Source organism: Paenibacillus sp. J31P316, from assembly GCF_056269105.1.
Map to the genome: position 1 here is coordinate 173,015 of NZ_JBWDNI010000003.1, position 461,373 is coordinate 634,387.

Annotated in this window: 377 protein-coding genes and 1 pseudogene (2 of these 378 only partly in view); 276 read left to right on the top strand and 102 right to left on the bottom strand. The window is 56.1% G+C overall.

Features of this window, described 5'->3' with window-relative positions:
* The 5 genes from AC0YNU_RS11980 to AC0YNU_RS12000 all read left to right on the top strand — a co-directional run.
* A protein-coding gene (locus AC0YNU_RS11980) for a (Fe-S)-binding protein (protein ID WP_475756579.1) crosses the window boundary here: on the top strand, nt 1–462 show its final stretch. It extends 1,077 nt beyond the left edge of the window; 462 of the gene's 1,539 nt are visible here — the last part of the coding sequence; the start codon falls outside the window, past its left edge; it ends in the stop codon at nt 460–462.
* Nucleotides 463–765: 303 nt separating this feature from the next.
* Nucleotides 766–1,773, top strand: a complete 1,008-nt coding sequence (locus AC0YNU_RS11985) for a sulfonate ABC transporter substrate-binding protein (protein ID WP_475756581.1) — start codon at nt 766–768, stop codon at nt 1,771–1,773.
* 81 nt (nt 1,774–1,854) lie between these two features.
* Nucleotides 1,855–3,000: an FMNH2-dependent alkanesulfonate monooxygenase gene (gene ssuD, locus AC0YNU_RS11990; protein WP_475756584.1), complete on the top strand. Its 1,146-nt coding sequence runs from the start codon at nt 1,855–1,857 to the stop codon at nt 2,998–3,000.
* A gap of 11 nt (nt 3,001–3,011) precedes the next feature.
* Nucleotides 3,012–3,809, top strand: coding sequence for an ABC transporter permease subunit (locus tag AC0YNU_RS11995; RefSeq protein WP_475756586.1), 798 nt, complete (start codon nt 3,012–3,014; stop codon nt 3,807–3,809).
* Nucleotides 3,779–4,597: an ATP-binding cassette domain-containing protein gene (locus AC0YNU_RS12000; RefSeq protein WP_475756589.1), complete on the top strand. Its 819-nt coding sequence runs from the start codon at nt 3,779–3,781 to the stop codon at nt 4,595–4,597. Before AC0YNU_RS11995 ends, AC0YNU_RS12000 begins: the two co-directional genes overlap by 31 nt.
* Before the next feature lie 379 nt (nt 4,598–4,976).
* On the opposite strand, the gene AC0YNU_RS12005 is transcribed toward AC0YNU_RS12000, so the two are convergent.
* Nucleotides 4,977–5,447 (bottom strand): GNAT family N-acetyltransferase, encoded by a 471-nt coding sequence (locus AC0YNU_RS12005; RefSeq protein ID WP_475756591.1) that lies wholly within the window; start codon nt 5,445–5,447, stop codon nt 4,977–4,979.
* A 160-nt stretch (nt 5,448–5,607) separates the two neighbouring features.
* Here AC0YNU_RS12005 and AC0YNU_RS12010 point away from each other — a divergent pair, with 160 nt between their 5' ends.
* A complete protein-coding gene (locus AC0YNU_RS12010) occupies nt 5,608–6,258 on the top strand; it encodes a hypothetical protein (protein ID WP_475756593.1) in 651 nt (216 codons plus the stop codon).
* Between the two features lie 128 nt (nt 6,259–6,386).
* Here the strand turns inward: AC0YNU_RS12010 and AC0YNU_RS12015 are convergent, their stop codons facing one another.
* Nucleotides 6,387–7,802, bottom strand: coding sequence for an ABC transporter substrate-binding protein (locus AC0YNU_RS12015; RefSeq protein ID WP_475756595.1), 1,416 nt, complete (start codon nt 7,800–7,802; stop codon nt 6,387–6,389).
* Between the two features lie 389 nt (nt 7,803–8,191).
* Between AC0YNU_RS12015 and AC0YNU_RS12020 the strand changes: the two genes are divergently transcribed.
* From AC0YNU_RS12020 to AC0YNU_RS12135, 24 genes are all read left to right on the top strand, one after another.
* On the top strand, nt 8,192–8,875 hold the full coding sequence (locus AC0YNU_RS12020; RefSeq protein ID WP_475756597.1) for a GntR family transcriptional regulator: 684 nt from the start codon (nt 8,192–8,194) through the stop codon (nt 8,873–8,875).
* Nucleotides 8,876–9,237: 362 nt separating this feature from the next.
* A complete protein-coding gene (locus AC0YNU_RS12025; protein WP_475756599.1) occupies nt 9,238–10,935 on the top strand; it encodes an ABC transporter substrate-binding protein in 1,698 nt (565 codons plus the stop codon).
* 33 nt (nt 10,936–10,968) lie between these two features.
* Nucleotides 10,969–12,948 carry an ABC transporter permease subunit gene (locus AC0YNU_RS12030; RefSeq protein ID WP_475756601.1) on the top strand — a complete coding sequence of 660 codons (1,980 nt, stop codon included), beginning with the start codon at nt 10,969–10,971 and terminating at the stop codon, nt 12,946–12,948.
* Between the two features lie 4 nt (nt 12,949–12,952).
* Entirely contained in the window at nt 12,953–13,801 is an 849-nt protein-coding gene (locus AC0YNU_RS12035; RefSeq protein ID WP_475756603.1) for a carbohydrate ABC transporter permease, read from the top strand.
* A 28-nt stretch (nt 13,802–13,829) separates the two neighbouring features.
* On the top strand, nt 13,830–14,903 hold the full coding sequence (locus tag AC0YNU_RS12040; protein ID WP_475756605.1) for an enolase C-terminal domain-like protein: 1,074 nt from the start codon (nt 13,830–13,832) through the stop codon (nt 14,901–14,903).
* 154 nt (nt 14,904–15,057) lie between these two features.
* Complete coding sequence (locus AC0YNU_RS12045; RefSeq protein WP_475756608.1) at nt 15,058–17,160, top strand: right-handed parallel beta-helix repeat-containing protein; 2,103 nt, start codon at nt 15,058–15,060, stop codon at nt 17,158–17,160.
* Between the two features lie 11 nt (nt 17,161–17,171).
* Nucleotides 17,172–17,453 (top strand): hypothetical protein, encoded by a 282-nt coding sequence (locus AC0YNU_RS12050; protein ID WP_475756610.1) that lies wholly within the window; start codon nt 17,172–17,174, stop codon nt 17,451–17,453.
* Complete coding sequence (locus tag AC0YNU_RS12055) at nt 17,446–18,216, top strand: phytanoyl-CoA dioxygenase family protein (protein WP_475756612.1); 771 nt, start codon at nt 17,446–17,448, stop codon at nt 18,214–18,216. Before AC0YNU_RS12050 ends, AC0YNU_RS12055 begins: the two co-directional genes overlap by 8 nt.
* 215 nt (nt 18,217–18,431) lie before the next feature.
* Nucleotides 18,432–19,154: a hypothetical protein gene (locus AC0YNU_RS12060; protein WP_475756614.1), complete on the top strand. Its 723-nt coding sequence runs from the start codon at nt 18,432–18,434 to the stop codon at nt 19,152–19,154.
* 39 nt (nt 19,155–19,193) lie between these two features.
* On the top strand, nt 19,194–19,649 hold the full coding sequence (locus AC0YNU_RS12065) for a GntR family transcriptional regulator (RefSeq protein WP_475756616.1): 456 nt from the start codon (nt 19,194–19,196) through the stop codon (nt 19,647–19,649).
* A complete protein-coding gene (locus AC0YNU_RS12070) occupies nt 19,646–20,545 on the top strand; it encodes an ABC transporter ATP-binding protein (protein ID WP_475756618.1) in 900 nt (299 codons plus the stop codon). The genes AC0YNU_RS12065 and AC0YNU_RS12070 overlap by 4 nt, the downstream gene beginning before the upstream one ends.
* Before the next feature lie 2 nt (nt 20,546–20,547).
* Entirely contained in the window at nt 20,548–21,450 is a 903-nt protein-coding gene (locus AC0YNU_RS12075) for an ABC transporter ATP-binding protein (protein WP_475756620.1), read from the top strand.
* Nucleotides 21,443–22,777 carry an ABC transporter permease gene (locus AC0YNU_RS12080; protein ID WP_475756622.1) on the top strand — a complete coding sequence of 445 codons (1,335 nt, stop codon included), beginning with the start codon at nt 21,443–21,445 and terminating at the stop codon, nt 22,775–22,777. The genes AC0YNU_RS12075 and AC0YNU_RS12080 overlap by 8 nt, the downstream gene beginning before the upstream one ends.
* Before the next feature lie 190 nt (nt 22,778–22,967).
* On the top strand, nt 22,968–25,298 hold the full coding sequence (locus tag AC0YNU_RS12085; RefSeq protein WP_475756624.1) for a helix-turn-helix domain-containing protein: 2,331 nt from the start codon (nt 22,968–22,970) through the stop codon (nt 25,296–25,298).
* A gap of 201 nt (nt 25,299–25,499) precedes the next feature.
* Nucleotides 25,500–26,429, top strand: a complete 930-nt coding sequence (locus AC0YNU_RS12090) for an ABC transporter permease (protein WP_475756626.1) — start codon at nt 25,500–25,502, stop codon at nt 26,427–26,429.
* An 8-nt stretch (nt 26,430–26,437) separates the two neighbouring features.
* On the top strand, nt 26,438–27,331 hold the full coding sequence (locus AC0YNU_RS12095; RefSeq protein ID WP_475756629.1) for a carbohydrate ABC transporter permease: 894 nt from the start codon (nt 26,438–26,440) through the stop codon (nt 27,329–27,331).
* Between the two features lie 102 nt (nt 27,332–27,433).
* Entirely contained in the window at nt 27,434–28,963 is a 1,530-nt protein-coding gene (locus AC0YNU_RS12100; protein ID WP_475756632.1) for an ABC transporter substrate-binding protein, read from the top strand.
* 172 nt (nt 28,964–29,135) lie between these two features.
* Nucleotides 29,136–31,742, top strand: coding sequence for a right-handed parallel beta-helix repeat-containing protein (locus AC0YNU_RS12105; RefSeq protein ID WP_475756634.1), 2,607 nt, complete (start codon nt 29,136–29,138; stop codon nt 31,740–31,742).
* 98 nt (nt 31,743–31,840) lie between these two features.
* The gene (locus AC0YNU_RS12110; protein WP_475756636.1) at nt 31,841–32,557 is read left to right on the top strand and encodes a ThuA domain-containing protein; all 717 of its coding nucleotides are present in this window, start codon (nt 31,841–31,843) and stop codon (nt 32,555–32,557) included.
* Between the two features lie 34 nt (nt 32,558–32,591).
* Nucleotides 32,592–33,614 (top strand): Gfo/Idh/MocA family protein, encoded by a 1,023-nt coding sequence (locus AC0YNU_RS12115; protein ID WP_475756638.1) that lies wholly within the window; start codon nt 32,592–32,594, stop codon nt 33,612–33,614.
* A 10-nt stretch (nt 33,615–33,624) separates the two neighbouring features.
* On the top strand, nt 33,625–35,943 hold the full coding sequence (locus AC0YNU_RS12120) for a glycoside hydrolase family 95 protein (RefSeq protein WP_475756640.1): 2,319 nt from the start codon (nt 33,625–33,627) through the stop codon (nt 35,941–35,943).
* 118 nt (nt 35,944–36,061) lie between these two features.
* A complete protein-coding gene (locus AC0YNU_RS12125) occupies nt 36,062–36,640 on the top strand; it encodes a YjgB family protein (RefSeq protein ID WP_475756642.1) in 579 nt (192 codons plus the stop codon).
* Between the two features lie 209 nt (nt 36,641–36,849).
* Nucleotides 36,850–37,071: a hypothetical protein gene (locus tag AC0YNU_RS12130; protein ID WP_475756644.1), complete on the top strand. Its 222-nt coding sequence runs from the start codon at nt 36,850–36,852 to the stop codon at nt 37,069–37,071.
* Between the two features lie 208 nt (nt 37,072–37,279).
* Complete coding sequence (locus AC0YNU_RS12135; RefSeq protein ID WP_475756646.1) at nt 37,280–38,107, top strand: helix-turn-helix transcriptional regulator; 828 nt, start codon at nt 37,280–37,282, stop codon at nt 38,105–38,107.
* 67 nt (nt 38,108–38,174) lie between these two features.
* On the opposite strand, the gene AC0YNU_RS12140 is transcribed toward AC0YNU_RS12135, so the two are convergent.
* A complete protein-coding gene (locus AC0YNU_RS12140) occupies nt 38,175–38,879 on the bottom strand; it encodes a phytanoyl-CoA dioxygenase family protein (RefSeq protein ID WP_475756648.1) in 705 nt (234 codons plus the stop codon).
* Nucleotides 38,880–39,085: 206 nt separating this feature from the next.
* Here AC0YNU_RS12140 and AC0YNU_RS12145 point away from each other — a divergent pair, with 206 nt between their 5' ends.
* From AC0YNU_RS12145 to AC0YNU_RS12155, 3 genes are all read left to right on the top strand, one after another.
* On the top strand, nt 39,086–39,550 hold the full coding sequence (locus tag AC0YNU_RS12145; RefSeq protein ID WP_475756650.1) for a MarR family winged helix-turn-helix transcriptional regulator: 465 nt from the start codon (nt 39,086–39,088) through the stop codon (nt 39,548–39,550).
* 247 nt (nt 39,551–39,797) lie between these two features.
* On the top strand, nt 39,798–41,063 hold the full coding sequence (locus AC0YNU_RS12150) for an MFS transporter (protein WP_475756652.1): 1,266 nt from the start codon (nt 39,798–39,800) through the stop codon (nt 41,061–41,063).
* 186 nt (nt 41,064–41,249) lie between these two features.
* The gene (locus AC0YNU_RS12155; RefSeq protein ID WP_475756655.1) at nt 41,250–41,702 is read left to right on the top strand and encodes a carboxymuconolactone decarboxylase family protein; all 453 of its coding nucleotides are present in this window, start codon (nt 41,250–41,252) and stop codon (nt 41,700–41,702) included.
* A gap of 188 nt (nt 41,703–41,890) precedes the next feature.
* Here the strand turns inward: AC0YNU_RS12155 and AC0YNU_RS12160 are convergent, their stop codons facing one another.
* Complete coding sequence (locus AC0YNU_RS12160) at nt 41,891–42,583, bottom strand: NAD(P)H-dependent oxidoreductase (RefSeq protein WP_475756657.1); 693 nt, start codon at nt 42,581–42,583, stop codon at nt 41,891–41,893.
* A gap of 331 nt (nt 42,584–42,914) precedes the next feature.
* On the opposite strand from AC0YNU_RS12160, the gene AC0YNU_RS12165 reads away from it, so the two are divergent.
* The 4 genes from AC0YNU_RS12165 (at nt 42,915) to AC0YNU_RS12180 (ending at nt 46,115) form a co-directional block, all read left to right on the top strand.
* Nucleotides 42,915–43,394 (top strand): carboxymuconolactone decarboxylase family protein, encoded by a 480-nt coding sequence (locus AC0YNU_RS12165; protein ID WP_475756659.1) that lies wholly within the window; start codon nt 42,915–42,917, stop codon nt 43,392–43,394.
* A gap of 254 nt (nt 43,395–43,648) precedes the next feature.
* Complete coding sequence (locus AC0YNU_RS12170; protein ID WP_475756661.1) at nt 43,649–44,284, top strand: succinate dehydrogenase cytochrome b558 subunit; 636 nt, start codon at nt 43,649–43,651, stop codon at nt 44,282–44,284.
* A gap of 17 nt (nt 44,285–44,301) precedes the next feature.
* Nucleotides 44,302–45,189 (top strand): ABC transporter permease subunit, encoded by an 888-nt coding sequence (locus AC0YNU_RS12175; protein WP_475756664.1) that lies wholly within the window; start codon nt 44,302–44,304, stop codon nt 45,187–45,189.
* Nucleotides 45,186–46,115: an ABC transporter permease gene (locus AC0YNU_RS12180; protein WP_475756666.1), complete on the top strand. Its 930-nt coding sequence runs from the start codon at nt 45,186–45,188 to the stop codon at nt 46,113–46,115. Before AC0YNU_RS12175 ends, AC0YNU_RS12180 begins: the two co-directional genes overlap by 4 nt.
* Before the next feature lie 86 nt (nt 46,116–46,201).
* Here AC0YNU_RS12180 and AC0YNU_RS12185 read toward each other — a convergent pair whose 3' ends face one another.
* Nucleotides 46,202–46,780 (bottom strand): TetR/AcrR family transcriptional regulator, encoded by a 579-nt coding sequence (locus AC0YNU_RS12185; protein ID WP_475756668.1) that lies wholly within the window; start codon nt 46,778–46,780, stop codon nt 46,202–46,204.
* A gap of 278 nt (nt 46,781–47,058) precedes the next feature.
* Here AC0YNU_RS12185 and AC0YNU_RS12190 point away from each other — a divergent pair, with 278 nt between their 5' ends.
* The 24 genes from AC0YNU_RS12190 to AC0YNU_RS12305 all read left to right on the top strand — a co-directional run bounded on the left by AC0YNU_RS12190 (nt 47,059) and on the right by AC0YNU_RS12305 (nt 77,276).
* Entirely contained in the window at nt 47,059–47,820 is a 762-nt protein-coding gene (locus tag AC0YNU_RS12190; RefSeq protein WP_475756670.1) for an SDR family NAD(P)-dependent oxidoreductase, read from the top strand.
* Nucleotides 47,821–48,187: 367 nt separating this feature from the next.
* On the top strand, nt 48,188–49,057 hold the full coding sequence (locus AC0YNU_RS12195; protein ID WP_475756672.1) for a helix-turn-helix domain-containing protein: 870 nt from the start codon (nt 48,188–48,190) through the stop codon (nt 49,055–49,057).
* A gap of 214 nt (nt 49,058–49,271) precedes the next feature.
* A complete protein-coding gene (locus tag AC0YNU_RS12200) occupies nt 49,272–51,284 on the top strand; it encodes an ABC transporter substrate-binding protein (protein ID WP_475756675.1) in 2,013 nt (670 codons plus the stop codon).
* Between the two features lie 135 nt (nt 51,285–51,419).
* A complete protein-coding gene (locus AC0YNU_RS12205) occupies nt 51,420–52,418 on the top strand; it encodes an ABC transporter permease (RefSeq protein ID WP_475756677.1) in 999 nt (332 codons plus the stop codon).
* Nucleotides 52,415–53,572, top strand: coding sequence for an ABC transporter permease (locus AC0YNU_RS12210; protein ID WP_475756679.1), 1,158 nt, complete (start codon nt 52,415–52,417; stop codon nt 53,570–53,572). The genes AC0YNU_RS12205 and AC0YNU_RS12210 overlap by 4 nt, the downstream gene beginning before the upstream one ends.
* 80 nt (nt 53,573–53,652) lie before the next feature.
* Nucleotides 53,653–54,666 (top strand): ABC transporter ATP-binding protein, encoded by a 1,014-nt coding sequence (locus AC0YNU_RS12215; protein WP_475756682.1) that lies wholly within the window; start codon nt 53,653–53,655, stop codon nt 54,664–54,666.
* 21 nt (nt 54,667–54,687) lie between these two features.
* Nucleotides 54,688–55,707, top strand: coding sequence for an ABC transporter ATP-binding protein (locus AC0YNU_RS12220; protein WP_475756684.1), 1,020 nt, complete (start codon nt 54,688–54,690; stop codon nt 55,705–55,707).
* Nucleotides 55,704–56,111 (top strand): hypothetical protein, encoded by a 408-nt coding sequence (locus AC0YNU_RS12225; protein WP_475756686.1) that lies wholly within the window; start codon nt 55,704–55,706, stop codon nt 56,109–56,111. Before AC0YNU_RS12220 ends, AC0YNU_RS12225 begins: the two co-directional genes overlap by 4 nt.
* Nucleotides 56,083–56,544 (top strand): hypothetical protein, encoded by a 462-nt coding sequence (locus AC0YNU_RS12230; protein WP_475756688.1) that lies wholly within the window; start codon nt 56,083–56,085, stop codon nt 56,542–56,544. Before AC0YNU_RS12225 ends, AC0YNU_RS12230 begins: the two co-directional genes overlap by 29 nt.
* 39 nt (nt 56,545–56,583) lie before the next feature.
* Nucleotides 56,584–57,345, top strand: coding sequence for a DeoR/GlpR family DNA-binding transcription regulator (locus AC0YNU_RS12235; RefSeq protein ID WP_475756691.1), 762 nt, complete (start codon nt 56,584–56,586; stop codon nt 57,343–57,345).
* A 14-nt stretch (nt 57,346–57,359) separates the two neighbouring features.
* Nucleotides 57,360–58,499, top strand: a complete 1,140-nt coding sequence (locus AC0YNU_RS12240; RefSeq protein ID WP_475756693.1) for an acyltransferase family protein — start codon at nt 57,360–57,362, stop codon at nt 58,497–58,499.
* Nucleotides 58,500–58,531: 32 nt separating this feature from the next.
* Nucleotides 58,532–59,446, top strand: coding sequence for a phosphotransferase family protein (locus AC0YNU_RS12245; protein WP_475756695.1), 915 nt, complete (start codon nt 58,532–58,534; stop codon nt 59,444–59,446).
* A 30-nt stretch (nt 59,447–59,476) separates the two neighbouring features.
* Nucleotides 59,477–62,374, top strand: a complete 2,898-nt coding sequence (locus AC0YNU_RS12250) for a family 78 glycoside hydrolase catalytic domain (RefSeq protein WP_475756697.1) — start codon at nt 59,477–59,479, stop codon at nt 62,372–62,374.
* A 210-nt stretch (nt 62,375–62,584) separates the two neighbouring features.
* The gene (locus AC0YNU_RS12255; RefSeq protein ID WP_475756699.1) at nt 62,585–65,233 is read left to right on the top strand and encodes a GH32 C-terminal domain-containing protein; all 2,649 of its coding nucleotides are present in this window, start codon (nt 62,585–62,587) and stop codon (nt 65,231–65,233) included.
* 351 nt (nt 65,234–65,584) lie between these two features.
* Entirely contained in the window at nt 65,585–67,339 is a 1,755-nt protein-coding gene (locus AC0YNU_RS12260) for a cache domain-containing sensor histidine kinase (RefSeq protein WP_475756701.1), read from the top strand.
* Nucleotides 67,340–67,342: 3 nt separating this feature from the next.
* On the top strand, nt 67,343–68,137 hold the full coding sequence (locus tag AC0YNU_RS12265) for a response regulator transcription factor (RefSeq protein ID WP_475756703.1): 795 nt from the start codon (nt 67,343–67,345) through the stop codon (nt 68,135–68,137).
* Between the two features lie 123 nt (nt 68,138–68,260).
* Entirely contained in the window at nt 68,261–69,691 is a 1,431-nt protein-coding gene (locus tag AC0YNU_RS12270; protein WP_475756705.1) for an ABC transporter substrate-binding protein, read from the top strand.
* Between the two features lie 148 nt (nt 69,692–69,839).
* Nucleotides 69,840–70,706, top strand: a complete 867-nt coding sequence (locus tag AC0YNU_RS12275; protein WP_475756707.1) for a carbohydrate ABC transporter permease — start codon at nt 69,840–69,842, stop codon at nt 70,704–70,706.
* Nucleotides 70,703–71,533 (top strand): carbohydrate ABC transporter permease, encoded by an 831-nt coding sequence (locus AC0YNU_RS12280; protein ID WP_475756709.1) that lies wholly within the window; start codon nt 70,703–70,705, stop codon nt 71,531–71,533. The genes AC0YNU_RS12275 and AC0YNU_RS12280 overlap by 4 nt, the downstream gene beginning before the upstream one ends.
* A 410-nt stretch (nt 71,534–71,943) precedes the next feature.
* The gene (locus AC0YNU_RS12285) at nt 71,944–72,984 is read left to right on the top strand and encodes a zinc-binding dehydrogenase (RefSeq protein ID WP_475756711.1); all 1,041 of its coding nucleotides are present in this window, start codon (nt 71,944–71,946) and stop codon (nt 72,982–72,984) included.
* Nucleotides 72,985–73,009: 25 nt separating this feature from the next.
* The gene (locus AC0YNU_RS12290) at nt 73,010–73,693 is read left to right on the top strand and encodes an orotidine 5'-phosphate decarboxylase / HUMPS family protein (protein WP_475756713.1); all 684 of its coding nucleotides are present in this window, start codon (nt 73,010–73,012) and stop codon (nt 73,691–73,693) included.
* A complete protein-coding gene (locus tag AC0YNU_RS12295) occupies nt 73,680–74,600 on the top strand; it encodes a sugar phosphate isomerase/epimerase family protein (protein WP_475756714.1) in 921 nt (306 codons plus the stop codon). Before AC0YNU_RS12290 ends, AC0YNU_RS12295 begins: the two co-directional genes overlap by 14 nt.
* A 5-nt stretch (nt 74,601–74,605) precedes the next feature.
* A complete protein-coding gene (locus AC0YNU_RS12300) occupies nt 74,606–74,815 on the top strand; it encodes an SDR family NAD(P)-dependent oxidoreductase (RefSeq protein WP_475756717.1) in 210 nt (69 codons plus the stop codon).
* Between the two features lie 364 nt (nt 74,816–75,179).
* Entirely contained in the window at nt 75,180–77,276 is a 2,097-nt protein-coding gene (locus AC0YNU_RS12305) for a glycoside hydrolase family 36 protein (protein WP_475756719.1), read from the top strand.
* A gap of 234 nt (nt 77,277–77,510) precedes the next feature.
* On the opposite strand, the gene AC0YNU_RS12310 is transcribed toward AC0YNU_RS12305, so the two are convergent.
* From AC0YNU_RS12310 to AC0YNU_RS12340, 7 genes are read right to left on the bottom strand one after another with little or no spacing between them, the layout of a single operon-like run.
* Nucleotides 77,511–78,563, bottom strand: coding sequence for a Gfo/Idh/MocA family oxidoreductase (locus AC0YNU_RS12310; RefSeq protein ID WP_475756721.1), 1,053 nt, complete (start codon nt 78,561–78,563; stop codon nt 77,511–77,513).
* A gap of 2 nt (nt 78,564–78,565) precedes the next feature.
* Nucleotides 78,566–79,396, bottom strand: coding sequence for a PIG-L deacetylase family protein (locus AC0YNU_RS12315; RefSeq protein WP_475756723.1), 831 nt, complete (start codon nt 79,394–79,396; stop codon nt 78,566–78,568).
* Between the two features lie 5 nt (nt 79,397–79,401).
* A complete protein-coding gene (locus tag AC0YNU_RS12320) occupies nt 79,402–80,250 on the bottom strand; it encodes a PIG-L deacetylase family protein (RefSeq protein ID WP_475756725.1) in 849 nt (282 codons plus the stop codon).
* Nucleotides 80,251–80,265: 15 nt separating this feature from the next.
* Nucleotides 80,266–81,339, bottom strand: a complete 1,074-nt coding sequence (locus AC0YNU_RS12325; RefSeq protein ID WP_475756727.1) for a sugar phosphate isomerase/epimerase family protein — start codon at nt 81,337–81,339, stop codon at nt 80,266–80,268.
* A 23-nt stretch (nt 81,340–81,362) separates the two neighbouring features.
* On the bottom strand, nt 81,363–82,937 hold the full coding sequence (locus tag AC0YNU_RS12330) for an extracellular solute-binding protein (RefSeq protein ID WP_475756729.1): 1,575 nt from the start codon (nt 82,935–82,937) through the stop codon (nt 81,363–81,365).
* A 16-nt stretch (nt 82,938–82,953) separates the two neighbouring features.
* Nucleotides 82,954–83,829, bottom strand: coding sequence for a carbohydrate ABC transporter permease (locus tag AC0YNU_RS12335; RefSeq protein ID WP_475756731.1), 876 nt, complete (start codon nt 83,827–83,829; stop codon nt 82,954–82,956).
* Between the two features lie 38 nt (nt 83,830–83,867).
* Nucleotides 83,868–84,869 (bottom strand): ABC transporter permease, encoded by a 1,002-nt coding sequence (locus tag AC0YNU_RS12340; RefSeq protein WP_475756734.1) that lies wholly within the window; start codon nt 84,867–84,869, stop codon nt 83,868–83,870.
* Between the two features lie 245 nt (nt 84,870–85,114).
* On the opposite strand from AC0YNU_RS12340, the gene AC0YNU_RS12345 reads away from it, so the two are divergent.
* The 13 genes from AC0YNU_RS12345 (at nt 85,115) to AC0YNU_RS12405 (ending at nt 107,394) form a co-directional block, all read left to right on the top strand.
* A complete protein-coding gene (locus AC0YNU_RS12345; RefSeq protein ID WP_475756736.1) occupies nt 85,115–87,463 on the top strand; it encodes a helix-turn-helix domain-containing protein in 2,349 nt (782 codons plus the stop codon).
* A gap of 44 nt (nt 87,464–87,507) precedes the next feature.
* Nucleotides 87,508–88,212, top strand: coding sequence for a copper homeostasis protein CutC (locus tag AC0YNU_RS12350; RefSeq protein ID WP_475756739.1), 705 nt, complete (start codon nt 87,508–87,510; stop codon nt 88,210–88,212).
* Between the two features lie 474 nt (nt 88,213–88,686).
* The gene (locus tag AC0YNU_RS12355) at nt 88,687–90,453 is read left to right on the top strand and encodes a glycoside hydrolase family 35 protein (RefSeq protein WP_475756741.1); all 1,767 of its coding nucleotides are present in this window, start codon (nt 88,687–88,689) and stop codon (nt 90,451–90,453) included.
* A gap of 57 nt (nt 90,454–90,510) precedes the next feature.
* The gene (locus tag AC0YNU_RS12360) at nt 90,511–91,890 is read left to right on the top strand and encodes an alpha-L-fucosidase (protein WP_475756743.1); all 1,380 of its coding nucleotides are present in this window, start codon (nt 90,511–90,513) and stop codon (nt 91,888–91,890) included.
* Nucleotides 91,891–92,004: 114 nt separating this feature from the next.
* Nucleotides 92,005–94,221 carry a helix-turn-helix domain-containing protein gene (locus AC0YNU_RS12365; RefSeq protein ID WP_475756745.1) on the top strand — a complete coding sequence of 739 codons (2,217 nt, stop codon included), beginning with the start codon at nt 92,005–92,007 and terminating at the stop codon, nt 94,219–94,221.
* A gap of 347 nt (nt 94,222–94,568) precedes the next feature.
* Complete coding sequence (locus AC0YNU_RS12370; protein WP_475756747.1) at nt 94,569–95,474, top strand: ABC transporter permease; 906 nt, start codon at nt 94,569–94,571, stop codon at nt 95,472–95,474.
* Nucleotides 95,475–95,488: 14 nt separating this feature from the next.
* Complete coding sequence (locus AC0YNU_RS12375) at nt 95,489–96,388, top strand: carbohydrate ABC transporter permease (protein WP_475756749.1); 900 nt, start codon at nt 95,489–95,491, stop codon at nt 96,386–96,388.
* A 141-nt stretch (nt 96,389–96,529) separates the two neighbouring features.
* The gene (locus AC0YNU_RS12380; protein WP_475756752.1) at nt 96,530–98,194 is read left to right on the top strand and encodes a type 2 periplasmic-binding domain-containing protein; all 1,665 of its coding nucleotides are present in this window, start codon (nt 96,530–96,532) and stop codon (nt 98,192–98,194) included.
* 156 nt (nt 98,195–98,350) lie between these two features.
* A complete protein-coding gene (locus AC0YNU_RS12385; protein ID WP_475756754.1) occupies nt 98,351–100,660 on the top strand; it encodes a glycoside hydrolase family 3 N-terminal domain-containing protein in 2,310 nt (769 codons plus the stop codon).
* A gap of 3 nt (nt 100,661–100,663) precedes the next feature.
* Nucleotides 100,664–103,903, top strand: a complete 3,240-nt coding sequence (locus AC0YNU_RS12390) for an alpha-mannosidase (RefSeq protein WP_475756756.1) — start codon at nt 100,664–100,666, stop codon at nt 103,901–103,903.
* A 34-nt stretch (nt 103,904–103,937) separates the two neighbouring features.
* Complete coding sequence (locus tag AC0YNU_RS12395) at nt 103,938–104,810, top strand: sugar phosphate isomerase/epimerase family protein (RefSeq protein WP_475756758.1); 873 nt, start codon at nt 103,938–103,940, stop codon at nt 104,808–104,810.
* 33 nt (nt 104,811–104,843) lie between these two features.
* The gene (locus AC0YNU_RS12400) at nt 104,844–106,130 is read left to right on the top strand and encodes an alpha-L-fucosidase (protein ID WP_475756761.1); all 1,287 of its coding nucleotides are present in this window, start codon (nt 104,844–104,846) and stop codon (nt 106,128–106,130) included.
* Nucleotides 106,131–106,299: 169 nt separating this feature from the next.
* Nucleotides 106,300–107,394 carry a serine hydrolase domain-containing protein gene (locus AC0YNU_RS12405; RefSeq protein WP_475756763.1) on the top strand — a complete coding sequence of 365 codons (1,095 nt, stop codon included), beginning with the start codon at nt 106,300–106,302 and terminating at the stop codon, nt 107,392–107,394.
* Nucleotides 107,395–107,599: 205 nt separating this feature from the next.
* On the opposite strand, the gene AC0YNU_RS12410 is transcribed toward AC0YNU_RS12405, so the two are convergent.
* From AC0YNU_RS12410 to AC0YNU_RS12440, 7 genes are all read right to left on the bottom strand, one after another.
* Complete coding sequence (locus AC0YNU_RS12410) at nt 107,600–108,634, bottom strand: Gfo/Idh/MocA family protein (RefSeq protein ID WP_475756765.1); 1,035 nt, start codon at nt 108,632–108,634, stop codon at nt 107,600–107,602.
* A 22-nt stretch (nt 108,635–108,656) separates the two neighbouring features.
* Entirely contained in the window at nt 108,657–109,607 is a 951-nt protein-coding gene (locus AC0YNU_RS12415) for an aldo/keto reductase (RefSeq protein WP_475756768.1), read from the bottom strand.
* Between the two features lie 31 nt (nt 109,608–109,638).
* Entirely contained in the window at nt 109,639–111,576 is a 1,938-nt protein-coding gene (locus tag AC0YNU_RS12420; protein WP_475756770.1) for a DUF8034 domain-containing protein, read from the bottom strand.
* Between the two features lie 79 nt (nt 111,577–111,655).
* The gene (locus AC0YNU_RS12425; RefSeq protein ID WP_475756772.1) at nt 111,656–113,248 is read right to left on the bottom strand and encodes a type 2 periplasmic-binding domain-containing protein; all 1,593 of its coding nucleotides are present in this window, start codon (nt 113,246–113,248) and stop codon (nt 111,656–111,658) included.
* Nucleotides 113,249–113,435: 187 nt separating this feature from the next.
* Entirely contained in the window at nt 113,436–114,305 is an 870-nt protein-coding gene (locus AC0YNU_RS12430; protein ID WP_475756775.1) for a carbohydrate ABC transporter permease, read from the bottom strand.
* 12 nt (nt 114,306–114,317) lie between these two features.
* Nucleotides 114,318–115,316: an ABC transporter permease gene (locus AC0YNU_RS12435; protein WP_475756777.1), complete on the bottom strand. Its 999-nt coding sequence runs from the start codon at nt 115,314–115,316 to the stop codon at nt 114,318–114,320.
* A gap of 265 nt (nt 115,317–115,581) precedes the next feature.
* The gene (locus tag AC0YNU_RS12440) at nt 115,582–117,876 is read right to left on the bottom strand and encodes a helix-turn-helix domain-containing protein (protein WP_475756779.1); all 2,295 of its coding nucleotides are present in this window, start codon (nt 117,874–117,876) and stop codon (nt 115,582–115,584) included.
* Nucleotides 117,877–118,175: 299 nt separating this feature from the next.
* Here AC0YNU_RS12440 and AC0YNU_RS12445 point away from each other — a divergent pair, with 299 nt between their 5' ends.
* Nucleotides 118,176–121,280, top strand: a complete 3,105-nt coding sequence (locus AC0YNU_RS12445; RefSeq protein ID WP_475756781.1) for a carbohydrate-binding protein — start codon at nt 118,176–118,178, stop codon at nt 121,278–121,280.
* 141 nt (nt 121,281–121,421) lie between these two features.
* On the opposite strand, the gene AC0YNU_RS12450 is transcribed toward AC0YNU_RS12445, so the two are convergent.
* The 3 genes from AC0YNU_RS12450 to AC0YNU_RS12460 form a co-directional block, all read right to left on the bottom strand.
* Complete coding sequence (locus AC0YNU_RS12450) at nt 121,422–122,120, bottom strand: GDSL-type esterase/lipase family protein (RefSeq protein WP_475756784.1); 699 nt, start codon at nt 122,118–122,120, stop codon at nt 121,422–121,424.
* A 175-nt stretch (nt 122,121–122,295) separates the two neighbouring features.
* Entirely contained in the window at nt 122,296–123,501 is a 1,206-nt protein-coding gene (locus AC0YNU_RS12455) for an MFS transporter (protein ID WP_475756786.1), read from the bottom strand.
* Between the two features lie 70 nt (nt 123,502–123,571).
* Complete coding sequence (locus tag AC0YNU_RS12460) at nt 123,572–123,853, bottom strand: ArsR/SmtB family transcription factor (RefSeq protein WP_475756788.1); 282 nt, start codon at nt 123,851–123,853, stop codon at nt 123,572–123,574.
* Between the two features lie 187 nt (nt 123,854–124,040).
* Here AC0YNU_RS12460 and AC0YNU_RS12465 point away from each other — a divergent pair, with 187 nt between their 5' ends.
* Complete coding sequence (locus tag AC0YNU_RS12465; RefSeq protein WP_475756790.1) at nt 124,041–126,044, top strand: hypothetical protein; 2,004 nt, start codon at nt 124,041–124,043, stop codon at nt 126,042–126,044.
* A 342-nt stretch (nt 126,045–126,386) separates the two neighbouring features.
* Nucleotides 126,387–127,997: a PucR family transcriptional regulator gene (locus tag AC0YNU_RS12470; RefSeq protein ID WP_475756792.1), complete on the top strand. Its 1,611-nt coding sequence runs from the start codon at nt 126,387–126,389 to the stop codon at nt 127,995–127,997.
* Between the two features lie 192 nt (nt 127,998–128,189).
* Here AC0YNU_RS12470 and AC0YNU_RS12475 read toward each other — a convergent pair whose 3' ends face one another.
* Nucleotides 128,190–128,570 carry a nuclear transport factor 2 family protein gene (locus AC0YNU_RS12475; protein WP_475756794.1) on the bottom strand — a complete coding sequence of 127 codons (381 nt, stop codon included), beginning with the start codon at nt 128,568–128,570 and terminating at the stop codon, nt 128,190–128,192.
* 473 nt (nt 128,571–129,043) lie between these two features.
* Here AC0YNU_RS12475 and AC0YNU_RS12480 point away from each other — a divergent pair, with 473 nt between their 5' ends.
* The 14 genes from AC0YNU_RS12480 (at nt 129,044) to AC0YNU_RS12545 (ending at nt 144,935) form a co-directional block, all read left to right on the top strand.
* The gene (locus AC0YNU_RS12480) at nt 129,044–130,174 is read left to right on the top strand and encodes an ABC transporter substrate-binding protein (RefSeq protein ID WP_475756796.1); all 1,131 of its coding nucleotides are present in this window, start codon (nt 129,044–129,046) and stop codon (nt 130,172–130,174) included.
* A gap of 258 nt (nt 130,175–130,432) precedes the next feature.
* A complete protein-coding gene (locus tag AC0YNU_RS12485) occupies nt 130,433–131,335 on the top strand; it encodes an ABC transporter permease (protein ID WP_475756798.1) in 903 nt (300 codons plus the stop codon).
* Between the two features lie 72 nt (nt 131,336–131,407).
* Nucleotides 131,408–132,484: an aromatic ring-hydroxylating dioxygenase subunit alpha gene (locus AC0YNU_RS12490; RefSeq protein ID WP_475756800.1), complete on the top strand. Its 1,077-nt coding sequence runs from the start codon at nt 131,408–131,410 to the stop codon at nt 132,482–132,484.
* 26 nt (nt 132,485–132,510) lie between these two features.
* Nucleotides 132,511–134,103, top strand: coding sequence for a gamma-glutamyltransferase (gene ggt / locus AC0YNU_RS12495; protein WP_475756802.1), 1,593 nt, complete (start codon nt 132,511–132,513; stop codon nt 134,101–134,103).
* Between the two features lie 73 nt (nt 134,104–134,176).
* Complete coding sequence (locus AC0YNU_RS12500; protein WP_475756804.1) at nt 134,177–135,850, top strand: CocE/NonD family hydrolase; 1,674 nt, start codon at nt 134,177–134,179, stop codon at nt 135,848–135,850.
* A 67-nt stretch (nt 135,851–135,917) separates the two neighbouring features.
* Complete coding sequence (locus tag AC0YNU_RS12505; protein WP_475756807.1) at nt 135,918–137,285, top strand: amidohydrolase family protein; 1,368 nt, start codon at nt 135,918–135,920, stop codon at nt 137,283–137,285.
* 26 nt (nt 137,286–137,311) lie between these two features.
* A complete protein-coding gene (gene wrbA, locus AC0YNU_RS12510; protein WP_475756809.1) occupies nt 137,312–138,016 on the top strand; it encodes an NAD(P)H:quinone oxidoreductase in 705 nt (234 codons plus the stop codon).
* A 21-nt stretch (nt 138,017–138,037) separates the two neighbouring features.
* Nucleotides 138,038–138,856 (top strand): ABC transporter ATP-binding protein, encoded by an 819-nt coding sequence (locus AC0YNU_RS12515; protein WP_475756811.1) that lies wholly within the window; start codon nt 138,038–138,040, stop codon nt 138,854–138,856.
* Between the two features lie 208 nt (nt 138,857–139,064).
* Nucleotides 139,065–139,907, top strand: coding sequence for a cysteine hydrolase family protein (locus AC0YNU_RS12520; RefSeq protein ID WP_475756813.1), 843 nt, complete (start codon nt 139,065–139,067; stop codon nt 139,905–139,907).
* A complete protein-coding gene (locus AC0YNU_RS12525) occupies nt 139,904–140,338 on the top strand; it encodes a cupin domain-containing protein (RefSeq protein ID WP_475756815.1) in 435 nt (144 codons plus the stop codon). The genes AC0YNU_RS12520 and AC0YNU_RS12525 overlap by 4 nt, the downstream gene beginning before the upstream one ends.
* A gap of 36 nt (nt 140,339–140,374) precedes the next feature.
* Nucleotides 140,375–141,763, top strand: coding sequence for an amidase (locus AC0YNU_RS12530; RefSeq protein WP_475756818.1), 1,389 nt, complete (start codon nt 140,375–140,377; stop codon nt 141,761–141,763).
* 19 nt (nt 141,764–141,782) lie between these two features.
* Nucleotides 141,783–142,604 carry a creatininase family protein gene (locus tag AC0YNU_RS12535; protein WP_475756821.1) on the top strand — a complete coding sequence of 274 codons (822 nt, stop codon included), beginning with the start codon at nt 141,783–141,785 and terminating at the stop codon, nt 142,602–142,604.
* Between the two features lie 46 nt (nt 142,605–142,650).
* A complete protein-coding gene (locus AC0YNU_RS12540) occupies nt 142,651–143,514 on the top strand; it encodes a fumarylacetoacetate hydrolase family protein (protein ID WP_475756823.1) in 864 nt (287 codons plus the stop codon).
* A gap of 104 nt (nt 143,515–143,618) precedes the next feature.
* Nucleotides 143,619–144,935: an FAD-binding oxidoreductase gene (locus AC0YNU_RS12545; protein ID WP_475756825.1), complete on the top strand. Its 1,317-nt coding sequence runs from the start codon at nt 143,619–143,621 to the stop codon at nt 144,933–144,935.
* 577 nt (nt 144,936–145,512) lie between these two features.
* Here the strand turns inward: AC0YNU_RS12545 and AC0YNU_RS12550 are convergent.
* Nucleotides 145,513–146,310 (bottom strand): helix-turn-helix transcriptional regulator, encoded by a 798-nt coding sequence (locus AC0YNU_RS12550; protein ID WP_475756827.1) that lies wholly within the window; start codon nt 146,308–146,310, stop codon nt 145,513–145,515.
* Nucleotides 146,311–146,527: 217 nt separating this feature from the next.
* On the opposite strand from AC0YNU_RS12550, the gene AC0YNU_RS12555 reads away from it, so the two are divergent.
* From AC0YNU_RS12555 to AC0YNU_RS12570, 4 genes are all read left to right on the top strand, one after another.
* The gene (locus tag AC0YNU_RS12555; RefSeq protein ID WP_475756829.1) at nt 146,528–148,507 is read left to right on the top strand and encodes an FAD-dependent oxidoreductase; all 1,980 of its coding nucleotides are present in this window, start codon (nt 146,528–146,530) and stop codon (nt 148,505–148,507) included.
* A 421-nt stretch (nt 148,508–148,928) separates the two neighbouring features.
* Nucleotides 148,929–150,983, top strand: coding sequence for a peptidoglycan D,D-transpeptidase FtsI family protein (locus AC0YNU_RS12560; protein ID WP_475756831.1), 2,055 nt, complete (start codon nt 148,929–148,931; stop codon nt 150,981–150,983).
* A 149-nt stretch (nt 150,984–151,132) separates the two neighbouring features.
* Nucleotides 151,133–151,933, top strand: coding sequence for a class I SAM-dependent methyltransferase (locus AC0YNU_RS12565; RefSeq protein WP_475756833.1), 801 nt, complete (start codon nt 151,133–151,135; stop codon nt 151,931–151,933).
* An 83-nt stretch (nt 151,934–152,016) separates the two neighbouring features.
* Nucleotides 152,017–152,619: a transglutaminase-like domain-containing protein gene (locus AC0YNU_RS12570; RefSeq protein WP_475756835.1), complete on the top strand. Its 603-nt coding sequence runs from the start codon at nt 152,017–152,019 to the stop codon at nt 152,617–152,619.
* Nucleotides 152,620–152,758: 139 nt separating this feature from the next.
* Here the strand turns inward: AC0YNU_RS12570 and AC0YNU_RS12575 are convergent, their stop codons facing one another.
* On the bottom strand, nt 152,759–154,321 hold the full coding sequence (locus AC0YNU_RS12575; RefSeq protein WP_475756837.1) for a copper amine oxidase N-terminal domain-containing protein: 1,563 nt from the start codon (nt 154,319–154,321) through the stop codon (nt 152,759–152,761).
* Between the two features lie 18 nt (nt 154,322–154,339).
* Nucleotides 154,340–155,734 (bottom strand): MBOAT family O-acyltransferase, encoded by a 1,395-nt coding sequence (locus AC0YNU_RS12580; RefSeq protein WP_475756839.1) that lies wholly within the window; start codon nt 155,732–155,734, stop codon nt 154,340–154,342.
* A 252-nt stretch (nt 155,735–155,986) separates the two neighbouring features.
* On the opposite strand from AC0YNU_RS12580, the gene AC0YNU_RS12585 reads away from it, so the two are divergent.
* Nucleotides 155,987–156,205: a hypothetical protein gene (locus tag AC0YNU_RS12585; RefSeq protein ID WP_475756841.1), complete on the top strand. Its 219-nt coding sequence runs from the start codon at nt 155,987–155,989 to the stop codon at nt 156,203–156,205.
* A gap of 124 nt (nt 156,206–156,329) precedes the next feature.
* Here AC0YNU_RS12585 and AC0YNU_RS12590 read toward each other — a convergent pair whose 3' ends face one another.
* On the bottom strand, nt 156,330–157,955 hold the full coding sequence (locus tag AC0YNU_RS12590; protein ID WP_475756843.1) for a helix-turn-helix domain-containing protein: 1,626 nt from the start codon (nt 157,953–157,955) through the stop codon (nt 156,330–156,332).
* A complete protein-coding gene (locus AC0YNU_RS12595) occupies nt 157,952–159,799 on the bottom strand; it encodes a cache domain-containing sensor histidine kinase (RefSeq protein ID WP_475756845.1) in 1,848 nt (615 codons plus the stop codon). Before AC0YNU_RS12595 ends, AC0YNU_RS12590 begins: the two co-directional genes overlap by 4 nt.
* A 178-nt stretch (nt 159,800–159,977) precedes the next feature.
* Here AC0YNU_RS12595 and AC0YNU_RS12600 point away from each other — a divergent pair, with 178 nt between their 5' ends.
* The 7 genes from AC0YNU_RS12600 (at nt 159,978) to AC0YNU_RS12630 (ending at nt 167,227) form a co-directional block, all read left to right on the top strand.
* A complete protein-coding gene (locus AC0YNU_RS12600; RefSeq protein WP_475756847.1) occupies nt 159,978–160,874 on the top strand; it encodes a carbohydrate ABC transporter permease in 897 nt (298 codons plus the stop codon).
* 1 nt (nt 160,875) lies between these two features.
* Nucleotides 160,876–161,709, top strand: a complete 834-nt coding sequence (locus tag AC0YNU_RS12605) for a carbohydrate ABC transporter permease (RefSeq protein WP_475756849.1) — start codon at nt 160,876–160,878, stop codon at nt 161,707–161,709.
* Nucleotides 161,710–161,853: 144 nt separating this feature from the next.
* Nucleotides 161,854–163,182 carry an ABC transporter substrate-binding protein gene (locus AC0YNU_RS12610; RefSeq protein ID WP_475756852.1) on the top strand — a complete coding sequence of 443 codons (1,329 nt, stop codon included), beginning with the start codon at nt 161,854–161,856 and terminating at the stop codon, nt 163,180–163,182.
* A gap of 565 nt (nt 163,183–163,747) precedes the next feature.
* On the top strand, nt 163,748–164,890 hold the full coding sequence (locus tag AC0YNU_RS12615) for an ABC transporter ATP-binding protein (protein WP_475756854.1): 1,143 nt from the start codon (nt 163,748–163,750) through the stop codon (nt 164,888–164,890).
* Nucleotides 164,891–164,893: 3 nt separating this feature from the next.
* Nucleotides 164,894–165,553 carry an ABC transporter permease gene (locus AC0YNU_RS12620; RefSeq protein WP_475756856.1) on the top strand — a complete coding sequence of 220 codons (660 nt, stop codon included), beginning with the start codon at nt 164,894–164,896 and terminating at the stop codon, nt 165,551–165,553.
* A gap of 14 nt (nt 165,554–165,567) precedes the next feature.
* Nucleotides 165,568–166,467 (top strand): glycine betaine ABC transporter substrate-binding protein, encoded by a 900-nt coding sequence (locus tag AC0YNU_RS12625; protein WP_475756859.1) that lies wholly within the window; start codon nt 165,568–165,570, stop codon nt 166,465–166,467.
* Between the two features lie 58 nt (nt 166,468–166,525).
* A complete protein-coding gene (locus tag AC0YNU_RS12630; RefSeq protein WP_475756862.1) occupies nt 166,526–167,227 on the top strand; it encodes an ABC transporter permease in 702 nt (233 codons plus the stop codon).
* Between the two features lie 186 nt (nt 167,228–167,413).
* Here AC0YNU_RS12630 and AC0YNU_RS12635 read toward each other — a convergent pair whose 3' ends face one another.
* The 5 genes from AC0YNU_RS12635 to AC0YNU_RS12655 all read right to left on the bottom strand — a co-directional run bounded on the left by AC0YNU_RS12635 (nt 167,414) and on the right by AC0YNU_RS12655 (nt 171,612).
* Entirely contained in the window at nt 167,414–168,061 is a 648-nt protein-coding gene (locus AC0YNU_RS12635) for a PadR family transcriptional regulator (RefSeq protein WP_475756864.1), read from the bottom strand.
* A 6-nt stretch (nt 168,062–168,067) separates the two neighbouring features.
* A complete protein-coding gene (locus tag AC0YNU_RS12640; protein ID WP_475756866.1) occupies nt 168,068–169,663 on the bottom strand; it encodes an MDR family MFS transporter in 1,596 nt (531 codons plus the stop codon).
* Between the two features lie 251 nt (nt 169,664–169,914).
* Nucleotides 169,915–170,145, bottom strand: coding sequence for a hypothetical protein (locus AC0YNU_RS12645; RefSeq protein WP_475756869.1), 231 nt, complete (start codon nt 170,143–170,145; stop codon nt 169,915–169,917).
* 39 nt (nt 170,146–170,184) lie between these two features.
* Nucleotides 170,185–171,171 carry a lipoate--protein ligase gene (locus tag AC0YNU_RS12650; RefSeq protein WP_475756871.1) on the bottom strand — a complete coding sequence of 329 codons (987 nt, stop codon included), beginning with the start codon at nt 171,169–171,171 and terminating at the stop codon, nt 170,185–170,187.
* A gap of 138 nt (nt 171,172–171,309) precedes the next feature.
* Nucleotides 171,310–171,612: a Dabb family protein gene (locus AC0YNU_RS12655; protein ID WP_475756874.1), complete on the bottom strand. Its 303-nt coding sequence runs from the start codon at nt 171,610–171,612 to the stop codon at nt 171,310–171,312.
* A 393-nt stretch (nt 171,613–172,005) separates the two neighbouring features.
* Between AC0YNU_RS12655 and AC0YNU_RS12660 the strand changes: the two genes are divergently transcribed.
* Nucleotides 172,006–172,935: a manganese-dependent inorganic pyrophosphatase gene (locus AC0YNU_RS12660; RefSeq protein ID WP_475756876.1), complete on the top strand. Its 930-nt coding sequence runs from the start codon at nt 172,006–172,008 to the stop codon at nt 172,933–172,935.
* Between the two features lie 136 nt (nt 172,936–173,071).
* Here the strand turns inward: AC0YNU_RS12660 and spoVB are convergent, their stop codons facing one another.
* From spoVB to AC0YNU_RS12680, 4 genes are all read right to left on the bottom strand, one after another.
* Nucleotides 173,072–174,622 carry a stage V sporulation protein B gene (gene spoVB, locus AC0YNU_RS12665; protein WP_475756878.1) on the bottom strand — a complete coding sequence of 517 codons (1,551 nt, stop codon included), beginning with the start codon at nt 174,620–174,622 and terminating at the stop codon, nt 173,072–173,074.
* Nucleotides 174,623–175,883: 1,261 nt separating this feature from the next.
* Nucleotides 175,884–178,634 carry an alpha-mannosidase gene (locus AC0YNU_RS12670; protein ID WP_475756880.1) on the bottom strand — a complete coding sequence of 917 codons (2,751 nt, stop codon included), beginning with the start codon at nt 178,632–178,634 and terminating at the stop codon, nt 175,884–175,886.
* 218 nt (nt 178,635–178,852) lie between these two features.
* Nucleotides 178,853–180,076, bottom strand: a complete 1,224-nt coding sequence (locus AC0YNU_RS12675; RefSeq protein WP_475756882.1) for a GntR family transcriptional regulator — start codon at nt 180,074–180,076, stop codon at nt 178,853–178,855.
* A 123-nt stretch (nt 180,077–180,199) separates the two neighbouring features.
* Nucleotides 180,200–181,348, bottom strand: a complete 1,149-nt coding sequence (locus AC0YNU_RS12680) for a copper amine oxidase N-terminal domain-containing protein (RefSeq protein ID WP_475757964.1) — start codon at nt 181,346–181,348, stop codon at nt 180,200–180,202.
* Between the two features lie 348 nt (nt 181,349–181,696).
* On the opposite strand from AC0YNU_RS12680, the gene AC0YNU_RS12685 reads away from it, so the two are divergent.
* The 10 genes from AC0YNU_RS12685 to AC0YNU_RS12730 all read left to right on the top strand — a co-directional run bounded on the left by AC0YNU_RS12685 (nt 181,697) and on the right by AC0YNU_RS12730 (nt 201,598).
* Nucleotides 181,697–183,520 carry a cache domain-containing sensor histidine kinase gene (locus tag AC0YNU_RS12685; protein ID WP_475756884.1) on the top strand — a complete coding sequence of 608 codons (1,824 nt, stop codon included), beginning with the start codon at nt 181,697–181,699 and terminating at the stop codon, nt 183,518–183,520.
* Between the two features lie 319 nt (nt 183,521–183,839).
* The gene (locus tag AC0YNU_RS12690) at nt 183,840–185,132 is read left to right on the top strand and encodes a response regulator (RefSeq protein ID WP_475756886.1); all 1,293 of its coding nucleotides are present in this window, start codon (nt 183,840–183,842) and stop codon (nt 185,130–185,132) included.
* Nucleotides 185,133–185,305: 173 nt separating this feature from the next.
* Nucleotides 185,306–186,178 (top strand): carbohydrate ABC transporter permease, encoded by an 873-nt coding sequence (locus AC0YNU_RS12695; RefSeq protein WP_475756888.1) that lies wholly within the window; start codon nt 185,306–185,308, stop codon nt 186,176–186,178.
* Between the two features lies 1 nt (nt 186,179).
* Complete coding sequence (locus AC0YNU_RS12700) at nt 186,180–187,052, top strand: carbohydrate ABC transporter permease (RefSeq protein ID WP_475756890.1); 873 nt, start codon at nt 186,180–186,182, stop codon at nt 187,050–187,052.
* A gap of 149 nt (nt 187,053–187,201) precedes the next feature.
* Nucleotides 187,202–188,686 carry an ABC transporter substrate-binding protein gene (locus AC0YNU_RS12705; RefSeq protein WP_475756893.1) on the top strand — a complete coding sequence of 495 codons (1,485 nt, stop codon included), beginning with the start codon at nt 187,202–187,204 and terminating at the stop codon, nt 188,684–188,686.
* A gap of 3 nt (nt 188,687–188,689) precedes the next feature.
* Complete coding sequence (locus AC0YNU_RS12710) at nt 188,690–191,434, top strand: discoidin domain-containing protein (protein WP_475756895.1); 2,745 nt, start codon at nt 188,690–188,692, stop codon at nt 191,432–191,434.
* 243 nt (nt 191,435–191,677) lie between these two features.
* On the top strand, nt 191,678–192,856 hold the full coding sequence (locus AC0YNU_RS12715) for a HupE/UreJ family protein (protein ID WP_475756897.1): 1,179 nt from the start codon (nt 191,678–191,680) through the stop codon (nt 192,854–192,856).
* 35 nt (nt 192,857–192,891) lie between these two features.
* Entirely contained in the window at nt 192,892–199,752 is a 6,861-nt protein-coding gene (locus AC0YNU_RS12720) for an S-layer homology domain-containing protein (RefSeq protein WP_475756899.1), read from the top strand.
* A 178-nt stretch (nt 199,753–199,930) separates the two neighbouring features.
* A complete protein-coding gene (locus AC0YNU_RS12725) occupies nt 199,931–200,350 on the top strand; it encodes a hypothetical protein (RefSeq protein ID WP_475756901.1) in 420 nt (139 codons plus the stop codon).
* Nucleotides 200,351–200,476: 126 nt separating this feature from the next.
* Nucleotides 200,477–201,598: a GntR family transcriptional regulator gene (locus AC0YNU_RS12730; RefSeq protein ID WP_475756903.1), complete on the top strand. Its 1,122-nt coding sequence runs from the start codon at nt 200,477–200,479 to the stop codon at nt 201,596–201,598.
* Nucleotides 201,599–201,666: 68 nt separating this feature from the next.
* Here the strand turns inward: AC0YNU_RS12730 and AC0YNU_RS12735 are convergent, their stop codons facing one another.
* Nucleotides 201,667–202,113, bottom strand: a complete 447-nt coding sequence (locus tag AC0YNU_RS12735; protein WP_475756905.1) for an SMI1/KNR4 family protein — start codon at nt 202,111–202,113, stop codon at nt 201,667–201,669.
* A 194-nt stretch (nt 202,114–202,307) separates the two neighbouring features.
* Between AC0YNU_RS12735 and AC0YNU_RS12740 the strand changes: the two genes are divergently transcribed.
* The 12 genes from AC0YNU_RS12740 to AC0YNU_RS12795 all read left to right on the top strand — a co-directional run bounded on the left by AC0YNU_RS12740 (nt 202,308) and on the right by AC0YNU_RS12795 (nt 216,465).
* Nucleotides 202,308–203,210 (top strand): sugar phosphate isomerase/epimerase family protein, encoded by a 903-nt coding sequence (locus tag AC0YNU_RS12740; RefSeq protein ID WP_475756907.1) that lies wholly within the window; start codon nt 202,308–202,310, stop codon nt 203,208–203,210.
* 15 nt (nt 203,211–203,225) lie between these two features.
* A complete protein-coding gene (locus AC0YNU_RS12745) occupies nt 203,226–204,281 on the top strand; it encodes a galactitol-1-phosphate 5-dehydrogenase (RefSeq protein ID WP_475756909.1) in 1,056 nt (351 codons plus the stop codon).
* 766 nt (nt 204,282–205,047) lie between these two features.
* Nucleotides 205,048–206,085, top strand: a complete 1,038-nt coding sequence (locus AC0YNU_RS12750; RefSeq protein ID WP_475756912.1) for an alcohol dehydrogenase catalytic domain-containing protein — start codon at nt 205,048–205,050, stop codon at nt 206,083–206,085.
* Nucleotides 206,086–206,104: 19 nt separating this feature from the next.
* The gene (gene rpe, locus AC0YNU_RS12755; protein ID WP_475756915.1) at nt 206,105–206,779 is read left to right on the top strand and encodes a ribulose-phosphate 3-epimerase; all 675 of its coding nucleotides are present in this window, start codon (nt 206,105–206,107) and stop codon (nt 206,777–206,779) included.
* A 59-nt stretch (nt 206,780–206,838) separates the two neighbouring features.
* Nucleotides 206,839–208,062, top strand: a complete 1,224-nt coding sequence (gene rhaI, locus AC0YNU_RS12760; protein ID WP_475756917.1) for an L-rhamnose isomerase — start codon at nt 206,839–206,841, stop codon at nt 208,060–208,062.
* 162 nt (nt 208,063–208,224) lie between these two features.
* On the top strand, nt 208,225–208,806 hold the full coding sequence (locus AC0YNU_RS12765; RefSeq protein ID WP_475756919.1) for a sigma-70 family RNA polymerase sigma factor: 582 nt from the start codon (nt 208,225–208,227) through the stop codon (nt 208,804–208,806).
* A 193-nt stretch (nt 208,807–208,999) separates the two neighbouring features.
* The gene (locus tag AC0YNU_RS12770) at nt 209,000–210,856 is read left to right on the top strand and encodes a cache domain-containing sensor histidine kinase (RefSeq protein WP_475756921.1); all 1,857 of its coding nucleotides are present in this window, start codon (nt 209,000–209,002) and stop codon (nt 210,854–210,856) included.
* Nucleotides 210,849–212,249 (top strand): ABC transporter substrate-binding protein, encoded by a 1,401-nt coding sequence (locus AC0YNU_RS12775; RefSeq protein ID WP_475756923.1) that lies wholly within the window; start codon nt 210,849–210,851, stop codon nt 212,247–212,249. The genes AC0YNU_RS12770 and AC0YNU_RS12775 overlap by 8 nt, the downstream gene beginning before the upstream one ends.
* Before the next feature lie 228 nt (nt 212,250–212,477).
* On the top strand, nt 212,478–213,827 hold the full coding sequence (locus AC0YNU_RS12780; RefSeq protein WP_475756925.1) for an ABC transporter substrate-binding protein: 1,350 nt from the start codon (nt 212,478–212,480) through the stop codon (nt 213,825–213,827).
* Nucleotides 213,828–213,925: 98 nt separating this feature from the next.
* The gene (locus AC0YNU_RS12785; RefSeq protein ID WP_475756927.1) at nt 213,926–214,810 is read left to right on the top strand and encodes a carbohydrate ABC transporter permease; all 885 of its coding nucleotides are present in this window, start codon (nt 213,926–213,928) and stop codon (nt 214,808–214,810) included.
* A gap of 3 nt (nt 214,811–214,813) precedes the next feature.
* Nucleotides 214,814–215,644 (top strand): carbohydrate ABC transporter permease, encoded by an 831-nt coding sequence (locus AC0YNU_RS12790; RefSeq protein ID WP_475756930.1) that lies wholly within the window; start codon nt 214,814–214,816, stop codon nt 215,642–215,644.
* Between the two features lie 59 nt (nt 215,645–215,703).
* Nucleotides 215,704–216,465, top strand: a complete 762-nt coding sequence (locus AC0YNU_RS12795) for a response regulator transcription factor (protein ID WP_475756932.1) — start codon at nt 215,704–215,706, stop codon at nt 216,463–216,465.
* A 1,018-nt stretch (nt 216,466–217,483) separates the two neighbouring features.
* On the opposite strand, the gene AC0YNU_RS12800 is transcribed toward AC0YNU_RS12795, so the two are convergent.
* Nucleotides 217,484–218,362 (bottom strand): helix-turn-helix domain-containing protein, encoded by an 879-nt coding sequence (locus AC0YNU_RS12800; protein WP_475756934.1) that lies wholly within the window; start codon nt 218,360–218,362, stop codon nt 217,484–217,486.
* Between the two features lie 135 nt (nt 218,363–218,497).
* Between AC0YNU_RS12800 and AC0YNU_RS12805 the strand changes: the two genes are divergently transcribed.
* The 7 genes from AC0YNU_RS12805 (at nt 218,498) to AC0YNU_RS12835 (ending at nt 227,430) form a co-directional block, all read left to right on the top strand.
* Complete coding sequence (locus AC0YNU_RS12805) at nt 218,498–219,271, top strand: phytanoyl-CoA dioxygenase family protein (RefSeq protein WP_475756936.1); 774 nt, start codon at nt 218,498–218,500, stop codon at nt 219,269–219,271.
* A 170-nt stretch (nt 219,272–219,441) separates the two neighbouring features.
* Nucleotides 219,442–220,224 carry a hypothetical protein gene (locus AC0YNU_RS12810; RefSeq protein ID WP_475756938.1) on the top strand — a complete coding sequence of 261 codons (783 nt, stop codon included), beginning with the start codon at nt 219,442–219,444 and terminating at the stop codon, nt 220,222–220,224.
* Nucleotides 220,221–221,729 (top strand): efflux RND transporter periplasmic adaptor subunit, encoded by a 1,509-nt coding sequence (locus AC0YNU_RS12815; RefSeq protein WP_475756940.1) that lies wholly within the window; start codon nt 220,221–220,223, stop codon nt 221,727–221,729. The genes AC0YNU_RS12810 and AC0YNU_RS12815 overlap by 4 nt, the downstream gene beginning before the upstream one ends.
* Entirely contained in the window at nt 221,729–222,460 is a 732-nt protein-coding gene (locus AC0YNU_RS12820) for an ABC transporter ATP-binding protein (RefSeq protein WP_475756942.1), read from the top strand. The genes AC0YNU_RS12815 and AC0YNU_RS12820 overlap by 1 nt, the downstream gene beginning before the upstream one ends.
* Nucleotides 222,426–223,598: an ABC transporter permease gene (locus AC0YNU_RS12825; protein ID WP_475756944.1), complete on the top strand. Its 1,173-nt coding sequence runs from the start codon at nt 222,426–222,428 to the stop codon at nt 223,596–223,598. The genes AC0YNU_RS12820 and AC0YNU_RS12825 overlap by 35 nt, the downstream gene beginning before the upstream one ends.
* 214 nt (nt 223,599–223,812) lie before the next feature.
* Nucleotides 223,813–226,938, top strand: a complete 3,126-nt coding sequence (lacZ, locus tag AC0YNU_RS12830; RefSeq protein WP_475756946.1) for a beta-galactosidase, LacZ type — start codon at nt 223,813–223,815, stop codon at nt 226,936–226,938.
* A gap of 330 nt (nt 226,939–227,268) precedes the next feature.
* Nucleotides 227,269–227,430: a hypothetical protein gene (locus tag AC0YNU_RS12835; RefSeq protein ID WP_475756948.1), complete on the top strand. Its 162-nt coding sequence runs from the start codon at nt 227,269–227,271 to the stop codon at nt 227,428–227,430.
* Between the two features lie 508 nt (nt 227,431–227,938).
* Here the strand turns inward: AC0YNU_RS12835 and AC0YNU_RS12840 are convergent.
* The 5 genes from AC0YNU_RS12840 to AC0YNU_RS12860 all read right to left on the bottom strand — a co-directional run bounded on the left by AC0YNU_RS12840 (nt 227,939) and on the right by AC0YNU_RS12860 (nt 235,196).
* Nucleotides 227,939–228,985 (bottom strand): efflux RND transporter periplasmic adaptor subunit, encoded by a 1,047-nt coding sequence (locus AC0YNU_RS12840; RefSeq protein WP_475756950.1) that lies wholly within the window; start codon nt 228,983–228,985, stop codon nt 227,939–227,941.
* A gap of 200 nt (nt 228,986–229,185) precedes the next feature.
* Nucleotides 229,186–230,727 (bottom strand): ABC transporter substrate-binding protein, encoded by a 1,542-nt coding sequence (locus tag AC0YNU_RS12845; protein WP_475756952.1) that lies wholly within the window; start codon nt 230,725–230,727, stop codon nt 229,186–229,188.
* Nucleotides 230,728–230,815: 88 nt separating this feature from the next.
* Nucleotides 230,816–231,703: a carbohydrate ABC transporter permease gene (locus AC0YNU_RS12850; RefSeq protein ID WP_475756954.1), complete on the bottom strand. Its 888-nt coding sequence runs from the start codon at nt 231,701–231,703 to the stop codon at nt 230,816–230,818.
* Nucleotides 231,704–231,726: 23 nt separating this feature from the next.
* Nucleotides 231,727–232,653: an ABC transporter permease gene (locus tag AC0YNU_RS12855; protein WP_475756957.1), complete on the bottom strand. Its 927-nt coding sequence runs from the start codon at nt 232,651–232,653 to the stop codon at nt 231,727–231,729.
* Between the two features lie 182 nt (nt 232,654–232,835).
* On the bottom strand, nt 232,836–235,196 hold the full coding sequence (locus AC0YNU_RS12860; protein ID WP_475756959.1) for a helix-turn-helix domain-containing protein: 2,361 nt from the start codon (nt 235,194–235,196) through the stop codon (nt 232,836–232,838).
* A 255-nt stretch (nt 235,197–235,451) separates the two neighbouring features.
* Here AC0YNU_RS12860 and AC0YNU_RS12865 point away from each other — a divergent pair, with 255 nt between their 5' ends.
* The 6 genes from AC0YNU_RS12865 to AC0YNU_RS12890 all read left to right on the top strand — a co-directional run bounded on the left by AC0YNU_RS12865 (nt 235,452) and on the right by AC0YNU_RS12890 (nt 240,897).
* Entirely contained in the window at nt 235,452–236,672 is a 1,221-nt protein-coding gene (locus AC0YNU_RS12865; protein WP_475756961.1) for an MFS transporter, read from the top strand.
* Between the two features lie 376 nt (nt 236,673–237,048).
* Nucleotides 237,049–237,294 (top strand): hypothetical protein, encoded by a 246-nt coding sequence (locus AC0YNU_RS12870; protein ID WP_475756964.1) that lies wholly within the window; start codon nt 237,049–237,051, stop codon nt 237,292–237,294.
* A 173-nt stretch (nt 237,295–237,467) separates the two neighbouring features.
* Nucleotides 237,468–238,163, top strand: a complete 696-nt coding sequence (locus AC0YNU_RS12875; RefSeq protein WP_475756966.1) for a response regulator transcription factor — start codon at nt 237,468–237,470, stop codon at nt 238,161–238,163.
* Nucleotides 238,164–238,243: 80 nt separating this feature from the next.
* Nucleotides 238,244–239,167 (top strand): ATP-binding cassette domain-containing protein, encoded by a 924-nt coding sequence (locus AC0YNU_RS12880; RefSeq protein WP_475756967.1) that lies wholly within the window; start codon nt 238,244–238,246, stop codon nt 239,165–239,167.
* Nucleotides 239,160–239,930, top strand: coding sequence for an ABC transporter permease (locus AC0YNU_RS12885; RefSeq protein WP_475756969.1), 771 nt, complete (start codon nt 239,160–239,162; stop codon nt 239,928–239,930). Before AC0YNU_RS12880 ends, AC0YNU_RS12885 begins: the two co-directional genes overlap by 8 nt.
* A 40-nt stretch (nt 239,931–239,970) precedes the next feature.
* A complete protein-coding gene (locus AC0YNU_RS12890) occupies nt 239,971–240,897 on the top strand; it encodes a sensor histidine kinase (RefSeq protein ID WP_475756971.1) in 927 nt (308 codons plus the stop codon).
* 186 nt (nt 240,898–241,083) lie between these two features.
* Here AC0YNU_RS12890 and AC0YNU_RS12895 read toward each other — a convergent pair whose 3' ends face one another.
* The 3 genes from AC0YNU_RS12895 to AC0YNU_RS12905 all read right to left on the bottom strand — a co-directional run bounded on the left by AC0YNU_RS12895 (nt 241,084) and on the right by AC0YNU_RS12905 (nt 243,419).
* A complete protein-coding gene (locus AC0YNU_RS12895) occupies nt 241,084–241,536 on the bottom strand; it encodes a hypothetical protein (RefSeq protein ID WP_475756973.1) in 453 nt (150 codons plus the stop codon).
* Nucleotides 241,537–241,905: 369 nt separating this feature from the next.
* The gene (locus tag AC0YNU_RS12900) at nt 241,906–242,820 is read right to left on the bottom strand and encodes a helix-turn-helix transcriptional regulator (RefSeq protein ID WP_475756975.1); all 915 of its coding nucleotides are present in this window, start codon (nt 242,818–242,820) and stop codon (nt 241,906–241,908) included.
* 116 nt (nt 242,821–242,936) lie between these two features.
* Nucleotides 242,937–243,419 (bottom strand): tetratricopeptide repeat protein, encoded by a 483-nt coding sequence (locus AC0YNU_RS12905; protein WP_475756977.1) that lies wholly within the window; start codon nt 243,417–243,419, stop codon nt 242,937–242,939.
* A 232-nt stretch (nt 243,420–243,651) separates the two neighbouring features.
* Here AC0YNU_RS12905 and AC0YNU_RS12910 point away from each other — a divergent pair, with 232 nt between their 5' ends.
* From AC0YNU_RS12910 to AC0YNU_RS12920, 3 genes are all read left to right on the top strand, one after another.
* The gene (locus AC0YNU_RS12910; protein WP_475756979.1) at nt 243,652–244,428 is read left to right on the top strand and encodes a VOC family protein; all 777 of its coding nucleotides are present in this window, start codon (nt 243,652–243,654) and stop codon (nt 244,426–244,428) included.
* Nucleotides 244,429–244,448: 20 nt separating this feature from the next.
* Nucleotides 244,449–245,936, top strand: coding sequence for a GyrI-like domain-containing protein (locus AC0YNU_RS12915; protein WP_475756981.1), 1,488 nt, complete (start codon nt 244,449–244,451; stop codon nt 245,934–245,936).
* Nucleotides 245,937–246,246: 310 nt separating this feature from the next.
* On the top strand, nt 246,247–246,432 hold the full coding sequence (locus AC0YNU_RS12920) for a hypothetical protein (protein WP_161695926.1): 186 nt from the start codon (nt 246,247–246,249) through the stop codon (nt 246,430–246,432).
* 72 nt (nt 246,433–246,504) lie between these two features.
* On the opposite strand, the gene AC0YNU_RS12925 is transcribed toward AC0YNU_RS12920, so the two are convergent.
* Complete coding sequence (locus AC0YNU_RS12925) at nt 246,505–246,984, bottom strand: hypothetical protein (RefSeq protein WP_475756983.1); 480 nt, start codon at nt 246,982–246,984, stop codon at nt 246,505–246,507.
* A gap of 244 nt (nt 246,985–247,228) precedes the next feature.
* On the opposite strand from AC0YNU_RS12925, the gene AC0YNU_RS12930 reads away from it, so the two are divergent.
* The 6 genes from AC0YNU_RS12930 to AC0YNU_RS12955 all read left to right on the top strand — a co-directional run bounded on the left by AC0YNU_RS12930 (nt 247,229) and on the right by AC0YNU_RS12955 (nt 253,565).
* Nucleotides 247,229–247,717: a GIY-YIG nuclease family protein gene (locus tag AC0YNU_RS12930; protein ID WP_475756985.1), complete on the top strand. Its 489-nt coding sequence runs from the start codon at nt 247,229–247,231 to the stop codon at nt 247,715–247,717.
* Nucleotides 247,718–247,950: 233 nt separating this feature from the next.
* Nucleotides 247,951–248,751, top strand: coding sequence for an SDR family oxidoreductase (locus AC0YNU_RS12935; RefSeq protein WP_475756986.1), 801 nt, complete (start codon nt 247,951–247,953; stop codon nt 248,749–248,751).
* A 96-nt stretch (nt 248,752–248,847) separates the two neighbouring features.
* On the top strand, nt 248,848–249,819 hold the full coding sequence (locus AC0YNU_RS12940) for a TauD/TfdA dioxygenase family protein (protein ID WP_475756988.1): 972 nt from the start codon (nt 248,848–248,850) through the stop codon (nt 249,817–249,819).
* A gap of 217 nt (nt 249,820–250,036) precedes the next feature.
* Nucleotides 250,037–250,612 (top strand): RNA polymerase sigma factor, encoded by a 576-nt coding sequence (locus AC0YNU_RS12945; RefSeq protein ID WP_475756990.1) that lies wholly within the window; start codon nt 250,037–250,039, stop codon nt 250,610–250,612.
* The gene (locus tag AC0YNU_RS12950; RefSeq protein ID WP_475756992.1) at nt 250,609–252,156 is read left to right on the top strand and encodes an ABC transporter substrate-binding protein; all 1,548 of its coding nucleotides are present in this window, start codon (nt 250,609–250,611) and stop codon (nt 252,154–252,156) included. The genes AC0YNU_RS12945 and AC0YNU_RS12950 overlap by 4 nt, the downstream gene beginning before the upstream one ends.
* The gene (locus AC0YNU_RS12955) at nt 252,153–253,565 is read left to right on the top strand and encodes an ABC transporter substrate-binding protein (protein ID WP_475756994.1); all 1,413 of its coding nucleotides are present in this window, start codon (nt 252,153–252,155) and stop codon (nt 253,563–253,565) included. Before AC0YNU_RS12950 ends, AC0YNU_RS12955 begins: the two co-directional genes overlap by 4 nt.
* A 189-nt stretch (nt 253,566–253,754) precedes the next feature.
* On the opposite strand, the gene AC0YNU_RS12960 is transcribed toward AC0YNU_RS12955, so the two are convergent.
* Nucleotides 253,755–253,838: a putative holin-like toxin gene (locus AC0YNU_RS12960; RefSeq protein ID WP_275589161.1), complete on the bottom strand. Its 84-nt coding sequence runs from the start codon at nt 253,836–253,838 to the stop codon at nt 253,755–253,757.
* Between the two features lie 486 nt (nt 253,839–254,324).
* Here AC0YNU_RS12960 and AC0YNU_RS12965 point away from each other — a divergent pair, with 486 nt between their 5' ends.
* The 8 genes from AC0YNU_RS12965 to AC0YNU_RS13000 all read left to right on the top strand — a co-directional run bounded on the left by AC0YNU_RS12965 (nt 254,325) and on the right by AC0YNU_RS13000 (nt 266,071).
* Entirely contained in the window at nt 254,325–256,085 is a 1,761-nt protein-coding gene (locus AC0YNU_RS12965; RefSeq protein WP_475756996.1) for a sensor histidine kinase, read from the top strand.
* Nucleotides 256,086–256,365: 280 nt separating this feature from the next.
* Complete coding sequence (locus tag AC0YNU_RS12970; protein WP_475756998.1) at nt 256,366–257,964, top strand: response regulator; 1,599 nt, start codon at nt 256,366–256,368, stop codon at nt 257,962–257,964.
* A gap of 172 nt (nt 257,965–258,136) precedes the next feature.
* Complete coding sequence (locus tag AC0YNU_RS12975) at nt 258,137–259,549, top strand: ABC transporter substrate-binding protein (protein ID WP_475757000.1); 1,413 nt, start codon at nt 258,137–258,139, stop codon at nt 259,547–259,549.
* A gap of 99 nt (nt 259,550–259,648) precedes the next feature.
* A complete protein-coding gene (locus AC0YNU_RS12980) occupies nt 259,649–260,530 on the top strand; it encodes a carbohydrate ABC transporter permease (protein ID WP_475757002.1) in 882 nt (293 codons plus the stop codon).
* 16 nt (nt 260,531–260,546) lie between these two features.
* The gene (locus AC0YNU_RS12985) at nt 260,547–261,386 is read left to right on the top strand and encodes a carbohydrate ABC transporter permease (RefSeq protein WP_475757004.1); all 840 of its coding nucleotides are present in this window, start codon (nt 260,547–260,549) and stop codon (nt 261,384–261,386) included.
* Nucleotides 261,387–261,409: 23 nt separating this feature from the next.
* Nucleotides 261,410–262,384 carry a LamG domain-containing protein gene (locus AC0YNU_RS12990; RefSeq protein WP_475757006.1) on the top strand — a complete coding sequence of 325 codons (975 nt, stop codon included), beginning with the start codon at nt 261,410–261,412 and terminating at the stop codon, nt 262,382–262,384.
* A 67-nt stretch (nt 262,385–262,451) separates the two neighbouring features.
* Nucleotides 262,452–264,131 carry a GDSL-type esterase/lipase family protein gene (locus AC0YNU_RS12995; RefSeq protein ID WP_475757008.1) on the top strand — a complete coding sequence of 560 codons (1,680 nt, stop codon included), beginning with the start codon at nt 262,452–262,454 and terminating at the stop codon, nt 264,129–264,131.
* A 143-nt stretch (nt 264,132–264,274) separates the two neighbouring features.
* The gene (locus AC0YNU_RS13000; RefSeq protein WP_475757010.1) at nt 264,275–266,071 is read left to right on the top strand and encodes a glycoside hydrolase family 36 protein; all 1,797 of its coding nucleotides are present in this window, start codon (nt 264,275–264,277) and stop codon (nt 266,069–266,071) included.
* Between the two features lie 90 nt (nt 266,072–266,161).
* Here AC0YNU_RS13000 and AC0YNU_RS13005 read toward each other — a convergent pair whose 3' ends face one another.
* Both AC0YNU_RS13005 and AC0YNU_RS13010 read right to left on the bottom strand, forming a co-directional pair.
* The gene (locus tag AC0YNU_RS13005) at nt 266,162–266,254 is read right to left on the bottom strand and encodes an AraC family transcriptional regulator (protein ID WP_475757013.1); all 93 of its coding nucleotides are present in this window, start codon (nt 266,252–266,254) and stop codon (nt 266,162–266,164) included.
* Between the two features lie 260 nt (nt 266,255–266,514).
* Nucleotides 266,515–266,994 (bottom strand): DUF2975 domain-containing protein, encoded by a 480-nt coding sequence (locus AC0YNU_RS13010; RefSeq protein WP_475757015.1) that lies wholly within the window; start codon nt 266,992–266,994, stop codon nt 266,515–266,517.
* A gap of 306 nt (nt 266,995–267,300) precedes the next feature.
* Here AC0YNU_RS13010 and AC0YNU_RS13015 point away from each other — a divergent pair, with 306 nt between their 5' ends.
* The 4 genes from AC0YNU_RS13015 to AC0YNU_RS13030 all read left to right on the top strand — a co-directional run bounded on the left by AC0YNU_RS13015 (nt 267,301) and on the right by AC0YNU_RS13030 (nt 271,651).
* Nucleotides 267,301–267,951: a GntR family transcriptional regulator gene (locus AC0YNU_RS13015; protein WP_475757017.1), complete on the top strand. Its 651-nt coding sequence runs from the start codon at nt 267,301–267,303 to the stop codon at nt 267,949–267,951.
* A 113-nt stretch (nt 267,952–268,064) separates the two neighbouring features.
* Complete coding sequence (locus tag AC0YNU_RS13020) at nt 268,065–269,348, top strand: cytosine permease (protein ID WP_475757019.1); 1,284 nt, start codon at nt 268,065–268,067, stop codon at nt 269,346–269,348.
* A gap of 111 nt (nt 269,349–269,459) precedes the next feature.
* Complete coding sequence (locus tag AC0YNU_RS13025) at nt 269,460–270,941, top strand: amidase (RefSeq protein ID WP_475757022.1); 1,482 nt, start codon at nt 269,460–269,462, stop codon at nt 270,939–270,941.
* On the top strand, nt 270,938–271,651 hold the full coding sequence (locus AC0YNU_RS13030; protein WP_475757025.1) for a 5-oxoprolinase subunit PxpA: 714 nt from the start codon (nt 270,938–270,940) through the stop codon (nt 271,649–271,651). The genes AC0YNU_RS13025 and AC0YNU_RS13030 overlap by 4 nt, the downstream gene beginning before the upstream one ends.
* Here the strand turns inward: AC0YNU_RS13030 and AC0YNU_RS13035 are convergent.
* Nucleotides 271,632–272,219: an NAD(P)H-dependent oxidoreductase gene (locus AC0YNU_RS13035; RefSeq protein ID WP_475757027.1), complete on the bottom strand. Its 588-nt coding sequence runs from the start codon at nt 272,217–272,219 to the stop codon at nt 271,632–271,634. The genes AC0YNU_RS13030 and AC0YNU_RS13035 overlap by 20 nt on opposite strands.
* Before the next feature lie 143 nt (nt 272,220–272,362).
* On the opposite strand from AC0YNU_RS13035, the gene AC0YNU_RS13040 reads away from it, so the two are divergent.
* Together AC0YNU_RS13040 and AC0YNU_RS13045 are read left to right on the top strand one after the other, a co-directional pair.
* Nucleotides 272,363–272,800 (top strand): MarR family winged helix-turn-helix transcriptional regulator, encoded by a 438-nt coding sequence (locus AC0YNU_RS13040; RefSeq protein WP_475757029.1) that lies wholly within the window; start codon nt 272,363–272,365, stop codon nt 272,798–272,800.
* A gap of 78 nt (nt 272,801–272,878) precedes the next feature.
* Entirely contained in the window at nt 272,879–273,280 is a 402-nt protein-coding gene (locus AC0YNU_RS13045) for a VOC family protein (protein WP_475757032.1), read from the top strand.
* Between the two features lie 266 nt (nt 273,281–273,546).
* Here AC0YNU_RS13045 and AC0YNU_RS13050 read toward each other — a convergent pair whose 3' ends face one another.
* Nucleotides 273,547–274,827 carry a glycoside hydrolase family 125 protein gene (locus AC0YNU_RS13050; RefSeq protein ID WP_475757034.1) on the bottom strand — a complete coding sequence of 427 codons (1,281 nt, stop codon included), beginning with the start codon at nt 274,825–274,827 and terminating at the stop codon, nt 273,547–273,549.
* A gap of 357 nt (nt 274,828–275,184) precedes the next feature.
* On the opposite strand from AC0YNU_RS13050, the gene AC0YNU_RS13055 reads away from it, so the two are divergent.
* The 4 genes from AC0YNU_RS13055 (at nt 275,185) to AC0YNU_RS13070 (ending at nt 279,979) form a co-directional block, all read left to right on the top strand.
* Nucleotides 275,185–276,144 carry an ABC transporter permease gene (locus AC0YNU_RS13055; protein ID WP_475757036.1) on the top strand — a complete coding sequence of 320 codons (960 nt, stop codon included), beginning with the start codon at nt 275,185–275,187 and terminating at the stop codon, nt 276,142–276,144.
* Between the two features lie 16 nt (nt 276,145–276,160).
* Entirely contained in the window at nt 276,161–277,072 is a 912-nt protein-coding gene (locus AC0YNU_RS13060; protein WP_475757038.1) for a carbohydrate ABC transporter permease, read from the top strand.
* A gap of 156 nt (nt 277,073–277,228) precedes the next feature.
* Nucleotides 277,229–278,839 carry a type 2 periplasmic-binding domain-containing protein gene (locus tag AC0YNU_RS13065; RefSeq protein WP_475757040.1) on the top strand — a complete coding sequence of 537 codons (1,611 nt, stop codon included), beginning with the start codon at nt 277,229–277,231 and terminating at the stop codon, nt 278,837–278,839.
* Nucleotides 278,840–278,959: 120 nt separating this feature from the next.
* Entirely contained in the window at nt 278,960–279,979 is a 1,020-nt protein-coding gene (locus AC0YNU_RS13070) for a glycoside hydrolase family 130 protein (RefSeq protein WP_475757042.1), read from the top strand.
* A gap of 127 nt (nt 279,980–280,106) precedes the next feature.
* Here AC0YNU_RS13070 and AC0YNU_RS13075 read toward each other — a convergent pair whose 3' ends face one another.
* Nucleotides 280,107–282,440, bottom strand: a complete 2,334-nt coding sequence (locus AC0YNU_RS13075) for a helix-turn-helix domain-containing protein (RefSeq protein WP_475757044.1) — start codon at nt 282,438–282,440, stop codon at nt 280,107–280,109.
* 329 nt (nt 282,441–282,769) lie between these two features.
* Between AC0YNU_RS13075 and AC0YNU_RS13080 the strand changes: the two genes are divergently transcribed.
* The 6 genes from AC0YNU_RS13080 to AC0YNU_RS13105 all read left to right on the top strand — a co-directional run bounded on the left by AC0YNU_RS13080 (nt 282,770) and on the right by AC0YNU_RS13105 (nt 291,704).
* On the top strand, nt 282,770–283,858 hold the full coding sequence (locus AC0YNU_RS13080) for an amidohydrolase/deacetylase family metallohydrolase (RefSeq protein ID WP_475757046.1): 1,089 nt from the start codon (nt 282,770–282,772) through the stop codon (nt 283,856–283,858).
* Nucleotides 283,836–284,942 (top strand): DgaE family pyridoxal phosphate-dependent ammonia lyase, encoded by a 1,107-nt coding sequence (locus AC0YNU_RS13085; RefSeq protein ID WP_475757050.1) that lies wholly within the window; start codon nt 283,836–283,838, stop codon nt 284,940–284,942. Before AC0YNU_RS13080 ends, AC0YNU_RS13085 begins: the two co-directional genes overlap by 23 nt.
* Entirely contained in the window at nt 284,942–285,697 is a 756-nt protein-coding gene (dagF, locus tag AC0YNU_RS13090; RefSeq protein WP_475757052.1) for a 2-dehydro-3-deoxy-phosphogluconate aldolase, read from the top strand. The genes AC0YNU_RS13085 and dagF overlap by 1 nt, the downstream gene beginning before the upstream one ends.
* Nucleotides 285,690–286,709 carry a sugar kinase gene (locus tag AC0YNU_RS13095; protein WP_475757054.1) on the top strand — a complete coding sequence of 340 codons (1,020 nt, stop codon included), beginning with the start codon at nt 285,690–285,692 and terminating at the stop codon, nt 286,707–286,709. Before dagF ends, AC0YNU_RS13095 begins: the two co-directional genes overlap by 8 nt.
* A 28-nt stretch (nt 286,710–286,737) precedes the next feature.
* On the top strand, nt 286,738–287,460 hold the full coding sequence (locus AC0YNU_RS13100; protein WP_475757056.1) for a GntR family transcriptional regulator: 723 nt from the start codon (nt 286,738–286,740) through the stop codon (nt 287,458–287,460).
* Between the two features lie 257 nt (nt 287,461–287,717).
* Nucleotides 287,718–291,704 carry an S-layer homology domain-containing protein gene (locus AC0YNU_RS13105; RefSeq protein WP_475757057.1) on the top strand — a complete coding sequence of 1,329 codons (3,987 nt, stop codon included), beginning with the start codon at nt 287,718–287,720 and terminating at the stop codon, nt 291,702–291,704.
* Nucleotides 291,705–291,850: 146 nt separating this feature from the next.
* Here AC0YNU_RS13105 and AC0YNU_RS13110 read toward each other — a convergent pair whose 3' ends face one another.
* Complete coding sequence (locus AC0YNU_RS13110; RefSeq protein WP_475757967.1) at nt 291,851–292,624, bottom strand: helix-turn-helix domain-containing protein; 774 nt, start codon at nt 292,622–292,624, stop codon at nt 291,851–291,853.
* Nucleotides 292,625–293,572: 948 nt separating this feature from the next.
* Between AC0YNU_RS13110 and AC0YNU_RS13115 the strand changes: the two genes are divergently transcribed.
* Nucleotides 293,573–294,001 carry an organic hydroperoxide resistance protein gene (locus tag AC0YNU_RS13115; RefSeq protein WP_475757059.1) on the top strand — a complete coding sequence of 143 codons (429 nt, stop codon included), beginning with the start codon at nt 293,573–293,575 and terminating at the stop codon, nt 293,999–294,001.
* Between the two features lie 22 nt (nt 294,002–294,023).
* Here the strand turns inward: AC0YNU_RS13115 and AC0YNU_RS13120 are convergent, their stop codons facing one another.
* The 4 genes from AC0YNU_RS13120 to AC0YNU_RS13135 form a co-directional block, all read right to left on the bottom strand.
* Nucleotides 294,024–294,584 carry an AAA family ATPase gene (locus tag AC0YNU_RS13120; RefSeq protein WP_475757061.1) on the bottom strand — a complete coding sequence of 187 codons (561 nt, stop codon included), beginning with the start codon at nt 294,582–294,584 and terminating at the stop codon, nt 294,024–294,026.
* Nucleotides 294,585–294,683: 99 nt separating this feature from the next.
* Entirely contained in the window at nt 294,684–294,983 is a 300-nt protein-coding gene (locus AC0YNU_RS13125; protein WP_475757969.1) for a GNAT family N-acetyltransferase, read from the bottom strand.
* A 395-nt stretch (nt 294,984–295,378) separates the two neighbouring features.
* Nucleotides 295,379–297,151, bottom strand: coding sequence for a cache domain-containing sensor histidine kinase (locus tag AC0YNU_RS13130; RefSeq protein WP_475757063.1), 1,773 nt, complete (start codon nt 297,149–297,151; stop codon nt 295,379–295,381).
* A 17-nt stretch (nt 297,152–297,168) separates the two neighbouring features.
* Nucleotides 297,169–298,836 carry a response regulator transcription factor gene (locus tag AC0YNU_RS13135; RefSeq protein ID WP_475757065.1) on the bottom strand — a complete coding sequence of 556 codons (1,668 nt, stop codon included), beginning with the start codon at nt 298,834–298,836 and terminating at the stop codon, nt 297,169–297,171.
* A 214-nt stretch (nt 298,837–299,050) separates the two neighbouring features.
* On the opposite strand from AC0YNU_RS13135, the gene AC0YNU_RS13140 reads away from it, so the two are divergent.
* The 4 genes from AC0YNU_RS13140 to AC0YNU_RS13155 all read left to right on the top strand — a co-directional run bounded on the left by AC0YNU_RS13140 (nt 299,051) and on the right by AC0YNU_RS13155 (nt 305,004).
* Nucleotides 299,051–300,025, top strand: a complete 975-nt coding sequence (locus AC0YNU_RS13140; RefSeq protein WP_475757067.1) for an ABC transporter permease — start codon at nt 299,051–299,053, stop codon at nt 300,023–300,025.
* A gap of 24 nt (nt 300,026–300,049) precedes the next feature.
* Complete coding sequence (locus tag AC0YNU_RS13145; RefSeq protein ID WP_475757069.1) at nt 300,050–300,943, top strand: carbohydrate ABC transporter permease; 894 nt, start codon at nt 300,050–300,052, stop codon at nt 300,941–300,943.
* Nucleotides 300,944–301,129: 186 nt separating this feature from the next.
* Nucleotides 301,130–302,797 (top strand): extracellular solute-binding protein, encoded by a 1,668-nt coding sequence (locus AC0YNU_RS13150; RefSeq protein ID WP_475757071.1) that lies wholly within the window; start codon nt 301,130–301,132, stop codon nt 302,795–302,797.
* Between the two features lie 74 nt (nt 302,798–302,871).
* Complete coding sequence (locus tag AC0YNU_RS13155; RefSeq protein WP_475757073.1) at nt 302,872–305,004, top strand: alpha-galactosidase; 2,133 nt, start codon at nt 302,872–302,874, stop codon at nt 305,002–305,004.
* 140 nt (nt 305,005–305,144) lie between these two features.
* Here AC0YNU_RS13155 and AC0YNU_RS13160 read toward each other — a convergent pair whose 3' ends face one another.
* The 3 genes from AC0YNU_RS13160 to AC0YNU_RS13170 are packed head-to-tail and all read right to left on the bottom strand — an operon-like array spanning nt 305,145 to nt 308,986.
* Complete coding sequence (locus tag AC0YNU_RS13160) at nt 305,145–306,254, bottom strand: GerAB/ArcD/ProY family transporter (RefSeq protein ID WP_475757075.1); 1,110 nt, start codon at nt 306,252–306,254, stop codon at nt 305,145–305,147.
* Between the two features lie 36 nt (nt 306,255–306,290).
* Nucleotides 306,291–307,454: a Ger(x)C family spore germination protein gene (locus tag AC0YNU_RS13165; RefSeq protein ID WP_475757077.1), complete on the bottom strand. Its 1,164-nt coding sequence runs from the start codon at nt 307,452–307,454 to the stop codon at nt 306,291–306,293.
* Nucleotides 307,451–308,986 carry a spore germination protein gene (locus AC0YNU_RS13170; RefSeq protein ID WP_475757079.1) on the bottom strand — a complete coding sequence of 512 codons (1,536 nt, stop codon included), beginning with the start codon at nt 308,984–308,986 and terminating at the stop codon, nt 307,451–307,453. The genes AC0YNU_RS13165 and AC0YNU_RS13170 overlap by 4 nt, the downstream gene beginning before the upstream one ends.
* 505 nt (nt 308,987–309,491) lie before the next feature.
* On the opposite strand from AC0YNU_RS13170, the gene AC0YNU_RS13175 reads away from it, so the two are divergent.
* Nucleotides 309,492–310,766, top strand: a complete 1,275-nt coding sequence (locus AC0YNU_RS13175) for a beta-propeller fold lactonase family protein (protein ID WP_475757081.1) — start codon at nt 309,492–309,494, stop codon at nt 310,764–310,766.
* Nucleotides 310,767–311,078: 312 nt separating this feature from the next.
* On the opposite strand, the gene AC0YNU_RS13180 is transcribed toward AC0YNU_RS13175, so the two are convergent.
* Nucleotides 311,079–311,555 carry a hypothetical protein gene (locus AC0YNU_RS13180; protein ID WP_475757083.1) on the bottom strand — a complete coding sequence of 159 codons (477 nt, stop codon included), beginning with the start codon at nt 311,553–311,555 and terminating at the stop codon, nt 311,079–311,081.
* Between the two features lie 2,202 nt (nt 311,556–313,757).
* Here AC0YNU_RS13180 and AC0YNU_RS13185 point away from each other — a divergent pair.
* The 7 genes from AC0YNU_RS13185 to AC0YNU_RS13215 all read left to right on the top strand — a co-directional run bounded on the left by AC0YNU_RS13185 (nt 313,758) and on the right by AC0YNU_RS13215 (nt 319,257).
* On the top strand, nt 313,758–314,012 hold the full coding sequence (locus tag AC0YNU_RS13185) for a hypothetical protein (protein ID WP_475757085.1): 255 nt from the start codon (nt 313,758–313,760) through the stop codon (nt 314,010–314,012).
* A gap of 154 nt (nt 314,013–314,166) precedes the next feature.
* Nucleotides 314,167–315,276, top strand: a complete 1,110-nt coding sequence (locus AC0YNU_RS13190; protein ID WP_475757087.1) for an FAD-dependent monooxygenase — start codon at nt 314,167–314,169, stop codon at nt 315,274–315,276.
* A gap of 93 nt (nt 315,277–315,369) precedes the next feature.
* Complete coding sequence (gene map, locus AC0YNU_RS13195; RefSeq protein ID WP_475757089.1) at nt 315,370–316,116, top strand: type I methionyl aminopeptidase; 747 nt, start codon at nt 315,370–315,372, stop codon at nt 316,114–316,116.
* Between the two features lie 304 nt (nt 316,117–316,420).
* Nucleotides 316,421–316,816: a GntR family transcriptional regulator gene (locus AC0YNU_RS13200; protein ID WP_475757091.1), complete on the top strand. Its 396-nt coding sequence runs from the start codon at nt 316,421–316,423 to the stop codon at nt 316,814–316,816.
* Between the two features lie 2 nt (nt 316,817–316,818).
* Complete coding sequence (locus tag AC0YNU_RS13205; protein WP_475757093.1) at nt 316,819–317,913, top strand: DUF5808 domain-containing protein; 1,095 nt, start codon at nt 316,819–316,821, stop codon at nt 317,911–317,913.
* 114 nt (nt 317,914–318,027) lie between these two features.
* Nucleotides 318,028–318,489, top strand: coding sequence for a small multi-drug export protein (locus AC0YNU_RS13210; protein WP_475757095.1), 462 nt, complete (start codon nt 318,028–318,030; stop codon nt 318,487–318,489).
* Nucleotides 318,490–318,696: 207 nt separating this feature from the next.
* Complete coding sequence (locus AC0YNU_RS13215; protein WP_475757097.1) at nt 318,697–319,257, top strand: DinB family protein; 561 nt, start codon at nt 318,697–318,699, stop codon at nt 319,255–319,257.
* A 112-nt stretch (nt 319,258–319,369) separates the two neighbouring features.
* Here AC0YNU_RS13215 and AC0YNU_RS13220 read toward each other — a convergent pair whose 3' ends face one another.
* The 7 genes from AC0YNU_RS13220 to AC0YNU_RS13250 all read right to left on the bottom strand — a co-directional run bounded on the left by AC0YNU_RS13220 (nt 319,370) and on the right by AC0YNU_RS13250 (nt 324,399).
* Nucleotides 319,370–319,966: a nitroreductase family protein gene (locus AC0YNU_RS13220; protein WP_475757099.1), complete on the bottom strand. Its 597-nt coding sequence runs from the start codon at nt 319,964–319,966 to the stop codon at nt 319,370–319,372.
* Between the two features lie 105 nt (nt 319,967–320,071).
* On the bottom strand, nt 320,072–320,371 hold the full coding sequence (locus tag AC0YNU_RS13225) for a VOC family protein (RefSeq protein WP_475757101.1): 300 nt from the start codon (nt 320,369–320,371) through the stop codon (nt 320,072–320,074).
* Nucleotides 320,372–320,411: 40 nt separating this feature from the next.
* Nucleotides 320,412–320,711, bottom strand: coding sequence for a winged helix-turn-helix transcriptional regulator (locus AC0YNU_RS13230; RefSeq protein ID WP_475757104.1), 300 nt, complete (start codon nt 320,709–320,711; stop codon nt 320,412–320,414).
* An 81-nt stretch (nt 320,712–320,792) separates the two neighbouring features.
* Nucleotides 320,793–321,239 carry a MarR family winged helix-turn-helix transcriptional regulator gene (locus AC0YNU_RS13235; protein WP_475757106.1) on the bottom strand — a complete coding sequence of 149 codons (447 nt, stop codon included), beginning with the start codon at nt 321,237–321,239 and terminating at the stop codon, nt 320,793–320,795.
* Between the two features lie 166 nt (nt 321,240–321,405).
* Complete coding sequence (locus tag AC0YNU_RS13240; RefSeq protein ID WP_475757108.1) at nt 321,406–322,044, bottom strand: HD domain-containing protein; 639 nt, start codon at nt 322,042–322,044, stop codon at nt 321,406–321,408.
* A 234-nt stretch (nt 322,045–322,278) separates the two neighbouring features.
* Complete coding sequence (locus AC0YNU_RS13245) at nt 322,279–323,574, bottom strand: ABC transporter substrate-binding protein (RefSeq protein ID WP_475757110.1); 1,296 nt, start codon at nt 323,572–323,574, stop codon at nt 322,279–322,281.
* Between the two features lie 249 nt (nt 323,575–323,823).
* Entirely contained in the window at nt 323,824–324,399 is a 576-nt protein-coding gene (locus AC0YNU_RS13250) for a metal-dependent hydrolase (RefSeq protein WP_475757113.1), read from the bottom strand.
* A 305-nt stretch (nt 324,400–324,704) separates the two neighbouring features.
* Between AC0YNU_RS13250 and AC0YNU_RS13255 the strand changes: the two genes are divergently transcribed.
* The 7 genes and pseudogenes from AC0YNU_RS13255 (at nt 324,705) to AC0YNU_RS13285 (ending at nt 330,068) form a co-directional block, all read left to right on the top strand.
* Complete coding sequence (locus AC0YNU_RS13255; protein ID WP_475757115.1) at nt 324,705–325,214, top strand: hypothetical protein; 510 nt, start codon at nt 324,705–324,707, stop codon at nt 325,212–325,214.
* A 131-nt stretch (nt 325,215–325,345) separates the two neighbouring features.
* Nucleotides 325,346–326,311: pseudogene (locus AC0YNU_RS13260) on the top strand (sigma-70 family RNA polymerase sigma factor); the annotation flags it as partial.
* A gap of 66 nt (nt 326,312–326,377) precedes the next feature.
* A complete protein-coding gene (locus AC0YNU_RS13265; protein ID WP_475757117.1) occupies nt 326,378–326,803 on the top strand; it encodes an SRPBCC family protein in 426 nt (141 codons plus the stop codon).
* Between the two features lie 250 nt (nt 326,804–327,053).
* Entirely contained in the window at nt 327,054–327,458 is a 405-nt protein-coding gene (locus AC0YNU_RS13270; protein WP_475757119.1) for a hypothetical protein, read from the top strand.
* Between the two features lie 149 nt (nt 327,459–327,607).
* Nucleotides 327,608–328,114 carry a YhfM domain-containing protein gene (locus AC0YNU_RS13275; RefSeq protein WP_475757121.1) on the top strand — a complete coding sequence of 169 codons (507 nt, stop codon included), beginning with the start codon at nt 327,608–327,610 and terminating at the stop codon, nt 328,112–328,114.
* Between the two features lie 75 nt (nt 328,115–328,189).
* Nucleotides 328,190–329,041: a phytanoyl-CoA dioxygenase family protein gene (locus AC0YNU_RS13280; RefSeq protein WP_475757123.1), complete on the top strand. Its 852-nt coding sequence runs from the start codon at nt 328,190–328,192 to the stop codon at nt 329,039–329,041.
* 109 nt (nt 329,042–329,150) lie between these two features.
* Nucleotides 329,151–330,068 carry an oxidoreductase gene (locus AC0YNU_RS13285; RefSeq protein ID WP_475757126.1) on the top strand — a complete coding sequence of 306 codons (918 nt, stop codon included), beginning with the start codon at nt 329,151–329,153 and terminating at the stop codon, nt 330,066–330,068.
* Between the two features lie 27 nt (nt 330,069–330,095).
* Here AC0YNU_RS13285 and AC0YNU_RS13290 read toward each other — a convergent pair whose 3' ends face one another.
* The 3 genes from AC0YNU_RS13290 to AC0YNU_RS13300 all read right to left on the bottom strand — a co-directional run bounded on the left by AC0YNU_RS13290 (nt 330,096) and on the right by AC0YNU_RS13300 (nt 332,938).
* Entirely contained in the window at nt 330,096–330,434 is a 339-nt protein-coding gene (locus AC0YNU_RS13290; RefSeq protein WP_475757128.1) for a VOC family protein, read from the bottom strand.
* 30 nt (nt 330,435–330,464) lie between these two features.
* Entirely contained in the window at nt 330,465–331,049 is a 585-nt protein-coding gene (locus AC0YNU_RS13295; RefSeq protein ID WP_475757130.1) for an AraC family transcriptional regulator, read from the bottom strand.
* Between the two features lie 299 nt (nt 331,050–331,348).
* On the bottom strand, nt 331,349–332,938 hold the full coding sequence (locus tag AC0YNU_RS13300) for a phytoene desaturase family protein (RefSeq protein WP_475757132.1): 1,590 nt from the start codon (nt 332,936–332,938) through the stop codon (nt 331,349–331,351).
* Between the two features lie 180 nt (nt 332,939–333,118).
* On the opposite strand from AC0YNU_RS13300, the gene AC0YNU_RS13305 reads away from it, so the two are divergent.
* The 4 genes from AC0YNU_RS13305 to AC0YNU_RS13320 all read left to right on the top strand — a co-directional run bounded on the left by AC0YNU_RS13305 (nt 333,119) and on the right by AC0YNU_RS13320 (nt 335,508).
* The gene (locus AC0YNU_RS13305) at nt 333,119–333,601 is read left to right on the top strand and encodes a peptide ABC transporter substrate-binding protein (RefSeq protein WP_475757134.1); all 483 of its coding nucleotides are present in this window, start codon (nt 333,119–333,121) and stop codon (nt 333,599–333,601) included.
* Nucleotides 333,602–333,779: 178 nt separating this feature from the next.
* Entirely contained in the window at nt 333,780–334,232 is a 453-nt protein-coding gene (locus AC0YNU_RS13310) for a VOC family protein (protein WP_475757136.1), read from the top strand.
* Between the two features lie 127 nt (nt 334,233–334,359).
* Nucleotides 334,360–335,043 (top strand): Type 1 glutamine amidotransferase-like domain-containing protein, encoded by a 684-nt coding sequence (locus tag AC0YNU_RS13315; RefSeq protein ID WP_475757138.1) that lies wholly within the window; start codon nt 334,360–334,362, stop codon nt 335,041–335,043.
* A 132-nt stretch (nt 335,044–335,175) separates the two neighbouring features.
* Entirely contained in the window at nt 335,176–335,508 is a 333-nt protein-coding gene (locus AC0YNU_RS13320) for a winged helix-turn-helix transcriptional regulator (RefSeq protein ID WP_475757141.1), read from the top strand.
* A 129-nt stretch (nt 335,509–335,637) separates the two neighbouring features.
* On the opposite strand, the gene AC0YNU_RS13325 is transcribed toward AC0YNU_RS13320, so the two are convergent.
* Nucleotides 335,638–335,973: a DUF1801 domain-containing protein gene (locus AC0YNU_RS13325; RefSeq protein ID WP_475757143.1), complete on the bottom strand. Its 336-nt coding sequence runs from the start codon at nt 335,971–335,973 to the stop codon at nt 335,638–335,640.
* A 197-nt stretch (nt 335,974–336,170) separates the two neighbouring features.
* Between AC0YNU_RS13325 and AC0YNU_RS13330 the strand changes: the two genes are divergently transcribed.
* Entirely contained in the window at nt 336,171–336,632 is a 462-nt protein-coding gene (locus AC0YNU_RS13330; RefSeq protein WP_475757145.1) for a hypothetical protein, read from the top strand.
* A 63-nt stretch (nt 336,633–336,695) separates the two neighbouring features.
* Here the strand turns inward: AC0YNU_RS13330 and AC0YNU_RS13335 are convergent, their stop codons facing one another.
* Nucleotides 336,696–337,289 carry a TetR/AcrR family transcriptional regulator gene (locus AC0YNU_RS13335; protein ID WP_475757147.1) on the bottom strand — a complete coding sequence of 198 codons (594 nt, stop codon included), beginning with the start codon at nt 337,287–337,289 and terminating at the stop codon, nt 336,696–336,698.
* A 160-nt stretch (nt 337,290–337,449) separates the two neighbouring features.
* Here AC0YNU_RS13335 and AC0YNU_RS13340 point away from each other — a divergent pair, with 160 nt between their 5' ends.
* The 3 genes from AC0YNU_RS13340 to AC0YNU_RS13350 all read left to right on the top strand — a co-directional run bounded on the left by AC0YNU_RS13340 (nt 337,450) and on the right by AC0YNU_RS13350 (nt 339,196).
* On the top strand, nt 337,450–338,352 hold the full coding sequence (locus AC0YNU_RS13340; protein WP_475757149.1) for a ketopantoate reductase family protein: 903 nt from the start codon (nt 337,450–337,452) through the stop codon (nt 338,350–338,352).
* A 54-nt stretch (nt 338,353–338,406) separates the two neighbouring features.
* Complete coding sequence (locus AC0YNU_RS13345; protein WP_475757151.1) at nt 338,407–338,862, top strand: DinB family protein; 456 nt, start codon at nt 338,407–338,409, stop codon at nt 338,860–338,862.
* A 97-nt stretch (nt 338,863–338,959) separates the two neighbouring features.
* Nucleotides 338,960–339,196, top strand: coding sequence for a hypothetical protein (locus AC0YNU_RS13350; protein WP_475757153.1), 237 nt, complete (start codon nt 338,960–338,962; stop codon nt 339,194–339,196).
* Nucleotides 339,197–339,297: 101 nt separating this feature from the next.
* Here the strand turns inward: AC0YNU_RS13350 and AC0YNU_RS13355 are convergent, their stop codons facing one another.
* The 3 genes from AC0YNU_RS13355 to AC0YNU_RS13365 form a co-directional block, all read right to left on the bottom strand.
* Nucleotides 339,298–340,311, bottom strand: coding sequence for a FecCD family ABC transporter permease (locus AC0YNU_RS13355; RefSeq protein WP_475757155.1), 1,014 nt, complete (start codon nt 340,309–340,311; stop codon nt 339,298–339,300).
* Nucleotides 340,308–341,312, bottom strand: coding sequence for a FecCD family ABC transporter permease (locus tag AC0YNU_RS13360; protein ID WP_475757157.1), 1,005 nt, complete (start codon nt 341,310–341,312; stop codon nt 340,308–340,310). Before AC0YNU_RS13360 ends, AC0YNU_RS13355 begins: the two co-directional genes overlap by 4 nt.
* A 97-nt stretch (nt 341,313–341,409) precedes the next feature.
* Nucleotides 341,410–342,414: an iron-hydroxamate ABC transporter substrate-binding protein gene (locus tag AC0YNU_RS13365; protein WP_475757159.1), complete on the bottom strand. Its 1,005-nt coding sequence runs from the start codon at nt 342,412–342,414 to the stop codon at nt 341,410–341,412.
* Between the two features lie 251 nt (nt 342,415–342,665).
* Between AC0YNU_RS13365 and AC0YNU_RS13370 the strand changes: the two genes are divergently transcribed.
* Nucleotides 342,666–343,808, top strand: a complete 1,143-nt coding sequence (locus AC0YNU_RS13370) for a serine hydrolase domain-containing protein (protein ID WP_475757161.1) — start codon at nt 342,666–342,668, stop codon at nt 343,806–343,808.
* Between the two features lie 140 nt (nt 343,809–343,948).
* On the opposite strand, the gene AC0YNU_RS13375 is transcribed toward AC0YNU_RS13370, so the two are convergent.
* Complete coding sequence (locus AC0YNU_RS13375; RefSeq protein ID WP_475757163.1) at nt 343,949–344,734, bottom strand: S-layer homology domain-containing protein; 786 nt, start codon at nt 344,732–344,734, stop codon at nt 343,949–343,951.
* A 197-nt stretch (nt 344,735–344,931) separates the two neighbouring features.
* Between AC0YNU_RS13375 and AC0YNU_RS13380 the strand changes: the two genes are divergently transcribed.
* The 9 genes from AC0YNU_RS13380 (at nt 344,932) to AC0YNU_RS13420 (ending at nt 352,078) form a co-directional block, all read left to right on the top strand.
* Nucleotides 344,932–345,291: a hypothetical protein gene (locus AC0YNU_RS13380; protein WP_475757165.1), complete on the top strand. Its 360-nt coding sequence runs from the start codon at nt 344,932–344,934 to the stop codon at nt 345,289–345,291.
* A gap of 28 nt (nt 345,292–345,319) precedes the next feature.
* Nucleotides 345,320–347,458 carry a protein translocase subunit SecF gene (gene secF, locus AC0YNU_RS13385; protein ID WP_475757167.1) on the top strand — a complete coding sequence of 713 codons (2,139 nt, stop codon included), beginning with the start codon at nt 345,320–345,322 and terminating at the stop codon, nt 347,456–347,458.
* Between the two features lie 495 nt (nt 347,459–347,953).
* Complete coding sequence (locus tag AC0YNU_RS13390; RefSeq protein ID WP_475757169.1) at nt 347,954–348,166, top strand: hypothetical protein; 213 nt, start codon at nt 347,954–347,956, stop codon at nt 348,164–348,166.
* Nucleotides 348,167–348,193: 27 nt separating this feature from the next.
* Nucleotides 348,194–349,312 carry an AI-2E family transporter gene (locus AC0YNU_RS13395; protein ID WP_475757170.1) on the top strand — a complete coding sequence of 373 codons (1,119 nt, stop codon included), beginning with the start codon at nt 348,194–348,196 and terminating at the stop codon, nt 349,310–349,312.
* 439 nt (nt 349,313–349,751) lie between these two features.
* Nucleotides 349,752–349,922, top strand: coding sequence for a hypothetical protein (locus AC0YNU_RS13400; protein WP_475757172.1), 171 nt, complete (start codon nt 349,752–349,754; stop codon nt 349,920–349,922).
* Nucleotide 349,923: 1 nt separating this feature from the next.
* On the top strand, nt 349,924–350,124 hold the full coding sequence (locus AC0YNU_RS13405) for a hypothetical protein (protein ID WP_475757174.1): 201 nt from the start codon (nt 349,924–349,926) through the stop codon (nt 350,122–350,124).
* Between the two features lie 117 nt (nt 350,125–350,241).
* The gene (locus AC0YNU_RS13410) at nt 350,242–350,973 is read left to right on the top strand and encodes an NAD(P)-dependent oxidoreductase (protein WP_475757176.1); all 732 of its coding nucleotides are present in this window, start codon (nt 350,242–350,244) and stop codon (nt 350,971–350,973) included.
* Nucleotides 350,974–350,990: 17 nt separating this feature from the next.
* Nucleotides 350,991–351,437 (top strand): DUF2269 family protein, encoded by a 447-nt coding sequence (locus AC0YNU_RS13415; protein ID WP_475757178.1) that lies wholly within the window; start codon nt 350,991–350,993, stop codon nt 351,435–351,437.
* A gap of 137 nt (nt 351,438–351,574) precedes the next feature.
* The gene (locus AC0YNU_RS13420; protein ID WP_475757180.1) at nt 351,575–352,078 is read left to right on the top strand and encodes a DinB family protein; all 504 of its coding nucleotides are present in this window, start codon (nt 351,575–351,577) and stop codon (nt 352,076–352,078) included.
* A 262-nt stretch (nt 352,079–352,340) separates the two neighbouring features.
* Here the strand turns inward: AC0YNU_RS13420 and AC0YNU_RS13425 are convergent, their stop codons facing one another.
* Nucleotides 352,341–353,105, bottom strand: a complete 765-nt coding sequence (locus tag AC0YNU_RS13425) for a glycerophosphodiester phosphodiesterase (protein WP_475757182.1) — start codon at nt 353,103–353,105, stop codon at nt 352,341–352,343.
* 290 nt (nt 353,106–353,395) lie between these two features.
* Between AC0YNU_RS13425 and AC0YNU_RS13430 the strand changes: the two genes are divergently transcribed.
* From AC0YNU_RS13430 to AC0YNU_RS13450, 5 genes are all read left to right on the top strand, one after another.
* Nucleotides 353,396–354,427, top strand: coding sequence for a LacI family DNA-binding transcriptional regulator (locus AC0YNU_RS13430; protein WP_475757185.1), 1,032 nt, complete (start codon nt 353,396–353,398; stop codon nt 354,425–354,427).
* An 84-nt stretch (nt 354,428–354,511) separates the two neighbouring features.
* Nucleotides 354,512–355,981 carry an extracellular solute-binding protein gene (locus tag AC0YNU_RS13435; protein WP_475757187.1) on the top strand — a complete coding sequence of 490 codons (1,470 nt, stop codon included), beginning with the start codon at nt 354,512–354,514 and terminating at the stop codon, nt 355,979–355,981.
* A gap of 112 nt (nt 355,982–356,093) precedes the next feature.
* Nucleotides 356,094–356,969, top strand: a complete 876-nt coding sequence (locus AC0YNU_RS13440; RefSeq protein ID WP_475757189.1) for an ABC transporter permease subunit — start codon at nt 356,094–356,096, stop codon at nt 356,967–356,969.
* 5 nt (nt 356,970–356,974) lie between these two features.
* A complete protein-coding gene (locus AC0YNU_RS13445) occupies nt 356,975–357,844 on the top strand; it encodes a carbohydrate ABC transporter permease (RefSeq protein WP_475757192.1) in 870 nt (289 codons plus the stop codon).
* A gap of 11 nt (nt 357,845–357,855) precedes the next feature.
* Nucleotides 357,856–359,325, top strand: coding sequence for a CehA/McbA family metallohydrolase (locus tag AC0YNU_RS13450; RefSeq protein WP_475757194.1), 1,470 nt, complete (start codon nt 357,856–357,858; stop codon nt 359,323–359,325).
* 300 nt (nt 359,326–359,625) lie between these two features.
* Here the strand turns inward: AC0YNU_RS13450 and AC0YNU_RS13455 are convergent, their stop codons facing one another.
* Both AC0YNU_RS13455 and AC0YNU_RS13460 read right to left on the bottom strand, forming a co-directional pair.
* Nucleotides 359,626–361,047 (bottom strand): ABC transporter substrate-binding protein, encoded by a 1,422-nt coding sequence (locus AC0YNU_RS13455; protein ID WP_475757196.1) that lies wholly within the window; start codon nt 361,045–361,047, stop codon nt 359,626–359,628.
* Between the two features lie 136 nt (nt 361,048–361,183).
* Nucleotides 361,184–362,713, bottom strand: a complete 1,530-nt coding sequence (locus AC0YNU_RS13460) for a vWA domain-containing protein (RefSeq protein WP_475757198.1) — start codon at nt 362,711–362,713, stop codon at nt 361,184–361,186.
* A gap of 106 nt (nt 362,714–362,819) precedes the next feature.
* On the opposite strand from AC0YNU_RS13460, the gene AC0YNU_RS13465 reads away from it, so the two are divergent.
* Nucleotides 362,820–363,203 carry a hypothetical protein gene (locus AC0YNU_RS13465; protein ID WP_475757200.1) on the top strand — a complete coding sequence of 128 codons (384 nt, stop codon included), beginning with the start codon at nt 362,820–362,822 and terminating at the stop codon, nt 363,201–363,203.
* A 23-nt stretch (nt 363,204–363,226) separates the two neighbouring features.
* Here the strand turns inward: AC0YNU_RS13465 and AC0YNU_RS13470 are convergent, their stop codons facing one another.
* On the bottom strand, nt 363,227–364,384 hold the full coding sequence (locus AC0YNU_RS13470) for an MFS transporter (protein WP_475757971.1): 1,158 nt from the start codon (nt 364,382–364,384) through the stop codon (nt 363,227–363,229).
* Between the two features lie 272 nt (nt 364,385–364,656).
* Between AC0YNU_RS13470 and AC0YNU_RS13475 the strand changes: the two genes are divergently transcribed.
* Complete coding sequence (locus AC0YNU_RS13475) at nt 364,657–365,235, top strand: TetR/AcrR family transcriptional regulator (protein ID WP_475757202.1); 579 nt, start codon at nt 364,657–364,659, stop codon at nt 365,233–365,235.
* Nucleotides 365,236–365,421: 186 nt separating this feature from the next.
* Nucleotides 365,422–365,940, top strand: a complete 519-nt coding sequence (locus AC0YNU_RS13480; protein ID WP_475757204.1) for a GNAT family N-acetyltransferase — start codon at nt 365,422–365,424, stop codon at nt 365,938–365,940.
* Nucleotides 365,941–366,058: 118 nt separating this feature from the next.
* Here AC0YNU_RS13480 and AC0YNU_RS13485 read toward each other — a convergent pair whose 3' ends face one another.
* The gene (locus AC0YNU_RS13485; RefSeq protein ID WP_475757207.1) at nt 366,059–367,039 is read right to left on the bottom strand and encodes an aldo/keto reductase; all 981 of its coding nucleotides are present in this window, start codon (nt 367,037–367,039) and stop codon (nt 366,059–366,061) included.
* A gap of 156 nt (nt 367,040–367,195) precedes the next feature.
* Between AC0YNU_RS13485 and AC0YNU_RS13490 the strand changes: the two genes are divergently transcribed.
* Nucleotides 367,196–367,471, top strand: coding sequence for a hypothetical protein (locus AC0YNU_RS13490; protein WP_475757209.1), 276 nt, complete (start codon nt 367,196–367,198; stop codon nt 367,469–367,471).
* A gap of 356 nt (nt 367,472–367,827) precedes the next feature.
* On the opposite strand, the gene AC0YNU_RS13495 is transcribed toward AC0YNU_RS13490, so the two are convergent.
* Together AC0YNU_RS13495 and AC0YNU_RS13500 are read right to left on the bottom strand one after the other, a co-directional pair.
* A complete protein-coding gene (locus tag AC0YNU_RS13495) occupies nt 367,828–368,022 on the bottom strand; it encodes a TIGR04149 family rSAM-modified RiPP (protein ID WP_475757211.1) in 195 nt (64 codons plus the stop codon).
* A 248-nt stretch (nt 368,023–368,270) separates the two neighbouring features.
* Nucleotides 368,271–369,965: a M3 family oligoendopeptidase gene (locus AC0YNU_RS13500; RefSeq protein ID WP_475757213.1), complete on the bottom strand. Its 1,695-nt coding sequence runs from the start codon at nt 369,963–369,965 to the stop codon at nt 368,271–368,273.
* A gap of 315 nt (nt 369,966–370,280) precedes the next feature.
* Here AC0YNU_RS13500 and AC0YNU_RS13505 point away from each other — a divergent pair, with 315 nt between their 5' ends.
* The 3 genes from AC0YNU_RS13505 (at nt 370,281) to AC0YNU_RS13515 (ending at nt 372,121) form a co-directional block, all read left to right on the top strand.
* Nucleotides 370,281–371,135, top strand: coding sequence for an endonuclease/exonuclease/phosphatase family protein (locus tag AC0YNU_RS13505; protein WP_475757215.1), 855 nt, complete (start codon nt 370,281–370,283; stop codon nt 371,133–371,135).
* Between the two features lie 26 nt (nt 371,136–371,161).
* The gene (locus tag AC0YNU_RS13510; RefSeq protein WP_475757217.1) at nt 371,162–371,587 is read left to right on the top strand and encodes a GNAT family N-acetyltransferase; all 426 of its coding nucleotides are present in this window, start codon (nt 371,162–371,164) and stop codon (nt 371,585–371,587) included.
* A 63-nt stretch (nt 371,588–371,650) separates the two neighbouring features.
* A complete protein-coding gene (locus tag AC0YNU_RS13515; protein ID WP_475757219.1) occupies nt 371,651–372,121 on the top strand; it encodes a GNAT family N-acetyltransferase in 471 nt (156 codons plus the stop codon).
* 56 nt (nt 372,122–372,177) lie between these two features.
* Here AC0YNU_RS13515 and AC0YNU_RS13520 read toward each other — a convergent pair whose 3' ends face one another.
* From AC0YNU_RS13520 to AC0YNU_RS13530, 3 genes are all read right to left on the bottom strand, one after another.
* Nucleotides 372,178–372,729, bottom strand: a complete 552-nt coding sequence (locus tag AC0YNU_RS13520; RefSeq protein WP_475757221.1) for a VanZ family protein — start codon at nt 372,727–372,729, stop codon at nt 372,178–372,180.
* A 271-nt stretch (nt 372,730–373,000) separates the two neighbouring features.
* Entirely contained in the window at nt 373,001–373,831 is an 831-nt protein-coding gene (locus tag AC0YNU_RS13525) for a hypothetical protein (protein ID WP_475757222.1), read from the bottom strand.
* Nucleotides 373,832–374,035: 204 nt separating this feature from the next.
* The gene (locus AC0YNU_RS13530) at nt 374,036–374,935 is read right to left on the bottom strand and encodes a LysR family transcriptional regulator (RefSeq protein WP_475757225.1); all 900 of its coding nucleotides are present in this window, start codon (nt 374,933–374,935) and stop codon (nt 374,036–374,038) included.
* 123 nt (nt 374,936–375,058) lie between these two features.
* Here AC0YNU_RS13530 and AC0YNU_RS13535 point away from each other — a divergent pair, with 123 nt between their 5' ends.
* From AC0YNU_RS13535 to AC0YNU_RS13575, 9 genes are all read left to right on the top strand, one after another.
* Nucleotides 375,059–376,318, top strand: coding sequence for an amidohydrolase (locus tag AC0YNU_RS13535; RefSeq protein WP_475757227.1), 1,260 nt, complete (start codon nt 375,059–375,061; stop codon nt 376,316–376,318).
* A 4-nt stretch (nt 376,319–376,322) separates the two neighbouring features.
* The gene (locus AC0YNU_RS13540) at nt 376,323–377,564 is read left to right on the top strand and encodes an amidohydrolase (RefSeq protein ID WP_475757229.1); all 1,242 of its coding nucleotides are present in this window, start codon (nt 376,323–376,325) and stop codon (nt 377,562–377,564) included.
* A gap of 297 nt (nt 377,565–377,861) precedes the next feature.
* Complete coding sequence (locus tag AC0YNU_RS13545; RefSeq protein ID WP_475757231.1) at nt 377,862–379,076, top strand: copper amine oxidase N-terminal domain-containing protein; 1,215 nt, start codon at nt 377,862–377,864, stop codon at nt 379,074–379,076.
* A gap of 154 nt (nt 379,077–379,230) precedes the next feature.
* Entirely contained in the window at nt 379,231–380,010 is a 780-nt protein-coding gene (locus AC0YNU_RS13550; RefSeq protein ID WP_475757233.1) for a nitroreductase family protein, read from the top strand.
* A gap of 203 nt (nt 380,011–380,213) precedes the next feature.
* Complete coding sequence (locus AC0YNU_RS13555; RefSeq protein ID WP_475757235.1) at nt 380,214–380,615, top strand: hypothetical protein; 402 nt, start codon at nt 380,214–380,216, stop codon at nt 380,613–380,615.
* Nucleotides 380,612–380,803 (top strand): hypothetical protein, encoded by a 192-nt coding sequence (locus AC0YNU_RS13560; protein WP_475757237.1) that lies wholly within the window; start codon nt 380,612–380,614, stop codon nt 380,801–380,803. Before AC0YNU_RS13555 ends, AC0YNU_RS13560 begins: the two co-directional genes overlap by 4 nt.
* 37 nt (nt 380,804–380,840) lie before the next feature.
* The gene (locus AC0YNU_RS13565; protein ID WP_475757239.1) at nt 380,841–381,569 is read left to right on the top strand and encodes a glycosyltransferase family 2 protein; all 729 of its coding nucleotides are present in this window, start codon (nt 380,841–380,843) and stop codon (nt 381,567–381,569) included.
* On the top strand, nt 381,559–382,689 hold the full coding sequence (locus AC0YNU_RS13570; protein ID WP_475757240.1) for a glycosyltransferase: 1,131 nt from the start codon (nt 381,559–381,561) through the stop codon (nt 382,687–382,689). The genes AC0YNU_RS13565 and AC0YNU_RS13570 overlap by 11 nt, the downstream gene beginning before the upstream one ends.
* Nucleotides 382,690–382,712: 23 nt before the next feature.
* Nucleotides 382,713–383,786 carry a polysaccharide pyruvyl transferase family protein gene (locus AC0YNU_RS13575; protein WP_475757242.1) on the top strand — a complete coding sequence of 358 codons (1,074 nt, stop codon included), beginning with the start codon at nt 382,713–382,715 and terminating at the stop codon, nt 383,784–383,786.
* A gap of 727 nt (nt 383,787–384,513) precedes the next feature.
* On the opposite strand, the gene AC0YNU_RS13580 is transcribed toward AC0YNU_RS13575, so the two are convergent.
* Nucleotides 384,514–385,071: a helix-turn-helix domain-containing protein gene (locus AC0YNU_RS13580; RefSeq protein WP_475757244.1), complete on the bottom strand. Its 558-nt coding sequence runs from the start codon at nt 385,069–385,071 to the stop codon at nt 384,514–384,516.
* A 164-nt stretch (nt 385,072–385,235) separates the two neighbouring features.
* On the opposite strand from AC0YNU_RS13580, the gene tdh reads away from it, so the two are divergent.
* The 9 genes from tdh to AC0YNU_RS13625 all read left to right on the top strand — a co-directional run bounded on the left by tdh (nt 385,236) and on the right by AC0YNU_RS13625 (nt 402,606).
* Nucleotides 385,236–386,324: an L-threonine 3-dehydrogenase gene (tdh, locus tag AC0YNU_RS13585; protein ID WP_475757246.1), complete on the top strand. Its 1,089-nt coding sequence runs from the start codon at nt 385,236–385,238 to the stop codon at nt 386,322–386,324.
* Nucleotides 386,317–387,498: a glycine C-acetyltransferase gene (locus tag AC0YNU_RS13590; protein ID WP_475757248.1), complete on the top strand. Its 1,182-nt coding sequence runs from the start codon at nt 386,317–386,319 to the stop codon at nt 387,496–387,498. Before tdh ends, AC0YNU_RS13590 begins: the two co-directional genes overlap by 8 nt.
* Nucleotides 387,499–388,244: 746 nt before the next feature.
* Nucleotides 388,245–394,640, top strand: a complete 6,396-nt coding sequence (locus AC0YNU_RS13595) for an S-layer homology domain-containing protein (RefSeq protein WP_475757250.1) — start codon at nt 388,245–388,247, stop codon at nt 394,638–394,640.
* A 140-nt stretch (nt 394,641–394,780) separates the two neighbouring features.
* Complete coding sequence (locus tag AC0YNU_RS13600; RefSeq protein WP_475757252.1) at nt 394,781–396,334, top strand: response regulator; 1,554 nt, start codon at nt 394,781–394,783, stop codon at nt 396,332–396,334.
* A gap of 6 nt (nt 396,335–396,340) precedes the next feature.
* Nucleotides 396,341–398,107, top strand: a complete 1,767-nt coding sequence (locus AC0YNU_RS13605; protein ID WP_475757254.1) for a cache domain-containing sensor histidine kinase — start codon at nt 396,341–396,343, stop codon at nt 398,105–398,107.
* Nucleotides 398,108–398,381: 274 nt separating this feature from the next.
* Entirely contained in the window at nt 398,382–399,242 is an 861-nt protein-coding gene (locus AC0YNU_RS13610; RefSeq protein ID WP_475757973.1) for an ABC transporter permease, read from the top strand.
* Nucleotides 399,236–400,096: a carbohydrate ABC transporter permease gene (locus AC0YNU_RS13615; protein ID WP_475757256.1), complete on the top strand. Its 861-nt coding sequence runs from the start codon at nt 399,236–399,238 to the stop codon at nt 400,094–400,096. Before AC0YNU_RS13610 ends, AC0YNU_RS13615 begins: the two co-directional genes overlap by 7 nt.
* Nucleotides 400,097–400,216: 120 nt before the next feature.
* Nucleotides 400,217–401,755 (top strand): extracellular solute-binding protein, encoded by a 1,539-nt coding sequence (locus AC0YNU_RS13620; protein ID WP_475757258.1) that lies wholly within the window; start codon nt 400,217–400,219, stop codon nt 401,753–401,755.
* A 20-nt stretch (nt 401,756–401,775) separates the two neighbouring features.
* Nucleotides 401,776–402,606, top strand: a complete 831-nt coding sequence (locus AC0YNU_RS13625; RefSeq protein ID WP_475757260.1) for a phytanoyl-CoA dioxygenase family protein — start codon at nt 401,776–401,778, stop codon at nt 402,604–402,606.
* An 89-nt stretch (nt 402,607–402,695) separates the two neighbouring features.
* Here AC0YNU_RS13625 and AC0YNU_RS13630 read toward each other — a convergent pair whose 3' ends face one another.
* Entirely contained in the window at nt 402,696–403,565 is an 870-nt protein-coding gene (locus AC0YNU_RS13630; RefSeq protein ID WP_475757262.1) for a helix-turn-helix transcriptional regulator, read from the bottom strand.
* Nucleotides 403,566–403,709: 144 nt separating this feature from the next.
* Here AC0YNU_RS13630 and AC0YNU_RS13635 point away from each other — a divergent pair, with 144 nt between their 5' ends.
* On the top strand, nt 403,710–405,683 hold the full coding sequence (locus AC0YNU_RS13635; RefSeq protein ID WP_475757264.1) for a glycoside hydrolase family 127 protein: 1,974 nt from the start codon (nt 403,710–403,712) through the stop codon (nt 405,681–405,683).
* Between the two features lie 671 nt (nt 405,684–406,354).
* On the opposite strand, the gene AC0YNU_RS13640 is transcribed toward AC0YNU_RS13635, so the two are convergent.
* From AC0YNU_RS13640 to AC0YNU_RS13660, 5 genes are all read right to left on the bottom strand, one after another.
* Nucleotides 406,355–407,182 carry a carbohydrate ABC transporter permease gene (locus AC0YNU_RS13640; protein WP_475757266.1) on the bottom strand — a complete coding sequence of 276 codons (828 nt, stop codon included), beginning with the start codon at nt 407,180–407,182 and terminating at the stop codon, nt 406,355–406,357.
* Between the two features lie 18 nt (nt 407,183–407,200).
* Nucleotides 407,201–408,082 carry a carbohydrate ABC transporter permease gene (locus tag AC0YNU_RS13645; protein WP_475757269.1) on the bottom strand — a complete coding sequence of 294 codons (882 nt, stop codon included), beginning with the start codon at nt 408,080–408,082 and terminating at the stop codon, nt 407,201–407,203.
* A gap of 313 nt (nt 408,083–408,395) precedes the next feature.
* Entirely contained in the window at nt 408,396–409,925 is a 1,530-nt protein-coding gene (locus AC0YNU_RS13650; RefSeq protein WP_475757271.1) for an ABC transporter substrate-binding protein, read from the bottom strand.
* Nucleotides 409,926–410,059: 134 nt separating this feature from the next.
* Nucleotides 410,060–411,664, bottom strand: a complete 1,605-nt coding sequence (locus AC0YNU_RS13655; RefSeq protein WP_475757273.1) for a response regulator transcription factor — start codon at nt 411,662–411,664, stop codon at nt 410,060–410,062.
* A complete protein-coding gene (locus tag AC0YNU_RS13660; protein WP_475757276.1) occupies nt 411,639–413,462 on the bottom strand; it encodes a sensor histidine kinase in 1,824 nt (607 codons plus the stop codon). The genes AC0YNU_RS13655 and AC0YNU_RS13660 overlap by 26 nt, the downstream gene beginning before the upstream one ends.
* Nucleotides 413,463–413,846: 384 nt before the next feature.
* Between AC0YNU_RS13660 and AC0YNU_RS13665 the strand changes: the two genes are divergently transcribed.
* From AC0YNU_RS13665 to AC0YNU_RS13700, 8 genes are all read left to right on the top strand, one after another.
* Nucleotides 413,847–416,090, top strand: a complete 2,244-nt coding sequence (locus AC0YNU_RS13665; protein ID WP_475757279.1) for a hypothetical protein — start codon at nt 413,847–413,849, stop codon at nt 416,088–416,090.
* A 169-nt stretch (nt 416,091–416,259) separates the two neighbouring features.
* The gene (locus tag AC0YNU_RS13670) at nt 416,260–417,387 is read left to right on the top strand and encodes a GntR family transcriptional regulator (protein WP_475757281.1); all 1,128 of its coding nucleotides are present in this window, start codon (nt 416,260–416,262) and stop codon (nt 417,385–417,387) included.
* A 279-nt stretch (nt 417,388–417,666) separates the two neighbouring features.
* Entirely contained in the window at nt 417,667–419,976 is a 2,310-nt protein-coding gene (locus AC0YNU_RS13675) for an alpha-L-rhamnosidase-related protein (RefSeq protein ID WP_475757283.1), read from the top strand.
* 131 nt (nt 419,977–420,107) lie between these two features.
* Nucleotides 420,108–420,830, top strand: coding sequence for an enolase-like domain-containing protein (locus AC0YNU_RS13680; protein ID WP_475757285.1), 723 nt, complete (start codon nt 420,108–420,110; stop codon nt 420,828–420,830).
* Nucleotides 420,831–420,842: 12 nt separating this feature from the next.
* Nucleotides 420,843–421,289 carry an enolase C-terminal domain-like protein gene (locus tag AC0YNU_RS13685; RefSeq protein WP_475757975.1) on the top strand — a complete coding sequence of 149 codons (447 nt, stop codon included), beginning with the start codon at nt 420,843–420,845 and terminating at the stop codon, nt 421,287–421,289.
* A gap of 16 nt (nt 421,290–421,305) precedes the next feature.
* On the top strand, nt 421,306–422,103 hold the full coding sequence (locus AC0YNU_RS13690) for an N-acyl homoserine lactonase family protein (RefSeq protein WP_475757288.1): 798 nt from the start codon (nt 421,306–421,308) through the stop codon (nt 422,101–422,103).
* Nucleotides 422,100–422,858 carry an SDR family NAD(P)-dependent oxidoreductase gene (locus AC0YNU_RS13695; RefSeq protein WP_475757290.1) on the top strand — a complete coding sequence of 253 codons (759 nt, stop codon included), beginning with the start codon at nt 422,100–422,102 and terminating at the stop codon, nt 422,856–422,858. Before AC0YNU_RS13690 ends, AC0YNU_RS13695 begins: the two co-directional genes overlap by 4 nt.
* 58 nt (nt 422,859–422,916) lie before the next feature.
* Entirely contained in the window at nt 422,917–423,999 is a 1,083-nt protein-coding gene (locus AC0YNU_RS13700; protein WP_475757292.1) for a zinc-dependent alcohol dehydrogenase, read from the top strand.
* A 651-nt stretch (nt 424,000–424,650) separates the two neighbouring features.
* On the opposite strand, the gene AC0YNU_RS13705 is transcribed toward AC0YNU_RS13700, so the two are convergent.
* Complete coding sequence (locus tag AC0YNU_RS13705; RefSeq protein WP_475757294.1) at nt 424,651–425,814, bottom strand: ROK family protein; 1,164 nt, start codon at nt 425,812–425,814, stop codon at nt 424,651–424,653.
* 252 nt (nt 425,815–426,066) lie between these two features.
* Between AC0YNU_RS13705 and xylA the strand changes: the two genes are divergently transcribed.
* The 3 genes from xylA to AC0YNU_RS13720 all read left to right on the top strand — a co-directional run bounded on the left by xylA (nt 426,067) and on the right by AC0YNU_RS13720 (nt 430,863).
* Nucleotides 426,067–427,380: a xylose isomerase gene (gene xylA / locus AC0YNU_RS13710; RefSeq protein WP_475757296.1), complete on the top strand. Its 1,314-nt coding sequence runs from the start codon at nt 426,067–426,069 to the stop codon at nt 427,378–427,380.
* Between the two features lie 15 nt (nt 427,381–427,395).
* Nucleotides 427,396–428,895: a xylulokinase gene (gene xylB, locus AC0YNU_RS13715; protein ID WP_475757298.1), complete on the top strand. Its 1,500-nt coding sequence runs from the start codon at nt 427,396–427,398 to the stop codon at nt 428,893–428,895.
* A gap of 231 nt (nt 428,896–429,126) precedes the next feature.
* Nucleotides 429,127–430,863, top strand: coding sequence for a methyl-accepting chemotaxis protein (locus AC0YNU_RS13720; RefSeq protein WP_475757300.1), 1,737 nt, complete (start codon nt 429,127–429,129; stop codon nt 430,861–430,863).
* Between the two features lie 401 nt (nt 430,864–431,264).
* On the opposite strand, the gene AC0YNU_RS13725 is transcribed toward AC0YNU_RS13720, so the two are convergent.
* Nucleotides 431,265–432,224, bottom strand: coding sequence for a helix-turn-helix domain-containing protein (locus AC0YNU_RS13725; RefSeq protein WP_475757302.1), 960 nt, complete (start codon nt 432,222–432,224; stop codon nt 431,265–431,267).
* A gap of 188 nt (nt 432,225–432,412) precedes the next feature.
* Between AC0YNU_RS13725 and AC0YNU_RS13730 the strand changes: the two genes are divergently transcribed.
* Nucleotides 432,413–432,814, top strand: a complete 402-nt coding sequence (locus AC0YNU_RS13730; protein WP_475757304.1) for a hypothetical protein — start codon at nt 432,413–432,415, stop codon at nt 432,812–432,814.
* Between the two features lie 51 nt (nt 432,815–432,865).
* Here AC0YNU_RS13730 and AC0YNU_RS13735 read toward each other — a convergent pair whose 3' ends face one another.
* On the bottom strand, nt 432,866–434,125 hold the full coding sequence (locus tag AC0YNU_RS13735) for a BaiN/RdsA family NAD(P)/FAD-dependent oxidoreductase (protein ID WP_475757307.1): 1,260 nt from the start codon (nt 434,123–434,125) through the stop codon (nt 432,866–432,868).
* A 263-nt stretch (nt 434,126–434,388) separates the two neighbouring features.
* Between AC0YNU_RS13735 and AC0YNU_RS13740 the strand changes: the two genes are divergently transcribed.
* The 8 genes from AC0YNU_RS13740 to AC0YNU_RS13775 all read left to right on the top strand — a co-directional run bounded on the left by AC0YNU_RS13740 (nt 434,389) and on the right by AC0YNU_RS13775 (nt 440,149).
* Nucleotides 434,389–436,080, top strand: coding sequence for an ATP-binding protein (locus AC0YNU_RS13740; protein ID WP_475757309.1), 1,692 nt, complete (start codon nt 434,389–434,391; stop codon nt 436,078–436,080).
* 118 nt (nt 436,081–436,198) lie between these two features.
* Nucleotides 436,199–436,333 carry a hypothetical protein gene (locus AC0YNU_RS13745; RefSeq protein ID WP_475757311.1) on the top strand — a complete coding sequence of 45 codons (135 nt, stop codon included), beginning with the start codon at nt 436,199–436,201 and terminating at the stop codon, nt 436,331–436,333.
* Between the two features lie 15 nt (nt 436,334–436,348).
* Complete coding sequence (locus AC0YNU_RS13750) at nt 436,349–436,777, top strand: DUF3905 domain-containing protein (RefSeq protein ID WP_475757313.1); 429 nt, start codon at nt 436,349–436,351, stop codon at nt 436,775–436,777.
* Between the two features lie 103 nt (nt 436,778–436,880).
* Nucleotides 436,881–437,315: a BrxA/BrxB family bacilliredoxin gene (locus AC0YNU_RS13755; RefSeq protein ID WP_475757315.1), complete on the top strand. Its 435-nt coding sequence runs from the start codon at nt 436,881–436,883 to the stop codon at nt 437,313–437,315.
* Nucleotides 437,316–437,326: 11 nt separating this feature from the next.
* Nucleotides 437,327–438,136, top strand: coding sequence for an ammonia-dependent NAD(+) synthetase (gene nadE, locus AC0YNU_RS13760; RefSeq protein WP_161702549.1), 810 nt, complete (start codon nt 437,327–437,329; stop codon nt 438,134–438,136).
* A gap of 175 nt (nt 438,137–438,311) precedes the next feature.
* The gene (locus AC0YNU_RS13765) at nt 438,312–439,430 is read left to right on the top strand and encodes an SGNH/GDSL hydrolase family protein (protein WP_475757320.1); all 1,119 of its coding nucleotides are present in this window, start codon (nt 438,312–438,314) and stop codon (nt 439,428–439,430) included.
* A 19-nt stretch (nt 439,431–439,449) separates the two neighbouring features.
* The gene (gene acpS / locus AC0YNU_RS13770) at nt 439,450–439,845 is read left to right on the top strand and encodes a holo-ACP synthase (RefSeq protein WP_475757323.1); all 396 of its coding nucleotides are present in this window, start codon (nt 439,450–439,452) and stop codon (nt 439,843–439,845) included.
* 85 nt (nt 439,846–439,930) lie between these two features.
* Nucleotides 439,931–440,149, top strand: a complete 219-nt coding sequence (locus AC0YNU_RS13775; protein WP_475757325.1) for a hypothetical protein — start codon at nt 439,931–439,933, stop codon at nt 440,147–440,149.
* A gap of 121 nt (nt 440,150–440,270) precedes the next feature.
* Here AC0YNU_RS13775 and AC0YNU_RS13780 read toward each other — a convergent pair whose 3' ends face one another.
* Complete coding sequence (locus tag AC0YNU_RS13780) at nt 440,271–440,633, bottom strand: c-type cytochrome (protein ID WP_475757327.1); 363 nt, start codon at nt 440,631–440,633, stop codon at nt 440,271–440,273.
* A gap of 217 nt (nt 440,634–440,850) precedes the next feature.
* Here AC0YNU_RS13780 and AC0YNU_RS13785 point away from each other — a divergent pair, with 217 nt between their 5' ends.
* The 3 genes from AC0YNU_RS13785 to AC0YNU_RS13795 all read left to right on the top strand — a co-directional run bounded on the left by AC0YNU_RS13785 (nt 440,851) and on the right by AC0YNU_RS13795 (nt 443,870).
* Nucleotides 440,851–441,654, top strand: coding sequence for an AraC family transcriptional regulator (locus AC0YNU_RS13785; protein WP_475757329.1), 804 nt, complete (start codon nt 440,851–440,853; stop codon nt 441,652–441,654).
* Between the two features lie 14 nt (nt 441,655–441,668).
* On the top strand, nt 441,669–443,132 hold the full coding sequence (mutY, locus tag AC0YNU_RS13790) for an A/G-specific adenine glycosylase (RefSeq protein WP_475757331.1): 1,464 nt from the start codon (nt 441,669–441,671) through the stop codon (nt 443,130–443,132).
* Nucleotides 443,133–443,237: 105 nt separating this feature from the next.
* Entirely contained in the window at nt 443,238–443,870 is a 633-nt protein-coding gene (locus AC0YNU_RS13795) for a bifunctional 4-hydroxy-2-oxoglutarate aldolase/2-dehydro-3-deoxy-phosphogluconate aldolase (RefSeq protein ID WP_475757333.1), read from the top strand.
* 396 nt (nt 443,871–444,266) lie between these two features.
* Here AC0YNU_RS13795 and AC0YNU_RS13800 read toward each other — a convergent pair whose 3' ends face one another.
* On the bottom strand, nt 444,267–444,764 hold the full coding sequence (locus AC0YNU_RS13800; protein ID WP_475757335.1) for a YcxB family protein: 498 nt from the start codon (nt 444,762–444,764) through the stop codon (nt 444,267–444,269).
* Nucleotides 444,765–445,192: 428 nt separating this feature from the next.
* Here AC0YNU_RS13800 and AC0YNU_RS13805 point away from each other — a divergent pair, with 428 nt between their 5' ends.
* The 12 genes from AC0YNU_RS13805 (at nt 445,193) to iolB (ending at nt 459,753) form a co-directional block, all read left to right on the top strand.
* Nucleotides 445,193–446,761 (top strand): hypothetical protein, encoded by a 1,569-nt coding sequence (locus AC0YNU_RS13805; RefSeq protein ID WP_475757337.1) that lies wholly within the window; start codon nt 445,193–445,195, stop codon nt 446,759–446,761.
* Between the two features lie 603 nt (nt 446,762–447,364).
* Nucleotides 447,365–448,663 carry an ABC transporter substrate-binding protein gene (locus AC0YNU_RS13810; RefSeq protein ID WP_475757338.1) on the top strand — a complete coding sequence of 433 codons (1,299 nt, stop codon included), beginning with the start codon at nt 447,365–447,367 and terminating at the stop codon, nt 448,661–448,663.
* Between the two features lie 102 nt (nt 448,664–448,765).
* Nucleotides 448,766–449,650 (top strand): carbohydrate ABC transporter permease, encoded by an 885-nt coding sequence (locus AC0YNU_RS13815; RefSeq protein WP_475757339.1) that lies wholly within the window; start codon nt 448,766–448,768, stop codon nt 449,648–449,650.
* Between the two features lie 18 nt (nt 449,651–449,668).
* Nucleotides 449,669–450,496 (top strand): carbohydrate ABC transporter permease, encoded by an 828-nt coding sequence (locus AC0YNU_RS13820; protein ID WP_475757341.1) that lies wholly within the window; start codon nt 449,669–449,671, stop codon nt 450,494–450,496.
* 48 nt (nt 450,497–450,544) lie between these two features.
* Nucleotides 450,545–451,555, top strand: a complete 1,011-nt coding sequence (locus AC0YNU_RS13825; protein WP_475757344.1) for a LacI family DNA-binding transcriptional regulator — start codon at nt 450,545–450,547, stop codon at nt 451,553–451,555.
* Nucleotides 451,556–451,599: 44 nt separating this feature from the next.
* The gene (locus AC0YNU_RS13830) at nt 451,600–452,559 is read left to right on the top strand and encodes a carbohydrate kinase family protein (RefSeq protein ID WP_475757347.1); all 960 of its coding nucleotides are present in this window, start codon (nt 451,600–451,602) and stop codon (nt 452,557–452,559) included.
* Between the two features lie 90 nt (nt 452,560–452,649).
* The gene (locus AC0YNU_RS13835) at nt 452,650–453,591 is read left to right on the top strand and encodes an aldo/keto reductase (RefSeq protein WP_475757349.1); all 942 of its coding nucleotides are present in this window, start codon (nt 452,650–452,652) and stop codon (nt 453,589–453,591) included.
* Nucleotides 453,588–454,340, top strand: a complete 753-nt coding sequence (locus AC0YNU_RS13840; RefSeq protein ID WP_475757351.1) for a sugar phosphate isomerase/epimerase family protein — start codon at nt 453,588–453,590, stop codon at nt 454,338–454,340. The genes AC0YNU_RS13835 and AC0YNU_RS13840 overlap by 4 nt, the downstream gene beginning before the upstream one ends.
* 88 nt (nt 454,341–454,428) lie before the next feature.
* Nucleotides 454,429–456,294, top strand: a complete 1,866-nt coding sequence (iolD, locus tag AC0YNU_RS13845; protein ID WP_475757354.1) for a 3D-(3,5/4)-trihydroxycyclohexane-1,2-dione acylhydrolase (decyclizing) — start codon at nt 454,429–454,431, stop codon at nt 456,292–456,294.
* 131 nt (nt 456,295–456,425) lie between these two features.
* Complete coding sequence (iolC, locus tag AC0YNU_RS13850; protein ID WP_475757356.1) at nt 456,426–457,421, top strand: 5-dehydro-2-deoxygluconokinase; 996 nt, start codon at nt 456,426–456,428, stop codon at nt 457,419–457,421.
* Between the two features lie 27 nt (nt 457,422–457,448).
* Nucleotides 457,449–458,909, top strand: coding sequence for a CoA-acylating methylmalonate-semialdehyde dehydrogenase (locus AC0YNU_RS13855; protein WP_475757358.1), 1,461 nt, complete (start codon nt 457,449–457,451; stop codon nt 458,907–458,909).
* A 25-nt stretch (nt 458,910–458,934) separates the two neighbouring features.
* A complete protein-coding gene (gene iolB / locus AC0YNU_RS13860) occupies nt 458,935–459,753 on the top strand; it encodes a 5-deoxy-glucuronate isomerase (RefSeq protein ID WP_475757360.1) in 819 nt (272 codons plus the stop codon).
* Nucleotides 459,754–459,840: 87 nt separating this feature from the next.
* Here iolB and AC0YNU_RS13865 read toward each other — a convergent pair whose 3' ends face one another.
* A protein-coding gene (locus AC0YNU_RS13865) for a S8 family serine peptidase (protein ID WP_475757363.1) crosses the window boundary here: on the bottom strand, nt 459,841–461,373 show its 3' end. 2,910 nt of this gene lie beyond the right edge of the window; the window shows 1,533 of its 4,443 coding nt (coding positions 2,911–4,443); its start codon lies off the right edge, out of view — the gene reads right to left on this strand; the stop codon is at nt 459,841–459,843.

Consider the following 461,373-nt stretch of genomic DNA (forward strand, 5'->3'; position numbering starts at 1 on the left):
AAGGCGCAGGGGCAACATGCTCACGACGCGGCAGCCGGCGGCTGCGGCGGTTCGTGCAGCGGAGGCCTCGGCTTCGCATCGGACGAGAAGGTCCGCATCACGTACCAGGATTCCTGCCATCTGCGCAACGTGATGCGCTCGTCCGAAGCGCCGCGCAAGCTGATGCGCAGCGTGGCGAACGCGGAATTCGTCGAGCTTGTGGAAGCGGATCGCTGCTGCGGTTCGGCAGGGATCTACAATCTGACCCAGCCGCAGATGGCGGGACAGATTCTCGATCATAAGATGGAGCATGTCAAGCGCACCGACGCCCATTATTTGCTGACGAGCAATCCCGGCTGTCTGCTGCAGATGAAGAACGGCATCGAGAAGCATGGCATGAGCGGGAAGATGGAAGCTTTGCACCTGGTCGACTTTCTGCATGAACGGATGTTCGGGACCGGCCGTTCGGGAGCTGAACAATAACGATCGCTGGACGCATTGAAATGACAGGAGCTGCCCCCGGGCGGCTCTTTTCTTTATATCTTCTCGTCGGTTTAACATCGATAGAAAATTTTATTTAATTCATAGTTGACACATCGGAATAATATATATATGATAAATCCATAAGATGGCAACGAACTTACCGGACCACCGGAAGTTTCCTGGACTGATTCTCCCTCAAGGGAGCTTAGCATTGGGAGACTTCCGGTTTTTGTTATGTTCAATTATCCCGTGTAGTTCAATAATCAAGCCGTTGAATTCATAAAAAAAACGAGGGGTGTACAAATGAATAAACGAATATCTGCTTTCCGGCCATTATCCTTGTTAGTCATCGCTTTACTCAGCATGGCGCTGATCGTGACCGCCTGCGGCTCGAACGATTCGAATGATGCCAATACTTCCTCCTCCAATACTTCTTCGGGTGCCTCCGGCGGCGGCAAAGAAATTCGCATCGGCTACCAAAAATACGGTACGGTCAACATTCTCAAAGCAAAAGGCACGCTTGATAAACGTTTGGAATCGGAAGGCTACAAAATTACATGGACCGAATTTCCCGGCGGACCGCAACTGCTGGAAGCGTTGAACGTCGGCAGCATCGACATCGGCCATACAGGCGAAGCCCCGCCGATCTTCGCGCAAGCGGCTGACGCTCCGCTCGTCTATCTCGCTCATGAACCCGAAAGCCCGAACAGCGAAGGCATTATCGTGCCCAAGGGTTCGTCGATCGCTTCGATCGCCGATCTGAAGGGAAAGAAGGTTGCGCTCAACAAAGGCTCGAACGTTCACTACTTGCTTGTCAAAGCGCTGGAGAAAGCAGGCGTTGATTATAACGACATTACGACCGTCTTCCTGCCGCCCGGCGACGCAAGGGTAGCCTTCGAGAATGGCACCGTGGATGCATGGGTCATCTGGGATCCGTTCTTGGCTGCCGCGCAAACCGCGACCGGCGGCAAGCTGCTGACCGACGGCGAAGGGCTTGTTTCCAACATCGAGTATTATCTTGCTTCCCGCAAGTTTGCCGAGGCGAATGGACCCGTTATCGATATTTTCAAGGAAGAGCTGAACAAAATCGATGAATGGTCGTCCGCCAACCAGAAGGAAGTAGCGGCGCTTCTATCCCCGCAGCTTGGCATCGACGTTCCGTCCCTTGAGCTTGCAGCGGGCCGCAGAGGCTATGGCTTGCACCCGATCGATGATTCCATTATCGAAGCCCAGCAGAAAATCGCGGATACGTTCTTCGGCCTGAAGCTGATTCCGAAAGAGATTCAAGTGAAGGATGCCACGTTAAAATAACGAACGAAAACAACGAACGAAGTAATGAACGAAGTAATGAACGAAAACAACCAACTACTCGACATAGGAGCGTGTTTGACAATGGAAGTATTCTGGTTTATTCCGACGCATGGCGATGGACGTTACTTGGGAAGCGCAGAAGGAGCGCGGGTTGTCGATGCGAAATACATGCAGCAAATCGCACAGGCGGCAGACCGGCTTGGTTACGGCGGCGTGCTGCTGCCGACGGGGACTTCTTGCGAGGATGCATGGGTGGCGGCTTCTTCGCTCATTCCGGTAACGGAACGTCTGAAATTTCTGGTCGCGCTGCGTCCGGGGCTGATGTCCCCGTCGCTCGCGGCAAGAATGTCATCGACGTTCGACCGCTTATCGAATGGGCGGCTGCTCATCAATGTCGTCACCGGCGGAGATCCGGTGGAGCTTGCGAGCGAAGGCGTATTCCTTGAGCATGACGAGCGTTATGACCTGACCAGCGAATTTCTGGATATTTGGCGCAGAGAGCTTAGCGGAGAGACGGTCGATTATGAAGGAAAACATTTGAAGGTAAAGGGCGGCAAGGTGCTCTATCCTCCCGTGCAGAAGCCTTATCCGCCGCTCTATTTCGGGGGATCATCCCCCGCGGGCCAACAGGTCGCCGCAGACCATATCGACGTCTATCTGACTTGGGGCGAGCCGCCGCAGGAGGTCGCCAAGAAGATCGAACAGGTTCGCCGCTTGGCGGCCGAGCAAGGCAGGGAGGTGCGTTTCGGCATTCGTCTGCACGTGATCGTCCGCGAAACCTCCGAAGAAGCATGGAGAGAAGCGGATCGCCTGATCAGCAAAGTGGATGAGGATGCCATCGCGGCAGCCCGGAAAGTGTTCGCGCGCTACGACTCGGAAGGACAGCAGCGGATGTCGCGTCTGAATGGCGGCGACCGGAGCCAGCTGGAAATTTATCCGAACCTGTGGGCGGGCGTCGGCCTGGTTCGAGGCGGTGCAGGAACAGCGCTTGTAGGCAATCCGACCGAAGTGGCCGGACTGATGAAGGAGTACGCGGCGCTCGGAATCGATACGTTTATTTTATCCGGTTACCCGCATTTGGAAGAGGCCTATCAATTCGCCGAGCTCGTCTTCCCGCTGCTTCCGCTTACGACGGTTCAGCCGGCGGGCGGTCCGACATCGACGAGTCCGTTCGGGGAGCTTATCGCCAATGCGATTAAACCGGCGGAACGGGCATCTGCCAGATAGGAGGAGACGTAATGAAGAGTCCAGCAGCACGTAACTGGAAAACTGGAGCGTTATCTATCGGACTCGAGTGGTTGATTCCGATCCTGGTCGTGGCGTTCTGGCAGTGGTTCGGCAGCATGGGGTGGATCTCGCAGCGCATTCTGCCTACGCCGGCATCCGTCTTGGAAGCCGGGATCAAGTTGATTCGCAATGGCGATCTGTTCGTTTATATCGGCGACAGCACGAGGCGGGCGCTCATCGGCTTCGTGATCGGGGGAGGCATCGGCTTCGTTCTGGCGATTCTGAACGGCCTGCTGCCGTTATCGGAGAAGCTGACCGACTCGTCCATCCAGATGATTCGGACGATTCCGCATCTGTCGCTCATTCCGCTGATCATTGCATGGTTCGGCATCGGCGAGGAAGGCAAAATATTTCTTGTCGCGCTCGGCGTGGCGTTCCCGATCTATATCAACACGCTGCACGGGATTCGATCCGTGGATCCGGGCTTGATCGAGATGGGACGTACTTACGGCTTGCGGGGTTTTTCGCTATTTCGTACGATTATTTATCCCGGCGCGCTTCCGTCCATCTTGGTCGGCTTGCGCTTTGCGCTCGGCATTATGTGGATTACGCTGATTGTCTCGGAGACGATCTCTGCCAACAGCGGGATCGGATATATGGCGATGAATGCGCGTGAGTTCTTCCAAATGGACGTTGTCGTGCTCAGTATTGTTATCTATGCGCTGCTCGGCAAGCTGTCCGACTGGATGGCGAAGCTTCTGGAGAGGAGTTGGCTGAAATGGCATCCGCATTATCGGCGAGCGAAATAATTCATGTGCAGCAAGCAGATGCTCCAGGGGAAGCTTCTACCCGGGGGCTGCAAGTAGAGGTGCGGGATGCGGTCGTGCGATTCGGCGACCTGACCGTGCTTCGCGATCTGGAGCTGTCGATTCCGGCCGGCCAGTTTCTGGCGGTCGTCGGGAGAAGCGGCTGCGGCAAGAGCACGCTGCTTCGCCTGCTGGCGGGATTGGAGCAAGCATCGCAAGGAGCGGTGTCCATTGGCGGAGCTGCCTCGGCCGGATTGCGCTCCGACGTGCGGGTCATGTTCCAGGACGCCCGGCTGCTCCCTTGGAAAACCGTGCTGGATAACGTTCGGATCGGCGTGGAAGGCGGCGACCGTTCCAAAGCGTTAGAAGCGTTGGAGCTCGTTGGCCTTGCCGACCGGGCGAAAGAGTGGCCCTCCGTTCTGTCGGGCGGACAGCGGCAGAGAGTTGCGCTGGCCCGGGCGCTCGTCAGCAATCCGAGCCTTCTGCTGTTCGACGAACCGCTTGGCGCGCTCGATGCGCTTACCCGCATCGAGATGCAGCAGCTCATTGAACGGTTATGGCTGGAGCGGAGGTTTACCGCCGTACTCGTCACCCATGACGTGAGCGAAGCCGTGGCGCTTGCCGACCGCGTCGTGTTGGTGGAGAACGGAACCATCTCTCAGGATATTTCCATTGCGCTGGCAAGGCCGCGCGAGAAGGACACTGGATTTACGCATTACGAGAGCAGCATTCTGAATCGCGTACTGGGACGGCGCGCGGTTAGCGCTAATCAGGACGGCTTTGCGATTTAGCGGTTGTACGATGCGAATGCTTATGAAGAAGAACTGGATCTCCTCGTTGTCGATAACGAGGGTTCGGTTCTTTTTTTATTGGCGGCGCCAGCTCACGAGCGCACCTATTCTACTAATTGGATCGTTCATCGCGCACGAAGTACGAATAAGTCCTCTTTTGCGCAGCATAGTCTGTTTTCTCTGTTTCCGCCCGCCGCTATAATCGTCCTATCTCCAGCTTGCATGGATGAAAGGTGTCGTTATTGCGCATCGGCTGTCCACGGTCATGAACGCGGACGAGATCTATGTCATGGATCGAGGGAACGTATCCGAGCACGGCACGCACCAAGAATTAGTACATCGGGGGGCTATCTTTGCCGAGCTGCTGCAGTTGCGAAGATTAGCTGATGCGCTCCATGACGATAAATTCAGTTAACCCTTTACGGAATGCAGCAGCTTCAACGAACCCGAATTTTTGATAGAGTCGTCTAGCTCTTTGGTTAAAAGCGGCGACTGTTAATCGCAAGGGGATCGTTCCATACTTCTGGTTAACGGCGCAGAGAACAAAGGCGAAAAAATCCGCTCCAAAGCCTTTGCCCGTTAGCACAGGTTTCATTCCGATTCCGATATCGAGAAAAGACTCGGAATAGCCGTAAACATCGTTTGGCACTTGTGCCGAGCTCCCTGCGCAGAAGTAGCCTACAATCTGATGGTCCGTATTGCGCACGGCATGGTAAGGGTTGTTTAGCATTTCAAGAATCAATTCAGGCGTAGACTCATTGTTGTAGAACTGATAAGGTTCATCGTATCTCCAGCTCAGTATTTCGTCCTCATCCTCGTATTTCATTTCCGTGACCTGTAGTTCGGACATTGCCAGCCTGCCTTTCAACTCCTCTATATGGTTTACTTTACGTTTCCCCGCATCAAATTAACAATCCCAATGATCTCCCCTTCGCTGCAAATATTCGTCAAAATAGGGATAACCCCTGAACGCATATAGATGAGTAACAACAGGTGCAGGGGTGTTGCGCATGGGAGTCTTCAAGTCCTTCCTGGCCAAATCCGCAATCGAGCTGTTTCTGCTGCTGTTTATTTATCCGGCTATCGGGTTTGCGCTGCTCGTGCTCGGCTTTACATCCTCCTGGAAATCCGGGACGGTCATGCTGGTCTCGGCGCTGCTGCTGCGTTTCGTCCTGAAACGCGAAGCGGCGGCGATTCGACCCATGAGGCGTGGTAAACGCTGGGGAAGCAGGTCTCGCGGCAAACGGCAGCCCGGCCAGTCGGGCGGAAATCGGCAGCCGGGACGTTTTCCAGGCGAGTTCGAGCGCGGGGTTTCGCCGCCCCAGCTAAGCGATATTTACGCCGACATGGCGGCGCAGATGCGGGAGCAGGAGATTCTTCTTGCCGTGCTGAGGCAGCAGGAGGAACGGCGCGGGGAACGGGAGCGGCCTGAGGATCGGGATGATCGGAACGGGGAATGGTGGGCGGATCGACACGCGGACCGGCCTGACAAACCAGGCGGGGGAAGCGAGATGGAACGACCTTGGAATCAAAGCCGGGAAAGCCGCACGGAAAGCCCCGCGGGTCAGAACTGGGGCAGCCGTACGGAATGGTCGAGAGATTCGCGCGGGGGCATGCGCGAGGAACGACCTAAGGATCTGCCTGGTACGCCAACAAAATAAGAAACCATGGGGCTAATCATCGAATCACGCGATGATAGCCCCATGGTTTTTCTGTTTTCATTTCGCTTCTTCATGACGAAAGGGGAGAGTTCCATTTGGAACCCTCCCCGCTTACCTTCGCTTATGGCTTACTGACCGGCTGCGGCCATCGCTTCTTCGATGGCGCTGTTAGCGTCTTTGGTCATGCCTTTGATGGCATCGTCCAAACTCGATTTGCCGAAGAACAGCGGGTTCACGTATTTGTTGAAGATCGAACCGCCGCCGCTCGAGAGATAAGGATTGACTTTCAGGTATTGGCTCGTGTAGTTCTGTTCGTCTTGCAGCACCGCGTTGACTTGCTTGTCGAATACGGTTTCGCTAGGCAGGAGAGCCATTTTGCTTTGGAAAATCGGCAGCCCCCAGCCTGATTTCGCGCGGTCGTCTGCCGGCTTGCCGCCGAAATACCATTCGAAGAACGTCCACGCTTCGTCAGGATGCTTCGAAGCCTTGTTGATGATCGCGCCGGTCGCGCTGCCCGTAGGCGCTACGCGCGTGCCGTTCGGCGCCATCGGCGTAGGCAGCATGCCGAAATCCTCCAGATGCGATTTCGCGCGTTCGTCGCCGCGAATAACGCCGCTGTACCAGTACCCCATGACCATCAAAGCAGCTTGGTTCTTGAAGAACAGGTCGCCGCTGTCCGTTTGGTCGTTGTTGACGGAGTTCGGGCCGATGTTGCTCTTCACGGCATCCACCCACATGTTGATGTAGTCTCTGACTTCCGGTTTGTCGAAATCCATCTTGCTGAAGTCATCGTTGTTGATGTCCACGCCCGCGCTGAGCAGGTATTGAAGCATGGTGTCGTAAAACGGTTCGACCTTGCCCATGTCGTGGTTGCCCATGCCGTACTGTTTGACTTTATTGCCTTCCTTGATCGTCAGCTTCTTGGACAATTCGATTAATTCCGGAACTGTAAGCGGTTTCGTCGAATCCGGCAGCGGAACGCCGGCGGCGTCGAAGGCCTTCTTGTTATAGAAAATGGCATAGTCGTTGGACCAGTCTTTCGGCAAGCCGTAGATCGGGCCGGTGCCGACCGTCTTGCCGTCGAAGCGGTACACGTTCGTGATCGGAAGCAGATCGTCCGCTTTGAACACGGTGCTCGTGTTGATGCGATCCGTCAGATCGGCCGCAATGCCCTTGATGACATAGTTAGGAAGTTCTTGTACGCCGCTTATGCGAATGACATCGGGCGCGTCGCCCGTGGCTAGCTGCGCGGCCAGCTTCGTGGAGTCGATCGTTTCAATGACAACATGGATGTTCGGATGCTCTTTCTCGAATTCGGCGATTTGCTCCTTGGACAGTTCGCCGTCGGTTATGCTGGTACGGATCGTTACTTTGTCACCGCTCTTGGTGTCCGAATTCTTCGTCGAGGTATTGTTGGATGAATTTCCGCTGCTGTTGTTCGCGCCGTTGTTGGAAGCGTCCCCGCCATTGTTGCTGCTGCCGCAGCCTGTCAACACAACTGCTGCTGCCGTAACGGTCGTAAGCATAATCGTCCATTTTTTCAATTTCTTATCCCCCTTGAAGAATAGTAAATGTCCTACCTCAACAAGAATAACATGGGAAATGTAAGCGCTTAAATAAGGCGATCCTCCGATTTTAACGGGTAATCCTATGATCTTTTAAGGGGTAATCATATGGAATTTGTTGTTAATTATTCCCAATGTGATGGCGTGAGGTTTTTTAACGTTTACTTGAAGGGGATATAGAAGGCTGCCGCGCATCTTATATTACGAGCGTGTTTGACATCATTCCTCCCATTCTTCATGCGGCGATTAGGTCTTTGGATGTGACTTTGTAAGCGCATTATTTATGGGGTTGACCCATCGTCTTTTATCATATATATATGACATAACAAGAAAAAGCCGGGTCATCAACCGAAGAGGCGTGATGGAGCATGGATCTGCCCAAAATCCAAACCTCGAATTTATTCGAGCAAGTGTACGGTACGCTCAAGCAGCTCATTCTGCGCCGCAAGTTCCGCTCCAACGAGAAAATCTCGATTCCGACCTTGGCTAAGGAGCTCGGCGTCAGCATTACCCCGATTCGCGAAGCGCTTAACCGGCTTGAATCGGAGGGGCTGGTCAAGACGATTTCGAAGGTCGGCACCTTCGTCGTCGGCATCGACCGCAGCTATGTCGAGCAGGTGATCGAGTGCCGCCTGATGATCGATTTGTGGGTGCTGGAGCGCTACAGGCAATTTACCGAGGCACGCTTCGAGGAAGTGACGGCCGGTCTCGATGCCTTGACGGCGTTCTTCCTGGCGGAGGTGCAATTGCCGGGCATCACGCTGGAGCAATGCGGTCACTACGACAACCAGTTTCATGCCGAGTATCTGAAGGCGAGCGAGAATATTAAGCTCGTCGAGACGTACCAAGGACTTATGGCTTTCCGGTCGTTGACGATCGGGGACAATCCGACGCCGGCGCAATATATCGAGTCGCATGCCCAGCATCGCGCCATCGTGCTTGGCTTGCTGGAGCGGGATTGGCAGCAGGCGAGGGAAGCGATCGAGCGCCATCTGAACTATTCCAAACATAACTTGCTAAGCTGGGTCGACAGCAAAGGCGGAGAAGCGTGAGAGCAGCGCTCTCCGCTTGCTCCCGGCATCTTGCGCTTTGCACAATTGCACATCGCTTACGCCATATCCGCTCGGCGTGCAGCTCATTCTCCCGATCTCACCACGATTCGACCTGCGCCAATAACGCCTCCAAGCCCGTTCAACTTCCTAACTCGCCGCATGTACGCATAACATCGATCGTTTAAACCGCTCTGACGAACCGGTCCGCTAGTCCATCATTACCGGAGGTGATGCCATTACCTTGGCTTCCTATTCATCTCAACATAGAGCTTTCTTGACACGCTGCTTTGCGGGATTATGCTTCGCTAACTTCACAATTGGAAATGGTTACGCTTACTAGCCAATTAAAAGGAGTGTTAAGCATGAAGAGAATCAGCATGATGCTCGTGGTCGTGAGCTTTATTATGGCAACGTTTCTGGCAGCCTGCAGCAATTCGCAAGGTCCGGTCAAACCATCGAACAACGAGCCTGCTGCATCGAACGGAAATAACGGGGGCAGCACGGATAATACCGGCAATTCCTATGCGGCAGCCACGAACGAAGCAAGCACGAATACCGGAACTGGCAATGCCGCTGCGGGCGAACATAAACAATACAAGGGCGAGATCGTCATCTCGCTGAACGGCAACGCGGACGATACCGGCGGGAAGCAGGCATTCGAATCGCTCGCGGCAGCTTACAAGAAGGTCCAGCCTGACGTGAAGCTGGTCTGGGAGCCTAAGGGCAGCAACGCCGGCGATTACCCGACCGTGCTCGGAACGATGCTGGCCGCCGGTACGCCAAGACCCGATATCGTGGCGGGCAACTACGTCCCGACGTACGGCAAGTATCTCAATTTCGATAAATACCGGTATCAGACCAATCCGTACACCGGCCACAAATGGGATGACGACCTGGACTTCAACTTCTTCATCTCGAAGAACGCGAAGGGCGAGCGCTTCATGCTTCCGACGCAATCGGTCCACATTATGTGGTTCTACAACAAGGATATCTTCGACAAGCTCGGACTGCAGCCGCCGAGCAACTGGGATGAGCTGGCGAGCGTATCCGCGAAGATTCAAGAAGCCGGCATCATTCCGATCGCCTCGAACTTCGTTTGGAAAGTGCCGCAGTGGGTCATCGAGATCTACATGGATCAGTTTACGCGGGGCTATCACGACATCGTCCGCGCGCAAGCCGGCGACTACAACTACGACGATGAACTGGACGGCAAATTCGAAGCGGATCCGAACGATAAGTATATCGACTTGAAATACAACTATAACCAGGCGCGCTACTTGCAGGCGATCCGCGACGGCAAGATTCGTTTCGACACGCCGGAAATGACGCAGCTGGTCACGAACATGGCCAAAGTGTTCCCGAAATACGCCCAGAAGGACTTCTTCGTCAGCACGGACGACTATCCGCTGTTCCTGCAGCAGAAGGCCGCGATGATCATCGACGGTACGTGGAGCCTGCCGACGCTGAAGAACGATATGGCAAACCTGAACGATCCGGCCCGTCTGAAAGAGCTCAAGATTACCGATACCTCCTCGCTGAAGCCGTTCAACTGGGGTACCTTCGAGAATCCGCCGATGACCGGCGATCTCGTGCAAGGACCCGTGCGCAGCGTCGAATCCGCCACCGGCGAATACGTGAGCATTATCGAGAAGAACCAAGATCAGACGGACATGGTGCTGGACTTCGTCATGTTCTGGCTGTCCCAGCCGGGCTATCAGCCGTGGGTCGACGGCATGGTCCAAGCGAAGAAGTTTACGCCGGGCGGTCCCGTCATGGTGAAGGACGTCGCGGTGCCGCCGGACATTCAAGAGATGTTCGGCGAAGTCAAAATGATGGGCAACGCGGAAATTCCGATCAACAACCCGCTCTCGAACGGCGTGCCCGACATTGCCAAAGCCAACATGAATCTGTATAAGGAAGCGCTCGAAGGCAAAATCACGCCTGAGGAGTTCGGCAAGAAGCTGCAGGAATCCTGGACGAAAAACTTTGCTCAAATCATTAAAGCCGCGGGACTGACCATGGAAGATATCGATCATCCGGAACGCGCGCCGGGGCAATAACGCACGCGAAGCGGATTCAGTCAGGAGGATCGTATGCCGAACATCTTACGGGAACGAGGCGCGGCGATGTCCGCCAAGCGAAGCGTACGGGTCGTCGTCGTCGCAGTGATTTTGCTCCTATTGGCCAACCTGCTCTATTTCTTCTTCTTTGCCTCTTCCGGCAAAGCGTACCTGGTTACGGATTCGCTCGGCGGCAGTCGGGTGATCAAAGCGATCGGCATCGACGAGAACACGACCGCGGCGATCACCGGAGACAGCCGGCTGCTCCTGCTTCAGGCCGGTCAGGCCGCGCGTGAGCAGAAGCTGGAAGGCTCGGTATCCGATCTAGCGCTGTCGGTTGACCACCGCAGCATCTATGTCGGCACGAACGAGAGAAAAGTCTACGTCTACGATCTGACGTTGGCCGAGCGCGCAAGCTTCTCGGTCAACGGAAGGGTCGTCGGCCTCGACTCTTCCGAGAACGGCCAGATCGCGGTGACCTACGGCATCGGGCAGTATACCGACAAGTTCTATGTCGGGATCTTCGATGAAGCCGGTCAGAGCCGGTACAAGACGAAGATCGGCTTCGACGTGAATGCGATCGCTGCCGCGAAGGACGGCGTGTACTTCGGGACGGCCGATTCGAGAGTCGGCTTCCTGAACGCGGCCGGGGAGGAGCAGTGGCGGACGAATTTGCTGCAGCCGCTGACCCAGCTGGGGCTGAATGACAAGCAGGAGCTGCTTGCAGGCGACAGCAGAGGCAATGTGTCGCTCGTATCGACGAAGGGCAAGACGCAGTGGATCAACCATGTATCGAGTTATCCGATTACGATGATCGGCGCGGCGGACGGCGGCCGCATCCTCGCCGGCGATAAGGACGGCAAGCTGTACCTGCTGGACGAGAACGGTTACGTGCTCTACAGCGCCAATCCCGGAGCCGGCGCGGCGAACAGCCTGATCCGCGCTTCCGGAGACGACCTGCTCCTGTTGACGGACAAAGGCACGACGTTATCGCTGTCGGTAACGGATGCGCTGGATGCGAAGCGGCAGACGTACCTGCTGATCGGTCTGCTCGTCGTCAGCGCCCTGCTTGCGATTACGGCATTCATCGCGCTCGTCCGGTCGATCGAGAGCTGGCGCTTGCGGAGCATACGGTTCGCCAGACGCATCCGCAGATCACGGACGGCGTATGCTTTGCTGCTGCCGTCGATCATCCTGATCCTGATCTTCAACATCGCCCCGACGCTGATGGCCGTATTCTACTCCTTCACGAATTTCAACCTGAAGGAGCCGCTGAAGGTCATCGGCTTCGACAACTTCGTCGCGCTGTGGTCGGATCACTTCTTCTGGGTCGGCATCTGGAACATGTTTCTCATTCTGATTACGTCGATCATCAAGGAACTCACGATGCCGCTTCTCGTCGCGGAGCTGATCTTCTGGCTGCGGAGCAGGTCGATGAAATACTTGTTCCGCACCGCGTACGTCGTTCCGAGCATCGTGCCCGGCGTCGTCGGCATTCTGCTGTGGCGCATGATGTACGATCCGGAATCCGGCCTCATCAACCAGTTCTTCGGCGTCATCGGGCTTGACGGCTGGCAGCATGCTTGGCTGGGAGAAGAGAGCATCGCGATCTGGAGCGTCATCCTGGCGGGCTTCCCGTTCATCAGCATCTTCGCCTTCCTCATCTACTTCGGCGGCTTGATCGGCATCAGCCGGGATATTTACGACTCCGCTTCCATTGACGGCATCGGGGTGTGGACGCGCTTCTGGAGGATCGACGTGCCGATGATCCGGCCGCAGATCCGGTTGATTATGTTCTTCACCTTCATCGGGAGCATCCAAGGCTTCGCCAATATTTATCTCTTCACGCGGGGAGGCCCGGGAACGGCGACCTACGTGCCGGGGCTGCAAATGTACAACCAGATTTCCAATGCGAATTTCGGCTATGCATCGGCCATCGGCTTCGTCTTGGCCATCTTCATCTTGGCCGGTTCCATCATGAACCTGCGCGTATCCAAACAGGAAGGAGCCTGACCGGATGAAATGGAAAATCAATCCGAGCGCCGTCGTCAGCTACGCGATGCTGGGGCTGCTGCTGATCCTGTCCTTCGTGCCCATCATCATGATGCTGTCCATGTCGCTGCGCGACAGCCTGATGATCTACGGGGATTTCTGGGGACTGCCGTGGCCGCCGAAATTCGATAACTATTCGTTCGCGCTCGTCGATCTGATGGAGCCGATCTGGCGAACGCTCTATCTGTGCGTCCTCTCGATCGTCGGCATCATGATCTTCTCCACGCTGAGCGGCTACGCGTTCGCCCGGCTTCAGTTCGTCGGCCGCAATCTGATGTTCTGGATCATCGTCATGCTGATGACGGTGCCGGGCGTTCTGCTGCTGACGCCGAATTTCGTGCTGGCGGACTGGCTGCACCTGAAGAACAGCCTGAACGGCTTGTCCGTGTTCTACATCGGCGGCGGGCAGCTGTTCGCGATCTTCCTGCTGCGCACCTTCTTCACCTCGCAGCCGGAAGAGATGTTCGAGGCCGCGCGGGTAGAAGGAGCGACCGAATTCCGCTGCGTCTGGGCGATCGCGCTGCCGCTGGCCCGGCCGATTCTGATCACGATCGCCATCATGAACTTCCTGGCGATCTACAACGATTTGATCTGGCCGATGCTGATGATCAGCGCGCCCAATCTGCAGACGATATCGATGGCGCTGGCCAATTACGCGCCGGATGCCGGCAACGCGGTCGGGAAGATTTCGCGTCCGGATCTCGGCATCATAACCTCCGGGTATGTGTTCGCGTCCATTCCGCTGCTGCTGATGTTCATGCTCGGCATGCGCTATTTTATCGAAGGGCTGACTTCCGGATCGATCAAGGCTTAATCGTCCATGCGGAGAGGAGGAACGAGGCATGAGAATAACCGATGTGAAGGCTTACGCCGTCCGCAGGCAGGTGCCTTATCCGTTCGTTTGGCGGAAGGGGCTTCCCGGATCCGGGACGGAGACGGAGCATACGGTGCTGCGCGTGCTGACCGACGAAGGCATCGAAGGCGTCGCCAGCGTGGCGCGCGGGGCGATCGCGATCGATCTGATCGGGCGCCGGATCAAGCCGGCGATCGTCGGCAAGGACCCGCTGCTGAAGGAAGAGCTGTGGGAGCTGATGTGGGAGCTGGACCGGATCGAGGAATTTCCGCTCTACATGCTGGGCGCCGTCGACACGGCGTTGTGGGACATTACGGCCAAGAAGGCCGGGATGCCGCTCTATCAGCTACTTGGCGGAAATTCTGACAAGGTGCCCGCCTACGCGAGCACGGTTACGTACGAATCGATCGAGCAGTACCTGCGAATTGCCGATGCCTGTATGGAACGGGGCTACCGGGCGATCAAGCTGCATGCCTGGGGCGATATCCGCGAGGATGCGAAGCTGGCCAAGGCGCTGCGGAAGCATGTCGGCGACGGAGTAGCGCTGATGTACGACGGATCGGCGGGCTTCAACCTGCAGGACTCGATCTGGCTCGGCAAGCAGCTGGAGGAAGCGGGCTTCCTCTGGTATGAAGAACCGATGCGCGAGTTCAATATCCGCAATTACAGCTTGCTGTGCAGGGAACTTACGATCCCTGTGCTTGCGGCCGAGACGTCGGACGGATGCCATTACAACGCCGCGGATTTCATCATTCAAGGCGCGGCGGACCTGATCCGCACGAGCGTGCATTACAAAGGCGGCATCACCGGCGCGCTGCGGGTCGCGCATCTGGCGGACGCGTTCGGGATGAAAGCGGAAATTCACGGCGGCGGGCTGCCGAATCTGCATCTCGCCTGCGCGATTCCGAACAATACCGCGTATGAAATCCTCGTCTACCATGAGCCTGCTTCATTCTCCCATGAAGTGGACGCGGAAGGATATATCGCGCCTCCGAGCCTGCCCGGCATCGGAGAGACGTACGACTGGGAAGCGTTGGATCGGCAGGCGTTTCTGCGGGTTTAATGCAGGGCGCTGGAGCCTATCGCAAGCTTTTCGTCTAAGGCCAAACAAAAGCCGAAAACAAAAATGTGAAAAACAAAAATGTAAAAAACAAAAATGTGAAAAACACAAGCTAAAAACAAGAACCAAATACACAAGCAAGGAAGGAGCAGTTCATATGTCGATCAACGAACTCTATATCTCGCCGGAGGGCAATGACGCCTGGAGCGGAAGGCTGGCGGACCCGAACGCGGATCACACGGACGGACCGTTCGCGACGATTGCCGGCGCGCGCGACGCCATCCGGCAGCACAAGCGGGCGGCCGAGCTTGCCGGGGCGGTAACCGTTTATTTGCGCGGAGGGAGCTATCCGCAGGCAGGGCCGATCGTCTTCACGCCGGAGGACTCGGCGCCGGTTACCTATGCCGCTTATCCGGGCGAGCAGCCCGTTATCGACGGCGGCGAACGGATCGGCGGCTGGCGGGAGGAGCAGATCGGCGAGCGGAAGATGTGGGTGGCGGACGTGCCAGCGGCATCGGCGGGCAGCCGTAATTTCAGGCAGCTGTTCGTGAACGGAGAGCGCCGTCCGCGGACGCGCCTGCCGAAGCAGGGCTTCTATTGGATGGAGGACGTGCCGGGCACGCAGCATCATGCCAAAGGGATGACCAGCGATCTGTTCGAGGGAGCGGATGCCTTCGTCAGCGCGCCGGGCGATATTCATTCTTGGCGCAATCTGAACGACGTGGACGTCGTGGCCGTTCATTATTGGATCGAGGAGCGGATGCCGATCGCTTCGTTCGACCCCGCGACCCGGCTCGTGAAGTCGAACCGCAAGAGCATGTTCGTGCTGAAGGACGATGTCGCCAAACGCTTCGCCAAATATTACGTGGAAAACGTATTCGAAGCATTGACCGAACCGGGGCAGTGGTACCTCGACGGCGCCGCAGGCAAAGTGTATTATATTCCGCTGCCGGGCGAGTCGATCAGCAATACGGAAGCGATTGCTGGCTCCGCCTATCAGCTGTTGAAGCTCGAAGGAAAGCCGGATGAGGAGAAATACGTGGAATTTCTCGGCTTCCGAGGGCTGACCTTCGCTCACACGGACTGGGTACAGCCGCAAGGAGGCGGTGAACGCTTCGAGCGGCCCGGCATCGATTTTGCGGCAGCGCCGCAGGCGGCGTTCAACATTCCCGGCGTGCTCCAGCTGCGCGGCGCCCGGTACTGCGCCATCGAGAATTGCCGCATCGAACATATCGGTTGGTACGGCATCGAGCTCTCGGACGGCTGCGCGTCCAATCGCATCGTCGGCAATACGATCGCGGACATGGGGGCGGGAGGCGTCAAGCTGGACGGCGCCGATGCCGAGGGTCCCGTTCTTCGCCGCACCGGCGGCAATCGGGTCACGGACAACCATATTCATGCGGGCGGACGCATCTTCCACAGCGCCTGCGGCATTCTCTCCGTGCATGCGTTCGATAACGCCTTCTCGCACAATCATATCCATGACCTGTATTACACGGGCATCTCTTGCGGCTGGGTTTGGGGGTATGCGGCCAACATTTCGAAGAACAACCGGATCGAGAAGAACCATATCCATGATCTCGGCCACGGCCTGCTCAGCGATATGGGCGGCATCTACACGCTTGGCGTTCAGCCGGGCACCGTCATTCGCGGCAACCTGATTCACGATATCGAGAAATGCAATTACGGCGGATGGGCGATCTATCCCGACGAAGGCAGCTCGCATATCATCATCGAGCATAATGTCTGCTACCGTACCAGCAGCCAGGTCTTCCATCAGCATTACGGGCGGGAGAACACGGTCCGCAACAACATATTCGCGTTCGGCCGTGAGGGCCAGGCTTCGCTCAGCCGCGCCGAGAACCATAAGTCGCTGACCTTCGAGAAGAACATCGTGGTGAGCGACGGGCAGCCGCTGTTCGTCGCCGGTTATGCCGGACAATTCGATAAGAAGGGCTTTTACAGCGACTTGAACCTGTTCTGGGACGTCTCCGGCAGCGAGCCGCAGAGCGGCAATCAGAAATTCGACGAGGACGCGACGTTCATGCTGCTCGATCCGCGCACGATAGCCGACATGCAGGCGCTCGGGTACGACCTGCATTCGCTGTTCGCCGATCCCCGGCTGAAGAATCCGCATGCGGGCGACTTCACGCTGGCCGCCGATTCGCCGGCCTTCGCGCTCGGCTTCGAGCCGATCGATCTGACGGATGTGGGGCCGAGAGCGCGGGAACGGCAGCGGGTCGCCCAAACGACGGTATAGGAGGAATGACGATGAAACGACAGCAGGTGCTGTTTCTCTGTTTGACAAGTCCGGAGCTAAGCTCCAAGACGATCGCCTGGGCGCTGTACGACGGCGCTTCCGATGCGGATCACCAGATGGAAACGGGCGATTCCGAGCAGCCGCCCTATGCCTCCGTTCTCGATGCGATGAGGGATGGCTGGCGGGTGCTGCAGGCGCCTCCATTGCCGTTCTTCGTGCATGGCCGCGAGAACGATACCGGCCATCTGCCATTCGAGTATATGCTGGAGAGGGAGGTGGAGGTCCATGAGTAACGCAGGCTCCGTATCACGTTCCGATCTGCTCGATGTTAGGCAAATGGCGCGTTTCTGCAGCGACGGCCTGCTCGTGCTCGAGAATCTGGTCCCGCAGGAGCTGAACGAGGCCGTCTATCATGACGAGCTGACGGTTCAGCCGCAGGGGTACGACTTCTGGAACAATTCCGAAGCGCTTCGCCGCGTATTCGATCTTCCTCAGGTCAGAGGCGCCATCGAGAGCTTGATCGGCCGCAATTATACGTACGATCATTCGTATCTGCATACGGTCAGAGCCAATAACAGCAAATCGCAGAACTGGCACGTGGATTCCGGCGTCATGAACCCGAACCCGCATCACTTCGATATTCAGGCGTTTTATTTCGCCCACGATACGCCGGTCGAGATGGGACCTACCCTCGTGCTGCCGGGCTCGCATCTGCGGCGGGTAAGCTATTGGGGCATTTCGCGCTACAAAAACTTCGACGGCCAGCGGCACCTGGCAGCCAAGGCGGGCACGATCGCCTTCATGCATCAGGATATCTGGCATTGCGCGCAGCCGAACAAGACGGATCGTACGCGCTACGTCTTCAAAATCCGCCTGAACGCGGTGGAACTGCAGCGCAACCTATTCCGTACCGAGGGTTACGACGATCCGGAGGTCGACGCGATTCTGCGGACGCAGTACGGCTGGTACGGCTCGGACTGGCAGAAGGAGTATTATCAGCGGCTGGCGTTCTGGCAATCCTTGGTCGGGAATGAACGGGCATTGAGCCGCAAATAAGCGATGAGTGAATGGTTGTCCGGGTAGCTGAATCTGCTCGTTCGACATATCCACGCCGAAAATTATTGAGACCGCCTTGCCGTCATCGCTGATGATAGCGGGGCGGTTATTTTTTTTACAATAAACTACAATTCCAACTCTTGACATTTCAATCTTGCGGTGTTTATACTGTGTATATGAATATATACAGTATATAAACCAGGAGGAGAGGACAGATGACTAGCTGGCAGGGAGCGATGGCGCTGCTTCGGTTCGAGGGGCGCCAGTCTTGGGTCGGCCTGCTCACGACGATGGCTTTTTTCACCTATATGTGCCTGCTCATCATGCCGATGTTCGACGAGATGTTGGACCGAGGTGCCGATTCCAGCTACGGGTGGATCGGGGATTTCCTCTATCTCACCATCCTGCCGATGATGAGCTTCGTGATGAACCGCAGCATGTTCCGTTACTGGAGCCGGGATCCGTACACCCGCAGACTGGCGTATTGGCGCACGCTGCCGATCAGCTGGAATGCGATCATTCTCTCGCGCATGCTGCAGCATGTTATCGTGCTGACGATCGTTTCGCTCTACTATTTCAGCATGCAGTATGCCGTGCTGGGCGCCATACGCGAACTGCTGACGCCCGGAGCCTACATCGTCTATGCGCTGACTTGGTACGGCTATGCGCTGATGGCCGGAGCTACGTACGTATTCTTCGAGCAGACGTTTCGGGGGAAAGCGTATTTCTTGGTCTGCATCGGCTACATGCTGCTGTACGCCTTGCTGCAGGTTCTTCTTTGGGCAACGGATACGAACTTGTTGTTCCGGACGATCGAGGCGGCACAACGCCACGCCTTCGTATGGCCTGCAGTTACGATTCTGCTCGGCGCGGCGGTCACGGCGCTGATCGGGCTTGCGATCCGCAAGCGGCTTGCGAAGCGCAGCCTGCTGCAATAGCGGCAATGGAGCTAGTTATTCTCGAGAGAAGGTGGAGCGGTGTGGATACCAATACAACTCAATGAACAAAGCGCGGAGCCGCTTTACCACCAGATAGAAGTGCAGCTCCGCGCGCTTATCGTCAGCGGACAGCTGCCCGAAGGGACGCTGCTGCCCTCCATCCGCGAGCTGGCGCAGCAAACCAAGTGCAGCGTCATTACGATCAGACGGGTTTATCAGGACTTGGAGAATGAAGGGCTGCTCCGAACACGGCAGGGAACGGGGACTTTCGTCGCCCAAGTCGACGGACAGCGGCGGGACAATCAGCGGCGAAGCGCCGTCGTGGCGGCGATCGAGGCCGCGGCCGAGGCTGGACTGCGTGTGCATTATACCGATGACGAGCTGGTCGATATGCTTCGAGAGGCGTTGCTGCGAATGCGGCCCTCGGCTGGCGATACGGAGCATGCGGATACGGAGCAAGGAACCGGGCAAGGCGAAGGAGGGGGAACGACATGACGGAAATCGCGGTGGAAATCGCAGGCTTGCTGCAGCGCAGGGCGCATTTCGAGCTGGGACCCGTGGAGCTGGCCATCCCCAAGGGCTGCGTGACGGCTATCGTCGGGCCGAACGGCTCCGGGAAAAGCTCGCTGTTCCGCCTGATGCTTGGGCTGGCGAAGCCGGATGAGGGCAGCCTGCATCTGCTGGGGGAACAAGTCGGCGAGCGGGATAACGCTTCGCAGAAGAGGCGCATCGGGTATGTACCTGAAGAAGCGATCGACCTCGATGACCGGCTGAGCGGGGAGGCGAAGGCAGCGTTCGTGCGGCAATGGTATCCAAGCTGGAACGAGGCCGTATACCGGGAGCTGCTGCGGCGCTTCGAGATCAACCCGGGCTTGAAGCTCGGCCGAATGTCCAAGGGGATGCGGCGCAAGTACGACCTGTCCCTCGCGCTGGCGCATCAACCGGAGCTGCTGCTGCTGGATGAGCCCTCGTCGGGCCTTGATCCGATTGCCTGGAAGACGATGATCGACGTGCTTCACCGTTATATGGAGCGGGGCGACAGGACGATCATCATGGCTTCGCACATCGTGGAGGAGGTTCGGCGGCTCGCGGACTATATCGTTTTCATCGTGCAGGGCAAGATGTTGGGAATCTACGAGAAGGATGCGCTGCTGGCGTCGTGGCAGACGATGTACGTCGATGCCGGCGGCCGCGATCTTGATTGGCAGAGGATGCCGGGCTATCGCAGCGGCGAGACGTCCGGCGGCACGGTCTATAAGGTCGTGACGGATCAGGCTTTCGAGGCCGAACAGTGGCTGGACGCCGAAGGCGTAACCGTGATCAACAGGCAGAAGCTGGAGCTGGACGAGATCCTCGTGCAGCTAACCGAACAAGCGAGAGGAGTTTTATGAGTATGAATGCTTTATCGCTGGAACAGGTAGTCAAGCAATACGGCGACAAAACCGCCGTGAACGGCATCAGCTTCGACGTTGCCCCCGGAGAAATTTACGGATTGCTCGGGGCGAACGGCGCAGGCAAGACGACGACGATGCGGATGGTACTCGGCCTCATTTACCCGGATTCCGGGCGGATCTTATATAACGGCAAAGCGTATAGCAAGGAACAGCTGCAGGGGCTCGGCTACTTGCCGGAGGAGCGCGGCCTCTATCCCAAGGTAAAGGTGAGCGACCAGATCTTATACCTCGCTCAGCTGCGCGGCATGTCCCGCAAGGACGCGGACCAGAACCTGAAGCGCTGGCTGGACCGGTTCGGCGTGCCGGAATATTACGGCAAGCGGGTCGAGGAGCTTTCCAAGGGGAATCAGCAGAAAATCCAATTCATTGCGGCCGTCATCCATAGTCCGCGCATCGTTATTATGGACGAAGCGTTCAGCGGACTGGACCCTGTCAACGTCGAGCTGCTCAAGTCGACGGTCAAGGAGCTCCGGGACGCCGGATCGAGCATTCTGTTCTCGACGCACCGGATGGAGCATGTCGAGGAGCTGTGCCGCAACATCACGATTTTGCACCGATCCAACCCGGTGCTGCAGGGTAACCTGAAAGCGATCAAGCAGCAGTTTCCGCGGGAGCGGATCATTCTGGCTACGGGCGGCGAAGTGAACGGTTTGGAAGCGATCGGGGGCGTCCTTAGCGTGAACAGGCACGAGTACGGCTACGAGCTGTTGATCTCGGACGAAGCTGCGGGCAGGCCGATCCTGGAGACGGCGATGACGCAGACGGATGTGCGGCGCTTCGAAATCATGGAACCGACGCTTAACGAAATCTTTATTAAGACGGTAGGTGAGAAGCATGAATAACGGGTTCTGGACGGTTGTCGGCTTCACGGCGAAGAACAAGCTGCGGGGCAAAGCGTTTCTCGTGACGACGCTCATCATCGCGGTCATCATGAGCATCGGCATCAATTTGCCGTATATCATCTCGCAATTCAGCGGCGAAGGCAAGGCGACGGTCGTAGGTTATCTGGACAGCACGGCGGATAAAACATCGTCGCAGTTGTTCACGCCTACGCGCATAGCGGATATGCTGAACAAGTATTACGACGCGCAGGATAAGCCGGAGCTGAAGCTCGTGCCGATCGCGGATGCCGGCTCGGCCGATGCGAACGAGAAGGCGTTGAAACAAGCGGTGTCAGACGATGTCATTGACGGTTATCTCGAGTTCGCGCCCGATTCGGAAAGCGGCTTCCCTTCCGTCACGTACAAATCGGAGAGCTTGATGGAATCGAAGGTGTCGCAATCCTTGGAGACATCGCTGCAGGCGGTCAAGATGGATGCGGTCATTAACGGCGGCGGTCTCAGCAAGGAACTGAAGGCGCTGCTGACGAAGCCGATCGAGCTTAATACCGTCCAAATCTCCACCGCCGCAGGCGCCGGTTCCATCGGCGGCGAAGGCAAGACGAAAGAGCAGCAAGGGATGGATATGGCGACGGTGTACGTCATTATCTTCATGCTGTTCATGGCCATCATGATCAGCGGCCAAATGATCGCAAGCGAGATCACGGCGGAGAAGAGCTCGCGCGTCATGGAAATTCTCATCACGAGCGTCGCGCCGCTCAAGGCGATGTTCGGCAAGATTCTCGGCATGTTCCTCGTCGTGCTGACGCAGCTGGCCGTCTACATCATCGTCATCGTCATCAACATGACGCTGCCGCAGAACGCCGACAAGCTGAGCGAGTTCGGCATCTCGCTGAACCAGATCGATCCCGTCCTGCTTGTCTACGCGATCGTGTTCTTCCTGACCGGCTTCTTCCTCTTCGCGACGTTGTTCGCGGCCGTCGGCTCCATCGTCAGCCGAACGGAGGATCTTGGCCAGGCGGTGCTGCCGATCACGATGCTGTCGCTCGCGGGCTTCTATATCTGCATGTTCGGCGGCCTGAACAGCCCGGGCTCCATGCTGATGAAGGTGTCGTCGTTCATCCCGTTCTTCTCGCCTTACGCGATGGTCGTCCGGCTCGGACTGTCCGACCCGCCGCTGTGGCAAGTATGGCTGTCGATTCTGATTCTGGTCGCGTCGATTCTCGCCTCCGGCTGGCTGTCCGCGAAGATCTACCGCGCGGGCGTGCTCATGTACGGCAAGAAGCCGTCGATGAAGGAACTGTTCAAGGCCATGAAAGCGTACCGTTAAGGTGCGCTTTTTTTTTGCGTGAAAACTGAAATCGGCGAAGGGGACGTCTATCGTGGCCTGGAGTGGAAGCAAGCTGGATTCATGACGAAAGACAACCATAGACCATACTTATAACGGAAAAAGACAGTATTCAAAAGGAGAGAATTTTGAGAAGATAATCGTACAATGGAAAATTCGGGAGATATAGCGGATGAAAATCTATCAATCTTTTAAATCGAAAAAATATTTGTTGCGCATCCTCATTTCAATTACCGTCATAACCGTTTGCGTGTTGATCGGTTCTACCGTTTCTTTATACTATCTGTCCACGAATTCGGTCGTTAAAATGCAAAAGGAATACCACGAGGCTACCCTTGCGCAAATCAACTACAATATTTCCTACATGGATGAAATCGCCAAGAACATGATCACCTTCTTATTTTGGGATGCAGAGATAACCCCTTTGATCACCAACGAAGACGTGCAGGTGATGGACTTGGTGAAGAAGCTGAATAAGCTCGACACCATCGTAAGATCGAGCTCGTTCCTGGACTCGATCGTGGTGTATAACGGTCACATGAACCAGCTCTTCTCGGGAGGGAACGCCAAGTTCAGAAGCCAGGCGAGCGAACCTTCCCAACGTCTGCTTCATTATTTGCAAAACGAAAACATACAAAAAATGAAGCTCATCCCGATGAAACTCTCCGATACGAGTCCCAAAATCGATTTATTCTCCTACATCATGTATGACAGTCTAGGGTCGTACTCGCCCAACGAAAGCGCGCTGATCATTAACATAAAACCGGAATGGTTGTTTAACAACATCAAGCTAATCAACGACTTCGCCGCCAAACAAGAAAGCACGATTTTTCTGATGAACAAAGAAGGCAGCTTGCTGAGTTCGAACAATAAACCGGGCCCGGATTCGGAGCAGCTGCGGGCGGTCATTGCCGAACACGCCAAACAAAACAGTTCCAAAGGGTATTTCATACATGAGATCGAGGGCGAGAAACAGATCGTCTCCTATTCCGGCACCGTCATTCCCGGCTGGTACGCCGTAAGCTTGCAATCATACGACTCCTTGATTCACAACACCCGTCAAATCAAGAAATTGTCCTTGATGACGACCGCCATCTTCTTATTCATGACCGCCATCGCTTCTTTCATCGTGTCCCGGAGTTTGTATAAGCCGGTGGACCGGTTATTCAGCCAGGTGAAAAAGGGGACCTATTCCACTAACGATAACGCCGCCAAAGACGAGCTGTCCTTCTTATCCGATACTTATAAAGAAGTCATGGAAAACCTGCACGAAGTGAAAAGATTCCAGACGGATCATCGGGATATCGTGCAGATGTATTATTTCAGGAAAATGCTTATCGAAAGCACGGGCTACGACCGGGAGCAGTTTACGGATACGATTAAACGAAACGGATTGAACATAAGCGAGCAGGGCTCCTACCGCATGCTGGTCATCGCGATCGACGGCATCGGAAAAATGAGCCGGATGCTGCAATCGAACGACATCAAGGTGTTCCATTTCGCGATTCTGAATATCGCGGAGGAGTTCATGAATAAAAGATACCGTTGCACGGGAGCCGAGATGAAATCGGATCATTTGGCATTCCTAGTGAGCTCCGATCAAGGAGTGGAACAAGATAACCTGCTGGATCTGCTGAAGCAAATCCAAGATACGATAACCCCGTATTATAAAATTACGATCAGCGCGGCTCTGAGCCACGCATTCACCCGATACTCCGACATATCGGATCAATACCACAGAACCCAGCAAGCGCTCCTGTACAAGCTTGTCTTTGGAAGGCAAGCGTTGATAACGCCGGAGATGGTGGAGGACAACGTCCGGAATACCCCTAGGCAACTGCCGCCGGAGCTGGAAAGGAAAATCGTCGAAGGCATAAATTCCGGCGATTCGGAACGCGTCGGAGCTTCGTTGGACAAGCTTATGCAGCATCTGTCCGGCTACCCCTACGATCAAATCATGACGGAAATCATGCAAATTACGATATTGATCCGGCAAACGATCCAGAACATGAACGACAACCGCGTCCAACCCATCGAAATCGACATGAATTCGTTAAGCCTGGGCCTATTGGAAACGGAATCGTTAGCCGAAATGCATCAACTGATTCTGCAAAGCCTGAAGGAAATCAGCCAACAGAAAATGGACGGTTCGGGGGTACGCAACGAGATCCTCATCCAAACGATCAAAGAAATCGTCCGGCAGAATTACGCCGATAGCAACTTGAGCTTGCAATCCATTGCCGGGATGATCAAGTTGTCCGCGGACTATGTCGGCAGAATGTTCAAGAAAAGCGAAATGATATCCGTCGCCGATTATATCAACGAGGTTCGATTGGACCTCGCCAAAGAAATGCTGGAGAACGAGATGCATACCGTTGCGGAGATCATGGAAAAAGTCGGTTTCGTCAATCAAAGTTATTTCTTCAAGCTATTCAAAAAAAAGTCCGGTTCCACGCCGGGCGACTACCGCCTAAAAAAATCGCTTCATAAACAAATAGAATGAAGGAAGACTGAATCAGGTTGTCCGGCGGCATCACCGTTGGGCGGCCTTTTTTTTATCGCGCAGGTACCGACAAATCAAAGAAAAACACGAGAAGTGCACGCGGTTTGAATAATTTTAACGAGATTTTGCACTAGGCTTAAGGATGGAATTTGGTGACAATGGAGTCAGCCGTCCAACAACAAGGAGAAGAGGTGAAAAGAATTGGGAATATGGAAAAAAACCGTAAGCGAATGGAGCCTGTTCAAAAAGAATTACGAGTTATTTACCTTGAGTTTGCCGGGACTCGCGTACATCTTCGTTTTTGCCTACCTCCCCATGTTGGGGATCATGCTAGCGTTCAAAGACTTTCATTATGATAAAGGGATATGGGGGAGCGAATGGATCGGATTCAAGAACTTCGAATTCTTTTTCGTTTCCGATTATGCGTACCGAATTACCCGAAATACGGTGTTATATCAGCTTGGTTACTTGTTCTTCACGACGACGTTCGCTTTGACCTTCGCCGTTATGCTCAATGAAATCTCGAGAAGAGCGGTAAAGGTTTACCAAACGGCCTTGTTTTTGCCCTATTTTCTATCCTGGGTCGTTGTCTACTATATCGTGTTCACGCTGCTGGATTTGAAAAACGGCTTGTTGAACACGCTGCTCGCCGCTTTCGGAGTACCGGCTCATAACTGGTATTTAGAAACGGGTCCGTGGCCGTACATTTTAAATATCGTAAGCTTATGGAAAAACATCGGTTTCAGCACGCTCGTTTATTTTGCCGGCATTATCGCGATCAGTCCCGATTATTACGAAGCAGCCCGAATAGACGGGGCGACAAGGTGGCAAATGGCAAGGAAAATCACGATACCGCTGATCATGCCGATTATTTCCATCCTGCTCATCCTTTCCGTCGGAAGCTTGATCTCGGGAGACTTCGGACTGCACTATTTCATCCCGAACGATTCAGGGATGACGTTCCCGACAACGGATATCATCGATACCTATGTTTACCGCGCGCTCACCAAGATTGGCGACGTGGGAATGGCATCCGCCGTCGGACTGTTCCAGTCTACGGTTGGATTCGTTCTGGTCTTGTTGGCGAACGCCTTGGCAAAAAGATTGAATCCGGAAAATTCCTTATGGTAGGTACTCCTATGACGCAGACCGCTAAAAAAATATCCGTTGCGAACGTCTTCATTCATCTCGTGTTCATTGTCGTATTCCTGTCGATGCTGTTGCCTTTCTTGCTGGTTATCGCGATTTCCGTTACGCAAGAGCACGCTTTGATCCAGAATGGGTACCGGTTGATTCCGGCCAAGTTCAGCTTGGACGCCTATTATTATATTTTCAAATCGCCGTGGATTCTGATTCGGGCCTACTGGGTCACCATAGAGACGACGATACTGGGAACGCTCGGCAGTCTCTTTTTGACCTCGCTTACGGCTTACGTGGTTTCCCGCAAGGACTACCGCTATGTTCGCGGCACGACCTTCTATGTGTTTTTCACCATGTTGTTCAGCGGCGGACTTGTCCCCTCCTACATTCTGGTTACGCAATATCTTCATTTGAAAGATACGGTCTGGGCGCTTATTTTACCGGGCATGCTGACTCCCTTTTATATCCTGATCATGAAAGGGTTCATTTGCGAAATCCCCCGCGAACTGATCGAGTCGGCGAAAGTGGACGGCGCGAGCGAATGGCGGATTTTCTTCCGGATGATTTTGCCTTTGTCGAAGCCGGCGCTCGCAACCCTGGGGCTATTCATCGCCTTTAACTATTGGAATTCTTGGTTCTCGGCATTGTTGTACATCAACAAAGAGGGACTGGTCCCGATCCAGCTCCTGTTGACCCGGATGATGAACACGATCAATTTTCTGAGCACGAATTCGCAGTTTATGAGCGGCATCTCGATCGACACCTCCAAATTTCCCAACTTATCCGCAAGAATGGCCATGACCGTTATGGCAGCGGGACCGATGTTGTTCGTCTTTCCGTTCTTTCAGAAATATTTTATCAGAGGTTTAACGGTCGGTTCCCTGAAAGGCTGAAAGACTGAAAGACTGAGTGACGGAATTAATATCTGCAAGGGCCCTGCAGGTATTTAATTTAATAAGCAATGGCTTATATTCGAACCGGGAGGTCAACTGAAAATGAAAACGAAAAAGGTTGGTCGTCAATCATTAGGGATGGTATTCCTTCTCTTAACGCTTATCGTAAGCGCTTGTAATTCGAAGAACGATTCCCCCGCGGCATCCGAACAAACATCGAATGCGCCATCCGGAGCAACCGATGAAACGGCGGCAAAGACCGATGAACTGCCCCCCGTGGAATTGACCTATTATTTCCCGCAGGGAGAACTGCAGAAGGATTACGAGTCCGTGGAAGAAGCCGTCAATCAATACTTGAAGCCCAAAATCAACGCAACGATCAAAATGATGCCGATCGTGTTCGGCGACTACGAACAGAAGCTGAATACCATCGTTTCCTCGGGCGAGAACTTCGATATCGGCTGGACGTCCAACTGGATGTTCAACTACGAAAACAATGCGGAGAAGGGAGCTTTCCAGGATCTCCAAGACCTGCTTCCCACGTATGCTCCCGAGTTCATGAAAAGCTTGCCCGATTCCGCCATCGAGGGCTCCAAGACGTCCAAGGGTAAACTGATGGCGATTCCGAACTACCAGGTTGCCGCCAAAGCTTCCGGTTTCGTTATCCAGAAGGAATACCTCGACAAGTATAATTTCGATGTCAGCACGATTAAGTCGTTCAAGGACTTGGAACCGTTTCTGGATGTGATCAAGAAAAACGAACCGGATGCGATCCCTTACTTCTCGCAAGCCAATTCTTTCATCGCCACGGCGAACGGATATGAGGGAATACAAGATACGTACTACAAGAAGGGCGATCCGACCTACGCGTTGATTCAAATGGAGTCTACGCCCGAGTATATGACGCATACCCAAATGCTTTACGACTGGTACAAGAAAGGATATATCCCCAAAGACGTGGCCACCGCGAACTTCGACGAAACGTTGAAAACGGGTAAAGTCGTTTCCTATATCGATTGGACGCTGCAACCCGGCGGAGAAGCCAACGTGTTCAACCATAACGGCGGTCACGAGGTGGTATTCGTTCCTTTGACGAAACCGGAATTTTCAGGGGTTCAACCTACGATGACGTTTATCAGCAAGACATCCAAAAATCCGGAAAGAGCCATGATGTTCCTCAATCTGATGAATACGGACCCGCAATTGTTCAATCTGATGTCTTACGGGATCGAAGGCAAGCATTACGACAAAAAGGGACCGAATACGATCGTGATCAATAAGAACGGCGGTTATTCGCCCGACGTGGCATGGGCGATGGGCAACGTGACGATTGGCTACGTGAAAGAAGGGCAGCCGGAAGATACGTGGCAAAAGACGATCGAGTTGAACAACACGGCTTTCGTTCCGGACATTTTCGGCTTTAACTTCGACCCTTCTTCGGTCAAAACGGAAATGGCCAACTTGGATGCCGTTTACAAAGAATACGACAGCGCGGCGAAGACAGGCGCCGTCGATCCGGCCGTCTACCTTCCCAAGATGATCGATGCGATGAAGAAAGCCGGCTTCGAAAAAGTGCTGCAAGAACGGCAAAAACAGCTGGATGCTTGGCTGAAGGGCAAAGGAAAGAAATAACGGCGTAAGACGGGAGGCTGCGTTAGGATCGTCGTTGTTCCGGCTGACGTTCCGAATTCGGTCTCCCGTTTCTTATAGCGAATACCAACGTCACGGAGGTGAAAATGAAGTCGGGAACGAAAGGAGATTTGGAAACGGAAGGAACGGAAACGAACGAAAAGGAGAGGTGAACATGAGAGCTTCATTCGGGAAAATCATGAGTTTACTCTTGGCCGCAAGTCTGGTATTCACGTTCTCGCCGCCGGGCAAGGCTCACGCGGCACAAATAAATGTGAGCGGATTCGATTCCGCGGCGATCCAAACCGCCATTAACGCCGCCTCAGCCGGAGACACCGTCTATTTCCCGGCCGGAACCTACAACATTACGACTTCGATCACCCCGATATCCGGAATCGTTCTGAAAGGGGCGGGTCAAGCCGCTACGACCATCCTGTTTACCGGCCAGACAGGGTCGGTCCCCATGGTCAATCTGACTAATCTCGCCAATGTGGAAATATCGAATATGAAGTTCGACGGAAACCACAACACGCATGCGATTCAAGGGATGACGCTGGCCGGCGGATCCGGGCATTACATTCATGACAATACGATTCAGAATTTGGACGGAACCGACCATCTGAACGGATGGGGACCGCACGGCGTTCTATCGTCCGCGAACAATACCAGAATCGAATATAACACGATTACCAACATGGGAACCAAATCCAGCTTCAATCCGACCGGCGACGTGTGGGGAGCGGGGATTCGCTTCGAGACCCCTTCGTCCGGCACGAAAGTGATCGGAAACAACATATCCAACACAGGTCGCGGAGGCGTGTTATGCAGCGGCGGGACGAACGCGGTGATCAGCGGCAATACGATAACCGGAAGCGGAACTTCCTACGAGTATGCGCAAGCGAACGGGAAAGACGTCGGACTCGGCATCGAGCTGTTCGGCGGCTGCAACAACAGCCTCGTGGAAGGGAACCAAGTCGACCATTGGATCAGTCTCGATTCGACGAGCTACGTAAGCATTCGGGGCAATACGATCTACAGCACGGCGAAGCCTTGGAGTCCGGGAATCGAACTGATCAAACCGGCTTATATCGTCGTGACGGACAATCAGATCAAGGACGGTACGCAGGACGGATTCTCCATTGCGGAGTCCGCGACCAATGCGATTCCGGATGGCTACGTCTATATCGCGAACAATACGACCCTCAACAATAAACAATGGGGCGTGCAGCTCCAAGGCAACACGGGCGGTCACGATCTGATGAACTATTACTTCTATAACAACTCGTTCTCGGACACGCTTGCGAACGATCCGGAAGCGCGGTATACGAACGACGACGGCAGAGGCTTCCGAACGAACGGGTACGCGAGGAACGTTACGCTCGACGGCAATACCATCTCGCGCAACGGCGCATACGGCATCGAATTTACGGGCACGGGCATGGAAAATTACAGCTTCGTCAACAACGTCGTTCAAAACAACGCCAGCGCTTCGATTAACTTGGACCCGAGCATGAGCAACATGGAATGGAGCGCGAATACGGTGTCGGGCAATGGCACGAACACGCAATTGACTTCCAGAGGATACGCCGGCAACGCCAAGCCGACCGCGAATTTCACGAGCAGCGCGGTTTCCGTTCAGCTCGGTCAATCGATCTCGTTCACGAATACGTCCACCGATAACGGCAGCATCGCCAAATCGCTATGGGATTTCGGCGAGGGACTTCCCGTGTCGACGACAGGTACGATCGGCGTATCTTATACCTATCAAAAAGCCGGAACGTACACGGTCGCCCTATTGGTTTGGGATAACGCGGGCAGAGCGGCGAGGAAAGCGGTCTCCGTTACGGTGACGAACCCTTCGTCGGGTTCTACGAATGTCGCGTTGAACAAATCGGCTGCGACGTCCGTCGCGTTTCAAAATACGGCGCGGTTGACGGACGGCGACAAGAATGCGAACAACTTCGCGGACAGCTATCCCAATGCCGGTCTCGCCAACGTGGTGATCGATCTCGGAGCGAGCTACAACGTGAATAAAGTCAACCTGTGGCATTACTTCGGCGATTCGAGAAGCTACCACGACGTCATCGTCCAGCTGTCCAATTCGCCGACCTTCGCAAGCGGCGTGACGACGGTATTCAACAACGATGCGAATAATTCCGCAGGTCAGGGTACGGGGGCGGATGCGGAGTATGCCGAATCGGCGGCGGGCAAGAGCATCGCGTTCAATGCGGTGAATGCAAGATACGTCCGATTATGGACCAACGGCAGCACCGCGAATACCTCTAACCACTACGTGGAAGCCGAAGTCTGGACCGCGCCGGCAGCGTCCGCCAACGTCGCGTTGAACAAGTCGGCTTCGACGTCCGCCGCGTTCGGCAATATCGCGCGCTTGACGGACGGCGACAAGAATACGAACAACTTTGCGGACAGCTACCCCAATAACGGTCTCGCATGGGCGGTAATCGACCTTGGCGCAAGCTACAACGTCAATAAAGTCAACTTGTGGCACTACTTCGGCGATTCGAGAAGCTATCACGACGTCATCGTCCAGCTGTCCAATTCGTCGACCTTCGCAAGCGGCGTGACGACGATATTCAACAACGATGCGAATAATTCCGCGGGTCAGGGCACGGGTTCGGATGCGGAGTATGCCGAATCGGCAGCGGGCAAGAGCATCTCGTTCGGCACGGTAAATGCAAGATACGTCCGATTGTGGAGCAACGGCAGCACCGCGAATACCTCTAACCATTACGTGGAAGCCGAAGTTTGGACCGCGCCTTAACGTAACGGAGAGGCGGGAGCGCGGGGAACGAAGCCGTTCCGTTGCTTCCGCCTCTTTACCTGATTACGAGAGAGTTCCTGAAGCGAGGAGAGAGTCGATTGCCTACGATCAGAACGTTGCTGCTGAGCGGCGCGAACAACCATGACTGGACGAGGTCCAGCCCGTTTTGCAAACGATTGCTGGAGAGCACCGGCAAGTTCGAAGTCGATATTTCGGAAGAGGTATCGGAGTTCTTATCCCGGGATGAGGCATTGTCATCCTATTCGTTGATTTTTACGGACTACAACGGAGCCGCTTGGGAGGAGAAGGCGCAGGCTCGTTTCGAGCATGCCGTGAAGGAAGGGACAGGACTCGTCGTATTGCATGCGGCGAACAACGCTTTTGCCGAATGGCCGGCATACCAGCGAATGTTGGGGTTAAGCTTTCGGGAGGGAATATCCGGTCACTACGATTTCCACGAATTCCAGGTGGAAATCGTAGACCGTCACCATAGGATCACGCGGCAGCTGGCCGATTTTAGCACGATCGACGAACTATATCATGGCACGATTCCGGTGCCGGGCTGCGAATATGAGGTGCTCGCCGCCGCTTATTCCGATCCGGATAAGGGCGGAACGGGCAAGCATGAGCCGGTGATGATCGTTCTGACTTACGGCAAAGGACGCATCTTCCATCTGCTGCTTGGACATGTCTGGCCGGATGATTTCAACGCCGGGTATTTGGGGTATCGGATGCTGGCTTTCGAAAATGAAGGCTTTCAGAACTGCCTGATCCGCGGCGCCGAGTGGGCGGCGACGGGAGACGTAACGGACTGAATCGTCCGGGTTGAACCAAGAGAGGAGAAACGCCATGTATAAAGTCGGGATCATCGGTTTAGGAGCCATTGCAGCGATGTATGAAACGCCGGATCGTCCACATCCGTATTGCCACGTCGGCGGCATCCGGCTCAGCGGCAAAGTGAAGCTGACCGCGGCCGCCGAGTTGTCGGAAACCGCGCGGGAGAAGTTCCGGAACGTCTGGGGGGATGCTTTTCCCGAATTGCGATACTATGACGGCAGCGCGGCAATGCTCGCCCAGGAAGAGTTGGATATCGTGGCGGTATGCGTGCGCGGACCTTATCATTTCAACGTGGTCATGGAAGCCATAGAAGCGGGACCCATGGTCATTTTTTTGGAAAAACCGCCTTCCTGTTCCTTGGAAGAAATGGACGTTATGCGCGAGGCGGCGGCCAACAAAGGAATATCAATCGTCGTTTCCTATTCGAGGCATTGGAATCCCCATATTCTGAAGCTGCAGCAGCTTGTCGGGCAGGGTCTGGTAGGCAATGTGAAAACGGTGGTCGGATACTGCGGGCATTACGTCCTTTCGTACGCCAGCCATACGACGGATTTGATCTGCCAGTTTGCTGGTTACGGCCCCGAACAAGTCATAGCCCGGGGAGATACCGGCGGCGAGGCTCCGGCGGGTTACGAGCCGGAACCGAAGCTCGACCACATGTTCATCCGGTTCACGAGCGGCGCCGCAGGCATTCAGGTCGGGGCGCGCGGACCGCACGGCGACATGTATGCCGAAGTGTTCGGGGACCAGGGCATGCTTCGCGTCGGCATGTACATACCGACGGTACTGCTTGACCGAGAGGGGAAACCGATGGACATCGAGCCGCTCGAATTGCCCGAACCGGCCAGCGTATTCACGGTAGCTTATGATCAAATCGCCAGCCATTTGGATGGCGGGCCGCTGCCCCATTGCGCGGGCGATCAATTCGCGAAGGTCAACGAAATCGGGTTTGCCGCGATTGAAAGCATGCACGCGTGCGCAGCCGTTGCCGTTCCCGTGGCGGAAAGAAAACGGAAAGTCTTCGCTAACGAGTAGGGGGTGAAGGATGAAGAACAGAATTTGGTACGAGAACCCGGCACGCATATGGGACGAAGCGCTGCCCGTCGGGAACGGATTTCTGGGCGGCATGATTTTCGGGAATCCCGTCGCCGAACGGATCGCGCTCAACGAAGACAGCGTTTGGTACGGCGGTCGGAGAGACCGCAATAATCCCGATGCGCTGGGCAATCTGGAGAGAATCAGAGCCTTCTTGCGGGAAGGCCGGCTCAAGGAAGCGCATGAGCTGTCCGTCATGGCGCTGTCCGGCATACCGGATACCCAGCGTCATTACATGCCGCTGGGAGACTTGTTTATCTCTTTCGGCCATCATGGAGAAATTGCGAATTATCGCAGGGCATTGGACCTGGACCGGGGCATGGCGACGGTGGATTACGAGGCGGACGGAATCCGATATACGAGGGAAATGTTCGTCAGTTTCCCCGATCGGGTCATGGCGCTTCGCTTCGATTCCGAAGAGCCGGGCGGCCTGGACCTCACGATCCGGTTGGCCAGAGGCGACAACCGATATATGGAGGAAACCGTTAGAGCGTCCGAGTCGACGCTCGTCATGCGAGGCGAATGCGGCGGAGCGGGAGGCCTGTCTTTCCGCGCCGCCTTGCGGGCGGAAACGACCGGCGGAGAAACCCGGATCGTCGGCGAACACTTGGTCGTTAGAGGCGCGGATTCCGTTACCCTGCTGCTGACGGCAGCGACGACTTTCCGGGAAGAGGATCCGGAGGCTTGGTGTCTGTCCACCTTGGCAGCGGCGGGCAAAATGAAGTATGAATTGCTGCGGGAACGCCATCTGAACGACTTCGAGCCGTTCATGGCACGGTTCTCCATTCGTCTGGGCAGAAGGGAACTGGCGGCCGAAATCGATCTTTTGCCGACAGACCGCCGGTTAAGCCGGATTGCGCAGGGAGAGCGCGATGACGCGTTGATCGCTCTCTATGTGCAATTCGGACGTTATCTGATGCTTTCCTGCAGCAGGCCGGGGTCCCTGCCGGCTAACCTGCAAGGGATATGGAATCAGCATATGCTCCCTCCCTGGGACAGCAAATATACGATCAATATTAATATCCAGATGAATTACTGGCCGGCCGAACCGCTCGGATTGCAGGAGTGCCATCTGCCCTTGTTCGACCTGCTCGACCGCATGCGGGAGCCGGGTCGGCATACCGCCCGGGTCATGTACGGATGCAAGGGATTCGTCGCGCATCACAACACGGATATCTGGGCAGATACGGCCCCGCAGGATATTTACCCGCCCGCCACGTATTGGCAGATGGGCGCGGCCTGGTTCTGTCTGCACTTGTGGGAGCATTATGGCTACGGCGGAGACATCGGGTTCCTCAGATACGCTTACCCGATCATGCGGGAAGCGGCTGAATTCTTCGAAGACTTTCTCGTCGAGACGGAGGACGGGAAGCTGGTCACGTCGCCTTCCGTCTCGCCCGAGAATACGTATCGTCTTCCGAACGGGGAGTCGGGAACGCTTTGCATGGGTCCTTCCATGGACAGCCAAATTCTGTATGAGCTGTTCTCGGCTTGCATGGAAGCAAGCCGACTGCTAGATGAAGACATCTCCGAACGGGTGCGGTGGGAGAGCCTTCGGATGCGATTGCCCGAGCCCGCCATCGGCAAGGAAGGTCAACTACTCGAGTGGATGGAAGAATACGAGGAAGCGGAGCCTGGACATCGCCATGTCTCCCATCTCTTTGCCCTTCACCCCGGAACGAGGTTCACCGTAAAGGGAACGCCGGAATGGAGCCAAGCTTCGAGAGTGACCTTGGAACGGCGGCTCGCGAACGGAGGCGGACATACCGGATGGAGCCGCGCGTGGATCGTCAATTTCTGGGCGAGATTGGAGGACGGAGAGAAGGCTTACGAGAACCTGCAAGCTCTTCTGACCCATTCCACGCTTCCGAATCTCATGGATAATCATCCGCCTTTCCAGATCGACGGCAATTTCGGCGGCGCGGCCGGCGTCTCGGAGATGCTTCTGCAGAGTCATGCGGGCGAGCTTCATCTGCTGCCGGCGCTCCCGTCGGGCTGGCAGGAAGGCGAAGTGCGCGGCCTTCGCGCAAGGGGCGGCTTTATGGTCCGGATCAGATGGGCAAACGGCGCATTGGAAGAGGCGGAAATATTGGCGACGCAGAGCGGCCGATGCGTTCTTGACGCACGCTGCGCCGTTCGGGTCGAATCGGATAAGCAGCCCGTTTCCATCCGGTCGAATGAAGACGGTACGACGGAATGGATGGCGGAGGCCGGATGCGCTTACCGCGTCGTTCCGCTTGAAAGCGTAAACGGGATGAACAAACGTTGAAACTCATTGTGTCTACGAAAGGCAACGACCGGTGGTCGGGCCTGCGGTTATCGCATCAGGCATCGGGGTAAGATATCGGAGAAAAACAACTGAAAATCGTACCCCGGAGGGATTTGTCATGATGAACCGAGTTTCCAAAGCTGCACTTGGCGTAACGCTCTTCAGTCTTATCTTTGCATCGGGCGCCATCGCCCATGCGGACACCCAAAAAGCGGCTTCGCAATTACGGCAAGCGAATACGGATGACGCGGCGATGGCTCTGAAGACGTTGAACAGCTTCTACAAACCTGCATTGGTCGGCCAATTTCCCGGCTCGGTGAGCGGGCTGAAGATCGGGATCAGCACCCGTCAGGATGTCCTTGGCAAGGTCGGTAAACCGGGCTCGCCGAGGTCGGACGCGGACGGATTTGATTTCTATCATTCGGAGATGGGTCATCCCGGTTATGCCATTGCATACAAGCTTAATAAAATGCGGGAAATTCGCTACTTCGGAACCGATATCGAGCGGCAAACGAATATCGGCGGGATCACAAAGCGGATGCTGACCGGACATTGGGGAAAGCCTTCCGCATCGGTCACCATTCGGAACGGGTCCTTGGTGCAGCAAAAAATCACCTATAACCGCGGCAAATTCAGACTCAATTTTATTTTCAACAGCAGCACGAATCTCGATCATATCAACTTGCTCAAGCGCTGAAGCGGCTAGCAACCAGACAGGACCAGGCAGGCATTACCGTTACGTCCTGTAGTAAACAAATACGAAAGCCAGTCTGATCTAACCATGATCGGACTGGCTTTTTCGTTATCGTCTAAAACTCTAGCAATATTTACGTAGATTCGTTTATAGCTGGCCTAATATGGTAACTCTAGTAGTACGGCCGAACGGCCAGTAAAGGAGGTATCGCAATGAAATGTATCAATTGCAACTCGATCGATATCGGAAAGATCGGTCCTCATCAATATTTCTGTTGGAATTGTTGTATCGAAATGAGTTTTGTCGGCGAGAAGCTCGATGTCTTCCAGGTCGAAAAGGATGGCTCGCTAAGTTCATTGAACGATCTCTTCATAGCGGAAGAAGCTGTTCATTCGCAAGAAACTGAAATCGAGATCTATTCCGACAAGCGCTAGCGGTTGTCGGGATAGGTCCTTTTTTTTTGTCGCTGTTATAAATATTGCTGCGATTTATCTTTAAATGGTAGATTTAACAAAGGAAGACGAAACCATACATCCTTATTTTGACGATATAGAGCAGACGGGCGGCTAATTCCTTGAGCGACAAGCCAACGCGCTGTGCCGGTCAAGAATCGCGAGGCGCTCTGACCAAAGGCGGGACGAGATGAATTATACGGATATCCGACTTGAACACGGCTTTACGGTCGAGGAGAAGGTTGCGTCGCTGACGGAGCACGAGCTGCATACCCATGACGCGCTGGAAATCAACATTCCGCTGGAGAACAGCATTCGCTGCACGCTGCTCGGCGGCACTTATGACGCCGCTCCCGGAGACGTGTTCTTGTTTCGTCCTTTCGAGCCGCATTGGAACCTGATCGCGGAAGGGGACAAGCCAGCACGCTGGATCATGCTGCTATTCTCGCCGTCCGTCGCCGCCCAATTGCCGGGAGGCAGCAAGCTGCTTTTGCCGTTCTACCGCATGGACGTGCCGCCGCTTATTCCGGCCGATTCGCCGCAAGCGCAGGCGATCGGACGGCTGGCGCAGACGCTTGTGGGAGAAGAAAATACGCGGCAGCCGGCTTGGGAGCTGCAGCAATTCACGGTGCTGCTTCAGATTCTCGTTCAGCTGCATCGATTCTACGAAGAACGCGAGGCGCCGAGGCTCGGATACAGCATGGATGCCGCCGACATCATTCGTTCGGTCGACTATATGATCGCATGCGGAACAGAGGCGGTCGATATGGAAGAAGCGATACGGCTGTCCGGCTGCGGGAAGACTCGCTTTTACGGAAAATTCAAGGAATTGACGGGGGTTACGCCGCATGACTTCCTGATCCGGCTGCGTCTGCAGCATGCCAGCCACAGGCTCCGAATGACGGACGACCCCATCGTACGGATTGCGCTCGACTGCGGTTTCGGCTCCTCGAGCTACTTCAATAACCGGTTCAAAACGTTCTACGGCATCACGCCGCGTCAATTCCGCAAACACTAAGGCTGCGTGACGTGCTGGTGCAAGCATCGTGTGACGGATCGGAAGCCAGCCATACGGAACGGAATGGCTAGGATTGCAGGCCGGATAGCATCGGCCGGTCTTCGATCAGCTTCCCGCTCTTCGCGTAGCGACAACTGGCCGCCCCCGCCTGGAAAGCAAAGGCGCGGCGCGGTTGGTCGGTATGGTTGCGCTTGCTATGATGAAGCGTCTCCCGGTGGAAGAAGACGGCATCGCCCGGAGACATCGGCCGGCAAGGTATGGCGTTCGCCGGTTCTGCGGCGCGCCTATGCGCATGTTCCGGCCCGTTCAGATTGGGCTGCCGGCCGAGAAGGTGAGAGCCCGGCGCCAGCCACAGGCCGGCGTTGCGCTCGTTGATGGGATCGAGGGCGATAAAGCCGTTCAGCATATGGCCCAGCACATGCGTATACTGATTGTCCTGATGCCATTCGAGGCCGGTGCCGTGCGGGGCTACGACGGCGAACATGCCGAGCCATAGCCGCACCTTGTCTCCGAGTATGCGCTCCAGCATGGCGACGATGCGTGGATCGGTCAGCATGGCGATCGTGTCGGGATACGCGACTTGATCGTCTTCGAGGCTGACTCCTCTGCTTCTCCATTGGCCGTCCCCCGACTCGCTCGCAAACTTCTCGTTCTCCTTGTTGAGCGCTTCCACCGTTTCCGGGCGAAGAAAACCCGGCGCGTAGAAGTATCCCTCTCTGTAAAATTGCTCGATCAACTCTTCCGTTAATTGAAACGCTGCTGCGGTTGTCATGATCCATACGCCTCCATTCACGTTGAGATTACTGCTCAAGTATAAGGCGGCGGAGCCAGCCGATCTTGCGGCTTGTGCAGCGGGAAATAGCAATTTTGTTCACGTGCGAGGGTATCGGGACTGGCGTGCATCGTTTGACATCCTGCCTGCTTTGGGTTATACCTGAGTTATAGTTGTATGTACACCGAACGAACAAAGGGGGAAGCATGATGGACAATCCGATCATAGACGCTCCGGACGGGCAGGCCGACGAGTCGTTCCTTCGAAATTGCCTGTTCTTCAACGCCAACCGGCTGAGCCGCGCCGTCACGAAGCTGGCGGAAGAGCATTTCGCCCAGACGGGCCTCTCGCCGATGTACGGCTATTTGATCCGAATCGTGAACGGCTCGCCGGGTATCACGCAGAAGCTGCTCGCGGAGAAGCTGTATATTACGCCGTCGACGCTGACGCGGTTTATCGATAAATTGGAAACGAAGAAGCTTGTGGAACGGAAAGTGCAAGGGAAGACGGTGCTCGTGTACCCGACCGAGAAGGGATTGGCGCTGGAGAAGCAAATCCGCGACGCTTCCAAATCTTTCAAAGCGGCGTATGAGGAGCTGATCGGCCAAGCGGCCGCGACGCTGCTCTCCGCCGAGATCGTGAAGACGAGCGCGATGCTCGAAGAACACTGACCAGGGACGTCATTCTGACCGATAACCATGCCCGGCGTTGCGTGACAATGCCGGGTTTGCTGTGTCGCCAGATAGTCGGCAGCTCTTTACCGCCGACGTCTCAAGCCATCGAATCGCCACGCCGATACTGACTATTGACAAAGACAATGTCTCGGTTTTATATTAGTTGTACATACAAAATACAAAGAAATGCGATGTTTCTTTATTCACGGAAATCGCAAATCCAAAACGAGGCAGGTGTACAACCATGAATTCATCCGTTCCTTCGGCATCCCGGTTTTATTATGGCTGGATTGTCGTGTTCGTAGCTTTTCTTGCATTGCTTGTAACCGCCGGCATCCGGTCGATGTCGAGCATTCTAATGGTGCCGTTCGAAACGGAGTTCGGTTGGGATAGAAGCAGCATATCCGGCGTCATCTCTGTCGGCATCTTCCTATACGGGCTGGTCGGCCCTTTCTCCGCGGCGCTGCTGGCGAAGTTCGGCATCCGCAGGATGATGGTGATCTCGCTGGCCGTGCTGGCTGCCTCTCTGGTGCTGACGCCGCAGATGACGAGTTTGTGGCAGTACCAGCTGCTCTGGGGGATCGTCTCCGGTCTGGCGACGGGCATGATGGCGAACGTGCTCGGCGTGACCGTCGCTAGCCGCTGGTTCGTGAAGCGCAGAGGCTTGGTCGTCGGCATGCTGACTGCCAGCGCCGCGACCGGGCAGCTGCTGTTCCTGCCGATTCTTGCGCGCATCACGGTGCATGAAGGCTGGCGGCACGCCGCTTACGTGTCTGCCGCCGTCGTGCTTGCGCTGCTTGTCGTCGTTGCCATCTTCATGCGGAATCACCCTTACGACGTCGGCGCCGCCGCATACGGGGAGAACGCGCCGTCGAAGCCGGAGCCTTTCCGGGGCAGCATCTTCCTGACGCCGCTGCTCACGCTCCGCGATGCCGTGAAGAGCGGCACGTTCTGGCTTCTGGCCGGCACGTTCTTCTTTTGCGGATTCTCCACGAACGGTCTGATCGGCACGCATCTGATCGCCGCCTGCGGCGACCATGGCATCCAGGAGGTGACGGCGGCCGGACTGCTCGCGTTCATGGGCATCTTCGACCTGGTCGGCACGACCATGTCGGGCTGGTTCACGGACCGGTTCGACGCGCGCAAGCTGCTCTTCTGGTACTACGGCTTGCGCGGGTTGTCGCTGCTGTTCCTGCCGTATGCGTTCGATGCGACGCCGACGATGCTCGTCGTCTTCTCCGTCTTCTACGGTTTGGATTGGATCGCGACCGTGCCGCCGACGGTCAAGCTCGCGGCGCAAGCGTTCGGCAAGGATCGGGCGGCCATGGTGTTCGGCTGGGTCGTCGTCTTCCATCAGATCGGCGCGTCGACGGCTGCCTACGGGGCCGGGCTGGTTCGGGAATGGACCGGCACGTATTCGACGGTATTCGTGACGGCCGGGTTCATCTGCCTTCTCGCGGCGCTCATGGCGCTTCGCATCGCGAAGCAGGCCGCAGCCGCGCGGGCATAAGCTTTCTGCTGCTGGGAATAATACGTTTATATGATAAGTACGCCACCACAACGAATTGTGAGGGGCGTACTTTTTTTTGAAGTATTCTTTTGAAGCATTCTGTTTGTCACAGATCGGATTGCAGCGTCGTTATATGGAGACAGCGGGTAATCCCATGAAATGAATTCAGGAAAGTGAGGCACAGTGATGACTCAACGTGTGAATTTCGCGCAGCAATCGCCTGCTCTCTTCAAAAAGTTTTTAGCCTTCACCAATGCCTTGAGTGAAAGCACGATCGAAGAGCCTATTTTGGATCTCGTTTCGATCCGGGTTTCTCAATTGAATGCCTGCGATTTTTGCCTGGATAGGCATGTTCAGCAAGCTGCGATTCATGGCGAGAGCGAGTCTCGCCTCAGTCAGATTGCCGCTTGGCGGGAATCGACGCTGTTTACGCCGCGGGAACGTGCCGTTCTGACCTGGACCGAAATATTGACCCATCTGCCCGACCAAGGCGTGCCTGACGACGTATATGACCTTGTTAGCGGGCAGTTGTCCGAACAAGAGATCTCGGATCTGAGCTTCCTGATCGTTTCCGTCAACGGATGGGACCGCATAAACGTCGGTTTCAAGACGGAATCTGGACGCTTGACGCGGCATTAGGCAAACAACCTGATTGACTTGAGCCGGGTGACAAGGATAGCATTCCTTGTAAGGTCGCGTAAATCGCGGCCTTTTTTGCATTGCGGGCATCGACAACGACCTGGCCCAGCGGCGAAGTTGAAGCTATATCCAAACGGTATAAAAAGCACCCCCTAGACTCTTCAGGGGGTGCTTCTCGCTGATTAAACTTAGAAGCGTTTCGCGGCTTCGCGAGCTTTCGCGATCGCGCCGGCTTTGATTTCTTGCGCTTTGTCGGATTGGGCAGCCATGCCTTCGACGTATACGGCTTCGAAGCTTGGAACGCCCAAGAATTTCAATGCGGCGTCAAGGTGCCGGTGAGCCATCTCGAAGGGAGCGTATCCGCCTTCGGACAGTACGCTTCCGCTGGCTTGGATGTGGAATGCTTTCTTGCTGCCGAGCAGACCGACCGGGCCGTCAACCGTGTATGAGAATGTTTTGCCCGCTACGAAGACCGCATCGATATAAGCTTTCAATACCGGCGGATAAGAGAAGTTCCAAACCGGGTTAACGAAGACGTATTTGTCAGCCTCCAGAAACTGGTCGACCAGTTCGCCCAGGCGGCCGACCTTGGCTTGCTCGGAAGCGGATAGTTGATCCAATGACGCACCCGATTTCAGTTTGTCCCAGGCGCCGAATATCTCGTTGTCCAGGTAAGGGATTTCGGCTTGGAATAGGTCGATATGAAATACTTGATCGTTCGGGTTCGCTTCGTTGTAAGCGTCCAAGAACTCTTTGCCTACCGCAAGGCTAAAGGAGTTCTCGTCCGTGCCCGGATGCGCGGTAATGTACAATACCTTTTGTCCTGTCGTATGGGAAGTAACGGAAGATCCGGTGAATAGGGTTTTCAATTTGCCTAACATAAAATAACACGTCCTTTTGACCATAATGGGTTGATGATAAATTTGTCGTTGCGATAGAAGAGTCTATGGTTCGTTCAGTTACAAACTTGTTCCGAATCCCTGCCGCGGCTGCTTGGACAGTCATATAACGACAGGCGGCATAAATGTGTGACATCAGTGAGGGGTACAACTATCCAAATCAGCATAGTCGAAACCCGCTTTGCCCATAATATCAACCATCGGGTTTTTGGCTCTAATGAGGTAATCGTTCAAATGCCCTAAATAGCGGCAAAGTCCGAAAGCGCAGAGGCTGAAAAAAATCGAATCCAACAGAATCGAGAGGAATATACGAATGACACTACGAGTGAACTACATGCAGCAATCGCCGGAATTTGTCAAAAAGCTCCTGGATCTTAGCGGCGCCGAGAAGGATAGCGCGATTGAGAATAGCATCATCGATCTGGTTCATATCCGGGCTTCGCAAATAAACGGCTGCGGATTCTGCCTGGACATGCATGTCAAGGAGGCCAAGATCCATGGCGAGCGCGAGCTCCGCATTTATCACCTCTCGATTTGGCGGGAATCGTCGCTGTTTAGTCCGCGTGAACGCGCGGCGCTGGCTTGGACCGAGGTTCTGACGAAGCTGCCTGAGCATGGCGTCCCTGACGAGGTGTACACGCAGGTTCGCGAACAATTGTCGGAGAAAGAAATTTCGGACCTGACGTTCTCGATCGTGACCATCAATGCTTGGAATCGCATTAGTATCGGCTTCAAGAGCGTGCCGGGTTCGGCTGACGTAGCCTATGGATTGACGAAAGCAGGTTTGAGCTAATTAGCCGGTTGTTATTTCCTCGCGAACATAAGTTAGGCTATCGACCTACTGCGAGCGATCTCGAACGCAATTAATCGTATTTACAACGAAGAACCCGGAGCCGGGTTCTTTTTTTTGCCATAAACATCTTGTCACACATTGGCGTCGTTAATCGTTTTATATTTGACTTTGAAAAAAGAAGAGCCAACAATCATGAATTCAGAACGGGTTTGGTTCAAAGAACTGGAAGTCATCTTAGAAAGGAGCAGCATGCTATGAAAGGAAATGCCTACTATTGGCGCAAACTGCACTCGCTACTCGGCGTCATTCCTCTCGGGGGTTTTATTCTTGTGCACGTATCGATCAACTTTCAAGCGTTTGAACGCGGACCGGAAGGGTTCGCCACCTACGTTCATTTCATTAACAGTCTGCCGCTTAAGCCCTTGCTTGAGATTATCGGAATCTACCTGCCGATCTTGTTCCACGGTATTTATGGACTTTACATGGCCTACCGGTCGAATATGAACGCCGGTCAATACACGTACGGTCGCAACTGGGCGTTTATTTTGCAGCGCATGACGGGCGTGGTTACGTTTATTTTCGTTTTCTGGCATTTTTTCAATACGCGTCTTCAAATTTACTTGGGTGCGATTACGCATGAGGAGCTTGGCTCGACGATGCATCAAATTTCCACGAATCCGGCGTACTTCATCCTCTATGTAATCGGCGTATTGTCGGCAGTTTTCCATTTCAGCAATGGGCTCTGGGCATTCCTGATCAGTTGGGGCGTGACGGTATCGCCGCGCTCGCAGAAAATATCCTCTTATGTTTGCATGGGGATATTCGTTTTCGTTTCCTTGCTGTTCATTCTGTCGCTCGTTGCTTTTACCGGGGATGAATTCAGCGCATAGGAAGGAAATCGCCTCGCATGACAAAAATAACGAAGTACACCTTAATGATGCTGGGCATGCTGGTGTTCGTACTTGTCTTTGCCATGATTCCAGCAGTTATGAAGCAAAGTTATGCGGACGGCTCGCTTCAATTTCATTGGTCCGACGGGATGACAAGCCTCGAACGATATATAGAAGGTTTCGCGAACGGCGATGCCTTTCGCTATCTGTCCGGCCAGAAGGAATTATCGTTCATGGAGCAAATCGGAAGCAGCTTTGCAATCACGGTTTCCTATATGACGGTCGGTGCCGTGATCGGCATGACGCTCGGCATGTTGCTTGGCATCTACTTTGCGGTATCGCGCGCGCAATGGCTCAAGCGTCTTCTGGAATTGACGAGCGTGCTCCCGGATTTTGTCATCGTCCTGCTGCTGCAGTTTCTTATCGTCTTCGTAGCGTCGGAAACCGGATTTGTCCTCTTTCGAGTGGCAAGCATCACCATGGATGAACCGGCGATCGCGCTTCCGTTACTATCGACCGTCATCATTCCTGCCGTCTACATGATTCGAAACGTTGCCCTGCACATGAATCATGCGCTGACCGAGGACTATATCGGTTCCGCGAAAGCACGGGGGCTGGGGAAACGCTATATTGTCTTCTTCCATGCGCTGCCTAACGTATTGCCCTTCGTCAAAGCGGATTTGCATAAATTCATGGGGATCCTGTTCGGAAATCTGTTCATCTTCGAATATCTATATAACCTGAACGGGGTGACGGCGCTGGTATTCTCCAACGCTTATGCCAATGAAGGTTACCAATACAACCTGGTCGTGAACGGAATCTTCACGCTGCTGCTGCTCTACGTCTTTGTGTTTTCCGTATTGCGAGCCTTGATTGTCGGCTGGGAGAAGGTGTTCGCACGATGAATAAAACATTGTTGGCCGGCCTGATTATTACGCTTCTGATCATATCAGCATCCTTCTTCGGCCGCCATATAGCTCCTCACGATCTAAGCGAGCATGCCGCCGTGGTGTATCAGGTTGACGAGGACGGCAAGAAAACGCTTCTGGCTCCGCCGTTTCCGCCGAGCGCCAGCCATCCGTTCGGAACGGACAGATTCGGCCTCGATCTGATGGCGAAGCTGCTCGCCGGAGCGAAATATACGATTATCGCCTCTCTGTCGATTGCCGTGACCCGCATTCTGGTTGGCGGCGTGCTGGGGATGCTGATTGGTTATCTTGGCAAAGGCAAGATCTCTAAGGCCGATCGCCTACCGATCTGGAATATGTTGAACGGCATCCCGATCTTCATCGTCGCATGGATGATCATGATCGGCATTTCCATGAACCCTTCGGCCTCCCCGTTTACGATGACGCTTATCCTAGCCGTCGTGCTGGGGCTGGTCGGAATTCCGACCGTCGCGTCCACGGTGAAGGAGAAAACGATGGTGCTCCGCGAGAAGCAATTCGTGCTCGCCGCCAAGTCGATCGGGGCAAGCCGGTGGACGATTATCCGGACTCATCTGCTGCCGCATATGCTGGAAAGCTTCCTCATCTTGTTCGTTCAAGAGATCGTATTGATTCTCGGCTTGTTCGGACAGCTGGCGATCTTCAATATCTTCGTCGGCGGTACGTTGGTGTACTTCGACCCGATAGACCCGCCGATCTATGTGAGCCGCACGAACGAATGGAGCGGACTGATCGGGCAAGCGCGCAGCAATTTGTATATGTACCGGTGGGAGCTGTTCATTCCGCTGCTCACTTATATCGCGTACATTCTCGGGTTCCATATGATTTCGCTCGGAATCGAGAAGAGGTACAAACAGAAATTTTCCAAGTACTCGCATGTTTGAGCCGAGAATAGCCTCTATAAGAGCGAAACGAAAGAGAAACCCGCGTCCCTGACGCGGGTTTCTACGTATGTCCGCAACTGAGCGGATTATGGTTCTAATATTCCCTTTGCGATATCGGCTATGCGATAAAGCTTTTCTTTGTCGGCCATACTACGGGTATGCACCCGAAGACCGAGCAAGCTGTTATGAAGGCTTTCCGCGAGATCCTCCGCGCTGCGCTCGGTCGTGAACTCGCCGGTCTGCTGTCCCTTGCGCACGACGTCCGCGATGAGCTGTTCCCATTCGGCGAAGCCTTCGCTTACTATCGTTCCGGCCTCGGAATCCCGGGAGGCCAGCTCGACTGCCATATTCACCAGCATGCAGCCCGCAGGGCTATCATCGCCCATACCCTGAATGACAAAGTCGAATATAAAATCGATGGCCTGTTTGGCGGTGGCGTCGCGAATGCCCGGATCCAGCCGGCTGTTGGCCAAATTTCCGTAGCGATTAATGGCCAATAGATACAGCTTATGCTTATCGCCGAATGTATCGTACAAGCTTCTGCGATGAATGCCCATATGTTCGACAAGATCATTGATCGAGGTTTTCTCGTAACCCTGCTCCCAGAACAGTCGCATGGCCTTCAACAGCACGGCATCTTCTTCGAATTCCTTGGTTCTAGCCATTCTCTAGCCCCCTCGGTTCGATCTTAACATATTGAGAACAATCGGTAAATAATTCGCCGCAACGGCAAAAATAATTCTTTACTGATCGTTCCCAATAGGTTATGATGTGTTTGCGGCCAATTAGAACGGTCGTTCTCAATAAGAGATCGCATAAATCGATACCGATCGAGACTGACTTGAAAAGATGGCGGACAGCCGGCGGTCCGCCGTTCAAGTGAAGCATGTTCGATCGGTCAGCCTTTATTCTATCCAAATAAACAGCGAGGGAGCAATTTATAATGACAACCGTTAACGGGAATCTCGAAGGGCAAGTCGCTTTCATTACAGGGGGGAACCGCGGTATCGGCCTTGAAACCGCACGCGATCTAGGCAAGCTCGGCGCTCAAGTCGTCATCGGCGCACGGGATGCGGCGAAAGGAAAGGCTGCGGCGGAGGCCCTTCAGGCAGAAGGCATTCGTGCGGAGAGCATCAAATTCGACGTGCTGCGCGCTGAAGACCGTCAAGCCGCGTACGACCATTTTGACCAACGGTACGGAAAGCTCGATATCTTGATTAACAATGCCGGCGTGCAAAAAGAAGTCGAGCATCTGATGCCAATGAACAACACCAGCACCGTTTCGCCGGAAGTTCTGCGCGAAACCTTCGAAGCGAATTTCTTTACGCTTGTCGAACTGACGCAGCTGCTGCTGCCATTGATTCGCAAAGCGCCTGCAGGCCGAATCGTTAATCTGTCCAGCGTGCTGGGATCCCTTACGCTGCATAGCAATCCCGAAGCTCAGATCTATGACGTGAAGCTGCTCGCTTACGACGCATCCAAAACGGCATTGAATTTGTTCACGAATCATCTTGCGCACGAACTGAAGGACACGGCGATTAAAGTCAACTCCGCTCATCCGGGCTGGGTGAGAACCGAGATCGGCGGCAAACATGCCGAAATCGAAGTAACGGAAGGCAGCAAGACAAGCGTGATGCTGGCAACGCTGCCCGCGGACGGCCCGTCCGGCCAGTTCTATTTCATGGACAATCAACTGCCTTGGTAAGCCGCTTGAACGAATCGAAATAAGAAGCGGTTACTCGCTGAACGAACGAATCGAGATTCTGAGCTGGCCCCTGATATGATCAGGGGCCGTTTTTTTGTGCTGATATTGAGCGCTGCTTCATTCGACAGCGCGGCGAACGGTGTAAATGGATTTGCGGAATTTGACGAAATTACGCCGCGCAAATAATTGACGGTCTGTCGAGTATTGCAGGAAAATCGTATCGCCAATATGCAAAAATATTCCATATTAAAAAAAGAAGGAACATGTTTTATTTTGCAGAAGCTTAATATAGATTATAAAGAAAACGCTTTCAAAAAAAGCGCGGGACGTAAGGCAACCTATTCTCATGATGTTGGAGGGTGATGAGGTGCATATCTTCAAGGCAGCTGATTGCATACAGCAAGATGAGAAAGTAGCGCTGAAGAAAATAGCCAATCACGAGCATGAGCCGGAACATACCCACAATTTTGTCGAGCTTGTCTACATCCTCCACGGCTCCGGAATTCACCGTATCAACGATCAAAGCTACAATGTCAGGCGCGGCGATTTATTGTGGATGAATGTGGGGGACCGGCATTCCTTCTATGCGGGGCAAGATATGCAGTACATGAATATTTTGATTCGGCCTGATTTATTGAACGATCACTTCACCTCGTTCGAACCGAACCAAGGCTTCTTCTCGCAGCGGCTGTTCCAAGAATTCCAACAAGCCTTGCAGCGCTCCTTCCACCACATCCGGTTTCAAGGCCGATCGATCCTGGAGCTGGAGGAGCTCCTGGAATCGATGTATGACGAATACGCATCCAAGAAAATCGGCTATTGCGCCATGCTTTGCGGATACGCGATGCTGCTGCTGGCATCCGCCTTTCGCAGGATGCAGGATAACTTCCAGCAGGAAGCGGCCATCGATTTTCAAGACCTGCTGCCCAAGCTGCTGTCCTATATCGAGAAGCATTACGCCTCGCCGATCACGCTCCAGGATTTGGCCAAAGAAAGCTATTATTCGCCGCAATACATCAGCAAGACGTTCAAAGCATGCTGCGGCTATACGTTTACCGAATACGTGCAGGAAGTGCGTCTGCGCGAAGCGAAGCGCCTGCTGCTCGAATCCGGCGAATGCGTCGTTACGATCGGCAAGAATGTCGGTTATCCCGACAAATCGCAATTTTACAGGCTGTTTAAGCAATACTACGGGTTAACGCCGCAGCAGCTCAGAGAACAGGCATCGAGAAGATGAACCGCTGAATAAAGATCGCGCATTGCCCTGTCGAAAAGTCCCATTTGGGACTTTTTTTGTTTGCTTGCGGTCGAAAGTTCGCTGATCGTGTCACCGAGTAGACGATCTTTGCTTGTTGCCTCCGTGCTGTTGAATTGTTTGGCATCCCACATAATAATGATGGTGAGTCCAAAAAACTCAAAGACAAACAAACAAAAATGTTGGAGGGTTGTGCATGAAGGTAAGGAGAAGGTTTCTGGTAACAGTTCTTGTAACCGCTCTCATTTTGACTGCCGCTCTAACCGGGTGCGATGACGGATCGAATTCCAATTCGAAATCGCCTTCGTCGAACGCGGGAAACAAGTCTGATTCCTCTTCATCGAACAATGCGAACACATCCAAGAACGATGCAAACGAACCGGCGAAGAACGACAATTCGAACAACGCCGCCACGAACACGTCGGATGGGCAGATCAGCGAATTTCATCAGTCTGCTGCCTTGGACGGCAAGAACCTGCCGGATGTGAAAGACCGCGTGCCCGCCGATTACAAGATTACCAACGAGATGGACGAGAATCAGCTGAAGTACGAGATCGGCTCCTACGGCGGAACGCTCCGCACGGTGACATCCGTAGCGAACTGGGATGCGGACGTATTCGTCATGGATAACGAACCGCTCCTGAATACGCCAAGTATCCTCGGCGAGAAAATTACCGGCAACGTACTGAAGGATTATTTGCTCAGCGACGACCAGAAATCGATTTCGTTCCAAATGCGCAAAGGACTGAAATGGTCCGACGGCGAGCCCGTGACGACGGAGGATATCCGGTTCACGGTCGAGGACGTGCTCATGAATCCGGAGCTGACGCCGATCTTCCCGCTGTATCTTCGTTCCGGCGGCGTGGCGGAAGGCGCGCCCATGAAGCTGGAAATCATGGACGACTATAACTTCAAGCTGACGTTCGATCGGCCGTACGGCGGTCTCTTGATTCGCTTGGCCATTCAAGGCTGGCGCGGCTATACGGAGCTCCTCAAGCCCGCTCACTTCCTGAAGCAATTCCACACGAAATATACGCCGCTTGAACAGCTTGAACCCGCGATCAAGGATGCCGGATTCAAAAAAGGCGAGTGGGTCAATCTGTTCAACTTCAAAGACATTACGAACTGGAAATTGAACCATTCGGAAGCGATCGGCTTCCCGGTGCTTTATCCATGGGTCATTACGAAAGCCACGCAGAGCGTGACGACGTACGAACGCAACCCGTACTACTTCAAGGTCGATACGGCAGGCAACCAGCTGCCTTACATCGACAAAATCGAAAGCACGCTCGTGAACGACATCGAGATGGTCAGCCTCAAGACGATCGCCGGGGAAGTCGACTTCTCGCGCGAATCGGCAGCCCTCGTGAAGATGCCGCTGTACAAAGAGAACGAGAAGAACGGCTACAAGGCCGTGCTGAACAATATGCACGTTACGCCGACCGACATTTTCCTCAATCTGACGTACGATAATCCGACTTGGCAGAAGGTGGTCCAGGATGTCCGCTTCCGCAAAGCGCTCAACATGGCCATCGACCGCCAAGAGCTGATCGACACGATCTATTACGGCTTCGCGCAGCCGGGCAGCATCGAAGACCCGACGTTCGACCTGGATCAAGCCAACCAGCTGCTCGACGACATGGGCATGAAGAAGAATGCCGACGGCAAACGGCTGGGTCCGGACGGCAAAGTATTCACCATCCCGTTCGAAGTCGGCGCGCAAGCGCCGGACATCGTGCCGTACACGCAGCTGATCTCGGAAATGTGGAGAGCGCTCGGCCTGAACGTGACGATGAAAACGATCGACCAAACGCTGTGGGGTCAACGCCAAACCGCGAACGATCTGCAGGCAACCGTCATCTGGACGCACACGCCGCTCTGGTACATGGGCGACTGGGGACAAGGCCAATGGGGGCCGGTATGGGATCAGTGGCATTCGAGCTCCGGCAAGACCGGCAAAGAACCGCCTGAAGACGTGAAGAAGCTGTATGCGAAGATCGATGAAGCGATGGCTTCCAAGCCGGATGACGCCAAGCGCCTCATCGAAGAAGTGAAGCAAATGATGAAAGACAACGTGTACTACATCATCCCGCTAAGCGAAGTGAAACAGCCGCTGATCGTGAACGACAAGCTGCAAAACATCCCGACGGACAGCAGCTTCGCGATCGGAACGGACTTCAGCGGCGAGCAATTCTTCTTCAAGAAATAAGGGAGCCAGCTATTCGGCAACTCGCAGGGCCCAGCCGCCGAACTCCGGGCGGCTGGGCTCCCGAGTTCGTTTGCGCCGCTACCTGGACGGCGACAACTGTTTCACCTTGATCCACCTTGAACGGGAGGGAACCGCATGCTTAATTATATCTCCTATCGCTTGCTGCAGCTTATCCCGCTGCTGGTCGCGATCAGCATTATCGTGTTCGTCATCATTCAGCTGCCCCCGGGCGACTTTCTGACCAACTATATCCAGCAGCTTAAGCTGTCGGGCAATGACGTGTCGGAGAGCGCCATCTTGAATTTGAAGCAGGAATACGGCTTGGATAAATCGATGATCGTCCAGTACGTCTATTGGATCAAAGATATGGTGCTGCACGGCAATATGGGCCGTTCCTTCCAGTTCAATATGCCGGTTGCCGACGTGATCTGGCCGCGGCTCGGGCTGACGGTGGCGATCTCGCTGATTTCGCTGATCTTCGTATGGCTCGTCGCGATTCCGATCGGCATTTATTCGGCCACGCACCAATATTCGATTCTGGATTACGTGTTTACGTTTATCGGGTTCATCGGCGTGGCGGTCCCGGGATTTCTGATCGCGCTCGTGCTCGTCTATTTCATATTCATCGAGACCGGGGTATCGATCACGGGGCTGTTCTCTCCGGAGTACGTCGATGCGCCGTGGAGCATGGCGAAGGTGCTGGATATGCTGCCCCGGATGATCCTGCCCGTCATCGTCATCGGGATGGCATCGGCGGCCTCGCTCATCCGGATCACGCGGGGCATGCTGCTCGACGAATTATCGAAGCAATACGTCATTACCGCCAGGGCAAAGGGGGTATCGGAAGGCAGGCTGCTCTTCAAGTATCCCGTTCGGATGGCGATCAACCCGCTTATCAGCACGATCGGGTGGACGCTGCCGGCGCTGATATCGGGCGAGGTGATCGTCTCGATCGTGCTTAACCTTCAGACGACCGGGCCGATGCTGCTCAAGGCGCTGATGACGCAGGATATGTATTTGTGCGGCAGCTTTATCCTGGTGACCAGCGTCATCACCGTGCTCGGCACGCTGCTGTCGGATATTCTGCTCGCGGCGATCGATCCGCGAATCCGCTTCGGAGGTGTCGGTGAATGAGCGGGATCACGACGGTCATCAATCAACTGCGCGGCACGCGCGCAAGGCGGAAGAAGAAGACCGATCAACCGAGCATGGAAGTCGCCTCGCAATGGCAGCTGATGTGGTGGAAGTTCAAAAAGCATAAGTTGGCCGTTATTTCGGCGGTCGTTCTCATTCTCATGTACTTAATCGCGTTGTTCAGCGAATTCGTTTCACCTAATCTCTCCGCTACGCGCTTCACGGCATACAAGAATGCGCCTCCGCAGAAAATCCATTTCGTGGATGCGGAGACGGGGTTTCAGCTTCGCCCGTTCGTCTATGGCATGAAGGAAAAGATCGACGAGGAAACGTTCCTGCGAACCTTCAGCGAAGACAAGACGAAGAAATATCCCATTCAGTTCTTCGCGAAAGGCGAGCCCTACAAGATGTGGGGATTCATCCCTTCGAGCATCCATCTGTTCGGCGTGAACAATCCGGACGGCGCCCTGTTTCTGATGGGGACGGACCAGCTCGGGCATGATTTGTTCTCGCGCATTATCTATGGCGGACGCATCTCCTTATCGTTCGGTCTCGTAGGGATCGTGCTGACGCTGTTTATCGGGCTGCTGCTGGGCGGCGTTTCCGGCTACCTTGGCGGCGTCTCCGACACCATCATTCAACGGATCATCGATTTTCTGATTTGTATCCCGACGATTCCGCTGTGGATGGCGCTCTCGGCGGCGGTGCCGCGAGAGTGGTCGGCGACCCAAATGTATTTCGGCCTGATCATCATCTTCTCGATCATCGGCTGGACCGGACTCGCCCGCGTCGTGCGCGGCAAGATTCTATCGCTGCGCGAGGAAGATTTCACGATGGCGGCACGGCTCGCGGGGGCCGGCGACTTGCGCATCATTCGGAAGCATCTGCTTCCTTCCTTTGCGAGCTACATCATCGTTAACGTCACGCTGTCGATTCCCGCCACCATTCTAGGCGAAACATCCTTGAGCTTCCTTGGCATCGGGCTGCAAGCGCCCGCGGTTTCGTGGGGCGTATTGCTGCAGGATGCGCAGAACCTGGAGACGCTCGCGCATCATCCGTGGCTGCTTTGGCCGGCTGCCTTCATCATGCTGACCGTGCTCATGTTCAACTTTCTCGGAGACGGGCTTCGGGATGCGGCAGATCCTTATAAATAAGCGTCTGCTTACGAGTAGTTTTGCTCCTATTTCGCTAGATTCCGGCAAAATATACGACAAAACTTTTAGGGGGAGTTCCCGTGTCGCAGCAGGAGAACGTCATATTGGAAATGAAGGACGTCAAGGTGCAGTTCCGATTGGATGAAGGTCTTCTGAAAGCCGTCGACGGCGTCGACCTGCGCATCAAACGCGGCAAAACGCTGGGCATCGTCGGCGAGAGCGGCTGCGGCAAAAGCGTGACTTCGCAGGCGCTGCTGCGCATCGTTCCGAAGCCGGGCGAGGTGCATGGCGAAATTCGGCTGACCCGCAAGAAGAAGGACGGCACGTACGAGGTCGTCGATCTTGCCAAGCTCGATGCCCGCGGCAAAGAGATTCGGGATATTCGCGGCGCCGAGATCGCGATGATCTTCCAGGAGCCGATGAAGGCGTTCTCCCCGATTCACACCATCGGCAATCAAATTACGGAAGCGATCCTGCTTCATACGACGGACGATCGGGACGAGGCCTTCCGGATCGGCGTCGAAATCCTGAAGAAGGTCGGGATGTCCAATCCGGAACAGCGGATGAGCGAGTATCCGCATCAGCTCTCCGGCGGCATGCGCCAACGGGCGATGATTGCCATGGCGCTCTCCTGCAGCCCGTCCATTCTCATTGCCGACGAACCGACGACGGCGCTCGACGTGACGGTGCAAGCCCAGGTGCTGCAGCTGATTAACGACTTGAAATCGAGTCATGATACGTCCGTCATCTTCATTACGCATGATCTCGGCGTCATCGCGGAGATGTCCGACGACGTGGCCGTGATGTATCTGGGAAAGGTCGTCGAATATACCGACGTCGATACGCTGTTCCATCATCCGAAGCATCCGTATACGAAGGCGCTCCTCAATTCCATCCCTTCGGTAATGCGGGAGAGCAAGCGGCTCGAATCGATCGAGGGAACGGTGCCGTTTCCGATGAATTTGCCGAAGGGCTGCGGCTTTTATACGCGCTGCAAGCTGGCGCAGGACGGCGTGTGCAATGTCGAGGACGTGCCGCTCGTCGAGGTGGCGCAGGGTCATTCCGTCCGCTGTTTACTGGTGGATGAGGTCTAAATCTGAAGCGGAGGCTGAGCCATGACGCAACAGGAGTTCGTATTGGACGTCCGTTCGATGAAGAAGTATTTTCCGATCAAGCAGGGCTTCATGAAGAAAACCGTCGGCTTCGTTAGAGCCGTCGACGATGTCCATATTCAGATCCGGCCCGGCGAGACGCTCGGCCTGGTCGGGGAATCGGGCTGCGGCAAGACGACGCTCGGACGCTGCGTCCTGCGGGCGATCGAGCCGACCTCGGGAACCGCGTTATTCCAGGACCGTCAAGGTCAGGTCAAGGACGTCTTGAAGCTGAACAACCATGAGCTGCGGGCCATCCGCCGAGATATGCAGCTGATCTTCCAAGATCCGTATTCCTCGCTCAACCCGCGGATGACGGTGCTCAATATTATCGCGGAGCCGCTGATCTGCAACGGATTGGCCCGGGGGGACGAGATCAAGGAGCGCGTCAAGGAGCTGATGGAGATGGTCGGCTTGAACAGCCGGCACCTCGAGAGGTATCCGCATGCGTTCAGCGGCGGGCAGCGTCAGCGCATCGGGATCGCAAGGGCGCTGGCGACGAATCCGAAATTCATCGTCTGCGACGAAGCGGTGTCGGCGCTCGACGTATCCGTTCAGGCCCAGATTATTAATCTGCTGCAGGATTTGCAGGAGAAACTGCATCTCAGCTATCTGTTTATCTCGCATGACCTTGGCGTGATCCAGCACATCTCCAACCGGGTTGGCGTGATGTACGTCGGCAAGATGGTCGAGACGGCAGCGACGAAGGAATTGTTCCGCAATCCTCAGCATCCGTATACGGAAGCGTTGTTGTCCGCGAAGCCGGTGCCCGATCCGCGCAAGAAATCGAACCGGATCATTCTGGCGGGCGAGGTCGCCAATCCGGCCAATCCGCCTTCCGGCTGCTATTTCCATCCGCGCTGTCCGTATGCGCAGGACATCTGCAAGAGTCAGGCGCCCGAATGGAAGCAGGTCGGCGAAGGGCATTATTCGGCCTGCCATTTCGCAGGCGAACTTCAGCTGCAAGGAGCGGTTGCCCAATGACGGCCATTGCCTTGATCCTGCTTATTTTCTTGATTTGCTTGGGACTGATCATGGTCGCTTCCATCTGGTACATGCGATTCATGCTCGACAAGATCTTCGGAGAGAAGCACCGCGATCTCGAGCACATCACGTCAACCGGCATGATTCCGGAGCGCTGGTCGCTGAAGCATGCGAAGAAGATGATTCGGCTCTATGAGAAGGGCGATGACCGGGCGCTCCGCAGCGCACGGCGGACGGCTGCCCGCAGTTACTTGAGGAAGCTCCGCCGGTTATCGGCCTACGTGAAGAAAACCAATCTCGTCGAGAACGAAGAGACGCGTCAGTTCATGCTGCGCAATCTTCGGCAAGCTGCCCAAGAGTGGAGTGAAGAGGTGCATGATGGATCCATTGCTGCAGGAGCATAGAAGAGCAGCCGTTGCCGGATTTCTATCCGTCGCGCTGACCGTCATTCTCTCGTTCGTCGGCATCTTCGACTGGCTGGCGATACGAGGGGTCGTCATCGATCTGCTTTCCTATTATGGGGTGGATCCGTATGCATGGCAGGCCGTTGAATACGGAACGTTTATCGTGCTTGGCATCGTCTGGCTCGCGTTCGTCTATTATTGTCAGCATTTTTTGAAAATGCGGGCCCTTGCAGGGAAGCTGTGGCCGTCGTTCACGAAGCTGTTCGCCATTCAGCTGGCGGTGTTGTTCGGGTGTGAGCTGATCGTGTTCGCCATTGACGAGAAGAAGAACCTGACGGAAGCCTGGCTCTTGGCTGCTGCCGAGGGCATCTGCGCGCTGGTATTGTTCCTGGTATCGATCGCATTAGCGAAGAGGGCGGTTCCCTCGGACTGATAAGCCGCAAGGAATCAAGCCTAGGCAGGGGGGAAGATCATGCTCGTCGCGGAAAGGTACCAGTACATTCTAAGGATGGTCAACGAGAAAGGAAGTATCCGCGTTGCCGAGCTTAGTCAATTGTGCAAGGTGACGGAGGAAACGATACGCCGCGATCTGGACCGGCTGGAAGGCGAAGGCCGTCTGCTTCGCAGCTATGGCGGCGCGATCCGGATCGGGCCGCAGACGGAAACCCCCTACTTGCTCCGAGAGACGGTTCACGTCGCGGAGAAACAGTATATATCCACGGAAGCCGCAGCGTGCGTCGAACCCAACGAGCGTATCGTGCTGGATGCAAGCACGACGGCTTGGCATCTGGCCTCGCAGCTGCCCGACATCCCGCTGACGGTGGTGACGAATTCGCTGAAGGTCGCGTTCGTGCTCAGCGAGAAGAAGAACGTCATCGTCATCAGCACGGGCGGCACGCTCGTTCCGAACTCGCTCTCCTTCGTCGGTCCTTTGGCGGAGCAGTCGCTGGAAGAGTATTACGTGGACAAAGCGTTTATTTCCTGCAAAGGCGTCCATATGGAGCGGGGGATCTCCGAATCGAATGAGCTGCAGGCCAGGGTGAAACGGAAGATGGTCGGGATGGCGGAGCATGTGTACCTGCTGGCCGATTACAGCAAATTCAATACGCAGGCGTTTACGACGATTACGGGTTGGGACCGCATCGATCATCTCATCACGGACGCGCATACGCCTGCCGAATACGTGCAGCAGCTGCGGCGCCGATCCATCAATGTCATTCAGCTGCCGGATTGAAGGAGCGTGAGGTCATGGAACGTAATGCCGGATTGGATCTCATCCGGAGCAGCGCCATTCTGCTCGTCTTGTTCTGCCATGGGCTCGGCTTCTTCTTCATGTCGTATCATGATTTCAATCCGCTCAATTACGTGACCGGTTACTTGGGCGTCGAATTGTTTTTCGTCCTGAGCGGCTTTCTGATCGGCCGGATCTTGCTGCAGGAGGTCGTGGAGCGCGGGTCCTTGTCCCGGCTCGGCACTTTCTATGTCCGTCGTTGGTTTCGAACCTTGCCGTTATATTTGCTCGCGGTCGTGACGACCTACTTGTTCTTCAACCACCATATGAATTTGACGAATCTGGTCTTCCTGCAAAATTTCGACGAGGGGCATCTGTCCTTCCTGCCGATCTCATGGAGCCTATCGATCGAGGAATGGTTCTACCTGCTGATTCCGGTTCCGCTGCTGCTGGCGGGCAAGTTCCGCAATAAACCGGCTGCCTTCTTCGCGATCTCGGCGCTTCTTGTTCTTCTCTTCCCCATTCTGAGAATGCTCGAAGTCCACAACAACCAGCCGCTGTGGGATTACGGGGTTCGCAAGCAAATCCCGCTGCGTCTCGACAGCTTGGTATTCGGCGTCCTGCTGGCAGGGGTCAAGACGTACCATGCGGCATTTTATCGGAAATACCTGACCGGCAAATGGTCCTTGCTGATCGCCGTCTTCGGACTGGCTTATTTCAGCGGGTACTTGGTGTATACGGGGATAGCGGAGCAAACGATGGATCATTCCTGGTTCGACCGGACGCTGCTGTTCAGCGTGGTATCCTTGTTGATCGCCCTGCTGATCGCGGTCACCGAAACGCATCTTCCGCGCATGGAACGGCTTCCGCATTTGCGCGGCTTCATCGGGTTCGTCAGTGCCCAGAGCTACGGCTACTACCTGTTCCATTGGAATCTGTTCGTCTGGTTCAGCAAGGAAAATACGACCGCAAGCGTCGCCCACAGCATGTATCTGCTCCTGTTCGCGCTCATCGTGTTGATTGCATTTACCTTCGTCGTCCATCGCTACTTCGAGGTACCGATCATGAAGTTAAGGGACCTCATTACGAAGAAATCAAAGCGTCCCGCGACGCTTACGCCGACCGCTCGGGGCAATGAACCGCTTAAGCTCGATTGACTTGCGAGAGCTACTGAAGGAGGAAACAGCCCATGACCGCGCATGTGAAACCGCCGATCGCAGCCGCCGAAATCGAAAGCGCGATCAGCCGTCATCTCGGAGAAGGCGCGACGGCGATCGCGCCCGTGAACGGCGGGAATTTAAGCAGCGTATTCGCTTTCAGCCTGCAAGGCAAGGGATACATCATTAAATTCAGCGATATGGAGCATGCGTACGAGACGGAAGCGTTCGTCTCGCAGCTGCTCCGAAAGCACGGCATTCCGTTCCCGAGATGCTTGGGGCAAGGCAAGTCAGGCAGCCTGGCGTATTCGATCCTGGAGAAGATACCCGGTCATAATCTGGTTGACTGCACCGCCTCGGAGCAAGCCGACCAGCTTCCGGAGCTGATCGGCATGCTGACTGCGATGAACCGTATCGATGTGGGGGATTCCGGCGGCTATGGCTGGATCAAGCCCGACGGCATGGGCACCTATCCGACATGGAGGGCCTATGTCGCCGCATTCTTTGCCGAAGAGCAGACCGGCTTCTGGGAAGGGTGGTACGATATTCCCGGCTTGGAGAAGGATGTGGCAGCGGAGTGCCGCGAGCGGCTGTTGGCCTATTCGGCCTTCAATGAACCGCACCGGCATTTTATCCATGGCGACGTTTCCCCTTGGAATATTCTATCGAACGGCAAGCAAATCACCGGCATTATTGACGGCAATTGCGCCTATGGCGACTTTCTCGTCGATGTGGCCACCTTGAAAATCATGTCCGGAGAATTGGATGTCGTGCAAGCCTACAGGGAGCACAACGAGCGAATGGGCATTTACATACCGGACTTCGACGAACGAATGATCGGCGCTAGCTATTTCAAGGGACTGGACGGACTTCGTTTCTTTGCCAAGATGGGCTGGGACGACGCCTATCGGAATATGCGGAAATTTCTCTTGTCGTTAACGAGCTGACCCGGTCAACCAAAAAGGAGGCTGTCATTCGTGGCACTGTTCATGGTGAAAGACGCGACATGCGAGTACCGGGCCGAAGCGCTGGGCATCGGAGCGGAGCGCCCGCGGTTCAGCTGGAGAATCGAATCGGACCGCCGCGGAACGCTGCAGAGCGCCTATCGGATCCGGGTTGCCGGCAGCGACGGGGATTTCGCCTCGCCGCTCTGGGATACCGGACGGGTGGAGTCGGAGGATTCGATTCAGCTGTCCTATGACGGACCGAAGCTGGCATCTCGTACCCGGTATTTCTATCAAGTGCAGGCATGGAACCAAGCCGGCGAGCAATCCGAATGGAGCGGGACGTCCTGGTTCGAGACGGGCCTGCTCGACAGCCGGGAGTGGACGGCCTGCTGGATTACGCCGGATACGCGCGAGATCGATCCGCAGTCGGAAGCGTCATTCCTGCTGCGCAAAGGCTTCGACTTGCATAAGGAAGTCGCCTCGGCGCGTATCTATGCGACGGCCGCCGGCGTCTACGAGCTGTATGTGAATGAAGAGACCGTATCGGAGGATGCGCTCGCTCCAGGCTGGACCAGTTATTCGAGCCGGCTTCAATATCAGACGTATGACGTGACGGCGCTGCTGCGGCAGGGGAGCAATGCCATCGGCGTCCAGCTCGGCGACGGCTGGTACAAGAGCGGCCTGGGCTTCGAAGGGAAGAACTTTCGATACGGGGAGCATCGCGCGGCGCTAGTTCAGCTTCATATCACTTTCCAAGACGGCTCGGAAACCGTCCTTGCGACCGATGAGAGCTGGAAAGCGGAGACGGGGCCGATTCTGTATGCCACGATTTATCATGGCGAGACTTACGATGCGAGATTGGAGCTAGCCGGTTGGAATGGACCGGAGTTCGCCGAGGACGATTGGAAGCGAGCCGAAACGCTCGACCTGCCAATGGATATTCTGGTGGCGCAGGAAAATTGGCCGACGCGGGTGACCGAGACGATCCGCCCGATTGCAAGCTTCGTTACGCCGGCCGGCGATCATGTGCTCGACCTGGGGCAGAACATGGTCGGCCGCATGCGATTCTCCCTTACCGCGCCTGCCGGAACCACTATCGTGCTGAGTCATGCGGAGGTGCTCGGTCAGGACGGGAACATCTATTTCGGCAATCTTCGTTCCGCCAAACAGCGGGTCGCGTACACGGCTAGAGGAGAAGGGACAGAGAGTTATGCGCCGCATTTCTCGTTCATGGGCTTCCGCTACGTCAAGGTAGAGGGTTATCCCGGCGCCGAGAACGGGCTGCCGCTCGATGCTTTCGTCGGGGAAGTGATGCATTCCGACATGGCGCCGGCCGGAGCGTTCGAGTGCTCGGACGAGATGGTGAACCGGCTGCAAGCGAACATCAAGTGGGGACAGCGGGGCAATTTCCTCGATGTGCCTACCGACTGCCCGCAGCGCGACGAGAGACTCGGCTGGACCGGCGACGCGCAGGTGTTCATCAGCACGGCTTTGTTCAACTACCAAGGGGCGCCGTTCTTTACCAAATGGCTGCGCGACTTGAAGGCGGAGCAGCATGCGGACGGCGGCGTGCCGTTCGTCGTTCCGGACGTCATCGGCGGCGCGAACTCGGCTGCCTGGAGCGATGCGGCCGTCATTTGTCCTTGGACGGTCTATCAATATTACGGGGACCGGCGATTGCTGGCCGAGCAATTCGAGAGCATGAAAGCATGGGTGGCGTTCATCCGCGCGCAAGGCGAGAACGAATATTTGTGGAACACGGGCTTTCATTTCGGCGATTGGCTCGGACTGGATGCCAAGGAGAACAGCTATATCGGAGCGACGCCGAGAGAACTCGTGGCAACGGCGTATTACGCCTATTCCGCGCGCATCGTGAGGGACGCCGCGCTAGCGCTCGGCAGGATGGAAGAGGCTCAAAGCTATGGCGAGCTTCACCGACGGGTCGTGCAGGCATTCCGCGACGAATTCATATCGCCGAACGGCCGAATCACGGCACCGACGCAAACCGCTCACGTGCTCGTGCTGATGTTCGATCTTGCGGAAGAGCATGTTCGCGGCCGGGTGGCCCGGGAGCTGAACGAGCTGATCGCCGAGAACGGCTACCATCTGACGACCGGCTTCGTCGGCACGCCGTATCTGTGCTTCGCGCTATCGCAGAACGGCTATCACGATACGGCCGTGAAGCTGCTGCTGCAGACCAGCTATCCGGGTTGGCTGTATTCCGTGTCCAAAGGCGCGACGACCATATGGGAACACTGGGACAGCATCAAGGACGACGGTTCATTCTGGAGCGACGATATGAATTCGTTCAACCATTACGCATACGGAGCGATCGGCGATTGGATGTACCGGAAGGTGGCCGGTCTCGATATGGATGCGGCCGTGCCGGCCTTCAAGCGCATCCGGATCGAGCCGATGTTCGGCATGAACAAGCTGACGTATGCGCGGACTTCACATCAATCGATGTATGGGCGGATCGAAGCAGGCTGGAGCATCGAGAACGGGAAGCAGATTGAAGTCACGGTGCGGATTCCGGACAATTGCACGGCGGAGGTGATCTTGCGCGGAGCGACGATCGCGAGTCTAACGGAGGGCGGTCAGCCGATCGGAACGGCCCAAGGGATCGTCTCCGTCTCCGATACGGCAGAGGGCGCGAAGCTCGATATCGGTTCCGGCCTCTACCGTTTCGCCTATGAGAACGGGGATATTTTCCGCAATCGCTACAATGCCGAGACGAAGCTCGAAGAGCTGTTGAGCGACGAAGCGGCAGCCGGCGTGCTGCAGAACCATATTCCGCAAGCGTTTGCCGGTCCGTCCCTGCTCTTCATTAAGAAGCTGAGCTTGCGGCAGGTTTTCGAAAACCCGATGTCCAATATGACGGTCGCACAGTTCGATGCGATTCTAGCTGATTTAACGGCAATCGGTTAAGCAGGAACCAGGCTTCACCTTATACGCACTTCACGACAGACGTACTTCACAGTAAGCGCGCATCCCCAGACGCTTGACGGGTTTGGGGATTTTTTGCTGTTTCGGAACGTATTTCGATCGGCTTGTCTATCCGAATTGTGATAGTATACTAGTGATATTTCATAGCAGGGAATTGCTGGGGAAGATAATCCATCATCCGAGGGGTGCGACATGGAAACAGAACCGAGAACGGCTGCAGCGGAATTGGACCGGGTACGATCGCAGTTCCACTTTACGACGCGAAAGGGCTGGATCGGCGAACCGATCGATTTCTATCGCGAGCATGGACGTTGGCATCTGCGGTATGAACGTCATTGCTACGAGAATCAAGCATCGGATAAGCGGATCGGCCATGCGATCAGCAGCGATTTGGTCCACTGGCGCGAAGCGGAAGACGATGGCGACAGCGATGGTAATGGCCATGGCAATGGAAGGCAGACGCCAACCGGGAATAACGAAAGGGAGTTCGCGTCCCGTTTCACGCAGCTGTCGGTCGAAGGCGATAAGGAACAAACGAAATGGCTTTGCTTTCATGAGGATCATTCGTATTCGATCGGATCTATGGAGGAGCAGCTTTTCGTAGCCGAGAGCGATCGCGCCGCGTTGTGGCATGGAAGCCATTCCGAATTATGGACGCATAAGACTGACGATAACCGCTGTTTGCTTATCGGTTCGACCCAAGGAAAACATGATCCGCAGATCCCGTCCAATCAACGGCTGCTCGTTCCCGTGGAGTTGAAATTACGGCAGACGGAGAGCGGAATCAAGCTTCAGGCTGCGCCGGTCCAAGAGCTGCAAAACCTGCGCGTCTGGCAGAGAAGCTGGTCGGACATCGAAATCGATGCCGCGCGAAGCTTCGAGGAGAGCCTGCGTTTCCGAATCGGTCCGGACGAATGGCCGGGCATTCGTATTCTGCCGGCAGCAGACGAGCCGGATGATATCTATTCGGACTTGTTGGAAGTGCTGCTGGAGCTCGAGACGGATGCGGATAGTCAGATAGAAGTCGGTCTCTACGGGATCGACATCGCAGTGGACATGGGGCGGCAAACGATCCAATGCGGCGGCGTAATCGCTCCATTGACGCAAGGAAGCGGAACGCTGAAGCTTCAGCTGCTGCTGGATCGAGTATCCTTGGAGCTTTTCGCCTGCGACGGCGAGGTTGCCATAAGCCTGCCTGTAGACCCGCAATATGATCAGTGGAAAATTCGATTGTCTTGCCGGGAAGGGAAAGCACGAGCGGCTTCGGTCGAGGTATTCGGCCTTCGCGGCATATGGCCGACTGAGGATGAAGAGCTGCTGATTAATGAAGCGGTCAAGGACGATACGATCATCTACCGTTCGGATAGCTACACGATCTATAACAATCGCATCGAAGACATTGTCTATGGGGAGCCGCCTGCTTACGTTCCTGATCGCGATACGATTCTTTCCCCAACCCGCGCGATCGAAGAATTTATTTGGCGTCGAACCGAGTGGAGCGACATGACGCGCGTCATCGATCGCGGCAATGTGTGGCATCCGAAAGCGGGAATCGCGGAGCTGCCCGATATCCGCACGGGCCATGCGACGATCGACGCGGCGTACCGCCTGGCAGCCGACGTGTTCTACCGATGCGGCTCGCAAGAGTTTGCCCGTCCCGGCGAGGAAGGCATGTGGACCGCCGGGCAATTCCAAGGCCCCGGCGACGGCTTCGGCGTATGGGTCAGAGATACCGCGCATGTCGCCATTCGCATGGGGAACCTGTTGGACCCGGAAGGCGCTAGACGATCGCTGCTCTTTACGACGAGCGGCGGCTTCGATAACGGCGTCGACGGCACGGCGATGCCCATCGTCGGCATCTGGGATTATTATTTGGCAACGGGCGATCTGTCGTTGATTCAGGAGACCTGGCAGAGTCTCAGAGCAAGGATCGCCAAGCTTGAAGAGAGCTTCGACCCGGAGCAGGGCTTGATTCCGGCCGACCAATCGACCTCCAACGATGCTTTTCCGGAGCCCGAATGCGGCGGTTTCGCCCTTGCAACCGAATTGTATTTCATGGAGGCATTCCGCGCGATGTCCCGCATGGGATTCCATATGGGCGAGCCGGAATGGCAAGTCAAGGATTGGGCAGACAGGGGAGCGCTTCTTCTTCGGAATATTCAAAGCCAGTATTGGAAGAAGGAGGAAGGCTATTTCACGAGCGGTCCGATCGGCAGCGAAAGCTACCGGAACGGCTACTGGGAATCCGCCGGGCAGGAGCTCGCGCTGTGGCCGCGCTTCGGCGTCGCCACCGGGGAGCAGCGGCGGAGCATTCTGAATCGGCTGCCCGAGGTGGCGATGAACGAGTTCGGGGTCAACGTCTTTCCTTATCGCCCGGAGACCAACCACTTCTGCAATTCCGCTTGGGTCGTATGGACGAGCGGCATGGCGGCAGCCGCGGGGCGGGAAGGGCGGCTCGATCTGTTGATGACGTTCATTGCGCAGCAGACGCGAAGCAGCGTAATGAATAAGACTTTCTATGAAGCGATCGATTACAAGACCGGGAAGGCTTGGCGCTGGCCGGGGCAATTGTGGCATGCCGCCGGGTTTATATCCTACTTTTTCTTGGGCGTATTGGGATTGGAGTACGGAGAGCAAGGCGTGAGTTTCGCTCCGGCCGTTCCCGAGACGCTGCGCGATCTTCGCGTAGAGAAGCTTCGTTATCGGAAGGCCGAATTCGATATCGTGATCCATGGCTGGGGTACGGAGTTCGCGATGACATGCGACGGCAATCCGGTAAGCCGGATTCCAGCCGAGATTGAAGGCAGGCACTTGATCGAGTTTCGGGCCATGAATCTATAGCTCTTTCCACCGCATCGAACCTTGATGGCCAGCATTCTGGGCCGTCAAGGTTTTTTAGTTTGCGAACGGCCGGGCTGCGGCTTGCCGAAATTATTCCTCCTCCATTACACTATTGGAGGTACAATCTATTAGCGGCTAATAGATTAACAGCAAATAGATTTGCAAGCGCTTACTAGTATTTCGGGTGCGATACTTAGCGACGAAGCCGTATCCAATCATCTCGGACATCGATTCTATGAAACTCGGACTATCCGCCGCTTTTCCGATTCGTTACGATGGTGTAATTAAGCGCGAACGCGGCGCGACCTCCAAGGTCAGACCGATACTCTACAGAAGGCGGTCGTTGGACTCATGAGATGGACATCAAGGCTGTTATCCCCGTTCCGATTCCGCAAAGTCCGAAGCCGGTTCATGGCCGCCATGATCCTGCTGGCCGTGCCTCCGCTGTTTCTCCTCGGATATATTTCCTTCAACATCGCCAAGGATACGCTGACGCGTACCATTTCGCAGACGAACATCGACCATTTGGAGACGTCCAGCGAAGTGGCCGATTTGTTGTTCCGCAACATCATTAGCTTGAATCGCTCGATCGTCTTGAACGACGAGATTCGGAATGACCTGCGGGATAGCGAGATCAATACGAGCGTGCAGCAGAGCGAGATGAACGCCACCACCAGCAGCCGGCTGCAGTGGGTCATCAACAGCGACTCGTACGATTCGCGTTATGTCAACTCGCTGTGCGTGCTGGATCTCTATTACCAAACCTATTGTCTCGGCAAATCCGACGACGCGGGCGTCTACGAGACGCCGACCAAGAAGCGGGACATCGAAGCGACGGACTGGTACAAGCGCGCCGTCGACGCCAAAGGCAGAGTGGTGTTCTTCGACTATAACGTGCTCGGCGACGCGCCCAATACGTTCTCGACGGTCAAGCTGTTCCGCGATTCCGGCGATCCGAACGGCCGAACGATCGGCCTGCTGATCGTGAATCTATCGAAGACGATGTTCGGCAGCGTATTCAGCGAGAGTCATAATAACGGACTGTTCATGGCGGTGGATTCCTCGCAGGATGCGCTTAAGGTGGTTTATCCCGAGGAGAAGCCGCTCGATTTGCCGAAGATGGCGGGCAGCTTGACCGGCGCGGAGAACAAGCTGCGCGAGCAAGGGTACCTCGTCAGCGAGTATCGGAACCAGACGACGGGCTGGACGCTGCTCCACCTGATGAAGAAGAAGGAGCTGCTGAAGCAGTCGAATCGGATCGGCACGGCGACGACCTTGATCGGTTCCTTGATCGCGCTGGTGGCGCTGCTGCTCTCGGTCATCATCTCGGGCACGATCACGAAGCCGCTCATTCAGATCAAGAAAATGATGGTCGATTGGAACAAAGGCGTGCGGGAGTTCGGCGGCAAATTTCCGCAGGACGAAGTGGGTACGATCGGCGAGACGTTCAAGCGGATCTCGTCGGAGAACGAGGAGCTGTCCGCGAGGCTCGTCCATTCGGAGCTGAAGGAGAGGGAAGCCGAGCTGCGCGCGCTCCAGGCGCAGATCAAGCCCCATTTTCTATATAACACGCTGGATTCGATTTATTGGATGGCCCGCCTGCAGAAGAATCAGGAGGCCGCCCAGATGGCGCTTTCGTTGTCCGAGAGCTTCAAGCTCAGCCTGAATAAGGGCAAAGAGACGATTCCCGTCTATAAGGAGCTGCAGCACATCGATCATTATATGACGATCCAGAACATTCGGTATAACAATCGCTTCACCTATCATGCGGATATCGACGAATCGATCATGGGCATGGAGATATTGAAGCTGATCGTGCAGCCTCTCGTGGAGAATGCGATCTATCACGGCCTCGAGCCTAAGCTTGGCGCGGGGAAGATCGAGGTAACGGGGAGAAAAGAAGGCGATTATCTCGTGTTCGTCGTCGAGGATGACGGGGTAGGCATCGTCGATATGTCGGTGATCGACAAAGGGTACGGACTTACGAACGTGAAGGACCGCATCGAGCTCTATTACGGGGAGACCAGCGTCTTCCGGATGACAAGCGAAGCGGGCGTCGGCACCAAGGTGGAAGTCAAATTCAAACCCTATCGCGAGGAGGCGTAAGCGATGCTTAAAGCTGTCGTGTTCGACGATGAGTATATCGTGATCGAGGCGCTGCGTACGCTTATCGATTGGACCGGCCTGGAGGTCGAGCTGGTAGGCACGGCCGGCGACGGCATTACCGCACTGGAGATCTTCAGGCAAGAGAGACCCGATATCGTGCTGACCGATATCCGGATGCCCGGCATGGACGGCCTGCAGCTGATTCGGGAGATCATGCGCGAAGCCGAGGACACCTGCTGCATCGTATTCAGCGGCTTCAACGAATTCGAATACGTGAAGGAGGCGCTCCAGCTCGGCGTGACCGATTATTTGGAGAAGCCGATTACGGACGTGAGCGTGGAGCGGTCCTTGCGCAAGGCAGTGGACAGAATCGGCAGTCGGCGCGAGACGATGGAAATTCGGCGCAAGTGGGAAGAGAGTCAGAGGGAGCTGCTCGAGAAAGCGCATCTGGATGACCAGGCTTTGGATGACCGGCATGTGCCGAAGACCTCCGCGGTCGGCCGGGCGCGCACGTATATCGTCCAGCATGTGAACCGCGACCTTTCGCTGCAGGAAGTGGCCGATCACGTGGGGATGAACGCGGCTTACTTGAGCGTGTTGTTCAAGGAAGAGACAGGCGAGACCTATATCAAATTTCTGACCCGCTACCGTATGGAACTGGCCAAAATGCTGCTTCGCAAGGGCTTGAAGGTGAACGAGGTAAGCGAGCGCGTGGGCTACCATACGTATCGGCATTTCTCGGAGGTATTCAAGAAATGGACAGGGACCACCCCGGGGCATTATCGGGACCCGATCTAAAAAAAACGGACGCCGAACAATGAAATGACCTACTAAACAGACCAGAGAGCTGAACTTATAATGAGGATATGGGTACCCGGGCCCTCTATCAACGATCGATTATCCTATAGGGGGAGACTGTTCATGACGAATGCAAGCACGGGAAATAAGAGAAAATACGTGGCTATCCTGTCGAGCGTACTGTTGTTTGGAGGCTTGCTGGCCGGCTGCGGCAGTTCGAACGATAACGGCAATGCTTCATCTTCCGCGAATACTTCGTCTTCCGATAATACCCCAGCTACGAATGATGCATCGAACGCGAACTCGAACGCGGACGCGAATGCGCCGTCGACGAACGATTCCAACAAACCGCAGGACAAGGTCAAGCTCACGCTGTTGATCGATAACCAGCAGGATACGGTTAACGTAGCCAAAGCGTTGGTCGATGCCTTCCAAGCGAAGAACCCGAACATCACCATCGAGACGGAAACTCGTCCGGCCGGCAGCGAAGGCGACAACTTCGTGAAGACTCGTCTATCGACCGGCGATATGAACGATGTCTTCTTCTACAACGCAGGCTCGCTTATGCAAGCGCTTAATCCGGAACAGAATATCCTCGATGTGTCCGGCGAACCATGGGAGGCCGACGTGATCGACTCCTTCAAGCAGACCGTAACGATGAACGGCAAACAATACGGCGCTCCGACGAACTCGTCGATGGGCGGCGGCTGGTTCTATAACAAGAAGATCTACGCGCAGCTCGGGCTTAGCGTGCCGAAGACGTGGGACGAATTGATGGCGAACACGAAGAAGATCAAGGAAGCGGGCATTACCGCCATTATCGGAACCTACAAGGACTCGTGGACGTCGCAGTTAATCATGCTGGCCGATTACTATAACATTCAAGCCGAAGCTCCGGGCTTTGCGGGTGACTACACGGCGAATAAAGCGAAGTATGCGACGACGCCCGTTGCGCTGCGAGGCTTCGAGAAGCTGCAAGAAACGGCCGGTTACATGAACAAGGATTACTTGGCGGCTAACCTGGATGCGGGACTTAAGATGCTGGCCGAAGGCAAGGGAGCGCAATATCCGATGCTCACCTTCGTCATTCCGACGATCGCGCAGAACAATCCCGATAACATCAACGATATCGGATTCTTCGCTCAGCCCGGCGACAGCGCGGATAAGAACGGACTGACCGTATGGATGCCGGCCGCGGCTTACATTTACAAGAACGGACAGCATCTGGACGAGGCGAAGAAATTCGTATCCTTCATCGCTTCCCCTGAAGGAATGGCCGTGGTCGGCACGGTATCCAAACCGACCGGACCATACGTCATCAAGGGCGCGGCAATTCCGGACGACGTGCCTCAGGTCGTCAAAGACATGCTTCCTTACTTCGATTCCGGCAATACGGCGCCGGCGCTCGAATTCGTCTCTCCGGTCAAAGGGCCTAACCTCCCGCAGATCACGGTCGAAGTGGGCTCGGGCCATAAGAAGGCCGCGGACGCCGCAGCCGATTACGACAAGGATGTCGAGAAGCAAGCGCAGCAGCTTGGACTCGCCGGTTGGTAGGTTGATAGGTTGGTAGGCTGATAAGCTGAAATGCCAATAACGTCAAAAGGACATCGCGATGCTGTCCTTTTGACGTTTATAGGGGTGATTGCCAGCGTCAACCGCAATCACTTCAGACTAGGGATCAATTCCTACAAGGGGGATCGCAATGAACAAGGTTTGGAAAAGAACCTACTCCTATTACTTCCTGCTGCCTGCGGCGATCATCTACCTGATCATCTTTATACTGCCGACGTTCATGTCCTTCTTCTTCAGCATGACCCGTTGGACGCTGCAGGATTGGACCTATACCGGCCTCGAGAACTTCAAGACGTTCTTCCAGGAATCGTCGCTTAATATCGGTTTCAAGAACACCTTCGTCTATGCGGTCGTTACCTGCGGCCTCAAGGTCGTATTCGGGCTGCTGCTGGGCGTCTTCCTCACGTCGAAAATCAAAACCAAAAACTACTTGAGATCCGTCGTCTTCTTCCCTACCTTGGTGAGCACGATCGCCGTCGGGATCGCCTTCAGCACGCTGATGCATCCGACGGAAGGCCTGATTAATACCACGCTGGCTTCGCTCGGCATATCGGGGCCGGATTGGCTGGGGGATACGCGCTATGCCTTGTTGTCCGTTGCCTTCGTGGACGTCTGGAAAGGCGTCGGCTTCGCCACGGTCATCTATATCGCGGGCATCATGTCCATACCGGAGGAATACTACGAGGCCCTGCAGATCGATGGAGGCGGATCCTGGCATAAGTTCTGGAACATCATCCTTCCGCTTAGCCGCTCGGCTACGAATACGGTCATCATTCTCGCGTTCATCGGCGGCTTGCGCAGCTTCGACATCCTCTGGCCGATGACCGGCGGAGGACCCGGCTTCGCGACGGACGTCATCGCTTCCATCATCTATAAGCAATATCAGGCCGGCTTTTATGGACTGGCTACGGCGGGGAACGTCATCCTGTTCTTATTCGTCTCCGTGCTCGCCTTCCCGCTGTCGCTCTATCTGAACCGAAGAGAGGTGGACCTATGATTCGCCGCATCCGTCTGTTCGGCGTAGAAGCCGGAGCGGTGCTCGCTTCGGTCGTTATATTCTGGATTCCGCTCTATTTCGTCGTGGTCAATGCCATGAAGGACGAGAAAGGCGCTTCCTTGCGCAGCATGGCGTGGCCGGCCACGAACCGGCTGTGGAGCAACGTCAAGGAAGTGATCCAGACCCGGGATCACATGCTGATTCACGCCTTCGTCAACAGCGCGACGCTGACCGTCTTGTCGATCGCCGTTCTGCTGCTCGTGTGCGCCATGGCCGGCTTCGTCATGCAGAGGCGCTCCGATCGGTTTACGCCTTGGATCAGCTTCTTCGTGCTGGCGGGATTGATCATTCCTCCCGCGATCGTTCCTACGATCTGGGTGCTGGAGAAGCTGCATCTGTTCAAAACGATGCTTGGCCTCATCATGGTCGAGGTCGCCCTGGCGTTCCCGTTCGGCGTGCTGCTGTACCGCGGCTTCATGGGGGCGATTCCGAGAGAGATCGACGAAGCTTCCGTAGTCGACGGATGCGGCGGGCTCCGGTTGTTTTTCCAAATCATTTTCCCATTGCTGAAGCCCGTGAACGCGACGATCATCGTCACTTCGTCGGTCGCGATCTTCAACGATTTCACCAATCCGCTCTACTTCTTCCCGGGCTCCAAGAACGCGACGGTGCAGCTCACGCTCTACAACTTCATGAGCCAATTCATCTCGCAGTACAATTTGCTCTACACGAATATTCTGCTGATTACCATCCCTCCGCTGGTGCTGTTCATCATCTTCAACAAGAAGATCGTGTCGGGGATAACGGCGGGCGCCGTGAAGGGTTAGGGAGCTTGCTTGACGGGAGTGGCGAAATTGTTCGAAAGCAAGCTGCAGATAGAGGCCGCAGAGGGTTCGGATGCAGCGCGGCTTTCAGCGATTAGATGATGGCATGATCAGCGGCGGTTCCATATGGGATCCGCTCATGATCGTGCCTTTTTGCGTAAGAGCGTCCCGTATCAAGCACAAATAAAGCTACAAAAAACAAAACCTCCTGCATACTTTCTTGCCGTCTGTTTCTGTACAATGAAGAAGGAAAATACAGAGACTCTCAAGACGATTACCTGCTGTTAAGAACCCACTTCATCCGTTACAATAAAATGGCAAACAGCCCTTACGGCCCCTATGAATGTAAACGCTTTCTTAATTCTCTGTGAAACGAATCCGGAATCCCATTCTAGTCGAGAAGGAGAGCGCCAATGAAAGCTGTGGTCAATTATTCGTCCGGCAGCGGAAGCGTCGAGGTGCGGGACGTCCCGATCCCATCGGAACTCGCGCCAAGGGAAGTGCTCATTCAAGTAAAGGCGGCGGGCGTATGCGGCAGCGACTTGCATATGTATCACGACATCCAGGGGTTTCCGGTCATGCGCCCGGTTACGCTCGGGCATGAATTCTCGGGCATCGTGGCGGCGGTCGGCGCCGAGGTCAAGCAATTCAAGGCCGGCGACCGGGTCGTCAGCGAAACGCCGGCATACATCTGCGAGACGTGCCTGTATTGCCGCACCGGACAATATAATCTATGCCCGACGCGGCGCGGCTTCGGCGTGCTGGAGAACGGCGCCATGGCGGAGTACGTCAGGACGAGAGAGGCGATCGTTCACCGGATTCCGGACAACGTGAGCTTCGAGCGCGCGGCGCTGACGGAGCCTTGCTGCGTCGCTTACAATGCCGTGGCCCATCATTCCCTAATCCGGCCCGGCGACTATGTCGCGGTATTCGGCCCGGGACCGATCGGCCTGCTGTGCGTGCAGATCGCCAAGCTCTTCAGCCCTGCGAGGCTGACGATTATCGGGACGGAGCGGGACGCGAACCGGATGGAAGTCGCGAAGCAATTCGGCGCGGACTGCGCGATCGTGGCCGAGAAGCAGAACGTGGTGGAGGAGCTGCTGGCGTACGGCGACGGCTTCGGCCCCGACGTGATCCTGGATGCCGTCGGCGTAAGCGCGACGCTGCGTCAGAGCATCGACGCGATTCGGCCGGGCGGGCAGATTACGAAGATCGGCTGGGGGCCGGCTCCGGTCGGATTTTCGCTGGACCCGCTCATTCAGAAGGCGGCGCGGCTTCAAGGCTCCTTCAGCCATAACTATCCGATGTGGGAGAAAGTGCTGACTCTGATGGGCAGCGGCTTGATCGATCCGCTGCCGATGGCGCGCAGCTACGGAATCGGGGATTGGAAGCGGGCTTTCGACGACATGGATGCCTTGCAGCATGCAAAATCGATCATTCTGCCTGACGCGTAGAAGAGAACGAGGAGGAGAAATTCGAATGGAGCCAATCGTGCAAATTTCGTTGGATTTGACGACCATTGAAGAAGCGCTCGACATGGCGGCGATCGCCGTGGAAGCAGGCATCGACTGGATTGAAGCGGGCACTCCGCTGCTGCTGGGTGAAGGACTGCATGCCGTCGTCGCGCTTCGCAAGGCGTTCCCGAATCATCCGATCGTCGCCGATCTGAAGACGATGGACGGCGGTTACCTGGAAGCGGAAATGATGGCGAAGGCAGGCGCGACGCATGTCGTCGTCATGGGCGTCGCCCACCCGGCCACGATTCGCGCCGTCGTCAGGGCGGCCCGCGATTACGGCATTCAGGTAATGGGGGACATCATGGCCGCCCCGGATCCGGTTGCATGCGCCCGGATGCTGGAGCAGAACGGCGTCGATTATATTCTTGTCCATACGTCCTTCGACGAGCGGGGAGAGGATCCGGCCCGGAGTCCTTACGATCACTTGGACGCGGTCGTGCGAGCAGTCTCCATTCCCGTTCAAGCCGTTGGCGGGCTGTCCGTCGAGCAGGCCGCGGAGATGCCGAAGCTCGGCGCTCCGCTCGTCGTCGTCGGCGCCCCGCTCGTCATCGACCGCCAGGAATTCCGTCCCAGCAAGGATCGCGACGAGCTGAAGCGAATCTTGGAGCAGCTCGTGGCGAAGGTGAAGAACAATGCCGCGACCTAACCTGCAAGACGCGCGGGTGGCCGTTTTCCCGAAGGGGCTCATGGATGAATTGACGAACGGCACGATTACGGTATTCGATTGGATCGAGATGGCCGCCGCGCTCGGCGTGGATGGCCTCGAGTTGTATCCGACCTTTCTGAAGGCAAGCGACGACGCGTACCTGAGCAGCGTGAAGGCGGCCGCGGAAGACCGCGGTCTCGCCATTCCGATGATGTGCTCGTCGCCCGACTTCACGAACCCGGACGCGAAAGAGCGAGAGCTTGAAGTCGAGCGAATGAAGCGCATGATCGACATTATGGCGCTGCTAGGCCCTGCGGATTTTCGCAGCGTTCGCGTCTTATCGGGGCAAAATCGTCCAGGCCTGGCAAGGGAAGACGGCATCGCCTGGACGGTCGCCGGCATTCGCCGGCTGCTTCCGTATGCGGAGGAGCGCGGCGTCCACTTGGTCATGGAGAACCATTACAAGGACGGCTATTGGATCTACCCGGAGTTCGCGCAGTCGTCGGAGCTCTTCCTCGCCATCATCGGGGAGATCGACTCTCCATGGTTCGGCGTGAATTTCGATCCGTCGAACGCGCTGCTCGCGGGGGAAGATCCGCTCGCCGTGATGGAGCGCGTGAAGGACCGCATCTTGACGATGCACGCGAGCGACCGGTACTTGAAGCCGGGCTACACGCTGGATGATCTGCGCGAGTATTCGCTGCAAGGCTATTCGGAAGCGCTGGCGCATGGCGTCATCGGCGAAGGACTGAACGATTATGACGCGATCTTCGCGAACTTGCGCGAGATCGGGTTCCACCGATGGATTTCCATCGAAGACGGCATCAACGGTTTGGACGAGATGCGGCAATCCGCCGCGTTTCTGAAATCAAAGCTAGCGGAATGGGCAGCCAAGACGAAGGAGTGAATGGCATGGGGCAGAGGATGGCCGGCAAAACGATCGTCATTACGGGAGCTGCCGGGTGCATCGGAAAAGGCTTCGCGCTGAAATGCGCTTTCGAAGGCGCGAACGTCGTGCTTGACGACCGCAATGAACCGGAAGGCGAAGCGGCGGCTCGGGAGATCGAACGGCTGACGGGCTCTGCCGCTGGGTCGCATCAAATGGTCATTTTTGACCGTTAGAAAGAACATCTTGCCCATTCCATGTATGAAGCGGACATGGATGACCATTAGAAGAGCATTTCACGGTTTTATCTGAGCTTCCGCATCCTTATGGTCAAAAATTTCCGTTAGAAAGCCAAAATTCCGAAATATGGACGCTAACGGTCTTTAGTGTCCGTGTAAGCTTGAGGTGTCCTGACCGACATGAAATTTGGTTAATTAACCGGAGTAAAAGATGCCGGGAGCCTTTTGTATCGTAGCCGCCACAATTTTAAGACAGGTTTTTTCGATTTTCGGCCATGATGCCTGAAAGCGATTACGGGACGACCGTTTCAGTGCTACACTGCTGATAAGAACAGGCCGAAGATCGAGGAGTGACGGTACGATGAGAACCATTGAAGTGCTGGAAAACAACCTTCATATCGTCTACGAGGTGGGCGATTACGACGAGCTGCGCTTGATGCATTTTTCCCGCCTGCCCTATCACGCGGAGGATGTGAACGCGTCTTACAAGTGGCGGTTCAGAGCGATGGAGGTCCATGCGACGGGCGAGAATCAAGGCGACCATCACGGACCGAAGCATACGGGATCGAATCCGGGAGAACGGATGAAGTATCTCTCGCATGCGGATACGCGCAACGAACAGGGGCGGAAGCTGGCGATCGAGCTGGGGGAAGCGCGCACGGGCTTGCGGGCGACGATGCATTTGCAGTTCTACGACGGCGTGTCGGTCGTTCGTTCGTGGACGGAGCTTCGCAATGACTCGCATGCGCCGATCCCGCTCGAGTACGTCACGTCGTTCGCGCTCACCGGGCTTGGCAAGGAGGGGCTGGCGCCGTGGGAGCGAAAGCTGCGCCTCTCGATTCCGCACAGCACCTGGTGCGGCGAAGCGCAGTGGCGGACGAATTCGCTGCCGGAGCTGGGCTTCCAGAACGTCAACGATTATATGATGAAGCGCATCTCGCTGACTTCGACGGGAACGTGGTCGACCGCCGAGCATTTGCCGATGGGTTATCTGCACAACGACGAATCCGGCATGGGCTTGATTTGGCAAATCGAGCATCACGGTTCCTGGCACTGGGAGATCGGCAACGTCAACGACCAGCTGTACCTGCACCTGAGCGGCCCGACGTGGACGGAGAGCCACTGGCTCAAGCAATTAGGTCCGGGCGAAACGTTCGTCTCCGTGAAGGCGGCAATCGGCAGCGCGCCGGGCTTCGACGCCGCGGTCGGCGAGCTGACGAACTACCGGCGGGCGATCCGCAGGCCGAACGAGGACAACCTGCGGCTTCCCGTCATCTACAACAACTACATGAACGGGATCAGCGGCGATCCGCAAGAAGATACGCTGCTTCCATGCATCGATGCCGCGGCGGCCGTCGGGTGCGAATATTATGTCGTCGACTGCGGCTGGTACTCGGACGGCAACTGGTGGTTCGAGGTCGGGGACTGGCAGCCGTCCGCCAAGCGTTTCCCGAACGGCATCCGGGCGGTCATGGACTATATCCGCGCCCGCGGGATGGTGCCCGGTCTATGGCTGGAGCTCGAGGTGATGGGCATTAACAGCGAGACCGCGAAGCGGGTGCCGGACGACTGGTTCTTCTGCCGGAACGGCAGACGCATCATCGCCCACAGCCGCTATCAGCTCGACTATCGGAATCCCGAGGTCATCGATTACGTCACCGAAGTCGTGGATCGGCTCGTCGGGCAGTACGGGGTCGGCTATATCAAAATGGACTACAACATTAACGCCGGCGTCGGCACGGATATCGGCGCGGACAGTCCTGGCGACGGTCTGCTCGAACATAACCGAGCGTACTTGAGCTGGCTGGACGGAATCTTCGCCAAGTATCCGTCGCTCGTCATCGAGAACTGCAGCAGCGGCGGGATGCGCTGCGACTATTCCCTGCTGGAGCGGCACAGCATCTATTCCGCCAGCGATCAGGCCGAGTACCGCAAGAACGCCGTCATTGCGGCGGCGAGCGCTTCGGCCGTTACGCCCGAGCAGCTCGCCGTCTGGTCGTACCCGAGCCGGAAGAGCGACGAGGAAGCGGTCATCATGAACATGGCAAGCGCGCTTCTGCTGCGGGTCCATCAGAGCGGCGAGCTCGAAGCGCTGGCGCCGGAGATGACGGCGCTCGTCCGCGAAGGCATCGCGTATTACAAATCGATCCGCGATCGGATTCCGGTCTCGCTGCCGATCTGGCCGACGGGAACGCCGAGCCTCGACAGCCGCTGGACCAGCTTCGGCCTCGCGGACGGTGAGCGGATCTTCTTGGTTGCCTGGCGATTCGAAAGCGCCGACGAGACGTGTGAGATTCCGCTGCCCGCTTGGCGCGGCAGACAAGCAACCGCGTCGATGAGCTATCCGCGCGAACATGCGGGCGATTGCCGCTGGAACGCGGAAGCGGGCACCTTGTCCGTGCGGCTGCCTGCGATGAATTCGGCAAGGGTGTTCGAGGTCAAGCTGAGCGAGAGCTGACGATGGATGGGATGCCAAGCCGGGCAGCGTGGTTCGTTCATGAATGACGTATGGTTATGACGCAAATTAACAAGGTACGACAAACAGCCTGCAGTGCTGCACTGCAGGCTGTTTGCTGTTCAGGCTGGAACGCCTGCGCTTTCTCCGCGGAACGGCCGGAGTGATGCGGAGAATTTACTTTTGCCATAGCAGCGCTGCTAGAAGAACGTGCCTTCCCGCCTCCGTCGGATCGTTCTAGCTTTGCGCGGCATGATCTTCGAGTCGGGCCGGCGCCTTTAACGCAATGCGGGTGCCGGTTTCCAGCGATAATTCGACCGCGTCCAACATTTCGGAGATGGACTCGCCCTGCGTAAGTCCCGGCAGCGCGTCGCCTTCGCCGGACAGCGACCGCAGCCATCGGCGGGTTACGGGTTCGCCGTCATCCTCGATCCCTTCCCACAGCAGGCGCGGGTCGATCTCCGAGCCGTCTTCGCGATATCCGCCGGCGATCGCGTCGGAGCGCCGAAGCAGCCTTCGGTGCCTGCCGTCGTTTGCTCGTCCGAGGAAGCATCCCCGCGTGCCGTATATTTCGATGGCGAACGGGGAGTGGCGGGCGACATTGCTGGCTTCCAGCACGGCAACCGCGCCGGAGGCGAACGTAAAGACGCTGGCCGTATTATCGGGAGCGGCATGGCCGGCATAGCTCGTTGCCGCGGAGATCACGGAGGCGGGCTTGCCGAGCAGCCGGCTCATCAAGTAGAGGCCATGGGCACCCAAGTCGGCTTCGACGCCATACGGGCCTTCCAGAAAACGATCGGGGAGCGCGCCGGGGCGGAGCGCCCCGGCGTGGGCATTGCGGATGCGCAGGGCGGTGATGTCTCCCAGCCATCCGCCCGGCATCGCCGCTAGGGCCGCTGCCTGATTCAAGGGCCAGTCCGCAAGCGGCAAATCCATCGCGAACGGCACGCCTGTCCGGAGAATTTCCCAGCTGACCGACCGTGCCTCGCGAAGCGTGGCGGCATAGAGATGATCGGCCAGAATGGGCTTCCCGGCCCGGGAAGCGGCGATTATCGCGAGTACCGGCGTCCCGTCGGGAGAGGCAGGAACGACGACGGCGTCGACGAGGGCAAGCAAAGTTTCGATATCCGGTTCGAACGACACGCCGGCATGAGCCGCGAACGCGCGGCCGCGCGCTTCGTCGGGGTCCCAGAGCGCAGCGCATACGGCCAGTCCGCCGAGCTCCCGAATTTCGCGGAGATAGTCGGCTGCGTGATAGGGATTCCAGCAGCCCAGCACGCCGATGCGCATCCTCATGTAACGGGAAGGTAACGCTTCAGGTCGACCGCGCTCGGCTGGAAGCCGTAACGGGCGATCTCGAACGCTTCCGCATAGCGGATCTCGCCGGCGCGGCCGGTTCCGTACCGCGCTTCGAGGGCAGGCTGCATTTTGTCGGACCTGCCAAGGCACGGCCAGCCTTCCAGCAAGTATCGCCTCCGTCCCTGCCAGTCCGCCGGCACCTCGCCCAGCGTGCCTTTGAACCAAGGAATAAGCTCGTAGAACGTCGTTGCGTGGGCGTCGCACGCGAGCAGCTTCTTCTCCATGACGCTGCCGATATCGATGGCGACATCCGGACGGTAGGCCGATTGCATGGACATGTCCGGCATATGCAGGACGAGCATTCGCTTCTTCGTGCAGGGGGTCTCGGGCAGGAAGCCCGGCAACCCCGCGTAAGGCACGGCATCGCTGACGAGCTTGCCCGTATAACGATTGTCGGGACTGACGCAGCCGTCGGGGTGGAAGGTCACGATGACGTCCGGCCCGAAGGCGCGAATCTGCCGAACGACCTCTTTGCGCATCGCCAAAGTCGCCTCCAGCTCGCCGTCCGACGTTTCCAATATGGCATAGTCGGCGATGCCGAGCCGGAGCGTCGCTTCGTCCGCCTCCAGCCGCCGTTTCGAAGCGATCTCCGGCTTGGACAGCGCGAAGTGCCCGCTGTCCCCGTTCGTTAAAGACAAAAATTTCACCCGGTGGCCTTGCTCGGCGTACAGGGCGGCAAGCCCGCCCGCGTACATCTCCGGCTCGTCCGGATGGGCGCAGATCATGAGCACGCTAAGCTGTTCATTCCCATTCGTCCCGCTCATCGCGCTCACCCCTTCCTCAGCATCGGAAGCAGCCGGCGCAGCTCTTCTTCGGACGGCCGAGGACCGTAGTCCGCGATTTCGAAGGGCTCCGCATAGCGGACGGAAGCGGCGTGCTCCTCGCCGTACCAGCGGACGAGCGCTTCGCGCATTTCCTCCGAGGCGTCGAAGAAAGAGGCCCAGCCATCCAGCAAAAATTCCCGCTGCGCGTCCCATGTCTCGGGAACTTGCTCAAGCCGTCCCTGGCACCACGGCGTGTACTCGTAGAATTGCGAAGCATGGGCGTCGCACGCCAGAAGCTTTTTCTCCAGCGCTTCACCCCCGATATCGACGACGATGTCGGCCGAGTAGCGGCTGCGCATCGAATAATCCGGCATCAGCAGGAAGAGCGGGGACTTGCCGATGATCGGCACGTCCGGGGCCACGTTCTTCACGTTGCCCGCGAACGAAGCGGCGTCGGCGACGACTCTGCCCGCGTACCGGTTGTCGGTATGCTTGCCGCCTTCCGGATGGAACGCGATGACGATATCCGCCTTCCAGCGGCGGATCTGCCGAATGACCTCCAGCCGGTTCTCGACGCTCGGGAACATCTCGCCGTCATGCGTCGCGCGCAGCACCTCGTATTCCGCGATGCCCAGCCGTCTGGCGGCTTCGTGCGCCTCTTCGGTCCGGCGGTCCGACAGCTCCTCGCCGTTCATCTCGTAATGGCCGCCGCAGCCGTCTGTCATGGACAGGAATTTAACCTCATGTCCCATGGCGGCGAACAGGGCCGCCGTTCCGCCCGCATAGATATCCGGCTCGTCGGGATGCGCCCCGATGACGAGTACCCGGATGGGTTCAGTCGTAAGTTCTGCCATAGTCGTCTCTCTCCTTTAAGCCTGATAGTTGGCGGGAGCCGGAATCGAAGCTCCGTCCCGCAAGCCGAGTGCCGTCATGACGCCGTACAGATGTCCCCGCGCCTGCGTCAGCCGTTCGTCGCGCTGCAGCCGGTATTCCGGCTGCTCGTAAAGGGCAGGCGGCGGGATTTCCCCGGCCGCGATCCGGCGTTCGCACCGCTGCGCGTGGCGGACGAGCTCGGCGACGTCGTCCAGCGCCAAGTCGGGATGATGGCGGCGCCAGGGTTCCTCGAACAGGTCGCAGTGCATCAAGCCCTTATGATCTTCGATCTGCAGATGCAGGTTCGGCTCGTAGCGCGCGATCTCCCCGAGAATCGCCGCGAAATCGACGAAGCCGTGGCCGGCCGGCTTGACCTGCCGGACGACGCCCTGCTCGGAGAAGTACACGATGCAGTCCTTGGCATGCATCTGGTGTACATATGGAGCGACCCGCTTCGCCGCGAGGACCGGGTCTTCGCCGCGTGCCACGACATTCGCCGTGTCCAGCGCCACGCCGACGACGTCGTCGCCGACGTCTTCGATGAGCCGGACGATTTCGTAGGACGTGATCTCCTCGTGCGTTTCCAGATTGATGCGGACGCCCGCGTCCCGCAAGGCCGGGGCCAGCGAGCCCAGAAACGCGCCGGTCGCGCGAAGCTGCTCGCTCCAAGCGACGTCGGTGCGGAAGCGGTCGTACACGTGGTAGCCGCTGAATTGCCCCTTCCACCCCGCCGTCACGCCGATCAACTCGCGGGCGCCGATTCGCGCGCTGGCGGCGATCAGCCGCTCCATCGCCAGCTTGTAATCGCCGCCGCCGAGGAGCCATACTTCCGGAACTTCGTTCGTATTATATGGATTGACCCGGCCGATGCCGAGGTCAATGTACAGCCCCAGGTCCGCCGCGCACTGCGCCGCAGCGTCCAACTCGCCGCGGTCGAGGCCGGGGGAGAGCGCCAGCGCCGATTTGTAGTAGACGCCCTCGTAGCCTTCGGCTTTCGCCAATTCCAGTCCCTGTTCGACCGTGGCCGGACCGGTCAGGAATCCGTGATGCATGTCGATGCCTAATTTCATGCCGCGCCTCCTCGTCGCTTTCCTTATTGAAGCGTATCGTTATAGAGCTTCAGCAGCTTGTCGACGCCCTTGGCGTTGATATTTTTCACATAGCCGTCCCAATCCTTGTCGAGGGACGCTTTGCCGTAGACGAACTGCTCTTCCATCATTTTGAAATAGTCCTTCACGCCCGTCGCGGCCAGGTTCTCTTCTTCCATCTGGTCCGGGGTGATTTTCGGCACCTTGGCGACGGCGGGGAACCAGTCCTTCTCCTCCGCTTCCTTCGTCAACGTCTCCACTTCCTTGGCGTTCAGCACCTTCGTGAACCATTGGTACGGGAAAAGCATCGTGTAGTTGTTGTTGGAGGCTCCGACTTCCCACAGCGTCTTCTGCAGGCTCGGCGCGCTCGTCACCTTGTCCGTGAACACGTCCTGGCCGCCGGTCTTCGTGAAGGTGTCGCCTTCGATGCCCCATGTCATCAGTTCGTTGCCCTCGTCGCTGTAAAGCCAATCCACATAGGCGAGCAATTGGTCGAAGTACGGTTTCTTCGCGGCGCTGGCCGGAATGACCGTGCCGTGATAGATGCGGTTGGCCGCGTAGGCTTTGGCCCCGCCGGGTCCGGCGATCGGAGGGAGCGGCGCGAGATTGAAGTCCGGGCTGACGTTCTTCTTGCCGTCCTCGTTCAGTTGGCCGAGCTCGCTGATCCAGTAGAAGGAGAAGGAGCTCTTGCCGCTGGCCAGCTTCTGTTTCCATTGATCGAGGCTGGAGGTGAAAATCTCGGGATCGGCCAGCTTCTCCGTAACGAGCTTGTTCAGGAACTGCAGATAGCTCTTGTACGCGTCCGACGTGTAGGAATAGACGAACTTGCCCGATTTGTCGTCGTACATGAAGCCGTTATAGCTCGGCTCGATGCCCCATGCGGCGCCGAAGATGCCCATGAGCGAGTCCGCGTCGGTATTGGCGAGGGGATAACCGGACGGATCCTTCTCCTTGAGCGCCTTGAGCGTCGTGTAAAGCTCGTCGACGGTGGTCGGCGGTTTGAGCCCGTATTTGTCGAGCAGATCGGTCCTTACGAGCGGCGCCCGGTTATAGAGCGCGGCTTCGTTCATGAACGGCAGGATGTACAGCTTGCCGTCCTTCGGCTTCCAGTTGTCGAGCTCGTCCTCGATGCCGTACTGTTCGATCTTCGCTTTCAGGTGGGGCAGCTTATCCATGTAGTCGCTGATCGGCAGCAGGACGCCGCTCGGCGCGTATTCCATGAGCAGCGATTGGCTGACCGTCGTCACGAGATCCGGAATGGAGCCGGAGCCGAGCACGATGCGAGCCTTGCTCTCGTAATCGGAAGAAGGGACGGCCTGGATATCCAGCTTCACGTTCGTCGCTTCCTGCATTTTGGCCAGCACCGGCCAGTCCTTGTTGAACGGGTAGGACGGATTGTCGTTATACAGCATGCTGACCGTGACCGGGCCGTCCGCCGCCGCATTGGCCGGCGCGCTGCCTTCGGATGAAGGGGACGAAGCCTCGTTGCCGCTATCGGCGTTATTGCCGTTGCCGGAGCACGCGGACAGGGGGACGGCGCATAGGGCGAGCAAAGCGATCGTGCGCAAACTTGTTCTCATAGGGTTCTCTCCTCCATTATCCTTTTATGGCGCCGATCATGACGCCTTTCTGAAAATGCTTCTGTACGAACGGGATCAACGCCGCGACCGGGAAGGTCGTCGCCATGATGACGGCTGCCTTGAGCGAAGCGGAGGACGTGCTGTCCTCGGCTCCGATGCCGAGCGACTGGTTGGATGCGAGCTCGGCGCCCGCGACGATGTTGCGGGCAATGAGCATCACGGGGTATTTGTCCGAACTGTTCAGATAGATAAGGGCGTTGAACCAGTTGTTCCAATAATAGACCGCCAAGAACAAGCACATGGTGGCGAGCAAGGCTTTGGAGAGCGGAAGCACGATCCGGAACAAGATCTGAACGGGATTCATGCCGTCCATCATCGCCGATTCCTCTAGGCTCTCGGGAAACGACCGGAAGAAGCTGATCATGATCATCAGGTAGTACGGCATGATGCAGAACGGGATGACGATCGCCCAGATGGAGTCGATCATTCCGAGTCCGCGCACGACCGTATAAGTCGGGATGAGCCCGCCGCTGAAGAACATCGTCGCCATGATGAACCAGACGATGTACCGGCGGCCCTTGATCGGCTTGGACAGCGGGTAAGCGCAGATCGTCAGCATGAACACGCCGATGAACGTGCCGACCGCGGTTTGCGTGAAGGCATTCAGAAACCCTTGCGTAATCGCGGGATGATGGAAGACCTTGACGTATGAGCGCGGCTCCCAACCGATCGGCCAAAAGCCGACTCGCCCGCCTACGACGGCAGCGGAATCGCTGATCGATACGGCCAGCAGATGCAGAAACGGCAGCAGGATGGCCGCGGCGACGGCGATCATGACGAGCGCGTTGCATGCGGCGAACAGCCGGTAGCCCGCCGATTGGCGGTAGGACATGCGCGGTCACCTCCTTGGCGGTAGTTACTTGACGGTAGTTAGTAGAGCGAATATCCGGTCAATCGTCGGGACACCCGGTTCGAGACGATGACCAGCGCGAGGCTGACCAATCCGCCGAACAGCCCGACCGCCGCCGCGTAGCCGTAGTTGTTGCCCTGAAGGCCCATCCGGTAGACGAACGTGTCGATGATGTCGCTCGTCTGGGAATTGCTCGGCGTCATCATGAGGAGCACCTTCTCGTATCCGAGGCTGAACAGCTGCCCGAACGAGAGGACGAACACCACGGATACCGTCGGCATGATCTGCGGCAAGGTCACGTGAAGCGTCTGCTGCCACCGGTTCGCGCCGTCGATCTCGGCCGCTTCGTACAGCTGGGGGTCGACCGCGGACAGCACGGCCAAATAGATGATCGCGCTCCAGCCGGTGTACTGCCAGATATCCGAGGAGATGAAGAGCGTCCGGAACCAGCCGGGCTCGTTCATGAAGAAGACCGGCGCGGCGCCGAACAGCTTCGCCAGTCCATCGTTCACGATGCCGTTCGTCGGCGAGAGCAGCTCCTTCATGAGCCCGATGACGGCGACGACGGAGACGAAATTCGGGAAGCAGGCGATCGTCTGCAGCAGGTTGCGGAGGCGGGCCCGGCCGATTTCGTTCACGAGCAGGGCGAAAGCCAGCGTGACCGGGAACGTAATCGCCAAGTGAAAGGCGGCCAGCAGCCACGTGTTCTTGAATGCGAGCCAAAAGTTCGAGTCGTGCCAGAACAGGTTGAAATAATGAAGCCCGACCCACTCCGTCCCGAACGCCGATCCGCCCGGCGCCATCTTGCGGAAGGCGATGACGTTGCCCAGAATCGGACCGTAGCGGAAGACGGCGAAGTAGAGAAGCGGCAAGGCCAGTAAAGCGTAATAGTACATGTTCAATCTGAAATAATAGCCGATCCCCGTTTTGCGCGCTCCTTTTCGCGCTTCTTTATTGGTTGCGATCAACGAACTGCCGCCGCTCTCGCTCGGCTCGACCTCGACCGCCGAATTCGAACCCATGGGCTTCGCGCCTCCTTTCGTTATTGCCTGCCTCTATCTCAACATGCCGGCAACCGTATCGAAAACACCCAATTTGATAGTTGTGTTATAAAATGTTACACCAATTTGAGGAAATAGGGATAAAAATATGACTCATGTCTCAAATTCTTAATTATGTGTCAGTTTATTTTACTTATAGTTGACGCAAATCTCCGAGTATCTCTATAATGGTGATCACCATAACTTCGTTAAGGGGAGGTGGAAGAATGCGCACCGGCAGCAAGCTCCGCGATTTCATGAACGGGGGCTTCCGAAGTCTTCTCTATCGGTTCTTCCTGTTCTTCCTGGCCGTATCGCTGCTCATTCAGCTCGTCAATTACGTCGCGTATCGGGTCAATCTCCGCTATTTCGAGCATGAGCTCGAGCTCAACTACAATAAATCGCTCACTTCCATCGCATCGGACCTCAACAACGTCTTTCTCGGCATCTATAATTCCAACTATCTGCTCTCCCTTGACCCGGACGTCATCCAACTGTTCGCATCCGATTTTCGTTCGGACGACCCGCCGAGCTATGCGCTCGTATCCCAGACGATCCGTTCCCTGAATCGCATTCGCCTCATGAACGATTACATCGACAGCGTCTACATTTACAAGCGGCAAAATAATCTGATCATCAGCAATGCCGGCACCTATGCAGCCACCGACTATTACGGCTCCTTCGGCGCGCTCGACGGTTATCCGCTCGCGTTCTGGTCCGGCTACTCGGCGCCTCATACGCCGTTCCAAATTCTGCCGCCATCCAAAATCACCCGCAGCGGCGCGTATATCCTGCCCGTCGTCCAAACGGCGATCGCCGAGTACCGCTCGAGCGACATCTACGTCATTAATCTGAAGCTGGACCCGCTCATCAAGCGGATGAACGAATCCAAGCTGACGCCGAACAGCGAGCTGCTCGTCGTCGGGGACGACGGGAAGCTGATCGCCTCCACCGCCGCGGGCAAGTCCGATGAAGCGGACTGGGCGCTCGCCGCCAGACAGATCCAGGGTTCCGAGGAACCGAGGACGAAGCTGGAAGTGGGCGGCCGCCCGGTCGCGGCTTTTCAGCAGAACACGACGTTTCTGTTCAAAAACCTGGATATGCTCGCCTTCGTACCGAAATCCGACGTCAGCACCAGCATGAAAGCCGTCAAAGATTGGGGGGCGCTGATGTCCCTCCTCGCCTTCGCCTTGTCGCTCGCGTTGTCGATGGCGTTCAGCCGGAGCCTATACGCGCCGATCCACGCCATGATGTCGAAGCTGACGGACGGGCCGGCTCCGCGTACCAACGAATACAAGTTCCTTAACCGGGAAATCCATCGGATGCTCGACGACATGGGCGCGCTCAGCGACCGGTTGTCCGTCGTCGCTCCGCTGGCCGTCGAGCGCTGGTTCGTCCGCATGCTTCGGCATAACCGGGCGCCGAACGAAACGGAAGGGCGTTCGCTGCTCGAGAAAAGCGGCATCGCGCTGCCGCATCGCGGATTTGCGGCCGCGCTGATTCGGGTGAAGTTCGACAAGGCATACTTCGACGTCTATACGCCGGAAGAGCAGCATGCCGCGCACGGTTCCATGCTCCAGGCGATGCGCGCCTTGCTGACGTCCCGAAGCACGGCCATTCTGATCGAGATGGAGCCGGATGTCCTCTGTCTGATCGTCAATCTCCCGGAGGATGCGCCGCAAGACATTTTCGCGCTGCAATTCGAAGCGCTGCAGGCCAATTGGCCGATAGAGGGCTTCGTACGGGACGCCTATATCGGCATCGGAGGGGTCCATGCCGGCTACGAGGGGCTGCAGCTGTCGTATTTGGAGGCGATGAAGGCGCTATGGCGTCTCGGTCCGCAATCGGATCGCCGCATTCATTACTATCGGGAAGAGGAGGAGACGAACGCCAAGGGAGGGCTTGCGCCATTCGAGGAGAAGAAGCTGCATAATCTGCTGCTCGCTTCCAAGCGGACGGAGGTATCGGGCATGCTGGACGCTATTCTGCGCGCGCACGACTCGCTCGGCTGCAACCATTTGGCGGTCAAGGAGCTGTACATGAACTTGTACGTCATCGGCATCCAGGTGTTGAAGCAGAAGGAGAAAATGCTGCCGGAATCGACCTACCGCGAATACGTTCGGATGATTCTATCCGAGCACGCCGCTTCGAGCGAGCTGTTGAAGGCGTTCATCGCCGCGTATTACGAGCAAATCATGGATGCGATCGACGCCGTCGGAGAGGAAGGAGGCGAGCCCGCTTCGTTCAAGTCTTACATCGACGAGCATTACGCCGAAGATCTCCATCTCGAGCTGCTTGCCGATAAGTTCAATACGTCGGCCAACTATATGTCGCGCTTGCTCAAGAAGGAGCTGGGGCAGCCGTTCCAGCCGTATTTGCAGGAGCTCCGCATTCGGAAGGCGAAGGAACTGCTGGCTACGACCGATCTCTACGTGCAGGATATCTGGGCGGCGGTCGGCTTTACGAACCGCAACTCGTTCATTCGCACGTTCAAGAACTTGGAGGGGATTACGCCCGTCGAATACCGGGCGCAATACGCGTCGCGGGCAGGAAGCCATGAAGGGAATATAGTATAGTAATGGATAGACGGATTTTACTATACAGCCAAAGGAGCTTGTGCATGCTGCTAGAAGTTATCGCGCTGACGCCCGAGGATGCCCGGGTCGCGGCCGCGAACGGCGCGGACCGGATCGAGTTCGTATCGGTCATCGAAGAAGGCGGGCTTACGCCCGCATTGACATTTATTGAAGAAACGACGGCGGAATGCACCATTCCCGTACATGTCATGATTCGCCCTCACAGCAGCTCGTTCATGTACTCGAAGGCGGACATGGGGCAAATGCTCCGCGATATGTCCGCGCTGGGGAAGGCCGGAGCAGGCGCGTTCGTGCTCGGGACGCTGACGCCCGAACGGACGGTCGACGAGGAGAAGCTGAAGCGGCTGCTGGATGCGGCGAACGATATCCCTGTTACCTTTCACCGGGCGTTCGACGAAGCCAGGCATCTGGAAGAAGCGTTCGAGACGCTGGCGCGTTATCCGCAGATCCGTACGATTCTGACCTCCGGCGGCAAGCCGAGCGTGTTGGACGCGGCGGAGGAAATCGCCCGGCTGGTGCGGCTGAGCAGCGGCACGACGATCGAAATCATGGCGGGGAGCGGCCTTACGCCGGCGTCCTTGGCTGGATTCGTGAATACGACGGGGGTACGCGCCGTGCATTTCGGCTCGGGCGTACGTCGGAACGGCGCGCAGACGGCCCCTTTGGACCCTGTTCGGCTGGCGGCCGTCCGCGAGGCGCTCGCGAGGCAGGACCAGCTTCGTTCATAGATAGCTAGAGATTCATTTCATTGATTGAAGATAGCAAGAGATTCATTTTTATCGATAGAGAGAATAATGGTGAACGGCGAAATTCCCGTTCCGAGCATGCTTCGCGGTCCTTTGACTTGGACTTTGCAGCATGCTTCGGAGCGGGGGATTCGGCGTTTTTTTGTTTTGGCGGCTGAGAAGGAGAAGCTAATTCAACCAGGCAGACGGCGGGAGGGTGGTTAACTCGATTAAGCAGGCTGCGCAAGGAATCGCCGAGTGGGAGGTAGGAGGGACGGCCAGCACGCAGGCAGCCAAGCCCGCGGCCACGCAATTTGTCCCGCGGACTTCTCTATTTTCGCCGGAATGGCTGCTGCGAAAATAGTAGAGTGCCAGAGCTTCGATGGAAAAAGGAGAACCAGCCGAATAAATCCCGTTGAGCGCGCCCGATACCGCATTTATCCTAAGTCTCATAAGACTTATGGAAGGAGTGCGAGAATGGGTGTTTTTTCAATAGAAGGAAGCGCCTTCGTTTATGATGGTGAGCCGATTCGGCTGCTCTCCGGCGCCATGCATTATTTTCGCATCGTCCCCGAACAATGGCGGGATCGGCTGCTGAAGCTGAAGGCATGCGGCTTGAATACCGTCGAAACGTACGTGGCCTGGAACGTCCACGAGCCGCGGGAAGGCGAGTTCCGCTTCGACGGCATGGCCGACGTATGCGCCTATATCGCGCTGGCGGGCAGTCTCGGCTTGCATGTCATCGTTCGTCCGAGCCCGTATATATGCGCGGAGTTTGAATTCGGCGGGCTGCCCGCGTGGCTGCTAGCCGATTCCGATATGCAGCTGAGATGCAGCCACCCGGCATTCCTGCGAAAAGTCGATGCCTACTACGACGAGCTGCTCCCGCGGCTGAAGCCGCTGCTCTGCACGAACGGCGGGCCGATTATCGCCGTGCAGATCGAGAACGAATACGGCAGCTACGGCAATGACGCGCGCTACCTCGACTATCTGCGGCAGTCTTTGCTCGCGCGCGGCATCGACGTACAGCTGTTCACCTCCGACGGGCCGACCGACGCGCTGCTGCAGGGCGGGTCCGTTCCCGGCGTGCTCGCGACGGTCAACTTCGGCTCGAGTCCGTCTTCTTCGTTCGACAAGCTGAAGGAATACCAGCCGAACGCGCCGCTCATGTGCATGGAGTATTGGAACGGCTGGTTCGACCATTGGCGCAAGCCGCATCACGCGCGCAGCGCGGCAGATGTCGCGGCTGTCTTGGAGGAGATGCTGTCGGCCGGCGCTTCGGTCAACTTCTACATGTTCCACGGCGGCACGAACTTCGGTTTCTCGAGCGGCGCGAACTGCCAGGAGCCGAATCTCTACGAGCCGACGGTCACCAGCTATGATTATGACGCGCTGCTGGACGAGACAGGCGAACCGACGGACAAGTATGACGCGGTACGCGAAGTGATAGCCCGCTATGCGGACATTGAACCGATGCGGCTTCCGCCTGCCGCGGCTCGACAAGCTTACGGCCGGGTCGAGCTGCCGGAGCAGGCAGCCTTGTTCGAGCAATTGAATGTTTTGTCCGCACCGGTCCAGTCGATTACGCCGATTCCGATGGAGAAGCTCGGACAGAATTACGGCTATATCCTGTACACGACTCGGGTTTCCGGGCCGCGGCCGGAAGAGCGGCTGTTCGTGCAGGAGGTGCGGGATAGGGCGCTGGTCTTCGTCGACGGCGAGTATCAAGGCGTCATCGAACGGGCGCAAACGATGCAGTCCTTGCCGATTATTATTCCGGCCCAAGGCGCGAGACTGGATATCCTCGTCGAGAATATGGGGAGGATCAACTACGGCCCCTATCTGAAGGATGCGAAAGGCATCACGGAGGGCGTCCGTCTCGGGTTCCAGTTTCTCTTCGATTGGGAGATCCGGCCGCTGCCGCTGGAGGAGTTGTCGCAGCTGCGATATGCCTGCGACCTTCCCGCCGTCAAGGAAGAACCTCGCTTCTATAAAGGAACTTTCCGGACCGCCTCTTGCGCGGATACGTTTCTGGATATGCAGGGCTGGACGAAAGGCGTCGTCTACATCAACGGGTTCAATCTCGGCCGTTACTGGAACAAGGGACCGCAGCGAACGTTGTACGTGCCCGCGCCGCTTCTTCGGCAGGGCGACAACGAAATCGTTATTTTCGAGCTCCATCATACGCGGGAAGCGGCGGTTGTTTTCACGGATCGCCCGATTCTCGACCAGCCTTATGAATGACCACACCCCAACACGCGAGCAGCGGCGCAACTGCCGCCCTACCAGGAGGAACGAACAATGAGCGAGAACGTAATCGAAGAAGTCGAAAATGGCGTGCATAATTACAGCAGCGAATCGGAATGGGTGAAGCCGGACAATCCGGTGACGCTGGAGCGGCTGGAATGGTTCAAGGACCAGAAGCTGGGCCTGATGATGCACTGGGGCCCTTATTCGCAGATCGGCATGGTCGAATCTTGGACGCTGAGCGACGAAGACGGCGATTGGGCCAGAAACGACGTGGACTGGACGAATGATTATGAAGAAATGAAACGGGAATATTTCGCGCTCAACAAAACGTTCAATCCGATCCGGTTCGAGCCGGAGAAATGGGCGGAGGCGGCTGCGGACGGCGGATTTAAATATTTGATCTTCACGACGAAGCACCATGACGGCTTCTGCATGTGGGATACGCATACGACGGATTACCGCATCACCGGCAGCGACACGCCGTTCCATGCGCACCGGTATGCCGATGTGTGCAAGCAGGTATTCGACTCGTTCCGCGACAAGGGGCTTGCCATCGCCGCGTATTTCTCCAAGGCGGATTGGCACACGCAGTCCTACTGGGCACCGGGCATGGAACGAGGCCGTCACATGTGGCGCGGACCATCCTACGACCCGCAGGAGCATCCGTGGCTGTGGGAGAAATTCGTCTCGTTCACGCATGAGCAGATCATGGAGCTGATGACGCGTTACGGCCGCATCGATATTTTGTGGCTGGATGCCGGCTGGGTAAGAGAGGGCGGCAGAGTCAGTCAGGATATTCGACTTGGCGAGCTGGTGGAACGCGCGCGCGAAACGCAGCCATGGCTGCTGTCGGCCGATCGCACCGTGGGCGGCGCGTACGAGAACTACGTCACGCCGGAGCAGTCGATTCCGGATCGTCCGCTGAACGTGCCTTGGGAGAGCTGCATTACGATCGGAACCTCGTTCTCGTTCGGATTCGAGGACAAATACAAATCCGCCCGCCAGTTGGTTCATATCCTGATGGAAGTCGTCGCGAAGGGCGGCAATCTGGCGCTGAACGTCGGACCGCAGCCGGACGGCCGATTGCCGAAGGGCGCCGTCAGAAGCATGAAAGACCTTGGCGCTTGGATGAAGGTGTATGGGGAAGCGGTGTACGGCACGCGTATTTGCGCACCGTATTACACGAGCAGGTGCGCCTTCACGCGCAAAGGCGACATCGTGTATTGCACCTATCTGTATGCTAGCGAGGATGCGCAAGTATCGGAGTCTATTACGATTCCTTATACCGAAGCGGTGGCCGGCGTCGAGCTCGTCGGCACGGACGAAGCGGTCTCGTACATGCAGGACGACACCGGACTTACGCTGCGGCTTCCGGCTAGCCAGTTAGGCGGGGATGCGCCGATTGCGCACGTATTCCGCATTCGAGCCTGATAACGAGGCTGAGGCAAGCGCGGACGCAGCGGTAGAATTGCACTAGCATATCGTGTAAAATAATATTTTTAGCAACTTTCACCGCCAAATACGAGCGAGGATAAGGGGGATAACATGAACAGCAGCTGGTTCCGCAAATTGCTATTATCCTATCTTCCCGTGTTTGTCGTGGTGGTGACGATCTTATTCGTCGTGTTCTTCCAATCGCTGAGCGAACAGAATCGCAAGCAAGCGATCAAAGCGAACGAGTTTCTCGCGGAACAAGCCGTCCGGTTTACGGACAATTCCTTGAAGACGCTGGATTACCAAATTTTACGCGATACGCTGTCTTCCGCGGAGTTGAAGCGGTTCTTCGGCACGGACAGCGACGACGTGTACGGCAATATTCAAGGCAATAAACTGATCGACGATTGGAAGCTCAACTATTCGATCATCGATTCCGTCTATTTCATCCGACTGAAGGATAACTTCGTGCTAGGCGACGGGGCGGGCCTGCAGTCGGATTTTCTGGATCAGCCCTTTATCCTGCCTTTCATGAATCAGAAGGCGCAGCCGGGCAAATGGTCGGGCAAGCGAAGCTTTAAGCCTTATCAAGCGTCCGAGCCGGCGGATGTGATATCGCTGGTGCAGGGCTACCCGCAATTAACGAAGGCGAAAAAAGGGTATATCGTCGTGAATGTCAGCTTGTCGAAGCTGAAGAACGCGATAACGCCCATGTACAATCCGGCGCTTACGTTCATTCGGATCAGCGACAGAGTGGGCGGCATCCTGATGGATGACAACGGCGTCGACAACGGGAAACGAAGCGTCTTGTCCAGTTACGTCTCTCCTTACACGGGCTGGCTCGTGGAGAGCGGGCCGGCGAGCGGAAGCTTGTCCCGGATCGCGCTCGATTTCTACAGCGTATGGGTCGTCATCGCCCTGGCCGTCGTGCTGCTCGGCGTCCTCTGGGTCGTTCATGTCACGCGCCGCAATTACAAGCCGATCAGTCAGCTCGTCTCCCTCATTCGGACAAGCGCCCTGGTGAAGCCCGAGATCAATCCGTTCGGAAGCAATGAGTTCGGTTTTATCCAAGGCGCGCTGGAGCAGCTGATGGAAGAGACGACGAGAACGAGGCAGAAGGACAACGAAACGATTATTTTGCAGAAGAAGCATCGGTTTCAAGAGGCCGTCGAAGGCAGCGCTCCGGTTCGCGAGACGGAATGGCAGACGGATTTGCTCGCGTTCCACGTGAATCCGGCGGGAACGAAGGCGTTCATGCTCGAGCTCGAGATCGATCGCTATTCGCAATTCACCGCGGCCTACCATCATCAGGATCAATCGATTTTGAAATTCGTCGTCGCGAGCGTTACGCAGGAGATTGCCTCGCTCAGCGGCGCTTCGGTATGGGCCGAATGGGTTGCGGACCGCAAGCTGTCCGCTATCGTATGGGTGCCCGATGAAGCGGACGGCAGCTTGCTCAGCGCGCAAATCGGCGAGCAGGTTTTGGAGTGGGTGCACGGCAACTTGAGCTTCACCGTCACGATCGGCGTTCACGGCATGGCGGAAAGTCTCGAGGAAATTCGGCGTTCGCATGAAATCGCGCGCAATATGCTGCACTATAAGGCGGTGCTCGGCACCGGCAGACTGCTGGATTCGAAGGCAATGGAAGGATCCAAGTATCATGCGCATGATTATTTCGGGACGATTCATGCGCTGTCGCAGTCGATCCGGCTGGCAGAGGACGGCTGGAAGAAGCATTTGGACGAGCTGTTCGGCCAAATTACGGATTCGGTCTCGTCGCGCAAGGAAATCGAGAGCTTCATGCAGTTTCTTCATCAGCAGCTGAACCGTGTTTTCCTCGAGCTGTCCAAGGACTATCGCAACGTGTGGAAGGATGCCGATGCGGAGCTTCGCGAGCTTTGGGCGAACTGGGAGACGTTAGCTGAATTGAAGCAGGGCTGCACGCAGGTATTCGAGGCGGCGACGGGCAAACTGCAGACGTTGAAGGATTCCCAGGGGACGCGGGCCGTGATCGGCGATATCCGGGCTTACATCGAAGAGAACTATCCGAATCCGGAGCTGTCGCTCGACCATCTCAGCGACAAGTTTTCGATCCATGCCAAGAACATCAGCAAGCTGTTTAAGGAGGAATTCGGCGGCAACTTCGTGGATTTCCTGATCGGGCTGCGGATGGACAAGGCCAAGCAGCTGCTGCTGTCGACCGTCAAGTCGCTACAGGAAATCAGCACGGAGGTCGGCTATTTCAACTACAACTCTTTTAACCGGGCCTTTAAGAACGTTGCGGGCATGTCGCCGAGCGATTATCGCAAGCAGCAAGCCGATCGATAATGCGAAGAACCTTGAGTCTGCCGGTGGCGGCGGACTTGAAGGTTCTTTTTCGTTTGCACGCATTTCACCATGTTCCAAGCACTCCACAGGTTCCACACATTCCACACATTCCACATACTCCACACATTCCGCGAAAAGCGCGCAGCGTAGAAAAACGGGGAGTACGCAGGATTCTCCCATGTAAAGATCGCGTAAATGCGCCCTCGGAGAAAAATGCGTGATCGCCGAATCTTACGAATTGCCGCTCCTGGCGCTAACGGGCTAGAATCGAGCTATTAATCCGAGCCGCTCAGGGAAGCCGGCCGAAGAATCAACGACGATTCAATCTGAAAGAAGGAGAAATGCGGATGGTGCAAACATGGATCAAAATGAGACGGAGCTGGGAACTGTATCTCCTCGTCCTTCTTCCGGTGCTTTACCTGCTGATATTTCAATACATTCCGATGTTCGGCGTCATCATCGCGTTCAAAGACTTCAATATTATCAAAGGGATTTTAGGCAGCCCGTGGGTGGGCTTTAAACACTTCAATGCATTGTTTCAATCGCCGAATTTCCCGCTGCTCATCAAGAATACATTGCTGATCAGCCTGTACTCGCTTCTCGCGGGATTCCCGGTTCCGATTCTGCTGGCGCTGGCGCTGAACGAAATCCGGATGGGCTTCTTCAAACGCTCGGTACAGATGATCACGTACGCGCCGCATTTTATATCGACCGTCGTGATGGTGTCGATCACCATCTTGATGCTTTCGCCGCATGTCGGCGTCGTGGACAAGCTGTTCTCCTATCTGGGATGGTCGTCGACGAATTTCATGGGCGAGCCCAAATTGTTCAAGTCCATTTACGTATGGTCCGGGGTATGGCAGGAAATGGGCTATGCATCCATCATTTATATCGCCGCGTTGTCTAGCGTCGATCCTTCGTTATATGAAGCGGCTCGCATGGACGGAGCGTCCAGGTTCAAGAAAATCATTCATATCGATCTGCCGTCGCTGCTTCCGATTACGATCACGATGCTGATTCTGAGCTTGGGCAACGTCATGGGCGTCGGCTTTGAAAAAATCTACCTGATGCAAAATTCGCTGAACGTGAGCACGTCGGAGGTTATTTCCACCTACGTCTATAAGGTCGGCCTCCTCGGCGCCAACTTCAGCTTCTCTTCCGCGGTCGGGTTGTTCAACTCCGTCATCAACCTGATCCTGCTCGTCACCGTAAACGCGATATCCCGTAGAGTTTCACAAAACAGCTTGTGGTAGAAAGGCGGCCGTCCATGTTGACCAAACAAACCATCAGAGAACCGTTCGGCGACCGCATGCTGCTCGTCTTCATCTATGCCTTGCTCGGCCTGTTGACGCTAACGGTGCTTTACCCGCTGCTTTATATTCTCAGCTCGTCCCTCAGCTCGCCGAGCGCCGTCGTGTCCGGTCAAGTGTGGCTGTACCCGGTCGAGTTCTCGTTGAAAGCCTATCAGTCGATCTTCAAGAGCTCCCAGTTAATGATGGGCTTCTATAACAGCGTCATCTATACGGTCGTAGGCACGCTGATCAACGTCCTCTTCACCGTGCTGATGGCCTTCCCGCTGTCGCAGCGGGGGATGCCCGGCCGCAAGTACATCATGATTCTCATGATGGTAACGTTGTTTTTCAGCGGCGGTCTTATCCCGACGTATCTATTGGTCAAGAACCTGCACATGCTCGATACGCGCTGGGCGCTGTGGCTCCCCGGAGCATTCTCCATCTTCCAGGTGATCATCGCCAGAACGTTCTTCATGTCTTCCATTCCGCTGGAGCTGCAAGAGGCTTCCCAGATTGACGGCTGCCGAGATACTCGCTATCTATGGAGCATCGTGCTGCCGCTGTCGAAGCCGATCCTCGCCGTTATGACCCTGATGTATGCGGTCGGACACTGGAACGCGTACTTCGATGCCCTGATCTATCTGCGGTCCGAGCATCTGTTTCCGCTTCAATACGTGCTTCGCAACATGCTCATCCTGAACGCGGCCGATCCGGAAATGCTGGCGAACACCGCGCAGTCGCTGCGGGACCAAGGCTTCGAGCAGGTGCTGAAGTACGCCCTCATCGTCGTTGCCTGCATACCGGTGCTTATCATGTATCCGTTCGTGCAGAAGCATTTCGTCAAAGGCGTCATGATCGGTTCCTTGAAGGGCTGATTTGCGGATTGCCCGCGAATCGTTAATTATTAGTGGAGGTGATGCGGACGTTACGGCAATGCATTCATGGCGCAATAAGCAGGGGGACTGTCCGCTAGCGGGCAGGAAAGCGAAGGATACGATTCAAGGAGGAGACGAACATTGAAAAAGTCCATTTGGGTTTCGCTCATGATTGTAATGATCAGCAGTATCGTTCTTTCCGCTTGCGGAAGCTCGGGAAATAATGCAAATACAAGCAATGCGGGTTCAGCCGGTTCGAACGGCGAGGCTTCCGATGCGGCTGATGCCAAGCCGGTCAATCTCGGATTCTTTGCTCCGCAAGGCAAGGCTCCGCTTGAAGATAACGATTACACGAAATACATCGAACAGAAATTCAACGTAAAGATCAAGTGGGATCTGGCGCCTACCGATGCGCTCGTCGACCGCAGACAGCTGCTGCTCGCGAGCGGCGACTATCCGGAAGTGTTCTTGGAAGGCAAGTTCACGAACTCGGACTTGATGACCTACGGCAAACAAGGCGTGCTCGTGCCGCTTAACGATCTGATCGATAAATACGCGCCGAATTTGAAAGCCATGATGGACAAGAAGCCGTACTTGAAAGAAGCGATGACGGCGCCGGACGGCAACATCTACGGCATTCCGCGCTTCAATGAATGTTACCATTGCACGTTCTCGCAGAAATATTGGATGAACAAGGAATGGCTCGACAAGGTCGGACTGGCCGTGCCGACGACGACGGACGAGCTCTACAACGTACTGAAAGCGTTCAAGACGAAAGACCCTAACGGCAATGGCAAAGCGGACGAAATCCCGATGACCGGCGCGCCGAACAAATACGTATGGAACGGCAACGTGGATTCGTTCCTGATGAATGCCTTTATTTATAACGATAACGATAAGTATTTGACCGTAACCGACGGCAAAATCGATTTTGCCGCGAACAAGCCGGAGTGGAAAGAAGGCTTGGCTTACATGCACAAGCTGTACAGCGAAGGCCTGATCGACAAAGCATCGTTCACGCAAAACGACCAAGCGGTCGGCCAGCTCGGCAACCGCGAGGGCGACGAGGTCGTCGGCTCCATCACGACGGCGCTGCTCAGCTACCTGGTCGATACGTACGACGATACGAAAACGCGCAGCAAGCACTGGGTCATCGTACCGCCGCTTAAAGGGCCGGACGGCGTTCAGCTTGCGGGCATGTCGCAAGGCTTCGGCGAATTCGCGATGGCCATCACGAACAAAGCAAGCGAAGCGCAGCAAATCGCGGCAATCAAAATCGCCGACTACGCGTTCACGGAAGAAGGCGCGCTGTTCAGCGAATACGGCGTGAAAGAAGGCATCGGCTGGAAGAAGGCGAACGCGGACGAGCTGAACATCGATGGCAAGCCCGCCAAGTACAGCTTTGCCAATCTTGAGAAGGCCGACCCGAACGTCGTTCGCAACGACAGCTGGTCGCTGCTTGGACCGAAGGATCTGTCGAAGGACTTTCGCGACCTGTTCGCGACGGCGCAGGATCCGCTCACCGGCGCGGGCTACGAGAAACGCCTTGCGGATGCAACCAGCGCGTATGCGCCGTATGCGCCGAAGGAATCGTATCCGTCCAGCGCGTTCGTGCGTCCGGAAGATACGGATACGATGGCGCAATTGGCGACGTCCATCAAGGATTACGTGCAATCCAACATGGCGCAGTTCATCATCGGCGATAAAAACCTCGACAAGGATTGGGATTCCTACGTGAAAGGGTTCGATGGCCTGAACCTGCCGCAGTATGTCCAAATCTATCAATCGGCGATCGAGAAAAAGTAAATCAAGCCCGGTTAACCAAGTCTATCGATTCGAATTTTTATATCGAATCAAACTTCTATATAATAGAGAAAAACAAAACAGCGCAAGCGCACGGGAAGTATTCCTTCGGGTATACTTCCCTCTGCTTGTCCAGGAGCAGGAAGGGGAAATCGACGGATGCGTTACAAAGACAGCGCGCTCACGGCCGCCGAACGGGCAGCCGATCTGCTGGCGCTCATGACGGCGGAGGAAAAGATCGGCCAGATGTCGCAGCCCTTCGGATGGAAAACATACCATAAGCAGGAGGACGGCACGATCGAGCTGGATGCCGGATTTCGGGAACAAATCAAAGCCGGCGGCATCGGTTCCCTGTACGGCACCCTGCGGGCGGACCCGTGGACGGAAGTGACGCTCGAGAACGGGCTGTCCCCGGAAGAGGGCGCGCACGCGATCAATGCCATTCAGCGTTACGCGATCGAGCAATCCCGGCTTGGCATTCCGATCCTGTTCGGCGAGGAATGCTCGCACGGCCATATGGCGATCGGCGCGACGGTGTTCCCGGTGCCGCTTCTGATCGGCAGCGCCTGGAACGTAGAGCTGTACCGCGAGATGTGCCGGGCGGTGGGGCTGGAAACCCGCAGCCAAGGCGGAGCGGCGACGTATTCGCCGGTGCTCGACGTCGTTCGCGATCCGCGCTGGGGCAGAACCGAAGAGTGCTTCGGCGAGGATCCGTACATGATCGGCGAGCTGGCCGCCGCCGCCGTGCAGGGCTTGCAGGGAGAACGGCTGGACGGCGAAGGCAGCGTGATCGCGACGCTGAAGCATTTCGTCGGCTACGGCCACTCGGAAGGCGGACGCAATGCCGGCCCCGTCCATATGGGGCGGCGCGAGCTGCACGAGATCGATCTGTTGCCATTCCGGAAGGGCGTGGAAGCCGGCGCGATGTCCATCATGCCGGCCTACAACGAGATCGACGGCGTTCCTTGCACGACGAACGACGAATTGCTGAACGGGGTGCTGAGACGGGAGTGGGGCTTCGACGGCTTCGTCATCACCGACTGCGGCGCGGTTAATATGCTGGCCTGGGGTCATGACGTGGCGAAGGACGGCGAGGATGCGTCGGCGATGTCCGTGAAGGCGGGAATCGACATGGAGATGTCCGGCGAGATGTTTGCCGCCCATCTGCTCGGGGCGCTTCAGAACGGCCTGCTCGACGAATCCGACCTGGACCGGGCGGTTCAGCGGATCCTGGAGGCGAAGTTCAAGCTCGGCCTGTTCGACAATCCGTACGTCGATCCGGCGGAGGCCGCGCGTATTATTGGCAGTCAGGAGCATAAGGAACTGGCCCGCGAGCTCGCCCGTCAAGGCATCATCTTGCTGAAGAACGAGGGAGCCGCGCTGCCGCTCGCCAAGGAGACCGCGGGTAAAATCGCCGTGATCGGCCCGAACGCCGATCACGCCTACAACCAGCTCGGCGATTATACGTCGCCGCAGCCGCGGGAGGCGATCGTTACCTTGCTGGACGGAATCAAGGCCGCGCTCGGCGAGGAAGCGGGCGACCGCGTACGCTATGCGCCCGGCTGCAGAATTCAGGGCGATTCGCGCGAAGGCTTCGCTTCCGCGCTGTCCTGCGCCGAGCAGGCGGATGTCGTCGTGCTCGCGCTCGGCGGTTCCAGCGCCAGGGATTTCGGCGAAGGGACGATCGACTTGCGGACGGGCGCGTCCGTCGTAACGGGGTTATCCTGGAGCGATATGGATTGCGGTGAAGGAATTGACCGCGCCGGCCTGCATCTGATGGGCGTCCAGCTGGAGCTGGCGCAAGCCATTCATAGGCTCGGCAAACGGCTGATCGTCGTCTATATCAACGGCCGTCCGATCGTCGAGCCTTGGATCGACGAACATGCCGACGCCATTATCGAAGCGTGGTACCCGGGGCAGGAAGGGGGATCGGCGCTGGCGGACATTTTGTTCGGGGACGTCAATCCTTCCGGCAGGCTGACGATATCCGTGCCGAAGGACGTCGGGCAGCTGCCGGTCCGCTATAACGGGAAACGAAGCGGTTCGAAGAAGTATCTCGAGATGGATGCGAAGCCGCGTTATCCGTTCGGCTACGGTCTCAGCTACACGACCTTTGCTTACGGCGATCTGACCGTATACCCTGAAGAGATCGCGCCGGACGGGGAAGCCGTCGTGACGGTCAACGTGACGAATACCGGCGAAGTCCATGGGACCGAGGTCGTTCAACTGTACGTGTCCGACCTCGTCAGCTCGGTGACGAGGCCGGCCAAGGAGCTGAAGGGGTTCGCGCGCGTCACGCTGGCGCCGGGAGAGACGAAGCCCGTTCAGTTTACGATCGACAAGGAACATCTGCAAATGTGGAACGCCCAGCTGAAGCAAGCGGTGGAACCGGGCGAATTTATCGTCACGGTCGGCGGCAGCTCGGCAGAGGGTATCGGCGCAGCGTTGACTGTGCGGAAAGAGGGGTAAGGCATGCATCGCATTCATCGTTTTATTCGCGGTTTATCGGAGCGTCAGTGGGCGGAGACGCAGCCGCTGCGCAATTGGCATATCAAGAAAACCCGCTACGGCTTGCCGGGAGAATACGTGACGCTGCCCGGCGGCGAGGGGAGCTTCCAGGAGGATGTTCAGCTGGACGGGGAGCACGGGATCACGTATTTTCTGACCAAACGGATTGCGATTCCGCGTCACTGGGCGCCGGGTACGGCAGGCTTGACCGTCAGCGGCGGCGGAGAGGGCCTGCTTCGGGTGAACGGCGCGTCGTATCAAGGCATCGACCGTAATCATGACGTCGTGCCGTTGTACCTGGAAGGCGTCGGCCTTGATCCGCTGCTGGAGTTCGAATTGTTCGATCCGATCCCGGAGCCGGTCGATCCGCTGAACGATCAGGCGCCGGTCAATCCGCCGGTGACGCGGTTCGAGGTGAAGCTCGTGCGCTTCAACAAGCCTGTGCGGCAATTGCGCTACAGCTTGAAGACCGTGCACGAGACGATGCAGCTGCTGCCCGAGCAGGACGGCAATCGCCGTCGGCTGCTGGACGCCCTGTACGAGACGATGAACGAATGCGAGGCATGGACGGAGGAAGAATGGCTGAACGGCGAACGGGTGACCGCGGTCGAGCGTCGTCTCGCCGATCGGATCGCTTCGGAATTCCCTCCGGCTCCGAACCAAGGCAAGATGCATATGGTGGGCCAATCGCACATCGACATCGCCTGGCTGTGGCCGGTGCGCGAGACCGTGCGCAAGGTGAGCCGGACCTTCTCCACGATGACGTCGCTGATGGAGGAATATCCGGATTTCGTCTATTCCCAGAGCCAGCCGCTGCTGTACGCGTTCGTGAAGGAGCATGATCCCGCGCTGTACGCCAAGATCAAGAAGGCGGTCGCCGAAGGGCGATGGGAGCTTGTCGGCGGCATGTGGGTGGAGCCGGATCTGAACATTCCGAGCGGCGAGTCGCTCGTCCGCCAAATGCTTCACGGCCAGCATTTCTACCGGGACGAGTTCGGCAAGAGCTCGGCGATCGAATGGCTGCCCGATACGTTCGGCTATTGCGCGTCGCTTCCGCAGCTCTTGAAGCTGGCGGGCGTCGATTATTTCATGACGACCAAGCTGGACTGGAACGATACGAACAAATTCCCGCATGAGCTGTTCAACTGGGTCGGCATCGACGGCACGTCGATCGTCTCGTACTTGAATCATGGATTGAACGAGCATACGCGTCCGAAGAACATGGACGAGCATTGGCGGGAATACCGGCAGCAGGACAAGCTGAACGAGCTGATGCTGCTGTACGGACACGGCGACGGCGGAGGCGGCGTTACGCGAGACATGGTGGAATTCGTGCAGCGCAGCCCGCTTATGCCGGGGCTGCCGGCGGGCAGCTTCAGCACGGCCGGCGCGTTCTTCGACCAGGTCGGCCAGGTCGCGGAGACGCTGCCAGACTGGCACGGCGATCTGTATCTGGAGCTGCATCGCGGCACCTTGACGACGCATGGCCGCAACAAGCGGAGCAACCGCAAGGCGGAGGTGCTGTATCGCGAAGCGGAGATTTGGGCTTCGCTGGCCCGCGCTTATACGGGAGCCGAGGTCAATGCCGATGCGATGAACCGCGGCTGGAAGCTGATGCTGCTGAATCAATTCCATGACATTATTCCGGGCACGGCCATTACGGAGACGTACGAGACGTCGGCAGCGGAGTACGAGGACGTATTCGCCCTCGGCGGACAGGAATTGACGGCATCGATGCTCGCGTTGGCCGGAGCGGTGGATGCTTCGGGCGAAGGAACGCCGTATGTCGTGTTCAACAGTCTCGGCTGGGAACGGGACGAGACCGTCGTCATCGAAGGCGGGGACGAGCTTGCGGGTTTGTGCGCTTATGACGAAGCGGGCTTCCGGCTGCCGTGCGACTGGCTGGCGAATGAACCGGGCGTAGCGAATGAACCGGGCGTAGCGAGTGAGGCTGACGGGGCTGTCGGGGCGGACAAAGTCGGTGGAGCAAGTGCATCCGGCGCATCGGAAGGCAGCTTGCTGGTGACCGTTCCGGCGATTCCGGCTTTCGGCTACAAGACGATTTGGCTCAGGGAGCCGGCCACGCAGGAGGCGCTGCAGCAACGGGAGCCGCAGCAACACGTAGTAAGCGTGGATGCAAGCGAACTCGACGCATGGGAGACGGCGCACTACCGGCTGGAATTCAATGCGCGCGGCGAGATCGTCCGCTGGCTGGACAAGGCGGCGCAGCGCGAGCTTCTGCCGCCGGGCGCCAAGGCGAACGAGCTGCAGTTCTTCCATGACAAGCCGACGTACTGGGATGCTTGGGACATCGATCCGAAATACGAGCGGCAGCCGGCAGGCCAGGCGGAGCTGATCGGGAAGCGGGTCGTGCAGTCCGGCGAGGCGGCCGACATCCTCCGGTTCGAGTGGCAGCTGGGCAAGTCGCGCATCACGCAGGATTTGATCCTCTACCCGCATCAGAAACGGGTGGATTTCAAAACGCGCGTGTCGTGGCATGAGAGCCATAAATTGTTGAAAGCGGCCTTCCCGATCGATATCGTGTCGACCAAGGCCGCATACGAGATCCCGTTCGGAGCGTTGGAGCGTCCGACGCACCGCAATACGAGCTGGGATCAGGCGCAGTACGAGGTGTGCGGGCATCGTTGGGCGGATATATCGGAAGGCGGCTACGGCGTCAGCCTCATGAACGACTGCAAGTACGGCTACGACATCAAGGACGGCGTCCTGCGTCTGTCGCTGCTGCGCGCGCCGAAATGGCCGGATGCCACAGCGGATCAAGGCGAGCATGAATTCACCTATTCGTTGTACCCGCATGAACGGGATTGGCGGAATGCCGAAGTCGTGCGCAGGGCGGCGGAATTGAACCATCCGGCAATCGCGATCCAAGTTCCGGCTGGAAGCGGGGACGGTCGCGGCTCCGGCAAGAGCTTGCCGTCGACGTATACCCTTCTGCAGCTGAACAGCCGCACGGTTATATTGGACACGGTCAAGCCGGCGGAAAGCGGCGAAGGCATCATTCTTCGTTTCTACGAATCGACGGGCAGCCGCGACCAAGTTCAATTCCAGCTGCCGCCGACCGCGCGCAGGGCGTCCGTCGTCAATTTGCTGGAGGACGAATTGGAAGCTTGCAGCGTTAGCCCGGAAGGAATGGTGGCGCTCGCGTTCAAGCCGTTCGAGATCAAATCGATCCATTTGGCATAATCATATTTTCAGGAATGGAAGGGCGGTAATCGCGATGAAAATCGGTTTAAGCACATACAGTTTGCTGGGGGCGCTCAAGTCCGGGGAAATGACAGTATTGGATGCCATTGACTGGATCGCCGAGAACGGCGGCGAGCATATGGAAATCGTGCCGTACGGCTTCACGCTCGTCGATAATCCGGAGCTGGCCGACGCCGTGCGCGAGCATGCGAAAGCCGCCGGCATCGCGCTGTCGAACTATTCCATGCCGGCGAATTTCGTGCAGCCGGACGAGGAATCCTTCGAAGCGGAGATGGCCCGCATGAAAACGCATGTCGATCTCGTGCACAGACTCGGCATGACGCATATGCGCCACGACGTGACGGCGTTTACGATCGAGAAGGAACAGATGACGATTGCCTGGTTCGAGGAAAGCTTGCCGCTCATCGTCAAGGGCAGCCGAATCGTTGCCGATTATGCGGCGCAATACGGCATCACGACGACGATCGAGAATCACGGCTTCAGCGTTCAGGCGAGCGATCGCGTTCAGCGGGTGCTCCACGCGGTGGATCGTCCGAATTTCAAGACGACGCTCGACATCGGCAATTTCATGTGCGTGGACGAGAATCCGGTCATCGGCGTCATGAAGAACCTGCCTTATGCCTCGTTGGTTCATTTCAAGGATTTCTACTTCCGGCCGTTCGACGAGCCGCCGGGCGGAGGAGACTGGTTCCGCACCAGCAACGGCAACTATCTGCGCGGCGCGATCGTCGGCCATGGCGAAATTCCGATTCGGCGCATCATCAAGCTGATCAAAGGTTCCGGATACGACGGGAACATCACGGTCGAATTCGAAGGCATGGAAGAGTGCAAGACGGCGTCGCGGATCGCGATGGATAATCTCCGCACGCTGTGGCAGGAAGCATAACCAAATTCGGATCTAGGGGAAGGCGGGCAAAGCATGCAAACGGAGATGAATGCGCACATTGTTCCTACGGCCAAGCAGCTGGCTTATCAGAATTGGGAGTTCGGCTTGTTTCTGCATTTCGGCTTGCGGACGTTCTATGAAGGGTATGCCGATTTCGACGAGCGGCCGATGACGCCCGCCGCTTTCAATCCGACCGGGCTCGACTGCGAGCAGTGGATCCGAACGGCCAAGGAGGCCGGGATGGAATATGCGGTCCTGACGGCGAAGCATCATGACGGCTTCTCCAACTGGCCGTCCAAGTACAGCCGCTTCACGGTCGAAGCGTCCCCGTGGAAGGACGGCAAAGGCGACGTCGTGCGCGAATACGTCGACGCCTGCCGCAAGTACGGCGTGAAGGCGGGGCTCTATTATTCGCCTTACGACGGCTCGGCCGATTTCTACACGCAGGATGCCAAGGCGTACGACGATTATTTCGTGAACCAGATTACGGAGCTGCTCGGCAATTACGGCGAGATCGACATTCTATGGTTCGACGGCTGCGGCTCCGAGAACCATACGTACGACTGGGATCGGATCATCGGCACGATCCGGCGGCTGCAGCCGGGCATCCTCATCTTCAATATGGGCGATCCCGATTTCCGCTGGATCGGCAATGAAGACGGCATCGCGCCCGTTCCTTGCTGGAACGTGGCCGATGCGACCGATTTCTCCATCTTCACCAAGGAGAAGGAAGCGCTCGGCAGCCGGCTGTGGCTGCCGGCGGAATGCGACGTGCAGATGCGGGCGAACGGCAGCACCTGGTTCTACAGCGATCAAGACGAGCACATGGTCAAGAGCGTCGACGAGCTGATGGGTCTCTATTATCTGTCCGTGGGCCGCGGCACCAATCTGCTGCTCAATATCGGACCGAATCGCGAAGGGCTGCTGCCGGTGAAGGATACGGCGCATCTGGAGGCTTTCGGCGAGGAGATTCGCCGACGCTTCGACCAGCCGATCGCGACGCTTGCGGCATGCAGGCAGGAAGGGCCGGTATGGCGATATGACGCGCAGGAATCCCATTTGCTCGACCATGTCGTCATTCAAGAGGATCTGACGGAAGGCGAGCATGTTCTCGGATTCCGCGTCTCGATCTTGACGGCCAAGACGCATCAGCCGGTCGCCGTCTACGAAGGCAGGAATATCGGACATAAGGCAATCATCCGCCTACCGGCGATCAAAGCCGCCGGCGTCATCGTGGAAGTGACGGCGCACAACGGGGAGAGAGCGCCTGTGCTCCGCGAGCTGTCGATCCACTATGCAGGGGATGCGGGGATATTATAAATCGTTTGTATGAGAGCGATGCATGCTTCATAACGAAGGCCGATCGGATCAAACTTTTGATCTGACCGGCCTTTTTTCCGGCTGATAGGGCATTGTAGCGTTTCCAAACCGGATGATATGATGAACAGGTCAAGCGGTTCATATCATGCTGAAGAGGAGCTCTTAGCCAATGAAAGAAATCCAGCAGCACATGCAAGCGTTTCTCGAACGAACGGTCGACGAGGGCAGGGAACGGGGCGTCCAGCTCGCCGCCTATTATGAGGGTGATTTAATCGTGGACGCTTCCGCCGGCATCGCGGACCGACGCACGGGACAAGCGGTGGACAGCAGGACGCTCTTCCCCGTATTCTCCACGACCAAAGGCATCGCCTCGACGGTCCTCCATCATGTGATGGAGCGGCAAGGGACCGATTACGACCTGCGGATCAGCGAGGTGTGGCCGGAGTTCGGCGTGAACGGGAAAGAGCAGGCGACGATTCGCCATGCGCTCAGCCATACGACCGGCATTCCGCATATGCCGGACGGTATAGGGCTTGCCGAGGTCGTGGATTGGGATCGGATGGCCGCGGAGACGGCCAAGCTCGTTCCCCAATGGCCGCCGGGAGAGCGTATGGAATACCATGCGATTACATTCGGCTGGATCGTCGGAGAGATTGCCAGACGGCTGGACGGACGGTCTTTCGCGGACATTCTGAAGGAGGATCTATGCGATCCGCTCGGCATTCAGGATGAGCTGTTCGTCGGCATTCCGGATGAGGCCGAAGCACGGGTCGCCTATCTGGAGGAACCGGGATTCGATCCGGCCGCGTTCCCGGCGACCGGACTGCAGGCGATCCCGGCTTGGGTCACCCCGCTCGCCGATTGGATGAACCGTTCGGATGCGAGGCGCGCTTGCGTCCCGGCCAGCAACGGCATCATGTCGGCGAGGGCGATCGCCAAGCATTACGCGGCGCTCCTGCCGGACGGCGCGGACGGCATCCGGCTGCTGCCGGAATCCCGCATCAGGCTGGCGGCAACGCTCCAGGATCTACCTGGCCAAGAGCCGCAGTTCAAAGCGCTTGGCTACCAGATCGGCTCGCCGGGCTCCATCATGGGCGGACGCGCCTCCGCGTTCGGCCATGGCGGCTACGGGGGATCCATCGGTTTCGCCGATCCGGATCAACGGCTGGCGGTCGCTTACGTCAATAACTTGTACACGCCTCAAAGCGCGGGCACGGCTATCATTCATGAATTGAAGAAGGGGCTTGGCCTCGCGATCGATTAAGTCCGGATCGGCGCGAACGGCGCGCTCTCCAGGCGCCTAGAAGCGCCTGACGGTAGAATAGCTTCTAAGTCTAAGTCAGGGGATACGCAATAAAGCATGAAGAAGGTGCCGAGCTGGTCTCGGCACCTTCTTTATGATTTATTCTTTTTTCACCGTTGCAAGAATATCGCTTTGGAAGCTGGCTATGCGCACCGCTGTCGTATTGTCAGTCGCAAGATCCGCCATCCATTTCCTCCGAGGCGAGCACGGCAGTATACATCGCCCTCAATACCGGCTCGAACCGCTCGAACGTATAAGGAAGCCCGGAGATCTGCGAGATCCGGCCCCGCGCAGCATCATGAAGATGGTCGTAAATGCCCCAGGGATCGTCATACTCGGCGGCCGGCGGCACAACCGGCTGCTTCGTGCCTCCGTGCGGAATGAATGATACGACGCCGCATTGGCGCTCGATCGTCCCCCGCGTTCCCTCCAGACGGATATCCCCGAGGAAATCGGTCGGCTCCGACCGGGATCCCCAAGCCGTCATGTAATGCAGGACGTAGCCTTCGCTCGCGGCTGCCTGCACGGAAGCGAACGAACGGGAAGAGACAGGCGCCCATGACAGCCGGCGGGAGCAGGCCTGCAAGCGGGACGGATGGAAGCCGAGCCAATCGTGGAGCACGCTGAAGTGATGATACGACAGATCCTCCAAGACTCCGTGCCGGTAGGACGCCATCCAGTCCAATTGTCCGCCTTCATGCATGGGAAGCACGCAATTCCAGGCGACATACGCAATGTCTCCGGCGGCCTCCTCAAGCAGAAGCTGCTTGATAGCCCTTGCATCGGCCAGGTGCCGGTAGAATTCTCCGACATAGAACGTCCCGCTGCTTGCCTTCGCCATGCGGCTTAAGGCGTCGACGTCCTCCATCGAGCGAAGCCTCAGCTTATTGACGATCAGATCGATTCCGCTCTCCAGCACCAGCCGTTCGGCGTCGAGCGTGTTTTTGCGGAAGTTAGGCACGGTAATCGCCGCTGCCTCCGGCGAGCACGACGCGAGGGCCGTTCGAATATCGGCGAATTGCGGATAACGCGTCAGCCAGCAAGCGTCCTCCTCCGGGAGCGCGTCGCGCTCTCCGTACAAATCCACGATGCCGACGACCTCGATATACGGCTTAGCGTACCACTTGCCGAGCGACTCCAGGCCGATGACGAGCAGTCGCGTTGCGACGTGCGATTGCTGCGAGTTCGAATCCGAATACATGCCATGCGCCTCCTGTCAGATGTTAGCCGAGATTCGCGTACCAGTCCTCGATTATGTCCCAGAAGTCCTCAGGAACTTCGGCATGCAGCGCTTCCCATGTCCGGTGCAGCTCGCCTGGTCCGGAAGGGCCCGTGAGCGTAAGGTCGATCGACGGATAGCGCATCGGAAACTGCAAGGCTGCCGCAAGCAGCGAGATGCCGTGCCTCTGGCAAAGCTCGTACAATTGCACGGCCAGCCGCTGCCGCCGGAGCTGCTCCGCGTCTGCCGCCGAGATTTGGATATCCCGGGGATCGCTCCCGGTCAACAGACCGAAGAGCAGCGGGCTCCCGTGGATAACGCCCACTCCAAGGGCGCGGGCAGCCTCGATGGTATCGGACGCGCTGCGGTCCAGAGGGGAGTAATCCGAGTAGGTCAGAATCGTATCCGCAACGGAAAGCTCCGCTCCGGCACGCAATACGTCATGGGAACGGGTCGCGATGCCGATTCTGCGAATTCTCCCGCTTCTTCGCTCCTCTTCCAATAGCTCGAGCACGCCGTTGCCCGCCGCCATGGCGTCGAATTGCCCGCGGTCGATATCGTGCAGCTGGAATAAATCCACGTAATCCGTCTGCAGCCGCTCCAGGCTGTTCGAGATTTGCAGGCGAAGACGCTCCGCGATTTCCCGGGGAGGAAGATCTCTCGCGATCTGGGATTTGGTGGCAAGGAAGATCGATTCGCGCGGCACGCGTCGAACGAATTCCCCGACGACCCGCTCGCTGTCGCCGTAGGCGGCGGAGGTATCGTAGTACCGGAAGCCGAGCTCGTGGCTCGTCCGCAGCATCTCGATTTCCCGGGCTAAGCCGTCGTTATTGCCGTCGCCCGCCGACCTGCCGAGCCATGCGCAGCCGATTCCATAAGGAAGCGGCTGCGCGCGTTCGCCCCAAGGCAGGTAACGTTTAACGGCCTCGCTGAACCGGAGCTCGTCTAGAGACATTTCCCCACCTCCCGATAGGTTCCGCGAAGCCTCAGCATGGGCTGGACTCCCGGGATGGATACGCGGAATAAGACGGCTTGTTCACGAAACGCTCCATGTCGAGGCGGATCAGGAGGCGGCAGCCGGGCTCCAGCGCGATCCGCAGGAAGCGGTCTCCGATCGGCAGGCGCTGCTCCGATCGTTCGCCTGCATCTTCGCTTCTCGCCTCGTAGACGGCTTGAACGAAGCGATGCTCGCCGAATCCGCCGGCCTGGACCGTCAAACTCCGTTCTTGCGCGGCATGCAGATTGACCAATTCGAGGTCGATGCCGGCGGAGTCGATTCGCTTGACGAGCGCCCCGACGTCGGGCGGCAGGCCGGGACGGCCGTTCGCTTCGTCGAAGTACCGTACTTGAAGGAAGGGGAGACCGCCGTTATAGACAGGCATGGCGCCGCCGGTCGTCAACTGGACAAGGCCTTCGACGGAGAGCGGATTGCGGCGCTGCAGATAGGCGTCGGTATAGGTGGCCGGATCCTGCCGGTCTTCGCGGACGAATTGGATGCGCTCGTACACCTGACCGAGATTATAGGCGAGGATTTCTTCGGGATAGTCGTCGTACTCGCCGTTCACGTAAGCGACCCAGGCGGCTTCGTGCCCGGCCTGATCCTTCAGATTGCGATGCCGAAGCACCTGATTCCAGTCGGCCTTTTCTTCATTGCGGGTCCGCAGCAGACGCTGCATATCCTCGGACTGCTGCGAGATCGCCCAGATCAGCGCCGGGTGCTTGGACGATTCCGGGGCGAACTCGAACCAGCCGTCCCTGCTCAGCACGCCGCCGGCATCGTCCCGCAGCTTGCCGTTTGCTTCATGGGAGTAGACCGCGCCTTCATCGCCGAATTTATTCGGCAGGTGCATGACGCCGTCGACGAGCATGCCCCGCTGGGCAAGCATGTCAAGCTGCGACCGAATGAAGCCGAGATGTTTCGTATCCTGCATCAGCAGCGACCTGTTCTGAGCGGCGACGGCGACGGAGTCTCCCATGGATTCCCAGCCGTGCGGCCATGTCCAGCCGTAATAGCCGCCGTACCATTTGCCGTCCATCGTCTCGCCGACGATATTGCCGAGGCCCACGTTGTCCGGGATGATGCCGCCGTTCTGCCGCGTCCGTGCCTCCCAGCCGTCGACGTAGCGATCGACCCAGGCTTGATAGCGCTCATCGCCCGTCAGCAGGTATGCGTTCGCGATCAATGTCGTGGCGGAGAGGTTGGACGGCACGTCGCCCCGCGACATGCGCGAGGCCATCGTCTCGCCCATGCGCTGCGCCTTGACCGGATCCTTGACGTCCGCTGCCCGCGCGATGCCGGGGACATCGCTGAACGGGAGGTTATAGTGCACTTTCCATTCCTCGAACGACCAGGGCTGGAACGGGTAACCCGCGAAGTTGCGGGAGGCTTCCCCCATGCTGCCGCTGAAGGCGCTCTTGATGAGGTTCAGCTCGGGATCGTAGTTGTCGGCTCTGGCGTTCTCGTTCATATAGAAGCCCGCGAAGCGCCGCGCGCGTTCGATCGACAGCCCGTTCGCCGGATCCGCCATGCAGAGCAGATAGAAGAACAAGTAGCCTTCGCTTTGGTGAAACCAGTCGTAGCCCTGCTCGTATTCGTCCACGACCATGGGGTGGCCGTGACCGGTCTCGTAGCGGGTGAATTGTTTGGTTATCGCTTCGAATTCCCGGACGGACAGCGCAAGGAACCGCTCATGGCCTCCCAGCATATAGAGCAAGGGCCAATTGTAGAAGCTCTCGTACGCGTCGTCAAGCGCATCCACGCCGACATACGCATCGTCGACCGGCCACAGCAGCTCGCCGTTCGGCCGAAGGTAGCGTTCGAGCAAGGGGTCGATGGCATCGTTCATGACTTGGAACAGGGTGCGCTGCAGCATAGCCCACTGCGGCGGGTTTTGGAACGGGATATTCGCCCGAATCGATTTCATTTTGTCGCTCCTTTCTCGGATAGGCATAACGTGAAGAGAGGCCAGGCTTTCGCTTGGCCACTCCGCAATAGGCGTGCTGTTATTTGGAGGATTGCTTGGAATAAAGGTCATTCGCTTCCTGCGTCAATTGCTTGCCGCCGTTCGCGTCGAACCACTTCAGATAATCGTCGTAAGCGGTAATCGGCGCATCTCCGATGACGATCTTGATGAAGGTCTCGTTCCATTTGTCGACGAGGCGCTGCTCGGTCGTCGGCGTGGACGGCAGCGCCAGCGCGAACGTCACGTCCGGCTTGCCGGCGTACATGTCTTTCCATTGCTTGACCAGGTTCGGATCCATGAACTGGTTTACCAGATCCGGCGCGCCGAACGGACCGAAGATGCCGCGTGCGCCGAGCGACCTGCTTTCCGCCGAGGTTTCCTTGTCGTACGGAGCGGTCAGAGCGGGAACGCCGCTCGCGACGGAATAGGATTTGCCTTCTTCGCCCCACTGGGTCATTTTGTAGAACTGCTCGTCCGTCGAGACGGCATCCATGATTTGCAGGATTTTGTCCACCTTGCCCGGATCGTCCTTCAGCTTGGCGGACAGGGCGACGAAGTTCTGGCGTTTGCCCCATGACCAAATGCCGGAAGCGCCGTTAGGGCCGATCGGAGCGGCGGTATTCAAGTACTGCACCTTCGGAAAAGCCTTCTGAAGATCATCCGGCGCGGAGGAAGCGATCTCGCTGAAGCCCTTGGACTTCAGGACGATGCTGCCCGTCTTGTACTTGGCGTCGGCTTGCTGCCCTTTGTCGGTTACGAACGCCGGATCGATGTATCCGGCTTTATACCATTCCGCCAACTTGGCGAGCGCTTCCCGGGTGCCGGGCAAGGTTTCGCCGCGGGCGACCGCGCCGTTCGCATCGAGCTGCCAGGAAGCGGGCATGGAGCCGTAAGCGCCGAACAGCCAGGAGAACTGCAGGAACGGGGCTTGGATATCGGCAGCCGAGAACATGTACAGATTGCTTAATGACGGATTCGTCTGGGCGATGATATCCTTCTTCTTCGCGGCGATCTGCTTGAACGCTTCGTCGTATTCCGCGATCGTCTTCGGAGCGGCCGTAATTCCGGCGGCGTCCAGCACGTCCTTGCGCCAAGTCATGGCACTGTCCCATGGCACGATCGTCAGGTATTGCGGAATGGCGTAATTCTTGCCGCTGCTGCTCGTCAGTCTCCACAGGTTCGCATCCGTGGCATCGACCGCGTCGACGACATGCGGCATCTGGGCGGCAAGCAGCTCCTTCGGCAGCTCCAGGATGGAGCCCGTGTTCGCGAGCGCATTCACGTCGGCAGGATCGGCCAATCGCATGACGTCGGGCAAATCGTTGGAAGCGGCCATCAGCTTCAACTTATCCATGTTGGCATTGACGATCGTGATCTTGACGTTGAATTTCTTCTCGAGCTCTTGCTCCACATAGCTGTCCGGGGCGGTCTCAAGCTGGAACGACCCGTGCCATTTAATATCGTACACCTTGCTGTCATCCGTTGCGGCAGCCGTTTCCGTTGCCGCGTTCGCGCCGGAATTGACCGTCTCCGGATCTGACGAATTGCCGTTCTGCCCGCAGCCCGCGAGCAGCGATGCGCTGAGGACGGCCGCGGATCCGACGATGGCGGCTTTCTTTACTAACTTCTTCATTGTGTGACCCCCTGTGGAATGTTGGTTGCATCGGTCTTGACAACTGCAATGTATCAGAGCGGTTCGAAGGAACGATAGTGTCCATTTCTTCACATCCATGCTGAATTAACGGTTTGCCCGCGGAAAATGGCATTTGGCCATTCAGACTGCGTTTGAGCACTGGCTGCAACCGCGGAATTGCCGGCGATCAGCCCTTCAAGGAGCCAAGCGTGACGCCTTTGACGAAATAACGCTGCACGAACGGATAGATAATCAATGTCGGCAGGATCGAGACCAGGATGACGGTCGCCCGAAGCTGCTCCGGGATCAGGCTTTGCTTCGAGCTCTGCATGACGCTGGTGAAGGACTGCATGTCCAAATTGACGATATACTGGCGCAGGACGACGGGCAGCGTATAGAGCTTGGAATCGTTCAAGTAAATAAACGGGCTGTACCAGTCGTTCCAATGCGACACGGCCAGAAACAAGCCGATCGTGGCGAGCACCGGTTTGGACAGCGGCATGAGGATGCGGAAGAAGACGGTCAAGTCCCCGGCTCCGTCGATGACGGCCGCCTCCTTGATCTCGGCGGGGATCTGGCGGAAGAAGGAGATCAGGATAATCATATAGAAGGCCGACGTAATGCCCGGTATCCAGAGCGGAAGCCACGTGTTCATGAAGCCGAGGTTATTGTACAGCAGGTAGCTTGGAATGATGCCGGCCTGGAAGAACATCGTCAGCGTGATGAGCATGGTCAGCGTTTTGCGGAACGGGTAGTAAGCAACGGTCAATACGTAGGAGGCCATCGCGATCAGGATCAGTCCGCCTACGACGCCGACCGCCGTCACCTCCACGATATTCTTGTAGCTGTTCCAGAATAAGTCGTCCCGCATCAAGCCTTTGTAAGCATCGAATTGAATGCCACGGGGATAGAACATGAATCCGCCTCTTCCCGCGGCGACGGGATCGCTGAGGGAGAGGGAGAGAATATGCACGAACGGGTAGATCATCGTGAGGCAAAGCAGAAGCAGGAGACCGTAATTGAGAACATCGAACCCGCTTAATTTCTTGAATTCCATTCTATCATCTCCTTACCATAATGAGTTTTCGGAGTCGCTCGTTTTGCGAACGATATAATTCGAGACGAGCAGGAGAATCAGACCCACGATGCCCTTGAACAAGCCCATCGCGGTCGTGATGCTGTATTGCATCTGCGTGACGCCCATGCGGAGCACGAACGTGTCGATGACGTCGGCGACCTGATAGACCTGCGGGTTGTAGAGATTGTAGATCTGATCGAGATTCGCGGACATGAGCCCGCCGACTTGAAGAATGAAGGTAATGCCGATAATGGGCATGATGCTCGGAAGCGTGATGGAGAACATCCGCTGGAACCGGTTCGCCCCGTCCATGATGGCCGCCTCGTATAAGGACGGATTAATGCCGGCGATGGCCGCGATGTAGACGATGGAGCTCCAGCCCATGGTCTTCCAAATGTTCGAACCGATCAGCAGTTCGATGAAGCTGTCGTTGTTCGTCAGGAAGTTATGCGTGGACGCTCCGAGCGAAGCGAGTACTTTATTGACCAGGCCGTCGATGGAGAACATCATGAGGATAAAGCCGGCCATGACGGTCCAGGGCAGGAAATAGGGCAGGTAGGTGACGGTTTGGACGAACTTCTTCAACGTCTTGTGCTTGAACTCGTTCAGAAGCAGCGCGAACACGATGGACGACGGAAACACGAACGCGAGGTTCAATAGGCTGAGCACGACCGTGTTGCGGATCAGCCTCGTCAGGTCGGGATAGGTGAAGATCATATGGAAGTTCTTCCAGCCGACCCAAGGGCTGTCCCAGATGCCTTTGCCGATGTTGTATTCCTTGAAGGCGATGACGAGCCAGGTCAGCGGGAAATAGTTGAACACGAGATAGGCGATCAACACGGGCAGGATCATGATCGTCAGCTGCCAATATTTGAAAATGTCCTTCGCCGATTTAAGAAGACCCGCGTTTCTGCTTCTGCTCTCCGATCGATCTTTCTTTCTTGCATGAACGTCATTCGCTTGCGCGAATCGATTGTCTGTCCGCTCCATAGGCGTCCCCCGTTTCTAGTCAACGTGATATGGACCAAGCGTAGCATGCGATGCAACTCGGAAATAGTGACTTATTCCGATTCAATGGGCCGATTGCGGCGCTTTGTCGAATTGCCCGTCCAAGACTGTCCGATCCGCTCCGGAATCGTCGGGCGGCGAACGAGACGGGAGGAATATCGGGATTGAGCAGAGAGAAGATCGCAAACATGCGATCAGGCAAACTAAAAGCCGCTCCGCATTACGGGAGCAGCTCGCCATGTTTCGGCTATTGCCGGTCGCTTAAAGGTTCGGACCATCGCTTGAAAGCTTCTTTCTTCCGGAATTCGCCCGGCGTCAGGCCGGTATGATCCTTGAACAATCGGTAGAACGCCCGCGGATTCGTGTAGCCGACCTGGAGGGAAATCTCGTTGATGCTGGTCGTCGTCTCGAGCAGGTACGCCTTGGCCTTCTGGATACGGATGCGCACGATCTGCTCGCCGAGTCCGATGCCGGTAATCGTCTTGCAGATTTTGCTCAGATGCGTGGGGTGCATGTGCACGTTCTCGGCGAGGGACTCCAACGTAATGTCCTTGTCGATGTTGTCCTGGATGTACGCGAGCAGCCGGTCGATGAGCTCTTGGTGCAGATAGCTCTTCTTGTTGTCGAGCTTCTCGAACAAGGCGCGCGCCAGCCGGAGCATCTCCGTCTCCATGTCCTCCATCGTGGTGATCTGGCTGACATTGTCGTTATAGCGAAGATTCTCGCCGAATACGTCCGAGAGCGGAACGAAGAACTCGTTGCAGGCATCCGTCAGGCAGGCCATGTACTGCAGGAAAATAAAGTGCAGGTCGGTCTGCGTGATGCCGATATGCGAGACCTTCTTGATAATCTGGTCAAGGAAATCCTCGATTTTGCTCCAGTCGTTCATGCGCAAGTAGATTTTGAGCTGTTCTTTGTATTCCGTCCACTGCAGCGTGTTCGCGTCGAAATACGAGCCGCGGCCGGCGGCGGCAACGCTGCCGTAACTCGTAATGCTGCCCTTGCCGAAGTAGACCTTGTAAGAATTCGCGACGATGGCCTGTTGGTATAACGAGTGGATTGCATCCAATCCGGGCCGTACCTCGCTGATGCCGATGCTGACCGATACCGAGAGATAGTGGGCCATTTGAAGCTGCGCGTGCTTGCACACTTCTTCGAACCGTTTGGCTTGCGCGGCTGCGCCCGTAACCTGGCCGGCCAAGCTGAGCAGAACGACGATTCGGCTCGTATCCGTCCGGCATGCGGCGGCGATGCCGGCTTCGCGGAAGATTTCCTCGGCGATATTCTCCATCGCGTAGAGCATCAGGTCTTGCTCCAGCTTGGAGAACTTGGCTTCGAGGCCGCCGCTCTCCTCCGCCTCCAGCAGAATGACGGCGAAATCGGGGCCGGGCAGCGACATTCTGACGTTATCGGGCACTTGAAGCGAGCGGAACTCGGCCGTATTGCCGGCGAGGAGATAGGACAGCTGCCGCTGCTTGAACAGCGTCTTGTGGGAACGGATGGCGTTCATATAGGCGTTGTTCTCCCCGTTCAGCCGCGTGAAGAGCTGCTCCAGGTAATTATAGTCGTTGATCGACTTGCCGGCATGCGAGCCAGGATCGCCCACCAATTGCCGGATATAGCGCAGCAGGTTGCCCATCGGCGAATAGATGTTCTTCGTGCCGAGCCATGCCGCGAGCGCCCCGAAGAGGCTGAATGCCAGACAGAGCAGCAGAATGCTCCAAAGCAGAATGCGATTATTTTTGGTAATGAACGTTTGAGGGATGGCATAGTGGTACTTCAATCCGGACAGCTCGGAGGCCGTCGTAATGTCCAGGTAGCTGCCGTCGTTATTCCCGCCGGCTATCGCCTCGTAGATGTCGGGCCGCTCGGTCGTCAGCAGATCCCCGTCCCGGTTGGTCACGAACAGGTAGCCGCCTTGCCCTTGTTCGGCGTTCTGCGCGCTGCCGATTTTGGCCAGGTCGATGTCGATGACGATATACCCGGGTGCTCCGCTGGTTACCGGCGAATGCACGACGTAAGAGAGGGTAGCCTGCCCGTTGCTGGCGGTACGCTTGAAAAATTCGTTCAGCAGGACGGGCTTGTCCGCGTTCTTCAGCATATCGAGCAAGCGCGGGTCGGTAAATTCGCCAAAGGCGTAGATGGATCCGCTGTCGGAGGAATAAAGCTTCTGCGACTCGATATCCACGAGGTAGAAGTTTTTGATCCAGTTTTCATTGGCGACTTTCTTGCGCTGCAGCGAATTGTATAAGTCCATGACCTTGTAGGTGCGCGGAGCTTGCCGGATCGTCTCCTGGTAGGAATTGGAGTTGAGCAGCAGCTCGTAGATAAAAGCCTGCATCTGCTCGAACATGACGTTCTGCGTCGTCAGCGTCTGATTCAGCAGCTGCTTGCTGTAATTCCCGGCCTGATGTTTGGCATTCGTGATGGACACCTGGTACGACAGGAAGCTGAACACCAGGATGGGCAGGATCGAAATCGCCAGCAGGAGAAGGAGCAGTTTAGTATGACTATGTTGAAACCAGCGGCGTTTTGCCATCATTGACGTTCCTCCATGCAGCACGGATAGCTGCTCGTTCGTTCGCTATTAATGATAGCGCAATCGCGGATCGGGAAGACAGGGGCTTTTTCCGACGAGACTGCTTAAATCACGTCTATTCGTTCCGCGGAGCCGTAAAATCGCAAAAACATGAAACAATCAGTTGGATGAAAGCGCTTTATGGATTATCGTGTAAAAGGCGGCTGAAGGGTAGTCGACCCGGCGGAGGGAGGCGCGGCAGCAGACCGGGAATCCAAAAGCAGCGATGCCAAATGCATAGGATGGGGTGGTTCATTATGTTCATGCAAGCAAGATCCGCATATCGAAAAGTCGTGCTTCCGTTATTGGTTATCGTTCTTATCGCTGTATCGTCCGCGGCGTCATTGCCGACTGCCTATGCTTCAGGGGCGCCCGTCATCTTCAAGATCGCGGACGGCGTCAAGCCGGGCGAGATCCTGTCCGTGTTCGGCGACGGTTTGACGGGCACCGTACAAGGGAAATTCGTCGAGGCCGACGGCCGGATCGTAACGCCGGTGCAGGGAGACGGCGCCGGCCGATACGCCCGTTTCGCCATGCCCGACGATCTGGCCGCCGGCGTCTACTCGTTCAAGGTGTCGAACGACAATGGCGCCACGTGGAGCGCCGCGCTCGAATTGAACAAGGCGGATCCGCAGTGGCTCTCCGATACCGGCGCCTACCCGGGCATGAGCCTGAAGCTGATGGGCAAAAACCTGGATGCTTCGGAATACGGCGGCAGCCGGAACACGTCGGTTCGACTCGTGCCTGCCGGCGGCGGGACCCCGGTCAGCGTCGTGCCGTCGGACGTTACGCCGTACGCGCTTTCATTTACTGTACCTGCTTCGCTGCCGTTAGGCAATTATTATGTCGAAACGAACGCGAACTCGGCGGGCATCGGCAATCAATGGGTACGGCTGGCGAAGAACGGTTCGGGTACGCTGCTGCCCGTCGAAGCCGCGCCGTCGGATGCGACCGCTCTCGGACTCGGCGTCTCGTGGGCGAAGAATTTCAATTGGAGCAGCACGTATAACGTCGCCGCGTACGGCGCGACGGGCAATGGGACGACGGACGACACGGCCGCCATCCAGAGCGCGATCGATGCGGCGTCCGCGGCCGGCGGGGGCATCGTTTATTTCCCGAACGGGACGTATGCCTTCCTGAAGATTCAGCTGAAGAAAGGCGTCGTTCTGAAGGGGCAGAGCAATACGGGCGCGATTCTCAAATTCAACAGCAGCTCGTCCTCGTCCACGGAATACGTGGCGATACAAGGCGTGGGGACAGGTGCCGGCGACGGCTATCAGGGCATCGCGAACCTGAAAATCACGGTCAGGGCGGATCTCAGTCCTTCGCTGAATTTTCGCCTCGTCAACTTGGGCGGGGATTACTCGCCTTCCGACGCGAGCCATTCATGGCCGCCGCTCATGTCGGATCTGAATTCGAGCAACTTGTTTCTTTACAATAATATCGTGGACGTGCCGTTCGGCAGCGCATCGTGGAAAGGCATTTATATTTTCGCCGCGGGCCCCGTGCTGATCGCGAACAACAAGCTGAGCCTGAACAATCCGCTCTTCGCCAACTATATCAAAGCTTACGGAACCATGCGCGACAATGAAGTCGACTACGCGCAGGGCATCGTCTCCTTCAGCTCCGAGAACAATCTGTTCACGGGCAACACGCTGACGGGACATGTCGTATCCGGCGTTACCGATACGCTCTCCGGCAAATTCACGAGCACGGCGGTCGGCTATAATATTACGCATATGTACATCGCGAACAATACGGTCAAGAACATGAACAATCATCCCGGCAACGACGGGGAATCCTTCTCCTTCGACGTGCCGGGCTACCTGACCGGCGGCAGCGTCGTATCGGCCGGCAGCGCGAGCGCGGTCGTGTCCGACGATTACAATCAGGCGTTCACCGCGACGGGCGACATCGGGAATAACGAATGGCAGCTGCTCGTCCTGGACGGCAAAGGCATGGGGCAGCTGCGGACGGTTACCGGCTTATCCGACCTTGGCGGTACTCCTAAGCATTACGCCGTCACGCTCGATCGCCCGTGGGACGTCGTTCCCGACGGCACGAGCCGTTATTCGCTCTCCAGGCTGCAGGCGGGCGTCATGGAGAAGAACACGATGACGGATAACGACGGTCCAGCCGCCCAGCTCTACTTCAACACGTACGATATGACCGTCGCCGACAACACGGCGACGAACACGCAGGGGATCAACGTGTACGGCATCTACCAGAACACGGTCTCTTACTACGGACAGCTGATGCCGAGCTTCTTCGCCAACGTGAAGCGCAACCACCTCAGCGGAAAGTCCTACCGGCACGGCACTTCTTTCATCGGCGATCGCGCGGAGAACGGATACGACAATGATTCGCGCTACGCGGCCGGCTTCGTCATGAACAACGTGAAGGACGGCATTACGGGAGGCGCTTCGATTCTGGGCTCCCTGTGGCAGGGCAATGCGGTTAGCAACAGCAAGTACGGTTTCGGTATATCTCCGAGCGTATCGGGTGCTTATATTACGGATACGACGTTTTCTTCCATATCGATGCAAAACGTCCTCGATAACGGGACAGGCAATATCGTCGTGACGGACGGCGCTCCGTCCGGCACTTCCTATGAAGCCGAATCCGGGTCCAACACGCGGACGGGAGCCGCGGTCGCGAGCGCTTGTACGGCATGCTCGGGCGGCAGCAAGGTCGGTTATATCGGCAACAACAACGGAACGCTGCAATTCAACGCGATCAACGTGCCCGCGGCCGGCCTTTATGCCGTTCATATCGACTACTTGAGTTCGGATGCGCGAACGGCGCAAATGAGCGTTAACGGGGGGACCGCGGTCGAGCTCGGTTTCCCGCCGACCGGAGGGTTTGACACGGTAGGCAGACTTGATGCGAACGTCTATCTGCAGGCCGGCAGCAACACGATCCACTTTAGCAATTCGGCATCCTACGTACCCGACATGGACCGGATCGTCGTGGACGGCGCGGCGCAGCTGTCCGCCATTCGCCTCGAAGCCGAACAGGCTGACGCGATGAACGGCGTCAACGTGCAATCGACTGCCGTCGGAGGGACGGACGAAGGGGATTGGCTGCGTTACGACGATGTACCGATGTCGACGGGATACGCGACGTTCGCCGCTCGATACGGGCGGAACGTCGGCTACGGAAGCGGGACGGCGGAGGTCCGTCTGGACAGTCCGACCCGTACGTTGGTCGGAACGCTGCCTACGCCGGATACGGGAGGCTGGTCGACCATGACGGTCGCGACGGCCGCATTGACCGGCGCTAGCGGCACCCATGATCTCTATGTCGTGTTTCCCAGCGGCTCCGGCTCCGGGAACGGTGATTTCGATTGGTTTGAACTGCGGCCGTAAAGCCGAACAATAGCCCGTATAGTCGGACAAGTATAGTCGGACAATAAGACAAAACAGGAGGCCATTCCCAAGCAGCTCATTCGAGCGCTTGGGAATGGCCTCCGATTCGTTACAGGGCAGCAGGGCGACTAAGGTTAAGCGTCAAATCCGGATGCCGCGGCGTTCCAACGTCGTCCGCAGCGTGTCGGCCATAATGTCGTAGCCCAGCACATGGGGATGCAGTCCGTCGTCGGCGAGTTCCGCGCGGAGCTGCTGCGTGCCTTCTAGCAGCAGGTGCGGATGGTAATCGACGTAGATGGCCTCATAACGGATGGCCAAGTCGCGCAGACGTTCGTTGACGGCGATGATCGCCGCGTTGCGGGCGTCGTTCTGTTGGAGCTCGGGGAGGTTCGTAGGCAGGACGGAGCAGAGAATCGGCACGATGCCTCCGTCGCGGGCTTTTAGCAGCATGCGTTCGATATCGTCGACCAAGGCAGGGATGATTTGATCGGCCGTCTTCCGGTTTGCGGTTTCGTCGTCCAAGGCCCAAAAGTTGTTGACGCCGATCTTGATGACGACGTAACGAGGCTGCAGCTGCACGACGTCGGCATCGAACCTGCGAAGCACGTTAGCGGTGATATCTCCGCCGATGCCCCGATTGACGATGAGCCGTTCGCTCCCGAAGTAGGCGTTCAAGTCCCACATATGCGTGATGGAGTCCCCGATGAACACGAAATCGACGGGGAGCTGCTTGTGCAGCAGAATCTCGTTGCCGATATCGAATTCGCCTCTGCGGCTATCGGCCGCCGCGCCGTCTCCGAACAAGCCTGGCTTAATTACGTTAACGCGTTCAGCATTCATGTAGGCTGCCCTCCGAATCGTTAATGGAAAGGATGATCGCGACAAGCATTCCATGCTCGTCGCTCCTCTCTACCATTAAAGCCCATTCCGAGATAAATGGGAAGCGTTTTACAATACGTTCCATGCGCTTGTAAATTAGGCTGCTCGAAGAGCGCGGTCACAGACGGGCGCCAGCTCAGGCGCTTGCCTCGCTCCGCTGCGCTTCTTCCTTCCGCGCCAGTCTGCCGGCTGCTCCGAGGCGGAAATAGCCGAAGGCTCCCGCGGCCATCACGGCGGCGACGGCGACGCCGGCCGCACCGATCCATGTAATGGCGGTCAGCGAGCTTCCCTCCACGATGACGCCGCCGATGCCGGCTCCGGCTGCCATGGCGAATTGCAGGACGGAGCTGTTCAGGCTGAGCATGATGCTCGTAGCCCCGGGAGCCAGCGTGATGAGATGGTACTGCTGCGTCGGGCCCGACGACCAAGCGGAGAAGGACCACAGCATGAGCAGCGGAAACATGAGCGCCGGCGAATGGGCGGCGAAGGAAATGACGATGAGCCATACGGCGTGCAGGAGCATGCCGCCGACCAGCGTCGGCCGATAGCCCCACTTGTCGGTGCTGAATCCGCCAAGCTGAGAGCCGATCAGGCTGGCGACGCCGAAGGCGAAGAGCGCAATGCTGACGGTGCTGCCGCTCATGCCCGTAATGTCCAATAAGAAAGGAGACATATACGTATAGGCGATGGAGTAGCCTCCGATCCAGAAGAACGTAATGCCGAGGCCGATGGCGATTTTGGGATTCGTAAGGAGCAATAGCTGCTGACGAAGCGGCACGGGCTGTTCGTTTTCCGTCTTCGGAATCGCGGTCGCGATGAGCAGCAGCGCGAACAGGCCGAGAAGCGCGATGGCGCCGAAGACGGCCTTCCAATCGTAGACGGAAGCGGCAAGGCGGCCAAGGGGTACGCCGACGATGAGCGCGGTGCTGAAGCCCATGACGAGCGTCGCGATGGCGCTGCCCTGTTTCTCGGGCGGAGCCAGCTTGGAGGCGACGGTCAGCGCCGTGACGACGAATACGCCGCTGCTGAGCGCCACGATGACGCGGGAAACGATAAGGGCGCCGAAGCCGGGGAGCACGTAAGCAGCGGCGTTGCCGACGACGAACACCGCCAGCGAGTAAAGCATGAGCTGCTTGCGGCCGACCCGGGACGCGGCCGCCATTAGAAACGGCGTTCCGAAACCGTACGCCAGGGAGAATACCGTAATCAATTGACCGGCGGCGGCCACCGAGACGCCGATATCGGTCGATACTTGGTCTAAGATACCCGCAATGATAAATTCCGATGTACCGACAAGAAAGCTTACGATGGCAAGCATATATATTTTCCAAGCAGTAGACATTCTCTCCAGCTCCTTTTGACAAGCTATTTTTATATTTCTAAGTTTATCGAAATAATGAACGAAAAAAAAGCTACGCCAGCAAATAAGGGGCGTATTTCAACGCGATCTCCTTGTTGACGCTGTAATAAATGTACGTGCCGTCCTTGCGCAGCGAGAGCAGTCCGCAGTCCGTGAGCTGCTTCAGATGGTGAGACAGCGTGGAACCGGCGACGGATTCGAGCTTGCTTCCAATATCGGAACAACAGAGCGTCTTCTCTTCCGTAAGCAGCATCGCTATTTTGATCCGGGTCGGTTCTCCGAGCGCTTTGTACACCTTCACCGCTTGCTTGATTTCCTCGTTCTCCTCGACCATGGGTTCTCACCGCCTCTTCGCCGTTATTTTCTGCAGTCGATATTTCGATATGTGTTGAAATATACCACGCCTAAGCAGCTCCTGTAAATAGGCGGGTGAAATTTCGATAAACGATTGTTGACAGGAACGGCGCGCGAGCGCTACGCTTTATTTAAGAAAGCGCATTCATTTCCAAAGGAGCGTGCCCATGAAAATCTCGATTCGCCTGCTGCCTCCCCGCTATCGAACGGATGACGCGTTCGCCGGCACCGTCGCGTTTCTGAAGACCTATCGTTCCGCGATCGACGAGCTGACGATGTTCACGGAATACTGGCATCACGGTTATTATCCGCCTGACCAATTCGCGGAGGCGGCGGCCGTGCTTAAGCGGCGCGTCCGCGAGCTCAAGGACGCGGGATTCGCGAACGTAGGCATCAATGTGCTGGCCACGATCGGGCATTTCAACGAAGCGTGCGACGTGCTGGCTCCGCTGCCCTTCCAGCCGATGGTCGACTACGACGGCACGATCTCCGCGAGCGTCGCTTGTCCAAGCTCGGAACCGTTCCGCGCGTACATCCGCAACAAGTACACGCTCGTCGCGCAAGGCGAACCGGATCACGTGTGGGTGGACGACGACATCCGGCTGCTCGCGCACGGTCCCGTCAAATTCGGCTGCTTCTGCGAGCAATGCGTGAGCGAGTTCAACGGCAAGATCAACGGGAATTACGATGCCGCCGCTCTTGCGGCGGCGCTGAACGCGCATGGGGCGAATGGACTGCGCGAGCGCTGGCTGGACTTCCGCGAACAGATATTAGGAGATCTTCTGAAGCTGATCGCAGAAACCGTGCGCGCCGTCCATCCGGGGGCAGCGATGGGGTACATGTCCGTCGACAACTTGGCGACGGAGCGGTGGATGCTCGATTTGGACGCGGTCATGGGCAGGCCGGGCGGCGGGTTCTATCAGGACGCGGTGCCGGCGGACATGCTGCCGAAGCTGCTGAACGTCGGCCATCAGGTCGCGGCCTACCCGCCGCAAGTGACGGACATCCAATATGAGCACGAGAATTTCCCGTATCAGCGGCTGGGCAAATCGGTCCGGCTTTTCGCGGCGGAAAGCGCGGCCAGCCTGCTGAACGGTGCCAACGGCATTTTGTACAACGTGCTCAAGCAAGAACCGGGCACGCTCGACGATTACCGCCCGTACTTCGACCGGATCGCGCGCGACCGTGCGTTCTGGACGGCGATCGCGGAAGCGTGCGAAGGCACGGAGAATGCCGGCTTCTATTGCGGCTGGTCTCCTGCCCAAGCTTACCGCCACGATGCCGAGGAAGGCGCATGGCTGCAAGCGCCGCTCGGACGGCCGTATCTGGCGCCTGATCCGGCCAACGCGCTTCACGAGCTGGGCATTCCGTTCGCGTTCAAGCAAGACGCGGCTTGCGCCGTGATTCTTCAGGGCGAGATGGTGCAGGGGTATGCGCGGGATGAGCTAGAAGCGATGCTCGCTTCCGGCGTCGTGATGGACGGCAGGAGCTTGGAGCTGCTCTGGGAGCGGGGACTTGGGGAATGGTGCGGCGTCGAGATCGCGCGCAAGCACGAGAACGGGGTCATGGAGCAGTATACGCAGGATCCGTTGAACGGCCGTTACGCCGGCGAGCGGAGAGACGGGCGCATCTCGTCTTGGCCAAGCACGGCTTATACGCTGAAGCCCGTTCGCGACGGCGCAAGGACGCTGACCGAATTGATCGACTTCAACGGAGCGAATCAAGGGCCGGCCTTCACGGTGTACGAGAACGAGCGCGGCGGTCGGATCGCGGTGCAAGGCTACATGCCGTGGAAAAATCTCGGATTCACGGCCAAGCAATCGCAGCTGCTAGCCGTCTGCGATTGGGTAGCGGGAGGCAGGCTGCCGGTTCGCGTAGCACCTTCCTTGAAGACGGTGCCTTACGTGCGCGTCTCGCAAGACGGCAAGCGGGGAGTCGCGGCGCTGATGAACGCGTCGCTGGACGAGACGGGCGCGTTCGAATTCGAGCTGCGGCTGTCGGCGGGCGAGCCGAGTGAGCGGAGTAAGCTGAGCGAGCTGTCGCCAACGGGCGAGCTCGTGCCTGTCCCGGCGGAATGCGTTCGCTTTGAAGGCGGAACGGCCGTGATCAAGGCGGCCAGCATTCAGCCGTGGGAGCTGCGCGTGTTCTGTTTTGCGGCGGAGACAGAGTAACTCATAACTGCGGTTACTGCAAAGTCAGGATATATCGCGAACAGATAGGCTGCTCCCGGGGTCGAGGGTTCATGCTGACGAGAAAGCTGCCGCAAGGCAGCTTTCTCGTTTTTATTAGGTGGGGCCTCGGACGTATAGCAGGGTAGGTTGAGAATGATGCCGAACTGCAGCTTTATAAGTGAAATGCCCGCAATTCTTCACACGATCCTGCCGTGAACGGCATGCAGTTGGCAAATATCCGTCTTGCGTGGTTGTCATCCTAGCGAATTCGCTATATGATGTTAGATAACATGACATCATGGGCTGCGCATCTTGGAGTGGACCCGGAAGGAGGCGACGAGCATGCATTTGACCGTCGAACAGGCGCTGGCCGTCTATCCGTTGTCGGAAGGCGAGCTGATTGCGGGAGAGTCGGGCAAGCATCGCATCGTAAAATCGATCAATGTGATGGATGCGCCGGACATCGCGGATTGGATCAAAGAAGGCGAAATGCTGTTCACGACGGCCTACCTAATCAAGGACGATCTGGAGGAAGCGTCGGAGTTGATCATAAAGCTGCATCATCGCGGCGCCGCCGGGCTTGGGATCAAGCTTGGCCGTTTCTGGGAATCGATTCCGGAACGGCTGACCGCGCTGGCGGACGAACTCGGTTTTCCGCTGATTGCGCTCCCGTTCCAATTTACCTTCTCCGATCAGATGAACGGTTTGTTCCATGCCGAAATGAAGCGGAGCACCGACCAGCTCGAAGGGGCGCTGGAGAAACAAATCCGGCTCATGCGCTTCGCGCTGCGCGCCGAATCGATCCCTTCGCTGTTCGAATCCGTCACGGAAGCGATCGGCTGCCCCATCGCGGTCGTCGGCGCCAAAGGCCAGGTCGTCTTCAGCTCGCCCGGCATCCCTGCCGATTGGCTGACCGATCAATGGCCGTGGCCTCCGCTCAAGACGCGGCTCAAGCATCAGGGCAGGCAAGCCTTGCGCATTCCGCTCATGAACCGCGACGCCTGCACGGGCTTCGCATTCTTCTTCGATTCCTTGCCGTTCCTTTCGCCGGTCGAGGAAGGTCTATATACGCAGGCAGCTGAAATCATCTCTCATCATCTCAATTATAGATACGAGGACTATTTTGAATTATCGGTACAAAAGGATTTCGGCTCGCTGATCAAGCAGTTCCTGAAGAACGGCGTCACTGCGGAAGCCGTGCTCGAATACGCCGAACGATGGGAGATGGAGTGGCTCGAAACGGGCTATTATTGCGCGCTCGTCGATCTTCCGCCTGCTGCCGCCGCCGTACTGCGGAATGAACGGCTTGATGATTTGAAAGCCTCCATGCTCGGCAATGCGCGGATGCAGGCGCTGAAGGGGATTCACGTCGTGATGGACGAAGGCGTGCTCTGCGTCGTTCCGATTGCGACGGCAGGTGCCGATGGCGAGCTGCTGCGGGAAGCGCTCGAGTCCTGCCTGGCGGGGCTAGGCCTGGATGAACGGAGAGCCCCGAAGGCGGCCGTCTGCGCGCGCAAGAAGCAGTTGAAAGAGATGGCGGATGCGTTCGCGGAATGCAGAAACACGTTCAGGCTTGCCCGCGAGTGGGGTGTCGAGGAGCGGATCGTCCGTTACGATACGCTTGACCTGGCGATGATTTTCGAACCCGTATCGCGCGAGAAAATGCGCATTTACTGCCAGCGCTGGCTTGGCGGCCTGCTGAGCAAGGATCCGGGCTACGCGCTCGAGATGCTGAAGACGCTGGAGACGTATCTCGACTGCGACGGGCAGCTGAACGACACGGCCAAGAAGCTGTTCATCCACCGCAATACGGCCACGTACCGAATCGAGAAACTAAGCGAACTCCTCGACGTGGATTTCAAGAAAGTGAATGTGCTCGTACGGCTTAAAATCGCCTTTCTATTCCGCAGCCTGCTGGCCGCGGAGACAGGGGAAAAAGAGCGCGGCGCTTGAGGCGGAAGCAGCAACTTCGGGATGCCCTTGCCGAACGCTCGAAGGATGGAGGATATATGGCAGGCAAATCGGCAGGCTACTTGCGCGTAGTGCTGCCGGTTTGTTCTTGTAATGTCTGCTCGACGCTGACGAACGAAATTCATCTGACCCGTCAAGCGGGGACGGCGCTCTTGGTTATATCTAAGCCGTACGCTACGAAATCTCGTAATTTTTCTGCGGCATGCCTACGTATTCTGGGAAAGCTCGGATGCGATTCCCCTTGAATTCGAAAACAACCGTCAGCTCGTTGCGGTAAGGCTGGCCATTCAGCAATCCCTCCGCGCGGAACGTCACCATTCCCCACTTCTCGTCCTCAAGCTCGACAAGCGGAGTCATCCGCACCTGCAGCACCGAGCGCTCGAATCGGATCAATTCCTCGAACCGTTCGCTGCCTTGCTGTTCTTGATTCCATCCGGCCAGCGGAAGCGGAACGAAGAAGTGAAAGTCATCCGTGACCTTTTGAAGAAAATCCCCGGTTTCCCCTGTTTCGAAAGCCTGCCTGAAAGCATCGAATCCTTCCGTCAATCTCGTCATTATGAACGCCTCCTGATTTGGGTTTTGTGTGGAAACTTGTCGTGTTCACGTCTACATCTTACTTCTGGGCACGACTACGCAACAATCACCGAATTCCGATGCATTGGATCGGTTTCAGTAATGATGAATCAGAAAACCTCGGTCCCGCCCAATCGAATTCTGAGCCCATCCAATCGGCAACCTAATCGGTCTATTGTCTTCGTCCACCCGGGAGGCTCGCTGGTTGGCGTGATTTCATCGGATTCATCGAGCAAAGCTAGTACACTACAAGTTAATGTTACATGTATGTTATATATTTAGGAATGTAAGCGCTAAATCTTAATATTTATTGTCACCTGCACCAATAATGTACGTCTATTTCGGTATGCTGCACAAATATATGTGAGGTATATAGACATGAACATGACTCAAATCTTAAACTAAGGATAGAAAGAGCCACACGAAGATCGCAATTTTGGAGGGGGACGAGGAAGATGAAAGCAGCGAAGGGTACGGTCAGCTTCTCGAAACGCAATACGGCGATGGCGGTATGTCTGGTGACCGCAATGGCGGCCTTGTCCGCGTGCGGCAGCAATGAAGCGTCGAACAACGGCAATAACGCGGCGGCTAACAATGCGAATGCCGGCACGAATGCCGGCAACAACGCGGCTGCCAATGCGGGAACCGACACGGAAGGCACGACGACGAATGCCGGGACGGATACGGCGGTCAAGGATCCGGTGAAGGCGACCCTCATCCTGAACTGGTTCGCCGAGCCGGAACACGGCGGCAACTTCGCGGCGCTGGCCAAAGGCTTCTACAAGGATGCGGGATTCGACATGACGCTCATGCCCGGCGGACCTTCCATCTCCGCCACGCAGCTCGTCGCATCCGGCAAAGCGGAATTCGGCATGGCGAACGGAGACGATATTCTCGTGGCCCGTCAGGAAGGCATCCCGGTCGTGGCGATCGCGACCGCGTTCCAGAAGAGTCCGCAGGCGCTGTTCTACCATAAAGATTCGGGCATTTCGGGCTTCGGCGATCTCAACGACCATAAGGTGTACGTCGCCGCGACCGCGAATTTCTGGCAATACATGAAGAAGAAATTCAGCCTGGATAAAGCGCAAGAGATGAAGTATACCGGACAGCTCGTCAATTTCATCAACGACAAGAACGCGGTCACCCAAGGCTACGTAACCTCCGAGACCTATACATTGCAGCAAGAAGGCGTGGACTTCGACGTCCTGCTGAACGCGGATTCCGGCTACAACATCTACGCGGGCGTGTACTTCACGACGGAGAAGATGATCAAGGAACATCCGGATCAAGTCAAAGCGTTCGTGGAAGCGACCGTGAAAGGCTGGGACTACTACAAGACGAACTCCGACGAGATCAATCCGGCCATCCAGGAGAAGAATCCCGAAATGACGCTCGACATGATGAAATTCAGCGCCGAGAAGGAAATGGACTTCGCCTTCGGCGGCGACGCGGCGACGATGGGCACCGGCGTCATGACGACGGAGCGTTGGACGGAGGTTCAACAGCAGCTGAAGGATGTCGGCGTATTGACGAAGGACGAAGATATCAGCAAAGCGTTCACGACGGAGTTCTTGCCTAAGAAATAAGCAACGGTTGGAACGGGGGAGCAGGGGGCTTCGGCCCCCCGCTGTGACCGCGATTTATTAGGTTGAAGTGTGGTGAATAAAGTGACCGGAGAGTCAAAGTGGAGTCGGAAAAGCGTGAGCGTTCGCCTTTGTAGTCTGATTTCCACCTCTAAATTACTTACAATTAAAAGAAATCGGATCTACAACAGCGATTGAAGACCCATTTTGACCGCAGGTCATGGTTTTAACCACCACTTTAAAAACGAAAGGAGCATGGCTATGGCAGCGGAAGACGTGAACAACAGCATGCTGCAAGGCGAAATGTACCCTGCCCGCGACCGGTCGAGCTGGGTGTCCAGATGGTTGGAGGGCCGCTCGAGAAAGGGACGCAAGCCGCTCGCGGCATTTATCAAGAAGCTGACGCCGCCACTTGCGGCATTCATCGTGTTTATCGGTGGCTGGCAGCTGATCTGCCATTTGCTCAACTCGCCGACGTACCTCGTACCGAAGCCGTCGGACATCTTCAAGGCGGCGATCGATAACCGTCATGCGCTGTGGACGGCGGTGTCGACGACGGCGTTCGAATCCGTCTTCGGCTTCCTGCTCAGCATCGTGCTCGGCATTTCGTTTGCGATTCTGATGGCCAGCTCGAAAGTCATCGAAGAAAGCGTGTATCCGTACGCCATTATCATGCAGACCATTCCGATCGTGGCCATCGCGCCGCTGATCGTCATCTGGTTCGACGCCGGCTTTCAAGCCATCGTGATTATCGCCTTCTTGATCGGGTTCTTCCCGATGCTGTCCAATACGCTGATCGGTCTCAATTCGACGGAACATAACCTGCGAAACCTCTTCTATTTATATAACGCGAAGCCGCTGCAGACGATGTGGCGCCTGCGCATCCCGGCCGCGCTGCCGTATATCGTGGCGGGTCTCAAAATTTCCTGTACGCTGTCCGTCATCGGCGCGATCGTCGGGGAGTACATCGCCGGCATCGGCGGCGGCAACGGCGGTCTCGGCTACGCGATCACGTACGCGGCGGGCCGGCTCAAAACCCCGTACTTATTCGCCTGCGGCCTGTCGGCGTCGCTGCTCGGCATTCTATTCTTCCTGCTGGTGAATATGCTGGCCAAATGGATGCTCAGCTCGTGGCATGAATCCGAAATGAAACGCGAAGGCTGATTCTCCCGGAGGGCGCCGCGGAAGCGGTGCGACCGATGGAGAACGGTCCCCAAGACGAGAGGAGGTCGTACGATGCTGCAAGCGGAACAATTGGTGCTGCGCAAGTACTTTTATCCGGTGATGCCGGTCACGGACCTGAACGAAGGACCGAAGTCGATCACGATGTTCGGAGAGCCGGTCGTCGTCTGGCTGGATGAGCAGGGCAAGCCGGCGGCCGCGATCGATCGCTGCTGCCACCGCACGGCGAAGCTGTCGCTCGGGGAAACGCGGAACGGCTGCATCGTCTGCCCCTACCACGGCTGGACGTTCAACCGCGACGGCAAATGCACCTTCTTCCCGCAATCCGAGCTGGAGGATCCGCCGAAAGTGTACAAAATCAAAGCTTACCGCTGCGAGGAGAAGTACGGCTACGTCTGGATCGCGCTCGACGAGCCGCTCGCGGGCATTCCCGATTTCAGCCGTTACGGCGATCCGGAGATCCGGCAAATCCATCAGTTTCACGAGACGATTCATTGCTCTGCGCTCCGGCTCATGGAGAACTCGTTTGATACGGCGCATATCGCGTTCGTGCATCACAATACGTTCGGCAACAATCAGGACCCGGTCCCGCCGGAATTCCGCATCGCGCCGAACGAGCTTGGCTTCGAAATGTTCTACGACGTGCGCGTAACCAACAAGCTAAACAAGGACGTCAAAGCGATCAACGTCGATTCCGACGAGACGGTGCGCAAAGTCCATGCGACGTGGTTCATGCCGTTCGTGCGGCAGCTGGACATGACGTATCCGACGGGACTGGTGCATTCCATCGTCACCTGCGCGACGCCGATCGACAACGAATCCTGCATTCTCATCCAGTTCGTCTTCCGGAACGACAAGGAGGCGGACGTGCCGGCTTCCACGATCATCGCGTTCGACCGGGCCGTCGTCGACGAGGATATGCTCATCCTCGAATCGACCGAGGCGAACATTCCGCTCGATCTGAAGCTTCGCCTCGAGACGCATATGCATGCCGACAAACCCGGTATCGTCATGCGGGAGATGCTGCTGAAGCTGTTCGACGAGCACGGGGAGAAGGAAGTATTGCCGCAGCTGCGGACGCCTCAGCTGTACAAGATGGAAGTGCTGGAGCGCGTCGCTAGACCAAATTGACCGAGGATCCGGGAGGTGCATGGGCGATGCAGCAGCCGATGATAGGAACGAAAACGATGGTCGTCAGCCCGCACTATCTGGCTTCGTCCGCGGGAGCGCGCATCCTGCAGCGCGGCGGCAACGCATTCGATGCCGCCGTTGCGGTCAGCGCATGCCTCGCGGTCGTCTATCCCCATATGACCGGGCTTGGCGGCGATTCGTTCTGGCTCATGCACAGCAAATCCGACGGAGCCGTTCGCGCCTACAATGCCAGCGGCAGATCCGGCTACCGGGCCAACCGCGCCTTGTACGCAGGCCAGGATGCCATCCCGCAGCGGGGCGTGCGAAGCGTCGTGACCGTGCCCGGCATGGTCGACGGTTGGGACGCCGTCCTTCGGGAATATGGAACGATGACGCTCGCGGACGTGCTGGAGCCGGCGATCGGTTATGCCGAGCACGGCTTTCCGCTTTCGCGGGACCAATACGCGAACACGCTTCAGCGACACTTGATATTGAATGCCATGCCGGAAACTTCGGCTATTTATACGCCTGACGGCTGCGTGCCCCGGGCGGGCTCGCGGTTCGTCCAGCGCCAGCTGGCGCAGAGTCTGCGGCAGCTGGCGCTGACCGGCAGAGACGGGTTCTACAAAGGAGAGTTAGGCCGGCGCATCGCTTCGTACTTATCGAATCGCGGCGGCGTGCTGAACGAGGATGATTTCGCGGATCACGAAGGCAGCTGGGAGACGCCGCTCAGCGGTTCGTACAAAGGGCTGACGCTCTACCAGGTGCCGCCGAACTCGCAAGGGTTTACCGGTATTATGGCACCGCAGATCATCGAAGGGTTCGGCTTCGGAACAGCCCCGGGCTCGGTCGAGCATGGTTCATTTGCTTACTATCATCTGCAGATCGAAGCGCTGAAGCTGGCCTTTCAGGACCGGAATGCGGTGTTGAGCGATCCCGATTTCTCCGCTATCCCGGTGGAGCGGCTTCTGGATAAGGCATACTGCAAGGCGCTGGCAGCGCGGATCGATCCGAACAAGGCGCTCCCGGCGTTGTCGGAGCCCGTCGGAAGCGATACGGCCTACGCGGCCGTCGTGGATGGGGACGGCAACGCGGTATCGTTTATCCAAAGCCTGTATTTCGAATTCGGCTCGGGCGTTACGGCCGGGGATACCGGCATTTTGCTGCAAAACCGCGGTTCGTTCTTCTCGCTCGATCCGAAGCATGTCAATACGCTGGAGCCGCGCAAACGGACGTTCCATACCCTGATGCCCGCGATGGCGTGCAAGGACGGAGCGCCGTATCTGCTTTACGGGACGCAGGGCGGAGAAGGCCAGCCGCAGACGCAATGCGCGCTGCTTACGCGGATCGCCGATTACGGCATGGACCCGCAAGCCGCCGTCAGCGCGCCGAGATGGGTGTGGGGCCGCACTTGGGGAGAATCGACGCAGGAGCTGCGGGTGGAGAGCCGCGTCCCGGAAGGGGTGCGCGCCGAGCTCGCCCGAGCGGGACATATCGTTCGGACGGTAGACGCCTTCGACGGCGTCGTCGGTCATGCGCATGCGATTCTGATCGACGGCCAAGGCTTCCGTCTTGGCGGCACGGACCCGCGGAGCGACGGCCAGGCGATCGGTTGGTAATTGGACCTGACGACCGACGGCGAGAATAGCCCGGCGGTCCGGAATGCCGAATCACGACAGAGGAGGAAAGCCCATGCGATTCGGTGATGTGATTGTGAAAAGAAACGTTCCCTGCACGATGCGGGACGGCGTGAATTTATATGCGGATATTTATTTGCCGGAGGAATCCGGGGAATATCCGGTCCTCCTCATGCGGCAGCCTTACGGCCGCAAAATCGCTTCGACGGTCAGCCACGCGCATCCCGTCTGGTACGCTTCGCGGGGGTATATGGTGATCGTGCAGGACGTTCGCGGCAGAGGCGATTCCGAAGGGGAGTTCGTTCCTTTCGTTCACGAGGCCGAGGACGGTTACGACACGGTGGAATGGGCGGCGAAGCTTCCGTATTCCAGCGGCAAGGTGGGCATGTACGGCTTCTCGTACCAGGGCATCGCGCAATGGGCGGCCGCATCGCTGAATCCGCCGTCCTTGGCGACGATCATTCCGAGCATGACGGCCGCGGACATTCACCGCTGGGCTTATCCGCAGGGCAGCTTCTCCAGCGGCATGCTGATTTGGGCGTTCCAGCTGGCTCGGGATTCCGCGCGGCGTGCCGGGGATACCGAAGCGGAGCAGGCGTGCACGCAGATCATGAGCAGTCCCGACGCGATGCTGCGCCATCTGCCTTTGAACGAACGCCACCCTATCCTGGTGCAGTATTGTCCGGCGTACTTCGACTGGGTCGATCATTCCGAATACGACAGCTATTGGCTCTCGCTCAACTGGCTGCCGGCGTTCATCGACAATCCGATTCCGGCGTTCCATATCGGCGGCTGGTACGATTTTCTCTTGGACGGAACGGTTCAATCGTATCTGGCGCTGCAGGAAACGCTGCCGGAAAGGTCGCCTGACCTGTTCCACCGCTTGGAAATCGGACCGTGGATCCATATTCCATGGGGCAGGAAGGCCGGCGGCGTCGATCATGGTCCTGACGCGGACGGCGACATGCACCGGAAGCAGGCGCAATGGTTCGATTATTGGCTGAAGGGCGAGCGGGATAACGGCCTCTATGAGGAACCCGCCGTTCGATACTTCGACCGCGAGTCGAAGGAGTGGAAGACATCGGATACGTACCCGGAACATGCCGGCGGCCGCAAATGGCTGCTGGGCGGGTCGGGCAAACCGGCTAACGGGGCGCTCGGCGGAGGTCGCGTCGTAGAAACGGCCGCTGAACTGGACGCCGAAGCGGCGGCAGACGTATTCGTCTACGATGCGCGGCTCCCGATGACGCTCGCGGGATACGCGCCTACTGATCGCAGCGTGCAGCAGGACCGGACGGAAATTCTAGTCTATACCGGAAGGCCGGCCGAGAAGGCATTCAGCGTGCTTGGCGCGCCGGTCGTGAACGTGCATGCGCAGTCGATGGAAGGTCCGACGGATTTGGTCGCGATTCTGACGATGCTGCTGCCCGACGGCAGCGCGAAGTTTCTCTCCGTCGGCCGGACCGAGATCGGCTGGAGCGGCGACGGCGGGTGCTGGCGTCAAGCGCGGATCGTGATGCGGCCGCTCGCGGCCACGTTTCCGCCGGGCTCGGCGATTCGCCTGGAGCTGACGGGGAGCGCGTTTCCGACGCTGATCCGCCATCCGAACGGCATCCCGATGAACAGCGCCCACGGGGCGGAGGAATGCGATTTGACGATCGCCGTGGTGGCGGTGAAGAGCAGGCCGGGCACGGAATCCTGGATTGAGCTTCCGGTCGTGGAAGAATAGGCTTTTGCACGGTCAAGTCGCGTAGAGTCAGGTTTCAGCAATCACTTTCGAAAGGGGCTGCGAGTGAATGACGAACGAATGGAAGCTGATCAACGCAAGTTTGCCGCTTCGGGACGAGTCTCATCTCTATACGCTTACGATCCGCGACGGCATCTGGACGGAAATAACGGCGCAGCCGTCATCGTCTGGTCTGCCGGGAGCAGTGCCGATCGATGAAGCGACGGGGAATGCAGCCGGCGGGACGGTTATCGATCTAGGCGGCAAAGTGCTGCTGCCAGGTCTTGTCGACGCCCACATGCATCTCGATAAAGCGTTCTCCCTTCCGCAGGTCGGCAACGTCTCGGGGACGCTGGACGAAGCGGTGAACAACTACTCCAACGCGGTGCACGCCTTCTCCAAGGAAGAGATCAAGGCGCGGATTATCCGCTCCGCCCTGCAGGCGGCATCGTTCGGCACGACCGCGATTCGCACGCATCTCGATTACCATGTCCGGTGGGGCGCGGACGTCGCGCTGCGAACGATCGAGGCGGCGCTGGAGGCGCAGGCGGAGCTTGCGCCTTACGTGAAATTAGAGCTGTTCCCGCTGGCGCCGATGTTCCGGTTCGGACCGGGCGATCTCGACATTCTCGAAGAAACGCTGCGCATGGGCGTGACCGGCGTCGGCACCGCGGCCCATATGTCCCAGACGGCGGAAGCCGATATCGATCAGCTGTTCGTATTGGCGGAGAAGTTCGATATGCCGCTGGATTTCCATACCGACGAGAGCGACGACCCGAACATGCGGACGGTCAGCCACATCGCGCGAAGGACGATCGATTACGGCTGGTCCGGCCGGGTGACGGTCGACCATCTGTGCTCGCTCGCCGCGATGAACGACATGGATGCCGGCATGCTGATCGAGCAGATGGCGGCAGCCAAGCTGCACGCGGTCACGCTGCCGGGCGCGAACCTGTATCTGCAGGGCAGACGCGACAGCTTCCCGGTCCGGCGCGGCGTCACGCGGGTGAAGGAGCTGCTGGCAGCCGGCATTACGCTGGCGACGGCATCGGACAACATTCATGATCCGTTTCATCCGTTCGGCCGCGGCGACCTGCTGCAAATCGGCTTGATTACGGCTTATGCCGCCCATATGGGAAGGCCGGCCGACCTGCGAACGATTTTGCGGATGATGACCGAAATTCCCGCCGCGATCCTTCGCCTCGAAGGCTACGGCGTGGAGATCGGCAACGACGTCGATTTCGTCATCTTCGACGGTTCGACCCCCGAAGAGCTGTTCACGATGGTGCCGGAACGGCGCTGGGTATTCCGCGGAGGCAGCTGGCTGAAGCTGGCGGCCAAACGCAGCGGCTTCCAGCTTCCGGAGCTGGACCGCAAGCTGCGTGAAGCGGCGGAAAAGTTGGCTTTCGGCACGCCGGCGGCCACCGCCAAAGCGTAAGCGAAGAAGGAGCTGAGCTGCCGGTTATGACCAACCTGCTCGTTGTCTATTACAGCGCCTACGGCCATGTGCACGAGATGGCGCTGGCCGCCGCGCAGGGCGCCGCGAACCTGGCGGACTGCGAGGTGCGCGTCGTCAAGATTCCCGAGATGGAATCGGAGAACAATCGAACGCCGTATCTCGATAAACGGAAGAAACAAGAGGAAAGCGCGCTGTCCGGCAAGTTCCGGACCGTAGGCCGCTTCGCCAAGTACGAAGCCTCCAAGGTGCTTCAAGAGCCGATTCCGCTCGCGACGAACGACGATCTTCGCTGGGCGGACGGCATCGTCTGGGGGTTCCCGACCTACTTCGGCTCCATGCCGGCGCAGGTGAAGCTGTTCCTCGAGTTCGCGAGCGAGCTGTGCGCGGACGGCGGTCTCGAAGGCAAGCCGGCCGGACTGATGACGAGCGCCGGCTCGATCCATACCGGACATGAAGCGAACCTGCTGACGTCCATGGTGCCTCTGTTCCATTTCGGCATGATCATGGTCGGGCTTCCTTACTCGGAGAACCCGGAATATCTGACGGCCGACGCGATTGGCTGCTCGCCGTACGGCGCATCGACGGTGGCCGGTCCGGACAGCGGCAAGACGCCGGACGAACGCGAGCTGATCATGGCGGGCAGACTGGGTTTACGGGTGGCGAAGGTGGCAGCGGCATTGAAGAAGAGCGAATTTCGGTCAGGCAAATAACGCGTAAAGGGGACAACCGACATGAGTTTCCTATCCACGATTCTAACTTCCGCCGGATCGGCAGCCCCTGCCGTGCATCGCACGACGGACTCGCTGATCCGCCTGCAGGATGTCGGCAAGACGTATCCGAACGGCACGGTCGCCGTGCAGCATGCGAACCTAACGGCGGGCGAAGGCGAGTTTCTCTGTTTCGTCGGTCCATCCGGCTGCGGCAAATCGACGATCTTCAATATGATCGCCGGCTTGACGGGCCAAACGAGCGGCCAGCTCGACGTGCTCGGCACGACGCCGAAGGAGGCGCGGAGGCAGAGCGAGATCGCGTTCGTGTTCCAGGAGCACACGCTGCTCCCTTGGTCGAAGCTGATCGACAACGTGACGCTGCCGCTCAAGCTGCGCGGCGTGCCCAAGAAGGAGCGCATCGCGGAAGGCGAGCGCGTGCTGGAGCTGGTCGGCTTGAAGGATTATCTCAAGGTGCTGCCCCGCGAGCTGTCCGGCGGGATGAAGATGCGCGTCTCCATCGCGCGGGCGCTCATCTCCCGGCCGAAGCTGCTGCTCATGGACGAACCTTTCGGCGCGCTCGACGAGATCACCCGCCAAACGCTGCAAGACGAACTGCTGAAGATCTGGCAGCAGGACAAGAACATGACCGTGCTGTTCATTACGCACAACGTGTTCGAAGCTGTTTTCCTCTCGACGCGGGTCGTCGTCATGACGCCGCGGCCGGGCAAAATCTCCGACGTGATCGACATCCCGGCGCCTTATCCTCGCGATCATGATTTCCGTTCGTCGCCGGAATTTGGCGAGTACGTGCGGCATGTGTCGCACCAGTTGAAGCATTAAATGCATGGCGGAAAAGCGTGACCTGCGGTCGGGATGGGTCTCCAATCGCTGTTGTAGTCGGATATGTTGATCTTATAGGACATTTAAAGGTTTATATCCGACTACAAAGGCGACCACTTCGTTTTTCCGACTCCATACCGACCTCCGGTCACCTCCGCCAAAACATTACGATTCAACAAATAAAGCAAATCAGAAAAGAGGGATGCCGATGCATCGTCTAGGCAATCGCAAACGGGCATGGCGCGTGTCCCGTGAGCATGTGGATTTGAGCGGGGGCGCAGCGGCGCGGGCCGCGAATGCAAGTGCAGGCGCAGGCACCTCCCCGGCGGAGGGAGAGGCAGAAGCCGCCTCCGCCATCTCGTTCGCGGCACAGCCGCAGCGCTTGACGCTTGATCTTGAACGGACGGCGATCATCGTCGTCGATATGCAGAACGACTTTTGCAGCCCCGGCGGCTGGCTGGATTCCATCGGCGTTGATACGGCTCCTTTGCTGTCGCCGGTTAATCCGCTTAACCGTCTGCTGCCGGCGCTTCGCGCGGCCGAGGTTCCGGTCGTTTGGCTCAATTGGGGTAATCGGCTGGATCGGCTGAATCTCAGCCCTTCGGTGCTGCACGTGTACAATCCGGACGGCGCCAGCGTCGGCATCGGCGATCCTTTGCCGGGGAACGGCTCGGCTGTTCTTGAGAAAGGCAGCTGGGGCGCGGCGCTCGTGGATGTGCTCGTGCCGGAGGAAGACGACATTCACGTGGACAAATATCGGATGAGCGGATTTTGGGATACGCCGCTCGACAGCATTTTACGGAACATGGACATAACGACGCTGCTCTTCGCGGGGGTCAATCTGGATCAATGCGTGATGCATACGCTGCAGGACGCGGGCTGTCTAGGCTACGACGTCATTCTATTGTCGGACTGCTGCGCGACCAGCTCGCCGGATTACTGCGCGCAGGGCGCGATCTATAATATCAAGCAATGCTACGGCTTCGTTGCGGAGTCGGCCGATGTGCTTGGCGCATTGGCAGCCAATTACGGGAAGGTGGAGCTACGATGAGCATACCAGGATTGATTGCAGGCCACTACGCGGATTGTCCGGTTCGGAAAATATCGCCGCGCGACTCCAATAAATTCGTGCTGCTGTGCGACGGCACGCAGGCGCCGTTCGTCTCCGTCGTGGAGATTTTCGACGAGGGCGGCAAGACGCCGCCGAACGAGCATTCGGCAGCGGTGGAATATTTCTACGTATTGGCGGGGGAAGGCTCGGCGGTGGTCGGCGATCAAGAGCTGCCGATTCGCCAGGGATCGTTCTTCATCGTACCTCCCGGGAATAACCACGAGGTGCGCAATACGGGACGGGGCCGTCTGTATGTGCTGACGACGATGGTGCCGGACGAGGCTTTCTCCGATCTGATTAAAGCAGGACCCGAGGCATCGCTGGACGATGCGGACCTGGCAGTGTTGAACGGTATTTTACAGCCGCGCTAGATCGCGGCAACGGACGGACGGATGGAGGAATCGGACATGGTCGATCAATGGCGCGCTTACGTGAAAGAGGATTTTACGATCGAACCGTCCGGTACGGGCTTGCTGCAAGGACGCAAGTTCGCGGTCAAGGACGTGTTCGGTCTCGCGGGCTGGACGAATACGGCCGGCAATCCCGATTGGCATCGCACGCACGGTCCTTCCGCCGTCAACGCCCCCGCCGTGGATCTGCTGCTGGGCCAAGGCGCCGAGCTGCGGGGCATCGCGCACACCGACGAACTGATGTTCAGCTTGAACGGCGAGAACCATCACTTCGGTACGCCGGTCAACCCGCGCGCGCAGGATCGCATTCCCGGCGGCTCGTCCAGCGGCTCGGCCGTCGCCGCGGCTTCGGGCGCGGTGGATTTCGGACTTGGCACGGACACCGGCGGGTCTGTTCGAATTCCCTCCGCTTACTGCGGTCTATACGGTATCCGGACGACGCACGGTGCCATTCCGATGGACGGCATCATCCCGCTCTCCGCGAGCTTCGATACGGTCGGCTGGATGGCTGCCGACAGCCGGACGCTGCTGGACGTGGGCGTCGCGCTGCTTGGACAGAAAGAGACGGGCAGGGACGGCGAGGAAGAACAGCCGGGAACGCACGGCGGCTTCGACCGCCTGCTGTTCGCCGAAGACGCATGGCGCATGACTGACGATGTCTGCGGGAAGACGGTCATGGCTTGGCTATCCCGAGCAGGAGTCGCGGGGAACGAGAGTGCCGATTGGACCACGGTCGCGGCTGAAGGTCTCGATGCTTGGTTCGAGACGTTCCGGACGATTCAAGGCTACGAGATCTGGCAAGAGCACGGGGAATGGATCGATCGGGAGCAGCCGCAGTTCGGCCCCGGTATCGCGGAACGCTTCGCCTGGTCGTCGACGCTGGAACGCGGCGATTTCGAGCGGGCACAGCATAATCGGCAGCATATCCGCGCCGCTCTGCAGCGCTTGCTCGGACGCGACCGGCTGCTGGTCGTCCCGACGATGCCGGGCATCGCGCCGAAGATCGGCACGACCGGCGAAGCTCTCGAGCAGCTGCGGAAGCGGACGATGCAGCTGTCGTGCATCGCGGGCCTTAGCGGCTTCCCGCAAGTCACGGTGCCAGCCGGAACCGTCGACGGCGCGCCTGTCGCGGTCTCTTTTATCGCCGGCGCCGGCATGGATGTTCCGCTGCTGCGGTGGGTCGACCGGTTGGTCTCGGCTATGGCTGGGCCAGTTGGGCAGTCCGGGCAGTCCGGGCAGGTGACGGCGATGCATGCTTTACCGCTGAAGGAAGCGGCTCCGAATGCGGCACGAATAGGTCTCTCGGCAAGCACGGCAGCTGCAGCCGGTTCGGCAAGCGCGGCAGGCGCGACGGGCCCGACGGGCGATGCCCGCATACACAACTAAACGGATAAGGATGAGCGCTATGTTCTTACGATACGAAGGAACCGCATGGGAGACGCGTTTTCTGCCGCGGCTGACCAGCAAGCAAGTGAAGGAACTGCCCAAGGAAGACGCGCTTGTCATCCTGCCTATCGGAGCGGTAGAGCAGCACGGCGCGCATCTGCCCGTGCTGACCGATACGCTGATCGGCGAAGCGACGCTGACCGCCGCGCTGGAGAAGCTGAGCGCGGACGCGCAGGTATGGCTGCTGCCGCCGGTGCCGTACGGCAAGAGCAACGAGCATTTGGGCTTGCCCGGCACGATATCGCTTTCGGCCGCGACGCTTCAAGGGGTCATCCTCGATATTGCCGAGAGCCTGAAGCTGAGCGGCTTCGACCGGCTGCTGCTGTTCAATACGCACGGCGGCAACACGGATTTGCTGAACATGGTCGCGCGGGAGATTCGGATTCGCAGCGGCATGACGGTGTTCTATCTCAGCCCGAGCAGCCTTGGCGGGGCCGAGGACGTGATCGCGCCGGAAGAGCTGGAATACGGGATTCACGGTGGCGACTACGAGACGTCGATTGTGAAAGCGATCAAGCCGGACTGGGTGCAGGATCAATTCGCGGTCAAGGAAATACCGGAAATGGCCGGCTACGAGTTTCTAACCATGGAAGGCAAGATCCGCTTCGCCTGGCGAATGGCGGATATCTCGGCCAGCGGCATCGCCGGGGACGCGACGATCGCAACCGCGGAGAAAGGCGCCATCATCATGGAGCGGGTAGCCGGCATCCTCGCCAAGGCGCTGCAGGAACTGTGCACGTTCAAGCTATCGGATCTCGATCGAAAACGGGTCGAAGCATGAGACGCGGAGGCGCAGGGAACCCAAGGCAGCGAGGAGTGAACGGCCTATGAAACTGGCATCCATCAAAATAGACGGAATCGAAAAGGCAGCCATCGTGACGGCGGAAGGTTACGTGCTGCTGGAAATGCTGAACGCCGTGACCGGCTCCGCATGGAGCGAGACGATCGCGGGCCTGCTTGGCAACGAAGAGGTGGACGGCTTGAATGCCTGGTACCGCGAAGGCGGGTCGGAGGAAGCGGCGAAGCTCGAAGCCGTTCCGTTCGGGGGAGCAATCTGCGCGCCGCTGCTGCGGAATCCGCCGAAAATATGGGGCATCGGAGCCAACTATACGGAGAAAGCGGCGGAGATGGCGGTGACGCCTCCCGACGGCGAGCCGATCTGCTTCATGAAGCCGACGACGACGCTGATCGGTCCCGGCGAGGCCATCGTCCTCCCGAAGGGCGAGCACCGGGTTACGGCGGAAGCAGAGATCGGCATCGTCATCGGCAAGACGTGCAAGCATGTATCCGAGGCGGATGCAATGAGCGTCATCGCGGGCTTCACGCCGACGCTCGACATGACCGCTCAAGACATTCATGCGCGGAATCCGCGTTTTCTCGGCCGGTCGAAGTGCTTCGATACGTTTTTCAGCTTCGGCCCCCATCTCGTCACGCCCGACGAGTGCCCCGATCCCGCGCAATGGACCGTCGAAACGGTTCTGAACGGCGAGTCGGCTTACCGGACGGACGTGACGCGCATGATTTATTCGATTCCTTATATCGTCTCGTACTTCTCCGGGATGATGACGCTGCAGCCGGGAGATGTCATTATGACCGGCACGCCGGGCTCCGTTCCGCTGCAGCCGGGCGATGTTGCCGAGTGCAGGCTGGGCGGCTTCGCGCCGCTGGTCAATCCGGTCGCGGCGGAGTAGCGGCTGGCTGAACAGGACGCGGATGATGCCGGAACGTTGGGATGGACTCTTGTTATACGAGGAAGAAGCAGAGATAGAGGTAACGAAGAGGAGGCGGGAGCGATATGGAAACTCTTGCATGGAAGGCTGATATGCTGAAGTCGCTCGGCGAGCTCGTGCTGACGGACGACGACTCCGTCGAGAAGCTGTCGAAGGACTATTACTGGTACTCGCCCGTGTTGGATAAACGGCTCAAAGACAAGAAGGCCGATGTCATTATCGCCCCGAAAACCGAGCAGGACGTCGCGGCCGCGTTGGCGCTCGCTTATCAGCTGCGTATCCCGGTCACGGCGCGCGGCGCCGGAACGGGCAATTACGGGCAGGCGGTTCCGCTCGACGGCGGCATCGTCCTCGACTTAAGCGGCCTGGACCAAATCGTCGAGTTCGGAGACGGCTATGTCCGCGCCCAAAGCGGCGTCCGTCTCGGCGTGCTGGATAAGACGGCGCGCGAGCAGGGACAGGAGCTGCGCATCTACCCCAGCACTTACGTGAAGGCGACGGTCGGCGGCTTCGTCAGCGGCGGCTCGGGAGGCATCGGCTCCATCACGTGGGGTAACCTGTGGGACGGCAACGTGCTGGAAGCGGTCGTCTATACGCTGGAGGAAACGCCGCGCAGGCTCGTCATCAAGGGCGACGAACTGTACGATTACATCCACAATTACGGCACGACCGGCATCATGACGGAGGTTACCGTCCCGCTGGCGCCTCGCAATGAGTGGACGCAATGCGTCTTTCAGTTCGCCTCGTTCGAGGACGCGGTGCAGTACGGAGAAGCGCTCGCCCGCGACGGTGCCGTTCCGAAGCGGCTCATCAGCCCGATGGAATGGCCCTTGCCCTCGTTTTTCAAGCCGCTCGCCAAATCGCTTGCGCCGGCCCAAGCCGCCGTGCTGACCGAGATCGCGGAGCATGCGGTCGACATCGCGGCGAAGCTGGCCGAATCGCACGGCGGCAAGCTCGGTCACGTCATCGCGGCGCCGCAGTATCGCAAGACGATCGGCGTCTCCGACTTTACGTGGAACCATACGACGCTCTGGGCGATCAAGTCCGATCCGTCGTGGACGTATCTGCAGGCGGGCTTCTCGCCGGAACGTTACTTGGAGCAGCTTCGGGACATCAAATCCGCCTATGGCGACGAGGTGCTGTTCCACTTCGAATGGGTGCTGAGCGGCGGATCGCTCGTGCCGACGGCGCTGCCGGTCGTGCGCTTCTCGACGGAGGAACGGCTGTACGAGATCATCGCCTTCTTCAAATCCGTCGGCGTCGCCATCTTCGATCCGCATACGTGGATGCTGGAAGACGGCGGACGCGGCTCGATCGGACGCATGCGCAGCCGGAAGCTGGCCAATGATCCGCTCGGTTTGCTCAATCCCGGCAAGCTGTAGCGCGATAAGCCTTGCCCGTGGAAGCTTGCTCATGAGAGGCCTCATATGAGTGCCTGTCCAATAACCGTCCACTTGATGAAAATCACGCACAAAAGCCCAGCCGCGCATAAGCGAGAGCTGGGCTTCAAAATGCAGAGAAACCGCGGTATTCAAAAGCGAGTTTCTCTTTTTCGTTTCCGTTTCCGTTTCCGGTAAACTCCATGACTTCGTAGGGCGGATTACCACTCCGAAGTCCTCCAGCTGGAAAGCATGGCCATCAAGCCAAGTTTGCGTTCCCGGGGAAGAAATAAGTGCAAATATGCATTTATTTCCGGCTAATCGATCGAATCTAGAACAGTAGCTGCAATGATGCACTTCATTATAGTGTCTGAGCGCTTATGAGCTTGTTTTGCAGAAATAAGTGCAGATACGCACTTATTTCATCGATAGCACGCGGAAGCGCGGGAATAAGTGCAGATATGCACTTATTCCGCTCGCAGAATGCAAATACGCAGAGACATCTACATATGTTTTATAGCATTTCTCGCATAGGGGAAATTGCTCGTAAAAGCTGCCACGGGGCAATGGCCGCACAGCTTCACAAGCGGTTCTGCCTGCGGTACTCAGAAGGCCTCGCGCCTTCCGTGTCGTGGAAAACCCGGCTAAGATAAGAGCCGCTGTCATAGCCGCACAGTCCGGCGATATGATCGAGGGTGTAATTCGTATGAATCAGCAGCTGCTTGGCTCTGTTCAGCCTGAGCGCGTTGACATGCTGCTGCGGCGTGATGCCGTAAGCGGATTTGAACCGCTTGGTCATGACGGTCCGGTTCATATTCGAGGCGGCGGCCAGGTCCTGCAGCCTGGCATTTTCGAAAGCGCAGGCCTCGATCTCCCGACGGATCGCCTGAATTGCGGAATCGGGCGGCGCAGCGGTCTCCTGCATCCGGTTCTCCAGTTCTTCCTGCAGCTGCAGCCATAGCTCGTTCAGGCCATGACACAGCCGAAGCGCCGACATGCTGTCGCGCTTGTCCGCAACCGCGGCGATGCGGCGCAAATTGGCATAGTGGCGGGCGGTGTCCCGGATGGCATGGCGAAACGGATCGCCGGATCCGTTCATGCGCGGCTGCAACAGCGAGGCCTCTTCGGACGACAGCCGCACGCCCGCATAATGCAGCGTCAACGGAGCCAGTGCTTCGCGCCCGACGTCGATGCCTGGCGGGCAGACGATGACGTCGCCGGGTACGGCGGTCCCTTCGATACCGGCGATCCGGTAGTGGAAATGCCCGTGGGTGAGCGCGAACAGCAGCCAATGCTCGTCATCCCGCCCGGTCGGCAGGACGAAGCGAGGTTTGTTGACCGAATAATGATAAAAGCCGATTTGCAGCGGATATTCCATCGTTTCGAGCTCCGATCCGGTCCGAAGAAGACCTTTAGTTCATAAGCAGGGGGCCGAGTCCGTTTGGCGGAGTCAGGGCAATTAGCTTCAGTATAGCATGCAGGCCGTCCGGCCAAAGGATTGAATGGAACAAAAGTGCATGGAATCGTATTTTTTCTGCATCGTGATCAGGTTTTGCTGCATGTATAATAGGCGCAAACGTACAGGAGGCGATGGAATGAATTCGGATCGTCGTTATGAAATCATTGTATACGGAGCAACGCCGGGAGGCATAGGATCGGCAATCGCGGCCGCGCGCAGAGGCAGAAGAACGCTGCTGCTCGAGGCTTCGCCCTACATCGGCGGCATGATGACGAGCGGTCTGGGCCGTACGGACATCGAGTGGTTCGAAGCTTCGGGCGCGATTTACCGCGAGTTCGCAGGCCGCGTAGAGACGCATTACGAACAAACGTATGGAATCGCTTCCGCCGAAGTGGCCGCCTGCAACCGCGGCATGTTTTTCGAACCGTCGATCGCGCGAGCGACGCTGGAGGACATGATGGATAAGGAAAGGCTGCTTACTGTCGTTCGCCGTGCGGAGTTGCTGGCTGCGGTCACGTCCGAGAGCCGCCTGACCGAGGTGCGGATCCAGGTTGAGGACGGCAGCTGGACGGGGGAGCACACACTGACGGCAGACGTGTTCGTCGACGGTACATACGAAGGGGATCTTGCCGCGAAGGCGGGCGTGCCGTTCGAGGTCGGGAGAGAATCGCGCGACGAATGGAACGAGGAATACGCCGGCGTGCTCTACATGAATTTCGACCCTTCCAAGGAAGTGTTTCCAGGAAGCACTGGCGAAGGAGACGATCGCGTCCAGGCGTACAATTATCGGCTGTGCCTGACCGATGTGCCGGAGAACCGCGCGCCCGTCCGCAAGCCGGATAGCTACAATCGCGAGGAATATGCAAGCTTGAGCGTCGATGCGGCGGAAGGCCGGATCCGATCGATTCGCGACGTGCTTAATATTTTGCCTGTTCCCGGCGGGAAAACGGATACGAATAACCATCATTACTGCATGTGTTCAAGCGATCTGCCGGAGGAAAACGGAACCTATCTGGAAGGCGGACGCGAGGAGCGCCAACGGGTCAGAGACCGTCATCGTCACTATTACCAAGGGCTGCTCTGGTTCCTTCAGCATGACGAGTCGCTTCCGGAGGCTTTCCGGGAGGACGCGCTGCGCTGGGGTTACGCGGCGGACGAGTTCACGGATACGGACAACTTTCCTCCGCAGCTGTACGTACGGGAAGGCAGACGCATTCTCGGCGAGTATCGGTTTACGGAGAACGACGCTCGTCTGGCCCCGGGCTTCGGCCGGACGCCGATTCATGCGGACAGCGTCGCGGTCGGCGCCTACGCGATCGATTCCCATGCGACGCGCAAGCGCGAAGCGGCCGGACAAAACGTTGCGCTCGAGGGCTTCCTCGGTCTGGGCTGGCTGACGGAGGTGTACCAAATTCCGTACGGCGTCATGCTTCCGCTTGCTGTCGAAGGGCTCATCGTGCCGGTTGCGGTATCGTCGACCCATATGGGGCTTGGCACGATCCGCATGGAGCCGTGCTGGATGCAGCTCGGCTTCGCCGCAGGGGTGGCTGCGGATCTGGCGATCGGAAGCGGCAGGACGCCGCGCGATATCTCCATCGATGCACTTCAGGACGAGCTGCTGGCGGCCGATCAGTTAATCGGGTTCTACCGCGATATCGATGCTTCCGTCCTGACGGGCAAAGCCATTCAGTACTTTGGCGCCAAAGGCGCATTCCGCTCGTACGAAGCCCATCCTGATGCGCCCGTCACGGTGGAGCAGGCCTCGGCGCTGCTCGCGCTGGCCCGGCTGCTGCCCGGCGGCGTTCGTTTCCCGGCGCTGCCGGCTTCCGGAAGCATTCTGCCGGCGGGCGCGGATATGGGGCCGCGCCTGCCGAAGGAGGAACCGTCGCCGGCAGAGTACTGGCGAAGCCATCCGACCCTAACGCAGGAGCAGGCTCGCCGCTGGCAGCAGGCGGCAGGCAGCGCTCTGTCCGCCGGAACGCCGGCGGCAAGCGACGCGTTCCGCGCTGCGAGCGCCGGAGCGGAGGCAGAGAAGTCCGATGCCAAGGCAGCCGTTACGGTCGGGGCATGGTGCGAGCTTTTGTATGGACTGCTGCTTGAGAGCAGGCACGTTTAGCGTCGGATTACAAAGGGAACGAAAGCAAATGGAATCGATAAAAGGGATGGAGCAGATGCCAGCTTCATCCCTTTTTATGTCCGTCGCTCGTTGATTTCTCCAGCGAACAATCCCTCCGGATTTTAAAGAAGCGAAACAATCGTCTGCAAAATTGCGTCTTATAGTAGGCTAAACAATGCACTGCTGCAAATCCCGCATAAGTTGGAGACCGATATTTCGAATGGATTTCGACTTGTCTCAATTATAGGTATAATGGGTAATGAGCTGAGCTAAATTTAATAAAGCGGGATATTTTGGCTATATTGTGGCTGTTCCTTGACCAGGCAGGAACGAGCAGGCGGATCTAGAAATACATGAAGTTGACTGCCCGAGGGACGTGCAGTCGGCCGTCAATTACATATCGGTTCAAAGGAGTGCTGGCATGAAAGCGCAAGACGAATCCAAAAACAAGGCCAAATCCCGCAACGCGTTTACGCTGCGGTTGAATATATTTTTCGGTGCAACGTTTCTCCTCTTCAGCATTCTGATCGTGAGGCTTGCGATCTTGCAGTTCGTCGACGGACCTTCGCTGCAGGAAGAGTTCGACGACAACAGCACGAGGTCAGTCAAAATCCCGCCGATTCGCGGCAATATTTTGGACTCTACCGGCGCTCCGCTGGCGTACTCGACATCGACGCAATCGCTGTATTTGACGATCCAGCCGCCGTTCAAGGATAAGGATGCGGACGCGCTCGCGCAGCGGCTGTTCGATATTTTCAACCAACTCGGCACGAAGGCGCAGAAGCCGCTGACGGTCAAAGAAATCAAGAAGCGCATGGACCTCGGCCATGTGCAAAATACGTATTCCGTCCCAAGACGGCTCAAAGTCGGTTTATCCAAGGATGAAATCGCCTACTTCTCCGAGAACCGCGAAGCGTTCCCGGGCATCGACATCGTCGAGGAGAGCGTCCGCAATTACGATCAGGACGACGTCGCGGTCCAACTGGTCGGCTACCTCAAGAAATTCCGCGGCGTGCGGGAATCGATGAACAAATACGAGAATATGGCGGAAGTGGAAGACCCTAAACTGCAATATCTGGACGATGAGGATGTCGGCATAGACGGATTAGAATACATGTACCAGGACGTGCTCCGCGGCAAGAACGGCCTGAAGGAATTTCCCGTCAACGCGCAGGAGACGATTATCGGCCCGCCGACCACGACGGTGCCGATCAAAGGGGACAATCTCTACCTAACGATCGATAAGCGCGTGCAGATGCTGACGCAGCAGGCGATCACGGACCATCTGGATTTCATGAAGCATGCGACATCCGGCTACTGGAAGGACGGCGCGGACGCCACCACCGGCTATGCGGTCGCGATGGAAGTGAATACGGGGAAGGTCGTGGCCATGGCCAGCATGCCGGATTACGATCCCGACGTTTGGTCGGGCGGCTCCATCAGCCCGGAAGATTATGCCGCCACGAGCTTGTTCCAGGCCAATGGCACGATCCGGCAGTCGTACCCGCCTTACGCGGACGAGAAGGAGCGCAATCGCCATCCGTCTTCCATGGTTCCGCTAGGCTCCACGCAGAAGCCGCTCACCGTGTTGATCGGGTTGAATGAGAAGCTGTTCACGACGCATACGGTTTATAACGATAGAGGCGTATTCGGATTCGGCAAATCGGGCCATGAAGTATTTATCCATGACTCGCAGAATCATGCGTACGGCCAGATCGATCCCGCCTCGGCGATCGCGCATTCGTCCAATACGTTCATGGCCGAAATGGTCGGCAATCCGCTCTATAAGAAGTACGGCAACAAAGGCGTCGATATCTGGGACAGCTACGTGAAGCAGTTCGGCCTTGGGGTTTCCACCGGAAGCGGTCTTCTAGGCGAAAGCAAAGGCGTTATCGACTACTATCACGAAGCCGAGAGCGCGAGCGCGCAGTCGGCGCTTATCCGGGCATCGTTCGGCCAGCAAGCCAAGTATACGACGCTGCAGCTGGCGCAGTACGCGGCGATGCTGGGGAACCAAGGCAAACGCATGCAGCCGCAGTTCGTCAACAAAATCGTCGATCAGGACGGCAAGGTCGTGCAAGGCTTTACGCCGAAGGTGCTGAACACCGTTTCCTTTCCGCAGGATTTCTGGGATGAAATCTATGATGGCATGAGCAAGGTTTCCGTGCAGGGCTTCGAGGGCTTTAAATACAATTTCCTGCGTAAAACCGGTACGTCCGAGCAGGATGTCGGCGACCGGAAGAAGGTCGAGAACTCCGTGTTTATCGCGCTCGCACCCGCGGAGCACCCGGTTCTCGCCGTGGCGGTCGTCGTTCCTGACGGCGGCTTCGGTTCCTACGGCGCAGCTCCGATCGCGCGCAAGATCTTCGACGCGTACGACGAGTACGTCGGACTTGACGGCACGCCGCATCCGCCGGCGACAGGAACCGGAACTACAGGAACTACAACAGGCACGGGAGCTGGAACCGGGCATTAAACGGTTGATATACGGAATAGGCAAGAACCTTGGAGCAAGCAGCTTCGAGGTTCTTTTGCGTTACGGGGGAGGTTTGCGAAATAACCATTTACATCGCTGCTTTGACTTGGTACGATTAGCCAATTCATCCTTTTCCGAGGAGCGTCGATATGGACGATTTGGAGACCGTGCAACGATTTTATGATGAGACTGTAGAGGTTGAATGGAATCGGCTGGATCGGCACAAAGTCGAGTTCGAGCTGACCAAACGGTATTTGAACCGGTACATCAAGCCGAATGATCGCGTATTGGATCTCGGCTGCGGTCCGGGCAAGTATGCGCTTTACCTCTCGGAGCTCGGGTGCCGGGTAACGCTGGCGGATCTGTCGCAAAACAACGTTGATTTTGCCTTGACTAAAGCGGGCGAGCTTGGGCTGCAGTTAGAAGGTATCCGCGCGGACGGCCGCGATTTATCGAGCATCGAGGATGGCGGGTATGACCATGTCTTGTGCATGGGTCCGATGTATCACTTGAAAGAGGAGCAGGACCGGGTAACGACGATCGAAGAGTGCTTGAAGAAATTAAAGCCGAACGGAACGCTCTATGTTTCTTTCGTCTCCTCCTATTCCTTCGCGTGGGATTATCTGATTCGTAATCCTTCGCTGATCTTGGACGAAGAGCGGAGGACGGAGCTTCGGATGATGCTGGACGATACGAATTTTGCGGGACATGGATTCACGGATAATTTCTTTATCCGGCCCAAGGACGTGCGGCCGTTTTTCCAAGCCTTCGAGCTTGAGCAGCTGCATCTCGTCAACTGCGAAAGTTTCTTGTATTTGCGCGAGCCGGAGCTTTTGCACCAGCCGCCCGAGGTGGTTGCCGCTTGGCTGGACCTGGCCGAGCAAGCTTGCGAACGCGAGGATCTGCTCAGTCTGGCCGAGCATTTCATGTATATCGGGAGAAAAGGGTAGCCGGCAATAAATTGAATTATTATCCATTATAGTGAATAATAAGTCATAACCAATGCAAGCAATAAAAGGGGGTCAGCGCGCGGATGATGGAACTCCGTGATCGAATCGAGGATTACCTGCTCGAATCCGCGGAAGTTAATTTCAGCGATCCGGCTATTGTTGAAAAGGCGGAGGAACTTGCCCGAGGCTGTGCCGATGAGCATGAAGTTGTTCAACGGGCATATAGGTTCGTCCGCGACGAGATTGCTCATTCCTGGGATATTCAGAGCAAGCGAATTACGCGCACGGCGTCGGAAGTGCTTGCGTTCGAAGAAGGCATCTGCTACGCGAAGTCCAATTTATTGTGCGCGCTGCTGAGAAACAAAGGAATTCTGGCCGGCTTCTGTTATCAACGGCTCACGCTCGGCGATACACCTGACACGGGATACTGCGTGCACGCGCTCAATGCGGTATTCGTCGCGTCCGCGGGACGGTGGATTCGACTGGACGCCCGCGGCAACAAGCCGGGTATTCAAGCGGAGTTCTCGATCGATGAAGAGAAGCTCGCTTTTCCCGCTCGGAAGCATGAGGGCGAAATCGATTATCCGGGTGTCTATGCGTGGCCGAATGCGAGGACGATGGATGTACTGCAACAACATGAAGATTGCATAAATATGTATCTGCATGGGCTCCCGTCTTCGCTGTAGCGGGTCTGTTCGTGAACATGCGGAAGGCAGGATTGAGCGGAGGGCAATGCAAGCGTCAGACAGGTGCTGGCATAAACAAGCGGCAGGCAAGAGAAGAATCCCTCTCGGGAGGTCTCTTGCCTGCCGCTTCGTGTTTCCCTTATTTCGCTGCCTGCTCCGTTATCGTATAGCGCAGGCTCCATGCATTCGGTTGTTCTTGCGACACCTTGTAACCGAGCACCGAGGCGAGCCTTAGCAGCGGGACTTGCGTTTGACCGCCGATCAGTTTCGCGGGATGGGGCAGCTCGATTTTGCTTCCGTTCTTGTCAGCGGCCGTCGTCTGGTCCAGCGTCAGCGTGACGCGTGCGCCTGCGTGCGCCATCACGAGCGTCTTCGTCGCTTGGTTCCAGTCGAGCGTGGCGCCGAGCGCCGCGGCGGCTTCCTTGGCGGGAACGAGCAGCTCGCCGTCGCCGGGGATGGCCAGGCTGCTGAACCAGACTTCTTTCGCGGAGGATTCTGCTTTCCCCGAGAGCACCTGAACGCTCTTCGGATCGCCCGCTTCCGTCAGCGCCAGCGTCCGTACCTGTTCTTCCAGCTCATCCGACAACGCCTGCGCATTCGTCTCCGTCATTCGGTAACGCGAATCCCCTTCGCCGATCGTATGGATGATTTGCGTATTGATCGCTTGATTGTGATGGGAGAGATCCTTGTACTGCTCGAGATCATAGGTCCATTCGCCGGCCATTTGGAAATTGTACACCTCGGTGTTCGGCAGCGCGTTCAGTTGCTTGAACATCCAGACGTCCATCTCCAGCTGGTTCCGGTACCGCTCTGCGTTCGTCGATGCCCACACCGCTTCGCGCAGCACGCTATACGGAGGGTAGTAGAAGATGAACTTTACCTCGGGATGCGCTTTCACGAGCGACAGGACCTCGGTATCGAAATTCGCTTTGATTAGATCCAGGGGGTCCTCATTCAAGCCGAAGTAGGCTTCTTCCTGTGCCGCGGTCCGATAATGCGCCAGCACTTGCTTCTTGCCGAACAGCACGCTGTCGTTCCAGTTGTACAGCTTCTCCAAGCTTTGGACGCCCGAACCGGTCAGCTCCTTATAGAGGCCTTTGAAGAATTGCCCGTACACGCTGTAGTTCAGCAAATAGCGGTAGTCGTTCCACCGGTTGCGGTCATAGAGATAATCGGGGAAGGGGCCGGCCGATTCCTGATCGCCTGTTTTGAGCGCAAAATAATCAAGTCCCCACAGCACCTGCTTCACTTTGCCGGTGCCGATCGCAAGCTGGGCGATTTGGTACTGCTCGTCTGCCGTCGACCCGCGGATGGACAGCTTTAGCGTCTTGCCGCCAAGCGCTTTATCCACCTCGGAGGGCAGGAAATTCTCCGTCATCGACGTGCCGAGAATAATCGTGTCGTAGTCGTAATGGAGCGCCAGTCCGGGATTCTGGTAACGCTGCTCCGACGAGAAAATCGGCTTGTACCCGAATGGCTTATGGTAGAACTGCAGCGGATCGAGCAAGTATGTGACCAACGATGCGAACGCCGCGAAGAGGACCGCCAGCAAGGCGGATAAGGCCAGCATTCGCTTGGCGGCCTTGGCCGTAATCCGTGTTTGCCCCGAGCTGCCGGGCGAAGGAGTCGCAGCCGTGCCAGGGGCGGGGAGGGTACGCGCCGAATTCGGGCGCTGGCGATGCGATGGAATGGGAGCCTGCATGTCCGGTTACCAGCCTCTCTAGAAGTTGAAATACAGAAACTCGCTGATGCGGTTAATGTAGAGCAGCGAGAAGACGAACAGCGACGCGACGGCGACGGCCGTGCGCCAGGTCGGGCGGAAGGAAGCGCCCAGTTGCGATGAATTGTTGAACGCGAGCACGATTGGCACGAACAGCGCGAGCAGCAGCAGCGTTGGCGCAAGCACCTTCAGGTCGGCCAGCGAAATCCCCTGCATGCCGGCCATTCCTTTGAGAATGCGCATCGCTTGTCCCCAGCTGTCGGCCCGGAAGAAGACCCACGTCACATTGATGAACATGAAGGTGACGAACCACGCCAGCCAGCGCGGCAGCGGTCGGCCGAGCTTCCCCCAGAACCTATGAATGACTTGTCCGACGCCGTGCATCAAGCCCCATAGGATAAATGTCCAGCCCGCGCCGTGCCACAAGCCCCCAAGCAGGAACGTCACGACAAGGTTGCGCAGCATGACGGCCTCTCCACGCCGGTTTCCGCCGAGCGGTATGTAGATATAATCGCGAAGGAAGCGGCTCAGCGTCATATGCCAGCGCCGCCAGAAATCCTGGATGCTGAGCGCCTTGTACGGCGAGTTGAAGTTTTGCGGCAGCTTGATGTTAAAGACGAGCGCCGCGCCGATCGCCATGTCGGTATAGCCGCTGAAATCGTAATAGAGCTGGAAGGTGTAGGACAGCGAAGCCGTCCACGTTGCGAAGAAATGCGTCGCGTTCGCAAAGCCGTCGTTCGCGGCGGCGGCGAAGGTATCGGCGATGACGACCTTCTTGAACAAGCCGATGCAGAACAGGTATACGCCGCGGGATGCGTTGCCCCACTGCCAAACTTTGTTGCGCAGGCGGTCGAATTGCGGCATCATTTCGCTGTGATGCAGGATCGGCCCGGCGATGAGATGGGGATAGAACGTGACGAACAGCATATAGCTGACGAGATTATATTCGCTCGCTTTGCCCTTGTAGGCATCGGCGAGATAGGCGATTTGGGTGAAGGTGAAGAAGCTGATGCCGAGCGGCAGGATTAGGTGCAGCGCCGGGAAGGCATGTCCGGTCCAATTCGTGAGGCTGCCGAGGAAGAAATCGGCGTATTTGTAATAGCCGAGCAGCAGCAGATTGCCGGCGATGGCGGCTGCGAGCAGCCATTTGCCGCTTCGCCTGCGTTCCGTTCCCGCCGACCTGGCCTGAATGAGCCGGCCGAATAGGTAGTTAAAGGCGATCGAACCAAGAATCAGCGGCAGATAGCGGATGTCCCACCAGGCATAGAAGAAGAGCGAGGAAAGCGTCAGCGAGCATTTGGCGGCGAACACGAATCGAAAGCGATTGAGCAGGAAGTACACGGCGACGGAAAGAGGCCAGAAGGCGAAAATAAAGACATAGGTGTTGAACAGCATCGAAGCGCACGCTCCCTGCGTAACGGATGGTTGAGGCGACGAAACTCTCGAATCGTAACTCTATTATATACAGCAACGTCAGAACCTGGAAATAGGTTGCACTGGCGAAAGCGGCCTCAGGCATTTTGCCTGAGCGCCGCGCGCGATAGGTAGACGTCTCGTTTGGAGCCAACTGCGAGAAGAAACGGTCTATTTATGCTATACTGGAGTAGAGTAGCAATGCATAGCGATAGATGGAAGGAGACGATTTTGATGACACGCTTTCTGTTTGAATATGAAGTGCCGGCCACCGGGAAGAAGGCCACGTTCAGCTGGATCGGCAAAAACGAAGAAGAGGCTCGCGCCGCCGTCCACGCCAAGGTAGCCGATTTTGAATTTATGGAATTGAGCGATATCGTGATCGGAACAATGCTTGAAGCGAAAGAAACGACAGGCAATCAATATTACGAATGCGAAGGCTGCAGCGCGTAAGCGAGGCTTTGCATACCGGGCTATGTAACTGTCGATTGAAATTTGAAAGGGCAGCCGAATCGAAATTCGATTCGGCTGCCCTTTCGTTTATATGCGCAAGGCCGCATCCAATGGCGGAACGCGTTTATGCCTGATCCACGTCATACAATCGTTTGCGATACTCGCTGGGCGTCTGGTCGGTCCACTTCTTGAACACCTTGCTGAAATATTTCTCGTCCTGGAAGCCCGCCATTTCGGCGATTTGAGTAATCTTCAGATGCGGACTGGCCAGCAGCATCTTCGCCCGGTTGATCCGACATGTCGTGATATAGTCGGAGACATTTTGATTCAGTTCCTGCTTGAACTTGCGGGAAATATATTCGCGGCTCAGGTGGAAACGTTCCGAAATGCTCTGCAGCGTGAGGTCCTCATGCGCGAACTGCTCGATATGCGCCGCGATGTCGCGGATCGTGCTGCCTTTCTCGCTGCCCGCCCGCAGCCGCTTCGCCGTCTCGCAGGCTTCGCGAACGAAGGTCTCCTTCCAAGCTCCGTAATCGAAACCCCCTTCCGTATCGACGGGAATCGTCTCCTCGTCCTGTTCCGCGTACGGAATCGTCGTATCCGCGACCTGCGCGCTGCCTTCCCAGATGGACGACGCAAGCCGGAATTCCTGCCGCCATAGAAGCAGCTGCTCCGGCGTCAGCCTGGACCTCGCATCCAGTGCCTCGAACCAGGGTAACAGCGACTTCCGGATCCCGTCGTCGGAGCCGCTCTGCACGGCCAGCCGAACGCGTTCCTCGTATGCGCTGAAGAACAGGGCAGGCCCGTTATCTCCGCCGGCCGCGGGATCGAAGACGTGAACATGCTTGCCCTGGTGCAGCAGATTCCGCTGCAGCAGCGCGGTCCGAGCCTGCCGGTACGAGGCTGCGAGCCCTTGCGGGAATTGCACTTGCTGGCCGACGCCGAACGCGAAGCGGGCTTTGAACGCCGCTTGCAGCGCATCGTTGAACTCCACGAGCAGGCTGCATGCGTCGCCCAGCCGGTCCCAGAACAGCAGGACGATCTCTTGATGGGCGCCGACGCTGTGGCGGAATGCCTGTCCGCAGCGATGCTCGCCGAGCAGCTCGTTGCCGATGTTCGCCACGGCGAATGCCAGCAGGTCGCTGCCGTCCGCGCCGAACTTGGCCGCGAGCAGCGGCGGAGCGGAGTCCAGCTCCAGCACCGCGATCCGGATGGCGGCAAGCGGTGCAGCCGCATCCCGGCCGCGAAGCGAGGCTGCGAATTCCTGCGCGGAGCCTGTTCCTTTGAGCAGCGCCCCGAACTGCTGCTCCGCATACACGGGCTTCAGCCGATTCAGCTCCATGTCGATGCCGCGGGAGCGGGAGCGGTGCCGTTCCTCGGCACGCCAACTGTCCAATGCCCGCTCGACGGCCGCGTTCAGCTGGACAGGATCGATCGGCTTCAGAATATAGTCCATGCCCCCGTATTGCACGGCCGTTCGGACGAGGTCGAAGTTGTCATGTCCGCTGACGACGATAACCTTGCTCTCCGGCGCATGCTCCGCCGCCCAGGCCATCAGTTTATCGCCCCCGAGCACCGGCATCATCATGTCGGTGAACACGAGCGCCGGCCGTTCGGCTTGAATGAGCGCGATGCCGGCTTGTCCGTTATCGGCCTCCAGAACGGTATCGATCCCGAATTCGGACCAGTTGACGAGCAGGGAAATCGCCTCCCTGACATGGCGTTCGTCGTCGACGATCAAGGCTTTCATGCTTCTTCCTCCTCCTTGGCGTGCGGGATATGGAGCGTCACCGAGAATCCGTGCGGGTGCAGCTGCTGAACGCTCAGCGAGGCATCCGGCCGGAACGACAATCGCAGCCGCGACAGAATGTTCCGCAGCCCGATGCCGCTGTCCGAACCGCCGGCCTCCTCAGGCCGATCTTCCTGTTCGATGGCGGCGTTCAGTGCCGCGATCTCTTGCGCCGTCATGCCGATGCCGTTATCCGAGACGACGATGGTCAGCGATCCCTCGTCGCCGAGCGAGCTCGCGATGACGAGCTGGGCAGGCCGCTCCGACGGCGAGAAGCCGTGCTTGAAGAAGTTCTCCACCAGCGGCTGCACGATCATTTTGGGCATGCGGATATCGCGCGTCCGATCGTCGATCATTAGGATGACGTCGAGCGACTTATCGAACCGTTCCTTCTGCAGGTCGAGGTACGCCTGCACGTAATCCAGCTCTTGACTGAGCGTAACCTCGGCATCCGCCATGTTCATCTGGTAACGCATCATTTTGCCGAGCGATGTCACCAGGCCATAGACCTCCTTATTGCCCTGATGGAGCGCAACGGTGCCGACGGATTGCAGCGCGTTGTAGAGGAAATGCGGGTTGACCTGCGCCTGCAGCGCCTTCAGCTGAATCGTCTTGTTGGCGAGCTCGAGCCGATATTCCTTCAGAATCAGGTTGTTGATCGTCTGCATCATCGAACGGAATCGCTTCGCCAGCAGACCGATCTCGTCGTTGCTCTGAATGTCGATTTGGACGCCCAGGTTACCGGAATCGATCTTGTTGACGTAGCCGATCAAGGCGAGCAGCGGTTTCGTGAACCGATACGAAATCATCAGCGTGGCAATGACCGCTACCCCGAGGAAGGCCGCTCCGACCCACATGTTCAGCCAGGCGGTCTCGTTGGCCGCGGCGTACAAATGGCTGTCCGGCGTCTGCTTGATCAGAAACCAGTTCATGTAGGGCGTGTTGACCTGCTGGTAGAAAATCATCCCCTTGAAGCCGCCCTGATCCCATTTGAAATGCCCCTGCTCGGTGCCGGCGCCCGCAGCAGAGCGGAACCATCCGTCATCCAGCCGCTGACCGACGTAATCGGGCTTCGACGACAGAATGACCGCGCCGCTCTGGTCGACCACGTAGAAGTTTTCGTTGCCGGCATCGTACAGCTGGCTGTTCAAATCGTTCAGCACGCTCGTCTTCACGTCGATCGTCAGCTCCGCGAGCTGTTTGTCGCTCGGCGCAAGGAAAATCGGGCGGTGGAGCGAGAAGACGGGCTCCTCCTGCACCGGCGACTTGATGGGCAAGCCGTAGTTATGGCTGATGTGCGTCGGTTCGATATAGGTTTTGGGCGCCATGGCGATCGTATTCGGTTCATGCTTCCCGACTTTAATGTCGTCGTTCCACAGCAGGTAGCTCGTATTTTGCGCGGCGACGTACAGCCGGATTTTATAAAATTCCTTCATGCTCTGATAGATGTTGTACAAATGGTCCTTGAGCAAATTGCGATTCTCGATGACGTCGCTGATGCCGTTCGGGAACGATTCGTCCTCCAGATTGTGCTCCAGCAAATAATAGAGCGACCGCGGCACGTTCATCGAATTGTAGACGGCCAGCGATTTCTGATTGATGTTGTTCATGTAATTCACGATGTTCGCGCTGCCGAGCGAGAGCAGGCGGTTATTCTTCGTAATCGCTTCTTTCGTGATGGACGAGCGGGTCTCGTGATAGGAAATCGCGATGGATGCGGCGATGGGCACGATGGTGGCGATCAGGAAGAGCAGCATCATTTTTTTGCGGATCGTGGCGTTGCTGAACAGGCTTCGGGCGGACAAAGCAGCGCGCCTCCTTTGCCGGATGCGGGATTTTAGCTATAACCATACGTCACCGAAGGGAGACAGGTCAATATCGGCAGGTCAATATATTCCACCTTGCAGTTCACGATCTTCCGTCGAAGGGAACGGCGGAACGCGGCTATACTAAGTACCATGAGTAAGGAGAGGGGACATCTTTGTGCATAATACGAGAAGCAGAACCAAATGGAGTGAATGGCTGCAGCAGACGGTGTTCGTCGGGCCTGGGCTGCTTATTTTCCTGTTAATCGTGGCCGTACCTTTTTTCATGGGCTTTTATTATACGTTTACCGAATGGAACGGACTTGACCTGAACAATGCCAAATGGACGGGCATGACGAATCTGAAGCGCATCTTCACGGATGATAGCCGCTTTTGGACGGCCTTCGGATTTACCGCGAAGTTTACGGTCGCCGCCGTCATCATCACGAACGCGCTGGCGCTGGCGCTCGGCATGCTGCTGACCCGGAACTTGAAGGGACGCAGCGTGCTGCGGGTCATCTTCTTCCTGCCGAACGTCATCGGCGGCTTGCTGCTCGGCTATATCTGGTACTTCATCTACACGCGCGGCTTCGCGGCCATCGGCGAAGCGACCGGCTGGCATCTGTTCAACCTGCCATGGCTGGGAACGCCGGCTACCGGGTTCTGGGGCATCGTCGGCGTCTTCGTCTGGCAGACCTCCGGCTACATGATGATTATCTACATCGCCGCCATTATCGGCGTGCCGAAGGACTTGTCCGAAGCCGCGCGGATCGACGGCGCGTCGGCATGGCAGACGTTCCGCAGCATTACGTTCCCGCTAATCATGCCGGCGATCACGATCTGTCTGTTCTTGACGACATCCAACGCGTTCCGCGTATTCGATCTGAATCTATCCTTAACCGGCGGCGGGCCGGGTTATTCCTCGGAATCGATCGCCCTTAACATTTACCGCGAGGCGCTGACGAACAGCCGCTACGGTCTCGGCACGGCGAAAGCGATGATCTTCTTCTTCGCCGTGGCGCTCATTACCGTGACCCAGGTTTGGGTGACGAAGAAGAGAGAGGTGGAAGCTTAAGATGGAAACCAAACCGCGCTATTCGCCGCTGCTGCTCGGGCTCGAGCTGCTTTGCTTCCTGCTTGGCCTGGTGTTTCTCATGCCGTTTTATTTTCTCATCATCAATTCGTTCAAGAAGCTGGGCGCCATTCTCCTGAACGCGGCGTCGCTGCCGGACAGCTGGGGCTTCGGCAATTTCAAACGCGCTTGGGTCGCGATCGATTTTCCCGTCGTCTTCATGCATTCCCTCGTTATTACGTCGCTTAGCGTCGGCTGCCTCGTCGTAGCGGCGAGCATGACGGCATACCGGCTCGTGCGGAAGCCGACGACGTTCAATAAGCTGCTGTTCACGATCTTCGTGGCGGCGATGATCATTCCGTTCCAATCCGTCATGCTGCCGCTGATGCGCATTACGTCGCTGTTCGAGCTGCGGGGACATGTGTACGGCATCGTCATTTGCTATATCGGATTCGGCATCTCGCTCTCGGTGTTCCTATTCCACGGGTTCATCAAGTCAGTCCCGCTCGAGATCGAAGAGGCGGCCGTCGTTGACGGATGCACGCCTTACGGATTATACTGGCGCGTCGTCTTCCCGCTGCTGAAACCGATCTCCGTCACGGTGATCATCCTGAACGTGCTGTGGATCTGGAACGATTATTTGCTCCCGGTGCTCGTCATCAACGATGCGTTCACGACGATTCCGCTGGCGGTACAGAAGTTTTTCGGTCAATATTTGCGCAAATGGGATTTGGCGATGGCGTCGCTTACGCTTAGCACGCTGCCGGTTATTGTTTTCTTCCTTTTCCTGCAAAAACATATCATCGAAGGTATTACTGCTGGATCGGTTAAAGGATAATTTGCAATACTAAATGACTATTAATTCCTTATTGGTGCCGGTAATCAAAATATTACACCTTGCAGTTCAATTTATTCGGTGTTTGTCACGAGACATTCACAATATAATCATCCATGTAGTCACAATTCATTTGGGAGGTAACCCATGAAAAAGATTCTTGCACTTACGTTTGCGACCGCTTTGATCGCAAGTGGATGTTCCAGCAACAACGGGGGTAACACGAATAACGCGGCAGGCGGCAACGCAGCCGATGCCGGCAATGCCGCGACGAACGCAAACACGGCGACAGATACAAACAAGCCGAAAGAAGACATCACGATTAAAGTATTCCAATTCAAAGTCGAAATTTCGAATGCGCTTGCCAAAATGGCGGAAGAATACGAGAAAGAGACCGGCGTGAAGGTGGAAGTCGAAACGCACGGCGGCGGCGAAGACTACAGCGCGCTGCTCAAGGCCGAGCTGGCTGCGGGCGAAGAGCCCGAGATCATTACGTCGTCCGGCTGGTCCGGCTTCGATCCTTACGCGGACCGCGCGGTGGATCTGTCGAACGAGCCATGGGCAAAAGATTTGGTGGAAGCTGCCCGCGCCCAAATTACCCGCGACGGCAAGCTGCTCGGCATGCCGATGAACCTCGAAGCGTACGGCATTACGTACAATAAAGATCTATTCGCGAAAGCCGGCATTACGGAACTGCCGCAAACGCTCGACGAGCTGGAAGCGGACTGCAAGAAGCTGCAGGAAGCCGGCATTATTCCTTTCGCGCTGACGAACGAATGGTGGTCGCTCGGCATTCACACGCTGAACATCGCGAACGCGACGCAGGCTGATCCTGCTGCCTTCATCGACGCGGTGAAAGCCGGCACGAAGACGTTCAAGGACGACGCGCACACGAAAGCATGGGTTCGCCTCGTGGACATCATGTTCGCGAACGGCCAAAAAGCCGCGCTGACGACGGACTACAACACGCAGGTCGCCGAATTCGCCGCAGGCAAATACGCGATGATCCAGCACGGCAACTGGATTCAAGGCATGGTGGATGAAGTGAACCCGGACCTCAACCTCGGCCTGATGCCGGTACCGACGGAAGACGGCAAGCCGGACGTGTTCACGGGCGTACCGAGCAACTGGGTCGTGAACAATAAGTCCAAGAACCCGGACGCGGCCAAAGCGTTCCTCAACTGGATGGCGACGTCCGAAACAGGCAAGAAATTCGTCGCGACGGACTTCAAATTCATTCCGTCCATCACGTCCATTCCGGCTGACCCTGCCGCCATCGGCAAGATCGGCGCAGACTTCGCGGCCTTCTCGGCGGCGCATCCGGATCAAGTCAAAGGATGGCAGTGGGACCGATTCCCGGATGGTATCACGCAGCAATTCGGTGCGGCTATGCAGGATTACATGGGCAAACGAATTAAAGCAGATGAGCTGCTTGGTAAGTTTGATAAAGCTGTCGCTGATATTGTGAAGAAATAGCGATTAAGAGCAAGACCTTCGGTCGGTATGATTCTCCACTCGCTGTTGTAGTTCGGATATTTCTGATTAGGTAAGTGAGTAGAGGTTAATATCTGACTACAAAGGCGACCGCTGGCGCTGCTCCGAATTCATACCGACCTCCGGTCCCTTTTCCATCGCAAATCGTGGGAGGAACAACAAGCCGCCTGACCCTAGCAGTACTCGGGGTCAGGCGGCTTTGTTTTTTAAAGAAGACGGATGCCGAGAGGACAGGATGCATCCCTGCATTTGCTAATTCAGCTCGTAGAACGCGAAGGCCACTTGTTAAGCAAGTGGTCTTTTGACTGTTCGGGCTCTGTCGGTCCGCGCGGGACCGGAATAGCCGGTTGAGAGAGGGATACTGCCCGGCAGGATTCCGAAGCTGCAGCATGCAAGTCATTATTTTCCATGATTAAAATTCATTGCATCTGGTTAATTTAGATGGTTGCTTATTGCCTCATCCGAATAATTGGGGCTTTTATCAGGATGAATAAATAATTAAAATCCATTATTCGGAAAAGTAAAGTTGTAAAGGACGGATACTTGCATGATTGTAATGAAAAACATCAATAAAGTGTACGCCGATGGTTATCAAGCTTTGAAAAATATCAATTTGGAATTCAAGCAGGGCGAACTGACCGTCCTGATCGGCCCAAGCGGCTGCGGGAAATCAACGACGATGAAAATGATCAATCATCTCGTCACGCCGACAAGCGGTTCGGTCTTGATTAATGGCAGGGACACGCGCGAGATCGATGCCGTCGAGCTGCGGCGCGACATCGGGTATGTCATTCAAAGCATCGGCCTGTTCCCCCATATGACGATCGGACGGAATGTCGGGGTCGTCCCTCGGTTGAAGAAATGGAAGGCCGACCGCATCGAGCGGCGCGTCGACGAGCTGTTGAAGCTCGTGGGGCTGGAGCCGGACACGTACCGCGACCGCTATCCGTCCGAACTGAGCGGCGGCCAGCAGCAGCGCATCGGCGTCATCCGCGCCTTTGCGGCGGATCCGGATATCATCCTCATGGACGAGCCGTTCAGCGCGCTCGATCCCATCAGCCGCGAGCAGCTGCAGGACGAGATCGTCCGGCTGCAGCAGGAGCTGCACAAAACCATTATTTTCGTCACGCACGACATGGACGAGGCGCTTAAGATCGCCGACCGAATCGTCCTCATGAAGAGCGGGGAAGTGGTGCAAAGCGATACGCCGGAGCGCATATTGCGGTATCCCGCCAATGAATTCGTGGCTTCCTTCATCGGACAGAAACGACTGCATCAGGAGGATCACCTCTATGACAGCCCGACCGTGAACGAGGTCATGGTGAACCAACCCGTTACGGCTTATCCCAACAAGGGACTGGCAGAAGCCATTACCATTATGGAACGGCGCAAGGTCGACACGCTGTTCATCATCGACCGGCAGCGGCTGCTGAAAGGCATCGTGTCGATCTATAACGTGCTGGAGCACTACGGAGACGAGAACATTACGGTGGCCGACGTCATGAAGCCCGTCCGTTATTTCGTTCGCAGCGGTTCCTTGCTGTCGGAGTCGGTCGAGATGATGAGTCAGAATCAGCTCTCGCACGTGGCCGTTATCGACGACCAGGATCGTCTCGTCGGGCTGGTCACGAGAGGCAGCATCGTGCGCCATCTGGCCGAGATCCTCCCGACTTCCGAGGAGGCGGTGTAACGAATGGCTGCTTATTGGTCTTTCTTGCAGGAACGCAGCTCCGACATTCTGCATGCGCTGGGCCAGCATCTGGCCCTGTCGCTCACGGCTATTCTTCTTGGCACCGTCCTCGCGGTACCGCTCGGCATCGCGCTCGTGTATAACCGAGTGAAATGGATCAACGTCAGCGTGTTCTTCGTCGCCAATCTGCTGCAGACCGTGCCAAGCCTGGCGCTCCTTGCCGTGCTTATCCCGCTCATGGGAATCGGCACCAAGCCGGCGGTCGTCGCGCTGCTGCTGTATGCCATCATGCCGATTCTGCGCAATACCTATGACGGCTTCGAATCCGTCGACCGCAACGTGCTCGATTCGGCGAGGGGAATGGGATACGGAACGATGCAGCGCATCCTGCTCATACAGCTGCCGCTGTCGTTGCCCTACATCATGTCAGGCATCAGGGTGACGATGGTCTATATCATCAGCTGGGCGACGCTGGCGACCTTGATCGGCGCCGGCGGCCTGGGCCAGCTGATCGTATCGGGCATGGCGGTCAACAAGCCGGAGCTGATCGTGACGGGCGCGCTAGGCGCGATTTTGCTCGCATTGCTCGTGGATCAGCTGCTTGGCATCCTGGAGAAATGGTTGACCAGGCGGTTCGGCGGAGCAAGGAGAATGACGATCTAACATGGAGGAGAAGAATGATTGCGAAACTGAACCAAACGATAACGCTGCTCGTCCTGTGTGCGATGGCGATGATGCTCGGTGCATGCGGAACGGGCAATACGTTCACGATCGGCGCACAGACCTTTACCGAAACGAAGATTTTAGCCGAAATGTACAAAGCGCTGATCGAGGATCGGACGGACGTTAACGTGGAGATCATTCCGGATCTCGCGTCGAGCCCGGTCGTGCTGCAAGCCATCAAACGAAACGACCTTCAGATGGGGACACTGTACTCGGGCGAAATCTTCAATAACCATTTTCCGATTCAGGATACGAAGGACCGCAAGCAGGTACTGGCGCAAGCGCAGGCAGGTTTCAAGAAATATTACGCTCTCGATTGGCTGGACCCGCTGGGGTTCGAGAACACCTATGCGTTTACGGTACGGGCGGATCTTGCGAAAGCCAAGGGGTACGAGAATATATCCGATATTCAAGCGGATGCGCCGGGCATGCGCCTTGGCGTCGATACGTCATGGCTGGAGCGAGCTTCGGACGGCTACCCTGCATTCTCCGCGTATTATGGCACGACGTTCGGCAAGACGTTTCCGATGGAACTGAGTCTCGTCTATAAAGCGGTCGCCCAGGATCAAGTCGATATCGTGCTTGCTTACTCCACCGACTCGCGACTTAAAGCCTATCAGCTGAAAACCTTGAAGGACGACAAGCATTTCTTCCCGCCTTATGACGCTTCGCCGGTTATTCGCGACGATGCCGCCAAGAAGTATCCGGGCGTGACGGATGCCGTGTCGGAGCTGATCGGGACGATCGACGAACAGACGATGATCGACCTTAACTATGAAGTCGACATCGAGAAGAAGAGCGAACGAGAAGTCGCGCTCGCCTATTTGAAGCGGGTCGGCCTGCTCCGAGCATAATGAAGAACGACATTGTAAGAGCGTGACTTCGATAATAGAAGGAAAGGAGGATCCATGAATGGTTGAGCCTCATTTAACGTTTTGGGATTTCATCGCTTACATGCAGCGCAACTCCGGTATGCTGTTCGGCTACTTGGTGCAGCATATCATGATGGTGCTCACCGGCGTGGGGTTTGCATTTCTCGTCGGCGTTCCGCTGGGCGCGCTCTGCACGCGTCACCGCGCGCTGGCTCGCGTCATTCTGGCCGTCATGAATATCTTGCAGGTTATCCCGAGCTTAGCGATGCTGGTCCTGCTCCTGCTGCTTATGGGTCTCGGATCCACGACGGTAACCGTCGGCTTGTTTCTCTATTCGCTGAATCCCATCGTGCGGAACACGTATATCGGGCTGCAGCAGATCAACCCGAGTTATATCGAAGCGGGACGCGGCGTAGGCATGAATGCGATGCAAATTCTCTTCCATATTCGGTTCCCGCTCGCCTTGACCTATATCATGACGGGGCTGCGCATTTCCGCCGTTATCGCGATCGGCGTCGCCACGATCGCCCCGCTGGTCGGTGGAAGCGGGCTTGGCAGAGAGATCTATGCGGGCATCAACAACGGGAACACGCTGCGCCTCTTCGCAGGCGCGGTTCCCGCGGCGCTGCTCGCGATCGCGGCCGACATTGCGCTCGGCATCCTTCAGCGCAAGCTGAGGGTGGACCGCAGGCGCTCCAAGAACGCCCTTCCTTCGGTGCCCGAGGCGCAGGCCAAAGTATAAGCCAAATCGCGGGGATGAAGATGAAACCGTATTGTGCTTATGGAATGCGAATGGGAATACGAATGTGAATGCAAAAACGCGTTGATTGCGTCCCTTCGGGGGATCGCGATCAACGCGTTTTGTCTTGCGTGCGAACCGGCACTTGCGTGCGAACCTGCGCTTGCATGCGAACCGGCTTCTTGCCGATTAAGTGTCCTTCTCGTCCTTCACCGCATCCGGAGGATACGATTTCTCGAATTCCTTTAAGCCGACGACATACGCTTCGATCTGCTCCGGCGTCATCTGATGCGACTCGAACAGTTTGCCGGAGCGCGCTTCCGCGAGCAATTGCGTGAGCCAGGATTTCTCCGTCTCGCCGAATTGAATGAAGCCTTCGATCATGAGCGAGGAGCCGCGGGGGATGAGATCCCCCTTCAGCTCGAGGATGGCTCTCATGCGAGCAATGCGCGCTTCGCAGTCTTCCAGCTGCTTCAACACCAGTACTTCGATCTTGTCGCTTTGGCCGTGGCGCACGAACGGCATCGCCAGAAACAACGGATGCTGCGGGTACGACGTTAATTTGAACTGCTCCTGCAGCAGCAGGAGGAACGCTTCGCGGCCGCTGTCCGTAATGCGGTAAATGGTTTTGTCCGGCCGATTGTCGCCGGGAACCGCGACGACTTCCGCTGCTTCGATCAGTCCGTCCTGCCGCAGCTGGTCGACGGCATAGTACAGCGATCCGTCGCGCAGCTTGAAGCATTCATTCCAATTACGCAGCTTGATCGTCTGCCGAATCTCGTAAGGATGCCGCTCGCGTTCCATTAACAGCCCTAAAATCAAGAGCCTCATGGACATCGTGTGTTATCTCCCTTGCATGGAAGGTTCTGCCTTGCCGCCATCGGAACCCGGCTTGCCTGCTGCTGCGCCGGGAGCGCCTTGGCCGGCTTTTCTGACTTCCAGACGAGCGCGTCCCAGCAAGATCGCGAAGACGATCGCGACGACCGGCAGAATGACCGCCCATTGGAAGATCGAAATGACCGAATCCGAGAACTGGGCGAGCAGCTTGTTGACGATTTCGGCAGGAAGGCCCATTTTCTGCTGCATCTCCGGATCGAGCAGCACTTGACCGCCTTTAATCTGTTCCGCGAGCTGCGGATTCATGTTCGGCATGTCTGCGATATTCGTTTGGAACGAGGACTTCTGAATGGCGCCGAAGACCGCGATGCCGAGCGCGGAGCCGATCGTGCGGAAGAAGGTGATCAAGGACGACGATGTGCCTTTGTATTGCGGCGGCACGGCGTTGAGCGTGGAAATGTTCAATAGCGAGAACGACACGCCGATACCCAGGCCGACGACGATCATATAGAGCGAGATCACGAGACGACTGGACTCGTCGTTCATGGCATATCCGAGCAAGGCCGTGCCGACGATGAGCATGATGGCGGATACGAGCATGACGTCGCGGTAGCGGAACCTGGTGACGACGCGTCCGCCGATTTGGCTGCTGAGCACGACGCCGAGCATCATCGGAATCATGACGGTGCTCGTCTGCGTGGCCGTCTTATGGAAGACGCCTTGGATGAACAGCGGGATGTACGATGCGGTCGAGATCATCACGGCGCCGTACAGGAGGCTGATGGCCATGCTGCTCGTCACGACGTTATTTTTGAACAAGCTGAGCTTGATGATCGGATCCTTGACAGCACGCTCTACGAGCAGGAAGGCGATGAGGAACAAGCCGGAAGCGACGAAGAGCGAGATCGTTTTGACGGCGCCCCACGCCCAGCCGTCCGTGCCGCCGAGCTCCAGGCCGAACATCAGGAAGAGGACGAAGCCGGTCAGCATGATGGCACCAAGCCAGTCGATGACCTGCTTGCGGGTGTTCTTGTTCTCATGGTAGGCTCTCGCGATGAACAGCAGCGACAGAATACCGAGCGGTACGTTAATGTAGAAAATCCAGCGCCAGCTGATATTGTCCGTGATCAGTCCACCTAGAATCGGACCGAATACGCTGGAGATGCCGAATACGGCGCCGAAGAGGCCCATCATTTTGCCTCGTTTCTCGGCTGGGAACAGGTCGAAGATAATGGTGAATACGATCGGCATTATGGCTCCGCCGCCGATCCCTTGGATGGCCCGGTATATGATGAGCTGCTCCATGTTCTGTGCCGTTCCGCATAGCACGGAGCCAAGCATGAACAGCACGAGACCGGCCAAGACGAACGTCTTGCGTCCGTACATATCCGACAATTTGCCGAAGATCGGCGTGGAGACGACCATCGCGATCATGTAGGCGGAATAGACCCAAATGAATTTATCGAGTCCTCCCAGCTGCTTGATGATGGTGCCCATGGCAGTTGATACAATCGTCTGGTCAAGCGCCGTTATAAACAAGCCTAGCATAAGGCCTGCAATGACCAGCTTGACGTTGCTGCGATTTGCGTCCAATATTGTCATCCCTTTCTTTTGAGACATACTCAAATTTGAATATCCATTGTTCATTATACTCAAATTTGAGTGGATGACAACATAAAGTTGCGTAAAGCTTCTGTCATTTAGTATTTCCCGGAAAATGATCGGCTATGGGAGCGTCCGCAAGAAAAAAAGCAGCCGATCCTCTGCTGTTGCAAGCAGAAAACCGACCGCTCTCCATAGGATAAGCATTCAATCGCTCATTCATCCAATCGCTCCGTCATTCGCGGATCGCTCTATTCGTTCTCGACGACACGGGCGACCGGCTTGCCGCAAGTCCGGCACTTTCCGGTCAGCAGCAGCGCGTATTTCTCTTCCCGGATGCTGTAATCCACGATTTCAACCGCTCCGCCGCAATTGCCGCAGAAGACGTTGCGTACGAGCTTGTCCCGGTACTGCTGCGGAATCGACCTCCAGAGCTGCAGCGCTTTGAAGGAGGTGACATTTTCGTTTTCTGGTCGGCTCATCTTCTCTCCACTCCCATGCGTCTTAATTAGCGATTCAGTCTAAAACAACAGCGAAAGCCATTCCTGGCGGTCGACCGGCCCGAAATAGACGGTCAGATCGATATCCTCGAGTGCTTCGGCGACGGAAGCGGCGTCGTATTTGACACCCGTGAGCCTGTTCGTGACGTCCGAGACTTCGCCGGTACCGAAGAAATCGCCGAACACGGAAGCCTCGGCAATGATGCCGCCTTCCACGAACAGCCGAACGTCGTAGGTGCCGGCGGACAGCCGCTTCGTCTGACGGACGTTGAATTTCGGCGACCGGCCGTAGTTCCAGTCCCAGCTCCGGTAACGCTCGTCCGCAAGCTTGCCGACGGCGGCCAAATCGGCCTCGCTTAGCCGGTATTCCGCAACTTCGCCGTCGCCGAAGACCGATGCCAGAATGAAAGTCCGGAATTGCCCGATCGTCATCGGTTCTTTCAGAAATTCCGTAATGTTGGCGACCCGGCTTCGAACGGATTTGGTCGCCTTCGATTCGAACTTGAGCGGGTTGACGTTCAGCGCCGAGACGATCGCATCCACTTCCGAATTGAACAGCAGCGTGCCATGGCTGAACATGACGCCTTTGGACGCGAACTGCGCATTGCCGGAAATTTTGCGTTCGCCCACCTGCAGATCGTTGCGCCCCGACAGTTCTGCCTCCACGCCGAGCTTATGCAGTGCTTCGACCACTGGCTCCGTGAATTTGCGGAAGTTATGGAACGACTTGCCGTCATCCTTGGTGATGAAGCTGAAATTGAGGTTGCCGAGGTCATGGTAGACGGCGCCCCCGCCGGACAAGCGCCGGACGACGTGAATGCCGTTCGCCTCGACGAATGCCGCGTTCACTTCCTCGGCCGTATTCTGGTTCTTGCCGATGATGATGGACGGTTCATTAATATAGAAAAGCAGAAAGTCCTGCTCGCCTGCCAAGTGGCGCAGCACGTATTCCTCGAGCGCCAAATTCCAAGCCGGATCGTGGTTGTTGCCGTTGTCGATAAATAGCATGTCTGATCTCACTCCTTACGTTCTATTATACCGCCACGGAGCAGACAGGAACAGCCCGGCGAAGCCGCCGGGCTGTTCGTATTCTTTCCATTATGGGGACGGATCGGGTTCCCGCCCAGCAGCCGTGCGGGCCCGGAATCAGTTTACCGGATAGTCGACGACCACTACGTTCTCCAAGATGCCGGACAGTCCGCTGACGAAGTCCTGGTGGAGCGGATGAGGACCGTAGGAGCGAAGCGCTTCCTGGCTCTCGAACGTCACGCGGAGGCCGAGAGAGTAGCCGTGAATGTTAGCCGTTTCCTCGGTAACGTTCAGGCCTGCCGTGATGTCGACGATGCCGGGAATACGTCCTCTGAAAGCCAGCAGCTTAGCCACCAATTCCTGTTCACGCTCCGGCGTGATGGCTGCATTGAATTTGAAAATGACGAGATGCTCGTACAAGTTGACACGCTCCTCAATAATCGTTTGGATGGACTTGCCTTCATTATATACGGGAAGGAGGCTGCTGGGCCAGTTTTGCGGACGAGTCAGATAACACTGTCCTATCCGAAGCTGAATAGCGGTAAGATCGAAGCCTTGGATGGATTGGCCTGACATGGGGGCGGTTCTGTCCGGGCTTTTTGCTTGCTTTTGGCATGCATGATCATCGAGGCGCGCCTCCGGCGGCAGAAGCTCCGTAATTTTTTGTGAAAAATAGGGGCTGTCCGCGTTTTTTACCTGTAATGGAATAGGAATTCGCGGCATTTACAGGTATAATAGCGCTTAGGGATTTATCGGGCGGCGGTCTTCATGTCGCCGGCGCCCCAAAAATTTAACGGTATAAGGAGTATTCAAATGGCAAAAACATTGATTTTCGGACACAAAAACCCGGACACCGACACAATCTGCTCGGCTCTTGCTTACGCAGACCTCAAGACAAAGCTCGGCCAAGAAGTGGAAGCCATTCGTCTCGGCGAAGTCAGCGGCGAAACGCAATACGCGCTGGATCAATTCAAAGTAGCCGCACCGCGCCTCGTAGAGACGGTATCGAACGAAGCGAGCACCGTCATCTTGGTTGATCACAACGAGCGCCAACAAAGCGCGAGCGATATCGATAAAGTACGCGTGCTTGAAGTTATCGACCACCACCGGATCGCGAACTTCGAGACGGCGCACCCGCTGTATTACCGCTGCGAGCCAGTCGGCTGCACGGCAACGATCCTGAACAAAATGTATAAAGAAAACGGCATTGCGATCGAAAGCAGCATCGCAGGCCTGATGCTTTCCGCCATCATCTCCGATTCCCTGCTGTTCAAATCGCCGACCTGCACGCCTGAAGACGTTGCGGCAGCACGCGAACTGGCAGCAATCGCAGGCGTAGACGCCGACGCGTACGGCCTGGAAATGCTGAAAGCCGGCGCTGACCTGAGCCAAAAAACGATCGCGCAGCTGATCTCGCTGGATTCGAAAGAATTCACGATGGGCAGCAGCAAGGTCGAAATCGCGCAAGTCAACGCAGTCGACGTGAACGACGTTCTCTCCCGCCAAGCAGAAGTCGAAGCGGCACTGAACGCGATCATCGCGGACAAAGGCCTGGACCTGTTCGTATTCGTCGTCACGGATATCCTCAACAACGATTCCGTTGCTCTGGCGCTCGGCAACAAGGCCGGCGCCGTCGAAGAAGCATACGGCGTGAAGCTTGACGACAACAAAGCGGTGCTGAAAGGCGTCGTATCCCGCAAATCGCAAATCGTTCCCGTCCTGACGGAAACGCTGAGCAAATAAGCATCTTGCAAAAGGAAACCCCGCGCGGCCTGGTGGCTGCGCGGGGTTTTTGCGTTCGGAAGGGTTGGGGCAGGGCAGGGCAGGGAGCGGAATTGGGGAGCCGTTTGCCCCATATAGGGGGGTGTCGCAGCCCGGTTCACCACGGAATGGTATTCGCGCGGCGCGATGGCTTCCATTTCAGCGTATTCGTCGCCAGGAGCGCAAGGAAGTAGAGCAGCAAGGCAGCCGTGATCGATAGGGCGACGCTCCACAGCTGCGGCAGTCCTTCGGCAGTCAGAAAGTCGAGGCTTGCGCGGCCGCCTAACGCCATCAGCACCATGCAGAAGCCGACTTTTATGTACGGCTGAACGTTCACATAGATGCCGATCGAGCCGGATATCGAGAAGAAGTTCAGCAGCGTCTGCATGACAAGACCGATCCCGATGCCGTACGTGACGCCGACGATGCCGAATTGGCTGCCGAAGACCAGTATGGCGACGGCTTTGAACGCCGTGGAGATGACATAGTTCCACAGCGTGGCGCTTGCGCGCCCGAGTCCGAGCAAGATCGCATGAAGCGGCGCGTCGAAATAATGCATCAGGAAGAGGGGAGCCATGATTTTCAGCAGCAAGCCCGCTTCCGGCGCGTTATAGATGAGCGTCGTGAGGGGAGTGGCCCAAACGAACAAGATCACGGTCGCCGGCGCGCCGACCTTCAGCCCCAGCGTCAGCGCCTGATTCATCCTCTCGTGCATGAGCAGGCCGTTCTTGTTCGCAGCTGCCTCGCCGATCGCCGGCACGAGCGCAGTGGATAACGATTGCGTAATGAAGCCGGGCATGAACAGCAGCGGGAACGCGTAGCCGGCGAGCATGCCGAACTGCTTGGTGGCGAGTGCCGTGCTGACGCCGGCCATGGCCAGGCTGGTCGCGATGAGCAAGGGCTGGAACGCGCTGTACAGCGATTGAATGACGCCTTGGCCGGTCGTCGGCAGACCGATCTTTAGCAGCTCGGCGAGCGTGCTTTTGCCGTGCTTCAAGTGGCTCGCCCACGTCTCGCCGGGAACCCGCTTTTCGCCGTAAAGCTTGTAGCTTGTCATGAGGAACAGCAGGCTGATCGCCTCGCTGATCACGGAGGCGGCCATCGCGCCGGCAGCCGCATAAGCGATGCCGTAAGGCAGGAGCAGATGGACTAGCGCAAGCACGCAGGCAATCTGCACCGAATACTCGAGCACGTCCGAAGCGGCGATCGTTTTCATTTGCTGCATCCCGCGAAAGTACCCCTTCAGCACGGCGGAGACGGCGATGATCGGGGCGATTGGCGTAATCGCGAGCATGGCATAATAGGCGCGCTGATCGCTCAGCATAATGGAGGCGATCCAGTGGGAGCCCAGAAGCGACACGGCGGTAAGCGTGATGCTCAGCACGCCGGTGACGGCAAGCGACACGTGCAGGATGCGCCTTACTTTCAACCGCTCGTCGCGCGCGTAGGCTTCGGCGACCAGCTTCGAGATCGCCACGGGCAAGCCCAGCTCCGTAATCGTAATGACGAGCGGCACGAGCGGATGCGCCATCATCAAGAGACCGATCCCTTCCGCTCCAAGCACGCGAGCGACGAACATGCCGCTGATAAAGCCAAGAATACGGTTGATGAACGCAGCGACAGATAAGGCAATCGTTCCTCGCATGAACGACTGCTCCCGTTGAGCCATGGCATTGTCCTCCTGTTTATCGAATACTTAAATGTATTCAGCATTTGGAAAAGCATGCGAACGAGCTGGCGGCATTGCTTGCCTAGCAGGTGAAGAGAGTGCGATGCGAGCAAGAGGGTGAACCATTCGACTACATGGCGGGTGAAGTAGGGGAAATGTGAGCAAGAGGGTGAACCATTCGACTACTTGGTGGGGGAAGTAGGGGAAATGCGAGCAAGAGGGTGAACCATTCGACTACTTGGTGGGGGAAGTAGGGGAAATGCGAGCAAGAGGGTGAACCATTCGACTACTTGGTGGGGGAAGTAGGAGAAATGTGAGCAAGAGGGTGAACCATTCGACTACATGGCGGGGGAAGTAGGGGAAATGCGAGCAAGAGGGTAAACCATTCGACTACATGGTGAGGGATGCAGGAGGAATGGGGGCAAGAAGGTGAACCATTCGACTACATGGTGAGGGATGTAGGAGAAATGTGAGCAAGAGGGTGAACCATTCGACTACTTGGTGGGTGAAGTAGGAGGAATGGGGGTAAGAGGGTGAACCATTCGACTACATGGTGGGTGAAGTAGGGGGAATGGGGGCAAGAGGGTGAATGGTTCGACTACATGGTGGTGAACTAGGGGGAATGCGAGCAAGAGGGTGAATGGTTCGACTACATGGCGGGGGAAGTAGGGGAAATGGGGGCAAGAGGGTGAACCATTCGACTACATGGTGGGTGAAGTAGGAGGAATGGGGGCAAGAGGGTGAATCATTCGACTACATGGTGGGGGAAGTAGGAGAAATGCGAGCAAGAGGGTAAACCATTGGACTACATGGCGGGTGAAGTAGGGGAAATGCGAGCAAGAGGGTAAACCATTGGACTACATGGCGGGTGAAGTAGGGGAAATATGAGCAAGAGGGTGAACCATTCGACTACATGGTGGGTGAAGTAGGAGGAATGGGGGCAAGAGGGTGAACCACTCGACTACATGGTGGGTGAAGTAGGCGGAATGGGGGCAAGAGGGTGAACCAATCGACTACATGGCGGGTGAAGTAGGAGGAATGGGGGCAAGAGGGTGAACCATTCGACTACATGGTGAGGCGTAAGTGCACGACATGCGCTATTTCGCAAATATGCGGGCGGTCGGCAAAAGTAACTTGCAGGCGCATGCCCCGAGTTAAAATAAAACAAAGAACCCTGGATACCGCTTATGGTAAGCGATCTCCAGGGTTCAGGGTTCTTCGTCATGTATTCCAGTGAGTATTCGAGTGTGCTGCTCGCATTTTACTTGCCGGCGCTCAGGCCGATGCTGACGATTTTGTAGCCGGCCACCGGAACGGTCGCGGAACCGCCTTCGCCGATGCGCGCGCCGTTGTCTTCTTCTAGCACGTTGCTCTCGTACAGCGCGGCATCGCGGTTCGCACCGACGCGCAGCTCGCTCGGCTCGCCGGACAGGTTATACCAGCGAGCTACCAAGTCGCCGCGGTCTTCGTTGACTTTCAGGCTGGAGAGCGCAAGGCCGGAGCCGGCGCTGTTCCAGCTGAGCAGACTTTGCTGTGGCGCAAGCGGACCGGCATGCAGGCCGGTTTGGACGGCTTGCAACGGCACTTGGAAGCCGTACGCCGCTTGATAAGCGCGGAATCGATCTTCTTCGCCGCCATGCGGAAGGAGAATCCACTCCGCCTCGTTATGGCCCAAGCACTGTGCATCCGGCGTCGGGAATACGCCCCAGTCGCCCAGCTCGCCCGTGGAGCGAAGAATCGTAACGGCGATCGTGCCGCTGCCGTCGCGCAGCACCTCGTATTCATTAAGCCCCTTGTTGCCGACCGTCAGGCCGCGGCCCGCTTCATGCACGTCGACGAATGCGCTTTGGTGCTGGCAGTTGCTTGGGTTGACCCACTCCGGATTCGGAACCGTCGCCCGCTCCGCTACTTCGAAGATGGAGTCCGCATAATGCTTCGCCGCCGATACGCCGGATGGAAGCATAACCCGCAGACGGTGATCCTTGGATGGATTGACGAAGCTCGCATGCACGCGGACACCTCGCTCGGATCGGCTCAGACCGACGCGCGTCACGATGGTCAGCGGAACGCGCTTGCTCGAACGCTGCGCCTGGCGCTCCAGGAACGGCACCATCGTCGCGATTTCGGACTGGAGCCGCTCATCGGCGCTTTCCGGAATGTCGAGCGTATGCGTGATTTCGTAAACGGCGCGGTGCGGAGCGTTCTCGACGAGTCGAATGTCGGCCGCGAGACCGCGCGTCGTAATGGCCGTATCGCCGTTTGGCTGCTTGAAAATATATTCGTTGCCGACATCGCCTACATTCTCATAATAGCCGAGACCGTCGAACGTCTGGCCGTTCGACTTGTCGAGTACCGTCAGCGTGCCGTCCGTTTGGATGCTTACGCGCAGGAATTCGTTCTCCAGCGTGTTCGTCGCCGTAACGAACGAAGCGGCTGCCGGTCCGTTCTCTGCCCCAGCGGAAGGAATCCAGGCGAACGAAGCGTAGCCCATTGCCGGAACGGCCGACGCTTCGAACGTAACGGACACGACGCGGGCAAAATACGGCTGCCGGAATTTATCGTTCGGCAGATCATAGCCGAACCGAACGCCGAGATCGGCGCTTACGAACGGAATCCGCGTGCCGTCGGCATCGACGAGGTAACCGTGTGCCGTCGTGTCGCGTCCGACGATTGCGGCTGTCTCCGCCTGCGCTTCGCCCGGCTTGAAATACCGCCGTCCGAGCTCCAGCTCCACCGTCACGACGCCGGCACCTTCGTATCCGCTCGTGCTGAACACCGCGAACGGCGCGCTGTCATGGCCAATGGCCGCGAAGCCGGTGGTATCTATCTGTCCGCTTAAGAAAGCCATGCTGTCCGCGATCACGGAAGCGGCAACGCCTTTGCTCTTCTCGAAGCGGGTTTTCATCTCGTGATAGACTTCATCGACGCTGCAGCCGCAGATGCTGTCATGCGGGTGGTTCTGCATCAGCGTGCGCCAAGCGTAATTCAGCAGACCGTGCGGATAAGGCCGGCCTTGCGCGTGCGCGAACGCGGCGAGCGGTTCGGCGATTTTCTCCAGCATCGTTTGGTTCTGTTGGTTCAACTGCTTGATGTAGATACGCGCCGATGCGGTATTGACGAGAGAGAACCAGCCGTCCGTGCGCTGTCCGCGCAGCTCGCCTTTAATGGTGCTGAGCGCCGGCGGCAGATCGGCATGAACCGCTTTGACGTAATCGTCCCAATTCGAATGGATGAATTCGTAATCTGGATAGAGCTCCCGCGCGGTGCGGAGCGCCGCGGACAAATTCGCTTGCGCGGGCTGATGGTCACAGCCGTTCATGAGGAGCAGATGGCGCGTCGACGCGTACCGGGAAGCACTCGCGATCGCGTTATCCCAGAAGGCTTTGGCCGCGGCCGGCTCCTCGGGGATTTCCATGCCGTTGTTGTACCAGTTGGCGAACAGAATGCCGAGCACGCGGGAGCCGTCCGGCGAATCCCAATTCATCTCCGAATAAGGCGACTCCAGATCCGGCGATTCCGAGACGCTGTTGTTGAAGCCGGTCGCTTTCACGCCCCGTCCGAATACCGCCGTCGTGATTCCCGCCTGCTGCATGAGCTGCGCCGCCTGCCCCATGTTGCCGAAGGAGTCCGGGAAATAGCCGAGCTTCGATACCGGGCCGAAAGCGCGGCTGTCGCGGTGGCCGATCTGTAGGTTGCGCACATTGGCTTCGCTGCTCGTCAGGAATTCATCCTGCAAAATATACCAAGGTCCGGCGGACAAGCGGCCTTCCTGCACGAGTTGAACGAGCTTCTCGCGTTTCTCGGGATAGACCTGCAGATAGTCGTCTAGCACGATCGTCTGCCCGTCGAGATAGAAGCTGCGGTACTCCGGATCGCGGTCCATGACGGCCAGCAATTCGTCCATCGTTTGGATCAGCTTGGCATGATGGGCTTCGTAAGGCATATACCACTCGCGGTCCCAGTGGGTATGGGAGATGACGTGAATGACGGCTTTGGGCTGTGTGGATGACATGAGGAGGCAGACCCCTTTTCAGATAGAATGGAATAATAAAATATGTTTTAATCATAATCCGATCGCGGGCGTCTGTAAATAACGGATATGAAAACATCCCGCAAGCATGAAGCTTGCGGGATGTGGGAGACTTGCGGTTGGGCGAGTAAGACGGTTCGCTCGCGGGCTCTGCGGATAATTGGAATGAAGTATACTTGCAGCTTACGCCGTTCTAGCAGCTAGCTCCGATGGGGAGCTCCGGCGGACTCGCGGTCGACCAGCTTGGTGGGCAGTACGATCTTCGCGCCAGCCCGCTCCTCCGCCGGCGCCAGCACGAGCTTCGCCGCCTCGCGTCCGATGCCGTGGAAATCCTGCTCGACCGTCGTGAGCGGCACTTCCAAATGCGCCGTAAAAGTAAGATTGTCAAAGCCTGTAATGGACAGGCGGCCGGGAACGTCGATGCCCCGCTGCAAAGCGGCCTTCAGAAGATAAGTGGCGGAGTAGTCGTTCACGACGACCGCCGCGGTCGGAGCAGGCTCGACGGCAAGCAGCTTGTCCAGCAGCAGCTTGGCATCCTCGGCTTCGCTGCGCTGCCCGGATTCGTCGGAGGGAACCGAGGGCTGCCCTTGTCCTTGACCGGCATCCAGCGTAATGAGCCATTCGGGCTTCGGCGCGATGCCTGCTTCGATGAGCGCGCTGCAATACCCTTTGTAGCGGTCGCTGATGGAGACGGCCTCGTTCCATACCGGGCAGACGAAGGCTAGCCGGCGATGTCCGAGCCCGATGAGATGCGAGGCGATACTTCGGCCCGCAGCCGCATTGTCGGAGATAACGAGCGGCGCATCCAAGCCGTCCACGCTCCGGTCGATCAGCGCGTAAGGGATGCCTTCGATCGCCAGGCTGCCGAACACGTCGATGTTCTTATAGCTGGAGACGGGGTATACGATGATGCCGCTCACGCGGTCTTTGGCGAGCTTCTGAATAATGGCGCGCTCGATGGCGTCGTCGTATTTGGAGTTGTGAAACGTGACATAGAAGCCCCGCTCCGCGCATTCTTCCTCGACCCCGCGGAACATCTCGTAGCCGATGCTTTCGTTGAACGGCATGACGAGCGAGATGACGGGGATCGGCAGGGGAGCGCCTCCCGCTGCCGCCGATGCGCTGTCTTGCGCCTGTCCGGCCGGTGCAGTTCCTAGCCCTTCTGCCTGTGCTCCCTGCGCCGAATCAGCCGATGGGCCAGCCAGCGGTTCCGTTACGAACGTGCCGGCCTTCTTGATGCGTTTCACGTATCCCAATGTTTCCAATTGTCGCATGGCATGGGTGACCGTGATGGCGCTGACGCCGAATTGCTGCGCGATCTCCGGTCCGTTCGGCAGCTTATCCCCGGCCTTCAGCAGGCCTGCCGCGATGTGCTCCTTATAGTAGTCGATGATGATCTGATAACGGGGCTTATGGTCTGTCACGTTTATCCTCCCGAGCATGTCCGCAGCATTATGATATGTTTTAATAGTATACGGCAAATGCATAGGTTGCGCTAGAGGACGGGTGAGCTCTGGGCACTAGGAAGACGGGCATCCCCAGTCTGGTTAGCTGGACAGCGCCTGATCGAATGCGGCTGCCAGTTCCTTCGCATCCTCTTCCTCGATCGCGCCGCCGATGACCAAATTCCCGCCCGTGATCGGAGCGGTGACGCTCGGCGACAAGAGAAGCTTCTCATTCAGGTAGACCGAGATCGTTTCGCCGACATGCTCGCTCGTCAAGGTTTCGAGCTTCTTCGGATCCTTGAAAGTCATGCTGACCTGATAGCCGCCTTCCGCGGTAAAACGGATCTCGCTGATCTGAACGGAGCCCGGGACGATATCGTCGGTGGAGGCGAGAATGTGTCCGAGCTTGTCTTTGAAATAGATATCGGCCTTCGTGAATTTACGAAGCAGCTCGATAGTCTTGTTATAGTGATCCAGCGCCTCAGCCGGTTCGAGATCATAGAGGAAGCCTAGTCCTTTCTCGGCAAGACTTTTCCCTAATAAAGCCTCATCGAGCGGCTTGAAGCCGTTATCGTCCAGCAGATTGGCATCCGCGCCAAGCGCAAGCAGATAATCGGCAAGTTCGACATTACCCATTATCGCCGCCTCGTGCAGCATGCTGTCTTGAGATTGCCTCATGACGATATTTCCGTAAGGAGATTCCTGATAATTGATCGGGAAGCCCGCATCCAGGAAAGCTTGAATCATCGCGGTGCTTTTCACGAAGACGTAAGGGACGGTTCCGTCGACGCTTACGGGAATCGTCAGCTCGTGCCAGTCCTTCAGAATCCGCTTAAGCGCCTCGACTTGATCTCGCATAACGTACCCGATCAATTCCTCCTGATGACCGGATAACGCCCAATAGATACCTTCCACATGCGCCTCGAGCGTGCCTCCGCCAGCCTCGACGATAAAGCGCAGCGGCACATACGACGTCCCGTTCACGTTCGTCAACGGAATCGACATCGCCTTCGTCTTGCCGTCCACGACAGCCGTTGCGGCATTCTGCTTTAAGACGATGACATGGCCGTCGTTCGTGAGACGCCACGTTTTGCTTGCCGGCACCCAGCTAAGGTCGAGCTTCAAGGCGCTCGCCGCGGTTCTCAGCGCGATCATGTTCTCGGTGTTGCCTTTGTTCGCGATGCGGGTGTATTTGACCGGAGCGCCATCGATGTACAGCGCCGCAGGGGAGCTGACGGAGGGGATAGTCAGCTAAAGCCGGGGCGTCGGCTGCGCCGCCTGGGCTTTCTGAGTCGCCGGCAGGGACAAGCTGAAGGCGCAGAGCAGTGCGATGAGCGCGACTGTGATCTTTTTCATAACAAAACCTCATTTCATAGAGAGAATAATAGCCATGCTCATAGTATAAATTCCTGAAATTGGGATGTACACAAAATGATGGCTTGCCCGAACAAACCATATCGTCTGCAAACGCTTCATATGGTATCGTGAACGTACGCCCAACTCGATAGAACCGCACCTGATCTCGGTAAAAATAGCCATACGATTCGGGGGTGCCGTCTGTTATGGTAGCGGTACGGGAGCAAAGGAGACCAGGGGGACATGGTACGCTATATGACGAATCCGCTTACGCGGATGAACGTAAAACAACAAATTATTTTGCTCTTCGTCGTCATGGTCAGCCCGATCCTGCTCTTGCAGTGGTATGGCAACACGAAGGCCGAGCAAATCCTGAAGAACCACGTGACGGATGCGTACGCGGAGCTGAACAAGCAGAACATCGCCTTGCTGGGCCGGGATATCGACACCGTGACGAAGATTACGACGACGATCGTGCAAAATCCGCTCACGCAGCAGCTGATTCCGAATCCCAAGGACACCGTGTTCGAACGGGTTCAGGAGTACGCGAAGCTCGACAAGCTTATCGCGGGCTATTCCATCGGCGTCAACGGCGGGGAGGCGGTCTACTACAGCCTGTACGTGTACGATCCCAACAATTATTACTCGTTCGCGCCCAAGATTCCGATGACCCAGACGGGCGTGTATTTCTTCCAGGATCAAGATAAACCCGAATGGTTCGACGAGGCGGTCGCCAAGAAAGGCGACGGGTACATGAAGCTGATCCGCACGAACATCGGCTTCTCGACGCAGACGACGCTGGCGTATATCCGCTCGGTGTCCAATATTAGCGATTACGGCGTCATCGGCGTACTGGTCGCGACCAAGATGGACAAAAAAATAGAAGAGTCCTTGCGGAGCGTCTCGCTGCCGGACGGACAAATTTATTTCACCGACGGCCAGAACCGCGTGCTTACCGCGACGACGCCGAGCATGATCGGCTCCACGCTCCAGCTTCCGCCGGAAGCGGCCACGAAGAAAGCGGACCAGGACGGCATGATCAACATCATCACGCCGGAATTCATCTATGTCATCAACGACAACCATCTGCTGCAGCAGAAGCTCGTCTACAAAATCCCGGTGCAATCGCTCCTGCTGCAGCAGAACGAACTGAAGCGCGTGATCCAGTTAATTTCCGTCGTGTACATCCTGCTCGGGATCATCATCATGCTCTATTTCTGGCAATCGCTCATGAATCCGCTTACGAGGCTCGCGCATTTCGTCCGTTCGTTCGAGCCGGGCCGGCGCGTGCCGGAGACGCCGGGCAAAGGGCGCAAGGACGAGGTCGGCCAGCTGATCGCGGCACTCTATGACATGGCCAGACGCCTGAACGTGCTCATTCATTATAAGTACCAAAGCGAGATCAAGGAGAAAGAATCGCAGCTGCAGCTGCTCTACCAGCAGATCAACCCGCATCTGCTCTACAATACGCTCGAGAGCATCTATTGGAAGAGCTCGCTCGAAGGCAATTCGGAATCCGCGGAGATGATCAAGGAGCTGTCCAAGCTGATGAAGATCAGCCTGAGCCGCGGCCGCGAGCTGATCGCGCTGGAGGAAGAGATGGAGCATGCCAAAGCGTACATCAGCTTGCAGTCGAAGCGTTACGAATACACCTTCTCGGTCAGCTGGAACGTACCGGAAGAGCTGCGGAACAATCTGATTCCCAAAATCACCCTGCAGCCGCTGATCGAGAATTCCATCATCCACGGCGTGCGCCACATGGGCGAAGACGGGGAAATCCTCATCTCGGCCAACCTGCTGGACGGCGACAAAGTGATGATCCGCGTCGAGGACAACGGCTACAAGAAAGTCGATTTCGACGCGATCCACCGCCTTCTTAATGAAGAGAAAGGCAATCCGTCGATCGGCTACGGCATCCGCAACCTGCACCAGCGGATCCAACTGCATTTCGGCAAAAGCTACGGCATCCGCTACGAGAAGCGCGAAGGGCACGGCACGACCGCGATCATCGTCCTGCCGCGCATGCAGGAGCAGGAGCTGCCGGAGGCGGAGTCGTTGAATTCTTGAGATGGCGGGGACCGGCTGGCGTTGAGAAGTATGATTTGAGGATTGAATGTATTACTTTCGATGTTGAAAGTGACCGGAGAGTCAGTATGGAGTCGGAACGAAGCTTATGCTTACGAAGCCGGTGAATGCTGTATTCCCTGTCCTCCGACAGGGAACGCAAACCAATCACCTCAAGCGGTCGCCTTTGTATTCGAATTTCTACATCTACTCACTTATATAATCAGAGAAATTCGAAATACAACAGCGAGTGGAGACCCATACTGACCGCAGGTCATGCATTCTCACTTGGCATTTATTTTCAAACAGGGGGGAACTAACGATGTACAACATCCTGGTCGTCGACGACGAACCGTTGATTTGCAAAGGCCTCTGCAGCCTGCTCAGCTCCTCGGGGCTGGCCATATCGCAATTGTTCACGGCGCATAACGGCTACGAAGCGATGGATTATTTGCGCATGGAGGACATCGACCTGCTCGTCACGGACATCCAGATGGGCGAGATGAGCGGCATCGAGCTCATGCATCAGGCCAAAATGATCAAGCCGTGGCTGCAGGCCATCGTCATCTCCGCGCACGAGACGTTCCAATACGCCCAGCTCGCCATTCGGCTCGGGGCAAAGGATTACCTCATCAAACCGCTGAACGGCGACCAATTCCTCGATTCCGTGCGCAACGTGCTGCTGAGCGTCAACAAGATCATCCCGTCGCAGGACGAGACGCTCGCCGGCTTCCGCGAGCAGTTCCGCCTAGAGCAGCCGTCCGCGGAACGCAACGAATGGCTGAACAAGCTGACGGCGGATCCCGCTTCCGCGGACGCGACCGTCGCCGCGCTGAGAACCCGGTTCGGCACGGATCTGTCCGGGCCGTATTATTCCGTCTTCCGCGTGCAGCTGGGCCTTTCGTCCGAGCTGCTTCAGTACGCCGCGCTCAACGTCGCCATGGAGCTGCTCGACCAGGAATGGGGCCCAGTCGCGTTCTATTCGGGCGACGATGCGGTGTGCATCATCATTCAGTGGAGCGATGCGCGCTACGAGGAGAACGGCACGAACAAGATCAATCAGCTCGATATGCTGGGCCGCAGCCTGCATACGAACATTTCGAACTATTTGCGGCTGCCGTGCGTCGTCGGCATCAGCCAGATTTTGCGCGGCGCCGCGTTCATCGGCGAGCTCGGGCAGCAGGCGGCCAAGGCGATCCGGTGGAACGAGGAACACAAGGAGCTCGGCGTCTTTTATTACGGCGACTTTAATTACGGCCGTTACGCGCAGGATCCGACCGAAGAAGAAATGACCGCGCAGAACAACATGATCGTCGAGAAATCGAAGGCGTACATCGACGCGCATTACGCCCAGAAAGGGCTCACGCTGCACGAGGTGGCGCAGAAGAACCATGTCAGCCCGAACTACCTCAGCTACCTGTTCAAGAAGGACACGGGCCATAACTTGTGGGAGTACGTCATCAAGCTGCGAATGGAAGAGAGCCGCAGGCTGATCCTGAATACCGACCTGCGCCGTTACGAAATCGCCGAGCGCGTCGGCTACGAGTCGCCGGAGCATTTCAGCAAAATTTTCAAAAAATACTTCGGCGTCAGCCCGACCGAGCTGAAGAAATAGGCAGCGCGAAAACAACGAGTAATATCGCCTACCATCCCCATAGATCTGCACATGTTCGGCCCGCGCCTGCGACTCTACAATGAGAATAGGCAAGAAGAACGTCCGAAGGCGCCTCCCCGCGGAGAGAGCCGGAAGCCGTTTCTTCTGGGAAAGAGCATGAAAGAGGGGACACTATGCGTATTACCGCACGACTTCGCAAACATCTTTGGGGCTATTTGTTTCTTGTGCCCGCGGCCGTCATTTTCGTGTTGTTCCTGTGGATGCCGATTATCAAAGGCTTCGTGTACAGCTTCTATCACATCGATTTCGTCAAAGGCAACACGTTCGCCGGCGTGGACAACTACAAGACGGTCTTCCACGATCCGGACGTCCGGACGGCGGTCAAGAACACGCTGTACTACATGTTCTTGTGCCTGATCATGGGCTTCTGGGTACCGATCGTCTTCGCGATCGCCATCTCCGAACTGAGACGGTTCCAAGGGTTCGTCCGCGTGGCGGCTTACCTGCCGAACGTCATTCCCGTCGTGGTGTTGTACGGTCTGTGGCGCTGGCTTTACGACCCGGTCGGACCGATCAACGCGACCATCACGAGCTTCGGCAAGGACCCGGTCTCCTTCATGACCGATACGAATTGGTCCATGATCTCGCTCGTCTTCATGGAGACGTGGCAGCAGTTCGGATCGGCGATGCTGATCTATCTGGCGGCCGTGCTCAGCATTCCTCGCGATCTGTACGAAGCGGCGGAGATCGACGGCGCCGGGGTATGGAAACGCATCCGTCACATCACCCTTCCGTTCATCCGCAACATTATCGTGCTGCTGTTCGTGTTACAGCTCATCGCGACCTCGCAAGGCTATCAATCCCAGATGGCGATGCTCGACGGCGGCCCGAACCAGGCGACGCTGACGTATGCGCTGCTGATCGTCAAATACGCCTTCACGAGACTCGACTACGGCGCGGCTTCCTCGCTCGGCGTGTTGATGTTCCTCGTACTTGGCGGACTTGCGGTGCTGCAGCATAGACTTTCGAGCAGAGAGGTGAACTAAGATGAAGAGCTTTGACCGCGGCATCCTATCCCGCTACGATTTGAAGAAGACGCCGAACCGGGTCGTCTACGGCATCATGCTGCTCGTCATTACCCTGATGGTTGCATCGATGCTGTATCCCATTCTGGTGACGCTGTTCAATAGTTTGAAATCCAACGTGGAAGTGAACTCCTTCCCGCCGCATTTCCTGCCGGAGCACTGGACGTTCGATACGTTCAAGAAAGGCTGGAATTATATCGATCTGCCGCTGTTCTTCCGGAACACGCTCATCATCTTCGCGGGCAACATGGTCGTCACCGTCGCGGTGCTCGGCTTGGCCGCCTTCAGCCTGTCGCGGCTCAATATTCCGTACGGCAGGGCGATCAACTTCTTCTTCCTGGCGGCCCTGTTCATTCCGCCGACGACGTACATCGTGCCGAACTTCGTCAACCTGAAGGACCTCGGCATGCTCAACACGTTCCAAGCATTCTGGCTCCCGGCGGGCGCCAACGCGTTCTTCCTGCTCCTGCTGAAGAACTTCTTCGACGGCATCAGCCACGAGCTGTTCGAAGCGGGGCGCATCGACGGCGCCTCCGACGTCCGGCTCTTCGCGGGCATCGCGCTGCCGCTGTCGGTTCCGATCTTCTCGACCTTGGCGATCTTCGTGTTCTCCACGGCGTGGAACGACTGGTTCTGGCCGTCGCTCGTCATGCATACCGACAAGACGCGCCCGCTCGCCACGGCGATCTACAATTACGTCATCAACGTGCGCAGGCTCGACACGAACGTCAAATTCGCGATGCTGACGATGGTCATGCTGCCGCCGATCGTCGTGTTCCTGCTGTTCCAACGGTTCATCGTCCGCGGGCTTCACATGGGCGGCGTGAAGGGATAAGGCGCGATTCTACGGCGGCAGGCGCATTTCTACACCGTTTTCCGCATCGTAGACCTGCACATGATCGACATAGATACGCACATTCTGCTTTGCCTGCGCCTCCCTTATGATGAGCGTGTAAGGCAATTTAAGCGAGAAGGGGAAATCACATGAAAAAGCTTCGCAAAGCGTCATTCGTACTGGCAAGCGCGGCCCTGTTGACGGGCATGCTGTCCGCCTGCGGCACCAGCAACGACAATAGCAATAACGGGGGCAATACGAGCAATGCCGGCACGACGAACGAAGGCACGAACGCGACGGCCGACAACGGCGGCAACGCGGCGACGAACGATGCGCCCGCGAACGATGCGTCCACGAAGAAAATCACGATCAGCATTTATTATCCGACGCCGGATTTGGTAGAGAAACGGGCGCTTGAGGACGACAAGATCAAACGCTTCAACGAGAAATATCCGAACGTCGAGATCGTGAAGAGCGACTGGCAGTACAATCCGAACGAGATCGGCATCAAGATGGGCGCGAACGAAGCGCCGACGCTGTTCAACACTTACGCGACGGAAGGCAAGTTCCTGGCGGAGCGGGGCTGGGCGGCCGATATCACGGACCTGTTCAACGCCTACGAATTCAAGGATCAGATGAACCCGATCCTGCAGAACCAATTCATCATCGACGGCAAAGTATACGGCATCGCGCAGCAAGGCTACGTGACGGGCACGGTCGTCAACAAGAAGATGCTCGACGACAAAGGCGTAGCGGTTCCGTCGTACGACTGGACGTGGGACGACATGCTGAATACGGCCAAAGCGGTCGCCGACGTGAAGAAAGGCATCTCCGGCATCGCGCCGATGGGCAAAGGCAACGAATCCGGCTGGAACTGGACGAATTTCCTGTTCGAAGCGGGCGGCGAGATCCAAACGGTCGACGGCGGCAAAGTAACGGCGGCGTTCAACTCCGATGCCGGCGTGAAGGCGCTCGAGTTCTATCATAAGCTCGCATGGGAAGCGAACGCGATTCCGAAGGACTTCGCGCTCGGCTGGGGCGACGCGGTCGGCGCATGGGCGCAAGGCAGAACGGCGATGGTCATCGCGGGTCCGGACGGTCCGGTCGACCAAGGCTTGAACCAAGGCGGCATGAAGCCGGAAGACATTCTCGTCTATCCGATGCCGAAGGCGGACGCGAGCGGCAAGCATACGGGCGTGCTCGGCGGCGACTTCCTCGTCATCAACCCGAACGCGACCAAAGAAGAGCAGGAAATGGCGTTCAGATATGCAACGTTCGACTACTTCTCCGACAAAGGCCTGGAGTCCGTCGAAGCCAGCATTCAACAGCGCAAAACGGACGGCAAATTCTTCGTGCCGCCGGTCATCCAATACTTCACGGACAGCTCGGATTACGGCCAGAAGGTAAAAGCCGTATACGACAAATACGACAACGTGTACCAATACAGCCCAGAAATCATGGGTCTGCTCGACGGCAAGCCGGAAGCGCAATTCAATACGCAGGACTACTATGCGGAGATGACGCTGAACGTGCAATCCGTGTTCTCCAAGAAAGACGTCGACATCAAGGCGGCGCTCGACGGTTCCGCGAAGAAGATGCAAGAGAAGTTCTACAATAACATTAAAGTGCAATAAGCGATGGCGAAACAGGGTCGTGGAAACACGAGAATGATTTTGTTCGCGGCGCTGATACTGGCGGCGCTGGCCGGGGCGTTCGCGATGCGAAGCGCCCTGTTTCCGTCTCGGGCGATTCATTTCGAAGCGGAAGACGGGCTGCTGCGCATCGGCAACGACAAGTACGAGATCGCCTTCTCGGACAGGGATGGCGGCATCGCCTACGTGAAAGAGCAAGCTTCCGGCAAGCAACTGACGACGGGCAACCGGAAAGGGGCGCTCTGGTGGGGGATTCTGCAGGATGAATCCTCCGTCAACAGCGCGCAGAACGCGCCCTTCGGCTACAGCTGGAACGCGAAGCGTTCCGCGCTCACGCTCCATTACGGCGGCCAGCTGCAAGTGGATGTCACGGCGAGCTTCGACAAAACCAGCCGCATCGTGCTGCAGGCGGCCGTCGTCAACGGCACGAAGGAGACGATGCAATCCTTTCGGTTCCCGCATGAGTTGAAGTTCGCGGCCGACGATGTCGTGGACGGCATGCTCCCGATGCTGCCGGGCGTGAAGCTGAAGCCGGCCTTCTTCACGGAAGGCAATGCGTACGCGGGCCAATATCCGGGCGTCATGTTCGCCTCGTATACGGCATTGCGGACGAAGAACGGCAATCTAGCACTCTATGACATTGGCGGCAAGCCGACCGCGACGACGCAGCTGGGCTTCAAGAATCAGACGGATGACGCCGGCAAGAGCGCATTCGTCCATGACTACGGCGTTTGGACGGCACCGGGTGGCCGCTGGCAAAGTCCGGCTGTCGTGCTGGAGGTTGGCGGCGACTATCCCGACTCCATCGGCTCTTATCGGACGCTGAACGGCATCGACGGGTACCGCTCCTTGGACGACAAGCTGGGCGCCGAGAAGGCGCATGCTTCGGAGCTCCCGCTCTACAAGCTGGATATTGCCGCGCTGGGCAAGGAAACCTGGAGCTCGCTGGAATCGGCGGTTATCGATAAGCTTCCGTACAGCGGCATCGTCCATTTGGTCGGTTTTCAGACGGGCGGACATGACGAGAATTATCCGGATTTCCTACCGCCGGCCGGGCAATGGGGCAGCATGGACGATTTCAAATCCTTTATCGAACACGCCAAAACCAAGGGAAACCAGGTCGTGCCGTACACGAATTTCTCCTGGTGGGGCGTTCATTCGCCGACGCTCGCGGGTCTTCCTGAAGGCGTGACGCTTGCCGATATTATCGTGCAGCAGCAGAACGGCGATTTGCTGAAGGAGGACTACGGGGAACACAGCGGCTACGTCATGAATATGAACCATCCGTTCGTCACGTCCCGCATCGCCAAGGAGCATGAGCGACTGCTGGAAGCAGGCGTGGACGGGATTTTCGAGGATCAATGGGGCATTCGGAACGCGCCGTTCGCGGCCAATCCGGCAGGAGCTCCGAATACCGATCCATGGTCGGCTTATTTCGAAGGGGTGCGCAATTACTTCGATTCGCTGAATACCCGGATGTACACGGAAGACGGCACGGATGTGCTGGCGGATGACAGCATCGGCTTCATGGGCACCAATTACCTGTGGGATCTGCTCGGCTATCGGAAGAACACAGCGAGCTACACGGACTATTATCCGCTTGCCGGCATGCTGCTGCGAGACAAGGTGCTGCTCTATCAGCATGACCTTGCGGCGGAGACGATGACGGATAACAAGGATATGCTCCGCTGGAACTTGGCCATGGGCTACAATTTGAGCGGCGATCTGTATACCGGCGTCAACAATCCGTGGATCGACGTCATCGGCGTCTTCCAGAAGTACGTGCTGGCAGATTATGCGGATGCACGCGTAAGCAGTTACGATGCGATCGACGCCACGACGACGCGCACGGAATTCGGCACGCATACCGTCATCGCCAATTGGGATACGGAGAAGCCGTACAGCTTGGATGAGGGGACGACGTTGTCCGCAGGCGGCTTCGAGCTGTCGGCGAAATCCGGCACGGTCCGGGCAGGCAGCTACAATCGTTATAACGGCTTCGATCTCGATCCCGGCGAGCATCTGCTGGCGGAGGTTCGCGGCAAGCGGGACATTCGCGTCTATCAGCCGCTCGGCGCCGATACGACGCTGCGGGTGAAGACGATGAAGGGCTGGAAGCATGCGGCCGCTGCGGCTTATACGGCGGATGGATCGAAGATCGCCGACATCCCGGTGATCGAGCAAGGAGACTGGCTGCAGGCGGACTATATCGCGAGCATTCTCGGCAAGCAGACCGCGTATATCGCATTCGCTTCGGCGAATCAAGCAAGCGCCTTGAAGGACGTGCCGTTCAAGAAAACGAAGTCTTCCGTGAATCTGGCGCTGAAGCAGAAGGCCGATTCTTCCACGGACACGAACGCGGAGCTGACCGCGAACCTGGCCGTCGACGGCGATCCGTTCACGTATTGGGAGAGCTTGAGCAACCAATTTCCGCAGCAGCTGACCGTGGATCTCGGCAGTCCGCAGAAGGTCGGGCGGGTCGTGCTCAAGCTTCCGCCGATGGACGCTTGGGAGACGCGCGGCCAGTCCATCCTGATCGCGGGCAGCGACGACGGCGAATCGTTCAAGGCTATTATTCCGAAGCGGACGTACACGTTCGATCCGGCGAAGGCGAATACGGTCGACATTCCGCTTGGCGGGCTTTCGTCGCGGTATGTGCGGCTAACGATCGACGGCAATACGGCTTGGCCGGCTGCGCAGGTGTCGGAGCTGGAGGTTTACGGGGAGTAGGGAATAAGAAGGAATAAGAAGGGGTTCCGATTCAATCGGAGCCTCTTTTTTTGTTGGCGAATTTCGCGCTTCCTTGTTTCTCATCGCTTCCATGTAACTGGAAACGTGTGGTAACCTCAACAATTTCTTCATTAATTCTTGATACGCAACTTACAATTCAAAACTATGATCACTAAGGATGTGCCGTTTTTGCTAGAGAGATAGAGAAGAATCAAACCAATGGATAGGGGAAAGGAGACGAAGGTGAGATTTCGTGTGCAAGCAGGCGTCGTGCTGGCCGCCTTATGGATGTTTTTCGCATTATTCGGGGGCACGGCCGAGGCTCATTTCAGTTCAACGGGATTTTCGGATATTACCGTGAAGGACAAAAGCCTGGAATACAATCTGTTCCTGCTGGAGAAGGAGCTGCTCGAAGCTCTTCCGACGATCGATCAGGACGGGAACGGAAAAATCTCGGATAGCGAGCTTACAGGAGGAAACGAGGTTCTTACCGCGTTAATTCATGATCGCTTGATCGTAACGGGCAACAGCAACGTGGGTACCGGAAATTTGCTCGCAGCGAAACATACGGAGAAGGCTAAAATGCCGATGATCGAGCTCGACATCAACTATGATTTTGCGGAGCCAGTCGACCGGTACATGGTTCAATATAACTTTTATGACGGTACAAACCCCGATCATCGTAGTTTTGCGACCATTAGAATGGGTCAGCAGTCGATTGTCCAAATCATCAACAGCACCAACAATATTCTTCAAATGGAGGGCTATCACGGATCCGCTGCCGGAGCAGATTCCCCGGAATCCGGCAATTCCGAGCAGCAGCCCAGCTCTCCCGTAACGTCGTCCTCGTGGACAAGCGTGCTGAAGGAATATACGCAAATGGGAATGGAGCATATCTGGTCGGGCGCCGACCATCTGCTGTTCCTCTGCGGTTTAATCCTCGCTGCCCGAACGAGCGGCTGGAAGATGCTGAAGCTGATCTCGGCCTTTACGGTCGGACATAGTATCACGCTTGTGTTATCCGCACTGGATCTCGCATCGTTGTCCCCGCTTATCGTCGAGCCGCTCATTGCGCTCAGTATCGTGTTCGTGGCGTTCGAGAATATGTTTCGCAAGAGGTTTCCGAAGCTGGAGAGCAAGCAGATCGTGGTCACTGCCTCATTCGGCATGATCCATGGATTCGGCTTTGCCGAGATTTTACACGGGACGATGTCAGGCAATATCGCCTTGCCGCTCTTCTCGTTTAACCTCGGGGTCGAGATTGGGCAGTTGGCCGTCTTGGCGATCGTTATTCCGGTTCTATGGCTGGTTCGGAAGCTGTTTACTACCCAGAGCCGTCAGGCCTGGTGGACGTACGGGACCTCTTCGCTCGTCGGAATCATGGGACTCTATTGGCTGGTCGAACGCGTCATCGCGATCTAACAGCTTACATAACAATTGAAGGAAGTGTTCATTGAATGGTCAGCAAGAGATACAAAAAATGGATCTCCAGCACCCTGTTGGCAACGATGCTGATGAGCTTGTTCTCGTCCATAGGCATTGCAACCGCAGCGGAAGAAAATACCGTGCCGGAGCTGTTCGTATCGGAAATTCATCCGGATGTGGAAGGCACGGATGATTTTGAGTTCTTCGAGGTCTATAACAATTCCAACAAAACGCTGAACTTGAACGATTATACGTTCCTCTACCGTTATCCGACATCTACACCGGATGCGACCTTTACCTTCGGTCAGAAATCGCTGGCTCCGGACCAGGTCATGGTATTTTGGTACAATCCGAAAAGCTTCGCATTGACGGATTTTAATACCAAGTACAATGTTAACCTGCCGGACAGCCAGGTCGTCCAAGTCGCGGGCTTTAGCGGCTTTTCGAACTCGGCTGACCGTACGGTAGTCATCAAGAACAGTCAAGGCACGGAAATTTCCAAATCCAGCTATGCTGCAGCTACGGATGTAGGCGCCGGCCTTGGCGACCACTACATGCTGCCGGCAAGCGGCGCGCAAACGGATAAATTCGCCGTCAAGTCGGCGCCGACTCCGGGCACGTTGGCAGCGGGACAGATTCCAACCGTCCACTACCAATTCCCTGATCTGCCTGCCAGCGAACCGCCTGTCATTACCCATACGCCGGTAACGCAGGGCAGCAGCAGCGAAGACCTGGTCATCACCGCGACGATTACGGATGCGGACGATACGCCGACGGCGGCGGTTTATTACAAGAAGCCGTCGGATCCTGCGTTCGCTTCCGTACCGATGACCGTTACGGAAGGATCGACTTATTCCGCGGTCATTCCCAAAGCGGCCCTGACCGGAACGCAGCTGCAATACTATATTGAAGCCTCAGATGCGGTTAACCGCGTGAAGTCTTCCACGTACACGGCAGCCATCGAGCAAAGCGGCTTGGATTTCTCGAAGGTACCGGCCCTGCTCGTCACGGAGATCGTTCCGGAATCCGCGAAAGTAAGCGGCACGAATACGGATGCTTACGAGTTCGTGGAGCTGTATAACAATACGACGCAGCCGGTCTCTCTGAAAGATTATAAGCTGCTCTACCGCTATACGAATTCGACGACGCCGGACGTGGCATGGGAGCTTCCGAGCGATGCTATCATTCCGCCGTCAAGCAATGTCGTGTTCTGGATTATGAACGGTTCCAATAAAGACCTTTTGACAAGTGACTTTAACAGTAACTACAATACGACCCTTGTCGAACGTACCGATTTATTCCGGATCAACGGCGGCAGCGGCATGGCCAATGGCGGCAGCCGCAAGATCGTTGTCGCGTCCAAGGCCGGCAAGGAAATCGCCGAAGCCTTCTACGAGAACGATGCCCAGACGGTTTTGAATCAAGGGATCTTCTATCAATATCCGACCGATGGGACCAATCAAATGCACTTGTACAGCGCGGGTACCGCTGCGGCTACGCCCGGCACGGTGGAAGCGCCATTGATTCCGGCGCAGCCGGCTCCGGCGGTGAACCATCTGCCGGTTATCGAGCATACGCCGCCGGCATCCGGCAGCATCGATCATGATTTGACCGTGCAGGCCGTCGTTGCGGACGAGGACAGCGGCGATACGGTAACGGCTTCTCTGTTATATAAAGCCGGTGCCGCAGCCGAGTACACGCCGGTACTGATGGTTGCCGGAGCTAACAATGCGTTCACTGCGACCATTCCGAAGGAAGCTTTGACCGACAACGAGCTCAAATATTACATTCAAGCCAACGACGGCAAGGATATGGTGAAATCCACCGTGTACAACGTCTCCATCGAGACGGGCAACGTGGATTTCTCGAAGCTACCTCCGCTGCTCGTGACGGAGATCGTTCCGGATTCCAAAAACGTAGGCACGGCGGACGGCTATGAGTTCGTCGAGGTCTACAATAATACGGATCAAACGATTAATTTCAAAAACTACAAAGTGCAGTACCGCTATACCGATTCGGGACCCGATGCCGATGTCGTCTGGCCGACGGATTCGGAAGAAATCCTGATTCCTTCGAAAAAAACGATGGTGTTTTGGGTCATCAACAGCCAAAACAAGCAATCGACCGTCGCCGAGTTCAATGCCAACTATCACACGAATCTGACGGAAGGCACCGACATCGTCAAAATGTACAGCGACGGCATGGCAAACGGCGGCAAACGCGGTATCGTGGTCACCACGAACACGAAAACGGAAATTTCGGCCGTCTATTACGATACCGATGCAGAGACGGTTGCGGATAAAGGGATTTTCTATAAATACGCGCCGGCAGGCAGCACCACGATGATCAAATACAGCGCCGGCGTAGATCCTGCGACTCCGGGTTCCGTAGAACCGGTTCAGGTACCGCTCGTACCTGTCCAACTGCCGGTGGATACGACAAGCCCGACCTATAAAGACTTGACGAATACGCCCGAGATCGACAAAGCGCAAAACCTGCTGATCACGGCGGAAGCGCATGACGAGAATTTGGTGAAGTCCGTTGCCTTGTATTATAAGAGCAACCTCGATGCGCAATATACGAAGCGTTATCTAACGGAAAGCTTCGACGATACCTTATATCACTATACGGTCTATTCGCCCGAGCTGATCGGACGCGAGTATATCGAATACTATTACGTCGTTTCCGACGGTCAGAACGAAGTGACTTCAGAGAAATACCGTACGACAATTAATGGCAACGCCGATCATTCGGACTTGCGTCTGAACGTGAAGGACGATGAAGTGCTTGCAGGCACGAAGGTAATTAAAGCGACTTCGGAGCATGCGCCGGCGGATGATCTTCATCTGAAGATTGATCAGAACGAAGTGACGGCCGGAACTTATAATGCCGTCGAGCAAGATGCCTACTTTGCTTTCGAAGCGAACGGCGTCAACTATTACTTCAAGAACGGCGTGACGGTCGGCCAAGAGATCCTGTCGATTTTCGAAGACACGATCAACAGCTATACGACGCTTACGGTGCCGATCAAATCGGAACGCTTGAAGGGCGGAAGCAATATCATCTCGATTCGCGCAGGCACGAAGGCTTCGCCTTTCGATGATCGCAAAGAAGAGAACAAAGACGATTTTACGGTGCGTAACGTAAGGCTCGTATTCGCGGACGGTACGGAGATCTTCGACGAACGCTACAAGAACCGCGATACGGTCATTCCTATGGGCGACAGCGCCGGGAAAAATCCGGTCGTCGACTTCAACTTCGTCATTCCGGCAGAACTGCTTGCATCGAAGGCCTATGCGCTCGATACGACCAAGCTGTCCGACGGCGAGCATATCGTGAACGTCAGCCATTCCCAGTACGGCGAGAAATCGGCGCATGTGAAGATCGACAACACGGCACCGGTCATTACGACGACTCTGGAGGATGGCAAGGAATACCGCGGTCCGTTTACGATCAACGCGGAAGCGAAGGATGCTTTGGCGGGCATGGACGACGTAAACGTATTTTTGGATGAAACGCCGATCACGCTTCCTTACGCCACCTCTTCCAAAGACTTGGCGGCAGGAGAGCATGTGCTCCTAATTGAGGCGACGGATAAAGTCGGCAACGTGGCTCATAAAGAAGTGACCTTCTCCGTACCTGAAGAGAATCCGCTTAAGCCGGAGCTCGTATCGCCAGCGGACGGGGCAGGCGGCATCGAACACGAAGCCGAACTTGCCGTAAAGGTGAAGGATCCTACGAACGACAAAATGAACGTCACCTTCTACCGCGGCTTCAAATACGATGCGTTGAACAAGGACGGCTTCCAAGGCTTCCGCAACTCGGCGGACGTTGAGCCTCCGAAAGAAATCGCCCCTGCAGGGGAAAAAGAGATGACTGCAGACGATTACACGCAGATCAGCACTGTCGACGGGCAATATTTGACCGATGATTCGACCGATAAGTTCCCTTATCAGCGGTTCCAGGTTCAGCTTGATCCTTCCGTGAAGGAGACCGATCAGATTGAACTCAGCTGGGAAGGAAAGTCGCTTGAAGGGCGTAAAGTCAGCATGTATGTATGGAGCCCTGCCGAGAAGAAATGGAACAGCGTAGATTCCAAAGTAGCGGGTAAGGAAGACTTCAAACTAGGTGCATGGGTAACGGCCGGAGATTATGAAGAGAACCATACGCTTCAATTGATGGTACAGGACGAGCTGCCGGCATCGCAGGATGAACTGCCAGCATCGCAGGATGAGTTGCCTGTATCGCAGGATCAACCCGTGTCGCAGGATTTGCCCCAATCGCAGGAGGACTACGATTTCTCCTTCGCCTGGATGTCCGACACGCAGTATTACTCGGAAAGCTATCCGTATATCTATGAAGATATCGTGCATTGGATCGCGGATAACAAAGAAAAGAACAAGATCGATTATGTCATCCATACCGGAGATATCGTCGACGAAGCGGACAAAGAGATTCAATGGCAGCGTGCCGATGCCGACATGAAAGTGCTTGAAGACGCGAACATTCCTTACGGCGTGCTTGCGGGCAACCATGACGTCGATCATCAGCTGGGCGCATATGATTATTACTGGAACTACTTCGGGGAAGATCGGTTCAAGGATCAGCCGACGTATGGCGGTTCCCTGGACAACAACCGAGGCCATTATGATCTCATATCCTCGAACGGCAATGATTTCATCATGGTATACATGGGTTGGGGAGTCCGCGACTCGGATATCGACTGGATGAACGAAGTGCTGGCGAAATATCCGAATCGCAAGGCGATTCTGAACTTCCATGAATTCCTGCTCGTATCCGGCAACCGGGCTCCGATTGCGGATAAGATTTTCGAAGAAGTCGTCAAGAAGAACAAAAACGTATTTGCCGTCTTGTCCGGCCACTACCATGACTCGGAGCTGCTTGTCGATGATATCGATGACGACGGCGACGGCAAGGGAGACCGCAAAGTGTATCAAATGCTTTCGGATTACCAGGGCGGTCCGGAAGGCGGTCAAGGTTATATCAAGCTGCTGCAGTTCGATATTGCCCATGACAAGATGTACGTGAAGACGTACTCGCCGTATTTGGACGATTATAATTTCTATGACGAAGATCCGGGCAAGGACGAATTCACGCTGGATGTCGACCTGACGCCTCAAGTGAAACGCGTATCGACCGATTACGTGGGCATCAACGTCTATTCCGATCAACCGATCGGGAAACAGGAGCAAGTGACAAGCGGCGAGCAGGCTTCCGTAACCTGGAGCGACCTGAACGCGGGCGCCAAGTACCAATGGTATGCGGCAGCGGTAGATGCTTACACCGGCAAAGGCTTGTCCGATATTTGGAGCTTCAAGACGGCCAAAGAAGGAACGGACGCATCGGATCCGACGTGGACCGATGGCAAGGTGTTTGTATCCTATATCGCCAAAAACGCGCTGAAGCTGACTTGGACGGGAGCGGAGGACGATATTGGCGTAACGAACTACAAGGTGTATAAAGACAACGTCGAGATTGCGACCGTATCGGGTACGTCGTACGAGGTAACCGGCTTGTCGGCGAATACGTCGTATTCGTTCAAGGTGGAAGCGGGAGACAAATCCGGCAAATGGAGCAAGAACGGGCCTTCGGCAACCGGGAAGACGTTGGAAGATACTACAGGTGGAGGCAATAACGGCAATAACGGCAATAACGGCCAAATTCCTGTAGTCACGCCGGTGAAAACCGAATACGGAGCCAGCATTAAAGGCACGGCGTCCGGCGAGACGTTAACGTTGCCGGCTAAGACGTTGGAACAAGCGATCGAGATGATTGCGGGACAAAGCGGTCAAACGATCGCGATCACTACGGATTCCGCGGGAGTCAAAAGCGTGGAATTGCCTGCAAACGCATTGCGTGATGCATTGAAGGTTGCGCCGAATCTGACGATCTCGATCCGGCTTGGCGGCGCGAGCTATGATCTGCCGATCAGCGCGCTTAACCTTCCGGCGACAATTGGCTCTGATGCCAAAATTGTCATCAAGATCGATCAAGTGGACAGCGCATTGTCGCAAACGATGACAGACAAAGCAGCGCAATCCGGCGTTAAGCTGGTGGGTACTCCGGTTGAATTCGGCGTATTCCTGCAATCGAACGGCACTACGCAAGAGCTTCATGAGTTCGGTCATACGTATGTATCCCGTACGATTGACGTCGGCCAGGCGTTGGATGCCTCGCAGTCCACGGCCGTGCTGTATAACGAAGAGACAGGCGAATTCACCTTCGTGCCGGCAACCTTCAAGACGGATAACGGGCACACGATCGTGACGATTAAGCGAAACGGCAACAGCGTTTATGCGGTTGCGCAATTCAACAAAACGTTCAGCGATCTGACTAGCCACTGGGCGAAATCGGACGTCGAGCTGATGGCCTCCAAATTGATCGTCAAAGGCATCAGCACTGATAAGTTTGGTCCTAATGCCGCAGTAACTCGCGCAGAATTCGCTGCCATGGTCGTTCGTGCGCTTGGCATCTCCGAAGACAAAGCCGGAGCAGCCTTCAACGACGTGGGCAGCAAAGACTGGTTTGCGGGAGCGGTAGGCGCAGCGGTGAAAGCAGGCCTTGTCAAAGGCTATGAGAACGGAAGCTTCAAGCCGAATGCTTCCATCAACCGTCAAGAGATGGCGGTTATGGTCTCGCGTGCGCTTACCTTTACGGGCAAGCAGCCGAATACGAACGGCACCCAGCTGCTGGACGCATTCAAGGACAAGTCGGCCATCGAAGCTTGGGCAGCCGCAGCCGTAGCGCAAGCGGTCGATGCCAAGATTATCGAAGGCAACACAGGCGGCAACTTCGCTCCGGTCAACAAAGCGACTCGTGCCGAAGCAGCCGTCATGCTGAAGAGATTGCTGGACTATGTGGATTTCATTTAACGGAATGACGTAATACGGAAAGACGAACTAGTGAGAAATGCCTCTTCGCTTCGGCGAGGAGGCATTTTTTGTGACTTGGAAGATTGCTGCAATTGGTGGGAAAAAACGGATGCTTAATTCAGGAGGCCGCTCTATAATCATAGTGATGATTAGTAGAGCCTATTATTGGAGGGTTATTATGAGATCGATTAGAAACGCACTGATTCTCCTGTTGCTGACGCTGGTTGCGGCTCAGCCCGTGACAGCCGCGTCCACGACGAACAAAATCAAAATTACGTTTATCGGTGCAAGTCTGGTAGACAATAACCACGTCGGCAACGAATGGTGGACGGGCGGCTATGTCAACGGCAAAGAAATTCAAGAAGGCGATGCAGTCACGCTGAGCGTCAAATCGTCGGGAACGATTACCTTGAAAGCGGAAGCGCAGGAGCAAGACAAGATTCCGGATGACGGACAAGCGAGCGTCTCGGTTAAAGTATCGCATATCGCAAAAACCGTTAACAAAGCGCTGACGGTAACCGTCGTCGAAAATCGCGGACGGTATTCCGGCAACGCCGCGAAATGGAAATTCTCGTTTAAGCTTGAACGCGTTTCATAACTTGCCAAATGCCTGTCCGCGCTAGGGCAGGCATTTTGTATTGAATTCCGAATGCCGTGACGATAAACTAGATGAATCACTGATACATGCTGCGTATGCAGTCGTACATCAAAGGGGATTCGGGCGTTGAACGGAAAAGAACAACGAGAGAAGAAAGAAAAGCTGGTCAAGGGACCGTTTGCGCTGTACGAGCAAATGCGCCTCAAAATCATGGAGCTGATCGAGGAGCGCGGGCTGCGGCCGCATGATCCCGTGCCTTCCGAGGGCGAGCTAGCCGATATGTTCGGCGTCAGCCGCCGGACGAGCAAGGAAGCGCTGCTGGCGTTGGCCAAGGAGGGCGTCGTCTACCGGATGCCGCGGCGCGGAACGTTTCTGGCCGAGTACGGAGACGGCCACGCGGCGCCAGATGGACTTCCGGGCCGGGTCATTGCCATGGTCGTGCCGGCCATCGACGACTTCGTCGGCCAGATCATGACCGCCGCGCTTCCTGCGGCTCAGGCGCTGGGCTATGAGCTTTTGTTCCGCGTCGCAGGGGAAGATCACGATAGAGAGGAAGAACTGCTTCGCGAGCTATCGGAGGACCGCGGCATCCGCGGCATCATTCTGTTCCCCGGCGACAGGCGGGCCTGCGGCAACCAAGTGCTGCGCCTGCATTTGGCGAATTATCCGATCGTCATCATCGACCGGGCGTTCCGCGAGCTCAACATTCCGAACGTCTGCCACGACCATTACGGCGGGGCTTACGAGTTGACGAAACACTTGATCGGCGCGGGCCACACGCAGATCGGTTTCGTATCCGAGGAAATGGCCGGCGTCATGAGCCGGGAGGAGCGTTATCAGGGCTATATCCAAGCGCATGTCGACGCGGATCTTCCTGTTAACCGAAGTTTAATCTATGCCGATTACGGTAACAAGGAAGCCGATCTTGAAGCGTTCATGCAAGCGGCCTCCGCGATGACGGCTGTCTTTTGCTCCAATGACTACGTGGCGCTGGAGGTCATGAAAGCCGCGCACCGGCTCGGTATCGAGGTGCCGGGACGGTTGTCCGTTGCGGGTTTTACCGATAGCCGCATGAACGGCCTGCTGCCGGTGCCGCTTACGAGCGTTCGCAAGCCAGCGGGCGAGCTGGGGCGGGCGTGCATCGATCTGTTGATCAAAGTGATGGACGCGCCAGACGGCACGCATGTACCGTCCGTGAAGCTTCCGACGAAGTTGATTTTGCGGGAGAGCGTGGTAGCTCTTTTATAAGAATACAGAGATACGTAAGCGCTAGGACTCGGTTGATCGAAGCCGAGTCCTTTCTGATTTCGGCGGAACTAGGCGTGCCTTGTGATTGCATCCCTCAGATACGTGCTAAAAGACGGACTGATCGTCTCCGCTGCTGCCCCGCTTCCTGCCGACCAGCATCGGACGGGCGGATCATCGCCCTTATCCAATTCAAAGTAATAGATGACGTACCCTTGATGCATCGCGAAGATGAATGCCGATTTCGGCAAAACAACAGGGTCGCCGTTCTCGCGCAGCAGCTCCCTTGCCTCTGGCTGAAGCTCCTGCAGCAGAGAGTAACTCGCATCCGTCCCCCGAAAAAGCTTTCCCGACTCATGGCCGACCGCCGATAAAAACATGCGGTAAGCTTGGGGAAGCGGGCTGCCTATCGTCCGTTCCAGCACGGCGATCTCATCCGTAGAGCATCCCTTGAACGGAGCACCATAATTCTGCAAATTATGGTCATACAACAGGGTGATGATGCTGTCTCGATCCACTGAACCGCGCTCCTTTTCAATGCCGATGCATCTGCTCCTATTCCCTTCAATAGGACCTGACCGTTATCCTGCCGAAGGTTCGGCGGGTTAATTGGCATGTGAAAAAAATGCATTGTAAGTATCAGTGATACACAATAGTATTAGTTTGTGTACTAGAAGATCAGTTGGTTTGTCCACTGGAGAGGATGGCGGGAATGGCTGTAGATCTTAAGCTAGGCGTCAATCTGGGATTTGCCGTCAATAAGTATGTGGAGCCGGAGGTTTGGACTCGTATCGTGGCGGAGGAGATGGGGCTGACCTGCGTGCAGTTCGTCGCTGATCTGTTGAATGCGTTTTTGCCTGAGAGCATTATCCAGCGGCAGCTGGAGCAGATTCAGGAAAATACCGCGAAATACGGTCTGCAAATCACGAGCACGTTCACGAGCTCGTTTACGCGCGTGAATCATTTCATGCATCCGGACGAGGCAACGAGGCGTACATGGCTCGATTGGTTCAAACGGTTCGTTGACATCAGCGTGGCGATGGGCGCTACGTCGACGGGCAGCCACTTCGGTATTCTAACGTTTGCCGATTATGATAATCCGGAGCGCCGCGAACTTATCATCGGCGAAGCGCTGAAGAATTGGCAGGAGCTGAGTTGGTACGCCAAGGAGAAGGGCATGGAATATCTGATGTTCGAGCCGATGTCCATTCCGCGCGAAATGGCCAACACGGTCGAGGACACCAAGGAGCTGCTGGAGCGGCTGAACGATGGAGCCGGAATCCCGTTCAAGCTGGTGCTGGACGTCGGGCATGCCCCGCATCCGAACGACCGGGACCCGTACCGCTGGGTTCGCGAGCTGGGCAGCGTGTCGCCGATCATTCATATTCAGCAGACGGAGTTGAACCACAGCCGGCACTGGCCGTTCACGGAGGAGTACAACGCGCTCGGCATCATCCACGGCGAGCCGCTGCTCGCGGCGCTGGAGGAGTCAGGCGCGAAGGAAGCGGAGTTAATCTTCGAGCTCTCGCACCGCGAAGCCTGGTCGACGGAATTCCGCATTATTCAAGACCACAAGGCTTCCGTCGATTATTGGCGGCAGTTCGTCAAAGCGTAGGCAGGTGAGCAGACCATGAAAGCAAATGTTCTCTACGGACTAGGAGATTTGCGGCTGGCGGATATAGAGAAACCCGCTCCCGGCCCGGGGGAAGTGCTGCTACGCATCGGCGCTTGCGGCGTATGCGGCTCGGATATCCCGCGCGTATTCACTAAAGGGACGTATCGGTTTCCGACAGTGCCCGGCCATGAATTCGCAGGCAGAATCGTCGGGCTAGGCCCTAATACCGACCCGGCGCTGCTGAATCGCAAAGCCGCGGTATTCCCGTTATTGCCTTGTCGAAAATGCCCGTATTGCGAAATCGGCGAGTTCGCGCTCTGCGACAATTATGATTATATGGGCTCGCGGCGCGACGGAGCGTTCGCGGAATATATCGTCGCGCCGGTATGGAATTTAGTCCTCGCGCCGGATTCGCTCAGCTTCGAGGAGCTGGCCATGACGGAGCCCGCGGCGGTGGCCGTTCACGCGCTGCGCCAAGCAGGGCTGGATGTCGGCGACCGCGTCTTCATCAGCGGCGCAGGCCCGATCGGCCTGATGCTCGCATATTGGGCCAAGGCTTGGGGGGCATCCCGCATCCTGCTGGCGGACGTCGATCAGACGAAGCTAGCATTTGCCAACGAGCTCGGCTTCGCGGATACATTCAACCCGCTGAATGGAAGCGTTTCCGACTGGGTAAAGCGCTTGACTAGCGGCCTCGGAGCGGACGTCGCCATCGAAGGAGCGGGAATAGCGGCGTCCTGGGAGAATTGTCTGCGAGCGGTCCGCAAGCTGGGCCGCGTCGTGCTCATGGGCAATCCCGCAGGAGGCATGGCGCTCTCGCAAGACGGGTACTGGGAAATGCTGCGCAAGCAGCTGACAGTTTGGGGGACGTGGAATTCCTCCTACGGATCGTCACCGCGCAACGAGTGGCAGCTCGTCGTCGACAGCATGGCGTCCGGCAAGCTGGACCTGAAGCCGCTGATCAGCCACCGCTGCTCGCTGGACGATACCTTCGAAGCGCTGCAGATGATGCGCGAGCGGACGCAGTTCTTTAATAAGGTGATGATTCTGCCTGCAGGAGAAGAGGTTTAGAGGATGGGTGGTTTAGAGGTTTAGCGGTTTAGAGGTTTGGTGGCTTGGAGCTCGGAGGCTCAGTGATTCGGAGATTTGAAGTATTAGTAGGCTTGAGTTTAGAGGTTTCTAGGTTTGGAGGCTTAAGGGCTTGGGTCAGAGGTTCGGTTCGGCGGCTCTGAGGTTTGGAGGTTCGGAGGTTCGGAAGTTTGGGCGGTTCAAGGTTCGTTCTCTTTATCGAAGTCGACTAGGTCAGAGCCAAGCATCGCCAAGTCTGCAAAGTTAGGCCCATAGGTCCGCGAAGCCAGACCGAACAACGGGCCGCTTGGGTAAGCAGCAAAGGGCAAGAAGCAAGAGACTAGTAGCAATCGCAAGAAGCAAGAAGCAAGAAGCTGTAGCAAGGTGCAAGCAGCAGGAAGCGTGCAAGTAGCAGGAAGCAAGAAGTAAGAAGCAGTAGGCAAGAGGGAAGGTCAAGCAGCACGGCAGCGGCAAGACCTGCTTTGACTTTGTCCGTTTGTCTATGCCGGCAGCAGGCCGGCACAAACGAAATCATATCCAAAGATGGAGTTCCCCATTGTTTATAACGGTTTAAGCATACGGCAAGGAAGTGCCCGGAGGGGATGTGGAGTCTGAAAAGCGTAGCGTTCGCCTTTGTAGTCGGAATTCTACCTCTAAATGTCTTAGGGAATCGAGGAATTCCGAAACTACAACAGCGATGGAAGACCCACACTCCCCGCAGGGCACTTCCCCACCAAGCCGGATGATTAAAAAGGAGGGCTAGGCTATTATGAAAGCCGCCGTACTGCACAACCTCGACCACATGGTCGTCCAAGAAGTCGAGCTGCCCGCAATGGACGCGGACAGCATCCTCATGAAAGTCGAAGCCGTCGGCATCTGCGGCTCCGACATCCGGATCTACCACCACGGCAACAGCCGCGTGCAATTGCCGCAAATTCTCGGCCACGAGGCATCGGGCCGAATCGCGGCCGTCGGTGCCAACGTCACCAAATTCAACGTCGGCGACCGCATCTCGCTCGGCGCGGACGTCCCGTGCGGCGAATGCGTCTTCTGCGAAGCCGGCATCGGCAACAATTGCCAGATCAACTACGCGATGGGCTACCAGTTCGCGGGCAGCTTCGCGGACTACGTGCTGCTGAACAAGATGGTCGTCAACTTCGGGCCGATCCACCGCATCCCGGACCATGTCTCCCATGAAGAAGCGGCGCTCGCGGAACCGCTCGCCTGCGTCATCAACGCGCTGGAGCTGTCGAACGTCCGGCTAGGCGATGCCGTCGTCGTCATCGGCGCGGGGCCGATCGGCTGCATGCTGGTCGAGGTCGCCAAAATGATGGGCGCGACCAAGGTCATCCTCGTGCAGCGCTCGCGTCCGCGCCTCGAGCTGGCGAAGCAGTTCGGCGCGCATGCGTACATCTGCTCGAACGAGGAGAACGCGATCGAGCGCGTGCTCGAAGAGACCGGCGGCCTCGGCGCGGACGTCGTCATCACGTCGAACCCGTCGCCGGAAGCGCAGGTCGACGCCATCCACATGGCGAAGAACCGCGCGCGCGTCAACTTCTTCGGCGGCCTGCCGAAGGGCAAGTCGCTCGTCACGCTGGACACGAACATCATCCACTATAAGGAGCTGTTCGTTCATGGCGCGCACGGCTCGCTGCCGGCGCATCACCAGAAGGCGATCGACCTGATCGGATCCGGCGCGATCGACATGAAGAAATACATCTCGCACACGTTCCCGCTGGAGCGGATCCAAGAAGCGATCGAGACGGCGGAGAGCCACGTCGGCATGCGGGTCATCGTCAAACCTTAGGCGCGAGGAGGCGCAGAGCATGGCAGGCAAAATATCCCCATCAATGATGTGCGCGGACTTCCGCCGGCTGGAGCAGACGGTCGAGGCGTTCGAGCGGGCCGGCGTCGAATACCTGCATATCGACATCATGGACGGCCGGTTCGTGCCCAACTTCACGCTGGGGCCGGATTTCGTCCGGACGCTCCGCGAGATGACCGACATTCCCATCGACCTCCACCTCATGGTGGAGCGACCGGAGGACCATTTGCATCTCTTCCCGGTCGGGCCGGGCGATATCGTGTCCGTTCACCAAGAGGCGTCCGTGCATTTGCAGCGGACGCTGCAGCAGATCCGGTCGCTCGGCGCCCGTCCGTGCGTGGCGCTCAATCCGGCGACGCCGATCTACACGATCGACGACATTCTCGACGACCTGGACGTCGTGCTCGTCATGACCGTCAACCCGGGCTTCGCCGGGCAGAAGCTCGTGCCGGCGACGCTGCGGAAGATCGCGAACATGAAGCGCCATCTCGTAGACATGGGGTATGCCGGCGTGGAGATCGAGGTCGACGGCAACATTTCCAACGAGAACGCGGTCAAAATGCTGGCGGCCGGGGCGGATATTTTCGTCGCGGGCACCTCGAGCATTTTCAAGAAGGACGCGGATTTGCTGGAGCTGACGGAACGGTTCCGCGCTTCGATCTCGGCGACGGCGTAGCGGCTTCTACCAAACGAGAAGCATTCCAACATTTCCGAAGCAGGAGAGGGGATTCAGGCATGGCGGACAGCGCATACGCTTGGTTCGAACGGGAGCAGCAGAACCGGGGCATTGATTTGACGCAGGTGAAAGAGAGGCTGAACGCGCTCAAGATCGAGACGCCTTCATGGGGCTATGCCGATCAGGGGACGCGGTTCCGGACATTCAAGCGAGCCGACGCGGCGCGGACCGTTCGCGAGAAGCTGGAGGATGCGGCGATGGTGCACCGCCTCACGGGCGCCTGCCCGGATGTCGCCATCCACATTCCGTGGGACTACACGGACGATTTCGGCAAGCTCGCCGCGGACGCGAGGTCGCTCGGCATCGGTATCGGAGCGGTCAATCCGAACCTGTTCCAGGACGATGAATACATGCTCGGGAGCGTCACGAACGCCGATCCGGCGGTTCGCGCCCGCGCGGTGGAGCATCTGCTGGCCTGCGTCGACGTCGCCCGCGCCACGGGGTCGAAGGTGCTGAGCCTCTGGTTCGCGGACGGCACGAACTACCCCGGCCAAGGCGATTTCCGCCAGCGGAAGGCATGGATGGAAGAATCGCTGCGCCAAGCGTACGCGGTGCTGGATGCGGATATGCGGATGCTGATCGAGTACAAGTTCTTCGAGCCGGGCTTCTACCATACGGATCTCGCCGACTGGGGCATGGCATACAACCTCGCGCAGAAGCTGGGGCCGAAGGCCGAAGTGCTGGTGGACACCGGACATCATCCGCAGGGCACGAACATCGAGCATATCGTCGCGTATTTGCTGGATGAGGGGCGGCTCGGCGGGTTTCATTTCAATGCGCGCAAGTATGCGGACGACGATCTGATCGTCGGATCCGCCAACCCGTATGAGCTCTTCCTGATCTTCACCCAGATCGCGCTCGCGGAACGTGACGCCAACCAGGTCGTCCGGCGAACGGCCGAACGCATCGCCTACATGATCGATCAAAGTCACAACATCGAAGCGAAGATCCCGGCGATGATCCGCTCCGTCATGAACGTGCAGACGCAATACGCCAAGGCGCTGCTCGTCGATTGGGACGCGGTCGCGCAAGCGCAGCGGGCAGGCGACGTGCTGGAAGCGGAAGCCGCCGTGCGCGAAGCGTTCGAGCAGAACGTGACGCCGCTGCTGCAAGCCGTTCGCGAGGAAGCGGGCCTGCCCGTAGATCCGATGGCTGCGTATAAGCTAAGCGGCTACGCCGAACGCATATGGAATGCGCGGTCCGCTGCAGTCAGCCCCCTATAGCACCGGCTTCGAATGCCGTTAACCGGACCGAGGAGCCGACTCGTGCTTTATATTTCACAAAACGCATCCATTTACGGGTGCGTTTCGTTATTTTAATGCTATAATGAAAGGTAAGATGACGGGTGGCAAAGGAGAATCGCGGTGAACGAGGCACAGTTAGTAATGCTGTCAAGACAAGGCGATCAGACGGCTTTCAACCAGCTGGTCGAGCTCTATAAGGATAAGCTCTTCCATATGGCGCATCGCATCCTCCGCAGCAAGACGGAATGCGAGGATGTCGTACAAGAAACCTTCCTGAAGGTGTACTTGAATTTGAACCGCTTCGACGAGAACAAACGGTTCTCCACGTGGATTTTCCACATCGGCAAGAACGTTTGCCTGGATTTGCTGCGCCGCCGCAAAGCGCCTCCGCTGCCTCTGGATCAGCCTGTCACAGCTCAGTCCGATCAGCAACTGTCCCTCCATGATGTCATCCCGCACGCATCGCTTTCGCCGGAAGGCGAAGTCATCGAACGCGAGCTCGCCTCGACGATGGCCGATCTGATCGCGAAGCTTCCCGAGAAATACAAGACCGTCGTCTACCAGCGTTTCGTGCTCGAGATGTCGATGGAAGACATCGGACGGGCGAACAACATTCCGGTCAACACGGTCAAATCCCGGATTCACCGCGGCAAGGATTTCATGAAGAAAAGATGGGGCAAGACGCTTTTGCTCTACTCCCTGCTGCTATTCAGTTTCTTCTGATTCCGAGCTTTCGGACTTCTAATTCTATTCATCCAAGCGTGCAAATCGGCCACCGGTTTGACACGCTTTTTTTGCTGTTCTCCATCCTGCCGGGAATGAGAGGTTGAAACCGGGATACACTAGCGTGATATAATCGACTTTATTCGGAACCTAGCAGCGTATCGCCGTGCCGCGCAGAGAAGGAGAGAAGAGAGTGAAATCCGCCATCAAGACCGGACTGCAATGGTTGAAATTCAGCGACATGCGGATGGAGCGCAAGCTGCTGCTCGTTTTTTTGCTTCTGATAACGCTTCCACTGACGTTTATCGGCGCCGTCTCCTATCGCAATTACGCGCATTCGATCGAACGGAACACGATCGCGTATTCGACGACGACGCTCGGCAACATGATGGACAGCCTGGACGATTATATCGATGACATGAGCCGCATCTCGTCGGTCCCGGCCTATCAGGACGAGATCAAGTCCAACCTCATCGCGTCGAACAAATACCATCAGCAGCATGTGCAGAACGAGAACTTCGACCTGCTGCTCACGATTCAGCGGGGAATCGAAGGCAATATCGCATTCATCAATAATATCAAGCGAGGCGCGACCTCGGTTTATATTTTCGATCAGTACGGCAACGGGTATTTCTCGGCCAAATCCGGCGGCATCCGCATGAACGTGAAGGAGAGCTACCAGGCTTGGATGGAGAAAGCAGGGCATTCCAGCGGCGAAGCGCTGCTGATCAGCACGCAGAAGTACACGAGCAATCTTAAGAGCACCCGGTACGCGTTCACGGTCGTGCGCAAAATCATCGACAGCTCGCTGCATGACATCGGCCTGATCGCGGTCGATGCCAACATCAGCGTCATCGAGGACCAAATCGCCAAGCTGGACAAGGTAACGCACGGCAAATCGTTCATTTACGATTCGCAGGGCAATGTCATCTACGACAGCGACAAGAAGCTGCTCGCGACGAACATCGGCGATCGCGCGATGGTGCGGCAGGCCAGCGGCGCAGAAGGAAGCTTCTACATGACCGAAGACGGCGTGAAGAAGCTGAACATCTATACGACATCGGCCAATACGCAGTGGAAGGTCATGACGTCCATTCCGGTGAAGGAGCTGACGCGGAATACGGCCGTCATCCGGAACGTGACCTGGATTTTGACGTTTCTGACGATCGGGATCGCGCTCTTGATCTCCATCTTCTTCTCGTTCGCCTTGACGAAGCCGCTGCGCAAAATGATGCGTCTCATGAAGCGGGTGCAGGAGGGCGACTTCAGCGTGCAGTTCCAAGTGAAGCGGCGGGACGAGATCGGCCAGCTCGGCAACCAGTTCAACCGGATGATCGTGCGGATCGACGATCTCATTCAGGACATCTACGGCATGGAGACCAAGAAGAAGGAAGCGGAGCTGCATGCGCTGCAAAGCCAAATCAATCCGCATTTCATGTACAACACGCTGGAATCGATCCGCATGGCCGCCGAGCTGAACGACGATACGGACGCCGCCGACATGCTGGCGATCCTGGGCAAGCTGCTGCGCTACAGCATCAGCGATCTGAACGAGAAAGTGACGCTCGGCAGCGAGATCAATCATATCCGCTACTACGTCGAGCTGCTCAACTACCGGTATCCGGAACGATTCGAGCTTACGGTGGACGTGCCGGACGCGCTCCTCCATTACGAGCTGCTGAAGCTTGTCTTGCAGCCGATCGTCGAGAATGCCATCTATCACGGGATGGACGACAACAAGCCGAGAATGGCGATTACCGCATCGGCATGGGAGACGGAGCGCGGCGTCTGCGTACGGATTACGGACGATGGCATCGGCATGGACGAGGAGACGCTGGAGCGGCTGCGGCATTCGATGAATGGCGTGCAATCCGCGGAAGCCGCCAACTACGAACCGTTCAAACGATCGGGGCTCGGCCTTCGCAACGTGAACGAACGCATCAGGCTCCACTACGGAGCGAATTTCGGCTTAACGGTAACGAGCGAGCCCGGCATCGGAACGCAGGTCACGCTCGATCTGCCTGACATAGGAGGACAGCAAGATGAATGACGCGGTACGAAACGCAAGCTTGCCGGGAAGAGCGGGAGTCGCAGCCGCGCTTCTCCTGTGCGCCTTTTTGCTGACCAGCTGCAATTCGGGTGCGAGCGGCGGGAATAAGGGGCAAGTCTCCGACGAGCCTGCGCAGCCGGCCAATCCAACCACGCTGACCGTGCTGACGAACCGGGTGGATTGGATCGAGAACGGCGTCCTGCAGCGGTACGCGGATCGGTTCGAGGCGAAGCATCCCGGGACGAAGGTCGAATTCGACGGACTGACCAATTACGCCAGCGACATCATGGTACGGCTGTCGACGCGCAGCATGGGCGATGCGCTGCTGCTGCCGAACAACTTGACGAACGAGGATTTGGTCAACTACTTCGAGCCGCTTCAGGACGAGATGTTCGCGCATATCCGGTTTGCCGATTTCAAGGCATACCGCGGCGTAAGGTATGGGATCGCGACGGGGGCCTCGACGGAAGGGATCGTGTATAACAAGGCGGCTTTCCTCAAAGCCGGCATTACGGCGCTTCCGACCACGCTGGACGAATTTTACGAAGCGTGCCGCAAGCTGAAGGCGGCAGGCATGACGCCGATTTATCTCAATTACGGCGCGCAGTGGCCAATGTCGTCCTGGGGAGAGAACCTGGTAGGCTTCATGACGGGCAATCCCGCCTACCTCAACGAAATGACGAAGTCCGATCAGCCTTGGCAGATCGACAATCCGTGGGGACATGCCATAACGATCGTGAGGACGCTGATCCAGAAGGGCTACGGAGAGAAAGACATGTTCGCGAACAACTGGGAGCTGTCGAAGAGCGAGGTCGCAAGCGGCCAAGCGGGCATGTACTTCATCGGCAACTGGGTCATTAATCAGGTGATCGAGGCCGGCGCCAAGCCGGAGGATATCGGCTTCTTCCCGTTTCCGTACGATAACGAGAAGGGCAAACGTTATGCGCAGCTCAGTCCGGATTGGTTCCTGGGCGTCAGCAAATTCAGCGAGCATAAGGAGCTGGCCGAGGAATGGGTCGACTACTTCGTGAACGAATCCGGCTATGTGAACGATTCCGGCTTCCTGCCGGTTGACGAGACGAAGACGTCGTCCATGCCGCAGATCCGGCAGTTCGAATCGTTCCAGCCGACGTATATCGAACGGCAGCCTCCGAGCGACGACTTCCTGAACATCGCGGCGAAAGCGCAGGTCGCGTTCTGGTCGGGCGATTTTATTCAGAAATGGGCGGTCGCCAAGGATCTTAAGATGGAATTCCAGAAGTACAATGAGCTGTGGAAAGAGGCGCGAAAAGACGTGCTGGGCCTTCAAGCCGCTGCTAACGATGCAGCTAAAGCTCCCTCTCAAAACGCATCCCAAAACGCATCTCAAAATGCATCCCAAAATGCAACTTAGTAATAAACATTCACCGGACTCGCCATGCTGGCGGTCCTTTTTTTTGCCTCAAATAGGGTGGGAAAACACGCAAAGGCGGTCATCGGAAGCGGTGACTTGCCGTTAAACAGGTAAATTGAAGACTACAAATCACAATTGAAACCATTTTCCCCCTGCTCCCTAAGGCGTAATATTACGGGTGTAAGCGCAACCAGTAAGCGCGATCATACGAAACAGGGGGATTAGCAAATGAAAAAAACAATTGCCTACTCAATGGTTTCACTGCTTTTGGTCACATCTCTAGCCGCGTGCGGCAGCAATAATGAAAGCGCCAACAACGGTAACGGCGCAGCCGCCAACGCGAATTCCAATACGACGACGAACGGCGGCACGAACGGCAATGCTTCCACGAACGAAGGCAGCGCGAACGCCGGCGGCGACGCCGACATCAGCGGCAAGGTCGTCTTCCTGACGAACCGCACGGACATGGTCGACAAGGAGTACAAGGATTACGAGAAGCGTTTCGAAGAGAAGTATCCGAAGGTAGACCTGCAATTCGAAGCGATCACGGATTATGACAAGAACGAGAAAATCCGCATCGCTTCCGGCAGCTTCCCGGACGTCGTCCTGCTCAGCACGCTCATTCCGAACGCCGAGTTCCCGAAATATTTCGAACCGCTTGACGACATCACGTTCGGCGGCGACATCTACTTCAAGGATTTCAAATCGTTCGAGGGCAAATCGTACGGCATCTCGTCCGGCAACAGCACGGTCGGCATCGTATACAACAAGAAGGCGTTCGAGAAAGCCGGCATCACGGCCATTCCGAAGACGTACGACGAATTCCTGGCTGCCGCCCAGAAGCTGAAAGACGCCGGCATCGTGCCGCTGGCCTCCAACTTCAAGGACAAATGGCCGCTCGGCGCTTGGTACAACGACGTAACGTCGATCATCAGCGGCAAAGCCGACACGGCGAACAACCGCAAAGACACGGATACGCCTTTCACGCTGGATAACCCGTACGGCAAATCGTTCAGCATCCTCAAAGAGCTGTACACCAAAGGCTTCCTGGAGAAAGACGTCAACTCGACGAACTGGGAACAATCCAAGAAGGACGTCGCGCAAGGCAAGTTCGGCATGTACCTGCTCGGCAACTGGGTCATCAATCAAGTCGTAGACGCAGGCGCGAAGACGGAAGACGTAGGCTTCTTCCCGTTCCCGGCCGACAACTCCGGTCAAGCCAAAGCGCCTTTGAACCCGGACTGGTTCTACGGCGTGAACAAGGACGGCAACGTGCCGGCGGCCAAAGCATTCATCAAATGGATGATCGAAGAATCCGGCTACGACGATTTCGCGGGCTTCATTCCGACGCTGAAGAGCAAAGAGCCGAAGCTGGCGCAGCTGACGGAATTCAACGGCTACAAACCGACCTTCGTCGAAGCGCTGCCGACGGACGATACGGCGCTTAGCATCCAAAACAAAGCGCAAATCGACATGGACGGCCTCGTGCAAGAGTTCGTGCTGGCCAAGGATCCGCAAAAAGTGCTCGACAAAGTGAACGGCCAATGGGCGAAAGCGAGAAAAGACATCGTTAAATAATTCAGCCACTCTCGTCTCATGACGGGTGACGAGCGCTCCTGCAGGCAGTACGGCAGGGGCGCTCGCATCAGTCGGACGCCCGAAAGGAATGATGCACCATGCTCAGCAATCTTTCGTTCAAGAAGCAGCGTCTAATCATTATTCTCGGATTCACGATCATTCCGTTGCTCCTGCTGCTTACGTTCTCGTATTACCCGACATTGGAATTGATCCATCTGAGCTTTACGAATTGGGACGGCTTGAGCCCGGATAAAAGCTGGATCGGCTGGGACAACTATAAAGAGGTTTTCTCGAACTCCGAACTGTTCGGCGTCTTCACGCACAACTTCGCTTACTTCGCGGTGGGGATCGTTCAGAACATCGCGGCCATTTACTTTGCCATCGTCTTGAACGGCAAGCTGCGAGGAAAGCTATTCTTCCGGCTGCTGCTCTTTTTACCATACATCCTTAACGGCGTCGCGGTTTCCTATCTGTTCGGTTACGTATTCGATACGACGCAAGGCTCGCTCAACCTGATGCTGCACGCGATCGGCCTAAGCGGCGACACGAGCTGGCTCGGAAGCGAGGGCTTCGTCAACTATACCCTCGCTTCCATCGGCTTCTGGAAGTTCATGGGCTTCAACATGGTCATTTACTTAGCGGCGCTGCAGTCGATTCCGGCAGACCTGTACGAGGCGGCGAGCATCGACGGCGCGACGGGCTGGAAGCAATTCCTGTACATCACGCTGCCGAACATTTACAAGATCATCGAGCTGAACTTCTTCCTGACGGTGACCGGGGCGCTCGAGGTATTCGACCTCCCGTTCGTCTTGACCAATGGCGGACCGGCAGGCTCAAGCGAAACCTACGTCATGAAAATTCTCGAAACAGCGTTCCAGTTCAACAACTACGGTCTTGCGTCGGCGATGAGCGTCGTGCTGCTTCTGTTCGTCGTCGTCGTGCTGTCCATTCAACGGCTTATCTTCAGCAGAAAGGGGGAATAAAACATGGTCGCGCGAAATCCGGTATGGAATACGCTTAAATATTTATCGCTGCTGGTCGCTTCGTTCCTAGTCGTATTCCCGCCTTATATCATTATCGTCAACGCCTTCAAGACGAAGGACGAATTCAATACGAAGTCCACGATGTCCCTGCCCGACTCGTTCTTCCATCTCGCGAACTTCGGGCATGCGTTCGAGCAGGCCAATATGAGTCGCGCCTTCGGCAACACGCTGCTCATCGTGGGGATTACGCTGATCTTCAATATTTTGCTGGGCTCGGCATTCTGTTATGCGGTCGGCCGGTTCCATTTTAAAGGCAAAGGGCTGCTGGTCGGCCTGTTCCTGATGGCGACGGTCATCCCGTCCATCACGACGCAGGTCGTCAACTACAAGACGATCCAGCACCTGCACTTGACGAACACGCTGGGAGGCCCCATCCTCTTATACATCGGGGCGGATATTTTGCAAATCTACATTTACTTGCAATTCATTCGCAATATCCCCTACGATCTCGACGAATGCGCGATGATCGAAGGCGCGTCGCTGTTCCGCATTTACTGGCAGGTGATCTTCCCGCTGCTCGCTCCGGCGACCGCGACGATCATCATCCTGAAGACCATCAGCATCTACAATGATATGTATACGCCGTTCCTGTACATGCCGAAGCCCGAGCTGGTCGTCGTGTCCACGTCCCTGATGCGCTTCTTCGGGGTAAACAGCGGCGATTGGCAGAGCGTCTCTGCAGCCATCATCATGATTATGATTCCAACGTCGGTTATTTATTTGTTCCTTCAGAAATATATTTTCGCCGGCGTCACGAGCGGGGCGGTCAAATAAGGCGGTAAAATGACAAAACGAACAGCATCGAGCGAGGATGCGGCGGGCGGTGAAGCAGCATGAAAATCATGATCGTCGACGACGAGCAGTTTATTCGGCTGGGTCTCGAGAAAATCATTACCAAAATGGATCCGTCGCTTCAGGTGCTCGGCTCGTTCGGCAACGGCCAGGAGGCGCTAGCCTTCCTGACCAAGCATGAGAGCCAGAAGCCGGACGTGCTCATCACGGATATCAAGATGCCGATGATGGACGGGCTGAAGCTGATCGAGATCGTGCAGGAAAAGCATAAGGACATCTCCATCGTCGTCCTGAGCGGCTTCAGCGATTTCGAATACGCGCGGACGGCACTCCGCAACGGCGTGAGGGATTATTTGCTCAAGCCGGTCGACAAGAGCGCGCTCTTCGACCTGCTGAACAAGCTCCGCTGCGAGCGGGGACAGGAAGCTCCGGCGGCGGACGCGGAGCCTTCGGAGGACGGGGAACCCGTTCCGGAGAACGAGCATTATATCATCGATGAAGTCAAAGATATTTTGGATCGCGAGTTCGACAAGAACTTCGAGCTGGAACGGCTCGCCGAGACGGTCGGCATGAATGCCAGCTACCTCAGCCGGCTGTTCAAGAGCAAGACGTCGATGACGATCACGGATTATCTCATTCAGACGCGAATCGATAAAGCGAAGCAGTTTCTGACGGATCACCCGCATTTGAAAAACTACGAGATCTCGCATCTGGTCGGCTACAGCGATCCCGTCTATTTCAACAAGCTCTTCAAGAAAATCGTCGGCGTGACGCCGAAGGATTATAAGGAGAAGCACGGGTAGGGCCGGGGTAGCGGCGGTCGGTGAAGACGAAGAGAGAGGGGGCCGGCGGCTCCCTCTCTCTTCGTTGCAATTCGCAGCCGGTTGATGTGTGAACCGTGTCCGCACAAGTTTGAGGCTCGTCCGCAACCAGTCGATTCGTATCCGCGCAATTTGGTCTTCAACTGTCGGTTGAACCCAAGCACGACTAATTGGGCACTCACCAAGACACTCACCAAGTGGGATCCCAGTCGGACTCGATCAATCGGAGTCCTATCGCATCCTAAAAGAAAAGCATCCTAAATGCATCCTATCTAATTGCATCACAGTCGCGACTATGGGCATCCGCCTACGTTCGCAAGTAGCTTGTCTACAACTAATCGGCATCCTCGCCTTTACGCAAACGTTCTGTGTTAGCCAACATTCGCATAGGTCCGCATTTCAACCCAATCCCAAACCGCATTCCCAGCGCACTACGGGCATCGACCTACGTTCGCAACTAGAAACTTGTCTACAACTAATCGCTATCTGCGCCTTAACTCAACTTTTCCGTAATAGCTCAACATTCGCGCAAGTCCGCATTTCAACCCAATCCCAACCGTATTCCCATCGCACTACGGGCATCCGCCTACGCTCGCAACTAGCAACTTGTCTACAACTAATCGGTATTTGCGCCGCATTCGCACCTCTTGGAAGCACCGACTCCGCCCACTATTCGAGAAGGACAGTCAGTACATCAGCCACAGAAAATAAGTGCAAAAGTGCAGTTAATTCATAGCTTGGCTGCGGTTTTCTATGAAATAGCTGCAAAAATACACTTATTTTAAGCCGGTATCGCTCGATTGATGGATTTCGGTCGAAATAACTGCATATTTGCAGCTATTTATGTTCTCAGGGCGAATTTGAGCCGAATAGCTGCATTTTTGCAGTTATTCCATTAATGTGTGGATGTCGCGTAAGACTTCGACCCGAGAATGCGAAGCAGAAGATGAACTTTACTTCAGCACCGGCGAGGGAAGGCGGATGTTGGGCATGCTATCTCTCAGTCATGCACCCGCGAATCCTCGCGGAACCGGGCCGGCGGCACCTTCATCAGGCCGCTGAACGTGCGGGTAAAATAATGAACGGAGCCGAAGCCGGTCTCCTCCGCGATGTCCTTGATGGAGCGGTCGGTATACCGGAGCAACTCGGCGGCCCGGCGAATGCGCTGCTTGCGGACGTAATCGGTGTACGATTCGTAGACGCCGGAGGCGAACAGCCGCGATAGATGGCGGGGAGAAATGCTAATCTGCGCCGCCACCTTCTCGAGCGACAAGTCATCGTCGCCCAGGTTGTCGGTAATGAACAGCTTCGCCTGCTTAAGCAGGGCGGAGGCGCTGCGCCGCGGGGCCGTCCACGACGGCTGCTGCGTCTTGAGGAACACGGTCGGCAGCGACAGCAGCAAGGAAGCGGCCAGCTGCGTCAGCACCGATTCCGGCAAGGAAGCATGCTCGCCGGAGCGGCGCAGCATCGCGCGCCACAGCTGGGCGGCGGCCAGGTCGTCGCCGTCGTGCACGATGAACGTCTCGGTCTCGGCCAGCGCTTGGAACACGGCACGCACGGATTCCGAGCAGTCGCCCTCCTCCAATTCGAAGGCAACGAAGACGAGCGCCAGCTCCGGGTCGCTTTCGATATAATGGGTAATGCCCGGGCGCGAGCAGAACAGCGTTCCCTTGGACAGCGGGTACAGCTTGCCGTCGTCCAGGTAGGTGCCTTTGCCGCCGAGCACGTAGCAGATTTCGAAGAAGGAATGCTTATGCAGGAAGTTGGACAACAGATGCTCGTTCACGCCCCAGTAGTGGACGGTGAACACCGCATCCTCCGATTTGGGCCGAAGCGCGTATTGGTTCAGCCAGGTGTCGGTTTCGTTCCATAGGTACATCGCTGATTCCTACCTTCGATTATAATAATGTCCTTATAAGACAAAAAGCTGGCATGTATGGCTAAAGATCGAAATCCCCATAATCCCCTATAATAAAGCCATAGAAAGCGATTACGCTAACAGGAGGCTACTACGATGATTAAACCACAAGACGTAGAATTTTACAATGAACAGGGCTATCTGCTCGTCAAAGGCGTATTCAATAAGCAAGAGATCGAAGAGATGCGCAAAGGGGTAGAAAACATCGTCGACCGCGCGGCGAAAGCCAACCGCGACCATAACGCGCAATGGCAAGGCGATTTCCTTCCGCCGGAAGAGCTGAAGAAGCTGGTGCTGAAGGGCTTCCATGACGTGCAGTACCATGACGCTTCCTTCCTTCGCGCATTGATGCACCCGAACATGACGGCCGTGCTCTCGCAGCTCATCGGACCGAACGTACAGCTTCATCACTCCAAAATGCTCGTGAAGCCGCCCGAAAACGGCGCCGCGTTCCCGATGCACCAGGATCAGCCGTATTTCCCGCACGAGAAGCATACGATGTTGGCGGCAAGCGTGCATTTGGACGATGCCGACATCGAGAACGGCTGCCTGCATGTAATGCCGGGCTCCCATAAAGAAGGACCGCTGCAGCACGTGGGCCGTCATTACCTGAACGCGAAGGAATATCCGGTATCCGATGGCGTGCCTTGCATCGCGGAAGCGGGCGACGTGCTCTTCTTCAACTACCTGACGATCCACGGCTCGCCGGCGAACCGCAGCGAGCGCACGCGCCGCAACGTGCTGTTCCAGTACCGCAGCGCAACGGACTTCCCGACGAACAAAGAGCATTTGAACTGGGGCATGGGCCTGATGGTCTGCGGAGAGAATCCGAACTTCGATAAAGTCCACCCGGAATTCACGATCGTTTAATTTTATAACTACGGCTGAAGCCGGCAGAAGCGTCATGACGCTCCTGCCGGCTTTTTTCCATGCCCGCTTCCTCCGTTTCCGTCTGACGCGATGACCGTCTTCATATGGATTTCATTTATGTTTGTTAATGTGAGGGCTATAGACGATACGGAAAGGTGGATATCAATCCTATGGAACGCTCAAGTATAAAATTAATGGCGGCCGCCATGCTCATCTCGGTCATGCTTGCCGGATGCGGCGCGAAGAACGATGCGACAACCGCCGATAGCGGACAAGCCGCGGCGAACAGCGGGCAGTCGGCCCAATCCGATGGAGGGAACGCGACAGGTCCTCAGCAGCCTGACCGGACAGCCGATTATTTTGCCAAAGTGGTGAAGGTCGACGGCGACTCCATCGTCGTGCAGAAATCGACGACGTCTCCGGCGGATATGCCTTCCTTCGGCGGTGGGCGAGGCGGGCAGCGTCCGCAGGGTGGAGAAGGCGGTAATGCCGGCCAAGGCGATGGTCAAGGCGCCGCCGGAAACGGCGGTCAACGCGGCCAGCGAGGCGGCGGAGCAGACGGCCAAGCGCCGGGTGACGCAGGCGGTCAAGGAACGGGCCAAGCGGCTGACGGCACAGAAGGTCAAGCCGGAGGCAAGCAGGGCGGTGGTCGCTTTGGAGGCGGCTTCATGAATCAAATGAAGTTTGCCGACGAGCAGCTTACCGTTCCCGTTAACGCGGATACCCAAATCGTCAAGCTCGGCCGCGGCCAGAACGGCATGACGAACGATGCTTTGAAGGCGTCCGACCTGAAGGCGGGCGATATTCTTATGGTGTGGCTCGGTCCAGACAATGCGACCGCGCAGTACATCCGGCTTCAATTTAATCCGGCGGACATGAACAATGCAGGCAATCCAGGCCAAACAGGCACAGGCAATGCGAGCAACACGGGGAAGGCGGGTAACGGACAATGAAGAAATGGTGGCTGCTTGGACTCGGCGTGCTCATCGTAGCGGCAGGCGTCTATTATTATATGAAGCAAGACAAGAAGGTGACGCCTACAGGTCCTGCGGTGCAAACGACGCGAGTGTCGAAAGGAACGATCGAGGTCAGCGTCAGCGGCACGGGCAGTCTGGCACCGATCAATAAAGCAACGGTCAAAGCGTCATCGCAGGGCACCGTCGAGAAAGTGAACGTGGCGGAAGGGTCCGTCGTGAAGAAAGGCCAGGTGCTGGTCACCATCGAAGGCGAAGATAACAGCGACAAGATCAAATCCGAAGAGTTGAACCTGCAGAGCCAACTGCTCGACTTGCAGGACACGCAGAACAAGATGAAATCCGCTCCCGACGAGAGCAGCATCGACAGCATCAAGCTGAGCTTGAAGAAGCTGCAGCTGCAAATCGATCAGACGCGTTCCGATATCGCGGATCTGCAGGATGCGGAAACCGGCGAAACGATAACCGCGCCGATCGACGGCACGATCACGACGCTGAGCGTAGCGGCAGGCGATTCATTGAATCCGTCCGCAGAGCTCATGGATATCGCCGACTATTCGAAGCTGCAAATGGTCGTCGGCATCGACGAGCTGGACATCTCGAAAGTCAAGAAGGCCCAATCGGCGTCGATCTCCGTCGAGGCGCTTGCAGACAAATCGTATACCGGCAAGGTGATCAAAATCGCGGATGAAGGAACGGCCAGCAACGGCGTCGCATCGTTCGACGTGACGATCGCGCTGGATAAGGCCGACGGCTTGAAGAGCGGCATGTCCGCGGAAGCGAGCATCGAGGTGGAGAAGAAAGAAAACACGCTGATGCTGCCGATTGATGCCGTGCAGTCGCTGGGCAACCGGTATATGGTCTTCGTTCCGGCGGCAGCAGGTGCAGCCGGTACAGGTACGGCAGCCGGCCAAGGTGCGGCGGGCGGCCAGGGATCAGCAGGCGGCCGAGGTGCTGCAGCCGGTGATCAAGGCGCGGCAGGCGGTCAAGGCGCAGCAGGCGGTCAAGGTACGGCAGGCGGCCAAGGAGCTGCCGGTGGCCAAGGAGCGGCAGGCGGCCAAGGAGCAACAGGCGGTCAAGGCGGCGGCCGGGCAGGCGGGTTCACCGGAGGCCAAGGCGGCCAGGGCGGCCAAGGCGGATTTGCCGGTCGGACCGGCGGACGCAGCGGTACCGGCAGCGCGAACAGCCGTTTCGGTACAGGCACGCCGAAGGTCATTACGGTCGGCATTCATAACGAGGATTACATTGAAGTACTGACAGGCCTTGAAGAAGGCGACCAAGTTATTCTTCCTACTGTCGTATCCGCTGCTACTTCGAATCAACAGCAGGCTGGCTTCGCGGCAGGCGGTTTAGGCGGTCTTGGCGGAGGCGCGACCTTCGGCGGCGGAGGCGGCTTCGGCGGTGGAGGCGGAGGCTTCACCCGGACCGAGACGCGCGGAGCTGGCGGCGGCGGCACCGGCGGCGCAGGCGGGGGAGCAAGGTAATGGAAGCTCTACAGGAACCGCTGATCCGTATCGAAACCCTGTCGAAGCTGTACAAAATGGGCGGCGAGACCGTTCACGCCCTGAACGATATCTCGCTTCGCGTCGATCACGGCGATTTCATCGCGATTATCGGACCGTCGGGCTCCGGTAAATCGACGCTCATGAACGTCATCGGCTGCCTCGACGCACCGTCCTCCGGCAAGTATTGGCTGGATGGCGAGGAAGTGAGCCGGCTCCGCGAGAGCCGGCTGGCGGAGATCCGCAACCGGAAGATCGGGTTTATTTTCCAAGGCTTCAACCTGCTCAACAAGCTGTCGGCGCTCGAGAACGTGGAGCTTCCGCTCATCTATCGGGGCGTTCCGGCCAAGCTGCGCAAGGAGCAGGCGATCGAGGCGCTCGCGAAGGTCGGGCTCGAGGAGCGCTTGCGCCATAAGCCGAGCGAGCTGTCCGGCGGCCAGCAACAGCGCGTGGCGATCGCACGGGCGCTTGCGGGCAATCCGCCCATTCTGCTGGCGGATGAACCGACCGGCGCGCTCGATACGCGCACCGGCGCGGAGGTCATGCAGCTGATGAAAGATTTGAACGGGCAGGGGCATACCATCGTGCTGATCACGCATGATATCGCCATTTCCCAGCAGGCCAGAAGGGTCGTCCGCATTCAGGACGGCCAAATCAGCGAAGAAGGCGGTGAGGGACGTGAACGTCAGTCAAGCCTTCAAAATGGCGGCTAAGAGCATACTCGCGAACAAAATGCGTTCCCTCCTCACGATGCTCGGCATCATCATCGGCGTAGCGGCGGTTATCGCGCTGGTCGGCGTCGGGCAGGGCACGACGAAGCAGGTCACGGACCAGGTCGAGAGTCTCGGCACGAACCTGCTGACGGTGAGCATCACGGGACGCGGCTCGAAGACGACGCTCGATTATAAGGAAGCGGAAGACATTACGAACACGGAGGATATCGAGTTCGCCGCACCTTACAACCAACAGAACGCGACCGTCAAGAACGGCAGCGAAAGCACGAGCGTCAGCGTAGTAGGCTCGACGGCCGATTATCTTGACGTCAAGGATTACAGCGTGGCCGAAGGACGGTTCGTCGCGCAGATCGATCTCGATTACTATCAGAAGATCGCCGTGCTGGGCTCCACGACGGCGACGGATCTGTTCGGGACTACCGATGCCGTCGGCAAGACGTTCCTGATTAACGGCGTCCGCTACAAGGTCGTCGGCGTGCTGGCGACGAAGGGCAGCTCGCTGACGGGCTCCAATGACGAGATCGTCATTATTCCGATTACGACCTCCGAGCGGCTGTTCAAGTCCAAAGGCGTGAAGTCGATCAACGTCCAGGTGGCCGACGCCGACAAAATGGATACGGTCATGACGGAGCTCGAGACCGCGCTCAGCAAGAAATTCCGCGGCGATACGAACAGCTACCGCGTCTTCAATCAGCAGGATCTGCTGGATTCCTTCAGCAGCATCTCGGATACGCTGTCGCTTGCGCTTGGCGGCGTCGCAGCGATCTCGCTGCTCGTCGGCGGTATCGGCATCATGAACATCATGCTCGTATCCGTCACGGAGCGGACCAGGGAGATCGGTATCCGCAAAGCGATCGGAGCGAAGAAGAAGGACATTTTGACCCAATTCCTGATCGAAGCCATCGCGCTCAGCGGCTTAGGCGGCGTGCTCGGCGTCGGAATCGGACTCGGGACGGCGCAGCTGCTGCAGAAGTTTGCGGATATGACCGTCGTCGTCTCCATTCCGATCATGGGTCTCGCATTCGGCTTCTCGGTCTTCATCGGCGTCGTGTTCGGCCTCTTCCCGGCAAACAAGGCTTCCAGCCTTCGGCCGATCGAAGCGCTGCGTTTTGAATAACGTGCGTGCTTGTCAGGCATTACTGTAGTCAATCTAGTCAATCGAACAGCCGGATAGGAGGCTTCTCCGTCCGGCTGTTTGGCATACCGTTTGGCATGCTATGGAATACCGCCAATATTAGCTACCTTTTCACCCTTTTTTTATATTTACGCTTGAACGGGCCTCGTATACGCTATTGGAATGAGACATACATCCACATGAAGAGGTGCTTCCCTTGAGAACGAAATTAACGTATTCGCCGCCGGCTAACGGCTACCCGGAATGGAACAACAATCCGGAGATATTCGAGCTTGGCCGCATGAAAGCACATGCGACATTGATGCCTTTCGACTCCGTGGAGGAAGCGCTTCGCGGCGACCGCTCCGCGTCCCGCAGCTATCGATCCTTGAACGGCATGTGGAAATTCGCATGGGCCGAGAATCCGTCGAAGCGGATCGTCAATTTCTACGAAGACAGCTTCGATCATGCGGGCTGGGACGAAATCACGGTTCCCGCGCACTGGCAGCTGCAAGGATACGATTATCCGCAATATACGAATATCCGCTACCCGTGGGAAGCGTCGGAGGATCTTATTCAGCCGTTCGCGCCGACCAAATACAATCCCGTTGGCTCTTACGTTCGCAGCTTCCAAGTACCGGAGGGCTGGGAAGGGCAACCGGTATTCATCAGTTTCCAGGGCGTTGAATCCGCCTTCTACGTATGGCTGAACGGCGAGCTTGTCGGCTACAGCGAGGATACGTTTACGCCGGCGGAATTCGATCTGACGCCTTACCTGCGCGCGGGCGACAATAAGCTGGCCGTTGAAGTGTACCGCTGGTGCGATGCAAGCTGGCTGGAGGATCAGGATTTCTGGCGGATGAGCGGCATCTTCCGCGACGTCTTCCTGTATACGGCGCCGAAGGCGCATGTGTACGATTTCTTCGCGACGACGGAGCTCGACGCCGATTACCGGCATGCAGAGCTGAAGGTGCGCGCGACGCTTTTAAATTATTTTGAACAACAGCTCGGCACGGTGACCGTGGAGGCTCAGTTATACGACGCGGATCGCAAAGCCGTTCTTTCGCAGCCGATTACCGTGCATGCGGCGATGGGCAACGATACCGGAGAACTGGAAATCGAGGCTTCGGCTCACGTGGAGAACCCGCTGAAATGGAGTGCCGAGCAGCCGAACCTGTACACGCTCGTCATCTCGCTGAAGGACGGGGAAGGCCGTCTTCTGGAAGCGGTCAGCACGCGAGTAGGTTTCCGCACGTTCGAAATCAAGGATAAGCTGATGCTGATCAACGGCAAACGCATCGTCTTCAAAGGCGTCAACCGCCATGAGTTCTCCTGTCATACGGGCCGGGCGCTCGGCTTCGAGGATATGCTGACGGACGTCAAACTGATGAAGGCATACAACATCAACGCGGTGCGGACTTCGCATTATCCGAACCATCCGCTGTGGTACGAGCTCTGCGACGAGTACGGCCTGTACGTCATCGACGAGACGAACCTCGAGACGCACGGCAGCTGGGATTACCATTCGCCGGTTATCGCGCCGAAGACCGTTCCCGGCAGCGATCCCGCTTGGACGGCCAACGTGCTGGACCGCGCGAATTCCATGCTGCAGCGCGACAAGAACCATCCATCGATCGTCATGTGGTCGCTCGGCAACGAGTCGTTCGGCGGGGATAACTTCATCTACATGCACGATTTCCTGCGCGAGGCGGATCCGAGCCGGATCGTCCACTACGAGGGCACGACGATGTGGCGCGCTTCCGAAGCGGCGACGGACGTCGAAAGCCATATGTATACGCGTCCGGCTCAAGTGCAGGAATACGGATTGAACGTGAACTCGCCCAAGCCGTTCATTTTGTGCGAATACAGCCATGCCATGGGTAACTCGGTCGGCGGACTTCACCTCTATACGGAGCTGTTCGACACCGTTCCGCTCGTGCAAGGCGGCTTTATCTGGGACTGGGTTGACCAGGCGATCTGGACGAAGAATGCGGATGGTTTGGAATATATGGCGTACGGCGGCGATTTCGGCGAGCAGCCGCATGACGGCAATTTCTGCGGCAACGGGTTGATCTTCGCGGATCGTTCGGTATCGCCGAAGCTCCTGGAAGTGAAGCAGTGCTATCAGAACGCGTCGGTAACGGCAGTCGATCTGCGCAATGGCGTCGTGAGCCTGCAGAACAAGTATCTCTTTACGGATCTGAATGCCTTCACGCTGCAATGGTCCGTCGCGCTGGACGGTCATGAAGCCGCGAAAGGCAGTCTGGACGTATCGGCGGCGCCTGGCGAGTCGACGGAAGTCGCGATCCCGCTTCCGGAACGCCGGGTAGAAGACGGCGAGGCCGTATTGACTGTCAGCCTGCACACGAAGACGGCTGCACAGTGGGCGGATGCCGGCCATGAAGTGGCTTTCCAGCAGTTCGTGCTTCCTAGTGCGGCGCAAGCAGCAGCTCCTGTCGGCAGCGCTGACCGTCTTCCAGGCAAGTTTGAAGTCGCAGAAGAAGGCGGCAGGCTGATCGTTCGAGGCGAAGGCTTCTCCGCTGCCGTCGATCAGAAGAACGGAAGTCTCGCTTCGTATGTCACAGGCCGCACGGAGCTGCTGAAGGGCGAGCTGGCACCGAACTTCTGGCGTGCGTATACGGACAACGACCGCGGCAGTAAGCATCATGAACGCTGCGCCACCTGGCGTTCCGCCGGTGAAGAGCGTACGCTCCGTTCCCTGAGCTGGGAGACGCTGCCGGACCGCGTGGTCATCCATGCCGACTTCACGCTTCCGACGACGACGGAATCCCGCTGCTCCGTTACGTATGACGTGCTGAGCACGGGCGCGATCGAGGTCGGTCTGCAGCTGAACCCGGGCGAAGATCTTCCCGAAATTCCGGAAATCGGCATGATGCTGACGTTGGACGGTTCCTTCGACCAGTTGGAATGGTACGGCAAAGGGCCGCATGATTCCTACTGGGATCGCCAGCACGGCGCGAAGATCGGCCGCTACTCCGGTACGGTCGCCGAGCAGTTCGTACCGTACCTGCGTCCGCAAGAGTGCGGCAATAAGGTGGCTGTTCGCTCGGCATCGGTCGGCAATGGTCAAGGCGCCTCGCTGCGCTTCACTGGCGAGCCGTTAATCGAGCTTAACGCGCTGCCGTATACGCCGTTTGAGCTGGAAGCACACGATCACGTCTTTAAGCTGCCCGTCAGCGACAAGACGGTCGTGCGCATCAACCATAAGCAAATGGGCGTCGGCGGCGACAACAGCTGGGGTGCGACGGCACATCCGCAATATCTGCTGCATGCGAACCAAATCTATACGTTCCGCTTCACGCTGAACGGTCTGTCCCGATAGTAAACAAGCAAGGAAGCAAATAAGCGCCCCCGCGGGAGGCATACGTCGGTCGTATGCCTGCCTGTCGGAGGCGCATTTTTGATGTTTGCGTTACATGATGGATCTGGCCGCTTGATGCGGTATTCTACCAGGAATGTAACATTTTGGGCAAGAGAGAGGTGACCTGGTACGCTGCATGGCCAGGGCGAGACAGTTCAGGCCCGCACCGACACTCTCATTCCGAGAAATAAGTGCATATATGCATCTATTTCGCTTCATTTCACCTTTAAAAACAAAATTAACTGCAAATATGCAGTTAATTCGGTCCGATTCCCGTCGTCGGACGCGGTTATGTTTGAATTAACTGCACTTTTGCATCTATTTCAAGCCACGCTGTGGCCTAGAGTGGATTTAGCTGCATTTTTGCATCTATTTTCATTTAATTCGGAGGAACTCGCCGAACTTGCCGAACTCGAACTTGACGAACTTACCGAACTTGCCGAACTTGCTTAACCACTCGTGCTCGCCCGCATGCACAGAGTTGCGACCAGTTGCGCACAGGTTGCGGGTGAGGTGTCCATGCGAATCAGTCGCTGAAGGTTGGGGCTAAGGTACGAAGATTAAGTTAGTTGCTTGGGTGCAAACGACATGCCAATGCGAATCGGTCGATGAAGGTCGGGGCTAAGGTACGAAGATTAAGTTAGCTGTTTGGGTGCAAACGAGCTGTCAATGCGAATCAGTCGGTGAAGGTTGGGGCTGAGGGACGAAGGTTAAAGTTAGTTGCCCAAGTGCAGTCGAGGTGCCAATGTTCTGCGGTGAGTGGTTGGGCTGAGGTACGAAGGTTGGCTAGTTGCAGACCGCCGAGACTGACGTGAAGGCCAGACAAAAGAAGGGACGAGGCAGAAGTATCTGCTTCGTCCCTTTACCTGCTTCGTCCCTTTACCTGCTTCGTCCCTTTACCTGCTTCTGTCCCATTATCTACCCTGTCCGTTACCGGCACGGCTCACGCACATCCGCAGCCTTAGTCTATAACGACGTTCTGGCCTTCTTCCAGGCCTTTCACGATCTCGACCTTGTCGTTCGTCTTGAGACCGGTCACGACGTCCACTTCCTTGACGCGGTCGTTCTCCATGATTTCGACGTAATTGCGGCCGAACATCGTCTTCAAGGCCACGCGCGGGATAAGGATGACGTTGTCCCGCTTATCGATGAACAGCTTGATGTCGGCGTAGGTGCCGATCGGCACGGCGGGGCTTGGGGCGTTCAAGGCGATGATGAGCGCCTTGGCATTGCGCCGGTTTACCTCGTCTTTATCGCTCTTCGGCGCGGTCGACGGCGTCTGGATGACGGAGCCCTCGTAGGCTTTGTCGTCGTCCAGCGTGATCGCAACCTCGGTTCCGTCCTTCACGGACTTGATCTTCGTCGCGTCGGTCGCATCATAGACGAAATTGACTTTCGTCGGATCGGATATGACGGCGATAGCTTGATTCGCTTCCACCGGCTCGCCGGGCTTCAGGTCGTTCAAATACGTGACCAGGCCGCTGGCAGGGGCGAACAGCAACGCTTTATTGTATTCTTCCTGAAGCGAATTCAGCTGCAGCTGCTGTGCTTCCAGATCGATTTTGGCCAAACGTACGTTGTCTTCGCCGGCATTCTGCTTAACGGCATCTTGATACCGCAGCGTCGACTGTTCGACGGTCAGCTTCTGCAGCTTGACTCTCATGGGCAGATCGCCGGTTTCCAGCTCTGCGATAGGTGCGCCGGCCTTGATCGTATCGCCTTCGGCGACGTAAAATTTCTTCAGAATTCCGCCGGACTCCGGAAAGGCCACGGTGTTATTGACGTCGGATACAGCCGCGGCCGTCGAGGTCAAGAACAGCTCCATATTGCCTCGGGTGACCGGAGAGGTCGTATGTTCTTCGGTTTTGCTGGTCAGCGTCGGAGGATCCAGCGGCTCTTCTTCGTTAGGCAGGACCGAGCAGCCCGTCAGCACCGACACGGCTAAGCATAGGGCGGCCGCGCGACGCGGCAGGAAACGGCGAACGATGGCATTCGTAGGTTGAACCATGAGGAGGAGTAAGACTCCCTTCGCTATAAGATGGATGAGTGCTTGTACATGCAGGACAAATAGGGAATTATATACAAAGCATAACTTTGGCGAATTATGATGTCAACGTTTTCATTTCTCGGATTCATTCCCATAAATGGAAAAAGAGAGAAGGACGGCGCGCCGCGCTTCTCTCTGTTATGCGATTTCTTGGACAATCCTTATTTGGTTGCTTTCCAGGCGTCGATTTGCTTCTGTTCTTCCGCGATGACGCGGTCTACGCCGGCCGTTTTGAGTTTGGCGATGAATTCGGGAAGCATTTTGTCCGGATCGACCGCGCCGGTTTCCAGCAGCGGCACGTATTGCGACGTAACGGTGCTCAGCTGAGCGATTTCGGTCTTCACCGGCGTCGGGTCGAAGCTGAAGCCGAGGAGCGGCGAAGCTTTTGCCGTTTCGTTGATCTTGATCGTCTCCTCCCAAATGCCGGGCGCTTGGCCTTTACGGTAGAAGCCGTTGAATTGATTGCCGAATTCCCAATCCGAATTGGGATCATAGCCGCCTTCTTTGATGACGTCGACCGTATTATCGTCCACTTTGGTATAGTGCTTGCCTTCGATCCCGTGCGCCAGAATATTGTAGAGCTCTTTGTCGCTGAACAGCAGGTCAAGGAACATGACGGCGCGCTCGGGGTTTTTGGACGTCTTGCTGACGCCGGTCATGGTCGAGATAATGGAGCTCGTAAGCAGATACGGCTCGGACAGCTTCACGTCGACGACTTGCTTGCCGCCGAGCGCGCCGGTCATTTCGACTTCGCCGCCCGGTTTGACGTTGCCTTCGAGAACGACTACGGGTTTGCCGGCTTTCCGGTCGCCGGACGTATCCGCCAGCGTCGCCGCATCCTTGCGGACGTAGCCTTTTTGGAACCAGCCGCGCATCGTTGTCAGGTATTCTTTGTAGGCCGTCGTCTCGAACTGGTTCAAGACTTTCAGCGAGTCATCCTGCAGGCCGACGAAGCCCGGAATGCCGTTTCCGGCGATGTTGTCGAAGCCGTTGGCCACGCTGAAGCTGCCGAAACGTCCGCCCTTGTCGTTCTCGAGCGGCACGAGCCCCGGCTCGTTGGCCTTCACGCTGGCGAGCAGCGGCTCGATGTCCGCGTACTTCTTGACGGAAGCCACATCGAAGCCGTATTTGTCCGCGATGTCTTTCTGAATCCCGTAGCCGTTCGTGCTTGCCCAGATCTGATAGTTCGGCACCGCGAAGATGCTGCCTTTGACCTTAACGGCGTTCCAGCCCAGCTCCGGGATCGTTTTCATGATGTTCGGCGCGTATTTCGGAAGCAGGTCGTCAAGCGCAAGGAACGCGCCTTTGTTGACGTTCGTGTAATAATTATTGGCCCAGCTGGACGTGAAGGCCAAGTCATAACGCTCGCCGGACGCATTGACGAGCTGCATTTTTTGATCGTAGTTGCCCCAATCGATTGCTTTCAGATGAATCGTGGCATTGATTTTTTCTTTCAGGATTTTGTTCATGGCCTCTTCGACCGAAGCGACGTCAGCCTGCGGCGTGCCGTCGAAATACCACGTCAATTCGACGGGATCCAGCTTGCCCTCGCCTGCATTCGCCGTGCCGCTCGCATTGGATGGAGCCGCATTGCCGCCGTTGTTCTCGTTCTCATTCTTAGAACCGCATCCCGCCAAGACGCTTGTCATCAACAATCCGACCGCAATGGCGGCGCTGGTCGCTTTCAACGTTTTTTTCTGCATGAAGATGTAAACCCTCCCTGATGAATTAGTTCTATTGTAACGGCTTTTGCCTGAAACAATCCGATTTGAAAAAATCTGCCTGCTTGAATCAGCCTTTAACCGCGCCGACCGTCAAGCCTTTGACGAAATACTTCTGGAAGAACGGGAAGACGAACAGGATCGGACCGGCCGCCATGACCGCAATGGCCATGCGCGCGGTTTCGTTCGGCATCGCCGTCACGTCGATGCTGATATTGGACGACTGCATCGACGTCGATAGAAACTGGATGTTGTTCATAATCCTGTACAGCATATACTGCAGCGGGATCAGATTCTGGTTATCGATAAACAGCATCGCCAGCCACCAGTCGTTCCAATAGATGAAGGCGATGAAGAGCGCGACCGTCGCGAGCGCCGGCTTGGCCAGCGGCAGGATGATCTGATAGAAAATTCTCCATTCTCCCGCTCCGTCGATTTTGGCCGACTCGATGAGCGCGGGGGGAATGTCGGACAGGAAGCCTTTCATCAGAAGCACATGCCATGGCATGATGACATAAGGAAGAATGAGCACGAGCAGCGAATCGTCGATCTGCAGATAACGCTTGATCAAGATGTACCACGGTACCAGACCGCCGCTGAACAGCATCGTGAAGAAGACGATGAACGATAAGGAATTGGCGCCGCCGAAATCTTTGCGGGACAGCGTGTAAGCCAGCTTCGTCGTGATCAGCAGGCTGGCGATCGTACCGATGACCGTAACGCTTATGGAGACCATATACCCGCTTACCAGCTGCTTCGGACTCTGCAAGAGAAAGTGATACGCGTGCGTCGTAATATGCTTCGGAATCAGCTTATAACCGTAGTTGGCGATATCCGTTTCGTTCGACAGCGAGATGGACACGATGTAGAGAAACGGAATGACGCAGAAGATGGAGAAGACGGTGAACCAGGCGAGCGTAAGCCATTTTCCCCAAGGTCGTTTAGATGCGGAACTCATAGATGCTGCCCTCCTTCTTCGGATTAGAAAATCGCGTTATCCTTATTGAATTTGCGCACGAGAGCGTTGACGCCCACGACGAGCAGGAAGCCGACGAGCGCTTGATAGAGGCCTACCGCGGATGCCATGCCGATGTCGCCGGATACGCGAAGGGCGCGGAATACGTACGTATCGATGACGTCCGTCGTCTGATAGAGCGCGCCGGAATCGGCCGTCAGGAAGTAGAACATGCCGAAGTCGGAGTAGAAGATCTTGCCGACCTGCAGCAGCGTGATCAGCGTGATCAGCGAAGTCAGCAGCGGGAGCGAAATCCTCGTCATCTGCTGCCATTTGTTCGCGCCGTCGATCGATGCCGCTTCATAATAGCTCTTGTCGATGCCGAGCAGGCCGGTGTAAAAGATGAGCGTGGAATAACCGATGTTCTTCCACAGGAAAGCCAGGCTCAGAATGTACGGCCAGAACTTGGATTCCAGGTACCAGTTCACATCGTCCAAACCGAACTGCCCGAGCAAGTGGTTGATGACGCCCAATTGCGGGTTAAGCAGGGCGTAGGTGACATAGCTGACGACGACCCAGGACAAGAAGTAGGGGAAGAATAAGGTCGTCTGAAATACCTTCACGGCCTTGCGGCTCAGTCCGACGAGCAGCAGGGCGAAGACCAGCGACAAGACATTCGTAATAATAATGAAGCTGAGGTTGAGCAGAATGGTATTGCGCGTCACTTGGAAGGCTGCATCCGATTGGAAGAAAAACTTGAAGTTTTGCAGACCGACCCATTTACTGCCGAATAGCCCGTCCGAGAAGTTGAAGTCCTTGAAGGCGACAACGACGCCGAGCATGGGCAGATAATAAAACACGATGACGAACAGCAATCCGGGGATCGCCAAACCGATCAAGCCCTTGTTGCGTATCGCGCCTCTCCAGAAATTGTTCCACTTTGCGAAACCCATCGTTCGGTCTCCTTTGCTTGTTTATGTTTGTCCGCTGCTATGTCCTAATGGTAGGCGCCGCGGCAGGACGGTCATAGTGCAAATACGGCCTCGCACTTCCGATTCCACTGTAAAAAAGGGCGCCTACTGTACTTTGTCGGAAAGTACAGTAGGCGCCCCGGTCCGAAAAAGGAGGAGAACCGCTATTTCACGCTTTGTATTTGTTTGATGCTCTTGTTCTGGACATACTCTTTCGGCGTCGCGCCGAATTTCTTCTTGAACAGCTTGTAGAAGTAGCTTTCGTTCTCGATGCCGATCTTGAGCAGAATTTCCTTGATGCTGAGCGAGGTATTCTCCAGCCATTCGACGGCCTTGTTCAGGCGCAGCTCGTTCAAGTAGTCCGCGACCGACATATTCATCCGGGTGCTGAACAGCTTGCTGACGGATTTGGAGGAGAGGTTCAGCTTGTCGGCTATCATGGCGAGGCACAGCGCCGGATTCGCATAATCCACCTCGATCAGCTCCTTGACGGCATCCACGAGAATCGCTTGCTTCTCGTTCTCGAGGTTCTCGGTCTTGGAGAAAATGTCGCGGACGAGCATCGTCATGTCTTCCTTCAGCTCCTGCAGCGTCTCCGCCTCGAACAGCCTGGTGGTCAACAGGTTGAAATTCACGCGAACGGGCTCCACTTTGCTGCGGCTCAGTCCGTCGACGGTGGATTTCAGCGCATTGATCAAGCTCATGACCGACAGAAGCGCATTGTTATAGCTCAGGGCGTGAATCTCGCCGAAGAGACGATCCAGCGCTTCCTCCGACGTCGACAGGCTGCCGCTTCTGAGCGCCTCGACGAGCTTCTTCTCGAGCGCGGCGGAGTAGCCCATATGGACGTTTTCTTCGTGGCCGCGGATCGTCTCGCCCGTCAGAATCGAAGATTTGCCGTACAGCAATCGGTAAGCCATCTGATTCAGCGCTTCGAAATGACGCTCGGCCAATTCGGCGTATTCGGCGGTCGGACCGCTGATCGATACCGAGACGGTTACGCGGTAGTAGGTCTGAATGTAATGCTGCGCCTGCTTCCAGCGATCGATCAGTGCGGCGGGATCGTTCGTGTTGATGATGAAGGACAGATAGTCATTCTTCATCTCTACGGTCTCGCACGGATAGCCGAGACATTCGGAGGCGATGTTCGTAATGCCGAAGCTGCACAAAGCTTGATCGAACAGGCTGAACTTCTGCCGGAACAGCGCGTAGTCGTCGATCTTGACGACGCAGACGATCAGGGGCTCGCCCGGATTCAGCCGAACGGAATAGGTGTCCAGCGCTTGGTCGAATTCATTGCCGCTGATAGACGCGCTGTCGACGAGCAGCCTGCGGAGGAAAAAGGCTTTGAGCGCTTCGTTCTCCGAACTGCGCTTCAGCCGGTATTCCTGGATCCGCTCGAAGGAATGCTGGAATGTCTGATTCAGGTAGGAGAACTCGTCTTCTCCTTGGCCTGAGTACGGTTTGTCGGCGAGCGAGACCTGATTCACGAGCCTGCGGATCGGACGATAGATCGTGCGCGACAGCAGGACGGTGATGAGGAACGCGATCAGCAGGAAAGCCGCGGTGAGCAGGACGAACGTCGTCTTCAGCCGCTCGACCTTTTGGAATACTTCGTCGTACAGCTGCGCCTTGACTAGCGTCCAGTCCATTTTCTCGACGTTCGTGAACGTGACGAGATACTTCTTGCCGTCTACCTTCGCGATGTAGTAACCGGTATCTTGCGCTTCGCTGTCCGGCTGATCGGCATGGAACTTCTCGTAGGCGGTTCTCAGCTTGGCGAGAAACGGATCCGGGTTATCGATGTCTTCGCCCAGGATGTCGCGTTTCTCATCGAGAATCATGACCTTGTCCTGTTTCTCCTTGTCGATGGCATTGATGTTCGCGATGTTCTCCAGCAGCCAGGTCGTATTGGCGTTCACGATCAGCGCTCCGGCCGGCTTGTCGCCTTGGTCCTTGAATTCGTACATGAAGTAGCTGACGACGTTCTCGGTGCGCTTCTTATCGCCGGACGTATAATCGACCCGCCGCGGGACGGGCTTCAAGATCGGGAGCTCCCCGCCGGATTGGAAGAGCTTATCCAGGCTGGTATCCTTGAACATCAGCTCGTCGAGCGTCGTATAGTAGCTTTTGGAGGCGCTGTTATAGATATAGACGGAACGGATGAACGGATTCGTATTGACGATGCTTGACCGCAGGGTGTTAATCGATTTATAGAGATCGGAGAACTCAACGTCCTTGTTGTACATAATGGCCCGTACATCGGGATTGTTGTAGATGGAGAACACGGAATTCAGAATCATGTCGTCCATGGAATCGATATTGTATTTGACTTGCATCAATATTTTCTTGTTCGCTTGATATTCATTGCCGAGCACGGCTTGTCCGGAATTGTAGTAGGCAATAATGCCGAACGACGTTAAAGGGAGCAGCATGGCAAGCGAAATCCATTTATACATATCGCGCAGAAATTTACGTTGCTTGCTGGGCCGCGGAGCGGGCTGTTTGCGTTGCAGGAAGCTCATGCTGATCATCACCTTCAATGAATTTGGACCTGTCTATTATATGACAGAATGCCGGCATACAACTATGGAGATGTAGAAAAATGTCGAACGAACGAGAAGATCGCGCGTCGGAACGAGGATCGGTTCTCTGCCGGCCGGCGACTTTCGGGCGCAAAATCGCAATTGTCACCCCCGTTGGCCTGTGCTATGGTTGCTAGGACGCATCAAATCGGAACGTCAAACTAGCATAGGCATCAGGGAAAGGTGGTTGGAAGGTTGTCAACGGCTACGGCACGTACGGCCGTATTGCGGACAGGAACGGTATACGCCATCCTGTTCGCGATCAGCTCCGTACATTTATTGAACGACACCATGCAGGCGGTCGTTACGGCGTTGTTTCCCGTGTTCAAGGATTCGCTTCATCTCAGTTACGGGCAGATGGGTTGGATCGCGTTCACCCTCAACATGACGTCCTCCGTCATGCAGCCGGTCGTCGGTTACTTCTCCGACAAGCGTCCGATGCCATGGATGCTGCCCATCGGCATGGGGCTCAGTCTGCTCGGCATGGCCGGACTCGCGTTTGCGCCGAGCTTCTTGTACGTGCTGCTGGCGGTCGTGTTCGTCGGTCTCGGCTCCGCGATCTTCCATCCGGAAGGCTCCAGGGTCGTCTTCTTCGCAGCCGGCGGCCGCCGCGGACTGGCGCAGTCCATCTATCAGGTCGGCGGCAACACGGGCAGCTCGTTGGCGCCGCTCATGACGATCTTTATCTTCCTCCCGCTCGGCCAGCCCGGCGCGATCTGGGGCACGCTGCTGGCCGCGGCCGCAATCGCGGTGCTGCTGCGCGTCGTCCCGTGGTACCGGACGCAGCTGAACGAGCACGGCAAGCCGATCAAGAAGGGGAAGGCCGGCGGCGCTGCCGCTGCCAAGCCCCTAACGCGGAGAACCATCGCATTCGCGATGACGCTGCTCGTATTGATCGTATTCGCGAGATCATGGTACATGAGCGGCATCTCGAACTTCTATAACTTCTTCGCGGAAGAGAAGTACGGGTTGTCGGTTCGGGCGGCGCAGGTGCCGATCTTCCTGTTCATGGCGGCCGGCGTGATCGGTACGTTCTTGGGCGGCGTGCTTGCGGACCGGTTCGGACGCAAACGGATGATCGTGTTCTCCATCGGCGGCGCGGCGCCGTTCGCGCTGCTGCTGCCGCATGTGGCGCTCGGCTGGGTCTATCCCGTCAGCTTCGTGCTCGGCCTCATTATCATGTCGGGCTTCTCCGTCAGCGTCGTCTACGCGCAGGAATTGATTCCGAACAAGGTAGGCATGGCATCCGGACTCATTACGGGCTTCGCCTTCGGAATGGGCGCGCTCGGCGCTATCGTGCTTGGGCATCTGGCGGAAGCGTGGGGACTGACTAAAGTAATGAACTATTCCAGTTTCCTGTCACTGCTCGGGCTGCTGGCCATCTTGCTGCCGCCGGACCGGCGGGAGACGGCTTAGGCTGAGGCGCGGGAAGTACGGGGTTTATGTGAATGAATGAACGAATGAATGAACGAATGAATGAAGAGACCTCGATTGCCGCCGGTAGCGGGAACGAGGTCTCTTTTTGTGCACTGCTGCGGCAGCTTGCGCGATTTTCATGAAGGGCGATGAAGTTTCGTGCAACTTAAAACCGTCTTTTGCGTCTAAGTACGGGCATATAGTAAAAATTTAACAATGGGAGGCGGTTGCGATTAAGAAGCTGCTGTTATGGACGCGCATTTCTCCCTTGCTCGCTGATGATAACAGGCGCAGCTGCTAGAGTTAGTTCCGGAGTAACGCGATCAGTTCCGCGCACAAGCTTTCACTGTAACCGAGGGTTTTGGAGAGAAGCCCCTTGATCAATCATAAGGAGGAAGCAGCACTGAAAAAATTATTCATCGTCATGTTCATAGGCGCGCTGCTCTTTCTAGGCGGAACATTTCTAGGCGCGCGCTATTACTTTGTTCAAATCGCGGATCGCGATCAATTTTATGGAGATCCCAGCACCGTGCCTCTGTTTATCTATACCTTTATTTCCGGAGTAGGCCTTATGGTTGCTGCAGCTTCATTCATCGTATACATCATGCGTCTGAGGAAATAATCAAATGCGAATTGCTTAGGCTAACGGAACGCTAGAAAATGCATCTAGGAGCAGCTGCAGCGCAGCTTGCTCCTTTTTGTCCTTGAAGTACGGCGGCTTTGGCGATCATTCGCATAGTCCTCGTCATGATATAATGGCTAATAGCCGAACAATCAGGACAGGAGATGTGCGAAATGACGGATCGTTATCCTATACTCGTCGTCGAGGATGACGACGATATCAACCGCCTGCTGTGCAGCGTGCTGCGCACGGCCGGATATGAGCCCCAGCCGGCGTATTCGGGCACGGAGGCGCAGCTCTATCTGGCTCAACGGGAATGGGCGATGGTGCTCCTCGACCTGATGCTGCCGGGCAAGCGCGGCGAGGAGCTGCTCGAGGAAATCGGCGGGCGGTACGGATTCCCCGTCATTGTCATCACCGCCCAAAGCGAGCGCGAACCGAAGATCGCGGCGCTCAAGACGGGGGCAGACGACTACATTACCAAGCCGTTCGATCTGGAAGAGGTGTCCGCCCGCATCGATTCCGTGCTCCGGCGATATCGCAGGCTGCCGCAGGCGCAGAGCCCGAAGCTGCTGCTTCACAAAGATATCGCGCTCGATCCCGAGGCGAAGACCGTGGTCGCGGGAGACGTCGATCTAGCGCTGACGGCGCGCGAGTACGAGATCCTGGCGCTGTTGATGTCTTCGCCGAAGAAGCTGTTCACGAAGGCGAACCTGTTCGAGAGCGTGTGGGGCGAGGAGTTTCCCGGAGGCGGGGAGAACGTCGTCAACGTGCACATGAGCAATTTGCGGAACAAGCTGGCGAAGGCCAACCCGAAGGAAGAATACATCGAGACGATCTGGGGCATGGGGTACCGGATCAAAACTTAAGTCATTCTTATGAATTGTCTTTACGGAGTCTTATGAGTCAGCCTCTATACTGAAGACATGAACAGGAGGCTGAAGCGCTAATGAACGAATACGTGCTGCGCACGCAGCAATTGACCAAACGGTACAAAAGCCAAGCGGCGCTCGATCGCGTGGACATGACGGTCCGAAAGGGAACGATCTACGGCTTCATCGGGCAAAACGGAGCGGGCAAGTCGACGCTCATGAAGCTGGTGACGGGGCTTGCGTTCCCGACGTCCGGCTCGATCGAACTGTTCGGCGCTACCGGAGGCGCGGAGCTCAATCTGGCGCGCAAACGCATGGGCGTCGCGATCGAGAATCCGGCGCTCTATCCGCAGCTCACCGCCGCGGAAAATCTCGAGGCGCATCGCCTCCAGCAGGGCATACCCGGCAAGGAAAGCCTGAAGCGCACCTTGGAGCTGATCGGTCTCTCGGGGACGGGCAGGAAGAAAGCGAAAAATTTCTCCCTCGGCATGAAGCAGCGCCTGGCCCTCGGCGTCGCGCTGCTCGGACAGCCGGAATTTCTCATCCTCGACGAACCGACCAACGGACTCGACCCGATGGGGGTCGTCGAGATGCGCGAGCTGCTGACGAGGCTAAACCGGGAGATGGGCATCACCATTCTCATCTCCAGCCATATTCTAAGCGAGCTCCATCTGCTCGCTACGCACTACGGCATCATTCACAAGGGGAAACTGCTGGAACAGCTGACGAGCCGGGAGCTGCAGGAGCGATGCAGGCAGTTTATCCACATCAAGGTCAACCTGCCCGAACGGGCTGCGGCCGTGCTCGAGCGAGAGCTGGCGACGACGGAATTCGAAGTGACGGCGGACGGCGTCATTCGGCTCTACGCGCATCTGGACCGTCCGGCCGACGTGTCCTCGGCGCTGGTCGCCGGCGGACTGGCGCTGGAGCAGTTCATGCCGATGGGCGAGGACCTGGAGAGCTACTTCGCCTCCCGGATCGGAGGTGGCGAGCATGCTTAATTTGCTGCGCTCCGAATGGTACAAGCTGTGCCGCAACCGTTCGTTCTGGCTGCTGTCGGCGCTTTTGTTCGTGTCCGCCGTCGCCTATGTCCTGCTGAATTACTACGACGATCCGGATGACGGCGGAGCGCTGATCGGGATGTCGGGGCTTGACTTGTTCGCCTCTTCGATGGGCGCCAATAACTATATCATCAAGATCGGGCTTAGCGTCCTGGCGGGCTTCTTCATATCGAGCGAATACAGCACGGGAACGATCAAGCGCGCAGTCGCATCCGGCTACAGCCGCAACAAGTTCATCATGGCCAAGCTGCTTGTGTTCATTGTCGGCTCCATGCTGACGGCACTCGTATTTCCGGTCGTGAATGTCATTCTTGGCTCCGTGCTGTTCGGTATGGGCGACCTTCCTGGGGGTGTGTCCGGGATGGGGTATATTCTAAAATCCTTCGTATTAACGCTCTCGCTTACCGGTGCCTTCGCCGCAGTGACCGGGGCGATCGCGACGGTGCTGACGGACAGCGGCAAGACGATCGGGACCGTGTTCGTGCTTTACTTTTTCGCGGACGGTCTGTATAACATGACCGGCAAATTCTTGCCGTTCGTCAATACGCTTTACGACTATTCCATCTTTAATCTGATCAATCATTATGCCGATCCGGATATGAGCGGATCCGACTTCGCGCAATCCGTCTATATCTCGTTGTTGGTCGCCATCGCGTTCGTAGGGATCGGAATCGCCGTATTCAGGCGCAAAGAAATCAAATAGGGAATCAAATAAGGAATCAAACAAGAAGGAGGGACAGCACGTGCCGATCGCTATCGCAGCCTTGTCCGTCGCGGCGGCAGCGTTCTGTCTGCTCTGCCTGATCTTGGTCAGAAGAGAGGTCCGCGGCCTCACGCGGCAGCTGCGCCGCTACAACGACGGGGAGTCCTCCGCGAAAGTGACGCTCGGTATGCCGAACCGCCGCCTGGAGGCGCTTGCCGCGGAGATTAACCGCCATACGGATCTGATTATTAAAGCGAACGCGGAACAGAAGCGTACCGAGAACGAGCTTCGCCAAGCCGTCGCCAACATCTCGCACGATCTGCGCACGCCGCTGACGTCTATCTCGGGCTATATCCAGCTGCTCGATTCGAACGGCTTGACGGAGGACGAGCGCCGGGAAGCCATCGGCGTAATCCGCAAGCGCACGACTCGGCTCCATGCGTTGTTGAACGATTTTTACGAGCTGTCGATGATCGATTCGACCGACTACGCATTGAAGCCGAGGCGGCTGCGGCTGGATAAGTTGATTCCCGAGATTATGATGGGCTTCTACGATCAAATGAAGGAGAGAGGACTCGAGCCGGCCTTCGAGCTCACGGACAACCCCGCGGAGGTATGGGCGGACGAATCCGCCGTGCGGAGAATCGTCGAGAATCTCGTCGTGAACGCGATTCGTCATGCATCCGGGACGCTGAATATCGGTCTCGCCGTGCGTGAGGGAACGGTCGTCTTCACCATGGCGAATGCCGCTCCGAACCTTCGCGGCTCGGACCTCGAGCTGCTGTTCAATCGCTTCTATATGGCCGATGCGTCCCGGTCCGGGCTCAGTTCCGGACTCGGCTTGTCCATCGCCCGAGGTTTGATGGCGAGGATGGACGGAAGTTTGTATGCCTCCATGCAGGGAGACGTGCTCAATCTGCAATGCGTGTGGAAATTGCACAAATCGGAGCCGGACGTCCGGCTTTGAGCCGAGCTGCCGAATCGTCTTCTCCCAATAAAAACAGCAGCCGTCGCGGACCCGATTTACTCGTCCGCGGAGGCTGCTTGTTTTCGTGAAGATGTCTTAATCATCCATCCGCGTAATGCCGAAGGCCTACGGCGCTCGTTCGTAATAAAGGATGGCCTACTGTTCCTTGCTCTTCGCTGAAGGTCGTTACGTCATCGCATACGCGGCTCCGCTGAAAGTAACGGGTCCTTGAATATCTACTGATCCCGAGTTTAAGATCGTTAGCCGGCACGCATAGACATGGAACCCGGCAGGCGCGTCGAAATCAACGCCCGAGGTCGTGATCAGATGCAACGATTCTACCTCGAAATTGATTACGCCCTCCAAATCAAGCCTGCCTGTCCAGATTACGCCGCCATCCCGCAGAAATTCGATCGCGATCGTCAATACATCGTTTTGCGGATGGTCAAGCCCGACGGTGATGCTTAATTCCACGCGATTCGGCGGACCGCTCGTTAGAAATAATCCGATATCCGCCAATAGAATTTGGCCGTCCGGGGTGCTGACCGTTACCGGTAACGGAATGTCGCCGGGCAGTATGCCGCCCGGCCCTCCGTTGCTAGGCTGGCTGACCTTATAATCAAGAAGTATAGCCGGCATTCTATCACATCCTTCGATAGGTAATCTAATAGTAACCTATGCTCAAGGTTGTCCCGTAGTAACGGATAAGCGCATAGCTAAAGCAATAAAAGCGATCAAACGATGGCGTATGATCGGAATTTCATTCATCCTCAGCTTGGCTGCCTAAAAGCCCTGACCAGATTAATCGCTAAGGATAGCACGTTCATGAGCGGAATCCGCTTCACGTGATTCCACTTCCAGGCCTCCTGATCGATTCGATGAAACGCCCATTTTTGCAGCCTCGCTTGTTCTTCGTAGAAAAAAGGGTGATCCAGCATTTGCTTCACTTTCCTTTCGTTATGCTTTTGCTTTTCTCCAGTGTAAAAAAAGAAGTATGACAGCTGAGTGTCATACTTCTTCGTATCGGGCTAACATTTTTTCGATTTTCGATTTCATCCGGCGTCTTAGCGATAGCGGTTCGAGCACGAACGCATCCTCGCCGAAGCCGAGCAGCTTTTCGATCAGCCAGTCGGTATCGATCGCTTTGACGATGGTCAGCGTAAGCGTGCCGTCTTCATTGAACTGTTTCTCGTCCGCGTGAAATTCGTCCAGCACCCTGGCGAGCGGCCCTGCCTTGAAAAGAATGACGGCATGGTCGATCTGATCCTGCGCATGGCCGCCGGAGAAAAGATCTTCGGCTTGAATGTCGTGATGCCGCTCGAAGAATTCCTGCAGGGCGGCAAGCTCCGACATTCTCGTCAGCTTGAACACCCGGTAGTCGCAGCGCGAGCGGCAGTAGCCGTATAAATACCAGGTGTCGTATTTGAGCACGAGGCTGACGGGTTCGACGACCCGGTTCAGCCGTTCGTCCTTGGCATTCATATAGTGAAAGGAAACAAGCTGTCCGGCGTTAATGGCCGAGCGAAGCACACGGAGAATTTCGTTGTAGGTTCTCCAGCTTCCGAGGTCCATCGTCAGGCTCGGCGTTTTGTTCAGTCGGGTCTGAACGGACTTCAGCCGGTGGATCGTCTGCTTCGCCCGGTCATCTTGAAATACGGCTGCCGTACTGTCGAGAAGGGTAATCAAGGAGGCGATATCGTCGGGCCCGAGCAGGCTTTTGTCCATCTTGTATTCTTTCATGATTCCATAACCGCCGTTCACGCCCTGATAGGATACGACCGGAATGCCTGCCGCGCCGATCGCCTCGATGTCCCTGTAGATCGTCCGTTGCGAGACGCCATAGGTATCCGCCAATTCCGAGGCCGAGACCACCTCGTTATTCAGCAGCTTGTAGGTAAGGGATAGCAACCTCTCCAGCTTCACGAATGAATCACCGCCTCTGATTGTATAGGGAAGATTATACCACCTCTATAAACCGGCAGCCGTCTGGAACGTTATTTTCTCGTCCGCGACGGCTGCTTGTTTACGTGAAGACGCCTTTACAATTCATCTGCGTAATGCCGAAGGCCTCGCGCATAAGGCTCCACGCTTGGCGGAGACAGCTGCAAGATTGCATTCATGAGCGTACGGACGGCCTCCTTAGGCTCTCCGTCGCTATATTGAGCCAAGGCATGGAAACAGCGCATTCCGATATGGTCCGGATATTCATCGGCAGCCTGCTTGAGGATGTGCTTGGCTTGCTCGAGTCTTCCGACGTTTCTAAGACTGGAACCGAGGCAAAGCAGGGCGGCGCTGCGCTGCTCCGAAGGCAGTCCGAGAGACAGCGCTCTTTCGTAGAAAGGGATGGCCTCCTGTTCTTGGCTCATCGCGTCCAGCGTTAACCCCATTTCAAAATGGACCGAGGGAATGTCGGCTTCGGTTTTCAGTAGCGGAAGGAGCAGTTCATAGGAGCTTTGCAGATCGCCGGCCAGGCGGGATTTTTCGGCTGATTGGAGGAGGTCGGTTACATTCGCGTGCTGCATGATCACGTCTCCTTGGATTCGTTTTGAGGGTCATCGGTAGCACGGATATGACTGTCAATTGAGGGCAGGGATTTACAATATAAGTAAACTATATTATCGATCTCTGTGGACTTGAACAGCTTCGTTGACGCTGGGGCGAAAAAATTAATTTCAAGAGCTAGAAGGATTTTCCATCCAAAAAGGCGAATGTATATTCGCATATTCTCGTATCCATCTATAGGAGGCGATTGTTATGGGCAGACAGATCGGCAGTTCACTGAGCGTGCTAATGGTATCCGACATTGCGCGTTCGCGGCAGTATTACCGGGAGATCCTGGGCTTCGACGTGACGGACTGGTGGGCGGAGCGGGACGGCTTGAACGGCATCGCGCTGAAGCTGCAGCAAGCGCCGGCGGGATTCACGCCGGTTCCGAATCCGCCGGAAAGCGGCGCGGACACGGGCATTGACGTGCAGGGTTACACGGAAACGTGGGTGGGACTCGACAGCCTGTACGAGGAATTCAAAAGCAAGGGAGCCGCGTTCGCGCGGGAGCCGGTCGTCTACCCGGATTTCGGGCCGTGGAAAGAGTTCGTCGTCGAGGATCCGGACGGCTATCATCTGGCATTCGGCGGTACCGACGGCGCACGGGCGCATTGCAGCATCGAGCCGCGGATCGATGCCGGCATTTTGTGGGTGCGGAATTTGGATCGGGCGGTCGACCGGTATGGCAAATTGATCGGCATGCAGGTGAGAGAAGAAGACCGTTATGGGCATTTGCATCTATTTCGCCTGGATAACGGCTCGCATCTGATGCTGGATTCGAACGGCATGGAGGGCGTGCCGGTACGGGACAACGGACCGTTGCTGAAGCTAAGCACGCATGATATCGAACGGGCGAAGAGCGAAGCGCTGCAGCATGGATTCGAGATCGCCTCTGACATTCAGCGGCTGCCATCCGTATCGTACTTCAACATTCGCGACGAAGACGGCAACGTGCTGATGATTACGCAGGACATCCATTCATCTTAACGACGGAGGCTGAGCATGCAATGAGAGTGCGTATCGTGGAAAGGCCGGAAATGAAAGCGGCGGTCATCCGTTCGGAGCTGGGCGGCGAGTTCACGCGTGTTGCCTGGCGGCGGATTAGGGAGCTCCTTGGCGGCCACCCGGCCGTGCAGAACGACGATTATGGCTTGGTCTTCATTCCCGAATGGCAATGGGCGGATGGCGTACGGGAGCTGTGGACGGGCGTCGAGGTGAGCGGATTCGAGGAGCTGCCGGATGGCGTGGAGACGATCTCGATTCCGGCGAGGAGGTACGCGAAGCTGACGGTCCGCGGAGATATACAGGGGTTGGACGAAGCGTATGCTTTCCTGTCCCAATGGTTCGAGCGGGAAGGGATTGAGCGTGACGTATCGGAGGGGGCGCTTGGCTTCGAGGCGAATCGGCTGAAGCCGGTCAATCCGTTCGACATTCCCCGTTCGGAGCTCACCTTCGTGGATTATGATATCTACGCCCCGATCAAGTGCGGTCAAGCGATTGAGACGGAGCGATTTCCGAACATCGAGACGGTAGAAGTGAAAGCGCTCCCGAAACGGCGGGTCGCCGGTATCGAGCGAATCGTGCGTCAGGCAGAGGGAGAAAATCCGCTTGCCGCGATTCCGGCGATATGGGAGGAATTCCGTCGTTTGAGCGATAATTTGAAAGGCGTTCGCGCCATCGGGGACTCCTACGGTCTATTCACGTACGAGCCGCCGTTTGGTCCGGATCAGAATTTTCGCTATCTAGCATGCGTTGAATTGGAGGCAGATGATGATCGTCCTCTGCCGGAAGGAATGACGGAGCGCATCATCCCGGCTCACGAGTTCGCGGTCGTTGCGTATCGCGGCCCGATCTCGGGCATTCAGCAGGCATGGGGATTCTTCCATGGCAGCTGGCGCTTGTCGCCCTCGAGTGGATATGCCGCCGTCGACGATTTCGAATTCGAACAATTCGGCGAGCGTTTCTTGGGCGCGCATAACGCGGAATCCGTCGTTGAGCTGCATTTTCCGATCGTACGGGCATCGCAGCCTGTTCCGCTGACCGACAAACGCGTCTTCGACGAGAAGGGCGGCTTCGAGCTGCAGGATCTGCGGAACGCGCAGGTCCACATGGCTTGCCTTAAGGGGGCCGAGCTTCATGGCGTCGATCTGCGGAACGCGTCGCTCGAGCATGTTAATTTCGTCAACTCGACGTGGGAGCATATTTATTTCTCGAACGTGCATGTCAAGCACATCCAGCTTGGCGGGACGGTGTTCGAGGGAATTGCCCGGCCTCGTGCGGAAGTCAGCCGGCTGGAGGAGGAAGCGGGTACGGACGGCTGGGTCAACGTGGAACCGGTCGTCTTCCGCGACAGCGATCTCAGTGAGGCCATCTTCGACAATTGCCAACTGAACGGTGTCCAGCTCCGCAGCTGCCAAGTGGGGGGCATGACGATCGACGGGATTCCGGTGGCGGAGCTGCTGGCGGGATATGCGGCGGCGAAGAGTGGCACCTGAGTACGTTAGCAGATAGCCTTTCGTACGGAGCTGAAGCTCCGGCAAATTCGAACGAGAACGACTTTGGTGCGGAGCACCACGGGAGCGATCGTCGAAGTTGACGGGCGATAGCGGCGGCACGAACAGGCGGCAGAGGCATGTTGGTCATGAGCAGAGCCGTAGAAGCCGGAAGCAGCCTGCAGCTTCCGGCTGCTCGGGCTGATTGGAGGAAGGACTTCGGTACGCAAGCCTTGAACGAACCGCTGTTCATGGCGTACACTAGTAGAAGAGCCGCGTCAAAGCGGCGCATACCGAAGGAGCGTGCATAAGCATGGCAAAGAGTGCGGCGCGAAAGCGCATCGAGCAGCGATTGCGGCAGGGCGGAATGGATCCGCGGCAGCAGCGGGGGAATTGGAACGGCGTGAAGCCGGTAACGCGGGTGAAACCGGACAAACGGAAATACGCGTATCCGAAGAATGACGATGATCGAGGCTTTAAGCCGGCAAGAGCGGTTTAAAGGTTGGATCATCGTCATTCTTTTTGTTTGGTGCAGACAGACTGCAGGGAACGAGCGGCCGCGGCTTCCGATTCAATGTACTTGGATCGCGTAAACGACGGAGGTATCGCCTTTCGAATATTTACCGTCCGCCGACTTCCAATAGGCCGATATGCCATAGTAATAGAGACCGGGCTTCTGCGGTGCGAGGTAATGGCCGCTGGTCAGCTGGATAGGGGCGGCCTCGCTGTCGCTCCTATATTGCGTGACTTCTACTTGAGAAGGAGCGGGCTTATAGGCGAACGATACTTCGATGACTGCGCCTGCTTTCACGACCGCGGCAGGGGAGAGCTCCTCTGCCATGCGATATCCGCCGATGTAATCGGCGCAGCCCCGGTTGCCCCAGCAATAGGTGCTTTGCTTGGTGGCAATGCGTTTGTGATCCGCAACGACGAGCGGCTGCGGGATCTCGTCCTTCGGGGGATCCATGGCGGAATGAACCTTTTGAGAGACGAACGATTTCAAATGCGACGCTCCCGAGCAGCCCGTAAGGGTGAAAGCGACGACTGCCATGATCACAAATCCCCTTGCAATCCCAATCCGATAACCGATGTTTCTCAATCGTTCATGCCCCCTATCGTTTCTACTAGACGGAGCAACTTGGAAAAAGGTTACCTATGCGGCTGCAGGCGGAGACGGTTGCTTCCGACCGTTCCGATCGGCTATGATCGAGTCATTCAACTCATGTAGAGGGGCAAACGGCCTCCCGGTCCTTGTGATTAGCGTACCGACCGGTAGAGCCGAAAGGAGATAAACAATGAACCGACGCAAAGATTTGCAAAACGAATTCGGGGTGAAAAGCCGCTCGATGGGCATCTTCCAAATCGTCAACGCGCTCAACGGCAAGCGGTACGTGGCAGCCTCGCCGACGCTGGATTCGGCTTGGCAGCGGGAGAAGTTCATGCTCGACACGGGCAGTCATCTTAATTCCGCGCTCCAGCATGACTACAAGAACCAGGCCGGCGCGGAATTCCATTTTGAAATATTGGCGAAGCTGGAGCTTGGCGGGGATACGATCGACAGCAATAAGAATGGTGCGGACGCGAAGTCTGACGCGGGCACGGAGGATTCTGGCGCAGGAAACGTTAATTCCGGAGGGGGACCTGCCAAGACCGGGCTGTCTATCTTGAACCGCAGCGCCGTGCAGTCCTATCGAGATGCGCTGAAGAAGCTGGAGCAGCAGTGGCTGGACGAGCTGAAGCCTTACGAGCCGGCAGGCTACAATCGTCCGCCGCTAGAGGGGTAATGGACGGACAGACGGCGATAGTGTAAATAATTCTGACTATTTAGCCAATACCTGTTGACACGCGGTTAACGAAAAGGTAATATGTGGATTAAATCATAGTAAGTCGATGGGAAAAGAATATATTAATCGACCGGATTACCGGAGAGACGAATCATCGGAGGATGAGTGCGTCTCTTTTTTTATCCTGATTTCTGTGATTTCAATCGTGCACGAGGACGGAGGAGGAATGGAGCATGAGCTTTCAGTTGGCGGGCAAGACGGCGATCGTAACGGGCGGAAGCGCCGGCATCGGATTGGCGATTGCCAAATCGTTATACCGGGAGGGCAGCAATATCGTCATTGCCGCGCGCGACCGGGGACGTCTCGAGGAGGCTCGGGAAGCTATACTGGCGCAAGCGGGAGTTGCGGGCGAACCGGAGGTTTTGATCGCGGACGGCGATTTACGCGAAGCGGATGCGGTGCATCGGGCCGTCGATACGGCAGCGGGACGGTTCGGAGGCGTGGATATTCTCGTCAACAATGCGGGCTCGGCGCGGGCAGGCTCCTTTCTGGATCTGACGGACGGCGCCTTCACGGACACCTGGAACTTAAAGCTGCTCGGTTATATCCGAACCGTAAGAGCGGTGCTGCCGCATTTTCTCAAGCAGGGTGCGGGCAGCATCATCAATATCGTCGGCGGAGCGGGCCGGACCCCGTCGCCGCTGTTCCTGCCGGGCGGCACGACCAATGCCGCGCTGCTCAACTTCGCCAAGGGCATCTCAAAAGAACTGGCGAAGAGCGGCATACGCATCAATTCCGTCTCGCCGGGATTGACGGCGACGGATCGTGCGGAAGTACTGGCGCAGCAGCAGGCCGATGCCAAAGGCATTTCGGCAGCGCAGTACAAGGCGGAGAGCGCGAGTGCCATTCCGCTCGGCCGCTACGTGGAGCCGCAGGAAATCGCGGACATCGTGCTGTTCCTCGCTTCGGCCAAGGCCGGGTCCATCACCGGCGCGGAAATCGTCGTGGATGGCGGACAGCAGCCTGGCGTGTAAAGGAAACCGCGGTACAGAAGGAAATCGGCTTTTAACGCAACTCGCGTGAAAGATAGAACATGAACGCATATCCCAAAATCATAGGAGGTTTTTTCCATGAGCAACGTTCAAAATGAAGCGGTTATCAGCCAGGCAATCGAGGTCCGTCCGGTGTCGGGCCGAATCGGCGCCGAAATCAGAGGCGTCACGCTTTCTGCGCAGTTGGACGCGGAGACGGTCGGCTACATCCGTCAAGCGCTGTTGAAGCACAAAGTCGTCTTCTTCCGCGGCCAGACGCAGCTGGACGATGCGGGACAGGAAGCGTTCGCGAAGCTGCTGGGCAGCCCCGTTGCCCATCCGACCGTGCCGATCAAGCAAGGCACCGACTACGTGCTGGAGCTGGATTCGCAGCATAGCCGCGCGGATTCCTGGCATACGGACGTGACCTTCGTCGATGCTTATCCGCAAGCCTCGATCCTGCGCGCGGTTATCGTGCCGGAAGCCGGCGGCGACACGGTCTGGGCCAATGCGGCAGCTGCCTATGATCACTTGCCGGAAGAGCTTCGCGGGCTTGTCGACCGTCTGTGGGCGCTGCACTCCAACGAATACGATTATGCGGCTTATCGCAGCAGAGTTACCGAGGATAAGGAAGGGGAGCGCAGATACCGCGAAGTCTTCGCCTCCACGGTGTACGAGACGGAACATCCTATCGTGCGCGTGCATCCGGAGACGGGCGAACGCTCGCTCTTGCTGGGCCATTTCGTCAAAAGGATCCTTGGTCTCTCTTCCGCGGATTCCGCGCAGCTGTTCGCCTTGCTGCAGCGGCATATTACAAGCCTTGAAAACACGGTCCGCTGGCGCTGGGAAGCCGGCGATGTCGCAGTCTGGGATAACCGCGCCACGCAGCATTACGCCGTGAACGATTACGGCGACCAACAGCGCATCGTCCGCCGGGTGACGATCGACGGCGACGTGCCCGTGAGCATCGACGGCAAGCGCAGCGTGACGCGCAAGAAGGCTCCGAATACGGCACAGGCGCAGCAAAGCGAGGGAGTGTCCGATGCGGCAAGCGAGCAGGAGTCAGCGTAAGCAGTCCTTCGTAAAATGGTAGCATTCACGCCAACAAAGCCTTGAAGCCAGCGTAACTCGCTGCGTCTTCAAGGCTTTTTTTAGCTGCCGCACACGCTTGGTCTCCCGTCAAGAGGCATTCGCATCTATGAAAGGACATTCCTTAATAACGCTGCGCTATGTATAATTATGGAACTAGTACGGAACCATTTTCCATCTCTATCGTCTACTTTCCGAGGTGAACATTTTGCAGTTCGATTATTTGAAGCATGTAACGGACGGCTTAAACCGGGATGCGGTGCTGAACGAGCTCATGACCGCTTACGGCAAGGATGTCTGGCATTTCGCTTTCTTCATGACGCATTCGCGAGAGATGGCGGACGATATTTCCCAAGACGTGTTCGTGAAGGTGTATCGGCAGCTTTACGAGTTCCGCGGACAATCGTCGATCAAAACCTGGCTGCTGGCCATTACCCGCAACACGGCGCGCGATGCGCTGCGTTCGGCTTGGATGAGACGCGAAGTGCTGTTCGGCGCCGTTAATCCGAATGCCGGCGCTTCGCCTTCGGCGGAACGGGAGAGCATGGACAAGCTGATGACGGAAGAGCTGTGGGCGGTCGTCTTGAACCTGCCGCGGAAGCTCCGGGAAGTGCTCCTGATGAACAGCCACTACGGTCTCTCCATGCAGGAGATGGCGGACGTGCTTCATGTATCGGTCGGCACGGTGAAATCGCGGCTGCACCGCGCGCGAACGGCGGTCAACCGGAGGCTTACCCAGGAAGCGTCATGGACCGGGGAGGAAAAATGGACATGAAGGAACCGGCACACGATTGGGAGCGCCGCCTTGCGGGCAAGCCTCCCGTCAAGAATGGGTTCACCTCGGAACTCGAACGTAAAGTGAGGGAACGCATTCGCATGAACACGACCAAACGAAAATCGCCGCTGCGTGCGGCGGCCGCCGGCATGAGCTTCGTCATCCTGCTGGGAGGCGGATGGTTTTACAGAGACGACATCAAGGAGCTGCTGCGCCCGGCGGCGACCTCTGACGTACCGGCGGCGCTCAGCAAGGATCCGCTGGCGGACAAAGAATACCAGTTGAAGGTGCAGCAGTTCGAGCAAATGAACAGCTTCGAATATTACTTGAAGAAGCCGTTTATTATCCGGCATCCGTCTGTCCAATTGAGCATGGCGAACGCATCTTACGACTTGGCGGCCGACCCGGACAAATTCGAGGCTTGGTTCGATCAAGAGCAGCCGGATTTCGTGCAAATTCCGATGAATCTGTATGCGAAGCTCGCGGCAGACGGGAAGCTGAAGCCGCTGGATGCCTTGATCAAGGAGGACCGATTCGATCTTGGCATGCTGCATGCCCCGCTGGTCGATTATCTTCGCCAAGCCGGCGGGAACGGGGACTTGTACGGCCTATCCGCGGATTTCGCCTCGACGGCGCTGTACGTGAACGAAGACGTCTTCGCCGCCAAGGGCGTGCCGCTGCCGGAAGGCGAGCTGACGATGGACGAGATTCTCCGGCTCGCGCAGCGATTCCAAGGCACCGGCGTCGATGGCTTGAGCGCGGCGGACAGAAGCAATAAATTCGCGATGGCGCAGCTGATCGGCCAAACGTCGGGACTGCGGACGCTCACCGACGCCGGCGGCAAATTGCAGGCGACGGTCAATTCCGAGGCATGGAAGAAAGTCTGGACCGATGTCGTGAACGGGTACAACGAGGGCTGGATCAACCAGGCGAAGCCGGTCGACTACGGGAAGGGCGGCATACTGATGAAGGAACTTGCGAAGCAGGATACGTTCGTGCTCGGCCAGTCGGCGATGGCGATCAAGCCAAGTTATTATTTCCAAAACCTCGAGTCCTACGGACAAGAAGGGGTCAAGATGCCGAATTGGTCGACGACTCCCATTCAGGTCGATGCATCCGCTTCGAATCCGGAATCCTTTCTCAATTCGCAGACGGTCTATGCGATTAATGCGGCTTCGACCCAGACGGATGCCGCTTGGGAGCTGCTTCGTTATGTCGTCAGCGGGACGTGGTTCAGCGGCTTGGATGCCGGGAATTTTCTGTCGCGGCAGCTGATGGCCAGCAAGTCCGTCATGAACGAGGAAGGGAGTAAGCATTGGCAGGCGTTCTACGATACGGAGGTCGACCCGGCCAAGGCTGCAGCGAGTCTGGCGCTCAAGCGCAACCCATCGTATGCCCAAGCGGAGGGGCTTGTCTATAAGCTTGGCGGCGAAGCGATGGATGCCGTCCTGAAGGGAACGTTATCTGTCGATCAAGCGCTGGAGGAGCTTCAGCAGAAGCTGAATGTTCAGCTTGCCGGCATCGGGAAGGAGGCGCAGAAGTGAGCCAGCTTATCCCGTTCCGTTTGAAGGAGGCATTCCGCTCTAATGAGGTATATCAAGCTAAGATTATAGTCCGCTCGAAGACCACGTTCGCGTTGTTCGCGTGCCTGCTGATTACGAGCCTGCTGCTCGGTGGCTGCGCAATGAACGAGCCTGCCAGCGACGCCGCGGAGCAGGGGACGATTCGAATCGCTCTTCCCAATAAGGACGCTTACGCGTACTTTCTGGGCGACTACGTATCGGCAGCCTACCCCGAGCTTAAGGTCGATCTGATCGACATGGAGCCCGACTACAGCAAGCCTTTGACGCTGGAGCAATACGAACAGAAACTCAAGGAAGAGAAGCCTGATCTTGTGCTGCTGGGGTTCTCTGGCAAGTATCTCGGCTTGGCAGCTGACGGACGGCTTGAGGATTTGTCGCTGCGCATGAGGGCAAGCGGGATGAAGGAAGACGATTATTATCCCGGCATGCTCGAGAAGCTAAAACGCGAGGGGGGCGGCAATTTATACGCGCTCACTCCAGCGTTTCAAGCCTACGCGCTGTATTATAATGTGGATTTGTTCCGCAAGTACAACGTAAACCCGCCCCGGAACGGCATGACGATCATGGACGTGATGGATCTGGCCAGCCAGTTTGCGAAGGCGGGCAGCCATAAGGACGGCATTGTAGGCTACCATCAGCCCTTCAGCAGCATGCCGAACCAGTTGCTATTCTCGTTGTCCAACCGGGAAGGCGTGCGGGCCTATGATTTTAGAACCGGACTAGTTACGGTCAATACGCCGGCTTGGAAGAAGATCATCTCAACCGTTGTCGAGCTCTATAAGAACGGTACGTTCTTGATGCAGGACGTGAAGGGCGAGATGATCGATGGCACGCTTACCTATGGACCTGATGATGTGAATGAGGCGGATTTGTTCAAGAAAGGCAAATCGGCGATGACGATCGCGGGGTATTATGACATGAACGGCTTGAAATTCGAGACGGGCAGGGTCACGCCGCCCGTAAGCTCCGTGGACACGCAGCGATCCGTCGATATCAGCATGAGCAATTACCTGGCTATCCCTGCAGGCGCGGAGCGTGCCGACTTGGCGTGGGAGATCATTCGATTCATGCTCAGCGACTACGTTGCAAAGGTCAAATCCGGGCTGGACGAAGACATGCCGGTCAATAAAGCGTATATGACCTACGACGGCGATCCTTTACTGCCGGCGCTGTACGAGATTCTGCCGAGCAATGATCCAACGTCGTATCCCATGGAAGGCTATGACCCCAAATTCACGTCGTTGTTCGAGGAGCTGGAGGATCGCGAGATCACGGCAGCGGTGAAGGGCGAGAAGAGCATCGATGCCTGCATCGCGGCCATTCAGAAGGAAGGGCAGGATCTGCTCGAGGCGGCGAAAATCAAGAAATAACCGCCGAAATCAGCCGCGGCCGGTATTCAATTCCACGGGTACTATGGTATAGTAAGGAAAGAATAGCCTTACAGGCAAAAGGAGCCGGCGGCAACCGACTCCTCGCGCGACTCACCGCTGTTAAGGGCGGAAGGCTCTGGTTCAGATATGAGATTTATAGTAGACCGCATACCTTTGCGAGAGGGCGGTCTATTTTTTTTTGAGGTAAGAGAGCAGCGCGAGAATAAACATGCCGAACGTGATCATCAGCGTTATCGCGTCGTGTGTCTCCATGGCATCACCTCCCCTCGGGGAGAGCTAGCCGACCGCCCTTGCAAGCCATTCATCGCTTCTTCATTATATACGAACGTAAGTTCGCATGTCTATGCTTATTTTGGGACATCTTGGCAGGCCGATGGTCCTGTTTTTGGGTGGCGTTAGAATTGTAGAGAACGGTGGCGGCCGAGTATGTGACAGTGATCTGAAGGATATACGGACATTATTACCGTAGCAATCAAGGTGATAGATCGGGAATATTATCAATCCGTTCGATACCTTCTACTCATGTAGTAAATTTTAATTCCTCTGTTTTTTAGTGGTTACTTGCGATATGCTTCAGTAATTGCGATTAAAATTATTTGCGATAAAGAAATGTTCGAAAAAAGTAGGCTTGTCGGATGAATTCACTCGTTTTGAAACGGTTTAATGGTGCGTCATATCTAGTATAGGTTGCGTAAAAGTTCAGGATAATCCGTGCAGAACGGGCAGGTGAGAAAAGTGATGTTAACCCGTTTATTCGACACGTACCGCAACATGCTAATTCGCAGTAAAATCACGATCGTGTTTATTCCGATCGTGGTTTTGCCGCTTTTTGTCGTTGTCTATACCTCCAACTACATTTTCACCAAATCTACCATCGAGAAAACGAATGCCAATATCGCCGGCGAGTCTAGCTTGATCATCAGCCGGATCGATAGCTTGTACAACAGCGTGGAGACAAGTTCGCGCGTGCTTACCGTGCAGATTAACAGCGCTTACCAGGAAAAGGCGAACAGTCTTGAGGTTCCGGATGTGATGCTCCGCAATGATATTCAGACAGCGATGAGCTTTAATCTGAACGCATTCAAAGATATCGAGTCGATTGCCTTCATCGATACCCGCGGGGTTCTATACGCTTCCGATACGAGATTGGCGAATAACCTGGATTTGGCGGTAAGAAGCGAGATGGTTGCGAGCGTCAAACGGATCGTTCAGCCGGTGCGCGTTTGGTTTCCGATGCAAATCAGAAATTATTTGGTTACGGACGATAAAACGCCGTTTCTTACCGTAGGGAATAGAATCAACAATATCGATACGGGCGAGCTCATGGGGGTCCTTATATTCAACGTGAGGGAGGACACGATTTCCTCGATCTTTCCCAAGGACGAAACGCTGAATACAGGCGTGTACACCGTAGTCGATAAGTCCGGGATGATTATTTCATCGCAGAACAAAGCGGAGCTGCTGCAAACCTCGGTTGCCGATAAACGGCATTTTCTGGTTACCACCGCGCCGTTTGCCCCGTTGGGATGGCAACTTACCAATCAACTGCCGCTCCAACAATTGTCGAAGGATAAACGTCAGAACTCGTTGATCATCCTCGTCGTCGGGTTGCTTTGCTCGATAATCGCGGTCTTCGGCGCTTTCTTCCTGTCGAGGCATATTGCTAAACCGATCATCCAGTTAACCCATACGGCCAAGAGGGTCCGAGAAGGAAATCTGAATACGACGAGCCAGATCCGAACGCAGGACGAGGTAGGTATTCTCGCAAGCGTATTTAATGAAATGATGGCACAGGTCAAATTGCTGCTGGAAAAGGTGGGGCAAGAACAGAAGAAAAAGCGTGAATACGAGTTTGCCTTGATCCAATCGCAAATCAAGCCGCATTTCTTCTACAACTCACTGGATCTGATTTATGTGCAATGCGAATCGGGACAAGCCAAAGAAGCCGCCGAAACCACCATGGCTTTAGCCGACTTCTACCGGGTTTCCTTAAGCAAAGGCAAAGAAATCATTCCGCTAAAAGAAGAATTGCAGAATACGCAAGCCTATCTGTTTATCCAGAAGACGCGTTACTCCGATATCATCGATTTCAGCATCGACGTCGGCGAAGAGTTAGGGGAATATTCGATCATGAAATTAACGCTGCAGCCGCTTGTGGAAAATTCGATTTATCACGGTCTGCGAACGAAAAACGGCGGCGGCAAGATCGAAGTCAGCGGCTATAAGCAGCATAACGATATCGTTCTTGTGGTAGCGGATAATGGCGTGGGGATTCCGGCCGAGAAACTCCAGGAGCTTCAGGTATGGAATGAAGACGGTTCTGGCGTGCATTCTTTCGGATTAAGGAGCGTGAACGAGCGAATCAAGCTTTACTACGGCGAGGAATATGGGATTAGGATTGCCAGCGAAGTCAATGCAGGAACCGTGATAACCATTCGTATCCCTCAGCGTAGAGAGGTGTCGGATCATCAACGCGCCGGCTCGCAGATGACGATTTGAGGCGCAAAGCGGGCTTCGCGCCACCATTGCATTTTAAGATCGTGATCGTCCTTCATGAAATAAACCTCCCTTTATCGTGGATAGCGCATGTCGTTCGGATATGACATGAATTATAGCTAGCCCCCCTGATTACAAAAGCCACAATTCGGGCATCGCAATAGCAATATTCGGGACAATTTAGCCATACGGGCAGCTTGTCTAGGACATTTTCCGGGTTCTATGTTATAACGAATGTACAATGACGACGATTCGAATGTCACAGTTCATGGAGGAAGACGGGATGTTCAAGGTACTGATCGCGGATGACGAAATGCATTTCAGGCACTATATGCGCAACGTGATCGATTGGCAGGAGCATGGTTTCGAGATCATCGGCGAAGCCAAGAATGGTCTGGAAGCGCTGGAACTGTCCGCGCAGCATCGTCCCCATATCGCTTTGCTGGATATCAATATGCCTTTTCTCGATGGCATCGCGCTGGCAGAGAAGCTTAAGGAACTTCATAAAGACATTCATATCGCGTTGATTACAGGCTATAGTGAATTCGAATATGCCAGGAAAGCCCTGCAACTCGGGGTGGAGGACTATATATTAAAGCCGTTTAAGAGAGACGATTTCTTAAGCACGCTGCTGCGGTTCAAAGCTAGGCTGCAGAAGCTGGAAGAAGAAGCGGCCCAAAGCAAGGATGATTCGTATTTCCTGAAAGAACGTTTCTTGAACACGTTGATCGGCGAAGAATACGATTTTATGGAAGAAGAGATTTTGCGCATTTTCAACCGGCAGGGGATTCGGATTCATTCGCCGTTGTTCCTTGTGGCCGCCATCGAAATCGATACTATGTACGAGCGGTGGTCAAAGGCAAGCGAGATCGCACTTTGGCGATTCGCCGTTGCGAACGTGCTGAGAGACATCGTGGGTTGCAAAGGAACGTCGCTGGTATTCAACGGTCCGGAGGGAAGGATCGTCTCGCTGCTAAACTTTGCGGACGAGAAAGATCGAAGCGCGTTTAAGGCGGGGCTCTATCAGGAGTTTTGCGACTATGTAAAAAAATATTTTCGCTTTAGCGTTACGGTCGGGCTGGGCGATGAAATCATGCACATGCAAGGCATTCGCAAAGGCTATTTGGAAAGCTTGTTTGCCTTGCAGCATAAGCTAGTTGACGGTTCGGGAGCCGTGCTGGAATATGCGGCTATCGTGAACAGCGGAAGAAACGCCGACTTTAACCAAATGCAGTTGAATGATCACATTCTCAAGGCGCTGCGCCGAAATGAACGTAAGGAAGTGCAGGCCGGTCTGCAGCAAATCATGAAGCACATCAAGGACAATCGCCTTTCCGTCGATTTCACCTATGCGATTCTGATGGGCCTGGTATCGATCTGCTTAGCGCATATTACCGAAATGGGCGGCTCGATCGATGCGGTGTTGGGCAAGGATTTCTATCCTTACCAAGAGCTTAGGAAGATTAGTTCGCTGGAGAAATCCATCGAATGGTTAATGGGCATCTACGAGAAAACCATTCGCAATTACAGCGATCAACTGATGACGCGCTCGCAGAAGATCGTCGAGGGCGTGAAAGATTATATTCACATGCACTATATGGACAGCGAGCTGAACGTGGAGAGCATTGCCCATCATATGTATCTCGACTCCAGTTACATCCGCAAAGTGTTGGCCAAGGAATTGGAGATGAACGTGTCCGAATATATCACCTTGGTTCGCATGGAGCATGCAAAGGACTTATTGGTCCGGGGAAATATCAAGATTACCGAGCTGGCGGAAAAGGTAGGCTACAGCAAGGCGGGCTATTTTGCCAAATGCTTTAAAAAGCAGTACGGCGTGTTGCCAAGCGAGTATTCGGAGAGCTTGAATCCGCTACAATGAGGGGAGAGATCTGCGGGGCAAGCCCTCGCCGATCTTTTTTTGTCCCGAATTTTGCTATCGGTTTGCCCGATTTGTGGCTTTTTGAATGCTAGGGACACGAGCTATAATCCATTCATAGCATAAGCGCTTGTGCTACTTCCTTACTAAAAATACGTTGGAGGGGTTTCTTGAAATGAGACGGACATACGCGAAATTCGTTTCCTTGGCACTGATCGCCTGTATGGCACTCGTGCTGGCGGCGTGCGGCAATTCATCGTCGAACAATAACGATTCGACGGCAACGGGCACGAACGATTCAACGACGAATTCGACGACCAATGCAACGAACGATTCGACGAACGATTCAACGAACGATGCGGCGGCAACGACTACGGATAAGCCTGCCGAGCCCGTAACATTGAAGCTGAATGCCCAATATTCGGCGCCGGACGAGAAGCTGTCCCTGGATTACGCCATTGCCAAAATCAAAGAAATATTGCCGAATGTCACCCTGGAAATTCAGCCGGCGAATGCCGACGACGGCACGCAGAAGCTGAAGGTGCAAGCGGCTACCGGGGATCTTCCCGATATTTTCGGAGTAAGTCCCGAGATTATCGATCTCTTCAACAAATCGGGCGATATCGTGCAATTGGACGGCAATCCGGATATCGAGGATTTCAAAAGCAAAGTGTCTCCGGGCATGATCGACTCCGAATTGATGTACAAAGGCCATATCTATTCGCTGCCTATCTTCGGTTCCTTCTCGGTGGTCTGGTATTACAACAAGGATGTATTCGCGGCCAATAACGTCAAAGTGCCGACGAATTACGATGAGTTGACGGCTGCCGTGAAAGCGTTTACGGCGAAAGGGATCGTTCCCGTTGCGATGTTTGCCAAAGAACCGTGGCCGATCGGAGCCTACTTGGACAGCTTTATCATGAGAACGAATCCCGGCTCCACGTCGGACTTCTCCAACGGGGTGGCCAAAGCTTCGGACCCGGGTTATAAGGAAGGAATCGAGAAAGCCGCGGCGCTGATCAAGCTCGGCATCTTCCAAAAAGGAGCAACCAGCACGGATTATGATTCGGCAAGAGCGATCTTTAATTCGGGCAAAGCAGCGATGCTGATTAACGGCGATTGGGAAACGCCGGACGGCATTACCGCGATCGGCGCGGATAAGCTCGGGATTCTGAATTATTATCCCGGAGCGGACGCGGGTAAAGAGGACGTCAATAAATATGCGATGGCCGGAGGCGGCGGCGTTGGCGGCTACGCGTTATCCGCCAAGACGAAGGACAAAGCATTGGGCATGAAAGTGTTGGCGCTGCTCGCTTATTATCAAGGGGAAGGCAGATACGTGAAAGGCGGCCATACCGATGTCATCATCAAAACGGACGGCTTGACGCCTGAAAATCCGCTTCCGGAGATCACCAAGGCGCTTGCGGCCGATCAGTCGAATTTTATCTACAAATCCAAATTTAACCATAGTCTTCCGAGCGCATTCTCCAAGCCTTTCGGCGAATACTTGCAGAATCTGGTCGCAGGTCAATCCGCCGATAAATTCATCTCGGATACGGATAAGTTGATTGCAAGCCTGAAAAAGTAGGTTTAAGCCGACAAGAAGCTGCGATAAAAATAAGCTCGAGGCGGAATAGCCCCTTATTCACCGGATATATTCCGTCTCGAGCCACTTAAGGTGATGAATATGAAGCACGGGATGGCCAGCAGATCGGCAGTATTGATTTTCACGTTGCCCGCAATATTGCTCTTTACGGTGTTTGTCATGTATCCCCTCGCGCAAACCTTCTATCGAAGCTTCTTCGATTGGGACGGGTTGACGCCGGGTACGTTTATCTTCTTGGACAACTTCAAGGAGATTCTCCATGATCCTATTTTCTATACCTCGTTATATAATGGGCTGTTTTTTGCCGTGATTCTCACGATCTTTCAATTCGTATTAGGCTCGTTTCTCGCTTTTGCCTTGTACGATCATAAGATTTTCGGGAAAAAGCTGCTGCGAATTTCCTATTTCATTCCGGTCATTCTCTCCGTTACGGTGGTTTGTCAATTATGGATGTCCATTTACAGTTCCCAATACGGCTTGCTTAATAAGATATTCGAATCCATCGGCATCTCGTACCGGCAAGATTGGTTAAGCGATTCCCACTTGGCCATATTCGCGATTATTTCCGTCGCCGGCTGGCAATCCATGGGGTTTATGTTCGCTCTGATTTATACGGCCATTAAATCCGTGCCCGAGCATTACTTCGAGGCCGCCAAGCTGGAAGGCGCGACTAAATTTCAAATTCACACGAAAATTACCATTCCGCTTCTGGCAGAAACCTATCGGATGTGCCTCATGTTCTCGGTAGTCGGCGGGTTGAATGCCTACGGCCAAGTGGTTCTCATGACGAACGGCGGTCCCGGCACCTCTACCGCTACGCTTACCTTCGCCATGTTCCGTTCGGCCTATTCGCTGGACCGCTTCGGTTATGGATGCGCAACGGCAGTCATGCTCGTTCTGGAATGTTTGATTTGTATATTGATCATTAATAAGTTGGTAGCGCGCGAAAGAATTACTTTCTAGGATGGAGTGTCGTGCCGTGCGAAAGACACGAAGGTTTAAAGTCAGTAATCCGATACTCAAGCTTTTTCTGTGGCTATACATGTGCATTTCGCTGTATCCGCTCGTGTATTTGATCTTCTATTCGCTTAAAACCAATGACGAGATCTTCAACACGAACCCGTTCGGAATCCCGACCAGCTTTCAGTGGGATAATTACGTGCGGGCGGTACATGCATTCGATGTCTTGCTCTATATGAAAAACAGTGCCTTCGTTTCCGTGATTTCGGTTGCCGGCATCCTTTTGTTCTCGCTGACTTTCGCTTATGCGTCCGCCCGCATGGAGTGGCGACTGCGGAAGCTGGCATCGACGTATATGATCGTCGGGCTCTTCGTACCGGGAGCGACGACTTTAATTCCCTTGGCGATTCTATTGAAGCATCTTCATTTGATCAATACGTTCGGCGCCTTGATTATTCCTTATATCGCCGGCAATCTATCCTTTTCGATTTTGATCTTTTACGGTTTCTTTCGAACCATACCCAAGGAAATGGAAGAATCCGCATTTATAGACGGGGCCGGCATCTATCGGACCTTTGCCCGCATCATTCTCCCTCTCGTCATCCCGGCATTTACCGTCGTGCTAATCTTGTCTTTTATAGGCGTCTGGAATGAATTCACCATTGCCAATACGTTTATTTCGAGTCAAAAGCTGAAGACGCTGCCCATCGGCTTGATTTTCTTCTCGGGAACTCATTTTACGGACTGGGGAGCGATGGGAGCTTCGCTGGTCATTGCCAGTATTCCCGTCATTCTCATTTACGTCCTATTCAGCGAGCAGATCGAACGAGCGTTAACGGTAGGCTCGGCAGTGAAATAAGCGGCAATAAGCGGCGTGTTTGAATGCCGCTTATTCTTTTTGAAGAAGTGGTAACGCTTTCGCGAACGCGTAACGGCAGCACGCTGGAAGGCGGAAGCTACTCGATTTCATCCGGGGCGCATTTCGTATCCATGCCTCTGTCCTCCGGCGATTTGAACGTCTGGATGCATGTCGCGTTGACTTATGACGGAACGGCCTGGCGCATCTATAAAAACGGCGTATTGGCGAACAGTTCTACCGATGCGCAGGGAGCCATCACGGTGTCCGGGAATTGGACGATTGGCGCTACCGCTTATGGCGATCAGTATTACTCGGGCTCGATCAAGGCCGCGCAGATATTCAATACGGCGCTTGATGGTACGGCCATCGGAAACGAGATGAACAAGGCGGAAAAAGGCCATTGGGTGCTGGGAGAAGGGACGGGGACGACGGCGAACGATACCTCCGGCAACGGGTCGACGGGCACCGTTAACGGGGCTTCATGGGTTACCGGTCGGTCCGGCTATGCGCTGCAATTCAACGGCACCAGCAATAATGTCGGATTAGGTTCACCGTCTGTGCTTAATTTTTCCGGCAAGATCACGATGTCAGCCTGGATCAAGCCCAGCTCGCTCACGGGAACCGGAGCAATTCTTTACCATCAGCAATTAAGTGGCGATTGGCCGCAGATGTTCCTGAGGATTAACGGCAGCACGCTGGAAGGCGGAAGCTATTCGAATTCATCCGGGGCGCATTACGTATCCATGCCGCTGACCTCCGGCGACTTGAATGTATGGATGCATGTAGCCTTAACCTATGACGGAACAGCGTGGCGCCTTTATAAAAACGGCGTGTTGGCCGTTAGCTCAACGGATGCCCAGGGGGCGGTTACTGCGGCGGGAAATTGGACGATCGGCGCAACCGCTTATGGAGACCAATTCTTCTCCGGACAAATTTACGACGCGCGCATCTATAACTACGGCTTGTCGGATGCCGCCGTCGCAGCGATTGCGCATTAAGCGATTCAGGGGAGAGCGGGACGTGCCCGTTCTCTTTCTAAGCATAGTACGCGAGGAGGAAGCGGAAATGGAAAGCATGCAGGGGACGAACCATGTTGAACGGCACGACAGGAAACGCATCGTCTTTCTCGGAGACAGCATTACGGAGAACGGGACTTACATTCGAATGCTCGATGCCTATTTTCTGAAGCATCTGCCTGCAAGAAATGTCACGTTCATTAATCTCGGCGTCAGCAGCGAGACCCTTTCGGGCGAAGACGAGCCAGACCATCCTTTTCCCAGGCCCTGCGTGCATGAACGACTGGATCGGGTGCTTGCCGAGACTAAGGCAGACTGGGTCGTGCTTTGTTATGGCATGAATGACGGCATCTATCACCCGTTCAGCGAAGAGCGATTTCTTCGCTATCAATCGGGGTACATCCGAGCCGTGGAACAAATTCGGGCTGCCGGAGCATTGCCGCTGCTGATGACGCCGCCCCCGTTCGACGCCGCCACTTTCGAGGGGGAGCCTCAGCCGGACGGCAGTGTAAGCTATGGCTTTCAGCGGCCATATGCGGGTTACGATAAAGAAGTTCTCGGGCGGTATACAGACTGGGTGCTGGATTACGGAAAGCGGGAGAAACTGGCGGTCGTGGATATCCGGGGGCCGCTGCTGCAGTGGATTCAGGTATGCCGCGAGCAAAATTCTGCCTATCGGTACGGAGACGGCATACATCCCGAAGCGGATGGGCATTGGGTGATGGCGCGGACGATACTAGCAAGGGTTTTCCATGTTGAGTTGGAGCGGATACCGGCATGGATTGAACATCCGGAGTTGAGCGAGTATTATCGGCTGATTGGCGAACGCAGGCAATGGCTGGACGCTGCCTGGAGAGAGCATGTCGGTCATACGAATCCGAATAAAGCGAAGACGCCGGGACTGGTCGCGGCGCGCGAGCAGGCGCAGCGGCTTATGGCGTCGATCCGCGAAGCGGCCGATCGGGAGGGGGGAGAAACATCGCTCGCCGTCTCTGCCTGGAGCGGGGCGAAGCGAATGGACTTTTATCTCGATGGCAGGGAATGTATCTTGGTTGCTCCGCATGAGCCGGCGAAGGAGAAGCCGTGGGTCTGGCGCACCGAATTTTTCGATGCTTTTGCCGAGGCGGATCGCGCGCTGCTGCACCAAGGCTGGCACATTGCCTATATCCGACTAAGCAATCTGTACGGGCATCCGGACGCGGCGGCCATGATGCGGTCGTTCCAGGATGAGCTTGCCGCAACATATGGGCTATCGGAACGGCCGGCGCTTTTTGGTTTCAGCCGGGGGGGCTTGTATGCTTTGCGTTATGCAGGGCTATATCCGGCCAAAGTATCTTCAGTCTATCTGGATGCGCCGGTCGTCGATATCCGAAGCTGGCCGGGCGGCTCGGGCAACGGTCACGGGTCCCCGGAAGAATGGAGCGATTGCCTGGGACTGTACGGCATAACAGCAGAGGAGGCCGGCGCAGTGACGGATGAGTTGCTGAACGGGATGACGAGAGCGGCCGAGAGCGGCATACCCATTCTGCTGATTTCCGGCGATTCGGATGAAGCGGTGCCGCTGGAGGAGAACGGTGCGCTGCTGGTTGCGAGCTACCGTGAGCAGGGAGGACGCATCGAACAAATCGTGAAGCCGGGCGGCAGGCATCATCCGCACGGCTTGCCGGATGTGGCGCCGATTGTCTCGTTTGTTACGAAGGCTTTGCAAGTTATCACCAGGAAAGAGTAATGTATGAAATTTTGGATTCAATCAGGTAGTACTGGTAAGCCTCTGACCTCTCACGCCAGTATTAATGTGGTTCGCAAGCGAATGTTCAATGAGGTTTGTGAAATTCCAAGAGACAAGGTTTAGGAAAAGGAGAGTCAACTATCATGCATCGTTTTCTGGAGTTCGCCGAGAGCGAGGTTCGGTTCGCGGATCCTGTCGGCTTCGAGTGGGCAAGCGGCGTCACGTTGAAGCGAACTTGGAACGGAGATGTCTGTTCCGCGACCGTGATGAACAGCCATTCATCCAATGCCGTAAGGATCAAAGAGATCGTCTTGTTCAAGGGGGCAATGCCGTTCAATCCTTCGACAGAAATATACGGCGAGGGTTATAGCAAATTATCGCAGTATGTCGGTACAGTGAGCAGGCCCCGGGATATGTGTCAATTCAGCGACCGCGCCCATTACAGGCTTCCAATCGTCGAGGGGCTTTTTACCGTCTACAATATGCTCTTGTTATCGCCGCAAGATGGAGACAAGGTTCTCATTGCCTTTGCTTCCTGTCATCGCTTTAGCGGGGAAATCCGATTTAACGAGCGTGAATATGAAATCGTGCTCGATTATGAAGGGCTGGTGCTCGAACCGGGCCAGACGGTGGACCTGGAGGAGATTTTGTTCGCTTCGGGACCGGATGCGGCAACGCTGACGGACCGGCTTGGCGAAGCGATCAACCGGCATCATCCGAAGCTGCCTTTCCCGGAAGTGCCCTCAGGCTGGTGCTCTTGGTATACGTACGGACCCGAGGTGACGGAGTCCGATATTTACTCGAACCTTCAAGCGATCAAGGAGAAGCTGCCCGAGCTGAAGTACGTGCAGATCGACGAGGGCTATGCCGCTTACGAAGGAGACTGGCTCGATAAAGGCCAATCGTTCCCCGGCGGAATTCGCTCGTTGAGCGAGAAGATTCGGGAGTTGGGCTTCGAGCCGGCCATCTGGGTCGGTCCGTTCCTAGCGGAGATGAACGCGCGAGTCGTGCGGGAGCATCCCGAATGGTTCAAGCAGGATGGAGAGGGGAAGCCGCTTCGCTCCGATATCCACTCCTTCGGAGGCTGGTATCACGGACCTTGGTACATGCTGGACGGTACTCATCCGGGAGCGCAGGGTTATCTTAGACACGTCTTCCATACGATGCGTCACGAGTGGGAGATCAAGTATTTCAAGATGGACGGGACGATGTGGGGCGCTCTTCCGTTCGGCCGGCATCACGACCCGAAGGCGACTCGGGTCGAAGCTTACAGAGCCGGCATGAAGGCGATTCGGGAAGGAGCGGGAGAAGATAGCTTCCTGCTCGGCTGCAATGCGCCGATGTGGCCGTCCCTCGGCACCGTGCACGGCATGAGGCTGTCGAACGACATCGCGCGCAATTGGGAGCATATCTCGCAGATCGCTAGAGAGATGTTCCGGCGCAATTGGCAGCACGGCAAGCTGTGGATCAACGATCCGGACGTCGTCGTGCTGGAGAATCAGACGAGGCGTCAGCTCGGGCCGGATGGGAAGTGGATCGAATCATCCGACTCCGTTACGCCGGATGAGTACCGGTTTCACGCGACGGCGATATTCGCCTCCGGCGGCATGGTGTTATCGGGCGATAGCATTCCGAACATGCTGCCGGAGAGCGTGGAGATCATTCGGAAGCTGCTGCCGCCGGTGAACAAGGCCGCGATCTTCGAGGATACGACGTTCTCGGTCGGGTATACGCAGGTTCAGGACCGGGTTCTGGTCAGCGTGCTCAATTGGGAAGACGAGCCGAGAGATTTTCGCGTAAGGCTGGATGGCGCTTACCGTGTCACGTCTCTCTGGACGGACGATCTGCTGGGCACGCATGTGGGCTCGCTGGAACTGACGTCTGTGCCTCCGCATTCCGGTGCGGTTTATGTTTGCGTTCCGGTAAGCGGAGAAGGATGAGGATGTAGCCATAACAATAATGCCGCGATTCTCGTTTCCTCAATGGACGATAATCGCGGCATTATTGTTGTCGACTCAACGGGAGCTAATTCAGTTCGAGCCTTCCAAATACTGTGATGGATATATGCCGGTGATTTTCTTGAAGATTTTATAGAAATAATCGGGGTTCGGATAGCCGACCATGAGCAGCAGATTTGGAGGGTATTATCAGAAATTATGATCATGGACGTTGTGAAGAAGCGTTTGGAAAAAATCATTCTTAGTACTTGTGAAAATAACCCTTAATATACCAAGGTTTTTTCAGTCTGTTTTCTCAGAATTAATGAGGCCACCCATGTTTTTTTATGGTCATTTTTCAGCTTTTTTCAGAGTAGAAAGAATCGCCATCGTAATTCCAACCTCTCCAAAGCTCCGTTAAGCCCATTTTCTGTCTTGCCAGCACCTCAGACCGTCAAATCATTCTCTGATTTGATGTAAATCGCTTCTTGCAGAAGCCGTTGGAGGATAGCGGCAAAAACCGCGATAACCAACGAAGCAAAAATGATGATGAGCACGATAAAGCCAATCGGAGGATCGACTTTCTTCGTAATATAATGAAAGAGCGGCAAACCGCATACATATAAACCGCTGATGGTTACCGCGCACAATTTGATGTTCTTTAATGCCTTTACACATAATTCCGAGAAAGCCGTGTTAACGTCGATGTACCGTAAAAGCTTGAAAGCCTGATAGAGAGCCAAGTAAAAAGGCACGGCTGCTCCGTACATCACGATGAAAACGAGATATTTCATGACGGAGATAGCCGGATACGACGTAGCTGCGAAATTCGCGAAATGGGGCACAAATAATATACATAAAGCAAGAACGGGCAGTCCTATAATAAAAACGGCTAGTTTTAAAAACAAAGTTGTGACTTCTCTCAAACGAAACACCTCGCATCTTTATTTCATTTCGTACGCACATGATTTTAGCATTTGATTTATTGTTTTGCAATAAATTAGAATTGTTTTGTGCTATATTATTATTGTTACTTATATTTAGACACGAGCTTGCCTTCATCCGTCCTTCGAACGGGTGTTTTTGTCGTTCGTACCCTATAGGAGTTATCCGTGCATGGGAAGAATAACAAAATAAAAGCTCGTCGTATTGACGGAAAGACAGCGACTTGGCATAATAACGTTATCGCTAAAGTGTGATCACATATCACATAAATGGAGGTGGCATAAGAAATGAGAGAAATCATTGAAGTTTCTTCGGTAAATCACGAGGTGTACGACCGGTTAAGACAGCGTATAACGCTTGGCATAATCCCGCCCGGGAAGAAGATTTCGATTCGTACCTTGGCGGACTCATTCGGGGTGAGCACGATGCCGGTTCGAGAAGCGCTGCGCAAGCTTCAAGCGGAAGGCTTCATCACCTTCGAACGGCGAAGCGTTACGGTGAACCAACTGTCCGCGGAAGAAGTCGAGCAAGTATTCACGATTCGGTTGCGATTGGAGCAGCTCGCGGCGGAGTGGTCCCTCGTGCGCGTGACGCCTAACGATGTCGGCGTGTTAGAAGATATTTTGGAGACCATGGCGAATCCGAAAATCGACGTGAACGAATGGCGCATGCTGAACAAGCTGTTTCACCTTCGGTTCTATCAATGTTCGGGATCCTCGCATCTGCTCGAGTTGATTAAGAACGTGTGGGATAAAGTGGAGCCGTACATGACGATCTATTCCAGCACGGTGGAAGATTTCAAGGAAGCGCATGTGCAGCACGGGGAAATCCTGGACATCATACGGCAGCGCGACCTGCCCTTGCTCTTGGACAAAATTTCGGATCACTTGAACTATACCTGCGAGGTGGTTACGAAAGCCATTTCGAATCAATCGTAAATCGTACATTCCAGTAAAGGGGGTGATGCCCATGAATTAAAGCTAGAGGGTTATCGAGGGGAACGTAATTAAGGTGTCATGCAGGATGAAGAAACTAACGGAGGTGTAGGCAATTGGCGCAATCAAGCATCGAACAGGAGCTATTCGAAAGCGAGTACGAACATACGGCCGTTCCCCGGGATAAACGAAAATCGCTGTTATCCGTCATGTCCATTTGGGTCGGCTTTCCGATGATCATTACCAGTGCGGTTACCGGCGCGACGCTCGTGCATGGATTAGGTTTTGCGCGCGGCATTCTTGCCATGGTACTCGGAAATGTGCTGTTGTTTGCTTATGTGGGATTATTGAGTATGCTCGGTGCGAAGGACGGGAACAATTTTTCATTGCAAGCTTCGAGAACGTTCGGGCGAAGAGGGTATATGGTCTCATCCGCGCTGCTTTCGACGCTCGTCATCGGGTGGTTTGCCGTTCAGACGGGATTAACCGGGGTTAGCATGAGCGCGGCCTTCGACGTCAATACAACGTTCATCGTGCTGTTGGCCGGCGTCTTATATGTTCTGCTTACGCTGCTGGGAATCAAGGCATTATCCATCATCGGAATGATATCGGCACCGCTTTTCCTCGTGCTAGGGTTGTACTCGGCCGTGCAGGCCGCCGGTAACGGAAACGCGATCATGAGTTATGCCGGCAATGCGGATTCGTCACTCTCGTTCTGGGTAGCGGTTACGCTCGTCTTCGCATTGTTTGCCGATTCGGGCACGATGACGTCGGACTTTACCCGTTGGGCCAAAAATCGCAAGCACGCGGCCATTTCGACTTTCGCGGCATTTCCCGTGGCCAACTTGATCGCCATGCTGATCGGCGGGGTCATCGCGGCGGCGACGCTTACCGGCTCAGGCGATGTATTCGGCGTCATTGTCGACAAGGGCGGGGCGCTGACCTGGATTGCGGTCGTGTTTCTGTTCATCAATCTCGGCTCCGTCTGCTCGCACTGCTTGTATAACGGCGCGGTCGGTTGGTCTCATATTACAGGTACCAAAATGCGCACGATGACGATCATCCTAGGGGGTATCGGAATTGTGGTTGCCGCAGTTGGCATTTGGGATTTCTTCATTAGTTGGCTGAATCTCCTCGGCGTCATCGTGCCGCCAATCGGTACCATTATCATTATGGATCAGCTGGTTACGCGCCGGTCGTCGACTGCCATCGACGCCGACATTCGTATCCAACCTTTCGTTGCTTGGGGAATCGGTTCCGCAGTAGCGCTGATCGCTAACTATCAGTTCCCTAGCATGTCTACCGCGATTTGCGGCATATTCGTATCGGCCATAACGTATGGGTTCCTATCCAAAAAGACGTCCGTCGTCGCTTCGCGCTCCGTAACGGCGAAAAGATAACGGCATCCGCGGCATGAGGCGCATCTGCCAATGCGTCTCTCGCCAAGGAAATTCAGTACTGCCATTGTAGCACACGACATTCGTACCTGACATCATAATGGAGTTGATCGCATGCGTACTTTTGCATTCAAGGAAGCCACCGTAACTTCGTTCCACGCGGCATTGCGGGAGAAAACGATTACGAGCGCCGAGTTAGTCGAGTGGTATCTAAATAGAATCGAAGAAAACAATAATCAAGGGCCTCGCCTGCAAGCCATCGTAACGGTAAATCCGCGCGCGCTGGAGGAAGCGATGGAGCTGGATGCGTATTTCGACAAGAAGGGAGGGCTTAAAGGTCCGCTGCACGGCGTACCGGTGCTGGTAAAGGACCAAGCCGAGACCGCAGGCATTCGAACCACGTTCGGGTCCAAAGCATTCGAAGCGTACGTACCGGATCAAGATGCATCGATCATCACGCTGTTGCGCGAAGCGGGCGCTATTATTCTGGCGAAGACGAGCATGTGCGATTTTGCGGCGGGATGGTTCTCCTTCTCCTCCATGACGGATCACACGAAGAACCCTTACGATCCGGAGCGGGAATCCGGCGGTTCGAGCGCGGGTACCAGCGCCGGCATTGCCGCGAATTTCGGCTTAATCGGCCTCGGCGAGGATACGGGCGGTTCCATTCGCTTGCCTTCCTCCTTTAACAACTTATTCGGCCTTCGCGTTACGACAGGCTTAATCAGCCGAAACGGGTTTTCTCCGCTCGTTCATTTCCAAGATACGCCGGGTCCGATCACGCGTACGGTCCAAGACGCGGCGAAGCTGATGGATGTCCTCGTGGGCTTCGACAGGAACGATACCTTTACGACTGCGACGGCTTGCGCATCGGATGCAGGGGGCTACGAAGCGGCGTTGGACGACGCGGCCATGCAGCAGTATCGGATCGGAATTCTGTCGAATGCGTTCGGAGACGACGGCGACCCGGACTGCGCGCCGGTTAACGATCGGGTAAGGGAAACCATCGCTTGGCTTAACGAGAACGGCGTCGAGGTCGTGGAGGATCTCGTCATCCCGGATATGGAGCAATGGATCGCGGATACATCGCTCTACGTTACGCAGTCCAAGAAGGACATTAACCAGTTCTTGTCGAGGCGTCCCCACGCGCCGGTGAAGAGTTTCAAGGACATTTACGACGCGGAGCTATTCCATCCGATGAATGATCTGTTCCACGACATTAACGGAGGACCGGAGAATCCGGAGGATGACGAGCGCTATTATCGTAAACGGCTGCGGCAAGAGGAGTTCCGCCGGACGATCGTTCATCTGATGATGGAGCACGACGTGGATTTCCTGCTCTATCCGACCGTGCGCGTATTGCCGCCGAAGCGCGAAGAATTATACGCGCAGAAGTGGACGTGCCTGACATTCCCGACGAATACGGTCATTGCTTCGCAGTCGGGGCTGCCATCCATGTCCGTTCCGGCCGGATTCGCCGCCCATCTCCCCGTAGGCTTCGAATTGGTCGGCAAGCCTTTCGCGGAAGCGGATCTTCTCCGATTCGCCCACGCCTACGAGCAGCAGGCGTCGCCGAGGAGAGAGCCGTCGCTGTGAGAACCAAGCTCGATTTGAATTGCGATATGGGGGAGAGCTTCGGCATCTATAAGTACGGGGCCGACCAAGAGATGATGCCGCTGATTACCTCCGCCAATATCGCTTGCGGTTATCACGGAGGCGATGCTCGCGTCATGCGCGAGAGCGTGGCGCTTGCCAAAGCGAACGGCGTCAGCGTAGGCGCTCATATCGGATTGCCCGATCGAGAAGGGTTCGGACGTAGATTCATGCAGATGTCGCCGAATGACATCTATGAAATCACGCTCTATCAGCTTGGCGCGCTCGAGGCCTTCCTGCGCGCGGAAGGCATGCGGATGCAGCATGTGAAACTCCATGGAGCGCTCTATATGATGGCTGCGGACGATGAAGGACTTTCCGATGCTTTCGCCGAAGCCGTCCGTGCTTTTAATCCTTCGCTGAGCGTATTCACGATGCCCGAATGCCATATGGCCACGAGCGCGTCGCGTCTTGGCTTGCGCGTCGTAGGCGAATATTTTGCGGATCGCCCCTACATCGCCGGGAAGGTGAAGATGTTCGGCTGGACGCGCGAGGAGATCGGTTCATCCGCGGAGATCGCCGGTCGCGTGGCTGCATTGCTGGAGGAACCGGAATATGCCGATATCGGTACGATCTGCGTGCACAGCGACACGGACGGCGCACCGGCGATTATGAGAGCGATCAGAGATCGAATCACGCGGTTATCGTCTTGAAATACCGATACACCTTCTCCAGCTTCTTCGCTTGCGACCCGTTCGGCTGTTCCATCCGGCCGAATTCGAAGAACTTCACCTTCTTGATGCCGACGAAGCGGAACAAGGCTTTGCGCATCAGCGCTTTATGCGCGTTGTTCAGCAAGAACAGCGGGTAGAGCGCCGGGCCTTTCATCGTGGAAACGCAGACGACGGATTTGTTTTTGAGCAATCCTTCCGGCAGCAGGCCGCCCTTGTCCCGGTAAGCGAAGCCGGACGCGAACATTTGGTCGATGTAACCAAGGAGCATCGCGGGCGGGCGGCCCCACCAGATGGGATAGACGAAGACGATCTTGTCGGCCCAGAGCAGCTGCTCCCGATAGACGGCCAACGCCGGATCGCTGTGCATATCCCGCCTGCGTTTATCCGAATTGAACACGAGCACGGGATCGAAGTCCGCCTCATACAGATCGAGCACCTTCACTTCCGTAACGGCGTCGTTCTCGCCGCTGCCCTGAATGACCTGCTGCAAAAACGCGTAGCTTAAGCTTTGGTGATTCGGATGGGTATAAATAATGAGCATGTTCATATCGATTCGCCACCTCTTTAGTTATCATTTGACAATTAAACCGTAACATGCGGACTAATAAGTTGTCAATTGATAATTATTAATTGATAATTGTTATTTGATAAATAGTTTGTTATCGTATCGGGTAAGAGGTGGTGACCGGAATGGACAAAAAGGAACTTTTCAATCAGGCGGTGTCGTTCATAACCTCCGTCCATCAGGTGACGTACGACATGACGAAGGATTTTGCGCTCGGGGACATTACGCCGGTCCAATACGGGATGCTGGAATATATCGCGGTTTCGCAGCCGGTGACCCTCAGCCAGATCAGCGACTGCAAGCATATTTCGATGCCGAACACGAGCCGCGAATTGAAGAAGCTGACCGATCGAGGGCTGTGCGAGAAATTCGATGCCCCCGACGATAAGCGCAAGCAGTACATCCGGTTGTCCGCAGCGGGACAGTCCTTCATGAACGCGGCATTCGCGCATATGGAGACGCAGTTCCAGCGTCAGCTTCGGCACGCGACCGAGGCGGATTTGCGGCGGATCGCGGAGGCCATGGAAGTACTGCAGGAGAGCTTGTTTAAAGAGGAGTTATAATCAGGCGGAGCTTGACCGAGCCGCGCGGATCACGATGAGTCCGGCCCAGCCCGGTGGCCGATCAGGAGGAATTATACGATGGCGAACCAAGAACGAATCATCCCGTCCGCTGCTACGATCGCGCCGTGGCTTTCGGTGCGCAGCGCGGCGGAAGCGCTGAAATTCTACAAGGCCGCGTTCGGTGCGGCCGAGCTGTACCGGTTGGAGGAAGAGGACGGGCGACCCGTTATTGCTGAACTCGCCGTCGGGGGAGCCAGCTTCTGGGTTCAGGAAGATCCGGAATCGAGCAAGGCGGAGGGAAGCGGCGGCGGTTCGGTTCGCATGATTCTGACCGTGAACGATCCGGACGGCTTGTTTCGGCAGGCCGCCGAGGCGGGAGCGGATGAGATCATGCCCGTCGGCGAAGGCCATGGTTGGCGGATCGGACGGATCGCCGACCCGTTCGGCCATCATTGGGAGATCGGCAGAAGGCTGGAATAGTCGAGAGGGCCGGGGAACTACGAAACGGGCCGGGAACACTTGCGAAACAAACGTACAAACACAAGAGTTCTCACCGCTGCATGCAAGAGAGCCAAGGTTCCCCGCCGGGAATCTTGGCTCTTCTTGACGTGCGTGTACCCATGCTGGAGAAATGCGGGTTGGGCCTAAAATGCTGATCAGGGCAGCCTTCACCTTTCCCTCGCATTGTGTCCTGCAGATCAGCAAAGGACCCGGACAACTTGTCCGGGTCCTTTATAATGCTGGTTTTACACCAATCCCCGCTCCATCGCCTTGACGATCAAGGTCGCGAACAGGCTGTTGGACCAGGCGAACCATGGACGCGAGAAGTCCGTCGGGTCGTCGGGGTGGAAGCCCTCGTGCATATAGCCGGTATCGGCGTCGGTGTTCACCAGCATGTCGATCAGTTCGCGAATCTCCTCATCGTCGTCGGAGGTGAGCGCCTGCATGGAAAGCGCCATATGCCACACGTAGCCTCCCGGCGTATGCGGGCTGCCGATGCCGCGCGCGAATCGGCCTTCAAAATAAAACGGATTGTCGCCGCTTAACGCGAATTTCCGCGTGTTCCGATAGACCGGATCGTCGCTGCCGACGTAGCCGATATACGGAATCGAGAGAAGTCCCGGCGTGCCGGCGTCGTCCATCAAGCAGTAATTGCCGAAACCGTCCGTCTCGTAGGCGTAGATGGGGCCATGCGTGGGATGATTCACGATTCCGTAGGCGCGGATGCCGAAGTCGATCTCCCTGCGCAGCTTCTCCGCCCGCGCGGCCAGCCGTTCGTCCTTGTAAATCTCGCTCGCGATCCGGCGGATATGCCCGAGAATGACGACGGCGAACATGTTGTTCGGGATATTGTAGCCGAACAGGCAGGCATCGTCGCTCGGGCGGAAGGCCGACCACGTCATGCCGGTATGATTCACGGGCAGGCCGCGTCCGTCGTTTTGCAGCGTCTCGGTCTCCTTGTCGGTATCGCGGACGAACCGGTACGGCGAACGTTCCATGTGCCGCTGCTCGGTAATCATGAGATCGACGATGGACGAGAGCGCCCGGTAACAGGTGTCGGTGAAGACGTCGGCGCAGTTGGTCTCCTGCCAGTAGGCATACAGCAGCTGAACCGGGAAACAGAGGGAATCGAGCTCGTATTTGCGCTCCCACATCCACGGGTTCAAGCCGCAGTCGTCGCTTGCGCGGTAATGCGCGTCGCTCGCCGTTTCGTTGAACGCATTGGTATAGGGATCGATGGTCAGGTAGAACATTTGCCGGGCGATCAGTCCGCTCAGGATGCGGCGGAGCTCTTCGTCTTCTTTGGCGAGCGGCAGATAATGGCGCACTTGCTCGGTGGAGTCGCGCAGCCACATGGCCGGGATGTCGCCGGTAAAGACGAAGGTCGTACCGTCGCCGAGCAGCTTGGTCGTCGTTTCCAGCGTGTTGGGGAAGCAGTTGCGGAACAGCCGCTGCAGCTTGGGCCGGTGGGCCAGCCGCTCGTCGGACCGGTCGAGGAAACGGGATACGGAATCAGGTACGTTCATGGGTCGGATATTCCTCCTGTAGCGTGGTATGCGGTCGCAAGAAAGAATGTCACACCGGGGCGCGAAGCGCAATATGTATCATTTGCATACGCGGCAGCGGGTAAAATCCAACACATTCCGCTCTGGGCAGCGACAATAACGAAACGCCGATTCCGCGGCGGAAAGCCCCGCCATCCCTGGGATGACGGGCTTTTTGGCATGACAATTCATATTCGACATATATACGATGGCCCGCGAAATTTTCTAGTATAAGACTTACAAACGGGCAAGACGGTTATGAATACGCTTGCTTACGAGATCATCATCCGCCTTCATATGGGAACGGAAGCGGGGTCATTGGAAAGGAGTTGGTAGGTTTTGAAGTCAAGTCAAGAGGTGGCGCTTCGGACGCAGCTTGGAACGACGAACAAGAAGATGTCCTGGCGAAGAAAAATTCTGCACAATTGGGAGCTGTACCTGTTTATCGCGCCGTGCATGCTGTACTTCATCATCTTTAATTACGTGCCGATGTACGGGGTTCAGATCGCCTTCAAAAACTTCCTGCCCGTCAAGGGCATCGCCGGCAGCGATTGGGTCGGCTTCGATCACTTCGAACGGTTCTTCCATTCGTATTACTTCTGGGATCTGCTCTGGAACACGTTCAGCATCAGCTTGTACGAACTGGCGATCGGATTTCCGCTGCCGATTCTATTGGCGCTGGCATTTAATGAAATCAAGAACGGCCTGTTCAAGCGAAGCGTGCAAACGGTTACGTACGCGCCGCATTTTATCTCCATCGTCGTCATGGCGGGGATGATCATCACGTTCCTGAGCCCGTCCTCGGGCATTCTGATCCGCATCATCGAGTGGATCGGCCTTCAGCCTGCGTCCTTCCTGGAGGATCCGCGGTGGTTCAAGACGGTCTACGTCCTCTCGGGCGTGTGGCAGAGCGCGGGCTGGGGCACGATCATCTATCTGGCTGCCTTGTCGGCCGTCGATCCGCAGCTGCACGAAGCGGCGATCGTCGACGGAGCAAGCCGTCTCAAGCGGGTGCTTCATATTAATATCCCGACGATCATCCCGACGATCGCGATATTGCTGATCCTGAACGTGGGCAACATTCTCGGCGTCGGCTACGAGAAAATCCTGCTCCTGCAAAACTCGCTGAACATCGAGTCCTCCGATGTCATATCGACCTTCGTCTACAGGTCCGGCTTGCTCAGCAACCAGCTCAGCTTCTCCACGGCCGTCGGCTTGTTCAACTCCGTGGTCAACGCAATCCTGCTCTTGACGGTCAACCGAATTGCCAAAAAAACCAGCGACAACAGTCTCTGGTAGATAGGAGGACGCATCGATGGTATCGGCAATCAAAGAATCCAAAGGGGACAAGCTCTTCCTGGTCCTGGTCTATCTCTTCTTGACGGCGGCGCTGATCGTCGTGCTTTACCCGCTGATCTATATGGTCAGCGCATCGATCAGCACGCCGAAGTACGTGAACTCCGGCGAGATGTGGCTGCTGCCCAAAGGGCTGACGCTGGAAGGCTACAAGCTCGTGTTCGGGAACGCCAAGATCTGGGTGGGCTACCGCAATACGATCGTATATACCGCCATCGGAACGCTGATCAATTTGGCGGTGACGCTGCCGGCCGCTTACGCGCTCAGCCGGAGCGACTTCGTCGGACGGAAGTTCTTCATGATCGTGATCCTCGTGACGATGTTCTTCAGCGGCGGCCTTGTGCCGACGTATCTGGTCGTGAAGAATCTCGGCCTGATCAACTCGATGTGGGCGCTGATCCTGCCGGTCTCCGCTTCCGTATGGAACATAATCGTGGCCCGGACGTTCTTCCAGTCCACGATTCCGAAGGAGCTGCAAGAAGCGGCGCATATCGACGGCTGCACCAACATGCGGTTGTTCATGCGCATCGTGCTGCCCCTGTCGGCGCCGATCATCGCGGTCATGGCGCTGTTCTACGGCGTGGGACACTGGAACAGCTACTTTACCGCCCTGATCTATCTCAACCAAGAATCGAAGTTCCCGCTGCAGATGGTGCTTCGGCAAATTCTCGTGCTCCAGCAGATGGGCGCGGAGACGAACGGCGCGGTGCTCAGCGGCGATGCGGCGAGTCTGGCCGCCTCCAAGGCGGAGATCGCCTCGCTCGTGAAATACGCCGTCATCATCGTGTCCACGCTGCCCATCATCGCCGTTTATCCGTTCCTGCAGCGTTATTTCGTGCAAGGCGTGATGATCGGATCGGTGAAAGGCTAGCAAGCGCCGCGAGGCAAGAATAACCGAAGATCCAGCCTTTCCTTCATCGGATGAGCCGCTGCATACAGCCTGACGCAGACATTCTATGAAGGGGATGCCGCCATCTTCGTTTATGATAGATAGCAACAGCATGCGATCAAAAGGAGGAACAAATGAATGAAAACAGGTAAAAGAGGGTTGAACCTGCTGCTCGCGGGCACCTTGCTGGCCGGCGTGCTGGCCGGCTGCAGCTCGACAGACAAAGAGACGGGCAGCAAGGCCGAGGGCGCCGCGGACAACGTGAACAAGGAAGGCTTTCCCGTGGTCAAGAAGCCGCTGACGCTCAGCATGATGGGACCGGACGTCGGCATTCAGAACTGGGACAAGATGCCGCTGTTCGAGGAAATGGAGAAGCTCACGGGCATTCACATGACGTTCCAAAATGCGCCGAAGGACGCTTTCGAAACGAAGAAGAGCCTCGTGTTCGTCAGCGGCAATTATCCCGATATTTTCTACGCGGCCGGATTGACGCCGGCGGAACAAATGAATTACGGCGAGCAGGGCATTCTCGTCCCGCTTGAGGGGCTGATCGATGGCTACGCGCCCAACGTCAAGAAGATTCTCGACGAGAACCCGGATATTCGCAAGTCGATCACCGCGCCGGACGGCCATATCTACGCGCTGCCGGTCATTGAATTCAACCAGCCTTGGTACCGCAATCCGCTGTGGTACAACGGCGAATTCCTGAAAGCGCTCGGGGTGGACAAGCTGCCGGAAACGACAGAGGAGCTGTACGCGTACTTGAAGCGGGTCAAGAACGAAGATCCGAACAAGAACGGCAAGCCGGACGAGATTCCGCTGTCCTCCGCTTCCCCGGGCAACAGCCTGCGCGATATCCGGACATGGCTGCTCGGCGCTTTCGGCATCTACGAGGAAGAGATTTACGTGGACGACAACGAGAAGGTCCACTATACGCCGATCGAGGCGGGCTATAAGGAATATCTGGCTTACCTGAACCGCCTGTGGGACGACAATCTGCTCGACCACGAGAGCTTCTCGCAGACGAGCGAGCAGCGCGAGGCCAAGGCGCGCAACAATCAGCTCGGCTTGTTCTCTTCCTGGACGGCCTTCCAAATGATGGGCGAAGAGCCGAACACCGACGACCCGATGTTCAGCCCGGTGAAGAGCGACTCCGTGGATAAGCCGGCCATCGCCAAGAACAAGGGCATCAACACCGGCGCGTTCGCCATCTCGAATTCGAATCCGTCGCCCGAAGCATCCATGCGTTGGATCGACTATTCGTACTCCGTTGAAGGCGCGACCCTGTTCAACAAAGGACCGGAAGGCATTCTGTGGAAATACACGGACAAAGCGACGTTCAAGAAGGAATACCTGCCGGTTCCGGGCGGCGGCGACCGCGAGGAATACCGCGGCAAAATCACGCCGAACTACGGCATTCCGGCTCCGACGATCAACCTGAAGGAAATCGATAACGGCCTGCTCGGCGACGTGGACGCCTGGATCGCCAACGAGACCAAGACCAAGCTGCTCGACCGCGGCGCGCGCATCCCGTTCCCGGTGCTGTTCCTGACGCCGGACGAACAGGCGGAGGTCACGGCCATGACGTCCGACCTTAACACGTACGTGCGTCAGATGGAAGCCAAGTTCGTCACCGGCGCGGAGCCGATGACCGGCTGGGACAGCTACGTCGGCACGATCAAGAAGATGGGCGGCGAGCGGATGGCCGAGATCTACCAAACCGCCTACGACCGCTGGAAGTCCAACTAAACAGCGGAAACGTTCATCGCCCGAAAACTCTCCGAGGGTTCATGCTGTCGGAGAGTTTTTCTTTCCGCGAATCGAACTGCGAACGTACAAATCATGCGACTGCACAGGAGGAATACTATTATGAAAATCACCAGACATCCCGCCAACCCGATCGTGGTTCCCGGCGAATTCGAATGGCGGAAGGCAACCGTCTTCAATCCGGCCGTCATCCTGGACGGGGATAAATTTTATATGATCGAGCGTACCGCCGGTTCGCTGACCCCTTGCAAAAACTATCTCGGCTTGCTGGAAAGCGAGGACGGCGTTCATTTCACCCATGTGAAAGACGAACCGATCCTGACGCCGGACGAGCTGGGCTTCCCTTACGGCAGCGTGCAGGATCCGCGCGTCGTCAAGATCGACGGCACGTTCTACATGAACTACGCGCTGCGGCCGTGCGCAATGAATTACTACCCGACGAACACGGGCGTTCCGGAGCGCTCGTTCCCGAAGTATCCGGACGGTTGGGGCGAGCAGGAGGGACATTGGCTGACCCGCTCGTCCATCGTCAAGTCGGACAATCTCGTCGACTGGGCGTTCGTCGCGGATACGACCGAGCTGGATATCAACGACCGCGACAATATCCTGTTCCCGGAGAAGATTAACGGCAAGTATGTCCTGCTGCGGCGGCCGGAGGAATATATCGGCGAAGCGTACGGCACGGAGAAAGCGGCCATGTGGATCACGTACTCCGACGATTTGATCAGCTGGGAGAAGCCGAAGCTGTTGGCCAAAGCCGAGAATATGGCATGGGAGTCCCGCAAGATCGGCGGTTCGACGCCGCCTATCAAGACGGATAAGGGCTGGCTCGTGCTGTACCACGGAGTCGACGATCAGATCGTCTATCGGGTCGGAGCGCTGCTGCTCGATCTCGACAACCCGGAGAAAATCATTGCCCGGACGCGCGACTTCATCATGGAGCCGGAGACGTATTACGAGAAGTTCGGCTACCAGATTCCGAACGTGATCTTCCCGACAGGCAATGTCGTGAAGGACGGCCTGCTGTACATCTACTACGGCGTGACGGATACGGCCATCGCGCTTGCGACCGTTCCGCTGGACGAGCTGGTGGAGCACATTTTGAATGAGCCGAAGTCTTAGGCTCTCGGCGGATTAGAACAAGGAATAGGAATAGGAATAGGAATAGGACTAGGAATAGAACAAGGAAAAGGAGCTGTCCCGAACGTCGCAGGACGGGGACGGCTCCTTTCATTTGGCGGCGGCAGGCTTACTTCGCCTGGGAGATCGGGACGCTCGCGCCGTGCAGCTTGCGGTATTGGCCGGGGGTATAGCCGGTTTCCTTCTTGAATTTGCGGATGAAGTTGGGCGCATCCAGATAGCCGACGCGCTCGATGATATCCTTTAGCGGAGCGTTGGTATGCATGAGCTGGCGGATGACTTCCTTAAGCCGGCACTGCCAAATGTAGTCCGTAAAGTTGCTGCCGACCTTCTCTTTGAAGCTGCGGCTAAGATACGAGGTGGAGGTATCGTACTTGAGGGCGATATGCTCCAGGCTGAGCGTATAGTCCGCATAGTTCTGTTCGACGTAGGCGACGATCTCGTCCATGAGCGACGGCTGCACCGTCTCGGTCTGCCGCGTGGCGGCGCTGCATATTCGAGCAGCAAGCGAGTTGAGCTTGTTCTCCAGTCCCTCGAGCGTCTCGAAGGCGTGCAGCGACGAGATATCGGCCCGCACCTCGTCCATGCCGAGCTCGGCGGAGGTGCGCAGCAGGGAATTGAGCACGTCGAAGCAGAGGCATCGCAGCAAGCCGACCGACAGCGTCTCCCGCTTGATCTTCGCCATCATGCTCGCGATCAGCTGGAGCGCCGTGGCTTCGTTGCCTTGCTTGAGGCTCTGCTCCAGCTTGAGCAGCCATTTCTTGGGGATCCAGTAGCTCTCGCCGGATTCGGCCGACGCCGGCAATTCCGTCAGTTCCTCGAAGTAAGCGATTCGGCCGCTGTGCGTCAGCATGCGCTGCTCGAGCGCCGATGCCGCTTCGAGGAAGGATTGATTCAGTCCGGACAAGCCATCGTAGACGGTGCCGACGCCCAGATTGGGCCGCTGGGGCAGGCGCTCCGCGAGTCGTTCGTCAAGCTCGCCGATAACGAGGCCGACTCGGCTATTATCGTTCTCCTCCGCCGGCAGCAGCGTCACCATGAGGGCAAGCTGATGAGGGACGGACAGCTCGACGCTGTGGATCCTGGCCCCCAGCTCGGGGAGATCGAGCTGATGGAGCCATGTGCGCAGCGCCTGTTGCTCCTCCCATGACCGTTCGCCTCGGCTCTGTTCGTCCAAGCTTAGAATCGCCGCGAAGCAGCGGGCTTGCTCCGGCAGCTCCAGTCCGGACTGGACGATCATCCGCTCGATTTCGGGATCGTCCGGTTTGCCGTGCTTGAACAGCAGCATGAGGCACTGATTGCGCACGAACGGCTCCTGCATGTCGATTCGGGCATGGTAGTCATGGATCGTCTGCTTGATCCAATCCCATTCGTTCCGGCTCTTCGGCGTATCCTTGGCGCCGTTCTGCAGCGAAGCGAACTCCAGCAGGTCGCGGATCGGATGGTACTGCCTTCTGGCAAGCAGCATCGCCGCGGCGATGCCGGTCAGCGCCGTGAAGCCGAAGACGAACAGGATGATCGTGCGAATCTGGCCGACCCGCTCGAAGAATTGGTAGCTGGGGATGGCCGTCGCGTACGTCCAGCCGTTGATCTTGGACTTGACCGTGACGACCGAATAGCGCTCGCCGCCCATCTCCATGCCGTGGATGCCGGGCTGGAGCGCGGTCAGCGACGTTAAGTCATGGCCGCGCAGGGCGTCGCCCCGGTAGCTCGCCGTCAGAAGCTCGCCCGTACCCGAGAAGATATAGCTGCTTCCGGAGAAGTCGTTCAGGATGGAATTCATGAGGCCGGTCAGCTCGGCTTCTTTGATCATGTAGAGTACGGTGCCGTACGGGTAGGGATCGTTAGTCTTGATCGGGACGAGCATCGCCAGCATGGATTCGCTGCGCGAACGCATGATTACCGTCTCGGCCGGCCGCACGGTGTTGAACGTCGTATCGTTAAGCGCCTGCTTGATCTCCTCCGGCTGCCAGCGCTCGAATCGGACCAGGTTATCGAAGACGAGGTCGAGATCGGTCATGCCCAGATTGGAGTAGATCCGATCGTCGCCGTGATAGTAGAGAAACAGCTCGTCCAATATCGAATTGTCGCTCTTGTACCGCGCCAAGGAGGCAATGGCGTCCCTGCTGTAGTAAGGATGCGACACCATGAACTTGGTGAGATGCTCGTCGAACGAGATGTTGCTCGCGGTCTCCAGCAGATTGGTCATCTGCGTGTCGATGGATTGCTTCACCTGGCTCAGCTGGTTGACGTTGGACTGCTCGATCTCGGCGCGCAGATTGGCTGTCGCGTTATGATAGATGACGTAGGTGACGCCTGAAAGCGGAACCAAAAAAATGAGAATGTAAGACAACGTATAGGTGACGAGCAATTTGGATTTGAAGCGGCTCCAATTCAAGCGGATGCCTGACGTCATGCTGGACGGTTTAAGGGATAGTTTCACGATGACCTCCTAGAAATAGTGCTGTTTGGCGTATCGAATACGCGCTTGGTTCCGCAGATAGCAAGGCGGAATCGCGGATAATAGGGAATAAGAATGCGCTTTCTAAATGCGATAAGGATTGCAGGGTTGAAGGCCGCCTGTTGCGGCGGAGAAGCCCGACTGTCGTGCAGCGGCGATGAATGAACCGCTTGTTGACCGTATCGAACATGGTATATGTATAAACATTATAACGTTATATTCAATTTAATACTAGAATGTGCTAAGCTAGTGAACAAATAGGAGACAACGTATAGGCGCGCTGTCACACGAAGGAAGGTCGCATCTAGAGCATGGGAATCGTACTGCGCAATATGAAACGGATGGACGGACGGGAAGCCGATATCGTTATCGAGAGCGGTAAAATCGCCGCAATCGTTCCTCCGGGGACAGGCGAAGGCGAGGTCTTCGCCGAAGGCGGCTTCGTATCGAGCGGCTGGATCGACATGCACGTTCACGCCTTCCGCGAGCTCAAGCCGTACGGGGACGCGATCGACGAGATCGGCGTGAAGCAGGGCGTCACGACGATCGTCGACGCCGGCAGCTGCGGCGCGGACCGGATCGGAGAGCTGCGAGCGGCAGGAAGCCGGGCGGCTACCAGGCTGCTCGCATTCATGAACATCTCCCGAATCGGTCTCGTGCGCGTCGACGAGTTGTCGAATCCGGCATGGCTGGACGAGAAGGCAATACGGGAGGCACTCCGGACACAACCGGATTTCATCGTCGGACTCAAGGCGCGGATCAGCCGCAGCGTCGTGAAGGAGCAGGGCATCGAGCCGCTCCGGCGCGCCCGCCGGTTCTCCGAGGCGACGGGACTGCCCTTGATGGTCCACATCGGCTCGGGCCCGCCGGCCATCGGCGAAGTTATCGCGCTGCTGGCGCGAGGCGATATCGTGACCCATTATCTGAACGGCAAGGCCAATAACCTCTTCGACGGGCAAGGACGGCCGCTGCCCGCGCTGATGGACGCGATTGCCCGCGGCGTGCATCTGGACGTCGGCCACGGGTCGGCCAGCTTCTCGTTCCGCGTGGCGGAGCAGGCCCGCGCGGCCGGACTGCCGCTGCACACGATCAGCACGGACATCTACGAGAGCAACAGGGTTGAAGGGCCGGTCTACAGCCTGGCGGACGTGATGAGCAAGTTTCTCTATCTCGGCTACAGTCTGCGGGAAGTCGTAGACGCCGTGACGGTTCATGCGGCGAAATGGCTTGGACGGCCGGAGCTCGGCGAGCTGAAGGTCGGCGGAGCGGCCGATCTGACGCTGTTCGACGTCGTGAAGGGGAACAAGACTTTGATAGATTCCGAAGGGGATTCGCGGACGGCGGATACTTATATTCAAGCCAAGGGAGCGGTAATCGATGGATCATACTTTGCATGCTAAATACGGATTGAAACGCGTCGTCAACGCCAGCGGCCGAATGAGCATCCTCGGCGTGTCGGCGCCGACCGACAACGTCATGAACGCGGTGAAGACAGGCGGCCAAAGCTACGTGGAAATGGCCGATCTGGTGGACAAGTCCGGCGCGTACGTCGCGAAGCTGCTGGAAGCCGAAGACGCGGTCGTCGTCAATTCCGCCTCCAGCGGGATCGCCATGACCGTGGCGGCCGTCGTCACGCGCGGCGACAAGCGGGCGAGCCTGAAGCTGCATCAGGAGCTGCCCGAACATAACGAGATTATCCTGTTCAAGGGACATAACGTTCAGTACGGCGCTCCGGTCGAAACGATGGTCGCGCTCGGCGGCGGGAAGCTCGTCGAGGTCGGCTACGCCAACGAAGGCCGCAAGGAGCATTTGGAGATGGCGATCAACGAGCGAACGGCGGCGATCCTGTTCGTGCAGTCGCATCACTGCGTCCAGAAGAACATGATCAAGGTCGAGGATGCCTGGGAAGTGGCGCAGCGATGCGGCGTGCCGCTCATCGTCGATGCCGCGGCCGAGGAGGATTTGCGCAAATACGCGACCTGCTCGGATCTGGCCATCTATAGCGGATCCAAGGCGATCGAAGGTCCGACCTCCGGAATCGTGGCAGGCAAAGCCGGTTATGTCGGCTGGGTGAAGACGCAGCTGTACGGCATCGGCCGCAGCATGAAGGTGGGCAAGGAATCGATCTTCGGCCTGCTGCAGGCGCTGGACGAGTATTTCGTCAAGGAAGACAAGAGCGCGGAAGAGCGGGCCGCGCTGGCGGCGCTCGATGCGCTGGGCGAGCTTCCCGGCATGAGCGTCAGCCTCGTTCAGGACGAGGCCGGCCGCGCGATCTTCCGCGGACGCATCAAGATCGACGAGGCGAAGGCGGGCCTGTCCGCGCGAGCGGTCAACGACGCGCTTCGCGAAGGCGACATTGCGGTTTATACGCGCGACTACGGATTGGCGCAGGGGTATTTCGACCTCGATCCGCGTTCGCTGCAAGGCGACGATCTGCAAGTCATCATCACGCGCATCCAGGATATTATCGGGGGGAGACACTAATGGCGAATATTCATAACCGGTTATACAAGAACAAAGCAGCGCTTAACGTGCTTGCGGGCAGCATCGACAATGCGCGCGCAGTCTATGAAGCGGCGGAGGGCCATGTCCTCGTCGGCGTGCTGTCGAAGGCGTATTCCGATGCCCCGGCAGCGGTAGAAGCCATGAAGCAATACGGCGCGGCAATCGAAGATGCGGTGTCGATCGGTCTCGGAGCGGGAGACAATCGTCAGGGCGCGGTCGTGGCAGAGATCGTCAAGTCGTATGAAGGCAGCCATATCAATCAGATCTTCCCTGCCGTCGGGGCCACCAGCGCCAACCTGGGCAGCCGCGAAAGCTGGATCAACGCGCTCGTGTCGCCTTGCGGTCGGCCGGGTTACGTGAACGTCTCGACGGGCGTGTTCAGCGCATCCGCGGACGATAAAGCCATCGTCCCTGTCCACGCCGCGATCGCGCTGGTACGGGATATGGGCGGACACGCGCTGAAATATTTTCCGATGCAGGGGCTGAAGCTGGAGGATGAATACCGCGCCGTCGCCAAGGCTTGCGGCGAGGCGGGCTTCGCATTGGAGCCTACGGGCGGCATCGATCTGGACAACTTCGGCAGCATCCTCGAGATCGCGCTGGAAGCGGGCGTCCCGCAGGTCATTCCTCATGTATACTCGTCGATCGTGGATTCCGCGAGCGGCGATACGCGCGTGGAGGATGTTCGGACGCTGTACGGCGAGCTAAAGGCGCTGGTCGATCGTTATGTCTAAGATTGCCGCGTTCGGAGAAGTGATGATGCGGCTGGAGACGCCGGATTACGCGACGCTGTCCCAGAGCAGCAGGCTCGATTATTCTTTCTCGGGGAGCGGAGTCAACGTCGTCTCGGCGCTGTCCCGCTTCGGGCATGAGGCGTGTCTGGCTAGCACGCTGCCGGACAATTCGCTCGGAGACGCCGCGCTGGCGTATTTGCGCAAGCTGGGCATTGCGACGACGTTCGTGAACCGGGGCGGCCGGTATATCGGGATGTACTTTCTGGAGCGCGGCTTCGGGATTCGTCCCGGCAAGGTGACGTACGCCGACAGGCTCGGCAGCAGCTTCAATACCGTCCCCCACGACCCGGCAGACTGGGAACGGATCGCGGACTCCGTGGACGCGGTGCACTTCTGCGGCATTACGCTGGCGATGAACGAGCTGGCGCGCACGCAGATCAAGCAGCTGGCGCGCGCGGTCAAGAGCCGGGGCGGCAAGGTGATCTTCGACTGCAACTATCGTCCGTCGCTATGGGGCGAAGACGGCCATGCGAAGGCGAAGCCTCATTATCAAGAGATGCTGGAATTGGCGGATATCACCTTCATGAACGAGAAGGATGCGCTGTTGACGCTCGGCATGCCAAGTAGCAGCAGCGCCGGCGACCCGTTGTCGCAGCTGCTTGAGCTCATTCCGCAAGTGGCGAAACAATACGGCGTCGGAACGATCGCCGGGACGCATCGGAGCATAAACGGGGATAATACCCATACGTTGACCGGCTATATGCATACGGAAGGCGCGTTTTGGTTCGCCCAGCCGTCAACCTTCTCGGTATACGACCGCGTCGGCGCCGGCGACGCTTACGCGAGCGGCATCATCCATGCCTGCCTGCGCGGCGACGAGGCGCAGTACGCGGTCGACTTTGCGACGGCCGCGGCTGTGCTGGCGCACACGGTGCACGGGGATACGCCGCTGGCGACGGAAGCCGAAGTCGTGAGGGCGATGGCCCGTACGGCCGGCGACGTACAACGGTGAGAGGGGATTCGGAGGAGGGGGAGCAAGGATGAGCATTACGCGCAAGAAAGGCCCGCTGTATCTGCAGGTCAAGAACATCGTCAAGGACCGCATTCTTCACGGGGTCTACCCGCTCGGCGGCCATATCCCGCCGGAGCCGCAGCTGGAGAAAGAGTTCAACGTCAGCAAGATGACGGTGCGCAATGCGATTCGCGAGCTGGCGGAGGAAGGCTACGTCGAGAAGAAGAGCGGCGTCGGCACCATCGTCCTCACCAACATGTCGATCTCCCGTCTCTCCAAGGGCAAGCGGTTCACCGAGCTGCTGGTGGAAGAGGGACACCGCTTGGAGAAGCGGCTGATCTCGACGACCCGCGAACGGCTGCAGCCGGGTACGGAACTTCATGGCCTGCTGGGGCCGGAGGCGATTCGGATCGAGCGCCTGTATGTGCTGAACGACCGTCCTTACATCCACATCCTGCACTATCTGGCCGATGCCGTATTGCCCAAGGCGGAGCGGGAAGAGGGCGAGCTGCCGTTTGAGTCGCTTTACGAATTGCTGGAAGAGCAGGATATCGTGCTCGACAACTTCCGCGACGCCTTCTCGGTAGGCGCGGCTTCCCCCGAGACCGCGAGCGTGCTCGGCGTGCCTGCAGGAACGCCGCTGCTCGTGCGGCTGCGCCGAACCTATGATGTCGCAGGGCGGCTTGTCGAGTACAGCGTCGGTTATTACCAAACGGGGCTGCAGCCGTATTTGGTCAGTTACGATACGTAAGGCCGGAGTCCGTCGAGACCGTAGGAACAAACGCAAAGCCGCGGCAGCCATTGTTTGGCTGCCGCGGCTTGTTTGCGCATATTCGAATGCTGGGTGTGATTTTTCATCCCCTGTTTATAGGCCGGCAGTATCTGGCGAATCGTAGCAATCCGGTATGGAAATCCAGGCGGATTGGGGTATCGATCGGAGCATACTGTTATATCGCCCGTTATGAAAACGCTTCATAATGAGGGGGATTACATATCAAGGAGGCGCAAATGATGATAACGCGGCAGTTGAAGAAAGCGATGCTTATGCTTTTGCTGGCAGCGCTTGTAGTAACGACAGGCTGGCATTCCGCCGCAACGTCGTACGCGGAAGAGCCGGCCGGACCGCAAAGCTACGAGGCGGAAGCGGCAGGCAACGCGGTGACGGGAAATGCGGAGGTGGGCGCCTGCGATACATGCTCGGGCGGCAAGAAGGTCGGCGGCATGTACCAAGGGAGTTCCTTGACGTTCAACGATATCTCCGCTAGCGAGGCGGGTACGTACACGCTGAAGGTGTATTACATTTCGGGCGATCCCCGTTCGGCGAACGTCAGCGTGAACGGCGCCGATAAGCAGTACGTGGAGTTTCCCAAAACGGCGGACTGGAAAACGGTCGGCAGCTTCGACGTGACGGTCGAACTCAAGGCCGGCAGCAATACGGTGCTGATCGACGACAACAATTGGTACGCGCCGGATATCGACCGGATCGCGGTGAGCAGCGGAACGGGCGGCGATCCCGGAGATCCGGGCACGCCGCCGGTCGGCGTAGCATACGAAGCGGAGTCGCCGGATAACGCGCTGGCGGGCAATGCCGCGATCTCGGACTGCGGCGGCTGCTCCGGCGCGAAGAAAGTCGGCAACTTGTACAACGGCAGCTCGCTGCAGTTCAACAAGGTCAATGCGGACAAAAGCGGGAATTACCTCATCACGGTCTCGTTCATCTCCGGCGATCCGCGGGCGTTCTACGTGAGCGTGAACGGCGGCGAAGCCCAGTATTACGATTCGCTGAAGACGGCCGACTGGAGTACCGTCGGCACGATTCAACTGCCGGTTACGCTGAACGCCGGCGAGAACACGGTGCTGTTCTCCGACGGCAACAGCTATTCCCCGGACATCGACAAGATTCAAGTGGCGTCCGAGGAGGAATCCGGCGGCCCCGTGGACGAGGACGAAGGCAGCATCGGCGATCCGCTCGCGAAGCAGACCTACGGCACCATCGAGGTGACGCCGCATACGAGCGGACTGGTCATCGGCAACGGGAAGTATAACGTGACGTTCCACTCGTCCACGGGATACTTGGACTATGCCTGGACGAACGGCCAAACGCTGCATGGCGTTTACGGTTCGGTGAAAGTAGGCGACGACACCTTGAATACGAAGAGTTATGATCTGCACGCATTCGACACGACGGCAATCACGCCGCTCCAGGACGAATTCGGTACCGGGATCGAACTGGCCTTCGTGCACACGCAGGCAGGCAAGCCCACGCTGAAGCAGGTGTATCAATTCTATGATGGGCAGGCGTACTTCCTGACGAGACTGGATGCGACCGGCGATCAATCGATCAGCACCAACTACATCGCGCCGATCGTCGTCAACCGCACGGGCGGGGTCGACACCGGGCATGAAGGGGATAACCGGGCGCTCACGGTACCGTTCGACAACGATGCCTGGATTCGTTACAAAGCGCAATCGGTCAATCGCGCCGATGCCAGCTACGAGGTGACGGCGATCTACGACAACGCGTCCCGGAACGGCCTCGTCATCGGTTCCGTTACCCATGATACGTGGAAGACGGGCATCGAATGGAAAGGCGCGGGCAACAAAATCAATCAGTTCGCGGTCTACGGCGGCGCCTCCTCCACGGTGACGCACGATACGCAGGCGCATGGCAGCGTCAGCGGCACGACGGTGTCTTCGCCGACGATCATGGCCGGCGGCTTCGCGGACTATCGCACCGGCATGGAGCAGTACGGCGACGCCAACGCGCGGGTCGCTCCGCCATTGCCGCTCGGCCCGGAGCTGCCGCAGGGCGTTCCGGTCGGCTGGAACAGCTGGGGCGCGTTCGGCAGCGACTTGAGCTATCAAGACGTGATCGACACGTCCAATTATTTTAAGGAACATTTGGCCGAGCTGAACAACAACGGCGCCGTTTATATCAATCTTGATTCCTACTGGGATAACCTGACGCAAGAGCAGCTCGGCCAGGCGGTCGCAGCCATCAAGAGCAATGGGCAGCAAGCCGGCATTTATTGGGGGCCTTTCGTCTACTGGGGGAACAACATGAGCCAGGTCGTCGAAGGGACGAACGGGCAATACACCTACGGCGACATCGTATTGAAGGATCAATCGGGCAATCCGCTGCCGACGCTGGACGGCGCGTATGCGCTCGATCCGACTCATCCCGGCACGAAGCAGCGCATGGACGAATATTTGAACCGATTCAAAGGCTTGGGCTTTACGTTCATCAAGCTGGATTTCCTGACCCACGGATCCTTGGAAGGCGTTCACTACGATCCGGCGGTCACGACGGGCATTCAAGCGTACAACGAGGGCATGAGCTACATGAACGAAGTGCTGGACGGCTCCATGTTCATCAGCGAGTCGATCGCGCCGATCTTCCCGTCGCAGTACGCGAACAGCAGACGGATCTCCTGCGATACGTACGGCGCGATCAACGAATCGGAATACGAGCTGAATTCGCTTACCTACGGCTGGTGGCAGAACGGGACCATTTACGGCTATACGGATCCTGATCACATGGCGCTAACGCGGGCGCGTTCCTTGGAAGAAGCACGCAGCCGCGTGAATTCTGCCGTGATCTCCGGAACGGTGTTCCTTGATTCCGATGACGTCAACAACGAAACGGCCCAGCAGTATATGGAGGAGCTGTATACCAATCCGCGCATCAACCAATTAGCGGTCAAAGGCAAAGCTTTCACGGCGGTGGAGGGCAACACCGGCGCGAACGCCGCGGACGCGTTCGTGCTGCGGGACGGCAGCGACACGTATCTGGCCGTCTTCAATTACAACCCGAGCCAAGCCGCGGATAAAACGATCGATCTCGCGCGCGCTGGACTCGCGGCGGACAAATCGTACACGCTGCTTGATCTATGGAGCAACGATTCGTCCACGTTAAGCAGCGGTTCGCTTGCCTTGACGCTTCAGGCTGCGGGCTCGAAGCTGTTCAAATTGACGCCGGTAGTCTCGGATCCGGGACCAATCGTTACGAATCCGGTTCCGCCGGTGACGACGCCCGATCCGACAGACCGGGCAGAACAAGACATCGACGGCAAAGAAGGGGGCTCCCTGAACTTGAAGGGGACCGTCTCCATTCAAGTGCCGGCAGGCGCATTCTCCGGAACCGGCAAGCTTGCCGTCCTTGTGCTGCCGCAAGGCGAAAGCCCGTCGACTGAAGGCTATCGAACGGCCAGCAAGGTCATCGATTTGACGTACAGCGAAGGAACGACGTTCGCAGCGCCGGTTCAGCTTACGTTCGACTACGATCAGAAGGCCATATCGGGCGCGGGATCCAAGCCGGCCGTGTATTACTACAACGAGCAGCAGCAGCGTTGGATCTATGTCGGCGGAACGGTGAACGGCGACGGCACGATTACGGTGTCGGTCAATCATTTTACGAAATACGCCGTGTTCGCGTACCAGCCTAAGACGTTCACCGATCTGGCGAACCACTGGTCGGCCTCCTACGCCGAGCGCTTGATCGGCATGGGAAGCATAAAAGGCTATGAGGACGGAAGCTTCCGTCCGAACGAATCCGTCACGCGCGCGCAATTCGCTGTCATCCTCGCGGGCTCGCTGGGCTTGAAGCCAGCCGCAGGAACCGACGGACCGAAGCCGTTTGCGGACGCGGCGGCGATCCCGGCATGGGCGGCTTCCGGCGTAAAGGCTGCGCAGGATGCAGGCCTTATGAAAGGCTCGCCATCGGCCGCGGGTTCGAGCTTCAACCCGCAGCAACCGATGACGCGAGCGGAGCTGGCCGTCGTGCTGGCGCAGCTGGCGCCGAAGTCCGACGCGCCGGCGACTGCCTACCAAGACGCGTCGGCGATCCCGGCATGGGCAGCGGCATCCGTCGCGAAGCTTCAGCAAGCGAAGCTCATGACGGGCTTCCCGGATCAAACCTTCCGTCCGTCAGCGACCGTGTCGCGAGCGGAAGCGGCCAAGGCCGTGGCCTTGCTGCTCGAAGCGCTGCATATTTAAGCATTCCTGCAGCTGCAACAAGCAGTAGACTAACCTCCTCAATACGAAGAGCAACAGCCATGGACGAGAATAAGTCCATGGCTGTTGCTGTTTAATTACACGATCGTTCCCGATTAATAGCCGCTATTTCTGTTTATTTGTCTTCCTCATTTTTGGTAGGCGGCAACTGCATCCTCGCTCATGACAGAGGCCAAAAAAACGAGTTTCCCTTGGCCTTCGCGTTCAATAATTCCCTTGGCGCATGCGTCAATGGCAGACTTGCTCATAAAGGGGGAGACCGCCAGCAGTTCGGCCGCGCCGCCATTTCCCGCATGAAACAGTTTTTGCGAGCAAACGTCTATGACGTCCTGACTCATGAATGGGGCGATAGCGGTCAGTTCAGCAGCGCCGTTGCCTCCCGATTGAAATCGTTGCGCCGCGCATTCATCCATCGTATCCCGGCTTATATAAGGAGCGATGGCCAACAGTTCGGCGGCACCGATGCTTTCGATGGCGGCAACCTGTTTGACGAGCCGATTCAAGAATTCCTCGCTCACATAAGGAGCGACGAACAGGATATTGCCCATGCTCAGGTTGGCCTCCGCGTGTTCGATGATCTCTTGCACTTGCTCCGCGCTGAGCAGAGGCGCAATGGAGGAAATGTCCTTGAGCGATACTTCTTGGTTCCGCACATAATCGCGGGCGGTATCGTTCAGCACGTTCTTCAGCAGTTGCGCGCCTTTGCTTTCATCAAGGAGCTCGTCGATGCTAACGTCGAAAATTCGCGCGAGCTGAGGAAGCTTGGAAATATCGGGCATCGTTTCGCCTCGTTCCCAATTGCTCACGGCTTGGTAGCTGATGCCAAGCCGGTCAGCCAGACTCATTTGGGACATCCCGGAACGTTTCCTGAAATCAGCAATGGTCCGTCCTACTTTTGTCATATCGAACACAACGATCACCTCTCTATCAGATTACTATCAGTGTATCTATTACTTACCGGATTGACTATCAAGCAATGCTTGAGTTGCCAGGCCTTATTATTGTATAAATTGCAGTCGAAACAAGCCGTAATTGTGCAAAAAAGAGAGACAAAGGTTACGCAGATTGGATAAATACAAGATTAAAATAACTAATATATACTTAAGATAGTTAATCATGCAAACAGAATTACTCTCGATGGTTCAATTCCCCTACTATGTGAATCACTGGGCATGGTTCAGGTTCCAAGGGATTCTCGCGATATTGTTGCCTCTGCTCTTCTTTATTCACAAATGGAAGTTTTCAGTGAGAGTCGTCAATGTCTGTTCAGCGATCGCTTTTGTGTTAGGGGGCTTGTGGTTAACCGAAAGACAGCGAGGTGCTTGCGCGTTTATGCGATCCGTCATGCATGGGAAGCATTACTTTTGGCATGGCGCATGACATTGGTCATGCGAAATGCCCGAAGGCAATGCTTTTTTTTAGCCAAGTTCATGACGTTTAACAGATTCAGCACGCCGTTCTCCTTGTTAAGATGAAGGTGCAAGAACGGGCGATACCGGTACCTTTCGACCTGAGCATGAAACCTTGAATGTCGGACAACGCGGACAAAGGTTTCTGAATGAACGTCGCACTCATGGCATTTCTTCCAGCAGGACATCTTATTCAGAGAGGATATGAGCACATGCTGCGCATCTTATTGAAGAATACGTTGACGAGTTCCTACGCCCGGTTAAAGAAAATGATGGAGACTTACGGAAAATGGGTCGGGGAAAATGATTATTACCTGGATTGCTGACGGTCATCGTACTAGAACCTTATTCCGTTTCCCGAGTATTCGAACCAACAGGAAGGAAATCCTTATAGTTATGTCCGCAATGCGATTAGAACTGACGAAGAGGAGAGATTGAATAATGGATAAAATCGAAAAAACGCTCTACACGGCCACGGTTAACGTTCAAGGCGGAAGAGAGGGCAAAGCGGTTTCCACGGATGACAAGTTGAACGTGGATTTGCGATTTCCCAAGGAATTAGGCGGCAACGGCGATGGAACCAATCCGGAGCAATTGTTCGCGGCAGGCTTCGCGGCTTGTTTCGAAGGCGCCATGGGCACCATCATGCGAATGAAAAAGATCAAATCGGACGGGGTTTCCATAGTTTCTAACGTGACGCTCGGCAAGGATGCCAACGACGGCTATGTGTTGGCCTTGAAGTTCGATATTGCGATCAAAGGCGTTGAACGCAGCGTCGCTCAAGAGATCGTCGATGAAGCGCATCATGTTTGTCCTTACGCGAGAGCGACTCGGGGCAATATCGAGGTAATCTCGAACGTCGTGGATTAAAACTTTCAAAATGCATGAATTTCTATCCGCTATTCTGGCTTTTTCTGCGTTTGTTTGTGTCGGTGGGGGAATCATTTTTCGTCGTTGTTCTGCCGAATCGGAGGATTTCGTCAACCACGCGCGCGATCGGTGCGGTGGCGTCGATTATAATCCCGTTTTTGGGAACGCCTTCTTTCGTTTGATGCAAGCGCCGAATGATTTCCCGTTCCTCTGGTCTGCCGCCCCAGTCAGCGGGGTCCAGTGCCACTCGCTCATCAATTCGCCGGAGACAGGTTTTCAGGTCGGCCTCAAGGATAAACACGCTGTCAAAGAGATCCATGAATTTGGCGAAATTCCGCGAACCACCGCAGAAAAATGTTACCGCCTCATCTTGATTGGCGGCCAAAGCTTTTACTTTATCTACATGCCAAATGTGGTGTTCGGGTTTAAAGCCATCCGTCGGAGTACCAGTTTCCGGGTCGCCTTGATAAGCCAATTCGCGGTCACCATGAACGGCATGGTAGCCGCGCCGCTGCAATTCGTTGCAGACCGTAGTTTTGCCGGCGCCGGAAACGCCTTCAATTAAATAATTCCTAATGCCCATGGCAGACCCTCCATTCAACCGGATAAGCACAATTAAGTAGATGTTGCTATATTTTCGCTAAGCTGCCCGTTAGATGAATTCATGTTCTTCCCTGAACGATCACTTGGGTATCAAGATCTTTAGCTTCTTCCCACCTGTAATTGAAAAGCCATTCTTCTCATAGAACTTTAATGTTCTTTCAAACTCTGGCATTGGCGGCGTACATACCTCAAGTCGTTTCCAATCTTTCTTCTGGCCGTAATTCACGGCAAACTTCAACAATTCTCCACCGACAGCCATTAAGCGATAATCTTCATGTACGTATAGTTCTTGTATGACTCCAAACTTACCGTCGGCGTACAGAGAAAAACTTTCGCACATTGTAATAAAACCGATAAGATAGTTCCTCTTAATGGCGATTGTATCACGAACTGAACTATCCTGCCCGTCAGCTTAATGCCCGTCCACCATTTAAAATTCTCTAGTCAACTAACCTTCACAAGCGTAACCGCAAATATTAGGCGCAGCCAAAGAATTCGGCGCAGTTGCGCACCAACCCCAAAAGGTCCATTCAGGCATATAACCTGAATGGACCTTTTGGGGTTTCTGCAACATAAGGCCGGGGCGTAATGTTGTGTATTGAAAAAGCACCATGGATAATCCAAACGAAGCAAGGCGAATGATTCTGAAGAAACGATAGTGGTCGCCTTTGTTAGCGGATATTCACCATTAAAAATAGTTCGAAATATCCGCTAACAACAGCGATCGTAAGAACATTCGTCCTGCGTAGTGGTCAGTTATCCATTTTTTTAATTTCACAGCACGCCCCGAGCCGGCAGCCGGATTTGCACGCTCGTCCCGATCCCCAGCCTGCTCGCAATGGACACGCCGTAGCCTTCGCCGAACGCAAGCTTGATCCGCTGATCGACGTTCGAGATGCCGTAGCCGATCTCGCCCTTGGCCTGCAGCTTCTCCAGCGTCTCGCGCGTCATGCCCATGCCGTCGTCGACGATGGCCACGATGATGTCGTCGCCGTCCCGGTAAGCCCGGATGATGATGCTGATGCCGCAGTCGTCGTCCCAGATCGCGTGGTTGATGCAGTTCTCCACGAACGGCTGCAGCGCGAGCTTGACCGTGTGATGCACGAGCACCGCTTCGTCGACTTGGAAATGCACATGCAGCAGGCCCTCGTACCGGATTTGCTGAATCGACAGATAATACTTCGTCAGATTGAGTTCCTCGTTGAGCGAGATCATGTTTTTCCCTTTGTTCAGCGAGATCCGATAAAATTTTGCCAGATGCGAGACCATGTCCTGAATCTTGGGGTCATTATGCTGCATGGCCAGCGCCGAGATGGAGGCCAACGTATTGTACAAGAAATGGGGATTGATCTGCGCCTGCAGAATGTCCATTTCCGCTTCCTGCTTGGAGATCTCTTTCTTATACACCTCGTTGATCAAATTCTTGAGCCGGCCGGCCATCTTATGGAGGGCGAACGACACTTGGCCGATCTCGTCATGCCCCATCGGGATGGTCTCCAGCTCGAAGTCTTCGCGCTCCATGCGGCGGATGCTCTTCAGCAGCGATTCGAACTGTTTCGTCGACAAGCGGGCGACCAGATAAATCAGAATGACGCTGAACAGGATGCAGATGGAGGCCATGACCAGAATCCGGTTGGAGGAGGCGATCGCCGGCGCCATGAAGCCGCTGTAAGGCACGATGGAGACGGTCTTCCAGCCGTTCGAGCCGGTGTCGTACACGACGAGCACCTTCTCGCCTTTGTAGGTGCTCTCGAACCGGCCGTTCGCGCCGGACTTGAATTTGCCCGGCAGGAGCCGGCCAAGGTCGGTATTCAGCAGGCTTTTGTCCTTGCTGGAGATGATGATGCCGTTCTCGTTCACGATGAAAATATCTTTGTTGCTGTCCTCTTTGCCCATCAGCGCGTAGAGGTCGGATTCCTTCACGTCGATCGTCAGGACGCCGTACGGGAAATTCAGGCTGTTGTAGTTCAAATAGCGAACGAGCGTGAACATCGGCTGCGGCTCGGTCAGCTGCGAGGATTCCTGCGTGCCCGGCGTGATCGTGAAGATGACGTTTCCGTACGTATGCTGGACTTTGGTGAACCACGGCTGCTGGCGAATGGAGTCGTCCAGCTTCTTGATGAACAGATTATCGAGCGGCATCTTCGGATTCGTCGAGTAGATCGCGATGCCGCTGACCTCCGGATTGGTAATCAAGACATTGTTCATGACGTTGTCGATATAGCGGTAAGCGTCGAGATAGTCCGCGTCGCCGTTGTACGATTTGCTCAAATATTCTTGCAGGGTCGCATCCAGGTAGAGCGACGCCGAGATTTTCGAATAGTTGTTCAGCTTGCTCTGCAGATTGCTCGTAATTTGGGACGTGGCCAGCGTCATGCCGGAATAAGTCTGGTTGATGAGCTGCTCCTTGACCGACTGATAGGAATACGAGACGAAGAACAGCAGCGGGAGAATCGAGACGAGCAAGAACAGGCTGAACAATTTCCCCCTCATGCTGAGGTTGAGAAACGGTGCGGTAAGATGGATGAACCATGAGCGCAGCATCATGCGGCAGTTCCTTTCGCCTACAAGTATTTCTTGCGGTATTCGTTGGGCGTGACCCCTTTATGCTTCTGGAAGAGGGAGCAAAAATAGGACACGTTCTCGTAGCCGGCGGCCCGCGCGACCTCGTGGATTTTGAGCGACCGGTCCTTCAGCAGCTCCGACGACTGGCCGATCCGCACCTTCGTCAAATATTCCAAAATCGTCTCGCCGGTCTTCTGCTTGAACAAGGTGCGGATGTAGTTCGGCGTCAGATAGACGCGTTCCGCCAAGTCGTCGACCGTCAGCGCCTCGCCGTACCGTTCGTGAATCAGCGCGGTGATCTGATGAACGACGTTTAAATTCTTGTCCTGATCCTTCTCGCGGATGACGGCCATGATGCCGCCTGTCCAGGCAAGGAGATAGGCGTGCAGGTGTCCGACCGACTCCGGCTCGGTGATCGTCTTCCAATCGATCGCAAGCGGGCTGCCGCCGACCGCGGCGCGGTTCTCGAGCAGCGGCGCATAACGGCGCTCGATTTCGGAGATCACCTGCATGGTGCCGGCGATGATGGCATCCCGGCTCGTACGGTTCATGGCGAAGTGCCGGAAGTAAGCGCCAAGCACGGCTTCGGCCTCGGCGGAGCGAAGGTGGGAGACGGCATGGTTCAGCTGCTCGGCGACGTCCATGGGATGAAGGGCCGCTCCGGCGACGGCGGGCGCATGGGCGGCATAGCGGATGACGCGTCCCGTGCCGCTGTAGAACTTGTCGCCGTTCGCTTCCCTGGCCTCGCCGAAGCGATCGGGGAGTTCTTCCAGATAACGCCCGAGCCGCGAGATGCCGACGGACAGGACGACGCCGAAGCGATTGCCGGTCTCCTCGACGATCTCTTCCATTAAGGCTTCCAAGCTTTCGTCCTCCGAATCGTCATAGAGATAGGAGAGCGTGCAGAACCGCTGCTCATCCAACGTCCAGACGTAGGCCGGCGCCTGCAGCCCGGCGAGCTTGCCTGCGGTTAACGCGAGGATCGCCTCCCGGTGCCTGCCGGCCGTTGCCGTATGCGCGGGCGATCCGGCCGCGATCCCCGACAAAGGCGATCCCGCCGATCCCACTGTTCCCGCCGATCCCGGCGTCCCGGCCGATGCCTCCCATACAGCCGGATCGAGCGCATCCAAGCTGCAGACGCTCACCCGATACCTGCCAATCGTCGGCAGCGGGTTGGGAAGCATGCCGATGCGCCGGACCCATTCCCGGCGGATCTCTTCGTCCTGCTCGGCGGCGAGGGAGCGGACGAGCTTCTCCTTCGTCGCTTCGGAGGATTCGGACAGTTGCTTGTCCTCCTGGCATTTGAGAATGACCCGCTGCATGAGCTGGGCCAGCTCGGCGGAATCGACCGGCTTGAGCAGATAACCCATCGCTTCGATGCTCAGCGCGGCTTTGATATATTGAAATTCGTCGTGCCCGCTCAGGAAGACGATTTTGACGTTCTTGTCGAGCTGCTTCGCTTTCGAGGCGAACTCCAGGCCGTTCATGATCGGCATGCGGACGTCGGTCAGAATGATGTCGGGCTTGCATTCTTCCATGACCTTGAGCGCGTCCCGTCCGTTCTTGGCCGTGCCCGCCACGACGATGCCCATGTCTTCCCAACGTATATAATGCGCGATCGCGTTCAGCTCCAGTTTCTCGTCGTCCACAAGCAGAATTTTGTACAAGCGAAGCACGCTCCTTATCGTAAAATGCATACCGGATTCGGTTGTTTCATTGTAAGATTTGTAACGGTTTTCAACAATATCTCCCGCGGAGATGTGTAGGTTTGCGTCGCGTTTCCGTGAATCGGGTTATGGAAACGCTTCATTTCACCCACTTATAATGGGGATACGAAAACGAACGCGACATATGAACGGCCGTCATTTGAGGAGGAAAGGCATGGAAGCGTACCTAGACAAACAACAGCCTCCCGTAATCGGGGGCAAAGCCAAAACGCGCAAATGGCGAAAGATGAAGCAGCAGAAATATTTGTATCTGATGATTTTGCCCGCGCTGATCTGCACGATCATCTTCTCTTACGGGCCGATGTTCGGCTTGTATATGTCCTTTATCAACTATTCTCCCGGCGGAGGCTCGTTCTTCCACCAGTTCTTTCACAGCAAATTCGTCGGATTCCAATGGTTCGATTATTTCTTCACCAACGGCGATTTCTACAGGATCATGCGCAACACGCTCGCCCAGAGCTTGCTGTCGCTGCTGATCGGTTTCCCGGCTCCGATCATTCTGGCTATTATGATCAACGAGGTCGGCCGCGGCATGTTCAAGCGCATCGTCCAGACGGTATCGTACTTGCCGCATTTCGTCTCCTGGGTCATCGCGGCGAACATCATCGTCACCGTGCTGTCGTCCGGAGGCGTGATCAATCAGATCCTGACGTCGCTGCACTTCATCGACAAGCCAATTACTTTCCTGCAGAACGGCCATATGTTCTGGTGGATCATCGCCTTCTCGAACACGTGGAAGGACATGGGCTTCAACGCCATTATCTATTTGGCGGCCATCGCCGGCATCAATCCGGAACTGTACGAAGCGGCCCGGGTGGACGGCGCGAACCGCTGGCGGCAAATGTGGAACGTCACGCTGCCTTCGCTCAAGCCGACGATCGTCATTCTATCGATTCTTGCCGTCGGCAACGTGCTGAACGCGGGCTTCGATCAGCAGTACTTGCTGCAAAACACGACCGTGCTTGAATATTCGGATGTCATCGACACCTACACGTACCGGTACGGCTTGCAGAACGGCATGTTCTCGTACGGCGCGGCCGTCGGATTGTTCAAATCGGTGGTGGCTTTCGTCCTGGTCGTTCTCGTGAACGCCTGGTCCAAGAAGGTCAACCAGCAATCCCTGTATTAATTCACCGGAAAGGAGGACGAAGACTTGACAGCATCCAAGAGCTACAGCGACCGCATTTATCTCGCTTGCGTATACGTATTTCTGACTTTCGTGTTCGTGATTACGTTCTATCCCTTCTGGAATATTCTCGTTCTATCCTTGAACAGCGCGGACGATACGGTCCGGGGCGGCATCTACTTATGGCCCCGCGTCATCAACTTCGACAGCTATAAGCAAATCCTGCAGGACGCCGAAATCTTGAACGGCCTCAAAGTCACCGTGCTGCGGACGCTGATCGGCACGCCGCTCGCGCTGGCCGTCATCAGCCTGCTGGCCTTCGCGCTCAGCAAACGGGACCTGGTCTACGGAAGAACCATCACGCTGTTCTTCATCTTCACGATGTACTTCGGCGGCGGCTTGATTCCGTACTATATGATTCTGAAGAACGTGCACCTCATCGACTCCTTCATGGTGTACATCTTCCCGAACCTGATGAACGTGTTCTTCGTCATCATCGTGAGAACGTTCATGCAGGAACTGCCGCTCGAGGTGGAAGAGTCGGCGAAGATGGACGGCGCGAACGATGTCCAGATTTACTGGCGGATCATCCTGCCGATCTGCGTGCCCGTACTGGTCACGATCGGCTTGTTCTCGGCCATCAACCATTGGAATTCCTGGTTCGACTCCTACGTGTTCACGTATAAGCCAAACCTGAAGACGCTGCAGGCCGTGCTCGTGAAGATTCTCAATCAATACCAAACGGAATCCTTCACGTCAAGCGCTAACCAAATGGCAGATTCCGCCAAACGCAACGCCGTCTCGTCGGATACGATCCGGATGGCCGCGACGATGGTGGCGACGCTGCCGATCATCATGGTCTATCCGTTCCTGCAGCGGTATTTCGTCAAAGGCATGACGCTCGGCGCGGTCAAGAGCTAAGAGGTTCGATTCGGATAAGCTCCGCCGGCTTCTCGCGAGCATTCGGGAGCATGCGGAGGCATTAGATAGCATGGTTAGGCATTCGCAAGCATTAAAGGAGGTGAGCGTTCCCCGCTCCATCGAAGCCGTCTTGCACGCTCGAATTTAAGTATGGTAGTATACAATTCTCACAGGGGGTTTTCACTCATGCCAGGATTCAAAAAATGGGGCACGCTGTCCCTTAGTCTCGCTTTGGTCGCGTCGATCGCGGCCGGCTGCGGAAGCAACAATGCCAACAATGGCGGCAACAACGCGGATCAAGCGTCCAATGCAGGATCGACGAACAACGCCGGCGCCTCGAACGATGCCGCGGGCAACAAACCGGCCGAAGATTTGACGCCGCTCAAAATCACGTTTTTCGACAAAAATACTGGTGACGCTTTCACCAACGACGTAGCCAAAGAGATTACGAAGCGCACGGGCATCACGGTCGAAATCCAACAGCCGACGGGCAATCCGACGGAGAAATTGAACCTCATGCTCGCCAGCGACGATCTGCCGGACATCGTGCTGATGGATCGCGGCGGCGACGTCGTGAACAAATACATTTCGACGGGCGCTTTGATTCCGCTCAACGACCTGATCGACAAATACGGTCCCGACGTGAAAACGATGTACGGCGACACGTTGAACAAGACCCGCTATACGGACGGCAAAAACTACTACTTGTCCAACTGGTACGGGATGTCGGAAGGCGAGCCGGTATTCGGCTTCAACCTGAAGATGGACTTCTTGAAGGAGCTGGCGCCGGACAAGGCGGCGGGAGGTCAACCGTTCACGGCGGATGAATTCGAGCAGCTGCTGAAGGATTTCAAAGCGAAGTATCCGACGGTCAACGGCAAACCGACGATCGGGCTGACGATGGACGGCTCCAACATGGGCGCGGTAACGGGCACGTTCAAAGGCATGTTCGGCATGAAGACGTATTACGAGACGGACGGCAAGCTGCAGTACGACGTGGAAGATCCGAAATACAAAGAAATGATTCTCTATATGAACAAGCTGTACAACGAAGGACTCATCGATACGGATTGGGCGATCAACAAGAAGGAATCCTGGCTGCAGAAACTGTCTTCGGGCACGGTACTCGGCACGACGGGCGCGTACTGGGATCTCGGAACGGCGAACACGGCGCTTAAGAAAGACGGCGGCGAAGAGAAGCAATTCTTCGACTATAAAGTCGTCGGCCCTGGCGTAGATCCGGCCAAGACGACTTACGGTCCGCAAGGCTCCCTCGGCTGGGATGCGATCGGCATCACGAAGGCCAACAAGAATCCGGAGCGCACGATGCAATTTATCAATTTCCTGGCGAGCGAAGAAGGCCAATACCTGCTGCAATGGGGCGTGGAAGGCAAGCACTGGGATCTGGTAGACGGCAAGCACGTGCCGAAGCCGGAAGTGCTGAAGGGCTTCAAGGACGACTGGAACAACTACACCAAGACGACGGGTATCCGCAAATGGACGTGGTTCATCAAGGCGGGCAAAGGTTCCGACGGTACCGTTTACGATCTGGCAGGCCGGTACGAGCGCAGCGAAATCGACAAAATGGCGATCAAAAACTTGAGCGATTCCGTATGGAGCACCGATACGTACGACAACCTCGGCCCGCAAGGCGGAACGCCGGAAGCGCTGATCTCGCAGAAGGTCAACGACACCATGACGCAGAACATCACGAAGGCGATCATCGCCAAATCGCCGGAAGAAGCCGGCAAAGTGTTCGACAAGATGCTGGCCGACATGAAATCGGCGGGCAGCGAGAAGGTCGAGAAGATCATCAACGACAACTACCAGCAACGATTGGCACTTTGGAAATAATCATTTTGACGGGAGGAGGTCGGCCGAACAGGGCCGGCCTTTTTTTCTCGACTTGAATTCGGAGGCGGAGAAGAATGACGATAGCAAGAGCGGAGCAAGAACAACTGGCGGCAATCGGGAACGATCATGTGCGCGTCGAATGCGACCTGGCGAGCGGGACTGCCCGTATCGAGTGGCTGGATTCGGCAAGCGTGCGCGGCATGCAAAGCCGGATTCGCTTGGACGGCCGGATGATCGAGACCAAGGATGCGCGGGAGCGTTCCTATCGAATCGAGGAGACGGCTGATGTCTTCGGCGCGGGCGCGCGATTGATCGTGCATCACCGGATGGACGAGCGGCTGGAGCTCGTGCAAAGCTTTGCCGTTTATGACGGCTTGAAAGCATGCTTCGTGCAGGTGAAGGCGACGAGCCTGAGCGGAGAGGAACTCTCGACCAACTATATCGCGCCGGTCTATTGCGCCGGGGACAGCGCGGACGGCGTGCTGAGCGTGAAAGCCGGAGCCGTAGATGCTAGGCGGCAAGATGTTGAGGATCAAGATCCCAAGGATCATGATCCTAAGGATCAAGATCCTAAGGATCAGGACGCGCTGCTGGCGCTGCTCGTTCCGTTCGACAACGACAAATGGGTGCGCTACGAATCGGTCGCGATGCCGGGGCGGATGGAAAGCTACGAGGTATCGTCCGTGTATTGCAATGCTTCCCGGCACGGGCTCGTGTTCGGTTCCGTCACCCACGATACGTGGAAGACGGGCATTCAAGTCGAGAGCGCGGCCGATCAAACGGTGCAGCGGCTGGAGATCTACGGCGGCGCGTCCGGCGACTATACGCGCGACTCGATTCCGCACGGGATCGTCACGGGAACCGAAGTATCCTCTCCGACAATTTGGCTCGGGGCGTTCGACGATTACAGGGAGGGGCTGCAAGCCTTCGGCGAAGCGAACGCGCGCATCGAGCCTCCGCTGGCGTGGGAAGGAACGGTGCCGTTCGGCTGGAACAGCTGGTCCGCGGTCGGCGACAAGTTGAGCTATGACAGCTACACGCGCGCGTCCGACTTGATCCATGAGGTCCAGCAGCAGGGCTTCCACGACCAAGAGGTCGTCTACTTGAATTTCGATTCCTTCTGGACGAATCTTACGGCCGAGGAACGGCGGCAAGCGGTCGAGCATGTCCACCGGAATGGCCAGAAGGCAGGCACGTACTGGACGCCGTTCGCATATTGGGGCAAGAGCGAGGAAGCGGGGGATCGGACCGTGGAAGGCACGGACGGGCTTTATACGTACGCGGACCTGCTGCTGCGCGACGAGGAGGGCCGCGTGCTGCCCGATCTGGACGGCGGGCTTGCAATCGATCCGACGCATCCGGGCAATCGGATGCGCACCGAATGGACCTTGCGGAATTTCGTCGCCGAAGGCTACGAATACGTGAAGCTGGATTTCATGGCGCATGGAACGCTGGAAGGCCGGCATCATCATCCGGATATTCAGACGGGCATTCAGGCTTACCGCTACGGCATGCAGCATATCCGCGAGCTGCTCGATCCCGAGCGGATCGGCCGGCCGTTCTTCATCCATTTGTCGATCGCGCCGCTATTTCCCCATCCGTACGCGCACGGCCGCCGCATCTCCTGCGATGCGTTCGGCGAGCTGAAGGACACGGAGTATATGCTGAATTCGCTCACGTACGGCTGGTGGATCAACGATACGCTGTACCGGTTCAACGATCCCGACCATACGGTGCTCTACAAGAGCTACAACCATGAACCGACGTCGGAGCATGAAGGCCGCAGCCGGTTGAACGCCTCGATCATCGCGGGCACGCTCATGCTGATGGGCGACGACTTCCGCATGGAGGAGGCCCGCAGACGGGCGCTTGCTTGGTTGACGGCATCCGAACTGATGGAGATCGCGCGCAAGGGAGAGACGTTCCTGCCGCTTGAAGGGAATACGGGTCAGCAAGCCGCGGACGTCTTCTACCGCAAGGACCGCTCGCCGGAGGGCGGGGAAGTGATCCATGTCGCGGTCTTCAACTATGACAAGGAGCGATCCGCCGCCAAGACGGTCGACTTGGGAAGAATCGGCCTGCCCGCGGGGACGACTTATCGTTGCGAGGAGTTATGGTCGAAGCAGGCGAGCAGCGCGGAAGGCAAGCTGGAGATCTCGCTGGCGCCCGCGGAGTCGGTCATGCTGCGGTTGAGCGCGATCGGTTAAAGGCTGCTGAAATCTAGAGATGAAGGGAAACGCGGAACAGCCGAGGCTGTTCCGCGTTTTTTGGTAAGGACCTTCATCCGTTCTTCGACCTTGCGATGCATGTGATACCGTCCGCGCCATGCATGTCTGTTTCTCTGAGGTCATCCGACAGCTTGCCGATGATGTCTCCTGTCGAAGAGCGTGGCGACCCATAACAGCAGCGGAATGCCGATGCCGCACACCGGGAAGGCGTAATAGCTCCACCAATTAAAGAAAGGCCCGTACATGGTTGCTCCCGGACTGAGCAGCGCCCCGACGAAGATCATTGGACCGACGATCCAAATCAAGGCGTACCAATTGTTCAGCTTGAACCACAGCGACAACTCGTAACTGACAACGAACAGATGCGTGGACAAGATCGTCGTGATGCCGAAGATCCAGAGAGAAAACATGAATATATCGATCTGCTGAATGAATTCCATGATATCGACGGTTCGCATATACGAGAAGAACGGATCCTGCAGCCTCGCCGCAAGCGCCGGACCGAACACCGATAAGGAGAGCACGGTAAGCATGACGAACGTTAGGATCGTCACGCCAAGCGCAATCGACGACAACAGGGGCGCTTTGCGGGGATTCGCCATGAAGGCGACGAGCACGAGCAGCAGCAAAGATTCACCGCCGAGCAGCGTCGTCAAGGGCACCGCCCCCTTCGCGATCTGCAGCCAGCCGTTATCGAAGTATACGGGCAGAATCCGTTGCCATCTCAAATTGCGGCCGTTCAAGGAGAAGCTTACGAGGGTCGTGATGAAGAACACCGGACCTACGACTTCGTTATAACGTCCAATCCCGCCGATTCCGCCATGCGCGGAGTAGACCATCAGAATCGAAAGAATCAGCATCACCACCCATACGGGTGCCTTGTCGAGCAGCACGCTCTGTATGAAATCGCTGCTATAACGCAGGATGACTACGGATATCGAGATCCAGAGCGCAAAATAAGGCAGGACGACGATGCGGCCAAACCATGGCCCCAACACGGCCCGGCTGAAGCCGAACAAGGTTTTCTCCGGATGCATCATGCTCAATCGAACGAGAAGAAACGTAAGGACGATCACCGCCAAGCCGGCCATAAGGATCGAGATCCACGCGTCCTGCTTCGCCTTGACGATCGCGGTCTTGATGAACGGAATGAAATTGCAGCCGTCGATGATTAACAGCGTCCAGATGAACTGAGAGCCTGTGATTTTCATAAGTCCTTTGATTCGCACGTGTCCGCTCCCCCCTGTATCAATCTGGCTTCCGAATCAATTCTCGTCGATCGGGGACGTAACGAGTCCCGAATTTCGCACGCAGGTTAAATCGACATGCACCGTAACCTGAAGCTCCGCGAAGCGGTCGTTCCATTTCCCGCGCACCGTCTTCCATTGCATGGGATGCTGGCGGTGAAAGGCTTCGCCGAATCCGAATATGTCGGCGCGGTAATCGCGCTGGACTTTGCCGATCAGCGCCTCGATCTCCCGTTTCGTTTTCCTGTTGACGGCTTGTTCGATGGCGCGCCGGTCCGCGGCCCGGGTTGGATTCAGAGAGGAATTGTTCTCCACGACCGCGCCGCTGCCGGACAAATGAAGATCGACAACGATTTGGTTCCGTGCCATCCGCGTACGGATGCTTTTGCGCAGGGACTTGAACGTCACGCTGATATTTTCGTCCGGGCCTTCCCCGATCGGCAGCGAGTACTCATACCCGGGTTGTTTGCCCGTGATCCAATTGGCGTAGACGGTCTCGTTGCCGTCTAGGAAGCCTACCGTTTTCAAGCCCTTCGCTTTATTGAACACGGCGGATCCGTAGTAATACGGCTTGGACGCGGCCGTCAGGCCGATGGCGGGCACGAACGGATCCAGTCCTTCCGTCAGCGTATCCGACAGGAAATCATGAAAGTAGACGTAACGCAGCTTGAAAATATCCTCCTGCCGCCTGAGCGCCATCGACATAAAAGGTTCGAAGATCGCCTTTTGCGCCAGAACGTCCTTGGCTTCGGCATCCTTTACGACGAATAGCTTCGAGCGCAGTTCCGATCGCGGATTTCGGACGAACTGGTCGAGGAGATGGGAGATTCCGTGCTCCGCCAGATGCTGCCCGATCAGGATGACCTCGCGGTGACCGGGAAACAATTCGCGCGACAGCTCCTTTTGCGCATTTCGCATCGCGTCGTAGAAGTTGATCCCGTTAGCCGTCGTCAATTCGTAGGTATTATGTGCGGTTCCTCCGCCTCCGGAGGGATTGTTTCCCCCTCCGACACCCGAAGGAAGCGCGATTTGGAAGCTGACCTCGAGTTTGCCGTTCTTCGTCAAATCCAGTCCGTCTCCCATATCGAAGGCAAGTTGGTCCGGCTCTCTCCGGTTCCCGCAGCCGGCAAGCAACGACACTAGGAGCGCAAGCAGCAGCAAGCGCAGCCGGTTCGCGTTCATGCTTCTCCGCCTCTCTTCCGCGGTTCCGGTTCTTTGCGTTTCGTCAGGCGCTGAGGCCAGCGAACCCACCAATCCTTCAGCCATTTGCCGGATGCCGGGGCGAGAGGGGTCAGATACGGCATGCCGAACGGACGCAGCTGGACGAGGTGGATCAGGATGGCCACGACTCCCGTCGTCAGCCCGAACAAGCCGAACATGCCGGACAGCACGAGCAGCGGGAAACGAAGCATCCGCAGCGGAATGCCGAACCGGTAGCGCGGGATGATGAACGAGGCGATGCCGGCCGCGGACACGACGATGACAATGGGCGACGACACGATGCCGGCACTGACGGCTGCCTCTCCGATGACCAGTGCGCCGACGACGCTCACGAGCGGTCCGATCGGCTTCGGCAAGCGGAGACCGGCCTCTCTCAGCCCTTCGAACATGACTTCCATCATCAGCACTTCGATCACGGTCGGGAAAGGCGCCCTTTCCCGAAGCGCCGCGATGGTGATCATCAGCTTGCCGGGAATCAGTTCCTGATGGAAATTGGTCAGCGCGATATAGAAGGACGGCAGCAGCACCGAGAACGCCGCGAAGAAATAACGGATGCTCCGGTTCAAGGCGACGTACAGAAAACGCTCGTAGTAGTCGTCCGGCGCCTGCAGGCCGCTCCAAAACGTCATCGGCACGACCAGCGTAAACGGCGTGCCGTCGGCGATGATGACGACCTTCCCTTCCATCAGCCCGGCCGCGACGACATCCGGTCGTTCGCTGCTCATCATTTGCGGGAACGGGGAGAAATGCGTATCTTCGATGGCTTCCTCGATATACCCGGAATCCAATATTCCATCGACCTTAATGCGCGATACGCGGGCACGCACCTCCTCGAGCAGGTCGGGGTCCACGATTCCCTCGAGATATGCGATCACGACGTCGGTTTGGGTGAGGTTGCCTACCGTCATCTCTTCGATCTTCAAACGAGTCGTCGCGAATTTGGAGCGAAGCAGGACGGTATTCGTGCGGAGATTTTCGGTGAAGCTATCCTTCGGCCCGCGAAGCGCAGGCTCGGAGGTTGACTCCTCGATGCCGCGGGTTGCGACCTGTCTGACGCTTGCCACGCAGGCTGTTCCTTCGCCTTCGACGAGGATGGCGAGGTCTCCCTTCAAGATCCCGGTGACGATTTCGCCGATGTCGGAAGATTTCCTCATCTGCAGCATGGGGAATAACTGCTGCGCGCACATTTGGGCGATGTTATCGATGGCGCCAAGCCCCTGCGGCAGTCCCTTGTAGATTAAGGGAGAAAGCACGTTGTCCGTGATGAGCTCGACGTCGACCATGCCTTGGACATAGATGAGCAGGAGCTTGGCATGATCCTCCATCGCCAACTCGCGGTATACGATATCCGCGCAGTTCTGAAACGCTTGCTCGAAGGCTCGCCGGTTGGCATCCAGATCTTCCGCGAGGGGAGCAGCATGACACTCCGCTTCCGCATGTTGGAGAGGGACCGGCTTATGCAGGTTTTTGTTAGCGAGTTTCGTCCACTTCATATGCGCAGGCCACCTTAGTATGAAAACAACAACTTAGAGAACGGGAAATGAAGGAAAGGGAGGCAATGACACGTCTACTATCCCCCAGAACATGTAAATTATGTATCCCTTACGATGGTCAAGCCGTAACGATTGGCCGTATACAGAAGTGATATCCGATGGCTCATTTCATACTCGGCCACAAGTAGGGGAGGAATTGAATAGTTTCCGGAAATCTGAATCCCACGGGCAGACGCGTTCGATTCCCCGCTGCCGCATTCTTACGGCCAACGAAAAAAAGGTCACCCGTAAGTTCTGGTGGCCTTATAATCCGAACGGCAAGTTAGCGCAGCAGGATAAACTGTCTTGGAATCAATAGAAGGATTTATAACATGACTCCACAGCTGCCGTAATAATTATAATAGCATTTTATGACTCTATTCCAACATATCCTAGAGAGTACCCAGCACGTAGTTGATGCCCGGATTTGTTGATGGCCATCATCTAACGACGAGGAGATGTAATTATGGGTAAATTGAACGGTCGTCCTGGACCTCCCGGACCGCGAGGACCTCAAGGACCTCCGGGGCCTCCAGGACCTCCAGGACCTCCAGGACCCACCGTAGAGGGACCTCGATTACTTCAAGAACTCGCAGGCGCGATTGGCGCAGTTGGACCTGCAGGCCTCGCGGGAGCACTTGGGCCGGCCGGTCTGGCAGGACTTGCAGGGGCGCTTGGGGCGGCTGGACCGACAGGACTAGCAGGACTTGCCGGAGCGCTGGGAGCAGCCGGGCTTGCAGGCGCGGTTGGCCCGGCAGGAGCAACAGGGCCAGCTGGTGCTGCAGGGCCTCAGGGGGCAGTAGGTCCTCAGGGACTTATAGGGCCGACAGGACCGGCTGGTTCCTTTTCGGTCAATCGAATCTATGTCGCTAATTTCAATAGCAACGATGTATCCGTTATCGATGGGGCCACGAATGCGGTCATCGCCACGATTCCCGTGGGGGTTAACCCGGCAGGAATAGACGTCAATCCTTTAACCAATCGCATCTACGTGTCGAATGTGAACAGTTCTGAAGTAACCGTCATCGATGGCGCAACCAATTCCGTCATCGCCACTGTCCCTGCCGGGGACGGCTCGGGAGACGTAGCGGCCAATTCGGCCACCAACGCCATATACACGGCGAATTTCAATAGCAATGATATTACCGAGATCAATGGATTGACCAATACCGTGGTCGTTACTATTACGCCTGTGGGAGGCAATCCATTCCCGACCGGAATTGCAGTCAATCCGGTAACCAATCGGATATATTTGGCATGTTTCAATTCCGATATCGTGTCTGTCATTGATGGAGAAACCAATGCCGTGATCACGAACATTCCGGTCGGGGTTAATCCGTTCCGGGTAGGGGTGAACGCGGCAACGAATCGGATTTACGTTTCGAATTTCACCAGCAACTTCGTATCCGTTATTAACGGGTTTACCAATGCAGTCATCGCGAGCGTTCCGGTCGGGATTACGCCGGCCGAAGTGGGCGTTAATCCCGCCGATAATGCGATCTATGTTCCCAATAGGGATAGTAATATGGTTTCCGTCATCAGCGGTCTCACGAATGGGGTCATTGCAGCCATAGCAGTCGGGAATAGCCCGAATGGGGTAGGAGTCAATCCGAAGACGAATCTAATCTACGTCACCAATCAGAACGATAATAACGTTTCCGTTATTGATGGCTCAACGCAAACGGTGATTGCGGTTATACCGGTAGGGGCGCGCCCTTTTGCAGTAGGCGTAAATCCATAGAAACTTCTGACAAAAGGCGGTGATTAGTATGGAGGAAGTTCGAACGATAGAAGAATTAATGGAACGGTTGTCCAGGCTAACCAAAGAAAATTCAATATGCCAGGTTTCGATTCCCGGAAAAGGGACGTTCACGATCGTACTGCAAGAGGACTATCGAACGGTGAATCGTATCGATGATGAGAATGAAGGCCGTGTTACGTCGGTATCTGAATTATCGAGGAATCCCTTTCTCTAAAGAATTGCATTTCACGGACAACGACATAAAAGACAGCCCAGAAAAAATCGGCTGTCTTTTCCTATATGATGCGGCTGCTAATTTAAAAAATTCGTATACGAAAAACTGGCGCTAAACGAGAGTTGCGTGATATCGGCCGCCGAAGGATCCGTCGACGCTAGCGTCCTTATGCGAATACCGATACGATCACCGGCAGCAACCGCTAGCGTTCCTCCGAGATTTAAATTCGTAGCGGTTTGGAATGTACCGGCGGTAATAATATTATTCGGAAATCCAAATCGCACCGAACTCGTTAGCGGAGTAGTCAGGTAAGCCGAAGAACCGTGATTAATCCCATTGTTCGGAACTGACGGCGCGCGGAATACCGTGAAATCATACTGAAGACCGAGCGTGTTAATAGATACCACGGACGCAACCAGCAAATCAGCGCTGATTTGCAAGTTTTGAATGAGGCCATCGAATGGAACCGGGAAAGCAAAACCGCCTGCTTCCGGCGGCATGGTTGATTCTCCGGCGCCGTTGATAACTTCAACCGTGTGATTGCCGAAACCCATTAAAATGGGTGCAGCTGATACGACTGCAGCGCCGCTTAGGATAATCCCCGTCGAAAATGGTATTAATCCTCCAGTACCTGATGCGCCCGTAGGACCCGGAGGACCGATCGCCCCCGGCGCGCCTGCTGGACCTGCAGCTCCCGTTGCACCTGGCGGTCCTGCGAGTCCAGCGGCCCCAAGTGCTCCTGCGAGCCCCGCAAGTCCGGCGGGTCCAGCTTCCCCAAGCGCCCCTGCAAGCCCGGCGAGTCCTGCGGGTCCAAGAGCTCCTGCAAGTCCAGCGGGTCCAGCGGCCCCTATTGCTCCTGCAAGTTCTTGCAGTAATTGAGGTCCTTGTGGCGGTAATCCTGGCGGGCCTTCCGGCCCTCGCGGTCCAGGAGGTCCGGGTGGTCCAGGGGGTCCAGGAGGACCCTTGAATTTACCCATAACTTCATCTCCTTGTTTAAGGTGGCGCAAATTTAGGCATTATGAACATCTTCTAACTCATGATTACTCTTATTGTTATGATTGAAGGTCGATAAAAAATGCATGTACCCACCGGTTATTGGAATATCTGACTATTTCTATTTGCAACGAGATACCTCGCTTCCCTTTACGAATACTAATTCGATACAGTCGAAGCTCGCTTAAGGCTGAAAGGTTGCCATGCGGCAATCCTTTCGGTTATTACCTATTGCAATTTTAAAAAAAGCCTCCGATGCGACTACGAATATGATCGTAGCTACTCCGGCGTTAGGCCAATTGCTGCTGGATGCAAGCATGAATCCAACGCCCGTTATCCTTAATCCGCCCATTTAATTTGCCGGGTTATCCTTTATTTGGGATATTACAAAAGCGGATAGTTTACCGGCCTGATTACGATGGTTGTAGCCGGAACGAGCCGAGATAGTGAAAAAGAATGGTAAGCAAGAAAAACGGTTGCTGCGGCAACCGTTTTTTTCCTCGGGGCTTACGCAATCGCATCGGTGATATGTAACGCTTGGCTATTTGTCGGGGAGACAATGGATCAACGTCATTTGCATGATGGATCGCCGAGCGGAATAAACTTCAAAAAGAAGTGAAATCTCTCTGCTGGCACTACCAGTCGACCCTCATGCAAATGTTCATCAGGTGTTCAGCCTAAATAAAGGAGAGCATACACCTATGGGAAAATTCCGAGGTCCCCCGGGGCCGCCAGGACCGCAAGGTCCGCGAGGGCCAAGAGGGAAGGAAGGTCCACAAGGTCCGGAAGGTCCGCAGGGCATTTGCCCCCCGTGTCCTACGGGAGCTCAAGGCCCTCAAGGCGTAACCGGTCTAACCGGGGCAACTGGCGCAGCGGGAGCCACTGGCATTACTGGAGCAACGGGAGAAGTCGGGGCAACAGGCGCCACTGGCGTACCAGGGGGAATTGGCGCAACGGGCGCAACGGGGACCACAGGTGTAACTGGGGCATCAGGAGTCACTGGAGTAACGGGAGCAACAGGAGCAACAACGGGAGCAACAGGAGCAACAGGAGCAACCGGAGCAACGGGAGCAACGGGAGCAACCGGGGCAACAGGACCAACGGGAGCCACGGGAGCCACGGGAGCAACCGGAGCAACGGGAGCCACGGGAGCAACGGGAGCAACCGGGGCAACAGGACCAACTGGAGCCACGGGAGCAACGGGAGTTACGGGAGCAACGGGAGCAACCGGGGCAACAGGAGCAACGGGAGCAACGGGGGCAACAGGAGCCACGGGAGCAACCGGAGCCACGGGAGCCACGGGAGCAACCGGAGCCACCGGAGCAACAGGACCAACCGGAGCCACGGGAGCAACCGGAGCAACAGGACCAACCGGAGCAACGGGAGCAACCGGGGCAACAGGAGCAACCGGAGCAACCGGAGCAACGGGAGCAACGGGAGCAACGGGAGCTACAGGATTCACAGGAGCCACGGGACCAACGGGAGCAACGGGAGCTACAGGATTCACAGGAGCCACGGGACCAACAGGAGCAACGGGAGCAACCGGGGCAACAGGACCAACTGGAGCAACGGGAGCCACAGGTGTAACCGGAAGCGTACTAGACTTTGCGGATTTTTTTGCATTGATGCCTCCGGATAATCCAGCAACGGTAGCTCCGGGTACGAACATCAGTTTCCCGCAAGATGGACCTACTAGCGGAGGGGCGATCGTTCGTACCAGTCCCAGTACATTCAACCTGTCTGCGATTGGGACGTATATGGTCTTGTTTCAGGTGAGCATAGATGAAGCCGGTCAACTGATTTTGACGCTAAATGGCGTGGATTTAGCCTATACGGTGGTCGGGCGGGCAACAGGCACTTCTCAAATAATTGGAATGGCTCTTGTGCAAACAACAGCCCTTAATTCGATTCTCGCGTTGCAAAATCCAGCCGGCAACGCTGCTGCATTAACGATTACTCCGGTTGCGGGAGGAACAAGGCCTGTCTCCGCGCATGTGGTAATCACGCGACTCGCTTAATGAAAGGGCCCATTTTTCGATGGGCTCTTTTCTTGCATGCATAAGATTCCCATTGTCTTAAGGTCAACGTCTGGCTCTGCACGAGCTGTTTATATTCCGTTCATAAAGCTATTTTATGCTAAACCTCGTCATTACAACTACGGGAGGAACGAATATGAACAAGCATATCCTAGTTAGCGGAGCAAGCTTCGCCGGTCTTTCAACAGCTTATTGGATGAACAAGTTGGGCTATAACGTGACCATCGTCGAGATCGCCAAAGGTCTCAAAAAAGGCGGCACGCCTGTAAATATCCGCGAAAATACCGTCGATATCGTGAAACGCATGGGGCTGCTCGACCAAATCCAGTCGAACAAGATAGACATGGAAGTGACGGAATTCAAAAATTCCGATGATGTCACCGAGAGATTGGAATTCCGTGAGCAGCTCGCAGAGGATGAATATGAAATCGAACGAGACGTATTGCTGAATATGTTGTTCGAGGCCGTCAAAGACGATGTCGAATTTATTTTCGGCGATAGCATAACGTCCTTGAGAGAAGAAAGTAACGGCGTCGAGGTAGCTTTCAAAGGGGGACAAAAGCGCTCGTACGACCTGGTATTCGGCTGTGACGGCATTCATTCGGTCGTCAGAAAATTGTGCTTCGGCGAGGAGACGGAATTCTCGCATTTCCTTCAAACGTATTTCTCGATCACGATCGTGGATAAGTTGCTGATCCGGGAGAATACGACCCAGATGTACAATGAGCCGGGCAAGGCGGTCATGCTGAACGCCTATAACAATAAAACCGATATCGTCCTCTGTTTTTCTTCGGAGCAGGAAATCCCTTACGACTACCGAAACGAAGACCAGCAGCGGACGATCATTTTGAATCAGTTTACCGGACTAGGCTGGCGCATGCCGGAATTGCTGGACGAAGTGAAGAAGTCGAAAACGTTCTACTTTGACAAGCTGTGCCAAATGAAAATGCCGTCGTGGACAAAAGGCAGGGTAGCGCTAGTCGGCGATGCAGGATATTGCGCCTCTCCGGCGGCTGGCATGGGTGGATCACTGGCAATCGACGGGGCGGCGGCCTTGGCTGATGCGTTCCAAAAAAACCATGGCAATGTTGAACTTGCGTTCCAAGAATACAACGCGAGCTTCCGTCCTTTCATCGAGGAAGTGCAAGCGAACGCGGCAATGTTTGTGGATTTTCTTGTTCCCGGAACGGAAGAAGCCATTCGCGAAAGAAATTCGCAAGCACCATCCGACATAGGACATGCCTAGGGAACAATCTGCAAGATAAGGAGCGGTTAACTTCGTCGGAATAGGTCTCCTCTGTGGTAAAATGGAGTTATCTAAAAAACGGAGGTTACTTTCGTGACAATAGGATCACAAAACGATGTCGATGGTCTGAAGGAAATCGGCAAAATCGTTGCAATGACGATTAGTGAAATGAAACGCCGCGTGCGCGTGGGAATGACGACACAGGAACTGGATGATATCGGGGGGCGGTTTTTGGAACGGCATGGAGCCGTGCCTGCGCCTAAATCAACGTATAACTTCCCCGGCAACACCTGCATTAGCGTTAACCATGAAGTGGCTCACGGTATACCGGGGGATCGGAAGATTCAACCGGGCGATTTAATAAACATCGATGTTTCGGCTGAACTTGGAGGTTACTTCGCCGATACAGGGCACTCTTTTCAAATCCCCCCGTACGACCTTTCGTTGACGCGTCTTTGCCAATACACGCACGATACGATGATGAAGGTGATCTTGTCGCTGAAGCATGGCGTAAAATTGAACGAAATTGGAAGAATCATTCAAACCGAGGCTGAAAAGGGCGGCTATAACGTGATTAAGAATCTGTGCAGTCACGGTATTGGCAAATCCCTGCACGAGACTCCCACGGAGATTCTCCCCTTTTATAACAAGCATGATAAACGCGTATTGAAAGAGGGTCAGGTTATTACGATCGAGCCTTTCTTATCTACTGGAGCTAAATATGCCGTCGAACAGCAGGATGGGTGGACTTTGCGTACGCCTGACAATAGCTTTGTGGCACAACACGAGCATACGATCATCATTACTAAGAATCAGCCCATCATCGTGACTGTAGCATAGACCGTGTGAAATACGAATAGGATAGTTGAATATGGATACGGCAGCTGACCAAAAGTCAGCTGCCGTTTTCATTTTAATAAGGGCAGGATTGTTTAACGCGATAGCCTTTCGCAAACTCATTTGACAGCTTAGTTGAGAAACTGAACAAAGCAAAATGGGGAAATTTTTAACTGAATCTTGTTTGTTATTTTTATATGTGTTATATATGTACTATAACAGGTGTTAAATTGAAGAGGGTGGTTCGATATTGAACGGCTTCGACATGTCAAATCGCGGCGCAGAGCTGTCATAAGGAGATATTCTCATGTTCATCGAGCTCGATCTGCAATCTGAAATCCCGATTTACGCACAATTAGTTGACCAAATCGTTGAAGGGATCGCCTCCGGTTCCTTGCTGCCGGGGGATCCGCTTCCGTCGGTGCGGCGCTTGGCGGAGGACTTGGGGATCAATCTCCATACCGTCAACAAGTCCTACAATTTGCTTAAGCAGGAGGGCTTTCTGCAAGTACACCGGAAAAAGGGCGTTATCGTTCAGCCCGATGGGATGCCAGGCGTGACGGAGGCGTTCGAGGAGAAGCTCCGGCGGCAGCTGCGCTCTCTTGCGGCGGCAGCCGCGGTTCGAGGCATGGCGGAAGAGGCATTCGCGCAGGAGAGCAGGTCGGTTTACCGGGCTACCATTACGAATCGCGGAGGGGAATAGCGTTGACTGTACAAGAGACGATCATGATGTCCGGCTTTTATTTATGTATCGCGTTGATGATCAGCTTACAGGTCTATCTCGGTTTGCGGACCCTGCTGTTCGGCATCGCGCTGCCGGCGGAGGCTCTGCAGGATGCGGCCGTTCGAGGCATACGCCGAAATTACGCTTTGCTCACCGGCGGTTTGGCGATCGTCATCGGAGGAGCTTGCTATCTTGTGACGCGTCATCTAACGGCGGGGTGGAGTATCCTGTGTTGGGCGGCAGCCATCTTGCTGTTGATGATTGCGTCGGTCTTCGCCATTCGGATCAGCCGAATGTCCGCGCAACGCTTGAAGGCGGCCAGAGGCTGGCAGGTTGTCGTGCAGACGAAGCGCGCAGCAAGCCTCGTGGTCGGCCGGACTCATGGTTCGGTGCTGGGCTCGTGGTGGTATTCGGCGCATGTTGCCGTGATGGCGGTATGCATCATCTTGGCCGTTGCAAGATGGAACGCGATTCCGCTGTCGTTCGCGACGCATATGGGGCTGAACGGCTTTCCGGATCATTACACGTACAAAACCGTACGGACCGTGTTCATGATGAACATCGTGCAAGCGCTGATGATTGCGTTATTCGCCGGCTATAATCTGATGATCGGCCGCGCCAGGACATCGCTGGATCCCCAAGACCGAGCAGGTTCGTTACGGAAGCAGTTGAAGCTCAAGAAAATCCATTCGATAGCGGCTTGGGGCATTTCGCTGCTGGGGGTCGCAAACTTAGGGTTGATGCAAGCAGTAATGCTGTACGGCTGGAAGCTCAATCTGCTCTTCCGCAGCAACATCTCGTTCCTGGCGGCGTTCTTCTTGGCGCTGATCGGCGTCATTCTTTACCTGCGAATCAGAGGTCTTGATCAGCAAGGGGACCTTCCGTCGCAGGAAGAGAGACATTGGAAGTGGCTCGGCAGCATTTACGCGAACCCCGAAGACCCTGCGCTGTTCGTTCCGGATCGATACGGATTCGCATGGACGATCAATATGGCCAATCCGATCGGGAAAATCATAGCCGCTTCGATGATAGTCGTTCTGACGACCGCCATTCTCGTGCCCATTTACGGGATGTAAAGCAATGCGTTTGAATACAGCAGGAATAAAGTAGCTGCTTCGCTAACGGGGACTGTACGGGTACGAGTTGCGCGAATTTGATCCAAGTCAAAGATAAACGCGGGGGGTCAACGAATGCTGGAGGATTATCTTAAAGAATGGTCTTACTTGGCAGTATTCATCTTGTCGGCGCTGCCCTGGATAGAGTCGGCGGCGATTGTCGTGCTGGCTATAGCGCTTGGGTTGCATCCGATTTGGTCCGCGATTCTTGCTTTTACGGGCAACTGGCTGACCGTACTGCTGGTGGTCTTCCTCTTCCAGAGATGGCGGGAGTGGAGAAACAAGAAACGAATTGTCGAAGTCAGGCAGCAACCGGAGAGCAAGAAGAGCAGACGGGCGCATGCAGTGTTCGTTAAGTATGGCCTGCCCGGCCTTGCCGTCATCGGTCCGTTATTGATCGGAACGGAAGTCGCAGTCATCTTCGCCATGATTTTCAAAGCCCCGCGCAAAAACGTTCTCTTCTGGATGACGACGAGCCTTGCGTTCTGGACTGTTCTGTTCGCGGCAGCTACGTATTACGGTTTTGGCTTTATTTAAAGATGAATTAGAGATAAAGAGGATTGCCTCGCTCAATTAACGGGGGACGATAGTTTTACGCATGATGGAGTGGTTGCTGACGGCAGCTGCTCCTCTTTTTTGTGACGCTAACGGGCAAGGCCGATGCAAAAGTTAAATATTCACAAGGGAACAAATGTTCTGTATAATTAGCGAGAACCATATCGAAACATAGGCGGTTTCCAATGCGTGAACGAGTGGTTGAACGTTTTCATAACTATTATCTTGGGGGAATTTTATGTGGCTACGATTACAGATGTCTCTAAGGATTTAGAGAGATGGGCCGTTTTTATTTCTCATTTAACCCTTTACTCTGATGAAGTTCTTTGCGTACCGATAAATGGTAAATGGTCAAGCCGGGATATTATCAGTCATATTATGGGTTGGGACCAAAACTTTATTACGACAATCGGTCAGATAATAAACAATGAAGAAGTAATACTTGAAGAACATCACGATGTACAGGCATTTAACGATGCATCCGTTACTTTCGGTAGAAAAATGAAACCTCATGATTTGCTTGCGGAAGCAATTTTCCAACGCAAACAATTGATAGTAAAACTCAATCTGGTTTCGGAAACGGCATTTGGCAGACCATTTCATAATAGCCCGTATACGTTGGAAACCTTTTTACAAGAAATGTTTATTAATCATGACAGGCATCACCAAGAACAAATACTAAAACACCTTCAAACAGGGGCGCCGTCGACGTTTGATATTGTACCGGTAGGGCATGATAACGGAATATAAATTAAAACAGCGGCCAGTCTAGGACAGGATCTCCGAGTCCCAGCTCGCCGCTGTATTAGTTGAATCAGTTTAAAGCATGACTCCAGTCCAAAACTTTATTGTTTACCAACACTTAGAAGAATTTCACGCGATCCGACAGCGGCATGAAATCCTTGTCGCCCGGCACGAAAGTCGGTTTACCGAACGGCATTTGCGCAATCAGCTTCCATTCGCCCGGAAGCTGCCACGTTTGCGCGACTTCAGCATCGATGAGCTCGTTGTAGTGCTGCAAGGAAGCACCGAGACCTTCCGCGACAAGCGCCGTCCAAATGACATGCTGCAGCATGCCTGAGGACTGGTTCGACCAAATCGGGAAATTGTCGGCATAAGACGCGTATTGCTCCTGCAAGCCTTTTACGACAGTTTGGTCTTCATAAAACAAGATCGTGCCATAGCCGTTCGCAAAACCGTTGATTCTTTCTTCGGTCGCCGCGAAGTTATCGGCAGGAACGATTTTTCTAAGCGATTCTTTCGTAATCGTCCACAGTTTGTCCGATTGCTCTCCGAAAAGAACGACAACGCGCGAGCTTTGCGAATTAAATGCGGAAGGGGTATGATTGACGGCTTCGCCGATGATTTCCTTGATCCGGTCTTCAGATACGACGATTTCCTTGCTCAGCCCGTAAAAGGTGCGTCTAGCTTTGACAGCTTCCAAAAACAATTTGCTCATGGTGATCTCTCCTCTGGTATCATGTAGTAGAAATCTTTAATTTAAGATAAAGTGGTTGAAGATACACGCCTCGATGTTCAATGCCATCATTCCATTATTCCATCATTATCCCTTATCATAGTGCAGGTTCCAACTGATGCCGTTACGATCCGTTACGGCCGCGACAAGTCCACCGAGGGGAGCTTCCGTTAATGGCTTCACGATTTTGCCGCCAGCCGCCAATGCCTCATAAGCACTGCGAATGTGATCTTCGGAAGCAAACTGGATTACCGATTCTCCGCTGAATACGCCTTGATAAAATGCGATTCCGTTTTCGTCATTGCCTTCGGGAAACCATTTTCTCGTATCCCCGGTTCCAAAATCACCGTTAAAATACAAGGGATCGTCTTCCTTAAATTCGCTCATGTTTCTCACCTCCTTTCAAATGTCTCCCATCGTCCATTCGCTAACATTCATCGTATTGGCTAATCCACCGTTCGAATGCTTCGACCATTGGCCGCAGCGCTTCCCCTTTATCCGTTAATGCATATTCGATGCGTATCGGCATCTCGGGGTAAACATGTCGCAAGATCAAGTTCTCGGCTTCAAACGTTCGCAGCCGATCGGTCAGGCTCGTGCCGGTAATCGTCATGGTTCTCCTGAAATCCGAGTAACGTTTCGGACCGCTCATTAATGCCTTCACGATGTCGTAATTCCATCTTCCGAATAGCAGCCGGCTATCCACTTGAAGTTTGTTTTTATCCATGTCGTTCTCCGTTTATCCCAGGAGTTCCTATATTGATAAACATGTTTACAGTCAACATATTGACTATATAGAGAAAAATTTTTATTGCTTCTCTTTTTTCATATTTCCGATCATTCTTTCTAGAAAGCTGCCGAACGATGACAACTCCTGAGAGGAAAATCCTTCAAATGCACGTTCCATCTTCACCTCGGAATATTCATTGACATTGGCCAACGCTTTTTTTCCTTCTTCGGTAATGCTGACTTTGGTGACGCGCCTGTCATTTGGACACTCATAAGTCGAGACGAATCCGTTTTGTTTCAACCGCTGCACCATGCCTGTCATATTTTGCTTGGTCACGAGCATGTTGTTCCCCAAATCCTTGAAGGATTGATCCCCGACCCGCGCAAGAGCGATAAGAATAAACCATTGGTGCAGACTGGACAAGCCGGCTTGCGACGACAAGTTGTGGCCGATACGTTCTAATAACACGTTTGCCCGGAAGACGTTGTCGATAATCTCCAGTCGTTCGTTTTTGTTTTCAGTCATCGAATCAACCTCGATAGTCAATTAGTTGACTTTAGTATAGGAGTCACGAACGACTCTGTCAATGACAGGGAGCTGACGGGCGCTATAGTTCAATACAAACACGAGGGAGGCTGTTCAGACACATTGGGCTGCTCAAAAAACGGCTCGTTTATTAACTTCCGATTCTCTATTCGTTCCACTGGCTATGAAGTACACAGTCGCAGAAACTAGGGCGTTTGTATCCGGGCAGCAAACGTTCGCATACATCGGATTTGATGTTGCCAAATGTCGTTTCCGGCTTATGCTTGAATCCTTCCAAAAATGCATGCAGGATCTTTTGTTTGAAGTTGTTACGAGGGAATGCGTTAATGACCTGTTCCCGAACCTCGGCCGAAAGCGATTCGAAATTTTCGCCCATTACGTCGTACCCGACGCCGGAATAGATCAGCGCTACCTCTGGCTCCTTGTATTGAGCGACCCCGATCGTCGTGTGAAGCGCGATCGCATCCCAAACAAGGCGAATCGATTCCTGCGGTACGCCTTGCGACGCTAGGAAATCACGAGCAGCGTTCGCTCCGTCAACCTCGAAGCGTTTGTCGGGGCTGCTAAACGCCTTGGTAAGACCCAAATCGTGGAATAAAGCACTGATATATAGGATCTCGGCGTCGAATTTCAGGCCCGCCTGTCGTCCTTGAAGGGCTCCGAACAGGAAAACACGATTGGAATGGTTCCACAGTAACTCATCTCCATGATCACGGAGTAATTCCGCTGCCTGAGTCGCCAGCTGACTATCCGGTATGATAATATTCGCAATCGTATTCGCCATAAAGATCAACCTCCTTAATTGGATGATGTCTTGCACCATCATTGTAAGTCGGCAAAAAACATAGATCAATCCCATTGTTTCTATGAAAACGATAGACAGAACTAATCATTCATAAAAGGTCATATGGATCAGTACGGTGGACAAATTGTTCTAGGCAAAGCAAAAGCGCGGTCCGTATAGGCAAGTTACCGTTCTTGCGCCTACATGGACCGCGCTAACTTCTATCTTATGATTTTATGATTTCTTCGCTTTGCTGTCGTCGACGGCGCCGTTAATCATGCCGTCCAATTGCTTCAGAAAATCGTCTACGCTTACATTTGGATTCGCCAGGCCAGGCATTTGCTGCACCGCTACTTGCAGAGCTACATTCTCATACGCGCTTATCTCCGTATACGGCAGGGAAGTATTCTCGAAGAAAGCCTGCACGTTCTTACCGGCTGTCCCATTGACCGATGCCCCGAATTGTTCCAACGTTTCAGGCGTGCGAATGGCTGGGCCGATCCCTTCCTTCGCATAGTCCAACTGCCTCTCCTCCGACAACAAATACGCGATGATCCGGAACGCATCCTTCGCATGCTTGGAAGTCGACGATACGTATAACGTAGACGACTTCAGGAACGGTCCGATCTTGGTTCCCTCCTCTACGGTCGGGAAGCTGACAAGATCGAGATTCTGCCCGCCTTGCGCGCCTTCCACCAACAAATCCGCTCCGTCTCCAAGCGCCATCGCGATGCCGCCGCTATACGTAAACGTCGATCGTGCGGTTGACGGGTTCACCGCCTCTGTCTCCTGGTTAGCTGCGGGCGCAATCAGATCGCGGATTAGCGTCGCCAGCTCCACCCATTTCGGAGTTAATACGGTCGAACGATCCGTTGCCGCATCCAAGAAATGCAGGCCGTACTCGTCTATCATATTCAAGATGCTGATTTCGCTCGTGTACGGTGTGAATCCGACATAGCTTGATCCGGCAAACTGCTTATTCAGTTCGGCAACGTCCTTCCACGTCATGCCGTCTTGCGGATAACTGATTTTCATAGCATCGAATACGTCCTTATTATAAAATAGCGCGCTTAAGTATCGGTTAAACGGCAATTCATAAATATGGCCATCTTTGTTGTCAAACGCATTGATTCGCTCGACCAGACCTGAATCAAACAGACCGAGATTCATCTCTTGCGCTTGAATGTAGTCGGTTAGATCTAATCGGACTTGCTCCCAAATATCAGACGGCGTAGCAATGTGATCGACATCCAATACCAGATCCGGGAATGTATCGTCCACCGCATGCCCTTCCAGTCCATTCAGATCGAGGGCGGAGTACGTGATGTCTAAATTCGTAAAATGATTGTTTAATTCGTCCTGCATCCGTTGCGGAATTCCTCCAAGCGCAGCGAACGATAGGGGCACTTTCGTTGCACTGTCTTCCGAAGTCGCATGCTGCTCCGTCCCGGACGGTTGATTCTCGTTGTTGCACGCGACTAGCGCCGTCGCAAGCAAGATCGTCGTGACGCATAAGGCGCCTCTTCTCACAGCGATATCACCTCTCAACTTTTAGGCTACTTCCTACATTTTCCATAATATAGGATTTAATAGCCCAGCCGTAGGGGGCAATCGTCTGATCTTGTTCGGCAATCATCTGTTTCTAGCCAAAATACGCGGATGACTATTGCGAATCGGGAGGCACTGAAAGGAGGGGAGACGTGTCGGATGACAAGAATGTGTTCTGATTCCAACCCAATATAACCAGCGGTTACTCCGAAAACAGCATCCGCTGATCCGTTAAAATATCCCCATAATGTCCGAGGCGAGCAAAAATGCGAGCACCAGACCGAGCGCGACGACGGAGGCGATCCCTTTTTTCCTCTTGGCGCCTTGGGCATCCTTCAGCATAAAGCCGGCGTACATGAGGAGACCGACCACGATCAGCACAAGCTCCATAGCGGCGGATAACCAAGGCCACCTCCATGCGCCCAGCCCGAGCAGCGGAAGATCGCCCCAGTTGCCCGGCAATAACGGCATATCCTCTCGGTGAACGATGAGATCGAGCACCCAGTGGCTGAAGACGACGCCGGCCATGATCCAGCTCGCTCTTTTTCCCCACAGCCTCCAAGCCAGCAAGCCGGCAAGGACCGACAGGAGCAGCGCCCCGACGAGCGAATGCGTGTAACTCGCGTGAATGATCAACTCCCCATAACCGCTGCCGTGCGTCGTGTCGTCCATCGATTCCGCGCCGCTCATCATCATCGGGTAAAATACGATGTCCAGCAGCTGCGAACCCGCGAGCAAAGCCCACAGCGGAACTTCCGGCGCCTTCGCCCGTACTCCCGACGCCAAACCGAAATGTCCTGCAAACATGTTTAACACTCTCCTTGTATTTTGTAACCATTGGTAACTAACCTTTGGTTAGAATATAACCATTGGTTATTTTGTTGTCAACAGCATTTTTTTGCACACCAAAGAAACCGCCAATGAGCTTAGCGGTTTAGCGATTCTGACTCATGGTACCGGGAACAAGCCGAACAATCATCACATCGAAGTCGGCCTCGACAAACCTCTGTCGGACTTCAACGGGCAAGTTTGTTGCATCTGGTATTTACGGGTTTTCACATGTCCAGTATCATTGGAAGCGAATGGGAAAAGTGGAGGCTGATGGTTGCTCTATGCAGAAAGTAAATAAAAATATAATGTTGTTCGTCATTTTACTATTTTCAATTTTTTCTTTTTGGGTTATCAATGAAAACTTCAAGTTAAAAGAGAAAGTGGATACTGTAAAGCATAGGCTGACACTTTCTCAAATCCAGTGGGATCTTGTTCAATTAGAAGGGGCGATAGCCAATCAGATTGAAACTCAGTGGTCGCAGCCTTCCTATGTGAGTGAGAAGGTCAGTGATGTTCTGCAGGATATTATGGTCATTTCGGACATTAACTCAGGCATCGGCGTTTTGCCAGAAGAAGAAATAAATGACTTGAATAGACTCTATCACAGCCTAAATAATTATCCGCATGATGATATGATCAGACCGATAATCAATCTGGATCAGACTGAAATCGATAAATGTATTCAATTAAGACAGGCACTGCGGGATGTAGAATGGGGCATTGGATTTTCCAATTCAGGAAACTGGGAATCTTTTATGGAGAAGTTAAAAAAGTTATTACCCCAAATTTGAATGCGATATGGAATTGCCCCCAAGTGCCATCCCAAACATGAACATGAGGACAATTCTCTATACTTCTTGGTTCGCCTTGTGGCTGCCGAATGATATGATGGAAGTAAGACGTTTCAAGTAGATCGACCAAGGAGGCGAAGATGAACGAAGCCGCGTTTGATATGAAGTTATTTGAGAGCTACAAGCCGGGTTTAACCTCGTATTGTTATCGAATGTTGGGGTCCTTTGATGATGCGGACGATGCGGTACAAGAAACTTATATTCGGGCATGGCAGAGCTGGGATCGATTCAGAGAGGACGCATCCATTAAAACATGGATCTACCGCATCGCGTCGAACTTATGCCTGGACAAGCTGAGGCAGGCGAAGCGCCGTACGCTTCCCGTTGACCTGTCCGACCCGGCGATCAAGATCGTCGAACCGAACGAAATGCTGCCAGATTCGTCCTGGATTTGGCCCTCGCCCGAATTTGGAGAAAATCCGGAAGATGCTTTCGTTCGCAAGGATACCCTTCAGCTCTGCTTTATCGCACTGTTGCAGACCTTGCCGCCTCGTCAACGCGCGGTTCTTATTCTGAAAGATGTCTTCGAATGGTCTTCGAAACAAATCGCGGAAACGTTGGGCATGTCGCCGGCGGCGGCGAACAGCGCCCTGCAACGAGCCAGGGAGACGATGGACCGAACGCGGCTTCGTTCAGACGAATTTAGTAAGATGGATGTCAATCCCGACCAGAAGCTTCTCTCGCGGTATGTGGAGGCGTTTGAGCAATTCGATATCCATGCGCTCGTGTCGTTGTTCCATGAGGAAGGCTGCATGTCCATGCCGCCTTTCGCCATGTGGATAAGCGGGCAAGAAGATTTGTCATCGTTTTTTGCGCTTACGCGCTGGCATTGCGAGGGGTCCAAATTTTTGCCGACTATGGTGAATGGCGGTTATCCCGCTCTGGCGCAGTATGTGCCGGGTAAGGAGGCATCCGTCCTGGTGCCTTGGGGCATTCACGTCATGGAAGTGAAAGAGAATCGGATATTCCATGTTCAAAATTTCATAAATGCAAAATTATTTTCCCGATTAGGGCTTCCGGAACAAATTGACCGATGAATTCGGAGATTGGCATTCGTCTATAGGAGTAAGAAACAAAATTCCCGTAAAGAGGTGTCCTTCACAATGGAAACAAGCAATCCAACGAAAGTAACCGTAGAGATCGTCGTTCAAGCCCCTTTGGCAAAAGTATGGAGCTATTGGACCGAGCCTGACCACATTACGAAGTGGTATCAACCTTCCGAGGAATGGCATGCGCCAAGAGCGGAGAACGATTTGCAGGTCGGCGGCGTATTCCTGACAAGGATGGAAGCGAAGGATGGCAGCATGGGTTTTGATTATAGCGGAATTTACGACGAAGTGAGGCTGCATGAGACGATAGCCTACACATTGGGAGACGGACGGAAAGTGAATATTGCGTTCGTCGATCAAGGCGAGGCCACGAAGGTCGTTGAAATCTTCGACGCCGAGAGCACGAACCCCGTTGAATTCCAACAGGCGGGTTGGCAAGCGATTCTGGATAGTTTCAAACGATATACGGAAGCATCATAAATAAGACTACTGAAACGCGCTCTGCCTCCTCCAAAGGACGGCAGAGCGCGTTTTGCTTTGGATGAGAGAGCAATTATCGGTAGAGGACAGCAGGAGGAAAGACGGCAGCCGGTCACACGATCGACTGTGTCCATTGAAGTAACGTGCAGATTTAGTTCGTCAGCAGAACGGTGGCGATGCAACCTACAAGAGTTTGAATGCGTCTCATTTAGTGGAAATCCGATGCGAATCATGAAGAGAGGCTATGAATGTGAAAGGAAATAAAAGAGCTTTTATTTTGTTAGCTTCAACCGTCATCTTGTTAGTTATAGGATTTTTAGGTGTCAAGTGGCTTCAAGACAATGTATTTTATCAATTCCAAAGCTTCTCATTGATCATTATAAATAAATCAGACTACGATATCGTCTCGGTAGAGACAGGCATAATAAGAGGCACTTCAAAAGATAGCTATGCCTCGAAGATAGAGAGCGGGGAAACGATGAAAATTAAGCCCGCATTGACCTTAACTGGAGAAGGAGCGATATATTTAAGGTATACCGATTCCAGAGGAGATACCAAAGAAATAACGGTTTGCGGGTATACAGAATATCTGTCGGGGAATTCAAAGGTGACAATTCGTAATGATAAAGCAAATGTTGAAGAAAAATGCACGTAAAAACAAAACTGCTCAATAAACACCTAGGAAGAAGCTGCCGGCAAGATAGGCGGCTTCATTACGTTAACGGACATTAACGCAACAAAACTTCCATCGAACCCGTTTTCTAAATTGAATGCGGTATGAATAAGACAAGAGGGTGGTCTCTAATGAAAAAGATAGTTTGTTCGTCAGTGTTGCTTCTCTTCATATTCGCGATTATGGCGTGCGGGAAAATGCCTTACAATAAAGAGCCTGAATTGAGCTCTAAGGCTGGGACCCAACAGTCGTTTGATAGTAACAGTGAAAAAGAAATACTGAATATTAGATTACAATGTACGGTCGAGTGTAAACGAATGGAGAAGCCTCCGCTCTTCACGGAAATGATATTTGAAGCCGCTGATGAAATAAAAATCTTTGCAAAGGCAATAAACAATACCAAAAAAATCGAGGCAGACCTTGATTACAGTACGGTTTTTCTAATGCACATCGCATTTAAAGACGACACCGAAAAGGTATATGTCTTAAATGTTAACGATGCAGAAGGAGCAGTTGGATTACTTGTGAAAAAATCAGGTAGCAGTGAAGAGTACTACACCATCCCTGAAGAACTTCATAATGAGTTAAGGACCCTAACTTATCCTAATGATACTTTACTTATCGCAACAGGCCGCTAAAGGGAGGAAAGCTCAGTCTTCTCCCGAATATCTTCGGTATGGGGCAAGAGATAATTTGAAGGAGCGTGCGAAGCGATGGCCACCGAATTCAAAATGGATTTCTCGCAGTTCGAGTTGTCGGAAGAACAGAAGTTTATGTTTGATTTGAAGGGTTATCTCGTCATCAAGGATGTCTTCGACGAACGGCAAGTTGCGGCCATCAAAGAGCAAGTCCGCTTGATCACCGAAGCCAAGCAAGCGCGCAGCGAGACCGAAATCAAAGCCGGCATCGTCCAAGGCTCCTCCTTGCCAGGCGGGGCCGCAGAAGACATTCTGCTCAGTCCTGTCGTCAAGGGGACATTGAAGCATTTGATCGGAAATGATTTCCGGCTCGATCACGTATTCTCCGTGTGGCGCGAGCTCGGGCAGGGGGACTATCTTCCGCCGCATCATGGAGGGCCGATGCGCAATCCGCATTTTCACTACTATTTCTCGCAGGGGCAAAGTTATGCCGGGTTGACAAGGATGGTCATTGAACTGAATCCGGTCGGCAAGAACGATGGGGGAACCGTCTTCCTGCCGGGAAGCCACAAAGCGAATTTGCCGGTTCCGCCGACTTTGCTCGCCAAACACGACACCTATGCCGAACCGTTCGAAGGCTATGAGGCGACACCGGGGTCCGTCGTTTTTTTTAGCGAAAACACCTGCCATGCCGGACCGGTTTGGACCAATGCGAACCATCCGCGAGTGGCCATTTTGTTCGCTTTCTGCAGTCTGGGCATGCGGTGGCACCGGTATAACAACGTTTCCCCCGAGGTGGTCGAAACGCTGGGGCCTGAAGCGCGTTGGTATTTCCGCGATGTTTGGCCATGGGATAATCACGGAGGAAATGGGGGGCGGAACGTTCTGCTCATGAACGATGACGGCTCCTACACGGTATCCCCTTAATAGGCAGCTATTGCCGGAGAGGCATCTTGGAGCAGTTCGCCAGCGGCAGCTGCTCTTTTTTCATTACGCTAACAGAAGCAGTTGTCCGAATAAAAAGGAGACCGATCACATGGCGAAGCAATGGGACGAAGCAATGATTCCCGACCAATCCGGAAAAACGATCGTCATCACGGGCTCGAGCAGCGGACTTGGACTAAGCACGGCAATGGTTCTTGCGGGTAAGGGTGCGGAAGTAATCCTTGCCGTTCGCAATGTCCAGAAAGGGAATGCGGCTGCGGATCAAATCAATCGGCGGCACACGAACGCGAAAGTCAAAGTCATGAAGCTGGATCTGGGTAATCAGGCTAGCATTCGCTCATTTGCGGCAGCGTATAGGGAGCAATTTACGAGCCTATCCGTCTTGATCAACAACGCTGGCGTGATGATGCCGCCGTACCAGAAAACAACGGACGGGTTCGAGCTGCAATTCGGAACGAACCATTTGGGACATTACGCATTGACGGGTCTGCTGCTCCCCCTATTGCTCCGGACGCCAAAGTCCCGCATCGTCACCGTCGGCAGTTTGGCCGCCATAAGCGGGCGAATCGATTTCGATAACCTCGACGGTTCGAAAGGTTATCGCGGTTTTGCTTTCTATCGGCAGAGTAAACGCGCAAACGTGCTTTTTGCCAAGGAGCTGCAGCGCCGGCTCGCCGAAGCTGGCGCAGAAACGATTAGCGTCGCCTGCCATCCCGGCATAGCAGCGACGAACATTACCTCGCGCGGATCGGGAAATAAATCCGGCTTGCTCGCATTCCTTATGAAGCGACTGTTCCAAAGCGCGGAGATGGGAGCGCTGCCGAGCCTGTACGCCTCGACATTTCCTTCGCTTCATGGCGGCGAATATATCGGACCCGATGGCAAAGGCGCCAAGAAAGGGTATCCGACGCTCGATCCGTCGATTGACAAGATCTACGATCCGAAAGTCGCGGAACGGTTATGGGAAGTTTCCGAACGATTGACAGGGCATCGTTATTCATTCGAATGACATCAAAGTCTTTCTTAAGTGACTCTTTCATCTTAAATGCTCGCGTAAGGCATATGCGCTAGTTCCGTCTGGTAATCGCAGTGCAACATGGGGGACGAAGCTCCGCGGGTGCGCGTCTGAAGCGCCGAGCGTCGTTTTTTGGATCGGACGTTCGAAAAAATGGAAGCCCCATACGTTGTCGTCGTTGGGTTTGATGAGAATGAGACAATGCCTGCCGCGTCCCTGTTGGGACGGCGCGATATCACCGGCATGCATCCCCAACACGTCCTTGTAGAAACGAATCGTCGCGTCCAAATCCACGGTAAGCAAGGCGATGTGATGAATACCCTGCCAGGGAAGTTGAAATGATTGCTCCGTGAGAGACATCCTTTATCTACTCCTTCTCCTTCACTTTTTCTAGACCCTATATAAGGGCACTGAGGCATGGCGAGGATCAGGAACGATAGGTCCTCGCATTTCCCGTTGTTTGGCTCGTGCGAGAAACGCCGTTGGCGTGCAGCCCGCCCATGTCTTGAATTCATGGATGACATGGGCTTGATCATGATAGCCAAGACGAGAAGCGGCGTCAGCGAAAGAAAAAACCGGCTCCTGGATCAAAGAGTGAAGCAGCGCCTCGAAGCGGAGGATACGTGCGAACATCTTGGGCGATACCCCGATGCGCTGTTTGAATCGTCGTTCAAATTGGCGTAAGGAGAGAACACAATCAGCGGCAAGTGCAGGCATACGGATATGACCCTGCGTACTGTAAAGCCGTTCAAGCGCGGATCGCAGAAAAGTCAATTCGGCAAGCGTCCAGCGCGTTCGCGCGTCGTTGAATCGCTGCGGGCAAAGGAGTTGACTGGCATAGGAACTGCGGCGTATCGTTCCCTCCAGCGTGAGGCCAAGACGAAGCCAGATTCCGTCACGCGGGACAGCGAGCGGCGTAGTCTTTTGAACAAGCGATGACATCTGTTTTTGACGAAATGAATCAGCTGTTCCCATTTTGCACCTCGTTTCGTTTTATGTTCAGCGTGCGTGAATAGATTTTGTAGAGATCGTCTCGCACCAATGCTTCACTTGCATGCCTAGGCGTCTTTAGGGAGTTTCTAAACGAGAGTATAACAAAGACAACGCCAGACGTATTGTGAAAAATCGACGTCTGTAGGTTGATCACAACACGTTTATTCAAATAAAACAGCAGCCGTCTAGGACATTTTCGTCCATGACGGCTGCTGTTTCGCCTTGAAGCTTGATTTCCTCAAAGATACGTTCTATTTCCGAAAAACTTCCGTATCGACACGCTACCGATCGTGGGATAGAAGCTGCTGCGCCACGATGTAGCCCGATCCGCCGTTGATGCCGTGACCCGGCCATGTGGCAGCGCCAAGCATGTAAAGATTCTCGATTTCCGACCGGTGGCCCGGCTGCGAAGGCAGCGGACTGAACAAGTAACTTTGCATAAAGTCGTGCGATCCGCCATACGGGTCACCAGGGCCGGAATTCGGGTTGAAGCGGGCAATGGTGTCCGGCGTGACGACGGACTTGCCGATAATAGCATCCGGAATGTTCGGAATATGCTTGCCTACGATGGAGATAACGCGCTCAGCGAATCGTTCGGTTAGTTCAGGCGTCCACGAGCCGTCTCCGACGTCAATTTGACCGGCAGCATCGCCGCGGGGACGGCAAGGAACCTCGAGGACCTGGAGCCGCATGATCGCTTTGCCGACCGGCGCTCGGCTCGGATCGAGATTGGTCGAGCAATCGACCGTAAAGGTCGGCTTAGCCGGCAGAAGATCTGCCATCCCTTGTGCGATGGCTAAGGTGAAGCCGTCGAGCCCATCGGTCAGATGGGGCTGACCGACGCTGGCAAACCTCGGATCGGGCCATTTCGGCGCTTCTTTCAGCGCCAGATGAATCTGAACGCAGCCTCTTCCATAGCGGTATCGCTTGGCTTGGCTGCGAATGTCGGAGCTGACCGGCGCATCCGCCAGGAGCGACAGATACAACTGGTCCGGGCCTGTGGAAGCGACGATAGCCTGTTTGGCGTGGTATTCCTCGCCTTCTGCCGTACGCACGGCGACAGCCTTGCCGTTATGGACGATAATCCGCTCGGCGCTTGTACCCGTTTTGATCGTACCGCCTTGGTCCAGCACTACTTGAGTCAATGCAAGAGCAAGCTTTTCGCTACCTCCTTCGGGAATAGGCATCCCGCCGCCCATAAGCGCCATCGTCGTAAGAGGAACCCATATGCCGCTGCCGATTTCGTCCGGCGTCCGGCCCAAGTGAGTGACCCATGAAGCCAGCATCGCGCGCATGGTTGGAGACCGGAAATCGCTGACCACATTGCGGGCGGTGGAGAAAAGGGACGCGGCGAATGCCGAGTAGCTTTTGCTCCCGGCTCGTTGATCATGCAATAAATGCTGAATAATACCGGAAGCTTTCGAACCCGATAAGTCTAGGGAAAACAATTCGAACACGTTTCCCGCGTAAGGTGCAAACTCCTCGAACATGCGTCCCAACACGGCACCGTCCCCGGGGGCAAGACGTTCGGCTTCGGCGGCCAAGTCCTCGCTCGAGCGCGATAATACGGCTGTCTCGCCATTCTCCATCGAAACGCCGGTCGGCAGTTCCGTGTTCACGTAACGCAGCCCGCGCGACTCGAGCGCATCCTTAAAGTCCGCATAAGCAGGGCCTGTCAGGAACAGCGGGTGGGCTGCCGCGTAGACGTCATGCTTGAAGCCGGGCAGCGTCAATTCTTCCGTTCGCAGGAATCCGCCGGGGCGGTCGTTCTTCTCCAGCATAAGAACGCTTCTCCCGGCTCGCGTCAAATAAGCGGCCGCGATCAGCGCGTTGTGGCCGCAGCCAATTAGGATTACGTCGTACTTGTTCAACCCCAATACCTCCTCCGCGTCTATAAACCAAATCTAGTTTAACGTACTATAGCGGCGAGGAATGGCACTTGCTGTCGACAGATACAAAATTTACCTGCCGAAAACATAACGAACAACGCAGCAACCTTTTTATTCCATTAGCGTTTTAAGAGTAGAAGTAACTAATGGGGGAGAAGGACAATGAAAAAAACAAAGCTGTTTTTGTTTATAGCTTTCCTCGTCATGATTTCAGGAACTGCATGCTCTAATGCCGATCCTCCAAAAGATATGGGGGAACTGTACAGCTTAGCATTAGATGCGTATATGCCAATCGATGAAGGTCTAAATAGTGATATGAAGTATATTGCTATCGATATGAGTAACTTTAATCATCTTGATGGTACGGATAAGGAGCAAATTCTAAAGCACTTTGATAAGTACAATGTTGAAGTAAGGGAAGCTACGTATGAACAACTTATAACCGAAGGGTCTTATGACCACCAAACTATGGTTCTTCATGGTTTGTTATTGAGCGTGGATAAGACTGTAATTGCTAATAAACAATTTATGGTCGAAGGTTCAAAATATAGAGCAGGTGACGGAGCGATTGGAACGAAAGTCATCGTTAAATACAGAAACGATAAATGGCAAGTAACAAAAGCTGATAAAACTTGGATTAGTTAATGAGCTTCTTGGCAGCCTATCGCTCAACTTACGGTCATTTCTGTTTAATGATCAATCTTAATAAGCAGGAGATAATAACGCAACTCCGAATTGTTAACGTATAAGCTAGTAGGCGTTTAGAAAAGAAACACTATGAAGATGAGCAGGTCATAAATTTGTACACAGAAGGAGATCAAACATGGCAGAAAACAAATTGCTAAGGATGGACAATGTGGGCATCGTTGTAGAATCCCTTGACGACGCAATCTCTTTCTTCGAGGAAATTGGCTTGAAGCTCGAAGGGCGAACCACTGTCGAAGGCGAATGGGCTGGTCGCGTAACCGGTCTGGGTTCGCAGTGCGTAGAAATTGCTATGATGGTGACCCCCGATGGCCACAGCCGGCTTGAACTTTCGCGATTTCTCGCCCCGACCGTTATAGCCGATCACCGAAATGCGCCTGTAAACGCCCTCGGTTATCTACGCGTCATGTTCGCCGTTGAAGACATTGACGACCTGGTATCCAGACTCATGAAGCGTGGCGCTCAGCTCGTTGGCGAAGTGGTTCAGTACGGGGACTCGTATCGGCTCTGCTACATTCGTGGAATTGAAGGACTTCTGATCGGTTTGGCGGAACAACTCGGCAATAAATAAGCGGGTGCATCTTGGCCGACAGCAAAGGAACGTAGTTGAACGCATCATCGAGCAGTTTGCCCCCGGCAGCTGCTCTTTTTTCAATAGGGTAACGGGCAGGAAGCACGTAACGACAAGGAGTGAAGGTATGAAATTATTGCTCACATCCGCAGGCATTAATAACAAAAGCATACATGCTGCGCTAGTTGACATGCTGGGCAAGCCGATCGCCGACTCCAACGCTCTCTGCATCCCCACCGCGATGTACGGGCACCCTTGGGTCGGCCCCGGCGTCAAAGCTTGGCACTTCATCAGCGGGACTTCCGAGAACCCCAAATTCGAGAATCCCATGGTCAGCCTGGGCTGGAAGTCCGTCGGTGTACTAGAGCTCACGGCGCTGCCAAGCATCGACAAAGACCGCTGGGTGCCGCTGGTCCGGGAGACGGACGTCCTACTGGTGGGGGGCGGGGACGCCCTCTACCTGTGCCACTGGATGCGGCAATCCGGACTGGCAGACCTCTTGCCATCGCTGCGGGCAGTTTATGTGGGAATGAGCGCCGGGAGCATGGTGATGGCACCTAACATTGGGGAATTGTTCGTTGGCTGGACTCCACCTACCGGTGGCGATGAAACGCTGGGTCTCGTCGATTTTGCAATATTCCCGCATCTGGACCACGAGATGCTGCCTGGAAACACCATGGCTGCTGCAGAGAGTTGGGCCGCAGGGATGCAAGGGCCGACGTATGCGATTGATGATCAAACCGCCATTAAAGTAATCGATGGAGCAGTCGAGGTCGTTTCCGAAGGAAATTGGAAACATTTTTCGCCCTGAGATCTGTCATCGATTACGATAGGTAACTTCGAAACCAAGAAGGGTTGATCAAACGGCAAACATCCTGTAAAATTTTGTTAAGCGCTCCTTTAAGGTATTGAACGTACTTCAAGGCAAGGGGATGATTTATCAATGATCCATCAACGCCAATGTCCGGTGGAGACTGTCATTCATGTTCTGGGCGGCAAATGGAAACCTATGATTTTGTGGCAATTGATACCGTCCGGTAAGCGGTTCAACGATCTGGAAAAGCTGATACCCGATGTTTCCCAAAAAATGCTTTCCCAACATTTACGGGACTTGGAACGAGAGGGCATCATCGATCGAACGGTCTACCCCACCATCCCTCCTAAAGTCGCCTATTCCCTTAGCGAATATGGCAAAACGTTGATTCACGTAGCGGAAGTCATGTGTGCATGGGGAGAAAACCACAATAAGCGGAAATACGAAGAACCTGCTTCTTAAGCCTTAAGCAGGTTCCATTCATTTGCACGCGAATTCAATAGCGCCTGACGAAAGCTGCCACGGAATCTGACCTGGCAGCTTTTTCTCATCCTTGAGGTTCATGGTCTGCAGAACACCCGAGCATGGCTATTACAGCGTGTCGGAAGCTTGTTTCAGAAGCTTCGACAACATCGCAAGATCCGCTGCATCGCCTTCCCGCAATTTAATCCATTTTCGTTCGGCAGGACCATCGAATGATGTTGGGAATTCGATGCCGTTTGCATTCATGATCATAAATGCAATCGCATCTTTAGAAGGCGAAATAACGGCAGCATAATGTCCATTTTTCAGAAAATGCGGCTTCTTATATTGAATTCGTTCTTCGACCGCAGGAATTGTCTCATGCACGAGATTGCGCAGCGTGGAGCTGATGTTAGCCTGCCATGTTGGCAAATTTTCAATAAAGGCTGTAACTTCCTGATTCATTCTTTCGTTTCCCTCCAGTTGGAACATTATTTAGCTTGCACACCAAATATACCCATGAGGAATATTAGTGTCAATGCATCCTTTAGAGGAAATCGTTGCTTGAAAAAGACCTGAAATATGACGCATGCTGCGAAAACTATAACAAGGATAGCACGGATAATGAAGGCAACTTTGAAAAAAGGAAGGGATGAGCAACAATGGACCGTCCTTTAATTTCGGAACATGAAATGGTGCAGGAAACGGAGTTATTCAATAAGATTTTTTCGGTATTCAGTCATGAGATCGACCAGATCGAGAGCACGCGGGGAAAGCTTAACGATTTTCAACTCATGCAGGCCGTTTTACTCGCTAAAGATACGATGGGGGTCGTGGGCTGGGAAAGCAGGCAGACCGTGAGCTCGATTTTTGAAAAGTACATGAATATCTATCGAACGTTTGGGCGGGATAAAGCCGATGAGTGGGTAACGATAACATTCGGCTATAGCATGCATACGAGAAATGCCGCCGTACTCGAAGCTAGAGAAGGCGACGAAGAAAGACACGGCAGCATTAACAATGAAGTGCCAAGAGCGGAGGAGCTATCCCGTCTTATTTTAGAGAAGGAAGCCGATCTCTTACAGCTCTACCGGGAGTTATTTTTATTGCAACAAGGTTCCTGATCTGCGCGGCGGCGATTTCGGGCTGCCATTACGGGCGAGCCCTGATAGGGGCATCTTTTAATTTTAACCTTCATTTTCGTGCAATTGCCCATTCCGACCAAGGCCGTTCATGATATATGGCCGAACAACCTCTAGCAGTAGATCAGTTTGAAGATGCTCCTCGGTAAATAACCACTGATGCGCAGCGCTATAGATGGCTGAGCCGGTCATAGCAGAAACGATCTTCGTCTGCAGGCGGTTCGTATTGGGGGCTTCGCCTCGCGATAGAATGCGTTCAATTAATTGCTGCAGCATTTTCTTTATCTTCTTATCTACAAGCTCCGCAATGGATTTGGAATCCATTCGGCATGTCTTATAAAAATCGACGATGTAGCGGTAGGTCAGTAAGATCAATTGGTCGCAAATATCGTTCGTAAACTCCCTCGCGTTAACCAACCGTTCTGGAATCATCCCGCTAAAAACCTGTTCTGTGTATTCTCCCAGCAAAGCGTATTTGTCTTCATAATGAGAATAGAAGGTGGCGCGGTTAATCGTTGCTTGCTGTGCAATATCTTTTATGGCTATGCCATCAAAGCCTTTATTCCGCAACAACTCCTTGAAGGCTTCCAAGATGAGCTGTCGCGTGCGCAAAACCCTGGGATCTTCTTGATTCACCACATGAAAACCTCCTTTCAAAGCATCAAATGACGTCAGGAGTCGTTTAACCGACTTTCTGTTCGATCTGCCGGTTGCATGTATCGTCTGGCAGTACTACTATTGTATACAACAGATGTTGCTTAAGCAATCCGTGATGATTTGACTGAGAGGAAGGATATTGATGAACTCGAAACGACCAAGAATTTTGATCTTTGGCGCAGGCGTGATCGGAAGCGTATATGCGCTTCGGTTTGCGCAGTACGGACTTGACGTTACGCTGCTAGCGCGAGGGCGCAGGCTGGAAGTACTGAGAACGAATGGACTGCGATATAACGAGGGCGGAACGGTGAAGCAAATAGCGATCAAGACGATTGGCAATCTTGACGAAGAGGATCGATATGATTTTATTTTCGTACCCGTACGGTATGATCAAGCCGAATCCGCTTTGAATGCGCTCAAGAATAATCAAAGCAAAACGATTGTCACCTTGACCAACACCGTCGGATATGACAGTTGGTTGGGTATCGTGGGCGAACGGTTACTGCCAGGATTCCCTGGTGCGGGCGGAGACATAAAAGACGATATTTTATATGCCCAATTCGGATCCGAAAAGCATCAAGGCACTATTTTCGGTGAAATTAGCGGTAGATTAACCGAAAGAGCGAGCGAGCTTGCTCAGCTATTCGAATCGGTGGGTTTGCACTATGAAATTCAAGATGACATAAAGGCATTCCATGTTTCGCATGCCGCGCTCGCTATCGTAAACAAGCATTTTTATACGAATGATGGAATGATGGATATCGAGCGTGCGAGAAGTGAAGACACGTTAAAGAAGGTCGCCGCAGAGATTAGACATAACGTACGCCTGGTCGAGCAAGCCGGGATATCGGTAATTCCGCCCGAGACGAAAGCCATGGGCGAATTGCAAGTTACCGAAATTATCGATCGTTACCGCCAAATGTTCAGCAATGACTTTATCATTGACGTGAAACTCGGTAACCATGCGGTAGACCAAAAGGCAGAAATAATGCTTTTGGATGCGGATTTCTATAAAATGCTATCTAAGGGCAATGATTCAAGATAAAGATAGCGGAGCAGTAGGTTCAAGCAATCGATGAGAAGAAGAGGGGTAACTGAAATGAAGACGATCAAGAACATGATGGACCACTTGTACTGGGCGGACGTACGCATCATGGACGCGCTCGAGGAGAGCGCGACGAAGAACAAGGACCTTCTGAAGCTGGTTCGGCACGTCGCGGTCGCGGAACGAGTCTGGCTGTCCCGATTGCAGGGCAAGGGCAGCGCGCAATATTCGTTGTGGGAGGAAGCGGAAGACCTGACGGCGATCCGGACGATGTTTGAAGAAAACGCCGCGGAATATCACGTCTATATCGAAGGGCTCGAGGAATCCAAGTTGGACGAGATGATCGACTATGCGAGCCAGAGCGGGGTTCCGTTCCGCACGTCCGTCCGGGACATTCTGTTGCAGGTTCTCTTGCATGGGCAATATCACCGGGGGCAGATCAACCGGGCACTGCGGAGCGAATCGGCAGAGCCTGTCCAAGTCGATTACATCACGTTCGCGAGGCTCTAGCAGGGCTTAATAATCACGATTACTCGGAATGGGATTAGCGTTGTGGAATAAGAATAATAGATTCGTCATGCTTTTAGTGAATGAGGAGGTGAAAGTCATGAAAGACCCTCACGAAACGGATGCTGCGAAGGAGAAAAATACGCTGACTAGCGATTCAGATATCCCCGTCTTTAATGATGCCACCGTACACTACCAAAATATCATGGGCGTGCCCAACAAAAAAGCGGACTTGAAGACCATGCCAGGACCGCTGCGATGGTTCGGCTATTTCTTTTACTCGGCAATCGTTGTATTTGCAATTGTGTTCGTCCTTTCCTATATCGTTAACCGTTAAGCGTTCATGTAAATACAAAATAGGTGCAGCACCTATCGTGCCGCACCTGCACCAAACGTTGAACCGACGAGGCCGTAAGCCGATAACTCGCGGTTACCGCTTCAGCCCGCTTTCTTGAACAGCAGGTAAAAAAAGTAAGGCGCCCCGATATAGGCGACCATGATCCCGGCCGCGGTGCCGTCCGGCTGCGACAGGTTGCGGCCGATCGTATCGGCCAGCAACAGCAGCCATCCGCCGATGAGAATAGAAACAGGCACAAACCGCTGGTGTCTTGGCCCGACCAAGGCTCGGGCAATATGCGGCGCCATAAGTCCGATAAACGCGATGCCGCCGGTAACCGAAACTGCCGAGGCGGCCAAGGCGACCGCGGCCAGCATGAGCAGAATCCGGTCTTTATGGACTGCAACGCCCGCGCCGATCGCCGTATGCTCATTCAATGCGAGCAAATTCATCGCCTTGGATTTGAACCACACGTAAGGAACGAGGAGGATTAGCCAGGGAAGCAGCGCCCAGACGAACGGCCAGTCCGTTCCCCAGACGTTGCCGGCAAGCCATTTGGCAATAAAGGCGACCTTGTTCCGGTCCACCGAAGACATCAGCACGATCATGATGCCGGATAGTGCCATCGAGAAACCGACGCCGACCAAGACCAGCCGGATCGGCTGAACGCCTTCTCCGCGTTTATAGGCGAATGCGTAGATCAAGATGGCAGTCAACAAGGCGCCAGCGAAAGCCATCAGCGGAATGACATACACGAACGTCTTCACGTCGATCGGGAAGAATAGAAAAAAGACCGTGACCCCGACTCCCGCCCCTGCGTTAATGCCGACGATTCCCGGATCGGCCAGTTCATTGCGCGTGATGCTCTGCAGAATGGATCCGGACAACGCGAGCGCCATGCCCGCCAGCAGCGTGATCAGGATTCTTGGAAGCCGAATCGAGAATAGGACGAAATGATCATTAAACGAACCATGACCGAACAGCGTCGGAAGCAGCCGGTCGATCGAAACGGGCGATGCGCCTACGGAAATTCCGATGACGATCGTGGCGAGAATCAGTATCGTCAATATGGCGACGACGACCTGGTGTCTGTGAAGTAACCGAGCTGCCCTCATGACAACGAACTCACCCCTTTACGAACGATAAAGAGGAAAAACGGCAAGCCGAGTACGGCCACGATCGCGGCGACCGGCACTTCAAAGGGCGCGTTCATAATCCGTCCGAGCAAATCGGCGAATAGCATGAAGGTACCTCCGACTACGGCGGAAAGCGGCAAGATCGTGCGATAATCCGTCCCGGTGAAGATCCGCACGAGATGCGGCACCATTAGGCCCATGAAGGACATATTGCCGACAAGGGCCACGGCGGCGCCCGCCAGCAGCGTAATCAGCACGTACAGGGCAATCTTGACCTGCGCGGTCTTGAGCCCAAGACCGACGGCAGTTCCTTCATTCAGACTGAGAATCGTCAATTGCCGGGACATCAGGATCGAGGCGGCCAGACCCGCAACGATAACGGGCGCAATCGTTTCAATCTGTCCCCAAGTCGTGCCGATCAGTCCGCCGGACGTCCACATGTTGACGCTCTTGGAAATCTTGAACTTGAGGCTGATGTCATCGGCGAAGGCGCCAAGGAGTACCGATACGGCCGAACCGGCCAACACCGTTCTCAGCGGCGACAGATTGATCCGCCGCAGAGCGGCGATGCCGAACACCAACAGAACGCCGAAGGCTGCTCCGATAAAGCAGGCGATCATGGTCCCGAAATACCCGACGGCTGGAAGAAAAGCAAACGTAACGGCCAGTGCCGCGTTAGCCCCGGAGGTCAAACCCAGCAGTCCGGGATCGGCCAGCGGATTTCTTGTTAGCCCTTGCATGATGGCTCCGGCCACGGCCAGTGCCGACCCGACTAGAACCGCTCCGACCTCGCGGGGGAGACGGAGCTCCCGTATAACGGAAATATCCCTGCCGATCGCATTCGGATTCGTTATGGCGCTCCAGGTATCCGCCAGCGAGACGTTCTTTGCGCCGAATACAATTGCCAGGACGAACATGGCCGCCAACAAGACCATGCTGATCAGCAGCTTGAGCGCGAAAGAACGGGGTGGCTTGCGCATGGGGTTGCTGTTCATCTCAATCATCCGTTTCTGTTCAATCTCTGCGAAAAAGGAACGCGATAGGCGCTCCTTTTTTGGAGATGTTGATCGTATTTCATTAGTTGGAACCGAGCAGCGATTTGGTTATGAAATCGAGCTGGTAGTCCAGCGACATGGCGTCATTGAAATAAAATGCCGTGGCATCGGCCTCGAAGACGCGATTGTTCTTCACGGCCGGAATGTTCTTGTAGGTGGACGTTTGCTGGAAAGAAGCATCCGCTGCCGGATCCTTGCTGTAGATGACGTAATCGCCCATATAATCTTGAAGGACCTCCAGCGACAAGTCGTAATAGCCGGCCTTGCTTGTCATTTCTTTGACTTTATCCGGCATTTTCAGCCCCATTGCCTGATAAAGGATTTCCGTTCCGCGGCCCCAGGCGTCGCCGAAGGTGTACAGCGATTTGCTGTCTCCCTCAATAACGGAAACCGTGCTGTCGGCGCCGATCTTAGCTTTGATTTCTTCTCCGGCCTTTTGGGCGCGTGCCTTGAAATCGGCAATCCAGTCGGCCGCTTGCTGCTCTTTGTTCACGGCTTTGCCGATCTCCAGGATCTGGGTTAGATAATCCACCTTGTTGTAGGTGTAGGTAACGAGAGGCGCGATTTGTTTCAATTTATCGGCATTCTTAATGTCCGAACTCGCAATGATCAAGTCGGGTTTGACGTTTAGGATGCTTTCGACGTTTTCTTCGGAAACTTCGGTAACGTCTTTCAATTGTTCTTTGAAATTTGGATCCGCTTTGGACCAGGAATCCGTGCCGGAGAGGGGCACGCCTAATTCCAACAAGTTGCCCGCATAGCCCGAGAGGACGACGACGCGCTGCGGATGGGCGGGAACCTCGATCGGTCCGGTTTCGGATGAATACGTAATCTTGCCGGAGCTGTCTTCGCTTGCCGAGTCGTTCGTCGCTGCGTTTGCGTCGGCCGAGCCGGCATTGGCGGCATTCGCGTTAGCCCCGGCTTCGGAATTGACGGTTCCGGCCGAGCCATTATTTTTTGCATTGTTGCCGCAGGCGCTTAAGGCCACGACAACAAGCACGAGCAGAGGGACAAGCCATGTTTTCATTGCAAAATCTCCTTCGTTGATCTAGTTCACTTTGATAGTGATAATCATTATCAATATGCTATCAAAACTTTATTTGATTTCTTCCCGCTTGTCAATCCTAAATTGGTCATAAGCGGAGTCCGTGCAGCGGTCGAATGACGAAGAATAGAATGAACCCAGGAAGACCTATAGGCACGCTGAATGATTCGGGTTTGCAGGAAAGGCTCCCTTGTACAATAATAATAGGGAGACCATTTAGTAGAGGATGAGGAATGATGGACTTTACACCGCTATCCCGGTTTATGGATCGTATCACTGCCTGGCGCATTCCATGGGCGGAAGTGCTGGTCATGCATCGGAACGAGACGGTTTTCCGCTACCGGGCAGGCAGCGCCGATCTGGAAGCGAACATCCCCATTGACGGCGACAGGATTATTTACCTCTATTCGCTTACGAAAATTCTCACGTGCACGGCCGCGCTTCAACTGGTTGAAAAGGGAGCGATGCTGCTCGGCGATCCGATCTCCGACTATCTGCCGGAGTTCACCGAAATGGTCGTGCGAAAGAAGCAGACGGACGACGAGCATGCAACGGAGCTGTCGGAACGACCGATCACGGTTCGCGACTTGTTCACGATGACGGCCGGATTCTCCTATGACCTCGCTTCGCCTTCCATACGGGATGCGGCGAAACGCACGAACGGACAGGTGTCGACCCGGGAGTTTGCGATTGCCCTTGCCCAAGAACCGCTGCTGTTCGAGCCGGGAACCCGGTGGAACTACAGTCTATGCCATGACGTTCTTGCAGCGCTTGTAGAGGCGGTCGACGGAAGGCGGTTCGGCACGTACGTGCGCGATGAAATTACCGGGCCGCTAGGCATGTTCGACTCCGGCTTTCACCTGACAGACGCACAATATCCCCGACTTGCTCCGCTATATGAATACAAGGACGAGCTTGACAAGGCGGTTCGCATGGACGGGGACTGGTACCGCATCGGCACGGAATTCGAGAGCGGCGGGGCCGGCCTGCTGTCAACCGTAAGCGATTATGCGCGATTCCTTAACGCGCTGACCAATCGCGGCACAAGCCCGGAAGGCGTGCGCATCTTGTCCGCTGCCAGCGTCGATCTGATGAGGACCGACCATCTGACCGAGCGCACGAGGAGCGACTACAATTGGGCGCATCACGCCGGTTACGGATACGGGCTTGGCGTAAGAACCCATGTCTCGAAAGCGGGCAGCGGCTCCCTGTCCCCGCTCGGCGAATTCGGCTGGAGCGGCGGGGCCGGCAGCTTCGCGATCATCGATCCCGAGTCCCAGTTGACCGTCATGTATGCACAGCATCTGGTGAACAATCAGGAGCCTTACGTACATCCTCGTTTGAGAAACATCGTTTACTCGTGCCTGTTAGGGTAGGCGGCAGAACACCGCGGTTGAGTGTCTAATTAAGGGGTTAATCCCCGTATGCATGGCAAAACAAAGAGTCCGGGTCTCGGAACGCCGTAGTTAGCGTCCCGAAATCCGGACTTTCGATTTATTGACCGTATACAACGACATTAACCGTTATTGCTCGAGGAAGGCGCATCCGTGACCGGTATCATCGGATGAGAGTGAACGTCCGAAGGCACGTCCGTGACCGGTATCATCGGATGGGAATGAACGCCCGAGGGCGCATCGCCCGAAGGTTGCCGAGCATCGAGGTAGGCAAGCGCATCATAAATTTCTTCCGCGGCCTCGGCGCGCGTGATCGATTTCGTCGGCAGGAAGTTGTTGTTGTCGTCCAGTTTGGCGATATTAAGCACGACCGCGCTTAGGATTACGCTGTCGACGCCGTTCGCGAAGCTGTCGGTGTCGGCAATGCGATCCGGGCTGATTTTAACGACAGGCAAGCCGACATGCGTTGCAATGGCATTCATGAGCTGGCGAGTGAACTCTTCGCGCGTCCACGTTTGCTCGGGATCGAAATCCTTCGGCAAATCCAAGCCGTTGTTCGCTGCGATAATCAGCGTATTCGCGTACCACGCTTTGTCGTCGGCGTTGGTATAATAGTCGGTTGCTTTCGGCTCTTTAAAGAAGCGAATCGTATCGAGATTCAGTTCCAGCGCGTTCACGATCAACTGGATGCCTTGGGCCGCCGTGATCGTCGCGTTCGGGAAGAAGCGCTCGTCATTGATGCCGCGCACGTCGCCGGACGCTTGCAGGGCCAAGATTTTATCTTTGCTCGCCACGCCGTTCAAGTCTGTGAAGTGGTGCGTCGCAGCCGCGTAGCTTTGTCCCGCGAACGTCAACGTGATTAGGGCAGCCGCGGAAAGCGTAAAGGTTTTGATTGTGTTCTTCTTCATTGTTGTCACCTCATAGGGATGTGGAATGCTGCATTCTTACTCCTAGACGGGCCTTGAACCAGAAAGTTGCAAATTTTGGACAAAGATTTTCGAAGCAGCAGAGGTGATCATCTTTTTGACGCCAGCGTAAATTCCGCATTGCTTATCTTCGGCGTGAAATTATGCTATAATCCCGCTATCGGAAGGGAGGTGTTACGATGAGAAAATGGATCCGCATTACGCTCGCCATCGCCATCCTGCTCATGGCTTGCTTATGTCCGCTGCTGCAGGCCGATTCTTCTTCGGATCACAGTTATGCGTCCGGGCCGACTCTTACCGCGGGCGGCGACGATCACGGCTTCGGCGCGATCGAATTCGACGCGGCCAAGGACGGCCAGCACGCGTCGCAAGTTTTATTCTCCTTTGTTTTTCTTCTGCTGTTATTCTCCTCCCCTTCCCCCAAGGCCAGGCTTACGTTCTACTTCCGCTCTCCCGTGCAAATCCTCAAACGACTCTATGCGCTCAACCCCGTTCGTTTTCAATCCCGCTCTATGAGCTCGCTCTCTGTTCATCTATGATTCCATAGAATGAAAGGGAGAATATAAATTGACCAAACTAATAAAAAGCTTGCTGCCGTTTATGCTGACGGTTCTTTTCGTGCTGGCATTGATGTCTTCGACGCTGCCGAATATCGTCGGCAATTTGAAGCTGGGCCTCGATCTTAAAGGCGGATTCGATATCCTCTATCACGTGAAGCCGATCGATTCCGAACAGCAAGTGACGAAGCCGCTGCTGCTCGCGACCGAGCGAATGATCGAGAAACGCGTCAACATAACGAAGGTGTCCGAGCCGGAGCTGACGATAGAAGGGGCGGACCGGATTCGCGTCCGGATCGCCGGCGACGCCGACCAGACGAAGCTGCGGGAACTGATCGGCCAGCCGGCCTATCTTAGCATCAGAGACGATCAGGACCGCATCGTGCTAGACGGCGGCGATTTGCTGCCGAACGGCGCGGATACGGGGCTCGACGCGCTGAATCGTCCCGAGGTCATTGTCCAATTCAAAGACCCGGCGAAGCTGAAGCGGGTGACGCAGGACAATCTGGGCAAGACGCTTACGTTTCTGATGGACGACAAGGTCGTATCGGAAGCTGTCGTGCAAGCTGTCGTCAGCGACGGCGTCTCCGCCATAACAAGCGGCGATCAGGACGCTTCGACCGAGCTCAAGGACCTGTTGAACGCCGGCTCGCTTCCCGCCCGACTGATCGAACTGCAGGTCGATACGATTTCGCCCAGCCTCGGAGAGGAGGCGCTGCATCGCACGCTGCTTGCGGGCGGCATGGCGGCCGCGGCGATTCTCGTCTTTATGGCTGCGGTCTATCGTCTCGCGGGGATGGTAGCCAATTTGACCATCGCCTGCTTTGCCTACATCGGCCTGGTTGCCCTGGATTGGATGAACGCGTCGCTGACGTTGTCCGGCATCGCCGGTTTCATACTTGCCATCGGGATGGCCGTCGATGCGAACATTATTACCTACGAGAAGATAAGAGAGGAGCTGCGGGAAGGAAAAAGCTTGCGATCCGCCAGTCGCATCGGTGCGCGTGCCTCCATGGCCACGATTATGGACGCGCATGTGACGACGCTCATTGCCGCTCTTATCTTAATGATTTTCGGCGACGGTTCCGTAAAAGGCTTCGCGATCGTGCTGACAATGACCATCATCGTCAGTCTGTTCACCAATGTATACGGTTCGAGGATGTTCCTGTGGCTGCTGCTTAGAGGAGGCGTGCTCCGAAACGCCGGCTGGTTCGGCGTGCGTATTGTCGGCAAGCCCGATGCAACTGCGCCGTATCCGAATCTCGTCAAGCGCAGGAAGCGATATTTGAGTCTCTCCGCGCTCATTCTCGTAGTGGGATTAGCGGCGGTCCTATTCAGAGGACTGGAGCTCGGAGTGGATTTTAAATCGGGGACAAGATTGGAGTTGGCAATCGGAGCGCCGTTCGAAGCCGCCGACGTTACGTCGGCAATTCGCGAAGTCGTACCGTCCGTTGACATGAAGTCCCTCGTCAAGGCGGGCCGCGGTAGCGCTTCTTCCGCCGTGACGACGTTCGGCAGCACGCTGTCTTCCTCCCAGCTTGACTCGATCGAGGACAAGCTGCGGCAGCTGTATGGGAAGCAGGTGACCGGACAGGAATCGACGGTCGATCCTATCATTGCCGGCGAAACGGTGAAGAAGGCCGGTTACGCCGTCCTGATGGGCGCCGGAGCGATCGTGCTGTATACGGCACTTCGATTTCATTATCTGTACGGCATCGGATGCGTCATCGCGCTCGCCCATGATATTTTCATTCCGATCGCGCTGTTCTCCCTGTTCGGGCTGGAGATCGATTTGACCTTCATCGCGGCGATCTTGACGATTATCGGGTATTCGCTCAACGATACGATCGTTATTTTCGACCGGATCCGCAGAAATATGAGGAAGGAACGGCCCGAGACCGCGGAGCAGCTGGAACGGCTCGTAAACGCAAGTTTGCGGCAGACGATGCGGCGTTCCGTTTTCACGGTGCTTACCGTCTTCTTCGCCGCCTTGGCTCTGTTCGTTATGGGCGGGGAAAGCATAAGGCTGTTCTCGCTCGCCCTTCTGTTCGGCCTTGCGAGCGGAACGTATTCCTCCATCTTCATTGCCGTGCAAATATGGATGATGCTGTACAAGCGTACCCGGTTGGGGCCGCAAACGAAGACGTAAATGCGACGCGACCTCGTCGGCCAGGCGGAGCTTTCGGCAGTATAGGGGAACGATCGTTCAACGCGACTTGGAGCAGCTTGCCGGCGGTAGCTGCTCCGTTTTTATTGCGCCAGCGGGCAGGACAGTTGGATTACCTCACCGAAAATAATGATGCAGTAGATTTAAGGAATGAGGTTGAAAGGGGATGTCTTTTTTTCGCAAACTACGAGATAAAAGCGCGATTTTCTGTCCTCAGTGTGGTAAAGAGCTAAATTGGTTTGAGAGAGCATTTGGCGATGGGAATCATTTCGATCATCTAAAATGCGTTATCTGCGACATATACTTTATTCATGACGGATTCTTAACCCCAACGGAAACTCCCAGAAGACAAGGGCAGGTATTGAAAAGCAAGGGTTGGGACGATGAAGGTTATCAGGGTGTTCCAACAAGTCAATTTTATAAGTCTGAATGGTTAAAGAAGATTGAAAGATTTCTGAGGATTGATTAGGTCATTGGATGTGGCAGTTTCTCGAAGGCGGGGAAGCAAATGAAGAAGAGGCACGAATACTCGGGTTGAAAGAGATAATCGATATTGATCCAAGCTTGGTTCAATTAGCTGATCTGCCGGTTGGATGGATAGCATGGCGGGAAACAACAGAAAGTCAATGGGACGATCAGCTTGGTTTTATTTTCGCTCCTAACGAGGTAATACTCGTAAGAGGCAGTTAAATATCAACTCAAGGGAGACTTGTCCATATGCCGCAAGGCAAGTGGTTTCGCGTTGGTTATGGGATCATCGTTGCCTTATTGATCGCCTATTTGGCATCAAAAGTCGACTTCGTGTTCAATCCGATCAAAAAGGTGCTGGCCGCGTTGTTCGTCCCGCTGCTGATCTCCGGCATCTTCTACTATTTGTTCCGGCCTTTCGTAAGGCTGCTTTCGACCAAGCTGCCTAAGACGATTGCCATTCTCCTCGTCTACATCGGGGCTATCGGCGTCTGTTACTTGTTCTTCTGGATGATCTGGCCTCCGATCCGGGATCAGTCCATTAATCTAGTGAACAACTTTGATCAGATCGTCGACTCCGTCCGAACCTGGATCGAGTCCGTGCAGCAGCACGAATGGCTAAAGGAAATCGGGCAGAAGGACGCGCTATCTTCGGAGAATTTGACGAACAAGCTGACCGGATCGCTGGATGGGTTGCTTAATTCCGTCATCGGCAGCGTGCGCGGTATCTTTAATCTGATTATGCGCTTCTTCTTCCTGCTGGGTCTCGTTCCGTTCATGATTTATTATTTGCTGAGCGAGGGAGATAAGCTTCCCGACCGCATTCTGCGAATGCTGCCGGATCGCTATCACCGTGTGGTAGGCGGCGCACTCAAGGAGATCGATGCGTCGATCGGCTCGTTCGTCTTGAGTAAAGTGCTAACATCGCTGCTGATCGGCGCACTGACCTTCATCGGGTACTTAATGATTCATATGCCATATCCGCTGTTGCTGGGCATGATCGCTGCGATCACGAATTTTATTCCGTACATCGGGCCGTTAATTGCCTTCGTTCCAACGGCTATCGTGGCGCTTACCGTCTCCCCGATGACGGTACTGCTGGTCGGCATCGTGCTCGTCGTCTCGAACCAACTCGAATCGAACGTGATTGGCCCGCGAATCATCGGCAAGCAAATGAACGTTCACCCTTTTACCGTCATGCTGCTCGTCATCGGCGCGAGTGCGATTATCGGTCCTGTCGGGATGATCATTGTGGTCCCTGTCTATGCGATCATTAAGATCATCACGATTCGAACCTACGAGTTCCTTACGCATAACCGCATCCCGCCAATCGATCCGCTGGCGGAGGTTAATAAACGTCGTGATTAGGCAAAATCATCATTCCTGTATAAGCTTCCGATTAGGAAATGCACCGCTTCAATTCTCTGTACACATTCCCTGAATAGGAATATAATGGGTTTGTCCTCCTGTGTTGTGGTTTCCCTTACAGTTACTATCAGCTTATGGATCGGGCAAAAAGGGTCTCTCTGGAGGCCCTTTTTTTATGTTCGAAGCAAAACGAAACCAGATGCATACGCTCAAACGGCTGCCAGCATGCTGGTTGCCTTTTTTCATTTCAAGGGGAGCAAGATGCATCTATTTCAGGGTTCAATCCAATTGGACAGTTTGAAAATTGCAAGGATCATTAATGAAAACATCGAGGAACGAATAGTGTAATAACGCGGCGCAGCGTGCTTAATAACGGCCTGCCCTTATTTGCGCATGTTGTGGGGATTTGACATGAAATGGCGTGGAATAGGAGGATTCGATGGCATTTATTATTCTTTTATGGATACTTTCAATCATTGGCCTTTTCTGGGTATGGAGCGATGCTTCCGACAAACGGGGAGGAAACATCGGCTGCCTATGGGCGCTGATCGTATTGGTTCTTGGCCCGATCGGAATCATTGCTTACTTAGTCGTAAGGAACTCGGATTGAGTTGCTGATGCATGGAATGAAAGAACGTTATCTGGTAAAAGACGGCGTAGATGCTGGATGTATCCTTAGGAACACGACATGCCATAAAGCAGTTTGGGCGCGCCCCGCCATGATTCATGCGGGGCTGCGCCTGTTTGCGTTACCCATTGATTCCGGTGCGCTGACCAGCGTCGCCGCTGCCACGGCTTATGCTTACTTTTAAGTAAGTACCCTACATTAAAGTGGGTTCTTATCAAGATTTGGAAACGATGATACGCTGAAGTCAATCCAAAGACGAAAGACGAAATATAGCGGGTATTTACTAAAGGAGGAACAAACGATGAAAATCATTGTTTTCGGAGCAACGGGAAATACGGGGAGAAGAGCGCTGGAGCAAGGGGCGGCAATGGGACATGAAATGACGGCATTCGTGCGAAACGCGGAGAAGTTTCATGAAACGCAAGGCGAACGTTCCGCAATAGACGTGAAGGTGATCGGGGACGATATCCTAAATCCGGCAAGCGTCGGCGAGGCGCTCTTCCATCAGGACGCCGTTATTATCGCTGCCGGCCATGCAGGTCAAGGCGAGGAGTTCATTCGTCTCGTCGATAACATTATAAGCCAATGCGAAGTCCAACCCGGTTTTTCCGGGAGGGTATGGGTAATGGGAGGCGCCGGCCTGCTTGAGATTCCTCATACGGAGCTCATTGGCAACAATTTGCCCGGCTTCCCGCCCGCGTATAAAAATCACAATCGAAACTTTGAACGACTGCAGCGGTCCGAGCTCGATTGGTCCATGATGTGCCCGGGAACGATGATGGATGCGATCGAACCTTCGGCGTCGGTTCATCTCCATGTGACAACGGAGACCTTGCCTCTATCGATCCCGCAGACGATTCAGGAATTTTCCGAGGGCGATATCGCCGGTTACTTGTTCAGCCGGCTTGAAGAGTTGAATGTCGCTTATGATGATGTCGTGAAATGCATGCTGGATAATATCGAGCTTGGAGGGCCATTCAAGAGAAAAAGGGTCGGGCTCGCCTATCAAAAAGAAGACCTGGTTCAAGTTTAGGCGGGAGGCATCTATCCATGTACATGTATGTGCTCTTCATTCATATCCTATCGGCCATCATCGCGCTAACCGCGGTGATCAGCTATCCGATCATCATGAGCGGCGTCCGCACCGTGAGCCAAGCGAGATTCGCCCTTGGCCTGCTGGAGAAGCTCGCAATCCTGCCGAAGATCGGCGGCAGCCTGCTCCTGCTTACGGGACTTGCGCTCGGTTTCATGGAAACCTATCTATTCGGCGAGGGCTGGTACGTGGTCTCCATCCTTGTGTTCCTGGTTATCCTGGTCCTATTGGCGGTCATGGTTCCCGCGGGCATCAAGAAGCAGCTCGGCGTGCTGCAGCTAACGCAGGGGGATGCGCTGCCCGAGGCTTATAAGCTGCTTCGCCGGCGATCCGCCACGCTCGAAGGCATGGCGAACTTCGCAGCCTTCCTCTCGCTGCTGTTGATGGTGTTCAAGCCATTCTGATCGTTGAACGGTCGACTTACCTGATCCGTTGTATTACGCAGCATGGAGCAGTTGGCTACTATAGCAGCTGCTCTGTTTTTTCTTTACATGCGAACGTTCGTTTGCTAAAATTTAGTAAAATATGGGAGGTGCATGAATTGGACAGTTCAAGCATCGTGATTGATCTGCTATTAAGGAAGTACAAAGCGGATCAGAAATGGACTCGCATGGTGATCGAGCAATTATCCGAAGAGGATCTCTCCTGGTCGCCGACATCCGAGAGCAACAGCATAGCTAATCTAATCGCGCATATATCGGGGGCAACGCGTTATTGGTTTGATGCGGCTTACTACGGCGCTCCATTGAACGAGTACAGGAGCATCGAATTCGAACGAGGGCTGCACATGTCGAAGGATCAAGCACTTGAAATTTCGAAGAAGTCCTATGATTCCATTCTCGGGGTTCTCGAATTGATGAAAACAAACCCTGAGCGACTGCTGGAACAGCCGTACGTACACTACCCGCCGTTCGACTCAGGGGGCTTGAACAATCAATGCACCGTTCTAGAAATGCTTTTACATCAATTCAGGCATTTGCCTAGCCACACGGGACAGATCATATACATAGCGAAGATGAGAAAGGGAAATTTAGTGTGGGACTGACGCTTCCGTCAGACAAGGGGGCTGTGAGATGAAATGTGAATACCGAGTTGTGAAGCAAATTCGCCTTGGCACAGATGCGGAAAGCCCGCTTATCCTTTGGTGAGCGGTCCCTGTACGTTGAAATAACTATAACTAGCTAAGTGTTCAAAAAACAGCAGGAGTCAAGGACAATATTCGTCCATGGCTCCTGCTGTTTCGTTATTAGGTGCGTCTAAGACTTATCATTCGAAGTCTGACGGTTTGTAAATGGAACTCGCGCGGACTAACTAGGCGCTTGATCCCGAAGCCCGCGCATGACGTCCGGGATGTTCGTGTCCATCGCATCGACGCCCATGGCCCGCAGCCGGGCGAACACATCAGGGTCGTCGGACATGCTACCATACACGTAGTAGCCGCGTTCGTGCAGCAGGGCAACCCGTTCCTTGGAGAGATGCTGTACGGGGGTGTTGATAATCTGGGCCTGCAATTGCCGCAGCAGCTCGATGGGATGCTCCACCCAGTGCGCGCAAATCGGCGCCGTCAGCACATCCGCGTTCACGTCGCGCACCGCCTCCACGAGCCGGTGCTGAAACGACATGAGCTGCACGTGGCCGTTCATGCCATGTTCGGCCACGAGCCGGGCCGTGCGATGGGCCAATGCAACCTCCTCCAGATCCTTCGACTGCTTCATTTCGATGCTGAGCCAGATTCTGTCCTTCGCCCAAGCGAGCGTATCCGCCAGTGTCGGAATTCGCGCTCCGGCATACGATTCCGAGAACCATGAGCCGGCATCCAGCTCCTGCAGCTCCGCAAGCGTGTAGTCGCTGAGCGGGCCATGTCCGTTCGTCGTCTTATCCACCTTCAGATCGTGGAAGACCACGACCTCGCCATCCTTCGTCAACTGCACGTCGAGCTCGATCAACTCCGCTCCGCAAGCCGCGGCCCGCTCGAAAGCGGCCATCGTATTCTCCGGCGCGTAAGCCGAGGCGCCCCGGTGCGCGCCGACGGCAATGCCGTCCATGCCGCTGAAAATTCTTCCTCTTGTCATTTTGCGCATCCTCTCCGAACCATGATGGCTTCCATTGTAACATCGTAATTTCTTTTTGAAAGATAAGGTATTGTTAAAACGGTTTAATTAATCTTTATTCCTAATTAGTGGGAAATTCCTCCTATACGACCGCAGTAGAACGTGAATTTCAAAGAAAATAGCGACTTTTACAATAACTAATCATGAAGTTGAAACGGAATTTACAAAACCGGTTTAAGCTTGTTTACGGGTCCGGTATCGTTCCCACATCGGATCGGATCACCATGGGAGAAAGCGAGGTTCAACGATTCTTGGCTACCATTGACGACGTCGCGAAGGCATCCGGCGTATCCAAGGGCACGGTTTCGAGCGTGTTCAGCAAGAAAAGGCCCATCAGCAAAGAAGTTACCGAGCGCGTGCTCGCTGCTGCCAAGTCGCTGCACTACAAACCGAATTATTGGGCAAGAAGCCTCGTGAACCGTTCCACCCGCATACTCGGATTGAATATCCGCGGCGAATCGCTTGAATTCGGTCAGTTTCACCACTCCTTGCTTAACGGCGTGCTGCGCGTCTGTTACGAGAACGGCTACCGCCTGCTGGTCAATGCCCTGTCGCCTGCTTATCTCAGTCAGGTCGAGAACATTTCCTCGGACCCGGTGGATGGCGAAATTCTATTGGATCCCATCGCGTCGGACGCAAGGATCGAGGATCGGCTTCAGAGCGGCATGCCCATCGTCATTATCGGCCGCCCGCCGGTACCTTACGAGGCACAGGTCAGCTACGTGGATAACGACAATGTCGGCATGGCTGCCCAAGTTACCTGCTACTTGATCGGACTGGGGCATACGGAAATCCTGTTTCTGAACGCGCCGGCCTCGAGAACCGTGTCGGCAGACCGCGGCGAAGGGTACAGAAACGCATTTATGCAAGCGGGCCTGCAGCCAAAGCCGGATCTAGTGCTGCACAAGCCGCTGAAGGGCGAGTCGGCGCATGCTTTCGGCTACGAGTCGGCGCTCGCCAAGTTGACGGCTTCGCCGGACATTACGGCGGTGATCGCCGATACGGACATGATGGCGCTCGGCGTCTACAAGGCGGCGGAGCGGCTGGGGCTGCGCATTCCGGAGCAGCTGTCGGTCTTCGCGTTCAGCGACGACACCGTGCTCTCGCCGGAATTCTCGCCGCCGCTTACCGGCGTTCGGCTCCATGCCGACCGGCTCGGCGTCGAAGCGCTGAAGCTGCTGCTCGAGCAGCTGAACGCGGATCAGAAAAGCGCCAAACGCGTGCTTGTCCCGACGGAGCTCGCCATTCGCGGCTCCTGTGCGGCTCCTAGCGTGCGTGGTTAGTCAGGCGGCCGTTCCTTTCTATATGACTTATTCAAGCTTTCAAGTTTAACCCAAATCGCGATTACAATCAGGAGGTTTCAACGAATGAGAAAAGTATGGTTGACGATGTCGACGGTTGCCGTCGCAAGCACGATGCTGCTGTCCGGCTGCGGTACGGAGAACGGAACGAATAACGCGGCCAATACGAACGCGCCGGCAGGCAATAACGCGAACGCCGGTGCCAACGCTCCGGCTAACGCTCCCGCCGAGACGCCGGCGGCGGATATGAAGCTGCGCATTCTGGACGCCAACGTCGGCGGCAAGACGCCGGAAGAGAACGCGAAGTACCAAGCGGAGATCAAACGCCTGACCGGCATCGACGCTTCCATCGAGAAGCCTGCGAGCGATTACGACCAGAAGGTGTTGACCGCGCTCGGCTCCGGCGAGAAATACGACCTGATCGAGCTTAGCGACCTGGGCAAGCTGGCTACCTTCGTCGACCAAGGCGTCGTCACCGATCTGACCGATTTCGTCACCGGCTCCACGGTGTTGTCCGATCCGAAGGTCGTCCCGACGGCCGAATGGGATCAACTGAAAGACAAGGACGGCAAAATCGTCGCCGTGTTCAGCAAATTCCAAGGCGGAACGATGCCGATCGTGCGCAAGGACTGGCTCGACAAGCTCGGCCTGCAGGAGCCGAAGACGTTGGACGACTACTATAACGTTCTCAAGGCATTTAAAGAGAAGGATCCCGACGGCAACGGCAAGAACGATACGTACGGTCTCAGCACGTCCGATCTCTACGATATTCAAGGCTTCATGAGCGCGGCCGGCGTGAAGGCGCATTACGTCATGAAGGACGGCAAACGCACGATTCCGTACGCGACGGAAGCGGCCGTTCCGATGTACGAATGGTTCGCGAAGCTCGTGAAGGAAGGCATCATGGATCCGAACTTCGTGACGAACGACACGGGCAAGATGCGCAACCTGTTCCTCTCCGACCGCGTCGGCATGGTCACGTACTGGGATGCTTGGGTAGGTATGTTCAACAACACGCGCAAACAAGCGGATCCGAACACGAAATTCCAAGCGGAAGCGCTCGAAGGCATTCCGGGCGCGGACGGCAAGATCTTGATGCGCCGCGGAGACCCGGATTTCTGGATCATTCCGGCTAACGCCGAGCATCCGGACGCCGCGAAGAAATTCCTGGAGTTCTGGCACACGGAACCGGGCATTACGCTCGGAAGCCTCGGCATCGAGACCGAGGATTATACCAAGGAAGGCGACACCTACAAGCTGACGCCGACCGGCACGGAGCACAACATGGATCACGGGGTGCCGTTCTGGTACAACCAGAACGTGAAATATCCGTTCGGCAAGCTGCCTGGCGTTCAGGAAGCGCAAGATCTCGTAACGAAGAACGCAACGCTTGAATTATCGCTGCCGGGCTGGCCCGACGCGGAGAAGATCGTCAAGAATTACGCGCTCAAAGCGATGTCCGGCCAAATGGACGCCGCCGAAGCCGTGAAGAAGATGCACGATGAGCTGCTTGGCAAAAAACTAATCGACGAGTAAGCCGTCCGATTGCATTCGAACGACAAGCAGGCAGGGGAGCACGGATCCCCTGCTTGCCTTCTTTTCAGCCCAATAATGGTACCGTTTACCAGATGAGGACGTGAATAAAAGCATGAGATCGTTGAAGAAGTACGGCGCGCTTTACGTCATGATGGTGCCGGTGATCGCCTATTTTCTCGTATTCGCCTATTACCCGCTCGTGAAAGGCCTGCAGACCAGCTTCCAGGATTACAAGCTGATGGGCGCCAGGCCGTACGTCGGGTTCGCGAACTACGACGCGGTGCTGCATGATTCGCTGTTCTGGGAAGCGATGGTCAATACGCTCGTCATCGGGGGAGGCATTCTCCTCTTCAGCTTCGCCGCGCCGCTCGCGATCGCGCTGTCGCTGAATGAAGTGCTGCGGACTTGGTTCAAGAAGGTGGCGCAAATGATCCTCTACGTCCCGCATCTGCTCTCTTGGGTCGTAGTCGGCGGGATCTGGATTTTCATGCTGTCGCCCGACAGCGGAATCGTGAATATGATCCTGGTCCATGTGTTTCATCGGGCGCCGATCAATTTCCTGGCGGATTCCGGCTATGCGCGCTGGATCATGATTCTCCTCTCGACGTGGAAGGAGATGGGCTACACCTGCATTTTGTTCTTGGCGGGAATCGTGTCGATCAATCCGTCGCTCTACGAGGCGGCGCGCATGGACGGCGCGACGCGCTGGCAGCAGCTGACGTACGTGACGCTGCCGCAGCTGAGCAACACGATGAAGGTCGTCTTTCTGTTGAATACGCTCGGCATCTTGCGGATATTCGACCAAGTGTTCATCCTTCGCAATCCGACGATTGCTTCGAAGGTGGACGTGCTCATGATGTATACGTTCCAAAAAGGGATTCTCGAAATCAAGCTCGGCCCCGCGGCGGCGGCCAGCTTCTTCGTCCTGGTATTGACGCTCGCGCTGACGCTCGTCGTGCGGCGAATGACAAGATTCGATGAGGTGTAACGACAATGTCCGATCGATTCGAACGGCTCGGCTGGAAGAATAAAGCTTTCGATACGCTAAACGCGCTATTTCTGTTCGCGCTGATGCTGACCATGATTATTCCGTTTATTAACGTGCTCGCGCTCTCCTTCTCTTCGGGCATCGCGTCCATGCGGCCGGAAATCGTGCTGTGGCCGAAGCAGTTCAGCGTGGAAGGGTACGAGATCGTATGGAAAAGCCTTGATATTTGGCGTCCGCTGCTGAATAGTGTCATCGTGACCGTAATCGGCACGGTGCTGCACGTGCTGCTTTCCAGCTTGGCTGGCTATGTGTTCATCTATCCCCGACTGCCGGGCAAGAAGATCATGCTGACGTTCGTGCTGATCACGATGATGGTGCCGCAGGAAGCGATCATGATTCCGCTCTACGTGGTCAACAAGGACCTGCATCTCATCAATACGCTGAGCGCGCTCGTGTTGTCGGGCTTGGTGTCCGGCTTCTCGATCCTGCTCATGCGCAGCTTCTTCCTGAACGTGCCGTACGAGATGTCGGAATCGGCCAAGATCGACGGCGCCGGCGAGTTCCGCATCTTCTTGACGATGTACCTGCGACTGGCGGCTGCGGGACTCGCGACCGTGACGCTGTTCGAGTTCGTCGGACGGTGGAACATGTTCACGGCGCCGGTCATGTTCATTAACGATTCCATGAAGTACACGCTTCAGGTGGCGCTGAAAGCGATGATTATCGACACGAGCAGCAATTCCGGCACCTATATGGTGACGACGAACGTGCGGATGGCAGGTATCGTCATCAGCATCCTGCCGCTGATCGCGGTGTATCCGTTCGTTCAGAAGTATTTCATGAAAGGCATCCTGCTCGGCGCCAGCAAAGAATAGGAGGACGCATGATGGAGACGAAGAAACAGCGGCTCACGCTGCGCAGATGGATCGGCAAAGAAGAGGAACGTTCTTATTTGGAGGTTCCGTTCGCGGTGGAAGGACCGGTGGAGCGCATCGATATCGCGTACCGCTATGAACGCGGCGGAGCGGCGGGGACGGTCGTCGATCTCGGACTCCGCTCGCCGGAGAGGATCGTCGGCTGGAGCGGAGGCGCCCGCGAAGCGTTCTTCGTCGGAACGGAGAAGGCGACCCCGGGCTATCTGGCGGGACCGATCGCCGAGGGCGAATGGGCCGTGCTGCTCGGGGCTTACAAGATCCCCGAGGGCGGCGCGGAGGTCATCGTCGAAGTGGAGCTCGCCAGGCCGCACGGACGCTGGATGAAAGGCGACCTTCATATGCACAGCGTGCACAGCGACGGCAGCTACACGATTGAACAGGCGAAGGATTCGTGCAAAGCCCGGGGCCTGGAATTCATGGCGCTGACGGATCACAATACGTCCTCGCAGAATTTCGCGGCGCTTGCTCCCGACGAGCAGCTGCTGCTCATTCCCGGCGTGGAGATGACGAGCTATTTTGGCCATGCCAACGTGTTCGGCAACCCGGATGCGCTGCGGGATTTTCGCGTGACGACGCCGGCTCAAGCGGACGAAGTGCTCGGCGAAGCCCGGGAAGGGGGCGGCTTCGTATCGCTGAATCATCCGTTCTGTCCGTCCTGCCCCTGGGAGCTTGGCTTTGAATTGCCTTATGACGCGATCGAAGTATGGAACGGTCCGTGGCGCGCATTGAACGAGCGCGCGCTCGCGTGGTGGCAGGAGCAGCTTGCGCAAGGACGCCGGCTGATCGCCTTAGGCGGCAGCGACACGCACCGGGAAGACCGGTTCGTGAAGCACGGGCGTCCGACGGCCTCCGTGTGGACGGAATCCGATACGGTGCAGGGCGTGCTGGCGGGCATTCGCCAGGGCCGCGTCGTGCTGCAGTTCGATCCCGACGAAACCTGCATGGCCATCGCATCCGGCGAGTACGGCATCGGCGATACGATTCCGCGGCATGCCATCGAGGAGCATGACGGGGTTCCGTTGACCATCGACATCTGCGGGGCCAGAGGCGACCGCGTCGCGCTCTGGTCCGACCGCGGCATCGAAGCCCTGTGGGACGTTGCCGTTCCGGCGACAGCCGAGGCAAGCGAATGGGAGACGGAAGCCGCGAAAGCCGGCGGCTGGACCGTTCAGCGGGAGATCGCCGCGATCATGGCCTTCGACGCCTCGGAAGATAAGAACGGCGCGCCCGCGATCCCGGCCGCGGCTGCCGCCGAATTCGGAATCGCGCCTCGGATGGTGGAGGCGGAGAACGGTCACGTACGCCTGAGCTTTCAAGGTTCGGGGGACCGGTTATTCTACCGGCTGGAGGCGCGCCGCGTCGTGGAAGGGCTGGAGCAGTCCGTCGTCACCTGCATGACGAATCCCGTGTACATTGCATGAAGTGAAGCTACGGGCGCCTGAACGGGGGACAAGCAGGCGAAGCTGCCGTCAGGTCGCGATCGTGCGGTCTGCGGCGATCGTCCGTGGGCTACCTCCCGTATTGCGGCGATCACATAGGCTGTCTCGTCTGCCATCGGGCGAGGGACGGCCTTTTTGCCGTATCGCGTGTTCCAGGGCCGGTTCTAGGTATAGCTGATGGAAGACGGTAGTTCAATAAAACAGCAGCAGTAAAAACGGCTGCTTCCCGATTAGGAAAGCAGCCGCCGCGACGAATATTCTTGGTTTTAGATAGGGATTGGGCTATTTAGCAGAGGAGGTTGTTCCAGCGGTTCCCGCGTCCGGTGCATTCTTCACCTTCGCCAGCTCTTCGGTCATCGCAAGCTGTCCTTCGGCTTGCACCTTGTCTAGCGCGGCATCTACCGACGTTTTCCCGTCCGTGACGTTCTTCAGCTCTTGCTGGAGGAGGCTTGAGAAGGTATTGAAAAAGTTCGGCGGCAGCTTCTCGTAGCCCTTATACATGTTGGACTGCAGCGGCTTCAGCATATAGAAGGCTTGCATGTTGTGGTTGGCGTCGTCCTTCAAATACGTCGTCCGCACGGAGAAGCCGCCTGAATTTACCTTGGACGTCACTCTCGCGTATTCTTCGCCCGTGATGTAACGAATGAATTCCTTGGCGGCATCGGCGTTCACCGACTTGGCATTGATGGCGAAAATTTGCCCGAAGCTCATATTCATGCTGCTATCCGGGTTCTGAGGATCGACCGGAAGCGTGACGAGGTCCCAATTTTGGACGACCTTGTCCTTCAGCCTGGCCTGCGCATCCTTGATTTGATCCAGCATATTCGTGCTCTCGAACTTCATGGCCAGCCTGCCCGCAAGGAACGGATCGCGAAGGATGTAATCCTCGTAGGTGGCGGATCCGCTGTTGTTATTGGGATCTTCGACGTACAAGGAACCGGATTTCAACGCGTCGACGGCGATTTGGTACGCTTTTTTCCAGGAATCGGAATTGACCGTCACCTGACCGCCGGCCGCGTTGAACATCGACAGGTTCTGGGAAGCGCCGATCATGGAGCCCAATTGATTAATGTCGGTATTGTAGCCCATGTTCAGCCCATAGACGCGCTTGTCCTTGGCTCCGTCCGTCGGGAAGCGCTTCGCCAGCTGGAACAGCTGATCCCAGCTCATCTTGTCCTGCGGCAGCGGAATGCCGTACTTCGCGAATAGATCCTTATTGTAGAAAATCGCTTGGCTATAGAAGCTCGGGGACAAGCCGTACACCTTGCCGTCGCCGAGTTCCTTCATGTAATCGATGAGACCCGGAATAAGCGTCTCCTGATGGTAATCCTTATCGCCGATTAGCGTATCCAGCTCCAGAAGCTTGCCGTCTTTGGAGAGCTTCGTCAGCTGATCGTTGCTCAGGATGAGAACATCCGGATTTTCCTTGTCGATAAACGTCTGCAATTCCGCGTCGGGATCCTTGATGGGCTCGTTCGAATAGTTCTGGTTGGTGACGATGGTTAGCTCGACATTGGGGTGAAGCGCGGAATACAACGTACCGAATTGGTCATAGAAGGATCTTTCGTCGTAGTACATGACCTTCAGCGCGGACTTCTCGTCGCTTGCATCGGCCCCTCCGCCGGTCAAGCTGCATCCGGACAGAGTCAATGCCGTTCCGAAGACGGCGATCGATGCCAGATGGTTGTAACGCAACCCTTTCAACTTCTCCACTCCATTCCAAATAGGTATTTCCTTCCAAATTCAACCTATTATAGCACGGCGAATGGCGATGGTTTCCTAATATTTCCTTAAAATACCTTCTTTAATACAATCAAACCTAAGGGGAGGTTGATCGAATTCAATCGGTTTTCTTGGTCGTCAGGTCGTCGATATTTTTATCGCCTTCATCCTTGATATCGTCATAAACGTCGTTTCCGTTTGTTGTTACCTCGTTATACAAGCGCTTCCCGGTGTCGCGAGCATACGTCATGGCGTCATTTTTGCGTTCGGTGATCTGTTTCATCAGTTCGCTGTGGGGGACGTTCCCTTTGTTTTGGGCTTCCAAGTAGCTCAAGGCTGCAAGCAAATGCGTATTTTCTTTAACCACCAGTCCTTGCATCGTTTCTTGGGCGGTATTGATTTCCCCTTGCTTCCGCTCCTTTTGTAGGTTGGCTTGGCCTTCTCCTTTTTCCTTCCACCTTATCCACTCGCCGCGTAATTGATCATAGGCTTTATCCATAACCGTTTTTAGCGATTCGTCATTATCGACGAACGTAAATTCGCCGCCGCCTGCCGCAGCGACCTGCTTAAGCAATTTCTGACCGTTCGAATCCACGTCGAAACCGATAATATTCACGATGGTCTTTACTTTGGATTGATGGAGTTCTTTGGCGATTTGCGCGGGATTGCCGCCGCAAGTTTCGATTCCGTCGCTTACGACATAAACGATGGAATTGGTCGTCTCCGGATTCATGTCTTGTTTGACGGACTTTAACGCATTGGCAATCGGCGTCCATCCGGCCGGTTTTATCGCTTGAAGCACCTTGCCGATTTGATTCGCCTGCGCGCCTTGACCATGGAATATTTCTTCGGTACTGTCGCATGATGCTTGTTTGTCTTTTTGGCTGCCCGTTCCTTTATGCCCATAAACCCGCAGGGATACCTCGGCATTATCGGGCATTTTTTCCGCGAAGCTCTGAATCGCTTCTTTTGCGGAATCCATTTTGGAGATCCCGTTGATCTGTGCCTTCATGCTGCCGCTGGCATCAAGCAAAATCGAGATATGCAGCTTCTTGCTTGCGGGTAATGTCACCTTGCCATTCGGTCGTTCGTTATTCACGCTGATCTCGGTCTCAAACTGCTTGAACGCGGTCACATAGGGGCGATAGTCTTCGGCCAGAAGGAGCAGCAGTTCTTCCTCGTATTGATCCGCCGTCAAATCGTTCGGCAATTGATCCAGAGCCGCCTGAACGTTCTGTTCGTTGTAGTTCGAGCCGGCCAATGTGCCTGGAGCTTGCATGAGTCGTTGTTCCATGGTCAAGGACGTCTGCGGTTCGCTTTGATTGGCATCCACCGGGGGAGTGTCCGAGTCGTGTTCGCTTTGACTTTCATCGGATGGCGGCTGGGCGTCTGAGCTGCGTTCGTCTTGCGCTGCATTTGTCGGGGATTGCGTTTCTGAGACTGGTTTGCCTTGATTAGAATTGGATGCACGCTGGTTTATCGCGACATTCTTTGCGGGTTCATTGCTGCAACCGGCAAGGAAAACGATGAGGGCTACTAGGATTAAGATTGACCTGCGAATCATCTCCACCTCCGAGAAATAAATGTTGATGGCCTCGCCAAGACCTTGGGTTGAATTATATTTCCTAATTTCCCCAGTATCAACCATTAGCCCAAATCTTGAGCAAATATTAAGGATCGGAAAAGTTAACAAACCATCCAACGAATGAACTTTACAAATCAAAGACGAGTGCATACATTAGGCTCACGGGAGGATGATGATTATGGAAGAGTTGTTAGCTCGAATGAAGCATACGCACGGAAGGATAATCGATGGTCGGCGACACTTCTGGGACGTAGAGAAACTATGGGAATTATCCAAGAACCTGCCCGTTCATAAAATCAAAATCGATTCGATCAAGGAGCTTGATCAAGATTGCTGGTTTGCGGACAGCAGGAGCAGACCGATTCCGACGATACGCAACGTGGCCTTTCATTGCAAGAGAATCCTCGACGCAAACATGGCGTACCCGATATTATTGTGCTCCGAGGGACAATTAATCGACGGGGGACATCGAATTGCAAGAGCGTTAATGGATGAAAGGAATGAAATCGATGCGGTCTATTTTCCATTGCCGGCGGCGGATGTGATTTTATAAATGAAGCAAGTACCGCCATAACGTTACTTACGGGTTCGGCGACTGGTGATGGCCCACAGCAACAAGGCTATCGCGCTTACGCCTGCTCCAACCCTGCATACCCCGGTCCAACCGGCATAGGCGTATAGACTTGTGGATGCAATGGAGCCGATGGCGCTGCCGACGGAATAAAAAATCATATACGCTGCGGTAAGCCGGCTGCGCGCTTCGGGACGGACCCTCAAAATCATGCTTTGGTTCGTTACGTGAACGGCTTGGACCGCAAGGTCAAAGAGGAGTATGCCGACAACAAGAGCGGCTAGCGATTGTTTGGTATAGCTAATCGGCAGCCACGAGACCAATAATAAGGCAAGCGCGATTCCCGTTGTATGTTGTCCCAGTCCGCGGTCGGCCAGGCGTCCGGCTCGAGTCGCACCCAGTGCCCCGGCAATGCCAGCCAAACCGAAGGCTCCGATCGCCGCATGCGAGAGCGATAGCGGAGGCGTTCCGAGCGGCAAAACAAGCGAGCTCCAAAAGATACTGAAGGCCGTGAAGATGAGCAATCCGAGCAAGGAGCGAATACGCAAAACACGTTCCTCTCTATACAATACAATCACCGAACGCAGCAGCTGGATATAGCTCAGCGACACTTTGCGTTGTTCCTGCGGTAAAACCCGAAGAAGCGTCAATGAAGCGACGAGCATGCATACCGCGGAGAACAGATAGACCGAACGCCAACCTGCGAGATCGGTCAATAACCCGGCAGCCGATCTGGCAAGCAAAATGCCGATTACGACGCCGCCCGTTACGAGCCCAACGATCCGGCCCCGTTCGGAAGGGACGGCTAAGGTTGCGGCATAAGCAACGAGCGTTTGCGTGACGACGGCCAACAATCCTACGACAGCCAAGCCCGAGAACAATACGCCGGCCCCTGGGGCTAGAACGATGGCGACTAACGCGATTACGGACAAGAACATCTGTCCTGGAATCAGCCAGCGTCTGTTAATCAAATCACCAAGAGGTACTAACAGCAGGAGGCCGCAAGCATAAGAAGCTTGAGTGACCGTTATCACGATACCTACGGACGAACGACTGATATCGAATTCGCTTGAAATGACGTCAAGCAGGGGCTGCGCGTAATACACATTGGCGACTGCCAGCCCGCATGCGATGGCAAACAATAACGCTAGGCCACGTGACATTCCAGTAGGCTGCCGAACGGGATACGACTGTCGGTTCTCTGCCTCCGTTGCGGAAATTTCGCCGGATTTGATTTCTTCCATTTTTCCTTCACGCTCCACGAGTTATTTTATACTGATAAGTATATTATACTTAACGGTAAAGTTTGTTCATGAAATAAAGTATCCCTATATACCTGCGAAGTCAAGAGAAAATTAACATGTATTTGACAACTTCATAGCTTGGAATTATGATCTATATTATACTAATCGGTATAATTAAGGAGGGTGAGTCGATGGTTCGGCTTCGGGAGTTTGATAAGGAGGAAGCCCTTCATGCCGCGATGCGCGTGTTTTGGGAGAAGGGTTTTGAGGCAACGTCATTAAGCGATCTGACGTCGGCAATGGCCATTCAGCGACCTAGCCTTTATTTGGCTTTTGGCGATAAAGAACAGTTGTTCGAGCACGCCTTGCGCAAGTATGCCGAATGGCATGCCTCCGACATCAGGGAGAAGTTGAACCGTAAAACTTCTGTCCGGGATGCTTTTCATTCGTATTTCATGGATTTGGTTGATGAAGCATACCAAGGAGAATCCAGTCCGGGATGCTTTTGCATCAATACGATGGTTGAACTCGCGCACAGAAATCAGAAATTCGAAGTGATTACGCGTGAACATCAATCTTATTTGGCTGTCTTGTTTCAGGAAAAGATAGAAAAAGGAATTCAATCCGGCGAGCTTAATCAAGAGATCAATGCCAAGGCCATCGCTCAAGGTTTAGTCGTTTCGTTGATCGGCATCACCGTTATGTTGAAGGCAAAGCCGAACCGATCGTTTATCGACAATGCGGTCGGGGCAGCGATATCGTTGCTTTGATTCGGAATTTAGGCAGAAGGACAGGCGGTACAAATGAAAGGCGATTTCGGAGACAGCCGGGGGCGGCGCTTGGGGATCGTTTTTTTTGTTTGGACGGCAGCGTAAGGGCTTTGCCGTGCGGATTCTGCATTTTATCGTGAATGACTAGCGTTTGATGGTAAAATAATCAAGCAGAGGAGGGGCGAAATGAATATTGAAATCGTACTGGTTCCGTATGAAGAAAAAACAGTTCTGTATAATCTGATTCAGTTGTATCGATACGACAGCAGCGAGTTCGATGGACATGTCCTAAACAAACACGGGTTGTACTTATACAAGTACTTCGACCATCAGTGGACCGACGAGTATCGGCGTCCGTTTATCGTTGAGGTTGATGGAGAGATTGCGGGTTTTGTTTTAGTTAGCCTGGATGTACCTATGGAATATATGAAATTAAGTACGGCTGAGAAAACCAATGTAATCAGTGATTTTTTCATTATGCGAAAGTACCGGCGTAAAGGGGTTGGCAGGAAGGTGGCGAACTTACTCTTTGAACGGTTCGCCGGCAGTTGGGAAGTAAGGCAGACCGCTGCTAACCAGCCGGCTTATACGTTTTGGAAGCAGGTCATCTCTACGTATAAAGACAAGGGTTACCAAGAGGAGTTTCTGCAAAATGAGAAATGGAACGGTCCTGTCTTTGTGTTTGAGTCAGAGCCGGAGGAGTGATCGGGGATTTGCCGAATGATGAAACACGAAGGAAGCCGCATAACCTGCGGCTTCCTTTGTTTTAGTATAGCCATAATCTGCATCGATTCAGGCAAGCCGCGCTTCCCGCGTTCCCGAGTTACTGGAAGCCCAGTACGGGATGCGGCACGTACAGCTCTTCCAACGCACGGATTTCGTCGGAAGTCAACGCAATCGAGAGCGCCGCGGTCGCGTCGTCCAAATGGCCGGGCTTCGTCGCGCCGATGATCGGCGCCGTGACCGGGGATTTGCTCAGCACCCAGGCCAGCGCGACCTGGGCTCGCGGTACCCCTCGCTCGGCCGCGATGCGCCCGACGCGTTCGACGATCGCGCGGTCCGACTCGACGGCGGACGTGTACAGCGTCTTGCCGAACGCGTCAGTTTCCGAACGTTCGCTGATCTCATCCCAGCCGCGCGTCAAGCGCCCGCGGGCAAGCGGGCTCCACGGGATGACGCCTACGCCGAGATCCCGGCAGAGCGGAAGCATTTCCCTTTCTTCTTCGCGATATAGCAGATTCAAATGATTTTGCATGCTGACGAATTTGGTCCAGCCGTGCGTCTCCGCCGTGAACTGCGCTTTGAGAAACTGCCAGGCGTACATGGACGAAGCGCCGATATAGCGGGCTTTGCCGGACTTGACGACGTCGTGCAGCGCTTCCATCGTTTCCTCGATCGGCGTATGCGGGTCCCAGCGGTGAATTTGATAGAGATCGATATAGTCGGTGCCGAGTCTTCGCAGGCTGTCGTCGACTTCGCTCAGAATCGCTTTGCGCGACAAACCGGCGCCGTTCGGGCCGGGCCGCATGCGGCCGTGGACCTTGGTCGCGATGACGACGTCCTCGCGCCGGGCGAAATCCTTCAGCGCGCGACCGACGATTTCTTCGCTGGTGCCGTCCGAATAAACGTTGGCGGTATCGAAGAAATTGATGCCCAGCTCAAGTGCCTTGCGGATGAAGGGGCGGCTGTGCTCTTCGTCCAGCGACCACGAATGCGTTCCTCTTGACGGTATGCCGTAACTCATGCAGCCCAGACATAGTCTGGATACCTCCAGGCCGGTCTGGCCCAGGCGGGTGTAATCCATTTCGATTCCTCCTCTGATTTCATCGATCGAATTGGCGAACGGAGTCTGCTAATCTCGCCGTCGACTCTATCGTAACGCTTTTTCAATGGGATCACAATTTTCCCTCGATAAAGAACAGGGATTGGGTTTAAGATTAGAGATAGGGGGGCGGAATATTTGAAAAGCTACAAGGTCGTAGCCGTACTAGCCGTTGCATTGTTAATGATATCCGTAACCATGAATGTAATGAATCACAAAAAAACAAAGAATTACGAGGCTGCCGTTGGCGTTGCTTTAAGCGATTATCTTTCACATTATAAAACCGGCTCCATGGATAGGTCACTCACTCGAGTAATCACTGATCGAAAATTATACTTTGGCGAGGTAGGAAGACCAGTTAATTTTTTGGCGAGAGATTTTCAAGAACTAAGTAATATGCATCAAGAATTATGAGAATCATTCTGACTCGATTGCGGTTGATGATGAAACGCTGTATCTAAGCTTTAATGAATTAAAAGACGAAGAGCGGAAAGGGATAGAAATAATCGCTGAAATCACTGGAGAACTTGAAAAAATAAGAAGCGAAAGTTCTCGAAACAAAGCATTATTGGATTATTTTGAGGATTACATGATTAGAAGTGCGGAATACTTTCATACTCAAGCAGTACAGGAGAAAGTGGCTGCTTTTGAAAGTATAAGAATAAAATTAATCCCTCATTCGAGCAGTTAAGTAAAACGCTCAGCTAACTGGAAAACGATAGTTAAGATGGAAAAAATAGAAGCCGCCGATTATTCGGCAGCCTTGGTCATTAAAAATTCTTGCGTGATGGCGTAGTTACTACTGGGTCGAAGTCCACGTTACCTCTATTCCTGGTTTGAGTTCCAGATCTAGCCATTGCTCCAGCACCGCCGGTAACCTGCTTCATCTCTTCCGCGCTGAGCTCCTTGCCTTCCTCGCGCAACTCTTCAAGACGAAGCTCATTTATTTTTTTCATGTCAGCCATCGCTTTTCTCTCCCTCAATTGGAATCTTCCTTCTCAAGTGTATGGAAAATCAGAATATGTCTCAAGCAACTAAAGTTGTAGTTGCGGCTTTTGGTCACTTGACGTCAAATAGCGGCGAAGCTCGGTAAAAACGGGCGTTCCGCTAACAGGCGGTTTAGCGCAGTAAAGACTAACGCTATAAGTACAAAAAACCAGCAGTAGTCCAGGACTTATCGGTCCAAGACTGCTGCTGGTTTTAGGTTTTAACCTTACAGAGATTTGTCGTCCACGCTATCCAGCCACGCCTCGATGGTGCCGATGACGGAGGCGACGCAGCCGTCTTCGAACGGAGAGATCAGGCCTGCCGCGCTTGCAAGCTCCGTGAAGGAGAGGCTGCCGCCCAGACGGCATAAGCCGAGGTAATCGTTCCATGCGGCTTCGCGATCTTCGCGGGACTTCTTCCAGAATTGAAACGCGCAGAGCTGCGCCAGCGTGTAGTCGATGTAGTAGAACGGCGAGTTGAAAATATGCCCCTGCTTGTGCCAGAAGCCGCCTGCCGCCAAGTACGAGTTGTTCGCGTAATCGCGATGAGGGAGATATTTCTTCTCGATCTCGCGCCACGCCTGCTTCCGCTCGGTCGGCGTCGCTTCCGGATTCGCATACACGTAATGCTGAAATTCGTCCACGGTTACGCCGTACGGAATGAAAATTAGCGAACTGGCGAGGTGGTCGAACCGGTATTTGTCCGCGTCCTCCTTGAAGAACAGCTCCATCCACGACCAAGTCAGAAACTCCATGCTCATGGAATGGATCTCGCAGGCTTCGTAGGTAGGGAAGGAATATTCCGGCACTTCGTAGCCACGGCTTTCATACACTTGGAACGCATGCCCTGCCTCATGTGTCAGCACGTCGATATCGCCGGAGGTGCCGTTGAAGTTGGAGAAAATATACGGCGCTTTGTACTCGCTGATATACGTGCAGTAACCGCCGCCTTGTTTGCCCTTTTTGGCGACGAGGTCCATCAGCCCGTTGTCTTGCATGAACCGGAAGAATGCGTCCGTCTCCGGCGATAGCTCCGCGTACATCTTCGCGCCTCCGGCTATGATCCAGTCCGGGTCGCCCTTCGGCGTCGCGTTGCCGGACAGGAAGGAGAGGTTCTCGTCGTAATAGAGCAGCTTGTCGACCTCGATGCGGTTCCGTTGACGTTCCTTGAGAGCCGTTGCGACCGGCACGATATGGTCCTGTACCTGCTTACGGAAGTTCGCGACCATGCTTGCGTCGTAGTCAGTCCGGCTCATGCGGGCGTAGCCGAGCTCGATGAAGTTGCCGAAGCCGAGTTTCTTCGCGATCCGCGTGCGGACGTTGACCAAATCGTCATAGATGCGGTCGAGGGTCGCTTCGTTCTCCGCCATGAAGCCGGAGGACGCTTCGGCGGCGCGTCTGCGCATATCGCGGTCGGTCGATTGCTGGAACGGACCGAGCTGCGCGAGCGTGCGCTCTTCGCCTTCGAACGGGATTTTCGCGGAAGCGAGCAGCTTCGTGTATTCCGTCGTTAATTTGTTCTCCTGTTGGAGATCCTCGATCACCTCAGGGCTGAACGTTTTGAGCGACATCTCGGCCAGCCGGAATAGCTGCCGTCCCCACTTGGCTTCCAATTCGGGACGGAACTTCGAACCGACCAGCGCCCGGTAATAGTCCGTTACGAATTCCTGCACGACGGGGCCGTTCTCGTCGAAGAAGTCCTGCTCCGCTTTGAAAAATTCGTCGTTCGTGTCGATGGAGTGGCGAATGCTTGCGATCGTCTGCATCGTGTCGAACTCGCTGCGGAGCTTGTTTATGCCCGCCATCGCGGTGTTCTGCTCCTCGCCGCTGCCAGCCGCGGCGAATACGCCAAGCAGCTCCTTGAATTTCACCTCGAACGCCTTCACGTCCGGTCTCTCGTATGTATATTCGCTAAATGTCATGCACCATGCACCGCCTTCCGGTTTTTAAGACTGAAGCGCCAACGCGCAGGGGAGGCTAATCGACCCGCTTACCGGCAAGCCCGTCACCGAGCCGAAATTAGCACAACCTTGTTTCATTATACTCCATTCCGCGTGGGCAGGTTAACCAACAAACGCTGCGCGGCCATTTACCCGACACGAAAATGGTGGACTGAGATACGGTTCCGTCATCGTGAATTGAAGCGTCAAAGACCGACTCAGGTGAGACATTATGCACTTTCATAGGTGGGTAAACACGAAGTAAAATATAGGTAGACGTACCGTTTCTGTTTATCCATGTCAGCATATTGGGTTCCGTGTAGGATTGAATATAATCGAAAAGAGGACTGCATAGTTATGTTGGAAATCTCTGTTATGACTTTTAATTTGCGCTATCCGGAGATCAAAGACGGCTCCGATTATTGGCCGGAACGAATCGACCGAGCGACCGCCGTTATCAAAGAACATCAGCCTATGCTTATCGGCACGCAGGAAGGCTATCACTCGATGCTCGAAGATTTGAAGGCTCGATTGAATGAATACGATTGGGTCGGGCAAGGTCGCTTCGGGGAGCACGAGAATGAGCACAATGCCATTTTTTATAACCGCGACGAGCTGACAGTGGAAGAAAAAGGACAGTTTTGGCTGTCGGAAACGCCGGAGTCGGAAGCTTCGGTGAGTTGGAATAGCTCGTTTCCGAGAATCTGTACGTGGGCGCGTTTCGTTCATCGGAAGTCAGGCAAATCCTTCTATTTTTACAACACCCATCTGGACCATCATAGCCAGGAAGCGAAAGAGCTTGGGATCCAAACAATAGGGGAATATATGGCTAGACAGCGCGCCTTAGATGGGCTTCCGGCGTTGCTTTCGGGGGATTTCAACTCGTTTCCCAGTGAATTCCCGATTCGTTTTTTGCGAGGGGAGATCGAGGCTGACGGCAAGGGAATCGATTTGAAGGACGCTTACTCCCTGATCAAAGGAAATCCGGGTCTAACATTCCATGGCTTTAAAGGCGGCGATTCGGGAGAACCGATCGACTTTATCTTCGCTACCGCCGAATTCGAGATCTTGAACGTGCAGATCGATCGCTGCCAAATAAACGGAGGATATCCGTCGGACCATTATCCGGTTGTGGCGAACTTCCGATTCTAGAAACGAACTACAGGAGGATAGCAGGAATGGAAATTAGAGCCGCCAAACCTTCGGATGCTTCCCAATTAGCCCGATTGTCCGGACAACTTGGTTACGCAGCCGAGAAAGACCAAATCCTTCAGCGCCTTACAAGGCTTTTGAATGATGATGATAACGCCGTATTTATCATGGAAATCGATCGTGAAGTTGCCGGTTGGGTTCACGTGCATGGAAGACATTTGATCGAAAGCGCTGACTTTGCCGAAATAGGCGGTTTGGTCGTGGATAGCATTCACAGACGCAAAGGAGTCGGAGAACTGCTCATGCGTCAATGCGAAGAATGGGCTCGCGCAAAGGGGTATGGGATGATTAGAGTGCGTTCGGGCGGCCAAAGGAAAGAGGCCCATGCATTTTACCGCAGAATCGGTTATAAGCATGTCAAGTCACAAGAAGTGTTTAACTTCGAGTTGTGAGTGGGAAGGGCGTTACGCCATACGCCGCGGGATGCATAGACCAGTCGAAAGGGAGTCGTTGTCATGTTGAAGTTTCGGCGCATAGATTTAAAGAATGACAGCGAAACGATCGTTGCGTTTAGGAAAGATTCCTATCTGGTGAGCTTCGGAAGCGTGGATGGATTCGGTGATGAAGATTCATACCTTCGAAAAATCGAGAACAGAATAACGCGATTCCCTGACGGGTTGATGCTTGCCGAAGAAGACGGTAAAACGGTCGGTCAGTTAGAACTTCAAATCATCTCCTGCGAGGGGCAGGAGATGGGGTACGTGAATCTGTTTTACTTACTACCCGAGTACCGCGGCAAAGGGGTTGGACGGCAGTTAACGGAATATGCCGAACGGTTCTTTCGAAGATACGGCGTAAAAGAGTACCGCTTACGCGTTGCCCCGAACAATGAACGTGCGATTAAATTTTACGAGAAATTAGGAATGCGACAAATAGAAGAAGAACAGTCGCCTTATTTGGTGTGGATCTTAAGCAAGAAGCTGTAGCTAGTTGGTCCCTCTCATGTTACCGTATGGATTTAATGCATAGGCAAGAAAGGGATTCAGAATCTCATTTTTATCATGAATAAATAATAGAATATAACTGGCAATCCTACGGCAACCGATAGAACGGCAATTGCTAGATGCGCTTTCTTCTCGTCTCGACATATGAATCGTAATGACTTATACGCGATAATACCGATCCATCCGCCTAGACTATTCAGAATAACATCATCGATATCAGCTGTTCCGATGCCTAAAAGCCCCTGCATGAGTTCAACGAACAAACTCGCCGCAGCGATAAACAATAGAACGCTCCGTATGCTTTTATTGTTCTTGAATAACGACACATACACGCCAAGGGGAATGAAAATAAATATATTGCCGGCCACATTGCCGAAAGCGAACTTCTTTAAATTAGCCGAGCTGCCGGATATGAATTCGCTTATGCTATAAAAAGGAACGAGATTGATGGACCTGACGAAAGGCCTGTGGCTATTGAATAGCTCCGAAATCGAAACCCTCGATAAGAACAATATTTTGATCAATAAGCATAGGTAACAGATAAAAACACCATATAAAAAGACGGTTTTGATTCGTTCTCGTTTATTCATAGCTAGCTCCTTTTTCCTTCGCAACAATTGCAACAACCTCAATAAACTGATTTCATTTTCCTTCGGAACCGCAGTTCGCTAGGAGAAGCATACCGTAGTTACTTAAACGATTTAGGTGCAATTCCTTAAATATTTCTCAAGTTTACATAATAACATGGTTATGCAATTTATTGGCTGCGGAGTGTGAGCGGAACGGACAAACCAGGCAACCCGATGGAATAATAAAGAGACCTGCGCCTCGAAGGCGCAGGTCTCTTCGTCATTCCCCCGATTACATCGAGTAGTACGATAATCCGCCGACGACCGCGTAGGTCGAAGACGCTTCCACCCGGTACGTGCCGGCCGGTTGGCCGGAAGCCAGCGTCGTGCTCAGCGAGCTGCTTTGCCCCGGCGCGAGGTAGGCGGACGTTCCGCCGACGTAAGTGCTGCTTGATCCGGAAACCCGGTACAGGGAGAAGTAGATATACGTGCTGCTCGTGGAGCTTGTGTTCGTAAAGCCGGAGCTGAGAACGATATTGCCCGCCGACAACGATTGCGTGTAGGTTTGGAAGAATGCCGGCGTCGCGACGCTCTTGGTCGCTTGGGCGGTTTGGCCTGTAGCGTTGCGGGCCACGACCTTGATCGAGTACGACCGGCTAGGCGTCGCGGACAAGGAATAGCTCGTCGAGGTCGTCGTCGTATAGAAGGCTCCGTCGACGTAGAGATCGTATTCGACCGCGTTGGAGGCGCTCCAGCTCACGTTGATGGAATTGTACGTCGCGGTGGCGGAAATCACCGGCGCCGTCGGACAGCCGAGCGTCGTTACGGGATACGTGGACGTGCTTCCGTAAGAACCCGTGCCTTTGACATCGAAATAATACGTGGTGCACGGGCTAAGTCCCGTGATCGGATACGTGCTCGTATAGGCGGTAGACGTGAAGAACGCGCCGTTCTTATAGATTTGTACCGCGTACTCTCCCGATTCCAGCGTCCAGCTCAGCGTGAGGGAGCTGCTCGTGACGTTCGACGTCGAAGCATACATAGCCGCGTTTGCGGTCAATGCGGGAATAAGGGACAGGACCAGAGCCAGACTCATGACGAACGTTAACAACCTTTTTTTCATGATTACACCTTCCTTTTCGGATTTTGTCGATGCCGGATTTCCATTTCGTTTCCCTTCGTCCCCCTCTCCGGAATTCCCTTTTATTGGCGATTCGCAGTGATATTACCATTCGGGGAGGTCGACGGCAACCATGGATTTTGCCAATTCCTATAAAAAAAGCTGTCCCTATGGCGGGGGACAGCCCAAATCCGATTTTCTGCACGACTAATCGCTATGAACGGCGCCCCGACTTCCATCTTGCAAGAAATCGATAAAGTTCTGCGCGGTTTTGGATAAGAGGTGGTTCTTCAGCCATATTAATCCGACGGGGGAAGTCATTTCGGTTGGACTGGAAATTTTGTGCGCATGGATGGCATATCCTTGATGTCGTTTAAGCAGCGTTTCCGGAACGATGGACGCGCAGAAGCCGGATGCAACTAAATCCATCAGCAGCACGATGTCAGAGCATTCGCCAACGATGTTGGGATGCAGCCGGAAACGGGAAAAGGCCTCCAATATCAAATAATGCACGCCTAATCCCTGGGTGCTTGGCAGCAGGAGAGGCTGGCGTTGAACGTCCGCAAGCGATACTTCATGCTCGAACAGGTTCTGTTTCTTGGATGTAATCAAGTAAAACGGTTCGCTATACAGGTGAAGCACCGAAAAATCCTCTAGCCCAAGCGGCAATCGAATGAAGGCCAGCTCGATTTCCCGGTCTCTGACTAGTCGACAAAGATGCGCGGACTCATTTTGCTGAATCTTGTACGTAACCTTCGGGTATTGCTTCTGAAATCGGAGGAGGATCTCCGGCAGCTCGGCAACCGAGAACGTATTCACGCCTACGGTTAGTCTGCCGTTGACCCCGTTTCCGACTTCCTTTACTTCCATTTTGGCTTCTTCCATTAACTGATTCATTTGCAGCGCATACTTATATAAGGCTTTTCCTGCTTCCGTTGCCTCTACGTATTTCCCCGATCGTTCCACTAGTTTGGCCCCGAGTTCTTCTTCCAAGGCTTTCAATAGCTGGCTTATCGGCGGTTGCGAGAGAAAGAGTCTTCTCGCGGCAGCAGAAATGCTCCGTTCCTCTACGATGGCTATAAAATATCGAAGTTGCCTGATGTCCATGAATGAGCCGACTCCTTCACCTATATGAAAAACCTTAGTGAAACGAATGTTTTATATATTTTTCGTTTCGTTTTAATCATGATAGCATAGTGGCACAACACGCTGCAGGAGAGGTGATGGACCATGCATGAGACGTTTTGGTTGAAGAATGTTCGTCTGGAAAATGGCTATTCGAAAGAAAACGGTACCGTTGCGGGAACGACAACCGATCTTTATCATCTGCTGATCGAGGACGGCAGGATTGCAGAAATCGCGTCTGCAAGCGAGACGCCGCCTGGAGCAAAGCCCGATGAAGCGAAAGCATCCAACGCGCTTCGCGTTCATGATGCGCACGGCCTGCTCGCGCTGCCGCCTTTCGTAGAGAAGCACTGCCATTTGGACAAGACGCTGCTCGGCGACCGCTGGCGGCCGGTTCGTCCGGCGACTTCGATATTCGAACGTTTCGAGATCGAGAAGAACACGCTGCCCCGGCTGGCAACGACGGTGAAGGAGCGAGCCGAAACGCTGCTCGGTATTTTGCTTCGGGCCGGTTCGACGCATGTTCGCACGCATGTCGACATCTACCCTGAAGTGGGACTTCGTCACTTGGAGGCCGTACAGGAAGCGATAGCCGCCTTCGAGGGCAAAATGACCGTCGAAATCGTCGCTTTCCCGCAGCACGGACTTCTACGCTCGCAATCCGCCGGGATTGTCAGAGAAGCGTTGGCCCGGGGTTGCGAATTGATCGGCGGCGTAGACCCGGCAACCGTGGACGGCGATATGGAACGATCGCTGCAGCAGATGATGGAGCTAGCGGTGGAAGCGAATGCGGATGTCGATTTGCATCTGCATGACGGCGGCAGCGTCGGACTCGGGACGATCAGGCGCTTGGCGCAATTGACGGAGGAAGCCGGCTGGCAAGGACGCGTGTCGGTCAGCCATGCATTCGCGCTGGGCGATATGGAGGGCCGGGAAGCGGATGAAATGGCGGAGCTGCTGGCGGGGCTCGGCATCACGATCATCACAAGCGTGCCGATGGGGCGAACGATCCCGCCGGTTCCGTTCCTTCACGCGAATTGCGTGCCGGTTGCGGTCGGCTGCGATAACATTTTCGATTCGTGGTCGCCTTTCGGCAACGGGGACATCCTCGAGCGCGCGGGTCGTCTGGCAGAACGGTTCGGGAGAAGCACGGAGCAGGCGCTGGCCGATACGCTCCGCTTTATTACGGGAGGCCGAACGCCGCTTGATCCGAACGGAAACCAAGCATGGCCGAAGCCGGGGGACGAAGCGAGCATCGTATTCGCGGAAGCAAGCTGCTCGGCGGAGGCGGTCGCCAGAAGAGCGAACCGTCCGGCAGTCATGCATAAAGGAGCGATCGTGTCGGGATCGCTGGAGAGAGGGTAAGCGCATGAAGAGTTCTGCTTATTGGCTGCTCAACGTTCGTTTGGAAAGCGGTTATAGCCATGATGAGGAAGGCGCTATAGTCGGAACCCATACGGACATCTGTCACATCCGGGTGGAGGATGGCAAAATCGCGGCGATCGCTGCCTCCGACAGTCGCCCGAACGACGACCTTCCGCAGCAGGACGCGGCCGGCCTCCTTATGCTGCCTGCCTTCAAGGAAATGCACATTCATATCGATAAAACGTATTACAGCGGGCCGTGGCGGGCGGTGCGCCCCATATCCAGCATTTTTGAAAGATTCGAGGAGGAACGCGAGCTGTTGCCACAGCTGCTGCCGACGGCTCAACAGCGGGCCGAAAACATGCTCGGCATGCTGCTTGGGTATGGCTCTACCCATGTCCGCACCCACTGCAACATCGACCCGGTCGTCGGCTTGAACAACTTGGAGGCCACCATGCGGGCGTTCCAAACGTTCTCGGGCAAGTTGACTTATGAGGTCGTTGCTTTCCCTCAGCACGGGCTGCTTCGTTCCGATGCGATCGGGCTGGTTCGGGAAGCGATGAGTCATGGCGCTACCCATGTCGGCGGGGTCGACCCCGCAACCGTGGACGGGAATATCGAGAAGTCGCTGCAGACGATCATGGACATCGCCGTCCAATCGAATGCAGGCGTCGACATCCATATTCACGACCGCGGCGAGCCCGGATTGACGACGATGCACCGGCTTGCGGATCTTACGGAACAAGCGGGCTGGCAGGGCCGGGTGACCGTCAGCCACGCGTTCGGCTTTGCGGGTGCGGTCGAAGCCGCCGCCGAATTGGCGGAACGGTTTGCGGAATTAGGCATTTCCATCACCTCGACGGTTCCGATCGGCACGATGATCATGCCGATTCCCATGCTGAGAGAGCGAGGGGTCAACGTCGAGCTAGGCAACGACAGCATTACCGATCATTGGTCGCCGTTCGGCATCGGGGATTGCCTGGAGAAAGCAGGCCGCCTCGCCGAGCTGTACCGGTATGTCGACGAGCGCTCGCTCGCAGAGGCGCTCGGATTCATCACCGGCGGCGTGCTGCCGCTCGATGCCGCCGGCAATCGTGCGTGGCCCGCGGTCGGCGATAAGGCCGACGCCGTCTTTGTGCAGGCGAGCTGCTCTTCGGAAGCGGTAGCGCGGAGATCGAAGCGCGAGGCGGTAATGTTCGGTGGCGCGATCGTTGCCGGATCGCTTACGAAATCGCCCGCTGGATAAATAGGAGCGTCTGAATGTCGGGCAACCCAAGAAAGCCGAATATCCAACATTGTCGCGACTCCAGGCTTATCGGTCACGCGAGTTAAAAGGATTGAAGAACCCAACGCTTTAAGCGTTGGGTTTTTTAAGCATGAACGGAGATCGTCGAGTCGACATCGAATGAGCGGCGGATCGTTCGGCGCTTGCACATTACGTGAACGATGGAAACTATTGCCCCGTTGCCGCTCAGCGATGCGCATTGTACACTAGATGAGTTTGCACAGAGATTCAAAAGGGGAAAAGGGAGAGAAACAAACGATGAAACGTCTAATGGGGTTAGGGCTGTCGCTACTGATGGTGATGTCGATGTTCGCCGGAACGGCATCCGCGGCTGCGGCGAGTACGGCGGTTAAAGTGAAAGTGAACGGCGAGTGGGTTATTTTCCCCTCTCCGCCCGTTATTCTGAACGGCAAGACATTCGTGGAATTCCGCACGTTGTTCGCGAAGCTCGGGTACGGAATCGATTACAATGCCGCGACGAAAACGATCACGGCGAATTCGTACGACCGCAGCATTCAGATGAAGGCATCGGATAAGGTCGCGCTCGTCGATGGAGCGAAAGTGCCGGTAAGCGGGGAGATGAAGCTGCTGAACGGTCGTACGATGGTCGGCGTTCGCTTCATTGCGGCGCTCTCCGACAAGAACGTCGACTGGGACGGCGCGAAGAAGATCGTCGCGATTACGGATTTGCGCCCGACAGCCGCTCAACAAGCGGAGCTGTTCGCCGTATTCAACAAGCTTGCGGCGGCGGAGGACAAGCAGGATGCAGACGCGATGATAGCGTTGTTCCATTCCGAGTCTCCGATCAAGGATGGCCAAAGCGAGCTGCTTCACCAGCAGTTTGCAAAGCTGCATACGCATACCGAATACATGAAGCTTACGGTCGAATCGTTCTCTTCCAAGGAAGCGGGCATCCGCTCCGATGAACGATCGAACAAAGTATCCGGAGACGGATTCTTCCCGAACGCGACGAATGAAATTTACTACACGCTGCGCAAAGACACGAACGGCCGCTGGGCGATCTACGGCATGGAGGTTCTGACCTCCGAGGTGAAGGACGAGGCCAGCCTCTGGGCGCAGGAAGTCAAGGTTGACGATGCGGACCATCAAGCTTTGGTCGACGCGGTGAACGTTCAGCTTGCAGCTATCAACGCGAAGGACTTGAATGCGTACCAATCGACCCTGGACGTGAATGATTTCAGCTTCGCATTCGACGTGATGGGAATGAAGTCGTTATTGGAGGCAGAGAACATCGCGCTTCATGAGGCGCTTGAACGCAGCGCGGTCGTCGAATGGCATGGAGACAGCGCCGCGCTGTTGACTTCCCTTCGCTATGACGTCACGATCGACAAAGACGAGCCGATGGCTGCCAGATCCGTTACGCTCTACAACCTGGTGAAGAAGAACGGCAAATGGTTGATTACGCCGTACTCGCACCAGCATGAGCTGCTTAACGAAGAACTGGACGCCTAGCGAGGAGCCGTGCTGACGCACGGCTCTTCTTTATTTGCAGGAATGAAATCCCATAAAATAGGGATACAAATGCTGCTTCCGGTCAGATACAATTATTAAGGTATCGTAAATAGAATCCGATCGCGCTTATTGGATGAAAAAGGAGTTATTTTCTATGGAATTCAACGATGTTATCCACGACCACAGATCCATTAGAGAATACGAGGATCGGGAAATCGGTCAAGACCTGCTGGATCAAATCTTGGAAGCCGGCATTCGCGCTTCCTCAAGCGGCAACATGCAGTCTTATTCGATTATCGTGACGAGAGACAAGGAGCTGAAGGACAAGCTGTACACGGCTCACATGGAGCAGTCCATGGTTGTGGACGCCCCCGTGCTTTTGACGTTTTGCGCCGATTTTAACCGAATGAGAAAATGGCTGGAGCTTAACGACGCGCCGGTTCATTTCGATAATTTCATGAGCTTCATGATCGGTGCCATCGACGCGACGCTGGCCTCGCAGAATTGCGCGTTGGCCGCGGAGAATGCCGGACTGGGCATCTGCTATATGGGATCGACGCTTGCCAACTGCGATCAAATCGGCGAACTGCTGAACCTGCCGCCGAATGTCGTGCCCGTCGTCGGTTACTCCTTAGGGTACCCGGCGGAAAAGCCTCCCCTGCGCGACCGGCTGTCGAGACAAGCGCTCGTTCACGAGGAGCGGTATCGCGATTATTCGGACGAGGAAATCGTGGACTTGTATCAAGACCGCAACGAAAAGGGATGGAAACGGTATATGGACATTCCTGCGTTGAAGGAAATGACGGAACGGTTAGGATTGAAGAATCTGGCTCAAATCTATACCCGCGCGAAGTACACGAAGGAATCCCATCTCGCGTTCTCGCAGACCGTTCTGAACTACTTGGAGTCGCAAAATTTCATGAAGAACACGTAGTACCCTTTTCATGTAGAATACGAAATACCCTATATCAATCTACCAAGGACACCTGCGACGGTGTCCTTTTTGTCTTGCGCCGGCAATCGAACATTTCACCTCGGCTAGTGGAATGACTCTATCGTTCTGCCTCTTGCCTGTATACGTTAGTAGGGATGAAGATGAGAAGCTTCACGGGGATGGAACGGGAGGATGGACGAGCGATGAAGATTATCGTGAACGAGAAAGAGCTGAAGGAATATTTTGACTGGCTTGCCCGTCTGCTATTGCAATCGACCGCCTTACAGACGCAGGCATCGGAGCCGATGGATGCGTCAACGCTCATGGCAGAGCTTCGTCGGACGATTCGGAAGGAGATCGCTTCGATCGAACCTGAGGGGCAGCGAGATGTCGGCATGAATGGCTTGAATAAGCTTAAGCAGGTCTTTGAGCCTCATACAAGCAAACCGGTCGAGCTGCTGACTCCAGCCGGTACCGTCGAAGGGACAATCACGAAGGTAGGCGACGACTATCTGGTCGTGCGCGAGCAAGGCGGAACCAATGTTATGGTGCCGCTGGAACAGCTGGTCGCCTTTCAATTAACGGGAAAGCAGGTGGAACGATGATTGAAGAACTGCAATCGCTCGTGAACCGGGAGGTTCAGATCGCGAGCGCACTGGAAACGATCAGCGGTACGCTCGTGTCGGTGGATGGCGCGGCGGTGACGCTCCGCACGTCGGAGATTTTCGGCTATGAGAGCGGCAGCTATGCGATCCTTCAGCTGCGCTTCATTTCTTATATTCGGCTGCTTTAACGATCAGGAGAGTAAAGAAGCAAAGGAGGAGAGGCAAGTGTCGTTTCAACGTGTACCGGGTCTGGTGAGCATTGTCATCACCGTCTACAACAAGCTTCCTTATCTGGCGGATTGCTTAACGAGCCTGCTCAATCAGACCTATACGAGCTGGGAGCTCATTCTCATCGACGATGCATCCACGGACGGCTCTTACGAGTATGCCGTGAATTGGCTGAACAGCAACGAACCGTTATTGCGGGAAGGCAAGGGCATCTATACGCTGCGGCTTCCGCGCAATGCAGGTTACGCCGGCGCGGTAACGGCTGGGTTGTATTTGGCGAAGGGCGAGTTTATCGCCATCCAGGACGCGGACGATCTGTCCCATCCGGAGCGGCTTGCAAGGCAGGTCCGTTATTTGAAGCATAATCCGCAAATCGAGCTGCTCGGCACGAACTACGAAGTATTCGAAGACGGCCATCCGGAGCGCCGCATGCCGGTGTTTTGGCTGAAATACGGCGAACAGATCGGGAAGGTCTATGCGGACGGCGGGCATTGCATCTGCCACGGAACGGCTATGTTCCGCGGGACGGTGTTCGATCGCATCGGCGGACATACAAGACGCATAGAAGGCGCGGAGGATTACGAATTCATAGCGAAGGTGATCAAGTCGGGAGCGAAGAACGTGGACAATATGCGGGAGGTGCTGTACTACTACCGCAAGCATCAGAAGCAGCGCTCGCGCAACTATTTCGGCAAGTCGCAGAAGGAGCATGGCCATGATGCGTAATCGGATCCGGCTGCTGATGGTGATGGACAGCTTGGCCGTCGGCGGTACGGAAACCTATGTGCTGAGCCTTGTGAAAGCTTTCCCGTCGCTCGGCGTCATGCCTGTCTACGCAGGCGGAACCGGCGTGATGTACGAAGCCTTCGCTCGTGCGGGGTGCCCGATCCATCGCGTGGAGCTGACGGCGGAGCAGCTGCTGGACCCGCTGCGTCAGGCGCAGGCGGAACATTCGCTTACGCAGATCATGCGCAGCCGGAAGATCGATATCGTGCACATTCACCAGACGCCGTCCGGCCTGTATGCAGCGGAAGCGGCAAGGAAACTAGGCATCCCGGTCGTGTTCACGGTGCATGGCGCTTACTACCCGCCGGAGCAGCTTCGGCTGATGAAGGCTGCCGGATGCACCTTCGTAAGCGTCAGCGTTCCGGTACAGGCTTATCTGGAGCGTCTCGGCATACCGTCGCAGGTGATTGCCAACGGCATCGATTTTGAACAGTATCGCTCCGAATCCGCTGCCTCGCTTCGCGCCAGTCTTCGAATTCCGGACGGGGAGAAAGTGGTGGTCTACGCATCCCGGCTGGCATGGGACAAGGCGACGGTATGCGCGATGCTCGTGCGTGCGGCAAGGACGATTCGCTTGAGCGGGACGCTTCCCCTCCATGTGGTGATTGCGGGTTCGGGCAACCAAGCTGCCGTCATTGCCGAGCTGGCGGAGACGGTAAACCTGGAATGCAACGCGTCCTTCGTCCAGCTGGTGGGCAGTCAAATGCAAATGCGCGATTACTACAATCTGGGCGATCTTGTCGTCGGTACCGGACGGGTGGCGCTGGAGGCGATGGCTTGCGGCAAGCCCGTGCTGGCGATTGGCAATCACGGCTATTTCGGCCTGGTGGACCAGCCTGTTTATGACGAGGCGTGGCAGTATTATTTTGGCGACCATGACTCCAAGGATCGTCCCTCCGAGCAGTTGATCGGAGAAACCATAACCGAGGCGCTCGCTTCCGGCGACAAGCTGGAGGAGATGGGCCGGCAAGTGCAAGCGTGGGCACGGGAGAATTTTCTTATCCGGGACAAGGCGCTTCAGATGAAGCAGCTGTACGGCTCTTTGCTTCCGAAGACTTGATAGGGACGGAGTGATGATGACGAATGCGAAAGGTGTTGTATTTGGGGTGGATCGGCTTCAACAACCTCGGGGACGAGTGGATGTGGGAGATGTTCCGGGCAATGGCGAAGGCTCATCTGAAGGAGGAAGCTTATGAGGTCATCCCTTCGTTTCCGAACGTGGAATGGAAGAAAGTCGGCCAGTACGATACGGTCGTTCTCGGCGGTGGATCGCTGATCGTCCCGGGGTATGTCGATCTGGTGCATGACGCGCTGGAACTCGGGAAGACCGTCGTCGTCTGGGGCAGCGGCCATGATCGGCTGCATAAATGGGCGCCATCGCCGGACGGGCGGCCGGTGCCGGAGGCGGCCGACGAAAGCGCGGCGTATCGCCGGAAGCTGAAGGCCGTAATGGAGCAAAGCGTCTATTGCGGCGTCCGCGGGCCGTGGACGACGGCATATGCGGAATCGCTCGGCGCGCTGCCGAAGCATATCGCCATCAGCGGTGATCCCGCGATGCTGATGAACGCGCTGAAGCCGGTACCGGCAGGGCAGCCGGACGGGAGCGCCGAAGGGAAACTCCGTACGATCGGCATCAATTGGGGCACCACGTATAGCCGGCTGTACGGCGGCGACGAGGAACGGGTGGAGGACGCGCTTGCCGAAACGGGCCGGTCGCTGCTTGCGCTCGGGTACGGGCTTCATCTGTATTCGGTCTGGGGAGCCGACCAAGATGCGCTGGCAAGGCTCTACCGCAAGCTTGGCCATGATAAGCGCATTACTTTTGATCCCAAGGTTTATCCCGCGGCGGACTATGTGAAGCTGCTGGCCGGATTCGAAGCGACGATCAACTTCAAGCTGCACGCCAATCTGTTGTCCGCGGCGGCGAACGTTCCGTTCGTCTGCATCGGTTACCGGTTCAAAGGCTTCGATCTGATGCACGGACTGGACTTAGCCGATTGGATCGTTGCCTCGGACGACCCGCTATTGGCCGAGCAGCTGACGGAGAAAGTTCAAGCGGCTGCGGCTTGGCGGGACGGATATGTCAGCAAGCTGGAAGAGGGGCGCCAGGCTGCTTACCAGTCGCTTGTCACGCCGTTTCGGGAGGGCTTGTTCTAACGTGATGGGGAAGGGATTGTCCGGATTAATGGAGACAAATTAACGCGAAAACTGCCCGCTTGCTGGAGGCCGCTGTTAAGCGAGCGCGTAGAAAAAACGCGGCACGCTATTCGATTGCTGATTGCGGATGTAATCCAATAGGGTCGTGCTAACGAAAATAAACGTGCTTGCTAAAATGAGCCTACTAATTCTTCAGCTAACGGCTAACGGATGTGAGGAGGGCTAATTGCCTCAAAAGTCCCTTTTAATTAGCTTACGGTTGCCAGGGGGCTTATTGCGAGGATTTCCCGTGCAAATCCGCTCTTCTCCGCCCGATAACGTCTGTCGCAACCATTAGCGCTTCATAAGCGGCATTTATCGTGGATTAGCCACGCTGACAACCGTTAGGCTCCGTCCGAATTCACATTGCGCATTGCACGTTGCATGCCCGGCAGTTATGGTACGTGCCGAGGCCAGTCTGGATGGATAAGTACGGTAGCAGCTTTGGTAAGTGCCGAGGCCGGTCTGGATGGATAAGCTCGGTGGCTGCTTTTGGTGCGTGCCGAGGCCAGTCTGGATGGATGAGCTCGGTATAAGGTTCCGCCGCTTGCTGAGGCCGGTCCTGGTTTATACCTGTTTCGCAGCAGCGTGCCGGGCTCTTAACGTGCAGCGCTTTCTCTACAGAACGCCAAAAACCGCCCCGGCAACGGGGCGGTTTTTCGCATTTATCCGGATTGGCGGAGCAGCCTCACGCCGGGTAGTAAATCAGCGTGTAATACGCGCATTCTTCTTCCGTGACATTCTCGTAGACGTGAGGCTGATCGGCGGTAAAGCGAAGCGCGTCACTGGCGCCCAGCTCGTACGTCGCATTCAGGATCGTCAGCCGAAGCTGCCCCCGCACCATCAGGATATATTCTTCCACTCCCTCGTGATGCGCTTCGGAAGCATGCGTGCTGCCTGGCTCCATCTGGACGGAGTAAATCTCGAACTTCTTCTTCTGTTCGAACGGGATCTGCGGGTAAGAGCGATAGCCTTGCTCCGCGAGCAGAGGCTCGAGATCTTCGAAGCGGATGTGCGTGACGGTGCTGCGATCCTCTTCGATTAGAGAAGTAAAGGAAATATGCAGCCCGTTGACGATCTTCCAAATAATCGAGATGGTCGGATTGGAATCGCCGCGCTCGATTTGACCGAGCATCGCTTTGCTGACGCCGGTCAGCTCTGCGACCTGATCAAGGCTGAGCATCCGCGCTTTGCGGATGGTTTGCAGGTTCTTGCCGATTTTCTTGTGAATTTGTTCGTGCTCCATGGTTCCTCCTTGAGAGCGATGCTGTTACCCATTATACCGGATTGCAGGGCGATAGGAAAAATTTTCGTTCCTCTATGTACAATATAACGCACGTATGTATAATATAGTGATATAAGGATTGGCGCATTTTTGTGCAATATAGTATACAACGGGAGGTGAAAGTCATGGCGGCAACGATGATGGGATTGGTCAAAACGATAAGAGGACCTGGCGCGGAATTGCTGGAGGTGCCGGTTCCGAACTGCGGCACGGACGAAGTGCTGGTACGGATCAAAGCGACATCGATCTGCGGCACGGACGTTCACATTTATAAATGGGACGCCTGGGCGGAGAGCGCGGTCGTGACGCCGAACGTATTCGGCCACGAATTCGCGGGCATCGTCGAGCAAGTCGGCGAACAAGTGAGGCATATCAAGGTCGGCGACCATGTATCCGCGGAAGGGCATATCGTCTGCGGTTTGTGCAAAGCCTGCCGAACCGGCAATGCGCATGTATGCCCCAATACGAAGAGCTTCGGGATCTCGGCTCCCGGCTGCTTCGCGGACTACGCCATCGTGAAGGGCTCCAACGTCATCCTCAATCCGACCGAAATGCCGTTCGAGCTGGCCTGTCTGCAGGACCCGCTCGGCAACGCGGTACAGACGGTGCTGTCGGGCGATGTCGTGGGCCGATCCGTCGTCATCATCGGCATGGGGCCGATCGGCCTCATGGCCGTCGCCGTGGCCAAAGCCTGCGGAGCCGGCCGCGTGATCGCGGTCGATATCAATCCTTACCGCTTGGAGCTGGCGAAGACCATGGGAGCGGATCATGTCGTGAACAGCACGGAGATCACGTTGGAATCCGCGGTCATGGAACTTACCGAGGGCGAAGGAGCGGAGGTCGTCTTGGAGATGTCGGGCCACCCGGACGCCATCCGCAGCGGATTCGAAGTCGCGGCTCCCGCCGGCCGCGTATCGCTGCTCGGCATCCCGACGAAGGAAGTGTCGCTCGACTTGTCCCGCCAAATTATTTTCAAAGGACTGCGCATCGAAGGAATTACCGGCCGCCGGATGTATCAAACCTGGTACCAGCTCAAAGGACTGCTCGATCGCAATCGCATCGACTTATCCCCGCTGATTACGCATCGGTTTGCCTTGCACCAGTACGAGGAGGCGTTCGATCTGATGTCCCGGGGCATGTGCGGCAAGATCGTGTTTCTGCATGATACGAACGAATCCAATACATCTACGAAGGAGCGGCTTGTCTATGTCTAAATGGGATGCCACGCTGGGAGAAGAATTGCGGCAGTTGAAGAAGGAAGGGCGTTACCGCCCGTTGACGGTGTGGAACGGCGGTTCGGGCACGCGGATGGAATTGAACGGCAGATCGTATATTCAGATGTCTTCGAACAACTATCTTGGACTCACGGATCATCCGGAATTGAAGAAAGCCGCGATCGAGGCGGTCGACCGGTACGGCGTCGGGAGCGGGTCGGTTCGGACCATTACGGGAACGCTCGACATCCATCACGAGCTTGAGCTTCGGCTGGCCGAATTCAAAGGAACGGAAGCGGCCCTCGTATTCCAATCCGGATTTACGACGAATCAAGGCGTGCTGCCGTCCATACTCGGTCCGGAAGACGTCGTCATCAGCGATGAATTGAACCATGCCAGCATCATCGACGGCATTCGGCTGACCAAGGCGACTCGGAAAATCTTCGCGCATAAAGACATGGAACAGCTCGAGGCGGTCTTGAAGGAAAGCGCGGGCTTCAAGAAACGGCTCGTGGTCACGGACGGCGTATTCAGCATGGACGGGGACATTGCGCCGCTGCCGCAAATCGTGGAGCTCTGCGAGAAATACGATGCCTTCGTCTACGTGGACGATGCCCATGCGAGCGGCGTGCTCGGCAAGAACGGCAAAGGCTCGACCGACCATTTCGGCTTGCACGGCCGCGTTCATATCCAGGTCGGCACGCTGTCCAAGGCGGTGGGCGCCGTCGGCGGTTACGTGGCTTGCGATCAAGTGCTGAAGGATTATCTCATCCATAAAGCCCGGCCGTTCCTGTTCAGCACGTCGCAGACGCCGTCCGTCGCGGCTACGTGCCTGGCGGCGATCGAGCTGCTCAAGCAAAGCGGGGACTTAATCGATACGCTGTGGGACAACGCTTCTTATTTCCGCTCCAAGGTGCAGGAGCTCGGCTTCGATACGGGCGCGAGCGAGACGCCGATCGTGCCGGTCATCGCGGGAAGCCCCGCGGACACGATGGCGTTCTCCGACATGATGCTGGAAGAAGGGATTTTCGCGCAGGGAATCGTCTATCCGACCGTGGCGCTCGACAAAGGCCGGCTGCGGTTCATCGTCACCGCGAAGCATACCCGCGAGGAGCTGGACAAGACGATCGAAGCGCTGAAGAAGTGCGGGGAGAAGCTGAATTTGATCGGGTAGCACCGCCACGCTTAATCCTAGTCGGGGCACCTCAGCAAGCACCAAAGCTGCCGAGCATGCAACGTGAAGATTCGAACCGAAAACTTAATGGTTGTCAGCGTTGCTAATCCACGAACAATGCTGCCTATGAAACTCTAACGGTTCTGACTGACGTTATTGGGTGTACAGGGGTGAATTTGCACGGAAAATCTCGGAATAAGCTCCCTGATAACCGTTAGTTATATAAAAAGAGCAATTTGAGCAGATTAGACATCCGTACAACCATTAGCCGCAAGGCGCTTAAGTTAAGCTTCGCTAGAATGACTATATTTGGGCTATAGGAGAGCGAAATCCGCTCTCTTTTTTGCTATCTCCATTTCCAACCACAACACCGACAACCTTCTCCACATCCACCCTTGCGAGTTCCTGATACGCCCCTGATTCTACAAGACATTCCACTGGTATTCCTTTCAAAGCCAGACAGACGCAAAAATTTGCGTCGCATTCCACTCGACGAACCAATCTTAATATTCGGGTTTCAATCTTAAAAATGAGGCATTTCACCCCTCAACTTCGTGCTCTATGATGAATGCACAAGGCATGCCTTGTGAGGCAATGAGTGAAAAAAATGCGCAAATTTTTTCTTAATCATTGTCATTTCATGAGAATACAAGGGGGGAATACAGTGTTCGGCATTTCATCCGGCAAGACGCTTTTTAAACTCGAAGTTGAAAACGGTTCCAACAGAGCTGACAAGGAGGATATCGATGTATCCATTATCGCCATACCCCGTTAGGAAGGCTCCATTCATTGTATTCCTCATGCTGTGCGTGCTGATGAGCACGTTTTATGCCAATCCCGCAAGCAGAGCGTACGCGAGCCCCGAACCGACGCGTTTGCCATCCGTTCCGTATCCGAGCCCTGCGGTGGACAGTACGCTGGCCAAGCATGACTTGACTCCCGCGCCAAGTCCGCTCGACAATCCGCTGAAAGGCTTCGCGCCTTTCTATCCGTGGGAGACGGAGACTTCGTTCCCGCACAGCCTGGAATGGTACTATATTCCGCTGAAAGCGGTCATGAACGGCCCTGATTCGTATACGTTCGATACGGGCATAGAGCCGGCATTGAACGCGATTGCGGCCAGAGGCAATCAGGCTGCGATCCGGGTATACCTCGAATATCCGGGCAAGGAGGATGCCATACCGGATTTCATTCACCAAAGCGGCGTTGAGATGCGGCACAACGATACCTTCAACCAAGACGAGCCGGATTACGACGATCCGTTAATGGTGACGTATCTGACCAACTTCATCAAGGCATTCGGCGCGGCGTATGACGGAGATCCGCGCATCGGATTCATTCATATGGGCCTCGTCGGATTATGGGGCGAGTGGCATACGTATCCCTATGATACGGATACCGGCTCGGACGGTTATCCGAATTACATGCCGAACGCGGACACGATCAACGCGATATTCGGCGCGTACGATACCGCTTTTAACCAAACGAAGCTTGAAGTCCGCTATCCCGACTTGCCTAACGCGAGCGATTACGACATCGGCTACCATGACGACTCGTTCGGCTACAAGGAAGGCGATCCGCCGCTAAGCGTGACGCAGCCGGAAAGCATGGGCGGCGCCTATTATTCGTTCATGACCCGGATGCTGGATGCCGGTTCGGAGAATAAATGGATCACGGAGTCGGTCGGCGGGGAAGTGCGTCCGGAAATTCAGGGCAGCTTCTTCAGCGGCGGCGCGAATGTCGACGATGCCTTGGACGATATCGAACTGACGCATGCGACGTGGATGATCAACCAGGGCGGCATCAGCAACTATCATGCCGACGATGCGGCCGTTGCCGCGGGCGTGAGAAAGATGGGCTACGATCTGAACGTGAAGAGCGCCTATTATAATAATGTCGCCCAAGGCGATCCGCTCAAGGTCGGCGTTACCATTCAGAATAACGGCGTCGCTCCCTTCGCTTATCCCTGGCAGGTAGAGCTCGGCGTGAAGAACGCTTCGGGAAAACTCGTGAAGCAGTGGGATACCGCATGGGACATGACGAAGGTGATGCCTTCGCAGATCCGAACGTATCCGGAGTGGGAAGTTCCCGGCGATCCGAAGTACGTCCCGTTCGGCGAGCCTTATTATTTCGATACGACGATCACCGCGCCGGGATTGAATGACGGGTACTACTATGTCGTGATGAAAGTCGTGAATCCGCTGGAGGCCATCAGCAATAAGGCCAAGCAGGTCGGGTTCGCGAATACGAATCAGGACGCGGAAGGCTGGCTCAATCTGGGGCCGGTACGGATCGGGGATTGCGCTGCGCCGTGTTCGGCGCCCCCGGATTCGCCGCCGCCGCCGCCGAAGCGCCTGCTCGTGGACGATTACGACGGGACGCCGACATGGTCCGGCAGCACGACGAATGATCTGAATCAATGGACCGGCTCCAGCAATTTCGCGAATGGCAATGGCGCAGGCGTCGTTCAAGACGGCGCATTGACGCTGCAGATTCAGAATATGTCGCGGATGGAAACCAACATCGGCCGCAATCTATCCGATACGAGCAAGCTGGTGCTTCGCGTGAAAGGAGCCGCCGGCGGCGAAGAGAGTCAGGTAAGCTTATCGATCGGCGGCGTAACGAAAACGATCGCCCAATTCAGCGGAGATACGATATCGACCAGCTATAAGGACATCGTGATTGACCTGCCCGCGCAAGGCGTGGATTTGACGCAAACGATCTGGAGCCTCGCGATCGCGCAAGCGACCTGGGGGACGACGGGAACGATCGCTATCGATGAAATCTACTTTGCGGACAAGGTTGAATCCGATCCGGATCCGGATACAGGCACGCCGCCGGTAACGGAACTGGAGACGCCGGGACTCATCGAGAATTTCGAAGCCTACGCCGATAATGCCGCTCTTGGGCAAGCCTGGACGGAGGCATGGTCCGACAAGCCGGGATCGGTGACAAGGGAACTCGGCCAAGCAAGCGGAAGCAAGGGTCTGAAGCTATCGACCGCGATCGCCGATTCGACGTGGTCGAACATCATTCACGCCATTCCATCGAATCGCAGGGACTGGTCCCGTTACGACGGGCTAAGCTTCTGGGTGGACAACACGACAAGCGATCATAAGGATTTCAGCTTGAACGTCGCGCTGGAAACGCCCGTATCCAATGGGGAGTTCGGCTTGAAAGAAGGCGGGTCGGCCATGACGCTCGCCGCCGACGGAAGCTGGCGCCCTTCGGCGTTCAACGGAGGCTCGCTTGCTATTCCCGCAGGCTTCAAAGGCGTCGTGAGAATACCTTGGGATCAATTCATTCAATCCGCCTGGCAGTGCGAAGGCGTTCAGGCCGAATGCGCGGCCGTATTGGATCCAAGTGAAGTCGACGGGCTTCAGTTCGGCTATCCGCCGGCGGGTTATGTGCATAACGTCGTCACGATCGACGACATCCAGCTCTACCGGACAGATAAAGTACTGGACGATTTCGAATCGTATGCGGACGATGCCGCTTTGCAGAGCGTCTGGCGGATCGATTGGGAGTCCGGAGAACCGTCTGCGCTTCGAACGCTTGACCGAGCGAACGCTGCGCAGGGCAGTCAAGCCATGACGTTCTCGGTATCCCCTCCTCCGGGCAAGTCCGCATCCGACTGGGTGAATATCAAACGCGCGGCATTCACCGGGACAGACTCGGATTGGTCTGATTTCGACGGACTTACGTTCTGGGTCAACAATGTCTCGGCAAGCAGCAAAAATATGGATCTGAACGTGGCGATCGTTACGGATGCCGCGAAAGGCGAGTTCTCGCTAAAAGCGGGAGGCGTCGTACAATTCTACGATGCTGCCGGCGGCTGGAAGGCAACCGCGCTCGGCGGAGGTTCCCTGTCGATCGCCGCAGGCTACAAAGGCATGGTCAGAATTCCTTGGAGCGCGCTCGCCCAATCGGCGTGGCAAAGCTGCGATGCTTGCGACGCGCAATTCGACAAGACCAAGGTGCTTCAAATTCAATTCGGCTTCGGCCCTAAGAATCAATCGGACACTGTCCTCGGAATCGACCAGCTTGGACTCTACGCATTAGCTGGGAGGGCTAGCGGATCCGGGGGAGGACCGACGGTAGAGCCCGTCCAGCATCCGAGTCCGCCGGCATGGGCAACGGAAGCCGGAACGCATGCGCTGGCCTATCAGCCTGCGCCGGTAGATAACCCGCTCAAGGGATTCATTCCTTTCTACGATGCCTCTGAGGAAGCTTACTTCAAGGACGGCGATGATTGGCGGGATCGCTCATCTCAGCTGCCGTACAGCATGGAATTTTTCTACCTGCCGCTGAACAAGCTGATGAACGATCTGAATGACTTCGATTGGACCGAACTGGACAAACGGCTTGCGGTCGTAGCCGCGAGAGGCAATCAGGCCGTATTCAGGGTGTACCTGGATTATCCGAACAAGCCTTCGGGAATACCGCAGTTTCTGATCGATGAAGGGCTGAAGACGTATAATTACGAGGAGTACGACAACGGCAAGGCTGCCACGAGCTTAGCGCCGGATTATAATGATGAGCGTTTATTGGGCGCTTTGGATAATTTCATCGGCGCGCTTGGATCGCGTTACGACGGCGACCCGCGCATCGGCTCCATCATGATCGGATTAATCGGTTTCTGGGGCGAATGGCACACGTATCCGTACGACGGGAATTTGAAATCGCCTAACCTGATGCCGACCGACGCCAATCTGAAACGGGTGCTGACCGATATGGACGATGCATTCGACAAGACGCAGCTCGTCTTGCGATATCCGATGAGCAACGGTACGCTTTCAACGACTAATTTCGATGTCGGCTATCATGACGATTCCTTTGCTTTCCAGACGCTTCCGCCGAGCCTGGGCGGGCAAGGCTGGCATTTCTGGGGTCGAGTAAAGGACGCGGGAGCAACCGAATTCTGGAAGCAGAACAGCATGGGCGGAGAGATGAGACCGGAAATTCAAGTGAAGATGTGGGATAACGATCCGCCCAAATACGATGAACCGTCGTCGCCGATCGAAGGCGCGCAAGGCGAGGATTACTACACGAGCCTTGCGTTGACCCATGCATCCTGGCTGATCGCGCAGGGCGTATTCCAAACTCCGCTGGCTCCCGAGCCGCTGGCAAGAGCAACCGAAGGTTCGCGAAGCATGGGCTATGAATATTACGCGCCCGCCGCTTACCTGAACGCTTCCGACGGGAATCTGAAGGTTGGCGTGGAGCTGGAGAACAAAGGCGTCGCGCCGTTCTACTACGACTGGAAGGTCGAGCTTGCAGCCCAATCGGGAGACGGCATCGTGAACATTTGGGAGCCGGGCTGGGATTTGAAAGACCTTCTTCCGAATACAAACGGATTCGACGGCAATCGATTGTTCGAATCGACCGCCAATCCGGCATTAAGCAACGGAAGCTATCAAATCCTGATGCGTTATGTGAATCCGCTGGAGGAGGTCAATGCCGATGCCAAGGTATTCCATTTCGCGAATGCCGAGCAGAACAGCAGCGGATGGTTGAACCTGGGCAGCGTAGACGTAACCGATAGTGCTGCTCAAGCACCGATAAGGGTTACGGGCTTGGCGGCGAATACGGCGGACCGGCTCCAATTGGCTCCGGGTGCATCGACTCGAATCGATGTCGCCGCGGCTCCGGCAGAAGCAGGCAACAAGAGAGTCGTATGGACTTCGGCAGATGCGAAAGTCGCCTATGTCTCCGCCGCAGGCTTGGTCACGGCCGTCGGCGTCGGCCAGACCGTGATTACCGCGAAGACCTCTGACGGCAATCTAGAGAAGTCCTTCCATGTCATCGTATCATCGGGATCCAATCCGAACCCGTCCACTGGCGGCGGCACGACAACGCCGCATGATACAGCGCCGGAACCGACGGACAGCGGAGTCAAGCTGGGCCAAGACGCGGTCAAGACACTTCGAACGACGAACGGGGAGGGCATAGCCGAAACGGTGGCAGCCATTGATGCGAAGAAGCTTCGGGAGGCCTTCCATGCGATTTCGAATGCTACGGCCTTGAATTCGGTTACGATCGAATTGAAGAACGACGGCGGCAGCGTGAAGGTGAACATTCCGTCATCTGCATTCGCGGATGCAGCGAACCAGTCGCCGAGCGTATTCGTCAATGTGAAGACGGACTTCGGAAGCTACAAGATTCCGGTCAACGCTTTAGGCTTGGACACTTTAGCGAAGAAGCTTGGTGCGGGTCTGGAAGAGATGACGATCAGCATCGTGATCGAGAGAGTCGCAGGCTCTGCGGCTGATCGAATCGCTGCACAGGCAAGCCGTGACGGGTTAACCCTGCTTAGCCCTTCACTGGATTACCGGATCTATGCGCTCGCAAACGATCAGTCGATCGAAATGACCGATTTCGGCAGCACGTACGTCGAAAGATCGATGATCCTGTCCGGATCGGCGGATTCGACCCAAGCGACTGCGCTCGTATTCGACCCGGACACGGCGACATTCCGGTTTGTTCCAGCCGTGTTTCAAGCTGCTGGCGGCGGCCGTACGGAAGCCGTTATCAAGCGGAACGGGAATAGCATTTATACCGTGGCTTCGAGCAGCAAGACGTTTGGCGACATTCGAGGCCATTGGGCCAAACGGGATATCGAGCTGCTGGCTTCCAAGCGAATCGTAGACGGGGATGCGCTTAACCGCTTCTCGCCTAACAAGGCGATCACGCGCGCGGAGTTTACGGCACTGCTGGTTCGTGCCCTCGGATTGCAATCTTCCGATAAGGCTGCCGGCTTCAGCGATGTAGCCAAGGGAGATTGGTTCGCCGAGCCGATTAACGAAGCGGTTCGCGCGGGAATCGTGAAAGGCTACCAAGATGGTTCATTCCAGCCGAATGCACGCGTTACCCGCGAACAAATGGCCGTGATGCTGTCCGCTGCCCTGAAGTACGTGAACCAATTCGTCCACGCGCAGGAGGGGCAAGTCGACATGCTTGGGAAATACGCGGATAACGGAGCCGTTGCTGCTTGGGCACAATCATCGATGGCCGAAGTGCTGACCGCCGGAATCATCCAGGGGAAATCGGTGACGACGATCGCCCCCGCAGCCGACGCTACTCGCGCCGAAGCCGCTGTCGTAATCAAACGGTTGTTGCAGGTCATTCATTTCATGAACTAGACGTTGACCGCATAAGGTAATAAAGGAGCAAGCCCTCATGTCGAGGAGCTTGCTCCTTTTTAATGTAAAAGTCAGTTGATTAAGCTTTAAATTAAGCTGTAATATGGAGGTCACAAACTTTCTTTCGAGAGGGATGCCGAATGAATGACGATCGATTAACGGTATTGATAGTCGATGACGAGCTGCCGATTCGTCAGGAGCTGCGTTTGTTTTCCTGGGAGGAGCATCAATTTGAATGGATCGGCGAAGCGGAGAACGGCGAGGAGGCACTGCGGTTCTGCCGCAGCTTCATGCCGGATATCGTCGTCACGGACATTACGATGCCGGTCATGGACGGACTTGAGCTGTTCCGGAGCTTGAAAGCGGAGCTTCCGCATATCCAGGTGATTCTGCTGACCTGCCACTCGGATTTCGCCTATGCGAAGGAAGCCATCAAGCTCGGCGCGGTCGAGTACCTCGTGAAGGTCACGATGGATGACCGCGATCTGGAAGAGGCGCTGCACCGGGCGAAGGAAGGCGTATACCGCGAGCAATCGCTGCTGCGCGGCGAAGCGGAAAGCCAACGTTGGAAGGCGTCCGAGCGCCTGCTGGAATTTTCTCGTCAGATCGTTGACGATAGAGAGCTTGAAGTTTGGCTGCGCGACGCTTTCCGGACCAGGCTTCCGCTGCAGCTTGCCGCGCTTCATGTGGAGGCGCGCAAGGAAGGCCGGCTGTTCGTGCATCATGCCGTGGAGGATTCGCTGCGGTCGCTGGAGCGTCTGAAGCCGTTCTCCTGGGTACCGGCGGACAGCGGCGTCTATATGTTGGTGTTTCGCGCGGAGAACGGCGATCCGTCCGAAATGCGCGTTGAAATGGAAGCGATAACGGAAGAGCTGTACCAAGCGCTGGACCGCAGGCTCTCCTTTCTAAGCGATGCTTACAGGCTGTATGGCGTCATCAGCGAACCCGTCGGGAGCAGCGCGGAATTTGTCGATCGGTACCAAGTCGCGTGCACGAGGCCGGATAGCGTTTTCTATGAAAGCGCTTCCCGCGTGATCGTGATGCCGCTCCCCGGTTCGACTTCGATTGACGAGCAATCGGCGGCCGACATGTCGCTCAAGCTGGGCAAAGCGCAGTGGAACCGCGAGCAGTTGGCGGAGCTCATTCGCGGCGAGTTCGTGCAATGGGCCTTCAGCAGAGCCATCGTGCCGGAGGAGCTGCGGACATTCGTGTCCGATTGGCTGCGAGACTGGCAGCGCGAACAAGCTGCTCAAGGCGTAAAGGGACGTAAAGCGCCCGGCAGGATCGCCGAGGCGGCTACTCTCAATGAGCTGGCGGAAGCGTTCGTTCAAGCCATCGAATCGCCGGACAGAATCAAGAAATGCCGCAAAGAAATAACGGACGCCAAGGCGTTTATCGAGGATAACCTGGATAAGCCGATTACGCTGGGCTCCGTTTCCAAGGAAGTCGGACTAAGCCCGCATTATCTGAGCCGCTTGTTTCGCGAAGAAACGGGCGTTCCGTTCAATGATTTCGTGACGGGGAAAAGAATCGAGAAGGCGACCGATCTCCTGCAGCATACGTCGCTCAGAGTGTATGAGATTGCACAGCAGGTAGGCATTCCGAGCTACCGCTATTTCTCCGCCATATTTCGCGAATGGACGGGAGCGGCTCCGACCGAGCTGAGGACGGCAGACAAAGACGGCAAAGGATGATGCAGAATGAACCGAATCTATCGCTGGTACAAGAGATGGAGCCTCGCGACGAGGCAGTTTCTCTTTTTGTTTATCATTACGTTCGCGTTTTTTATATTGCTCGCTTGGCTCAACTATCATAAGGCGGCCGACTTGTTCAAAGACCAGATGGTCTCGGACTCCGAGATTCTGATCGCGCGCACGAACCAGTTTCTGGATACGTATCTGGACAACAGCCGGAACGTGCTGCTGCTGTTGTCGACGGACACCAAGCTGCTTCGGGAAGGGGATGGCAGCAAGCTATCCGAGTCGCTCCGGTTCATTGCCGAGAACAACAGTACGTTCGTGAAAACACTCTATATCATCCGCAAGGACGGCAAAGTGTTCTCGAGCTCCCAGGTCAATTACGACATTATCGGCAATCCGAACCTGAGCACCATCTATGACAAATCGCAGCAAACCTACGGAGCGGCGGTCGTCAGCCAGCCTTACGTGTCGCCGCTCTCCGGCCCGACGGTGGCTATCTCCCGTCCGGTCAGCGACGACGGCGGCGAGATGATCGGGGTCGCGGTCGTCGAGCTCGATCTGGATAAGCTGAACCAGAAAATCAGCGAACTGACCTCCGCCACGTATCAGACGTTCGTCATCATGTCCGACAGGGACAAGGTGGTCACCTTCGATAGGGATAGCGCCATGCTGCCGCAAAGACCGGCCAGCTATCACGAGGATCTCCCCGAATCGTTCATTGGCCAGCTGGCCAACCTCCCGATAACGGCAAGCGAATTGCGCGGGCAGGCAGGCAAGCTCGTCGTCGTTAAGTCCGGAGAGAACCGGCTAGGCTGGACATTGCTGGTGTTGATCAAAGACCGTTATTTCTATCAGAACGTTATTCGCCTGTTCGATAATTACAAGACGGCGGCAGCCATTTGGATCGTGGTTCTGCTGTTCATGGCGTTCGCCATGTCCCGCTACATGACGAAATCGATCCGCACGCTTGCCGCCAAAATGGACCGGGTTCACGATATGGGCGTCATTCCGAGCCTCGTCGTCAAACGGGAGGACGAGATCGGGCGGCTCGCCCAAAGCTTCAACGCCATGATGGAGCGGATCCGCAATCTGCTGAAGGAAACGAAGCAGATGGAAGAGCGGAAGAAGCTGCTGGAGCTGAAGGTGCTCCAGAGCCAGATCGCCCCGCATTTTCTGTACAATACGCTGGCATGCATCGGCAGCTTGGCCAAGCAGCATCGGACGGAAGAGGTCAAGGACACGATCCGGTCGCTGGTCGGCGTCCTATCGCTCAGCTTCGATAAGACGTCGGAATTCATCACCGTCGGGGAAGAGCTGGAAGGGCTGAACATGTATATGCAGATCCAAAAGATACGGTATGGCGATAAATTCACGTACGTCCAGGAAATCGATGCCGAAGCGTTGTCTTGCGATATCCTCAAGCTTACGCTGCAGCCGATTTTGGAAAACGCCGTCTTTCATGGCGTCGTGCCAAGCCGCCGCGGCGACGGTCTCATCCGCGTCCGTGGATCGCTCCGCCGAGGCAAGCTGCGCTTCTTCATCCGCGACAACGGGGTCGGGATGGAACCGTCCAAGCTGCGGATGGCGCTGGACGAGCGGCCGCCCGAAGATAACGGGGGACGCGCCTCCGGCATCGGAATGGCGAACGTTCACCATCGTCTGCGGCTTCGCTACGGCGATGCGTACGGGCTCCGGATCGGCAGTCTGCCGGATGTTGGGACGGTGGTTTGCATTACGATTCCGTCAACGCAGCATGCGCCCAAATAAGGTGGATTAGTGTTGTCCTTCCTTCAACGTATCGGAACCATGCATAAAAATTGTCGGTTTTGTTCCTGATTTCGCAAGATCACTGCATAGTTGAAGCAGCGACGGCCTTGCTATACTTGGTTTACGCCATTCCGATGAATGCGTTTACAAACAAAGCGAGGTGAATCAGATGAACCAGCGGACCGCAATCCATTCCGTTCAAGAAACCGTGCCAAGACGGAGCGTGATCTCCGAGCTCGGCAGAAGGATTTGGCGCTTCAAAGCTTTTTATTTGATGCTTTTGCCCGGACTCCTTTATTATATCGTCTTCAAATATATCCCGATGTACGGCATCATCATCGCGTTCAAGGATTACAACATGATGGACGGAATCTGGTCCAGTCCGTGGGCAAGCCCATGGAACAAGCATTTCCTGGCTTTTTTCGAATCGCCTTATTTCTCGCAGCTGCTGACGAATACGTTTCTGATCAGCATCTACAAGCTGATCTTCGGGATGGTTCCTCCCATCGCCATGGCGCTGCTGCTTAACGAATGCCGGGTCGGCTGGTTTAAGTCGCTGATCCAGACGTTGACGTACATGCCGCATTTTCTGTCTTGGGTAATCATCTACGGCATTCTGCTGTCGCTGCTTTCGCAAAGCTCCGGCTTAGTGAATCAATGGCTGGAGGATGCGGGCGGAACGGCGGTGCCCTTCCTGACCTCGACGTCGTATTTCCGGTCGATTCTGGTCAGCTCGGAAATATGGCAAAATCTCGGCTGGGGCGCGATCATCTATTTGGCGGCGATTGCCGGCATCGACCCTACGCTGTACGAGGCGGCTCGGGTGGATGGCGCGGGCCGGCTGCGGATGATCTGGCATGTGACGCTTCCCGGCATTCGGACCATCATCGTCATGCTGTTCATTCTGAACCTGGGCCACATCCTGGATGCGGGCTTCGAGCAAATTTATATCATGTACAACATTCAGGTGTATGCCGTCGCCGATATCCTCGATACGTGGGTGTTCCGAACCGGTCTGCAGCAGCTTAACTTCAGTCTGGCTTCGGCGGTAGGATTATTCAAAGCCGCAATCGGACTGGTCCTGGTGCTGGGATCGAACAAACTCGCGAAGCGTTGGGGGGAAGGCATATGGTAAAAAGCAAGAACGATCGCATCGCCAACGCCGTTGTCTTCGTTATCCTGTTCGTCTGCGGGCTTGTCGCGGTGTTCCCGCTGCTGTACGTCCTATCGGTATCGCTCACGCCTTTCAGCGAAGTGCTCAAGAACGGCGGTTTCATTCTCGTGCCGAGATCGATCACCTTCGACGCCTACCGTAAGCTGCTTACGGAATCGAATATTCCCAGTGCCTTCGGGGTTACCGTTCTCGTAACCGTCATCGGCACGATTCTCAATATCGTCATTACGGCGTTAATGGCTTACCCGCTCAGCCGCAAGCAGCTGCCGGGCCGCAATCTGTTCCTGATGATGGTCGTCTTCACGCTTCTGTTCAGCGGCGGCATCATTCCGACTTACTTGGTCGTCAAGTCGCTCGGACTGCTGGATTCGATTTGGGCGATGATCCTGCCGAACCTCGTGTGGAGCTTCAACGTGCTCATCATGAAGAGCTTCTACGAGTCGCTGCCCGAGGAACTGTTCGAATCCGCGCGAATCGACGGGGCCAAGGAGTTCCGGATCCTGGTGCAGATCGTCGCTCCGCTTTCCGTACCGGTAACGCTGACCGTCGGATTGTTCTATATGGTGGGCCACTGGAACGAATTTTTCCAAGCGATCATGTACGTGACGGACCGGACGTTGTTCCCGCTTCAGGTGGTCGTCCGGGAGATCCTGATCCAAACGCAGAGTCCGCTCGAGAACGTGGATAATATGACGCCGAGCGAAACGCTACAAATGGCTTCGGTCATCATGGCCAGCCTGCCCATTATTATCGTCTATCCGTTCTTGCAAAAGCACTTCACGAAAGGCATGCTGCTCGGCTCCGTCAAAGGTTGAGGCTCGGCGCACCGTTACTGCAGGAACGGAGCGGCCGGTTTAAACAATACAAGGTTTAAAGGCCCGGCGAGATGTTTCGCCTTTTATCGCCCGGCCCCACAAGAGAGGGGAACCAATTCTATGAAACGAATGAAAGCCGTCTCCGCCATGCTCACGGTCATCATGCTTTCCTGCGGCGTGCTTGCAGGGTGCTCGTCCGGCAATTCCTCCAATAAGGATGCGAACGGCGCTGCGGGCAACAACAACGCGGGATCCGGCGCATCGGCCAGCACCGTCAAGCTCGACATTATTGAAACCGGCAACAATTTGCCGTCTCCGGATAAGGACTTCATCAAACAGGAAATCGACAAAGCGATTCATTCGGATTTGAATCTGACGGTCTATGCCTCGGGCGACGATTATAAGAACCAATTGAACGTGCGGCTTGCTTCCGGCAATCTGCCCGATTTATTCCAAGTGCCGGACCGCGCGTCGCTGAAGCAGTTCGTGGAACAAGGGCTGCTGCTCGATTTGACCCCGTATATGGATAAGCTGCAGCCGGTCAAGGATTTCATCGGCGACGAGAGCATGAAGAAGACGACCATGGACGGCAAAGCATTTGCCATTCCGAAAGCACCGAACATTCCTTACAACACCTATTGGATTCGCAAGGATTGGCTTGATAAGCTCAGCCTTCAACCGCCTGCGACGACGGATGAGTTCTTGAACGTGGTGAAGGCGTTCGCCGAACAGGATCCGGACGGCAACGGCAAGAAGGATACGATCGGGCTTACCGGCAGCAAGCTCTCCACGTTCGCTCCGATCTTCGGCGCGTTCGGCGTAGGCGATCCGAACACGTTCTACGTCAAGGACGGGAAGCTGGTCAATTCCCTGTACGATCCGGCGATGAAAGACGCGCTCGGCTTTATCAACAAGCTGATCGCCACCGGCGGGGTCGATCCCGAAATCATGGCCAATTCCGGCCTTCAGCATCAGGAGAAGGCGATCAAGGGGCAGGCGGGCATCATCTGGATCGATTGGCCGAACCTGAGCAAGGATCAGTTCACCGAGCAGATCAAGAAGGTCAACCCGAACGCCGATTGGATTCAGCTCGCGCCGCCGAAAGGACCGGGCGGCCAATACGACGGTCCGTTCGACGTAGGCGGAACCTCCGGCATGTATGCGATCCCGAAAGCGCTGGAAAACAACAAGGAAAAGCTTCAGAAGGTGTTCGATCTGTTGAATTACGTATCCGGCAAGGACGGATCGACGCTGGTGCAGTTCGGCATCCAAGGCAAGCATTACAATCTGGAAGGCGATAAAGTCGTGCCGACCGAGCTGATGGGCAAGGAAGCAGGCTTCACTTGGCTGTACCAATTTACCGGCCGCCCGGAAATGAGCTACCTGCAGACGAAGTTCGCGCCGCAGTCCAAGTACATCGAGTTCGCCAACAGCCAGCCGAGAATTCAAATTTTGAACGGCTTCCTGTCCAATCCGGACGGCTATAATCCGGCGGACGCCGCTCGTTTCATCGAAGAAGAATTCGTGAATTTCATCTATGGGAAGAGCCCGCTGGACGGCTACGACGGCTTCCTCAAGAAGCTGGAGTCGACCATGAACTTCAAGACGTACATGGATGACTCGGTCAAACAGCTGGAGGAGCTCGGCTACGGTAAATAAGAAGGAGGAACAATTTCGCCATGACGGAGCAACGATTCGATATTCCGGCGCTTGTCAGCCAATTTCATCGGGACGGGTATCTGATCCTTCGGAACGTGCTGCCGGAAGAGCGAGTGGCACGGCTGAATCTGGCCGTCGACGAGCTGCTCGCCGGCGAGCCGGAGGCGCTGTCCTATAACTGGTACAACAGCGTCGAGCGGCATCCGGCGTTCGCCGACCTGATCGACGAACCGGCCCTGCTGCCGCTTATGGTCAATCTGCTCGGGTTCAACATCCAGCTGCATATCTCGCACTTAACGGTGCGCAAGCCGAATCCCGGAGATAGGAAGACGAATTCCCAGAGCTTCATCAACTGGCATCAGGATGGCCCGCACCCGCAGTTTCCGCGCATTCATGGACTGACGTCGACGTACTACATTAAAGCATGCTACATTCTGAGCGACATGTCGGAGTCGGATCGCGGCAATACGAAAATCATTCCGGGGAGTCATTTGAAGGCGGATTTCGCGCCGGTGCAGACGAACGTGGATGTGCCCGTCGAAGGGGAGCTTCAGGTGTGCGGCAAGCCGGGCGACGTGTTTATCTTCCCGCAAAACTTGTGGCATGCCGGCGCTCCGAACCGCTCCGATTTCACGAGGCGGCAGTTGTTCTTCGGCTACAGTCCGATCTGGATGCGGCCGATCGACTATCACCGGGCTTCGGATGCCCTGCTCGCGAACGCGTCGCCGATCCGGCGCCAGCTGCTCGGGGACATCAGCAGCAACTGCTTCAAGTACTACGTTCCCGATGAAGCGATGGTGCCGCTCAAGTCGTTGTGGCTCGGAGCGGGGAATGGCGAGAGCGCGTATTAAGCGCGCAAGAGGTGCACCCCGTGCACTACAGCAAAAAGACCAGCGATCCTCTAGGGGGCCGCTGGTTTCTTTGCGCTCGGACGCAGCGCCTATTGCGCATATTGGTTGCGAAACCGCAGCGGCGAGATGCCGGCATACCTTTTGAAGCAGTTGGAGAAATACGGCGCATTAGGGAACCCGATCGCTTCCGCGACTTGCGTGATCGATTGTTCCGTCTTGATCAACAGCAGCTTCGCCTGCTCCATGCGGTAGCGGTGAAGGTACTCCATCGGGGAGCAATGGTAGATTTCTTTCATGCATCGCACGATATAGTTGGGGTGAAAATGGAGCGCCTCCGCCAGCGCGCGATTCGTGATCTCATCCCGGTAATGCAGCCTGAGATAGGTTTCGGTCTTGTTCGCGAGCTTGAGCGCCGTTGCAGAGGAATCGTTAACGGTTTGCTTATCCTCGAGCAGACCGAGCAGCTCGACGAAGAGCCGCTGTTCATTCATATAGGCGGAAGCCTTGCTCTGGCCCGAATAGGCCAACAGCTTGCGCAATATAGACTCGGCAAGCGAAAAGTCCGTTGGCGCGAAGTATTGGGGGAACACGATTACATACCGATTTTCCCAAGCTTGACGAACAGCCGGAGCGGCGTGCATGGCATGCGCTGCCAGTTCGCTCGACCAGGTTCCCTTGAAGTCGAAATGAATCCAGTAGAAGATCGTTTCGCTCTCGCAAGGCCGGACGGAATAATGATAGCGGTCAGGCAGCAGCAAGAGCGTCTGGCCTGCCGTAACTGTCCATTGCCGGTCATCCTCTCCAATGAACAAGGCGCCTTTCACGACCCAGAGCTGATCGAAGATGCCAAGATTGCGGCGATTCGGATGCTGATCCCCGGGAACGAAGCTCGTTAAGCCGATCGTAATATAATACGGCATCGGCGGCATTTCCAACGTAATGAAAGGATGTTCGTTCATTGCATTGCCCTTTCTGAAATTCGTGTAAAATCTTATAAAAATTAGTGTCGTATTGCTATATCTTACCTTGTATATCGAGGATAAACTAGACTCTATCATGATCAAATCTTATAAGTTTATATGGAGTCTGGAGGTCCTGGCAGGATGAATCTACTTAAGCCATCAAGCAGCACGGAAGCGCGCGTTCGCGATGCGTTCTGGAATCGTTTCACCGAACTCGTGCGGACGACGGTTATTCCTTATCAGTGGAAAGCATTGAATGATCGGATTCCGGACGCGGAGCCGAGCTATGCCATTCGGAACTTCCGAATCGCGGCGAATCTTGAAGAAGGCAAGTACGGCGGCATGGTGTTTCAAGACAGCGACGTGGCGAAGTGGCTGGAGGCGGTCGGGTATTCGCTGGCGGCTCATCGCGACCCCGAGCTGGAACGCATCGCGGACGAAGTCATTGATGTCATCGCGCTGGCCCAGCACGAGAACGGGTATTTGAACACGTATTTCACGATCAAGGATCCGGGGAAGCAATGGACCAATCTCTATGAAGCGCATGAGCTGTACTGCGCGGGTCATATGATGGAAGCGGCGGTGGCTTATTATCAGGCGACAGGTAAACGGAAGCTGCTGGATGTAATGTGCAAATTCGCTGACCACATCGATGCCGTGTTCGGCCGCGAAGCCGATCAGCTGCGGGGTTACGATGGCCATCAAGAGATTGAACTCGCCTTGATTAAGCTTTATCGGATCACTGCAGAGGAGCGCTACGTGAGACTGGCGCAGTTCTTCATCGACGAGCGCGGGCAGGAACCGAGCTTTCTAGTCGAAGAATGCAGGCAAAGAGAGGGCTACAGCATTTGGACGGACAAGAAACTGCCGATTCCGACGGCTGAACAATTGAAGTATCTCCAAGCGCATATCCCCGTTCGCGAGCAGGAAGTTGCAATCGGGCACTCCGTAAGGGCGGTATATATGTATTCGGCAATGGCTGATCTAGCCGGATTGACGGGGGATCAGGAGCTGCTGGGCAGTTGCCGCCGTCTGTGGAACAACATGACCCGGAAACAGATGTACATCACGGGCGGCATAGGCTCCACGCATCATGGCGAGGCGTTCACGGTCGACTACGACTTGCCGAACGATACGGTGTACGCAGAGACATGTGCTTCGATCGGACTTATTTTCTTTGCCCAGCGCATGCTGAAGCTGGAACAGAAGAGCGAGTATGCCGACGTATTGGAGCGGGCGCTCTATAACAATGTCCTCGGAAGCATGTCGCAGGACGGCATGTCTTACTTTTACGTGAATCCGTTGGAAGTTTGGCCGGATGCCTCCGCGCACAATCCAGGCCGCCATCATGTGAAAGCAGTCCGTCAGAAGTGGTTTGGCTGCTCGTGCTGCCCGCCCAATGTGGCGCGGCTTCTGAGTTCGCTTCATGAATATATTTACACGGCGTCCGAGGAGGAGAACAGCATCTACGCGCATCTGTTCATCGGCGGCGAAGCGCGTCTGCGCGTAGCCGGCGGCCAAGTCGCGCTCAAGCAGCAGTCGCGGATGCCTTGGGAAGGAAAGTCGACGTTCGAATTGGCAGAAGTGCCGGGGACGGCATTCGCCCTGTTGCTGCGCATTCCTTCATGGTGCGGCGGCCATGCGGCGATGAAGGTTAATGGCACTAGGGTGGAGTACGGCGTCGTGGACGGCTATGCTAGGATGGATCGAGTCTGGGAGCCGGGAGATTTGGTAGAGTGGGAGCCGGAAATGACCGCGCGTTTCATAGTCGCGCATCCGAATATGCGAGCCAATGCGGGCAAGGCCGCCATCGAACGCGGTCCGCTCGTGTATTGCCTGGAGGAAATCGACAATGGCCGGCCGATCGCCTCGCTATCGTTTTCGAAGCGTTCGCAGCTTGCGTTCCGTTACGATGCCGAGCTGCTCGGCGGCGCTGGCGTGATCGAAGTGGACGGATACTCCGAAGCGCAGGCTTCGTGGCCTGCGGCGGATCAACCTTACCTGCCGATGGCGGTGCAAGCGGCGCCCGTTCCGGTTAAGCTGAAGGCCGTTCCGTATTATTTATGGGGGAATCGCACGCCCGGCGAGATGGCGGTTTGGAATCGGTTGGGGTGACAGCCGAACTCGGTTGGGGTGACAGCAGAACAGCGCGCATCGGGATTTAATCGGTGCGCGCTGTTTTTCGTAAGCGATCCAGCTTGCGGGAACCGGGAAGACGCGTACGAAAAAAAGTGTTGCATACGCTTTCAAGGTCATCCGAACCAGCCTCAGCAAACGACGGTCATCGGCCGAACCGTGCTTAATCGTGCAACCTGGCCTCAGCAAGCGAAGGTAACCGGCCGAACCGTGCTTATTAATCCACTCTAGCCTCAGCAAGCGGTGGAAGCTGCCAAGCATGCAGCGCGTGCAACGTGAAGTCGGACGGAAACGTAACGGTTGCCAGCGTTGCTAATCCACGAATAAGGCTGCTTATCCAACTCTAATGGTTCTGACAGATGTTATTGGGCGTAGATGAGCGGATTTACACGGGAAAATCTCGCAATAAGCCCTCTGACAACCGTAAGCTAATTAATAGGGGCATTTTGAAACGATTAGCCCTCCGTACAACCGTTAGACTTAGGAGGGGCAGGTTCATTTTCGAAGACATGGCGACATTGGGCTGTTTCGGCGATCCGTAACGGCGATCAGCAATCCAGTTGACGCGATTTTTGATTTTTTCGACACGCAAGAAGCTCCCGGCATCCTGGATGCCGGGAGCTTCTTTGCGATTATGCGCGGGCGTCAGATTACATCTTGATCGAGCCGCTGGCGATGCCTTCCACGAAATTGCGCATCAGCAGGGAGAACAGGATCAGGAGCGGCAAGGAAGCGAGAATATAAGCTGCCATCATGCCGCCGTAATCGCTGAGGCCGTGGCTGCCGGCGGAAGACTCGAAGGAGACGAGCGCGACGGTCAGCGTCTGGTGAACCCGGTCGAGCAGGAGGGAAGGCAGCAGATAATCGTTCCATAGGCTGTTGATATTCATGATGCCGACGGTCGTGCAGATCGGAACCGATAGCGGAAGCACGATGGAGGCGAAGATGATGCGGTTTCCCGCGCCGTCGATGCGGGCGGCTTCGAACAATTCATTGGACAGCTGCTCGAAGAAGGTTTTAAGCACGAAGACGGTGAAGGCTTGGCCGCCTGCGATATAAGGCAGCACCAACGCCCAGTAGCTGTCCGACAAACCGAGCTTCTTGATTTGCAGGTACAGCGGGATCAGCGTCAAGAAGCCCGGAATGAGCAGCAAACAGAAGACGAGCAGGAAGAGCGCGTTCTTGAACGGGAACTTCAGCTTGGCGAACGCGAAGGCGCTCATCGCCGAGAACAGCAGGATGAATACGACGCTGATGACCACGATGATGACGGAATTCAAGATCGGCGTATTGATTTTGTTCCATGCCGTCGAATAATTGCCCCACTCGAAGTGAAGCGGAATGTTGATGGTGCTCTCTGCGAAGTCGATCGGCGACTTGACCGAGTTTTCGAGAATGAAGTAGATCGGCAGCATGGTCATCACGATTAGTAGGATGAGAATCAACTGTCCCAGGGACGGCATGCGAATGGTTTTCAAAATAGTGCCCTCCTTTGGTTAGGTATCGGATTTGACAAGCCGCATGTTAAGAATCGTAAACGCGAGAATCACGACGAACATGATCAGGGCGATGGACATGCCGTACCCGAACTCACCGTTCACGGTCGATACGTTATACATATGGAGAATCGGCACGTAGGTGGAGTAGCCGGGACCGCCGTTGGTCATGACGAGCGGCGGAATGATGTTTTGCAGGCTTCCGACCAAGGTCAGAATGACGATCAGTCTGAATTGAGGCAGAGACAACGGGATATCGAGATGGAGAACCCGTTTCCACCCGGTGGCGCCATCCAGCTTCGCCGCTTCGATGACTTCCTTCGGTATGCTCTGCAGGCCCGAATAGAAGATGAGCATGTTGAAGGCGCTGATCCATGGGAAGCCCATGAGCATGATCGAATACAGGGCAATATGAGGGTTGCCCAGCCACAGCTGCTGCCAGGAATCCAGGCCGATCATGCCGAGCAGTTGATTGATCGCGCCGTCGCCTTGATAGAGGAAGCGCCAGAGCAGAATCGTGACGATCCCGGGAATGACGATCGGAATGACGAATAACGTCCGGTACACGTACTGCAGGCGGGCCTTCTTGACGTTGAAAATGAGCTCGGACACCACGAAAGGGGGAAGCACCGCCAACACGATGGAAAATGCCACCCAGATGAGCGCATTGATCGTGGATTGGCCGAGCACTTCATCCGTCATCATGCGGGTGAAATTGTCCAGTCCGATGAAATGCGGGGCATTGAATCCGTCCCAGTCGGTGAACGCGCCGCTTAGCGCTTGATAGACCGGATAGTACATGAACCAGATCAGGAACACGAAGGTGGGCAGAATGAATCCGTATCCCGTCAAGGCTATCTTGGTTTTATCCTTAAATTTCATCCAAGCCATCCATCCTTCCTTGTTTAAATAGAAAAGAAGGAGCGGCTTGCGGCAAGCTCCCTCTTTCCTGGCGAAGTTTAGAAGTGTGTGTTAATAAAGAAGTGACCGAAGGTCTAAATGGAGTCGGAAAAGCAGCCTATGCTTACGAAGCTGGCGAATGCTGCATTCCCCGACTCTGTCGGGGGAACGCAAACCAATCGCCTCAAGCGCTCGCCTTTGTAGTCTGATTTCTACCTATAATCACTTACATAATCAGAGAAATCAGAACTACAACAGCGATTGAAGACCCATTTTGACCGAAGTTCATAATCACTTAATATTGACTGAAGTCCGTATCGTTCTTCGTTTTGTATTCCTTAATCGCTGCATCAAGCGCCTTTTGCACGCTGGACGTCGCTTTGTCGATATCGATGTTGCCGCTCAGGTAAAGTCCGAACGTGCGCTGCAGATCCTTGCCCAGGTTAGGCGAGGAATTGCCGACGGAGATTGCTTTCAGCTCCTTGGAGGCTTGGCTGGCCAGCTCTTTCATGCTGTCGTTCGGTTTCGTGCCCGGCCAAGTCGGAACGAACGTGCCGTGCTCGTTGACGATTTGTTCGACATGCTCGGGCGTGCCGATGAATTGCAGCCAATCGATAACCGCTTCCTTCTTGCCGGCTTCCTTCATGCTTTTGTCGGCTTCCTTGGTCGCGACGGCGAATTGGAAGGCGCCGTTCGGTCCGCCTACGGCGCCCGAAGCATCCAAGCCCGTCGTCAGCGGCGTATCGGCAGCCGACAGCGTCGGGAAGTTGAAGGAGCCGAGCTCGAACTTGACGGCGGCATCCGAAGCATTTTCCGGCAGCCAGCTGCCGTCATAGAAGATCGCCGTCTTGCCGGCCAAGAAATCGTTTCGCGCATTGGCGCCCACGACGGCAGGGTCGCCGGTCAAGTAGTCTTGTTTCCACGTATCGGTCAGCTGCTTGAATACCGGCCACCAGCCCATGAAGCGCGGATCCTTCGTATTCAGCAGCCCTTTGGAAATCGCGACCGCCTCATCCAAGCTGGAGACGCCCGGCGCCTTGTCGAAGCCGGCGATCGTATCGAAATCCTTCGCGAAGAAATCCGTCAGGAAATGCCGTTGGAACCAACCGTAGTCCGGTGCTTGGGACATGGCCGTGATGCCCGCGGCTTGCAGCTTCTTGCTGGCGTCGATCAGCTCCGCCCATGTTTTGGGTGCGTCGGCGATACCGGCCTGCTTGAACAGGTCCTTGTTGTAGAAGAAGGCGGTCGCGACATAGTCGCCGTTGATATTGTAGTGTTGGCCGTCCGGAGCGGCCGTTTCGTTCACGACCGTGCCGTTCATGGCTTCCTGCCAAGTGGCTTTGTCCGCGATATACGGGTTAGGCTTGCTGAAATATTCGGTCAGATCTTCCGCGATTCCCTTAGGGAACGTGCCGTTCAATTCGGCCCATTGCGCCCAGTAGACGTCGAACAGCTCGCCGGCTGCCGCTTTGACGCGCACCGTCTGGGTGTAATCCTTGTATTCCTCGTCGACGAAGTTGATCTTGATGCCGGGATGAGCCTTCTCGTACTCGTCTGCCAGCGTGCGCAGCTGATGCTGATCGGTCTTGATTCCCGTGATGTTCTTGGGATTCGGCGTGTAGGACTGAGCATACATGTTGATCGTGCCTGTCCAGGCAGCTGCGCCGGCGTTGCCGCCGTTCGCGGTCGCGGAATTGTTTTCGGATGCATTTCCGTTCGAGGCGGAATTGCCGTTATTAGAGGCATTGCTGCCGCAGCCCGTTGCAACGATGGCAATGGCGGCCAGCAGGATGGGCAGTGATTTCGACGCAAACCGATGTTTCATTCGAATAGTCCCCCTAGTTGTTTGTGTAGAAAGCGCATTCATGATCCTATAACAATCTTAGATGACCCCGGGACGATGTTATAGAGGGGTAGAATTTACGTTTGGGTAGGTTTTTTTTACATGGCTGGTTCTTCTTATTGAAAATGCTTCTTGTACTCCGATGGCGTATAGCCCGTCAGCTCCTTGAACACGCGGCAGAAATGCTTGACGTCAGCGTAGCCGATCTGCGCACTGATCTCCTGCAGGCTGAACGTTCCCCGCTGAAGCAGTTCCTTGGCCTTCTCGATCCGGCATTCCTTCAGAAAATCGACGAAATTCCGGTTGGTCGAATATTTGAACCAGCGGCTGAAATAGCTGGCGTTCATGCCCATATAATCGGCGGCCGACTGCAGGCTGACCCCTTCGGACAGGTAGTCCCGCACGTATTGCTTCGCTTTCTCGGCCGATTTCAGATCCAGCATGCTGCGTTCCTTGCGAATGGATTGGCACAGCTCCTGAATCATGTGCTTGATTTTGCCCATCAGGGAATCGCGGGTGGCCGTGCATTCCAGCTCGGACAGCCAGCTTTGCAGCGATTTGCCGCTGGTTTCGCCAACATCCAGATCCATCTGCTTCAGCTGTACCGCCAACCGGAGCACATAGTGCACGATAACCTGCTTCAATTGGTCGGGGCCGATCGGCTCCGAGGATACGGCCCGGTCGAGGGCGTCATAAGCGGCTTCCTCGCTGCCGTGCATCAGCAGCGCAAGCGAAGCCTCCATCTGTTCGAGCAGCCGGACGGGCAGCTGTTGTTCCACCTCGAGCTTGGCGGGGGACAGCACCTGATCGCCTCCGTGCACGAAACGGTACGTAACGGCGAGGGAGGCCTCCTGATACGCGATCGGCGTCTCCGTGAAAGGATGGAGCCGGCTCATGCCGATGGTAACGGTCCGTTTGAAGGAGGCGAAGACGTCGGCCCGCAGCTTGTCCGCAAGCTCGGAAGCTTGCCGTGCTGCTTGCTCGGCTTGATCTTGGTCGAAATTGAGAATGACGATGATTTGCCCGGCATGGTCCTGGAGGACGAAGCTCTGCGGTCGGTCGGCATGCCATTCCTGCACGAATTTGGTCAACGCGTACATGAAGAGCTCGATATCGAAGGCGGGGAAGGCATCCTTCTCGATCCAATCCGGACTAACGGCCATTACGATAACCTGATCGCTGTCCGGCTTGAACGGCAGGCTGTAGCCGGAATCGACGATGAATTGCTCCAGGTCGTTCATGTCGTGGCCCATCAGAAAGTGCTGCACGTATAATTGCTGCGCAAGCGGAGCTGCTTTGCGAACGGTATGCTGAAGCAGGCTCATCTGGGCCTGTTCCTCGCGTTCGCGGTCCACGAGGGCGCTCGCTTTGGCCAGCGTATCCAGCAGCTCGGAGCGGTCGAGAGGCTTGGTGATGAAGCCCATCACGCCGTGCTGAATGGCCTCCTTGGCAAGCTGGAAATCCTGGTAGGCGGTCAAAATGATGCGATGAATCCGCGGCGACTGGGCGGCGATCCGCTCGCAGCATTCCAATCCGTTCAGGCCGGGCATCCGAAAGTCCAGGATGACCAGATCCGGCTGCAGGCGGAAAATTTGCTGCAGGCCGGAGACGCCGTCTTCCGCTTCGCCGACAACCTCCCAATCGGGGGCGAAGCGCTGGAGAATTTTTTTGATCCCTTGCCGAATAATGGCTTCATCATCCACGAGTATGACGCGATACATAGATGTTAACCTCGCTTTCGCTGCGGATTATGGGAAGCGCAAGCCGGATTTCCGTACCGAAGCCGGGCTCGCTGTTGATCGACATCGTATAGTCGCTGCCGAAGTAGAGCTGCATGCGGGCATGCACGTTGGCCAGGCCGACGCTGCTGCTCGATCTCGCCACGCCGGACATGGTGCTTCTGAACTGCTGGTTCAACTGCTGCAGACGTTCGGCGGATATCCCGAGGCCGTCATCGATAACCTGCACGATGATCGCGTCTTGTTCGCTGCGAATGGTAACCGCCAGTTTTCCTTTGCCTTGCTTCAGCTCCAGCCCGTGATAGAAGGCATTCTCGATGAGCGGCTGGATCATGATTTTGGGCAGGTAGTAATCCAGCAGCGCTTCTTCCACCTCGACGGACATATCGAAGCGGGTGGCGAACCGGCCTTCTTGAATGTGAAAATAATTCGTCAAGTATTCCCGTTCCTCGCGGAAGGTAATGAAATCGTTGCCGCGGAAAATCGACGATTTCACCAGCTTGCCGAGCGACGTGATCATCTCGACGGTAGAATCGGCCTCGTCGATCTCGGCTTTCATCTTGATGGTTTCCAGCGTATTGAACAGGAAGTGCGGATTGATCTGCGACTTAAGCGCTTGCAGCTCGCTTTCTTTGCGGAAGATTTCCGCTTGGTACAGGTTGCGGATCGTCTCGTCGAGCTTGCGGCTCATTCGGATAATGCTTCGGATCAGATGACCGATCTCGTTCCGCGGCGGATTGGCGTATTCGATGCGGAAGTCTTCCATCTCCACGCGCTTGATCAGCGCGATCAGCCTGTAGATCGGTTTCGTGATCTGGATCGAGCTCAAGGTGGAGAGCAGGAGGGCGATAATGATGCAGACCAAGCCGAGCAGAATCATGGAATTCCTCACGCCGCTGTTGCCGGAGACGATCTGCACGACAGGAACGTCACCGACGACGGTCCACCCGTATTGCCCTACCTTGCTGTACACGACGATGTTCTTCTTATCGCCGATGGTCAGCCGCTGTTTGCCCTGCTTGGCCATCGAGAGCGTCGGCAGATTGGCGAGCAGTTGATCGTCGATCGCTTCGTTGGCGTAGACGATCTGCCGGTTGCTGTCCATGATGAAGAAGGAACCGTTCTCTCCGAGATTCACCGAATCCATGATTTTCTTAATATCGTCCAGCTTGAAATCAACCTCGAAATAACCGGCATACTGCAGCATCGTCGTCGATTTATAGATTTTGCGTATTAGGGAGAAGACGGGCTGCTGGCTCTTCGCCTCGCTCGCGTTGTCGAAGAGCGGCTTATGCAGACTGAGAAAAGTGAGGTTATCCGAGGACGCGCTGAAATCCTTGTACCACGGCGTCATCTCCACGCTGGAACCGGGCGGCAGGTAGCCCTGATTATAAATTTGCGGATTCACCATGCCCGGCAAATCGAAATAATAGATGCCCTGCACGCTTTCGCGCTGCGATTGCCATAAGCTGAAGCTTTTCTCGATCGTCTCTTTCTTCTCCAGCTCGGCGGAAGGGTCCGAAGGCCTCTCGAGCGTCAGCAGGTCCTGCAGGTCGCGGTTGTAATACGGCTGCAGCGTGAACTTCTCGAGCTCTTGAATGTAGCTTTCGATATTGGATGAGGTACTGACCGCGACCTGTTCGGCGAAGTCGCTCAGCTTGTTCTCCATCGCCTGGCTGTACAGATAATAAGCGCCGAAACCCAGTACGGTTAATGGAAGCACGATAAAGACGACGTACGTAATGATCAGTTTCTGCTTGAAGCTGATGAATGCTTTCACGGTTTCACCCCGCCTGCCTATCAGATAGGTCTCATGTACAAAAAACACTATCAAAAAACCACGATGAATGATAGAGGAATCTCCTCGTGGGAGTTTTTGGAATCAGCAACGATCTGGTAGAGCTAGCCAGGCGGAGGGTGATCGCGGTTTCATCAATGAGATTATTTAGCAAAGTATATTTAAAATTGAAAATCAGCGTGGTAAAGTATGATCAAGCGGATATTGTAAATATTTAGTATACTTAAATATCCGGCTGCGGAAAGGAGGCGAGTCGTGTCATTTCGTTACGGACAACGGAAGGAGAGGCATGAGATCTTCGTATTCAGACCTTTTGAAAGCGCTTACCTAAGTGCGTGAGGCGATTCTAAAAAGAGATGAGGGAGAATGATGACGCTCAGACTGACTTTGGAATCCAAATTGCTTGGGCTTCGACCGAAAACCAATCTACTAAAAATGGCCGTATTCGCATTCGTCGTCGGCTGCTGTATGTTCATCCTTGGCGCGAAGGCGCATGCCGCCGATTATTACGTGGACTGCTCCGCGGGAACGAACGGGACCGGCACGCAGGTATCCCCGTACAACAGCTTCAACACGATCAACGGCATCGGAACGCTCGGCGCGGGAGACCGCGTCCTGCTGAAGAGCGGCGTCACGTGCAACCAGCAGATGACCGTCACCGGGCAGGGCAATTCGTCGAGCTACATTTCGATCGACTCCTATGGCGGCACGGCGAAAGCGAAGATCATCCGCTCGGGCAGCCAAGCCGACCGCGCCATCAAGCTTACGAACCCCAGCTACTGGAAAATCAACAATTTGGAAATCGGCAGCGCCGGAACGGGCATCCTCGTGACGTTCTCGACGGCCGGGCATGAGGATCTGAACTTTACCAATCTGTACTTCCACGATATATACGGCATCCATCAAGGCTCCGGAAGCGGCAACGATTCCACGGGCGACGCGATCTGGAACTCCGCCGGCATCGAATTCACCTCCAAGACGTTCAATTCCTCCAATCCGGCGAGCACGTATATCGTCAATAACGTCACGTTCGACACCATCGAAGGCTATCGCAACCTCGATACCGTCTCTATCGATTGGTACAATTCGGGCTACATGAACGCGAGCGGCGGCCATAAAGCGGCCGAGCATGTCCTCATGAACAATCTCAATTTCCATAACGACAACGCCGGAGGCGGCACGGGCTGCGACGACGGCATGCGGCTGACGTCCGTGCGCTACCTGACGCTCATCAATTCCAATCTGGACGGCGAGGGAGGCTGCCACTCCGATACCGGAACGGCAGCGATCTATATCGCCTTCGTCAGCGATTCGTACATCATGAACAGCATGTTCCAGAACGTGCCGAACACGTCATCCCCGGACATGGTGGCGTTCGATTACGAATGCTGCACCGACAACCTCCAAATCAATAACAACTACATCGCCGGCAATGCCGGAGCGGGCATTTCTTACCTGGCCATCCATCCGGGGCTGGGACTCGAGACCAACAGCGTCGCCGCGGGCAATATTTTCGTCAATAACGGCAGCGGCTCCTTCCGCCGGGCCGGCAACTCGGATACGCCGAGCGGCACGATTCGGGACAATTTGTACGCGGAGCCGAATAACTTCCTGTACCAGGATGGCGCCAATTACAGCGGCTTCACCTTGAGCAATAATATCCAGATCACGAACGCTGGCGGCATCTACCATGCGGCCAAGCAGTTCAGCAGCACGCAGGGTTCCGGCAACTGGACTTACAAAGCGTACAATGGGTCGACGTGGAGCAACCTCGCCTATTACGACAGCACAGGCAGCATCTGGCAATCTTCCTCGACGGCGAACGTGCCGCAAGTCTCGCAATTCGGCATGCACCCCGAGCCGGGCAGCGGCAAAATCGTCGCCCGCGCCTGGACCGCGCCCGTCGCGGGCACGGTCAGCATTCGCGGCCGCGTTCTCAAAACCACCGTTCAAGGCGGAGACGGCGTCATCGCCCGCATCACGAAGAACGGCACGCGCATCTGGCCGACGAGCGGCGACCGGACGGTTGCGTACAACGACCGCTTCGGCTACGAATCGAATCTGGATAGCGTGACGGTCGCCGCGGGCGACGAGATCCGCTTCGAGATTACGAGCGGCGCCGCGGGAGACAACGTCTACGACAGCGTGAGCTGGTCGCCGGCAGTCGCCTACACGGCGTCGAGCATTGCCGCGCAATGGGATTTCAATACTGCGGGGAACAAGGAAGGCTGGTCGGACACGAACCAGATCGGCAGCAGCGTCTCCGGCGGCATCTGGACGTTGACGTCGAGCGGCGGCGATCCGTATACGATCGGACCCAATAATATGAACGTTGCCTCGTCGTACCGTTACATCAAGATCAAGCTGAAGAACAACACGACCGACACGGGCGGCAAGTTCTTCTTCATTACGAACGCCGACGGGACGTATACCGAGGCCAAGTCCAAGACGTTCACCACCGGCTCGTCGATGAGCGGCTACACGGAATACACGATCGACATGGGTACCGTGGCGGGCTGGACCGGCACGATCAAGCAGCTGCGATTCGATCCGTTCTCGACGACGGGCACGATGAACGTCGATTACGTTTGGCTGAGCAATACGCCATAGAAGCACGAAGCCGAAGCCCCCTTTCCGCGGAGAGGGGGCTGATCGGCCGACATCCGTACTGGCTCGGGCAAGATCTGTTTTCTTTTTGTTAAGTATACTCTATAATGAATTTCATGAAGGTAAAGTATATCGGTTTCTGCAAGAAGATCAGATCGGAGAGGGTTCGAGCATGAAAGATACGATGCCGCTATACAAATCCATTGTCGAGGATATCAAGTCGAAGATCCATAACGGCGAGCTGAAAGAAGGCGACTCGATCCCGACGCAGATCGAGCTGGCCAGATTGTACGATACAAGCGAAATCACGTCGCGCCGCGCATTGAGCGAGCTGGCGGGAGAAGGACTAGTCGTCCGCATCCGGGGGAAAGGGACGTTCATCCAGCTGCGGGACGCGCCTCAGGATCAGGAGAAGGACGGGCAGGTCAAGTTGAAGCAGATTCTGCTCATTCATCCTTCCGCTCCGCCGCATGTGTTCAATCATCCGTTCTATGCCAATTTCATCACCGGCATTCACGCGGTATGTGAGGAGAACGGTATCGAATTCCAGCTGTACGATATCGGGGATAACGGCGAGCTTGAAGTGAATGATTCGGTCGGCGCCATCGTGCTGCCCGGCGAGCAGCAGGCGAACGGCTTGACGATCGCCCGGCTGAAGGAATGGAAGGAAGCCGGACTTCGGATGGTGCTGGCGCATTTTTATTTTCCGCAGCTGCAGATTCCGTACGTGATCGTCGATAATTTGACGGGCGGTTATCTGGCGACGGAGCATCTCATCTCGCTGGGGCATAAGCGAATCGGAATTATCGTCACCGGACGGTCGTTGTTCGATATCAATCAGGAGTTCATGCTCCGCCTGCAGGGCTATAAGCTGGCCTTGTCGCAGCACGGCATTCCGTTCGACGAGTCGCTCGTTACGGTCATGGAAGCGCTCGAGGAGCTGGAGGAAATGGGCTATAACGGCGCGAAGCAGCTGCTTGCGCTTGAGCAGCCTCCGACGGCGATCTTCGCGACAAGCGATTATAAAGCATTCGGGGCCATGCGCGCAGGCAAGGAACGCGGACTGTCGATTCCGGCGGACCTGAGCATCGTCGGCTACGACGACGTCGTGCAAAGCCGTTATTCGTCGCCGGCGCTGACGACCGTCCATCAGAATACGGAACGGATGGGACGCCGCGCCGTCGAGCTGCTTCTTAGGCCATGGAGCGAGCGGGAGATGGAGGAGCATTTCGTCAAAGAGGAGATCGTGCCGAAGCTGCTGATCCGAAAAAGCACCGCCGCCGTCGAAACCCATTCATAAACGTATACCAAAAATAATTGTTGATACTATATTGAAAGAAAACAGAATGAATAGTATTCTTAAAGTGAATGAACGGACCATGAATTAGCTTATTGAAATTTTACAAATTCTGCTTGCTGGACGTATGCGAAACAGCCAATTATCGATCGGTTCGGGAACGAGCTTCGAACATCATTGATTGGGGGATGCGTCCACGCGGGCTATTTGTACTTTCATGAAATGACAGCGATTTCATATTGGAGCCGGCTGTTTTCAAGCGACTAGAAGGGAGAAACAAGGATGAAGTGGAGCGCCGCTTGGATTTGGGCCGATGGCCTGCAGGATACACCGAACACCTACGTCGAATTCCGGTCGGTGCTTGAGGTCGATGCCGCGGATGCAGGACAAGTATGCCGTTTTCACGTGACTGCCTGTCAGGCCTACGAATTATACGTCAATGACCGTTTTATCGGCAGAGGGCCGTCTCCCTGCTCGCCTGATTATCAATATTACGATACGTATGAAGAGCAAGTTCGGCTGGAGGCGGGGGAGAACGTCATTGCCGTCGTGGCATATCATTTCGGCGTGAAGGACATCGTCACGGGACAGATGCAGGGGGAAGCCGGCTTTCTGCTGCAGGCGGAGTCCGCAAGCGGCGAAGTCCTTGCTGCTACGGATGCATCATGGCGCTGCCGGAAGTCGCCCCGCTACATCACGAGCAACGAGCGGATCAGCAGATGGAGCGGCTTCAAGGAAATTTACACGGCGCTGGGCGACGACGGGTTTCGCGGGAAGGGCTATGATGATTCGGCTTGGGATCAGGCGAACGTGCGTGCGGCCGCGCTTGATGCTTCCAGCCCTTGGCCGCGCTTGCTGCCGCGGGAAATTCCGTTTCTCGGGATCGAGCGCCGCGACGCGACGGGCGTCGTGCGCAAGGAAGACAATTTCGGCCGCGTGACGGGAGAGTTTCCGGCAGCGTCCAATCCGGTCTTCCTGGATGCTTCCGCGCCCGGTGCGATGCCGGCGATCGTGTACGACTTCGGCAGCGAGACCGTCGGCTATCCCGTGCTGGAGCTGGATGCCTCGCAGGGCGGCGTGCTTCGGATCGCCTACGGCGAAACGCTTGAGCTGCAGGAAGTGGATACGTTCGTGCTGCGTCCGGGCCTGCAGCGCATCCGCACCTTCGGCAGGCGCGCCTTCCGTTTCATGAAGCTGATGCTTGCCGCCGCGCCGCAGCCGGCGGAGCTGCTGTCCCTGCATGTCGATCAGGTCGGCTATCCGTTCAAGAACGAAGCCTCATTCTCGACGGACGATGAGCTGCTGCAGCGAATATGGCAGGTCAGCCTCACGACGACCCGCATGAACAGCCAGGACCATACGGAGGATTGCCCGTGGCGGGAGAAATCGCTGTGGGTCGTGGACGGCGTCGTGATGGGCAAAATCATTTACGCCAACTACGCCGACACCGCCCTTATGCGCAAGTGCCTGCTGCAAGGCGCCAGAATCCAGAAATCGGACGGCTCCATTCCGGGCACGGGACCGGAGATGAACGGGATGCTGCTGCCCGACTTCTGCGCCTATTGGCTGCTCGGCGTATTCGATTACTGGCAGTACAGCGGCGACCGTTCGATCCTGGCGGAGCTGGCTCCTGCCATCGATCGGCTGATGGATTGGTTCCGCATCCAAAGCGAGGAGGACGAGACCGGACTCTTCGCCAGGGCGGACCGCGGCGGCTGGTGGTGCTTCATCGACTGGAGCGACGATATCGACCGGCGCGACCACGTATCGGGCATTTCGTTCGTCTATTATAAGGCGCTTCAATTATATGCGCGTATTCAAGCCGAACTCCTCGGGCCGGAGTCGCCGGCCGTCCGCGAGACGCGCGAGCGTGCTGAGCGGCTGCAGGCGAACATTCGCAATTGGCTGTGGCATCCGGAGCGCGGCATGTACATCGATTGCTTGATCGGCACGGAAGCTTCGGAGCATTTCTCGCTGCAGACGAACTTCCTGGCGATCTGGAGCGGGCTCATGAACGATGCGGAGCGGGACCGTTTCTTGGACGATGTCTATGCGGCCGGCGTGCTGCCGCCGGTTAGGGGCCCTTTCTTCCAGCACATCGTGCTGGAGGTGCTGGAGCAGGCGGGACGAGCGGAGCAGGCGATCGCGCTCATGCGCAGCTATTGGGGCGAGATGCTGGCGCGCGGGGCGACGACGTGGTGGGAAACGTTCGATGCGACGCTTCCGTCCGTTACGATTCCGAGCACGTACCAAGGCCACACGCCAACGTATATGGTGGAGGGCATTCCCGTAAGCCTATGCCACGCTTGGGGAGCGTCTCCCGGCTACATGCTGCACCGGCTGCTGCTCGGCGTCGACGTATCCGCCGCCGGCCAAGGCGTCATTCGCTTAAGCGCTCCGGCTCCGGAAGCGGACAGGGCAGAAGCCGACATTCCGCTCTCGGGCGGAGGAAGCATCAAGCTCGCCTGGCACCGCGGCGAAGACGGCAGCCTCGCAGGCGAAGTTGCCGTTCCGGAAGGGTATACCGTGGAGCTGAAGGATGCAGGCGGGTATCCGCTGCAGATCGTTACGAAAGCCGCATTTTCCGTGTGACGCGCGTTGAGAAGAACGGTGTGACGACTGAGGACTGAGTACGCATGTTAAGACGACTTTGCTGAAGACGGTAGACGACCGCAGGATCATGACCTGCCGCCCTATTTGATCCGATCAAGGAGGTTGCTGGCATGAAAATCCAGGACGTTCGCGTATTCATAGTCAATGGAGGGAAGGCTCACGCCTTACTCTTGAAGCAAGGCACGGCTTCGGCCGAGGGCTCTTGGCTGTCGGAAACGGTCATCGCCAATCCGATGTCGAACTATCCGGAATATACCGACCGCAGGTCCAGCTGGCTTGGCATGGGAGGGCGGGTCATCGTTCAGATCGTCGCCGACAACGGCATTGAAGGCTTCGGGGAAAGCACAGGCGGCATGGCGACGGCTTCCATCATCCACGAGCATATTCGCCGGATTCTCGTCGGCAAGGATCCGCGCGACATCGAGAAGCTGTGGGACATGATGTTCAAGATCACGCTGCCTTACGGCCGCAAAGGCATTCCGATCATGGCCGTGTCCGCCGTGGATCTCGCCCTGTGGGATCTGGTGTCGAAGGCCCGCAGCGAGCCGCTCTACATGAGCTTGGGCGGCGCGACCAAGGACAAGGTGCAGGCGTATGTCACCGGCAACGAATCCAAGCTGATCAAGGACCGCGGGTACATGGGCCAGAAGCTCGCGATGCCTTACGGGCCGTCCTCCGGCTGGGAGGGCATGAAGCGCAATGCGGCGTTGGTGGCGGAAACGAGGGAAATTCTAGGCCCGGACATGGAAATCATGCTGGACTGCTATATGGCCTGGAACGTGGAATATACGATCCGGATGGCAGAGCTGGTAGCCCCGTACCGGGTAAAATGAATCGAGGAGACGCTGCCGCCGGACGATTACGCGGGCTATGCGGAGATCAACCGCAAAGTCACGTCGTCGGCGATCGCGACGGGGGAGCATGAATATACCCGGTACGGTTATAAGCAGCTGATCGACTGCGGCGCGGCGCAGATCCTGCAGCCGGATATCTGCTGGGTCGGCGGCGTCAGCGAAGCGAAGAAAATTTGCGCGATGGCATCCGCGGCGAATCTGCCGGTCATCCCTCATGCGGGCGGACTTCAGCCGTGGGCGCTGCATTTGGTATTCTCGCAAGTGAATATCCCTTATGCGGAGTTCGCGTATATTCATGGGGCCGACCGGACGAATTACGATCCCGTGTTCGAAGGCGTACAGCTGCCGAAGGACGGCTGGTTCTCGCTGCCGGAAGAGATCGGCGCGGGCATCCGGCTGCGCGAAGGCGCCTTGGACATTCTCGACGAGTTGAAGTAAGGAGGGGGAATGCCGCATGAGCCGCTGCAGCTACAGCATTCGATGCTTCAAGACGGCCTCGCACCGCGCGCCCAAGCCGGTCTTCCTGTTCATGGACGGGTTCGGCGAAGAGCTGGACGTGAATTGTTATTTTTGGCTTGTACAGGGCAACGGACGGAATATCCTCGTCGACACGGGTATGGGCGGCTCCCATCAATTGGCCTACGGCTCTTATGGAGAGGCGTTTCTGGCGCTCCATCAAGGCAGCCAATCCGGCTTTCCCGTAGGCGAAGGGGAAGATACGGTTGCGCAGCTGCAGACCTGCGGCTTGCGGCCGGCAGACATTGACGCCGTCATATTAACGCATCTGCACTACGATCATATCGCGAATATTCCGTTGTTTGCGGAAGCGGACATCTACGTAAACCGGCGAGGCTGGGAATTCGCGCTTCAGCGGGAATACCCGATATTCGATACGTTTCCCCATCCGCTTCTGCGTTACATGGAACGGGAAATGGGCAGCCGCCTGCGGCTGTTGGAGGACGAAGCCGAGATCATGCCGGGGCTGTCGGTCTTCCGTACAGGCGGGCATACCCGCTGCTCGCAGGCCGTGCTGATCGACACGCTTCATGGAAGAGCGGCGATCAGCGGCGATGTCGCCTTCTTATACGAGAATTTCGAGCGCGAGCACCCGATCGGCTTCGGCATGAGCGCCGAAGAGAGCGTGGCCGCGATTCGCCGCCTGAAGCGGGAAGCTTCGATCCTGCTTCCGGGTCATGACGCCGCCGTATTGGAGCGGTATCCAGATGGATGGATCGGAGGGAAACCAGCATGAGCGGCAAGCTGCAGGACCGCGTTGCGATCGTTACCGGAGGAAGCCGTGGCATCGGGAGAGGGATCAGTCATGTTTTGGCGGAAGCCGGCGCTTTCGTCGTCGTCAATTATACGAGCCATGAAGCGGCAGCGCTTGAGGTCGTGGCGGAAATTCAAAGCAAGGGCGGCCGGGCGGAAGCCGCGCAGGCCGACGTCGGCGTCAAGGCGGATATCGATCGGATGATGGACGGGATCGAGGAGCGGCACGGACGAATCGATATCCTGGTCAATAATGCCGGTATCTGTCCGTTCAGCGAATTTTTCGATATCGACGAGGAGACGTGGCATCGGACGATCGGCGTCAACCTCGGCGGGACGTTCTTCTGCTCCCAGCGGGCGGCGGTTGCCATGCGCAAGCAGGGCGGCGGAGCGATCGTCAATATCAGCACGGTAACTTCGACCCGCGGCAGCCGAGACCAGGTGCACTACGCCTCGAGCAAAGGCGGCATCAATGCGCTTACGACAGCCATGGCCTTCGAGACGGGAAAATACGGCATCCGCGTCAATTCGATTTTGTGCGGCGGCGTCTGGACGGATATCAACGTCGAGCAGCGGGCGCAGGCAGCGGCGGTCTCCGGCAGTCTCCCGCGGCTGCCGCTCGGGCGGGCCGGATTGCCGGACGATCTCGGCAAAGCCGTGCTGTTCCTGGCTTCGCCCGACGCGGAATGGATCACGGGCGCGCATCTTGCCGTCGACGGCGGCTTCATGACGATGTAACGGCGGCGATTCTTACGCATGCATGCAAGGCGATAACCTGAGGAAAGAGGGGCTGTTCATGAAAGCGGTCATGTGGACAGGAGCGGAACGGATGTCGGTTATCGATCTTCCGCTGCCTGAGCCGGAAGCGAACGAAGTGTTGATCAAGGTGAGCCATGTCGGCATTTGCGGCTCGGATTTGGAAGGCTACTTGGGCCATAACAGTCTGCGTCACCCGCCGCTGCTCATGGGACATGAGTTCTCCGGTACGATTGCGGGCTTCGGCGGAGGTTCGGCGTCGGACGAGGGCGGAGACCTATCGACTGGAGAGAGGGGCGGCGCAGGGGCGGAAAACAGAGCAGATCTCGCGCTCGGCGACCGCGTCGTCGTGAATCCGCTAATTCATTGCGGCGCTTGCCCGCGCTGCATCCGCGGCCAGTTCAACCTGTGCGATCGCCGCCGTATCATCGGCATTCACCGGCCCGGCGCGTACGCGGAGCATATCGCGGTACCGGCAGCGCAGGTCGTGCGGATTCCGGACGGACTGACGGATGTTCGCGCTTCGCTGACGGAGCCGCTTGCCTGTTCGCTGCGCGCCGCCCGCCGGGCAATGGCGACTGTCCCGATGGGCAACGTCGTCATCATCGGGGCAGGCGCGATCGGACTGCTTAGCGCGTTCTCGGCTCGGCTGCTCGGCGCCGGCAAAATCTTCGTCCTCGACAATAATCCGCTGCGCCTGAAGCATGTCGCGGAGCTGGGCTTCGACGGTGCCGTCGACAGCTCGGATGCGGATGCGGTTGCGGCCATGCTGAAGGCAGCCGGAACGAAAGGCATCGACGTCGTCATCGACGCCGCCGGCTTCAGCGTTACGCGCAGCCTCGCCAAGCGGATCGTCAACACGGGCGGAACGATCATGAACATCGGCCTCGGCAGCGGCGAGTCGGTTCTCCCGGTCAACGACATGATCCGCGGCGAGACGACGGTGCTGGGCTCCTTCTGCTACGCGCCGCAGGACTTCGCCGATGCGCTGGAGCTGCTCGCAGCCGGCAAAGTAACCGAGGAAGGCTGGACGACGCTGCGTCCGCTCGGCGACGGTCCGGCTTGCTTCGCAAGCCTGGTGCGGGGCGAGGTGTCGCACGGGAAGATTATATTGAAAGTCTAGACGTCTATAAGGCAGGACGGCTAACCGCCGCATGTAGGCATACTCCGGACGCGCACTTTCTGGAATAAGCATTGGTTAGGATATCCGATGCATTCCGGAAGATGTTTTTCTTTTTCTTGTTGCCAATACAACTTTGAAGCCGGACGGAATCACAGCGTCTGATGCAGTGCAGCATATCGTGCCGGAGCCCGAAGAACGAACCGCTCTGCGATCGGGGGATGGGGGCAGTGCGCCTCCCTCTTGCTTGACCAAGCCCGGATTAGCGGTCGCTTCCTCCTCGGCCTCGGGGCGAGCACGGTTTAAGAAGGAGGACATTCCATTCCTCTACCAGGTTGAAGTTGGCTGGAAGGATTGCGGAGATCGACACTTCCCCGGGGCGGCGCACTCCGATAGGGACCCTGACTTGTCGATAAAAAAAGCCGAAGTTGGTAGTTTTGGCAGGTAAGAGGGTGAATGGATCGACTACATCGGCTGGGATAGGTGGTTTTGGCGGGCGAAAGGGTGAATGGATCGACTACATTTGCTGAAGTTGGTGGGTTAGGCGGGCAAGAGGGTGAATGGATCGACTACATAGGCTGGGGGAGGTGGGGGAGGCGGCAAAGGGTGGGTTCGAGGGTCCAAAGGGGCCAAAATGAAAGGAAGCGGCGCCCGTTAGACGCCGCTTCCTTTCATTTTGGCCAGAAAAGCCGATATCGCGTAATAGGCTGCTCCGCGTACGGCGGATTTCTCGCCCTGCTCGGCGAACAGCACTTGCAGCTTGCCGCGGTGATGCGCCAGCGCCCTGCGGTCGACCGTTCGCTGGACCGCCTCATCGATCCAGGCTTCGGCGCGCCGCATTTCGTTGCCGATGATGACGATATCGGGATTGAAGACGTTCACGATATTCGCGATGCCGACGCCGAGCGCTTCGCCGATGCGATCGAACAGCGCGAGCACTTCCGGCTCGCCACGTCCGGCGGCTTCCAGCAGCGCGTCAAGTTCGTGGTAGCCGAGCGATTCAGACTGCTCCAGCAGCGCGTTCTCCGACGCGTACAGCTCCCAGCAGCCTTGATTGCCGCAGCGGCACGGCTTTCCGTCCGCATGAATGGAGAGATGGCCGAGCTCCCCGGAGAAGCCGCCGGCTCCCTTGTACAGCTCCTTGTTCAGGATCATGCCGGTTCCGATGCCGATGCCGACGCTGACATAGATCTGATTGGCGATGCCGCGGCCAGCGCCGTAGCGCTGCTCGCCTTGGGCGCCGGCGTTCGCTTCGTTATCGATCGTAACCGGTACGCCGAAGCGTTCCTCGACGATGGTGCGCAGCGGGACCTCGGGCCACGACAGATTCGGCGCGAACAGAATCGTGCCGCTTTCGTTGACGAGTCCCGGCACGCCGATGCCGATGCCGACCACGCCGTACGGGCAGGCAGGGATCTTCGCGCGCAGCGCCTCGATGCAGTCCAGCAGGCGCGGAATGACGCTCTCTACGTCCTGCGTCTTCAGCGTCAGCCGATGCTCGGCGACGACGCTGCCCTCGAGATCCGTCAGGATGCCGCGGATGTAATTGACGCCGAGATCAATGCCGACGGCATAGCCGGAGGTGGCGCGGAACTCCAGCAGGTTCGGCTTGCGTCCGCCGCTGGATGCGCCCGGACCAAGATCGACCACGAGATGGTTATCGATCAAGTCCTGCACCAGGCTCGATACCGTCGCTTTGTTCAGCCCCGTGCGCTCCGAGATTTGAGCCCGCGAGAGCGGGGCATAGCGCAGCACGGCGTCCAGCACGATGGCCGTATTCATTTTCTTGACGAGCGCCAAATCTCCGGTTTGCTTCATGATTCGTCCGTTGCCCCCGAATGCCTTAAGAATGTATGGGTACGATTGTACCACGCGAAAGTGCGGGCCGCCATACGTTTGCCGCGTACGAAAAAACTTTCTTTGTTTACTAGACAAACAAAGTTTTACGATGCTAGAATAGCCGTAAGAACGTTTTCATAACGACGCCGATGCTACTGATTCCAGCGGTTCCGCATTCGCGGAGCGCATGTATCAGGGCACGGACATACCTTTCTGGAGGGATATTATTCCATGGCTTATTTCAAGAACATTGGCAAAATCGCATTCGAGGGCAAAGGCTCCGACAATCCGCTTGCATTCAAACATTATAACCCGCAAGAGATCGTGCTCGGCAAAACGATGGAAGAGCATCTGCGTTTCGCCGTCGCTTACTGGCATACATTCACGGCTTCCGGCGCCGATCCGTTCGGCGTAGGCACGGCGGTACGCGGCTGGGACAGCGCGAACGAGATGGATCAGGCGAAAATGCGCGTCGAAGCGAACTTCGAGTTTCTGAGCAAGATCGGCATTCCTTTCTACTGCTTCCACGACCGCGACGTCGCGCCTGAAGGCAGCACGCTGGCCGAGACGAACAAGAACTTCGACGTTATCGCCGACCTGCTGGAGCAAGGCATGAAGGAAACCGGCGCGAAGCTGCTGTGGAATACGGCGAACATGTTCACGAACCCGCGCTTCGTGCACGGCGCAGGTACGACCGCCAATGCGGACGTATTCGCCTATGCGGGCGCTCAGTTGAAGAAAAGCCTTGAAGTCGGCAAACGTCTCGGCGCCGAAAACTATGTGTTCTGGGGCGGCCGCGAAGGCTACGACACGTTGCTGAACACCGACATGGCGCTGGAGCTCGACAACCTGGCCCGCCTGTTCCATATGGCCGTCGCTTACGCGAAAGAGATCGGTTTCGATGCGCAATTCCTGATCGAGCCGAAGCCGAAAGAACCGACGAAACACCAATACGATTTCGACGCCGCGACTACGATCTCGTTCCTGCAGAAGTACGGCTTGAAAGACTACTTCAAGCTGAACCTGGAAGCGAACCACGCGACGCTTGCCGGTCATACGTTCGAGCACGAGCTTCGCACGGCAGCGATCAACGGCATGCTGGGCTCGCTGGATGCGAACCAAGGCGATCTGCTGCTCGGCTGGGATACGGACGAATTCCCGACCGACATCGTATCGACGACGCTCACCATGTACGAAGTGCTTAAAGCCGGCGGCATCGGCAGGGGCGGAGTAAACTTCGACGCGAAAGTGCGCCGTGCTTCCTTCGAGGATCAAGATTTGTTCCTGGCGCATATCGCAGGCATGGACACGTATGCTTGGGGCTTGAAAGCAGCAGCGAAGCTGATCGAGCAAAACGTCATCGACGGCTTCGTCGACAACCGCTACCGCAGCTTCAAAGAAGGCATCGGCGCAGAGATCGTTGCGGGCCGCGCTACGCTGGCATCGCTTGAGCAGTACGCGCTGCAAAACCATGTGATCAAGAACGAGTCCGGCCGCCTGGAGCGCATCAAACTGCAGCTGAACGAAGTTATTTTCAGCGTATAGGAGGCCAATGATTCCATGTCATACGTCATCGGCGTCGACTTAGGCACGAGCGCGGTGAAGGTGCTGCTTCTGGACAGAAGCGGCACGGTCGTTGCGGAAGCATCGCGCGACTATCCGCTGTTTCACGAGCATTCGGGCTGGAGCGAGCAGCGTCCCGACGATTGGGTGAACGGCACGATCGAGGCGCTCCGCGAGCTGACGGCAAACGCCGGCATCGCCGCGGATGCAATTGAAGGGCTGAGCTTCTCGGGGCAAATGCACGGCCTCGTGCTGCTGGATGCGCAGGGCAATCCTGTTCGCAAGACGATTCTATGGAACGATACGCGCACGACGGCGGAATGCCGCGAGATCGAGGAGCTGCTGGGCAAAGAGCTGCTGCTCACGATCACGCGCAATCCGGCGCTGGAGGGCTTTACGCTGCCGAAGATTCTATGGGTGCGCAAGCATGAACCGGAGATCTTCGCGCAGGCGGTGTCATTCCTATTGCCGAAGGATTACGTCCGCTACCGCCTGACGGGCGAGCTGCATATGGATTATTCCGACGCGGCAGGCACGCTGCTGCTGGACGTGGCGAACAAGCGCTGGAGCAGCGAGGTGCTGGAAGCCGTATCGCTGCCGGCATCCTTCGCTCCGCCGCTCGTGGAATCTCACGAGCTGACCGGCACGCTGCTGCCGGAGCAGGCTGAAGCAGCCGGGCTGCACGCAGGCACGAAGGTGTTCGCGGGCGGAGCGGACAATGCCTGCGGCGCGATCGGCTCCGGCATTCTGCAGGAAGGGCTGACGATGTGCAGCATCGGCACGTCCGGCGTCATCCTTTCTTATGAAGCGACGAGCGCGAACGATTTCCGCGGCAAAGTCCATTTCTTCAACCACGGCAAGGAAAATGCGTTTTATGCCATGGGCGTGACGCTGGCGGCGGGCTACAGCCTCAGCTGGTTCAAGGGAGCCTTCGCCAAGGGAGAGTCGTTCGACGAGCTGCTGCAGGGCGTCGGAGACGTGAAGCCCGGCGCGAAAGGGCTCGTCTTCACGCCTTACCTCGTCGGCGAACGGACGCCGCATGCGGATTCCGTCATTCGCGGGAGCTTCATCGGCATCGACGGCTCGCATGAGCGGGTTCATTTTGCCCGGGCGGTCATGGAAGGCATCACGTTCTCGCTGAACGAATCTGTCGCGATGTTCCGCGAAGCCGGCAAGACGGTCGATACGATCATCTCGATCGGCGGCGGAGCTTCCAACCCGGTATGGTTGCAGATGCAGGCGGATATCTTCGATGCCGAGGTCGTTGCCCTGGAGAACGAGCAGGGTCCTGGCCTTGGAGCAGCGATGCTTGCGGCGTATGGCTGCGGCTGGTTCGACAGCCTCGAGGCTTGCGCCGAGCTGTTCGTGAAACGCGCTTCCGTATACAAACCGAATCCGGCGGCAGTCGACGCCTACAGCGGCCTGTTCCGCATCTACCAAGACGTGTACGCGGCGACGCGGACGTTGAATGAAGGTCTGCAAGCTTACCGCAATTAAGAGGGCGCAAGTTACCTCGTTTCTCGTTAAAGTTGATTAACCGTTCCTCTGCATCATGGGGGGAACGGTTTTTTTGATGTTGATGATAGGTTAGTTGACATCGCTAGTCTATTTAAGTTTAAAAAATTAAATAAAACTAGAAATCAAGCGTTTTCTTCCATGTTCCTACCACGTATACTAGAAACTGTACATAGGCATTGAGCAGTAGAATGACGCAGAGGCGGGAATGACATGGGAGAGACGGCAGGGAATCGAAAGTGGAAGTGGACGGTAGGCGCCAAGCTGATGACGGCATTTATCAGCGTACTGCTGCTGCTCGCCGTGAACGGGGCGTTAAGCTTCGTGACGATGTCCAAGATGAAGGAGACGAATGTCGAGCTGACCGACAAATGGCTGGTTGGCGCGGAGACGATCAACGGCATCAATTATTTGACCGAGCATGTGATGAATCTGCAGTACAGGCTGCTGGACGAGCAGAACGCGGCCATGAAGAAGCAGTACATCGCGGATGCGGCGGCGACGATGACGAAGGTCCACGCCAGCTTTGAAACCTATCGTTCGGTATTGAATGAAGGCGACACGACGGAGAAAGAGCTGTTCGACAAGCTCGTGACCGCGTGGAAGGACTACGAGGACGATTATACGCAGCTGGCGAACAGTGCGTCGAAATCTTTGACGGCAGAGGAAGAGAACAACTTCCGCAAGGCGTCCGAGGGTTCTTTTGCCACGCTGCAGAACAACCTGGATTACCTCGTCCGCAACAACCATAGCGGCACGGAGGACGCGAAGGACGAGAGCGCGAAGCTCGGGACGCAGTCCACGGCAACGATCCTGATTGCGGTTGGAGCAGGCATTGTTTTGGTCATCCTGTTGACCCTGTACGTCCGTCATGCGATCGCGAAGCCGATCCGTCAAGCGGCGCATGTCGTCGATGAAGTGGCCAAAGGCAATTTGCAGACTTCGGTGCCTTCGAGCCGCAGCCGGGATGAAATCGGCCGCTTGCTCGCCTCGCTGCAGGCGATGCTGACGCAGCTGCGTTCGGCCATGCTCGGCGTACAGGAAGCGTCGGCCGGGATCGCCTCCTCGTCCCGGCAAATGCTGAACGTCTCCGAGCAGAATGCCGATTCGTCCCAACAAGCGGCGGAAGCCGTGACGGAGATGGCGGCAGGCGCCGAGCTCGCTTTTGCCCGGTTCGAGGAAGCCGGCAAGACGACGGAGGATTTGGGCGCGGGCATTAATCGAATCGCGGAATCCGCATCCGTCGTCGCTTCGTTATCGGCGGACGCGAGCAGGCAGGCGCAGCATGGCCGGGAAGCGGTGAATGAAGCGGTCGTTCGGATGTCCGCCGTTAATGACAGCGTCAGCTTGGCGGCCAAGCAAGTGGCGCAATTAGAGGCGCACTCGCAAAGCATCGGCTTGATCTCCAAGCTGATCGGCAACGTGTCGAAGCAGACGAACCTATTGGCGCTTAATGCGGCGATCGAAGCTGCGCGGGCAGGCGAACACGGCCGGGGCTTCGGCGTCGTGGCGGAAGAAGTCCGGATGCTTGCCGGCCAAACGTCCGACGCAGTCATGGAAATCGGCGAGCTCATCGGGCGGATTGTAAACGATACGTCCGCGGCAGCGCGCCAAATGCATGACAGCGCGATGGAAGCGGAGGCGGGCATGCGCGCCGTCCGCGCGGCCGGCGCTTCGCTCGCGGAGATCACGAGCGCATCGGAGCGCGTATCGGGCCAAGTGCAGGAGGTCGCGGCCGCCTCGGAAGAGCTGGCGGCAGGCTCGCAGCAGCTTGCCGGCGCGATGCTGCGCCTGCAGAGCTACGCGAAGCAAAGCGCGGAGACCGCGGTGACCGTAGCGGCGACGTCGGAAGAGCAGACGGCCTCGGCGGAGCAGATTGCAACTTCCTCTCGCGCCCTCAGCCGGATCGCGGGAGAAATGAACGAGCTGGCATCCGGATTTAAGCTGTAGCGGGCGGGCATACAAGCTTCGTATTAGTCGATTGCAGGCCCTACGTTCGAGCCGCGTGCACGATGCCGGCGCCAGTAGGGAGTGTCTTGCCAACTAACTTAAGGGGAGTCTATCTATTCAATCGTGCGTTCAGGTCAACCAGTTTTTGCTGGTTGGCTTTTCTTATGGGCGGCTTTCGAAGGAGGTATTCGGGGGAGAGAGGGGGAAGGGCAAAACAGGGCAAAAGGTGCACCCAGTACACTACATTTGCCGAAAAGCAGCCAATTCCGAGCAAGAGCAGCACCCCGTACACTACCTTGGAGGATAGCAGCCAATTCGTCGGCCAATTTAACAAGGGGGGCGTCCCGAAAGTCGTCATCGATGACTTTCGGGACGCCCCCTATTGGCGTTCTAGCCCTTATTCATTTATAAGGCTCCCATATATCCGTCGGCGAGACGCCGAGCTCATCGGCGATCAACTGAGCGGTAAGCCGTTGCGGTCTCTTAATCTTGCCGTTGCGAATGTTAGAGATCGTCGTCAATGAAATTTGCGTATTTTCGGCTAATTGGGTGACGGATACGCGTTTCTCGAGCATGAGCAGGCGCAGCTTGTAGGAAGCGTCCGAATTCGTTGCAGGTCTCTCGTGTTCCTTGACCGGTCCGGCTGCCAAGGCTTCCCCTTCTCCCGCGGTTTCCATCGTAAGCACGAGGGCAGCGTAGCATCTGAACGTCCCGTCGCCGTTGAAGAAAGGCCTGACGACGGAGCGGATGCGGAATCGGTCATGGAACAGCTGCAACGTAAAATGAAACTCGCCGATCTGCCGGCTGAATTGCAATTCCTGAAGCTGGGCAAGGACGCGCGCGCGATCCTGCTCGGCGATGAATTGTCCCGGCTCCGTACGGGAAAGCTCCAAACGGTCGTATGCGATCGGACCGCGGTAGCCGCGCAGCGAGAGGACGGTTCCTGAGGGCGTCAGGCGCATGGACACGATCGCATGACGCTCATGCGCCGTATCCTCGATCCATTTGTCCTCGGACCTGTCATGCACGGTCACGATAAGGTATGTTTCGCCGGCGGCCAGCGTCTGCTTGACATGGAACTCTCCGAACAGAGATGCCGAATCCGACAGGGTAAAGTACGATTCCGCGTAGGCTTCCAAATTGTGCGGCGTAATGGAGTCGCATAACAGGTCGACGATCGACCACAGCGGCTTCGAGCCAAGCAAAGGAAGCGAAGCAAGCGGCAACCCGATCAGTTGATCGCTGGTGCAACCGGTGAGTGAATAGAAGGCTTCGTTGCAAGCATAGATATGTCGACTGTTTTGATAGATTCGAATGACCATAATCGGATTAGGAGAATGAGAGAATAGATCCAACATCATCTTCAGCACCTCTGCTAAGTTGTGCTACAAGTATAGCACAATCGTCTTCGGAATCGTCCGCGAAAGGATAGAGCACGATGGCTCGTCGAAGGAAGTAGATATAGGAGAGGTAAGAGACCCGTATGATGGACGGAACAATCGGGTACGCTATGCGGGTATGGAACATTTAGGATTAGGGAGTGTCCGCAATGCACGAAGATACCGGTTTATTGTTTCAATTCGCCGATTCCAGCGCTGCGTCGCTCGCAAGCGGCACGTTTCAAGAGCTAGGCTACGATCCCGTCATTCAGCAGGGCAGCGAGGTGCATATTCATATGCGCGGGGACGATATCACGTCGGCGCTCGAAATCGCGCAGTCGCATGGCGGCCAGCTGGCCGTGGAATCCTCCATTCCTGAGATATCGCTGACGAACGAGGCCTACCGCATGGAAAACATTACGATACCCGCCCATGTCGTGAACGAGGATTGGATCGCGCGTGAAGAGACGCCGGACGGCCTGCAGAATCACGACGACGATGCGCCGGAAGCGGACGAGTTCTTCCCGGACGACGGCTCGTACGGCTATTTCTCCGGCGACGTGCATATCTGAATCGACACGAAGAAGGCTGACCGGCGCGATTGCTCGCTTGGTCAGCCTGTTTCAATCGGACAGCGCCGCATGGCTGCCGGCCGCATAGCCCGTAGAGAACGCCGCCGTAATGTTATAGCCGCCGGTATAGCCGTGAATGTCCAGCACTTCTCCGCAGAAATATAAGCCCCGCATCAGCTTCGATTGCATCGTCTTGGGATCGATTTCCTTGAGATTGACGCCGCCGCCCGTAACGAAGGCATCCTCCAGCTTCAATGTCCCGTACGCCCGCATCGGGAATGCCTTAATCAGCTTCGCGAATTCCAGCCATGCCTGTTTCGGAATATGGTCATACGTCAGCTGCTCATCCAGGCCGGCTTCCTTCATTAATATAGGAAGCATGCGTTCAGGCAAATAGCTTCGCAGCACGTTCTTGATCGTCTTCTTCGCTTCGGCCCCAGCCAGCTTCAGCGTCTCGTCGTACACCTCCGCCGCGGATTGATCCGGCCGCAGATCGATGGTCAGCAGGGCGTTGCGCGCGTCGCCTTTCTTCAGTTCCTTCACGACGAATTGGCTGCAGCGCAGCGCGATGGGACCGGATACGCCGAAATGGGTGAAGATCATATCGCCCCGATGCTCCGTTACCCGTTTGCCTTTCGCGTTCCAGACGGATAAACTGACATCCCTGAGCGACAGCCCTTGCAGCTCTTTGCTTTGAATAAACGGCTCGTTCGACGTAATCGGCACCTCCGTCGGGAAGAGCTCCGTTATCGAATGTCCGGCGCGTTCCGCCCATGGATAGCCGTCGCCGGTCGAACCCGTATGGGGGACGGACTTGCCGCCGGTAGCAACGATAACGCTTCTGCAAGTAATCGTTTCGCCTGATGGCAGCAAGACGCCATGGACATGGCCGTCCTCGTATAGGACTTGCTTGACGGGCGCATTCACGCGGATGTCCACGCCCTGCCTTCGCACCTGGCCAATAAGTGCGTCGACGACCGTCTTGGCTTTATCGCTAACAGGAAACATCCGGCCGTTGTCTTCTTCCTTGAGCGCGATGCCGAGGCCTTCGAAGAATGCAATGATGTCTTTGTTGCCGAAGCTTGTTAATGCACTGTAGAGGAAACGGCCGTTCCCTGGAATAAACTTGATCAGTTCGTCGAGATCCTTGTTGTTCGTCACGTTGCAGCGGCCGCCGCCCGAAATGCCCAGCTTACGTCCGAGCTTGTCCCCTTTGTCCAGCAGAAGCGCGCTCGCTCCGTGCTTGCTGGCTGCAATTGCGGCCATGAGCCCGGCGGAGCCGCCTCCTATAATAATAACCTCGTAATTCATTGGTTTTCCCCTCGATTATCGATCGCTTAGAATGTCAGATTGCCGATACCTATCATACTATCCAGTTTGAGGAGCGTCTACTCGGCTTCATGCCTGTCCCTTTACGCCAACTTCATATTTATGGGAGAATATACCAATCCTGGTTTGACTATTATTGAATCGGAAATACATTGTAAAAACGATAGACCTATGATTTAATCGGATTAACAGGTAAATAGGATATACAATAACTGGGTTTCTTCTGAAGGGTGGGACTCAATTTTGTGTGGAAGCTAATTCTATTGCAATTCATTCTAGCTTTGCTTCCGGTATTTATATTTCAATTTTGGTATGACTACTCCAAACCACTCAAAAGGGTTCCTTACCTGCTGATTCTGATTTGCGGCGCCTGCGTGACGCTTGGCATTGCGGTGTGCGCCGAGGTGAAAGGGTTTGACCTGGATTACCTTTATTCGCAGCTGATTATCGGTTCATTGTACGGGGGACCATGGGTCACGCTGGCTCTGACAACCATCTATCTGATCGCCGAACAGTTCATGATGGAGGGCAGCTGGGGCTGGATCGAGATGGCGGGCACGGTGTTGTTCGTTATTCCGATCATTTCCATGTTCAATCATTCCTTTTATCTCGTGGAGCGCAGGAAGAAATATAAGATTGCGTTCGGATTGACGGCGGTCATACTTTTGATTCGTTTCTGCACCTTCCTTAATTACAGCTACGTCGAGCATCCTGATATGCAAATGACCGACTATGCCGCCATTCTGATCCATCAGCTGGGGTACTTCGTCATTATCGGCCTGGCAATCTTCTTCTCGGATCACTTCGTGCATCACCAGCACGTGAATTACCAGCTGCACAAAATTTCGAACAGCTTTCGCATCGAGGTGCAGAAGCTGCAGCAATTTATAGAAGAAACGCCGCTCGGCGTCATCTTCGTCGACCAAGCCGGCACGATTACGCACATCAATGAGATGGCTATTCTCCTGCTGAAGGACAAGGTAGGCGGCAGGCAGCGGCATGAGCTGATCGGACAGCCGTTTACGATCCTGTACGACCACATCGAGAAGGATGTACTTGGGCGTCTGCTCTATCAAGCGCTGAACGGCCACAAGATCACGACGGAATACGTGCAGGAGCAGGGGAAGATATACGTTAATTCCGGCATCTGCGTGCGCGATATTCAAAATAACGAAATCATCGGCGCGGCGATCATCGCTCACGATATCACGGAGCTGAACCGGCTTCGCGATGAGGTCGGGCGTATGGAACGGCTTAGTCTCGTCGGACAGATGGCCGCCAGCATTACGCATGAGATCCGTAATCCGATGGCGGTCATCCGGGGGTTCGTGCAGCTTATGCGCGAGCGAAGCCCGGACAATCAGAAGGAATATTACCGCATCGTCATGGAGGAGCTCGACCGGGCGAACAGCATTATCAGCGACTTTTTATCGCTGGCCCAGAACCGGGTTATCGAGAAGAACAGCCAGTCGCTGCACGATATTATCAACGAGATCCTGCCGCTGCTGTGGGCGGACGCCAATATGCGGGGCCAATCGCTCGAGCTTAACCTGACGGATCAGATTCCGATGCTGATGCTGAACGAGAAAGAGATGAAGCAGCTTATTCTGAACCTTGCCCGGAACGGGATGGAGGCGATGGATCAGCACGGCGTGCTTTCTTTGGAAACGGCTACATTCGAGAACTTCGTGGAGATGCGCGTCAGCGATACCGGCAGCGGCATCCCGCAGGAGAAGCTGGAGCATCTGTTCGAGCCGTTCTATACGACCAAATCCCACGGGACCGGCCTCGGCCTGCCGCTTTGCCTCAGCATCATGGAGCGTCACGGCGGCGTCATTCACGTCGATTCCAAGGAAGGGACCGGCACGACCTTCATCGTCCGTTTCGACCGCAGCCGCAATTCATACGAAGCCGCGGCCGCGCTGAGCCGGGATTAGCGACAGCAATCATACGTAACGCGATACATAACGAAATCGAGAACGAATAGCCGGTAACGGATCGGCGGATAAGCGGAATTCCTTGCGCGCATACTACCTTTGGAAGGGGGTGCCAGCAGTGGGAAACAATCCGCAGTCACGCAGCGATTCCGTTCAGGATGCGGCAGCCAGCAAGAAGAAGCAGGGCGGCAAAGCTCCTGAATCGGAAGGCTACGACAAGAAATTAGACGGCCCTAATCGCCCTTCTATCTGAGGAAGGAGCGCGGGCATGAGTAAACCAAACGAGCAAAACAAGCATAACGAGCAAGACGAGCATAACGAGCAGCAGACCCAAGGACTAAGAGCCGGCGGCGATGATCCCGAGCTGGATCCCTATGAGATCAACTTCCTGCCGGAGTTCCGCAGCGGCCGGGGGCCCAGAGCGCCCTTCGTCAATAGCAGCGGCGTCCTGATCGGCGATCATATGTACGAATCGCCGGAGTCGCCGCTGAGCAGCTGGACGGCCGAGACGGATCCCGCCATAATGGCCGGCAGCGAGTGGGTGCATCCGTTCAAGGACATCGGATTTCAGACCAGCGAGAACCGGGAATATTTCGAGCAGGGCATCCAGCCGGCGGGCGGAATCTTCACGCATCCCGATAAGGATGCGGCGTACGGGGCGATGAACGACAGCGAGTTGGACGATGATCCGCAATGAAGCACCGAAGCAATCGGGCGCAGGCCTGGTTGCTTTTTCTTTGCTTTCATATAGGGAGGGGGGTATAATAGAAAGAAAATGAATTCATAAGGAGCGATCACATATGTCGATGTCTTTTGAACGTTATATGCTTGATATGGTTCAACCCATGCGCGACGACTTGACCCGAATCGGAATCGAGGAGCTGCGCACGCCCGAAGCGGTAGTAGAGAAGCTTCCGGATGCCAAGGGAACCGCCTTGCTCGTCATCAACTCCGTATGCGGCTGCGCCGCCGGCCAATGCCGTCCGGGCGTTGCGCATGCGCTGCAATCCGAGATCAAACCGGATCACCTGTTCACGGTGTTCGCCGGCCAGGACAAAGAAGCAACGGCTAAAGCGCGCGAATACCTTGCGCCGTACCCGCCGTCCTCGCCTTCCATCGCCCTGTTCAAGGACGGAGAACTCGTGCATTTCATCGAGCGCCACCAAATTGAGAACCGTTCGGCCGCCGATATCGCAGCAGATCTGACTTCTGCATTCGAGCGGTACTGCCAATAAGAGGTGAGAGCATGAGCTTGCAGGAACAGATCGTCAAAGAGCTTGGCGTTAAACCTGAGATCGATCCGCAGCAAGAGATTCGCAAGCGGGTCGACTTCCTGAAAGACTATGTACGCAAATCCGGTACGGCCGGCCTCCTGATCGCCATCAGCGGAGGGATCGACAGCGCGGTTGCGACCGGCTTGTGCAAGCTGGCGACCGACGAGCTGAGCGAAGAAACCGGCAAGGAATATATGACGCTCGGCGTGTTCCAGCCTTACGGCGAACAAGTCGACATTTCCGACAGCTACGAGGTCGCCGAAGCGTTCAAGCTGAAGCACCGCGTGGAGACGAACATCCAGGAGGCGGTCGACGAGATCGCCTTGGAAGTGGAACACAGCCTGAAATCGATCGGCATCTCCCGTCACATCAGCCGCGGCGGCAAAGGCAACGTGAAGGCGCGCACCCGCATGGTGACGCAGTACGCGCTCGCGTTCGAGCTTAACCTGCTCGTCGTCGGCACGGACCACGCTTCCGAAGCGATCACCGGCTTCTACACGAAGTGGGGCGACGGCGCGGTCGATATCACGCCGCTCAGCACGCTGAACAAGCGCCAAGTCCGTCAGGTTGCGGCAGCGCTCGGCGTTCCTGGCGCAGTCGTGACGAAGGCGCCGACGGCGGGACTGTGGGAAGGCCAAACCGACGAGGACGAGCTCGGCATCACCTATGACGAGAACAGCGATTACCTCGAAGGCAAGCCGGTCAGCGACGCAGCTCGCGAGAAGCTGGAGAAGCAGTACGTCAAGACCGCGCACAAACGGAACACGATTCCGGGCATCTAAGGATGCGATTCGATTACGCCCTTCGGCTTCGGCCGAGGGGCGTTGTTTGTATGCGCGAGCTGGCGGGCAATGCTGTAGCGCAAATAGCAGGTTGGCATAGCGCATATTGCCGACTGCATTTTTTTGGTATGATAGGGGCATATCGTTGAACCACTATGGGGAGGTAGTTCAAGCCATGCATCCATCCGTTTGGCAGCATCGCAAGCCGCTCGTCAATACCGTTCAAGCACTCTCGGAAGGCCAACTGACCGTCGGCTTCATCGGCGGCTCGATTACGGACGCTCGTCCGCGCCACAACTGGCCGGAACCGGTCATCGGCTGGCTCGTCGAGCAATTCCCGCAGGCGAGAATCGTCGTCGAAAATGCCGCGATCGGCGCGACGGGCAGCGAGCTGGCCGTCCTTCGGGCGAAGCGGGATCTCATTGACCGCGGCTGTCGGCTCGTATTTATCGATTACGCTGTCAACGATTCCGGCGAACCTTCGGAGAAGCGCAGGCGGACGCGGGAAGGTCTGGTCCGCAAGCTGCTGGCGGACGGCAGCAGCGACGTCGTGCTTGCGCATACGTACATGCAGGACATGTACGCGGCGATGAGCGTTGGCGGCGTACCGGATTCCATTGCGGAACTGGAGGAGCTGGCGGAGCATTACGGCATCGGCTCCGTCTGGATGGGGCTGTATGCGCTGGAGGAAGTGCGCAAGGGCCGAATGAGGTGGGAGGAATGGCTGCCCGACGGCTTGCATCCGACAAGCCGCGGCAGCTACAGCTATGGCCAAAGCATCATCGCTTTCCTCGAGCGGGAGCTGGGGATCGGAGCAGGCGAGTCGAAGCCGGAGCAGGCGGAAGGTCGTCAGGTCGAGGCTAGCGGACTGCCCGAACCTTTGAATCCGAAGCATTGGGGAGCGGCAGAGCTTCTGCCTCTTGCGGAGGTCAAGACAGAAGGGCCGTGGACCATTCGCCGCTGGCCGTTCTACGAATGGATCGATCAGGTGCTTGAAACTGCGGCTGTCGGCGCGAAGCTGTCGTTCTCGTTTACCGGACGGGGGCTATCGCTCGGATTTGATTTCGGGAAGTTGTCTGCCGAGTTCCGTTACCGGCTCGACGGCGGCGATTGGATCACGGTCAGCCGTAACCGGCCGGACTGGTGCGCGGACGAAGGGTGGTTCCATACTTGGTTCCTAGGGGACGAGCTGGAGCCCGGCGAGCATCGGATGGAGCTTGAAGTCATTCACGGCGATCGGCCGGAATGCAGAGGAACGAATTTCCGATTGGCGCTGATCGGCGTCATCGGCTAAGTGAGGCGGTTGAATCACAGTGATCATCGGTATCGGACATGATCTCGCTTCGCTGGAGCGGATCGAGAAGACATTGCGGGGATCCTCCGGCGAGCGTTTCCGGGAGCGGATCCTGACGGCGCACGAACGGGAGATGTCTTCGGCATATAGCGGCAGACGCGCCGCGGAATTCATCGGCGGGCGCTTCGCCGTCAAGGAAGCCGTCTCCAAAGCCTTCGGCTGCGGCATCGGCGCCGCGCTCGGCTTTCAAGACATCGAGATCGGCCGCGAGGCCGGGGGTAAGCCTGTCTGCCGGCTGTCGTCGGCTGCTTGGGCTCGGCTTGGCCATCAGGATCGCAACATCGCGATTCATGTGTCCATCTCGCATGATGCAGCTCTTGCATCCGCTTATGTCATTGTAGAATGCCTCGATTGAAGGCGCTCGCATAACATCGTCACCTTTTGCCCATAATTGGAATACAACATAGGAATAACGGGCGAAGGAAAGGCGGCGAGCGGCGATGAGACAAGGGCTGCAGTCCAAACGAATGTTCAGGAGCGGGCAGGCCGTTCCGCTTGATGGACTGTACGAGGATTTGTGGGGCTGCTGCCTGCCGCTGCTGCAGGGCGACCTGTTTCCGCCGCATCCGACGATGGGCGATTCCAAATGGTCGTATAGAGGACCGGTGGGAGCGGGTCTGCCTCAATGGAGACGGACGGCAGGGAAGGAAGCCAAGTAACCAATACAGTATTATAGCGATAGACAGGAAAAAGATCCTTATGAGGGGCTGAGCCAGCCTCCCGTAAGGATCTTTTTCTAGCTCCATTTGTTCTGCATGGGAGGGCCGATCTCGCTGGCGGTTACTTCTTGGCGCTTAGCCAGGCGGCCAGCTCTTCGATCTGCGCATCCTGCAGTCTTCCGGAGAAGGGCGGCATACCGCCGCCGCCTTGCTTGATTTGAGCAGCAATCTGCGCTTTGGACATTCGTTTGCCGACCTTCGTCAGGTTCGTGGAGTCGCCCATGCGGCCCTTCAGATCGGTGCCATGGCAGGAGATGCAATTGGATCTGAATACCTGCGGCGTATCGGACGCTCCGGCACTGATCGCCTCTGCGGACGCCGAGCCGCTTCCGCTCAAGAAGAGCAGAGCGGGCGGAAGAACCGCCAGCAAGAGAACGCGAATAAATCCGCGGACGGGATGGATTAACGAACGGCTGGTCTTCATGGGAAAAAGCCTCCTTATGCGCTGTCGCTTATGTAAATCATTCTTAAGTAGGAATATTTTGCTAGTCGGATGTGCATTGGTTCCTCTTGAAACGTTGCGTTATAATAGAACGATATGTTTGTGGTTAATTAACTTATTTTGATGTGGAGCTGCAATGAAACACACCTACAGAACAATCATCCTGCATTATTTTCACCGCTTTCATGCAGAAGTATCCATGGCTGCTTATTCAATATCGAAGCCGGGCCGCACATCGCAGCTGATGCCGGAGTTTTACCGCTTCTGGTTCGTTACGCAAGGCGGAGGCGCGCTCAAGGTGGACGGCCGGGAGGTGGAAATGAAGCCCGGTCAGCTGTACCTTGTTCCGCCGGGTGCCTTCCAGTCGTTCGCTGCCGAACCGGAGGTGACGGTCAGCATGTACTGGTGCCATTTCCGCGCATCCATCGGGGACGTTGAGATGTTCGACCTTCTCAAGCTCCCGTTATTCATCGTTCCGGAGGAACAAGAGCGAATGGTGCTGCTGTTCGAACAGCTGATCGAAGCATACCGCTCGCCGCTTCTGACGAGAGAGCTGCGCACCCGCGCGAAGCTGCTCGAGATATTGGCTGTTTTCCTGGAGCACGGCGGCATTAACGAAGCCTCGCTGCGCGAAACAGAGCCGCTCGAGAAGCTCGACCGTGTGTTAGAATATATCGAGGCGCATTTGTCCGAAAGGATCGCCGTGGAGGATCTGGCGCGGCTGGTTTTTCTTCATCCGAACTATTTCATCAGTTATTTCAAGAACCTCATGGGGCATGCACCCGCTCAATATGTCACGTTGCGGAGACTGGAACGCGCCAAATTGCTGCTGGAGCAGAAGGACGAGCTCAATATTACCGACGTCGCCCAGCAAGTCGGCATGCAGGGGCATTATTTGTCCCGCATGTTCCGGCAATACACCGGATTAACCCCGAGCCGGTACAGGCAAACCTACTGTGAAGCTGCAAGGAGATTGGCCCTCGGCGAAGACGAAGATGCATAAGGGAGCGAACACGCATGACAACTGAAGCGGCCAGCTATTTCAGCAGAGAGCTGCTGGGGTGGTATTGGGCCCACAAACGGGATTTGCCTTGGCGGATGAACCGCGATCCGTACCGTGTCTGGGTATCGGAAATCATGCTTCAGCAGACGCGGGTAGATACGGTGATCCCGTATTACGAACGGTTTATGGAGAAATTTCCTACCGCTTCCGCGCTGGCGAACGCGCCGGAACCGGAGGTGCTGAAATGCTGGGAAGGACTCGGCTATTACTCGCGCGCCCGGAATCTGCAGGCGGGAGCGCGCGAGGTATTGGCGCGCCACGGCGGCGTCGTGCCGGATGACAAAGACGCGGTCTCCGCGCTTCGCGGCGTAGGACCTTACACGACGGGCGCGATCATGAGCATCGCGTACAACCGGCCGGAGCCGGCGGTCGACGGCAATGTCATGCGCGTGCTGTCGCGGTACTTCTGCCTCGAGGAGGATATCGCCAAGCCCGCAACTCGCATCGGCATCGAGAAGCTGGCGGCTTCGCTCATACCGGAAGGCTCGGCCGGCGATTTTAATCAGGCGCTTATGGAGCTCGGCGCGCTCGTGTGCACGCCGAAGTCGCCAGGCTGCTTGACTTGCCCGGTGATGATGCATTGCGAAGGGCGCATGGCCGGCAAGGAGCATGTGCTGCCGATCAAGACGAAGGCGAAGCCGCCGCGCCGGGAGACGCGGATCGCGGCGCTCATAACCGGAAGCGGCGAGCTTGCCGGCAAGCTGCTCGTGCGCCAGCGGCCCGAGAGCGGCTTGCTCGCTCAAATGTGGGAGCTGCCGCATGTACTGGCGCCTGACTCGCTCGGCGCGGCATCACCTGTGAAGCGGCGGGGCCGGAGCAAAGCGTCTGCAGTCGTGAATGCAGCTGCGGCCACGGCGACTGGCGAGCTGGAGCTGACTGTGTCGACGGAAGCATCAGTGACAGCATCTGCTGCGGAGGCATTGGCCGGAGAACGCGAGACGGCTGTGGGCTTGGAGCTGGCGTTCCCGGAGCCGGTCTTGCGTGCAGGAACGGCAAGCGTGGTAGGCATGCCGGATGCTGGCGGGAGTTCGGACCGGCGCGCGGCGATGGCGGATTTCATGAGCCGGGCTTTGTCGGCGGAGGACGGGCTGCTCGTCCGGCCGGAGGCCTGGTGGGGCGAGACGGATCATGTGTTCAGCCATATCGTTTGGGACATGCAGGTGTTTCGGGCGGAGTTCGGCTTCTGGCAGGCGACGGAGAAGGCAATTGCGGTAGAACCGGCAGGTATTGCAGGCGCAAGTACAGCAAGTACGGTAAGCCTGCTTAATGCCGTTGCTGCGGCCGAAGCTTCCGCTGCATACGGAGAAGGCCGAGCGCCTGCCCACTACAGATGGATCGGTCCCGAAGAGATGCGGACGTTCGCGTTCCCGAATGTGTTTATCCGCATTTTGCAGGATTATTGGCGCGATTTGGATTGATTCGGCGGAAGGCTCGTTCTACAATGGTTAAGGATGTTAGGTTAATGCGCCCATGGTCGGCGCAAAGGATTAGACGGAACGAACCAATGGGATGGAGGCTGTACCGTGAGCGAAATGCTTGATAGATTGCAGCAGGAGAAGATTGTCGCGATATTCCGCGGCATCGAAGACCAATATGCGGACCAGGCGGCAGAGGCGCTGCTGAGCGGCGGCATCACGCTGATGGAAATTACGATGAACACGGCCGGCGCAGCCGGCATGATCAGCCGCTGGCGCGACAAGTACGGCAGCCAAGCGGGAATCGGCGCAGGCACGGTGCTCGACTTGGACATGGCGAAGGAAGCGGTCGCGGCCGGCGCGCAGTTTCTGATCTCTCCGAATCTCGACGAGTCCGTCGTCGATTACGCGTTGAAGAACAACGTCTCGGTGTGGCCCGGCGTCATGACGCCGACGGAAATCGTACGCGCATGGAAAGCCGGCGCGGAAGCAGTGAAGGTGTTCCCGATGGGCACCCTCGGCTGGAAGTACCTCGCCGAGATCCGCGCGCCGTTGGACCGTATCCCGATGATGGCGACGGGCGGCGTCGATCTCGACAACATCGCGGATTATTTCAAAGCCGGCGCCTGCGCGGTCGGGATGGGCAGCAAGCTCGTCAACCTCGACTGGGTGCGCAGTGGCCGCTTCGATCTGCTGACCGAACGCGCAAGACAGTTCGCGGATGCGGCGAAAGCTTTGTAAGGCACGTGTAATCAGACGGAGAGTCATTGGAGCATCGTGTGGTTTCATTGGGCATGACCGAATTTCATAGATTCATAGAACATCGAAGAAGCGCGGCTGCTGCCGCGCTTCTTTATTTTAGGGCGGAGAAACCTTAACAAGTCCCGCAATAAGCCCCGTAACAAGCCCCATAAAAACAAAGAGGCCTGCGGCATATCCGCAGGCGCAAGAGAGAAAATATATAATAAAGGGGGGTCATGTGTTTATTATAGAGTTGGATTATGAAAGAAACATGAAGGGAATATTACAATTCCATTACAGAGCGCTAAAGGTTTGTTAAAGGCCCTGGCTGGTGGTGAGGGAAAATAAAGTTCTTTAACGCAAAAAAGGTCAATCGTGGCCCGTGCGCGGGCATGTTTATTTCATAATCCCGGTCGAGATCTTATGATGCTTCAAGATGATTGCCCTGAAATATTGCTCCTGTTCTCGGTTCTTGAACGACGCTTTGGGGATGTACCAGAAGTTGCGCTTGTCGTGGAACAATAAATAAAAATCGGCGTTCTCCCAGACGTTCACGAGATAATCCACGTTGATTTTAGAACTTAGTTCGGGCGCGGACAGCGAGAGTTCCTTTTCGTTGAATGCAAATGTAAACAGCTGGTTGTAGCGGGGATCTTTCATTTTCTTGCTGGGCGCAAGGACGAACTTCTTCCGCGCATCGAATGCGGAGAGAATGACGAGGGTGGGTATGGCGACCCAAAGAAGCCACAGATCCCACTTTGCGATGGCAGCCAGGAAAAGCAGCATGATAAGCCCGAATACCGATAACGCGATCAGATTCCTTCGCACGTGAAAATAATGCGCCCTGTTAACCTGCTTTAACGACGACCCGAAATTAAACTGGATTTCCTGCATGGGCTCTCTCCGCTCATTTAAGATATTTCTGCGCATACGGCTTCATTCCGCGTACGCCGAAGTGTCGATTATCTCCACTTCTCTTCCCATTTTAGCATATTTTGGAATGCCATGAGAAGGTTACGGTCGCAGACCAATCGGTCGTCACGACAGGATCATTCAACTACAGTGCAGCGGCGCGCACCAAAAACGGTGAAGTTCCCGTACTGCCTGCTGGCGGCAAACAACAATTCTGTCGTTCCGTTAGAACGCCGGCGGTGTCCTGACGATTTAGAAAACCTTGATCCATCGGGAATTTTGTATTTTCCTCGAAATTTATCTCCCATTTGAAAATAGAGATGTTATAGTAGAATTAACTATCTGGTATCGATACCAGATAGATGGCGGACAACTTTCTTCGAGACAAATCCCACAATTGGAGGTTGCGTATGACTCTGTCTATGTTTAACGGAACGATTAGTCGCGATGCACTGGAGGGCTATCTTTCACGAGCGGTCACGGCCGCGGATCTGGTCAACAGCACGACGCTGGACGACGATTTGCGAATGATCGGCAACATCGGCGCCAAGTTTCTCGGCCGCGCTTCGGGCGTGTGGCTGCTGGAACCGGATGACGACGCGCATTTCCGGAACTCGCGGGCGCTTGCGGAACGCGTGCATGAGGTCGACCCGGACATCATGTTGCAGACATGCATTTTTGAAGCCGTTTTCACCGGCGTGGAGGACATTGAAATACCGGGTTGGGTTTTCGAGGCGTTTCAATTATCGGTCGAACGGCGTACGTTCCGTTACGCGGACATGTTGTTCGATTCGAAGCCGCAGGGATTCGTGTGGGATGGGGACGGCGGCATTCCGAACATGAATAAGCCGGAGACGCAGCTATGGTTCTACTACAGGGCGGCGCGTTATATTGATGCCGGGTATGAAGCGATTCATATGGGGCAAGTCCATTTATATGCCGCCGAAGACAACGGGTTTAAGAAAACGGCCGCGTTGTTCAGGAAGATAAGGGACTATGCCAGAGACCATGCGCGACGTGGCATCGTGCTGCTTGATGCGCATACGCACGGGGTGAATATTAACGGCACGCTATTGTTCGACTTTCATTCCATGCCTTATTCGCGAATGCCGATCTTGGACCAGGCAGGAGACAAGATCGCGCTGGTGCAAGAAGGGTTCAGCGAAGGCGGCGTAACGCCAAGCGGCTGGAGCTGCGATACCTTGCCGATGTTGATGGAGCTCGATAATTGGGGAGGGAAGTTCTTCAGCGAGAGCGACGATATTCCGAATGAACGCCGGGCTTGGATGGAGTGGTGGGGCTATGATCAGATTGCATGGTTTGCCTCGCAGGATCAGGAGAGCCGCAATCAATTCTTGGTCTATGCCTTCCAATGGACGGCCGCGAATAACATCCATGCCTATTTGCAAATGCCGATCCGCAGAACATTGGGCAGCTGCCGAATCCCGATGCAGGCAAACGGCGAAAGCGAAGCGATAGCCGACTGTTATCAAGCCAATCAGGCAAGTGCCGGCTGTCCGCTCGGATTCGGTCAAGAAGAGACGATCAAGCGGATTTGGCAATCGGAACAAAATCTCCTAGGCAGCGCGAGCAACCCGGTCCCAAATGCATCCTATGGCGCGACGAACGAGTTCGATCCGGAGACCGGCGTCAAGCTTCCGTCCCGCGTCATCCTATACGGCAGCTTCCAGCATCAGGTCGGGGCGATCAATTTCGATTCCAACAGCGAGACAACCCGCATGTATTATACGGGGAACGGGCTTTATCGGCGCACGTTCGTATTTCCGTTCCGAGGCGCGTTCGATTATGCGGTAGCTCCTTACGGAACCTTGTCCCAGACGTATTCGATCGACAGCTACCCTCGAAGCGGGTCTTCTACCAAGTCCACGTTGATCGTTGAACGGGAAAACGAAGTCGTTGAATTCGTCTTCGACTTCGCTAAACGGCAGCTTACTGCTCATGTAGTCGAAGGGCTATAACCGTAAGCGTATTTAATCGTGATTGCAACGAACATTGCATTGTGAATGACTTGATGGGAAAGCTGCAGCAGCTGATTATAATTTACCTCTTAAGTATTGGATTAGAGGGAGGTTATCCGTTATCCTGCCCAGACTGCCAAGTCGTTAAGCAGACGGATTCCTATCAAGTCAAAAACAGCATGGCGTATTCGACATGGGCACGAATTCCCTTGCGGAGGCCCGTGTTCCATGTCTGCACTGACCGGCGGCGGTTGCCAAACAGAGGTATAAGCGGGACGTTTTCCGTCCATGAGGGACGCTTACATTTTACAAAAAAGGGATTGTCAAAAAGAAATTATGCGATTATACTGTTCACAACGATATGGAAGCGATACCATAGGAAAAATCATTCATTAATCTGGTATCGGTACCATATTTTTTACTTCTCTTCTGGTATCGGTACCAGAATGTCGCATCCCGACTTATTTTTGCGAAGGCGGTGGTAGAATCGGAAAGCATGTCGGCAGGTGAATAGGAAATTGCGAGTAAGGAAAGCTTTGAAGAAAGCGGAATGCAGTCATCCTATGAATGCACTTTATTTTCTAAAATTGGGGGAACGAGTCCATGAAAACAAAGTCCTTTGGTTTAACCGCCATCTTGCTGGCGTGCGTGCTTCTTGTCCTGACGGCTTGCGGTCAGAACGGTTCCAACGGTTCCAATAACACGGCTTCCGGCAATGGCAACGGAGAAAGCGCTTCAACCGAAAAAATTCCGCTGAAACTGTGGTACTGGAACGGCGCGATTTCCGATTCCACGATCGAAGCGGCGAAAGCGAAATTCCCGAACATCGATCTGAAGGCGGAGAAGCTTCCATCCGGGGACGACTATTTCACCAAATTGAAAGCTACCCTCGTCGGCGGCGGGGACGGTCCCGATATCGTCGCGATGGACAGCTGGGTTTCCTCGATGTTGACGTATAAAGATAAATTCGTGAATCTGTACGACCAAGGCGCCAAGGACGTGCAATCCAAGTACTTGGATTGGAAATGGAAAATGGCCGCGACGCCGGACGATAAATATTTGATCGGCATGCCGATCGACGTGGCGCCGGTCGTGCTTTACTACCGCACGGATCTGCTGGAGAAAGCGGGCGTGCCGAACACGCCGGATGCGGTGAGCAGCGCAGTGAAGACGTGGGATGATTACTTCGCGCTGTTGAAGAAAGTGAAGGACGCGACGGGGGCGACGACGGGAAATATCGCCGACATCTACAACACGATCATGGGCCAAAGCAGCAAATCGTACTTCGACGAGCAGGGCAACTTTATCGGCGACCAAGAGCACGTGAAGAGCGCCTACGACATGGCGGTGAAAGCCGACCAGCAGGGCTTGACCTTCCCGTACTCCAACGGTTCCGAGCAAAATGCGGCGATCAACAACGGCAAAATCGCCATGTTCACGGGCGCTTCGTGGGCCGTCGGCGATTTGATCAGCGCGGCTCCGGATACGAAGGGGAAATGGAACATCGCGCATCCGCCGGGCAACGTCGGCAACCAAGGCGGTTCGTTCTTCGGCGCGCTGAGCTCGACGAAGCATCCGAAGGAAGCGTATGAAGTCATCCAATTCCTCGTCAGCCCGGAAAATCTCGTGACGGCGTACAAGGAATTCGGCAACTATCCGTCGACGCCGGAGATCTACACGAGCCCGGATATGGTTAACAAGAACGAGTTCTTCGGCAATCAAGACCTGAGCACCGTATTCGCGGACGCCGCGAAGGACGTCAAGGTCGCGCACACCGATTCCCGCGACATGGTTGCGAGCACGGCGATCACCGACGCGCTCGTCGCCGTCGACAAGAAGCGCGATCCCGTGAAATCATGGCAGGACGCGCAGGACAAGATCAAGAAACAGCTGTCCCACTAAGCGAATCCGGGACCGCGCGCAGCCAAGCTTGGCATTCATAACGGATGGAACGGGAAAGGGCGAAGGCCTTTTCCCGTCCCAGCCAAGTAACGGAGGAATCGCATGGGAGCCCTTTTGAAAGACATCTACAAGAGCAGAGCGCTGTATCTGTTTATATCGCCGTTTTACATCCTGTTCCTGGTCTTTTCCGTATTTCCGATCTTCTACTCCGTCTTCCTCTCCACCCACAAATGGGACGGCATCGGGGAGATGAAGTACGTCGGCTTCGCCAATTTTACGTACCTGTTCACGGATCCGACGTTCTGGCAGGCGCTCGTCAACAACATTATTCTCTGGATCCTGGGGAACGCGCCGCAGCTGATCTGCGCCTTGATCGTCGCCTTCTTGATCAATATGGCCGTCGTAAGGTTCAAGGGTTTCTACCGCATCGCTTATTTCCTACCGAATATTACGGCCATGGTCGCTGTCGTTATCATATTCCAGTCCTTGTTCGGCAACGAATACGGGCTGATTAATTACCTGCTGCAGAAAGCAGGACTCTCGCGTATCGAATGGTTCAACTCGCCCTTCGCGTCCCGCGTCGTCATCGCGGCGATGATCTGCTGGCGGTACATGGGCTATAACGCCATCATCTACCTGTCCGGCCTGCAGCGGATCCCGAAAGATCTTTACGAGGCGGCCGAGCTCGACGGCGCGTCGACGGTCCAGACGTTCCTGCGGATCACGCTGCCGATGCTGAAGCCGATTATCCTGTTCTCCGTGATGATGTCGACGATCGGCGGATTCCAGATCTTCACCGAACCGCAGGTTCTGGCAGGCACGCAATCCCCGTACCCGGGCACGGATACCGTGGTGCTGTACATGTTCCGGGAAGGCTTTACGTATCAGAACTACGGTTACGCGGCCGCCGTCTCGTGGGTGCTCTTCATCATCATCGGTTTGCTGTCGGTCCTGAACTGGAAAGTCTTCAATAAATCTGACGATTGATAACGAGGTGAATGACGGATGGGCAAGGCAATCCTAACCAAAAAGATCCTGCTGCACACCGTGCTGATGATCGGCGTGCTGGTATCGATCTTCCCGTTTTACTGGCTGGTCGTCATGTCGACGAACCAGACGAGCGCCATCTTCGCATTCCCTCCGAAGTTGACGTTCGGCGGATATTTCATGACGAATTTCAATCATGTCCTGGATAACACCAATTTTATTCGCTCCCTCTTCAACACCATATTCATCGCGGTGCTCAGCACGACGCTGCAGCTGTTTTTCAACTCGTTGACGGGGTTCACGTTCGCGAAGTTCAAGTTCCCGGGCTCCAAGGTGCTGTTCTACGTCATGATCGGCACGATGATGATCCCTGGGCAAATGCTGCTCGTGCCGCAGTTCATGGTCATCAAGTCGTTCGGCTGGGTCGGCAGCTACAAAGCGCTGATCGTGCCGGGCATCGCCTCCGCGTTCGGGATCTTCTGGATCCGGCAGTACGCGCTGGCCATCCATAACGAGCTGCTGGAATCCGCTCGTATCGACGGCTGCAGCAAATTCGGCCAATATTGGCGCATCGCGCTGCCGATCCTGCGGCCGGCGCTGGCGTTCCTGGCCATCACGACGTTCATGGGCACGTGGGAAGATTATTTGTGGCCATTAATTGTTTTGACGGATACGTCCAAATTCACTTTAATGTTAGCGCTCCAACAGTTAAAATCAGTTCATACAGCAGATTATTCCATGGTCATGACCGGCACGCTCATGGCAACCTTGCCGCTCATCGTCATCTTCCTCGTGGTCAGCCGGCAGTTCATCGCGGGCATCATGGAAGGAGCGGTCAAGAGCTAACGGGCGATAACGACGCATGGATGAAGAAATTGGGGGCTTGATGAGCGTATGGCGCCGAAAATCAAAGATGTGGCGAAGAAGGCTGGCGTATCGGTCACGACGGTTTCGCGCGTGCTGAACGGCGAAAAGTATGTCAAAGACGATCTGAAGGACAGAGTGAAGCAGGCAATCGACGAACTGGGGTACACGCCAAGCCATATCGCCAGAAGTCTCGTCCGGAACAAGACGAACCTCATCGGGGTCATCGTGCCCGACGTGACGTCGAGCTTTTATTCCACCATCCTGAGCAGCATCGAGAAAACGGCAAGCATGAACGAGTACAATCTTCTGGTGTGCAACATCATCGAGGACATCGACAAAGAGCTCAAATATTTGAACGTGTTCAAGGAAATGCGCGTGGACGGCATTATTATCATGCACGAGAAGCTGAACGACGAGATCAGGGACATGATCCATAAGCTTGGGATTCCGATTATTTTCTCCAGCGTCAAGCCGACGGACCAGCCTTTCGCTTCCGTGATCATCGACGACTATACGGCCGCTTACGACGCGACGCGTTACCTGATCGAGCTCGGGCACGAACGGATCGGCTTTATCGGCGGCGACATGCGCGACGTGACGTCGGGGCAAAACCGCTATATCGGGTACTGTCGCGCGATGACCGACAGCTCGCTTCCGCTCGTGGACGAGCATGTCCGTTTCGGCGATTACAAGACGCAAAGCGGCTACGATCTCGTGCGGGAGCTGCTCGCGTGCGAGAACCGTCCGACGGCCGTATTCGCCGTCAGCGACGACATGGCGGTAGGGGCGATGAACGCCGTGCGCGACCAAGGATTGGCAGTGCCCGAAGACCTCTCGATCATCGGCTTCGACGGCAGCCAGCTGACGGAGCTCGTGCGGCCGCGATTGACGTCCATGGAGCAGCCGATCCAGGAGATGGGGAAGGTCACGGTCGAGGTGCTGATCGACATGATTACGGCTCAGGAGGACGCGCCCGGACAGGATGTCGTGCTGCAGCATCAGCTGGTCGTTCGCGACAGCTGCAAGCGGCATGGATAAATAACGCAGGCATCATTACATCGGAGTGGAAGAGGGAGAGAGACGTGAAGAAATTCGATGCTGTCGTCGTCGGAGACGTCAATATAGATCTTGTGGTAGTAGGGTACAGTCAGGTGCCGGAGCCCGGCCAGGAAGTGTTCGTGGATAACATGATGATGCACGTAGGCGGGGGAGCGGCGTTGTTCTCGCTCTCTCTCGCCAAGCTCGGCCTTGGCGTGGCGTTCAACGGCGTATTGGGAGATGACAGCAACGGCAGCTTCATCCGGGAACAATTCGCCCAATATGGTATCGATACCAGCCTCATTCAAACGAGTAAAACCCATCAAACAGGCATCTCGATCGCTTTTAATCCGGATACGGACCGTTCCTTCCTTTCTTATATGGGATCCAATCAGGAGCTGGCGCTAGAACGGCTCGACATCGAGCAGATCGCGCAAGGGAAGCATGTCCATCTAACGGGCTACCGGGGCAGGGAGAACCATGAGCGGTTTCTCGCGATCGTCAAGCAGTTGAAGGAGAAGGGCGTTACGCTTTCCTGCGATGTCGGCTGGGACGATTCCGGCGAATGGTACGAGGGGATCTTCGAGCTGATGCGCCACATCGACGTGTTCCTAATGAACGAGACCGAGGCGCTGCATTATACGCGCCGCGAGCGGATCGCGGATTCTCTCGCGATCATGGCGGATCACGGATGCCATATTGTAGTGAAGCTCGGCTCGGACGGAGCCGTCGCGATGAAGGATGGCGTCATGACGCGGCATCCGGCCTTCAAGGTCGAGGCCGTGGATACGACCGGCGCGGGAGATTCCTTCAATGCCGGATACTTATACGGCTTTATTCAAGGCTTCGATGTCGAGACGTCGCTCAAGTTCGGCAACGCATGCGGCGCGATGTCCGTCGGCGCATACGGCGGCAGCACCGGCACGCCCGACTTGGAAGGGCTGCAGTCGTTTCTGCATCGGCATGCAGGCAGTCGCAGCTTGCCGCGGGCGATCTCGCAATAACGCGTTAGCGATCAATATGGAATCGATACCAGATGGAATTTCGTTAGCCAATGAATAAGCCGACTTGAGCTGTCTAAGGAGGATGCAAGGATGGACGCGTTGCATATTCAAGGTGTGGATAAACCGATCTCCCGACTGATCATGGGAACGGGCGACTTGCGGAAATTAGAAGAAAACGAGCGGCTGATGCTGCGCGCCTACGTGGACGCCGGCGGCAATGCGTTCGATACCGCTCACCAATACCGGGGCAGGGAGAAGCTGCTGGGCGAATGGCTCGCCGAGGAGAAGCTGCGGGACAAGGTCGTCATCCTGACGAAGGGCGCCCATCATGACGACGGGAGTCCTGGACCGCGGGTGAACCCGCAGGCGATTCGCCAGGACTTGGCGGAAAGCTTGGAGCGGCTCGGCACCGATTACGTCGAGCTCTTCGCGCTGCACCGGGACGACGAGACCGTAGCGGTCGGACCGATCATCGAGGAACTGAACGCGAACCTGGAAGCGGGGCGGCTGCGCGCGTTCGGCGCGTCGAACTGGACGCACGCGCGGATTCAGGAAGCGAACGACTACGCAGCCGCGCACGGCTTGACCGGATTCGCGTTCAGCAGCACGAACCTGAGCCTGGCCAAGCCGCAGGAGGCGCGATGGCCGGGCGTCGTCTCGGCGGACGAGGAGACGATCGCCTGGCACGCGGCGAACGGCATGCCGCTGCTGTCCTGGTCGGCGCAAGCCGGCGGATTCTTCTCCGGCCACTTCACGCCCGAGAACCGCGCGGACGAGGAAATGGTGCGCGTGTACTACTGCGAAGGCAACTGGGAGCGTTATCGCCGGGCCGTGAAGATGGCCGAAGAGAAGGGCATCACCCCGATCCAGCTCGCGCTGTCCTACGTGCTGCATCAGCCGTTCGCCACGGGCGCGATCATCGGACCGCGCAATCCCGGAGAGCTGCTCTCCTCGGTCGAAGCAATGAACCTGCATCTGACGCTCGAAGAAGTCGAATGGCTCGATTTGAAAAGGGAGGCGATCGCGCAATGATCAAGCACCAACTTGCCGCGCAGCTGTACACCGTGCGCAACGAACTGAAGAAGGATTTCGAGGCCGTCCTCCGGGACTTGGCTAAAATGGGCTGGGCAGCCGTTCAAATCGACGGCCTGCATGGCAATCCGGCGCGCGACATCGCGGCGGTCATGAACGAGCTCGGCCTCAAGACCGCCGGCATGCATGTCGGCCTGCCGCGGATGCGGGACGACCTGGACAACGTGCTGGAGGAAGCGCGTTTGTTCGGCACGAGGGATTTCATCTGCCACTCCCTGCCGGACGGCTTGCAGAATCCGGACGGCTACGCGAGCGTGAAGCATGATCTGCTGGCCGTCGCGGAGCGCGTGAAGGGAACGGAATTCCGGGTCGGCTACCATAACCACGATTTCGAGTTTCACACGACGATCGACGGCAAGTTCGCGCTCGAATACCTGCTTGACAGCCCGGCGATATATGCCGAGATCGATACGTACTGGGTGAAGAAAGCGGGTCAGGATCCCCTGTCCTTCATCCGCGGCTACGCGAACCGGATGCCGATCCTTCATCTGAAGGACATGACGGCCGACGGCCGCGAGTATTTCGCGGAGATCGGCTCCGGCGTCATCGACTTCGCGCCGATCCTGCGCTGGGGACTGGACAGCGGCGTCGAATGGTTCGCCGTGGAGCAGGATTACTGTCCGGGCAGCCCGCTCGACAGCCTGGCGACAAGCCTGGAATACCTGCTCAAGCTGGACGAAACGCTCTAAGCCGAGACCGGCTTGAAGCCGGACGAGATCATAACCTGATGGAAGTGGAATCCGGCTCGACATTATCCGTGAACGGAGGCGGCAACGCATGAATACGATTCGATTGACGATGGCCCAGGCGCTCCTCAAGTTCCTGGACAATCAATACCTGTCCGCGGACGGGGAAGAGACTAAATTCGTCCGCGGCGTCATGGGCATCTTCGGACATGGCAACGTGACGGGCATCGGCGAAGCGCTCGAGCGGGCATCCGGCGAGCTTGCATTCATCCAAGGCAAGAACGAGCAGGGCATGGTGCATGCCGCGGCGGCTTACGCCAAGCAGAAGAACCGCCGGCAAATCTACGCCTGCACCTCGTCGATCGGACCGGGCGCGCTGAACATGGTGACCGCGGCCGGCACGGCGACGGTCAACCGCATTCCCGTCCTGCTGCTGCCGGGCGACAACTTCGCCAGCCGCCAGCCGGACCCGGTGCTGCAGCAGCTGGAGGTGCCGAGCGATTATTCCGTCTCGGCGACCGATGCGTTCAAGCCGGTCAGCAAGTTCTGGGACCGGATCGTCCGTCCCGAGCAGTTGATGGCGTCGCTGCTGCAGGCGATGCGCGTTTTGACCGATCCGGCGGATACGGGCGCCGTTACGCTGGCGCTGCCTCAGGACGTGCAGGCCGAAGCTTACGATTACCCGGCCGCGTTCTTCGAGAAGCGCGTGCATTACCTCGACCGCCGTCCGGCGGCTCCGGATGCGGTCAAGCGGGCCGCCGAGGAGATCGTCGGCAAGCGGAAGCCGCTCATCGTCGCGGGCGGCGGCGTGCTCTACGCGGAAGCCGCGGATGCGCTGCTGCGATTCGCGGAAGCGTTCGGCATCCCGGTGGCGGAGACGCAGGCCGGCAAGAGCGCGATGCCGTGGAACCATCCGCTCGCCCTCGGCGGCGTCGGGACGACCGGCACGCTGGCTGCGAACCGGATCGCCGCGGAAGCGGACGTCGTCATTGGCGTCGGCACGCGCTTCTCCGATTTCACGACGGCGTCCAAGTCGGCTTTTCGCAATCCGGACGCCGCGTTCGTGAACATCAACGTCAGCGCGTTCGACGCGGTCAAGCTCGAAGGCGCGGCCATTACGGCAGACGCGAAGACGGGGCTTGCGGCCTTGAAGGAAGAGCTGACGCTGCGCGGCTACGTGAGCGGTTACGAGGAAGGAACCATCGCCGCGCTTAAGGCGGAATGGAACGCCGAGGTCGACCGTCTCTACGCGCTCGAAAGCGACGAAGGCTTGACGCAGACGCGCGCGCTCGGCGTCATCAACGGCTTCATCGGTCCGAAGGACGTCATCGTTGCCGCGGCTGGCAGTCTGCCGGGCGACCTGCATCGCGTCTGGAGAACGACCGAGCCGAAGACGTATCACATGGAATACGGATTCTCCTGCATGGGCTACGAGGTCAGCGGGGCGTTCGGCGCCGCGCTTGCCGAGCCGGAGCGGAACGTGTACGCGTTCGTCGGCGACGGGAGCTACCTCATGCTCCATTCGGAGCTGGTGACGGCCATTCAAGAGGGCGTGAAGCTGACGGTGCTGCTGCTCGACAATCACGGCTTCCAGTGCATTCATAATTTGCAGCGCGGGCATGGCAGCGACGGCTTCGGCAACGAATTTCGTTTCCGCTCCAAGGAAACGGGCCGCCTGAACGGCAAGCACATGCCGATCGACTTCGCGATGCATGCGCGCAGTTTGGGCGCGGCCGCCTATACGGCTCGCACGGCGGAGGAATTGGCCGATGCGCTTCGGCAGGCGAGGGACGAGGAAGGTCCGGTGCTGGTGGAGATCAAAGTGCTGCCGGGCACGAACACGGACGGTTACGAGTCGTGGTGGCATGTCGGCGTGCCGGAGGTGTCCGAGAGCGAGAAGGTCGCCCTGGCGCATGAGCGGATGCAAGAAGCTCTCCGGGCCGCGCGTCCTTATTGACAGCTATATTTGATACGATCATTTCATGAAATACCATTCACTTCGTTAAAGCATTTTTTACATGAAATAAATCGTAAGCTATTCATTCATTCATTCATTCATTCATTCCGAACATCAGGGAGGGCTGCAAAATGGAGTCCATCGCTTTCGATGACGGCAAGCCGCGCGATTTCGTCGCGATCGGCCGGCTGTGCATCGATTTGAACGCCAACGAAATCAATCGCCCGATGGAAGAGACGATGACGTTCACCAAGTACGTCGGCGGCTCGCCGGCCAATATCTGCATCGGCATGTCCCGCTTGGGGCAAAGCGCCGCCTTCATCGGCAAGGTGGCGGACGACCAGATGGGCCGATTCATCCTGCGATACTTGCGCGATAACAACATCGACACGTCGGGCGTGACGACGGATAGCACGGGCGCGGTAACGGGACTTGCGTTCACGGAAATCAAGAGCCCCGAGGACTGCAGCATCTTGATGTACCGCGACAATGTCGCGGATCTGCTGCTCGCGCCTGAAGAAGTGGACGAGACGCTCATCGCAGGCAGCAAGGTGCTGCTCGTATCCGGCACGGCGCTCGCGAAGAGCCCGTCGCGCGAAGCGGTGCTGCTTGCGCTCAGATATGCCCGCAAGCATGGCACGAAGGTCGTCTTCGATATCGATTACCGGCCGTATTCGTGGGCATCTCCCGAGGAAACGGCGATCTACTATCATCTCGCGGCGGAGAAGAGCGACATCATCATCGGCACCCGCGAGGAATTCGACATGCTCGAGCGCTTCGACGGCAACGCCGAGCGCAGCGACGAGGTAACCGCGGCCCAATGGTTCGGCTGCAGCGCCGAGCTCGTCGTCATCAAGCACGGCAAGGACGGCTCCATCGCCTACGGCAAAGACGGCAGCTCTCACCGGGGAGCGATATTCCCCGCGAAGGTCATCAAGACGTTCGGCGCGGGCGACTCCTACGCGGCGGGCTTCCTCTACGGCCTGATGCAGGGGTGGAGCATCGGCCGCAGCATGGCATTCGGCAGCGCGTCCGCGTCGATCGTCATCTCCAGCCACAGCTGCTCCGACGCGATGCCGACGGTTCAGCAGATCGAAGATTATATCGCAGCTTCCCAACAAGCGTAATTCCGATTCCGAAAGGAGATTTTCCGAATGTCCCACACGAACGCACCGGCCCTGCTCCCCAACTTCATCGGCGGCGAATGGGTCGCATCCGTCTCCGGCAGCTCCGAGCCGGTTTATAACCCGGCAACGGGCGAAGTCATCAACCATGTTCCGCTCTCGTCCAAGGAAGAATTGGACGGCGCCGTCCGCGTCGCCAATGCCGCTTTCGCGACATGGAGCAAGACGCCGGTTCCCCGCCGCGCGCGCATCCTGTTCAAGTACCAGCAGCTGCTCGTCGATCACTGGGACGAGCTGGCCCGCATCGTCACGCTGGAGAACGGCAAGAGCTATACCGAGGCGCACGGCGAAGTGCTGCGCGGCATCGAATGCGTCGAATTCGCCGCGGGCGCGCCTTCGCTCATGATGGGCCGGCAGCTGCCGGATATCGCGACGAACCTGGAATCCGGCATGTACCGCTACCCGGTCGGCGTCGTCGGCGGCATTACGCCGTTCAACTTCCCGATGATGGTCCCGTGCTGGATGTTCCCGCTCGCGATCGCCTGCGGCAATACGTTCGTGCTGAAGCCGTCCGAGCGGACGCCGCTGCTCGCGAACCGCTTGGCGGAACTGTTCAGGGAAGCGGGCCTGCCGGACGGCGTGCTGAACGTCGTCCACGGCGCGCATGACGTCGTAAACGGCCTGCTCGCGCATCCGGACGTCCGGGCGATCTCGTTCGTCGGCTCCCAGCCGGTGGCCGAGTACGTCTACAAGACCGCATCCGCCCATGGCAAGAGGGTTCAGGCGCTCGCCGGCGCGAAGAATCACTCCATCGTCATGCCGGACGCGGATCTCGATGCCGCCGTTACGCAGATCGTCGGCGCAGCCTTCGGCTCCGCGGGCGAACGCTGCATGGCCTGTTCCGTCGTCGTCGCCGTCGGCGAAGCGGCCGAGCCGCTGATCGAGAAGCTGGTCGCCGCGGCGAACGGGATAACGATCGGCAACGGCATGGACGAGGGCGTGTTCCTCGGTCCGGTCATTCGCGGACCGCACAAGGAACGCACGCTCGGCTACATCGCGTCCGGCGAGCAAGACGGCGCGGTGCTGCGTCGCGACGGACGTACCGATGCGGCGGTATCGGGCGACGGCTACTTTGTCGGCCCGACCATTTTCGATCACGTGACGAGCGAGATGAAGATTTGGAAAGACGAGATTTTCGCGCCGGTGCTGTCGGTCGTGAGGGTAAACAGCTTGGACGAAGCGATCGCGTTATCCAACGAATCGGACTTCGCGAACGGCGCCTGCCTCTTCACGCAGAACGGCAGCAGCGTCCGCCACTTCCGCGAGAACATCGACGCCGGCATGCTCGGCATCAACCTGGGCGTGCCCGCGCCTATGGCGTTCTTCCCTTTCTCGGGCTGGAAAAAATCGTTCTACGGCGACCTGCACGCGAACGGCCAGGACGGCGTGGAGTTCTACACGCGCAAGAAAATGGTGACGGCGCGCTGGTAAGCGCCGGGAAGGAGCATTCACATCCATGAGCGAACTCATCGTAAAACCAAGCCTAACGCCGGACGCGGAGGGCAATGTCCTGCGGATCACGCCGGCATCGGCGGGCTGGACGTACGTCGGCTTTGAGGCGTATCGGATGAAACCCGGGGAGCGGCTCGTTCGTTCCACCGGGGAATTGGAGGCGTGCATCGTGCTGCTTGCCGGCAAGGCGGATGTCGCAACCGCGGAGCAGGCATGGGAAGGGATCGGCGCGCGTATGAGCGTGTTCGAGAAAATCCCGCCGTACTCGGTCTATGTGCCGTCGGGCGATCGGTTCGAGGTCACGGCCGAGACCGAGCTCCATCTCGCCCTCTGCTGGGCGCCGGGTAAGGGGACGCATGCGGCCCGACTGATCGCTCCTCCGGACGTGGGCGTCGAAGTCCGCGGCCAAGGCAGCACGGAGCGGCTCATCCACAACATTTTGCCGGATTCCGAGGCGGCGGACAGTCTGCTCGTCGTGGAAGTGTTCACGCCGGGCGGCCATTGGTCCAGCTATCCGCCGCATAAGCACGACCGGGATCATCTGCCCGAGGAATCGTTGCTCGAGGAGACGTATTACTACCAAGTCCAGCCGGAGCAGGGCTTCGCGGTACAGCGGGTCTACACGGACGATCGCTCGCTGGACGAGACGCTGGCGATCGCGAACGGCGAAGCGGTGCTCGTGCCGCGGGGCTACCATCCCGTATCGGCTCCTCCGGGTTACGATGCCTACTACTTGAACGTCATGGCGGGTCCCGTGCGAACGTGGAAGTTCTGCAACGATCCGGATCATGCGTGGCTCATGCCGAAGCCGGCGGTGAAATAAACGGCTTGGGAAAATATATATGAAGCGAAATACGAAGAAACGGATGGCCTTGGGCCATCCGTTTCTTCGTATTTCGTTCCGTTCGACCTATTTCATAAAGAAAGCCGATGTCAGCAGCGTTTGCAACACTTTAGCGACGGCCTCGCGAGTCGTAGCCGCGCCTGGTTGGAAGTAGAAGCTTCCTTGCTTCTCGACGCCTTGCATCAACCCGGCATTCGTAACGGCTTGTATGCTGTCTTTGGCATAGGAAGCGAATGTCGGGCTATCCGCGTATGGGCGGACGCCAGGATTTGCCGGGACTTGAGCGTTAACCAGCTTCAACGACCTGGCGAGCATGACCGCCAGTTCTTGGCGGCTGATTGTCGCGGCAGGCATGAACTTGCCGTCGCTGCCCGTGATCAGGCCGGCTTGGAAGGCGGCCGCGACATCGGTCGCATACCAAGCTTCGCCGGTCACGTCGCTGAATGGAGCCAGCTTCGATTCTTGCTGCAAGCCGAGCGACCTTACGAGCATCGCGGCGAATTCGGCCCGCGTCACATTCCCCTTCGGCGAGAAGGTTCGAGCCGTCGTGCCGTTCAGCATGAATTGATTGGCCAGCTGCTGGATTTGGCTCTTCGCCCACGAAGAATCGATATCCGTGAACGCCACTTGGCGCGACGCGGCCGCATACGTCGAGAAACCCGGACGGCTGATCGTTACGACCGTCGAACCGCTGTCGGCTTTCTTAAATTGCGCCGGAACGGGGGCAACGCGATCTCCTTCCGCATATAAAGCGCCTGCATGGCTTGCGTCGATCCCCTTATCGAGCAGGAAGGCCCGTTTGACGGGCTGGTTGGTCGGCAAGACGATCGGCGCTGCCGTGCCGTTGCGGACGGCGCTGGCTTCGAACGAGTACGGCGTGCCGAGAATGGCCGCATCAGGGTATTGTTTGGCGAATGCGCCTTTGCTCTCCGCCTGCTGCGCAATGGATAACGCGAAGTCCGCGCCTGAAGGCATACTGGATAAAGCGGATACCGGGAATGCGACAGCGGCTCCGTTCCAAGAGAAATTGAGCGTACTGCCCGCGGGGGCCGTTTGCAGCTGTTTAACTTGCGCGTCCGTCAGCCTCAGCACCGCTTCGGCGGCCTCTTCGGACGAGGCATCGATAATGAACGCCGCCGGAGCTTGCTGCGCGTCCGCTAGTGCTTTCTTGATCGCGTCGTCGGTGAGCGTGACCGTCAAGACGGTGTCTTTGATGTCGGTAACCGGCGTCAGCGCCAAGCTTGGTTGTCCTTGTTGAAGCACGGACGTCAATGCTTCGTTCGTACTCGCCGGAGGCGCAGGTTTGACGACTACCGCACCGCCGCCACCGCCACCGCCACCGCCGCCGCCGCCGCCGTTGTTTCCGTCGTCGTCGTTATCCGGCGCCATTGCCGACGTGACTTGGAACGTTTTGAATGCGAAGGCGGAGGCATCGATATCGGAAAAATCGTCCGTATAGTGCCCAACCGTCACGGCAAGCTTGTAGATGCCGTCCGGAAGCTTCGTGACGATATTGTTTCCGTACTTGTCTACGCCGGTCGTCACGCTGCCGTCCAAATAGGGATAATGGATCTGCCCGTCCGGAATCGGCAGCAGGAC

Excerpts from the sequence above, each read along its gene's own strand:
- AC0YNU_RS12960 (WP_275589161.1), bottom strand. The coding sequence starts at position 253,838 with ATGGAGACACACGACGCGATAACGCTGATGATCACGTTCGGCATGTTT.
- AC0YNU_RS12310 (WP_475756721.1), bottom strand. The coding sequence starts at position 78,563 with ATGCGCATCGGCGTGCTGGGCTGCTGGAATCCCTATCACGCAGCCGAC.
- AC0YNU_RS12205 (WP_475756677.1), top strand. The coding sequence starts at position 51,420 with ATGCTTAATTATATCTCCTATCGCTTGCTGCAGCTTATCCCGCTGCTG.
- AC0YNU_RS13705 (WP_475757294.1), bottom strand. The coding sequence starts at position 425,814 with ATGAAGCAAACCGGAGATTTGGCGCTCGTCAAGAAAATGAATACGGCC.
- AC0YNU_RS12975 (WP_475757000.1), top strand. The coding sequence starts at position 258,137 with ATGAGACGGACATACGCGAAATTCGTTTCCTTGGCACTGATCGCCTGT.
- AC0YNU_RS13665 (WP_475757279.1), top strand. The coding sequence starts at position 413,847 with ATGATGACGCTCAGACTGACTTTGGAATCCAAATTGCTTGGGCTTCGA.
- AC0YNU_RS13350 (WP_475757153.1), top strand. The coding sequence starts at position 338,960 with ATGAAAGACCCTCACGAAACGGATGCTGCGAAGGAGAAAAATACGCTG.
- AC0YNU_RS12970 (WP_475756998.1), top strand. The coding sequence starts at position 256,366 with ATGTTCAAGGTACTGATCGCGGATGACGAAATGCATTTCAGGCACTAT.
- AC0YNU_RS13155 (WP_475757073.1), top strand. The coding sequence starts at position 302,872 with ATGACGATAGCAAGAGCGGAGCAAGAACAACTGGCGGCAATCGGGAAC.
- AC0YNU_RS12245 (WP_475756695.1), top strand. The coding sequence starts at position 58,532 with ATGACCGCGCATGTGAAACCGCCGATCGCAGCCGCCGAAATCGAAAGC.
- AC0YNU_RS12725 (WP_475756901.1), top strand. The coding sequence starts at position 199,931 with ATGAGATCGATTAGAAACGCACTGATTCTCCTGTTGCTGACGCTGGTT.
- AC0YNU_RS12795 (WP_475756932.1), top strand. The coding sequence starts at position 215,704 with ATGAAAATCATGATCGTCGACGACGAGCAGTTTATTCGGCTGGGTCTC.
- iolB (WP_475757360.1), top strand. The coding sequence starts at position 458,935 with ATGAGCGAACTCATCGTAAAACCAAGCCTAACGCCGGACGCGGAGGGC.
- AC0YNU_RS12995 (WP_475757008.1), top strand. The coding sequence starts at position 262,452 with ATGGAAAGCATGCAGGGGACGAACCATGTTGAACGGCACGACAGGAAA.
- AC0YNU_RS13510 (WP_475757217.1), top strand. The coding sequence starts at position 371,162 with ATGGAAATTAGAGCCGCCAAACCTTCGGATGCTTCCCAATTAGCCCGA.
- AC0YNU_RS12490 (WP_475756800.1), top strand. The coding sequence starts at position 131,408 with ATGCTGCAAGCGGAACAATTGGTGCTGCGCAAGTACTTTTATCCGGTG.
- AC0YNU_RS12300 (WP_475756717.1), top strand. The coding sequence starts at position 74,606 with ATGGGGCAGAGGATGGCCGGCAAAACGATCGTCATTACGGGAGCTGCC.
- AC0YNU_RS12885 (WP_475756969.1), top strand. The coding sequence starts at position 239,160 with ATGCTTAATTTGCTGCGCTCCGAATGGTACAAGCTGTGCCGCAACCGT.
- AC0YNU_RS12535 (WP_475756821.1), top strand. The coding sequence starts at position 141,783 with ATGTTCTTACGATACGAAGGAACCGCATGGGAGACGCGTTTTCTGCCG.
- AC0YNU_RS12235 (WP_475756691.1), top strand. The coding sequence starts at position 56,584 with ATGCTCGTCGCGGAAAGGTACCAGTACATTCTAAGGATGGTCAACGAG.
- AC0YNU_RS12705 (WP_475756893.1), top strand. The coding sequence starts at position 187,202 with ATGAAAAAGCTTCGCAAAGCGTCATTCGTACTGGCAAGCGCGGCCCTG.
- AC0YNU_RS13730 (WP_475757304.1), top strand. The coding sequence starts at position 432,413 with ATGCACGAAGATACCGGTTTATTGTTTCAATTCGCCGATTCCAGCGCT.
- AC0YNU_RS12540 (WP_475756823.1), top strand. The coding sequence starts at position 142,651 with ATGAAACTGGCATCCATCAAAATAGACGGAATCGAAAAGGCAGCCATC.
- AC0YNU_RS12410 (WP_475756765.1), bottom strand. The coding sequence starts at position 108,634 with ATGTATTCGGATTCGAACTCGCAGCAATCGCACGTCGCAACGCGACTG.
- AC0YNU_RS12140 (WP_475756648.1), bottom strand. The coding sequence starts at position 38,879 with ATGACAACCGCAGCAGCGTTTCAATTAACGGAAGAGTTGATCGAGCAA.
- AC0YNU_RS13590 (WP_475757248.1), top strand. The coding sequence starts at position 386,317 with ATGTCTAAATGGGATGCCACGCTGGGAGAAGAATTGCGGCAGTTGAAG.
- AC0YNU_RS13825 (WP_475757344.1), top strand. The coding sequence starts at position 450,545 with ATGGCGCCGAAAATCAAAGATGTGGCGAAGAAGGCTGGCGTATCGGTC.
- AC0YNU_RS12440 (WP_475756779.1), bottom strand. The coding sequence starts at position 117,876 with ATGATGGCAAAACGCCGCTGGTTTCAACATAGTCATACTAAACTGCTC.
- AC0YNU_RS13545 (WP_475757231.1), top strand. The coding sequence starts at position 377,862 with ATGAAACGTCTAATGGGGTTAGGGCTGTCGCTACTGATGGTGATGTCG.
- AC0YNU_RS12515 (WP_475756811.1), top strand. The coding sequence starts at position 138,038 with ATGAGTTTCCTATCCACGATTCTAACTTCCGCCGGATCGGCAGCCCCT.
- AC0YNU_RS13150 (WP_475757071.1), top strand. The coding sequence starts at position 301,130 with ATGCCAGGATTCAAAAAATGGGGCACGCTGTCCCTTAGTCTCGCTTTG.
- AC0YNU_RS13375 (WP_475757163.1), bottom strand. The coding sequence starts at position 344,734 with ATGAAGAAGAACACAATCAAAACCTTTACGCTTTCCGCGGCTGCCCTA.
- AC0YNU_RS12045 (WP_475756608.1), top strand. The coding sequence starts at position 15,058 with ATGTCGATCAACGAACTCTATATCTCGCCGGAGGGCAATGACGCCTGG.
- AC0YNU_RS13325 (WP_475757143.1), bottom strand. The coding sequence starts at position 335,973 with ATGAATCAGGAAGTTACAGCCTTTATTGAAAATTTGCCAACATGGCAG.
- AC0YNU_RS13210 (WP_475757095.1), top strand. The coding sequence starts at position 318,028 with ATGCTGGAGGATTATCTTAAAGAATGGTCTTACTTGGCAGTATTCATC.
- AC0YNU_RS13775 (WP_475757325.1), top strand. The coding sequence starts at position 439,931 with ATGAGACAAGGGCTGCAGTCCAAACGAATGTTCAGGAGCGGGCAGGCC.
- AC0YNU_RS12815 (WP_475756940.1), top strand. The coding sequence starts at position 220,221 with ATGAAGAAATGGTGGCTGCTTGGACTCGGCGTGCTCATCGTAGCGGCA.
- AC0YNU_RS12275 (WP_475756707.1), top strand. The coding sequence starts at position 69,840 with ATGAACAAGGTTTGGAAAAGAACCTACTCCTATTACTTCCTGCTGCCT.
- AC0YNU_RS12470 (WP_475756792.1), top strand. The coding sequence starts at position 126,387 with ATGCATTTGACCGTCGAACAGGCGCTGGCCGTCTATCCGTTGTCGGAA.
- AC0YNU_RS13190 (WP_475757087.1), top strand. The coding sequence starts at position 314,167 with ATGAACAAGCATATCCTAGTTAGCGGAGCAAGCTTCGCCGGTCTTTCA.
- AC0YNU_RS13365 (WP_475757159.1), bottom strand. The coding sequence starts at position 342,414 with ATGAAAACATGGCTTGTCCCTCTGCTCGTGCTTGTTGTCGTGGCCTTA.
- AC0YNU_RS12950 (WP_475756992.1), top strand. The coding sequence starts at position 250,609 with ATGAAGGAACCGGCACACGATTGGGAGCGCCGCCTTGCGGGCAAGCCT.
- ggt (WP_475756802.1), top strand. The coding sequence starts at position 132,511 with ATGCAGCAGCCGATGATAGGAACGAAAACGATGGTCGTCAGCCCGCAC.
- AC0YNU_RS13060 (WP_475757038.1), top strand. The coding sequence starts at position 276,161 with ATGGTATCGGCAATCAAAGAATCCAAAGGGGACAAGCTCTTCCTGGTC.
- AC0YNU_RS13295 (WP_475757130.1), bottom strand. The coding sequence starts at position 331,049 with ATGGGAACAGCTGATTCATTTCGTCAAAAACAGATGTCATCGCTTGTT.
- AC0YNU_RS12030 (WP_475756601.1), top strand. The coding sequence starts at position 10,969 with ATGCCGAACATCTTACGGGAACGAGGCGCGGCGATGTCCGCCAAGCGA.
- AC0YNU_RS13540 (WP_475757229.1), top strand. The coding sequence starts at position 376,323 with ATGAAGAGTTCTGCTTATTGGCTGCTCAACGTTCGTTTGGAAAGCGGT.
- AC0YNU_RS12345 (WP_475756736.1), top strand. The coding sequence starts at position 85,115 with ATGCGCACCGGCAGCAAGCTCCGCGATTTCATGAACGGGGGCTTCCGA.
- AC0YNU_RS12905 (WP_475756977.1), bottom strand. The coding sequence starts at position 243,419 with ATGCAGCACGCGAATGTAACCGACCTCCTCCAATCAGCCGAAAAATCC.
- AC0YNU_RS12840 (WP_475756950.1), bottom strand. The coding sequence starts at position 228,985 with ATGGTTCAACCTACGAATGCCATCGTTCGCCGTTTCCTGCCGCGTCGC.
- AC0YNU_RS12530 (WP_475756818.1), top strand. The coding sequence starts at position 140,375 with ATGGTCGATCAATGGCGCGCTTACGTGAAAGAGGATTTTACGATCGAA.
- AC0YNU_RS13495 (WP_475757211.1), bottom strand. The coding sequence starts at position 368,022 with ATGGCTGACATGAAAAAAATAAATGAGCTTCGTCTTGAAGAGTTGCGC.
- AC0YNU_RS13250 (WP_475757113.1), bottom strand. The coding sequence starts at position 324,399 with ATGTTTGCAGGACATTTCGGTTTGGCGTCGGGAGTACGGGCGAAGGCG.
- AC0YNU_RS13475 (WP_475757202.1), top strand. The coding sequence starts at position 364,657 with ATGGTTCGGCTTCGGGAGTTTGATAAGGAGGAAGCCCTTCATGCCGCG.
- AC0YNU_RS12460 (WP_475756788.1), bottom strand. The coding sequence starts at position 123,853 with ATGGTCGAGGAGAACGAGGAAATCAAGCAAGCGGTGAAGGTGTACAAA.
- AC0YNU_RS12160 (WP_475756657.1), bottom strand. The coding sequence starts at position 42,583 with ATGTTAGGCAAATTGAAAACCCTATTCACCGGATCTTCCGTTACTTCC.
- AC0YNU_RS13450 (WP_475757194.1), top strand. The coding sequence starts at position 357,856 with ATGGAGACGAAGAAACAGCGGCTCACGCTGCGCAGATGGATCGGCAAA.
- AC0YNU_RS13785 (WP_475757329.1), top strand. The coding sequence starts at position 440,851 with ATGGCTGCTTATTCAATATCGAAGCCGGGCCGCACATCGCAGCTGATG.
- AC0YNU_RS12135 (WP_475756646.1), top strand. The coding sequence starts at position 37,280 with ATGAATTATACGGATATCCGACTTGAACACGGCTTTACGGTCGAGGAG.
- AC0YNU_RS13290 (WP_475757128.1), bottom strand. The coding sequence starts at position 330,434 with ATGTCTCTCACGGAGCAATCATTTCAACTTCCCTGGCAGGGTATTCAT.
- AC0YNU_RS12505 (WP_475756807.1), top strand. The coding sequence starts at position 135,918 with ATGACGAACGAATGGAAGCTGATCAACGCAAGTTTGCCGCTTCGGGAC.
- AC0YNU_RS12335 (WP_475756731.1), bottom strand. The coding sequence starts at position 83,829 with ATGTCCTACCGCCAATCGGCGGGCTACCGGCTGTTCGCCGCATGCAAC.
- AC0YNU_RS13220 (WP_475757099.1), bottom strand. The coding sequence starts at position 319,966 with ATGAGCAAATTGTTTTTGGAAGCTGTCAAAGCTAGACGCACCTTTTAC.
- ssuD (WP_475756584.1), top strand. The coding sequence starts at position 1,855 with ATGGAAGTATTCTGGTTTATTCCGACGCATGGCGATGGACGTTACTTG.
- AC0YNU_RS13240 (WP_475757108.1), bottom strand. The coding sequence starts at position 322,044 with ATGGCGAATACGATTGCGAATATTATCATACCGGATAGTCAGCTGGCG.
- AC0YNU_RS12155 (WP_475756655.1), top strand. The coding sequence starts at position 41,250 with ATGACTCAACGTGTGAATTTCGCGCAGCAATCGCCTGCTCTCTTCAAA.
- AC0YNU_RS12875 (WP_475756966.1), top strand. The coding sequence starts at position 237,468 with ATGACGGATCGTTATCCTATACTCGTCGTCGAGGATGACGACGATATC.
- AC0YNU_RS12965 (WP_475756996.1), top strand. The coding sequence starts at position 254,325 with ATGTTAACCCGTTTATTCGACACGTACCGCAACATGCTAATTCGCAGT.
- AC0YNU_RS12445 (WP_475756781.1), top strand. The coding sequence starts at position 118,176 with ATGCAAGCAAGATCCGCATATCGAAAAGTCGTGCTTCCGTTATTGGTT.
- AC0YNU_RS12035 (WP_475756603.1), top strand. The coding sequence starts at position 12,953 with ATGAAATGGAAAATCAATCCGAGCGCCGTCGTCAGCTACGCGATGCTG.
- AC0YNU_RS13750 (WP_475757313.1), top strand. The coding sequence starts at position 436,349 with ATGAGTAAACCAAACGAGCAAAACAAGCATAACGAGCAAGACGAGCAT.
- AC0YNU_RS13170 (WP_475757079.1), bottom strand. The coding sequence starts at position 308,986 with ATGAAGTGGACGAAACTCGCTAACAAAAACCTGCATAAGCCGGTCCCT.
- AC0YNU_RS12520 (WP_475756813.1), top strand. The coding sequence starts at position 139,065 with ATGCATCGTCTAGGCAATCGCAAACGGGCATGGCGCGTGTCCCGTGAG.
- AC0YNU_RS12070 (WP_475756618.1), top strand. The coding sequence starts at position 19,646 with ATGACGGAAATCGCGGTGGAAATCGCAGGCTTGCTGCAGCGCAGGGCG.
- AC0YNU_RS12305 (WP_475756719.1), top strand. The coding sequence starts at position 75,180 with ATGAGAACCATTGAAGTGCTGGAAAACAACCTTCATATCGTCTACGAG.
- AC0YNU_RS12115 (WP_475756638.1), top strand. The coding sequence starts at position 32,592 with ATGTATAAAGTCGGGATCATCGGTTTAGGAGCCATTGCAGCGATGTAT.
- AC0YNU_RS12765 (WP_475756919.1), top strand. The coding sequence starts at position 208,225 with ATGCTGTCAAGACAAGGCGATCAGACGGCTTTCAACCAGCTGGTCGAG.
- AC0YNU_RS12450 (WP_475756784.1), bottom strand. The coding sequence starts at position 122,120 with ATGAATGCTGAACGCGTTAACGTAATTAAGCCAGGCTTGTTCGGAGAC.
- AC0YNU_RS13670 (WP_475757281.1), top strand. The coding sequence starts at position 416,260 with ATGAAAGATACGATGCCGCTATACAAATCCATTGTCGAGGATATCAAG.
- AC0YNU_RS12670 (WP_475756880.1), bottom strand. The coding sequence starts at position 178,634 with ATGTCATCCACACAGCCCAAAGCCGTCATTCACGTCATCTCCCATACC.
- AC0YNU_RS13230 (WP_475757104.1), bottom strand. The coding sequence starts at position 320,711 with ATGGATAAAAACAAACTTCAAGTGGATAGCCGGCTGCTATTCGGAAGA.
- AC0YNU_RS12225 (WP_475756686.1), top strand. The coding sequence starts at position 55,704 with ATGACGGCCATTGCCTTGATCCTGCTTATTTTCTTGATTTGCTTGGGA.
- AC0YNU_RS12800 (WP_475756934.1), bottom strand. The coding sequence starts at position 218,362 with ATGTACCTATGGAACGAAACCGACACCTGGCTGAACCAATACGCGCTT.
- AC0YNU_RS13070 (WP_475757042.1), top strand. The coding sequence starts at position 278,960 with ATGAAAATCACCAGACATCCCGCCAACCCGATCGTGGTTCCCGGCGAA.
- AC0YNU_RS13600 (WP_475757252.1), top strand. The coding sequence starts at position 394,781 with ATGAATGACGATCGATTAACGGTATTGATAGTCGATGACGAGCTGCCG.
- AC0YNU_RS13280 (WP_475757123.1), top strand. The coding sequence starts at position 328,190 with ATGGCCACCGAATTCAAAATGGATTTCTCGCAGTTCGAGTTGTCGGAA.
- AC0YNU_RS13410 (WP_475757176.1), top strand. The coding sequence starts at position 350,242 with ATGAAAATCATTGTTTTCGGAGCAACGGGAAATACGGGGAGAAGAGCG.
- AC0YNU_RS12385 (WP_475756754.1), top strand. The coding sequence starts at position 98,351 with ATGCGTTACAAAGACAGCGCGCTCACGGCCGCCGAACGGGCAGCCGAT.
- AC0YNU_RS12740 (WP_475756907.1), top strand. The coding sequence starts at position 202,308 with ATGGCTGTAGATCTTAAGCTAGGCGTCAATCTGGGATTTGCCGTCAAT.
- AC0YNU_RS13615 (WP_475757256.1), top strand. The coding sequence starts at position 399,236 with ATGGTAAAAAGCAAGAACGATCGCATCGCCAACGCCGTTGTCTTCGTT.
- AC0YNU_RS12570 (WP_475756835.1), top strand. The coding sequence starts at position 152,017 with ATGATGGAACTCCGTGATCGAATCGAGGATTACCTGCTCGAATCCGCG.
- AC0YNU_RS12340 (WP_475756734.1), bottom strand. The coding sequence starts at position 84,869 with ATGGGTTCGAATTCGGCGGTCGAGGTCGAGCCGAGCGAGAGCGGCGGC.
- AC0YNU_RS13000 (WP_475757010.1), top strand. The coding sequence starts at position 264,275 with ATGCATCGTTTTCTGGAGTTCGCCGAGAGCGAGGTTCGGTTCGCGGAT.
- AC0YNU_RS13520 (WP_475757221.1), bottom strand. The coding sequence starts at position 372,729 with ATGAATAAACGAGAACGAATCAAAACCGTCTTTTTATATGGTGTTTTT.
- AC0YNU_RS13485 (WP_475757207.1), bottom strand. The coding sequence starts at position 367,039 with ATGGATTACACCCGCCTGGGCCAGACCGGCCTGGAGGTATCCAGACTA.
- AC0YNU_RS13305 (WP_475757134.1), top strand. The coding sequence starts at position 333,119 with ATGAAAAAAACAAAGCTGTTTTTGTTTATAGCTTTCCTCGTCATGATT.
- AC0YNU_RS13535 (WP_475757227.1), top strand. The coding sequence starts at position 375,059 with ATGCATGAGACGTTTTGGTTGAAGAATGTTCGTCTGGAAAATGGCTAT.
- AC0YNU_RS13605 (WP_475757254.1), top strand. The coding sequence starts at position 396,341 with ATGAACCGAATCTATCGCTGGTACAAGAGATGGAGCCTCGCGACGAGG.
- AC0YNU_RS12350 (WP_475756739.1), top strand. The coding sequence starts at position 87,508 with ATGCTGCTAGAAGTTATCGCGCTGACGCCCGAGGATGCCCGGGTCGCG.
- AC0YNU_RS12620 (WP_475756856.1), top strand. The coding sequence starts at position 164,894 with ATGGCTGCTTATTGGTCTTTCTTGCAGGAACGCAGCTCCGACATTCTG.
- iolC (WP_475757356.1), top strand. The coding sequence starts at position 456,426 with ATGGAGTCCATCGCTTTCGATGACGGCAAGCCGCGCGATTTCGTCGCG.
- AC0YNU_RS12630 (WP_475756862.1), top strand. The coding sequence starts at position 166,526 with ATGGTTGAGCCTCATTTAACGTTTTGGGATTTCATCGCTTACATGCAG.
- AC0YNU_RS13140 (WP_475757067.1), top strand. The coding sequence starts at position 299,051 with ATGGAAGCGTACCTAGACAAACAACAGCCTCCCGTAATCGGGGGCAAA.
- AC0YNU_RS13635 (WP_475757264.1), top strand. The coding sequence starts at position 403,710 with ATGAATCTACTTAAGCCATCAAGCAGCACGGAAGCGCGCGTTCGCGAT.
- spoVB (WP_475756878.1), bottom strand. The coding sequence starts at position 174,622 with ATGGCTCAACGGGAGCAGTCGTTCATGCGAGGAACGATTGCCTTATCT.
- AC0YNU_RS12390 (WP_475756756.1), top strand. The coding sequence starts at position 100,664 with ATGCATCGCATTCATCGTTTTATTCGCGGTTTATCGGAGCGTCAGTGG.
- AC0YNU_RS12980 (WP_475757002.1), top strand. The coding sequence starts at position 259,649 with ATGAAGCACGGGATGGCCAGCAGATCGGCAGTATTGATTTTCACGTTG.
- tdh (WP_475757246.1), top strand. The coding sequence starts at position 385,236 with ATGGCGGCAACGATGATGGGATTGGTCAAAACGATAAGAGGACCTGGC.
- AC0YNU_RS12915 (WP_475756981.1), top strand. The coding sequence starts at position 244,449 with ATGAGAGTGCGTATCGTGGAAAGGCCGGAAATGAAAGCGGCGGTCATC.
- AC0YNU_RS12145 (WP_475756650.1), top strand. The coding sequence starts at position 39,086 with ATGATGGACAATCCGATCATAGACGCTCCGGACGGGCAGGCCGACGAG.
- AC0YNU_RS12040 (WP_475756605.1), top strand. The coding sequence starts at position 13,830 with ATGAGAATAACCGATGTGAAGGCTTACGCCGTCCGCAGGCAGGTGCCT.
- AC0YNU_RS13780 (WP_475757327.1), bottom strand. The coding sequence starts at position 440,633 with ATGAAGACCAGCCGTTCGTTAATCCATCCCGTCCGCGGATTTATTCGC.
- AC0YNU_RS13395 (WP_475757170.1), top strand. The coding sequence starts at position 348,194 with ATGCCGCAAGGCAAGTGGTTTCGCGTTGGTTATGGGATCATCGTTGCC.
- AC0YNU_RS12320 (WP_475756725.1), bottom strand. The coding sequence starts at position 80,250 with ATGGCAGAACTTACGACTGAACCCATCCGGGTACTCGTCATCGGGGCG.
- AC0YNU_RS13255 (WP_475757115.1), top strand. The coding sequence starts at position 324,705 with ATGCAGAAAGTAAATAAAAATATAATGTTGTTCGTCATTTTACTATTT.
- AC0YNU_RS13500 (WP_475757213.1), bottom strand. The coding sequence starts at position 369,965 with ATGACATTTAGCGAATATACATACGAGAGACCGGACGTGAAGGCGTTC.
- AC0YNU_RS12260 (WP_475756701.1), top strand. The coding sequence starts at position 65,585 with ATGAGATGGACATCAAGGCTGTTATCCCCGTTCCGATTCCGCAAAGTC.
- AC0YNU_RS13285 (WP_475757126.1), top strand. The coding sequence starts at position 329,151 with ATGGCGAAGCAATGGGACGAAGCAATGATTCCCGACCAATCCGGAAAA.
- AC0YNU_RS13695 (WP_475757290.1), top strand. The coding sequence starts at position 422,100 with ATGAGCGGCAAGCTGCAGGACCGCGTTGCGATCGTTACCGGAGGAAGC.
- AC0YNU_RS13015 (WP_475757017.1), top strand. The coding sequence starts at position 267,301 with ATGAGAGAAATCATTGAAGTTTCTTCGGTAAATCACGAGGTGTACGAC.
- AC0YNU_RS12085 (WP_475756624.1), top strand. The coding sequence starts at position 22,968 with ATGAAAATCTATCAATCTTTTAAATCGAAAAAATATTTGTTGCGCATC.
- AC0YNU_RS13340 (WP_475757149.1), top strand. The coding sequence starts at position 337,450 with ATGAACTCGAAACGACCAAGAATTTTGATCTTTGGCGCAGGCGTGATC.
- AC0YNU_RS12835 (WP_475756948.1), top strand. The coding sequence starts at position 227,269 with ATGTTTGAATTAACTGCACTTTTGCATCTATTTCAAGCCACGCTGTGG.
- AC0YNU_RS12355 (WP_475756741.1), top strand. The coding sequence starts at position 88,687 with ATGGGTGTTTTTTCAATAGAAGGAAGCGCCTTCGTTTATGATGGTGAG.
- rpe (WP_475756915.1), top strand. The coding sequence starts at position 206,105 with ATGGCAGGCAAAATATCCCCATCAATGATGTGCGCGGACTTCCGCCGG.
- AC0YNU_RS12010 (WP_475756593.1), top strand. The coding sequence starts at position 5,608 with ATGGGAGTCTTCAAGTCCTTCCTGGCCAAATCCGCAATCGAGCTGTTT.
- AC0YNU_RS12265 (WP_475756703.1), top strand. The coding sequence starts at position 67,343 with ATGCTTAAAGCTGTCGTGTTCGACGATGAGTATATCGTGATCGAGGCG.
- AC0YNU_RS13765 (WP_475757320.1), top strand. The coding sequence starts at position 438,312 with ATGCATCCATCCGTTTGGCAGCATCGCAAGCCGCTCGTCAATACCGTT.
- AC0YNU_RS12190 (WP_475756670.1), top strand. The coding sequence starts at position 47,059 with ATGACAACCGTTAACGGGAATCTCGAAGGGCAAGTCGCTTTCATTACA.
- AC0YNU_RS12820 (WP_475756942.1), top strand. The coding sequence starts at position 221,729 with ATGGAAGCTCTACAGGAACCGCTGATCCGTATCGAAACCCTGTCGAAG.
- AC0YNU_RS12210 (WP_475756679.1), top strand. The coding sequence starts at position 52,415 with ATGAGCGGGATCACGACGGTCATCAATCAACTGCGCGGCACGCGCGCA.
- AC0YNU_RS12230 (WP_475756688.1), top strand. The coding sequence starts at position 56,083 with ATGATGGATCCATTGCTGCAGGAGCATAGAAGAGCAGCCGTTGCCGGA.
- AC0YNU_RS12940 (WP_475756988.1), top strand. The coding sequence starts at position 248,848 with ATGAGCAACGTTCAAAATGAAGCGGTTATCAGCCAGGCAATCGAGGTC.
- AC0YNU_RS13800 (WP_475757335.1), bottom strand. The coding sequence starts at position 444,764 with ATGCAGGAAATCCAGTTTAATTTCGGGTCGTCGTTAAAGCAGGTTAAC.
- AC0YNU_RS13435 (WP_475757187.1), top strand. The coding sequence starts at position 354,512 with ATGAGAAAAGTATGGTTGACGATGTCGACGGTTGCCGTCGCAAGCACG.
- AC0YNU_RS13110 (WP_475757967.1), bottom strand. The coding sequence starts at position 292,624 with ATGACAAAAGTAGGACGGACCATTGCTGATTTCAGGAAACGTTCCGGG.
- AC0YNU_RS12395 (WP_475756758.1), top strand. The coding sequence starts at position 103,938 with ATGAAAATCGGTTTAAGCACATACAGTTTGCTGGGGGCGCTCAAGTCC.
- AC0YNU_RS12690 (WP_475756886.1), top strand. The coding sequence starts at position 183,840 with ATGTACAACATCCTGGTCGTCGACGACGAACCGTTGATTTGCAAAGGC.
- AC0YNU_RS12645 (WP_475756869.1), bottom strand. The coding sequence starts at position 170,145 with ATGAGCCGACCAGAAAACGAAAATGTCACCTCCTTCAAAGCGCTGCAG.
- AC0YNU_RS12775 (WP_475756923.1), top strand. The coding sequence starts at position 210,849 with ATGAATGACGCGGTACGAAACGCAAGCTTGCCGGGAAGAGCGGGAGTC.
- AC0YNU_RS13040 (WP_475757029.1), top strand. The coding sequence starts at position 272,363 with ATGGACAAAAAGGAACTTTTCAATCAGGCGGTGTCGTTCATAACCTCC.
- dagF (WP_475757052.1), top strand. The coding sequence starts at position 284,942 with ATGGCGAATATTCATAACCGGTTATACAAGAACAAAGCAGCGCTTAAC.
- AC0YNU_RS12270 (WP_475756705.1), top strand. The coding sequence starts at position 68,261 with ATGACGAATGCAAGCACGGGAAATAAGAGAAAATACGTGGCTATCCTG.
- AC0YNU_RS12295 (WP_475756714.1), top strand. The coding sequence starts at position 73,680 with ATGCCGCGACCTAACCTGCAAGACGCGCGGGTGGCCGTTTTCCCGAAG.
- nadE (WP_161702549.1), top strand. The coding sequence starts at position 437,327 with ATGAGCTTGCAGGAACAGATCGTCAAAGAGCTTGGCGTTAAACCTGAG.
- AC0YNU_RS12555 (WP_475756829.1), top strand. The coding sequence starts at position 146,528 with ATGAATTCGGATCGTCGTTATGAAATCATTGTATACGGAGCAACGCCG.
- AC0YNU_RS13345 (WP_475757151.1), top strand. The coding sequence starts at position 338,407 with ATGAAGACGATCAAGAACATGATGGACCACTTGTACTGGGCGGACGTA.
- AC0YNU_RS12425 (WP_475756772.1), bottom strand. The coding sequence starts at position 113,248 with ATGAAGAAGTTAGTAAAGAAAGCCGCCATCGTCGGATCCGCGGCCGTC.
- AC0YNU_RS13610 (WP_475757973.1), top strand. The coding sequence starts at position 398,382 with ATGCTTTTGCCCGGACTCCTTTATTATATCGTCTTCAAATATATCCCG.
- AC0YNU_RS13645 (WP_475757269.1), bottom strand. The coding sequence starts at position 408,082 with ATGAAATTTAAGGATAAAACCAAGATAGCCTTGACGGGATACGGATTC.
- AC0YNU_RS13690 (WP_475757288.1), top strand. The coding sequence starts at position 421,306 with ATGAGCCGCTGCAGCTACAGCATTCGATGCTTCAAGACGGCCTCGCAC.
- AC0YNU_RS12405 (WP_475756763.1), top strand. The coding sequence starts at position 106,300 with ATGAAAGAAATCCAGCAGCACATGCAAGCGTTTCTCGAACGAACGGTC.
- AC0YNU_RS13045 (WP_475757032.1), top strand. The coding sequence starts at position 272,879 with ATGGCGAACCAAGAACGAATCATCCCGTCCGCTGCTACGATCGCGCCG.
- AC0YNU_RS13575 (WP_475757242.1), top strand. The coding sequence starts at position 382,713 with ATGCGAAAGGTGTTGTATTTGGGGTGGATCGGCTTCAACAACCTCGGG.
- AC0YNU_RS12120 (WP_475756640.1), top strand. The coding sequence starts at position 33,625 with ATGAAGAACAGAATTTGGTACGAGAACCCGGCACGCATATGGGACGAA.
- AC0YNU_RS12590 (WP_475756843.1), bottom strand. The coding sequence starts at position 157,955 with ATGAAAGCCTTGATCGTCGACGACGAACGCCATGTCAGGGAGGCGATT.
- AC0YNU_RS12930 (WP_475756985.1), top strand. The coding sequence starts at position 247,229 with ATGAACCGACGCAAAGATTTGCAAAACGAATTCGGGGTGAAAAGCCGC.
- AC0YNU_RS13700 (WP_475757292.1), top strand. The coding sequence starts at position 422,917 with ATGAAAGCGGTCATGTGGACAGGAGCGGAACGGATGTCGGTTATCGAT.
- xylB (WP_475757298.1), top strand. The coding sequence starts at position 427,396 with ATGTCATACGTCATCGGCGTCGACTTAGGCACGAGCGCGGTGAAGGTG.
- iolD (WP_475757354.1), top strand. The coding sequence starts at position 454,429 with ATGAATACGATTCGATTGACGATGGCCCAGGCGCTCCTCAAGTTCCTG.
- AC0YNU_RS13755 (WP_475757315.1), top strand. The coding sequence starts at position 436,881 with ATGTCGATGTCTTTTGAACGTTATATGCTTGATATGGTTCAACCCATG.
- AC0YNU_RS12580 (WP_475756839.1), bottom strand. The coding sequence starts at position 155,734 with ATGCTGTTCAACACCTATGTCTTTATTTTCGCCTTCTGGCCTCTTTCC.
- AC0YNU_RS12710 (WP_475756895.1), top strand. The coding sequence starts at position 188,690 with ATGGCGAAACAGGGTCGTGGAAACACGAGAATGATTTTGTTCGCGGCG.
- AC0YNU_RS12200 (WP_475756675.1), top strand. The coding sequence starts at position 49,272 with ATGAAGGTAAGGAGAAGGTTTCTGGTAACAGTTCTTGTAACCGCTCTC.
- AC0YNU_RS12005 (WP_475756591.1), bottom strand. The coding sequence starts at position 5,447 with ATGTCCGAACTACAGGTCACGGAAATGAAATACGAGGATGAGGACGAA.
- AC0YNU_RS13265 (WP_475757117.1), top strand. The coding sequence starts at position 326,378 with ATGGAAACAAGCAATCCAACGAAAGTAACCGTAGAGATCGTCGTTCAA.
- AC0YNU_RS12565 (WP_475756833.1), top strand. The coding sequence starts at position 151,133 with ATGGACGATTTGGAGACCGTGCAACGATTTTATGATGAGACTGTAGAG.
- AC0YNU_RS12325 (WP_475756727.1), bottom strand. The coding sequence starts at position 81,339 with ATGAAATTAGGCATCGACATGCATCACGGATTCCTGACCGGTCCGGCC.
- AC0YNU_RS13025 (WP_475757022.1), top strand. The coding sequence starts at position 269,460 with ATGCGTACTTTTGCATTCAAGGAAGCCACCGTAACTTCGTTCCACGCG.
- AC0YNU_RS13315 (WP_475757138.1), top strand. The coding sequence starts at position 334,360 with ATGAAATTATTGCTCACATCCGCAGGCATTAATAACAAAAGCATACAT.
- AC0YNU_RS13445 (WP_475757192.1), top strand. The coding sequence starts at position 356,975 with ATGTCCGATCGATTCGAACGGCTCGGCTGGAAGAATAAAGCTTTCGAT.
- AC0YNU_RS12315 (WP_475756723.1), bottom strand. The coding sequence starts at position 79,396 with ATGAGCGGGACGAATGGGAATGAACAGCTTAGCGTGCTCATGATCTGC.
- AC0YNU_RS12285 (WP_475756711.1), top strand. The coding sequence starts at position 71,944 with ATGAAAGCTGTGGTCAATTATTCGTCCGGCAGCGGAAGCGTCGAGGTG.
- AC0YNU_RS12000 (WP_475756589.1), top strand. The coding sequence starts at position 3,779 with ATGGCATCCGCATTATCGGCGAGCGAAATAATTCATGTGCAGCAAGCA.
- AC0YNU_RS13330 (WP_475757145.1), top strand. The coding sequence starts at position 336,171 with ATGGACCGTCCTTTAATTTCGGAACATGAAATGGTGCAGGAAACGGAG.
- AC0YNU_RS12700 (WP_475756890.1), top strand. The coding sequence starts at position 186,180 with ATGAAGAGCTTTGACCGCGGCATCCTATCCCGCTACGATTTGAAGAAG.
- AC0YNU_RS12500 (WP_475756804.1), top strand. The coding sequence starts at position 134,177 with ATGCGATTCGGTGATGTGATTGTGAAAAGAAACGTTCCCTGCACGATG.
- AC0YNU_RS12615 (WP_475756854.1), top strand. The coding sequence starts at position 163,748 with ATGATTGTAATGAAAAACATCAATAAAGTGTACGCCGATGGTTATCAA.
- AC0YNU_RS12585 (WP_475756841.1), top strand. The coding sequence starts at position 155,987 with ATGACACGCTTTCTGTTTGAATATGAAGTGCCGGCCACCGGGAAGAAG.
- AC0YNU_RS12850 (WP_475756954.1), bottom strand. The coding sequence starts at position 231,703 with ATGAGTTCCGCATCTAAACGACCTTGGGGAAAATGGCTTACGCTCGCC.
- AC0YNU_RS12695 (WP_475756888.1), top strand. The coding sequence starts at position 185,306 with ATGCGTATTACCGCACGACTTCGCAAACATCTTTGGGGCTATTTGTTT.
- AC0YNU_RS12790 (WP_475756930.1), top strand. The coding sequence starts at position 214,814 with ATGGTCGCGCGAAATCCGGTATGGAATACGCTTAAATATTTATCGCTG.
- AC0YNU_RS12895 (WP_475756973.1), bottom strand. The coding sequence starts at position 241,536 with ATGCCGGCTATACTTCTTGATTATAAGGTCAGCCAGCCTAGCAACGGA.
- AC0YNU_RS12080 (WP_475756622.1), top strand. The coding sequence starts at position 21,443 with ATGAATAACGGGTTCTGGACGGTTGTCGGCTTCACGGCGAAGAACAAG.
- AC0YNU_RS13655 (WP_475757273.1), bottom strand. The coding sequence starts at position 411,664 with ATGTATCGCGTCATACTCGTGGATGATGAAGCCATTATTCGGCAAGGG.
- AC0YNU_RS13680 (WP_475757285.1), top strand. The coding sequence starts at position 420,108 with ATGAAAATCCAGGACGTTCGCGTATTCATAGTCAATGGAGGGAAGGCT.
- AC0YNU_RS13465 (WP_475757200.1), top strand. The coding sequence starts at position 362,820 with ATGATGATTATGGAAGAGTTGTTAGCTCGAATGAAGCATACGCACGGA.
- AC0YNU_RS12050 (WP_475756610.1), top strand. The coding sequence starts at position 17,172 with ATGAAACGACAGCAGGTGCTGTTTCTCTGTTTGACAAGTCCGGAGCTA.
- AC0YNU_RS13370 (WP_475757161.1), top strand. The coding sequence starts at position 342,666 with ATGATGGACTTTACACCGCTATCCCGGTTTATGGATCGTATCACTGCC.
- AC0YNU_RS12935 (WP_475756986.1), top strand. The coding sequence starts at position 247,951 with ATGAGCTTTCAGTTGGCGGGCAAGACGGCGATCGTAACGGGCGGAAGC.
- AC0YNU_RS12290 (WP_475756713.1), top strand. The coding sequence starts at position 73,010 with ATGGAGCCAATCGTGCAAATTTCGTTGGATTTGACGACCATTGAAGAA.
- AC0YNU_RS12745 (WP_475756909.1), top strand. The coding sequence starts at position 203,226 with ATGAAAGCAAATGTTCTCTACGGACTAGGAGATTTGCGGCTGGCGGAT.
- AC0YNU_RS12920 (WP_161695926.1), top strand. The coding sequence starts at position 246,247 with ATGGCAAAGAGTGCGGCGCGAAAGCGCATCGAGCAGCGATTGCGGCAG.
- AC0YNU_RS13005 (WP_475757013.1), bottom strand. The coding sequence starts at position 266,254 with ATGGTCGGCTATCCGAACCCCGATTATTTCTATAAAATCTTCAAGAAA.
- AC0YNU_RS13310 (WP_475757136.1), top strand. The coding sequence starts at position 333,780 with ATGGCAGAAAACAAATTGCTAAGGATGGACAATGTGGGCATCGTTGTA.
- AC0YNU_RS13085 (WP_475757050.1), top strand. The coding sequence starts at position 283,836 with ATGGATCATACTTTGCATGCTAAATACGGATTGAAACGCGTCGTCAAC.
- AC0YNU_RS13470 (WP_475757971.1), bottom strand. The coding sequence starts at position 364,384 with ATGTCACGTGGCCTAGCGTTATTGTTTGCCATCGCATGCGGGCTGGCA.
- AC0YNU_RS13225 (WP_475757101.1), bottom strand. The coding sequence starts at position 320,371 with ATGAGCGAATTTAAGGAAGACGATCCCTTGTATTTTAACGGTGATTTT.
- AC0YNU_RS12100 (WP_475756632.1), top strand. The coding sequence starts at position 27,434 with ATGAAAACGAAAAAGGTTGGTCGTCAATCATTAGGGATGGTATTCCTT.
- AC0YNU_RS12020 (WP_475756597.1), top strand. The coding sequence starts at position 8,192 with ATGGATCTGCCCAAAATCCAAACCTCGAATTTATTCGAGCAAGTGTAC.
- AC0YNU_RS12785 (WP_475756927.1), top strand. The coding sequence starts at position 213,926 with ATGCTCAGCAATCTTTCGTTCAAGAAGCAGCGTCTAATCATTATTCTC.
- AC0YNU_RS12240 (WP_475756693.1), top strand. The coding sequence starts at position 57,360 with ATGGAACGTAATGCCGGATTGGATCTCATCCGGAGCAGCGCCATTCTG.
- AC0YNU_RS11985 (WP_475756581.1), top strand. The coding sequence starts at position 766 with ATGAATAAACGAATATCTGCTTTCCGGCCATTATCCTTGTTAGTCATC.
- AC0YNU_RS13360 (WP_475757157.1), bottom strand. The coding sequence starts at position 341,312 with ATGCGCAAGCCACCCCGTTCTTTCGCGCTCAAGCTGCTGATCAGCATG.
- AC0YNU_RS13530 (WP_475757225.1), bottom strand. The coding sequence starts at position 374,935 with ATGGACATCAGGCAACTTCGATATTTTATAGCCATCGTAGAGGAACGG.
- AC0YNU_RS13460 (WP_475757198.1), bottom strand. The coding sequence starts at position 362,713 with ATGGTTGATACTGGGGAAATTAGGAAATATAATTCAACCCAAGGTCTT.
- AC0YNU_RS12130 (WP_475756644.1), top strand. The coding sequence starts at position 36,850 with ATGAAATGTATCAATTGCAACTCGATCGATATCGGAAAGATCGGTCCT.
- AC0YNU_RS12610 (WP_475756852.1), top strand. The coding sequence starts at position 161,854 with ATGAAAAAGATTCTTGCACTTACGTTTGCGACCGCTTTGATCGCAAGT.
- AC0YNU_RS13810 (WP_475757338.1), top strand. The coding sequence starts at position 447,365 with ATGAAAACAAAGTCCTTTGGTTTAACCGCCATCTTGCTGGCGTGCGTG.
- AC0YNU_RS12025 (WP_475756599.1), top strand. The coding sequence starts at position 9,238 with ATGAAGAGAATCAGCATGATGCTCGTGGTCGTGAGCTTTATTATGGCA.
- AC0YNU_RS12400 (WP_475756761.1), top strand. The coding sequence starts at position 104,844 with ATGCAAACGGAGATGAATGCGCACATTGTTCCTACGGCCAAGCAGCTG.
- AC0YNU_RS13095 (WP_475757054.1), top strand. The coding sequence starts at position 285,690 with ATGTCTAAGATTGCCGCGTTCGGAGAAGTGATGATGCGGCTGGAGACG.
- AC0YNU_RS13180 (WP_475757083.1), bottom strand. The coding sequence starts at position 311,555 with ATGGGTTTCGGCAATCACACGGTTGAAGTTATCAACGGCGCCGGAGAA.
- AC0YNU_RS12360 (WP_475756743.1), top strand. The coding sequence starts at position 90,511 with ATGAGCGAGAACGTAATCGAAGAAGTCGAAAATGGCGTGCATAATTAC.
- AC0YNU_RS13805 (WP_475757337.1), top strand. The coding sequence starts at position 445,193 with ATGACTCTGTCTATGTTTAACGGAACGATTAGTCGCGATGCACTGGAG.
- AC0YNU_RS12420 (WP_475756770.1), bottom strand. The coding sequence starts at position 111,576 with ATGAAATCGATTCGGGCGAATATCCCGTTCCAAAACCCGCCGCAGTGG.
- AC0YNU_RS12480 (WP_475756796.1), top strand. The coding sequence starts at position 129,044 with ATGAAAGCAGCGAAGGGTACGGTCAGCTTCTCGAAACGCAATACGGCG.
- AC0YNU_RS13820 (WP_475757341.1), top strand. The coding sequence starts at position 449,669 with ATGGGCAAGGCAATCCTAACCAAAAAGATCCTGCTGCACACCGTGCTG.
- AC0YNU_RS12280 (WP_475756709.1), top strand. The coding sequence starts at position 70,703 with ATGATTCGCCGCATCCGTCTGTTCGGCGTAGAAGCCGGAGCGGTGCTC.
- AC0YNU_RS12545 (WP_475756825.1), top strand. The coding sequence starts at position 143,619 with ATGGAAACTCTTGCATGGAAGGCTGATATGCTGAAGTCGCTCGGCGAG.
- AC0YNU_RS12860 (WP_475756959.1), bottom strand. The coding sequence starts at position 235,196 with ATGAGCTTCCTGCAACGCAAACAGCCCGCTCCGCGGCCCAGCAAGCAA.
- AC0YNU_RS12185 (WP_475756668.1), bottom strand. The coding sequence starts at position 46,780 with ATGGCTAGAACCAAGGAATTCGAAGAAGATGCCGTGCTGTTGAAGGCC.
- AC0YNU_RS12075 (WP_475756620.1), top strand. The coding sequence starts at position 20,548 with ATGAATGCTTTATCGCTGGAACAGGTAGTCAAGCAATACGGCGACAAA.
- AC0YNU_RS13355 (WP_475757155.1), bottom strand. The coding sequence starts at position 340,311 with ATGAGGGCAGCTCGGTTACTTCACAGACACCAGGTCGTCGTCGCCATA.
- AC0YNU_RS13570 (WP_475757240.1), top strand. The coding sequence starts at position 381,559 with ATGATGCGTAATCGGATCCGGCTGCTGATGGTGATGGACAGCTTGGCC.
- AC0YNU_RS13235 (WP_475757106.1), bottom strand. The coding sequence starts at position 321,239 with ATGACTGAAAACAAAAACGAACGACTGGAGATTATCGACAACGTCTTC.
- AC0YNU_RS11995 (WP_475756586.1), top strand. The coding sequence starts at position 3,012 with ATGAAGAGTCCAGCAGCACGTAACTGGAAAACTGGAGCGTTATCTATC.
- AC0YNU_RS13390 (WP_475757169.1), top strand. The coding sequence starts at position 347,954 with ATGTGGCAGTTTCTCGAAGGCGGGGAAGCAAATGAAGAAGAGGCACGA.
- AC0YNU_RS13515 (WP_475757219.1), top strand. The coding sequence starts at position 371,651 with ATGTTGAAGTTTCGGCGCATAGATTTAAAGAATGACAGCGAAACGATC.
- AC0YNU_RS13580 (WP_475757244.1), bottom strand. The coding sequence starts at position 385,071 with ATGGAGCACGAACAAATTCACAAGAAAATCGGCAAGAACCTGCAAACC.
- AC0YNU_RS13080 (WP_475757046.1), top strand. The coding sequence starts at position 282,770 with ATGGGAATCGTACTGCGCAATATGAAACGGATGGACGGACGGGAAGCC.
- rhaI (WP_475756917.1), top strand. The coding sequence starts at position 206,839 with ATGGCGGACAGCGCATACGCTTGGTTCGAACGGGAGCAGCAGAACCGG.
- AC0YNU_RS13625 (WP_475757260.1), top strand. The coding sequence starts at position 401,776 with ATGACGGAGCAACGATTCGATATTCCGGCGCTTGTCAGCCAATTTCAT.
- AC0YNU_RS12175 (WP_475756664.1), top strand. The coding sequence starts at position 44,302 with ATGACAAAAATAACGAAGTACACCTTAATGATGCTGGGCATGCTGGTG.
- AC0YNU_RS13840 (WP_475757351.1), top strand. The coding sequence starts at position 453,588 with ATGATCAAGCACCAACTTGCCGCGCAGCTGTACACCGTGCGCAACGAA.
- AC0YNU_RS12365 (WP_475756745.1), top strand. The coding sequence starts at position 92,005 with ATGAACAGCAGCTGGTTCCGCAAATTGCTATTATCCTATCTTCCCGTG.
- AC0YNU_RS12780 (WP_475756925.1), top strand. The coding sequence starts at position 212,478 with ATGAAAAAAACAATTGCCTACTCAATGGTTTCACTGCTTTTGGTCACA.
- AC0YNU_RS12455 (WP_475756786.1), bottom strand. The coding sequence starts at position 123,501 with ATGTCTACTGCTTGGAAAATATATATGCTTGCCATCGTAAGCTTTCTT.
- AC0YNU_RS12925 (WP_475756983.1), bottom strand. The coding sequence starts at position 246,984 with ATGGCAGTCGTCGCTTTCACCCTTACGGGCTGCTCGGGAGCGTCGCAT.
- AC0YNU_RS13100 (WP_475757056.1), top strand. The coding sequence starts at position 286,738 with ATGAGCATTACGCGCAAGAAAGGCCCGCTGTATCTGCAGGTCAAGAAC.
- AC0YNU_RS13440 (WP_475757189.1), top strand. The coding sequence starts at position 356,094 with ATGAGATCGTTGAAGAAGTACGGCGCGCTTTACGTCATGATGGTGCCG.
- AC0YNU_RS13555 (WP_475757235.1), top strand. The coding sequence starts at position 380,214 with ATGAAGATTATCGTGAACGAGAAAGAGCTGAAGGAATATTTTGACTGG.
- AC0YNU_RS13380 (WP_475757165.1), top strand. The coding sequence starts at position 344,932 with ATGAGAAAATGGATCCGCATTACGCTCGCCATCGCCATCCTGCTCATG.
- AC0YNU_RS13835 (WP_475757349.1), top strand. The coding sequence starts at position 452,650 with ATGGACGCGTTGCATATTCAAGGTGTGGATAAACCGATCTCCCGACTG.
- AC0YNU_RS12220 (WP_475756684.1), top strand. The coding sequence starts at position 54,688 with ATGACGCAACAGGAGTTCGTATTGGACGTCCGTTCGATGAAGAAGTAT.
- AC0YNU_RS13735 (WP_475757307.1), bottom strand. The coding sequence starts at position 434,125 with ATGAATTACGAGGTTATTATTATAGGAGGCGGCTCCGCCGGGCTCATG.
- AC0YNU_RS12105 (WP_475756634.1), top strand. The coding sequence starts at position 29,136 with ATGAGAGCTTCATTCGGGAAAATCATGAGTTTACTCTTGGCCGCAAGT.
- AC0YNU_RS13720 (WP_475757300.1), top strand. The coding sequence starts at position 429,127 with ATGGGAGAGACGGCAGGGAATCGAAAGTGGAAGTGGACGGTAGGCGCC.
- AC0YNU_RS12805 (WP_475756936.1), top strand. The coding sequence starts at position 218,498 with ATGATTAAACCACAAGACGTAGAATTTTACAATGAACAGGGCTATCTG.
- AC0YNU_RS12150 (WP_475756652.1), top strand. The coding sequence starts at position 39,798 with ATGAATTCATCCGTTCCTTCGGCATCCCGGTTTTATTATGGCTGGATT.
- AC0YNU_RS12415 (WP_475756768.1), bottom strand. The coding sequence starts at position 109,607 with ATGTCTCTAGACGAGCTCCGGTTCAGCGAGGCCGTTAAACGTTACCTG.
- AC0YNU_RS13505 (WP_475757215.1), top strand. The coding sequence starts at position 370,281 with ATGTCAGCATATTGGGTTCCGTGTAGGATTGAATATAATCGAAAAGAG.
- AC0YNU_RS13550 (WP_475757233.1), top strand. The coding sequence starts at position 379,231 with ATGGAATTCAACGATGTTATCCACGACCACAGATCCATTAGAGAATAC.
- AC0YNU_RS12625 (WP_475756859.1), top strand. The coding sequence starts at position 165,568 with ATGATTGCGAAACTGAACCAAACGATAACGCTGCTCGTCCTGTGTGCG.
- AC0YNU_RS12635 (WP_475756864.1), bottom strand. The coding sequence starts at position 168,061 with ATGTCCATGAGGCTCTTGATTTTAGGGCTGTTAATGGAACGCGAGCGG.
- AC0YNU_RS12575 (WP_475756837.1), bottom strand. The coding sequence starts at position 154,321 with ATGCAGGCTCCCATTCCATCGCATCGCCAGCGCCCGAATTCGGCGCGT.
- AC0YNU_RS13815 (WP_475757339.1), top strand. The coding sequence starts at position 448,766 with ATGGGAGCCCTTTTGAAAGACATCTACAAGAGCAGAGCGCTGTATCTG.
- AC0YNU_RS12125 (WP_475756642.1), top strand. The coding sequence starts at position 36,062 with ATGATGAACCGAGTTTCCAAAGCTGCACTTGGCGTAACGCTCTTCAGT.
- AC0YNU_RS12750 (WP_475756912.1), top strand. The coding sequence starts at position 205,048 with ATGAAAGCCGCCGTACTGCACAACCTCGACCACATGGTCGTCCAAGAA.
- AC0YNU_RS12810 (WP_475756938.1), top strand. The coding sequence starts at position 219,442 with ATGGAACGCTCAAGTATAAAATTAATGGCGGCCGCCATGCTCATCTCG.
- AC0YNU_RS13175 (WP_475757081.1), top strand. The coding sequence starts at position 309,492 with ATGGGTAAATTGAACGGTCGTCCTGGACCTCCCGGACCGCGAGGACCT.
- AC0YNU_RS12845 (WP_475756952.1), bottom strand. The coding sequence starts at position 230,727 with ATGCAGAAAAAAACGTTGAAAGCGACCAGCGCCGCCATTGCGGTCGGA.
- AC0YNU_RS13200 (WP_475757091.1), top strand. The coding sequence starts at position 316,421 with ATGTTCATCGAGCTCGATCTGCAATCTGAAATCCCGATTTACGCACAA.
- AC0YNU_RS12475 (WP_475756794.1), bottom strand. The coding sequence starts at position 128,570 with ATGACGAGATTGACGGAAGGATTCGATGCTTTCAGGCAGGCTTTCGAA.
- AC0YNU_RS12685 (WP_475756884.1), top strand. The coding sequence starts at position 181,697 with ATGGTACGCTATATGACGAATCCGCTTACGCGGATGAACGTAAAACAA.
- AC0YNU_RS13120 (WP_475757061.1), bottom strand. The coding sequence starts at position 294,584 with ATGGGCATTAGGAATTATTTAATTGAAGGCGTTTCCGGCGCCGGCAAA.
- AC0YNU_RS12095 (WP_475756629.1), top strand. The coding sequence starts at position 26,438 with ATGACGCAGACCGCTAAAAAAATATCCGTTGCGAACGTCTTCATTCAT.
- AC0YNU_RS13400 (WP_475757172.1), top strand. The coding sequence starts at position 349,752 with ATGGCATTTATTATTCTTTTATGGATACTTTCAATCATTGGCCTTTTC.
- AC0YNU_RS12650 (WP_475756871.1), bottom strand. The coding sequence starts at position 171,171 with ATGCTATTTATCGACAACGGCAACAACCACGATCCGGCTTGGAATTTG.
- AC0YNU_RS12880 (WP_475756967.1), top strand. The coding sequence starts at position 238,244 with ATGAACGAATACGTGCTGCGCACGCAGCAATTGACCAAACGGTACAAA.
- AC0YNU_RS12180 (WP_475756666.1), top strand. The coding sequence starts at position 45,186 with ATGAATAAAACATTGTTGGCCGGCCTGATTATTACGCTTCTGATCATA.
- AC0YNU_RS13320 (WP_475757141.1), top strand. The coding sequence starts at position 335,176 with ATGATCCATCAACGCCAATGTCCGGTGGAGACTGTCATTCATGTTCTG.
- AC0YNU_RS13105 (WP_475757057.1), top strand. The coding sequence starts at position 287,718 with ATGATGATAACGCGGCAGTTGAAGAAAGCGATGCTTATGCTTTTGCTG.
- AC0YNU_RS12255 (WP_475756699.1), top strand. The coding sequence starts at position 62,585 with ATGGAAACAGAACCGAGAACGGCTGCAGCGGAATTGGACCGGGTACGA.
- AC0YNU_RS13115 (WP_475757059.1), top strand. The coding sequence starts at position 293,573 with ATGGATAAAATCGAAAAAACGCTCTACACGGCCACGGTTAACGTTCAA.
- AC0YNU_RS12910 (WP_475756979.1), top strand. The coding sequence starts at position 243,652 with ATGGGCAGACAGATCGGCAGTTCACTGAGCGTGCTAATGGTATCCGAC.
- AC0YNU_RS13035 (WP_475757027.1), bottom strand. The coding sequence starts at position 272,219 with ATGAACATGCTCATTATTTATACCCATCCGAATCACCAAAGCTTAAGC.
- AC0YNU_RS12060 (WP_475756614.1), top strand. The coding sequence starts at position 18,432 with ATGACTAGCTGGCAGGGAGCGATGGCGCTGCTTCGGTTCGAGGGGCGC.
- AC0YNU_RS12055 (WP_475756612.1), top strand. The coding sequence starts at position 17,446 with ATGAGTAACGCAGGCTCCGTATCACGTTCCGATCTGCTCGATGTTAGG.
- AC0YNU_RS12485 (WP_475756798.1), top strand. The coding sequence starts at position 130,433 with ATGGCAGCGGAAGACGTGAACAACAGCATGCTGCAAGGCGAAATGTAC.
- AC0YNU_RS13725 (WP_475757302.1), bottom strand. The coding sequence starts at position 432,224 with ATGATGTTGGATCTATTCTCTCATTCTCCTAATCCGATTATGGTCATT.
- AC0YNU_RS12170 (WP_475756661.1), top strand. The coding sequence starts at position 43,649 with ATGAAAGGAAATGCCTACTATTGGCGCAAACTGCACTCGCTACTCGGC.
- AC0YNU_RS12855 (WP_475756957.1), bottom strand. The coding sequence starts at position 232,653 with ATGGGTTTCGCAAAGTGGAACAATTTCTGGAGAGGCGCGATACGCAAC.
- AC0YNU_RS12560 (WP_475756831.1), top strand. The coding sequence starts at position 148,929 with ATGAAAGCGCAAGACGAATCCAAAAACAAGGCCAAATCCCGCAACGCG.
- AC0YNU_RS12435 (WP_475756777.1), bottom strand. The coding sequence starts at position 115,316 with ATGGAGCGGACAGACAATCGATTCGCGCAAGCGAATGACGTTCATGCA.
- xylA (WP_475757296.1), top strand. The coding sequence starts at position 426,067 with ATGGCTTATTTCAAGAACATTGGCAAAATCGCATTCGAGGGCAAAGGC.
- AC0YNU_RS13050 (WP_475757034.1), bottom strand. The coding sequence starts at position 274,827 with ATGAACGTACCTGATTCCGTATCCCGTTTCCTCGACCGGTCCGACGAG.
- AC0YNU_RS13130 (WP_475757063.1), bottom strand. The coding sequence starts at position 297,151 with ATGATGCTGCGCTCATGGTTCATCCATCTTACCGCACCGTTTCTCAAC.
- wrbA (WP_475756809.1), top strand. The coding sequence starts at position 137,312 with ATGACCAACCTGCTCGTTGTCTATTACAGCGCCTACGGCCATGTGCAC.
- mutY (WP_475757331.1), top strand. The coding sequence starts at position 441,669 with ATGACAACTGAAGCGGCCAGCTATTTCAGCAGAGAGCTGCTGGGGTGG.
- AC0YNU_RS13650 (WP_475757271.1), bottom strand. The coding sequence starts at position 409,925 with ATGAAACATCGGTTTGCGTCGAAATCACTGCCCATCCTGCTGGCCGCC.
- AC0YNU_RS13630 (WP_475757262.1), bottom strand. The coding sequence starts at position 403,565 with ATGAACGAACATCCTTTCATTACGTTGGAAATGCCGCCGATGCCGTAT.
- AC0YNU_RS12370 (WP_475756747.1), top strand. The coding sequence starts at position 94,569 with ATGGTGCAAACATGGATCAAAATGAGACGGAGCTGGGAACTGTATCTC.
- AC0YNU_RS13275 (WP_475757121.1), top strand. The coding sequence starts at position 327,608 with ATGAAAAAGATAGTTTGTTCGTCAGTGTTGCTTCTCTTCATATTCGCG.
- AC0YNU_RS13620 (WP_475757258.1), top strand. The coding sequence starts at position 400,217 with ATGAAACGAATGAAAGCCGTCTCCGCCATGCTCACGGTCATCATGCTT.
- AC0YNU_RS12430 (WP_475756775.1), bottom strand. The coding sequence starts at position 114,305 with ATGGAATTCAAGAAATTAAGCGGGTTCGATGTTCTCAATTACGGTCTC.
- AC0YNU_RS13595 (WP_475757250.1), top strand. The coding sequence starts at position 388,245 with ATGTATCCATTATCGCCATACCCCGTTAGGAAGGCTCCATTCATTGTA.
- AC0YNU_RS12640 (WP_475756866.1), bottom strand. The coding sequence starts at position 169,663 with ATGACAATATTGGACGCAAATCGCAGCAACGTCAAGCTGGTCATTGCA.
- AC0YNU_RS12165 (WP_475756659.1), top strand. The coding sequence starts at position 42,915 with ATGACACTACGAGTGAACTACATGCAGCAATCGCCGGAATTTGTCAAA.
- AC0YNU_RS13065 (WP_475757040.1), top strand. The coding sequence starts at position 277,229 with ATGAAAACAGGTAAAAGAGGGTTGAACCTGCTGCTCGCGGGCACCTTG.
- AC0YNU_RS12465 (WP_475756790.1), top strand. The coding sequence starts at position 124,041 with ATGAAAATCTCGATTCGCCTGCTGCCTCCCCGCTATCGAACGGATGAC.
- AC0YNU_RS13480 (WP_475757204.1), top strand. The coding sequence starts at position 365,422 with ATGAATATTGAAATCGTACTGGTTCCGTATGAAGAAAAAACAGTTCTG.
- AC0YNU_RS12330 (WP_475756729.1), bottom strand. The coding sequence starts at position 82,937 with ATGAGAACAAGTTTGCGCACGATCGCTTTGCTCGCCCTATGCGCCGTC.
- AC0YNU_RS13560 (WP_475757237.1), top strand. The coding sequence starts at position 380,612 with ATGATTGAAGAACTGCAATCGCTCGTGAACCGGGAGGTTCAGATCGCG.
- AC0YNU_RS13855 (WP_475757358.1), top strand. The coding sequence starts at position 457,449 with ATGTCCCACACGAACGCACCGGCCCTGCTCCCCAACTTCATCGGCGGC.
- AC0YNU_RS13675 (WP_475757283.1), top strand. The coding sequence starts at position 417,667 with ATGAAGTGGAGCGCCGCTTGGATTTGGGCCGATGGCCTGCAGGATACA.
- AC0YNU_RS12605 (WP_475756849.1), top strand. The coding sequence starts at position 160,876 with ATGGAAACCAAACCGCGCTATTCGCCGCTGCTGCTCGGGCTCGAGCTG.
- AC0YNU_RS12990 (WP_475757006.1), top strand. The coding sequence starts at position 261,410 with ATGCCGCTTATTCTTTTTGAAGAAGTGGTAACGCTTTCGCGAACGCGT.
- AC0YNU_RS13165 (WP_475757077.1), bottom strand. The coding sequence starts at position 307,454 with ATGAACGCGAACCGGCTGCGCTTGCTGCTGCTTGCGCTCCTAGTGTCG.
- AC0YNU_RS12550 (WP_475756827.1), bottom strand. The coding sequence starts at position 146,310 with ATGGAATATCCGCTGCAAATCGGCTTTTATCATTATTCGGTCAACAAA.
- AC0YNU_RS13525 (WP_475757222.1), bottom strand. The coding sequence starts at position 373,831 with ATGAAAAAAAGGTTGTTAACGTTCGTCATGAGTCTGGCTCTGGTCCTG.
- AC0YNU_RS12660 (WP_475756876.1), top strand. The coding sequence starts at position 172,006 with ATGGCAAAAACATTGATTTTCGGACACAAAAACCCGGACACCGACACA.
- AC0YNU_RS12525 (WP_475756815.1), top strand. The coding sequence starts at position 139,904 with ATGAGCATACCAGGATTGATTGCAGGCCACTACGCGGATTGTCCGGTT.
- AC0YNU_RS13415 (WP_475757178.1), top strand. The coding sequence starts at position 350,991 with ATGTACATGTATGTGCTCTTCATTCATATCCTATCGGCCATCATCGCG.
- AC0YNU_RS13425 (WP_475757182.1), bottom strand. The coding sequence starts at position 353,105 with ATGACAAGAGGAAGAATTTTCAGCGGCATGGACGGCATTGCCGTCGGC.
- AC0YNU_RS12720 (WP_475756899.1), top strand. The coding sequence starts at position 192,892 with ATGGTCAGCAAGAGATACAAAAAATGGATCTCCAGCACCCTGTTGGCA.
- AC0YNU_RS12375 (WP_475756749.1), top strand. The coding sequence starts at position 95,489 with ATGTTGACCAAACAAACCATCAGAGAACCGTTCGGCGACCGCATGCTG.